Source organism: Novosphingobium sp. BL-52-GroH (assembly GCF_044813085.1).
Taxonomy (GTDB): Bacteria; Pseudomonadota; Alphaproteobacteria; order Sphingomonadales; family Sphingomonadaceae; genus Novosphingobium.
The window spans coordinates 3116296-3553749 of sequence record NZ_CP171152.1 but is presented as its reverse complement, the minus strand read 5'-3'; the positions used below and the strand labels follow the sequence as shown (position 1 = coordinate 3553749).

Genomic DNA, 437454 nt, shown 5'->3' with positions numbered 1-437454 from the left:
GTGCCCGGATTCGTCGCTCGGGCAGCATGGATTTTGCCTGCGCTAAAGGCATCCGGAGACAGGTCAACCATTTTAATCGCGCGGTTAAGGAAATTGGCAGAGGCAGGAAACGCGGGGTCCCTCGCTTTCGCCCCGGCCCGCTGCCGCCCCGCAAGACGACCGCTGGCCGGGACCACGGGCCTACTTGAGCAGCACCAGTTCCTCCGACATCGTCGGGTGGATGGCGACGGTGGCGTCGAAGTCCGCCTTGGTGAGGCCCGCCTTCACACAGACGGCGGCGGCCTGCATGATCTCGGGGGCGTCGGGGCCGATCATGTGGATGCCCAGGATGCGCTCGGTCTGCGCTTCGCACACCATCTTGTAGAGCGAGCGCTCGTTGCGGTGGGCGACGACGTTCTTCATCGGCCGGAAGTCGCTCGTGTAGACCTTGACGGTGCCGTACTGCCGCGTCGCTTCCGCCTCGGTGAGGCCGACCGCGGCGATCGGCGGGTGGCTGAACACGGCCGAGGGGACGCAGTTGTAGTCCACCGTCGTCGGCTTGCCGCCGAACACGCTGTCGGCGAAGGCCTGCCCCTCGCGGATGGCGACGGGCGTGAGCTGGACGCGGTCGGTCACGTCGCCCACGGCATAGATGCTCTCGATGTTGGTGCGCGAATGCTCGTCGACGGCGATACCGCCCCTCTCGTTGAGCGCGACCCCGACGTCCTCGAGCCCCAAGCCCTCGATGTTCGGCACGCGGCCGGTGGCGAACAGGACGCAGTCGACCTCGATCGGCTCGTGGTTGCTCATGTGGACGACGAGGGTGCCGTCGGGGTTCTTCTCGATCTTCTCGAAGGCGGCGTTGAAGCGGAAGTCGATGCCCTTGGTGAGCGAAATCTGCAGCAGGCGATCGCGCACGCTCTCGTCGTAGCCGCGCAGCAACTGGTCGGAGCGGTTCATCAGCGTGACCTTGGCGCCGAACTGGTGGAAGATGCCGGCGAACTCGTTGGCGATGTAGCCGGCGCCGGCGATCAGCACCCGCCGGGGGATCGCATCGAGGTGAAACGCCTCGTTCGAGGTGATGCCGTGCTCGTGCCCGGGGCAGGACGGAACGTGCGGGCGGGCGCCGGTGGCGATCAGGATGTGCCTGGCGGTCTTCTTCTCGCCCCCGGACAGGGTGATCTCGTTGGGGCCGGTGATCGTCGCGCGTTCGTGGAAGATCTCGACCTGGTTGTTCTCCAGGGTCTGGGTGTAGAGGCCGTTGAGGCGGTCGACGTCGCCCAGCACGTTGTCGCGCAGCTTGACCCAGTCGAACCTGGCCTCGCCCACATCCCAGCCGAAGTGCTTGGCGTCTTCCAGGTCCTCGGCGAAGTGGGCGCCGTAGACGAGCATCTTCTTGGGTACGCAGCCGCGGATCACGCAAGTCCCGCCGATCCGGAACTCCTCCGCCACCGCCACGCGCGCGCCGTGCGCGGCCGAGACCCGGCTGGCGCGCACGCCGCCCGATCCGGCGCCGATGGTGAAGAGATCGTAGTCGTATTCGGCCATGCGTGAGTGCTCCTTTGCCGGCGTTCCAGTCGGTCGCAGGCCATATGGGACATGGCCCGGCCGATTGCCAGCGACGACCTTGCGCCCATGCCGTCCCGTTGCAGACCCGGTGCCGTTTCGGCCCGACCCGAAGGAGGGTCGTTACGACGCGCGGGCATTGTCAATCATTTCAGTTGAGTTTATGAGGATGCCTTGGTTGCCCTCTCTCAGGGGCAGCGCACGACCACTGGGAGATCACCTTATGGCACGTTTGCATGACGTCGAGGCCGACCGGGGAACGAATACGCAGGAACCGCTGGTGTTGCTGGTTCCGGGCCTGGAAGGCAGCGGGCCGGGCCACTGGCAGCGCCGCTGGGCGGAAGAGATCGACAATTGCCAGATCGCCGACCTCGGGAGCTGGGACACGCCGCACCGCAATACCTGGATCAATCGGCTGAACCTGGCGGTTCACCGCGCCGGGCGCCCGGTAATCCTGGTCGCGCACAGCCTGGGGTGCATCCTGACCGCGTGGTGGTCGAAGTTCGAGCAGCCCGCGTGGTCGAACCCGGTCGCCGGCGCGCTGCTGGTGGCGCCGCCGGAAGTCGATTTCTTCCCCCGGGACGAACGCCTCACCGGCTTCGCGCCAACTCCGGCCGATGCCCTGCCCTTCCCCTCGATCCTGGTCGGCAGCCGCAACGATCCGTGGATCGGCTTCGAGACCGCCAAGGGCCTCGCCCGGCGGTGGGGCAGCGATTTCGTCGATGCCGGCGACGTCGGGCACATCAATGCCAACTCGGGCCTTGGTAGCTGGGACGAGGGCAAGCGCCTGCTCGCCCGCCTGCTTGACGGGCAGGTCCAGGTTCCGGGTGCCGTCCGCAGGCCGAACCACGCGGACTGGGCCGAAGGCCTCGAATTTCGCGCCTGAGCGGGCGCGTCGCAGGCCCCTTGCAGGGCGCCGGGGCGGTTTCATGCCCGTCCCGGCGTAGGCCTTCGATGCTGGCAGGCCGCACGGCTGAAGGGGTAGTTGCCCCCTCAACCACCACCCGGGCCTCGCCGGGGTGGAGATCCCCCCTCCCCGTCGACTGCGTCGACGGGGAGGATTCAACCTCAACCGATACCGGCCAGGGCCAGCAGCGCTTCGGTCGAGGGATCGAACGTCGTGCCGCCCTGCTCGATCTGCTTGGCGATCTCCTTGCCCAGTTCCACGCCGAACTGGTCGAAGGGGTTGATCCCCATGAGCACGGCATTCGCGAACGTGCGATGCTCGTGGAAGGCGACCAGCGCGCCGAACGTGGCGGGGGTGACTTCGTCGAGCAGGATCGTCGCCGAGGGACGGTCGCCCGGATAGGCGCGCGCCGGGTCCTCGCTCGCCTTGCCCGCCATCAGCGCCGCACCTTGCGCGAAGCAGTTGGACAACAGGATGCGATGATGCGCCAGCGCCAGGTCGTGGCCGGGCGCGATCGAGGCGATGAAGTCCACCGGGACCAGGTTGGTGCCCTGGTGCAGGAGCTGGAACACCGCGTGCTGCGCGTCGGTGCCCACGCCCCCCCAGGTGATCGGCGCGGTCGGACCGTCGACCGGCGAGCCGTCCACCTTCACGCTCTTGCCGTTCAATTCCATCTCGAGCTGCTGGAGGTAGTCCGGCAACAGCGCCAGCCGCTCGTCGTAGGCGAAGACGCCGCGCGTCTGGCAACCGCGCAAGCGGGTGTAGTACTGGTCGGCGAACGCGGCGCGCAGCGGCAGGTTGGCCATGCCCTCGGCGTCGCGGAAGTGCACGTCCATCGCCGCGGCACCGGCGAGGAACTCGGCGAAATCGGGCCAACCCAGCGCCATGGCGACCGGGAAGCCGATCGAGGACCACAGCGAGTAGCGTCCACCCACGCTTTCGGAGAACGGCAGGATGCGCGTCTCGTCGACACCCCACTCGATCGCCTTCTCCGGCGCCGCGGTGAGCGCGACGACGCGGCCGTAGGGATCTTCCACGCCATTGTCGCGCAGCCAGGCGATGGCGCTTTCGGCATTCACCATGGTCTCGATGGTGGTGAAGGTCTTGGAGGCGATCGCCAGCATCGTCGTGGCCGGATCGCAGCCCTCGAAGGCCTGCTCCATCGCGCAGCCGTCGATGTTGGAGACGACGTGGACGTCCACCAGCGCGCCGTCGCGCGCCAGCGCGTCGACCGCCAGCGCCGGGCCCAGGGCCGAGCCGCCGATGCCGATGTGGATGAGGTGCTTCACCTCGCCCATCGCGCCGCGGTGGATGGCCTCGACGATCGCCGCCATGCGGTGATGGTATTCGGCGGCGAGGCCGACGCTCTCCTCCTTGCCGACGCCGCGCTGGGCGGTGTGCTCGGCGGCGCGGCCCTCGGTCGGGTTGACGATCTCGCCGGCGAACAGCGCGGCGCGGCGCCCGGCGAAGTCCATCGCCTCTGCCAGTTCCTCGAACGCTGCGACGTGGGCGGCGTCGAGGTGGGTCTTCGACCAGTCGAACCGGATACCGGTGGAGATTTCCTCCTCGCCCAGTTCGAGGCGCGTGGCGAAGGTGTCGAGACGGCCGGGATCGGCATCGAAAAGCGCCTTGAGGGTCGGCTTTTCCAGTCCCTGCAGCTTCTTCCAGACCGCGTCGCTCATGCCATGGATCTCCTGTTGGCTTTCGGGAGCGCCTTATGCGTTCCGCAACTGCGAAATCCAAGCCCGAGTTGTGCAATTATCGGTCGCCATCCTACCTTCGTGGGGATCGCACTTGACGGGAGTGCGCCCGCGTGGGCAAGGGTTTGACCCATGAGCGACACCCAAATCGAAGCCGGCGAGGCCGCCTCGAAGACCCCCGCGGAAAAGCCCGCCGCCGCACCGACGACCCCGGCCAAGAAGGACGAGAGCTTCTTCTCGTTTCTGGCTTGGCTGGTGCTGGGCGTGGTGATCCTGCGCAGCTTCATCATCTCGCCCTTCAACATTCCCAGCGAATCCATGCTGCCCCGGCTGCTGACCGGCGACTACCTGTTCGCCACGAAGTGGTCCTACGGCTACTCCAAGTACTCGCTGCCCTTCAGCCTGCCGCTGATCCCGGGCCGCATCTTCGCGCACCAGCCCGAGCGCGGCGACGTCGCGATCTTCAAGGCGCCCCCCGGCAACGACGTCGACTACATCAAGCGCGTCATCGGCCTGCCCGGCGACGAGATCCAGATGAAGGGCGGCCAGGTCTGGCTCAACGGCAAGGCCATCCCCAAGGTCAAGGTCGCCGACTTCCTCGTGCCGATCAGCCCCAACACCGACTGCGGCCCGGGCTTCGACAGCACCGACGCCAAGGGCACCCCGGTCTGCCGCTATCCGCAGTTCCGCGAGACGCTGCCGAACGGCAAGAGCTACACCGTGCTCGACATGGGCCAGACCCCGCAGGACGACACCGGCGTCTTCATCGTCCCCGAAGACCACCTGTTCATGATGGGCGACAACCGCGACAACTCGATGGACAGCCGCTTCCCGGCGGTCGAGGGCGCGGGCATCGGCATCGTCCCGCAGGAGAACCTGGTCGGCAAGGCATCGGTGATGATGTTCTCCACCGACGGTTCGTCCGAGTGGATCAAGCCCTGGACCTGGTTCACCGCCGCGCGGTGGAGCCGCATCGGGAGCGTGATCTGAGTGCTTGACGCACAGACCCGTGCCTTCCTGACCCGACATGCCGGTTGCGAGCCCGTCGACGAGGCTCTCTGGCTCTCCGCGCTCACCCACGGCTCGACCGGCGAGAAGCGCAATTACGAAAGGCTGGAGTTCCTCGGCGACCGCGTCCTCGGACTGTCGGTGGCCGACTGGCTGTTCTCCAACAGCGACGAGGCCGAGGGCCGCCTCTCGCAGCGCCTCAACGCGCTCGTCAGCCGTGCGACCTGCGCGATCATCGCGCGCGAGATCGGCCTGGGACCGCACATGCGCCTCGGCAAGCAGGCGCGCGACGACGGCGGCGAGGATTCGGAGAACATCCTGGGCGACGTGATGGAGGCGATCATCGGCGCCTGCTTCACCGAGCGCGGCTTCGACACGGCGCGCGCCATGGTCCTGGGCCTGTGGAACGACGTGCTCCAGGGCAAGACCGGCAAGCGCAAGCACCCCAAGTCGGCCTTGCAGGAATGGACCGCCGGCAACCGCCGCCGCATGCCCGAATACAGGCTGGTCGACCGCTCCGGCCCCGACCACGCCGCGCGCTTCACGGTCGAAGTGTCGGTCCACAACGTCGGCGCGGCGCAGGCCACAGCCCACTCCAAGCAGGACGCCGAAACCCAGGCGGCCGAAGAATTCATGAGGAAGTTCGGATGACCCAGAATTGCGGTCTCGTCGCCGTCCTCGGCGCGCCCAATGCGGGCAAGTCGACGCTCGTCAACGCGCTGGTCGGCCAGAAGGTGGCGATCACCTCGGCCAAGGCGCAGACCACCCGCGCCCGCCTGCTCGGCATCGCGCTGGAGGGGGAAACCCAGATCATCCTGGCCGACACCCCCGGCATCTTCGAGCCGCGCCGCCGGCTCGACCGGGCGATGGTCGCCGCCGCCTGGGAAGGCGCGCAGGAGGCCGATGCGATCCTGCTGGTGGTCGATGCGGTCAAGCTGCGCCGCCACGAACTCGCGCCGTTGCTCGAAGCCCTGAAGGACCGCCCGGAGCGCAAGCTGCTGGTGCTCAACAAGGTCGATGCCAGCGCCAAGGAGAAGCTCCTCCAACTGGCGCAGGAATTCACCGGCGAAGTCGCCTTCGACGAAGTGTTCTTCATCTCCGCGCTGACCGGCGACGGCGTGCCCCAGCTCAAGTCGTGGCTGGCCAAGCTGATGCCGGAAAGCCCCTGGCACTATCCCGAGGACCAAGTTTCCGACGCCAGCGAACGCCTGCTCGCCTGCGAGATCACGCGCGAGCAGCTCTATCGCCAGCTCCATGAGGAACTTCCCTACGACGCTGCCGTGCGGCCCGAGAGCTACACCCCGCGCAAGGACGGCTCGGTCGAGATCCGCCAGCAGATCGTCGTCGCGCGCGAAAGCCAGAAGGCGATCGTGCTCGGCAAGCGCGGGGCCAAGATCAAGGCGATCGGCGAGGCCGCGCGTACCGAACTCGCCGCCGTCCTCGGCCATCAGGTCCACTTGTTCCTCCACGTCAAGGTCGAGGAAAACTGGGCCGATGCCGCTCGCGACATCTACGAGGAAATCCGGCTGGACTGGGTGAAATGATGACGCCGTCGTCGCGGACATCGGCTTTGCGGGCCATGGGTGGGGTCGTTGCGGGCGCCGTGCTGCTGGGCTGCGCGGCCGCCTCGATGCCGGCATTGGCCCAGCAGGCGACGACGCTGGACAAGGACAAGGCCAGGAAGGCCAAGGTCGAGAAGCCCAAAGTCGAAAAGCCGAAGGTCAAAAAGCCTGATGCCTCGGGCACCGGCGGAAAGAAGGGTGTGGCCGCCGCCGCGGAACAGCCAAAAGCGGTCGTCCCCGCCGAAGCGCCGCGGCCGGTGGTCGAGGAGTTCCTCGTCGGCAAGCGCTACGTCGCGATCGGCTCGTCGTTCGCCGCCGGGCCGCAGCTTCCGCCCGCGAAGCCGAGCTGGCCGCAGCGCTGCGGGCAGAGCTTCAACAACTACCCCACCCTGCTGGCCGAACGCTTCGGGCTCGAGCTGATCGACCGCAGTTGCTCGGGCGCGACGACGGAGCACGTCCTCGGCCCGTGGAGCGAGATTCCGCCCCAGATCGTCAGCGTCACGCCCGAAACCCGCGTGGTCACCGTGACCATCGGCGGCAACGACCTCTCGTACATCGGCAACTTGTTCTCCGCGACTTGCGCCTTCAACACCAGGATCGTCGCCGCTTCCGGCGCAAAGACCCGCGCCTGCGGCGCCGTGCGGATCCCGACCGAAGCCGACTACGTGCGCGACGAGGCCCAGCTCAACGAGATCGCCCGCCGCCTCAAGGCCGCCGCTCCGCAGGCGCGCATCGTCTTCGTCCAGTACCTGACGCCGCTGCCCCCGCCCGGCGGCCTGTGCGCCGCCACCCCGGTGAGCGAGACCGACGCGGCGATCGTGCGCGAGATCGGCCGCCGCCTCGCCGAGATCACCGGCCGCGTCGCCCAGGCGAACGGGGTCATGGTGGTGGAGATGAACCAGTCCTCGGCGACCCATACACCCTGCGACAAGGAGCCGTGGATGATCGGCTCGCCGCAGGGCTACGACGGCCGCCAGGGCCTCCAGTGGCACCTCAACAAGGCCGGCATGCAGGCCACGGCCGACGGCATCGCCAAGTGGCTGGTCAAGTCCGGCGTCAAGCCGGTAAAGCCCTTCGTCACGCCGGAACCCGGCCTCAACCCGCCCGGACAGGCCCCGACGATGACCGCTCCCGGCGCGCCCAAGCCAGCCGTGCCGGTCCCCGCGCCGACCATCCCCGCGCCTACGACCGGCACCAGGAAGTAGGGACGCGCCTCCGCTCCTCCCGGGGCCCCGTCGCAATTCTGCAAACTTGACGCCGTAACTGCCGCTTCGACGAGCGCCCTCCCTCGCGCCCGGTTCTGAAGAAGAGGTCGCAGATGGGTGCGCGCATCGCCATCGCCGCGCACCGGCGCGCGCCGCTACGTCTGCGGGTGCCGGCGCGCTCGCTGGCGCTGTACCTGCCCGTGGCCCTCGCGCTGCGCCTCGTTATGCTGGGCAAGCCCGCGTTCCAGTCGGACGAGCAGTTCTATCTCCTCGTCGGTCAGCGCATGGCCCTGGGCGCCCTGCCCTTCGTCGACATCTGGGATCGCAAGCCCTGGGGCCTCTTCGCAATCTTTCGCAGCGTCTACGCGCTGCCTTTCGATCCGGTGCTGTCGTATCAGGTGCTCGGCCTCGTCTGCTCGGTGCTGACGGCGCTGGCGATCGAGCGCATGGCAAGGTTCGTCGCCCCTCCCCGCGCCGGGCGGCTGGCCGGACTGGCCTACCTCGTCTGGCAGCCGGTGTTCAACGTCGCGCTCGGCCAGTCGCCGGTGTTCTACAACCTTCCGGTGGCGCTCGCCGCGCTGCTGGTGGTCGAGGCGCGGGCCAAAGCCCGGGACCCGATGCTCGCCCGGCGCGGGCTGGAGGCCATGGTGCTGCTGGGCCTCGCCATGCAGATCAAGTATTCGGTGGTGTTCGAAGGGCTTTGCTTCGGCCTGATGCTGCTTGGCCGGGGGCGGGCCGACGGATGGTCAACTGGCCGCCTTGCCGCCACCGGCCTCGCCTGGATCGGCGCCGCGCTCGCCCCGACGCTCGCCGTGCTGCTGGCCTATGCCGCGACCGGCCACGTCGCAGCGTTCGTGCAGGCCAACTTCCTGTCGATCCTGAGCCGCTCCACCGACCACGCCGACGCCTTCGGGCAGCTCGCCAAGGAAGCCGCGGCGATGATCCCGTTCGCCCTCGCCGTCCTCCTCGCCGCCCGCCGCCTGCCGCCGGTGCGGGGCGACCGGCCCGCCGTGCTGCCGGACCTGCGCCTCTGGGCACTGGCCAGCATCGCCGGCTTCCTGCTGTTCGGCACCTGGTACGACCATTACCTCGGCCCCGTCCTCGTGCCGCTGAGCGTGCTGGCCGCCCCTGCGCTTGGGCGCACGGCCAAAGGCGAGCGGTGGTACGGGCTGCTGCTTTTCGGCGCCGGGCTGGCGGGTGCCGTGGCGGTGCCGATGGCGCAAGTGGCCGAGCGCGGAACCGCCGCGCAGTTCGCCGCCGCGAGCGGTGCGGTGTCGCGTGAACTGCACGGCCGCTGCCTCTACGTCTACGAGGGCGACAGCGCGCTCTACCGCACCACCGACGCCTGCATCCCGACGCGTTTCGCCTATCCCAGCCACCTCAACGCGATGAACGAGGCGCAAGCGCTGGGCGTCTCGCCCGTGTCCGAAGTGCGGCGCATCCTGGCGAGCGCGCCGGGGGTGATCGTGGTCGCCGAGACGGCCCGCCCCAACCGCCCCAACCGCGAGACCCGCGCGCTGGTGAGAGCCGCGCTGGACCGGGACTACGAACGCTACGAAAGCGTGACCCTCGGCCAACGGCGCTTCGGCCTGTGGCGCCTCAGGCACGCCCGGTAGGGCCGGAGGAACGGCTAGCAAGTACCGGACGCAGCTCAGATCTTCCGGCAGTCGTCGGGCGCGGTCCCGCCGCTGAACCGCGCATCGATCCAGTCGAGTGTTTCGGGTGCGCTGTCGCGGGCGCTGGCGGCATGGTCGCCGCCGGGGATCGCGATGTAGCGCACCGCCCGGCCCTGGCGGCACAGGCGGCGCGCGAAGTCGCGGGTGGCGTCCGGGGAGACGAGCGGGTCGGCCACGCTCTGCGCGATCAGCACCGGACCCGGCACCCCGCGCGCCTCGACGCTGTTGGTCCGGGCGAGCCGGGCCCAGGGCTGGATCGTACCGAGGTCCTTGCCCTGCAGTCCGCCGCGCACGGAAAGGATGCCCAGGATCGTTCCCACTTTCGGCTTGCTGTCGAGCTGGACGCAGTTGTTCTGCGCCAGCCGGGTCACCACGCCCCGGTTGACCGGCCCGAATACGCTGGCCAGCGGCGCGCCGTAGCGACGGGACCAGGAATACGTCACGAAAGCGGTGAACATCGCCTTCACCGACGGGTCGCCCTTGTACGCCAGGTTGACCAGAAGGTCGGTCGGCGGCGCTGCCGCGGCGGTTCCGACGAGCGTGAGTTCGGGCGCATAGCGCCGCGCTTCGGCCGAGGTCCACAAGGTCGCATGGCCGCCCTGGGATTCGCCCCATAGCGCGATCCTCGTGCCTGCCGCGGTGCCGGGGATCGCCCGCGCCGCGCGCACCGCGTCGAGCACGGAATGGGCCGTCTCGCGCCCGGCGAGGAAACCGTGGATGCCTTCCGACCCCAGGCCCGGATAGTCCGCCGCCGCCACCACGTAGCCGCGCCGCACCATGTCGGCGAGCGCCGGGGTCGCGGCGAAGAACTTGCTGCTGAGCGAGGGCGCGCACTTGCTGGCGACGCCCCAGGCGCCGTGCTGCCAGGCGATGACCCGCCGCCCGCGCGGAGGCAAAGTCTCGCGCGGCGGCAAAGTCTCGCGGGGCGGCAGGGCCTCGCGCGGGGCGACCACCATGCCGGTGGCGCGCACGGGCGTGCCGGTATCGAGCGTGGTCCAGTAAGTGATCCGCCAGGCCTGCATTCCCGGCGGGGTCTCGGCCACCGGCTCGGCAGAGATCAGCGCACCCGGTCGCGACGCCTCGGGCTGGCTCGCCGCAGGCTGCGCCCAGGTCGACACCGGCAGATGGAGGCCGGCCATTCCGAGCAGCAGCGTGAGTGTGCGACGGTTCGTGCGCGCGATCATGCGGGGCCTCCTCTCCAGTTTGGCAGGAAGCTAACACGCACGGCCGCCACGCCAAACCGCTTAACGCGCCTTGGCGACGCCGATGTTGTGCTGCTTGGCCGCGTCCTTGGTCGATTCCTCGGTGCGGTTGAGGGCCTTGGCGATTTCCTTGAGGCCCTTGCCCTTGCCGGCGAGGATCTGCAGCTTCTGCAGTTCCTCGGGCTTCCAGGGCTGCTTGTGCTTGGCGGTCTTGTCGCTCATTCCGCTGCCTCCGCCTTGACGGCCTTCTTGGCCGGGGCCTTCTTCGCCGCTCCAGCCTTCGCAGGTGCCTTCTTGGCAGCCGGCTTCTTGGCGGCGGCTTTCTTCGCCGGCGCCTTCTTCTTGCCCTTGGCCGGGCCCTTCGCGGCCTTCTCGTCGATCAGGACGATCGCCTGTTCTGCGGTCAGGTCCTCGGGCTTGACGTCGCGCGGGAGCGTGGCGTTGGTGGTGCCGTCGGAGACGTAGGGGCCGTAGCGCCCCTCCATGACCTTGATCTCGCCGCCGGTGGTCGGGTGGGCGCCGAGCAGCTTGATCGGCTCCGCCTTGGTGCGCGAGGCGCCGCCGCGATTGGCGGCATCCGCCAGCATCGAGACCGCCGCGTTCATCCCGGTGTCGAAGACTTCGGCCGTGGAGCGCAGCTTGGCGTACTTGCCGTCATGGGCGAGGTATGGCCCGTAACGTCCTATGCTGGCAGTGATTTCCTTGCCGCTTTCCGGATGGGCACCGATGTTGCGCGGCAGGCTGAGCAGCTTGATCGCCCATTCGAGGTTCAGCTCGTCGATGTCCTTGGGGATCGACGAACGCTTCGCCTCCTTGCCCTCGCCGAGCTGGATGTAGGGACCGAAGCGGCCGGTGCGGCGCACGATCTCGAGGTCGGTCGCCGGGTCCTTGCCCAGGCTCTCGTCGTCACCGCCGCCGTCCGCCGCGCCGCCGGGCTGCGCGAACTTGCGGGTGAACTTGCACTCGGGATAGTTCGAGCAGGCGATGAAGGCGCCGTAGCGGCCACCGCGAAGCGACAGGCGACCCTGCTCGCACTTGGGGCAGAGGCGCGCGTCGGTGCCATCGGCCTTAGGCGGGAACAGGTAGTCGGACAGGAACTCGTCGAGCGCCTCGGTCACTTCCGAGGGCTTCTTCTCCATGACCTCGTCGGACTTGGGCTTGAAGTCGCGCCAGAAGTTCGCGAGCAGCACCTTCCACTCCTCGCGCCCGCCCGAGACGTTGTCGAGCTGGTCCTCCATCCCGGCAGTGAAGTCGTAGGCGACGTAGCGGTCGAAGAAGCGTTCGAGGAACGAGGTGAGAAGTCGGCCCGATTCCTCTGCGAAGAAACGGTTTTTCTCGGTCCGTACGTAGTTGCGGTCCTTGATGACCTGGATCGTCGAGGCATAAGTCGACGGACGGCCGATGCCCAGTTCCTCGAGCCGCTTGACGAGGCTGGCTTCCGAGAAGCGCGGCGGCGGCTGGGTGAAGTGCTGTTCGGCGGTGACGCCCTTCTTGGCAGGCATGTCGCCCGCCTTCATGAAGGGCAGCAGGCCCGCTTCCTCGTCGTCGTCGCCCTTGTTGTCGCGTCCTTCCTCGTAGACGGCCAGGAAGCCGGGGAACTTCACCACGGTGCCGCTGGCGCGCAACTCGTTGCGACCCGTACCATCGCGCAGGGTGATGGTGGTGCGCTCGAGCGCGGCCGATTCCATCTGGCTGGCCATCGCGCGCTTGAAGATCAGGTCGTAGAGGCGCGCCTCGTCGCCCGAGCCGTAGCGGTCCTTGGTGAAGTCGGTCGGCCGGATCGCCTCGTGGGCTTCCTGCGCATTCTTCGCCTTGGTCTCGTAGTGGCGAGGCTTTTCCGGGACGTAGTGGCCGGAGAAGCGCTCGGCGATGGCGGCGCGGGCGGCCGAGATCGCGCTCGGGTCCATCTGCACGCCGTCGGTACGCATGTAGGTGATCGCGCCCGCCTCGTAGAGCGTCTGCGCCACGCGCATCGCCTGGCTGGCCGAGAAGCCCAGCTTGCGCGCGGCTTCCTGCTGGAGCGTCGAGGTGGTGAACGGCGGCTGCGGGTTGCGCCGGTGCGGCTTGGTTTCGACACCCTCGACCTTGAAGGCGCCATTCTCGACGGCGGTCTTGGCGCGCAGCGCGGTGCCTTCGTCGCCCAGGCTCAGCCGGTCGAGCTTCTGGCCGTCGAACGTCACCAGCTTGGCGGTGAAGTCGGTGCCGTCGTGCGCCATCTGCGCAGCGACGGACCAGTATTCCTGCGCCTTGAAGGCCTCGATCTCGCGCTCGCGGTCGACGATCAGGCGCAGCGCCACCGACTGCACACGGCCCGCCGACTTGGCGCCGGGCAGCTTGCGCCAGAGCACCGGCGAGAGCGTGAAGCCGAACAGATAGTCCAGCGCGCGGCGGGCGAGGTACGCATCGATCAGGTCCTGGTCCAGCTCGCGCGGCTGGGTCATCGCCCTGGTGACGGTGTCCTTGGTGATGGCGTTGAAAGTGACGCGCTGGACGTCCTTGGGCAACGCCTTGCGCTTGGCCAGCAGCTCGCGCACGTGCCAGGAAATCGCCTCGCCCTCACGATCAGGGTCGGTCGCGAGGATGAGGCGGTCGGCCGTCTTGGCCGCGTCGGTGATCGCCTTCACCTGGCGCTGCTTGTCGCCGTAGAGCTCCCAGTCCATCGCGAACTCCTCGTCCGGGCGGACCGAGCCGTCCTTGGGCGGCAGGTCGCGGACGTGGCCGTAGCTGGCGAGGACCTTGTAGTCCTTGCCCAGGTACTTCTCGATGGTCTTGGCCTTTGCAGGCGATTCGACGATTACCAGCTGCATTCTTTTTTCTCGTTCTGCCCTTACGCGTGTGCGCACGCATACATACACGTACAAGGTGGGTCCCGGCCCGGCGGGGCGTCAACCCCTGATCGGTAGGAGCCTGATCGATCGGCCCCTTGGCGCATTCGGACGTCGCGATAAAGTCGCCGGACCGAATTGCCATGGTAAAATCGCATCGGCGCCGATCAGCCCAGGCTCACCCGTCCGGCCGCATGACGCACCAGTTGCCCGGAAAGTTCCAGTTCGAGCAATGCGCTGTGCACTGCCGACGCACTCGTGCCGGACTGCCGGATCAGTTCGTCGACCGCGATCGGCGCGGTCGTCAGCAGGGCCGCAAGATCGGCCGGAGCGGCAGGTTCGGCGGCGAGGTCCGCGTCCATCGGCCAGTGCCCGGCGGCCTCGCGCAAGGCCGAGCGCGGGCTGCCGGTGAAGCCGGACAGCAGTTCGATCACCTCCTGCGCGTCCTGCACCAGGATCGCGTGGTCGCGGATAAGCTGGTTGCACCCGCGCGAGCGCGGATCGAGCGGCGAGCCGGGGATCGCCATGACCTCGCGCCCCATCTCGCCGGCCAGGCGCGCGGTTATGAGCGAACCGGACCGGGGCGCCGCCTCGACCACCAGCGTACCGGCGCAAAGCCCCGCGATGATGCGGTTGCGCGCCGGGAAGTGGCGCGCCAGCGGTTCGGTGGCGGGGGGCTGTTCGGCCAGCAGCAGGCCATGCCTCGCCACTTGTTCCTGGAGGTCGGCATGCTCGGGCGGATAGGCGATGTCGATGCCGCTGGCGATCACGCCAACGGTCGCCCCCGCCGCCAGTGCGCCGCGATGCGCAGCACCGTCGATCCCGCGCGCCAGGCCGGAAACGACCGTCCAGCCCTCGCCCGCGAGGTCGTGGGCGATTTCGCGCGCCAGCCGGATCGCGGCGGCCGAGGCGTTGCGCGCGCCGACCATGGCGACGCAGGGGCGCAAGGCGATGGAGGCGTCGCCGCGACAGGTCAGGATCGGCGGCGCCCCCTCGGTTTCGGCGAGGAGCGGCGGATACTCGGGCGAATCGTGGAAGAGATAGCGCGCACCGGCCTTGCGCACGGCGGCGATCTCGTCGTGGACGCGGCGTTCCTGGGCAGGAACGTAAGGTCGGCCCGAACGCCCGGCGAGGTCCGGCAAGGCCGCGATCGCCGCCACCGCCGCACCGAAGCGGGCCAGCAGTTGCGCGTACGTGACCGGGCCGACGTTGGGCGAGCGCAGCAGGCGGATGCGGGCGAAGGCCTCTTCCTGCGAAAGCTGCGCCCCCGCCTGCCCGCCCGGCCCGCTCATCCCTTCTTGCCGCTCCCGATGCGCGGCTCGGTGCCGGCGCGCAGCCGGGCGATGTTCTCGCGGTGCTGGTAGAGCACGGACGCGGCGATCACCGCCAGGACCAGCGCCGCCTCGCGCTCGCCCAGCGCCAGCGCCACGATCGGCGCGACGACGGCGGCGGTCATGCCCGCGACGGAGGAGATCTTCACGCTCGCCAGCAGGCCGATCCAGGTCAGCGCATAGGCGAGGCCCACCGGCCAGGCGAGGGCGAAGGCGATGCCCGCCGTGGTCGCCACGCCTTTGCCGCCCTTGAAGCCCAGCCACACCGGGAAGCAGTGCCCGAGGAATGCCCCGAGCCCTGCCAGCGCCGCCCATTCCGGCCAGAACCGCGCGGCGATCAGCACCGCGGCGAGGCCCTTGGCGAGGTCGAGCAGAAGGGTCGCGGCCGCGAGGCCCTTGCGCCCCGTGCGCAGGACGTTGGTGGCGCCGATGTTGCCCGAGCCGATCGAGCGCAGGTCGCCTGCGCCGAACAGGCGGGTGAGGATGAGCCCGAACGGTACGGAACCGAGGGCATAACCGAGCGAAAGTGCCAGCAACGGGGCGAAAATCCATTCCATGACGCAGCGCCTTAGAGCGATTTGTAGTCAGATGAAATCATCTGATGACTCGGAAATCGCGGTAAGACAAAAGCCTAGAGCGGTTGATCCGATGCGGTCGGATCGCAGACCGATCTAGCGACCTATAGCGCCAAGCGGAAGACAAGGTGCAGCATTGGACGTTGCCCTGTCCACGCCCGCGCGGTTAACAGGTGGCAAGGTCCAGGGAAAAACGATGGCTTCCGATACGACGAGCGCGCCGCAGACGGCCAACCCGACGCCTTGCGCGCCGATCGATCCCGCGTCGCCGATCCTGGTGTTCGATTCGGGCGTGGGCGGCCTCACCGTGCTCGAGGAAGTGCGCAAGGCGCTTCCGGAGGCTCCGATCATCTACGCCGCCGATACCGCCGGCCTGCCCTACGGCTCCAAGACCGAGGCGCAAGTCGCCGCGCGGGTCGCCGGGCTGCTCGGCCGCATGACCGAGCGCTTCCGCCCGCGCCTGGTCTGCATCGCCTGCAACACCGCCTCGACGATCGCGCTGGGCATGGTGCGCGAGGTGCTCGAGGTGCCGATCGTCGGCACCGTGCCCGCGATCAAGCCCGCCGCCGCGATGACCCGCACCGGCGTCATCGGCCTGCTCGGCACCGAGGCGACCATCCGCCAGGCCTACGTCGACCGGCTGGAACAGGAATTCGCCGCCGGCAAGCGCCTGCTGCGCCATGGCGCCCCCGGCCTCGTCGAGGCGGCGGAGGCCAAGCTGCGCGGCGAGCGCGTCGATCCCGCTGCCATCGCCCACGCCGCCGACGCCCTGCGCAGCCAGCCCGGCGGCGACCGGATCGACACCGTGGTGCTCGCCTGCACCCACTTCCCGCTGGTCGAGGAGGAACTCGCGCAGGCGTTCGGGCCGGGCGTGCGCTTCGTCCACGGCGCCCAAGGCATCGCCCGCCAGATCGCGCGTCTCACGCAGGGACAGGAATACGCTCGCCAAGCCCCGGACAGGGCGCTATTCACCGGAGCGGGAGACGTACCCGATGCGTACCGCACGAAGCTGGCGCAGTACGGGTTGCTTGAGGTCGGAAAGTTTTGACGCGACGCCTGAATTCCTGGTTGTTGTCGGTACTGCTCATCATCGCCATTCCCTACTACTGGTATCTGGTCGATCCCGGTGCCGGTCCGGGAGCGGTCGAACCGAGGGCGAAGCCGGTCACGATGACGCAACTGCGCGCGCTTGCCGCCGCGCCCGAGGGCGCACGCCCGGTCGAGGTGCGGGTCGAGACGGTCGGCCTGCGCTTCAATTCGCGCAACATGCTGGCTGCCGGCACCGGCCTGCGCTCGATGCCCAATACAGTGCGGGCCTACGAACTGGTCGTGCCCGGCAGCGCCCCCGTCGTGATCGATGCCGGCATCTCGGAAAAGGCGGCGCTGGCCCATGATTTCGAGCGCTTCGACAAGGCGGCGCAGGCCCGGGTCGAACGCGCGCTCTCGCGTGCGGGCCACGCGGTCCTGCTCGCCGACAAGCCAACCCACAACGGTGGCCACGAAGACGGCGAGCGCCGCCCCGCGCGCGAACTGCCGCCGCCGGGCGGAGCGCCCTATGCGCTGGCGCCGGGCGTCGTGGTCATCCCCGCGGGCGGGCTACGGCCGGGCACCGCGATGGTCTACGCCTGGCTGGCGAACGGGCGCGAATACCTGTTCACCGGCGACGTCGCCCAGCTTGCCGCGAGCTGGGCCGAACTGCGCCCGCCGGCCCGCCTCGCCACCCGCGAGGAGCCGGACACCTATCGCAGCGAAAACCTCTCCTGGTTGATGACGATCAACGCGCTGCGCCGCGCCGCGCCGCAGATGATCCTCGTCGCCGGCCACGACCCTGCGAAAGTTCCGTTTTCCGTGGGCACGTTTTCGGATTAGACCAATGGTATAAGCGACTGGCAATGGACGACACGATAAGGTATTGGCGCCGGAAAAGCTATCCGGACCGCTGGCTGGACAGGCAACGCAGGACACAGTCTCAACCGTGAACTACGAACACATCTTCGACCAGGCGATCGAGCGGCTCCATTCGGAAGGCCGTTATCGCGTGTTCATCGACATCCTGCGCAACAAGGGTGCCTATCCGAACGCGCGCTGCTTCGCCGGGCACAACGGGCCAAAGCCGATCACGGTATGGTGCTCGAACGACTATCTTGCCATGGGCCAGCACCCCAAGGTGATCGAGGCCATGGAAGAGGCGCTGCACGACGTCGGCGCCGGCTCGGGCGGCACCCGCAACATCGGCGGCAACACCCACTACCACATCGAACTGGAGCACGAGCTGGCCGACCTGCACGGCAAGCAGGGTGCGCTGCTGTTCACCTCGGGCTACGTCTCGAACGACGCGACGCTCTCGACGCTGGCGAAGCTGCTGCCGGGATGCGTGATCTTCTCCGACGAGCTGAACCACGCCTCGATGATCGCCGGCATCCGCAACTCGGGCTGCGAAAAGAAGGTCTGGCGCCACAACGACCTCGAGCACCTCGAGGAGCTGCTGGCCGAGACCGACGAGAACCTGCCCAAGCTGATCGCCTTCGAATCGGTCTATTCGATGGACGGCGACGTCGCCCCGATCCACGCGATCTGCGACCTGGCGGACAAGTACAACGCCCTCACCTACATCGACGAGGTCCACGCCGTCGGCATGTACGGCCCGCGCGGCGGCGGCATCACCGACCGTGACGAGGCGGCGCACCGGATCGACATCATCGAGGGCACGCTGGGCAAGGCCTTCGGCGTGATGGGCGGCTACATCGCCACCAACACCAAGATCATCGACTGCATCCGTTCCTATGCGCCCGGGTTCATCTTCACGACTTCGCTGTCGCCGGTGCTGGTCGCGGGCGTGCTCGCCTCGGTCAAGCACCTGAAAAGCTCCAGCGCCGAGCGCGAGGGGCAGCAACGCTCCGCCGCGATGATGAAGCAGATGTTCCGCGATGCGGGCCTGCCGGTGATGGATTCGACCACGCACATCGTCCCGCTCATGGTCGGCGACCCGGTGCGCGCCAAGCAGATCAGCGACATCCTGCTCGCCGAATACGGCGCCTACGTGCAGCCGATCAACTTCCCCACCGTCCCGCGCGGCACCGAGCGCCTGCGCTTCACGCCGGGGCCAGCCCACACCGAAGAGATGATGCGCGACCTGACGCAGGCGCTCGCCGAGATCTGGGACCGGCTGGAAATGCGCCAGGCGGCCTGAGCCGGCGCCCAGCGCTTTCGCAGTTGCAAGATAATCTATCGAAATAGGCCTTCCGCCATGCGCGGGAGGCCTTTTCTCATGGCGCATGAGTCCCCAAGTGGTGCCGCGTTGCAGCGATCCCGCGATCGCTCCCCCCGCAACCTGCATTCCAGAAGGACCATCCATGGCCAAGCTCTTCGAGCCCGTCACCGTCGGCGACCTGACGCTTTCCAATCGCATCGTCATCGCGCCGATGTGCCAGTATTCCGCGCAGGACGGCCGGATGACCGACTGGCACGCGATCCACCTCGGCAACCTGGCCCAGTCCGGCGCGGCGCTGCTGACGATCGAGGCCAGCGCGGTGACGCCGGAAGGGCGCATCTCCTACGCCGACGTCGGCTTGTGGGACGATGAAACCGAAGCCGCGATGGGCAAGGTGCTCGAGACGGTCCGTCGCTGGTCGGACATGCCGATCGCGATCCAGCTCGCCCACGCCGGGCGCAAGGCCAGCACCGCCAAGCCCTGGGACGGCGGCGCCCAGATCGCCCCCGATGCCGAGAACGGCTGGCAGACGCTCTCCGCCTCCGACATTCCCTTCGAAGCGCACGAGAATCCCCCGGTCGCGCTCGACAAGGCCGGTCTCGCCCGCATCCGCGACGCCTTCGCCGAGGCGGCCACCCGCGCCGCGCGGCTGGGGATCGATGCGATCCAGATCCACGGCGCCCACGGCTACCTGCTCCACCAGTTCCTCTCGCCGCTCTCCAACCACCGCACCGACGAGTACGGTGGCAGCCTCGAGAACCGCCTGCGCTTCCCGCTGGAAGTCTTCGACGCCGTGCGCGCCGCCTTCCCGGCCGAAAAGCCGGTGACGGTGCGCGTCTCGGGCACCGACTGGGCGGAGGGCGGCTGGGACGTCGAAGGCACCGTGGCCTTCGCCAGGGCGCTCGAAGCGCGCGGCGCCGCGGCGATCCACGTCTCCTCGGGGGGCCTGGCGGTGCAGCAGAAGATCCCGGTCGGCCCCAACTACCAGGTGCCGCTGGCACGCCGCGTCAAGGAGGCGGTATCGATCCCGGTCGTCACGGTCGGCCTCATCACCGAGCCCGAGCAGGCCGAGGCGATCATCGCCACCGGTGAGGCGGACATCGTCGCTCTCGCCCGCACCGTGCTCTACGATCCGCGCTGGCCCTGGCACGCGGCGGCCGCACTGGGCGCGAAGATGCCGGTGGCGCCGCAGTACCTGCGCAGCCAGCCCCACCGCGTGAAGGACCTGTTCGTCAAGGCCTGAACTCCGATCCTCCCTGTCGCGCAGCGATGGGGAGGTGCCAGTCCGAAGGGCTGACGGAGGTGTCTCCCGCCCCTCCACCACCTCCCTCCCCATCGCCTTCGTCGACAGCGAGGACCAGGCAAGAAAAAGCCCCCGGAACCGCCGTTCCGAGGGCCTTTCCCTAATCAGATCGCAACCGGATCACCGCAGCGAGACGACGTTGTCCGAGACGCGCGGGTCCTTGCGGCCGGTGTAGAGGCTGGCCATCGGCTCGTCGTCGGCGACCACGACCTCGCCGCCGCCGAAGCCGTTGAAGGCCGTACGCATGGCGGCACCGTAAGCGCCCAGCATGCCGACTTCGATGAAGTCGCCCGCCTTGATATCAGCGGGGAGCATGAACGGGCCTTCCATGAAGTCCGCATCGTCGCAGGTCGGGCCGTAGAACGAGAACTCCTGCATGTCGCCGGAGCGCTCGCCATCCCGCGGGATCGCCTTGACGGGGAAGCGCCAGGCGACGTGCGCGGCATCGTAGAGGGCGCCGTAGGCACCGTCGTTGATGTACAGTTCGTCACCGCGGCGCTTCTCGACCTTGACGATCAGCGAGTTGTACTCGGCCGACAGCGCACGGCCGGGTTCGCACCACAGTTCGGCGTTGTAGGCGATCGGCAGGGCCTCGAAGTGGCGGTGGATGATCGCGAAGTAGTCCTCGAGCGGCGGCGGCTCCATGCCCGGGTAGCACGAGGGAAAGCCCCCGCCCACGTCGATCATGTCGATGACGACGCCCGCGTCCGCGATGGCGGCACGCGCGCGCTCCAGAGCCTGGACATAGGCGAAGGGCGTCATCGCCTGCGAGCCGACGTGGAAGCACACGCCCAGCCAGTCCGCCACCTGGCGAGTCGCCTGGAGCAGGTCGCCCGCATCGGCGAGGTCGATGCCGAACTTGGAGGCGAGGCTGAGTTCCGAGTACTCCGACGAGACGCGCAGACGCACGCACAGGCGCAAGTCCTTGGCCTCGTTGCCATCGGCGTCGGTGGTCGCGGCGACGATCTTCTCGACTTCCTCGAGGGTGTCGAGGCTGAAGGTGCGCACGCCGTGCTGGAAGTAGGCTTCGCGGATCGCGCTGGCGGTCTTGACCGGGTGCATGAAGCACAGGGTCGCGGCGGGGAGCGTCGCGCGCACCATGCGCACCTCGGTGATCGAGGCGACGTCGTAGTGCGAAATTCCGTTGTCCCACAGGATCTGGATGAGATCCGGCGAGGGGTTGGCCTTCACGGCATAGAGCGACTTGCCCGGAAACTTCGTGGCGAAGAAACGGGCAGCGCGCGCAGCGGCGTGCGGGCGGTTGATGATTACGGGTTCGTCCGGCGAAAGGGTGCCAGCTACAACCGATGCGTCAGGGAAAATGTGCAACTCAAGGGACCCCCAAACGGTGTGTTAACGACAAGGGCTGCCTTGCGGTTTGGAAGTCCCCATGGGGCAGCGAGGGGCCGGATATAGGGCTGCGTTCCTGAATCGCAAGTGAAAATAGACCCCCTTCACAAAAACGTCACAGAGGGAGTCCGGCGATCGGAAATCGACCCCTCGTCCGAATTTTTCTTATTGAATAACAGTATGTTGCATATAGCCTCTTCATGACATCCGGATGACCGGCGCAGTGCTGGTCCGCGCGCGGTTTCGGTGATGCAACGAGGGGCAAGGCAGGTCCGCTCCCGGCGATTCGCGATTTCCGGGACCGAGCGCGCCTGCAGCGCGCCGGACGGTGCCGTCGTCGTCCCGGACGGGAGGTGCCGTCGTCGTCCCGGACGGGACGGGGGCATACCCTTGCGGCGACAGCCCGCCGCGAGACCCTGCGGCGCGGGACGACGGCATCTTCAGCTCAGGCGATTGCGAAAGTCCTCGTAGTCGAACTTGCGGATGCATTCGAGGCCGTCGGTCTCGGAGTCCCACAGCCAGATCGAAGGCAGCGGCACGCCGTTGAAGGTCGTGGTCTTGACCATCGAATAGTGAGCCTGGTCGAGAAAGGCGAAGCGCTGGCCAGGCTCGACGGGAGCAGGGAAGCGGTAGTCGCCGATGACGTCGCCCGCGAGGCACGAAGGGCCGCCGAGGCGTACGGCGTCGCTCTCCTCCATCCCGTCGTCGTCGATCGGCAGTTCGCCCAGCATCGCCGGGCGATAGGGTGCCTCGATCACGTCGGGCATGTGGCAGGTGGCGGAAATGTCCACGATGGCGACGGGCATGCCGTTCCAGCCCACGTCGAGCACGCTGCCGACCAGGATGCCGGCGTCCAGCGCGACGGCCTCGCCCGGCTCGATGTAGATCTGCGCGCCGGTGTCCTCGGCCATGTCGGAGAGGAATTCGACCAGTTCGTCGCGCTGGTAATCGGCGCGAGTGATGTGGTGACCGCCGCCCAGGTTGATCCACTTGAGACTGTCGAAATAAGGTTCGAGATAGTCGAACAGCTTGTCCCAGGTGCGGTGCAGCGGCTCGAAGTCCTGCTCGCACAAGTTGTGGAAGTGGATGCCGTCGATCATGCCGACGTGGTCCTCGGTCAACTGGTCGATCGGGAAGCCGAGACGCGAGTGCGGGGCCGACGGGTCGTACTTGGGCACTTCGCCCTCGGGGTGCAGCGGGTTGATACGCAGGCCGACGTGGAAGATCTCGCCCCGCGCGCGCGCCAGTTCGATGTAGGGCCAGAAGCGCTCGATCTGCGCGGGGCTGTTGAAGATGACGTGGTCGGAGAGGCGCAGGATCTCGTCCATGTCCTCCTCCTTGTAGGCGGCGCAGTAGGTCGCGATCTCGCCGTCGTAGAATTCCGAGGCGAGGCGCGCTTCCCACAGGCCCGAGGTACACACGCCGTCGAGGTATTCGCCCACGATCGGCGCGGTGGACCACATCGAGAAGGCTTTCAGCGCCGAGAGCACCTTGGCGCCCGACCGCTCGCCGATGTCGGCCAGCACGCGCAGGTTTTCGCGCAGGCGCGCGGCATCGACCACGAAGGCCGGGCTGTCGACGCGCGAGAGGTCGAACTTGGCGAAGGCGCCCGGGTCGCCGGCTCTGGTTTCCATGTGCATCGTCCTAGAGATTTTTGAGCTAAGGTCCGTTCGTGTCGAGCGGAGGTGGGGATTGTATCGGGTTTATCCCAGCGGGCCCTTGAAGATGAACCACGCCCCTGCCCCGACGAGGCAGAAGCCGACGATCTCGTTCCACCCCGGCTTCTGTCCGAACAGCGCCCAGGCCACCACCACGAAGCCCAGCAGCGAGAACGCTTCCTGCATCACCTTGAGCTGGCCCAGCGAATAGACCTGCGCGCCGATCCGGTTGGCCGGCACTGCGAGACAATACTCGAAGAAGGCGATCCCCCAGCTCATCGCGATCGCGAGCCAGAGCGCCTTGCCCGGCACCTTGAGGTGGAGATACCAGGCAGTGTTCATGAACAGGTTCGAGCCCGCCAGCAAGGCGACCGGGGCGAGGAAAGACCAGTTCATGCGATGCCGATTCCCTCACTCGCCGCTTATCACCCGCCACGCCGAAAACACCCGTCGCCCTGAACCTGTTTCAGGGCCCGTTTCACCCCACGGCCCGTGCTTGGAACAGCAAGCCGACAGGCCGGCCGGTGACTGCCCGGTTCGGAAATGCGGCGCTATGGACCCTGAAACAGGTTCAGGGTGACGGTGAAAAACGGGGCGGTTGCGTCAACCGCCCCTTCGCATCAGAACGGCAGCGGCTCGGCCAGTTCCTCGACCGTCCAGGGCAACCCGTGCTTGTTGAGCATGTCCATGAACGGATCGGGATCGAACTGCTCGATGTTGAACACGCCCTCGCCCGCCCACGCTCCGGTCAGCACCATCGCCGCGCCGATCATCGCCGGCACGCCGGTGGTGTAGCTGACCGCCTGGTTGCCGGTTTCCTCGTAGGCGTCTTCGTGGTCGCAGATGTTCTTGATGTAGAACGTCTTCTCGCCCGAACCGTCGAGCGCTTCGCCGGTGGCGATGTCGCCGATGTTGGTCTTGCCCTTGGTCGTGGGGCCGAGCGAGGCGGGCTCGGGCAGCACGGCTTTGAGGAACTGCAGCGGCACGATCTCGACGCCGTTGTAGATGACCGGGTCGATGCGGGTCATGCCCACGTTCTGCAGCACGGTCAGGTGCTGGATATAGGCGTCGCCGAAGGTCATCCAGAAGCGCGCGCGCTCCATCTCGGGGACGAACTTCGCGAGGCTTTCCAGCTCCTCGTGGTACATCATGTACATGTTCTTGGGGCCGACGGCCTCGAAGTCGAACTCGACCTTCCTGGCCATCGCCGGGGTCTCCACGAACTGGCCGTTCTCCCAGTGGCGAGCGGGCGCGGTCACTTCGCGGATGTTGATTTCCGGGTTGAAGTTGGTCGCGAAGGCCTGGCCGTGGTCGCCGCCGTTGCAGTCGAGGATGTCGAGCGTGCGGATGGTCCTGAGCTTGTGCTTCTTGAGCCACATCGCGAACACGCTGGTGACGCCCGGATCGAAGCCCGAACCCAGCAGTGCCATGAGGCCCGCTTCCTTGAAGCGGTCCTGATAGGCCCACTGCCAGTGGTATTCGAACTTGGCGACGTCCTTGGGCTCGTAGTTCGCAGTGTCCATGTAGTGCGTGCCGGTGGCCAGGCACGCGTCCATGATCGCCAGGTCCTGGTACGGCAGCGCGAGGTTGACCACCAGCTTCGGGCCGATCTCGCGGATCAGCGCCGAGGTCGCCGCGACGTCGTCGGCGTCGATGGCATAGGTACCGATCGTGACGCCGGTGCGTGCCTTGACCGATTCGGCGATCGCCTCGCACTTGCTGACGGTGCGGCTGGCGAGATGGATGTCGCTGAAGATGTCGACGTTCATCGCCATCTTGTGGACCGCGACCGAGCCGACGCCGCCTGCGCCGATCACCAGAACCTTGCTCACCAACCTGTCTCCTTAGGGAGGAAAATCGAAAGAGCGCCATATAGGGCCGCTGTGTGACAACTCAACTGTTGTGCGCGGATACGACGTCCGAGCATCGCCGGGCGCGGTGCAAAAAATCATCGCCCCCCTTTGTCACAAACTGCCATCGCCGCGTCATCACCCGGTCACCGCACGGGGGCATTTGCGCCACAACTCCTACGAAGGAACCCGGCGCCATGACCTCATCCCGCTCCCGCCTGATCGAAGGCGCCGTCGTCCGCGAGGACACATCGCGCAAGAGCCGCCTGCTCGACAAGGCCTTCGCCATGGCCTTCAAGGGGCTCGTCTACGCGCAGATCTGGGAGGACCCGGTGGCCGACATGGAGGCCATGCGCATCCAGCCCGACAGCCGCATCATCACCATCGCCAGCGGCGGCTGCAACGCGCTGTCTTACCTCACCGCCAATCCTGCGCACATCACCGTGGTCGACCTCAACACCGCTCACATCGCGCTCAACGAACTCAAGCACGCCGCCGTGCGCCACCTCGACTACGCGGACCTGCGGCACTTCGTCGCCGAGGCGGATCGCCCGGAGAACCTCGCGCTCTATCGCGAGCGGCTGGCCCCGCACCTCAGCGACGCGACGCGCCGCTACTGGGAGGGCCGCGACCTCGTCGGGCGCCGCCGCATCGGCGCCTTCACGCGCGGGGTCTACCGCCACGGGTTGCTCGGCGGCTTCATCGGCGCGGCGCACCTGATCGCAAGACTGCACCGCATCGACCCGGCGGAAATCCTCGCCGCCGACACGCTGGAAGACCAGCGCCGCGTCTTCGACGAACGCTTCGCCCCGGTGTTCGAGCGCCCGCTGGTGCGCTGGCTGACCAGGCATCCCGCCTCGCTGTTCGGCCTCGGCATTCCCCCGGCGCAGTACGACGCGCTGGCGGGGGGACACTCGATGGCCGACGTGCTGCGCGGCCGGCTGGAAAAGCTGGCCTGCCACTTCCCGGTCAACGACAACTACTTCGCCTGGCAGGCCTTCTCGCGCGGCTACGGCAAGGGGGTGGAGGCCCCGCTCCCGCCCTACCTCCAGGAAGCCAATCTCCCGCAGGTGCGCGAACGGCTCGACCGGCTCGACTTGCGCCACGCCAACTTCACCCACGTCCTCGCCGCCGCGCCCGAGGCCAGCTACGACCGCTACGTCCTGCTCGACGCGCAGGACTGGATGACCGACGCCCAGCTCACCGAACTGTGGACCCAGATCACCCGCACCGCGAAACCCGGCGCCCGCGTGCTGTTCCGCACCGCCGCCGAACCTTCGCTGCTGCCCGGCCGGGTGCCGGACACCCTGCTCGATCGCTGGGACTACCGCGAGACCGAATCGCACGCGGCCAACCGCGCCGACCGCTCCTCGATCTACGGCGGCGTCCACCTCTACCTGTTCAAGGGCTGACCTCGCATGGCGACTGCCGCTTCCGACCACGCCGCGCTGATGGACCGCGTCTATCGCTGGCAGCGGCCGATCTACGACCTGACGCGCAAGTACTACCTGTTCGGCCGCGACCGCCTGATCCGCGAACTCGACGCCCGGCGCGGCATGGCCGTCCTCGAGATCGGCTGCGGCACCGGGCGCAACCTGGCGATGGTCGGCAAGGCCTGGCCCGGCGTGCGCCTCCACGGCCTCGACATCTCCGGCGAGATGCTGCGCGGTGCCCGCAAGCGGCTCGGCCATGCCGGCACGCTGGCGCTGGGCGACGCGACCGGGTTCGACGCCCGGGCACTGCTGGGCCGCGAGGGGTTCGAGCGGGTGATGCTCTCCTACGCGCTGTCGATGATCCCGGACTGGGAGGCCGCGCTCGCGCAGGCCGCCGCGACGCTGGCGCCCGGCGGATCCCTGCACGTCGTCGATTTCGGCGACTGCACGGGCCTGCCCCGCCCCTTGCGCGCGCTGCTGACAGGCTGGCTGGCCCGCTTCCACGTCACCCCCCGCCTCGACCTCGGCAACGTGGCGGCGCGGCTGGCCCTCGAACAGGGACTGAGGTTGGACCACCAGCGCGGCCCGCTGGGATATTACCAGACGGTGCGCCTCTCGCGCTGAGGCGCGTGGTCGATCCGGCGCAAGTGCCGGTGAAGGCTTCCCCCGTTCGTCCCGGACCTGATCCGGGACGACGTTGCCCCCTTGCCCGCTGCCCGGCGCTGCTCCTAGGACCCCGGCGTATGACGACAACCCGTGAACCGACCGCCGCCGGCGTCGCCCTCGCCGCCGCCAAGGTGGCGCAGATTCTCCCCGCCACGCCGCTGCTCCCGCTCGAAGTCGACGGCCGCACGATCTGGTGCAAGGCCGAAAGCCTCCAGCCCGTCGGCGCCTTCAAGATCCGCGGCGCCTGGCATCGCCTGACCGACCTTACCGAAACGGAGCGCGCCAAAGGCGTGGTCGGGGTATCGAGCGGCAACCATGCGCAAGGCGTCGCCTGGGCGGCGCGGCGGCTGGGGGTGACTGCCGCCATCGTCATGCCGGTCGACGCGCCGGCGGTGAAGCTGGCCAACACCCGCGCGCTGGGCGCCGAAGTCGTGCTCTACGACCGCCCCGGCGGCGAGGACCGCGACGAAGTGGCAGAGCGCCTGTGCCAAGAGCGCGGCGCCACGCTCGTCCATGCCTATGCCGATCCCTGGATCATCGAGGGCCAGGGCAGTACCGGCATCGAGATCGCCGCGCAGATGCAGGCGCTCGCCGGGGGCGGTCCCGACCTCGTCGTCGCGCCGTGCGGCGGCGGCGGGCTGACCGCCGGCCTCGCCCTCGCCTGCCCCGACGCGCGCATCGTCCCGGTGGAGCCCGAAGGCTGGGACGACGTGTGCCGCAGCCTCGTGGCGGGCCGCATCCTGCCGGTCGATCCCTTCGCCCCGCCGACGCCGTGCGACGCGCTGCAGACGCCCTCGACCCGCGCGGTCAACTTCGCCATCCTCCACGCCCGCTGCCCGTTCGGCCTCGTCGTGACCCCGGCCGAAGTGCGCGCCGCCCAGCGCTTCGCCTTCGCCAGGCTGCGCCTCGTCCTGGAACCCGGCGGCGCCGCGGCGCTGGCGGCGGTCCTGGCCGGCAAGGTCGAGCCGGGCGCGCGGACCGCCGTGGTGCTTTCGGGTGGCAATACCGATGCCGAAGCCTTCGCCCGTGTCCTGTCCGGGGACGACTGACGCGAAAACGTCATGCTGGAAACCGTTCGGGTTCCGAGATATATTCCACGGCAGAAAAAACGAGAATTGGGAGCAAGCCGTGGGCAAGGGTCATCCCGTCCACGCGGTGAAGCCGTTCAAGTTCGCCTTCATCGGTGTGGAACTGCTGTTCATCCTGGTCACGCTGGCGGCGCTGGCGGACGTCCTGCTGGCCGAGAACTGGGGCCTTGGCTGGACGACGTTCTTCGTCGGTTTCATCGCCAGCGCGTGGGGGGCAGCGGCCTACCCGGTATGCGGCGGCTGCTGCGGCTGGGATCGCGAGAGCGGCTGAAGCAGGTTGTGCTTCCGTCCGCATGGCGCAGGCCCTAATGCCCCCGGATGGATTTCGACGACCAGCTACGCCGCTACTTCGGCACCGACGATCTCGCGACGATCGCCCCCTCCACGCTCGAAACCGGGATCGACCGCATGAAGGTCGAATTCGGGATGGAGAAGGACAAGGGCCGCCGATTCGCGCTGTGGACGCTGATGTACATGTTCGGCGCCTCGCCCGACCTCGACGTCGCGTTCGACAACGAGGCGGATCGCAACACCGCGCGCGACTTCATGGACATGATGGACAAAGCCGCGGGAGCCTAGCCTACCCTCGTCCCGGATCAGGTCCGGGACGACGCAGACGTTCACCCCCGCACGAAGTAGCTCGCCAGCTCCACATGCGTCGACCAGCGGAACTGCCCCACCGGCCGCAGCTCGACCAGCCGGAACCCGGCCTCGACCAGCCGCGCCGCATCGCGCGACCAGCTCGACGGGTTGCAGCTTATGTAGACTACCCGATTTACGGTCGAGGTGGCTATGCACTCCACCTGCTCGCGCGCGCCGGCCCGCGGGGGATCGAGCACCACCGCGGCGAAGCGGTTCAGCTCGTCTGCCTGCAGCGGGTTGCGGAACAGGTCGCGATGCGCCGAGAAGATCGGCAACTGTGCCCGGTCGGCGCCGGCCTTGGCGGCCAGGTGCGTGTCGCGCGCGGCCTCGGCGGCGTAGACTTTCGTGTCCGGCCCGGCGAGCGCGAAGGCGAAGGTCCCGAGCCCCGAGAACAGGTCCGCCACCGTCGGCGCCCCGGCCAGCCACTCGCGCGTGGCGGCGACCAGCGTGTCCTCGCCATCCTTGGTGGCCTGGAGGAACGAAGCGGGCGGGAACGGCACTTTCACGCCGCCCAGCGTCACCGTCACCGGCACCGGCTCCCACACCGTCTCGAAGCCGTAGCCGCCGTCCATGGTCAGCCGCGCCAGCTTGTGCTCCTGCGCGAAGGCCAGCATCGCCTCGGTGGCCGCGAGACCCTCGGCGGTCAGCCCCTTGACGCCGAGGTCGACGCCCTGGTCCACCAGCGTCATCTCGATGTCGGCGGCCATGCGGGGCGTCGCGTGCTTGGACTTGCCCGGCTTGCCGCCCTTCCTGGCCGGCGCCGCCTTGCCCATGGTGATGAGCAGCTTGCGCAAGGGCCCCAGCAGCGCCACGAATTCGGGCGCGATGACGTGGCATTCCTCCAGCTCGACGATGCGGTGTGACTTCGCCTCGCGGTAGCCGATGACGATCCGTCCGCCGGAGCTTTCCGCCCGCAACGACGCGCGCCGGCGCGAGGATGGCGGCGAGAGATGCGGCGCGCCCAGCCGTTCCGCGCCAAGCTCCTGCGAGGCCGAGGCATTGGCCACGCGGCTCTCGACGAAGGCGGCCAGGCTCTCCTCGTCGAGCTGCTGGAGCTGGCAGCCGCCGCACTGGCCGAAGTGCTTGCACGGCGGCTCGACGTGGTGCGGCCCCCACTCGAGCGTGTCGTCGATGCGCAGGCGGTCGCCGGGCGCCGCGCCCCAGGCGAAGCGGCCGGACGCCGTGATGCCGTCGCCCTTTGAGGCGATGCGCAGGATTTCCTCGGATTCGGTCATGGCGCGCCCCTAGCAGGATAACGAGAATGCGCCAAACCCGCGTCATCCCGACCTGGTCCACGACCGTGGGCAAGGCCACGCCCAACTCGAGGCCGGGCGCAACGCGGGCCGTGGCCCATGGAAAGCTGTCGCCCGAAGCATACCCCCCGCTCCCGGGTCGAGCCCGGGATGACGTGGGGTTTCAGAGGCACCCCGCCAGCGCCGCCGGCACCCGCGCCGCCAGTTGCCCGGCGGTGAACGCGGGCGCGCAGAGCCGCGCCGCCTCACCGTGGAGCCATACGCCCTCGCAGGCCGCGTCGAACGCCGCGATCCCGGTCGCCAGCCGGCTGGCGATCACGCCTGCCAGCACGTCGCCGGTTCCCGCCGTCGACAGCCACGAGGACCCCCGCGCCGCGCAGGCGAGCTGCCCGTCCGGCGCCGCAACCAGCGTATCGGGGCCCTTGGCGACCACCACCATGCCGCTGGCCCGCGCCACGGCGAGCGCGCGTTCGGGTCGGGTGCCAGCGCCGTCGAGGCCGAAGGCGCGTTCCAGCGCGACGAGTTCGCCTTCGTGCGGCGTGGCGATGACCGGCGCGGCGCGCTCCGCCAGATGGCGCGGCGCCAGCAGCACCAGCGCGTCGGCATCGACCACGACCGGCACCGGATCGGCCAGGGCCACCGCCAGCCGCTCGCGCGCAGTGGCGTCGCGGCCGAGGCCCGGGCCGACGAGGATCGCGCTGTTGCGGTGGTCGGTCAGGACTTGCGCCAGTGCTCCGGTATCGACCACGAGGTCGGCCGGGGCGTGGCGCTTGGAATCGGCGAAAAGCTTGACGTAGCCTGCCCCCGCGCCCTGCGCGGCGATGGCGGCGAGGATCGCCGCGCCCGGCATCGCCCCGCCGACGACTGCCAGCAGCCCGCGCCGGTACTTGTGCGAATCCGGTGCCGGAGCCTTCGCTTGCGGCCGGCCGATCGCCCGCGCTGCCCCCTCGACGGCGGCGACGCCGATCGGCACCAGTCGCAGCGTGCCCATGCCCGCGCTGGCCGGCATCAGGAAATGCGCGAATTTCCAGGCACCCAGCGCGATCGTGAGGTCATGGCCGGGCAGGCCCCCGCCCAGCAGCATGCCCGAATCCGACTGGACCCCGCTCGGCACGTCGATGGCGACGCGGCGGGTATGCGACGCCCCCAGCCGGGCGAGCAGCGCCGCGTGCACGGGCATGAGCGGGCGCGTCAGGCCGCTGCCGAACAGGCAGTCGACCAGCACGTCGCCGTCCATCTGCGCATCGGCGCCCAGCACTTCGCCGCCGAACAGGGCGCGGGCGTTGCGGCAAGCGTCGGTGGCCGGCTCGCTCGCCGCCACGACCACGGCCTGCCCGCCCCGCTCGCGCAGCGCCTCGGCAATGACGTAGCCGTCGCCGCCGTTGTTGCCCGGGCCGCAGAGCACCGTCACCTTGTGCCGCCCGGCGAGGCGCCAGACCCATTCGGCCGCACCGCGCCCGGCGACCTGCATCAGCGCGTCGACGCTCGTTCCCGCCGCGACCAGCAGGGCTTCGGCGGCACGCATCTGGGCGACGGTGAGGATCTGGTCAGTGTGGGGCATCGGCCTGTTCCGGGACGGGGAAGCGGTAGCGGTCGGCGCCCAGGGTAACGACGAGCTTGCCGTCCGCAAGGCTCGTCGTCGCGGTTTCCGCGCCGTCGCTGGGCACCAGGCCCTCGCCGTCGTCGCTTACCTCGAAGCGGCGGAAGGCACCGTCGGGGTGGCGGACTATCATGGTCGTGCGGCCATCCGCCTCGATGCGCTCGAGCGAGCAGACGGGCTTGAAATCGCTGGTTCCGCCCACCGCGCAATCGACGTGCCCAGCGCCCTCGGCGACGGCGGGCGGCTCTCTGTCCGAGGAGCAGGCGGCGAGCAGCAACGCCAGCGTCGCGACCACGGCCTGCGGCAGGCCCGGGGCGAGCGGGTCGGGATGGCGATGGGCCGGCATGCCGGCTTGGTACAATCGAGGTGCCTTTCGCGAAAGCCCCTTGCGGAGCCGCCGCCCGCTCAGCCGGTCACTTGCGCCTGAGCTGCGACACGTCGCGCACCGCCCCGCGCGAGGCGCTGGTGGTCATCGCCGCATAGGCCTGCAACGCCGCAGAGACCTTGCGCGGACGCGGATGGACCGGCGACCAGGCGTCCTGCCCACGCGCTTCCTGCTGCGAGCGGCGATGCGCCAGGATCTCGTCCGAAACGGCGAGGTGGATGGTGCGGCCGGGGATATCGATCTCGATGGAGTCCCCGTTCTCGACCAGGCCGATCTCGCCTCCTTCCGCCGCCTCGGGCGAGGCGTGGCCGATGGAAAGGCCCGAAGTACCGCCCGAGAAGCGCCCGTCGGTCAGCAATGCGCAGGCCTTCCCCAAGCCCTTCGACTTGAGGTAGCTGGTGGGGTAGAGCATTTCCTGCATGCCCGGCCCGCCGCGCGGTCCTTCGTAGCGGATCACCACCACGTCGCCCGCGCCGACCTGGCCACCGAGGATGCCGGCCACTGCCGCGTCCTGACTTTCATAGACCCGCGCGGTGCCGTTGAACTTGAGGATGCTCTCGTCCACGCCCGCGGTCTTCACGATGCAGCCTTCGCGCGCGATGTTGCCGTAGAGCACGGCGATGCCGCCATCCTGGCTGAACGCGTGCTCCTTGCTCCGGATGACGCCGTTCTCGCGGTCGAGGTCGAGTTCCTCCCAGCGGGCCGACTGGCTGAACGCGGTCTGCGTCGGCACGCCGCCGGGCGCGGCCTTGTAGAAGTGCTGCACCGACGGTTCTGTGGTGCGGCTGATGTCCCAGCGCTCGATCGCCTCGCCAAGCGTCTTGGTATGGACGGTCGGCAGGTCGGTGTGCAGCAGCCCGGCGCGTTCGAGCTGGCCGAGGATCGCGTAGATGCCGCCGGCGCGGTGGACGTCCTCCATGTGGACGTCGGACTTGGCGGGCGCCACCTTGGAGAGGCACGGCACCTGGCGGCTGAGGCGGTCGATGTCGGCCATGGTGAAGTCCACGCCCGCTTCGGCGGCGGCGGCCAGCAGGTGGAGCACGGTGTTGGTCGACCCGCCCATGGCGATGTCGAGGCTCATCGCGTTCTCGAACGCCTTGAAGCTGGCGACGTTGCGCGGCAGCACGCTGTCATCCTCCTGCTCGTAGTAGCGGTGGCACATGTCCACCGCGACGCGGCCTGCTTCGAGGAACAGGCGCTCGCGGTCCGAATGCGTCGCCAGCGTCGAGCCGTTGCCCGGCAGCGACAGGCCCAGCGCTTCGGTCAGGCAGTTCATCGAGTTGGCGGTGAACATGCCCGAGCACGACCCGCAAGTGGGGCAGGCCGACCGCTCGATCGCGGCGACTTCCTCGTCGGTGTAGCTTTCATCGGCCGCGGCGACCATCGCATCGACGAGATCGAGCGCCTGGACCTTGCCCTTGAGGATCACCTTGCCGGCCTCCATCGGCCCGCCCGAGACGAACACGGCGGGGATGTTGAGGCGCATCGCGGCCATCAGCATGCCCGGCGTGATCTTGTCGCAGTTGGAGATGCACACCATCGCATCGGCGCAGTGCGCATTGACCATGTACTCCACGCTGTCGGCGATCAGGTCGCGGCTGGGCAGCGAATAGAGCATGCCGTCGTGGCCCATGGCGATACCGTCGTCGACCGCGATCGTGTTGAATTCCTTGGCGACGCCGCCCGCCGCCTCGATCTCGCGCGCGACGAGCTGGCCGAGGTCCTTGAGGTGGACATGGCCGGGCACGAACTGGGTGAACGAGTTCACCACCGCGATGATCGGCTTGCCGAAGTCGCCGTCCTTCATGCCCGTGGCGCGCCAGAGGCCGCGCGCGCCCGCCATGTTGCGGCCGTGGGTGGAAGTGCGCGAGCGATAGGCGGGCATTGTCAGGGACTCCGGGTCATGGGCGCGGATGGGCGCCTTGTTGTGGTCGCCCCTACACGTCGTTTGGTTTCAATTCAACGTCAGTTTTCGCAATTATATTTCGTGGCCGTTCGGCGGGGTCGGGTTTTGGGTTTTACGCGGAGGCGCGGAGCAGAACAGCAGAAAGATGGTCTCACGCACGGGCGCAAAGGGGTAGTGCTTGCTGCTAAGCCGCTTTCCGATTGGCCGTCGCGACCGTTGCGCCCCCGATCCGCAAGAATGCCTGGGGCGCTAACGACCTTGGGGGAGCCGCGCCACCACCTCGGCACACAAGCGCGTCATCACATCCGCCCACTCCGCCTGGCCGGAAGCATCGCCGATCAGGTCCTGCCGGATCTCTATGCTCAGGTACGCCAGCCCGTTCGGCTCGGCATGGCGGTTCATCGAGGCGTTGAGCAGCTTGCCCGAGTATGGCTCCTGGTCGCCGACGACGAAGCCCTGTGCCTCCAGCCAGGGAATGGCGATCCGCGCAGCCCGTTCGTCCTGGTTGTAGAGCACGCCGACCTGCCAGGGCCGGGGCTCGTCGCTCGTCGACAAGGCCGGCGTGAAACTGTGGAGCGAGAGGATCAACGCCGGCGGCGTCTCGTGCAGGAGCGCGGCGAGGCCTGCGTGGTAGGGATCGAAGAAGCGGGCCACGCGCGCCTGGCGCTGCTCGGGGGTGAGGACGTTGCCGGGAATGGCGTGTCCGTCGCTGATCTCGGGCATCATGCCCGGGACGTCGTGCTTGCGGTTGTAGTCGCACACCAGACGGCTGACGTTGCCGAGCCAGGCGGCGGTGCCCCCCAAAGCCCCGTCACCGACCATGCGCTCGGCGATGGCGGCGACGCCGATGTCGATGCCGATGTGCAGGTCGAGCAGCGCCGGGTCGATACCGAGGTCGATGTCGTCCGGCACGCGGTTGGAGGCATGGTCCGAGACGACCAGGACGCCGCCGGGCCGCGGAGTGCCGAGCAGACGGTGAAAATCGGATTCCAACCTTACCTCCGACAATTTGTCATCCGGCAGCTTAACGCAGTTTTCCCGTCATTTGCCACCATTGCCCATGCGTTTCGGCCAGCTTTTCCGCCGCCGCGTGCAATTGCGCTTCGGTATCGTAGAGCGCGAAGCACGTCGCGCCCGAGCCTGACATACGCGCGAGGAACGGATCGGTTGCGCGCAGGGCCGCCAGCACCTCCGCGATCACCGGGCAGATTTCGATCGCCGGCGCCTCGAGGTCGTTGCGTCCTGCCAGTGCGATCTGGCGCACCGAGCCGGTCGGCATCGCTCCCCGGTCGCGGCCGTCCCAGGCCTTGAACACCGGCCCGGTGGGCACGGCCGCACGCGGGTTGACCAGCAGCACCGCGGTGCCGGCGAGGTCGTTGGCGACGGGTGCAAGGTCGGTGCCGGTGCCGGTGCCGACGCATGTGGTCGAGAGCACGCAGGCAGGCACGTCGGCGCCCAGCTTCGCCGCCTTCTCGCGCCAGTTCGCGGGCAGGCCGTGGGCGCGCTCGACCATGCGGAACACAGCGCCCGCGTCCGCCGAACCGCCGCCGAGCCCAGCCGCGACGGGAAGGCGCTTTTCGAGTTCGACCGCCCATCCCTTCCCGTGCGGCAGCGTGTTGAGCGACCTGGCGACGATGTTGCCGAACGGATCGTCGAGGCTGCCGGCGAACTCGCCATGGGTGGCGAGGCTGTCGGTGCCGGAAGGAGAGGCCGACAGCCGGTCGCCGTCGTCGACGAAGGCGAACAGGGTTTCGAGTTCGTGATAGCCGTCCTCGCGTCGCCGCCGGACGTGGAGCGCGAGGTTGATCTTGGCGTAGGCGGTTTCGGTCAGCATCGGCGCACCCATGGAGCGAGCAGGCTGCCGAGGCAAGACGGACGGATCGTCGTCCCGGGCTCGACCCGGGACGACGCTGAGTTCACATGTTCGGGTAGTTCGGCCCGCCGCCGCCTTCCGGCGTCACCCATTCGATGTTCTGGGTCGGGTCCTTGATGTCGCAGGTCTTGCAGTGGACGCAGTTCTGCGCGTTGATCTGCAGCTTGGGCCCCTCGCCGGCGTCGAGGAATTCGTACACCCCCGCCGGGCAGTACCGCGCCTCGGGACCTGCATAGACCGGCAGGTTCACCTCGGTCGGGATCGCCGGATCCTTGAGCCTGAGGTGGACCGGCTGGTCCTCCTCGTGGTTGGTGAACGAGTACGATACGCTGGTCAGGCGGTCGAAGCTGATGACGCCGTCGGGCTTGGGATAGGCGATCGGCTTGTAGAGGTCCGCACGCTGGGTTTCGCTGGCGTCGGTGTGGTGCTTCATCGGCTTGGCGAGGCCGAAGCCGAACAGCGTGCGCAGCCACATGTCGGCGCCGGCGAAGACCGTGCCCAACTCGGTGCCCCACTTGGCGACCATCGGCTCGGCGTTCTGCACGAGCTTGAGTTCCTTGGCGATCCAGCTCGAGCGCACCGCGTCGTCGTACTCCTGCAGGGTGTCCTGCTCGCGGCCGGCCTTGATGGCGGCGGCGATGGATTCGGCGGCGAGCATGCCGCTCTTCATCGCAGTGTGGGTGCCCTTGATGCGCGGCACGTTGACGAAGCCGGCCGAGCAGCCCGCCAGAACGCCGCCGGGGAACGCCAGTTGCGGCACCGACTGCCAGCCGCCCTCGTTGATGACGCGCGCCCCGTAGGCCACGCGCTTGCCGCCTTCGAGGATCGCGCGGATTTCCGGGTGCTGCTTCCAGCGCTGGAATTCCTCGAACGGGTAGACGTAAGGGTTCTTGTAATCGAGCGCGGTGACGAAGCCGAGCGCCACCTGGTTGTTGGCCTGGTGGTAAAGGAAACCGCCGCCCCAGCTATCGCTCTCGCTCATCGGCCAGCCCTGGGTGTGGATCACCCGGCCGGGGACGTGCTTGTCGGCGGGAATGTCCCAGAGTTCCTTGATGCCAAGCCCATAGATCTGCGGCTGGCAATTGGCTTCGAGGTCGAACCTGGCCTTCAGGCGCTTGGTCAGGTGGCCGCGCGCGCCTTCGCAGAACACGGTGTACTTGCCGAGCAGGTTCATGCCCGGCTGGAAGTCGCCCTTCTCGTTGCCTTCGCGATCGACGCCCATGTCGCCGGTCTGCACGCCGAGCACCGCGCCGTTGTCGTCGTAGAGGATCTCGGCGGCGGGGAAGCCGGGGAAGATCTCGATCTCGAGCGCTTCGGCCTGCTCGGCCAGCCAGCGGCACAGGTTGCCCAGCGAGCCGGTGTAGTTGCCGTCGTTCGACATGAAGGGCGGCTGGATCAGATGCGGCAGGGCGAACTTGCCCTTCTTGGTCAGGTGCCAGTGCCAGTTGTCGGTGACGGGCGTTTCGGCCAGCGGGCAGCCGTCCTCGCGCCAGGTCGGCAGCAGCTCGTCGAGCGCCTTGGGATCGATGGTCGCGCCCGACAGGATGTGCGCGCCGATCTCGGAGCCCTTCTCCAGCACACAGACCTGCAGTTCGGGATCGACCTGCTTGAGCCGGATCGCCGTTGCCAGCCCGGCCGGTCCACCGCCGACGACCACCACGTCGTAAGGCATCTCTTCGCGTTCAATCATGGAAGCCCCGTCCAAGTTTCTTTTTTGCCCATAGCCTTTTCGGCTTAGCCGGGCGATTAAATCATCAAGTGCCTTGATTGCTCCCGCGCGGCAGGTCAAGACCCCCGCGATGGATCACCGGCCAAATCCTGCTTTTCTGGACGATATCACAGGCGCACTCGACTGGTGGCGCGACGCGGGCGTCGATCTCGACTTCCTCGACGAGCCCGTCTCGTGGCTCGCCGCGCCCGAAGTGGAAGGCGAGCGCCCCGCCGAGCGCCGCCCGCGCCCGCCCGTGGCCGAGGTCGACGCCCCGCCGCCGCCCGCGCGGCTCGATCCGGCCGGCCTGCCCGCCGACCTTGCCGCCTTCCGGGCCTGGTGGCTCGCCGAGCCGTTGCTGGGCACGGGCGACGTCGCCGGGCGCATCGCGCCGCAAGGCGCCGTCGGTGCCAAGCTCATGGTCCTCGTCGAGGAACCCGAGGCCGAGGATCGCGAATCCCTGTTGTCGGGCCCACAGGGCCGGTTGCTGGACGCCATCCTTGCCGCCTTCGGCACCCGGCGCGAGGACGTCTACCTCGCCAGTGCCCTGCCCCGCCATACACCGGGTCCGGACTGGGCCGCGATGAACGAGCGCGGGCTCGGCCAGGTCCTGGCCCATCATGTCGGGCTGGTGGGTCCGGAGCGGTTGATTGTCCTTGGTGGAAACGTCCTACCGCTAATCGGCCACGAATCGCCGCAAGGTCCTGCCGTTTTACGAAGTTTCAACCATGAAGGGAGATCGATACCCCTGCTTGCCTGCTGGGCCCTGCCTGCGCTGCTCGGTCAACCGCGCGCGAAGCCGGTGCTCTGGAAGGCCTGGCTGGAGTGGACCGCGGCATGACGTGCGCGGGTTTCCGCCGGCCGGGGGACGTATCGTACAGGATTGCGGGGAAATGATTTGAAACGAGTTGTCAGGGTCGGACTGTTGGCGGGGCTGAGCCTCGCCGCGAGCATTTCGGCCGCACCAGCTTTCGCCAACAGCGCAGCCGTGGACTATTTCCGCACGCGCGCCGACCGGACCGCGGTTCCCTCGCTGCTCAGCCAGGACGACCGGGCCTACTACAAGCAGGTCTTCGACGCGATCGACGCGAAGGACTGGTCGACCGTCAAGCTGCTGCTCTCGCAGCGCCCCGACGGCCCGCTGCACCAACAGGCCCGCGCCGAGTACTACCTCGCCTCGGGCTCGCCCAAGATCGAGCTTGCCGAACTCCAGTCCTGGCTCTCGCAGGGCGCCGAGCTTCCCGGTGCCGACCAGATCAGCCGCCTTGCGCTCAAGCGCGGGGCCGAGACCACCCCCTCCCTCCCCAGCGAACAGGCCTTCGCGCGCCTGCCTTCGATGTCGAAGCGGGTGCGGCCCGCCTCGATCGACGACGGGACGATGCCCGGAGCGATCTCCGCCGGCATCCTCGACCGCATCAAGAACGACGATCCGATGGGCGCGCGCGTGCTGCTCGACGGCATCGACGCCGGGCTCAGCTCCTCGACCCGGGCCGAATGGCGCCAGAAGGTGGCCTGGAGCTTCTACATCGAGAACCAGGACGCGCAGGCCTACCAGATGGCCCAGCTCGCCGCGCTCGGCACCGGGCCGTGGGTGGGCGAGGCCTGGTGGACCGCCGGGCTCGCGGCCTGGCGCCTGGGCGACTGCGACGGCGCCGCCGATGCCTTCGGCCGGACCGCGCAAACATCCGAGAACGCGGAGCTGTCCAGCGCCGCCCACTACTGGAAAAGCCGCGCCCTCGTGCGCTGCCGCAAGCCCGAGCAGGCCACCGCCGCGCTGCGCCTCGCCGCCGCGCGCGACGAGACGCTCTACGGCATGCTCGCCGCCGAACAGCTCGGCCTCAAGCTTCCCGAGCAGCACGCCGCCGCCGACTTCACCCAGGCCGACTGGCAGCAGTTGCGCGCCAATCCCAACGTGCGCGCCGCCGTCGAACTCGCCGAGATCGGCAAGGACGGCCTCGCCGACGAAGTGCTGCGCCACCAGGCGCGCATCGGCGACGCCTCGCAATACGCCCCGCTGACCCGCCTCGCCCGCGATCTCGGCCTGCCCGGCACCCAGTTGTGGATGGCCTACAACGCACCCTACGGCGGCAAGCCGGAACCGGCCACGCGCTTCCCCACGCCCAAGTGGACCCCGGTGGGCGGCTGGAAGGTCGACCCGGCCCTCGTCTACGCGCACGCCCTGCAGGAATCGGTGTTCCGCGCCGGCGTCGTCAGCCCGGCCGGCGCGCGCGGGCTGATGCAGATCATGCCCGCCGCCGCGCAGGATCACGCGGGCGCGCTCGGCGTCTCGGGCAATGCCAACGACCTCAACAAGCCCGAGGTCAACCTCGCCTTCGGCCAGCGCCACCTCCAGATGCTGCAGAGCAATCCGGCGACGCAAGGCCTGCTGCCCAAAGTCATGGCCGCCTACAACGCCGGCCTGCTGCCGGTCGGCCGCTGGAACACCGACGTGAACTGCCAGGGCGATCCGCTGCTGTGGATCGAATCGCTGCCCTACTGGGAGACCCGCGGCTACGTGAACATCGTCATGCGCAATTACTGGATGTACGAGCGCCAGGCCGGCGGCGCATCGGAAAGCCGCATGGAACTGGCGCAGGGCCAGTGGCCGACCTTCCCCGGCCTCGCCGGCTCGGAAGGCGTGCGCATGGCCGCGAACGGAGCGATCCTGCGTGGCCGTTGACCTTTCGCGTACCTTCAAGCCCATCAACATCGCCCTGCTGACCGTCTCGGACACCCGCACGGCCGAAAACGACACCTCCGGGGACATCCTCGCCCAGCGCATCGAGAACGCCGGCCATACCCTCGTGCACCGCACCATCGAGCGCGACGACGCAGATACGATCGCGGCCCTGTTCAACACCTGGATCGACGACCCCGCAGTGGACGCGGTGGTCTCCACCGGCGGCACCGGCCTCACCGGCCGCGACGTCACTCCCGAGGCCCTCGGCAAGCTCGGCGGCCGGGAAATCCCCGGGTTCGGCGAACTGTTCCGCTGGCTCTCCTACCAGACCATCGGCACCTCGACAGTGCAGAGCCGCGCCATGGCGGTCGTCGCGCGCGGGACCTACATCTTCGCGCTGCCCGGCTCGAACGGCGCCGTGAAGGACGGCTGGGACGGCATCCTGGCCGAACAGCTCGACAGCCGCAACCGCCCCTGCAACTTCGTCGAACTGATGCCCCGCCTGCTGGAAGTCTGATCTTCCCCCGCAAGGCAAGGACCGTTCAGCCGAACAGCGGCAGCCGCGCCGCGTCTTCGTCGCTCATCGCGATCCGGAAGACCTCGCGCAGCGTGCGCGCATAGTCCGCCGCGTCGGCGATCTCGCGCCGCCGGGGGCCGTCGACGCCGTGCTCGGTCAGGTCGCGATCCACCATCGAGGCGAAGCCCGCCACGAGCGGGATGCTCGCGACGTGCAGGGTGGTGAAGCGCGTGGCCGGCCGGGTCGAGGTCCAGTGGTTGGACAGTTCCAGGTCGTCGGGCGCGACTTCAGTAAGGTCGAAAGTGTACTGCGCCTGCCAGTCGCCATGGGCGGCGGCGCGGCCGTCGGTGGCGGAAGATGGCCCGGCGCGCTCCAGTAGCCATTCGCCCGCGAGACTGCCACGCTCGCCGTGGCGGCGCAGGCGGTGGCTGGCGCCGTCGGCAGTCTGCGCGAGGGCTCCGTCCTCCAGCGGCAACGGCGCGAGATTGCTGCCGCCGAAGCCGGCGTCGACCAGCCAGGCCCGCTCCGCGATCGTGGCGAGCAGGCAGACGTGGGTGCGCGGCGGCACGGCGTCTTCGGGCATGCCCAGTCGCACCCGGGCAAGCATGGGCCGGTTGGCCACGCCGAGCGCGGTCAGTACGTCCGAGAAGAGGCGGTTCTGTTCGAAGCAGTACCCTCCGCGCCCACGCACCACGAGCTTGTCGAACACGGACCCGGCATCGATGCGGATCGGACGGCCGAGTAGGACGTCGAGGTTCTCGAACCCGATCGCCAGCCGATGCGCGGACTGCAGCGCGGCGATGCCGTCCGCGTCGGCGGGGGGACGGCCCGGAAGGCCGATGCGGGCAAAGTAGCGGTCGATGTCCATGCCGCAGTCCCTAGGCGCAGATTCCGTTCGATTGAAACCCGAAGACAAAATCTCGGACGATCACACTCCAGGCCCGCCCCGCCCGGTGGGCAACCCTGTGGACAACGCGGGCAAACCCGGTGGACAGTCCGGTCCACCGTCCGGCGGCTTCGAAAGTTGCCGCGACGCAGCAAGGGCGTTAGCCTCCGCCCCAGCGCGGGGCAGCGTTTCACCCGGCCCGAGGAGCGACGCCACCCATGCAGCAGATGCACGCGCCCGAATCGCAGCCCCCCCGACCCCATGCCCCGCAACTGCACGAACTGGCCGAGGCGATCGGCCTCGTGCGGACTTGGTGGACGGCGGACGGCGTCGAACAGACGGTCGGCGACGCGTCGCTGGCGACGATCGCCACGGCGCTCGGCTATCCGGCGGGCAGCGCGGACGAGATCGCCGCCAGCCTCGAGCAGGTGCACGCCGAACGCGCCCGGCCGCCGGTGATGATCGTCGCCGACGCGGGTGCGCCGATACCGCTGCCCCCTGGCCTGGCCCATGCCGAACTCACCGCCCCCGACGGGACCTCGCACAGCCTCGACGTGTCCGGCTGGACGCTGCCGCCGCTGGACGAGCCCGGCTACCACCGGGTCACCGTCAACGGCCATGCCGTGACCATCGCCGTCGCGCCGCTGCGATGTCCCGCGGTGCCGCAGCCCGAAAACGGCCGCATCTGGGGCCCGGCGATCCAGATCCCGGCCTTGCGCGGCGGCGGCCGGGAACCGTTCGGGACCTTCGCGGAACTGGCCGAGGCGGTCGCGGCCTTCGCCGTGCGCGGGGCCGATGCCATCGCGATCAACCCGGTCCACGCCCTGTTCGCCGGGCATGGCCACGACTTCAGCCCCTATTCGCCGTCCAGCCGGCTTTACCTCGACGGCGCGATGGGCGACCCCGCCCTGCTCGGCCTACCTGACTTGCCCGGGGGAGATACTGCTTCGGCACCGGACCTCATCGACTGGGAAAGCGCCCTGCCCGAGCGGCTCGCCAGGCTGCGCACCCTGTTCGCGGGGCTGGACGCCGCCACGCGGGCGCGGGTCGAGCGCGACAATGCGCCGCACGGCGAGGGCCTCGTGCGCCAGGCCCTGTTCGACGCGCTCGACGTGCATTTCCGGGCGCGCGGTCTGCACGGCTGGCAGGCCTGGCCCGCCGCCTTCCACGATCCCGATGGCGAGGCCGTCGCCCGGTTTGCCCGCGAGCATGACGAGGAGGTGGCGTTCCACCTGTTCGTGCAGTGGCTGGCGCGCGAAAGCCTCGCGAAAGTGCAGGCCCTTGCCCGCGAGGCCGGCATGGCGGTGGGCCTGCTCGCGGACCTCGCGGTCGGCGTGCATACCGGCGGCGCCGACGCCTGGTCGATGGGCGATGCGCTGCTCCAGGGGCTGACCATCGGCGCCCCGCCCGACCCGCTCGGGCCGCTCGGTCAGAACTGGATGCTCACCGGATTTTCCCCGCGCGGTCTGGCGCGCAGCGGGTACGCGCCGTGGATCGCGACGATCCGCGCGGCGCTGGCGACATCCGGCGCCTTGCGCATCGACCATGCCTTCGGCCTCGCCCGGCTATGGATCGTGCCGGAAGGCCAACCCTCGAGCGCCGGCGCCTACTTGCGCTACCCTTTCGAGGACCTGCTCCGCCTCGTCGTGCTGGAGGCCCACCTGGCTGGCGCCTTCATCGTCGCCGAGGACCTGGGCACCATGCCGCAGGACTTCGGCCCGGCGATCACGCGGCGCGGGATGCTGGGCATGCGGGTGCTGTGGTTCGAGCGTGCCCGTGACGACGGCTTCATCGGCGCGGGCGACTACGACGCGCAGGCCGTCGCCATGACCGGCACCCACGACACCGCTACCGTCGCGGGCTGGTGGAGCGGGTGCGACCTCGACTGGGCCGCCCGGCTCGGCCGCTTGCCCGAAGGCATGACCCGCGAGCAGGCCGAGGAGCGGCGCGACTGGGACCGCGGGCTGCTGTGGGCGACGCTGACCCACAACGCCGCGCCGCGGCCGGCCCCGGACGATCCCGCGCCGGTGGTGGAGGCCGCGCTGCGCCACATCGGGCGCACCGCCTGCGGCCTCGCCATCGCACCGCTCGAGGACCTGCTGGCGGCGCGCGAACAGCCCAACCTCCCCGGCACGATCACCGAGCATCCCAACTGGCGGCGAAGGCTGGAGGCGCCGATCGCGGCGCTGCTCGACGAGGCTGGGACCGCAGCCCGGGTGCGGGCGCTGGACGAGGAGCGCAAGCGGGGCGGATGAATTCGTCGTCCCGGGTCAAGCCCGGGACGACGCAGGATGGTACGTTCCCGGTACGAGGTAGCTCCGGTCGAGCTGGTCCAGCCGCGAGACCCCGACCATCGCCATCGCGACGTCGATCTCGTTCGCCAGCAGGTCGATCGCATGGCGTGCGCCGGCCTGCCCGCCCGCCGCGCAGCCGTAGAGAGTGGCGCGGCCGATCAGCACGGCTTTCGCCCCGATCGCCAGCGCCTTGACCACGTCGGCGCCGCGCCGCACGCCGCTGTCGAACAGGACGGTGGTGCGGTCCCCCACCGCGTCGACGATGCCCGCCAGCACGTCGATCGCGGGCGGCGAGCTGTCGAAGTTGCGGCCGCCGTGATTGGACACCGCGATGCCGTCGACCCCGTGGTCGAGCGCGATCCGGGCATCCCGGGCGGACAGAACGCCCTTGATGACCAGCTTGCCCGGCCAGCGGCGGCGCAGTTCGTCGACGTCCGCCCAGTCCACCGAGGCGGAGTTGGCGACGCGGCCGACGGTGCCGGTCAGCTTGCCGCCGACCTCGGGCGGGTAGTTGGCGAACTGCGGCAACCCGCCTCCGAGATAGTACCGCGCGATCACCGAGGCGAACCACGCCGGCCGCTTGAGGAAGTCCGCAACCAGCGTCGCATTGGGCCGGATCGGATTGGCCATGCCCGCCCGCCGGTTGAACTCGCGCAGCGGCCACATCGGCGTGTCGACCGTCAGCACGATGACCTCGGCCCCGTTCTCGCGCGCCGCCTCGACGACCCGCCACGACAGGTCCCGCCGCTCCCACAGGTACATCTGCATCCAGTGGCCCGCGGTCGCGCACCGGGCGATGTCGGCGAAGCTGGTGGTGGAACTGGTGGTCTGGGTGAAGGGAATGCCCGCGGACGCCGCCGCGCCGGCGATGGCGCGCTCGCCGCGGTGCCACAGCAGGTCCGAGACGCCGGTAGGCGCGATCACCAGCGGCAGCGGCTGGCGGCGGCCGAACAGCTCGATCGCGGCCGAGCGCTGCGACACGTCGCGCAAGGTCCGCGGCAGCAGTTGCACCGCCTGCAGCGCGGTCACGTTGCGGCCCACCAGGAGGTCGTCCTCGGTGCCGCGCTCGATAAATTCCCAGATCGCCCGCGGCAGGCGGCGCTTCGCCAGCGCCCGCACTTGCGCGATGTTGTGCGCGGTCTTTGCGACGTCGGGCATCACGAGAGCCCCAGGTTCCCGCGCAGGGTCGTGGCCTCGTACTCGGTGCGATAGATCCCCTTGCGCTGCAGGATCGGCACCACCTGATCGACGAAATCGGTGACCGAGCTGGCCATGACCGTGGGCGTCACGTTGTAGCCGTGGCACCCGGTCTCGCGCCAGATGCGCTCCATTTCGGCGGCCACCTGCTCGGGCGTGCCGACGACCTGAGGCTTGCCGACCGCCAGGCCCCAGCGGATCGCCACTTCGCGCAAGGTCAGTGGCCTGTCGCCCTCGATGTTGGCGAAAGCCTTCATCAACCCCTGCGAGGCCTGCGTCTCGATCTCCGCCAGCGGCTGGTCGAGTTCCATGCCGGCGAAATCGACGCCCATGGTGCCCGACAACCGCGCGAGGCAGGCGTCGATCGGCAGCTTCTCGACGAGGTCGGCCAGCTTGCGCTTCGCTTCGTCCTCGGTGCCGCCGACGATCGGCTGGATGCCGAAGCTGACCCCCGGCACCGTCTTGCCCGCGGCCTGCGCGACCTGGGCCAGATTGGTCATGAAGCGCTTCATGCCGGGTACGTTGGGCTGGATCGAGAACACCACGTCGGCATGGCTCGCCGCGAACTGCTGCCCGCGCCCGGAACTGCCTGCCTGGAACAGCACCGGATGCCCCTGCGGCGAGGGCGGCACGGGGGAGACGGTCTGGCACGAGAAGAACTCGCCCTGGTGGTCGATGTACTCCACTTTCGCAGGATCGGCGTAGAGGCCCGTGGCGCGGTCGGCAAGGATGGCGCCCGGCTTCACCGAGTTCCACAGCTTGTAGCAGACCTCCATGTATTCGTCGGCGCGGTCGTAGCGGCGGTCGTGGTCGAGCTGGTCGAGACCCAGCGCGCGATGCTCGCCGCGCAAGTGGCCGGTGACGATGTTCCAGCCCACCCGCCCGCCCGAGAGGTAGTCGATCGTGCCGAGCTGGCGCACGATCGTCCAGGGCTGATAGGAACTGGTCGACATCGTCGCGGCGAGCCCCAGGTGCGTGGTCGCGGCGGCCAGCGCGGTCAGCAGCACGACGGGGTCGAGGCAGGGCCAGCACACGCCGTACTTCACCGCGTCCTCGTGGCTGTCGCGGTAGCGGTCGAAGACCCCCGGGGTGTCGGCGAAGAAGATGCCGTCGAAGCGGCCGCGCTCCAGCGTCCGGGCCAGGTCCTGCCAGGCCCCGAGGTCGTGCAAGGCGTCCAGCCGGTTGTCGCCCGGCTGCGACCAGCTGAGCACCGTGTGGTTGATCGGCGAATTGATCAGGAAGCTGACCAGGTGGATGTGCTTGCTCATAGGGCGTTCCTCTCTGGCCCGGGTGATGGAACGGGCGGGAGCGCGAGGCAAGAGGTGAGCGGAAGTCTATGTATACACTAGAAGGACGGACGTCAGGAAATACGTTGGTTTGCGGCGCTTACGACCGGACATCATATCCAATTCATCGCAGGAGCGTCCCTCGCCCGCCGTCGCCCCGCCGCATGCCGGGACCGGCGGCGATGCCACGCACCATGCGCCTACACGCAGCGTTGCACTGGCCCATCGCACGCTATCGCCTCGAGGGGCCCCGACGGTCCCGGATCGAGCCTGGGACCGTCGGGGGCGAAAGCATTTTCCTACATGACGGCCGCAGCCATAGGGTGCGGGCATGGTCACGCCGCGCCTCTCCTTCATCCCCGTGGACGCAAGGCGACAGAGCCGGCCCCGGGGGGACAGGTTTCCCCCTGGACCGTGTAAACCGTGTAAACCTGTCCCCCCTTGCGGCCGGAGCAGGCCCTCAGGTGATGACGTCGGGCGCGGTGCGGCCAGTGTGGGCGACGATTCCGGCGATCTCCTCCGCCGCCGCGATCTGCGGCTCCAGCATCGCACCGGTGTCGGCATCGAGATGGCCGAACTGCGGTTCGTAGCGCTCGAGGTAGACGCGCAAGGTGGCCCCTTGCGTGCCGGTCCCCGAAAGCCGGAAGACGATGCGGCTGCCGTCCTCGAACAGCACCCGGATGCCCTGGTTGGCGCTGACCGAACCGTCGACCGGGTCGGTGTAGGAGAAGCTGTCGGCATGGCTGACGACCTGCGGGCCGAAGCTGCGCCCGGGCAGCGTCGCGAGCTGCGCCTTGAGGCCATCCATCAGCGCATTGGCGCCTTCGGTGGCGATGCCTTCGTAATCGTGCCGGGCATAGTAGTTGCGCCCGTAGCGCGCCCAGTGCTCCTTCGCCAGCGCATCGACGCTGATGGCGCGCACGGCGAGGATGTTGAGCCACAGCAGCACCGCCCAGAGCCCATCCTTCTCGCGGACGTGGTCCGATCCGGTGCCGGCGCTTTCCTCGCCGCAGATGGTGACCTGGCCGGCGTCGAGCAGGTTGCCGAAGAACTTCCAGCCGGTCGGCGTCTCGAAGCAGGGAACGCCGAGTGCCTCGGCCACGCGGTCGGCAGCGGCGCTGGTGGGCATCGAGCGGGCGATGCCGGCAAGGCGGCCGCGATAGGCCGGGGCGATCTCGATGTTGGCCGCCAGGATCGCAAGCGAATCGGACGGGGTGACGAACCGCCCGCGCCCGATGATGAGGTTGCGGTCGCCGTCGCCGTCCGAGGCGGCGCCGATATCCGGCGCATCGGGCGACATCATGAGGTCGTAGAGATCCTTGGCGTGGATCAGGTTGGGGTCCGGGTGATGGCCGCCGAAGTCCTCCAGCGGCGTGCCGTTGACCACGGTGCCCGGCGCGAAGCCCAGCCGGCGCTCGAGGATCTCGGTGGCATAGGGCCCGGTCACCGCGCTCATGGCGTCGAAACGCATGGTGAAGCCCGAGGACACCGCCTTGCGGATCGCATAGAAGTCGAACAGTTCCTCCATCAGGTCGGCATAGTCGGCCACCGGGTCGAGCACCTGTACCGTCAGGGCGCCGACGGCAACTTCGCCCAGCGTGTCGAGGTCGACGTCGGGGGTATCGATCGTCAGCCAGCGGTCGATGGTCCTGGTCCGTGCGAGGACCGCGTCGGTGACGCTTTCGGGCGCCGGGCCGCCGTTGGCGATGTTGTACTTGATGCCGAAGTCCTCGTCCGGCCCGCCGGGGTTGTGGCTGGCGGAAAGGACGAGGCCGCCGCTAGCCGCGTACTTGCGGATGACGTGGCTCGCCGCGGGGGTCGAAAGGATGCCGCCCTGCCCCACCAGCACCCGGCCGTAGCCGTTGGCCGCCGCCATGCGGATCGCCTGCTGGATCACCGTGCGATTATGGAAGCGCCCGTCGCCCCCGATCACCAGCACCGCGCCGGGCTGCGGCTGGACCACGTCGAACACCGACTGGATGAAGTTCTCGGCATAGCCCGGCTGCTGGAAGACCTTCACTTTCTTGCGCAGGCCCGAGGTGCCGGGCGCCTGCCCGTCGAAGGGCGTGGTCGGGACGGTGACGATCTGGGTCAAGCAAGCATCTCCAATGAATTCCGGCCAGCGCCGGCATGTGCGCTCCATGCGACACTTTCGTGTCGATGGACGCCCATTGTCAAACGGTTGCTTGCGGCAATGCAGCAATGGCCATGAGGTTGCCGGACGTTCCGACTTCCTTAACCTGCTCCTATGTAATCGTGCGAGGATAGCAGCACCCTTACCCAGGCGCCGGCGATGCAGGCGCGCCGCATGAGTTCCTTGCCGATGTTCGCAGATGACGCACTGGCCGACGAACCCGCCCGCCTTGCCGCGCTCCAGCGCCTGGCGATCCTGGACACCGCTCCCGAGGAGCCTTTCGACAACGTCGTGAACCTCGTGCGCACCGTGCTCGGCGTGCCGATCTCGGCGGTCACGCTGGTCGACCGCGACCGGCAGTGGTTCAAGGCGATCAAGGGCCTCGAGGCCAGCGAGACGCCGCGCAGCGAATCGTTCTGCGCCTATGCCATCCGCCAGCGCGCGCCCCTGCTGATCCCCGACGCCCGGCTCGACCCGCGCGTGGCCGAATACCCCGCCGTCACCCAGGACCCGCATGTCCGCAGCTATGCGGGCGTCCCGCTGGTGACCTCGGACGGCTACAACGTCGGCGCCCTCTGCGCAGTCGACACCAAGACGCGCGAGTTCACCGAAGGCGAGCTGGACATCCTGCGCAACCTCGCGCGCATCGTCGTCAACGAGATGGAACTGCGCCAGATCGCCGAGCGCGACCAGCTCACCGGCGCGTTGACCCGGCGCGGGTTCATCGAGAAGGCGAACCAGGAGATCGCGCGCTGCCACCGCTACGGCCGCACCGCCTCGCTGGTGCTGATCGACGTCGATCACTTCAAGTCGGTCAACGACACGTGGGGCCATCCGGCCGGCGACAAGGTCCTGCGCGAACTGGCCGCGACGCTCGAAAGCGTAGGCCGCTCTGCCGACGTGCTGGGCCGGATCGGCGGCGAGGAGTTCGCCTTGCTGCTGCCCGAGACCGGCATCATCGACGCCCTGGCGGCGGCAGAGCGGCTCCGCGCCGCGGTCGAGATGCGGCCCATCGCGGTCGCCCCGGCCCGCACGATCGCGATCACCGCCAGCTTCGGGATCGCCACGCTCGATCCGGCGATCGCCACCGCCGAAGACTGGATCGCCCGCGCCGACGGCCCGCTCTACCAGGCCAAGCGCACCGGCCGCAATCGCTGCGCGGTGGGCTGATTACGAGGCCGCGTGGAGACATTCGGACAGGCTGGAAGCGCCCCGTTGCGGACATATCGCCTGACGCTACGATGGGCCATCGAGCTGTCTAGGAGGTCGCATGGCTGGGTTTCCTTACGATTTCCAATCTGCCCAACCCGCATGGTCTCGTTGGCTGTTTAGGATTGCTGGTATTCCAGCTTTTTTGACGTTCGGCGTTGCGATTGTAAGAAGCACTTCGGGCGGCCTCCCTTTGTGGGGGCTGTGCGCATTCGTTGTGTTTGTAGGCACAGCATTGACGCAGTGGTGGTGCTATCTTCAGCGGCGAAGCATCCGCTAACCACCGAGGCTGTGTGAAAACGCGGTGATCTGCTATGTTTTATGCCTGTTTGGGAAGGCGTGAGATGGGGCGTTTCATCGAGGGTTGTGATCGGCGGGAGGTTCAGCTTCTGCCGGACTGCATTGACGATTACGTTGCCGAGGACAGCCAGGTTCGGGTGATCGACGTGTTCGTCGACGAGCTGGACTTGTCAGCGCTAGGCTTTGGCGATGCGGCGGCGACAGGCCGTCCGGGGTACCATCCGGCAACGATGCTCAAGCTCTACCTCTATGGCTATCTCAACCAGGTGCAGTCGAGCCGCCGGCTTGAACGCGAGGCTGGACGCAATCTGGAGCTGATGTGGCTGACAGGCAAGCTGGCGCCCGACTTCAAGACAATCGCAGACTTCCGCCGCAACAGCGGCGAGGCGATCCGGGCGAGTTGCCACCGGTTCGTGGTGTTGTGCCGCGAGCTGGGGCTGATCGCTGGCGGCACCGTGGCGGTGGACGGCAGCCGGTTCAAGGCGGTGAACACGCGCGACAGGAACTTCACCCCTGGAGCAATCCGACGGCGGATGGAGCAGATCGAGGCGAGCATCGAGCGTTATCTCGGCCTGCTCGACACTGCTGACCGGCAGGAGGACGTGGTGGCGCAGGTCCGCACCAAGCGACTTGGCGAACGGCTCGAGGCGCTACGTCGCCAGATGCGCGAGCTTCAGGAGATGGAGCGTGTGGTGGCGGACGCACCTGACCGTCAGATCTCGCTGACCGACCCGGATGCACGGGCGATGGCAAGTGCCGGGAAGGGAACGGGGCTGGTCGGCTACAACCTCCAGGCGGCGGTCGATGCCGACAGTCACATGATCGTGGCGCATGAGGTGACAAATGTCGGTCATGACCGCTCGCAACTGGCGAACATGGGCCGCAAGGCACGCGCGGCGATCGGATCGAACGAACTGACCGTACTTGCCGACCGCGGCTACTTCTCAGGCGTCGAGGTGCTGGCCTGCGAGGAAGAAGGCATTACCGCGATCTGTCCCAGGCCGCTTACCTCCGGAGCCAAGGCTGACGGACGGTTCGGCAAGCAGGACTTCCGCTACGAGCAGGCCACAGACAGCTATCGCTGCCCTGCGGGAGAAACGCTCCCCCGCCGCTTTACCACAGTCGAACATGGCCTGCGGCTCCATGCCTACTGGTCCAGTCATTGCGGCGTTTGCACGATCAAGCCGCAATGCACGACCGGCAAGGAACGGCGGATCAAGCGGTGGGAGCACGAACACGTGATCGAGACGATGCAGGCAAGGCTCGAGCGCATGCCCGACGCCATGCGCGTCCGACGACGAACCGTCGAACACGTGTTCGGCACAATCAAGGACTGGATGGGAAGAAGCCACTTCAAGACCCGGACCCTGGAGAAGGTCGGAACTGAAATGAGCCTCCACGTCCTCGCCTATAACATGAAGCGCGCGATCAACATGCTCGGCGCCCCGAGGATGATCGCGGCGATGAAAGGCTGAGCCGAAGGAGCCACCACGCGCCTGCTACTTCAAAAACAGACAACGCGTTTTCACACAGCCTCCACCCTTTTCGGTCATCGGCGAACGTCGATTTTGTCCACGAGGACTGGAAGCATGCGTTTACGACCTAGACCTCGCAAGTCCGCCCCGGCCTGGCGTAGCGCTGGTCGGTGGTGACGGCGGTGTCCGTCAGCGCATTCAGGAAAGCCTCGATGTCCGCCGCCTCGCCCGGGGCCAGGACGAAGCCGTGGCGGGCGATCGCATCCGCCGTCGTCGCGGCGCTGCCGTCGTGCAGGTATGGCCCGGTCAGCGCGACGTTGCGCAGCGAGGGGGTGCGGAAACGGCCGCGATCCTCGGTCCGGCCGGTGTGGCGCGCGAGGCCGACGTCTCCGTTCGCCGGCACCTCCGGCTCGCCGGCGAGACGGTGGAAGCGAAGGTCGGTGAACTCGCGCCCCGAATGGCACGCGGCACACCCCGCCCCGCCCCGGCCTGCACCGCCTCGGAACGCAGCCTCCCCGCGCGCGGCGGCAGGCGACAGAGCGGCATGGTCCCAGGCGGTCTCGTGGCTGACGATGGTGCGCTGGAACGCGGCGAGCGCCGCGGCGACGGACACGAAGTCGACCCTGCCGCGTCCTGCGGGAAAGGCGGCCCTGAACAGCTTGCGATAGCAGGGATCGGCGCGCAGGCGCCGGGCGAGCTGTGCCTCGGCACCCTTCATCCCCATCTCCACCGGGTCCTCGCCTTCGATCGGAACCATCGCCTGTTGCTCGAGCGTCACCAGCGCGTCGTTCCCCCAGGTCAGCGGCGATAAGGCGCCGACGTTGACCAGCGAAGGGACGTTGCGCAGCCCCGGCTCGCCATGCGCGCCGGGATGGGCACGCGTCCCGTCGGCGAAGCCGTGGCGCGGATCGTGGCAGGTCGCGCAGGACAAGGTGCCGTTGATCGAGAGGTCGGCATCATGGAACAGCCGCCGCCCGAGCGCGACTTGCGCTGCATCGGCGCGTCCCTCGTCCCTCGCAAGGCGCGCCCCGGTCGCCAGGACCAGGGCGGAGAAGAGAATAGCCCAGCGCCCCGTGCAGCTCATCGTACCCGCGCGACCATCACCGTCAGCGCCCGCTCGCCGTTCGCCGCGATCTGGAGGAGGTGACGGCCGGCCGGCAGGTCGTACTCCACCATCTTGGCCACGCCCGAACATTCCGGCCCATGACCATGCGCGACCGAAGCCAACGCCTTGCCCCCGACGATCACGTCGACCCACGATCGGCCGTTCTGCGCGACACGGTAGCGGCCTGCTTCGGCGACGTCGAAGACGAACAGCCCCCCGTAGCTGACCGAGCCCCCGGGCTTGCCGGGCTCGATCGCGTAGCCGACCTCGGGCGTGGGTGCGAGCGTGGCGTCGAAGGCCACGCCTTGCACGAGCAGCGCCTTGCCCGCTGCGGCCGGCTTCACCGCTGCCTTGAGCGGGCGATGCGCCGCCCCCCAGCCTGCCAGATCGGCCGGAAGGACAGCCGGCGCGGTGCACGCGGCGTGGTCCTGTCCCCCGGCTTGGTTGGCCATGGCTTGCGCCGCCGAGGCCGTGCCGGCGGTCCACGCCATTGCCACGCCTGCGAGAAAAATCGCCACCGGAGTTCGTATCATGCTTGCAGCTCCATGTTTCATTTATATACGGCTGAATATAGATTCGCTCAAAGCGCGAATACTCTAACGGTTCAAGGGGGCTTTCATGAAATATCGGGTAACCGCGGCACTCGCCGCGTCGCTGGCCGCTGCCGCCGGCATGCCTGCCCTTGCCGCCGACGACGGCCAGACATTCGGCCTCGGCCAGATCGTCGTCACCGCGCCGCGCGACCAGGAGAGCGACATCTCGACCTCCTCGGTCAATGCCGAGGCGATCTACGATTTCTCGCGCGACACGCTCGACGAGGCGGTGAAGCTGATCCCCGGCGTCACGTCGGGCATCTCGGGCAATTCGCGCAACGAACGCCTGATCTACGTGCGCGGTTTCGACCGCTACCAGGTCCCGCTCTCGATCGACGGCATCCGCGTCTACCTGCCCGCCGACGGCCGGCTCGACTACGGCCGCTTCTTGACGCCCGACGTCGCGGAAATCCAGGTCGCCAAGGGCTACGTCTCGGTGCTCAATGGTCCGGGCGCGATGGGCGGCGCGGTGAACCTCGTCACCCGCAAGCCCGAAAAGGAACTGGACGCGGAAGCGCGCTTCAGCCTGAACCTCGACAACGACACGGATTACGCCGGCTACACCGGCTTCGCCTCGCTCGGCACGAAGCACGACAAGTGGTACGCGCAAGCCAGCTACGCGCGCAATTTCACCGACCACTGGGACCTGTCGAACGACTTCAAACCCACCCGCAACGAGGACGGCGGCCAACGCAACCTCTCGCGCACGCAGGACTGGCGGGTCAACGCCAAGATCGGCTTCACCCCCAACGCGACCGACGAATACGCCATCAGCTACACCCGCCAGGAGGGCGAGAAGCTGGCGCCCACCCACGTCTCCGACGCCACCGGCCTGCGCTACTGGACCTGGCCTTACTGGAACCTCGAGAACATCTACTTCCTATCGACCACGCAACTGGCCGAAATCGCGACGCTGCGCACCCGCGCCTACTACAACACTTTCGAGAACAGCCTCGACAGCTTCGACGACGCGACTCTGAGCACCCAGACGCGCGGCAGCTCGTTCAACAGCGCCTACTCCGACCGTGCATACGGCGGCTCGGCCCAGCTCGACCTGCGCCCCAGTGAAGCCGAGCGGCTGAGCGTCTCGTTCCACTACCGCAACGACCGCCACCGCGAGATCCAGCAGAGCTTCCCAAGCGGTGTCTACGAGCCCTGGCAGACCACGATCGAGGAAACCTACAGCGCCGCGATCGAGAACGGCTACAAGCTGACCCCGCAGCTCGAACTGGTGGTCGGCGCCAGCTACGACTGGCGCGACCTGCGCCGGGCCGAGGACTACGCCAGCGGCGCGTTCGTCTACTACGACTTGCGCAACGGTGATGCCTGGAACGCACAGGGCCAACTGCTCTGGACGCCGGACGCGCAGACCAACCTGCACTTCGGGGTCTCGTCGCGGGCCCGCTTCCCGACCATCTTCGAGCGCTTCAGCACCCGCTTTGGTGGCGCCACGTCGAACCCGGACCTCGAAGCCGAGCGCGCAACGCAAATCGAATTGGGCGGCGCTCGCCAGTTCGGTCCCGTGCGTATCGAAGCTTCTGGCTGGTACGCCAAGATCGACGATGCGATCGTCTCGTTCCCGATCATCGTCCAGGGCCAGGCCAGCGCGCAGAGCCGCAACGTAGGCTCGGGCGACTATTACGGGGCTGAAGTCTCGGCCACCGCGCAGATCGCCCAGGACCTGCGTGCAGGCGCCAACTACGGCTGGGTCCACCGCAAGCTCGACGGATCCTCGATCGACGGGTTCCATCCGACGGGGGTGCCGGAGCACTCCGGCTTCGTCTGGGCCGAATGGTCGCCGGTCGAGGCGCTGCACATCCTCCCCAGCCTCGACGTCGCCTCCAAGCGCTGGACCGTCAATACCGCGGGCACGCGCTACTACGAGGTCGGCAGCTATGCGCTGGCGAACTTGCGCGTCGATTTCGACGTTACTGACTGGGCTACGCTGGGCGTGGGCGGGCGCAACCTGTTCGACGAGAACTACACCACGGTGGACGGCTATCCCGAGGCGGGCCGCACCCTGTTCGTGAGCTTGCGCCTCAAGAACTGACCCCGGCAAGCGTTCCGGGACCAATAGAGCACAACCACTCAGATCAGACCCATCGCATGCATGCTGACGACGCAGTTCCCGGCGACGATGCAGTGGTCGTCGAGACGTATCTCCAACGCCTCGACGATCGCCCGCAGGCGGCCCGTCGCGGCGATGTCGGCGTCGCTGGGATGTGGTTTGCCGGAAGGATGGTTGTGCGCCACGACCAGACGCCGCGCATCGAGATCGAAGGCCCGGCGCACGGTGCGACGCAAGGGAATGCGAATGGCGGTGCGCTGCCCGCCGGCATAGAGGTCCTCGGCGATGTAGATGCCCTCGCCGGTGAAGAAGAGGACCATCACGCACTCCTCCCGACGGCTGCCGAGGCGGGTTACGAGATAGCGGCGGAAGGCGGGCGCGGACGTTTCTATCGCCACGCCCTCCAGCACCTCACGCGAGGCGGCTTCGGCGAGACGACGGGCGCCGACGATCGCCGCGGCTATCTCGGTGCGGCATTCGCCGGCTTCGGCCAGCGCTTCGGCCAAGGCGGCCTCGGAAGCCGAATAGATCGTGCGCAGCGAGCCGAAGCGGCGGATCAGCCGACGGGCGATGTCCCCGCCGCGTGGGCCTGCGTAAGGGACGAGGAGCGCCGCCAGGACGGATAGCTGCCCAGCCTCCTGCGCCGCGACATGTGAAATGCGATGCCCGCAATCATCGCCACGAGCTGGATGTACGACGGTGTCACCGCCATCGTATCGTAGGCATTCCGGTTGATCTCCTCCAGCCCCAGTCGATAGGCGTGGCCGAACACCGAGATGATCTGGGCGCCGGCTATCCATAGCGGATAGACCCGGTTGGCATGGAGCGCGACGACGAACGTACAGGCCATGACGACGGCATCGATCGCGACGTGTCCGAGGTCGGCATGGCGCCAGACGATCGATCCTCCCACCACGGCGTGATGGAGCCTGTCCACCGCCGGCATGGCGAGGAGCACTCCCGAAAGGATGCGCTCCGGCGCCGCGCCACGCGCGAGGCAAAGACAAAAAAGCAACGCATATGCAGCGAATTGCGCCTCACCCTTCCAGGACCAGAAAAAGGCCGACCAGAACGCCTCAGGCATGATGCTGCCTCTGCCGTCCCGGCCGGGTGACTACAAGGCTCAAGCGCTCCGGCGCAGCGGTTCCACCTCGGCCCTCACAGCACCGAGCATTGCGGTCTCGAGCATCGCCTTCCCGAGCATGCCCTTCTGGCGATCCGGGCACGTGCCATCCTCGTCGCTGATCGCCTTCACTTCGCGGCCGATGCCACGCAGTTCCTCGTGGACGCGCAACATGTCGTTCTGGCTTTCGATCAGCGTGCGCTGAGCCTTGGCGAGGCGCATCAGCGCGGTCTGGCCGGCATAGACCTGCACGCCGTCCGCCTGGCGGGCAAGCAACATGGATTCCATCAGTCGCGCCGAAGCCAGCAACGCCGAATCGAGCGAAAGCTCGGCTTCGGGCAGCTGGCGCGAGATACGGGCGGTGGCAGCGGCAATCGTCATCGACATACAAGTCCCCCTTATGCGCAACCGGCTCGTGCGGTGCGCCGTCAGCATCAGGTTCAGGAGGTCGGGACGAAGCCATGGCGAACCTGTCAGATCAGATCGCTCAGTGCGCGGACCACACCAAGACCGACCATCGCCACCAGGAGGATACCCCCGGCGATGGCGATCATGGCAGCGGTCCGGCTCAGCCCGGCATTCGCCCCATCGAGCACCTCCGGAACGATCTTCTCGAACGTTTCGCGCTGCCAGGGGGCCGTGACGGTATATGTCACGGCGTCTGCCAGGGCGAGCTGTTCGGCTCGTTCGTCCCGGCCTCTGACTGCCGTGTCGAGGTCCGATTCCGGAACCTGAGGAATCTTAGCTGGTACTGGATTACAGGCTGCTTCCAGGTCCTGCAGGTACTGCCGATAGGCCCGCGCCAGTTCCGCGCGCGGGGGCGAACCAGCGCGCGTGCGAACCCCTTCGATGCGCTGGTTGACTGCGCTTTCGGAGATGCCCAGCTCCCAGGCGATCTCCTTGCTCGTGCGGTTTTCCGCAACGAATCGAAGCACTTCATGCTGCTTGGGGGTGAGTTGCGGGAAGATGTGCAGGATCGTCGGGCCCTGCCCGCGAATCGCATCCTGCCTCTGCTGACTGTTCTCGGCCATATCCGTCAGAGACCCACCCCGCCTCTGCCTCACTTTTAGCCCCAGTTGCCCCGATCGCGCAACGATTAGGATTGTTAGCCAACAATTTACCGGCAGCTCGTTATGCGACCACAGATCCCTCGCGAGCCTTTAGTTCCCGAGAGGACGTCAGTTTCGACGATAGGCCCGCGATTCGTCAATCGCGGGTTGTGCCGCAGCGCAAAATGGTGGTCAGGCACCACCGATCCTACAATCGGGCGGCTGCCCTGGCCGGATATCCCGGCCCTATTCCTCGCCCATGCGCAGCGCGGCAATGAAGGCTTCCTGCGGAATCTGGACGTTGCCATATTCGCGCATGCGCTTCTTGCCTTCCTTCTGCTTGTCGAGAAGCTTCTTCTTGCGGCTGATGTCGCCGCCGTAGCACTTGGCCGTGACGTCCTTGCGCATCGCGCTGATCGTCTCGCGCGCGATCACCTTGGCGCCGATCGCAGCCTGGATCGGCACCTTGAACATGTGGCGCGGGATCAACTCCTTGAGCCGCTCCACCAGCGCACGCCCGCGCGGTTCGGCCTGGTTGCGGTGGACGATCATGGACAGCGCATCGACCGGCTCGTTGTTGACGAGGATGTTCATCATCACGAGGTCGCCCTCCTGAAGCCCGATCTGCTCGTAGTCGAAGCTGGCGTAGCCACGGCTGATCGACTTCAAACGATCGTAGAAGTCGAACACCACTTCGTTGAGCGGCAGTTCGTACGTCACCTGGGCGCGTCCGCCGACGTAAGTCAGGTCCTTCTGGATGCCGCGACGGTCCTGGCACAGCTTGAGGATCGAGCCGAGGTATTCGTCCGGCGTATAGATCACCGCCTTGATCCACGGCTCCTCCATGAAGTCGATCTTCACCGGATCGGGCATGTCGGCCGGGTTGTGCAGTTCCTTGACGGTGCCGTCGGTCATCGACAGGCGGTACACCACCGAAGGCGCAGTGGTGATGAGGTCGAGGTCGTACTCGCGGCTCAGGCGCTCCTGGATGATCTCCAGATGCAACAGGCCGAGGAACCCGCAGCGGAAGCCGAAGCCCAGCGCCGCACTCGATTCCATTTCGAAACTAAACGACGCGTCGTTGAGGCGCAGCTTGCCGATCGATTCGCGCAGCTTCTCGAAGTCGTTGGCATCGACCGGGAACAGGCCGCAGAACACCACCGGCTGGACCTCCTTGTAGCCGGGCAAGGCCTGCGTGGCGCCACCCTTCACGGTGGTGATGGTGTCGCCGACCTTGGCCTGCTCGACTTCCTTGATCTGCGCGGTGATGAAGCCGATCTCTCCCGGGCCCAGTTCGGGAAGGTCGATGCGCTTGGGCGTGAAGCAGCCGACGCGGTCGATCAGGTGCTCGGTGGCGCCCTGCATGAACTTGACGTTCACGCCCTTCTTGATGACCCCGTCGATCACGCGGACCAGAATGACGACGCCGAGGTAAGGATCGTACCACGAATCGACCAGCATCGCCTTCAGCGGCTTGTCGCGCTCGCCCTTGGGCGGCGGGATCTTGGTGACGATCGCCTCGAGCACTTCGGCGATGCCGATGCCCGACTTGGCGCTGGCGAGCACGGCGCCGCTGGCGTCGATGCCGATGACTTCCTCGATCTCGGCGCGGACCTTCTCGGGTTCTGCGGCGGGAAGGTCGATCTTGTTGATGACCGGCACGATTTCGTGGTCGTGCTCGATCGACTGGTAGACGTTGGCGAGCGTCTGCGCTTCCACGCCCTGCGCCGCGTCGACCACCAGCAGCGCGCCTTCGCAGGCTGCGAGGCTGCGGCTGACTTCATAGGCAAAGTCGACGTGCCCCGGCGTATCCATCAGGTTCAGCTCATAGGTGAGCCCGTCCTTGGCCGTGTAGCTCAGGCGCACGGTCTGCGCCTTGATGGTGATGCCGCGCTCCTTCTCGATGTCCATGTTGTCGAGGACCTGGGCGCTCATTTCGCGCTCGGACAGGCCCCCGGTCGTCTGGATCAGACGGTCGGCGAGCGTCGACTTGCCATGGTCGATGTGGGCGATGATGCTGAAATTACGGATCTGCGCGAGTTCGGTCATGAAAGCGCCGTTAGCAGTGCTTTGCGCCCCTGTCAGCCTGCCGTGTCGAAGTGCGTCGAGAACCTTGCCGCTTATGCCGGATCACACGCCCAGCAGCGGGCCGCGCCTACCCGACCCGGCGCAGTTCGGGCTGGTCGGCCCGGTCGCGCCGCTGCCGCGTCGGCGTGAACAGCACGGCTCCGGTCCCGTCGAGTTCCAGCGCCTGCGCGAATTCCACGCCCATGCGGTCCTCCTTGCTCCAGCGCGCGGTCGCCATCATCAGGTAGTCGTCGGCGAGATGGACGCCGAAGACGGTACCGGGCGGCACGTTCCACAATCCCTCGATCATCGCGCCGGACTGGGAAATGTTGCGGATCGTACCGTAATACACGTGCGATCCGTGCTCGAGCATGACCTTGCGCAGCATCGTCTGGCGCGGTGCACGGGCCGAGCGCGGCCCTTCCGCCACCGCCACCAGGCTTTCCGACAGCTTGGCCGTCGCCGCCTCGACCGTGATCGGGCGGGCGTAGATGTAGCCCTGCACATGGCTGCATCCCAGCATCCGAACAAGGTCCAGTTCGTCGAGCGTCTCGACCCCTTCCGCGGTGGTCTCCATGCCCAGCGCCTCGGCGAGGCTGACGATCGAGGAGATGATCGCCCCGTTGCGGCTGCCCGGCACGGTTGCACCCCGTACGAAGCTCTGGTCGATCTTGATCTTGTCGAACGGCGCCTTCTTCAGATAGCCGAGCGAGGAATAGCCCGTCCCGAAGTCGTCCAGCGCCAGCCGCACGCCGATGCCCTTGAGCGCGGCGAACATCGATTCGGTCGACTTGTCCTCGCCCAGGAACACGCTTTCGGTGATCTCCAGTTCGAGCCGCGAGGCACTGACCCCGGCTGTGGCGATGGCCTGGGTGACGATCGCGGGAAGTGCCGGATTGGCGAACTGCAGCGGCGAGACATTGACCGCCACGCGCACTTCCTCGGGCCAGCGGGCAAGGTCGCGGCAGGCAGTGCGCAGGGCCCACTCGCCGATCTGTGCGACAAGGCCGGTCTCCTCGGCCACCGGCACGAACTTGGCGGGCGAGAGATAGCCGTGGACCGGGTGTTTCCAGCGCAGCAGGGCCTCGAAGCCGGTGATCCGCTCGCTCGTGGTGCGCACTTGCGGCTGGTAGTGCAGTTCGAGCGAGCCGTTGGCGATCGCGTCGCGCAGGTCCTCTTCCAGTTGCTGGCGCTCGCGCGCGTCCGAATGGAGGTCCTCGTCGTAGAAGTGGTGTCGCCCGCGCCCGTTGCCCTTGGCGGCGTAGAGCGCCAGGTCGGCATTGCGGATCAGGGCTTCGGAGGTCGTGCCGTCGTCGGGGCACAGGGCGATGCCGACCGAGGCGCCGATCGTCACCCGGGCACCGTCGATCGAGTAGGGCTGCGACAGGTTCTCGATGATGCGGCGGGCGAGGTGCGCCAGGCCCTCGCGTTGCTGGGCGCCGTGCAGGATGACCTGGAACTCGTCGCCCCCGAGGCGTCCGACACGGCCGCGATCGCCCACGGTGCCGCCCAGGCGCTCAGCCACCTGCTTGAGCAGGGCGTCGCCGGCCGGATGGCCCATGGTGTCGTTGACCTGCTTGAAACGGTCGAGGTCGAGCAGGAACACCGCGCAGGCGCGCGTTTCCACGCGCGGGCTGGTGAGAATCTTCTCCAGCCACTCGGCCATCTGGAAGCGATTGGCGAGCTTGGTCAGCGAATCGAAGCGTGCCAGTTGGGTGACGTGCTGCTGCGATCGGCGCTTTTCCGTTAGGTCTGTGCCCGAGCCGCGGAAGCCCATGAAATTGTTGAACTGGTCGAGGACGGGGCGGCCCGAGATCGACCACCAGCGCTCGTCCTCGCCGTTGCCGGTGCCTGCCCGCACGTCGAGATCCTGGAACGAGGAGCGGGTGTTGAGGTGGAACACCAGCGTGCGCTCGCTCTGCTGGCCTTGCGCTTCGAGCATGAACAGGCTGGTGAACGGGCGTCCCTCCAACTCTCCCGTGCTCTTGCCAAGAAGCGCCGCGATCCGCTCGGAGACATAGGTGATCCGGCCCATGCGGTCGGTTTCCCAGAACCAGCCCTGCCCGGTCTGCTCGTATTCGTGGAGCAGTTGCTCGGCCCGGCGCTGCTCGCGCTCGCGTTCGGAGTGGGCCTGCGCCTGCGAAGCCGCGTTGCGCGCCTGGCTGATCGCCAGCAGCAGGCCGATCGCCCCGCCGAGCGCCAGCAAGGCGAAGGATGCCGCCGATCCGCCGACGATCGATCCGCCGCCCCACAGCCCGACCGTCGCCGCAATGATCGAGGTCAGCCGGCTCTCCAGCAGGGCCGTCGCCGTGAGCACGACGATGACGTAGACGTTGACCGTCACGTCCCAGTGGAGACCGGGCTGGAGGTTCGTCCAGCGCGCGGTGCCGAAGCCGAACAGGGCCATCGGCAGCAGCACCGCCACCGCCATCAGCGGATAGCGTTTCCAGCCGTCGTGGAGGATGCGCCGCTCCAGTTTGGCATGGAGCGGGGCCGGCAGGCACAGCGCCGCGGCGGCGACCATGCACAAGGCCGAGGCGATGTCGGGCACCGACCCGGAAATCCCGGCCATGACCAGCGCGCAGCCCAGCAGGGTCGGGGCCATCAGCAGCCAGCAGCGCGAGGTGAAGTAATGCAGCACGTCGTTCGCATCGGGCCGCGCCCGAAGCCGCGCGAACCCGCCGAACGCGGTCGACGCCGTGGAGGGCGCTCGTGATTCGGCGCTTGCCTCGGGCGTGGCCCTGCTATCGGCGCGCGCGGGCACCATCAGTCGTTTCGCGCGAAGTCCCTTTGTCGGCATCCGCGCACCATGCCCGCCGGCCCATTTCGAAACGGTTAAATGTACACGACCGGACCTCCCGTTCCTTCCGCTGGACGAGCGTAACCATTTCGCTTGCCCACGCGTTACTGCCATGCTTGCTTGACGCAAACGGCCGGCCCAAGCCGGCACCAACGGGAGAAAAGTCCGTGCGCCACATCGCCATCGTCGGATCGGGCCCAGCCGGATATTACACCGCCGAAGCGGCATTGAAGCAGTGGGGCGACAACGTGCGGGTCGACATATTCGACGCCCTGCCCGTCCCCTTCGGCCTGATCCGTTCCGGAGTCGCGCCCGACCACCAGTCGATCAAGGGCGTATCGCGCCGCTACGAGGCGACGGCGAAAAGCGGCAACGTGCGATTCGTCGGCAACGTCATGCTCGGCCGCGACCTTTCCGTGGCCGAAATGCAGGACCTCTACGATGCGGTGATCCTGGCCACCGGCGCCCCGCACGACCGCAAGCTGGGCCTGCCCGGCGAGGATCTCGCCAACGTCTTCGGCTCGGCCGCCTTCGTCGGCTGGTACAACGGCCACCCGCAGTTCGCCGACCTCGCCCCGGCACTCTCGCACGACACCGCCGTCGTCGTCGGCAACGGCAACGTCGCGCTCGACGTGGCGCGCATCCTCGCCAAGTCCGAGGAGGAGTTCGCCGCCTCGGACATCGTCGCCCACGCCCTCGCGGCGCTGCGCGGCTCCGCGGTGCGGCGGATCGTGATCCTGGGCCGGCGCGGGCCGCACCAGGTCGCCATGACCCCCAAGGAACTGGGCGAGCTGGCCAAGCTCTCGCGCGCCCATCCCGAAGTCGATCCCGTCGACCTGCCCGATCCGGCGCTGGATGCCCGTCTCGACACCGGCCTGCGCAAGTCCGTCGCCCTGCTGCGCACTTTCGCCAGCGGCCGCGCCGCGCCGGGCACCGACGCGATCACCGTGGAGTTCGACTTCTTCGCCGCGCCCCGCGCGATCCTGGGCGATTCGCGGGTCGAGGCCGTCGAGGTCGAGCGCACCCGGCTCCAGGACGGCAAGGCGGTCGGCACCGGCGAGACCTATCGCATCCCCGCCGGGCTGGTGATCGCCTGTATCGGCTACCAGACCTCGCCGATCCCCGACGTCCCGTTCGACGAGCAGGGCGGACGCTTCGCCAACGTCGAGGGCCGCATCGCGCCGGGCCTCTACTGCGTTGGCTGGGCCCGCCGCGGCCCCACCGGCACCATCGGCACCAACCGCCCCGACGGTTTCGCGATCATCGAGAAGATCGCCGCCGACCTCCCCGACGGCTCCGGCAAGCCCGGCCGCCCCGGCTTCGACGCCCTCGCCGAGCAGCGCGGCATCGAGGTGGTCCGCTTCACCGACTGGCAGAAGATCGACGAGGCCGAAGTGGCCGCCGCCCGCAGCGGCGCACCGCGCGAGAAATTCGTCGCGGTGGAGCAGATGATCGAAGCCTCGCACCGGGGGTGACCGGCAGCCATCCCGTCGCAAGGCGACAGGAGGTTTACACGGTTTACACTGTCCAGGGGCAAGGCATCACGGTGGCCGCCGGGCGTCACCTCGGGCCTTGTGTTGGGGAACGGGATCTGGGCGGGCCGGTGCATGCCCGCAACGTACCGAGCGGCGTCGATGTAGGAAAACCGATTGTCCCGGTCCTGCCTGTCGCGCAACGCGATCGGGAGAGGGACGGCATGCGGATGCCGGAGGGGTAAGAAGACCGCTCCATCGAGTGAGTCGCCACCACCCCGCGACGAAAAAGGCCGGAGCAATCGCCCCGGCCTTTTCCTTGAAACCAAACCTCGGAGTCGTCAGACCCGCATCGGCATCAGCACGTAGAGCGCGGGGCTCTTCTCGTCCTGGCGGATCAGCGTCGGCGCCGCGGCATCGGCAAGGTGGAGCTCCACCGTGTCGCCTTCGATCTGGCCCAGGATGTCCTTGAGATAATTGGCGTTGAAGCCGATCTCGAAGCCTTCCGAGTTGTAGTCCGCCGGAACTTCCTCGGCCGCGGTGCCGTTGTCCGGCGAGGTGACCGAGAGGGTCACGCGGTCTTGGTCGAGCGCCATCTTCACCGCGCGGGTCTTCTCGGTGGCGATGGTGGCCACGCGGTCGACGCCCTGGAAGAAGCTCTTGGGATCGACCTTGAGCAGCTTGTCGTTGCCGGTCGGGATGACGCGGGTATAGTCGGGGAACGTGCCGTCGATCAGCTTGCTGGTCAGCACCACGCCGTTCTCGCCGCCCAGCGTGAAGCGGATCTTGCTGGCGGAAAGATCGACCAGCACGTTGGTGTCGAGCGCTTCTTCCAGCAGCTTGCGCAGCTCGCCCACGCATTTGCGCGGCACGATCACGTCGGGCATCCCCTGCGCGCCGTCGGGACGGGCGATGGTGAAGCGCGCCAGGCGGTGGCCGTCGGTGGCGGCGGCCTTCAGTTCCTCGTCGGTGACGTGGAAGAAGATGCCGTTGAGGTAGTAGCGCGTTTCCTCGGTCGAAATCGCGAAGCGGGTGCGGTCGATCAACTGCGCCAGCGTTGCCGCCGGAATTTCGAAGCTGGTCGGCAGTTCGCCCTCGGCGATCATCGGGAAGTCGTCGCGCGGGAGCGTGGGCAACTGGAAGCGGCTGCGCCCGGCCTTGACGATCAGGCGGTTGTCGGCCGCATCCAGGCTCACCTGGCTGCCTTCGGGCAGCTTGCGCGCGATGTCGTACAACAGGTGCGCCGAAACCGTGATCGCGCCTGCCGCCTCGACCGTGACGGCGCCGAGCGACTCGACGACCTGCAAGTCCAGGTCCGTCGCCATGATCCGCAGAGAACCGCCGGCAGAAGCCTCGATCAGGACGTTGGAGAGAATCGGAATGGTATTGCGGCGCTCGACGATGGACTGCACATGCGACAGGCAGCGCAGGAGCGTGGAACGTTCGATGGTGGCCTTCATGACAGCCTCAGGTCCCCCTTGGTCGGGCTTGGGTTCGCAAGAACCCTAAAATCGGACGACTATCTCTAACGGCAGCCCGTCCGGCGGCAAGCAGGATATGCCCGGAAAACCGCGAATCTGGGGATAAATCGGGGGTTTGCGAGCATGGCCCGCGTCATCCCGGGTCGAGCCCGCGATGATGGCCCGCGTCATCCCGGGTCAAGCCCGCGATGACGCGCGGTTCAACCTTACACCATCACCATGCCGCCATTGACGTGGATCGTCTGGCCGGTGACGTAGCCGGCTTCCCTGCTGGCGAGGAACACGGCCGCCGACGCGATGTCCTCGCCCTCGCCCATGCGGCCCATCGGAATGCGGCCGTTCAGCGCCTCCTTCTGCGCATCGGGCAGCACTTCGGTCATCGCGGTGCGGATGAAGCCGGGCGCGATGCAGTTCACCGTGATGCCGCGGCTCGCCAGTTCCTGCGCGAGGCTTTTGGACATGGCGGTAATGCCGCCCTTGGCCGCGCAGTAGTTCATCTGGCCGGGGTTGCCTGTGGTGCCGACCACCGAGGTCACGTTGATGATGCGCCCGAAGCGCGCCTTCATCATCGGGCGCGTAACCGAGCGCATCAGGCGGAAGGTCGATTCGAGGTTCACGCGGATCACCGCGTCCCACTCCTCGTCCTTCATGCGCATCGCAAGGTTGTCGCGAGTGATGCCGGCGTTGTTGACGAGGATGTCGATCTTGCCCAGCGATTCGAGCGCGGCGGGAACCAGCTTCTCCACCTGCTCGGCGTCCGCAAGGTTGCAGGCGATGGCGACGTGGTCGACTTCCTGCAGGTGCTGCGGGCTGTGCTCGTCCAGTTCGTCGCGGAAGGCGCGCAGCTTGTCGGCGTTGGAGCCCGAGATCGCCAGGCGCGCACCCTGCGCGGCGAGCGCGCGGGCGACCGAAGAGCCGATCCCGCCGCTGGCACCGGTCACGAGGGCGGTCATTCCGTGAAGGTCGAACATGTGAAACTCCTCAATCGTCGTTCCGGCGCGGCCGGGGGACACTGGTCCGAAGCGCGGACCTAACTTCAAGCCGCCAAAGGTCCCGGGTCAAGCCCGGGACACGCCTGGTCACAGGCTCTTTGCGAGTTCCTCGATCTCCGCCATCGTCGAGGCCGCAGTCACGTCGACCTCGCCGGCCGAGCGCTTTATCATCGGGCCGACGACCTTGCCGCCCAGTTCGACGAAGCGCTCGACGCCGGCGGCGTGCATCGCGATCGCGCTCTCGCGCCAGCGGACGCGGCCGGTGACCTGCTCGACCAGCAGGCGCTGGACTTCGGCCGGGTCGCTGACGACAGCGGCGGTGACGTTGGCGAACAGGGCGACGCGCAAGCTGCCGGGGCGCGTCGCGTCGAGGGCTTGCGCCATGGCATCGGCGGCGGGCTGCATCAGCGGGCAGTGGAACGGCGCCGAGACGGGCAGCAGGATGCCGCGCTTGATGCCGTGGTCCTTGACGAGCGCGATGGCGCGCTCGATCGCCTCGCGGTGGCCCGAAAGGACGACCTGGCCGGGGTCATTGTCGTTGGCCACGGTGCAGACCTGGCCCTCGGCCGCCGCCTCGGCGAGCGCGGTGGCCTTCTCGATGTCGGCGCCGAGCAGCGCGGCCATGGCGCCGATGCCCACCGGCACCGCGGCCTGCATCGATTCGCCGCGCAGCTTGAGGAGGCGCGCGGTGTCGGCGAGGCTGAAGGCGCCCGCGGCGCACAGGGCGGTATATTCACCCAGCGAGTGGCCGGCGACGAAGTCGGCCTTGTCGGCGAGGCTGACGCCGCCTTCCTTCTCGAGCACGCGCAGGACCGCGATGGCATGGGCCATGATCGCCGGCTGGGCATTGGCGGTGAGGGTCAGCTCGTCCTCGGGACCCTGCGTCATGATCTTGAACAGGTGCTGGCCGAGCGCCTCGTCGACCTCCTGGAAGACCTCGCGCGCGACGGCGCTGGCCTCGGCGAGTTCGCCGCCCATGCCGACCTTCTGGCTGCCCTGTCCGGGGAATACGAATGCGCGCATCGTGCGACCGTCCTTGTTGCGCAGCGGGTGCCGCTTGCGAATCGAGTGTGGCGCGGCGGGTTATTGACCTTGGGCCCCAAGGGCAACCCCCCATGGCGCATCACCACGCCGCAAGAAGGCTCAGAAGGCGATGTCGATGGCGACCCCGCGCGCGAAGTCGCCGGCGCTCGCCCGCACCGTGTCATAGAACCCGGTGAGCGTCGCGGTGGGCTCGTACAGTTCGAGCATGTGGCCGTAAGTAGCCAGGGTATCGATGAAAACGTAGCGGAATCCATCGGTCATCGTGGCGTCCAGCGCCACCTGGTGGCCTTGCGCCGCGAAGGTCGCCACCGCCGCGTCGAGATCGTCCACGAACAATGCGACATGGTGCAGCCCCGCCCTCCCCGAACCTTCGGCATAGAGGTCGCGGAAGGCGGAAGGGCCCGCATTGTTCTGCTGGCAGAACTCGATCATCACCTCGCCCCACTGGCCGTAGGCACTGGAATGGTCGAGTTCGCGCTCGGTGCCGCGATGGAGCGCGCGCGTCAGCGGGATGTTGTCGGCGACGAAGTAGGGGCCCGAGCCGAAAGTGGCCGAATGAGCCCGGGCGGCGGCGCGCACGTCGGCCACGAAATAGGCGATCTGGCGGATCGGCAGCGGCGCCATGGCACTCTCCTGTCACGTCTTGGCCTGTTACGTCTTGGCCTGTTACGTCTTGGACGAGAGAGTGGCGCGGCATTCAGCCGAAGGGAACTATCCTATTGGCGGCATCGTGGCCGATGTCCGCTGCGCCGAGGAAGGCGATGGAGTGTCGCTCGCACCAGTGGCGGGCGATCTGCATGGCATCGGCGCCGAAGGGACGGTCGTTGTCCGGCACGTCGCTGACCCGGCCCAGGCGCAGGCCGGCGATGCCGCCCAGGTGCGCGGTGGCGTGGAAGAACAGGCGGTCGACGGCGTAGAGGTATTCCGACACTTCCTCGACCATCACCACATGCCCGGCCAGCCCCGGCATCAGCCGCGTGCCGCCCAGCATCGCGAGCGTCATGAGGTTGAAGGCCACGACCGGATGGCGCGTCCCCGCCAGCGAGGGTTCGAGGCCGTCCCGCGCACCCGTCAGGAATCCCAGCGCGCGGCGCACCGCGTCCTCGCCCCCGTCGCGGCGCACGTCGGCCAGCATCGGCCCGTGGACCGGCCTGCCGATCCGCGCCCGGTAGAGTCCGCCCAGCAGGTAGCCGCCGTCGGAATAGCCGAGGTAGGTCTTGTCCTGCGCCGCGTGGGTGAGGCCTGCCAGCACGTCTTCGGCGATCCGGCAGGCGCCGTAGCCGCCCCGCGCGAACCACACCGCGTCGATCGAGGGGTCGTTGGCGCATTCGAGGAAGGCCTGCCTGCGTGCCTCGTCCGAACCGGCGAAATGGCCCTCGACGGCGAAGCACTGCTCGTGGATCACCAGTTCGACGCCCGGGAACTCGACGGCGGCAAGCGTCGACACGCGGGCGGCATCCTCGCGGGTGATCGGAGTGGACGGGGCGCAGACGGCGATGCGGGTCATGGCGAAAGCCTTACCTTTCCCCGTCATCCCCGTGAAGTCGGGGATGACGGTTGTGTTTGCGCGCTGTGCGAAATATCCCCGGCGCATGACCGAAGCCGTGAAGCCAGAAGCCGCCCTCACCACCCATCCCTGGTTCTTCTGCGGCATCGGCGGCTCGGGCATGTTGCCGCTCGCGCTGATCCTCAAGGGCCACGGCGCCCGCATCGCAGGGTCCGACCGCAGCCGCGACCAGGGCCGAACGCCCGAGAAGTTCGCCTGGCTCGAAACGCTGGGCTTCGACCTTCACCCGCAGGATGGCAGCGGCATCACTTCGGCCGACCAGACCCTCGTCGCCTCGGCCGCGGTCGAGGATACCGTGCCCGAAGTCGTGCGCGCCGCGCAGTTGGGGTGCCCGCGCATGAGCCGGGCGGAACTGCTCGCCACGCTGTTCAACGCCGCACCTTTCGGCATCGCCATCGGCGGCACGTCGGGCAAGTCGACCGTCACCGGCATGACCGGGTGGATCATGACCCATGCAGGGCGCGATCCCACGATCATGAACGGCGCGGTGATGAAGAACTTCGCCGGACCCGACGCGCCGTTCGCCAGTGCCCGCGTCGGCCGAGGCGATGCGTTCGTCTCGGAAGTCGACGAAAGCGACGGCTCGATAGCGCTCTACCGGCCCAGCGTGGCCGTACTCGGCAACGTCAGCCTCGACCACAAGAGTCTCGAGGAACTGCGCGCCCTGTTCGGCGATTTCCTCGCCCGCGCCGACGTCGCCGCGATCAACCTCGACGATGCCGAGACCGCTGCGCTGGCCGCGCGCGCGCAGGCGCTGGTCACGTTCGGGATCACCGCGCCCGAAGCGCAGATCGGCGCCGCCGGTATCGTCGAGGGGCCGACCACGCTTTCCGCCACCGTGCTCGACCGGCGCGACGGCACCTCGCACGCGCTCGCGCTCAAGGTGCCGGGCCGGCACAACCTCTACAACGCGCTGGCCGCGATCGCCGCTGCCAATGCCGCCGGCGTGCCGATCGGCGAGGCCGTCGCCGCGCTCGCCTCGTTCGAGGGACTGGCCCGGCGGTTCGACATCGTCGGCACCTCGCCCGGCGGCGTGACGGTGATCGACGATTTCGGCCACAACCCGGACAAGGTCTCGGCGACGCTCGCCACGCTCAAGGCGCACCCCGGCCGCGTGATCGCGTTCTTCCAGCCGCACGGCTACGGCCCCTTGCGCCAGATGGGCGCGGAACTGGCCGAAGTCCTCGCCCGCAAGCTGGGGGCGGACGACGTGACCGTGCTGTGCGATCCGGTCTACTTCGGCGGCAGCGTCGACCGCAGCGAAGGCAGCGAACGCATCGTGCGCCTCATCGAAGCGCATGGCGGCCGGGCGCTGCACATTCCCTCGCGCGCGGATTGCGGGACCTGGATGGCTGAAAACGCCCGGGACGGCGACCGCATCGTGGTGATGGGCGCGCGCGACGATACGCTGACGGTGTTTGCGCGGGACCTGCTCGCCGCTTTGAATTGACCGCGATCCCGGACGTGCTCCCGGATCGCGGACGAGGCCACGCCCACCTCCAAGAGCCTGAGGGGCAATTCGCGGGAGAGGCGAATGTCAGGCCGGAAACGACAGTTTCCGACCGGACACCGGCGACCCCAAGCCTTCAGTGTCCCTTGCCGCGCGCCTTGCCGACCAGGTGGACCCCGACCGCAACCAAGGCGCCCAGCACCAGCCCGACGATCGCCGAGGCCACCGCATAGCCCAGCCAGCCCGCCACCGGACCGAGCGGCCCCGTCGCCTCGGCCAGCGCGTGCTCGATGCCGTGCGCCACGTGCGCAGGCTGCGGTACGCCCAGTTCCTCAAGCCCGTGCAGGATGATGCCGCCGCCCACCCACAGCATCGCCAGCGTGCCGACGCTGCCCAGCAGGGCCAGCACCACCGGCATCGCCTTGAGCAGGAACCGCCCGGTCGCCTGCGCGGCCGCGCTGGCCTTCTGGGCCAGATGCAGCCCGACGTCGTCCATCTTCACGATCAGCGCCACCGCGCCGTAGACCGCCACGGTGATCGCGATGCCCACCAGTGCCAGAGTGACCGCGCGGGCAAGCAGCGTCTCGTCTCCGACTTCGGCCAGGGCGATCGCCATGATCTCGGCCGAGAGGATCAGGTCGGTGCGCACCGCGCCCGAAACGCGGGTCTTCTCGAAGGCGACCGGGTCCTCGATCGGGTCCTCCAGCGTCTCGCCGTGCTTTTCGCCGCCCAGCTTCTCGATGACCTTTTCGGCGCCCTCGAAGGCGAGGTAGAGCCCCCCCAGCATCAGGATGGGCGTGATCGCCTGCGGCAGGAAGGCGCTGAGCAACAGCGCGATCGGCAGCAGGATCACCAGCTTGTTGAACAGCGAGCCCTTGGTGATCTTCCAGATCATCGGCAGTTCGCGATCCGGCGTGAAGCCGGTAACGTAGCCGGGCGTGACCGCCGCATCGTCGATCACCACGCCTGCGGCCTTGGTCCCGGCCTTGGCGACGCCCGCCCCGACGTCGTCGAGCGAGGCTGCGGCGGCGCGGGCGATGACCGATACGTCGTCGAGCAGGGCGACAAGGCCGGAGGGCATCTGGAATCCTTTTGTTTGCAGGTGCGAAGTAGACGCAGCCATGCGGGCGAATGGACCGACGATCAAGCGAAAGCATGGCCGGCTTAAATCATTCGCGCCCCCGCCGTTCTCTTTCCCATACGAAGAAGGCGCCAGCATCGGGGCCTTCATTGAGAAGGCTTTACCGGGGAAATATCATGTCAGTCATCAACACGAACATCAGCGCGATCCGCGCATCGAACGCATCGACGTCGGCGAACAAGATGCTGGGGACGGCGATGGAGCGCCTGTCGACCGGCAAGCGCATCAACTCGGCCAAGGACGACGCGGCGGGCCTGGCGATCTCGACCTCGATGACCTCGCAGATCAAGGGCATGAGCCAGGGCATCCGCAACGCCAACGACGGCATTTCGCTGGCGCAGACCGCGGAAGGCACGCTTTCGGAAGTGGGCAACATGCTGCAGCGGGTGCGCGAACTGGCGATCCAGTCGGCCTCGGGCACCTACCAGGCCTCGGACCGCGCCGCCATGCAGCAGGAAGTCTCGGCGCTGACCACGCAGATCGGCGACTCGTTCACCCAGGTCAAGTTCAACGGCAACACGCTGATCTCGACCACCTCGGGCACCGACCTGACCTTCGACATCCAGACCGGCTCGAACGCCGGCGAGAAGGTCACGCTGACCTCCAAGGCGATCGACGGCAGCAACCTGACCGCCTCCTCGCTCGACGTGACGACTTCGGCGCTGGCGACCACCACGCTCTCGAAGGTCGACGCCGCGCTCAAGGACGTCAACGCCACCCGCGCCTCGCTCGGCGCCGGCCAGAACCGCCTCGAATTGGCGATCAACAACCTGACCAACACCGTCACCAACCTGTCCGACGCCAAGAGCCGCATCGAGGACGCCGACTACTCCGCCGAGACCACCCAGATGGCCAAGGCCCAGATCCTCAGCCAGGCCTCCACCGCCATGCTGGCGCAGGCCAACCAGAGCCAGCAGAACGTCCTGTCGCTCCTGCGCTAAGCAATATCGATCAAGGCCTCCCGTCCCCCGGAGGGCCCCAGAGCGGGCGGCGCCCGGCGGTCAATCCCATGACCGCCGGGCGTTTCGATTCCCACCCGGCACGCGGCGGGGAACGACCCGCGGGGGTAGTGGAGTGGCCCCTCGTGATCGCGACACCTCGCGTCCTGCCGAGCGTGCCCCTCCCCCTGCCGGAAAGGAAGCCCTTGCCCTTTGGTGCGCAAGAACATAAATAGAACGAATGTCCCAACCCACCGTCATGGAACGGCTCGAGATTCTCGCCGATGCCGCCAAGTACGACGCGTCCTGCGCCTCGTCGGGTACAGCCAAGCGCGACAGTCGCGACGGCAAGGGGCTCGGCTCCACCGAAGGCATGGGCATCTGCCACGCCTATGCGCCCGACGGGCGGTGCATCTCGCTGCTCAAGCTGCTGCTGACCAACCACTGCATCTTCGACTGCCACTACTGCATCAACCGCAAGAGTTCGAACGTGCGGCGCGCACGCTTCACGCCGCAGGAGGTGGTGGACCTCACCCTGTCGTTCTACCGCCGCAACTACATCGAGGGGCTGTTCCTTTCCTCCGGCATCATCAAGTCGTCCAACCATACGATGGAACAGTTGATCGAAGTCGCCCGCATCCTGCGCGAGGAGCACCAGTTTCGCGGCTACATCCACCTCAAGACGATACCCGAGGCCGATCCCGAACTGCTCGCGCAGGCGGGGCTGTGGGCGGACCGCGTCTCGATCAATGTCGAACTGCCCACCGACGCCGGCCTTGCCCGCCTCGCGCCCGACAAGAACGGCGCGACCATCGAAGGGGCGATGGGCAACCTCTCCAGCGCGATCGACGAGGCCCGGGATTCGCGCAAGCGCTTCACCCGCGCCCCGCGCTTCGCGCCTGCCGGCCAGTCGACGCAGATGATCGTCGGGGCGGACGGCGCCAGCGACGCACAGATCGTCGGCAAGGCCAGCACGCTCTACGACCGATTCTCCCTGCGCCGGGTCTACTATTCCGCGTTCAGCCCGATTCCCGAGGCCAGCGCGGTGCTGCCCCTGAAGCGTCCGCCGCTGCTGCGCGAACACCGGCTCTACCAGTCCGACTGGCTGATGCGCTTCTACGGCTTCGCTCCGCACGAAGTGCAACAGGCGGCAGACGCGGACGGGATGCTGCCGCTCGACATCGATCCCAAACTGGCCTGGGCGCTCAAATTCCGCGAGGCTTTCCCGGTCGATCTCAACAAGGCCCCGCGCGAGGCGATGCTGCGGGTGCCGGGCCTGGGCACCAAGGCCATCGACGCCCTGATCGCAGCGCGCCGCTATCGCACGATCCGGCTGGAAGACGTGGCTCGCCTCACCACCTCGGTAAGGAAGCTGCGTCCGTTCGTCGTCACTGCCGACTGGCGCCCCACCCTGCTGACCGACCGCGCCGACTTGCGGGCCAGCCTCACGCCGCCGGCCCGGCAGATGGAACTGTTCGCATGATCGCGGTGGACTTGCACGAGCCCGACGATTTCGAGGCCTGGCGCAGCGAGGCGCGGCGGCTGATCGGCCTGGGCACCCCGCCCGATGCCGTCGCCTGGAGCGAGGCGGGCGGCACGAGCGACCTGTTCGCCGCGCCCTCCGCAGCGCCCGCTGGCCCGGCCCGCGAAGTGCGCGCCAGCCGCGCTTTCGTCGAACTGGCCCGAAGTGTCGTCCTGCACGCCGATCCGGCGCGGCTGGCGCTGCTCTACCGCGTGCTCTGGCGACTGCAGGACTGCCCCCGCCTGCTCGACGACGCTGCCGACCGCGACGTCGCCGCGCTGGAACGGCTGGCCCGGCAAGTGCGCCGCGACATCCACAAGATGCGCGCCTTCGTGCGCTTCCGCTCCGTCACCGACGACGACGGCGTCGAACGCTACATCGCCTGGTTCGAGCCCGAGCACCGGATCGAGCGCTACAACGCCGATTTCTTCGTCAACCGCTTCGCCAGCCAGCGCTGGTCGATCCTCACCCCGCGCCTGTCGCTGCACTGGGACGGCATGACCCTGCTCGAAGGCCTGCCCGCCTCGAAGGCCGATGCCCCCGACGAGGACGCCACCGAGGAACTCTGGCTCGGTTACTACCGTTCGATCTTCAACCCCGCGCGGCTCAAGGTGGGCATGATGCTCAAGGAAATGCCGCGCCGCTACTGGAAGAACCTGCCCGAAGCGCGCCAGATCCCCGATCTCATCGCCGGGGCCAGACAGCGGGAGACCGAGATGATCGCGATCGGCGCCAGCCTGTTCGAGGACGCAGCCCCCACCAGCCTGGAGGCCGTCGCCCAGGGCATCGCGCAATGCCGCCGCTGCGCCATCGGCTGCAACGGGACGCGCGCGGTCATGGGCGAAGGCCCCGCCCACGCCGCGCTGATGATCGTGGGCGAACAGCCCGGCGACACCGAGGAACGCGAGAACCGTCCGTTCGTCGGCCCCGCCGGCCAGTTGCTCGACCGCGCGCTGGGAGAGGCCGGCATCGATCGCCAGGCGGCCTACATCACCAATGCCGTCAAGCACTTCAAGTTCGCGCCGCGCGGCAAGCGCCGCCTGCATCAGACGCCGACGGCCGGCGAGATCGACATCTGCCGCTGGTGGCTCGACGGCGAGCGGGCGCTGGTCAAGCCCCGCGTGACCCTGGCACTGGGCGCCAGCAGCGCCCGCGGACTGCTCGGCCGCACTCCTTCGATCGGGCGCGAGCGCGGGCAGGCACTGGTCCAGCCGGACGGGACGACGGTATGGCTGACCGCCCACCCCAGCTATCTCCTGCGCCTCGATGGCGCCGCGCGCGAGCGCGAACATGCGCGGTTTGCCGAGGATCTTGCGGGTCTGTCGAAGCTATTGGCGAACGTCTGAGGTCGAACGGCTTACGGGAGCCACGGGGCGGGAACCACGGAGCGGGAACCACGGGACGCTTGCGCCGCTTCTTCGCACGAGAAGGAGACGTACCATGGCCGCGCGGGCGAAGAGCAAGGCTGCCGATTCAGGCAAGGTCGATCCCGGCGCGGACGTCCTGGCCGAATACAACCGCAAGCGCGACTTCGCCAGGACCGCCGAACCTTCGGGCAAGCGCGCCAGCAGCAAGGGGGGAAACAGCTTCGTCGTGCAGAAGCACGCGGCGCGGCGCCTGCACTGGGACTTCCGGCTGGAGGTCGACGGCGTGCTCAAGTCCTGGGCCGTCACCCGTGGCCCCAGCATCGATCCCGACGACAAGCGCCTCGCCGTGCGCACCGAAGACCATCCGCTCAGCTACGGCGGCTTCGAGGGCGGCATTCCCCAGGGGGAATACGGCGGCGGCACGGTGATGCTGTGGGATCGCGGGACCTGGGCGCCGATCGCGGGCAAGAGCGCGAAGGACATCGCCGACGGCCATCTTCACTTTACGCTCGAAGGCGAGCGGATGAAGGGCGAATGGCTCCTCGTGCGCATGAAGGGCCGCCCCGGCGAGAAGCGCGAAAACTGGCTGCTGCGCAAAGTGAACGACGCCCATGCCGGCAGCGGCGACACGCTGGTCGAACAAGCCCTCACCAGCGTCCTGACCGGCCGCACCATGGCCGAGATCGAGGCTGACAAGGCCGGCACCCATTCGCTCAAGGGCAAGAAGGGCGATGCCTTCACCCAAGTGATGCGACAGGCTTCCGCACGGAACGACAGGAAAGCCCGGCCGGTGCGCAAGACCGCCGGGCAGCCGCCGAAGTTCCGCGCGCCGCAACTGGCGACGCTGGTCGATACGGTCCCGACGGGCAACCTGTGGATGCACGAGATCAAGTTCGACGGCTACCGCGCACTCGTTGCCGCGGCGGGCGACAAGGTCCGGGTCTACACCCGCAGCGGCCTCGACTGGACCGACAAGTTCGCCCCCCTCGCCGCGCACGTCGCTGCGCTGGACTTGCCGCCTTCGCTCATCGACGGCGAGATCATCGTCCGCAATGCTGCCGGAAACCCCGACTTTTCCAGCCTCCAGTCGGTGCTCAAGCGCGGCCATGGCGCCCAGGGCAAGGACGACGCGCTCGAATTCCACGCCTTCGACCTGCTCCACATCGATGGCGAAGACCTGGCCGCCCTGCCCCAGGTCGAACGCAAGGAGCGGCTCGAGGCACTGCTGGTCGAGGCAAGGCCGCCCGTCTTCGTCGCCGACCACGTCATCGGCGCGGGCGAGAAACTCTACGCCGCGATGTGCGGGGCGGGGCAGGAAGGCATCATCGCCAAGCGCGTCGACGCACCCTACTCCGGACGCCGCAGCCGAAGCTGGGTCAAGGTGAAATGCACCCGGCGCCAGGAGTTCGTCATCGTCGGCTGGGCGAAGTCCAGCGCCAAGGGGCGGCCGTTCTCCTCGCTGCTGCTTGGGCAGTACGAAGGCGGGACGCTGGTCTATCGCGGCAAGGTGGGCACCGGGTTCGATGCCGACGGTCTTGCCGACATGGCGGCCCGGCTGGAGAAGCTGGCGCGCAAGACAGCGCCGCTGGAAGTCGACCGCATCGATGCGCGCGGGGCGAGCTGGGTCACGCCCAGGCTGGTCGCCGAGATCGCCTTTGCCGAACTGACCGCCGAGGGCCGCGTGCGCCACGGCAGCTTCCTCGGCCTGCGCGCGGACAAGGAGGCAAGCAGCGTGACTCCCGAAAAGGCGCAGGCCGCCCCGCAGGCACGGATCGACGTCAAGGTCTCCAACCGCGAGCGCGAGATTTTCGAAAGCGGCGAGACCAAGGGCGACCTTGCCGACTATTATGCCGCCGTCGCCCCGCTGATGCTGCCGGTCGCCGCCAACCGGCCGGTCAGCCTCGTGCGCTGCCCGCAGGGGCGCGCGAAGAAATGCTTCTTTCAGAAGCACGACAGCGGCTCGTTCGGGCCGCACGTCGGCCATGTGCCGATCCGCGAGAAGGACGGAGGCACGGAAGACTATCTGTACGTGACCGATGCCGAGGGGCTGGTCGCCTGCGTCCAGATGGGCACGATCGAGTTCCACGGCTGGGCCTCCAAAGCCGACGAGGTCGAGTTGCCGGACCGCATGATCTTCGACCTCGACCCCGACGAGGCGCTCGACTTCCAGGAATGCGTGCGCGCCGCCAAGGACATCCGCGCGCACTTGTCCGACATCGGCCTGGTCAGCTTCGCGATGCTTTCCGGCGGCAAGGGCGTGCACGTCGTGGTGCCGCTCAAGCGTGGTCACGACTGGGACACGCACAAGGACTTCGCCCGCCGCTTCGCCGAAGCGCTGAGCCTGGCCGAACCCGATCGCTACGTGGCGACGATGAGCAAGGCCAAGCGCAAGGGCCGCATCTTCATCGACTGGCTGCGCAACCAGCGCGGCGCCACCGCCGTCCTGCCTTATTCCGCCCGGGCCCGCGTCGGCGCGCCGGTCGCCGTGCCGATCGCCTGGGACGAACTCGATGCGATGACGGACGCGCACCCCTTCTCGATCGGCGATGCCGACGCGCTGGTCGAACGCGCACGGGACTTGCGCGGCTGGGGCTTTGCCGACCAGACGCTGCCGGAGTTCTGAGCTTCTGCTTCGAAAGCCGCCGAATGGCGACTTTCCGGCCCGGTTCCGACCCACACCCCGACCCCGCCTCCCATTCAGGATACACTGTCGTGAAAAGGTCGGGTGAGGGTGTGGTCCGGTTCGGGGCTTTCCGGCCGGCTTCACGCAGCTTGCGCGTTGGGCCCTTCCCCGCGCCGACGCGAACGTCTATCTGCGCGGGCGACTACAGCAATCCAAGTATCCAGTGACGACAGGACCCTCCAGCGCCGGACTTGAAGCGGCTTTTCTCGAGAACCGGGAGAAGCTGACGCGATTCCTGCGCGCGCGCGGCGCCGGCGATGCGGCGGAGGACCTCGTGCAGGACGTGTGGCTAAAGATCGCCGCGAGCCGCCCGGGCCCCGTCGCCTCGCCGCTTTCGTATCTTTTCCGCACCGCCGACCTGCTGATGATCGACCGCTTCCGCTCGCAACGACAGGCCGGTGCGCGCGACCGGGACTGGACCGAGATCAACGCCGGAGACCCGCCCGGAGTCTCTGCCGAACCCTCCGCCGAACGCCGCATCGCCGCCGCGCAGGAGGCGGCCGGCGTGCTGGCGGTGCTCGACGCGCTGGGCGATCGGGCCGCCACGATCTTTCGCCGCCACCGCATCGACGGCGTGGCCCAGAAGACCATCGCCGCCGACCTCGGCATCAGCCTGAGCACGGTCGAAAGCGACTTGCGCGTGGCCTATCGCGCGCTCGCCGAATGGAGGGACCGGGCGCGATGAGGCCGCTCATGACGCATGTGACGACTTTGGCGACCACTTTGGCGGCAAGGCTGGCGGCGATCGACTCCGTCCTTGCCGCAGAAGGAGCGCGTAATGGCGAGTGACGGCACGATCAGGGAACAGGCGCTCGACTGGGCGGTGCGCACGGGCGACCCCGCGTTCGCCGACTGGGATGCGTTCATGCTCTGGCTGGAGGCCGACCCGGCCCACGCCCGCGCCTACGACGACGTCACCGCCTCGGTGGCCGAGGCTTCCGAACTGGTCGCCCTGTCCGGCCCCGCCAACGACGACGTGGCCGAGCATCGCGCTCAACCTCGCGCCCGGTCGCGCCGTGGCTGGATGAGTAGTGCCATCGCCGCATCGCTGGCGCTGGTCGGCGCGTTCTGGCTGTTCCAGGGCGAGAGCCGCGATCTCTACACGGTACAGACCGCGCTGGGCGAAACCCGCGCGGTGACGCTCGACGCCGGGACCCGGATCGAGCTTGCCGGCGGCACTGCCGTGACGTTCGACCGCAAGGACCACCGCTTCGCCCGACTCGACTCCGGCCAGGCGTTGTTCACCGTGCGCCATGACGCCTCCGATCCCTTCGAGGTCACGGTCGGCGACCGGCGGCTGGTCGACATCGGCACCGTCTTCGACGTGCGCAGCGACGGCGAGGGCCTGAGCGTCGCGGTATCCGAAGGCGCGGTGCAGTATGATCCCGGCGGCGCCGACGTCCGCGTTTCGCCAGGCGAGATCCTGCGCCGCCGCGCCGGGGCTTCCGACTATACGCTGTCGAAGGTCGAACCCGCCCGGGTCGGCGAATGGCGCGAGGGGCGCCTGACTTTCGAGATCGCCTCGCTCGACGACGTCGCCGCACAGTTGCGCCGCGCGACCGGCATCGACTATGCCGCCGCGCCCGGTTCGGCCGGCACCGTCTCGGGCTCGATCCTGGTCGCGCCGCTGCGCAAGGACCCCGCCGCCATCGGGCCGCTGCTCGGGCTGTCGGTCCGTCCGCAGGGCAAACGCTGGGTGATCGGCTCGACCTGAGGCATGCGCCGCGTCCCCCTGATCGCGGCGGCCGTGCTGGCCATGCCCGGGATCGCCTTGGCGCAAGGCGTGGCGGTGTCCACGCGCGCCGGCACGACGGGCGACGTCGCGATCGAGCTGGCGCGCCAGACGGGCTCGAGCATCGTCGTCGCCGATCCCGCGGTGGCCCGCCGCACGGTGCCGTCCCTGCGCGGCAGGATGGACACCGCGCAGGCCGTGCGCCGTCTCGCCCGGGCCGCCGGAGCACGCGCCGTCGCGGTGGCGCCCGGGGCATGGCGCATCGAGGCCGCCCCCCCGCCTCGCCCCGCGCCGCAAACACCTTCACAGGCGCGCGGCCCGGTGCCCACCGACGCAGCGGCGGCAAGGCCCATCGTCGTGCTCGCCTCGAAGCGCGACCTCGCGATCGGGCAGGTCCCGGGACAAGTCTCGATCCTCGACGGCGCCTCGCTGGAGGCGGGCGGCATCGGCGGCACGGAGAAGATCACCCAGCGCCTCGCCACCGTCACGTCGACGCACCTGGGCAGCGGGCGCAACAAGCTGTTCATTCGCGGCATCGCCGACAGCAGCTTCACCGGGCCGACGCAGGCGACCGTGGGCCAGTACCTGGGCGACCTGCGCCTCACCTACAATGCTCCCGATCCCGACTTGCGGCTGTCCGACATGGCCCGCGTCGAAGTGCTGGAGGGCCCGCAAGGCACCCTCTACGGCGCCGGTTCGCTGGGCGGCATCATCCGCCTCGTGCCCAACCCGCCGGTCCTGGGCGAGGCGAGCGGGTCGATCGCGCTCGGCGGCTCGGTGACGCAGGACGGCTCGCCCGGCGGCGATGCGGCGGCCACCATCAACGTGCCGTTGAGCGAGGGCCTAGCCTTTCGCGCCAATGCCGATGCGGCGACGCTGGGCGGCTACATCGACAAGCCGCGCCTCGGCCGGGACGACGTCAACCGCACCCGCATCCTCGGCGGCCGGGCGGCCCTGCGGGCCGAGATCGCGCCGGGTTGGACGGTGGACCTGATCGGCCTCGGCCAGTCCACCCACGCCCGCGACAGCCAGTACGCCACGCGCGGCGCCGAGCCGCCGTTGAGCAGCGACGCCCCCGTACAGGAGGGCTCGGACGCCGACTATGCGATGGGGCAACTGGTGATCTCCGGCCGTATCGGCGACGTGCGGGTGCGTTCCACCACCGGCGCGGTCCGCCAGCATCTCGAGGAGCGCTACGACGCCAGCCTCTCGGAAGATGCGCCGCGCCTGTTCTACCAGGAGAACCGCACGCGCATGATCGCGCACGAGACGCGGGCGTGGCAGCCCGAGCGCGGCGGCTTCAGTTGGGTGCTGGGCGCCAGCTACACCCACAACCGCACCGTCCTGACGCGCGGCTTCGAGACCGAGGCGGCGACCATGGCCGCCACCGGCGTGCGCAACACCATCGACGAGGCGACGCTCTACGCCGAGGCCAGCCTGCGCATCCGGCCGGGGCTCACCGCCACGGCGGGCGGGCGCGTGACCCATTCGCGGCTCAGGGGCGCGGGCGAGGACGTGGGGGCAGCACCAACTGCCTCCATCGCCTTCGCGCGCGCGGCGGTGACCGCCGACCGCTCCTCCACCACCGTCCTGCCCTCCGTCGCCCTCAATGCCGAGCTGCTTGCCGATACCTCGCTCTACATGCGCTACCAGGAGGGCTTCCGCCCCGGCGGCTTCGCGATCGAGAGCGAGTTCGTGCGCCGCTTCAAGGGCGACCGCACCGGGACCTGGGAGTTCGGGGTGCGGCACGGCCGGCCGGGCGCCGGGGTGTTCGACGTCGCCGCCAGCGTTTCTTACACCCGCTGGCGCGACATCCAGGCGGACTTCATCGACAATTCCGGCCTGCCGAGCACCGCCAACATCGGCGACGGCCGGGTCTGGTCGGCAAGCGTCGCCGGAGGAGTGCAACTGGCCACCGGCCTGCGCGTCGAGGCCGGCGCGACGTGGAACCAGAGCAAGGTCGACACCCCGCCGACCGAACTCCTCGCCCTCGTCGCGCGCGCCGCGCCCACTGCCGACGTCGCCGGCTTCAGCCTCGTCGACGCGACGCTGGCGCGCTCGATGCAAGTGCCCAACATCGCGCAGTTCTCGGGTCGCGTGGGCGTAGGCTGGACCCACGAACTGAGCGACGACCTGCGGCTGAGCGCCAATGGCTGGGCCAGCTACGTCGGCAAGTCGCGGCTCGGCATCGGGCCGGAACTGGGCCGGCCGCAGGGCGACTATCTCGACAGCGGCGCGGACTTGCGCATCGGCACCGCGCACTACGGCGTGACGCTGGCGGTGAGCAACCTCACCAATTCGCGCGGCAACCGCTTCTCGCTCGGCACCCCGTTCGGGACCGGGCGCGACCAGGTGACGCCGCTGCGCCCGCGCACCTTGCGGCTGGGCCTCGACGCGCGGTTCTGAGCGCACGCAGCCGAAGTCGCCCCGAACTTTTTTCAAGGCTCCCCCCGAAGGTCTCCGTCTCAGGCTTCAATACCGACCTGAAGGGACGAAGATGCCTCGCTACCTGTCTGCCAAGACGCTGCCAAAGACTCTCCTCGCCACGACCGCCCTGCTGGCCATCGCCACGGCCGCCCATGCCGAGGACGTGAAGACCAAGGGGACCACCCCGCTCAAGACCTCGACCATCAAGGCCGGCGCCGCCGACGCCATCAACGTCACCAAGGACGGCGGCGTCACGCTGACCACCGGCACCGCGATCACCCAGGACAGCAACCATGCCGTCGCCAATGCCGGCACCCTGACAGTGACCAATGCCAACGGCGCCGTCGGCATCGACTCGCTGGCCGGCACCAGCGGCGACATCGTCAACACCGGCACGATCACCGTCGACGAGCCCTACACCCCCACCGACACCGACAAGGATGGCGACCTCGACGGTCCCTTCGCGCTCGGCTCCAACCGCACCGGCATCCGCACCCAGGGTGCGCATGCCGGCAAAATCACCCAGAGCGGCACGATCACCGTCAAGGGCAACGATTCGGCCGGCATCGCGCTCGGCGGCAAGCTGACCGGCGCCTTCACGCACGACGGCACCACCACTGTCCTGGGCGACCGCACCGTAGGCGTCTCGGCGCAGGGCATCGACGGCAACGTGCGCCTTGCCGGCTCGGTCTCGGCGCAGGGCAAGGACGCCATCGGCGCGCGCTTCGCCGGTGACGTGAACGGCGCAATGGTCGTCCAGGGGACGGTGGCCGCGACCGGCTACCGCTATACCACCGCCCCCTCCGACCCCTCCAAACTCGATGCCGACGACCTGCTCCAGGGCGGTTCGGCGCTGATCGTCGAGGGCAACGTGGCCGGCGGGATCGTGCTGGCCGTCGCGCCCAAGGCGGATGCCGCCAAGCCCGACTCGGACGCCGACGGCATCGAGGACGCCAAGGAAGGCAACGCCAAGGTCGTCTCCTACGGTTCGGCGGCCGCGATGCAGGTGGGCGCTGCCGACCATGCCGTCGCCATCGGCCCGGTTTCCGGCACCGCCAGCAAGTTCGGCCTCATCGTCGAGGGTTCGGTCGAGGGCCAGGGCCTCTATGCGGGCGTCAATGCCAACGGCCTGGCCATCGGCGGGCGCGGCGGCGCGGTTTCGATCGCCAACGGTATCGGCATCTCCGGCACCGTCGGCGCCGTTTCGAACAATGCCAACGCCATCGCCCTGCGCATCGGTGCGGGCGCGACGACGCCGCAGCTCCAGAACACCGGCAGCATCTCGGCAAGCACCGGCAATGCGGCGGGCGCGCTGGCCACGGCGGTGCGCATCGATGCGGGCGGCAACCTGCCGACGATCCGCAACAGCGGCACGATCAAGGCCGTCGCCGGCGAAAAGGGTTCGGCCACCGCCATCTCCGACGCCAGCGGCTCGCTGACCCTGATCGAGAACGCCGGGACCATCTCCGCCACCGGCGCCAAGGCAGGCGAAGGCCGCAACATCGCCATCGACCTCGCCGGTTCGACCGGCAACCTGACCGTCAGGCAAACGCAGGTCGCCTCGGGCGTGACCGCGCCCTCGATCGTCGGCGACGTGCGGCTGGGCTCGGGCAACGATCTGCTCGACGTCGCCGACGGCACGCTGGCCGGCGACGTGTCGTTCGGCGGCGGCAGCAACACGCTCAACCTGTCGGGCGACGCGGTGCAGACCGGCGCGGTGAGCTTCGGCGCGGGCAACGACACGATCGCGCTCGCCGGCACCGCCGCCTATTCCGGCGCGGTCGACTTCGGCGGCGGCGCGGATGCGCTCAACCTTTCGGGCAGTGCCTACTTCGGCGGCTCGATCGCCAATTCCGCCAATCTCGCGGTCAAGGTCGCGGGCGGCACGCTCGACATCCGCAAGCCCGCCTCGATCGCCTCGCTCGACGTCGGCGCGACGGGTGTGATCGTGGTGACGCTCGACAAGACCGCCGGCGCCGGCTCGTCCTACAACGTCGCCGGCAATGCCAGCTTCGCGGACGGCGCCAAGCTGTCGATCCGCCTGGCCGACGTGTCGACCGCCGAGGGCAGCTACCAGGTCCTCACGGCCGGCACTCTCACCGGCCGCGACAAGCTGGCCACCGTCACCGATCTCGTGCCCTTCATGTTCAAGGCCGAACTCGACAAGGACGCCGCCGCCAACACCATCGTCGTCGACGTCTCCAAGCGCACCGTCGCCGAACTGGGCCTCAACCGCTCGGGCGCGGCGGCCTACGACGCGGTGTTCGCGGTGCTGGGCAAGGACCAGAAGGTCGAGGACGTGTTCCTGGGCATCACCAGCGGCGATGCGTTCCGTGCCGCCGTCGGCCAGCTCCTGCCCGACCACGCGGGCGGGGCCTTCGAGGGCATCAGCCTGGGCACCCGCGCCCTCGCCCGCCAGATCCAGGACCCGCAGGGCCCCATCGTGCGCAGCGGCCGCTTCACCACCTCGCTCAACATGGCGGTCTGGGGCAGCGACCGGAAGACCGGCCAGAGCGCGGCCTACAAGCTGAGCGGCTATGCCTGGTCCGCGACCGGCGAATACGAGACCAAGTTCGGTCGCTTCGGCGGCACGTTCGCCTACCTGTGGAACAACCACAAGAACGGCGACGTGTCCGAAGTAGACTCGACCGCGATGGAACTGGCCGCGCACTGGCGGGCCAAGTTCGGCCCCGTCAGCGCCTTCGCGCGCGGCTCGGTGGGCAAGGCCGACTTCGACGGCGAGCGCAACTTCACCGGCGTGATCGGGCAGGAGACCGTGCGCCGCACGATGGACGCCAAGTGGGACGGCAAGTTCGTCACCGCGGCGGGCGGCGCCTCGTTCGAGGGCGGCTCGCAGTTCTTCTTCTTCCGGCCGGGCGTCACCGTAGACTACGTGCGCCTGAAGGAGGACGGCTACACCGAGACCGGCGGCGAGAAGCTGAACCTCACCGTCGCCTCGCGCACCAGCGACGAACTGGCGGTGAACCCGAGCATGACCGTGGGCGTCGATTTCCTGGGCATGCGCGCGCAGGACGAGAACTGGTTCCGCGTCGAGACCGAAGGCGGCTGGCGCGAGATCCTGAGCGGCGGCCTGGGCGCCACGACCGCGCACTTCGACGGCGGGCAGGACTTCACCGTCACCGGCGACGACGCGACGAGCGGCTGGTTCGCGCGCCTGCGGGCGATCGGCGGGTCCTCCGGCTTCACGATGGGCGGCGAAGTGTCCGCGGAAGACCGTCACGGCCGGGTGGACCTCGCCATGCGCGCCTCCGTCTCGATCGGCTGGTAAAGGGCGATGCGCGGGCTATTCCTCTCCGCCGTCGTTCTGGGCACCGGGCTGCTTATCTGCTGCACCCCCCGCGTGCAGTCCGGTGCCCTTCCCACCCCGGCCTCCGAGGAAATCCGCATATCGCGCGGGCCGTGCTTCGGCTTCTGCCCGGTCTATACCCTGGCGGTGACGCCGGCCGGGCGGGTCGACTTCAAGGGCGAGCGGCATACCGCCGTCCTCGGCCCCCGGTCGCACTCAGTCGGGCGCGCAGGCTACGAAGACGTACGCCGCGCGTTCGCGCCGGTGCGGCCGCCGACCGGCAGCGAGCAGGCGTTCTCCTGCACTTCGGAAGCGCCCACCGACATGTCGAGCCTGACGATCGAATGGATCGGCGCCACCGGCACCCGCACGACGCTCACCTATCGCATGGGCTGCCGCGACGAAGCCGGCACCCGGATCGAGCGCGCGGTGAATGACCAGTTGCGCCGCCTCGAAGCGGACGGCTGGGCCGCGCAGAAGACCTGGCCGGGCGACACGCGGGGGTAGCGTCGTCCCCGCCAGGGCGGGGACGACAGCCCGCTCACGCCAGGTCGAAGCGATCCGCGTTCATCACCCGGGTCCATGCCGATACGAAATCGGTCACGAACTTCGCCGCCCCGTCCGCCGAGGCATAGACTTCCGACAGGGCGCGCAACTGCGAGTTCGAGCCGAACACCAGGTCGGTGCGCGTCGCCGTCCACCTGACCTCGCCGCTCGCGCGGTCGGAGCCGGTGAACTTCTCGTCGCCGCTCTCGTCCACCACTTTCCACGCCGTGCGCATGTCGAGCAGGTTGACGAAGAAGTCGTTGGTGAGCTGCCCCGGACGGTCGGTCAGCACCCCATCGGCGCTGCCGCCGTGGTTGGCGCCGAGCACCCGCAGCCCGCCCACCAGCGCGGTCATCTCCGGCCCCGAGAGGCCGAGCAGTTGCGCCCGGTCGATCAGCAGTTCCTCGGTCGGAACGTTGAACGGCACCTGCAGGTAGTTGCGGAAACCGTCGGCCTTGGGTTCGAGGACGGCGAAACCTTCGACGTCGGTCTGTTCCTGCGCGGCGTCGGTGCGGCCGGGGACGAACGGCACGGCTACCGGATTGCCCGCGTCGGCCGCCGCCTTCTCCACGCCGACGACGCCGCCCAGCACGACGAGGTCGGCGATCGAGACCCGCTTGCCGCCATCGCCCTTGCCGTCGAAATCGGCCTTGATGCCTTCGTACACCCCGAGCACCCGCGCCAGCCGCGCCGGCTCGTTGACCTCCCAGTCCTTCTGCGGCGCCAGGCGGATGCGCGCGCCGTTGGCGCCGCCGCGATGGTCGGACCCGCGATACGTCGAGGCCGAGGCCCAGGCGGTCGCGACCAGTTCGGCCACCGTCAGGCCCGAGGACGCGATCGCCTGTTTCAGCGCCGCGACGTCGGCCGCATCGATCACCGGATGGTCGAGAACCGGGATCGGGTCCTGCCAGATCAGGTCCTCGGCCGGGACTTCGGGGCCGAGATAGCGCGCCTTGGGCCCCATGTCGCGGTGGCACAGCTTGAACCAGGCCCGCGCGAAGGCATCGGCGAAAGCGGCCGGATCGGCGCGGAAGCGCTGCGAGATCGCGAGGTAGGCCGGATCGACCTTCATCGCCATGTCGGCAGTGGTCATCATCGTCGGCAGGCGCTTGTCCGGGCTGTGCGCGCCGGGAGCCAGGTCCTCCGGCTTCTGGTCGATCGGCTGCCACTGCTTCGCGCCGGCGGGGCTGCGGACGAGTTCGTAGTCGTAGTCCAGCAGCATGTGGAAGTAGCCGCCGTCCCACCGCGTCGGGTTCGGGGTCCACGCTCCTTCCAGGCCCGAGGTGATCGTATGGTCGCCGATGCCGCTCTCGTGGCCGCTCTGCCAGCCCAGGCCCTGCATCGCGATGTCCGCGCCCTCGGGCTCGGCGCCCACCAGCGACGCGTCGCCGGCGCCGTGGCACTTGCCGAAGGTGTGGCCGCCGGCAGTGAGCGCCACGGTCTCCTCGTCGTTCATGCCCATGCGCTCGAAGGTCTCGCGGATGTCGCGTGCGGACTGGAGCGCGTCGGGATTGCCGCCGGGGCCTTCGGGATTGACGTAGATCAGCCCCATCTGGATCGCCGCGAGCGGGCTTTCGAGCACCATCTCGCGCTCGGGCTGGATGCGCGTCTCGTTGCCTTCCTGACCGACCCAGAACTCCTCGGTGCCCCAGTAGATGTCCTTCTCGGGCTCGAACACGTCGGCGCGGCCGCCGCCGAAGCCGAAGACCGGGCCGCCCATCGATTCGATGGCGACGTTGCCCGCCAGGATCATCAGGTCGGCCCACGACAGCGCCGCGCCGTACTTGCTCTTGACCGGCCAGAGCAGGCGGCGTGCCTTGTCGAGATTGGCGTTGTCCGGCCACGAATTGAGCGGGGCGAACCGCTGCGAGCCCGACGACGCGCCGCCGCGCCCGTCGCCGGTGCGGTAGGTGCCGGCGCTGTGCCAGGCCATGCGGATGAAGAACGGGCCGTAGTGCCCGTAGTCCGCCGGCCACCACGGCTGGCTGTCGGTCATCAGCGCGGTCAGGTCTGCCTTGACCGCCGCATAGTCGAGCGACCGGAAGGCCGCGGCATAGTCGAAGTCCGCACCCAGCGGGCTGGGCGAGACGCCGCCCTGGGTCAGGATATCGAGGGAAAGCTGGTTGGGCCACCAGTCGCGGTTCGACCGGCCGGTCAGCGTGCGCCTTGCCGCGGCGCCCTGGAACGGACAGCCGCCAAGCGGATCACTCGTCTTCGCGTCCATGGAATGTCTCCTCTCGTGAGTCGCGGGAAAGGCGGCGCACCGCGCCACGATGACCGGCTGCCCTTCGGGTTCAGCCGCCCTGCATCTCTCCACCGCGCGAACATGCCACGAATAGGCCGCGCCGCCAATCGTCGCCGCACGCGCTCGACCATTGCGCCGGGGTGGAAATACGTATCAAATCGTTGCTGGCAATGCCGCTGCGGTTGACGTCGCCGGGCCGGGGTGTGACCGGGGTTGGAAGACCGCGCCCGATCCGGAGAGTGTGGAGCAACGAGAGAGGATCAGAGTGGCCCGACCCTTCGCGCCGCGCTTCGCGGTCTACGTTGCGCTCGTATTCATGCTGCTGGGCGTGATGCAACTGGCCGCCAGTCTCGTTTTCTACCAGTCGATCGACCGGCAGACGCTGAGCGAGGACCATGCCCGCCGCGTCGCCGAACTGCTGGTGGTGAGCGACCGCATCCACGCGCTCGACCCGAGGCTGACCGCACCCACCATGAGCACCCGCCATCTGGCGGCCGCGGTGGCGGACGCGCCCAGCGTCGCCAGGCCCGACGCCGACGCGACGCTGGAGGAAATCGCCCGGCGCATCATCGAGTGGGAACCTTCGCTCGGCGGGCGCTCGCTGCGCCTCGCGGTGCGGCAGGTGCATCGCAACAAGCGCGACCTCGTCGGCTCGATACGGCTGGCGGACGGGCACTGGCTGAACTTCCGCTCGCGCGACATGAACGCGATGTGGCCGGTCGCGCTGCGTGCCACGGTGCTGACGCTGGCGACGACGCTGGCGTGCCTGGGCATCGGCCTGCTCGCCCTGCACGTCCTGACCCGCCCGCTGCGCCGCATGAGCGACGCGGCCGACGCGATCGGCCAGGGCCGGCAGGTCACCGTGCGCGAGACCGGCTCGCCCGACTTGCGCAAGCTGGCCCATTCGATGAACGTCATGCAGGAGCGCATCGCCCGCCTGCTGCAGGACCAGGCGCGATCGTTCGAGGCGATCAGCCACGACCTGCGGACGCCGCTCTCGCGCCAGAAAGTCGCCGCCGAACTGATCGACGATGCCGAATTGGGCGGCATCATCCTGTCCAGCGTGGACGAGATGGAAGCCCTGCTCGCCTCGCTCCAGCGCTTCCTGCGCGCCCAGCACCTGAGCGCCGAGCCCGAGCCGCTCGACCTTGGCCAGCTGGTGCGCGACGTGCTCTGGCGCTACGGCGACCTCGCCCGGGTGACGGTCGACGGTCCCGCCTTCGTGCGCACCTTCCGCGAGCCGCTGTCGCTCGCGCTGGAAGCGCTGGTCGAGAACGCGATCCAGTTCGGCACCGAGGCGCGCGTCACCGTCCGCCGCGAGCACGGGGGCGCCGGGAGCGAAGGCAGCCGGGGCCACTGGAGCATCGAGATCGCCGATTCCGGGCCGGGCATCCCTTCGTGCTACTTCGAGGCGATCCTCGACCCGTTCTTCCGCCTGGACGCGGCCCGCGCGCGCGACACCAAGGGGTTCGGCCTCGGCATCCCCACCGCGCACCGCCTGATGATGCGCTTCGACGGCAACTTGTCCTTCGCCTCCTCGCCCGAAGGCGGCCTGATCGCCCGGCTGCGGGTGCCCGAGCCGCCGGAGGGCCACGCCTGAAACGGCGGGCGGTGCGCTCCCGAGCGCGCGATCACCCGCATTCGTACACTCTTGGTTCCGATATGCCCTTGTCGATCCCATATTTTCCTCGTCATTCCCGCGCAGGCGGGGGATCACGAAAAGGGTTTCGACCAAACCCGGGCAAGCTATGGGATTACGGGGATCAACTGGCCCTCTCGCAGGTTGACCCCTTCCCGGCGCCGACGGGCGGCGGGATGACTTGAGGAGGATCGAAGTGCGGGCAAGCCCGTGGAAAACGGCGCTGCTTGGCGTTGGCGGCATGGCGGCGGCAGCACTCGCCCTGGGCGCGGCCAGCCGGTTGCCGCGCAGGAGGATGTCGCCCGCCCCACCGCAGCCGGCCGAGGGAGAGACCGTGCTCTCCCGCGCGGTCGCCCCGCAGGCGGCGCAGCATCCCGGCCTGTCGGGCGTCCACCTCCTCAGCGACGGCCTCGACGCCTTCGCGGCGCGGCTGCTGCTGGCCCGCACGGCGGGGCGCACGCTCGACCTGCAATACTACATCTGGCACGGCGATCGCACCGGCACCCTGCTGCTCGAAGCCGCGAACGCGGCGGCGGAACGCGGCGTGCGGGTGCGGCTGCTGCTCGACGACAACGGCATCACCGGACTCGACCACGTCCTCTCGGCGCTGAACGACCATCCGAACATCGAAGTGCGGGTGTTCAACCCCTTCCGCATCCGCTTCCCCAAGACCATCGGCTTCCTCACCGAATTCGGGCGCCTCAACCGGCGGATGCACAACAAGAGCTTCACCGTCGACGGCGCCGTGACGATCGTGGGCGGACGCAATGTCGGCGACGAGTATTTCGGCGCCGGCGACGGAGCCCTTTTCGCCGACCTCGACGTGCTGGCGATCGGCCCTGTCGTGCGCGACGTGGAGCGCGACTTCGAACGCTACTGGACGAGCGATTCGGCCTACCCCGCCGAGCAGATCCTGCCCCGCGTCGGCAGGCGCCAGCGCGTCCGGCTCGGCAAGCGGGCATCGGTGGTGGAGCGCGATGCCTCGGCGCGGCGCTACGTCGACCGTATCCGCAGCCTGCCGCTGCTCCGGGAAATTCTCCAGGGCACGCTCGAGTTCGAGTGGGCCAAAGTCGAGATGATAAGCGACGATCCCGCCAAGGCGCTGAGGGACTTGCGCCACGAGGACCTGCTCGCCGGCAAGCTGGACGGCTCGATCGGGGAGCCCACGCGCGAACTGGCGATCGTCTCGGGCTACTTCGTGCCCGGCCGGCAGGGCACCGACGAACTGTGCGCGCTGGCCCGCTCGGGGGTTGCGGTAACGGTGCTCACCAACGGCTATGCAGCCACCGACGTGGCGCTCGTCCACGCCGGCTACGCGCCCTGGCGCAAGCCGCTCATCGAGGCGGGCGTGCGCCTGTTCGAAACCTCGCTCCAGGTGCGCGACGGTCCCAGCAAGAAGGAGCGCCGCCAGGGCAACCGCCTCGGCGTCGGCAGCCGCTTGCGCGCCACCGGCAGTGGCTCGTTCGCAGCCCTGCGCTCGGGTGCCTCGACGATCCACGCCAAGACCATCACCGTCGACCGGGCGCGCCTGTTCGTCGGCTCCTTCAATTTCGACCCGCGATCGCTGCGGCTGAATACCGAACTGGGCTTCGTCATCCATAGCCCGCTGTTCGCCGCGCACGTCGCCGACGCTTTCGAGACGATCATCCCCGACGCGGCCCATGCGGTGACGCTGGGCCCGGACGGAACGCTGCGCTGGACCTGCGGCGACGGCGAGCCCGAAACCCGCGAGCCCGGCATGCGCCTGCTCGACCGCGCACTCGTCGCCGTGGCCTCGCGCCTGCCGATCGCGTGGCTGTTGTGAGTTGGCACCCAACGAAGCGTCATGGAGGATTACCCCTCCCGGTCCCGTCACCGAGAACGCGTTTGAGGGTTCGTCGGGCACCCCCGCCCCCCTCGCCATTCGTGTCGGGCGAATGCGGGACACACCCTGCACCATAGCCGCACCACGCCGGCATGGCTCGACTTCGCTCGACACGAACGGATAAGACGTGGTTGATTCGAAAGACGGCCCGGCGGCAGGTCGCGTCAGGAGAGCTTGCTTGAAACATATCCCGTGGATCGTCCTCGCGCTGGTCGGTGCCGCCTGTCTCGCGGTCCTTGCCGTGTCGCGCGGGGAGCCGGTCAATGCGCTGTGGATCGTCGTCGCGGCGGTCAGCACGTTCCTGGTGGCCTACCGTTACTACGCCCTGTTCATTGCCCGCCACGTCATGCGGCTGGACGGCAGCCGCGCCACCCCGGCGATCTACCGCGCCGACGGACTCGACTACGTCGCGACCGACCGCCGCGTCCTGTTCGGCCACCACTTCGCCGCGATCGCCGGTGCCGGGCCGCTGGTCGGCCCGGTGCTCGCGGCGCAGATGGGCTACCTGCCGGGGACGCTGTGGATCATCTTCGGCGTCGTGCTGGCAGGCGCGGTGCAGGACTTCATGGTCCTGTTCATCTCGATGCGCCGCGACGGCAAGTCGCTGGGTGAACTGATCCGCATGGAGATGGGCCCCGTCGCCGGCACCATCGCGCTGGCGGGCGCCTTCCTCATCATGGTCATCATCCTCGCCGTGCTCGCCCTGATCGTCGTGCGCGCCCTCGCCGAGAGCCCCTGGGGCACGTTCACCGTCGCCGCGACGATCCCGCTGGCCCTGCTGATGGGCATCTATACGCGCTGGATCAGGCCCGGGCGCGTCGGCGAAGTGTCGATCCTCGGCTTCGTCGGGCTGATCCTCGCGATCGTCTACGGACAGGCCATCGCCGCCTCGCCGGTATGGGGACCGATCTTCACTTTCACCCCCGAGCAGCTGTGCTGGATTCTCATCGGCTACGGCGCCCTCGCCTCGGTGCTGCCGGTGTGGCTGCTGCTGGCCCCGCGCGACTATCTGTCGACCTTCCTCAAGATCGGCGCGATCACCGCGCTGGCCATCGGCATCGTCGTCATGGCCCCGCCGCTGCGGATGCCCCCGCTCACCCAGTTCACCGGGGGCGGCGGGCCGGCGTGGTCGGGCGGCCTGTTCCCGTTCCTGTTCATCACCATCGCCTGCGGCGCGGTCTCGGGCTTCCACGCGCTGATCGCCAGCGGCACCACCCCCAAGCTGATCGGCACCGAGACCGACGCGCCGTTCATCGGCTACGGGGCGATGCTGATGGAGGCCTTCGTCGCGATCATGGCACTGGTGGGCGCCTCGATCCTCGATCCGGGCATCTACTTCGCGATGAACAGCCCCGCCGCCGTGCTCGGCACCGATCCCGCCAGCGCCGCCCATGCGGTGACCGCGATGGGCTTCCCGATCTCCGCCGACACCCTGGTCCAGACCGCGCGCGACGTGGGCGAGCACACCATCGTCTCGCGCACCGGTGGCGCTCCGACACTGGCCGTCGCCATGGCCGAGATCTTCAGCCACGTCGCCGGCGGGGCGGCGATGAAGGCGTTCTGGTATCACTTCGCGATCCTGTTCGAGGCGCTGTTCATCCTCACCGCCGTAGACGCCGGCACCCGCGCCGGGCGCTTCATGCTGCAGGACCTGATCGGGCTGGCGGTGCCCTCGTTCCGCGCCGGGAACTCGATCGTGCCCGGCCTCGTCGCGACGGCTCTTTGCGTGGCGAGCTGGGGCTTCTTCCTCTACCAGGGCGTCACCGATCCCTTGGGCGGGGTGAACACGCTATGGCCGGTGTTCGGTATCTCCAACCAGATGCTTGCCGCCGTGGCGCTGATGCTGTCCACCGTGGTGCTGTTCCGCATGAAGCAGCAGCGCTATGCCTGGGTGACGGTGGTGCCCACGCTCTGGCTGCTGGTCTGCACCTTGAGCGCCGGCGCCATGAAGCTGCTGTCGGGCGACCCGGCAGTCGGCTTCGTCGCCCACGCCCGCAAGTTCGCCGACGCCGCCGCGGCCGGCGAAGTGCTCGCACCCGCCAAGTCGATGGCGCAGATGCAGGCAATCGTGTTCAACGACCGCGTCGATGCGGGCCTGTGCGCGCTGTTCCTGTTCGTGGTGGTCTCGCTGCTGTTCTTCACAGTGCGCACCTGCCTCGCCGCCTTGCGCGAGGATCGGCCGACCGTGAACGAGAGCCGCGCGCAGATGGTCCCGGCGGAATGAAGCTGCTGCGCGACATCGCCCGGCTCATGGTCGGCCAGCCGCCTTACGAGGTCTACCTCGCGCACATGGCGCGCCATCACCCCGAGGCCGCGCCGATGACGCGCGTGGAGTTCTTCCGCAACCGCGAGGCCGCGCGCTTCAGCGGCGCGGGCGGGGGCAAGTGCTGCTGACCAGCCCCCTTTCGTCGTCCCGGCCCTGATCGGGGCCCGTGGGCAAGGGTCCGTGGGCAAGGGCGCGCGGGCTCAAGTACGAACGGGCCGCCGCAGTGATCCACGGCGAACCATCCCCTCGAGCATACAGTGCGGTCCCGGGTCGAGCCAGGAACCGCGATTCTGCTCACTTGCCCGTGAAGGCCGGCTTGCGCTTCTCGACGAAGGCGGCGACGCCTTCGAGGAAGTCGTCGGTGCGCCCGGCGTCGCGCTGGCCGCGTCGTTCGGCCAGAAGCGCGGTCTCGAGGCTCGAATCGAGGGCGTCCCAGGCCATGCGCTTGATGAGCCCCAGCGAACGCGGCCCGCTCGCGAGGTTCCTTGCCAGCTTCATCGCCTCGGCATCGAGATCGGGCTCGGGCACCACCCTGGTCGCCAGGCCCCAGTCGAGCGCGGTCTTCGCGTCGACCTTTTCGCCCAGCAGCATCATCTGCATCGCCCGCACGCGCCCGACCGCCTGCGCCAGCAGGTAGGTCGCGCCGCCATCGGGCACGAGGCCGACGTGGCAGAAGGCGCAGAAGAAGTAGGCCCCCTCCGCCATCAGCACCACGTCGCCCGCCGCCGCGAGCCCGGCGCCGTAGCCCGCCGCCGCGCCGCGGATCGCGGTGACGACCGGCTGCTCCATGGTCTTGATCGCCATAATGACGGGGTTGAACACCCGGTCGAGCTGCCCGCCGAAGTCGCGGTGCGGATCGTCGAGCAGGTCCTTCGCCGCGGCCAGGTTCGCGCCGGAGCAGAAGCCCCTGCCCTCGCCGGTGAGCAGCACCGCGCGCGATTCCCGCGCCGCGCGATCGAACGCGTCGACCATCTCCGCTCCCATCGCCTCGGTCACGCCGTTCATGGTCTTGGGATCGTTCAGCGAAATGCGCGCGACGCCATCTTCGAGGGTGTAGAGGATCTGCTCGTAACTCATGGAAACTCCTCGAAACTGGACATGCGGATCAGGCGAGCATCGTGCCGAGACGTCCCTTCACGATTGCCTCGGCCTCGCCAACGATCCTTTCGATCAGTTCCTTGCAACTGGGCACGTCGTGGATCAAGCCCTGGACCATGCCGGCCCAAAAGATACCTTTGTCGAGATCGCCGCTGGCCAGCAGTTCGCGCCCCACGGCACCGGCCACGAGGTGCCGGATGTCCTCAAACTGCGCATCCGGGCGCGCCGATATCTCGACCACCTCGTCCGAGACCGAGTTCTTCCCGACTCGCGCGGTGTTCTTGAACTTGCGGAAGATGAGGTTGGTGCCACGCTCGTCGTTCTCGACGTAGCGGGCCTTCACGTTGTCGTGGATCGGCGCTTCGCGGGTGGCGCAGAACCGCGTGCCCATGTTGATGCCTTCCGCTCCCAGCGCCAGTGCGGCGACGAGGCCGCGCCCGTCGCCGATGCCGCCCGAGGCCAGCATCGGGATCTTAACCTTGTCCGCCGCGGCGGGAATCAGGATAAGGCCCGGAATGTCGTCCTCGCCCGGATGGCCGGCGCATTCGAAGCCGTCGATCGAGATGATGTCGCAGCCCGCCCGCTCGGCGGAGAGGGCATGGCGCACGGCGGTGCACTTGTGCAGGATGGTGACGCCGTGAGGCTTCACCATCTCCCAGATCTCGCGGACCTGCTGGGTTCCGGCGGTCTCGATGATCCGCACCCCGCCGTCGATCGCCGCCTGGGCATAGCCCTTGTAGTCGGGCGGCAGGATGGTCGGAAACACGGTGATGTTCACCGCGAAAGGCTTGTCGGTCATCGACCGGCAGCGCTCGATCTCCTCGCGCAGCGCCTCGGGACTGGGCTGGGTGAGCGCGGTCAGGGTGCCGAGCCCCCCGGCGTTGGACACCGCGCTCGCCAGTTCGGCATAGCCGACGCCCTGCATACCGCCCTGGACGATCGGGTGCTCGATGCCGAGCATCTCGGTGACGCGGGTCTTGAATGCCATGTGTCTCGCAGCTCCCTCTCGGCGGGCCCTGCCGGCCCCCGTCCCGGGCTATGTCATGGCGCGCGGGCCTTCAAGCCGCCGAGGGCACGGGCGATGGAGCATCGCGGCGGCGAACGGGAACCAGGCGCGCTCCGTCGCCGTGATCGCGTCCCGGCCACCGGGTCCAGACTTCACGACGATCACGGCGAAAGGAGCGGAGCCGACGCCCTAGATCCGACCGTTCGCCTCGATCCCCTCGATCACGAAGGCGGCGATGGCCTCGCGTATCTCTTCCTCTCCCGCAAGGCCGGGCGGGAACAGCCAGTCGCGGAACATGAGGTTGGCCAGCACCGCCGCGAAGGACACCCGCACCATCAGTTCGGGCGACACGCGCGGCTGGCCGCCCACGCGGGCGGACATCATCGCCTTGCCCTTGTCGAAATAGGCCTTGAGCCCGTCGAGCGCGTCGATGCCCCCGGTGGCCTCGGGCGAATAGGCGTTCGCCACGACCAGCGACAGGAACATCCGCGAATGCCGCGCCATGAAGTCCTGCAATTCACCGATATAGGCCCGGGCAAGGTCCTTGCCGTCGCGCGCCGATGCCGGATCGAAGCCGGTGCGGGCCTGGAAATCGGCGAAATGGCGGTTGAGCGGGGTGAAGATGGCCGCCTGGAACAAGTCCTGCTTCGAGGCGTGGAAGCGGAAGATCTGGGCCTCGGTCACGTCCGCGCGCCGGGCGATGGCGGCCGTGGTGGCGCCGGAGTAGCCGGAAAGCTCGAATTCCTCGGCCGCCGCTTCGAGGATACGGTCGGCCACTTCCTCCGACGAGCGGCGGCGGCGCCGGGCTTTTGGTTCGATGCTCGCCAATCCGCTCCCTTTCCCGTTCGATGCGCAGGCATGGGCGCATGCCCCCAACCGTCTGCCGGGTCAGGCCCGGGACGACGGGGGCAATTTCAGGAGAGCGTCAGCCCAGCGCCGAGACGTTGAGGAATTCCGGTACCGGACCGTTCCAGCTACCATCCTCGCGGACGACGACCGGCGCGGCATCGCGGCGACGCGGCGCCCGCTCCTCGGCAGCACGCTCGCGGCGCGGTTCCTCGGCACGCGGTTCGCGGCGCGGTGCGCGTTCGGGACGCGGCTTGCGCTCGGGGCGCTCCTCGATCACTTCGGGGGCTGCGACCACTTCGGCAACAGGCTCGGCGGCCTTGCGCGGTTCGCGCTTGGCACGCGGCTCGCGCTTGGGCTTCTCTTCCCGCTTCGGCTTGTCGTCGCGGCGGGGACGCGCCTCGGCGGCTTCCACGACTTCACCGGAGCCCAGTTCGTAGATCGGGATCGGGCCGCCGGTCAGTTTCTCGACGTTGGCGATCGCCTCTGCGTCCTCGGGAGCGACGAACGTGAAGGCACGGCCGGTGGCGCCGCCGCGGCCGGTGCGGCCGATGCGGTGGACGTAGTCGTCCGGGTGCCAGGGCGTGTCGAAGTTGAAGACGTGGCTCACGCCCTTCACGTCGAGACCGCGCGCGGCGACGTCCGACGCGCACAGGATGCTGATGTCACCCGCCTTGAAGCGTTCCAGTTCCGCGTTGCGCGAGGCCTGGTCCATGTCGCCATGGATTTCGCCGGCCGAGAAACCGTAGCTCTTCAGGCTCTTGGCCAGTTCGCGCACGGTGGTCTTGCGGTTGGCGAAGACGATCGCGGTGGTGACATTGTCGGTCTTGAGGATCTGGCGCAGCGCCTCGCGCTTGCCGCGCGAGGACACCGCGACCTTGTGCTGGACGATGCTGGTGTTGTTCGAGGCCGGGCGCGCGACCTCGATGTACTTCGGGTTCGTCAGGAAGCGGTCGGCCAGCTTCTTGATGACCGGGGGCATCGTGGCGGAAAACAGCAGCGTCTGGCGGTTGGCCGGCAGCTTCGAGCAGATCGTCTCGATGTCGGGGATGAAGCCCATGTCGAGCATGCGGTCGGCCTCGTCGATGACGAGCAGTTCGCAGCCCGTGAGCATGATCTTGCCACGCTCGAACAGGTCCATCAGGCGGCCCGGGGTGGCGATCAGCACGTCGACGCCGGCCGACAGCGCCTTGAGCTGGTCGCCCATCTGCACGCCGCCGATCAGCAGCGCCATCTTCAGGTCGTGGTTCTTGCCGTACTTCTCGAAGTTCTCGGCCACCTGCGCCGCGAGTTCGCGAGTCGGCTCCAGGATCAGCGAGCGCGGCATCAGCGCGCGGCGGCGGCCGTGCCCGAGGATGTCGATCATCGGCAGGACGAAGGCGGCGGTCTTGCCGGTGCCGGTCTGGGCGATGCCGATGATGTCCTTCATCATCAGCACGGGCGGGATCGTCTGCGCCTGGATCGGAGTCGGCTCGGTATAACCGGCGGCCTCGACCGATTGGAGCAATTCGTCAGACAGGCCGAGATCGGCAAAGCTCATAGGCGTTTGGTTTTTCCGGAAAAAAGGATAACGGAGCGATCGGGATCGGGGCCGGGCGCAAGGCCCTGTCGCGAAGTCTTCCGCTCGACAGTGGGCCCTTTGCGGGAAATGCCCTCAAAGTCAAGGAATTCCGCGTCCGCCAGTTCGGCCCGGCGGTTCGGCCAACGCTTGCGCGGCCGGCTTCAGTGATCCTGTTCGATCAACTCGCGGATGCGGGTGAGCTTGCAGTTCATGCCGTTGCGCGAAAGCAGCGTGTCCCGGTCCACGCAAATGCGCCCGTCCTCGCTCGGCTCCAGCAGGAATCCCGAATAGAAGTCGCGGGCGCGGCACGAACGGTCCAGCTCGGCGCTGACGACGCGCCGGTCGCGCATGAACAGGAGCAGGCGGTTGGCGCGATCGGGCCGGACGCTGGCGATGCCCGCGATCGAGAGGCACTTGCCGATCTTGCGCTCGGTGAGCTGGGGGACGCCATCCCCGCCCGGCATGCCCACGAGCATGTCCGGCAACGGCATGGTGGCGCGCGGGGTGATGCGAATGGTCATGCGCTGCTCGATGCGGATCTGCCAGGCGTCCTGCGGCAGGGCATCGCGCAACAGGCGCGCCGCGATCGGCGAAGCGGTGGAATAGGCCGGAAGTTCGTAGCTCGGCCAGACGTAAGCGGCAGGCGGGATTTCGACGGGCTTGCGTTCGGCCCGCCCCTGCACACCATCCGAAACCGGGCCCGAACCCGGCCCCGCATCCCGGCCCGAAACCGCACCCTGCCCCGGCGCGACATCGGTCGCGCCGGCCGCCGGAAGCAGCAGCAGGACGGGATACAGGAGGGCCGTGGCCAAATTCATTCTCGATCGTGTTCCCGGACATCGGCACCGAAGCATTTCGGCATGCCGACATGTCCCCCATACGGCAAGAGCTTGAACCGGCGCTTAACTCTCCCAGCATCCATGCGACACCAAGCGATGCATTTATGCCACGCGGCAGATGAAACCGGGCGCGGCATGTGCCATATCGCCGGCATGACCGCACCGCTTCGCTTCCTCGACGCCGCCTCCGCGCTCCTCGGCCCACGCGGCCTGACCATCGACCCCGAACTGGTCGACCCCTGGCTCACCGACTGGCGCGGCCGCTTCACCGGGCGCGCCCGCGCCCTCGCCTCGCCCGCGAACGTCGCGGAACTGGCCGCGTTGGTTCGCCTTTGCGGCGAGCATGGCGTGCCGATCGTGCCCCAGGGTGGCAACTCGGGCATGTCCGGCGGGGCGACGCCCGACCAGAGCGGCGATGCACTGCTCCTGTCGCTGCGCCGGATGAACGCCATCCGCGCAATCGACACCGAGGCCCGCCGCGTCACGTGCGAGGCAGGCGTCGTGCTCCAGACGCTGCACGAGGCGGCCGAGGCGAGGGATATGCGCTTCCCCCTGACCCTGGGCGGCAAGGGCTCGGCGACGGTGGGGGGGCTCATCTCCACCAATGCCGGCGGCTCGCAGGTGCTGCGCCACGGATCGATGCGGGCACTCGTGCTGGGTCTGGAGGCGGTGCTCGCCGACGGGCAGGTGTTCTCGATGCTCACCCCGCTGAAGAAGGACAATCGCGGCTTCGACCTCAAGCAGTTGCTGATCGGATCGGAAGGCACGCTGGGCATCGTCACCGCCGCCACGCTCAAGCTGCTGCCCGCCGTCGCCGAGCGGGTGGTGATCTGGGCCGGCGTCTCCTCGCTGCCCGCCGCGCGCGCGCTGCTGCTCCACTGCGACGACAGCGCCGGCGAGGCGCTCGAGGGCTTCGAGGTCATGCCCCAGGCCAGCATCGATGCGGTGAAGGAGCATATGCCCCAGGCCCGCGCACCGCTGGAAGGCCGCCACGCCTGGCACGTCCTGATCGAGGTCGTCGCCGACCGCGCCGGGGCGGCCACCTTGCGCGACGCCTGCGAGGCGATGATGGCCGATGCCTTCGAGAAGGACCTGCTGGACGATGCCGCGATCTCCGCCAGCGAGGCACAGGCCGAGGCGTTCTGGCTGATCCGCGAGACCGTCCCCGCCGCCGAGCGCGCGCGCGGGCCGGCGGTACAGCACGACATCTCCGTCCCGGTCGAGGCGATGCCGGCTTTCGTCGAGGCCACCGCGCCGATGCTCGAGGCCGAATTTCCCGGCACCGAGGCGATCGCCTTCGGGCACCTGGGCGATGGCAACGTCCATTACCACGTCATCGCCCCCGACGTGACCGATGGCCACGCCTGGAACGCCAACGAAGGCAAGGCGATCAGCCGGCGCGTGCACGACCTCGTCACCGAATGGGGCGGCTCGATCTCGGCCGAGCACGGCATCGGCCAGCTCAAGCGCGACGAACTGGCGCGGCTGGGCGACCCTGTGGCCCTCTCGATGCTGCGCGCGGTGAAGCAGGCGCTGGACCCGCAAGGCCTGCTCAACCCCGGCAAGCTGGTGTAAGGGCCCGCTGCTCCCTGTCGGCGCGGCCAATGGGGATACGCAGAGGATCAAGCCCACCCGTCCCGCGAATCGCCCAGACCGCAGGGACCCGTGCTTGCGCCGTTGTGGCCTAATCACTAAAGCCGTCGCCTTCGATAGACTGCCACACCCTCGCGGAGAGTATTGCAATGGCCAGCGCGCCTCAGAATCCAGCCCTGCCCCTGTTCTACAAGGACCTCATCCCGCTCAATTCGCAGCAGCATGCGAGCTGGAAGACGCGCCCCACCGACAAGGCGACCTGGCTCGCCGGGATCAATTCGGTGCCCCTCACGGTCGAGGAGTTCCCGCAGGCCCAGCGCAACTTCCCGATCATCTTCACGGCCGGCGCGGACCCGATCCCGCTTGTACTGATGGGCATGAACGAAGGCGTGAACGTCTTCGTGGACGAGGACGGCGGCGTGAACACGCCGGTCTACATTCCCGCCTACGCGCGCCGTTATCCGTTCATGCTGGCCAAGCTGCGCCAGGATGCCGACGAGCTTTCGCTCTGCGTCGACCCGACCAGCGATCTGGTGGGCGACCTCGAGGAGGGCGAGGCCCTGTTCGACGGCACCGAGCCGAGCCAGGCCACCAAGAACATGCTCCAGTTCTGCGAGAACTTCGAGATCGCCGGCACCAAGACCGCCAACTTCATGGCCGAGCTGACCAAGCACAAGCTGCTGATGGATGGCGAGCTGAACATCGACCTCGGCAACGGCCAGCCGCCCTTCAACTACCGCGGCTTCCAGATGGTCGACGAGAACAAGCTGCGCGAGGTCCGTGGCGACGTCCTGCGTACCTGGAACCAGAACGGCATGCTCCCGCTGATCTACGCGCACCTGTTCTCGCTTGATCTGGTTCGGGACATCTTCGGCCGCCAGGCAGCCCAGGGCAAAGTGCCGAACCTGCCGGTAAACGCCTGATTCACCATGCAAAGGGCGGGGTTATGACACTTTTGTCACAGTTCCGCCCAATTTTACCCCAGCGCTAATACATATCTGGACATTTTTCATAAGCGCTGCATGACGAATCACTTGAACTTTGGATGCGGGGTGCGTAAGTAGGTCTTGCCCGGCCGGCGCTACCCTCATGGCCCGTTCGGGTTGGTGCACCTCGTGCACCTCCTCCCTGAACCTTGGCCACCTCGCGCATCGCGCGAGGTGGTTTTTTATTGGGCGCCACAAATTGGCTCAGACGCCGTCGCGGGCCCGGTCCGCCGACGGCACCGCGCCCCGGCCATCCCCTTCGCGCTACTCGGCGGCCAGCGGCCAGCCCGGTCCCCGGTCCAGCTCGGCGACCACCGACGCGAGTCGACTCACCAGGCCGGACAGGTCCTCTATCATCGACGCCATGCCCGCGCCGGGCTCGACCAGCGCCGCGTCGAGATAACGGGCACGGTCGATCTCGACCTGCAAGGCATGGATGCCGCCGCGCGGGTCGGCGTGGCGTTCGAGCACATAGCCGCCCGCGTAAGGCCGGTTGTGCGCCGCCTCGCGCCCGCACTGGGCGAAGTGCGCGAAAGCGGCGGCCACGACGCTGCCATGGCACGCCGCGCCGAATCGGTCGCCCAGCACGATCTGCGCGCTGGGTACCCCGGGCCGCGACGACAGCGGCGGCATGGAATGCAGGTCGATCAGCAAGGCGGTGCCCCAGCGCTCCCGCAGAGAGGCCAGCACGCGGGCCAGCGTGGCGTGATAGGGTTCGTGGATGGCGGCGATTCGCTCGGCCAGGTCGAGGGCGTCGTGGCGACGGCGCCACAGCTCGCCCGCGCCCGGCAGGCGGCGCGGGATGAGGCCCAGCCCGCTGCGCGCACGGCGGCTGACCACCGGCATCCCGCCCGCCGGCCGCGACTCGCGCGCGAACATCTCCCAGTCGATGTCGTCGGGCGCGCGGTTGAGATCGATCATCGCGCGCGGCGCATGGGCCACCAGCAGGCTCGCCCCGGTGGCTTCGGCCACGCCCTGCGCGATGAGGTCGACATAGCGATCCTCGAGCCGCAGGACGACGCCGGCGCCGTGGCGCAAGTCGCGCAGGATCGAGGGTGGATAGATCCGGCCGCCATGCGGCGCCGCGATCACGACGGGGATCGCAGAGGGCTTGCGGTCGACGAGGACGAAGGCCGCAGCCCCCGGAGAGCCGGGAATCCAACCGCCCCTTTCGTCTTGCGAATCGCTCTCATCCGTTGGATCCATCATGGAAGGACGCTGTGCGTTTCGCGCGATTTAGTCAAAGCGTCCCGTTCCCGGTCACCGGCAAATCTGGACAAGAATTTTAACCGATGTCGCGGTATGGGCAGTCCCATAAAGACACGACGCGTCGCACGCATAGATAGAACAATACGAGACTGGACTTATCGCGATGATCCGCATCCTCCTCGCCGAAGACGACGACGCCATGCGCACCTACCTTGCGCGGGCGCTTCAGAACGCGGGCTACAGCGTGGTCGCTGTCGACCGGGGCACAGCAGCCATTCCCCACCTCAGGAACGACGACTTCGACCTGCTGCTGTCGGACATCGTCATGCCCGAGATGGACGGCATCGAGCTTGCGCAGAAGTGCGCGGAGATCTCGCCCACGACCAAAGTGATGTTCATCACCGGATTCGCCGCCGTCACCTTGCGCGCCAGCCGCGAAGCGCCGCAGGCCAAGGTCCTTTCCAAGCCCTTCCACTTGCGCGACATCGTTCTGGAAGTGCAGCGCATTTTCGGCCTCAGCGAGCACGCCACGCTGTAATTCCGTCCGCTGCAGGGGGCATGGGCCGGTGCCGATCGGACAGCCCACCCGCCAATTTCAAAAATCTTCATCAAGCCCCTTGCCACGACAAAAAACCGCAGCTAGAGGGCCAGTCCTCCGACGGGGACACCCACTCGGAGCGCTCGAATGGAATGGGCGTATAGCTCAGTGGTAGAGCACTATGTTGACATCGTAGGGGTCGCAAGTTCAATCCTTGCTACGCCCACCATTCCAGAAAACCCCGCAAGCCCAATGGCTTGGCGGGGTTTTTCATTTCTGGTCCGATTGTCGACGGGATCGTCGCCCCGGACTTGATCGGGGACGGCGGCATTTTCTACAGGGCTTTCGCCGGCGCCTTCCACCGGACTGTCGACACGCTCCTCACCGCCCCTTCCACAGCGGCGCCCGCTTTTCCGCAAAGGCCATGGCACCCTCCCTGGCATCCTCCGAGGCGAAGACCGGCGCGACGTAGGCGTTCTGGTGTGCGTTTATCTCCTCGACCGGCCAGAGCCACGAATCGCGCACGATTCCTTTCGAGGCCGCGACCGCCAGCGGCCCGTTCGCCGCGATCGTCCGGGCAAGGTCGCGCGCCGCTTCGATCGCCGGGCCATCGGTGACGCGATTGATAAGCCCCAGTTCCAGCGCCCGGCGCGCATCGATGGAATCGCCGGTCAGCGCCAGTTCCATCGCCAGGGGACGCGGCAGCAGGCGCGGCAGGTGCACCACCCCGCCCCCTGCCGCCACGAGGCCGCGCTTGACCTCGGGAATGCCGAAACGTGCGCCTTCGCTGGCGACGATCAGGTCGCAGGCCAGCGCCAGCTCGAAGCCGCCCGCCAGCGCCGGACCGTCGACGGCGGCGATGACGGGCTTGTCCGGCGTCCAGGTGCAGATGCCGCCGAAACCGCCGCGTTCGTCCACCGGCAGTTCGCCGCGCAGGAAGCCCTTCAGGTCCATTCCGGCGCAGAATGCCCCGCCCGCCCCGGTCAGGATCGCGCAGCGCAAGTCGGCGCGCGAATCGAGCAGGTCCATCGCCGCCCCGATCGCCTGCGCCGCCGCCCGCGTCATCGCATTGCGCTGTGCCGGACGGTTGATCGTCACTTCCAGGACGCCGTCCCGCTCGGCAACGAGTACCTCTTGTTCCATCCGCCGCTCCTCTCCTGCGATAAGTGACAGGCTGGGGGCCCGAACCCGGCCTGTAAAGCCGATATCGGCCCAGCCATGGCCTTGCCATGCGCCGCAGTGCTGCCTAGAGACGCGAGCAATTCTCACCCCAGGGGAGTCTTTTTAGAATGGCAAAGATCAAGGTTGCGAATCCCGTCGTCGAAATGGACGGCGATGAAATGACCCGCATCATCTGGCAGTGGATCCGCGAGCGTCTGATCCTCCCCTACCTCGACATCGACCTCAAGTACTACGACCTCTCGGTCGAGAAGCGCGACGAGACCGGCGACCAGATCACCATCGACGCCGCCAACGCGACCAAGGAATTCGGCGTCGCCGTCAAGTGCGCGACGATCACTCCCGACGAAGCCCGCGTCGAGGAATTCAGCCTCAAGAAGATGTGGAAGTCGCCCAACGGCACGATTCGCAACATCCTCGGCGGCGTGGTCTTCCGCGAGCCCATCGTGATCTCGAACGTGCCCCGCCTGGTTCCGGGCTGGACCGACCCGATCGTCGTCGGCCGCCACGCTTTCGGCGACCAGTACAAGGCCACCGACACCCTGATCCCCGGCGCCGGCAAGCTGCGCCTCGTGTGGGACGGCGAGAACGGCGAGAAGATCGACCTCGACGTGTTCGACTTCCCGGCTCCGGGCGTCGCCATGGCGATGTACAACCTCGACGAATCGATCCGCGACTTTGCGCGCGCCTCGTTCAACTACGGCCTCAACCTGGGCTGGCCGGTGTACCTGTCGACCAAGAACACCATCCTCAAGGCCTATGACGGCCGCTTCAAGGACCTGTTCCAGGAAGTATTCGACACCGAAGGCTTCAAGGAGAAGTTCGCCGAAGCCAAGATCATCTACGAGCACCGCCTGATCGACGACATGGTCGCCTCGGCGCTCAAGTGGTCGGGCAAGTTCGTCTGGGCCTGCAAGAACTACGACGGCGACGTGCAGTCGGACACCGTGGCGCAGGGCTTCGGCTCGCTGGGCCTGATGACCTCGGTGCTGCTCTCGCCCGACGGCAAGACCGTCGAGGCCGAAGCGGCGCACGGCACCGTGACCCGTCACTACCGCCAGCACCAGCAGGGCAAGTCGACCTCGACCAACCCGATCGCCTCGATCTTCGCCTGGACCCGCGGCCTCGCCTATCGCGGCAAGTTCGACGGCACGCCGGACGTCGTGAAGTTCGCCGAGACGATCGAGCGGATCTGCATCGAGACCGTCGAGAGCGGCAAGATGACCAAGGACCTCGCGCTGCTGATCGGTCCGGACCAGTCCTGGATGACCACCGAGCAGTTCTTCGAAGCCATCGTCGAGAACCTCGAGACGGAAATGGCCGCCTGGGCCTGATCTCCCGGGACCGGCGGCGCGAGCCGCCGGTCGTGGTTACGAAAAAGCCCGCCGACTCGGATGAGTCGGCGGGCTTTTTCCATCTTCACTCCTCCCCATTCCTTCGGAACCGGGAGGATTTGGATCATTCCACCGCCCAGGCTTCCTCGCCCTCCAGCTTGGTGCGGTGCATCATGCGGCCACACGTCGGGTCGTAGGCCTCGGCGCGGTGCATGGTGCCGGTGTTGTCCCAGATCACCAGATCGCCCACCGACCATTCGTGGCTATAGGTGAACTCCTCGCCCGTCGCCCATTCGCGCAGGCCGTGGATGATCCGCGCGCTCTCGAGGTGGTCGACGTCGAGGACATGATGGCAAGTGCACCCCAGCACCAGCGACTTGCGGCCCGACGCGTGCTTCCACACCAGGGGCAACACCTTCTCGCCGATGCCCTGCATGATCGCGAGCTTGGCGAGGCTCGGCTCGGGCTCGTAGTAGAACAGCGAAGCCCAGGGTGCGTGGAGCACGCGCATGTCCTCGTACTTGGCCTTGTCCTCGTCCGACAGCGCCTCGTAGGCGGCGTAAGTGTTGGAGAAGCCGGTGTTGCCGGTGCCCTTGGGGCTGGGCACCTTGCATGAGAGCAACGAGGCAAGGATCGGCACTTCGTTGCGGGTGCCGTCGATGTGCCAGTAGAGCGAGCCCTTGAGGTACTCGGCCGCAGCGGGGTTTTCCTTCGCGTCGAGCGTGATCTTGCTGGGCCCGCCGTCCGGGCCTTCCGGCGCATATTCGCCGAGCGTCTTGGTGAAGGCGATCTGCTCGGCGTCGTCGAAGTGGATCTGCGGGAAGACCAGGATGCCGCGCGCCTCGAGTTCCTCGCGCAGCAGCGGCCCGAGTTCCCCGCACAGCAGTTCCTCCTTGGAATTGAGGATGCGGCTGCCGATCTTCGGCTTGACGTGTTCGACCTTGAGCTGGGTCTTGGTGGCGACCGACATTTTGGACTCTCCCATAGTTCGGGCAGGATGTGAGAACGTTGTTATCACATCTCCGTCAAACCTGCGGGAGGGTCAAGCAGGGTCGCCTGCGGGCGCCGGTCGCGGGGCAAGTCACCGCCGACGCGGTATGTCGCAGGCGGCGGCCCTACTCGTCGGGGAGCGGCGCCGTCCGCTTGTCGAGCCCGGCTTCGACGGGCGCGAGCTTGTCGAGCCACATCTCGACGATTCGCATCGCCTCCGCATGGCCGGTACTCACGCCCAGGCCCTGCTCCATCACGATGGCCCGGCCGATCCCGGCAAGGACGAGGCTGAGGCCCGCCGCATCGAAGCCTTCGAGGCGGTCGATCCGGTCGCCCAGGATGCGCTTGAGGATATCGACCTGGCGCGCGCGCATTTCCTCGCTGTGCTGCGCCATGTAGGCCCGCACGGCCGGGCGGTGGTTCGCCAGTGCCATGAATTCGAGCGCCATCGCCGTACGGCTGGTATCGACGAAGAATCCCCAGAGCGCGCGCAGCGGATCCTCGGAGCCCAGCGCCTCCTCGATCATCCGGTCGCTGTCGGCCGCTCCCTGCCGCGAGACTTCGACGAGCAGGTCGTCGGTGGTCGGGAAATAGTAGTGCACCAACGACGGCTTGAGCCCGGCCTGCGTCGCGACGCGTCGCGTGCTGACGGACGCATAGCCCTCGTCGCGGATCAACTGGTTGGTCGCCTCGACGATGAGCGCCCGCGTCGCGGACGTCTCGGCTCCGACCCTGCGCACTGCGCCTGCCATCGTGTTTCCCCTTCGCCACCGGCCTAGGGGCGCGGCTTCCCAAGATCAACCGGCGAGGGATGGATTGACATTTGTTCTCTTTTTGTTCATTCGATGGCGATGGACGCGATCAAGGGCAGAGGTGCAGTCAGCGGCGCGACGAGCGCCCGGTTCAACCTGCCCGGGCGCGAGGCGGACGGGGATTGGCTCGACGACGTCGAGACGGTCGACGGCCTGGCCCGCCACCCGTTGACCACCGTGACGGAGGAGCATCCGCGCTCGATCCTCTCGTTCAACAAGTCGCCCGACGTGCCGTTCGACCGCTCCGTAAACGCCTATCGCGGCTGCGAGCATGGCTGCATCTACTGCTTCGCCAGGCCCAGCCATGCCTACCACGATCTCTCGCCCGGCCTCGATTTCGAGACGAAGCTGTTCGCCAAGCCGGCGGCAGCCAGGCTCCTGCGCGAAACGCTGGCCAAGCGCGGCTACAAGCCGGCGCCGATCGCCATGGGCACCAACACCGATCCCTACCAGCCGATCGAGAACCGCTACCGCATCACCCGCGAAGTGCTCGAACTGTGCCTCGACGTGCGCCATCCGGTGACGATCACCACCAAGTCCGACCGCGTGCTGCGCGACCTCGACCTGTTGCAGGAACTGGCCCGCCGCAACCTCGTCCACGTCGGCATTTCCGTGACCAGCCTCGATGCGCAGCTTTCGCGCAAGCTGGAGCCCCGCGCAGCCTCGCCGGCGAAGCGGATGGCGGCGCTCGGGCGGCTGGCGCAGGCAGGGGTGCCGGCGCACGTCTCGGTGGCGCCGATCATCCCGGCGATCACCGACAGCTTCATCGAGGCGATCCTGGAGGAAGCGGCGGCGAACGGCATCCGCTCCGCGACGTGGCTCGTGGTCCGCCTGCCGCACGAAGTCGCGCCGCTTTTCCGCGAATGGCTGGACACCCACTTTCCGGACCGCGCGGCCAAGGTCATGGCGACGATCCGCTCGATCCGCGGCGGACGCGACAACGACCCCGATTTCTTCACCCGCATGAGGCCGGAGGGCGTCTGGGCCGACCTGCTGCGCCGCCGCTTCCGCGTCGCCGCCACGCGCCTGGGCATCACCGGGCCGCACGTCGCGCTCGATTGCACGCAGTTCCGCAAGCCGGCGCTGGATGGGCAACTCTCGCTGCTGTGACGCGGTGTCGAGGCCATGGCCTCGTTCCCGGAAACGCTGTTCGCCAGCCCGGCAAATATTGCTCGTCATCCCCGCGCAGGCGGGAGCCCAGCCGAGGATAGCACAACACGAAAACTTGCCAGGCGGGTTCCTGCCTGCGCGAGAGACGCCGATATGGCCGGAGATGGAACGGGGTGCCTCGCTCCGGGGTTCGCAACCGCAAGGCGGCACGCGCGTTCCCATGGCCAGAAGACAACGGACAGGAGCCGCACATGGCCGACGAAACGATCGTTACCCCGCCCCCCGCGGATGCCCCGGCGACGCATACCACGATCATCCACGAAGCCCCGCCCCGCAGCAGCGGCCTGGGCATCATCATGGCGCTGATCCTGCTCGTCGTGGTGGCGGGCGGGGTCTACCTCTTCAGCCAGAATTCGAGCGAGAGCGCGAAGGACAACGCCATCGCCGAAGCCGCCAACAACGTGGGCAATGCCGCGACCAAGGTAGGCGACGCCGCCGAGGACGCAGTCAACACCAACAAGTAGGCATGCGCCTCGTCCCGGCCGGGTCCGGGGCGAGGCAGTCCTCAGTCCGGCAGGCGATAGTCGCGGAACTGCGCGCGCAAGTCCTTCTTGCTGATCTTGCCGGTGCCGGTGTGGGGCAGTTCCGCAACGAACTCGATCGCATCGGGCAGCCACCATTTCGCGACGCGGCCGGCGAGGAACGCGCGCAGGGTCTCGGCGGACACCGAGGCGCCCGGCCGCCGCACGACGACGAGCACGGGTCGTTCGTCCCAGCGGGGATGGGCGATGCCGATGGCGGCGGCCTCCAGCACTTCGGGATGGCCGACCGCGGCATTCTCGAGTTCCACCGAACTGATCCACTCCCCGCCGGACTTGATGAGGTCCTTGGTGCGGTCGGTCAGCCGAACCTCGCCACTGGCGGAGATCGACGCGACGTCGCCGGTGTCGAACCAGTTGTCGGGACCGACCGCATCCTCCTCCGCCTCGAAGTAGCGCCTGATCGTCCAGGGGCCGCGCACCTGCAGCTTGCCCGACGTCGCCCCGTCGCGGTCCGCCGCCCCTTCCGCGCCGGACAGCCCGACGGTGCGCACCTCGCTGCCGTACACCGCCCTGCCCTGACGGCTCTTGCACGCGACCTGCTGCTCGAACGTCATCTCGTCCCAGCCGGGCGGCTCGTAAGTGATGGTGGCGATCGGCGAGGTCTCGGTCATTCCCCAGGCCTGGACCACGCGCACCCCGGCGCGCATCAGCCGCTCGACGACGGCAACCGGCACGGCCGAACCGCCCGAGAGCGCCAGCTTGAAGCCGGGCATGGCCGCCCCGGTGCGGTCGATATGCTCGAACATGGCGAACCACACGGTCGGCACGCCGCCGACGTGCGTGACGTTCTCGGCCTCCATCAGGTCGCACAGCACGACCGGCTCGTTGACCTGGCTATAGACCAGCTTCGCGCCCGTCGCCGCGCAGGCCCAGGGCAGGCCCCAGTTGTTGGCGTGGAACATCGGCACCACCGGCAGCACGCACGAGCGCGGCTCGATCGCCAGGCACGCCGGCTGGATCATCGCCAGAGTATGCAGCACGTTGGAGCGGTGCGAGTAGAGCACGCCCTTGGGATCGCCGGTGGTGCCACTGGTGTAGCACAGCATGCATGGCGCCCGCTCGTCGTTCATGTCCCACATCGCGTCTCCGTCCTCGACCGCGATCCAGTCCGCGAACGTCACCGCGTAGCGGCCGTCGTCGAAGCAGACGTAGTGCTCGATCGTCGGCCAGCGGCGGCGCATCCGCTCGACGATGGGGTGGAAGGCGACGTCGTAGATCAGCACGCGGTCGCGAGCATGGTTGACGATGTATTCGAGCTGGTCGTCGAACAGGCGCGGGTTGATCGTGTGCAGCACGCAGCCCGCCCCGGTGATGCCGAACCAGCTGGCGAGGTGGCGCGAATGGTTCATCGCCAGGGTGGCGACGCGATCCTCGGGATAGATGTCGAGGCGGCGCAGCGCCTGAACCACGCGCAGCGCGTCACGGCGCAAGTCGGCCCAGGTGGTCCGCGTGCGGGCGCCGTCGGCCCAGTGGGTGACGATCTCGCGCGCGGGATCGGAACGGGCCGCGTGGTCGAGCAGACCCGAGACGCGCAGTTCCCAATCCTGCATCCCCCCAAGCATCGTGCATCTCTCCCGTGCCGGCGTGGTGCGGGCACTTGTGCACCATTCCTGCGAAAGGAATTGTAAAATAAGGACAAGGAAAGTCGAGCGCGGTCATCGCGAGACGACATCGCGCCCGCGAAGCCGGTTGCGGGGCCTTGCCGAAAGTCCCGGACGACATCCGGGACGACAGGGCCTTCAGGCCGCCATGGGCACACGCTCGGGCCCGCGCCGGGCCGTCAGCGAGACGTTGCTGATGCCCGCAACGCCCTGCAGGTGCTCGGCGAATTCACCGTCGAGCGCGAAGTCGCGCCCGAGGCGCACTTTCTGCTCGCGCCCTTCGCCCAGGTGCAGCGTCGCGATCACCTCGCCGCTCCCCTTGGCGCCCGGGCGCATCAGCAGGGCGAGTTCCTGCACGGCGTCGATCCGGTCGATGTCGAGCTTCAGCACCATCCGGGCATCGGCCTTGACCTCGGCCAGCGGTCGCCCGCCGCGCACCGTCACGCGCGGCGGCTCGTCGACGCTGGGCGAATCGAGTTCGACGTTGAGCAGGATGCAGGTGCCCTCCTTCGACCAGCGCACGAAGTTCTCGACCAGGCTCTCCTCGAAGCACGAGGCGGAGAAGTTGCCCGATTGATCCGAGAAATCGGCCATGACGAAGTCCTTGCCCTTGCGCGTCTTGCGCTTCTGCACGCTCTCCACCATCGCCGCCATGACCGCGCCGGTACGCCCGCCCCCGCCCCCGCCCGCCATGAGGCTGCCGTACGTGCGCGCGCCGTTGGCCGAGGCGACCGCGCGGTACTGCTCGACCGGGTGCGCGGCGAAATAGAAGCCGAAGTTCTCGCGCTCCTTGGCCATCTGGTCGGCGCGGCTCCAGCGCTCGGCGTCGACGAGGCGCAGGCCCTGCTCCTCGTGATCGTCGCCGCCGAACAGGCCGTGCTGGCTCGAATTGCGCTCGCGAGAGGAGCGGTCGGCCTCGGCCAGCAGGATGTCGGCATTGGCGAGGACCTTGGCGCGGTTGGGTTCGAGCGAATCGAAACCGCCGGCCGCAGCCAGACTTTCGAGCTGGCGGCGGTTCATCGAACCTGCCGGGGCGCGGCGGAACACGTCGTCGAGGCTTTCGAACGGACCGTTCGCCACGCGCTCGGCGACGATCGCGTCCATGGCCTTCTCGCCGACGTTGCGGATGCCCGCCAGCGCGTAGCGCACGGCATGGCTTTCGGCCGTTTCCTCGACGATGAACTCGGCTTCCGACTTGTTGATGTCGGGCGCCGCCAGTTCGATGCCGTTGCGGCGCATGTCGTCGACGAAGATCGCCAGCTTTTCCGACTGGTGCATGTCGAAGCACATGGCGGCGGCGTAGAACTCGTGCGGATAGTGCGCCTTGAACCAGGCGGTGTGGTAGGCGAGCAGCGCGTAGGCGGCGGCGTGCGACTTGTTGAAGCCGTAGCCCGCGAACTTGTCGATCAAGTCGAACAGTTCGTTCGCCTTGGCCTTCTCGATGCCGGACACGGTCTTGCAGCCCTCGACGAAGCGCTGGCGCTGCGCGTCCATCTCGGCCTGCACCTTCTTGCCCATGGCACGGCGCAGAAGGTCGGCGTCACCCAGCGAATAGCCCGCCAGGATCTGCGCGGCCTGCATGACCTGCTCCTGGTAGACGAAGATGCCGTAAGTCTCTCCCAGGATCACCGAGAGCTTTTCGTGCGGGTATTCAATGGCTTCTAGGCCGTTCTTGCGACGGCCGAACAGCGGGATGTTGTCCATCGGGCCCGGCCGGTAGAGTGAGACGAGCGCGATGATGTCGCCGAAGTTGGTCGGCTTCACCGCTGCCAGGGTGCGGCGCATGCCTTCGGATTCGAGCTGGAACACGCCGACGGTGTCGCCGCGCTTGAGCAGTTCGTAGACCGCCGGATCGTCCCACGCGAGCGTCGACAGGTTGATCGTCACGCCGCGCCGTTCGAGCAGGTCGCAGGCCTTGCGCAACACTGAAAGCGTCTTGAGGCCGAGAAAGTCGAACTTCACGAGGCCCGTGTCCTCGACATATTTCATGTCGAACTGGGTCACCGGCATGTCCGAGCGCGGATCGCGATAGAGCGGCACCAGTTGCGCCAGCGGACGATCGCCGATCACGACGCCGGCCGCGTGGGTGGACGAGTTGCGCGGCAGGCCTTCCAACTGCACGGCAAGGTCGAGCAGCCGCCGGACTTCCGGGTCCATGTCGTATTCGCGGCGGAACTCGGCGACCGGCGGGTCCTTGGTGACGCCCTGGAACTTGCGGCCGTGGAGCGCCTCGGTCAGCGTCCAGGGGTCGGTCGGATGGTTGGGCACCATCTTGCACAAGCTGTCGACGCGGCCGTAGCTCATCTGCAGGATGCGCCCGCAGTCGCGCAGCACCGCGCGGGCCTTCATCTTGCCGAAGGTGATGATCTGGGCGACGTGATCGCTGCCATACTTGGCCTGGACGTAGCGGATCACCTCGCCGCGCCGGGTTTCGCAGAAGTCGATGTCGAAGTCGGGCATCGAGACGCGTTCCGGATTGAGGAAGCGTTCGAACAGCAGGCCCAGCTTGAGCGGGTCGAGCCCGGTGATCGTCAGCGCCCAGGCGACCAGCGAACCGGCGCCCGAACCACGGCCCGGGCCCACCGGGATGCCGTTGTCGCCCGCCCACTTGATGAAGTCGGCAACGATGAGGAAGTAGCCGGGGAAGCCCATGCCGACGATGATGTCGACTTCGAAATCGAGGCGGTCGGCATAGACGAGGAAGTCTTCGGTGACGCCCTTTTCGCGCAGGATTTCGTAGGCGGCGCGGCGCTCCTCGCCCTTGAAGGCCATTGCCTCGTCGAGTTCGGCCTCGGTGACTTCGGGCCAGTAGGGCGCCAGGCGCGCCGCGAGGCCGCGGCGCGAATCGTCGGCCAGCATGCGCGCCTCGCCCTCGCGGTCACCGGCGAGGCTGGGCAGCAGCGGCTTGCGCTTGGGCGGCGCATAGGCGCAGCGCTGGGCGACGACGAGCGTGTTGGCCAGCGCTTCGGGCAGGTCCGCGAACAGTTCCTGCATCACGGCGACCGGCTTGACCCAGCGCTCCGAGGAGGAGCGCGGACGGTCCGGCGCGTCGATATGGGTGGAATTGGCGATGCACAGCAAGGCATCGTGCGCGGCGTGGAACGTCTGCTCGGGGAACTGCGCCGGGTTGGAGGCCACCAGCGGGATGTCGCGCTGGTAGGCGAGCGCGATCAGCTCCTCCTCGCTCTCGTCCTCCTCGGGCTCGCCGGTGCGGGTGATCTCGATGTAGAGACGGTCGCCGAACAGCGACTGCAGGGTGTCGCAGTAGCTTTCCGCCGCGTCGTACTTGCCGGCAGCGAACAGCCGCGCGAGGGCGCCTTCGTTGCCGCCGGTCAGGCAGATCAGTCCATCGCTGTAACCGCGCAGCGATTCGAGCTGGACGTGCGGATCGAGTTCCAGCGGACGGTCGAGGTGCGCGCGGCTGACGTGATGGCACAAGTTGAGCCAGCCCGCCTCGTTCTGAGCGAACAGCGCCAGCCAGTCGATCGGCAGGTCCTGCCCCTGCGAAACGGCTCCCGGGCGGGCTATCGCGAGGAACGTGCCGATGACCGGCTGAACGCCCGCACCCTTTGCCGCGCCCGCGAAGATCGGGGCGCCGTAAAGGCCGTTGCGGTCGCAGATGCCGGCGGCGGGGAACTTGCGCTCCTTGGCCAGCTTGGCGATCGCCTTCGGATCGATCGCGCCATCCAGCATGGTGAAGCTGGAGAAGATGCGAAGCGGTACGAAGGGAGCATGGGCCATCGGCGGAATTTAGGGTCTCGACCGGGCGCGGATCAAGGGTCGCGGGGAAAAGATCGGGGATAGCGGCGGGGGGTGAGAAGATGGCTCTCCACCGGCCAGGCAGTGCCGTGGGGTTCCCCTATGCGGCGTGGCCTTGCCCACGGTCCCGGGGCGAGCCCGGGACGACGCTCAGCGCGCCGTCAGCGGGTCCCGGCCTACCCGCGCGTCACCATCGGCGGCGAAATCCAGGATCACGTCCTTCGCCGCATCGTAGCGCGGCCAGAGGGGCAACGTGCCGCCGTTGGGATCGCCGGTCTTCGCAAAGGCCACGAGCGCATCGCTGATCTGGTGGCCGACGTGGTTGTCGCGCGCGGTGGTGGCATTGCCGTACTTGATCGCCTGGGTATCGAAGAAGAACGGGATGTCGCTGGCATGGCCCGCCCCGGCATCCTTGAGCGACGAGGCCACGTAGGAGAAGCGGTAGGCATAGACCGGCACGCCCGCGGCCGAGAGGGTCGCGGCCACCGCGCGCGCGCCCTTGACCATGAACCCGTCCGGGCCGCCGATGTCGGCACTTGTCGCGCCGACCATCACCGGCACATGGGTGAACCTTCCCGCAGCATAGGCCGCGGCGATATCGACCACCACGCGTCCGTCCGGGAACGGCGAGGAGAACGGCGGTCGCGGGTCGCTGCCGAACATCGCCGAAAGGTTGAGCCCGTCGACGACCTGTTCCGCCGGCAGCGCGCGCAGCTTCGCCAGCGCCTGCGGATCGTCCGCGGCTATGCCCTTGGTCGCCGCGAAGGCCTGGCCGACCTTTTCGGCCTCGGCCATGCCGCCCGAGGCCAGCATCCCGCCGTCGCCGCCCGACATGATGACCGCGCGCTGGAACAGCCCCTGGCTCAGCGGCGAGGTCAGCAGCATGTGCACCGACATGCCGCCCGCGCTCTCGCCGATCAGCGTGACGTTGGCGGGATCGCCGCCGAAGGCCGCGATGTTCTCGTGCACCCATTTCAGCGCGGCGACCTGGTCGAGGATGCCGTAGTTGGCGAGCAGGCCGCCATCGGCGCCCTGCCCGGTCAGTTGTGGATGGGCGAAGGTCCCGAAGCGGGCGAGGCGATAGTTGAAACTCACCACCATCACGCCCTTGCGCGCCAGTGCGTCACCCGCATAAGTCGGGGGCGACGAGCCGCCGTTCACGAAGCCGCCGCCGTAGATCCACAGCACCACCGGCAGCTTGGCCCGTGCCGCCTCGGGCTTCCAGACGTTGAGGTAGAGGCAATCCTCGGCCGGCGGCGTGCCGAGCGGGGCGGCGTCGCTGGCGAACGGCTTCTGCATGCAGTCGTTGGCATAGGCCACGGCCTTGCGCACGCCCTGCCACGCCGGCACCGGCTGCGGGGCGCGCCAGCGCAAGTCGCCCACCGGCGGCGCGGCGAAGGGAATGCCCTTCCAGCTCACCACGCCATGATCGACGCTTCCGGCAACGTCGCCGCTGCCGGTCCGGGCGACCGGAGCATCGGCCAGTACCGGCGCACAGGCGGCCGATGCGAACGCGACGGCGCACAGGATGGAGCGAAAAGGCAGGCGCTGCATGAGTTGGAAGCCTCCGTTGATCGGGCGGTTATGTCGGCGGGCGGAGGCTTGGGCAAGCGCGCGCCCGTCTCGCGCGCCTTCCCTCGTCACCCTGAACTTGTTTCAGGGTCCATCGTGCCGCAGGTGCAGCGTCATGCGCAGCAAACCGCAGCGCGATGCTATGACCCGGACCGTCGGGCCCTGAGGAGGAATGGACCCTGAAACCAGTTCAGGGTGACGGTAGGAGGGAACCGCCCCGCCTCGTTCAGGCCGAAGCCGAAGCCGAAGCCGGAGCCGGTGCGCGCAGCAAAGCCTCGATATCCTCGGCCATCGCCTCGGGCTTGTCGGTGGGGGCGTAGCGGCGCACGACCTTGCCTTGGCGGTCGATCAGGAACTTGGTGAAGTTCCACTTGATCGACTTCGAACCGAGCAGCCCGGGCGCCTGCGCCTTCAGCCAGGCGTAGAGCGGGGTGGTGCCCGCCCCGTTGACCTCGACCTTGCCCATCAGCGGGAACGACAGGCCGAAGTTCACCTCGCAGAACGCGGCGATCTCGTCGGCCTCGCCGGGTTCCTGCTTGCCGAACTGGTTGCACGGGAAAGCGATCACCTCGAAGCCCTGCTCGCGGTAACGCTGCCAGAGATCCTCGAGGCCCTTGTACTGCGGCGTAAATCCGCACTTGCTGGCGGTGTTGACCACCAGCACCACCTTGCCCAGGCGATCGGCCAGGTCGGCCTTCTCGCCATTGGGCAGGGTCGCCGTGAAATCGGCGATGGTGCGCGGGTCTCGCGTCATATGGTCGGGAAATCCGCGCGGCGCGAGAGGGTGCGGATCTCGCCGATGCGCAAGGTGTGGTCGCCGTCCTTGTCGATGGCGTAGTCGTCCTGCTTGTCCTCGGGCAGGCCCATGACGAAGCGGATCAGTTCGGCCACGGTGCCGCGGCGGATGGTCTTGAAACTGTGGAACAGGCCGCCCCCGTCCTCGCACTTGTGAAGCTCGGCGGTGTCGTGCCAGCCGAAGCCCTTCGCCGGGGTGCCGGTGGTCTCGATGGTGGACGGAATCTCGCTCATTCGCGCTGTCCTTTCTGTTCAAACTCGCACGCTCGATGTGGGAACAGAAAACCGCGAGTTCAACGGCGGTTCCGTTGGAATGCGCACCATGGATTTCAGGTCAGCACCCCGTCGTGCAGCCGCACGACCCGGTCCATCGCCGCCGCCAGCCGCTCGTTGTGGGTGGCGACCAGCGCCGCGCTGCCTTCTCCCCGTACGAGCTGCAGGAACTGGCCGAAAACCTTGTCGGCGGTCGCCTCGTCGAGATTGCCGGTGGGCTCGTCGGCCAGCACCAGATGCGGGCGGTTGGCCAGGGCCCGCGCCACCGCGACGCGCTGCTGTTCGCCGCCCGAGAGCTTGCTGGGCCGATGCTCGAGCCGTTGCCCGAGGCCCAGCGCGGTGAGCAGTTCGCCCGCGCGCGCCTCGCAGTCCGCGCGGCCCTTGCCGGTGATGAGCTGGGGCAGCACCACGTTCTCCATCGCGTTGAAGTCGGGCAGCAAGTGGTGGAACTGGTAGACGAAGCCGATGTGGTCGCGCCGCACCGCCGCCCGCTGGTCCTTGCCCAGCTTGCTGGCGTCGATCCCGGCGATCTCGATCCGGCCGCCGAAACCGCCTTCGAGGAGACCGATCGCCTGCAGCATCGTCGACTTGCCCGATCCCGAAGGGCCCAGCAGGCCGACGATCTCGCCGGGGCGCACGGTCAGGTCGACGCCGCGCAGCACGTCGATGGTCACGCCGCCCTGCTCGAAGCTGCGGGTCACCTGCGTCAGCCGCACCACGGCGTCGGACACGGAAGCGGGGATGGTTTCACTCATAGCGCAGCACCTGCACGGGATCGGTGCTCGCCGCCCTGTAGGCCGGGTAGAGCGTGGCGAGGAAGCTGAACACCAGCGCCATGATGCAGATCGTGACGATCTCCACCGGGTCGGAGCGCGAGGGCAGTTCCGTCAGGAAGCGGATCGAGGGGTCCCACAGGTTCTGGCCCGTGACGATCTCGACGAGATGGACGATCGGCTGGCGGAAGAACAGGAACACGAAGCCGAGCATCAGGCCCACGAACGTTCCCATCGCCCCGATGCAGAAACCCGCCGTCACGAAGACCTTGAGCAGCGAACGGCGCGTCGCGCCCATGGTGCGCAGGATCGCGATGTCGCGCGTCTTGGCGCGCACCAGCATGATGAGCGAGGACAGGATGTTGAACACCGCCACCAGCACGATGATCGAGAGCACCACGAACATCGCCACCCGCTCCACCGCCAGCGCCTCGAACAGCGAGGCGTTGATGGTCTTCCAGCTGTTGACCACCGCGCGGCCTTCCAGCTTTCGGGTCAGCGGCGCGAGGATCGCGCCGACGTTGTCGGGATCGTTGGTCGTGACCTCGATCATGCCGATCGCATCGCCGGTCAGCAGCAGGGTCTGCGCATCCTGCATCGGCATCACCACGAAGGCGTTGTCGTAGTCGTAGACGCCGATCTCGAATATGGCCGAGACCGTATAGGCGATCTGGCGCGGCACCGTCCCGAACGGCGTCGAGCGCCCTTGCGGATTGATGATGGTGATGACGTCGCCGACCTGCGCGCCCAGGTTCTGCGCCAGTTGCTTGCCGATGGCGACGGTGTCGCCGCCGGGCCTGAGCGAGGCCAGCGAGCCGGACTTCACCTTGTCCTTGAGGCGGCCGATGTCCTCGGCCGTGTTGCCGCGCACCAGGATCGCCTCGACCCGGCCGTTGAAGCTGGCCAGCAGCGGCTGCTCGATCAGGGGCGAGGCGCGGGTGACGCCCGGCGTCGCGCGCACATCCTTGAGCACGCCCTGCCAGTCGTCGAGCCGGCCACCGTAGGCCTGGATGATGGCGTGGCCGTTGAGGTTGACGATCTTGTCGAACAGCTCCGCGCGGAAACCGTTCATGACGCTCATGACGATCACCAGCGCGGCGACGCCGAGGGCGACCGCGACGAGGCTGATGCCTGCGACCAGGGCAATGAAGCGCTCGCCCTTGCCGGGCAGCATGTAGCGCTTCGCGATGGTCCATTCGAAAGGGGATAGGATCAAGAGCGACGGGTCCGTCTGTGATCGGCGGGGGATGATCCCGGCATTAGGATGATGGCTGCGCGCTGGCAAGCGGTGCGCTGGCTGGTGCGGGGGCAAGCGATCGGGGCGCCGATGGTTCCCGCCCCCTGTCCTTATCGCGCCCGCTGGGGCAAGGACGGGCGCGTCTGGAGAAAACGATGAACGAATCCGCGAATCCCTGGGACGGGCAACTGGTGCGCACCTGGCTGGAGCGCCGCTGCGAGGCCGCCCGGCTCGACCAGGCCGCCGCCGACCGGCGCGGCTACGAAGCCCGCGACGACTACGACCTCGCCGCCGCCGAGGAATGGACCTGCCGCGCCCTGCGGTTCCCCGACCGCACCGCCGACCAGGCCACGTTCGCCCAGCGCATCAAGGACCTGATCGGCCAGGACGACTACCCCGTCACCGGCATCCACGACGACCGCCGCGTCCACCGCAACGTGCGCGCGCATTTGCGCAAGCTCGCGAAGATGACGAAGGCGAACGAGGGGTTCGGGAATACGCTGCGGTATCAGTGAGGTCCGGGCCGCGAAGGTCTGCTGCGGTTTTGCCCAGCTCCGCATCGCAAAAGTGGTCAGGAAGCAAGCGCTCCCTTGCGGACGTTGATCGTCGGGATAAGTCGGCAAAGAGCTTGATGGCGATCGCGGTGCAAGGCAAGGCCATCTCCCCCCAGATCGTTACGGAGAAGAAATGCAAAAATTCCTACGGGTCGTCATCGTAGTCTTTGTGGCTGCGTTGGTGATGTTTGGCGGCCGATGGTATATGTATGTGGCCCTAGGCAGCAGCCCATACGATGAGGTCGGCATCGCGCTAAATGGCTATGCGCCGACACCTCTGCGGAATTGGGGCTGCCACAAAATGCAATCTCGGTTTGCCGGCCAGTTGCCCCCCTACGGTTGTTCACTCGATGGCCGCAACTGGATCTAATCTACTGGACCTGCCGCCCGTGAAAGGGCGGCAGGCATTCGAATTTTGCATCGCAAAAGAAGCTGTTCCGGACCCCACCCGTTTCGGCACCTCAGGACGCCGAGCGCCGGGCTCTGTAGCGGCCCGTGCGGTGCTCGCCGCGCGTAAAGAAAACCGGCCTGACCGAATACGCCCCTTTGTGGACATTACGGTTAGACCGCTTGATGTCTGAAATTGGGGTGGGTGGCGGAGGTTCGGCTGTTCGTTCGCGGTGTAGCCACCAATCAAGAGCGTATTATTGTGCTTTTAAAGAAGCATTTCCGTTCCGCACCTTCGTCGAGAGGTCTGTCGATGACGGTACCCGTGAGGGTTTGAGCGGAAGGCGAAGTTCTGCGAGCACATAGCCGTTCGGCAGGTGCGATACCAAGCAATCTTGCTGTTTGCGGGACAACTCGCGGGCGAAGAGGCGGTCTGGCATCCACCCTAAAATATCGTTCGCATTCCTGATTGAATACGATTCGATGTGGCACTCGCCTGCTATCATGGAAAGCCTGTTTACTAGCTCTCCATCTACTCGCTCAAACAAATTCAGAAATCGGGGGTCGAGCGGTGAATGGAGGCCCGTACCTTTGAGCGGATCGGTGCGTAAAGAAGCCTCTAATTCCGGCATGTATGCGACCCAGCCTGCAGTCGAATCTTCGCGCCCATCGGGAGATAGGGTGCTCTCGACGGCTGCCTCGACTGAGAAACTGATATACGCAATGTATACTACGTCAAAAGAGCAAAGTATGACCAAAATGTCTAGGAGGATTTTCCTACGTTTCACGGATCAAGTCTCACCGGATCACTGATCTCAAGGACATAATTAATTTTGAGTTTTAAAGAGCAGGTTCACGACTGCAATAGGGTTTTAGCTGCCATCGCTGAGCAATGTTTGCAATGCCCGCTCCCCACCGAGGCTGTGTGAAAACGCGGTGATCTGCTATGTTTTATGCCTGTTTGGGAAGGCGTGAGATGGGGCGTTTCATCGAGGGTTGTGATCGGCGGGAGGTTCAGCTTCTGCCGGACTGCATTGACGATTACGTTGCCGAGGACAGCCAGGTTCGGGTGATCGACGTGTTCGTCGACGAGCTGGACTTGTCAGCGCTAGGCTTTGGCGATGCGGCGGCGACAGGCCGTCCGGGGTACCATCCGGCAACGATGCTCAAGCTCTACCTCTATGGCTATCTCAACCAGGTGCAGTCGAGCCGCCGGCTTGAACGCGAGGCTGGACGCAATCTGGAGCTGATGTGGCTGACAGGCAAGCTGGCGCCCGACTTCAAGACAATCGCAGACTTCCGCCGCAACAGCGGCGAGGCGATCCGGGCGAGTTGCCACCGGTTCGTGGTGTTGTGCCGCGAGCTGGGGCTGATCGCTGGCGGCACCGTGGCGGTGGACGGCAGCCGGTTCAAGGCGGTGAACACGCGCGACAGGAACTTCACCCCTGGTAAGCGGTAAAAATCCCCCACATTTTCAGATGCTCCGAGGTTGGTAGTTTCGCCGCAATAAATGGCGAGGTTACCAGTGAGTGATGAAACTGATTTCGAAACATGTTTCGAAACGAACGCCCCGGGTCAGGTGCAGCGGCTTGACGTGATCGAAAGCCCGCGGGGCAAGCGGCACTGGACGCCCGAGGCGCGGGCGCAGATCATCGCGGAAAGTCTGGAGCCGGGCGCCAATGTGTCAGCGGTGGCGCGCCGCCACGGGATGTTTCCGCAGCAGTTGTACACATGGCGACGCGGATTGCGGGAGCGCGCAGAGGCGATGACCTTTGTGCCTGCGATGGTCGAGCGCGGAAAGGTTGACGAGTTGTCCAGCGCGGCAGTGCCACCAGTGAGCGGCCAGATCATCGTCGAGGCAAGCGGGCTGTTGATCCGCATTCCGCCCGACGTGAGCGCGGATCACATCGAGCGGGTGTTGTTGGCCGCGCGGGTGAGCGCGTGATCATCCCGCCTGGCCCCCTGAAGGTGCTGGTCGCAACGCAGCCCGTGGACTTCAGGAAAGGGATGGTGGGCCTTGCCTCGCTGGTCGAGCGTGAGCTCAGACTCGATCCCTTCTCAGGCATGCTGTTTATCTTCCGGGCGCGCAGGGCGGACCGGATCAAACTTCTGGTTTGGGACGGCACCGGGCTGGTGCTGGTGACCAAACGCCTGCACGATGGGAAGTTCCGTTGGCCACGCCCGGGCGACGGGGTGATGAAGCTGTCGGCGGCGCAAGCCTCGGCGCTGATCGAGGGGTTGGACTGGTCGCGCGTGCACGTGCCGCGCGTGCCCAAACCGCTTCATGCGCAGTAGGCCGCAAGCCTGATTCTGCTTGGCGCAAGGCTGTTCCTCGCGAGGCAAAATCCGCTAGAATGCAGGCGTGGCGGCGCATCCAGAACTCACTGCAGCGACCGGGCCTGAAGCCGGATACGACGAGCTTCCCGACGACGTCGAGCAGCTCAAGGCGATGCTGCTGGCCGAGCGCGCCCGCGCAGCGCGGCTCGAGCATATCCTCAAGCTGATCAACCGCACGACCTTCGGCAAGCGTTCGGAGAAGCTTCCTGCCGATCAGCTCGCACTGGCGCTGGAAGACCAGGCCGTGGCCCTTGGCGAAGCCCAGGGCCTGCAGGCTAAGACAAACGAAGAAACCGAGCGTCATGGCCTCGTGCCTCGCAAACGCCGGCCCGCCGATACACAGCGCGCATCGCTGCCGGCGCATCTGCCGCGCTTCGAGGTGGTGATCGAACCCGACAGCCTGGAATGCGCCTGTGGCGGCGCGCTGCACAAGATCGGCGAGGACCGTGCGGAACGGCTCGACATCATCCCGGCGCAGCACCGCGTCATGGTCACGATCCGGCCGCGCTATGCATGCCGGTGCTGTACCGATGGCGTACACCAGGCCCCAGCACCGGCGCGCGTAGTGCCGGGCGGCTTGCCGACCGAAGCGCTGATCGCCGATGTTCTCATCAACAAATACTGCGACCACCTTCCACTTTACCGCCAGTCGAAGATCTTCGCGCGGCAAGGCATCGAGGTCAGCCGCGCCACGCTGGCCAACTGGGTTGGCCGGGGCATTGCGGCGCTGCTGCCGATCGTCGACCGGATGCGCGTGGATGCACTTGCACGATCACGGCTGTCCGTAGACGAAACCACCGTCAAGGTGCTCGCACCGGGGACCGGCAAGACCAAAACCGGCTACATGTGGGTCATCGTCTGTGACGACCGGCCCCATGGCGGTGCCGATCCGCCGCTGGCGCTCTACACCTATATGCCCGGCCGCGGGGCCATGTGGGCCAGACAGCTGTTGGGAGCCTACCAGGGCATCCTGCAGGTCGATGCCTGGCAAGCCTACGACCAGTTCGGCAAGGATGACCGCGCCAATGCTGGCGTCTGGAAATCCTACTGCTGGGCGCACCTGCGACGTAAGTTTGTCGACGCGGGCAGTGATGCTCCGATCGCGCAGGATGCGTTGCAGCGCATCGCCAGGATCTACGGCATCGAAAAGGACATCCGTGGTCGCCCGCCCGAGGAACGCCTCGCTGTACGGCAGGAACGGAGCCGTCCGCTGGTCGAGCAGCTCCACGCCTGGTTCACCGCCATCAGCCCCCGCGTCATGGCTGGCTCGGCGACAAGCGACGCGATGAAATATGCGCTGAAACGTTGGGCCGGCTTCAGTCGGTTCCTCGACGACGGGCGGATCGAGCTCGACAACAACTCCGCCGAACGTGCCATCAGGCCAGTGACTCTTCAGAGGAAAAATGCGCTCTTCGCTGGCCACCAGCTCGGAGCCGAAAACTGGGCTGCGATCGCCTCGTTGGTCGAAACCTGCAAGATGCTGGACCTCGAGCCCTACGCCTACCTCTCCGATGTGCTCGCCCGGATCATCAGCCGCTCCGACACCGATCCAATCGACGACCTGCTCCCATACAACTGGGTCAATACAAACGCCGGGCAAACCATGTTCGAAATGAGCAACATCGCCACCGCTGCTTGATCACCGAAATTACATCGCCAAACCTGCCGTGGCGGCTCCACCGCCACGTGGGGGATTTTTACCGCTTACCACCCCTGGAGCAATCCGACGGCGGATGGAGCAGATCGAGGCGAGCATCGAGCGTTATCTCGGCCTGCTCGACACTGCTGACCGGCAGGAGGACGTGGTGGCGCAGGTCCGCACCAAGCGACTTGGCGAACGGCTCGAGGCGCTACGTCGCCAGATGCGCGAGCTTCAGGAGATGGAGCGTGTGGTGGCGGACGCACCTGACCGTCAGATCTCGCTGACCGACCCGGATGCACGGGCGATGGCAAGTGCCGGGAAGGGAACGGGGCTGGTCGGCTACAACCTCCAGGCGGCGGTCGATGCCGACAGTCACATGATCGTGGCGCATGAGGTGACAAATGTCGGTCATGACCGCTCGCAACTGGCGAACATGGGCCGCAAGGCACGCGCGGCGATCGGATCGAACGAACTGACCGTACTTGCCGACCGCGGCTACTTCTCAGGCGTCGAGGTGCTGGCCTGCGAGGAAGAAGGCATTACCGCGATCTGTCCCAGGCCGCTTACCTCCGGAGCCAAGGCTGACGGACGGTTCGGCAAGCAGGACTTCCGCTACGAGCAGGCCACAGACAGCTATCGCTGCCCTGCGGGAGAAACGCTCCCCCGCCGCTTTACCACAGTCGAACATGGCCTGCGGCTCCATGCCTACTGGTCCAGTCATTGCGGCGTTTGCACGATCAAGCCGCAATGCACGACCGGCAAGGAACGGCGGATCAAGCGGTGGGAGCACGAACACGTGATCGAGACGATGCAGGCAAGGCTCGAGCGCATGCCCGACGCCATGCGCGTCCGACGACGAACCGTCGAACACGTGTTCGGCACAATCAAGGACTGGATGGGAAGAAGCCACTTCAAGACCCGGACCCTGGAGAAGGTCGGAACTGAAATGAGCCTCCACGTCCTCGCCTATAACATGAAGCGCGCGATCAACATGCTCGGCGCCCCGAGGATGATCGCGGCGATGAAAGGCTGAGCCGAAGGAGCCACCACGCGCCTGCTACTTCAAAAACAGACAACGCGTTTTCACACAGCCTCCACCCAAAGCGGCCGTTCCCAACTTCGATAACCGTGCCAGAATCCAGCCCTCGAGGGGTGCTGCAAGCCAACGCCGCCTCTCTCCTCTCGACGTGCGCGACCAGGTTGATCGCCGGGGCCGCCGACGACCCCATCTGGGTCGGCTGGCGAAGGCGGCCATCACCTCCTTCCCACCATCATCGAACCGTCATGGCGCCATCGTAAAATGGCCCACCGTCCCCGTCTCGCCGCAAGCCCTTCCCTTCCCCCTTGCTTTTCGCGCCAATCGCAGCCAAATGCGCGAGCGTTTTGACGCGCCAGCGGGCTGGACATAATCCATGAACTTTACTGACCCCTTTCGTGATGCCGACGGGGACAAACTGCGCGAAGAGTGCGGTGTTTTCGGCGTTATCGGTGCCAAGGAAGCCTCCGCGATCACTGCGGCCGGACTCCATTCCCTCCAGCATCGCGGCCAGGAGGCCGTGGGAATCACCAGCTTCTCGGGCAATGAATTCCATTCGCACCGCGGCATCGGCCACGTCGCGCAGGTGTTCAGCCAGAAGGAAGTGGACACCCTGCCCGGCAACATGGCCTCGGGCCATGTCCGCTATGCGACCACCGGCGGCTCGGGCCTGCGCAACGTGCAGCCGCTGTTCGCCGACCTTGCCGCGGGCGGCTTCTCGATCGCCCACAACGGCAACATCTCCAATGCGATGACGCTCAAGCACGACCTCGTCTCGAAGGGGTCGATCTTCCAGTCGACCTCCGACACCGAAGTCATCATCCACCTCGTCGCCACCAGCCGCTACCCCACGCTGCTCGACCGCTTCGTCGACGCGCTGCGCATGGTGGAAGGCGCCTACTCGCTGATCTGCATGACCGCCGAGGGCATGATTGCCTGCCGCGATCCTCTCGGCATCCGCCCGCTGGTGATGGGCCGCATCGGCGACGCCACCGTCTTCGCCTCGGAAACCGTCGCCTTCGACGTGATCGGCGCCGAGTTCGTCCGCTCGATCGAGCCGGGCGAACTGGTCCAGGTCGACCACAAGGGCACGATCTCCAGCCATCGCCCCTTCGGCGACCCGGCCCCGCGCCCCTGCATCTTCGAGCACGTCTACTTCTCGCGCCCCGATTCGATCATGGACGGCCGGTCGGTCTACTCCGTGCGCAAGCAGATCGGCGTGGAGCTGGCCAAGGAAGCCTTCGCCGATGCCGACGTGGTCATCCCGGTGCCCGACAGCGGCGTGCCGGCGGCGATCGGCTACGCGCAGGAATCGGGCATTCCGTTCGAGCTGGGCATCATCCGTTCGCACTACGTGGGGCGCACCTTCATCCAGCCGGGCGACGCCGCCCGCCATGCCGACGTGAAGCGCAAGCACAACGCCAACCGCCCCGTGGTGGAAGGCAAGCGCATCATCCTCATCGACGATTCGATCGTGCGCGGCACGACCTCGAAGAAGATCGTCGAGATGATGCGCGATGCGGGTGCCGCCGAAGTGCACATGCGCATCGCCAGCCCGCCGACCGAGCATTCGTGCTTCTACGGCGTCGACACGCCCGAGCGCTCCAAGCTGCTCGCGGCGACCATGGACACCGAAGCCATGGCCGACTTCATCAAGGCCGACAGCCTCGCCTTCGTCTCGATCGACGGCCTCTACCGCGCCGTCGGCGAGGAAAAGCGCGAGAAGAAGTGCCCGCAGTTCTGCGACGCCTGCTTCTCGGGCGAATACCCGACCAAGCTGACCGACTTCTCCGACCGCTTCCCGGTGGAACTCAACGCCGCATGAGCGGTCAATTCGAAGGACAAGTCGCGCTCGTCACCGGCTCCAGCCGAGGCATCGGCGCCGCCACCGCGATCGCGCTGGCGGCCCGGGGCGCACACGTCGTCATCACCGGGCGCGACACCAGGGCGCTGGAAGCGGTCGAGGACACGATCTTCCAGGCCGGCGGCTCGGCGACGATCGCGCCGGTCGACCTCGTCGAGCCCGACGGCATCGCCCGCCTCGCCACCGCGCTGTCGCAGCGCTGGGGCAAGCTCGACATCATGGTCGTCAACGCGGCGATCCTGCCCGAGCTGACCAGCGTCGCCGACATCGACCAGAAGGCCTTCAACAAGGCACTGACCACCAATGTCCTGGCCACCCAGGCGCTGATCGCGAACTTCGATCCGCTGCTGAAGAAAAGCGCGGACGCCCGGGTCATCGGCATGACCACCACGGTCGCCCAGGCCCCGCGTGCCTACTGGGGCGCCTACGGGGCGACCAAGGCCGCCTTCGAGGTGCTGCTGGACTGCTACGCCCAGGAAACCGCCAAGGTTTCGAAGATCCGCGTCGCCATCGTCAACCCCGGCGCCACGCGCACCGCCATGCGCGCGCGGGCCTATCCGGGCGAGGCGCCCGCCTCGGTGAAGCCGCCCGAAATCGTCGCCGAACGCCTCGTTTCCCTGCTGGCCGAGGGTTTTGCAAGCGGCCATCGCGAGACCGTTAACCAAACCGCGTAAGTCGACGGTAACCCCAAGCTGGGACACATTGCGACGAATCGGTGCATTTCAGCGCCGTAACAATGTGAGGTGGCAATGGTCCACACCCAGCAGGAACGATACGAAGCCGCCGCGCAGGAAGACCGCAGCGCCCCCCGCCTGCGGATCTCGATTCCCGCATCGTTGCGCCCGTCCGGCTCCAAGGGCTTCCAGACTGCCGTGCGCGACCTCTCGCTGTCCGGTTTCTCGGCCACCGCAATGACCCGCATCCCGCCACGCACTATGTGCTGGCTGACGCTGCCGGGCAAGGAAGCGGTCTCGGCCAAGGCGGTGTGGTGGGACAACGGCCTCGTCGGCTGCGCCTTCGACGACCTGCTCGATCCGATGGAACTGGAGACCATCCTCGCCCGCTGGAACGGCGAGGTCCGCTACGGCCGGGATTGACGCAGTCCCGGGTCGAACCCGGGGCGGCGCCCGAACCGCTTCTCCCCGTCACACAGCCCCCGCCTCCTTCGGCCTGCCGACCGATCCCCAGTCGACCGACCGCGTCGCGTACATCACTCCCGCCAGTGCCACGAACAGCAGCACCGAGCCGATCAGCAGCGACCATGCCTCCAGGTTCAGCAGCACGAAGAGCAGTGCGTAGAGGCCCACCAGCAGCGCACCGATGAACCGGGCCCGCTTCCAGCTTTTCAGCACCGCCGCACTGTAGGCCGTCAGCAGGCCGATCACCGCCGCGCTGGCCAGCAGGTAGGCCGCGGTGAAGCCGACCACTTCGGCGAAGGCCAGCAGCAGCGCGAAGAACAGCACGAGGCCAGCGCCCGTCAGCAGGTACTCCACCGGAGCCACCCGCGCACCGCCGACCACGTCGAACAGCAGGAAGGCGAGGAACGTGAACCCTATGAACAGGAAGCCGTACTTCACCGAGCGGTCGACCTTGGAATAGAGGTTCACCGGCTCGATCAGGTCGACGGTGACGGCATGGCCGGGTGCGCCGACCACTTCGTCGGCCCCGCCTGCTGCCGCATTGTCGGCGGAAGCCGCACGGATCGCAGGCTCGGTAAAGGTATACTTTACGCCTGGCGCGACGACAGGCAGGCCCACGTCTTCCATCGCGACCGGCGGCTGGCCCAGCGCCAGCTTGTCCACGGTGTAGCTCGCCGCGAAGCCGGCGTCGGAAACCTGCGGCTTGTCGGGCAGGAAAGAGCCTGAGAAACTGGGATTGGGCCATTTCGAGGTGACCTCCCAGCGCGTCTTACCGCCACGCGGCACGAGGCTGATGCCGCCGCTGCCACGCACGTCGAGCGCATAGTCGACCTGCAGCCGGCCCTGCCCGTCCCACGGCAGGAACGCGAAGAAGCCCTGCCCGCCCGAGGCCGCCGGCCCCTTGCCGGGCTGGACTTCGAGGGCGCGGCCATTGGCGCGGATGGCGCCGCCAGCGGTCAGCCCGCGCGCGTCCGAGGTGCCGACGCGCACTTCGGCGCGGTCCCACATCAACCGCTCGCGCGTGACGCCGAAGCGCTCGAGATCGGCCGGCAGCGCGAAGGCCGCCGCGCCCTTGACCTGGGCGGTGAACAGGACGGAACGATAGATCGACTTGCGCCGCTCCTGCGGGTCGATCCGGGTGGTGACGCGGTTCTCGACCGGGGAGATGTAGAACAGCTTCTCGACCTCGACCACGCGGCTGACCTGCTTGCCGTCGACCGTCTCGTTCTGCGTCTGGGTGGTGCGGAAAGGCACGACGACGACCGGGCCGGACAGTACCTGTGCTCCGCCCCAACCGGCATTGATCGCCGCCTGCGCGGTCTGCGACTGGTCCTGGCGGTCGTAGACGAGCGCATAGACCAGCATCAGCGGCACGATCAGCACGAGGGCCACAAGGCCGACGAACAGCAGCTTCATGCCCGGCGACCGCTCGCGGCGCGGCGTGTCCTGATCCATGCGCATCCTCCTCGTTGTCGCCGCACCATGCACGAGGCCTGGCCTATGCGCCACTCCCCCTCCTCGTCATTGCGAGGACAGCGGACGCGAGTGGATAAGCAAAATCACCGATGTGGCAGGCGCGCTCGTCAGCTCCCGCGCGCTTCCTTCTGCGCATCGGCCATCTCGCGGTCGAGATCGGCGAGGATCTCGGCCCGGACCCGGGCGTCGAGATCGCGGTTGGCAGCGACGGAGGCGCGGGCGGACCTGATGGCGTTCACCGCTGCCTGCCGGGCCGCCTTGGGCTCGCCGGTGCAGATGACCACGCTCGCGCGGGTTCCGTTCGCCTCGCTGCGCGCCTCGTGGCGCCGGCTGTCGGCCGGGCAGTCCTCGTCGAGGGTCATCTGCCGCTCGACCTTCCTGCTGCCGTCCTGGCGCACGATGCTGATGGTGCGACGCCTGCCGTCGGCCGAGACGGTTTCCTCCACCTTCGGGGCACGTGCGAGCGCTTCGTCGGCGCGCCGCTGGGCTTGGGCGGCCCGGCGCTCGCCATCGGCTGAACGACGCGCGGCGTCGGCTTCGAGGGCCACCGTCCGGTCGATCATGACCCGCGAGGGTGCGACGGGCGGGACCGGCGGCACCGGGGGGACTGGAGGCACGGCTCGTGCGGCCTGGCCCCACTCGGGCGCTGCGGGAGCCTCGGGCGCTTCCGGGGCTTCCGGCGGTTCGGGAAGGTCGGCGGCGGCGATCGGCTCGACCGTGGCCGATGCAGGCGCGGCCGGGACGGCCGGGGGCAATGCGGGCGGTGCCGGAGGCCGGGGCACGTCGGCCTCGTCCATGGCGGCATAGCTGACCGTGGCAGTGGCGGGCACGGCGACGATCGCAAGGGCGAACAGGCTGCGTGCGAGGACCCGGCGCGCCGGCGTCACGTCCTTGCGGGTGAGCGCCTTGAGCCGGTGGATGATCGGCTTCTCTCCCGACAGCGGCCCCGCCATGGGCGCCGCGAGGCCAAGGCGCGTACCGCCGGCCAGCGAGGCGATCAGGCGACCGTAGCTGGCCCGTTCGGCGCGGCTGCGGCCGGCCATGACGCGCGAATCGCAGGCCGCTTCCTGGTCCCCGCGCACGGCGCGCCAGGCGGCCCAGCCGATCGGGTTGAACCAGTGCAGCGCGAAAAGCGGCTGCATCGCGATCAGCGCCAGCAGGTCGCCACCGGCGTGGTGTTCCATCTCGTGCGCGATCGCGAAGTCGGAGGTTTCCGAATCGGCCTCCGCGAGAAAGCCCATCGGCAGCGCCACGACCTTGTCGGTCACGCCAAAGGCCAGCGGAGCGGTGATCGCCGGGGTCTCGACGATGCGCACGGCGCCGGACCGGGCGACGAGCCGTGCGCCTGCCAGCAGGTCGCGCCGCATCCAGCGATACGTGACGGTGCGCCAGGCGAGGAACAGCATCGCGCCGCCCAGCCACACGCACAGCGCCACCGTTCCCCAGGGAACTTGCGCCAGCAGGCCCGGTTCGACCGGCGCGACGGCCGCCAACTCAGCCACGGGCATCGCCGCGACCGGCGCCGTGGACGCCACGGCGTCGACGGGAAGCGCGCCTTGCGTACCGGCAGCCGCAGCAGTGACGTGCTCGACCCCGAACTCGAACCGCGGCAGCAGCCCGCGCGGCAGAGCCAGCGGGGGCAGGACGAGGCGGATCATCGGCAGGGCCCAGAGCGCGTAGGCGGCGCCCGGCCCGAACCAGCGCGCCACCGGCCGGCGCAGGACAAGCGCCAGCGCCATCAGCGCGCCGGTCGCCAGAAGCGTGTCGGTCAGCCATTCGATCATGACTTTAGCTCCCTCAGCAGGGCTTCGATCTCGACGATGTCGTCTTCGGTCAAGGCCTCGCTCTGCGCAAGATGCGCAAAGAGCGGCGCCGCGCGCCCGCCGAACAGGCGGTCGACCAGGCGGCGGCTTTCGGTGCCGACGTAGTCGGACCGTTCCATGCGGGGAGAATAGAGGAAGCGCTTGCCGTCCGGCTCGGTGTCGACCGCCTGCTTGACGACGAGGCGCGACAGCAGCGTCTTCACCGTGGCGAGGGTCCAGCCGCGCGGGCCGCAGACCTGCTCGCACACCTCCTGGGCAGTGAGCGGGCTGCGTTGCCACAGCGCTTCCATCACGGCATGCTCGGCCCCGGAGATTTCCGGCGCGATCCTCTCGGGCTGTTCGGCAGGTTCCGACACTCTTCCCTCCATCGTTTACATACGTAATCGACTACGTCTGTAAACATGAACGGTGGATGAATGTCGGACGTCTCAGGCCGGTTCGTCCTTCTTCAGCGCAAGGCCGAGCAGGATCAGGAACACGCCGCGCACGGTCAGGCTGACCGCGACGACCAGCGCCAGGAACGCAAGGCCCGCAACCGGCCCCGCGAACAGCAGGATCAGGCCGAGCACCACGTCGAGCACGCCCAGGAACAGGCGCCAGCCCTTGTCGTGGCGCGCCTTGAGCGCGAAGGCAATCTGGAAGCCGCCGGCGATCACCAGCCACACCCCGATCGCCCAGACCAGCGACAGCGCGCCCGCGACCGGATCGAGAATGGCGAAAATCCCCGCGAGAAGCGCGAGGACGCCAAGCAGGATTTCGGTCCAGCGCGCGCGAGTGGACAAGCTCGTCCAGCCGGCGGCAACGGCCGCGGCCCCGTAGACGACGAGTACCACGCCCAGGATCAGGCCGGTGGCGACGCCGGCGACGATCGGGTTCACCAGCACGATGAGCGCGACGACCAGCAGCAGTACCCCGTAGCCCAGCACCCACTTCCAGGGATTGCCGGGTGCACGGTTCATCGAGCGGACGAGCGGGTCGCTCTCGACATGGGGTTCGAGAAGGGGGTCGAGGCGGGTGGGCTCCATCGGCAAGGTCCTTGTGGCGATCTTGCCGACAGGAATGCACGGGATGGCGGCGGGTTGCGCCAAATCCTCCCTGCGGCGCTGCCATGGGGAGGTGGCGGGCGCGTAGCGGCTGGCAGAGAGTATTCTCCTGGCGCTGCCCACCCGTCCACCACCGACTGCGCCGGAAGTCTCCGGGCCAGAGCAACCGCCTCGGCCAAGCATGAAAAAAGGGCGGCGCACCCTTGCCGGTGCGCCGCCCTCCTCTCGTTTCCGGCTTCAGCCGAAGATCAGTACACGCGGGCCTTGGGCTTGATGTACGAAATGTCGTCGGTGAGCGTGAACTCGTGGACCGGGCGATAGTCGATGCGGACTTCGCCGCCCTTGCCGCCCCAGCCGTTGAACCAGGCCGCGGTGTGCTTCATCCAGTTCACGTCGTCGCGGTTCGGGAAGTCCTCGTGCGCGTGGGCGCCGCGGCTTTCCTTGCGGTTCTGCGCGCCGTGCAGCGTGACGGTCGCCTGCGAGATCAGGTTGTCCAGTTCCATCGTCTCGACGAGGTCGGAGTTCCAGATCAGCCCGCGGTCGGTGACGTTCACGTCCTGGAACTTCTCGTAAGTCGCGGCGAGCTTTTCCTTGCCCTCGACCATCAGTTCGTCGGTGCGGAACACCGCCGCGTGCAGCGACATGGTGCGCTGCATCTCGGTGCGGATCTCCGCCGTGGGCGTGCCGCCCTTGGCGTTGCGGAAATGGTCGAGGCGCGTGAGCGACAGGTCGGCCGAGTCCTTGGGCAGTTCCGCCTGGGCGGCGCCCGCCTTGACGATTTCCTTGAGGCGATGACCGGTGGCGCGGCCGAAGACCACGAGGTCGATCAGCGAGTTCGAACCGAGGCGGTTGGCGCCGTGGACCGAGACGCAAGCCGCCTCACCCACTGCGAACAGGCCGGGGACGACCGTTTCGGGGTTGCCGTCGGCGCCGATCGTCATGACCTCGCCGTGGTAGTTCGTGGGAATGCCGCCCATGTTGTAGTGGACGGTGGGAACCACGGGCAGCGGCTGGCGGGTCAGGTCGACGCCGGCGAAGATCTTGCCGCTTTCGGTGATGCCCGGAAGACGCTCGCCCAGCACCTTGGGATCGATGTGATCGAGGTGCAGGTAGATGTGGTCCTTGTGCGGGCCGACGCCGCGGCCTTCGCGGATTTCCAGTGCCATCGAGCGCGAGACGACGTCGCGGCTGGCAAGGTCCTTCGCGGAAGGCGCGTAACGCTCCATGAAGCGCTCGCCCTCGGAGTTGGTGAGGTAGCCGCCCTCGCCGCGCGCACCCTCGGTGATGAGGACGCCGGCGCCGTAGATGCCGGTCGGGTGGAACTGCACGAATTCCATGTCCTGCAGCGGCAGGCCCGCGCGCAGCACCATGCCGCCGCCGTCGCCGGTGCAGGTATGGGCCGAGGTCGCAGTGAAGTACGAGCGACCATAGCCGCCGGTCGCGAGCACGACGGCCTGCGAGCGGAAGCGATGGATCGTGCCGTCGTCCATGCACAGCGCGATGACGCCGCGGCAGACGCCGTTCTCCATGATGAGATCGATCGCGAAGTATTCGATGAAGAAGTCCGACTGGTACTTCAGCGACTGCTGGTACAGCGCGTGCAGCATGGCGTGGCCGGTACGGTCGGCCGCGGCGCAGGTGCGCTGGACCGGCGGGCCTTCACCCATGTTCTGCATGTGGCCGCCGAACGGGCGCTGGTAGATCGTGCCATCGGGGTTGCGGCTGAACGGCACGCCGGCGTGCTCCAGCTCGTAGACCGCCTGCGGGGCTTCGCGCACCATGTATTCGATGGCGTCCTGGTCACCCAGCCAGTCCGACCCCTTGACGGTGTCGAACATGTGCCAGGTCCAGTGGTCCGGCGAGTTGTTCTGCAGCGAGGCGGCGATGCCGCCCTGCGCCGCAACGGTGTGCGAACGGGTGGGGAAGACCTTGGTGATGCACGCGGTCTTGAGGCCGGCCTCGGCCGAACCCATCGTGGCGCGCAGGCCCGAGCCGCCGGCGCCGACGACGACGGTGTCGTAGAGGTGGTCGATGATCTTGTAGGCAGGGGCGGACATCAGGCGTGGGCTCCGAGCGCGAGGCGGACGACGCAGAAGACGCCGAAGGCGGCCCCCGCGAAAGCGACGAGGTTCAGCGCGGCGATGCAGGCGAACTTGTTGGCGTGCTCGTGGACGTAGTCCTCGACCAGAACCTGCAGGCCAAGACGCGCGTGCCAGAAGGTGGTGATCACCAGCAGGGCCATGATCGTCGCCGGCACCGGCCGCGAGATCCACTCGACCACGGTGGCGTAGTTGTAGTCCGGCAGCAGCACCAGCGAGACGACCAGGAACAGGACGGTCAGCAGGTTGCCTATGGCGGTGAAGCGCTGCAGCAGCCAGTGGTGGACGACGCCGCCCCTGGCAGCGCCGAGGCCGCGCACGCGGCCGATGGAAGTTCCGTTACCCATGTTTCCGTTCCCTCAGCGAAGCAGCAGGAGCGCCCAGAAGGCGGCGGTGAGCACGACGCCCAGGATCGGCGAGACGATCGACCAGAGGCGGTTGGCGTCCAGTTCGAACCCGGCGCCCACGTCGAGGACGAAGTGGCGCAGGCCGCTGCACATGTGGCTGAAGAAAGCCCAGGAAATGCCCACCAGCACGAGGTAGCCGATCGGCGTGGTCATCGCCCACTGGAAGGTCGCGTAGGACCCTGGTCCTCCAGCGAGTGCGCCGAGCCACCACAGCAGCACGCCGAGGCCGGCGAAGGCCATGCCGTCGCCGGTGACGCGGTGCAGGATCGACACGAACATGTGCGGGCCCCACTTCCAGATCTGGAGGTGCGGCGAAAGCGGACGGTTTTTGGTCCCGGCGTTTGCCATGGCTCTCACGAATCCCTTGCCTGCGGCAGCGCAACAACGCCGCCCTCGACCATGCCCCTTAGACAAAATGTGCCATGGTGCAAGTTCCGAGGGTGCATCGCGCGCACCGATACTGGTCTATCGCCTAGGTGGCGCCTAAAGCAGCGCGCATGAGTCGCATCATCAAGGCCATAGCGCCGGCCGCCGTACTGGCCCTCCTCCCCGTTTCGGCCCTCCCCGTTTCGGCGAGCGCCGCGCCGGCGAAAATGCAGGACACTCCCGCCCGGCTCGCCGCCGCCTGCGCCGGCAAGGATGGCTGGGCCGACCCGGCCCCGCCCGCGCGGATATTCGCGAATACCTGGTATGTCGGCACTTGCGGCATCTCGGCGATCCTCGTCACCGGGGACAAGGGCCACGTTCTGGTCGACGCCGGCGTCGCCAAGGCCGCTCCGCTGGTGCTGGCCAACATCCGTCGCGCCGGTTTCGACCCCCGCGACGTGCGCTGGATCGTCGCCAGCCACGAGCATTTCGACCATGTCGGTGCCCTTGCCGCATTGCAGCGGGCTACTGGCGCGAAAGTCGCGGCGTTGCCCGTCCAGAAAGCCGCCCTGGAAAGCGGAAAACCCTCGAGCGAGGACCCCCAGGCCGCGGGACTCGACCCGATCGCGCCGGTGAAGGTCGATCGCGTGCTCGCCGATGGCGACGACTTGGTGGTCGGCAAGCTCGTCGTCACCGCGCACGCGACGCCGGTGCACGCGCCCGGCTCGACCAGCTGGACCTGGCAATCGTGCACCGCCACCTTCACATGCCGGATGGTCGCCTATGCCGACAGCACCTCGACGATTTCGAGCGAGGGCTATCGCTTCACCGACCACCCGGACCGCATCGCGGCCGTGCGCGCCGCTCTGCCGCTGGTCGCCGCCCTGCCCTGCGACATCCTGCTCACCCCGCACCCCTCCCAGAGCGCGATGATGGAGCGGTTCGCCGACACCAAGCCGCTCGTCGATGCGGCGGCCTGCCGCGCCTATGTCGATGCCGCGCAGGCGCGCTTTGCCGATCGCCTCGCCAAGGAGGCCCGCAAGTGAGCTGGAAAGTCACCGCCTTCGCCCCGCGCCCCGTCATCGAAGGCGCTCTGGTCGCCCACGAGGACGCCTGGGACTGGGACCCGCAGATCGTCCTGTCCGGCCGCGAGGTCGCCGAGGACCAGCCCGAGGACTGGCAGCTCGAAGCCTGGCTCGACCACAAGCCCACCCGCGCCGACAAGGCAGCCATCGCCGCCCTGTTCGCGGATGGTGCCCCCGAACTGACCGTAGAGAAACTGCCCGACACCGACTGGCTGGTCGCCAGCCAGGATGGGCTCGAGCCGATCCGCGCCGGCCGCTTCCACGTCCACACCCCCGATCACCAGGCGATCGACGAGGCGGGCGTGTTCGACTTCGCGATCCCCGCCAGCCAGGCCTTCGGCACCGGCCAGCACGCGACGACCGCCGGATGCCTCGCCATGCTGACGCACATGAAGGCACAGGGGCTGGTGATCCGCAACTGCGCCGACATCGGCACCGGCACCGGCCTGCTCGCCTTCGCGGCGCTGAAGCTGTGGCCGCGCGCGCTGGCCACCGCGAGCGACATCGACGCGGTGTGCGTGGGGGTCGTCGACGACAACGCGCAGGCCAACGGCGTGGCGATGGGCGCGGGGCGCGGCCAGTTGGTCATGACCGTGGCCGACGGCATGGAACATCCGGTGCTGGAGGCGCGCGGCCCCTACGACCTCATCCTCGCCAACATCTTGGCCGGACCGCTGGTGTCGCTGGCGCCCGACTTCGGCAAGGCGCTCGTGCCCGGCGGCCACCTGCTGCTGGCGGGCCTGCTGGAAACCCAGGAAGCCGCGGTGCGCGCGGCCTGCCGCAAGGCGGGCCTGCGCCTCGCGGCACGCCTCGTCAACGGGGACTGGTCGATCCTGTGGTTGCGCAAGCGGCGAAAGTAGCCGCGACCGCGGCCGCGCCCGCCGTTCCTCCTCCCGCCGTTCCTCCTCAGGACAAGTACAAGTCCAGGCCCTGCACGACCCGGCAGCGCACCTGCATCGCCCGCTGCGCCTCGCGCGAGATCGGACCGTCGAAGGCAAAGCCGATGCGGTCGCTCACCACCCAGCGCACGGTCCCGCGAATCGGCGGGTGACCGTCGACGGCGAAGCTGAATCGCTGCCCTTCGGCAATGTCTTCCTGTTCGACGACGAACTGGCACCCCTCCGAGGAAATGTGCCGGGCCACCGCCGATGCATAGGCTGAATGCTTGCGCCGGATCGCCACTCCTACCTCATCCGATTGCGTTAATAGTTCCATTGCCCAGGATAATTAACGCAGGTGAAGCATGTGTAAACGCGGTGGCAACTTTTACGCAGAAATTTTGTGCAGTTTCTCCAACGCCTTAGATGTAAATACGTAAACGTCGGTTAACTATTTTCAGTGGTTTCAAATTAACGGTTTTAGCGAAGAATCCGAACTCAACAGGGGGTTGGCAGCCAGACATCCGAGAGGCCAACCATGATTGATACAGAATCCCGTCCCAAGGTCATCACCGGCCCGCTAGGCGAGCCGTTGAGCCGGGACACTTTGCCGCCGGCCAACACCTCTCGTTGGGTCGTGCGGCGCAAGGCGGAGGTGGTTGCAGCAGTCAACGGCGGACTGCTGACGATCGCCGAGGCCTGCGAGCGCTACGACCTCACGCTCGAGGAACTGGCGTCCTGGCAACGCTCGGTGGAGCGCGAAGGCATGGCAGGCCTGCGTGCGACCCGGGTGCAGCACTATCGCCAGGCCCACGAGCGCAAGGGCAAGTACAGCTGACGGAACACCGTCGCATCGCCAGCATAGCAAAGCAGCCCAGAGCCTCGCAAATAGCCCTGGGCTTGCTTCGCTGCGCTCGCAGGATCGAGGTCGCGCCGCGCGACCCGCGGTCCCGGATCGGGTCCGGGACGACGAAATGGCCTAGCCCGCGTCCTTGACGATCTGCGCCCACTGCGCCTCGTCGATCACCTCGATGCCGAGTTCGGCCGCCTTCTTCAGTTTCGAGCCGGCGCCCGGCCCCGCGACGATCAGGTCGGTCTTGGCCGAGACCGAGCCGGCCGCCTTCGCCCCCAGCCGTTCGGCCTGTGCCTTCGCCTCGTCGCGGCTCATCGTCTCCAGCTTGCCGGTGAACACCACGGTTTTGCCGGCCACGGCGCTGTCCCTGGTCTCCACGACGTAAGGCGGCGGCGAGACCTCGCTCAGGAGGTCGTCCCAGACCGCGCGGTTGTGGTCCTCGTGGAAAAAGTCTCCCAGCGCCTCGACCACCACCGGACCGACCCCGTCGATCGAGATCAGTTCGGAATAGGCCTCGCTCGCCGCGACCACCGCCTCCTCGCCCTGCTTGACCTGGGCCTGCTCGGCCAGCGCGCGCAACTCCGGCAAGGTGGCGAAGCGCTTGAGCAGGTCGCGCGCGGTCACGGCGCCGACGTGGCGGATGCCGAGCCCGAACAGCAGCCGCGCGGCATCGGGCCGGCGCTTGTTTTCCACCGCTGTCAACAGGTTGTCCACAGACTTCTCCTTCCACCCGTCGAGCGCGAGAATGTCCTCGCGGCGCTTGCGCAGGCGGAAGATGTCGGCCGGGCTTTCCAGCCAGCCCTTGGCGAAGAACTCGTCGATGGTCTTCTCGCCCAGCCCCTCGATATCGAGCGCCGCACGGCTCACGAAGTGCTTGAGCCGCTCGGTGCGCTGGGCCGGGCAGATCAGCCCGCCGGTGCAGCGCACGTCGACTTCGCCTTCGGCCGCGACGGCTTCGGACTGGCACTGCGGGCAGTGGTCGGGGAAGGCATAGGCGGGCCGTTCCTCCTCGCGGGTCAGGTTGTCGACCACCTGCGGGATCACGTCGCCCGCGCGCTGGAGCACCACCCGGTCGCCGGGCCGGACGCCCAGCCGCGCGATCTCGTCACGGTTGTGCAGCGTGACGTTGGTGACCGTGACGCCGCCCACCAGGACTGGCTTCAAGCGCCCCACCGGCGTCAGCTTGCCAGTGCGGCCGACCTGGATGTCGATCGATTCGAGCACGGTCTCGGCGCGCTCGGCAGGGAACTTGTGCGCCAGCCCCCAGCGCGGCGCCTTGGCGACGAAGCCGAGGCGCTGCTGCCAGTCGAGCCGGTCGACCTTGTAGACCACGCCGTCGATCTCGAACGGCAAGGCAGCGCGACCGTCGCGGATGGCGCGATAGGCCGAAAGCATCTCGTCGAGCGAATGGCACAGGCGGAACTGCGGAGAGACCGGCAGGCCCCACGCCTCGATGCGGCGGATGACCTCGTGCTGGCTGGCACCCGGAACGTGGCTCGCCGCGCCCCAGCCGTGGGCCCAGAACCGCAAGGGACGCTTCGCGGTGACCGAGGCGTCCTTCTGGCGCAGCGATCCGGCGGCCGCGTTGCGGGGGTTGGCGAACTGGCGGACCTTGGCCCCGGTCTCTGCGGCGTCGAACGCCTCGCCCTTCGCCTCGGCGGCGGCGCGCGCCTCGTCCATCAACTGCGCATTGAGCGCGAGGAAGGCGCCCTTCTCCATGTAGACCTCGCCGCGCACCTCGAACACGTCGGGGACGTCGTCGCCGCGGAGTTCCTGCACGATGTCCCCGATGTGCGCGACGTTGGCGGTGACGTCCTCGCCCACCTGCCCGTCCCCGCGCGTGGCTGCGCGCACCAGCTTGCCCTTCTCGTAGCGCAGCGAACAGGACAGGCCGTCGATCTTGTCCTCGGCCGTGAGCAGGACCGGCTCCTCCGCCGGGAGCGAGAGGAAGCGGCGGACCCGCGTGACGAACTCGGCCACTTCCTCGTCGGTGAAGGCGTTGTCGAGGCTCATCATGCGAACCTCGTGCGGCACTTTGCCCAGCGGCGAGGCGGCGACCTCGTGGCCGACCTTGTTGCTCGGGCTGTCGGGCCGCACCAGATGCGGGAACGCGCCTTCCAGCTCGGCATTGCGGCGCACGAGCGCATCGTACTCGGCGTCGGAAATGTCGGGCGCGTCCTCGGCGTGGTACTTGCGGTTGGCACGGTTGATCTGGCGCGCCAGGCGCATCAGCTCGTTGGCGGCTTCGGCTTCGTTGGGGGAATCGGCAGTCATGCTCGGAGCTATGCAACAACTGCGTGTGGCTCCACCACCCCCAACCCCTTCCCGCGAAGAGGAGAGGGCTTTTTGTCCGGCGCGGCGGATAGGCTCGTCTTCGGAGGAGCGGTCGGGCAGCAGTGCTTCCCGACCGCGCTCAAACCCGCACCAGCAGCCTGTCCGCCTGCGCCCGCGCCTCGTCCGTCACTTCCGCGCCGGAGAGCATGCGGGCGATCTCTTCCTTGCGCTCGGCGGCGCTGAGCGGGGTGACCGAGGTGCGCGTGACGGTGCCCTGGCTCGACTTGGCGATCATGTAGTGCCGGTCGCCCCGCGCCGCGACCTGGGGGGAGTGGGTGACGGCGAGCAGTTGCCCGTCCGACGCGAGCCGCGCGAGGCGTTCGCCGATCGCGTCGGCCACGGCGCCGCCGACGCCGCGGTCGATCTCGTCGAAGATCACCGTTGCCGCGCCGCCTTCCTCCGCCAGCGCGACTTTCAGGGCGAGGATGAAACGCGACAGTTCGCCGCCGCTGGCGATCTTGGCGAGCGGCGCGAAGTCGGCGCCGGGGTTGGTGCTGATGAGGAATTCCACCGCATCCATGCCATGCGCGCCCCAGCGCTCCTCGACCTGGCGTACCACCGAGGTCTGGAAGCGCGCCGCATCGAGCTTGAGCGGTGCCAGTTCGGCCGCCACCGCCACGTCGAGGCGCCGGGCAGCGGCACGGCGCAGGTCGTGCAGCGCGCCGGCCTTGTCGCGGTAGGCCAGCGCTGCCTTCTGCGCGGCCTGCTCCAGCGCGGCGATATGTTCGTTGCCCCCCTCGATCGCGTCGAGCGCGGCGCGCATCTCGGCCATTTTCGCAGGCAGGTCCTCGACCTGGCACGAATGCTTGCGGCCGGCGGCGCGCAGTTCGAACAGGCGCGTCTCGATGCGGTCCAGCTCCGCCGGATCGAAAGCGAGCGCGTCGGCGGCGCGGCCCAGCGCATCCTCGGCCTCGCTCGCCTCGATCACCGCGCGGTCGAGCGCAGCGGCAGCTTCGGCCAGGAGTTCGTGCTCGCCGGCGATGTGGTCGAGCCGGCGCGAGGCGCTGCGGAACCGGGCCAACGCCGAATCGGAGCCGGACCACAAGTGCTGCAGCGCCGAAAGGTCGTCGGCCAGCTTCTCGCCCTTCTGCATCTGGGCGCGGGCGGAAGCGAGTTCGTCCTCCTCGCCGGCCTCGGGCGCGAGCATCGTCAGTTCGGCGAGATGCGCGAGCAGCAGATCCTGATCCTCGGACGCACGCTCGACCTGCCGCCGCGCGAGGTCGAGCGCCTCCTGCGCCGTGCGCCAGGCCTTCCAGGCCGCTTCCACGCCCGCAACCTCGCCGCCGGCGAAGCGGTCGAGCAGGGCGCGGTGGCCGCGGGCGTTGACGAGGCCGCGATCGTCGTGCTGGCCATGGATCTCGACGAGCGCCGGCGCGATCTCGCGCAGCAGGGCGACACCCACCGGCTGGTCGTTGAGGAAGGCCTTGGAGCCGCCGTCGGCCTTGAGCTGGCGCTTGAGGATCAACGGCTCGCCCGGCTCCAGTTCGAGCCCCGCCTCGTCGATCACCGACAGCACTTGCGCCGGCAGCGCGGCGAAATCGAAGCTGGCGGTAACGCCCGCCCTCGCCTCGCCCGCGCGGACGAGGCCGCTGTCCGCGCGGTTGCCGAGCACGAGACCCAGCGCGTCGAGCAGGATCGACTTGCCCGCGCCCGTCTCGCCCGTCAGGACGCCCAGGCCGCGTGCGAAATCCAGATCGAGGGCCTCGATCAGGACGATGTTGCGAATGGAAAGCCGGCTCAGCATGTTCGCGAAGCGTTCTAGCGGATGGCGAACCGTCCGTCACCCCGCTTCGCGCGTCGGACGCCAGCCTTTACCTGCCGCCCTCTACCAGGACACGCCGCCTTGCGCGACATGCCGCACCAGCACCAGCCAGAGCGCCAGGAAGATGCCGCCGATGGCATAGGCCTCCGGCAGCCAGGCCCCGGTGGGTATGTGCTCGATCCGGAAATCGGGATCGGGTCGAAAATCGTGATTCATGTCCATAAGGAAAGCATCTCCACCCCCGGACGGAAGCGGCGGCCGGGCTGTTGGCCCGACCGCCGCTTCGACGATTCCCACCGTGTCCGTGCGAGGATGATTACCTCCGCATTAAGCCTAAGAGAAATTACTTAAGCTTCATACTGCAATCGATTTAATCGACTAGGCAGATCACACCGCAGCCAGCGATCAGAAGTTGGACTTGATGGTGAAGCCCCAGGTTCGCGGATCGCCGGGCAGGCCGGCGATCAGGCCGGTGTTGCCCGGACCGACGAAGAGCTGCTCGAAGTAGTTCTGGTTGAAGGCATTGCGCACCCATCCGTAGACGTCGAACCCGGCCTCGGTGCGGAAGCCGGCGCGGAAGTTGTGCAGATCGTATCCCTTCACCCAGGTATAGGCCGAGGGGCTGGGGTTGGACGAGAAGTTCGAGCGCACGCTGCCGTCGTAGCCGATGTAGGCCTCGCCTTCCTTGCCCAGCAGCGTGACCGGGGCATTGGCCTCGGCGCCGAACGAGAAGGAGAACTTCGAGACGCCGGGCAGGCGCTGGCCCGAGATGTCGCAGTTGGCCGGGCTCAGGCCGGGCGTCCCTGCGGCGGCCGGGGTCTGGCCGGCGGTGACGGTGGTGCCGCCCGAAAGCTCGGGCGGGCACGGCGCGTCGACGAACTTGCGATAAGTCGCATCGGTGTAGGCGCCGTTGACGTAGGCGTTGAAACGCTCGCTCGGGCGCACCGAGAAGTCGGCCTCGACGCCCTGCGAACGCACCGCCCCGGCATTGGCCAGATAGCCGCGCAGCACGCCGAACTGGCCGTTGTTGACGTTGGCCTGGTAGTTCTTGATGTCGGTGCGGAAGATCGAGAGGTTGAAGGTCGCGCGGCGGTCCCAGAACTGGGTCTTGATGCCCGCCTCGTAGTGGTTGACGCCTTCGGGCTTCACGGTCGCCGAGGCGAGGATCGGGTTGTTGCTGGCATCCACCGGCACGCCGTTCTGGTTGATGCCGCCCGACTTGAAGCTCTTGGCATAAGTCGCGTAGACCAGCACGTCCGTCGCGACCTTGTAGCTGGCCGTGAAGTCGTAGCTGAAGTTCCAGTCGCTGAACCTGGGGGAGATTTCCTGCGGCGTGAAGATCGCGAGCTGCGCGGTCTTGATCGGCGAACTCGGCCCGGTGACGAGGATCTCGTTACCGGCACCGTCGAAGACCCGGCGCTGGTAGAAACCGTCCTTCTTGTCGTAGTTCACGCGCACGCCCGGCTGCAGCGTCAGTTCCGGCGTGACGTGCCAGCTCAGCTGGCCGAACAGCGCGGCGCTGGTGTTCTTGAGATACTGCGTGTTGTAGGCGACCAGGCCGTCCAGTACCGAAGGCGTGCAGGCCAGCGAGGTGCTGGCGCAACCCGAGGAACCCGGCGGGACCTGGGCGTTGGTGCCGGGATTGATGTTCCAGCGGCTGGACGCGCTGCCGTGCTGCTCGGTGCCCTGCGTATCGATGCGCTGGTAGAAGCCGAAGGCGCCGACGACGAAGTCGATCTTGTCGCTGCTGTAGTTGTAGCGCAGTTCCTGGGTATACTGGTCCTGCTGCGACGGGTTCTGCGACTTGCTGACGATCGGCAGGCCGGTGAAGTCGCGGTCGTTCGACGGATCCCAGTCCCAGAAGCGCCAGGCGGTGATCGAGGTCAGCGTGCCCTCGCCCAGTTCCCACTTCACGCGCACCGAAGCGCCGCCGATCTTGTTCTTGGCCTTGAGCGGGGTGTCGAGGTCGGTCAGGCGATCGAAGGGGTTGCGGCTGGCCGGCTCGTAGCCCTGCGCAGCGGCGAGCGCTTCGAACTGGCGGTTGAGCGCGCGCTGGGTCGCGCCGGTGCGCACGTAGACCGAACCGCAGCAATTGGCGTCCTGCGCGCTGAAGTCGCCGGCGAGCGTGACGTCGATGGTGTCGGTCGGCTTCCACAGCAACTGGCCGCGAATGCCCAGGTTGTCCTGGCTCTGGATGTGCTGCTGGGTGACGACGTTGTAGATCGTGCCGCGGCGGCTGGTGGACGAGACCGCGATGCGTGCCGCCAGCGTTTCCGACAGCGGACCCGAGATCGCCGCCTTGGCCTGCTTGAAGTTGTAGTTGCCGATCGAGACCTCGGCCTTGCCCTCGAAGTCGAAGGTGGGCTGGTTGGTGGTGATGTTGATCGCCCCGGCGGTGGTGTTCTTGCCATAGAGCGTGCCCTGGGGGCCGCGCAGCACTTCGACTTGCGCCACGTCGAGGAAATCGAACGTCGCCGAGGCGACGCGCGAGTTGTAGACGTCGTCGACGTAGATGCCCACGCCCTGCTCGATGCCGTCATTGGTCAGGCCGAACGGAACGCCCAGGCCGCGGATGTTGACGGCGGTGTTGCGCGGATTCGACGAATAATACTGCAGCGTCGGCGTCAGCTGCTGCAGGCGGCCGACGTTGAAAGAACCGGTCGAGTCGATGTGGTCACCACCCACGACCGAGATCGCCAGCGGGACTTCCTGGCTCGATTCGTTGCGGCGGCGCGCGGTGACGAGAATGTCGTCGCCACGATCGCGTGCGCCGGTTCCGACCGAGGTCTTGCCCTGGTCCTCTTCTTCGGCGGCCACCGCCGGAACGTCACGGGCCGCGGCGTCCTCGGCATGAGCCGACGTAAGGCCCATCGCGGCGGACGCCAGCACGGTAGTGGCAAGAAGAGTGCTGCGGACGAACGATTGCATCAGTTTCAAATCCTTTGTCAGGGAATTGAACGCATCCGGGCTTGCCGGCATGCACCCGGGCGGCCTGCCCCCTCACAGGACCGTCAGGTATCACTCGAGGCGCGCGCCCACCGCTTCGTCGACGAAGGGAAAGGACGCGGGATCGGTTTCGGAAGGCGGGAAAAAACCGCAGCCGAACCGGCCGCGCATCCCCCAAATCAATTTCCTCCTGGCCGTTCAGCCTCTGTTGAGCATCTCTAATCTCAACTATTTTGGTGGACAATAGACTTTGGCTATCAGGCGCTAAAGGGAAACTCTACCGTGCGGGTTGGTGCCGTGGCCGAGGACGGGATCGCTTGCAGGCGACGCGAATGCAGACGTCGCGCCCGCGAAGGCGGGAATCCCGGTGTCTTGTGTAAGGCCGAAGGAAAAAGCAGGTTCCCCGCCTGCGCGGGGGTCACGGGTGCTGGTGGTCACCAACGGGCCGATGGCCATGCCCGATCCTCCCTGTCGCCGAGCGATGGGGAGGTTGCAGCGACGCAGTCGCCGACAGACGGGCCTTCTTCTCACCCCTCCGCCACCCGCAGCGCGGGCGGCCCTCTCCCCGTCGCTTGGCGACAGGGAGGATAAGCGATCTCAGGCCGCGACGTTTTCCGGCGCGTGCTTGTTCATCAGCTTGTAGGCGCGCTGATACCAGTCGCTGCCGGGATAGTTGCGCTCGAGCACCGCGGCGGCCTTCTGGGCCTCTTCCGGCACGCCCAGCGAAAGATAGCCCTCGACGAGGCGGAACAGCGCCTCTGGGGTGTGGCTGGTGGTCTGGAAGTTGTCGACCACGTTGCGGAAGCGCAGCGTCGCCGCCAGCCACTTGCCGCCGCGCTCGTAGGAGCGGCCGATGGTCATTTCCTTGCCGGCGAGGTGATCGTTCACGAGGTCGATCTTCAGCTTGGCATCCGAGGCATAGGACGTACCGGGATAGCGGCGCATCACGTCGGTCAGCGCCTGCTTGGCCTGCTCGGTGGTCTTCTGGTCGCGCGTCACGTCGCTGATCTGCTCGTAGTAGCAGATCGAGATCAGGTAGTACGCGTAAGGTGCGTCCTTGTTGCCCGGGTGGATGGACAGGAAGCGCTGCGCCGACTGGATCGCCTTGTTGTAGTCCCGCGCGGCGTAGTAGCTGAACGCGCTCATCAACTGGGCGCGGCGGGCCCAGGGCGAATAGGGGTGCTGGCGCTCGACCTCGTCGAACAGCGCCGCGGCCTGCTTGGTGCGGCCGGTCTCCAGGCGCTGCTGGGCGGCGGCATAGAGCGTGTCGACGTCGCGCGCGACGTAGGCGGTGTCACGGTTCTTGCCCCCGCGCCCTCCGCAGCCGGCGGTCAATACGATGGCGCCGGTGGCAGCGACAAGGAGGGCGGTCTTCAGGCGCGATCGTTCGAACATGGGTGGGTCTATAGCCAGCGCTTTGCTGAACGCCAAGTGAAGTTGCGTGGGTTGTGCCGGTGGATTTGTCGCAGTGTGCAACAAGCGCCCGCCGCCAATTTCTCGCGCAGTGGGACGACATGCCCGGTTCCCTCGTGCCGCCCCCTGCCCTACGCTGGCCCGCATGGCAGGCAGCAGCAGCGACCTTTACTCCCCGATGATGTCGGACGCCCTGGTGATCCTGGGCGCGGCAGGCATCGTCATCCCGGTGTTCAACCGCTACCGCATCACCCCCGTCATCGGCTTCATCCTGGTCGGCCTGCTGGTCGGCCCCTTTGGCCTCGGCAGGCATGTCTTCGACCTGCCCTGGCTGTCGTACCTGACGATCACCGACCCGGACGGGCTGGATATCTTCGCCGAGTTCGGGATCATCCTGCTGCTGTTCTCGATCGGGCTGGAGCTGTCTTTCGGCCGCCTGTGGGAGATGCGCCGCATGGTCTTCGGGCTGGGCTCGCTGGAACTGCTGGTGATCGGCGGCGCGCTGACCTTCATCCTCGCCGCCATCGGCCAGAGCTTTTCCGGCGCGCTGGCGCTGGGCCTGGCGCTGGCGCTGTCCTCGACCGCGCTGGTGCTCAAGATCACCGAGACCACCACGCCGGTGGGCCGCGCCGCGCTCGCCATGCTGCTGTTCGAGGACATCGCGCTCGTCCCGATCATCTTCCTGCTCGGCGCGCTGGCCCCCCATGCCGGCAGCGACGGCGTCGACGAACTGCTCCACACCCTGCTGTGGGGCACCGTCGTGATAGGCGGCCTGCTGATCTTCGGGCGCTACCTGCTGCCGCCGCTGTTCGCCCAGGCCGCGCGCACCAAGAGCCCCGAGCTGTTCCTCGCCGCCAGCCTGCTGGTGGTGATCCTGGCCTCGCTGGCGACGGCGGCGGCCGGCCTCTCGCCCATCGTCGGCGCTCTCGTCGCCGGCCTGCTGATCGCCGAGACCGAATACCACTCCGAGGTCGAGCAGATCACCGAGCCGTTCAAGGGCCTCGCGCTCGGCGTCTTCCTCATCACCATCGGCATGAGCATCGACCTGCTCGTCGTGTGGGAGAACCTCGGCTCGATCCTGATCGCCACGGTCGTGGTGGTGGTGCTCAAGGCGGTGGTGACCGGCCTCATGCTGCGCGTCATGGGTGCCCGTCGCGGCACCGCGACCGAGACCGGCATCCTCATGTCGAGCCCGTCCGAGACGACGCTGATCGTGCTGACCGCGGCCACTTCGGCGCAACTGATCCAGCCGGGCACCGCGCAGTTCTGGCAGATCGTCACGGCGCTCGGCCTGACCATCACCCCGCTCCTCGCGCTCGGCGGCAAGATCATGGGCAAGCGCGTCGATGGCGGCGACGCGCCGCACCAGGCGCTCGACGATGACGGCGCGAACGCAGGCCGCCCGCGCACCCTGATCGTCGGCTTCGGCCGCGTCGGCCACCTCGTCGCCGACATGCTCGCCTACCACGGCCGCCCCTACCTCGCGATCGACAGCAACACCGACCTCATCGTCGAGGGCCGCCGCCGCGGCTACTCGGTGGTCTTCGGCGACGCCGGGCGCGGCGACGCGCTGCTGCGCCTCGGCGCCGGGGAGGCCGCGGCGGTGATCCTCACCATGGACGAGCCGGTCACCGCCCAGCGCATCGTGCGCAAGCTGCGGCTGCAATTCCCCGACCTGCCGATCCTCGCCCGCGCCCGCGACGCGGACCACGCGGCCCAGCTCTACCGTGCCGGCGCCAGCTACGCGGTGCCCGAGACGCTGGAAAGCTCGCTCCAGTTGAGCGAGGCCGCACTGGTCGAGACGGGCGTGGCGATGGGCCCGGTGATCGCCTCGATCCACGAGAAGCGCGACGAATTCCGCGAGATGATTATGGAACGCGGCGGCCTCGCGGAGAAGCCGTCGCTCAAATCTGGCCAGTTGCGCGAGGGGTAGGGATACGCAGCCATTCGTCGTCCCGGGCCTGATCCAGGACCACGAGGTGGCCGGCAGACCATCTTGCCGACATCACCCCTCGCGGGGCTCGAACACCGACCACCCCGTGCGCTGAACCAGCCGCTCCAACGCCCGTTGCCCGAGGTGCGAATTGCCCGCCTCGTTGAGCCCCGGCGACCACACCGCGATGCTGGCGATGCCCGGCGCCACCGCCAGGATGCCGCCGCCCACGCCGGACTTGCCCGGCAGGCCGATGCGGAACGCGAAGTCGCCCGAATTGTCGTAATGCCCGCAGGACATCATCAGCGCCGCGATGCGCCGCGCGCGGCTCGCGGTGACGATGCGGTGCCCGTCCACCCGGCCGCCGTCCATCAGGTAGCGCCCCGCCATCGCCAGTTGCCGGCAACTCATCGCCAGCGCACAGAAGTGGAAGTAGGTCCCCAGCACCATGCGGACGTCGCCATGGATATTGCCGAAGGCGCGCATGTAGTTGGCCAGCGCGATGTTGCGAAAGCCGGTGTCCTGCTCGGCCCGCGCCACCGTCTCGTCGAGGCGGATGGCCTCGTCGTCGCCGGCGAGTTCGCGCACGAAGCGCAGCATCTGCCCGATCGCCTCGCGCGGCTGCAGGCGGCCGAGCAGCACGTCGCACACGACGATCGCCCCGGCATTGATGAAGGGATTGCGCGGAATGCCGTGCTCGGTCTCGAGCTGGACGATCGAGTTGAAGGCACTGCCCGAAGGCTCGCGCCCGACCCGGCTCCACAACTGGTCCCCCACCGCGCCCAGGGCCAGGGTCAGGGCGAAGACCTTGGAGATCGACTGGATCGAGAAGGCCTCGTCCGCGTCCCCCGCGACGTGGACCGCGCCATCCGCAAGCACGACGGCGATGCCGAACTTGTCGATCGGTACCGAGGCCAGCGGCGGAATGTAGCTCGCGACCGTGCCGCGATCCTCGGCATTGCGCATTTCCCCGGCGATTTCCGCGACAATGGCGGCGATGTCAGGCAAGCGGCGGCGCCCGCCCGGCCCGCCACGTCGCCACCATGCTGGCCGCGAACCACAGCGCGAACAGCGCCCAGAACAGCAGGAACGGCATGGTCACGGGATCGATCGAATAAAGCGCTGCCCGCCACACGGTCCACCCGGCACCGGCCAGGCTCAGGAGCGGAAAGGCGGGATGATAAGCTCCCGCGCCGGCCGCCGGTGCCAGCCGCCAGGCCTGCGCACGCTTGCCGGGCGGCGGCGCCCAGGCCGCGGACGCGAAGGCGGCGAACGGAAACAGCAGGAACAGCGCACCGACCGGGGCCATCAGTTCGAGGACGGGAATATAGTCGTGAAAGCAGGCATCGACCTGCCCGGGGAATTCCTCCCCGCGGCACAGCACGCGGTGCTTGGCCGCGCCTCCGAACATGGGCATGAGCGAGGACACCAGCCAGAAGCTGCACCCGACGAAGGCCAGAGCCTTGCGAACGCCCTCGCCCATCCCGGCTACCCCGCCAGCGCCGCCTTGACCGCCGCGATGGCGTCGGCCGCCTTCGCGCCGTCAGGTCCCCCGCCTTGCGCCATGTCGGCGCGGCCGCCACCGCCCTTGCCGCCGAGCGCCTCGACGCCCTTGCGCACAAGTTCGACGGCGCTGATCGTAGCGGTGAGGTCCTCGGTGACCGCGGCGGCGATGCTCGCCTTGCCCTCGTTCACCGCCACGATCGCGGCGACGCCCGAGCCCAGCCGCTGCTTGGCCTGATCGAGCAGCCCGCGCAGGTCCTTGGGATCGAGCCCTTCGAGCACCTGGCCCGAGAACTTGACGCCGCCCACTTCTTCGTCAGCCGACTCGGCCTTGGCCGAACCGCCGCCGAGGGCGCCCGAAAGCGCAAGCGCCTTCTTGGCCTCGGCCAGTTCGCGCTCCAGCTTGCGGCGCTCGTCGAGCAATGCAGCGACGCGCGCCTCGACGTCCTCGGGCGTCGTGCGCAGCAGGCTGGCGGCGTTCTTGAGCGAATCCTCGCGGCCGACCAACCACTGGCGCGCACCCTCGCCGGTCATCGCCTCGATGCGGCGCACGCCTGAGGAAACCGCGCTTTCGGACACGATGCGGAACACGCCGATATCGCCGGTGGCGCGCACGTGGGTGCCGCCGCAAAGTTCGACCGAATAAGTCCGCTCACCCGAGGAACGGCCCATCGAGAGGACGCGGACCTCGTCGCCGTACTTCTCGCCGAACAGCGCCATGGCCCCTGCGGCGACGGCATCTTCGGGGGCCATCAACCGGGTCAGCACCTGCTCGTTGGCACGGATCTCGGCGTTCACTTCGGCCTCGATCGCGGCGATATCCTCGTTGCTCAGCGCCTTGGGGTGCGAATAGTCGAAGCGCAGGCGATCCGCGGCGACCAGCGAGCCCTTCTGGGTCACGTGCTCGCCCAGGCGCCCGCGCAGGGCTGCGTGCAGGAGGTGCGTGGCCGAGTGGTTGGCGCGCACCGCATCGCGGCGCATCACATCGACGGTCAGGTTGACGGCATCGCCGACCTTGATCGTGCCGGCCTCGACCGTGCCGCTCATCGCGTGCAGGCGCCCGAGCGGCTTGGCGGTGTCGACAACGGCGATGCTGAGGCCACCGGAGCCGGTGATCGTGCCGCGATCGCCTTCCTGGCCGCCCGATTCGCCGTAGAACGGGGTCTGGTTGGTCAGCACGACGACCTGCTCCCCGGCCGTGGCCGAGGGCACTTCCTTGCCGTCCTTCACCAGCGCGACGACCTGGCCTTCGCCGGTGGTCGAGGTGTAGCCGGTGAACTCGCTGGCGCCTTCGCGCTCGGCGATGTCGAACCACACTTCGCTGTCGGCGGCCTGGCCCGATCCCTTCCATGCAGCGCGCGCTGCGGCTTTCTGCTGCGCCATGGCCGCATCGAAGCCGGCCTTGTCCACCGCGATGCCGCGCGAACGCAGCGCGTCCTCGGTCAGGTCATAAGGGAAACCGAAGGTGTCGTAGAGCTTGAACGCGGTCTCGCCGGGCAGTTCGCTGCCCTCGCCCAGGTCGACGGTCGCCTCGTCGAGCAGCTTGAGGCCGTTCGACAGGGTACGGCGGAACTGGATTTCCTCGCGCTCCAGCGTCTCCTCGATCAGCGGCTGCGCACGGCCGAGTTCCGGATAGGCCTGGCCCATCTCGGCGACGAGCGCAGGCACCAGGCGATGCATCAGCGGATCGCGCGCGCCCAAGAGGTGCGCGTGGCGCATCGCACGGCGCATGATGCGGCGCAGGACGTAGCCGCGGCCCTCGTTCGAAGGCAGCACGCCGTCGGCCAGCAGGAAGCTGGTCGAACGCAAGTGGTCGGCGATGACGCGATGGCTGGCGCGGCTGTCACCCTCGGCGGCAACGCCGGTGAGGCTTTCCGATGCGGCGATCAGTGCCTTGAAGGTGTCGATGTCGTAGTTGTCGTGCACCCCCTGCATGACCGCCGAGACGCGCTCGAGCCCCATGCCGGTGTCGATCGAGGGCTTGGGCAGGTTGCCGACGATCTCGCCGGCCGACTGCTCGAACTGCATGAAGACCAGGTTCCAGATCTCGATGAAGCGGTCGCCGTCTTCCTCGGGGCTTCCCGGAGGTCCGCCCCAGATGTGGTCGCCGTGGTCGTAGAAGATTTCCGAGCACGGGCCGCACGGGCCTTCGTCGCCCATCGCCCAGAAGTTGTCCTTGGTGGGGATGCGGATGATTTTGCTGTCGGGAAGCCCGGCGACCTTCTTCCACAAGTCGAAGGCCTCGTCGTCGGTGTGGTAGACGGTGACCAGCAGCTTTTCGACCGGGAGCGCCCATTCCTTCGTCAGGAGCGTCCAGGCGTGGGTGATCGCCTGCTCCTTGAAATAATCGCCGAAAGAAAAATTCCCCAGCATTTCGAAGAACGTATGGTGGCGCGCGGTGTAGCCCACGTTGTCGAGGTCGTTGTGCTTGCCGCCTGCGCGCACGCACTTCTGCGAGGAGGTGGCGCGCGGCGTCGCGCGGGTCTCGAGCCCGGTGAACACGTTCTTGAACGGCACCATGCCGGCATTGACGAACATCAGCGTCGGATCGTTGTAAGGAACGAGCGGCGCGGATTGGACGGCCTCGTGACCATTGCTGGCGAAATAGTCGAGGAAGGACCGGCGGATGTCGTTGGTCGTCTGCATAACCCGCGCCGATAAATCACGCGAGCAAGGTCGGCAAGCGGTTGTCTGCGGTCAGACTGTTCGGGAATTGCGATAAGCAGCGCCGTTGTGGCGGATTCGCCCCACGACGAACGATGCGGCCACGGGCGACGGCGGCCGGGAGCCTCTTGGTCACCGGTCCGTTTGCCCTCGTAATCCTCGATTTTTTCGAGCCGACGGGAGTTGCGGGCGATGGCCGGGTACGATCTATATTACTGGCCCGTGCCGTTTCGCGGGCAATTCATCCGTGCGATCCTGGCCTATGCCGGGAAGGACTGGGTCGAGCACGATTCCGATGCCATCGGTGCGCTGCTGCAGGCCGAGCCCCGGGACCAGCCCATACCGTTCATGGGGCCACCTTTGCTGGTCGACCGGGCGAGCGGGTTCACCTTGTCGCAGATGCCCGCCATCGCCCTGTACCTGGGCGAGACGCTCGGCCTCGTTCCCGACAGTGCCCAGGGACGGGCCATGACGGCCAAGATCGTGAACGACGCCAACGACGTGATCGACGAGATCACGCTGGACGGCGGGCGCGAGATGTGGACCCGGGACAAGTGGCGTGCCTTCATGCCCCGGCTCCAGCGCTGGATGTCGTTCTGGGAGGCAGCCGGCCGCGCGAACGGGCTTTCGGCCGATGCGGGATTCCTGCTCGGGACCGAAAATGCAGGCGTCGCCGACATCGTCACTGCAACGCTGTGGTCGACGATGGGTGACCGTTTCCCGCCGATCGCCGCCATGCTCGCCCAAGTGGCGCCTTTCACGGCAGCGCTGGTCCGGCGGATGCAGGAGGTTCCGGCACTGGCTGCGCTCGAGGTCCGGACTTTCGAGGGCTATGGCGATGCCTATTGCGGCGGGGAGATCGAAAAATCGCTGCGCGCGGTGCTTGAATAAGGCGGTCGCGACAAAAATGGCGGCGGCCAGGAACGGATTGGACGCTTCGATGTTATCGAGTGTGAAGGCCGGCGCGGCTCTTCCCCCCACCCCTCCCGATCTGCGCCGGCCGACTTTTTCCCGAAAATCCGATGACGCATACCAAGAGCCGGGACCCCGGCTTCCTCGGTACGGCAGGGCTTGCCAACCGCTCGTTGGCGCTTCGATCAGCCGAAGCACAATTTGGAAATGCGCGTCGCAAGACGGACGAACCTCCCCAACGAGAGGGTTGGGGGTTTTCAGGCCTATGGGCGGTGTTCGTCTGGAGCTTTCGCCTCGCGCGTCTTCCCCGGTTCGGCCGGGTGCGAAGGCAACGCAGCCCCGTCTCAGCGGCGCGGCGCGGTATTAAGACTAGCGGCGAAGCCGCGCCCGAAACGGGATGACTTTCGTCAAATCGTCGTTGCGGCCGAGCCGAAGCCCGAGGAATAGACCCAGGGCCGGCATAAACCGCTCTGGGTTGCGTCCTCCGGGCTTCCCCGGGGTGGCAACGACGAAAGGGAGGCAACTTCGCGCCATCTCTCTCCAAAGAAGGCCCGCAACCCCCGCTTTTGCAGGACCGACGCCCGGCCAGGCCCCCGATACAGAAAACCCCGGCACGAAGGCCGGGGTTCCTGTTTCATCGCTTCGGGAGCGCGACGGCTTATACGTCGTCTTCCTCGGACGGACCCGCCATCATTTCCTCGGCAAGACCTTCGGTCTTGGCGCGGATCGCCTTTTCGAGACGGTCGGCGACTTCGGGGTTCTGCTTCAGGTAGGTCTTGGAGTTCTCACGACCCTGGCCGATGCGGACCGAATCGTAGCTGAACCACGCGCCCGACTTCTCGACGACGCCGGCCTTGACGCCGAGGTCGAGGATTTCACCGATCTTGGAGACACCCTCGCCATACATGATGTCGAACTCGACCTGCTTGAACGGAGGGGCGACCTTGTTCTTCACCACCTTCACGCGGGTCGCGTTGCCGACGACTTCGTCGCGGTCCTTGATCGCGCCGGTGCGGCGGATGTCGAGGCGGACCGAGGCGTAGAACTTGAGCGCGTTGCCGCCGGTGGTCGTCTCGGGGTTGCCGTACATGACGCCGATCTTCATGCGCAGCTGGTTGATGAAGATCACCATGCAGCGCGAACGGCTGATCGAGCCGGTGAGCTTGCGCAGCGACTGGCTCATCAGGCGGGCCTGAAGACCGACGTGGCTGTCGCCCATCTCGCCTTCGATTTCGGCGCGGGGAACGAGCGCCGCGACCGAATCGACCACCAGCACGTCGATCGCGTTCGAACGGACCAGCGTGTCGACGATTTCCAGCGCCTGCTCACCCGTATCGGGCTGCGAGACGATCAGTTCGTCGATGTTGACGCCCAGCTTCTTGGCATAGACCGGATCGAGCGCGTGTTCTGCGTCGATGAAGGCGGCGGTGCCACCGGTCTTCTGCGCTTCGGCGATGACGTGGAGCGCGAGCGTGGTCTTGCCCGAGCTTTCCGGGCCGTAGATCTCGATCACGCGGCCGCGCGGCAGGCCACCCACGCCGAGCGCGATATCCAGGCCGAGCGAGCCGGTCGAGATCGCTTCGACCTGCATCGTCTCCTTCGAGCCCAGCTTCATCGCCGAGCCCTTGCCGAATGCCTTGTCGATCTGGGCCAGCGCTGCTTCGAGCGCCTTTTGACGGTCCATTGCGTCCTTTTCCTTGCCTTCCTGGATCAGCTTGAGCTGAGCAGCCATGTCTCTTCCCCTTTGCTACCGGGCTGACCGGAAAGGTCAACGTCACGAAGGGCTATGTATTCCCTTTGTTCCACTAGAACAAGAGGGGAACTTCGGCAGATTTCCGTTTTTTAACGGCCCGCCGCCGCCGAATCAGCGTTGCGCCATGCGCGCGAGAACTTCCCCGACTTTTTCTGACAGTTGCTGCACCGAGAACGGCTTGGGCATGAACCAGGCGTTGGTGATGCCGATCTGCTTGCGCAATTGCTCCTCGGCATAGCCCGACATGAACAGCACCGGCAGATCGGGGGCGAAGCGGCGAATCTCGCGGGCCATCGCCGGGCCGTCCATCGTCGGCATGACGACGTCGGAGACGACGATGTCGAACTTGAGGCCATCCTGCACCAGTTCGAGCCCCTCCTCGCCGTCGCGCGCGCAAGTGACCTTGTAGCCCTGGCGCGTGAGCGCGCGCTCGGCGACGATGCGGACCGGGTCCTCGTCCTCGACCAGCAGGATCGAACCGCCGCCCGCCCACTGGGTCGGCGGCGGCTCGGGCTTGGCCTGCACGATCTCGGGAGCGCTGCCGGGGGCGACATGGTGGACCGGCAGGTAGACGGTGAAGCGCGTGCCTTTTCCGGCCTCGCTCTCGGCGAAGATGAAGCCGCCCGACTGCTTGACGATGCCGTAGACGGTCGAGAGGCCCAGGCCCGTGCCCTTGCCCTGCTCCTTGGTGGTGAAGAACGGCTCGAAGATCTTGCCGAGGATTTCCGGAGGGATGCCCCCGCCGGTATCCTCGACGATGAGCGCGGTATATTCGCCCGCCGGGATGATCTCGCTGCGCATCGCGCGCACGTCGGTGGTGGTGACCTTGCGAGTGGCGAGGACGAGCCGTCCGGCACCGTCGCCGCGCGACTGCATGGCGTCGCGCGCGTTGACCGCGAGATTGACGATGACCTGTTCGAGCTGGGTCGGGTCGGCGCGCACCGGACCCAGATCGCGGTCGTGGGTGACGACGAGCTGGATCTTCTCGCCGATCAGGCGGCGCAGCATCTGCGAGATGTCGGCGACGATGTCGGGGAGCTGCAGCGTCTCGGGCCGTAGGGTCTGCTGGCGCGAGAAGGCGAGGAGCTGGCGGGTCAGCGAGGCGGCACGGTTCGAATTGGCCCGGATCTGCTGGATGTCGTCGTAGTCCGAGTCGCCCGGCGTGTGGCGCATCAGCATGAGGTCGCAAGTCCCCAGGATGGCGGTCAGCACGTTGTTGAAATCGTGCGCGACACCGCCTGCAAGCTGGCCGACCGCCTGCATCTTGGTGGCCTGCGCGACCTGGCGCTTGAGGCGGATTTCCTCCGACGTGTCGGTCAGGCCGAGCAGCACCGCCGCCTCGCCCAGACCGCGCACGCCAGCGAGGCTGAGCGAGACCGGGTCCTCGGGCTGGGCGACGAGGCGGACCGCGAGGTCGCCGGCAGCCGCCGGGCCTTGCGCGAAGCGGCGGATCGCCTCGGACAAGGCGCGCTTGTCGTCCTTGACGACGAGGTCGGTCGGATAGGTCGGCGGCTCCTGCTGCTCGTGACCGGCGGCGCGCATGAAGGCGGGGTTGGCGAAGAGCAGGCGCCCGTCGCGGTCGGCCATGGCAAGGCCCAGCGGAAGCTGGCTGAGCAGGGCTTCGAGGTGCGGCGCCGAGCCGGTACCGCCGGCGCTGGCGCCGATGCCCTGTCCGGCCTCGACCACCAGCATCAGCGAAGGCGTGGTGGCCGGGTCCGGGTCGGCCGGAAGGTCGGGATCGGCGACGGGCACGTGGTAGAGCACCAGCGCCCCGCCGCGACCGCCATCGCGCGCCCAGCCGATCCGTTCGCCCTCCTCCTGGCTGAGCAGGGCGACGAAGTCGGCGCCGGTCATGTCGGCCTTGGCATCGCCGAGGGCACGCTGGGCGAAGCCGGCGCTGGCGGCGCGGATCGAGCCGTCGGGATCGACCAGCGCGGCGGCGATGCCGGCCTTGGCGAGGCCGCGTCCGAGCTTGCCATCTAGCTGGGTGACGAGTTCGGCCACCGGGTCGGTGGCGCTGATCGAGGAGATTCGCCAGACGAGGAAATCGTCGCCGCGGCCGGCGCGGCGCACGTCGGCGCGCCAGTGGCCGCCTTCCTCGCTGGCGATCTCGGCCGTCCCGTGCCCGTCACGCCAGGCGCGGCGAGTGGCGTCGGCGAGGCGTTCGAGCGAGGCGTGGGCGACAGGCAGGCGCGGCGGTGCGCTGCCGGCACCGAACCAGGCCTCGAAGCAGGGATTGGCGCAAGTCAGGCGACCGGCGCGGTCGGTGATGGCGACGCCCATGTCGGGCCGCTCGATCGCGGCGACGGTGACCGACCAGTCGGGCTGGGCGAATTCGGCATCGACCACGGGCGCCCGCCGGTTCGAGGCCATCCAGCCGAGCGCGCCGAGCACGGCCATGGCGGCGACGAAGACCACCATCAGCAGGGCATCGCCCGAGACCAGCCAGACCAGGCCCGCGCTCACCAGCAGGGCGACGACGACGACCAGGACGTCGGGAAAGGACCCGGCTCTATCGGCACGCGCCGTCATGCAGGCGCGTCCGACTGGGTTTCCGGCACGACCTTGCGGATCGCCGGCCGCAGCCGGCGGGCGTGGTGCTTGCGTCCGATCCACCAGCGCCAGAACCACATCGACAGCACGTAGCTGACGACGGCGGCGATCACCGACTGGATGAACAGGCCGATGACCACCGAGGGCGCCGTGTCCGACAGCAACCAGTGCCACCACTGCTCCAGCCCCGCCCCTTCGCGGACCATGGCATTCACCGTCGCGATGTCGGCGTGATAGCCGAAGGTGTTGCCGATCGCGACCGCAAGCGGAAGGATGACCAGCAGCGTCGTGAACGGGTTGCTGATGAACGTGACGGCCGCGGCCAGCGGGATGTTTCCGCGGAACGGCACGCACAGCAGCGCCGCCCCGACGATCTGGACGCCCGGGATCAGCGCGAAGATGCCGATGAACATACCCACGGCCATTCCGCGCGGCACCGAGCGGCGGGTGAAGCGGAACAGTTCCTGCCGCTTGGCGAAAGGCCGCGTGAAGCGATTGCCTTCCAGCTGCGAATGCGTCGGCATCTGCCGGTGCAGCCAGACGGACATGCGGTGAAGCAGCGCGCTCATGCCGCGATCGCCCCCCTCACCCGTGGTCGCGCATGATGCGGGCCTGGTCGCGCTTCCATTCACGGTCCTTGATGGTGGTGCGCTTGTCCGCCGCGTTCTTGCCCTTGGCGAGCGCCAGTTCGACCTTGGCGCGGCCGCGGCTGTTGAAGTAGATCGAGAGCGGCACCAGGGTCATGCCCTTGCGTTCCACCGCGCCCTGGAGGCGGGAAATCTCGCGCTCGTGCAGCAGCAGCTTGCGCGGCCGCTTGGGGACGTGGTTGAAGCGGTTGCCGTGGCTGAACTCGGGCACGTTGGCATTGACCAGCCAGCATTCTCCTCCGCGGATCTCGGCGAAGGATTCGGCGATCGAGCCCTCGCCGAAACGGAGCGATTTCACTTCGGTGCCGGTCAGCGCGATGCCCGCCTCGAACTTGTCCTCGATGAAGTAATCGAAGCGAGCCTTGCGGTTTTCCGCGACGGTCTTGGCTTTGTCGAAAAGGGAGTTCTGGGGGCGTGCCATGATAGGGCGCATGTAGGGATGTGCGCGACAAAAGAAAACGCCCGTTTGCCCCATTTTGCGATGTGACGGCCCGGGCGGCGGCGGCGCCGATCGAGATGCGCGCCGGTGGAGGTCTGTGCGATGGTGCGGTGAACCGAAGTTAACCGTGCAAGTTTCGCCGCTTGCCTTGCCAAGTCCCTGCCGGATTGGGATATCCCGGGCGTAACAGGGGCCGATCACACGATGCATTCCATCCTACGGGCAGCGATTCCAGCCGCCTTCCTGAGTCTCCAATCCTCGTTCGCGGTGGCGGCCGAACAAACGCCGCCTGACAACGCCGCCGCCACTTTACCCGCGCCACCACCGCTGGACGCCTATGGCGAATTGCCGCGGATCGAGGACGCCGCGGTCTCGCCGGACGGCCATTCGATCGCGACCATCGTGCAGACCGGGGGCGAACGCCGGGTCGTCGTGACCAAGGACGGCAAGACCATCCTCAACGCCGCATCGGGCAAGAACAAGGTGCGCGGAATCGCATGGGCCGACGACGACACTGCCCTGCTGACCAACAGCGCCACGGTCGCGATGTTCGGCTTCGCCGCCGCCAAGTACGAGCTTAACGGCACGATCATCCTGTCGATGAACCCGGGCAATCAGTCCGGCATGGTCTTCGGCAGGGAGCAGGCCATCGCCGATACCACGCGCGGCAATTACGGAATCCGGATCATCGAGGGACGCACGGTCGGCTTCTTCGGTGGCCTCGCGCTCGACGTCGGGCGCGATGGAGTACAATTCCGCCATGGCCGCACCACACTCTATGCGGTGGACCTGGCGACCAACCGCGCCCGGCTCGCGGCGCCGGCCCCGGACGAGAACCACTACCGCGACTGGCTGGTCGACGCGGCCGGCAAGGTTTCCGTGGTGCTCGACATCGCCGAGACGACCGGGACCTGGAAGATCAACCTCGCCAAGGGCCAGGAACTCGTGCGCGGGGTCGATCCCACGGGCGACGTCAGCCTGCTTTCCTTCGGCAAGGACGGCTCCTCGGTGATCTACCAGGTCGAGGACGAGGACGGGAACGACCGCTGGTTCGAAGTGCCGCTGGCCGGCGGCACTCCCCAGGAAATCCTCAAGGACGTGAACGTCCAGCGCATCTTCGTCGACCGCAGGACCGGCAGCATGATCGGCTATCGCACCGGCGGCGACAAGAGCGAGACGATCATGAACGATCCCGTCCACCAGAGCGCACTGCGCCGCACCTTCAAGGCCTTCGCGGGGCGCGAGGTCCATCTGGTCGACTGGACGCCGGACTTTGCGAAAGTGCTCCTGCGCACCACCGGCAGCAACGACAGCGGCACCTACTACATCGTCGACGTGACGGCGCGGCGCGCCGACCCCTTCGCCGACGAGCGCCCGCGGATCGCGCCGGAACAGGTCGGCCCGATCTCGGTCGTCTCCTATACCGCCGGCGATGGCCTGGAGATGGACGGCGTGCTGACCCTGCCGCCCGGACGCAAGAGCGAACGCCTCCCGGTCGTCCTGCTGCCGCACGGCGGCCCGGCCGCGCACGATACGCCCGATTTCGACTGGTGGGCCCAGGCCTTCGCCTCGCGCGGATATGCGGTGTTCCAGCCCAATTTCCGCGGATCGACGGGGGGCAGCGACGCGTTCCGCCACGCCGGCGACGGCGAATGGGGGCGCAAGATGCAGACCGACATCTCCGACGGCCTCGCCGAACTGGCGAAGCGGGGCCTGGTCGATCCCGCCCGCGCCTGCATCGTCGGCGCCAGCTACGGCGGCTATGCGGCTCTGGCCGGCGTCACCCTGCAACAGGGGCTCTACCGCTGCGCCGTCTCGGTGGCGGGCGTCGCGGACCTCAAGCTGATGTATGCGACCGACGTGCGCGAGAGCGGCAATTCCAAGATGCTGGACAAGGCCCTGCGAGAACAGCTCGGCGATCCCAAGGGCTACGACCAGGTCTCTCCCCGCCGCTTTGCCGCCAAGGCCGATGCCCCCGTCCTGCTGATCCACGGCAAGGATGACACCGTGGTGCCCTACAAGCAGAGCCAGGTCATGGCCGACGCGCTCAAGGACGCCGGCAAGCCCTATGAACTGGTGACGCTGGAAGGCGAGGACCACTGGCTCTCGCGGGAGGAAACCCGCAAGCGCATGCTCAGCGAGACCATGCGCTTCGTGCAGAAGAACAACCCGGCGGAGTGAAGCGTCGTCCCGGACCTGGTCCGGGACCACGGGGTACTCCCAAGGCAATCTTCGCGATGGGCACTGCCGGCGCAGCGCCCTGGCGCGACTTCGGCGGGCCCTTGCCCACGGTCCCGGGCCGAGTCCGGGCCCCTGCCCACGGTCCCGGGCCGAGCCCGGGACGGCGGAGTTACAGCAGCCCGGCGTGGACCAGCGCTTCGTCGACGGCCGTGCGGGCCTTGTCGCCACAGGGGACCAGCGGCAGGCGCAGCTCGTTCTCGATCCAGTCGTGGACCTGCGCCAGCGCGTACTTGCAGGGGCCCGGGGAGCTGTCCTCGAACATGGCGTAGTGCAGCGGGTAGAGCAGGTCGTTGAGACGACGCGCCTCTTCCAGGTCGTTGGCGGCGCAGGCGGCCTGGAAATCGGCGCAGAGGCGCGGCGCCACGTTGGCGGTGACCGAGATGCAGCCGACGCCGCCGGCCGCGTTGAACGGCAGCGCCAGTTCGTCGTCGCCGCATAGCTGCACGAATTCCTTGCCGATGCCCATGCGGTGGTCGGTCACGCGGCTGAGGTCGCCGCTGGCGTCCTTGATGGCGATGAAGCGGCCCGGATGGCGACGCGCGAGTTCGCAGACCGTTTCGGGCAGCAGGTCGGTCACCGTGCGGCCGGGCACGTTGTAGAGCACGATCGGCAGGTCGCTGTGCTCGGCGAGGTAGCCGAAGTGGGCGAGCAGGCCTTCCTGGCTGGGGCGATTGTAGTAGGGCGCGACGAGAAGCGCGGCGGCGGCGCCGCACTTCTTCGAGAAGTTCATGTGCAAAAGCGCGTTCATCGTGTCGTTGCTGCCGCACCCGGCGATGATCGGCACGCGCCCAGCGGCCTGCTCGATGCAGACTTCGATGACGCGATGGTGTTCGGCGTTGGAAAGCGTCGAGTTTTCGCCGGTCGTGCCGCAGGGCACCAGAGCCGAGGAGCCCGACTCGATCTGCCAGTCGACGAGCCGGCGGAAAGCCTGTTCGTCGAACGCTCCGTCGCGAAACGGTGTGACAAGCGCGGGAATGGAGCCGGAGAACATGGACTTTACCTCTGGTGGTGTTCAATGATCGCCAGGTCGGGGAACCGCCCCCGCGCCCGAACGTCATGTTCAGCGCCTGATAAGGAGCCTCTTTCCAAAATGTCCAGCATGTTGCGCACCCCCCACCTGCTGCTGAGCATTTCTCTGGCCGCTTTCGCCACCCCCGCCGCCGTGCAGGCCCAGTCCTCGGACGGGCGCGAATGGGACGCGGCGCGGGCGCAGTCGATGCAGTCGCACGACATGGCGGTTCACCAGTCGATCGACCGCTGGAAATTGCTCTCCACCAACGATCGCATGGGCTTCGCGGCCTATACCAGCTTCCTGCTGGCCTATCCTGGCTACCCGCAGCAGGACAAGATCCGGGGCTTCGCGGAAAAGGCGCTGCTGACCGAATCGCCCGATACCGGCTCGGTCATCGCCTATTTCGACCGCTATGCGCCGATGACGAGCAAGGCAGCGGGCCGTTACGCCGTGGCGCTTTCGACGATGCGCCGCGCCGATGCGCCGGCCAACGCGGTCGCCGCCTGGCGCAAGGGGAGCCTCATCCCGGTCGACGAAAACGCGATCTTCTCCCTCTACCGCGACCGGCTGACCACCGCCGACCACGACGCCCGCATGGACGCGCTGCTGTGGCAAGGCGAGACCGCGCAGGCCGAGCGGCAGGTCTCGTTCGTTTCGGCCGCCCGGCGCGGCGTGTTCATGGAGCGGCTGTCGCTGCTGCAGGGCCAGGTGCCCGGGACCATGGGCGTGAGCCTGCCGGCCGACGTCTCCTCGGACCCCGGCTACATCTACAACCGCGCGGTGCAGGCGCGCCGCTCGGGCAACCTGCCCGGCGCCATCGCCCTGCTCGCCAACCGCCCGCCACTGGCGCGCCCGGTGCCGGAGCAGGAGCTGTGGGTTAAGGAACTGCTCACCGCCGCGCGCGGGGCAGACGCCAGCAGCGCGGTGCGCATCGCCGGCTCGATCGACGACGGCTTCGCGCCGGGCACCGACGTCAGCCGCCTCTCGTTCCGGGTGCGCGACGACTATACGACGCTGGTCTGGCTGGGCGGCACCAAGGCGCTGTGGTCGCTGGGCGATGCCCGACGCGCGGCCCCGCTGTTCTATCGCTACGGCGCCGCGGCGCAGACCCCGGGCACCCGCTCCAAGGGCTTCTACTGGGCCGGCCGCGCGCTGGCGATCGGCGGCGACATGGCCGGCGCCAACCGCTACTTCGAGATGGCCGCACAGTATCCGCAGTACTTCTACGGCCAGCTCTCGCTCGAGCGGCTGGGCCGCCCGATTCCCAATCTCGACACCCGGCCGACCGCCGTGCCCAGCCAGGCACAGCGCGTTTCCTTCGCCGGACTGCCGATCACCAGCGCGGTGCGCGACGTCGCCCGCGATGCCGACTGGCGCACCGGCGTTCAGTTCTACCGCGAGATTTCCGACCAGGCGCAGACCACCGAGGACTACGTGCTTGTCGCCGATCTCGCTCGCCAGATCGGCCGCCGCGACCTTGCCGTCATCATGGGCCAGAGCGCGCATGCCGGTGGCTTCGACCAGTTCGGCCAGATCTCGTTCCCGCTCGTCCCCACCCCGCCCGGCACCAACTGGACGATGGTCCACGCGCTCGCCCGGCAGGAGAGCCAGTTCGCCCAGAACGCGCTCAGCCACGCCGGCGCCAGCGGATTGATGCAGTTGATGCCCGGCACCGCGCGCGAGCAGGCGGGCAAGCTGGGTCTGCCCTACGACCAGTCCGCGCTGGTCTCCGACCCGACCTACAACATCCGCCTGGGCGACGGCTACTTCGGCCGGATGATGGACTATTACGGCGGCGCCACGCCGCTCGCCGTCGCGGCCTACAATGCAGGCCCCGGCAACGTGAACAAGTGGCTCAAGGCCAACGGCGACCCGCGCACCGGGGCGATCGACTGGATCGACTGGATGGAGCAGATCCCGATCTACGAGACCAAGAACTACGTCCAGCGCGTGCTCGAAAACGCCGTGGTCTACGAGACGATGTACCCGGGCAAGTCGGATTATACGGGCGCGAACAAGCTGTCGCGCCTGATGCCGGGCAAGCGGCAGCCCGGATGAGGGTCTAAAAGGGGAGCACGCCGAGGCCTCGTCTCGTCACGGTGCGTCTGACGCAGCGTCGAACGGCAAGCAGGCCTGCGGCACACCACGACATCTTCGCGTCTTCGCGTGCACCCCTCTTCCTTTTCCGCCCCCCCGCGCGCGCCACCTCTTTTCCGCTTGGCCCGCCCTCGCCCATCGCCCTAAGGACGACGCGATGAATCCCGTAGGCCCTCCCATCTCTCCCACCGGCATGGCGTCCCTGCGCGCCCGCTACGACCACCTGCTCGGCACCGAGCGCCCCGCCATCGTCGAGATCGTCTCGTGGGCGGCCGGCAACGGCGATCGGTCGGAAAACGGCGACTACCTCTACGGCCGCAAGCGAATGCGCGAGATCGACCGGGAGCTGTCCTACCTCGCCCGCCGCATGAAGGCGCTGCGCGTCGTCGACCCGGCGGCACAGGGCGAGCGCGGCAAGGTGTTCTTCGGCGCCACCGTGGAACTGGCAGACGACGAGGACGAGCGCCTGATCCTCACCATCGTCGGCGACGACGAGCAGGACGCCTCCGCCGGCCGCATCGGCTGGAGCGCCCCCATCGCCCGCGCCTTGCGCAGCGCCGCGGTGGGCGACTTGCGCACTGTCCGGCTGCCTTCGGGCGAGAAGGAGTGGGAGATCATCGCGATCACCTATCCCGAAAGACCGGACCCCAAAGCGCAGGCCTCCGAAACGCCGGAACGGTAGTCTTTGCTTTCGACGATGAACTCGGCTTAGCGCACCGGATGCACCTCACCGTCGAAGCCATCTCGTTCCTGATCTGCATCGCCTTCCTCGCCGGCGCCATCGACGCGCTGGCCGGTGGCGGCGGGTTGCTGACGATCCCGGCGCTGATGGCCGCCGGCATCCCGCCCGTCGCGGCGCTGGCGACCAACAAGCTGCAGAGCACCATCGGCACCGCGTCCGCCTTCCTCACCTTCCACCGCGCCGGCCACGTCGACCTCAAGGCCTTCGCGCTGCCGGCGCTGGGCGCGTTCCTGGGTTCGATGGCGGGGGGCACCGCCGTCCAGTTCGTCGACCCCCGATTCCTGGCCGCCTTCGTGCCGGTGCTGCTGATCGCAATGGGCCTGTACTTCCTGCTGGCCCCGCCGATGAGCGAGGTCGATCGCCATGCCCGCCTCGGCCGCTGGGGCCTGACCGCGATCACCACCGGCATCGGGTTCTACGACGGCTTCTTCGGGCCCGGCACCGGGTCGTTCCTGACCACCGCCCTGGTGGCCCTGGGTGGCCTCGGCCTCGTGCGGGCGATCGCCAACACCAAGTTCCTGAACCTCGCCACCAACCTCGCGGGGCTCATCGCTCTGATCGCGGGAGGCAAGGTGCTGTGGCTGCTGGGCGCGGGCATGGCCGCCGCGAACGTCGCCGGCAATCAGGTGGGCGCCCGGCTGGCGATCCGTTTCGGCGGGCGCGGGGTGCGGCCACTGCTGGTGGTCATGTCCTTCGCGCTGACGATCAAGCTGCTGTCCGACCCGGCCAACCCGCTGTGGAGTGTGTTTCGCTAACCCGTCATCCCGGCATGCGCCGGGATGACGAGGGCCTCCCTCTCACCGCGCCATGCGGTTCCACGCGTCCAGGGCGGCGATCTTGTAGGCTTCCGCCAGGGTCGGATAGTTGAACGTGTTCTCGATGAAGTAGTCGATCGTGCCCTTCAGGTTCAGCACGGCCTGGCCGATGTGGATCAGCTCGGTGGCGCCTTCGCCGATGATGTGGACACCCAGCAGTCGGCGGGTCTTGTTCGAGAAGATCATCTTCATCAGGCCCTGCTGCAGCCCCATGATGTGCCCGCGGCTGGTCTCGCGCAGACGGGCGATGCCGGTCTCGTAGTTGATTCCGCGCTTGCGCACTTCCTCTTCGGTCATGCCCACGGTCGAGATCTCGGGCACGGCGTAGATGCCATAGGGAAAGAACGCGGGGGCAGGCGGCAGCGGGAGGCCGAAGGCGTGGCAGGCAGCGATGCGGCCTTGTTCCATCGACGTGGAGGCGAGGCTGGGAAAGCCGATCACGTCGCCGGCGGCATAGATGTGCGGCACGCTGGTCTGGTACGTGTGCGGATCGACCGCGAGGCGCCCGCGCGAATCCGTCTCCAGCGCGCAGGCCTCCAGGCCCAGCCCCGAGGTCGCGCCCATCCGCCCGGCGCAGTAGAGCAGCATCTCGGAGCTGACCGTGCGCCCGTCGCCCAGCGTGGTCAGCACCCGCCCGTCCGCGCTCTTCTCCACTTTCGCGGCGGGCGAACCGAGGCGGAACGTCACGCCCCGGTCGCGCAGTTGGTGGACGAACTCCTCTACGATCTCGCGGTCGACGAAGTCGAGGAACGTCGCGCGCGGCTCGATCACGGTGACGGCCACGTCGAGGGCGGAGAAGATCGTCGCATATTCGATGCCGATCACCCCGGCGCCGACCACCGCGAGCGAGCGCGGCAGGCGCGGGATGTTCACCACTTCGTCGGAATCGAGGATGTCGGGGTCGGTGAAGTCCACCGCGTCGGGGTGATGCGGCACGGTGCCCACCGCGATCAGGAAGCGCTCGCCCTCGACGACCAGCTCGCTCGCATCGGGCGAGGTCACCACCAGCCGGTTCGGGCCGACGAACCGGGCGAACCCGGCCATCGTCGTCACGCCGTTGCGCAGGAACTGGTGCTCCAGCACGTCGACCTCGTGGTCGAGCGTCTTGCACAGCCGGATCGACAGGTCCTCGCTGACGATCTCCTTCTTCACGCGGTAGGAGCGGCCGTAGAAGCCACGCTCCCGCCAGCCCGAAAGATTGAGCGCGGTTTCGCGCAGGGTCTTGCTGGGGATCGTGCCGGTGTGCACCGATACGCCGCCGACGCGCTGGCGCCCCTCGATCACCAGGACCGACTTGCCCAGCTTGGCCGCCTGGATCGCCGCGCGTCGCCCCGAGGGCCCGCTGCCGATCACGATGAACTCGTAGACCCCCGCCATCCGCAACCCTCCGCAAAAAGCCATTGCGCGGCGCTTCCGGCCGCTCCGTCTCCTCCCCCGCAAAGCTGGCCGAGTGTGCGGTGCCGCGTGCTGCGACGCAACAGGCAATCTCCACCATTCACGACGATTGCGACCCGGCAGGCGCTTCCCAAGCGGCCCGCACAGTCCCTATAGCCGACGCGATGCTTCGATCCCTTGCGCGCCTGTCCGTCCTGCCCGTTCTCGTGGGGCTTCTCGCCGCACCCGCGCAGGCGCGCGAGAGCCTCGGGCTCTACGGCACCTGGGGCGCCTTTCGCGATCCGCTGATCCCGCGCTGCTATGCCATCGCCATGGCCGATCCCAGCCAGATGAAGCGCGACTACCAGCCTTATGCCGCGATCGGCACATGGCCGCGGCGCGGAGCCCGCAGCCAGGTCCACTTGCGCCTGTCGCGACAGCTCGCCGCCAATGCGCCGGTGACGCTGCGGATCGGCGGCCGGCGGATCGTCCTCACCGCCGGGGCGGGCGATGCCTGGCCGCGCGATGCTTCCGGCAATGCCGCGATCATCGCCGCCATGCGCTCGGCCCCGTCGATGACCGTGAATGCCCGGGACGCGCGGGGACGGCCCTTTTCCAACACCTGGTCGCTCGCCGGTGCGGCCTCGGCGATGGATGCCGCGCTGATCGGTTGCGCACGGCTGAGATAGGGCGCGTTTGCGATCCTCGCGCAAAACGAAAAGGGCGGAGCCTTTCGGCCCCGCCCTTCCCTCGCCATGAAGGCTGCGTGCGATCAGAAGCGGACGCCGACGCCGGCCATCACCTGGTGACGGTCGAGGTCGAGGTCGAAGCGCTGGCCGTCGGCGAAGTCGCCGGTGTAGTCCAGTTCGCCCTTCTCGTAGTTGGAGTAGCGGTATTCCAGCTTGGCGAAGACGTTGTTGGTCACCGCCTGCTCCACGCCGGCGCCGATGCGCCAGCCGTCCGCGTCGAGATCGCGGTTGGTGGTCACGGTGCCGCTGGCGTTACGCACGTCGAACTTGGCGTTGGTATAGCCGCCCTTGGCGTAGATCATCGTCTTGGGCGTCACCGCGTAGCCTAGGCGGGCACCGACGTAGAGGTCGCGGTTGGTCTTGACGTTGCCGATGCCAAAGCCCTCGAAATCGCCGTCGTCGAACTTGGTCTTGGCGGTGGACCAGGTCACTTCGGCTTCGGGGCCGACGACCACGTTGCCGAAGCGCAGGTCGTAACCCGCGCCAACGCCGTAGGCCAAGCCGTCGATCGACTGGTCGTTGTCTTCGTTGACGTCGTCGTCGGCGCTGCTGCCCGCCTTGGAGACGTCATAGCCCATCAGGGCCTCTACGTGGAAGCCCGAGAACGGGTCCACGGGGGCGACGTCCTGCGCCATGGCCGGTGCGGCAGATGCCATGGCGGTGCCGGCGGCGAGACAGACAAGGATCTTCTTCATAAAGGTACTCCGATCATTCCGAGCGGCGGTTCTTCCGCCCTTCCATCAGGCGGGTTTCATCCGCCTTGGACTGGTCAAATGCGTATCGAGGCTCCAGAGTTTCCTTAACCTAACACAACGAAATCGTTGATGTTTTTGAGCAACACTAAGGCGACGTACGGAGCCTTTGCCGCGACGGGCGGAAGGAACGCATCGAACCTTGGACGGTTCGCGCAGGCCCGGCGTGCCCGCGCGAGGGGGCACTGGCCTCCCGCATCTTTCGCTTTGCCCCCGAATGCACTATATGCCCGCCGATCATGCCAGAGACGAACGACATCCCATCCGGGGCCGGCGACGCCGCCGGCCTCATGCCGATCCCCGGCCACGTCGAGCCGATGCCGGTGCCGCGCCCCGGCCTTGTCGACGGCGTGACCCCGCGCGAGGACGGCCGCATCGACCTGCTCGGCCTGCCCAAGAAGCGCATCGCCGAACTGTTCGAAAGCGCCGGGCTCGATGCGAAGGCCGCCAAGCTGCGCGCCAAGCAGGTCTACCACTGGCTCTACCACCGCGGCGTCACCGAGTTCGAGGCGATGACCGACATCGCCAAGACCATGCGTCCCTGGCTGGCGGAACGCTTCATCGTCGGGCGTCCGGAAATCGTGGAGGCGCAGCATTCGAGCGACGGCACCCGCAAGTGGCTGCTGCGCACTGCCGACGCGCACGATTTCGAGATGGTCTTCATCCCCGACGCCGACCGGGGGACGCTATGCGTCTCCTCGCAGGTCGGCTGCACGCTCAACTGCCGCTTCTGCCACACCGGCACCATGCGCCTGGTGCGCAACCTGACGGTGGGCGAGATCGTCGGCCAGGTCATGCTGGCCCGCGACGCGCTGGGCGAATGGCCCAAGAGCGCCGAGGACAGCCGCCTGGCGACCATGGCCAATATTGGGGCCGACCTCGACGAGGAGGAGGACGAAGGCTCCTACACCTCGGACGGCCGCCTGCTCACCAACATCGTGATGATGGGCATGGGCGAGCCGCTCTACAATTTCGACAACGTGCGCGACGCGCTCAAGCTGGTGATGGATGGCGACGGCCTCGCCCTGTCGAAGCGCCGCATCACGCTTTCGACCTCGGGCGTGATCCCGCAGATGGAGCGCTGCGGCGAGGAGATCGGCGTCAACCTCGCGGTTTCGCTCCATGCGGTGACCAAGGAAGTGCGCGACGAGATCGTGCCGATCAACAAGAAGTACGGCATCGAGGACCTGCTGCAGGCCTGTGCCGACTATCCCCGCGCCTCGAACGCGCGGCGGATCACGTTCGAATACGTGATGCTCAAGGACAAGAACGATTCGGACGCCGATGCGCGCGAGCTGGTCCGCCTGCTCAAGAAGTACAACCTGCCCGCCAAGGTCAACCTGATCCCCTTCAATCCCTGGCCCGGCGCGCAATACGAATGCTCGACCCCGGAGCGGATCAGGACCTTCTCGGACATCGTCTTCCAGGGCGGCATCTCGGCCCCGGTCCGCACCCCGCGCGGCCGCGACATCGACGCCGCCTGCGGCCAGCTCAAGACCGCCGCCGAGAAGAAGAGCCGCGCGGAACTGGACCGCATCCATGCGGAGAAGGAAGCCGCGCTCGGCTGAGGCCGGGACGACAGGGCTTGTCTCCACCCTTGCCGGGTCCTCGCGGACGCGCGGACCCGGTGGCAGGCGCGCATTCGCCGGCGACCAGACCTAGCGCCAGCTCGGTAGCCACATCCAGAAGTTGTAGGCGCTCCGATAGGGCAGCGGCAGGCCCGAGATGATCGGGAAGAACACCGCGAAGATCACCAGCGAAAGGGTCATCACCCCGGTGCCCAGCCAGCGCCAGCGGTCCCGCCGCTCCCACAGCACGTCGAGCGCCAGCGCCAGCAGCCCCATCAGGAAGGCGCCCGAAAGCAGGTAGTGGTAGTAGAACTGCACCGGCTTGCCGTTGACGATCCACATTCCCAGGCACGCGGCATAGAGCACAAGGAAGGCCAGCGCGTCCCAGCGCCGCCGGAAGGCCGCCGCCCACAGGCTCCAGCCAAGGGCGAAGAGCCCGGCGATCATCGACAGCGGATTGCCGATCATGACGATGCCGCGCTGGGCGCCGTCGACGTTCTCGAACAGGTACCAGATGCCTCGCCAGTCGACGACCCACTGATACCAGAAGGTGCGGTAGGGATGCGGCTTCTTCACGCTGTCCTGCAGGCGGATCATCAGTTCGTGCTGCTCGATCACGCCAAGCGGCGCGAGCGCGTGGTGCGCGTAGAACATCGCCGGCAGGTAGGTCGCCCAGTAGACCGCGAAAGGAAACAGGCCCAGCCACAGCGCGGCTTCGGTCAGGGTGACGCCCTTGATCGGCCCGGCCCCGCGGCGGCCGACATGCAGGAGGCCGGTCTCGCGCAGGCGCAGGACCAGGAACGCGAGGCCTGGCATCATCAGCGCCGGCGCGCCGCTCCACTTGGCACCCAGCGACAGGCCGAGCGCCAGGCCGCTGGCGACCAGGTGCAGCCGTGCCGCTCCGGTCCGGCGCGCGCGCAAGGCGGCGGCGAACTGCCACAGGCCGACCATGCACAGGCTCGCCGAGATCATGTCGAGCATGGCGATGCGGCTCTGCACGAACCACATGAAGTTGGTGGCGAGCAGGGCCGTCGCCGCGATCGTCGCGCGGCGGCGCTGCGTCAGGTGCCAGGCCAGCCGACCGAAGGCGAACAGGCCCAGCCCCCCGAACAGCGCCGGGCCGAGCCGCCAGGCCAGCGGACGGTCGCCGAGCAGGTGGATGAACCCGGCGATCACTTCCTTGCCGAACAGCGGATGCTCGCGGTTGGCGGGGATCAGGTCCAGCAGCTTGAGCGCGGCGGGAACGTAGTGGATCTCGTCGAAATAGTAACGGGTCGGAATGCCGATGCGCCACAGCACCAGGGCCTGGAAGGCCGCCGTCAGGAGCAGGCACCAGCCCAGCGGGTCGCGATTGTGTCGGGAGGCGGGCGGCATCGGAGCGGCGGAATAAGGGGGATCGGCGGTTTGGGCAAGGGTGCGGCGCAGCTCGCCAACACTATGTTCCGTCCGCGCCGCGCCTAGGCGCGGACCGGCGGTCGGCGCGCGCCCGCTTGCACTCGCCGCTGCGCGCTCTTACAGGCATGACCCATGAAACGCACCACCGGACAGGACCGCACCCAGACCCGCAACTGGCGCCCCGCCACCCGCGCGATTCGCGGAGGCACCTGGCGCTCGGAAATGGGCGAGACGAGCGAGGCCCTCTTCCTCACCTCGGGCTATTCCTACGACGATGCCGCCACCGTCGCCGCGCGCTTCGCGGGCGAGCAGGACGGCATGACCTACTCGCGCCTGCAGAATCCGACCGTGGCGATGCTGGAAGAACGCATCGCCCTGCTCGAAGGCGCGGAAGCCTGCCGTACCCAGGCCTCGGGCATGGCGGCGATGACCGCGGCCCTGCTCTGCCAGTTGTCCGCCGGCGATCACATGGTGACCGCGCGCGCCGCCTTCGGTTCGTGTCGCTGGCTGGGCGACCACCTGCTGCCGCGCTTCGGCGTGGAGGTGACCGTCATCGACGCGGGTGACCTTGCGCAGTGGGAAGCGGCGATCCGCCCCAACACGAAGGTCTTCTTCTTCGAGACCCCCGCCAACCCGACGATGGACATCGCCGACCTTGCCGGCATCGCCGCGATCGCCAAGGCGCACGGGATCACCACCGTCGTCGACAACGCCTTCTGCTCGCCCGCCCTCCAGCGGCCGCTCGAGTTCGGCATCGACATCGTCGCCTATTCCGCGACCAAGCTGATGGACGGGCAAGGCCGTGTCCTCGCCGGCGCCGTCTGCGGCTCCGAAGCCTTCATCAACGACGTGCTGCTGCCGTTCCAGCGCAACACGGGACCCAACCTCTCGCCGTTCAACGCCTGGGTCGTGCTCAAGGGTCTCGAGACGCTCGACCTGCGCGCGAAGAAGCAGAGCGAGAACGCGCTTACGCTCGGGCAGTTCGTCGAGAAGCGGGTGCCCAAGATACTGCACCCCTGGCTCGACAGCCACCCCGGCCGGGCTCTCGCCCAGAAGCAGATGGACGCCTGCGGACCGATCTTCAGCTTCGTGCTGGATGGCGGGCGCGAGCAGGCGCACGGGTTGCTCGACGCGCTGCGGCTCATCGACATCTCGAACAACATCGGCGATTCGCGTTCGCTGATGTGCCACCCCGCCTCGTCCACGCACCACAACATGGGTACCGAAGCGCGCGAGCAGATGGGCATCGGCGAAGGCATGCTGCGCATCAACGTGGGCCTGGAAGACATCGACGACCTGATCGAGGACTTCGACCAGGCGCTCACCAAGGTGGGCCTCTGAGCCTTCCCGGATGGGGAGGCGCAGCAATTGCCTGCCCTCCCCGCCTTCTTCGTCACCCTGAAACAAGCTCAGGCTGACGGTTTTGCAAAGACGCATCCCACCTGCATGTGCGTTCCCCTTTCCCGGTGGGGGAGGATGGCTTGTCGCCTCGAGGATTCCTCGTTAGGCTGGCTCCCGTCATGAAGGAACTGTTCCAGCATACCGCCATCACCGATGGCCTTACGGTACGCGTCGCCGTCAATTTCCTGCCCGAGCAATCGCGCATCGAGGCGGGGAAGTGGTTCTGGGTGTACCACATCCGGATCGAGAACGAGACCGGCCAGACCCTCCAGCTGATGACCCGCCACTGGCGCATCACCGATGCCACCGGCAAGGTCGACGTGGTCGAGGGCGAAGGCGTCGTGGGAGAGCAGCCGGTGATCGCGCATGGCCGCAGCCACGACTACGTGTCGGGCTGTCCCCTGACCACCCCGCAAGGGTCGATGGAGGGGCACTACACCTTCGTGCGGGAGGACGGGCGCGAGTTCAATGCGCTCATTCCCTACTTCCCGCTCGCTGCGCCCGCGACGGCAGGCTAGCCATTGCCGGAAGGAGCGCCTGCGCATAGGGAGGCGCCATGAAGCGCACCCATCTGCCCCTCAACGCCCTGCGCGTCTTCGACGCGGCCGCCCGCCATCTCTCCTTCACCCGCGCGGCGGACGAACTGGCGGTTACGCCCGCCGCCGTCGGCCAGCAGATCCGCGCTCTGGAGGACCTGCTCGGCGTGGTGCTGTTTCGCCGCACCAGCAAGGGCCTGGAACTGACCGAGGAAGCCGGCGCCGGCCTAGCCGCGCTGCGCACCGGGTTCCTGCACTTCGAGGATGCGGTGCAGGCGATGCAGGCCGGGCAGTCGAGCCACGTCTACACGATCGCCGCCCCGCGCGATTTCTTCGCGGCCTGGCTCGCCCCGCGCCTTGCCGCCTTCCGCGCCGCCAACCCGCAAGTCCAGTACGTGCTCGTCGATGGCGAGATGACCGACTTCACCGAGGCCAACCTCGACCTCGCCGTGCGCTGGACGGACGGCCCGGGCGATCTCGAAGGCATCCCCCTGGGCACGGCCGAATGGGTCGAGGTCGGCAGGGGCGACTGGATCGGCTGGCCGGGCGATCCCACTCCGGACGGCGACGATGCCGAGGAGGCCAAGCCGCCGATCATGGTGGGCGACGCCGGCCAGGCCATCGCCGCCGCCCTTGCCAACGTCGGCCGGGCGCATGTTCCGGCGCTGCTGGCGGCCGGACTCGTCGACACCGGCCATCGCGCCCTGGTGGGCGAAGCGGTTGCCTGCCGCCGCGGTTACTGGCTCGTCGCACCGCTGCCGCAGTGGCGACAGAAGAAGGTCAAGGACCTCGTCGCCGCGCTTACCGCCGGGGCGTAGTGCCCGCCGATTGACGCTGGCTGGAGGCGCGATCACTCTACCTCCCGGATAGAGATGGGAGAGACGGGATGGCGGCACGGTTCCTCAAGGCGCTCGGGCTGGCGGCGGTCGCAGTGGCGGCCTTGCCCCTGGCCGCACGGGCGCCGGCGCGGGCGCAGGAAACGCGGACGGCCTCTCCGGTCGAGGGCTGGGACGCCTTCGTCGACTCGCTGCGCGACCTGCCCGAGCAGATGCTCGCCAGGCTGCCGGAGGCCATGCGGCAGGACCCGCAGATCCGCGCCGAGATCGGCCGCATTGCGCTGGAAGCGGTGGCGAGTTCCTCGATCGAGGCCCTTGGCTCCGATCCCGCGGCGCCGGTGTTCCTCCCCGCGATCGGGCAAGTGCTCAATGTCGGCCAGCCCAATGCCGATACGGTCTACAAGGTCGCCGCGATCGATCCGACCCAGAGCTATCGCATCTCCGGCCGCAAGGGATCGGTGACGCTGGCCGTGATCGCGCAAGTCCTGCGCGGGAGCAACTCGCGCCCGCACCTCGACATTTCGACGCTGACGACCGACGGACAGGGGCGCTATTCGGTGCTGGTCGGCGCGGTGCGTCCGGACGGATACGACGGCGATTTCTGGCAGCTCGAGCCGCAGACCCGTCGCCTGATGCTGCGCGTGGTCAGTTCCGACTGGAGCCGGGAAGAGCAGCCCACCGTCACCATCGAGCGGGTCGGCACACCGACGGGACGGCGGCGTCCTTCCGCCGCCGATCTCACCGCGCGGCTGAAGGGACTGCCCCAGGCCATCGGCACGATCGCGCCGATGTTCGTCGCCACGGTGCAGAAGCTGGCGGACGAAGGCTACGTCAACCGCTTCAAGGTGATGGTCCCGCCCGAAGGCGCGCTGGCCTCGCAGTTCTACTACGACGGGGTCTTCGACATCGCCGAGGACGAGGCGCTGATCGTGGAATCCGACGTGCCGGCGTCCTGCCGCTACCGCTCGCTGATCCTGACCAACGCGCTCTACGAGACGATCGACTGGACCAACAACCATTCGAGCCTGAACGCGGCGCAGGCGGCGCCCGACAGCGACGGAAAGCTGCGGATCGTGGTCGCCGGCAAGGACCCGGGCGTCCGCAACTGGCTCGACACCGCGGGCTATCCGCGCGGCATCATCCAGGGCCGGTGGACCGGATGCGACAGCCAGCCGATCCCCAAGCTGACGAAAGTGAAGTTCAGCGACCTCGCCCGGGCGCTGCCCAGGGACGTGGTGCGGGTCACTGCGCAGGAACGCGAGGCGATCGTGCGCGAACGCAACCGGGCCTACCAGGAGCGGGCGCTGTGGTGACGAGCGGGCGCGAAGCCACGCCCGTCGAACCCGCCACGCACAGGGTCACGCCGCCACGCGGTGCTTCTCGTCGCCCTGCCCGAGCATGCCCTGCCAGCCTTCGAGGCGCATCGTCTCGAGGTATTCGCGCTGCATCGCCGCGGTCATGACCTCGACCATGCGGTTGCCCTCGAGCCACAGCTCGATGACCCCGAAGGCACCGCCGCGCTTGCGGTACTTGGCCGGCCAGCCCTCGCGCATGGCGATCGCGAAGACCTCGGCCTGGGTGCGGCGCGTGGCCATGGCGAAGTGCGTGGCGCTCAGGCCGCCCTCGCCCGGCACCCCGAGCGCGTCGGCATCGCCCGGCGCCTCGATCAACTGGGTGCCGCGCGGATAGACTTCGACCATGGTGTTGCGCTCGTCGCCCGCATGGGCCAGCCAGCTTCCTTCCGCGACCGGCGGAAACGGCGTCGCCCGCCCGCCGAGCAGTTCGGCGAGGACATGGGCGACATGGCGCGGATCGCGCGCGTCGATGGAAACGTGAAAGATCATCCCGGTACTCCCGCAAATCGTGATCGCGGGCGAAAAGACGACGGGCGGGACCGTTACAAAGGAAAACCGACGAACGACTTGCGCATGTCGACAGATGACAGGATTTTTACTTGAATCGAACCCGCAGCCGCAGGAAAACGGCCGCGGCGACCGCGCCCAGCCCGGCCAGCGCCATGTCCTTCTGCGGGTCCCACGGGTCGCCCTGCTGGCCGTTGTAGGCCAGCGCGTCGGGTCCGGCCATGAAGACTGTCAGCAGCCATTCGAAGATCTCGTAGACCGCACTGCCGGCCAGCACGAACTCGACCGCGATGTAGGTCGCCAGCCTCGGCGACAGGCCCCGGTGCCGCGCCAGCCATGACGAGATCGGGTGCACCCAGCACAGTCCGAAGCTCAGGTGCACGAGCCGGTCCCACGAATTGCGCGCCAGCCCCAGGCTCGCCGCCGGGGACGGCAGGCCGAGCGCGCGGGCCCAGTCCTCGTACGGCACGAACGAATAGATGTAGCGCCCGCCCAGCGTGTGCAGCCACAGGAACAGGCAGGCGCAGGCGAGCGCACTCGTGGGCATCGGCCAGCGCCGCAGCGACAGCCAGAGCCCGCCGGCGATGGCGAGGGTCGGCAGGTTCTGCAGCGGCGCCAGGCGCGGGTACGGGGTATCGACCAGGCTCAGCAGCGCCGCTGCCGCCGTGAGCGCCAGCAGGACCGCCTGCGAACGCGGAACGCTCAGTACTTGCCCCAGACGAACTTGGACGACAGCGCGAAGTTCCACACCGAGGCGAGGACGATGCCGACGATCGCCGCCGGATACGGATGGAAGCCCACGCGCACGAGCGCCGTCGAGGCGCCGATGTTGGCCAGCATGCCGAAAGCGCAGGTCAGGGCGAACTGCGCCCAGCCCCGCGCCACCGGACCGAACCCGCGCAGGCGCTTGTCGGCGTAGGTCAGCTCGTTGTTGAGCGCGAAGTTGAACGTCATCGCGATGAGCGAGGCGATGGTCTGCCCGAAGATGAAGGCCGCTTCCTTGGGATAGTGGCTCAGGGCGAACTGCGCGCCGAACAAGTGCAGCACCAGCGCCAGCACCGTCATGTGCAGCACCGCGCCGAAGGCTCCCACCGTGCCGAACAGGGCAAAGCGGGTGGGGATGATGCGGCCGAGCCACTTGTCGTAAAGACCCACGAGGAATTCAAACACGACGGTCCGATCCAGTTTGCTCTCGCCTTCCGCGCGGGCGGCGAAGTTCAGGGGGAATTCCTTGACGCGCAGCGGGGCGTCGACCGTCGCCAGGATATCGAGCAGGATCTTGAAGCCCACGCCCGAGAGGCGATGCGCGTCGGCGCGCAAGGTCTGCGTGCGCAACAGGAAGAAGCCGCTCATCGGGTCGGTCAGGGCGACGCCGGTGACCTTGTTGGCGATGCGGTTCGCCAGGCCCGAGGCCTTGACGCGGTCGGGACGCCCCCATGCCTCGGTGCTGGCACCTTCGGCGAAGCGCGAGGCGTAGGAAATGTCGTACTCGCCCGAGGCGACCGCCTCCAGCATCCCCGGCAGCAGCGCCGGGTCGTGCTGGTGGTCGGCATCCATGACGGCGACGATCGGCGCGGACGTGGAGCACATGCCCTCGATCGCGGCGCTGGCAAGGCCGCGGCGGCCGATGCGCTGGATGCAGCGCACCCGCGGGTCGATCAGCGACAGCCGGCGCGCCTCGTCCGAGGTGCCGTCGGGGCTGTTGTCGTCGACGAAGATCACTTCCCAGGCGATGCCCGAAAGCGCCTTGTCCAGGCGCTCGATCATCGTCGCGACGTTCTTGCGTTCGTTGTAGGTGGGCAGGACGACCGCCAACTGCAGTGGCCTGGCGGCAACGGCATTCACGGCATCGGCTGCCTGCGCAAGTTCGGAACTGGTAATGTTCATGGGTCCGTGTTTAGGTGACAAGCTTCAAGAAACGATTATCGCCCTTAAAGCCGTGCGACGACCGCGTCACCGATTTCCTTCGTGCCGGCGCTGCCGCCAAGGTCGCCGCCCTTGACGCCGTCAGCCAGCGTGGCGGCAACCGCCGCCTCGATGCGCGCCGCCTGCTCTTCCAGGCCGAACGAGTGGCGCAGCAGCATCGCCGCCGACAGGATCGTCGCCATCGGATTGGCGAGGCCCTTGCCGGCGATGTCCGGCGCGGAGCCGTGGATCGGCTCGTAGAGTCCGAAAGTGCCCTCTGCCAGGCTGGCCGAGGCCAGCAGGCCGATCGAACCCACGCACATGCTCGCCTGGTCCGACAGGATGTCGCCGAACAGGTTGCCGGTGACGATGACGTCGAAGGCGCCGGGGTTCTTGACCAGTTGCATCGCCGCGTTGTCGACGTACATGTGGCTCAGTTCGACGTCGGGATATTCGGCCGAAACCTCGATCACCACGTCGCGCCAGAGCTGCGAGGTTTCGAGAACGTTCGCCTTGTCCACCGAGCACAGCTTGCCGGACCGGCCCCGTGCAGCCTTGAAGCCGGCGTGGGCGATGCGGCGCACTTCGTCCTCGGCGTAGGACATCATGTCCCAGCCTTCGCGGCGGCCGTCCTCGGTGGTGCGCATGCCCTTCTCGCCGAAATAGACGTCGCCGTTGAGTTCGCGCACGATCAGCAGGTCGATCTTGGCCGACACTTCGGGCCGCAGCGTGCTGAGATCCTCCAGGCCCTTGAACACTTGCGCGGGGCGCAGGTTCGCAAACAGGCCGAGTTCCTTGCGCAGGCCGAGCACCGCCTGCTCGGGGCGCAGCGCGCGCTCGAGATGGTCCAGCGTGAAGTCGCCCACGGCGCCGAACAGGATCGCGTCGGCGGAGCGCGCGATCTCCAGCGTCTCGGGCGGCAACGGATGGCCGTGCTTGCGATAGGCCGCGCCGCCGACGTCGCCCTCGACCAGTTCGAGGCCCGGAAGCTCGAGCTTCTCGAGCACGCGCACGGCCTGCTCGGTGACCTCGGGGCCGATTCCGTCTCCTGCAAAAACCGCGATGCGCATGCGTTTTCCCGCTCTATTCCTAGGTATCGATCCGGATCAGCCGCTCACGCAGCTGGGTGCGCGCCGCCATAACGTCTCTGCGGCGATCGGCAAGCGGGTAGCGGGCCAATTCGCGCCCGATGCGGTCGAATGTGTCGAGAATTGCTGCCCAGTCGTCGTCCGGGGGGCGGGAAACGGGCGTGCCGTAGCCCAGTTCGCGAAGCAGCAGGACCTCGTAGCGCACCAGCCCGAGCGCCCACCCCCGCGCGGACGGAGCGAAGCAGATCGCCTCCAGCACCCCCTCGAGTGCGCCGAACAGGACCGGGAACGGCTGCCGGTCGGGCAGCGCGGTGGCGGTGAGCGCCGTGACCCAGCCGATCGCGGCGGCGGGCAAGGGTTCGGCCAGCCACGGGGCGCGGCTCTGCACCAGCTCGATGCGGGCGAAGGGAAGCTGGCTTTCGGATTTCGACCGGACGTCGGCGTCCACCGTGTTGCCCGGAATCAGCGCAGGCCGCAGTTGCCGCCCCCTGCCCCCCGCGACGTAGGCGGCGGCAAGGCCGTGGTCGGCCGTCAGCAGGCGGGCGATAACCGCGGTCTCGCCATGCGGAAATGCGGCACAGACGATGGCGGGCGCGCGGAAATGCATGACGGCGGTGTGTGGCCGCTCACGCGCGGTTGGGCAAGTGCGGGCCGGGCGTCCGTGGTGAACGAGGGATGGGCGGAACGACCTGGCTTACGCACAGACCTCCTGCGCGGACTCCAGCCCCATCGTCCCGTTGCTGCCCAGCCGGACGGTCGGGTTGGGTGCGCACCGGATCTCGCCCGAGCAGTCGAGCGCAGTGACCCAGATGAGATTGTGTTCCTGGCCTTAGTCGATCACGCCGATGGCGTAACCGTCGCCCTTGCCGAGGACATGGAGAGGGATCGTCGGATTGAGCTGCCCTGTTCACACAATCGGCCGAACCAGGCGGCCGGACCAGGCGGCCGGATCAGGACCCGCCGAGCTTGGCCTCGATCGCATCGAGACGCGCCTTGAGGGTTTCCGCCTCGGCGCGCGCGGTGGCGGCGAGTTCCTTGACCGCGTCGAATTCCTCGCGGCTGACGAAGTCCATGTCGCCCATGAATTCCTTGAACCGTTCGCGCGCACCGTCGCGCGCCTCGCGGCCGACACCGGCCAGCGTGCCGGCGGCACTGTTCATCATCTTCACGAAATCGGCGACGAAGGGGTTTTCGCTTTGCATGAGCCTTAAATGGAACTCCAGCCCGCCGGACGCAAGAGGGTTCAGAGATCGTTCGAGAATGAGCCCGGTGCGGCCTTGAGGACGACGCTCTTTCGCGCCTTCTCATACCGGCGCTCAGATGTCGAAACGCTCCACCGCGCCCGAGCGCTGCACCCCGTCCAGCGCCGGATTGGCCTGGAGGAAGGCGAAGTTCAGATAGGTCGCAAAGACGATCCACAGCAGATAGGGCAGCAGCAGGGCGCCGGCGACCGGCCGCACCCGCCAGAACAGCACGGCGGTGACGATCGCCGCAATGTCGAGCAGGCCGATCACGCCCAGCGCCGCGCTCATCCGGTGGGCGCCGAAGAACACCGGCGACCACGCCAGGTTGAGCACGAACTGCGCCAGGAACACGATCACGGCCGCGCCGCGAAGGCGGGCGCCGCGCGCCGCCAGGACCATGGCGAGCGCCACCCCCAGCATGACGTAGAGCACCGTCCAGACGATCCCGAAGACCGCCGGCGGCGGATAGGCGGCGGGCTTGACGAGTTCGGCGAACCAGGGGTTTTCCGGACCGCTCTGCGACAGGGTGCCGGACAGGAAGCCCAGCAGCACCACGGTGGGGACGCATACGAGCAGCCAACGCATGAAACTGGCACGCAACTGCCCCGACGAGGCTAGCAGGTTCATGTGCGCGCAATTCTCCGAATCAGGATGGGTCCGTAAGTCTGCACGATTTGTGGAACGGCACGGGCGCGGGCGCAATCGTTAGCACGCGGTTAGCCTTCCCCCAATTGCTCCCGCTGTGCCGAAACGAGAAACTCGATGTTTCCCTCAGGGCCTTTGATCGGGCTCTCGACGATGCCCTGGATGGTCCAGCCCGCGCCTTCCAGCCAGTCACGCACTTCCCCGCAGACGCGCTCGTGCAGCACGGGATCGCGCACCACCCCGCCCTTGCCCACTTCGCCGCGGCCGACCTCGAACTGTGGCTTGATGAGCGCGACCAGCCGGCAGCGCGGCGCGGCCAGCCGCAGCGGTACGTCCAGGACCTTGGCCAGGCCGATGAAGCTGGCGTCGCACACCACCCAGTCGCACGGTGCGTCGATCTGGGCAGGTGTCAGGATGCGGGCGCTGGTCTGCTCCAGCACGGTGACGCGCGGGTCGTTGCGCAGTTTCCAGGCGAGCTGGTTGGTGCCCGAATCGACCGCGAAGACCCGCACCGCGCCATTCGTCAGCAGCACGTCGGTGAAGCCGCCGGTCGAACTGCCGATGTCCATCGCCACCGCGCCGGCGGGGTCGAGGCCGAAGTGCTCGATCGCATGGGCCAGCTTTATTCCCCCGCGCGAGACCCAGGGATGGTCGCGACCGCGCACGTCGAGCGGCGCGTCGCCCTTGAGGCTCTGGCCGGGCTTGGCGATCTTGGTCTCGCCCGAGAACACCAGGCCGGCGAGCACCAGCGCCTGGGCGCGGGTACGGCTTTCGGCGAGGCCCCGGTCGACCAGCAGCTGGTCCACCCTCGCCTTGGCGGGAGGACGGGACTTTTCGACGGGACGGGGCTCTGATGGGTCGGTCATGGGACAGTGCGCACTTGAGATGGGGCGCGCGTCATTCCATACCATGGCCATGAAGGCAAATCCGCGCAGCCGCGCCCCCGAGTTTCGCTTCCTCCCAATGGCGGCATTTTCGTCCTCGCTCCTGGCGGCGCTGCTGGCCGGCTGCGTGCCCCCGCCCGCCATGCCAACTCCGACGCCGACCGCTGCTCCGGCACCGCGACCGACCCAGCGTCCCGTCCCCGCCCCGCCCCTCCCCGCAGACTGGCGCGACGCGCCGATCACGCCGGGCGACTGGACCTATGCCGCCAATGCGGGCGGTTCGGTGGCGAGCTTCGGCGGCGGGCTCTTTGCCCTGCGCTGCGATCTGCAGGGACGCGGCGTCACTCTCACCCGCGCGGCGACTGCGGGCGCACGGCCGGGATCGCTGAACGTGACCACCTCCAACGCCAGCCGCGCGCTAAGCGCCCAAGGCACGTCCGCCGGGATCGAGGCGACTTTGCCGGCACGCGACCCGCTGCTCGATTCCATGGCGTTCAGCCGCGGCCGCTTCGTGGTGGCGGCGCCGGGCGAGCCGACGCTCTACGTCCCCAGTTGGACCGAAGTGACCCGCGTGATCGAGGACTGTCGCTGACACGTGATTCATCGGCGGCCCGGACACTGATTGGCCCCTGACCGGAAAGGGCCGACCGGATGATTTTTCCTGGTTCCTCGGGGTGATTGCGGCCGCATTCCAGAGCCCCCAGAAGCAGGCTCGAAAGCGGCTGCAAAGCTGGGGAAAACCGGCCGGAAGCGAAGATCATGACGCCAAAAAAAATCATTGCAAGTCTTGTTGTGCGATGCGGAATCGGCCACAAATTTCGCAGGACGACGGCACTCGGGAAACGCGCCCGGGGGGTTACCGAAGTCCTCGCCACACGGTCTGCGGACCGGGCGGCGAACTTGGCTCAACAGCGCGAAAGGAGGTGATCCGATGTCTCATGGTTCAGCAGAGAGGTCGGCAATTCCCGTCGCGGAGCATTATCGCTATTCCTGACTAGCGATAAAGGCTTCGCTGGCGGCACTTCCCGGCCGCTGACCATGCGAATGGCCGTACCGGACTTTCCGGTGCGGCCATTCTCATTTGCAGCCACCTTTCGCATGCCATCCTCGTCCGTGTGGAAAAGACGCCCGATCCCCGCAATTTGCCTCCTCCCGGCTTCGTGCTAAAACGAACAGCATGAGAATTAATGTTGCTCAAGGGTTGCTATCCGTGAAATTTTCGTTCAACGGCGCACCCTGAGTTCCAGCTAGAGGAAGTACGTTCGATGGCGACCGTCGCCGATACCGGCCTGTCTTTCACCACTCTTGCCCACCCCGCCCCTACCAGCGCCGAGACTCGCGCGGCGGTGCTGGCGAACCCGGGCTTCGGCACTCATTTCACCGACCACATGGTGACGGTAGAGTGGACCGAGGGCCAGGGCTGGCACGACGCGGTCATCGGCCCGCGCCAGCCGATCGCGCTCGATCCGGCGGCCGCCGTGCTGCACTACGCCCAGGAAATCTTCGAGGGCCTGAAAGCCTACAAGCAGGCCGACGGCGCGATCTCGCTGTTCCGTCCCGAGGCGAACGCCGCGCGCTTCAACCAGTCCGCCCGGCGCCTTGCCATGCCCGAACTGCCCGAGGCCCTGTTCGTCGAGGCGATCGAGAAGCTGGTCCAGCTCGACAGCGCCTGGATTCCCGAAGGCGAAGGCAGCTCGCTGTACCTGCGTCCGTTCATGATCGCGACCGAGGCCTTCCTCGGCGTGCGTCCGGCCAAGCAGTACAAGTTCATCGTCATCGCGAGCCCCGCCGGCAACTACTTCAAGTCGGGCGCGCCTGCCGTCTCGATCTGGGTCAGCGACTACACCCGCGCCGCCCCCGGCGGCACCGGGGCCGCCAAGTGCGGCGGCAATTACGCCGCCAGCCTCGTGCCCCAGGCCGAGGCGATCGCGCGCGGCCACGACCAGGTCGTCTTCCTCGATGCCGCCGAGCACAAGTGGATCGAGGAACTGGGCGGCATGAACCTCTACTTCGTGTTCGAGGACGGCACCCTGCTGACCCCGGCACTGACCGGGACCATCCTGCCCGGCATCACCCGCGACAGCCTGCTGACGCTGGCGCGCGAGGAAGGCCTGAACGTGCAGGAAGGCCGCTACAGCCTCGACCAGTGGCGCGCTGACGCGACCTCGGGGAAGCTGGTGGAAACCTTCGCCTGCGGCACCGCGGCCGTCGTCACCGCCGTCGGCAAGGTCTCGGGCCGCGATGGCGAGTTCACCGTCGGCACCGGCGGCCCCGGCCAGCTCACCGGCAAGCTCAAGAACCGCCTCGTCGCCATCCAGCGCGGCGAAGCGCCGGACACCCACGGCTGGATCCGCAAGATCGCCTGAAATCCCGACGTCGTCCCGGGCCTGGCGCGGGACGACGTTTTTCCACGGCTCCACCTGCGGACAAAACTGCAGGCCCTCCTCGCCTCCGGCCTTGTTCCGGCCCTTGGGCGAACCTACCTGTGCCCGGCAATTCCCCTACCGCAAGGAGCCTTCGCACATGGCCGATCCCACTTACACCCCGCCCAAGGTCTGGACCTGGGACAAGGCCAACGGCGGCCAGTTCGCCAACATCAATCGCCCGATTTCCGGCGCCACGCACGACAAGGACCTGCCGCGCGGCAAACATCCCTTCCAGCTCTATTCGATGGGCACGCCCAACGGCCAGAAGGTCACGATCCTGTTCGAGGAACTGCTGGCGGCCGGCCACGCCGACGCCGAGTACGATGCCTGGCTGGTCCCGATCGGCGAAGGCGACCAGTTCTCGTCCGGCTTCGTGGCGCTCAATCCCAACTCGAAGATCCCCGCCCTGCTCGACCTCTCCGGTCCCGAGCCGGTGCGCGTGTTCGAATCGGGCGCGATCCTGTTCCATCTCGCCGAGAAGTTCGGCGCCTTCCTGCCCGCCTCGGGCCCGGCGCGCACCGAATGCGTATCGTGGCTGATGTGGCAGATGTCGACGGCACCGCTGATCGGCGGCGGCTTCGGCCACTTCTACGCCTATGCCCCGGAAAAGTACGAGTACCCGATCAACCGCTACGCGATGGAGACCAAGCGCATCCTCGACGTCGCCGACCGGCGGCTGGGCGAAACGCGCTACCTCGCGGGGGACGAGTACACCATCGCCGACATCGCCGCCTACGGCTGGTTCGGCGGCTTCGTGCGCGGCGACGCCTACGGCGACGCGGCGACGTTCCTCGACGTGGCGAGCTACGACAACCTGATGCGCTGGGGCACGGAACTCGGCGCGCGCGAAGGCGTGCGCCGCGGCCGCATCGTCAACCGCAAGGGCGACGGCCTCGTCCCCGAGCGCCACAGCGCGGCTGACATCGACGTGGTGCTGGGCGCGCAGGCCTGAGAAACGGTCCGGCGCTGGAAAACTCGTTGCAAAGGGCCTTTTCAGCGCCGGTATAAGCCGCTAAGCGCGCCTCTCCCGAAAGGCCGCTTCCGTCGCGGCCGATCCGTTGGGGCGTCGCCAAGTGGTAAGGCACCGGTTTTTGGTACCGGCATTCGCAGGTTCGAATCCTGCCGCCCCAGCCAGGATATAGGTATCAGGTAGCAAACCTGCCTGTACCCGTCCCGGCGGTGGGCCTCGATGTCCCTGCCCGCACGATCCCTCTTCTTCATCCTCTCGTCAGGCCCCGGTGAAGTTCGGCTTGCGCCTTTCTGCAAAGGCGCGGCAGGCTTCCTTGAAGTCCTGCGTCCCCAGTGCCAGGCACTGGACGTGGTTCTCCAGTTCGATCGCCGCATCCAGGCTCGGCGCATCGATGTTGGTGCGCATGATCCGCTTGGTGTGGCGGATCGCGTAGGGGCTGTTCTCGGCGACCAGTGCCGCCACGGCAAGGGCGGCCTCGAGCAGGTCCCCCTCGTCCGCGAGCGTGGTCGCTAGACCGATCGCCCGGGCTTCGGCGGCATCGACGGGGCGGCCGGTCAGCATCAGTTCGTAGGCCCGGCCGCCACCGACCAGGCGCGGCAGGTGGTAGCTGATCCCGCACTCCCCGGCGCTCAAGGCGACCTTGACGGCGCCGACGAGGAATTTCGCCCCGGGCCCGGCGACGCGGATGTCGGCGGCCAGAGCCAGCCCCATGCCCGCGCCGACCGCGGCGCCGCCTATCGCGGCGACGACCGGGAAGCGGGCCGCCACGACGTCCCTCATCAGGCCGGCGAACCTTTCCTGCAAGTCCATGTTCTCGATCGGACCTTGCGGCGCGTCTTCGCCGAGCAGCACTTCCTTGAGATCGAGCCCGGCACAGAATGCCTTCCCCTGCGCCGCGAGCACGAGGACACTCACGTCCGGGTCGGCGTCGAGCCGGGCGATCGTCGCGCGAAGCTGCGCGACCATCGGCAGGGTCAGCGCGTTGGCCGCCTGGGGCCGGGCGAGCGTGAGGACGACGATCCCGCCGTCGCGCTTGTCGATCTCGATCATGCCGTCACTTCCAGGGCGCTCAGCCGGGTGCATGGGCCGGGCAGTCCCGGTATGGCGACGCGCATCCGCAGCACCGCCCCCGCATCGGACACCTCGGCATTGCCGCCGGTGGCGATGTAGAGTTCGCAGGGGTCCGTGGTCCCGAAGGCGAGGCTGACGACATGCGGGTAGCCGAACGACAGGTCCCGGAGGCAGGCTCCGTCGGCCGAGAACTGCTTGAGCAGGCCGCTGCTCCAGCACGCGACCCACAGGTTGCCCAGGCTGTCGAGAGCCAGCCCGTCGCTGTCCTCCAGCGCCACGAGAAGTTCGCCGCTTCCCGGAAGGCCGGCGCCGTCCAGCGGATAGCGCCAGACCCCTCGCGAGGTCTCGGAGTGGTAGAGCCATCGGCCGCAAGGGCTGGTGGCGATGCCGTTTGACGCGAACACGTCGCGCCGCAGCACGGTGACGTCGCCTGATGCCGACATGTGGAACAAGATCCCGGGCGAAGGGCCTTCGCCCCGCTCGAAGATCGCCGCGAAATCGATGGTGCCGGCGAAGAACCCGCCGTGCCCGTCCGCCTCCATGTCGTTGACGGCGACCACCGGCCGGCCTTCGATGTGGGACAGCAGGTCGCGCGTGGCGCCGGTCGCGGGGTCGAGCACGACGATGCCGTCGCGCCCTCCGCACAGCACCGCACCCGATTCGTCGAACACCAGCCCGCCGACCCATTCGCGGCCGGGCAGCATCGCCTCCACCCCCTGCCCGGGTCGCTTGCGGTAGACGCCCTTGCCGGTCAGGTCCGAGAACCACAAGTCGCCCTGCGGCGAGACGCGGGGTGCCTCGATGAACTGGTAGCCTTGCGCGACGACGTCGAAGTCACTTGCTGTCGTGGTCTGCATCTCGATCTCCCGGGAACGTTATCCAGGCCTTGTCGGGCCATTGCACTTCATCAATCTGTTAGGTCGGCCCGATCCTCGGGATGCGGCGCAATCCGCGAGCCGCCCGCACGACGGCTGGTCAAGGCGGCGCCTTGCCGCTAGACGCGGCCAGGTGACCTTGCACCGCGTTTCCGCCGCCTCTTTCGGTTCCATCGCCTTCGAGCAGGACCCGGTGCGCTGGATGGAACGGTGCGAGGCGTTCACCAGGCCCCAGCAGCAGCGCAGCCGCGACGGGCTCGGCCGCATCGTCACGTCCGCAGTGGCGCTGTTTTCCGAGAACGGCTTCGATGCCACGCGCGTCTCCGACATCGCGAGCAATGCGGCCGTACCCACCGGCAAGGTCTACCAGCACTTCGCCGACAAGGAGGCGCTGCTCGACGCGATCGTCGCCGGCTACCGGGATTGCCGGCTGCGCGAGATCGTCGCCCTGTGCACCTCGCCCGAGACGCTCGCCGCATCGCCCCGGGAACTGGTCCAGCTTCACCTCGATATCGTCTTCAGCGTGTTCAAGTCCGATGCCGGGCTGCTGCGCCTGATCGAGCGCCGGCGCCTCGAGGACCCCAGGGTCCACCGGGACCAGAGCAGCGCGAACGAGATCGTCGCGCGGCTGATCGCGGACCGCCTCGTCGAGAAGCTGCCCTCGCGCGACCCCGTCGAACTGCGCAAGCAGGTGTTCTATGCCCATTCGATCATCCGGGGCGCAGTGGTCTGGTCCGCGCTTCCGCAGGACGGCGAGTTCGGCGAAGGCCTGAAAGTCACCGACAGGGCGTTTGCGACCGAAGCGCTCAGGATGTCTCTCCGCTATCTGGAGATCGAGGAGTAGGCGCGTTCCCGGCGCCTCCCATCGACCTACTCTTTTGGCTTGTTGACGCACCGGGGGGCGATGCATCACCTTTCATAAACAGAACCTGAGTTCAGATTCAATCTGAAACTCGGCCGATGAGAGAGGACAGCACTGATGCACGATATCCAGCAGACCATGCGGAATCGCTATCCGGGAAACACCTGGGCCGACGTCGCCAGCCGCGACGGGGCCCTGCCCGAGGTACTGGCACGGCAATCCAACCCCGAGCAGGATCTCCGCGATATCGGCTTTGAACGCTACACCGATCCCGACTTCTTCGATCTCGAGGTCGAGCGGATGTGGAAACGGGTCTGGCAGTTCGCCTGCCGCGTCGAGCACGTCGCCGAAGTCGGGGACTTCTTCGTCTACGACATCGGCCGCATGTCCGTGCTCGTCGTGCGCAACGACACCGGGCTCAAGGCCTTCTACAACTCTTGCCTGCACCGCGGCACCAAGCTCAAGGCCTCGGGTACGTGCGGCTGGTCGGCCAACATCACCTGTCCGTTCCACAACTGGCAGTGGAACCTCGACGGATCGCTCAAGGGGATTCCCTGCGACTTCGAGTTCCCGCAGGTCGATCATGCCAGGGCGAACCTGGTCGAAGTGCAGGTCGATAGCTGGAACGGCATGGTCTTCGTCAACTTCGACCGCCAGGCCGCACCGCTGGTCGACTATCTCGAAGTCCTCCCCGAGCATTTCCAGAACTGGGACTTGTCCGGCTGGTACGTCGCGACCCATGTACGCAAGCATCTTCCGGGCAACTGGAAGCTGTCGATGGAGGCCTTCATGGAGGCCTATCACACGCCCTACGTGCACCCCGAGATGACCAACGTCGTGGGCGACCACAACATGCAGCACGATATCTTCTCGGACCATGTGAGCCGCGACTTGTGCGCGATGGGCTCGCCCAGCCCCACTTCCAGGGTGACGATGAGCGAGCAGGAGATGCTCGATTCGATGCTGGTCGGCGACGGCCGGATGGTCGGCGAACGCGCCCAGGTGCCCGAGGGACGCACTGCCCGCTGGGTCATGGCCGAGCAGTTGCGACAGCGGATGCACGAGGCTTACGGGCTGGACTACGCGCGCCATTCGGTGCCCGAGATGATCGACTCGCTGAAGTATCATCTCTTCCCGAACCTGCTGGTCTACCCCGCGCCCGGGCTCTGCCTGGTCCAGCAGTTCCGCCCGGACGGCCATGACCGCGACAAGGCGATCTTCGACCAGTACGTCCTCCACCCCATCCCGCGCGACGGCGATTTCGAGGTCGCCGAAGTGGAGATCATCCGCGAGGACGACAGCTTCTCGAGCATCGCGAGCATGGACCCGTTCCTGGCCAGCGTGCTCGACCAGGATACCGACATCATGCGCTGGCAACGCGAAGGCATGTACGCCAGCGGCAAGGGCGCGGAAACGCTGTCGATCTACCAGGAAGCCCGTATCCGCCACTTGCACGACACGCTCGACAAGTATCTCGAGGGTCGGAAATGAGGCGGCATCTCCAGGGCGTCCACCACTTTTCGCTGTCCGTTCCCGACATCGACCTCGCCCGCAGGTTCTACGTCGACCTGCTGGGCGCCGAGGAAATCACGGCCACGCAATGGGAACCGGGCAATGCCTGGATCGACGCCATCGTCGGCCTGGAAGGTTCGGCGGCGAAGTCCTTCATGGCGCGGCTGAAGAACGTGCAGGTCGAGGTCTTCGAATATACCTCGCCCCTGTCGCCGCCGGTCGATCCACACCGTCCGGTCAACGTGAACGGCTATACCCACGTCGGCTTTCAGGTCGACGATATACAGGCGGTCTACGAGGCGATGCTCGAAGCCGGGCTGACCTTCCATACCGCACCTGACCTTTCGACGATCCACGTCGACGAGGACGGCCGCAAGACCGGATTCGCGGCGACCTATGGTCGCGACTACTTCGGCAACGTCTTCGAGATCATGGAAATCCACCAGGACGACAACATCCGGCCGATCTGACCGGCACGGACCAACGCAATCGGGAGAGCAGCATGGACCTTGAACTCAAGGGGAAGAAAGTGGTCGTAAGCGCGGCCACGCGGGGGATCGGCCGCCGGATCGTCGAGCAGTTCCTCGACGAAGGAGCGATCGTCTCCTTCTGCGGCCGGCGGGCGCGATCGGAAGAATCCAATCCGAGCGACGAGAGCGTCTTTGCCAATCCCCTCCATGGCGACGGGGTCGAGGAAGCCCTCGCGGCCCTCTCCTCGCGCGGCGAAGTCTACGGTTCCGTCGTCGATTGCGGCTATTACGAACAGGTCACGGCCTGGGTCGAGAAGGCCGCGCGCGACATGGACGGTATCGACATCGTCGTCTCCAATGCCAGCGCACTCGGCGGCATTCCACGCAATCGGACCGGCTGGGACATCAACTACAACGTCGACCTGATGTCCTCGGTGGCGATGTTCGATACCGCGCTGCCGCACATGATGCATGCAGGCGGCGGCGCCTTCGTCCAGATGTCGACGATCACCGCGATCGAGAACCACGCCTTCGGTGCCTCGGGCCTCAGCTACGGGGCGATGAAGGCGGCGCTCATCAACTACACGCACCAGTTGGCGATCGACTACATGAAGGACGGAATCCGCTGCAACTGCGTGTGCCCCGGGCCCGTCTACATCCCCGACGGAAGCTGGGGCTACCTCGAAAAGGAACTGCCCGAATACTACGCGGCGAACCTCGAACGGCATCCCGGCGGGCGTTTCGGCCGACCCGACGAGATCGCCAACGCGGTGCTGTTCCTCGCTTCGGCGCGGGCATCGTGGATCACCGGCGTCAACCTGACGGTCGACGGCGGCTTCACGCGCAACGTGAAGTACTGAGGCAAGGAAAGGCAAGGCCATGATCCACGACAATGCCGAAGCCGTGCTGGGCGAAGATCGCAGCGAGGGGCTGAGCTGGGCCGATATCCTGGCCCTGGACTCGCGCACACCGCCCGCGATCCTCACCGAGGAAAGCTACACCTTCCGCGGCTCCGACCCGATCCCGGCGGAGCGCTACACCAGCGAGGCCTTCGCGCAATTGGAGCGCGAGCGGATGTGGCCCTACGTGTGGCAGTTCGTCGCCCGCGAGGAGGACCTTCCCGAAGCCGGCGACTTCATCGTCTACGAGAACGCCGGGCGTTCCTACCTCGTCAGTCGCCAGGACGACGGCTCGATCCGGGCGATGCACAACGTCTGCCTCCACCGCGGGCGCAAGCTGCGCACCGACGAGGGCACCGCCGACAAGTTCGTCTGTCCCTTCCACGGTTTCGCCTGGAAGAAGGACGGCAGCTTCGAATCGATGCCCTGCCAGTGGGACTTCCCGCACCTCGTCGAACAGAACCTCGATCTGCCGGCGGCCGAAGTGGGCCGCTGGGCGGGCTACGTGTTCCTGCGCGAGGAACCCGGCGGGCCGAGCCTCGAGGAGTTCCTCGCCCCGCTGCCCGAGCACTTCAAGCGCTGGCGGCACGAGGAATGCGCCAGCGTCATGCGCGTCGCCAAGGAAGTGCCGGCCAACTGGAAAGTCGTGATGGAGGCCTTCATGGAGGCCTGGCACACGATCGTCACCCATCCCCAGTTGCTGCCTTTCACCGGCGATTGCAACGCTGCCTACCGGACCTGGGGCGACAACGTGAACGCCAACTTCACGCCCTTCGGAGTGATGAGCCCGCATATCCGGGAAAGCCAGGGCGAGCAGTGGATCGTCGACGAGTTCGTCAAGTACAACGGCCGTTCGGGCGACAACTACGAAGGCGAGGCTTCGGCCAACCCCATGGCGATCACCGTGCCCGAGGGGATGACCGCCCGTGCCGCCCTCGGAGCCGCGATGCGCGAGGCCTATGCCGCCAGTTCCGGCTACGACCATTCGCACGCGACCGACGCCGAACTGCTCGACGGGCTGGTCTACAACGTGTTCCCGAACTTCGCGCCCTGGGGCGGCTACATGCCCAACATCGTCTACAACTGGTTGCCCGGAAAGACGCCCGACACCTGCATCATGGAAGTGCGCATCCTGGCGCGCATTCCCAAGGGCCAGCCGATCCCGCGCGGCGCCCCGCTGAAGTTCCTGACGCTCGACCAGAAGTGGACCGAGGCGCCCGAGCTGGGCATCCTGGCGGACGTGTTCGAGCAGGACATGGACAACCTTCCTTACGTCCAGCAGGGCCTCCATGCCTCCAAGAACGGCAAGGTGAACCTGGGCAACTACCAGGAAATCCGCATCCGCCAGTTCCAGGATACCATGATGAAATACATCGAGGGGCGGACTTTCCCATGAACTCTGAAACCTGCGGCCTTGCCCTGGCGCTCGGGACTCACGCGCCATGACGCTGACCACGCGCATCACCGATCTGCTCGGCATCCGCCATCCCGTCATCCAAGGCGGCATGATGTGGGTAGGCCGGGCCGAGTTGGCCTCTGCCGTGTCGAATGCCGGGGGCCTCGGTATCCTGACCGGCCTTACCCAACCCACCCCGGACGCCCTGCGGCGCGAGATCGATCGCTGCCGCTCGATGACAGACCAGCCGTTCGGCGTGAACCTGACGATCCTGCCTTCGGTCAACCCGCCGCCCTTCGCCGAATACCGCAAGGCGATCATCGCCAGCGGGGTCCGCATCGTCGAGACGGCGGGAATGAACCCGCGCGAACATGTGGAGGATTTCAAGAGCCATGGCATCACCGTGCTGCACAAGTGCACCGCCGTGCGCCATGCCGTGGCGGCGGAACGGATCGGGGTCGATGCGGTTTCGGTCGACGGCTTCGAATGCGCCGGCCATCCCGGCGAAGACGACATACCCGGCCTCGTCCTGATCCCTGCGGTGGCCGACAAGGTGCGCATCCCGCTGATCGCATCGGGCGGCTTCGGGGACGGTCGCGGCCTCGCCGCCGCCCTGGCGCTGGGGGCCGATGCCATCTGCATGGGAACCCGGTTCTGCGCGACGGTGGAAGCGCCGATCCACGACCGGGTCAAGCAACTCCTGGTCGCCAACGACGAGCGGGCGACCAACCTCATATTCCGCAACTTGCGCAATACCGCCAGGGTCGCGCGCAACAGCGTCTCGGACCGGGTCGCGCAAATCTGCGCGGAGCCCGGCAGCACTTTCGAACAGGTCCGGCCCTTCGTGTCGGGAGCCAAGGGGCGCCTGGCTCTCGAAACCGGCGACCTCGATGCCGGGCTGGTCTGGGCCGGCCTCGTCCAGGGGCTCATCGCGGACGTGCCGACCTGCCGCGATCTGGTGCAACGCATCGTCGCGGATGCCGCAGCCATCATCGGCACCCGGTTGAGGTCCATGGCGGCGGCGTGACGATTGGTCCGGCGCTCGCCCAGCCCGGCGTTGCCAGCGCTCCGGGAGCTTCCCGATATCCACAACTTGGCCACCAGGTGTCCACAGCCCATCCACAGGCTGCCCACAAGGCTGTCAGTCCGACTGGCTGCGCAAGTAGGCGATGAGATCGGCGCGGTCGAGCGGGTCGGGCACGCCGGGAAACTGCATCGTCGTGCCCGGTACGACCCGCGCGGGATCGGCCAGCCAGGCATCCAGCCGGCGGGCGTCCCAGCGGCCGCCGGCGCCGCGCAAGGCCGCGGTATAGCCGTAGCGGGCGCTGTTCTGGCCGGGCGGCCGCCCGAAGATGCCGTACAGGTTCGGCCCGCCCCTGTCCTGGTAGCCTTTGCCGATCGTATGGCAGGCCGCGCACGTGCGGAACTTGCGCGCGCCCGCATCGGCGTCCGCGACTTTCTGCAAGGCCTCGACGCTGGGATCGGGCCCGGCGGCACGCAGCCGCTCGTCATGGCGGTCGTCGCCGCAGCCGGTCAGGGTGATCGCGACCAGAAGCGATGCATGAAGCGAAATGCGCACGTTTGGCCTCCTCTTCCCGCGCCCGGATACGCCAGAGCGGCAAAAGTGCCCATCGGACGGTTTGTCCCATCCGGCCGGGCCCCCGCTTCGGGACCCCGGCCGGCCGTTACGTCAGAACAACACGATCAGTCCGCGCGCAGGATCGATGAGGCCCTCGTAGATCATCTTGCCCGCGACGTAGAGGATAACCAGCAGGCCCACGTAGGCCAGCCAGCGGTAGCGCTCGATCACGCGCGCCAGGACGTTGGCGGCCAGGCCCATCAGCGCGACCGACAGGATCAGGCCGATGGCGAGGATGCCGGGATGGTCGCGCGCGGCCCCGGCAACGGCCAGCACGTTGTCGAGGCTCATGCTGACGTCGGCGACGGCCACGGCCCAGGCGGCGGCGGCGAAGCTGCGCGGGGCGGATTTCGCGATGGTCGGGTCGACCTCCCCGTCGCCGCCGCCGTCGCGCAATTCGCGCCACATCTTCCAAGCCACCCAGACCAGCAGCAACCCGCCCGCGAAGACCAGGCCGACGATCTGCAGCAACTGGCTCACCACCAGCGCGAAGGCGACGCGCAGCACCAGCGCGGCGATGACGCCGATCAGGATGACCTTGCGGCGCATCGCCGGCGGCAGCCCCGCCGCGAGCGCACCCACGACGATGGCGTTGTCGGCCGCCAGCATCACGTCGATCAGCACGACCTGCCCGAAGGCGGCCAGGGCGGCGGGAGAGCCGATGTTGGAGAAGTCGGCAACGATGTGCTGCCACAAGTCGGTCATGCTGGGTGTTCCTTGTTGGTCCATGCCGCTCGCGCGGCCGCGACGAGCAGGTCGCAGTAGCGCCAGCCCGTCGCGGCGGCGGCAATGGTGGAGAGGCTGTCCTCGTCCTCGCGGCCCGGACGGCCGGCGCCGGTGAGGTTGGGCTTGGCGTTGACGTCGAACAGGAAGAAGCGGCCTTGCGCATCCGCGCGGCAGTCGATGCGCATGATGCTGCGGATCTCGAGCAGCGCGGCCGCCGCCTCGCAGGCGACGATGGCGGCATTGACCGCCGGCGTGGCGCGCTCCTCTGGTGAGAGGGCGACGCTGTTGCGGGCGACCGGAACCTCGCCGTTGTAGGGCGCGACGTCGGCCACCTGGTCGAAGCGGCGCACCGGGGCGAGCGCGAAGGGTGCGGTCTCGCCCGCACGCGCGGCGGCGGGCAGGACGGTGATGGTGATCTCTTCGCCCGGCAGGAAGGTCTCGAGCATGATCGCCGCGCCGAAACGGCGGCTGGCGGCGAGAGCGCCCACTTGCGCCACGAGCTGATCGCCGTCGCGCGCCACGCTCACGCCCTGGCTGCCGCGCCCGCGCAAGGGCTTGACCACCAGCGGCAGGCGGTCGCCGAACGGCGCGAGCACGGCGTCGAGGTGCGGTGCATCACCGTCGATCAGCCACGATGGCGCGACCGGCAAGCCGGCGGCGAGCAGGCGGGCATTGGTCGCCAGCTTGTCGTCGATGGCCTGCATCGCGCGCGGGTCGGGGCCGACGATCCAGGCACGGCGGCTGGCCGCCTCGATCGGGTGGCCTGCAAAGACCACGGTATTGGCCCAGAGCAACGTCGCGCCCGCCTCGAGCGCGGCGGCGATGCCTTCGGAGGTGTCGGGCCAGACCCAGTCGAACACCCGCGCCGGGTCGGGCTCGGCGACCGGGGCCACCAGCGTGCAGCCGGCCGCGAGCAGCGCCGCGCCGATGTCGGCGCCGCTGTCCGAATAGCCGCCGGGCTTGGCCTCCTTGCGCGCACCGTCGATCAACGGCGGTTCGAGCGCCTGGTAGAGGATGGCGATCTTGTGCCGTCGGGGATCGGGCGCGGTCATCGTGGGCTCCATGCTGGGAATGCCTGTGTCACCCGACGAAGGGGAAAGCCAGCACCAGCATGCCCACGACCGTCATCACCAGGCAGCACAGCGCCGCCGGGACCAGCGCGAAACGCTGGTGATCGGCAAGGTCGACGCCGGCGATGCTGACCAGCAGGTAGGTCGACGGCACCAAGGGGCTGAGCAGGTGAACCGGCTGGCCCATGAGCGAGGCGCGCGCGATCGCCATCGGCTCGACGCCGTAGTGCGCGCCCGCCTCGGCGAGGATGGGCAGCATCCCGAAGTAGAACGCATCGTTCGAGATGAAGAAAGTGAACGGCAGGCTCAGCAGCGCGGTGATCGGCGCCATGTAGGGGCCGAGGAACGGCGGGATGAAGCCGACCACTTCCTTGCTCATCGCCTCGACCATGCCGGTGCCCGAGAGGATGCCGGTGAAGATGCCCGCCGCGAAGATCAGGCCGACCACCGCCAGCACGTTGCCGGCATGGGCGGCGATGCGCTCCTTCTGCGTCCTGGTGTCGGGGTAGTTGGCGATCATGGCGATGGCGAAGGCCAGCATCATCAGGATAGGCAGCGGCAGCACGCCCCATACCAGCAGCACCAGCAGCGCGATCACCAGCGCGGCGTTGAACCAGATCAGCTTGGGCCGGCGCGCCTCGGGCCATTGCGAGACGGCGAGGTCGGCGATCTCGAGCGTGGCGGGCAGGTCGACCTTGCCGATGCGGCGGCGCTCGGTGCGGCCGAAGTAGATCGCCAGGCCGATCAGGAACGCGAGCCCCGCGATCATGCCCGGGATCAATGGCACGAACAGCGTGGCGGGGTCGAGCTTGAGCGCACTGGCGGCGCGCGCGGTCGGACCGCCCCAGGGGGTCAGGTTCATCACCCCGCTGGTCACCATCAGCAGGCAGACCAGGTGCAGGCGGTTCATGTCGAAGCGCTTGTAGAGCGGCAGCATCGCCGCCATCGTGATGATGTAGGTGGTCGAGCCGTCGCCATCGAGGCTGACCAGCGCGCACAGCACCACCGAGCCGACCAGGATGCGCATCGGGTCGCCGTGCACCAGCCGGATCAGCTTGCCGACCAGCGGGTCGAACAGGCCGGTGTCGGTCATGGTGCTGAAGAACAGGATCGCGAACAGCAGCATGACGCCGGTGGGCGCGAGGTTCTTGAGGCCGTCGATCATCATCTCGCCCAGCCCCGAATGGAACCCGGCGAGAAGCGCGAACAGCGTGGGGACGGTAATCAGCGCGACCAGCGGCGTCATCCGCTTGGTCATGATGAGCGTCATGAATGTGGCCACCATCAGGAAGCCGATCAGGGCAAGGTCCATGTCCGTCCTTCGGTATCTATCGGAGTGTCATCAGGCGGCGATCAGAACGTCACGCCGACGCGCGCGCTCAGCGTCTCGCCATCGTCCTTGCCGGTGTAGGCGCCGGCGGTGTTCTGCGTGTTCCAGTGGATCGCGTTGACCTGGAACCGGGTGAAGCTGTTGAGATACCAGTTCACCCCCAGCGTCGCCGCCCAGCCGTCGGCGGGCGTGACGATGTCGTCGAAGGCGAGATTCTCGTAGCGCGCCGTGATCTCGATGGCACCGGGGCCGCCTTCGAAGATCGGGCGCTTGACCTTGGGCTGGCCGAAGCTGCCGAGGCGCGGGTTGTAGGGCGGCAGGTCGCCGGTGACGAACCAGCCGCCACTCAGGCTCCAGGCCTTGGTCACGAAATCGGGCCGGCCGTTGTCGAGCCGCGCATGGCGCTGGCCGGCTTCGGCCATGACCCAGATCGGCCCCGCATAACCGCCCAGTTCCGCGCCGTAGCCGGTGGTGCCGGTGCCGCCGATCAGGGTGCCGGTAGACAGGCGCAGCGCACCGTTGAAGCGGCCGCCGATCACGGTGTTGCGGGTCAGCACGTTCTTGCCGGGCTGGAGGTGCTCGTCGAAGCCCCAAAGCCCCAGATGCAGCACGCCCCGGTCGGTCTTGATCGGGTTCCAGTGCGCGCGGCCCAGAACGGTGCGGTTGTCCGAGGTCGACTGGTCGCCGTCGATGCGGTCGCCGGTCAGCGTCAGCGAGGCGTGGCCGGTCTTCCAGAACAGGCGCGGCATGACGCCCAGGCCATAGAAGGCGCGCTGCGGGATTATCGCGGTGGCGACCACGGTGCGTTCGAGGAACGGCGTCGAATCCGAGCCGGTCGAGCCTTCGAACCCCCGGTCGTTGAACAAGTGGCCGACGCGCACGTCGTAGTCGAGCCCGGGCGAAATGCGGTTGCGCCAGCCCATGAAGGCGGTGACGACGTCGACCTCGTTCTCGGAGAAGTCGCTCTCGAACTGGTAGAAGAAGTGGGTGCCCACGGTGCCTTCGAGGCCCATGCGCAGCGCGCGCATGCCGGTGGTGGTCAGATTGCGCCCTTCGCTCTTGGAGCCCATCGAAGTGCTCACGTCGGTGATGATGCGCCCGCGCGGCTTGAAGCTGAACATGCCGTCGGCCGAGTGGAACACCGGCAGGCCCTGCCCCCATTCGGTGCTGCCGCCCGCCGCCGCGACCGCCGCGGCGCGGATGCGCTCGACGTCGCGCTCGGCGGGGCCGGGAGGCAGGAGCTGCGCGGCGTAGGGCTGCGTGGTGATCTCGACGGGCGGCGCGGCCTTCGCCGGCTCGGCGGCGGCGAGCACCGGCGCCGGCTGCTGCTGTTGCGGGGCGGCGGCGGATGCGGTGCGCTCGGCTTCCAGCCGGTCGACGCGCTGGCGCAGCGAGGCGATCTCGGCGGCCTGTGCGCGCACGAGGTCGGCAAGGTCGTCGCGGCTCGGCGCCTGCGCCAGCGCGGGGGTCGCCGCAACCAGCGCCAGCAGCGCCGCTCCGGTCGAAAACGTTCGTGTCATGGTCGTGGTTGTCCGTTGCCGAGGATCGCGTTCCAGTCGCGCAGGAAGCGCGCGCGGGTCAGGCGATCGAGGTTGACGAGAAGCTGCGGGCCGACGCGCACGACGCGCGCCTGGCCCGGGGGAAGTCGCCGCGAGGGCACGTCGGAGCGCACCGGCCAGAGGCTGTGGCGGGCGAGCTGGCCCTGCCCCTCGCGCGATAGCAGGAAATCGAGGAACAGCCGCGCCGCCGCCGGATGGCGCGCCTCGCGGGCGATGAAGGCGATGCGCGAGGTCACCAGCGTATAGTCGCGCGGGAACACCACGCCGAGGTCGGGGTGCCGCCGGGCCTGTTCCAGGGCGTAGGAGCCGATCACGTTGTAGGCGATCGCCAGTTTGCCCGAGGCGACGCCGGCCAGCATCGGCCCGGTGGTCGTCTCCAGCACCGGGCGGGTCCGGGCGATCGCTTCCATCAGGCTGCGCGTGTCGCGCGTGGTCTGGAAGTCCTGCGAGAGATAGAGATAGCCGGTGTTCGAGCGCGCCGGATCGAACGTCGCGACTTTTCCGGTGTACGCGGCGCGGCGGGTGCGCAGCAGGGTTTCGAGGTCCTGGTGGCTTTGCGGCACCTGGCCTGCGGGCACCAGCCTGCGGTTGTAGACGATGCCGATCGGCTCGGCGGTGACGCCAAAGCCCATGTTCTTCCACACCGCCGTTTCGGGCAGCGCGGGCTTTTCTGGGCTCGCGTACTGCTGCGCGTAGCCGTCGTTGATGAGCTTGACCTGCTGGTCCATCGCCGAGGACCAGACGATGTCCGCCGAATACTGCCGCGCGCGTGTCTCGCGCACGAAGCGGGCGTACATCTCGGTCGATCCGAGGTCGGCGTAGAACACCTGGATGCCGGGATAGCGGCGCTTGAACGCCTCGACCACCGGCACCAGTTCGGCGCGGTCGGCATTGGCGTAGATGCGCACGCGGCCTTCGGCGCGGGCATCGGCGATGGTCGCATCGTAGGAGCGCGGGTAGCCCGCGGGCCGCTGAGGCGCCGCGCCCTGCGGCTTCTGGGCAAGCGCCGGCGCCGCCAGGAGCACCGTGAGAGCCAGAAGGGAAGTGGGGATGCGCATTTCGGGTTCCTCTCGCTTTCCGGATCGAATGTCGGATAAGCAGTGCGCATGGCCTACGAGCGCAACCTGTCATTCACCTTTCACGGAAAAGCGGCGTGAGAATCCTGATCGTCGAGGATGACGCGGCCCTCGCGCGCGGGGTGATCGCCCTGCTGCGCACCGCCGGCCACGCGGTCGACCACGTCGGCTGCGGCGAGGAGGCGCTGTCGATCCTGGGGAGCGAGCCCTACTCGCTGGTGATCCTCGACGTCGGCCTGCCCGATATCGACGGCTTCGAGGTCCTCGCCCGCCTGCGTGCCCGCGGCGACCAGGCGCAAGTCCTCATGCTCACCGCCCGCGACGGCCTCGACGACCGCGTGCGCGGGCTGGACCTGGGCGCCGACGACTACTTGCGCAAGCCCTTCGAGGTCGAGGAACTGGAGGCCCGCGTACGCGCGCTCGGCCGCCGGCGCGGCGGCGATGCCGCGCCCGAAGTGCGCATCGGGGCGATGACCATCAACCGCTCGACCGGCCGCGTCGAGGTTTCCGGCCGCCCGGTCGAGCTGCGCCGCCGCGAATGGTCGGTGCTCGAGGCGCTTGCCGCGCGCGCCGGCCAGATCGTCGCGCGCGAGACGTTGCAGGCCGAAGTCTTCGGCTTCGACGACCCGGTCGGCTCCAACGCGCTGGAGGTCAACGTCACCCGCCTGCGCTCCAAGCTGGCGCCCGACGGCCCGGCGATCCGCACCGTGCGCGGGGTCGGATACATGCTCGACCGCCAGTGACGACGAACCCACCCGCGCCGAAAAGCGCCGTTTCGCTGCGCCAGCGGCTGCTCGCGGCGATGATGGGGCCATTGGTGATCCCCGCCCTCGCGCTCGGGCTGATCGGCTGGGTGCTGATCTCCGACGTCGTGCGCCGCACCAACGACCGCGTGCTTGGCGGCGCGCTGGGCGCCATCGCCGAGACCGTGCAGGTGGAGCGCGGCGAAGTCACGCTCGACCTGCCGCCCGCCGCCTTCGGCATGCTCGAGAACGCCGAGCGCGACAACGTCTACTACCGCATCGCCGTGGGCGACCAGTTGCTGACCGGCTATGCCGACCTGCCCGCGCCCGACGTGCGCGCGCTGTCGAGCGAACAGCCGCGCTTCCGCTTCGCCTCCTATCGCGGGCAACGCATCCGCATCGCCGAGATCCGCCGCGACCTGCCCCGGATAAGCGCCCCGGTCGTCGTGCAGGTCGCCGAAACGCTCGACAACCGCCGATCGCTCGAACGCGGGCTGATGACCGCGCTGCTCATCGGCGAATTCGTGCTGGTCGGCATCGTCCTGCTGCTGATCCGCCCGGCGCTGGGCTGGAGCCTGCGCCCGCTGGCCGAATTGCGCACCGTGATCGAGGCGCGCGACACCCGCGCGGCACCCGACCTTTCGCCGCTTCAGGCCGGCCCCCTGCCCGCCGAGCTGCAGCCGCTGGCACGCTCGTTCGACGCCCTGCTCGCCCGGCTCGACGATGCCACGAGCGGCATGCGTCGCTTCACCGCCGATGCCTCGCACCAGATGCGCACGCCGCTGTCGGTGCTCAAGGTACAGGTGGCGCTGGCCCGGCGCGGGTCGGACCCCGCGCTCCGCGCCGAAGCGCTGCACGAGATCGAGGAGGCGACCGACCGCCTCGAACGCCTGCTGACGCAGCTCCTCGCCCTCGCCCGCGCCGACGAGGCGGGCCAGCAGCCTCCCTTGGAGCGCATCGACTTGCGCGAAGTGAGCCGTGCGGTGATCTCGCGCCGTATCCGCCAGGCCATCGAGGCGGACGTCGAACTGCGCCTCGACTGCGAGGAGGACGGACCCGTATGCATCGACGGCCACCGCACGCTTTTGTTCGAGATGCTGTCGAACCTCGTCGACAACGCCATCCGCTACAACCGGCGCGGCGGCACGGCGACGATCACGCTCGAGGCCGGAGCGGATTTCGTGCGCCTGGGCGTCGGCGATACCGGGCCTGGCATCCCGGCGGCACTGCGCGACCATGCGCTGGAACGCTTCGCCCGGCTGCAGGGCGAACGGGGCCCTGTGGGCAGCGGCCTCGGCCTCGCGATCGTCAAGGCGGTCGCCGAGCGCCTCGGCGCACGGCTGGACCTGGAAGATGCGGCGCCGGGCCTGCGCGTGACCGTGACGTTCGCGGCGCCGCTGCAACTCCCCTGACCGCCGGGGACCGTCCCGCTTACTTCGGGGGCATCCGGATCGCGCCGTCGAGGCGGATGCACTGGCCGTTGAAGTATGTGTTGCGCACCAGTTCCAGCACGAACGAGCCGAACTCCTCCGGCTTGCCGAGGCGGCGGGGGAAGGGAACCGCCTTGCCGAGGTTCTCGTAGACTTCGGGCGCGTGCTCCTTGACGCGCAGCATCGGAGGAGTGGCGAAAGTGCCCGGCATGATCGCATTGACGCGGATGCCCAGGTCCATGAGGTCGCGCGCCATCGGCAGAACCATCGCGTTCACGGCGCCCTTGCCGCCGCCATAGGCGACCTGGCCGACCTGGCCGTCCTGCGCGGCGGCCGACGAGGTCAGGATGATCGTCCCGCGCTCACCGTCGTCACCCAGCGGATCGGCATTGGCCATGCCCAGAGCGGCAATCGACGCGACGCGGTAGGACGCGGTGAAGATGCCCTCGGCCGACTTGGCGATCTGCTCGGTGGCGGTGCGCTTGTAGGCGCCGGTCTTCTTGTCGAACGAGACGGTCTTGCCGCCGCCCGCGACGACGGCGCAATGGACGACGATGCGCTCCTGACCGTGCGCGGCGCGAGCCTTGGCGAAGCCGGCCTCGACGCTGTCCTCGTCGGTGATGTCCACCTTGCAGAACACGCCGCCGACTTCGGCCGCGAAAGCCTCGCCTGCTTCCTCGCTGATGTCGAAGATGGCGACCTTGACGCCCGCGTCGGCCAAAGCCTGGACACTGGCCCGCCCGAGGCCCGAAGCGCCCCCGGTGACCACGGCGGCAAGGGTGCTGTCGATCTTCATTGGCTGTCGTCTCCCCGAATCATGTCGGGGTCTGGCTAGCGCAGAGGCCGGAGGGATGTCGAAACGACGATGCTGACCTGCTGCAAGTATCGCTCCGGCGGACCGGCCGCGCCGGTCCTCGCGGCGATCGGAGGGGCCCGGCGATCCCGCCATCGAAGGAAACGAAAAAGGCGCGGGAAGCATGCCTCCCGCGCCCCTCGGACTTTCGAAATCCAGCGTTACGCCGCCTGCTTCTGCCGCTCGGTGGCTTCGAGATTGAGCAGGTCCGCCATCTCGAAGGCCAGCTCGATCGACTGCGCGCCGTTGAGGCGCGGGTCGCAGTGGGTGTGGTAGCGGTCCTTGAGCGCCTCGTCGGTGATGGCGATGGCGCCGCCGGTGCATTCGGTCACGTCCTGGCCGGTCATCTCGATGTGGATGCCGCCCGCATGCGTGCCTTCGGCGCGGTGGACCGCGAAGAAGCCGCGCACTTCGGACAGGATGCGCTCGAACGGACGGGTCTTGAAGCCGCTCTCCGCCTTGATGACGTTGCCGTGCATCGGATCGCACGACCACACCACCGGATGGCCCTCGCGCTTCACCGCGCGCACCAGCTTGGGCAGGCCGGCTTCGACCTTGTCGTGCCCGTAGCGGCTGATGAGCGTCATGCGGCCGGGCTCGCGGCCGGGGTTCAGCGTGTCGAGCATGCGCAGCAGCGCGTCCGGCTCCAGGCTGGGTCCGCACTTCATGCCGATCGGATTGCCGACGCCGCGCAGGAACTCGACGTGGGCCGAGCCCTCGAAGCGGGTGCGGTCGCCGATCCAAAGCATGTGGGCCGAGCAGTCGTACCAGTCGCCGGTCAGCGAATCGCGGCGCGTCAGGGCCTGTTCGTAAGGCAGCAGCAGCGCTTCGTGGCTGGTGTAGAAGTCGGTGCCCTGGAGCTGCGGCACGGTCGTCGGATCGACGCCGCAGGCGGCCATGAAATCGAGCGCCTCGCTGATGCGGTCGGCCATCTGGGCGAACTTCTCGCCCCAGGGGCTGCGGCCGATGTGCTCCATCGTCCACTGGTGCACCTGGCGCAGGTTCGCATAGCCGCCGTGCGCGAAAGCGCGCAGCAGGTTGAGCGTCGACGACGACTGGCCATAGGCGCGCAGCATCCGCTCCGGATCGTTGCGGCGCGCCTCGGCGGTGCCCTCGATGCCGTTGATGATGTCGCCGAAGTAGCTGGGCATCTCGACGCCGCCGACGGTCTCGGTGGGAGCCGAGCGCGGCTTGGCGAACTGGCCCGCCATGCGACCCAGCTTCACCACCGGCTGCTTGCTGGCGAAGGTCAGCACCACGGCCATCTGCAGGATGACGCGGAAGCTGTCGCGGATGTTGTCGGCGCTGAACTCGGCGAAGCTCTCGGCACAGTCGCCGCCCTGGAGCAGGAAGCCCCGGCCTGCGGCCACTTCGGCGAGGTCGGCCTTGAGGGCACGCGCTTCGCCGGCAAAGACCAGCGGCGGGTACTTCGCAAGCGTGGTCTCGACCTCGCCCAGCTTCGCCTCGTCGCCATAGACCGGCAGATGGCGCGCCTCGTGCGCTTTCCAGCTTTCCGGTGTCCAGTTGCTCGCCACTGTCTTCACTCCCGATGTCCGCGGCACCATGCCGGGACGCCGCCTTGCGCGGATAAGAGGCGGCCCATAGCGCCTGCGGGTAATTTTTGCAAAGCCGCTTTGGCCGATCAGAGTGATCGGTTGCGCCGGGGTTGAAAGAGGGCGGCGTCGTTCCCGGCGCATGCGGGCTTGGGTGCGGACGCCGGGTCGCAGCGGCTTGCGGGGCGCGATCGCCTTACGGTTCACCACGGTCCCGGCATGCGCCGGGACGACCAGATTTGCGCCCCGGCATGCGCCGGGACGACCGGGTTTGCGCCCCGGCATGCGCCGGGACGGCGGGATTTGCGCCCCCTCCTACTTTACCGCGACGGTCCTCGACCCCTTGCCCTCGGGCATCACTTCGAGCCGCCAGGAATGGTCCTTGCCCAGGTAGCGCGCCGCCAGGGCCTGCATCGCCTGGGGCGTGGTGACGGTATAGTCGCTGAGCACCGAGCGCACGGTGCCGATGCGCGAGGGATCGCTGGTGGCGCCTTCGAGCTGGCTCATGAAGAACGAGGTGCTCGAAGCGGCGCGCGTCACCTGCTGGCGCAGCGGTTCGACCACCAGCGCCAGTTCGTCGGCCGTGGGCGGGTTGTTGATGAGGTTCTGGGCGATCTCGTCCGCGGTCTGGAAGAAGATCGGCACCGACTTGGGATCGAGCTGGGCCATCGCCGTGATCGAGCCGCCCGCCGCCAGGTCCACCGGCCAGGTCGAGTAGACGTAAGGCGCATAGGACACGCCCAGCTTCTCGCGCACCGCGTCCATCAGGCGGTTGGTGAACAACTGCGTGAGGATTTCGAGCTGGCGAGATTCGCGGATGCCCATGACGCCGCCGCCGGTGGGCCACGAGATCACCGCCGCCGCCTGGTCCGGGTCGCCGTGGTGGGCGAGCGTGATCGGCTTGTCGGAGGCCTGCTGCACCGGGATCGTCGCTTCGGCGGCCGTGACCGGCAAAGGCTGGCGGGCCTTGAGCGCGCCGAAGGTCTTCTCCAGCGCGGCGATCGCGGCGGTCTTGTCGAAGTCGCCGAAGATTTGGACTTCGACCGGGCCTTCCTTGAGCGCCTTGCTCCACACCCGCTTGAAGCCGTCGGCCGTCGTCGCCTCGATCTCATCGGGGGTCGGCGTGGCGAAGCGGGCGTCCTCGCCGCGCTGGTAGAACTGCAGGTCGCGGTTGAGCACGCCTTGCGGCGAGGTCGAGAACGTCGCGTACTGGACCTTGGCGGCGGCCTTGGCGCGGGTGAACGGGTTCACGTCCCAGCGCGGCAGGTCGAGCTTGGCGGCGAAGAGGTAGAGCTGGTCGGCAAGGTCGGCCGGGCGGGTTTCAGCCGAAAGCTCGAACGCGGCATCCTGCACCTCGAAGTCGAAGCCCATCTTGCGGCCGGTGGAGATGCGGTCGAGATCGTCCTGGCCCAGCGTCGCCAGGCCCGAGCCGACCAGCGCGTAGTTGCCGAGCGTGATGTAGGCCGCGTCCTTCGGGTCGACCGAGCGATAGCCGCCACCGAAGCGGGTCTTGACCATCACCCGGCCCGGTTCCTCGGCCACCGGCCAGAGCAGCGCCTTGACGCCGTTGGCGAACGTGAGCTGCTCGATTTCCAGCAGGCCGGTAGGCGTGTCGGAAATCGGCTTCTGCGCCGCGCCGATGGCGGGCAGCTTCTCGAACGAGACCGGGGCGAGCGCGGTGCGCACGCTGGCGTCGGCCTTGACCGGCTCGGCCAGCGCGAGCTGGAGCTGGCGGTCGGTCGCCTTGCCGGCTTCCTGAACCGTGAACAGGCCGCGGGTGACGGTGCCGGTGAAGAGCTGGCGGGTGTGCTTGAGGACCGCGTCCGGCGTGAACAGCGGCCGCGATTCGCGGAAGATGCGCAGCACGTCGGCGGGTGCGGCGACGGTCTCGCGGATGTCGAGCGCGTTGACGAGGTCATCGGCCAGCTTCGATCCGGGCAGGATGCGCTGCTGTTCGACCGGCACCTGGAAGGCGACGTCGAGTTCGGCCGCCTCGCGGTCGATCTCGGCCTGCGTCGGCGCGCGGGTCAGTGCATCGGCGATAACCGCGCGCACGTCGCGCAGCGCGCCCTGCCAGTCGTCGCCCAGCGGCGTGACCGACACGAACGTCGCGTCGGCGGAACGCGAGACGTCGTCCTGGTTGACCGAGGCCGACAGGAACGAGCCGCCCGCGCGCGCTTTGGATTCGAGGCGGCGGTTGATGATCGCCTGGGCAATGGCGTCGGTCATCAGGCCCTGGTTGTAGACGATGTTGTCGGTCACCTGCCGCCAGGGGCGCAGCGTCGCGTACATCAGCGAGGGCGGCAGGTCGGGTTCGACCAGCACCCGGGTTTCGCCGACCGGGTTCTTGGGGTCCGCACCCTTGGGCGCCGCGGGATCGCCGAAGCTGGGCGCGGGCGTGCGCTTGCCCTTGACGGACCAGTCGGTGAACCACTTCCTGACGTAGGATTCGAGCATCGCCGGGTCGACGTCGCCGGCCACGATCACCGCGACGTTGTCGGGGCGATACCAGCGCGAATAGAAGCCGCGCACGCTTTCGGGCGTCGCCGAGGTCAGCGATTCCACCGTGCCGATCGGCTCGCGGTTGGCGAGAGGCTGGCCGGCGTAGAGCACCTTCTGCATCGCGTCCTGCACCCGCTTGGAGGCGCCGCCGCGCTCGCGCATCTCGGACAGCACGATCGGCAGGTCGGACTTGAGGTTCGATGCGGACAGCGTCGGCGCGGTGACCATGCCGCTCATCAGCTTGAACGTCTCGTCCAGCGAAGTGGGCGTGGCGTTGGGCAGGTCGAGCTTGAACACCGTCTGCGTGGTGGACGTCACCGCATTGGTATCGCTGCCGAAGGTGGCGCCCAGGCGCTGGAAGGCGGCGATCGCGGTGCCTTCGGGCAGGTACTTGGACTGACGGAACAGCATGTGTTCCAGCAGGTGCGCATAGCCGCGCTCGGCATCGGTCTCGTAAAGCGAACCGGCATCGACGCGGATGCGGATCGAGACCTGCCCGGGCGGCACCCCGTTCTTGCGCACCGCGTACTTGAGGCCGTTCGCCAGCTCGCCGAAGTGCCATTCGGGATCGTGCGGAATGTCGCTGCCACGATAGAGCCAGGGGTCGGACTGCCCCACCACCGGGGTCGCCAGCGGCGCAGTGGCCGGGGTCGCCGCCATGTCCTTTGCAAGCAATGGCGGGATCGGAGCCTGGAGGAGGAGCAGGCATGCGAGCGTGCGGGCGGCGCGCGGAGAAGTCGTCATCGCGAAAGGTATAGGGAGCCACTTGCTTAAGGGCCAGTGAATAGAGCGGTTAGTTTGGTGCAACGGATCGCTAGGCCGACCGGGACCCTGCCCGTCGCCACCGCGCCTCCGTGAACTTGTTCCAGGGTAACGGGTTTTGGGAAGCGCAATGTCGTGCGATGGCTCCGCCGCTTTCGCTGCACTCGCGATGACAAGGCCGGTGCAATGAATTTCACCAGCACAACTGGTCGCACTTGCACTTGACCCTTGGCCGACTTCACCTACATCGCAAGCACCATGTTCATCGAAACCGAAACCACGCCCAACCCCGCGACGATCAAGTTCCTGCCCGGCCGGCAGGTCATGACCGCGGGGACTCGCGAGTTCACCTCGCCCGAGGATGCAGTGGCATCGCCGCTGGCCGAAGCGCTGTTCGATCTCGGCGACGTGACCGGCGTGTTCTTCGGCGGCACCTTCGTGTCGGTGACCGCGGCGGAAGGCGTCGAGTGGGCCTCGCTGCGCCCGCAGGTCGTCTCGATCCTGCTCGACCACTTCGTTTCCGAAGCGCCGCTCTTCGCAGGCGGCGGGGCCGCCGGTTTCTCGGTCCCGGCAGAGGACGAGGATTTCGGCGACGATCCGGCCGATGCCGACATCGTGGAACAGATCAAGGACCTGATCGAGAGCCGCGTGCGCCCGGCCGTCGCCAACGACGGCGGCGACATCGTCTATCGCGGCTTCCGCGAGGGCGTGGTCTACCTGTCGATGCAGGGCGCCTGCTCGGGCTGCCCCTCGTCCAGCGCGACGCTCAAGCAGGGCATCGAGAGCCTGCTCAAGCACTACGTCCCCGAAGTCAGCGAAGTGCGCGCGGCCTGACCGGCCGTGGGCGTGGTGCGCGGGACCTGACGCGTGACCGCCGCTCCTGAGGATACCTCCCTGGTTTTCGAGACGACCCTGGTGATCGACAGCGCGACCGACGCCTGCTCGGTCGCGCTGTTCGCAGGCGACACGCTGGTGGCGGGCGACTATCGCGTGCTCGGGCGTGGCCATGCCGAAGCGCTGGTGCCGATGATCGCCGCCCTGCCCGGCAAGGGTCGCGCGGATCGCATTGCCGTCGCGCTCGGCCCGGGCAGCTTCACCGGCGTGCGCGTGGGCCTTGCCGCCGCCCGCGCGCTGGCGCTCGCCTGGGGGTCGAGCCTCGTCGGCTACCCGACGCTGGCGCTCGTCGCCGCGATGGCGCGCGAGGCCGAAGGCGACGTGCCGGTCGGCGTGGCGATGACCGGCGGCCACGGCGAATGGTTCGTCGAGACCTTCGCCGCCGACGGCACGAGCTGTCGTCCGCTCGCCTCGCTACGCCCGGCCGATGCCGCCGTGGACACCGTGGCGGACCTCGTCGCCGGCAACCAGGCGACCGCGCTGGTGACGGCGCGGGGCCATGGCCATGCCCTGCCGCTGTGGCCCGACGCCCGGTCCTTCGCCCTGCTGGCACCGGCGATCATCGTTAACGACCCCCATCCCCTCTACGGCCGCGCGCCCGACGCGAAACTCCCCGCGGGAGCCCCATGACCGACGACGTCGACAAGATCATGGCAGTCATGACCACCGCTTTCGACCCGGTCTACGGGGAAGCGTGGAACCGACGCCAAGTCGAAGATGCCCTCAAGCTGGGGAATTGCCACTATTCGCTGGTCGAGGCGCACGGCCACGAACCGGCCGAGGGCGAATCCGCGGCCGGGTTCTTCTTGTCGCGCACAGGCTACGAGGAAGAAGAACTTCTGCTCCTTGCGGTTGACCCGCAGTATCGGACGCAGGGACTTGGGCGATGCTTGCTGGAAAAGCTGCGAATCGGGGCCACCAGTCGCGGCGCACTGCGGCTGCTTCTCGAAATGAGAAGAGGCAATCCGGCTGAAACACTATACCGGAATTTCGGCTTCTACTCGATTGGCGAAAGACGCGAATACTATCGCACTGCAAACGGCGATCGTCTCGACGCGATTACCTTTGCCTGCGACATTCGCTAAGACCAGGCCCACAATACATTCCCAATTTGCTACAGTGAAACCCGCGATTTGTGTGCAACTTTGAAATCAACTTGCACTTCGGGTCGAAATCGTCCAATGGACCATCAGCAAGCCCCCAGGGGTTGGCTGCCCCCCAAACTAAAATGGTCGCACCAAAGGACAATAAGAATGGATAATATCCAGCCCGACATGAACGAGACGTTGATCACGCTCGCTTCGGACATCGTTGCCGCCCACGTCAGCAACAACAACGTCGCCGTCGAAGATCTTCCCACGCTGATCACCAACGTCTACGGCGCACTCGCCGGCCTCGGCGGCACCGCCCCGGTCATCGAGGAAAAGCCCGAGCCGGCGGTTTCGATCCGTGCTTCGGTGAAGCCCGACTACATCGTCTGCCTCGAGGACGGCAAGAAGCTCAAGATGCTCAAGCGCCACCTCATGACCCACTACAACATGACGCCGGAAGACTACCGCGCGCGCTGGGGCCTGCCCGCCGACTATCCGATGGTCGCTCCCAACTACGCCGAGAAGCGCCGCGAACTGGCCAAGAAGATCGGCCTGGGCCGCAAGCCCGACGTGCGTCGTGGCCGCAAGCCCAAGGCCGCCGTGGCCTGACCCGCACCGGCGCCCGGCATCGGCCCGGCCCCGAAGGCATCTGCATCCGCGTCCCGAAAGGCAATTTTCGGGGACAAAAGGTGCCGACGATCGCCATAGCCCGATGACAGGCCGCCCATTGCGGTTGTGATTGCAGGCGCACCGCCCTATCTAGGGAGGTGCGCCTCATTCATTTCTACAGGTCAATACGTGCACCAGCCCATCGACATCGAAGCCCTCTGCGCCGAACGCGGCCTGCGCATCACCGAACAGCGGCGGGTGATCGCCCGCGTCCTTTCGGAAAGCACCGACCACCCCGACGTCGAGAAGCTGCACGAGCGCGCCACCGACATCGATCCGGGCATCTCGATCGCCACGGTCTACCGCACCGTGCGCCTGTTCGAGGAAGCCGGCATCCTCGACCGTCACGACTTCGGCGACGGTCGCGCCCGCTACGAAGCCGCGCCCGAGGCGCACCACGATCACATGATCGACGTCGAATCGGGCCAGGTCATCGAATTCGTCGATCCCGAACTCGAAGCGCTGCAGCGCGTCATCGCCGAGCGCCTGGGCTTCCGCCTCGTCGACCACCGGATGGAACTGTTCGGCGTCCGTCTCGAGCGTCCGGAAGGCGAAGCCCCCTCCACCCGCAAGTGACGGCCGGCAGGACCGGCGCGTGACCGGGGCCCTGCCCCTCCCCCGCCACCGGATCGCGCCGTGGTCCTGGCCACTCGTCGGCATGCGTCTCCTGGCCATGCTGGCGGCACTGGTCGCCTGCCTGCCGCTGTATTACGTCGCGGCGCCCTTCGCCGCGCGCAATCCCGTGCCGCGCTGGTTCCTGCGCGCCATCGCGGCCATCGCCGGCGTCCGCCTGCGCCTGCGCGGCGCGCCGTCGGCCAAGCGTACCTTCTTCGTCGCCAACCACGTGAGCTGGATCGACATTCCCGCCATCGCCGGCACGACCGGGAGTGCCTTCGTCGCGCATGACGGCTTGGCGCAGATCGGCCCCCTACGCTGGCTCTGCGGCCTTGCCGACACCGTCTTCGTCGCTCGCCACGACCGCCGCAGCGTCGCCGGCCAAGTCGAGCAGGTCCGCGCCGCGCTGCGCGATACGGGGGCACTGACGATCTTCGCCGAAGGCACGACCTCGGACGGCAGCGCGACCCTGCCGTTCAAGTCCTCGCTGCTCTCCGCCCTCGAAAGCGATCCGGAAATTCCCGTACAGCCGGTCTGGCTCGATTACGGCGCCGAGACCCGCGCGATCGCCTGGGTCGGCGAGGAGCCGGGGCTGGACAATGCCCTGCGCATCCTGGCGCGGGTGCGGGCGGTGGAACTGACGATCCACTTCCTCCCGCCGCTGGGCCCGGACGATCGCGCGGATCGCAAGCGCATGGCCGCGGCGGCGCGAGCGGCGATCGAGGCGCAGAAAGCGGCGCGGCCGGCCTGACGCGAGCGCGGGGAATGGTCAGTGCAGCCCAGGCCTACCGCCCGTTCGCGCCGAACGAGGCGTGGAAAACACTTCGTTCGGCATCGGCGCTGACGGCAAGAAGTACGCCGCCCCTCACCGGAGCGGCCAGGGATCAACGCGTGGCGTTGTAGGCCAGTTGGCTCTCGTCGAGCTGGAAACCGACCAGCACTTCGAACGAGGAGCGCGCGACGGCGGCCTTCACCTGCGGATCGGACAGCGGATCGACGGCGGCGTCGTTGTCGCCGGCCTTGCGCTTGCGGGTGATGCGATCGCGGATGTCCTGCGGCAGCGTCGCGGCGGCGCGGTCGATGAAGGCGTTGACGTTGCCGCTCACCTGCCCGCGCTGCTCGCCGTCGGCGAAGCTCACGGTCACGCTGCCCACGCGCTTGCTGATGACGGCGGAACCACCCTGCAGCACGGTCACGAAGTAGGGCAGCGTCACCTGGCGGGCGCCGGCGGTGTCGTTGCGACGGGCCTGGACCTGGAACGAGACGCTCGCGGTGACCTTGTCGCCGGCCGTCTCGCTCTCGTTGCACTGGGTGCGCACGTCGGTCATCGCCGCGACGAGGTCGATGTTCGGGGCGGTACGGTCGTTCGGGGCGCGGAACAGGGTGACGTCGCCGGTGTACTCGGGAATGCCCACGGCCGGGCACTTGGAGCGGATCGAGGTAATTCCAACGCCCTGGTCGACCACGATCTCCCCCTTGGTCTTGCACCCGGCGAGCGCGGTCATCGCGGCTGCGGAGCACAGGACAGTGGCAGTCAGGCGGCGTGCATTCATCGTCACTTCCTCGAATGGCGTGCGCTTGCCCTAGCGATGCAAGCGGCAAAGCGCTAGAGGGCCCATCATGAACGCGCCCTTTCCGTCCCCGACGCCCGCAGCGGACCTTGAACCGCTGCGCCTCCTGATCGCCGCCCCGCGCGGCTTCTGCGCCGGGGTCGACCGCGCCATCGAGATCGTCGAACGGGCGATCGAGATCTACGGCGCCCCGGTCTACGTGCGCCACGAGATCGTGCACAACAAGTTCGTGGTCGACAGCCTCAAGGCCAAGGGCGCGATCTTCGTCGAGGAACTGGACGAAGTGCCCGATGGCGTGCCGGTGATCTTCAGCGCGCACGGCGTGCCCAAGTCGGTCCCGGCGGCGGCGACCGAGCGCGGCCTCGATTGGCTCGACGCGACCTGCCCGCTGGTGAGCAAGGTCCACCGCCAGGCAGAGCGCCAGATCGAGGCTGGCCGCCACATCCTGTTCATCGGCCATGCCGGCCATCCCGAAGTGATCGGCACTTTCGGCCAGGTCGCCGAGGGCAACATGACCCTCGTGGAAACCGTCGAGGACGTCGGCACGCTGGAGTTCCCGCCCGAAGCCGAACTCTCCTACCTGTCGCAGACCACGCTTTCGGTCGACGATACCGCCGCGATCATCGACGCGATCCGGGCGCGCTTCCCGCACGTCGTCGCGCCCAAGGCGGAAGACATCTGCTATGCCACCTCCAACCGGCAGGCCGCGGTCAAGCAGATCGCCCCGCAATGCCAGCTCGTGCTGGTGATCGGCGCTCCCAACAGCTCCAATTCGCTGCGCCTCGTCGAAGTGGCCGAGCGCGAGGGCTCCATCGGCCGGCTGATCCAGCGCGCCACCGAGATCGACCCCGCCTGGCTCGAGGGCGTCGACACCCTGGGCCTGACCGCAGGCGCCTCGGCTCCCGAGGAACTGGTCAACGAGGTGATCGCCCGCATCAAGGAGCTGCGCAACGTCGAGGCGGAGGAATTCGTGACCACGAAGGAACACATGACCTTCAAGCTTCCCCGCCAGTTGGTGCGCTGACCGCATGGCAGTCTACACCAGGCTCGGCGCCGAGGAGATGGCCGGGATCATCGCCGCCTTCGACGTCGGCACGCTGGTTTCGGCGAAAGGCATCGCGGAAGGCGTCTCCAACAGCAACTGGCTGATCGAAACGCAGGCGGATGGGACCAGCCGCCGCTTCATCCTGACGATGTACGAGAGCCGCACGGACATCGCGGACCTGCCGTTCTTCCTCGACCTGCTCGACCATCTCGCCGCCAAGGGCGCCCCGGTGCCGCGCACGATGCACGATGCGGACGGCGCCAGCCATCGCCTGCACCGCACGCCGGAGGGCACCAAGGCGCTCGCCCTGATCGAGTTTCTGCCCGGCGTCTCGGTCTCCGAGCCGACGCCCGCGCAGGCGCGCGCGGTGGGCGGGGCCCTGGCGCAGATCCATCTCGCGGCAGCGGACTTCCCGGCGTCGCGGCCCAACACGCTGGCGCTGGCCGACTGGCACAAGCTGCTGAGCGACTGCGGGCGCGAGGGGCTCGAATCGATCCATCCCGAACTGGGCGGCATCGTCGAGCGCGAACTGGCCCTGCTGGCGGCGCGCTGGCCCACCGACCTGCCCCGCGGCGTCATCCATGCCGACCTGTTCCCCGACAACGTCCTGATGCTGGGCGACGCTGTGACAGGACTCATCGATTTCTACTTCGCCTGCACCGACCTGTTCGCCTACGACGTTGCCGTGACACATTCGGCCTGGTGCTTCAGTCCTGACGGCACGCGCTTCCTGCCGGCGCTCTCCGACGCCCTGCTGGCGGGCTACACCGCCGTGCGCCCGCTCGGCGAGCGCGAGCGCGCGGCGCTTCCCGTGCTCGCGCGCGGGGCCGCGGTGCGCTTCCTCGCCACCCGCGCCTACGACTGGCTGAACACGCCCGCCGACGCGCTCGTCACGCCGAAGGACCCGATGGCCTTCGCGCGCCGCCTCGAATTCTACGCCGATCCGGCCAACCAGGAGATCTTCGGCTCATGAAGAAAGTCGACGTCTTCACCGACGGTGCCTGCAAGGGCAATCCCGGCCCCGGTGGCTGGGGCGTGCTGCTGCGCATGGGCGAGCACGAAAAGGAAATGTCCGGCGGAGAGCCCGACACCACCAACAATCGCATGGAGATGACCGCCGCGATCAAGGCGCTCAATGCGCTGATCGAGCCATGCGACGTGACCCTCCACACCGACAGCAAGTACGTGATCGACGGGATCACCAAGTGGGTCCACGGCTGGAAGAAGAAGGGCTGGATCAATTCCAGCAAGCAGCCGGTCCGCAATGCCGACTTGTGGCACGAACTGATCGAGGCCGCCGGCCGCCACAAGGTGCAGTGGGAATGGGTGCGCGGCCACAACGGCCACGTCGAGAACGAACGCGTCGACAAGCTCGCCAGCGACGCCGCGAAGGCGGCCGCCTGAGAAGTAGGCCATCGCCAGGCGTCGATGTCGTCTTTCCGTCAGGGTCTTCAAGCCTGCGCTGACCTGACCGACGAGGACGTTTGAAGGAGGAACGATTGTCGCTGCCGGCCTTCAGGGATACCGCACGCGCCGAAATCCGCGCGCTCGTGACCCCCGGCCCGCGCGTGGCGGACGAATGGGCCTGCGTCGCCTCGGTCATGCTGGCGATCGTCCTGGCCCACGCGATCGGCGCGACCATGGTTTCATGGGCGGCGTTCAGCGCCTTCGTGCTGCTCAAGAGCGACGTGTCCGAAACGATGGTCCGCGGGGTCATGCGCATCGTCGGCACGATCGCCGGGTCGGCGCTGGCGCTGGCGATCGTGCCTTATGCCGCGCCATCGGTGCCGATGGCGATGATCGTCGCCGCGCTGGTCGGCGCGGTCGGCCTCTACGGCATGCTGACGGCGCGGCGGGCCTACGCCTGGCTGCTGTTCGGCCTCACCTTCGAGATGATCCTGCTCGACAAGATCGAGCGTCCCGATCTCGACACCATCGGTTTCGCGCGGACACGGCTGCTGGAAGTCGTCGCCGGGACGGTCGCCTGCACCGTGGTCAGCCTCACCGCCGGGGCGCTCGCCGGCAAGCGCTGGTGGGCCGATCGCAAGGTCCCGCCGGACCGGATGCGCTGGCATCCTCACGCCGCGCGCCATGCCGCGCAGGCCGGCGTCGCCATCGCCACCCTGCCCCTGCTCCATGCCCTGTTCGGCCTGCCCGAACTGCCCCAGGCGGCGGTAACGATCATGGCGGTGATGATCGTGCCGGTGGCGGGCATCGGCGCCAGCGGCTTCGTGCCGGTCACCCGCAAGCTGCTCCACCGGGCGCTCGGCTGCATCGCCGGCGGCGCGCTCGCGCTGGCCGTGCTGCTGCTCGCGCAAGGCAGCGCGCCGGTGCTGATCGCGGGGACCTGCATCGGCATCGTCATCGGCCGCCACATCGAAAACGGCCTTCCGCGCGTGACCTACATCGGCCTGCAATTTACCCTGGCGGTGCTGGTCGTGCTGGTGCCCGACAGTTATGCCGACGCGCAGATCGGACCCGCCATCCAGCGCCTCGCCAGCCTGGTCGTGGGCATGATCGTGCTGGAACCCGTGCTGCTGGCCTGGCACCTCTTCGCACCCGGCCGCAACCAAAGCGCGAGCGTGCCCGATTCCGGCAGTTCGGAGTGAGGCTCAACCGCTGGTAGTGTCGACGATTTCGGCGGCCGGGCCGTTTTTCTTCAGCGATTCGATCGCGTTCTTCGCCCCCGCCTTGCTGGAGTAGCCCTCGGTCCAGAACATCGTTTCGGAGTTGTGGCAGAAATAGGCGACATATTCGCCGGCCTTGTTCTGCCGGATTTCGAAGCGGTGGGCCATCGCGACTCTCCCCAGGGGTGTTGCAGGCCGGAGATGAGCAAGCGGCGCGCCGCGATGCAAGCGTGCTGAACGCCGCTTAACGCTTTTTCGCGGCGAAGCGGCCCGGCGCATAAGGCGCGGGGTCGACCGCGCCGGGCCCCTCGCCCAGCAACAGGCGCGCGGCGAGGTCGGCGGCGGCGGGCGCGGTCTGGATGCCGAAGCCGCCCTGCCCGGCGAACCAGAAGAATCCCGGGTCCTGCGGGGCGAAGCCGTAGACCGGCAGCCGATCCGGCGCGAAGGAGCGCAGGCCCGCCCAGCGGTGCTCCACCCGCGAAACGGGCCAGTCGACCACATGCTCGAAACGGTCGATGGCAAGCGCCACGTCGATCTCCTCGGCCGCCGCATCGCACGCCGCACTGGGCGTCTCGTCATGCGGGCTGAGCCAGATCCGGCCGCTCTCGGGCTTGAAGTAGAACGTCTCGGCCACGTCGAGTACCAGCGGCACCGTATCGGGCACCGCCATGCCGATCCCGAGCTGCGCGACGGTGCGCCGGTAGGCCGCGATGCCAAGCGGCGCGATCCCCGCCAGCCGCGCGACCGGGTCGGCCCAGGCGCCTGCAGCATCGACGAGGACGTTCGCCGCGACTCGCCGTCCATCCGCCAGCGCCAGCGCCCATCCCCCGGCGTTGCGCGCGGCGGCGACCAGCCCGGCCCGGCACCACAACTGCACGCCCTGACGCTGCGCCTGTGCAAGGTAGTGCTGGTGCAGCGCGGCGACGTCGATGTCGCAAGTGCTCGGCTCCAGGGCGGCGCACGTCCAGCCGGGACGCAGGCCCGGCACGCGCGCCGCGATCGCATCGCGGTCCAGCAGCTCGACATCGACCCCGATCGCGGCGTAGCGCGCGACGAAGGCCTCAACCTCGCGCTCCTGCCCGGAGCGGCCCATGGTCAGTGCCCCGCGCGGAGTCAGCATGCCCAGGTCGCGCAGCAGCGGTCCCGAGGCGGCGGTCAGGGGCTGGACGCCCGGCCCGCCGTAGCTCTCGGTCCAGAATGCGGCAGAGCGCCCGGTCGCGTGGTAGCCGGGCCTGTCCTCGACCTCCAGCACCAGAACCGAGGCGCGCCCGCCGATGGCCGCGGCGAGCGATGCCCCGGCCATGCCGGCGCCGACGACGACGATATCGAACGCTGCATCCATCGCGGTCAGCCCCTAGCGGGGGCGGTGCGATCGAGGAAGTCCCTGATGGCGGCAAGCGCCCGGTCGCGCACCGGATCGACTTCACGCAGGATCTCGTGCCGGCATTCGCTGCCGAAGCCGGCGAGTTCGCCCCTGGGCAACCGGGCGGCGGCGCGGCGGATCGCCGGCCACGAGACCAGCCCGTCGATGCTGGTGCCCAGCAGCAGCGTGGGGACCTGGACGGCCTCCAGCACGCCGGGCCGCTCCAGCGTGCGGATCGAGGCCAGCGCCCGCTCGACCCAGCCCCAGCTTGCCGGGCCCATGGCGATGGCCGGCCGCGCCTGCCGCCACCAGTCCTCGTCGTCGTAGCGGCTGTCGTCGTGGGTCAGCAGCAGGCTGCGCCCCCGCGGCATGGCGCCGGGCTTCTCCCCGCCCTTCCAGGCCGGGCGGCGGGGATCGCCGAGCGCGACGATGGCGCGGGCGACGGGATGCAGCACGCGGGCGGGAACCCGCGCCGGGTGGATGCCCAGCATCGGCGCGGAGAGCACCAGCGCGTCGGGCCGCACGGCGCCTTCCGCCACGGCCCGCAGGACGATCTGCCCGCCCATCGAATGCGCGACAGCGACATGCGGTCCCGGCGTGCTGGCCTGCCAATCGGCGAAGAGCGCGGCGTAGTCCGCCACCCAGATCGCGAAATCGGCGACGTGGCCGGTCGTCGCGTCGCTGCCCAGCCGGCCCGAGCCGGCCTGCCCGCGCCAGTCGGCCGAAGTGACGCCCCAACCCTCGCCATGCCAGCCGTCGAGCGTTTCCAGCCATTTCTCGTAGGCATCGCCGCGCCCCGGCATGAACAGGATCGAGCCGCGCGCGCCGGCCGCGGGTGCCGGCCAGTCGATCCGGCGCAGCGCATGGCCGTCGGGCAGCGCCCAGCGCGATTCGATCGCGCCGTCCGGGATCGCGCGGCGCGCGGCGGACGGGGATGCGGGCTGGCGGAGGATCTCTGGAACGGGTGTCACGGGCGAGGCCGGGTGCCTTGGTTACTATTTGGTAGTGGTGCCGGGCGTAGATGCATCCCCATCGAGGGGACAAACCTATGTCGGGCGGTTATTTTTCCTATGCTCTGCTGGCCGCATTGGCAACGGCGCTGCTCACCGCGGCGCTGACGGACCTGCGCCGCCGCGAGATCAAGAACTGGCTCAATGCCGCGATCGCGCTCGCCGCCCCGCTGTGGTGGCTGGCGATGGGCTTCGGCCCGCTCGACGTCGCGTTCCAACTGGCGCTGGCGGCAGGCACGTTCGTGGTCGCCTGCCTGCTCTTCGCGACCGGCCAGATGGGCGGCGGCGACGTCAAGCTGCTGGGCGCTCTGGCGCTGTGGTTCACGCCCGCGAGCTTCATGGACCTGGTGGTGCTGATGGCGGTGGTCGGCGGCGGTGCGTCGATCGCGATGGCCGCGCTCAACATGCAGCGCGTCCCCGGCGAATCGGTGCGCGACGCGCTGGCCGGCCTGGTCGCGCTGGCCTGGGTCTGGTGCGCCTGCGCCGTCGTCTTCGCGTTGGCGACCAACCGCCCGGTGGTGAGCGGCGCGACCCTGGAGGCGCTGTTTGCCAGCCTGCCCGGTCTGTGGGCGCTGGGCCTCGCGGTGATCGTGGCCCTGGGGCTGCTGCTGTTCGGCCTGCGCCACATCATGAGCCACCAGAAGTCCCGGCTGGAGGTTCCCTACGGCATCGCCATCGCCGCCGCCGCGCTGTGGGTCATGGGCGCCGATACCCTCGTCGCGGCGCGTTTTGCCGCCTGAAACAAGCCGAAACGGGGTGAACCCGTTCTTAACCAATTTGCCCGATAAGGTTCGCCGAGATCGGGGTTTTTTCAAGGGGCTCATCCAGCCATGGACAGGAAGAAGGTGGTGCTGCTCGCAGTGGCGCTGCTCATCGCAGCATTCACCGCGTTTGCCGCAAGGTCGATGTTCGCAGGCGGCGCCACGCCGCAGGCCCAGGCCGTAGCCGCGCCGACGGGACCCAAGGTCCTCGTCGCCCAGCGCGCGCTGCCCGTGGGCACGATCATCACCGCCGATGCGGTGTCCTTCCAGGGATGGCCGGACGAGCTGGTGAAGGACGCCTACTACATCGAGGGCCAGGCCGACATGACCAAGCTGCTCGGCACCGTCGTGCGCTTTCCGGTCACCGCCGGACAGCCGCTGACCCAGGGCGCGCTCGTCGCTCCCGGTGACCGCGGCTTCCTGGCCGCCGCGCTCGGGCCGGGGATGCGCGCCATCACCATCCCCGTATCGGCCAAGACCGGCGTGGGCGGCTTCGTGTTCCCGGGCGACCGGGTCGACCTGATGCTCACCCAGGACGTCAAGAGCGAAGGCTCCAGCGATTCGCTGCGCACGGCCGAGACGATCCTGCGCAACTTGCGCGTCCTCGCCACCGACCAGGCCACCGACAGCGAAGTCGTCGACGGCAAGACCGTGGTCCACGCCTTCCGCACCGTCACGCTCGAAGTGACCCCGCGCATCGCCGAGAAGGTTGCCGTCGCCCAGGAGATCGGCGAGATCAGCCTGTCGCTGCGGGCGATCTCCGACAACCAGGACGAATTCGAGCGCATCCTGGCCAGCGGCGACGTCAAGGTGCCCGAGGGCGCCACCCGCGAGCAGGAAGAATCGCTGATGAAGCAGGCGATGGGCAAGCCGATCGAGGGCAACACGACGTACGTCACCGGCGGCGACGTCTCCCGCTTCCAGCGCTCCACCCGCCCGACCGCCTCCGCGCCCGTCGTGCCTGCCGCCGGCCCCGCCCCCCAGGTGGCCTCCGCAGCTCCCGTGCGCTCCGGCCCCGTGGTGCGCGTCACCCGCGGCAAGGACACCACCGAAGAGCCCGTGGGCAAGCAGTGATGACCAGTCTCGACACCGCGCGGCGCGCCGCCGTCCGTTTCACCGCCTTTGGGGGCACCACGATGAAGTCCAGTCTTTCCAGGACCACGCGCCTTCTCACGACCATGCTGACCGCCACTTGCGCGGCCGCGCCGCTGGCCGTCGCCGTCGCGGCTCCGGCCGGCGCCCAGCCGGGCATGTCCTCGGTCGTGCGACCGGCGCAGGACATCGACCTGTCGATCGGCAACGGCCAGCTCGTCAACGTGCCGGGCAACATGACCGACGTCTTCGTCGCCAACGATTCGATCGCGGACGTCCAGGTCAAGTCGGCGCGCCAGTTCTACGTCTTCGGCAAGGGCGGCGGCACCACCACGGTCTATGCCAGCAACGCTGCCGGCGCAGTGGTCTGGTCCGGGACGATCCGGGTCGGCTCCAACCTCGACAGCGTCGATTCGATGCTGCGCCTGGCGATGCCGGAGGCCCGGCTCGCGGTATCGACGATGGGCACCAGCACCTTCCTGCTGACCGGCACCGTCCGCTCGCCCGAAGATGCCGCCGAGGCCGAGCGCCTGGTGAAGGCCTATGCCGGCAAGGACGCCAACGTCATCAGCCGCCTGCGCACGGCAACGCCGCTGCAGGTCAACCTGCAGGTGCGCATCGCCGAGGTTAGCCGTTCGCTGGTCAAGTCGCTGAGCGTCAATCTGACCAGCTACGATGCGACCTCGGGCGCCAAGTTCATCATCGGCCAGGGCTCCGGCAAGTTTCCGCAGGTCACTGCCAACGCGCCCATCGGCATCGGCGATGAGGCCACCGACGGATTGACGAGCATCGCGCCCAACGCCACCGGAACGACGCTGGGCTTCGCCAAGAAGATCCTGGGCATGAACCTGCTCGGCGCGCTCGACGCGGGCGAGACGGTCGGCCTCGTCAGCACCCTTGCGCAGCCCAACCTGACCGCGCTTTCGGGCGAGACCGCCGACTTCCTCGCCGGTGGCGAATACCCGATCCCGATCAGCCAGGGCCTGGGCACGACCTCGGTGGAATACCGCAAGTACGGCATCAGCCTGAGCTACACCCCGACCGTGCTGGCAAGCGGCCGCATCTCGATGCGCGTGCGCCCGGAAGTCTCCGAGCTGTCGTCCGAGGGCGCCGTCTCGCTGAACGGCTACTCGATCCCGGCGCTCACCATCCGCCGCACCGAGACGACCATCGAACTGGGCTCGGGCCAGAGCTTCATGATCGCCGGACTGCTGAGCAACAACACCAAGAACTCGATCCAGAAGATGCCCGGCGCCGGCGACCTGCCGATCCTGGGCTCGCTGTTCCGCTCGACCAGCTACACGCGCGGCGAGACCGAACTGGTGATCGTGGTGACGCCCTACCTCGTCAACCCGGTCGACGGCTCGCAGATCGCCCTGCCCACCGACGGCTTCAACTCGCCCAACGAGTTGCAGCGCCTGCTCGGCAACATGGCCAGCGACGGCGTCAGCAACACCCGGCGCCCGGGACCGACGCAGGGCTCGTCCTCGTCTTCCGCCACCCCCGGCGTGAGCGCGGCCGAAGTCCCGGCGACCTCGGGCAAATCCGCCACCCGCACCGCGGCCGGCGACGCCGCCAAGCCCGGCTTCAGCCTGAAGTGAGAAAGGTGAACACCATGCGAACGTCCATCCTCGCCCCCGCGTGTCTCGCCCTCGGCCTCGCTCTGGCCGGCTGCGGCGGCGTGCCCAGCAACCGCTCGATGGAATCGGTCCACCAGCCGGTGGTCGACAAGGTCGACTACACGCTCGACCTGACCACCGGCGGCGCCGGCCTCGCCTATGGCGAACAGGGCCGCCTCGCCGGCTGGTTCGACGCCATGGGCCTCAAGTACGGCGACCGCATCTTCGTCGACGACCCGACCGCCAGCCCGGCGACCCGCAGCGCGGTGGAAGCCGTGGCCTCGCGCTACGGCGTCCTGCTCGGCGACCAGGCGCCGCGCACCGCCGGCTACGTGACCGCGGGAACCGCGCGCGTGATCCTCACCCGCTTCAAGGCCTCGGTGCCCGGCTGCCCCGACTGGTCCTCGAACAGCGACTTCAACCCGACCAACGGCCTGTCGACCAACTACGGCTGCTCGGTCAATTCCAACCTCGCGGCGATGGTCGCCAATCCCGAGGACCTGCTTCACGGCACGCCGTCCGACGGCGCGACGACCGTGATGACCTCGAACAAGGCGATCGAGGCGTACCGCGGCGCCACGCCGACCGGCAACGGCAACTCGGTGGGCAACACCGGCACCAAGGGGAACTGAGCCATGAACGCACCCTGGAAATCGGGCGGCCCGGGCGGGCGCGACCAGTTCGCGGCCTTCCTGTGCGACGAGGCCTCGCTCGACGTCGTGCGCTCGCTGGCGATCGACCTCGGCTGGCAGTCGGAGAAGTGCCACAAGGGTGGCCTGCGCAATGCCGTGCAGTCGCTCTCGATCACCGCGAGCCCCAACATCCTGCTCGTCGACCTGTCGGAAAGCGGCGATCCGCTGAGCGACATCAACGCCCTGGCCGAAGTGTGCGAACCCGGCACGATCGTCGTCGCGGTGGGCCAGGTCAACGACGTGCGGCTCTACCGCGACCTCATCGCCAGCGGCATCCACGACTACCTGCTCAAGCCCCTGTCCGGCGCCCAGGTCCGCGATTCGCTGGCGCAGGCGCAGGCGGTCTTCACGGCGCCCCGCGTCCATGACGCGGCGGCGGGCAAGCAGCACATCTCGACCGCGGTGATCGGCACGCGCGGCGGCGTGGGCGCGTCCACCCTGGCGACCTCGCTCGCCTGGCTATTCAGCGCCGACCACAAGCTGCCGACGGCGCTGCTGGACCTCGACATCCACTTCGGCACCGGCGCCCTGTGCCTCGACCTGGAACCGGGCCGCGGCCTGACCGACGCGATCGAGAACCCCAGCCGCATCGACGGGCTGTTCATCGAGCGCGCCATGATCCGCGCCAACGACAACCTCGCGATCCTCTCCGCCGAAGCGCCGATCAACACCCCGCTGATGACCGACGGCTCCGCCTTCGTGCAACTGGCGGAGGAGTTCCGCGCCGCGTTCGAGATGACCGTCGTCGACATGCCGCGCAACATGCTCATCAACTTCCCGCAACTGGTGACCGACGTGAACGTGGTCGTGCTGGTCACGGAGATGACGCTGGCCTCGGCGCGCGATTCGATCCGGATGCTGTCGTGGTTCAAGGCCAATGCGCCGCAGACCCGGCTCCTCATCGTCGCCAACAAGGTGCAGCCCGCGCTGGCGGAGATCAGCAAGGCCGACTTCGAGGCCTCGATCGAGACCAAGATCGACCTGCTGATCCCCTACGACCTCAAGGCCGCCTCGATGGCCGCGAAGCTGGGCCAGACGTTCGCCGATGCCAACCGCGCCACCAAGGCGGGTTCGGTGATGCGCGAACTTGCCCGCGAGATCGCCGACTCCGGCGAGGCGCAAGTGGTTTCGGGACCGAAGGCATCGCTGCTCGGCAAGATCGACTTCAAGGCGATGATCCCCAAGCCGAAGAAGAAGAAGGCGCAGGCCACGGCGCAGTGATGCACCGCAGGACGCACACGTAAAGGCACCGCAGGGCGATGAACTTTCTCCAGCTTATCATGGTGGCGGCGGGCCTTTCGGGAACGCTGCTGCTGATATGGGCGGCCTTCTCGGGCCCTTCGCCGAGCAAGGAATCCACGCGCCGCCTCAAGACGGTGCGCTTCCGCCACTCGTCGAGCAGCAGCGACCGGCTCGAGGCGCAGATGCGCAGGGCCGTCGCCGCGCGCAAGCCCAGGATGCACCACGTCGCCGGCTCCGGCTCGCGCGCGGAAGCGCTGGCGCTGCGCCTGAACCGCTCGGGCAAGTCCTGGACCATCCCGCAGTACATCTACGGCTCGCTCGGGCTGGCGGCGGTGTTCACGCTGCTGGTCTTCATGAAGACCGGCGCGCTGTTCCTGGGCCTAGCCTTCGGCGCCTTCGTCGGCGCCGGCCTGCCGCACATGGCCCTGAACTTCTTCATCAAGAAGCGCACCAACGCCTTCACCATCAAGTTCGCCGACGCCATCGACCTGCTCGTGCGCGGCCTCCGTTCGGGCCTGCCGGTGTCCGAGACGCTGACCATCGTCTCGCAGGAGATCCCCGGCCCCGTCGGCGAGGAGTTCAAGCTCGTCACGGACCGCATGAAGGTGGGCAAGACCATGGAGGATGCCCTCCAGGAGACCGCAGACCGCCTCGGCATCTCGGAGTTCAACTTCTTCTGCATCACCCTGGCGATCCAGCGCGAGACCGGCGGCAACCTGGCGGAGACGCTGGCGAACCTGTCGGACGTGCTGCGCAAGCGGGCGCAGATGAAGCTCAAGATCCGGGCGATGAGTTCGGAATCCAAGGCCTCCGCCTATATCGTCGGCTCGCTGCCGTTCATCGTCACGATCATGATCTACTGGGTCAACCCGAAGTACATCGGCGAATTCCTCGTCGACGAGCGGCTGATGGTCGCCGGCATCGGCGGCGCGATCTGGATGGGCATCGGTGCCTTCATCATGGCCAAGATGGTCAGCTTCGAAATCTGATCGGGACGCAGGAAAGATCATGCTCGACCAACCCGCCGGCCCTACGATCCTCGGCTTCGACGTCACCCTTGTCGGCACCCTGCTGTCGATCGTGGCCACTGCCGCGGTGATCCTCGCGATCTACTCCGCGATCACCATCCGCGATCCGATGACCAAGCGCGTCAAGGCGCTCAACCAGCGTCGCGAAGCGCTCAAGTCCGGGCTCGTCACCACCGCGCGCAAGCGCCAGAGCCTGATCCGCCGCAACGACACCACCGACCGCATGGGCGCGTTCCTCGGCGGCGCCCGGATGCTCCAGGACAGCCAGATCAAGGAGATCCAGCAGAAGCTGGCCCAGGCCGGCATCCGCAACAAGGAATGGGCGGTCGCGGTCGTCTTCGCGCGCCTCGTCGCGCCGATCGTGCTGGGCGGACTGGCCGCCCTGGTGATCTACGGCATCGACTACTTCCCCGACTGGAGCACGTTCAAGAAGTTCGTGGCCTTCGCCTTCATGGTGCTGGCCGGCTACAAGGGGCCGGACCTGTTCATCCAGAACCTGGTCACCAAGCGCACCCACGCGATCCGCAAGGGCCTTCCCGACGCGCTCGACCTGCTGGTCATCTGCGCCGAGGCGGGCCTCACCGTCGACGCCGCCTTCGAGCGCGTCTCGCGCGAACTGGGTCGCGCCTATCCGGAACTGGGCGACGAGTTCTCGATGACCTCGATCGAGCTGTCGTTCCTCCACGAGCGCCGGCAGGCCTTCGAGAACCTGGCCTATCGCGTCAATCTCGACGCGGTGAAGGGCGTGGTCACCACCATGATCCAGACCGAACGCTACGGCACCCCGCTCGCATCGGCGCTGCGCGTACTTTCCGCCGAATTCCGCAACGAGCGCATGATGCGCGCCGAGGAAAAGGCCGCGCGCCTGCCCGCGATCATGACGGTGCCGCTGATCCTGTTCATCCTGCCCACCCTCTTCGTGGTCATCCTGGGCCCGGCCGCCTGCTCGATCGCCGATGCCTTCTCCGGCGGTGATCCCCACCCGGCCAAGCCGGGCTGACGGGACGGACGGACGCGGCAAGGAACATCCCGCCGCCCCGATCATTTCCCTTTGGCAACAATGGAGAAACAAACATGGGCAAGGGGATTCTACTTTGGCTGATCGGCGTGCCGATCCCCGTCATCCTCATTCTTTGGCTGCTGTTCCGCTGAACCGCGAGGCCTGCACGATAGGCGCGGCATGATCCGTCGACCGTGCAGGCCAGCTGCCTGAAACCGCCGGCATCGAATGCTGGTTCGCCCTCGCACAAGCGGGGACCGCGCTACTCCCGCATCGCCGCACGACAATCGTCAGGGCGGCAACCTCCCCCCGCTCTCACAGGGCGGGGAGGCACACGCGCGCTTCGTCCTTGATCGTGGCGCTGTCCTTGTATTCGGCCGTGAACGCCGCGTAGCCGGCATCGCGCTCCGGCGCAGCGCCCGCATATTTCGTGATCGTCATCGCGCTCATGGTCGACAGCCCCGGCTTGCCTCCCTTGATCTCCACCACGCGGACGATCCGGGTGACGGTCCTGCTGCCCTTGGCCGCGTACCAGGCGGTATGATCGGCGACGGCCTTCTCGAACTGCGCCCACTTGCCGGCCTTGACCAGGCTGTGCCGGATCGTCGCATAGGACGTCCCCCGGGGGCAGGCGACGCCGGCCGATGCCCGCGGCACCGGCGCCTGCTGGGCATGGGCCGCAACGCCGGCGAGAAGAGCGGCAACGGCAGGAAAATACCTCAACATACCCCGAACGTCCCCCTCGAAAGCCGGCGGACCGAACCGCCGGAAGCATCTGCGGGGAGACCTACCGCGTCGCGGCAGGCCGGGGCAGTGAAAATTCAGACAGCGGTCTCGACCAGTTCGGCGATCTCGAACACGAAACCCTTCCAGCCGCGCATCCGCGCCGCATCGTCCAGTGCGGCGCGCTTCCTGCGGGCTTCGGCCAGCGAGCGCGAATGGCCCCAGAACACCTCGGTCCGACCGTTTTCCAGCTCTGCGACCACGCGCCAGTAATGCGTGAAGGGGTCGGCGGTGGGGCCGATCGTCTTGACGTAGCCGTCGGGCATCGTCGCGGTGAGGTAGCGCTTGCGGCGGGCCACCTCAGCCCCGCGTCCCGAGCAGCCGTCCCGCCACCGCATCCAGCCGGGCCATCAGCGCCGGGTCGCGTTGGGCGGGGGCGGTGATGAAGGCGTGATCGAGCGCGCAGTCGATGGCGACAGGCGCGCGCTCGCGCGGGAGGCTCGCGGCCAGTTCCTGCAGGGTGGCACGCGCGATCCTCGCATTGGCGTGCATCACCTCGAGCACGTGGCTGACCTCGACCCCCGCCTCGTCCTCGCGCCAGCAGTCGTAGTCGGTCACCATGCCGAGCAGCGCATAGGGCAGTTCCGCCTCGCGCGCGAGGCGCGCCTCGGGCATCGCCGTCATGCCGATCACGTCGGCACCCCAGGCGCGGTACATGCGGCTTTCCGCGCGCGTCGAGAACTGCGGGCCTTCCATGGCGAGGTAGCAGCCCGAGCGATGCACCACCCCGCCCGCCGCCTGCGCCGCCTCGCGGACATGCCCGGAAAGCCGCGCGCAGACCGGGTCTGCCAGGCTGACGTGGGCGACCAGGCCCTCGCCGAAGAAGCTGCCCGCGCGCCCCGTGGTGCGATCGATGAACTGGTCGACGGTCACGAACTGGCCCGGTGCCAGGTCCTCGCGCAGCGACCCCACCGCCGAGAGCGCCAGCAGGTCGGTGACGCCGCAGCGCTTGAGCACGTCGACGTTGGCGCGGTAGTTGATGCCGTGCGGCGGCAGGCGGTGCCCTGCCCCGTGCCGCGCGAGGAACGTGAAGCGCGCCGCGCCGATGCGCCCCGTCGTCACCGCCCCCGACGGCTCCCCGAAAGGACTGGAGACGGCGATCTCCTGCGCGTCCTCCAGCTCGATGCCCGTGGCCAGGCCCGAGCCGCCGATCACTCCGATATGCCAGTTCCGGCTTGTCTCAGCGCGCAAGGATTCCCGCCATGATGATGTCGATGGTGTGCTCGCGGTAGCGGTCGCGCAGCTCCTCCGTCAACGAATCCTGGTCGAAACAGTGCTTGAGCACGAGCCGTGCCGAGAAGAAGCGATCGACCGCCCCGGTCACCGTGAAATAGAAAAGCTGGGGATCGATCTCGCGGAAGACGCCGGCCCGCACCCCGTTGCCGATCAGCAGTTCGTAGGCCCGGTAGATCGGCGAGAGATAGCAGTTGGCGATGCGGCGCGCCTCGGCATCGTCGCTCTCGCGGACCATGCGCATCGTCAGGCGGTTGAGGTAGGGCACTTCGTAGAAGGTATCGACGACTTTCCACAAGTGCCGCCGCAGCTTCGCCTCGGGCTCCCATCCGTCCTTGGCGACCAGCGCGTCGACGCTGCTGACGATCGCCTGCCAGTCGCGGTCGAGCAGGGCCTTGAGCAGGCCCGCCTTGTTGCCGAAGTAGTACTTCACCAGCGCCGAGTTGAGGCCGGAGCGCAGCGACAGCTCGGACAGCGAGATGTCGACCACGTCACCGTCGCGCATGATCGCGCTGGCGGTGTCGAGCAGGAGCGCCCGCGCACCCGGCGGCGCGGCGACGCTCCCCGAAGACGTGGCCGAAGACGTGGCCGAAGATGGGGCCGAAGACGGGGTTTGCGGCAAAGCGGGGGGCCCCTTCATCGTGGCCCTACTTCGGGCCCATGCGGATGGCCCCGTCGAGCCGGACGGACTCCCCGTTCATGTAGTCGTGCCCGATCAGGAACAGCGCCAGCTCGGCATATTCCTCCGCCTTGCCGAGGCGCTTGGGGAACGGCACCATCGCCGCCAGCGCATCCTGCACGCCCTGCGGCATGCCTGCCATCATCGGCGTCTCGAAGATGCCGGGCAGGATGGTGTTGACGCGGATGCCCTCGCTCATGAGATCGCGTGCGACGGGCAGCGTCATCGCCAGGACGCCGCCCTTGGACGCGGCATAGGCGGCCTGGCCGATCTGCCCGTCCTGCGCGGCGACGCTGGCGGTGTTGACGATCGCCCCGCGCGAACCGGCCGCGTCGAGCGGCTCCAGCGCCGACATCCCCGCGGCGGACTTGCTGATGCAGCGGAACGTGCCGACCAGGTTGATGGCGATGGCCTTCTCGAACAGCGCCATGTCGTGGGAGCGCGGCTCGCCGGTCTCGCGGTTCTTGCCGACGGTCTTGGCGGCCGGCGCGATGCCGGCGCAATTGACCAGCACGCGCTCCTGCCCGTGCGCGGCGCGAGCCCTGGCGAAGCCGGCGACGACGCTGTCCTCGTCGGTGACGTCGACCGCGCAGAACACGCCGCCGATCTCGGCGGCCAGCGCCTCGCCGGCCTCGGCATTGAGATCGAAGATCGCGACCTTGACGCCGTGCGCCGCCAGCGCCCGCGCGGTCGCCGCGCCGAGCCCGGAGGCGGCGCCGGTCACCACGGCGGCAGTGTTGCTATCGAGCTTCATTTCCGAGTTCCTTTCGGAGAGCGCCCTATGCCTTGCCCGGGTGCCGGGACAAGCTTTTCCAGCGCATCGTTTAATCATCCGGTTAAATGGGTGGAAGGCCCCGGTCAATCCGCTTGGCATGCCCTCGCCGCGACCGCGCAACAGGATTTCACCGGGGCGATGCCCGGCGCAAGAAACCATGTGGACAATACCAAGATGCAACAGGTCTATTGTTCCGCGTAAGGCCCGAAAATCCTTGCACCCCGGGCCCTCCGCCACGGCTCGTCGCACGGGGCTGTTGCGGGATTGCAACAAGGCCGGACGCAATTTGCGCGACGCGGCAAATTCAATTGAAAGCGCGTTCTCGTGGCGCGACAACTCTGTCCCATGGCATCGAGAGGCAAATGCACTCGAACGCTGGCAACGGGTCACATCCTGGGTCTGGTCACGCTCCCCGGCATGTGCACGAAGCAACAAGGGACACAAAAGTGAAAACAACGATCCAGAAGGCCGCCCTCCGGGGCGCGACTAGCCTTACGGCTTTCGCATTGCTCTGCGGCACTGCCTATGCGCAGGAAACTACCCCCGCCGATTCCGACGCCGGCGAGACCATCATCGTCACCGGCAGCCGCATCGCCCGTCCCGAACTCGAAGGCTCGGTGCCCGTCGCCGTCGTCTCGCAGGAGCGCATCCAGGCAACCGGCGCCTCCAACATCCAGGACGTCCTCGCGGACCTGCCCTCGGTCGGCCAGAACGTGAGCCGTACCTCGAGCAACTTCTCGACCACGGGTAACGGCGTCGCCACGGTCAACTTGCGCAACCTCGGCTCGGTCCGCACCCTTGTGCTGGTCAACGGCCGCCGCTTCGCGCCCGGCATTCCCGGCACCTCGACCGTCGACCTGAACACCATCCCGACCGACCTCATCAAGCAGGTCGACGTGGTGACCGGCGGCGCTTCGGCCGTCTACGGTTCGGAAGCCATCGCCGGCGTCGTCAACTTCGTCCTCGACGACAAGTTCGAAGGCCTGCGCGCCCACGCCCAGGGCAACATCTCGGACGAGGGCGACGCCCCGCGCCAGATGATCTCGCTGACCGCCGGCAAGGCCTTCGCCGACGATCGCGGCCACATCGTCGTCAACGGCCAGTACGATCGCGATGCCGGCCTGCGCTCGCGCAACCGCTCGTTCTCGGCGGTCGACAACCCCAACCGCTCCTCGTTCGCTTCGCAGGGCCTGTTCAGCATCGACGGCTCCTTCGCCCCGGGTGCGAATACCTACACGTTCGACGCCAACAACAACCTCAAGCAGTATCAGTCGGCCAACATCGACGGCTACAACCGCAACGCCGACCGCTATCTCGGCCTGCCGGTCGAGCGTTACCTCGGCACCGCGCTGGGCAGCTTCGAGTTCTCCGACGCCCTGAACCTCTTCGGCGAATTCACCTACGTGAAGTCGAAGTCGCGCAGCAGCCTGGAGCCCCAGGCCGTCGCGGATACCGACCTCGCCTATGCCGACGGGTCGCCTTATGCCGGCATCCCGATCACCAACCCGTACATCCCCACCGCGATTCGCGACGCGATGATCGCCGCCGGCACCGACACCCTGTCGTTCCGCCGCCGTTCGAACGACATCTTCGATCGCAGCAACCGCAACGACCGCGACATGTGGCGCGGCGTGATCGGCGCAAAGGGCACGTTCGCCGACAAGTTCAACTATGAAGTCTACTACGCCCACAGCGACATGAAGGATCGCACGTCGTCGGGCACGATCTACGGTCCGAACTACGCGAACGCGCTGAACGCCGTCGCCGGCCCGAACGGCCCGGTCTGCTCGATCAACGTCGATGCCGATCTGACCAACAACGACGCCGCTTGCGTTCCGATCAACATCTTCGGCTTCAACACCGTGTCGCCGGAAGCTGCCGCCTACGTCACCAACAATGGCCAGCAGTCGACCTACCTCGCGCGCATGAAGCAGGACATCGTCTCCGCCAACATCAGCGGTGAACTGTTCAGCATCGGCAGCGCCAGCCCGATCGCCTTCGCGTTCGGTGGTGAATACCGCCGTGAAAAGAGCTCGGAAGACTTCGACGAAGCCACCAACCTGGGCCTGACCCTCGGCAACATGCTGAGCGACACGCGCGGCAAGTACAACGTCAAGGAAGTCTACGGCGAAGTCTCGGTGCCGATCCTCGAGGACCGTCCGTTCTTCCACTACCTCGGCCTCGAAGGCGCGGCGCGTTATGCCGACTATTCGACCGTCGGCGGCGTGTGGAGCTGGAAGGCCGGCGCCGAGTGGGCCCCCGTCCGCGACATCCGCTTCCGCGGTGTCTACGCCGAGGCCACCCGCGCTCCGAACATCAGCGAGCTGTTCTCCGCACAGAGCGAGACGTTCCCGGCCGTGATCGATCCCTGCGATCAGGGCGCCGGTGACGGCGACTCCAGCGGCGCTCCGATCCCCTCGGGCTCGCTGCCTGCGGCATGCCTTGCCAACCCGGCGATCGCGGCTGCAGCGGCTGGTGGCAATTTCGTCTACTCGACGGCGCAGATCCAGAACATCAATGGCTTCGTTGGCGGCAACCCCAACCTGCGCGAGGAAACGGCCAAGACACTGACGCTCGGCGCCGTGTTCACCCCCACCTTCGCACCCGGCTTCAGCCTTTCGGTCGACTACTACCGGATCAAGGTGAAGAACGCGATCGGCATCATCGGCCAGCAGACCTCGCTGGACGAGTGCGTCACCGGTTCGGGCGCCGCCCTGTTCTGCGACAACATCACGCGTGACTCGCGTGGCTACGTCACGCAGATCGACGCGATCAACCTCAACACCGGTTCGTTCGAAGTCGAAGGCCTGGACATCCAGGGCCGTTACCGCGCCGAAGTGGCGCAGGACACGGTCATCGACCTCTCGGTGTTCTGGAACCACCTGCTCACGCAGCAGCAGACCTCGTTCCCCGGCGGTCCGACCCAGAAGGAACTCGGCCAGCTCGACTGCTACTCGTGCGGTCGCCTCGGTTCGGGCTTCCGCGACAAGGTCAACGCCTCGGCGACGATCGACTGGCGGAACTTCAAGCTCAACTGGCGCGTGAACTACCTCAGCTCGGTGGTCGACGACCTCACCAAGGCGGAGCCGATCAAGACCGGTTCGTTCTGGTATCACGACGCCCAGATCCGCCTCGGCATCGACGAGGACAAGAAGTTCGAGCTGTACTTCGGCATGGACAACATCTTCGACAAGAAGCCGCCGGTGTTCAACGACACGAACGTCGTGACCTTCCCCGGCACGCAGACTTCGGCGAACACCTACGACCTCTACGGTCGCATGCTGTACGCAGGCGTCGACGTCCGCTTCTAAGACTGTCCTTTCCGCAAGGAAAAACGAAGGGGCCCCGGCAACGGGGCCCCTTTTTTCGTGGTGTGGCGGCGGCTGATGTCAGGCCGGCTTTCTATCGTCATTGCGACCCCCGGGGCCGGCCGGGGTCGCAACGACGCGAGGTGATGCGTAAACTACCCCAGGACGTCGGTAAGCACCCGGCGCCAGTTGCCACCCATGATCCGCTCCCTGTCGCGCGCGCGGAACCCGGCGCGGTCCAGCGCGGCGTCGATCGTCGCCAGCCGGTCGATGTTGTTGAGCTGCGGGATGACGACGTGCTGCGGCAACTGTTCGAAGCCGGGAATGCCTTCGCGGTTCATCGCCTTCCACCAGTCGAGATATTCCTCGACGCCGCGCGCGTTGTCGTTGCCGAGCTTGACGAGGTTGGCCTGCCCCGAGACCGGGAAGTCGTTGGCGATACCCACCGCCTCGATGCCGCCGACCTTGATGACGTGGCGCAGCTGGGCGATCAGGTGATCGACCGTGGGCACCGGATCGCGCGTCAGCCAGAAGCTCATCATGAAGATGCCCATCATCCCGCCGCGATCGGCGATGGCGCGGATCGCCTCGTCGGACGCGCAGCGCGGATGGTTCACGATCGCCTTGCAGGCCCCGTGCGACAACACTATGGGCGTGCGGCTCAGCCTCGCCGCCTCGAGCATCGTCGCTTCCGAACCGTGCGACACGTCCGGCAGGATGCGCAGCCGGTTCATCTCGCCGAGCCCCTCGCGGCCGAGGTCGGTCAGGCCGCTCTGCACGCGCTGGAGCGCCCCGCCCGCAAAGAGAGTGTCGTTGTGGTGGGTGAACTGCAGGACGCGCAGGCCCTTTTCGTGGAAGGTGGCGAGACGCGAAAGGTCGGTGCCGACCGGCTCGCAGGACTGGAACTGCAGGAACGCCGCGCAACCCGGACGCGATCCGATGTCGGCGCCGCGCCTCGCGACGAAGCCGTAAGGCGTATCGGCCAGACGCGCCACCGCCGCATCCAGTGCCTTCGCATTGGTCTCGAAATCGCGCAGGTAGCGCGGCGTTCCGTTCGCGTCGCGGACCTCGGTGATTTCGGACACGTCGCAGATCATGGCCGCCATGCGGGCCCGCGAGAGATCCTTGAGGTCTTCCGGGAGGAAACTGAGGCCGTCGATGAAGGCGGCCGGCGAGCGGGCGGCGCGGGCGAACGTCGCCGGCGCCAGCGCCAGGACGGCACTCCCCAGCAACGCCCCGCGGCGAGTAATATGGATGGTCATGCCAGCACGCTACAACAGTTTGGCCGCCATTCCAGCCCCGTGTCGGCGACGGACGAATTGCGCAGCGCCCTGCCCTCCCGATCAGGGCGACACACTTCCCGGACGACCCCGAACCACGCGCTCGTCCGCATGGAAAGCTGGGAAAAGTTAGCAGATTTCGACTAATTTTTCCTGTCTTGTTGCAATGTTACAACTCTGTGGCCGGAAAATATCGTCGTTGTTGCAGATGGCTGTTGCAGTTGCGAACAGCTTGGGCAGGATAAGATCGCCGGACCCCCGGCAATGCGCGGGACTGGCGGACCTTCTCAAGGTCGATCCGAATACACAGGGGACGCCACATGAATTTCAGAAGAAGCCTGCTGCTCGGCGCGGCGTTCATTCCCGCGATGACCATGCTGGCCGCTTCGCCCGTGGAGGCGCAGCAAGCACAGGACGCTACGGACGCAAGCACGGACGAAGGCGACCAGATCATCGTGACTGGCACCCGAATCGCCACCCCCTTGGGGTTCGACAATCCGAATCCGGTGGTATCCATCACGGCCGCCACGATCGAACAGTCGGGCCGTACCAATATCACGGACTTCCTCGTCACCAGCCCTGCCCTTCTGGGTTCGCGCCGCAATATCGATTCCGCGGGATCGAACCTGCCAAACGGGCAACTCGTCGGCGTGAACCTGCTCAACTTGCGCAATCTTGGCACCGCACGCACGCTGGTACTGGTCGACGGCCGCCGCCACGTGGCGGGCTATCCCGGCACCGCCTCGGTCGACACCAATACCATCCCGACCGACCTGATCGAGCGCGCCGACGTGCTGACCGGCGGCGTCTCGGCGATCTACGGTGCCGACGGCGTTTCGGGCGTGGTCAACTTCATCATGAAGAAGGACTTCGAGGGACTGCGCCTGCGCGCCCAGAACAGCATCTCGCAGCGCGGCGATGCCGGCGAGCACTTCATCGCCGCGACGGCAGGCAAGAACTTCGCGGACGGACGCGGCAACATCACTTTCGCCTACGAATTCAACCAGACCGACCGCTTCCAGCAGACCAAGCGCCTCAACTACGGCCGCACCGGCCCGAGCTGGAGCTTCGTGCGCAACCCCAACGACGGTTCCCCGGGCTCCGACGCAGACGATCCCAACGTCCCGGACCGCATCCTGCTGAACAACCTGCGCTGGGCTGACAGTTCAATGGGCGGGGCGGTCGACGTCGACTTCGACGGCGTTCCGGACTTCGCCGGTGAAGGCAACCCCTACGACCTGGGCAGCTACGTTCCGGGCACCGCCTTCACCATCGGCGGCGACAGCACTCCGCGCGATTCCTATTATGGTGACTACACGCCATTCACGCGCAAGCACATGTTCAATGCGATGGCGCATTTCGAAGTCAGCCCGGCGCTGAACATCTACGCCGAAGCCAAGTACGTAAAATCCAAGGCCTACACGTACTCTCAGCCGAGCTATGATTTCTACACGGAATTGTTTGCAGACAACTACTACCTGAACCAGCAGTTCGGCGCGACCGCGCCCGACGGCGCCCTCGTCAGTCGCGATAACTTCGATTTCGGCGTCCGTCGCGCCGAACTGGATCGTGAACTGTGGCGCACCGTCATCGGTGCCAACGGTGATCTGTCCGACCACCTGAAATACGATGCCTCGTTCGTCTTCGGGCAGTCGAGCCAGAACGCGACCAATTCCAACGACCGTATCGCCGACCGCTACTGGGCCGCACTTGATGCGGTGGCCGACGGCAACGGCGGTGTCACCTGCCGCATCAACCTGCCCGGGCAAACCACGATCAACGCCAACAGCTACGGGACGTCCTTCTATTCCGGCGCGCCGCAGACTTTCCGTCCCGGCGAGTGCGTTCCGCTCAACATCCTGGGCAACGGTTCTCCTTCGAAGGAAGCGCTGGACTGGGTCCTGGCATCGCACACCGAATATGCACGTCTGCGCCAGTACGTCGCCTCGGCATCGATCTCGGGCGATACCGGCGCGTTCTTCGAGCTTCCGGGCGGCCCGATCGGCTTTGCCATCGGTGCCGAATATCGCAAGGAAACCAGCCGGCAGGTCCCCTCGTACTACTCGCAGAACGGCTACCTGCAGGACAGTGGCCTGCAGACGATCGACTCCGGGTCCTTCGACGTGAAGGAGGCCTATGCCGAAGTCCGCCTGCCGCTCCTTCTCGACAAGCCGTTCGCACAGGAACTGAGTCTGGGCGCCGCGCTGCGTCTGTCGGATTACTCGACGGTGGGTTCGACCACCGCCTGGAACGTCAACGGCACGTATGCGCCTATCAAGGACATCTCCTTCCGCGGCACCTACTCCGTCTCGGTACGCGCACCGAACATCAGCGAACTTTTCGCCGGGAGCAGCACGGTCTTCGACTTCATCGTCGATCCCTGCGGCCCTGAACGCATCGCAGAAGGTACTTCGAGCCGCGCAGCCAACTGCACCGCTGCCCTCACCGCCGCTGGCCTCACCGCAGAACAGCAGGCCGATTTCGACCCGGCCAACGACGCAACCTCGCCGCAGAACAGCAGCATTCCCGGGACGCAGGGCGGCAATGCCAGCCTCAGCGAAGAAAAGGCCAAGACGTGGACCGCCGGCATCGTCCTGCGTCCGGAGTTCGTGCCCGGCCTGATGCTCAGCGCCGACTGGTACAACATCCGGATTACCAAGGCGATCAACTACTCCACCGTGCAGGACATCGCCGACCTGTGCTACGATCAGCCCACGCTGGACAACCAGTATTGCTCGTTGATTACCCGCAGCTCCACCAACGGCTACATCAACACGTTCAACGTCATCCCGCAGAACGTCGCATCCTACGAGACCGCAGGCCTCGACCTCAGCGTAAACTACCGCTTCGAACCGTCTCCGGCCATCGGCGCGTTCACTCTCCAGCTGGTGGGCAACTACCTCAACAAGCTGGAATTCGTGCCTTCTCCGGGTGCTGAACTGGAAAACGAACGTGACAATTATCTCTACCCTGCGCCGAAGTTCAGCGCGACCTTCGACCTAACGTGGACCAAGGGTCCGTTCTCGGTCAATTACGGTATCAACTGGTGGGACAAGACCCGCAGGGTCACCCGCGAGCAGGAAGCCGCAAACCCCGACTACGTCGATAGCAAGTACATCTGGTTCAAGGAGAAGTGGGAGCACGAGCTCTACATTTCAGCCAACGTCGACGATCGCTTCACCGTCTATGGCGGCGTCAACAACCTGTTCGACACCAAGCCGGACATCGGCGCCGTCGCCTATCCCGTCAGCGCAGTCGGGCGCTCGTTCTACCTGGGCGTGAAGGCCAACGTCTTCTGATCGAACACCATTCATCGACCCCATGATGAATTCGGGCCGGGAAGCAAAGCTTCCCGGCCCGTTTCGCTTGCGGCTCAGTTCACGCTGATCGCCAGCGCCCCGTCGCCGTCCTCGATGAGGACGTGCGAGCCGTCGGGCACTTCGCCTGCCAGCAGCTTCTCGGCCAGCGGGTCCTGCAGATACCTCTGCACCGCGCGCTTGAGCGGGCGGGCGCCGTAGACCGGATCGTAGCCCACCCGGCCGAGCCAGCGCTTGGCGGCGTCGGTCAGGTCGAGGACGATCTTGCGGTCCTTCAGCAGCTTCTGCACCCGTGCCACCTGGATATCGACGATAGGCGCCATGTGCTCCTGGCCGAGGCGGTGGAACAGCACGATCTCGTCGAGACGGTTGAGGAACTCGGGCCGGAAATGCCCCCGCACCACTTCCATCACCTGCGGCTCGACCACGTCGACGTCCTGGCCTTCGTCCAACTGGGTCAGGTACTGGCTGCCCAGGTTCGAAGTCAGGATGATGAGCGTATTGGTGAAGTCCACCAGCCGCCCCTGCCCGTCGGTCAGCCGCCCGTCGTCGAGCACCTGGAGGAGCACGTTGAAGACGTCGGGATGCGCCTTCTCGACTTCGTCGAACAGCACGACCTGGTAGGGCCGGCGCCGCACCGCCTCGGTCAGCACGCCGCCCTCGTCGTAGCCCACGTAGCCCGGAGGCGCGCCGATCAGGCGCGAGACCGCGTGCTTCTCCATGAACTCGGACATGTCGATGCGCACCATCGCGGTGTCGTCGTCGAACAGGAAGCCGGCGAGCGCCTTGGTCAGTTCGGTCTTGCCGACGCCCGTGGGGCCCAGGAACAGGAACGAGCCGAGCGGCCGGTTCGGGTCCTGGAGGCCCGCGCGCGCGCGGCGCACCGCCTTGGACACGGCACTGACCGCATCCTTCTGGCCGATGACGCGCGCGCCGATCGCCTCCTCCATCCGGAGCAGCTTCTCGCGCTCGCCCTGCAGCATGCGGTCGACCGGCACCCCGGTCCAGCGGCTGACGACGCCGGCGATGTCGTCCTCGGTCACTTCCTCGCGCAGCAAGGCGTTGCCGGCGGAGGCCTGCGCCTCGACCAGCTGCTTCTCCAGCGCCGGGATCGTGCCGTAGGACAGCTCGCCCGCCCGCGCGAGGTCACCCGCGCGCTGCGCCTGCTCCAGCTCGATGCGCGCGGCGTCGAGCTGTTCCTTGAGCTTGCCCTCGGCGGCGATCTTGTCGCGCTCGTTCTGCCAGCGCGTGGTCAGCTCGCTGGACTGCTGTTCGAGGTTGCCCAGTTCTCCGCGCAACGTCGCGAGGCGATCGCGCGAGGCCTCGTCGGTCTCCTTGCCGAGCGCCATCTCCTCGATCTTGAGCTGGATGATGCGGCGATCCAGCTTCTCGATCTCCTCGGGCTTGGACTCCACTTCCATGCGGATGCGGCTGGCGGCCTCGTCCATGAGGTCGATCGCCTTGTCGGGCAGGAAGCGGTTGGTGATGTAGCGGTTGGACAGCGTCGCCGCCGCCACGATCGCGGCATCGGTGATCCGCACGCCGTGGTGCAGCTCGTACTTCTCCTTGAGCCCGCGCAGGATCGAGATGGTGTCCTCGACCGTCGGCTCGCCCACGAAGACGGGCTGGAAGCGGCGCTGCAAGGCGGCGTCCTTCTCGACGTACTTCTGGTATTCATCCAGCGTGGTCGCGCCGATGCAGTGCAGTTCGCCGCGCGCGAGGGCGGGCTTGAGCAGGTTGCCGGCATCCATCGAGCCTTCCGACGCGCCCGCGCCGATCAGCGTGTGCATCTCGTCGATGAACAGGATGATCTGGCCGTCCGCGCCCTTCACCTCGTCGAGCACGGCCTTCAGCCGCTCCTCGAACTCGCCGCGATACTTGGCGCCCGCGATCAGCGCGCCCATGTCGAGCGACATCAGGCTGCGGTCCTTGAGACTGTCGGGCACGTCGCCATTGGCGATGCGTAGCGCGAGGCCTTCCGCGATCGCGGTCTTGCCGACGCCGGGATCGCCGATCAGCACCGGATTGTTCTTGGTGCGCCGGGCGAGGATCTGGATGGTGCGGCGGATTTCCTCGTCGCGGCCGATGACCGGATCGAGCTTGCCCTCGCGCGCCACTTCGGTGAGGTCGCGGGCGTACTTCTTCATCGCGTCGTAGGCGTTTTCCGCGCCCGCGCTGTCGGCGGTGCGGCCGCCGCGCAGTTCGGTGATGGCAGCCTCCAGCGACGGCGCCGTGACGTTGGCGGCCTTGAGCGCCTGGCCCGCCGGAGTCGTCGTGGCGAGCGCGAGGCCCAGCAGCAGCCGCTCGACGGTGACGAAGCTGTCGCCCGACTTGGTCGCCGCCTGCTCCGCCGCGTCGAGCACGCGCACGGCATCGTTGTCGAGCCCCGGTGCCCCTGCGGCGCCGCTGCCCGAGACGACCGGCACGCGGGCCAGCGCCTTGTCGAGTTCCTGCGTCGCGAAGACCGGATTGCCGCCGGCACGCTTGATGAGCCCGGCGGCCATGCCTTCGGGATCGTCGAGCAGGGCCTTGAGCACATGCTCCGGGCTGATGCGCTGGTGGTTCATGCGGATCGCGACGGTCTGCGCGGCCTGCAGGAATCCCTTCGCGCGGTCTGTGAACTTTTCGAGATTCATGGGTACTGTTGCCTCCTGACCCCGTCGATATGGTGTTGCAGATGTGCAACACAAGAGCCTTGCTGCTCGATATTTTTCATGGCACGCACAGCGCCCGAGCGCCTTGATCCACCTCAACCAACGGCCCCGGTGCGAACCATCGCAAAAGATGGGTGCACGGCGGCGAATTGCCAGAGGCTTCGTCGGGGCGGTAATGGACGCGCCCGTCGATCAAGCCTTGGCGCCCGCGCGATCCCTGGCCTAGCCTGCCGTCCAGAACCAACGGGAAGAGGCATAGATCGTGGCGAAATTCACTCCCCAGCAGGCGGCGGACGTCCTTGCGATCAAGCAGGTCGTCTACGAGTGGGGCGACGAGCTGGACATCCACAACGGCCTGTCGATGCGCGCGGCGGACTGCCTGGCCCGCGACGTACGCTACAACGTCGGCGGCCAGTGGCGCGAAGGGCTGGAGGCGGTCGAGGCGTTCTACCGGGGCCGCGCCGAGACGATGCGCGCGGGCGCGGGCCTCATGACCATGCGCCACATCATCACTTCGCTGCGCGTGGCCTTCGACGACCACGACCACGCCAGGGTCGGCTACCTGCTGGTGTTCTTCGCAGCGCTCGGCGACGGGCCTTTCGACACCTACTGCGATCCGCTCGCGGTGGCCGACGTGAAGATGGAATGCCGGCGCGATGCGGATGGCGAATGGCGGATCACGCTGTTCGATTCGGGGCAGATCTTCAAGCGCGGGTAGAGCCCCCTTCGCGCGACACCAACGGGACACTGCGAATATCCTCCACCGCATGCACGGGCAGGCTGGCTCCCGGCGAACAAGCTGCTAACCTCCGCCCATGCGACCCACCCCCCTGTCGAGCCTGACCGCTCTCGCCGCCGCCCTTGCCCTCTCCGCCTGCGCGACGACCACCGCGCCTTCGAGCGCCCCGGTCGCCGAGGCCGGGCCCATGCCCTCCTCGGCGCCCGCCGCCGCTCCGCCCGCCGCTTCCCCGCAGGACCTGATCGCGCGCGTCGACATCCCGTTCGACAAGTTCGAGCTGCCCAACGGCCTGACCACGATCGTCCACACCGACCGCAAGGCACCGATCGTGGCGGTCACGCTCTACTACAAGGTCGGCTCCAAGAACGAGCCGCGCGGACGCACCGGCTTCGCGCACTTGTACGAGCACCTGTTCTTCGGCGGCTCGTCCAACGTGCCCAACTTCGACATCCCGCTCGAAGGCGCCGGCTCCACGCCCACCAACGGGTCGACCTGGTACGACCGCACCAACTACGTCGAGACGGTGCCAACCGGCGCGCTCGACCTCGCGCTGTTCATGGAGAGCGACCGCATGGGCGCGCTGCTGCCCGCAGTCACCCAGGACAAGCTCGACAAGCAGCGGGGCGTCGTCCAGAACGAAAAGCGCCAGGGCGACAACCAGCCTTACGGCCTTGCCGAATACGCGGTCGCCGAAGGGCTGTTCCCGGTCGGCCATCCTTACCGCCACTCCACCATCGGCTCGATGGGCGATCTCGACGCCGCCAGCCTGGGCGACGTACGCAAGTGGTTCGCCGACCACTACGGTCCCAACAACGTGGTGCTGGTCCTGTCCGGTGACATCGACGCGGCGACCGCGCGCCCGAAAGTCGAGAAGTGGTTCGGCGCCATCCCCAAGGGGCCCGCGGTGGCCCCCGTCGCGGCGGGCCCCGTCACCCTGCCCGCCCCCGTCTCGCGCGACATGACCGACCAGGTGCCGGTGCTGCGCCTCTCCCGCGAATGGAGCGGGCCCGGCCTCAACGACGCCGACGCGCCGGCGTTGCGCATCGGCATGCACATCCTGGGCGGCCTCTCCAGCTCGCGGCTCGACAATGCGCTGGTGCGCGGATCGCAGCAGGCCGTCTCGGCCAGCGCCTCGGCGCAGGCTTACGAGCAGGTCAGCGTGCTGGAAGCGCAGATGGACGTGAAGCCCGGTGTCGAGCGCGCCGCCGCCGAAGCCGCGTTCGACAAGGTGATCGCCGATTTCGTCGCGAAGGGCCCCAGCGAGGACGAACTGCGCCGTGCCGTCGTCAGCACCCTGTCCGGCGAGATCGGCGGCCTCGAGGAAGTGGGCGGCTTCTCCGGCAAGGGCGCGACCCTGGCCGAGGGGCAGGTCTATTCGGGCGATCCGGCCAAGTACAAGGCCGACCTGCGGGCGATCGCCGCGCTGACTCCCGACGCGGTGCGCACCGCCATGCAGAAGTGGCTCGGCCGCCCGGTCTACAAGCTGGCGATCGTCCCGGGTACCCGCACCGACAACGGCAATGCCATGGGCGGCTGGGGTGACGAGAAGAGCGAGCCGCCGGTCTCGGCCGACGCCCGCGCCAAGGCGGCAAAGCTCGCCCCGGCGCCCAAACGCACCGCGCCGCCGGTCGCTCCGGTGGGCGAACTGGCGTTCCCGAAGATCGAGCGCACTACCCTGTCGAACGGCATCCCGGTGGCACTCGCGCGCCGCACCGCCGTGCCCAAGCTGGTCCTCTCGATCGACTTCGACGCAGGCTACGCCGCCGATGCGCTCGATACGCCCGGCACGCAGGGGCTCATGCTCGGCATGCTGGAGGAAGGCACCAGGACCCGCAACGCCACGCAGATCGCGGAGGAGCAGGAACGGCTGGGCGCCTCGATCGGCACCGGCGCCACGCTCGACACCAGCAGCATCACGCTGAGCGCGCTGAGCGCCAACCTCGCGCCCTCGCTGGCGCTCACCGCAGACCTGCTGCTGCACCCCGCCTTCGCGCAAGCCGACTTCGAGCGCGCCCGCGGACAGGCGCTGGCGGAACTCTCGCAAGTCGAATCGACGCCCGGCGCGCTCGCCGCCCGCACCCTGAGCGGGGAACTCTTCGGCAGCCATCCTTATGCGCAAGCCAGCGACGGCCTCGGAACCAAGCTGTCGCTCGAGGCCCTCACCCCGGCGGCGCTGAGCGCGGCCCATGCCAAGTGGCTGCGTCCGGATCTGGCGCGCATCACCGTCGTCGGCGACGTGACGATGGCCGAACTCAAGCCGATGCTGGAAAAGGCGTTCGGCGGCTGGAAAGTGCCTGCCGCCCCCCGACCGACCAAGACGCTCGAGACCCGGACGCCCGCGCCGGCCTCGCGCATCGTCCTGATCGACCGGCCCAATTCGCCGCAGTCGGTGATCCTCGCCGGGCGCGTGCTGCCGCTGACGGGGCGCACGCAGGGCGAGGAAGCGCTGACGCTGGCCAACGACGTCGTCGGCAACGGCTTCCTTTCGCGCCTCAACGCCGACATCCGCGAGGACAAGGGCTGGAGCTACGGCGTCTATACGGGCATAACCCAGTCGGTCGGCCCGCGCGCCCTGCAGGTCATGGCGCCGGTCCAGGCCGATCGCACCGGCGATTCGATTCGCGCCGTCATCAAGGACATGGCCGCGTTCCCGGCCCGGCAGCCGGTCTCTTCGGTGGAATACCAGCGCGTGACCGAAGGCGCGATCCGCGGGTTGCCCAACCAGTTCGAGACCAACGGCGACGTGCTGGCCGCGATCGCCAAGAACGATCGCCTGGGTCGGCCCGAGGACTATTACGTACGCCTCGCCGCCACCTACCGCGCGATCGATGCCCGGCGCATCGGCGCCGCCGCCGGGCAGTATCTGCAGCCGACCGACCTGACGTGGGTTATCGTGGGAGACCGCAAGGTCGTGGAACCGCAGCTCCAGGGCCTGGGCCTGCCGGTCGAGGTGCGCGCGGCGCCCGCCGGGGACGAGAGCGAGGGACAAGGAGAATAGGCATGTCGATTGCAGGCACTTACGACTGCGTGACCAATACCCCGCTCGGCAGGCAGAAGGGCGTGCTCACGATCGTCCCCGACGGGGGAACCGGCTTCACCGGGCACATCTCCGGCGACCTCGGCAGCATGGACATCACCGACGGCCGCATCAGCGGGCAGACGCTGGCCTGGTCGATGAAGATGACCGTGCCGATGCCGATGGACCTCGACTGCACCGCCACCGTCGAAGGCGATGCGATCACGGGGCAGGTCAAGGCGGGGATGTTCGGTTCGATGGAACTGACCGGGACGCGGCGGGCGTAAGAGCCTGGTTCGAGATTAGCCGGATACCACTTTCAGTCCTGCACCCGGCCCCCTGCCCCACCCGCGTGGGCCGGTGCAGCACGACCAGAAACGACAGGTCCCGACCGGACACCAAGTCTCCCGCGGTTCGCACCTGCACGCGCGCTGACTGTCCGTTGAATCGCAAGCGACGACACGCGCCCGGCCAACGCCGACGCGCTCCGATCGGATGATGCCCCAAGCGAGGATGCCCTAAGCGAGGATGCCCCAAGCGAGGATGCCGAACGGGTTCCGGATTCCGGCAGCCCGCGTCGATAAGCAGGCGTCGCCAACGAAGGTGCTTTCCAACGTTTGCGGCGAAAGCCCGGCACCGCGCGCTCCAGTGGGGCGCAGTGCCGGACCCCCTCACCCCCCCAGGTGAGCCCGCACGGCAAAGCCGGGCATGTTGCCCCGGCTCGCGAAATTGTAGGAAAGACCCCCCCGGCCCTCACGCGCCATCGATAACATCGACTTCGCCGAAGACAAGCAGATTGTTGCGGGAGCGCCGAATTGGGCCACCGATAATCGTTAACGCGCGGCTTGTGTTACGCAGGTGCAACAAGGCGCGGCGCCATATGCTGCGCGGGCATCCCCAGCCTGCATAACCTCGCCTCAGGGCCTGCGAAGCTGGCGAGACGGCGTCGTTCCGGCCGGCGGCAGGCGATGCTTCTCGCCGGGGCATCCTTGCGAGCGCGGCGAAGCAACCCGGGGGCGGACACGCTGCCCCGGGTTGCTTCGCCCGGCTCGCGAAGACGAACGTGCGTCGACGTAAAGCCCTCGCCTTGCGGTCGAGGCTTTACGCGAAGTGGCTCAGCCCAGCTTGGCCTTCAGGATTTCATTGACCACGCCGGGGTTGGCCTTGCCCTGCATCGCCTTCATCGTCTGGCCGACGAAGAAGCCGAACAGGGCGACCTTGCCGTCGCGATACTGGGCCACCTTGTCGCCGTTGGCGGCGAGAATCTCGTCCACCTTGGCCTCGATGGCGCCGGTGTCGCTTTCCTGCTTGAGGCCTTCGCGCTCGACGATGGCGGTGGCGCCGTCGCCGGTCTCCAGCATGATCTCCAGGACCTGCTTGGCGATCGAGCCCGAGATCGTGCCCTTGCCGACCAGACCCAGCAGTTCCGCCGCCTGCTCGTGACTGACAGGCGACTGGTCGAGCGACTTGCCCAGCTTGTTGAGCGCCCCGAACAGCTCGGAGATCAGCCAGTTGGCCGCCTGCTTGGCGACTTCGGCGGGCTGCTTGCCCTGTGCCAGCGCGGTTTCGGCCAGCAGCGCCTCGAACCACCGGAACGTGTCGACGTCGGCGGTCAGCACCGCGGCGTTGTAGGGCGACAGGCCCAGTTCGCCTTCGTAGCGCGCGCGCTTGGCGTCGGGCAGTTCGGGCAGCGAGGCGCGGCAATCGGCGAGGAAAGCATCCTCCAGCACCAGCGGCAGCAGGTCCGGGTCGGGGAAGTAGCGATAATCGTGCGCGTCTTCCTTCGAGCGCATCGAGCGCGTCGAGCCGGTGTTCGGATCGAACAGGCGGGTTTCCTGGACGATCTTGCCGCCGCCCTCGATCACGTCGACCTGGCGGTTCGCCTCGTGCTCGATCGCCTGCATGACGAAGCGCACGGAGTTGACGTTCTTGGTCTCGGTACGGGTGCCGAGTTCCTCACCGGGGCGGCGCACCGAGACGTTGACGTCGGCGCGCATCGAGCCCTGGTCCATGTTGCCGTCGCACGAGCCGACGTAGCGCAGGATCGTGCGCAGCTTCGACAGGTAGGCGCCGGCCTCGGCCGGGCTGTTCATGTCGGGACGGCTGACGATCTCCATCAGCGCCACGCCCGAGCGGTTGAGATCGACGTAGGACATCGTCGGATGCTGGTCGTGCATCAGCTTGCCCGCGTCCTGCTCGACGTGGATGCGTTCGACACCGATGACCTTGGCCGCGGGAATACCGGCCTTCTCGTCCGCCTCGATCGTCAGCGACCCCTCGCCCACCAGCGGGTGGTAGAGCTGGCTGATCTGGTAGCCCTGGGGCAGATCGGCGTAGAAGTAGTTCTTGCGATCGAAGCGCGACCAGGTGTTGATCTGCGCGTCGATCGCCATGCCGGTGCGCACCGCCTGGCGGATGCACTCGCCGTTGAGCACGGGCAGCATCCCCGGCATCGCCGCGTCGATCAGCGACACCTGGCTGTTCGGCTCCGCCCCGAAGGCCGTGGCCGAGCCGGAGAACAGCTTGGAATTGGAGGTGACCTGCGCGTGGACCTCGAGGCCGATCACGACCTCCCAGTCTCCGGTGGCGCCCTGGATGCGATAGGTGGATTCAGTCATCGGTCTGTTCCGGCAGAATGAGGTCTAGTTCGGGAAAATAGGTACGAAATCGGCGCGGGTCACGGGTGAGAATGCGAGCATTTTCGACCACCGCATGCGCACCGATCAGAAGATCTGGAAGCAGCGAGCCGCGCCGCCCGCCATTGCGAAGCCACTCAAGGTGGGCACGACCGGCGCGCCATGAAACTTCCAGCGTCAGGTCCTTGATCGGTAACGCCAGGGCTTCGAGCACCGCCGCAAGATCGGCGAAAGCGGAAAAGCGCGGGCTGATTTCGCCGACCACGATCGGGTCGATGAAAGCGCCTTCGCCGATAGCCCGGCCCAACTGTTCGTGCGACCAGTCGTGGTACGCGGCACCCGGCTCGATCGCGTCGATCAGAATGTTGCTGTCGACGAGGATCACGTCTTCGCAATAACCTCGAACGGTTGCAGCGGTTCACGGATCATGTCCATGTAATCGTCGGTCGTGACGCCGGGCATCGTGTCGCTCGCCCTGAAGATGGCCTGAGCCTTCTTCATGCGCGCTTGGAAATCGGCTTTGCGACGTTCCACCTCGGCGGCATCGTCAGCCTTGAAAATGCGCGCGTTGCCGTCCGCATCGATCTCGAAACGCACCGGGCGGCCGGGCAGCAACCCAAGGGCATCGCGGATGTCCTTGGGCACCGTGACCTGACCCTTGCTGGTGAGATTGTTCTCGTGCTTCATGTCAAAAGTATTACCTGACGCGGGTAATACCGTCAATCACCACCACTTCCCCGGCCGCGCCGTGAAGGCGGCGCGCGCCTCGATCGCGAGCCCCGCGTCGAGCACGCCCTGCTCGTCGAGCGGGCGGCCGATGATCTGGAGGCCCAGCGGAAGTCCTTGCGCGTCGAGCCCGGCCGGCACCGACATGGCGGGCAGGCCGGCCAGCGAGGCGGGCACGGTGAACACGTCGTTGAGGTACATCGCCAGCGGATCGTCCACGTTCTCGCCCAGCGCGAAGGCGGCGCTCGGCGCAGTGGGGGTCAGCAGGACGTCGACCTGCTCGAAGGCCTTGGCAAAGTCCTGCGCGATCAGGGTGCGGACCTTCTGGGCCTGGGTGTAGTAGGCGTCGTAGAAGCCGGCCGAGAGCACGTACGTACCGATCAGGATGCGGCGCTTGACCTCGTCGCCGAAACCGGCGGCGCGGGTGGCGGCGTACATGTCCTGAAGGCCCGCGCCATCGGGAAGGTCGCGCAGGCCGTAGCGCACGCCGTCGTAGCGCGCGAGGTTCGAGGACGCCTCGGCCGGGGCGATGATGTAGTAGGTCGGCAGCGCGTACTTGGTATGCGGCAGCGAGACTTCCACCACTTCGGCGCCGGCGTCCTTGAGCCAGGCGATGCCCTGCTCCCAGATCGCGTCGATCTCGGCGGGCATGCCGTCGACGCGGTATTCGCGCGGGATGCCGACCTTCTTGCCCTTGAGGTCGCCCGAAAGGCTGGCGGCCCAGGCCGGAACGGCGAGGTCGAGGCTGGTCGAATCCTTGGGATCGAAGCCGGCCATGGCTTCGAGCAGGATCGCGCTGTCGGTCACGTCGCGCGCCATCGCCCCGGCCTGGTCGAGCGAACTGGCATAGGCCACCACGCCCCAGCGCGAGCAGCGCCCGTACGTCGGCTTGATACCCACGGTGCCGGTGTAGGCGGCGGGCTGGCGGATCGAGCCGCCGGTGTCGGTGCCGGTCGCAGCGGGCGCGAGACGCGCCGCGATCGCCGCCGAGGAACCGCCCGAGGAACCGCCGGGGGTGAGCCGCGCGTTGCTGCCGGGGCGCTGCCACGGCGAGACCACGTTGCCGAAATAGCTGCTCTCGTTCGAGGAACCCATCGCGAACTGGTCGAGGTTGAGCTTGCCGAGCATGCCCGCGCCCGCTTCCCACAGCTTGCGCGACACGGTCGATTCGTACTGCGGCACGAAGCCTTCGAGGATGTGGCTGGCCGCCGTCGTCTGCACGCCCTGCGTGGCGAACAGGTCCTTCATGCCGATCGGCACGCCGGCCAGCGGCCCGAGCGCTTCGCCGGCGGCGCGCGCGGCGTCGACGGCCTTCGCGGCGTCGACCGCCTTTTCGGGAGTGGCGACGATGAAGGCGTTCAGCGCGTCCTGCGCGGCGGCGACGTTGGCGTTGAACGCCTCGGCCACTTCGACGGCGGAGAAGGTGCCGGCGGCGACGCCGTCGCGGATGGCGGCGACGCCAAGATCGGTGATGTCAGTCATTGTTTTCACCCGTTGCCCCGGTGCGGGCGAGATTTTCGCCGGTCGCCTCGGAGCAGGAAGGAAGCGGGGTCCCCGCCTTTGCGGAGACGACGGAATACAGGTTCGCGAAGAGGCCCAAGGGCCTCACTCGATGACCTTGGGCACGCCGAAGAAGCCGTGTTCGGCGGCCGGCGCATTGGCCAGCACCGCGTCGCGCCGGTTGCCGCCGGTCAGCGGGTCGGCATCGATCACGTCGTCGCGCAGGCGCAGGCTGTTGGGGATGACGGCGGTCATCGGCTCGACGCCGGTGACGTCGACTTCGCCGAGTTGCTCCACCCAGGCGAGAATGCCGTTCAGCTCGGGCACCATCGCCTCGAGTTCCTGCTCGCTCACCTTGATGCGCGCGAGGCTGGCGATCTTCGCCACGGTTGCGGTATCGACCGACATGGCTTTCCTTCACGGTTTGGGCCCGCAAAGCGGGCTACAATCGAAGCGCGGCAGCTAGCATCGGGGCCGCCCGGCTTCAAGCGCGGGTGCGCCCGAAAAATTCCTCGCCCCGGGCTCGACCCGGGACCTTGGGCCGAGGCGCGCCCATGGCGAGCAGTCGCCGCGAGAGTACCCCACGGTCCCGGGCCAGGCCCGGGACGGCGGGATCACTGTGCCGGTTGGGCTGCGCCTTGCGCCTGCATCTGCGCCGTCATCGCCGCGATCTCCTCGGCGGTCTTGAAATCGAGCAGGTCGATCTCGAAGACCAGCGTGGAATTCGCCGGGATCGGCCCGGAGGCCTGCGCGCCATAGCCCAGTTCCGGCGGGATGGTCAGCTTGTAGCGACCGCCGCGCTGCATCTGGACGAGGCCTTGCGCGAAGCCCGGCACGACCTCGTCGAGCGGCATCGGCATCTGCTGGGCCTGATCGAAGACGGTGCCGTCCTGGAGCATGCCCTTGTAGTTGATGAGCACGTAGGAATGCGCCGGCGGCTTGTCCCCGGTGCCCGCCTTCAGCGCCTCGACGCGGACTTGCGGGGCTGCGGGAGCGGCCGCCGGTGCCTGCGCGAACGCGGCGCCGGGCGACATCGTTGCCGCAAGACCCGCGGCGGCCAGCGAAGCGACCGCGGACCGGCCGGCACGACGAAGCGTCATCGCAGCGATCAGGGCTGGACCGGAGCCGGTGCGGCGCCGGGAGCGCCGGGGACTGCGCCGGGCGCGCCCTGCTGCTGCATCTGCTGGAGCTGCTGCATGATGCGCTGCTGCTGCTGGATCTCGGCAAGGCTCTTGTAGTCGAGCAGTTCGACCTCGAACTTGAGGTCGGCATTGGCGGGGATCGGCGAGCCCGGAGGCGGCGTGGCGCCGTAGGCGAGCTGTGCCGGGATCTCGACTTCGTACTTGCCGCCGCGCTGCATCTTGAGCAGCGCCTTGGTGAAGCCGGGCACGAAATCGGTGACGCGGTTCGGGAAGCTCTTGTTCTCGTCGAAGACGGTGCCGTTGGCGAGCATGCCCTTGTAGCTGATGAGCACCACGTCTTCCAGCGTCGGCGAATCGCCCGAGCCCGCGGTCAGGGTCTTGACCGTCGGCGTCGGCGGCAGCGCGGCATAGGCGACGCCGCCCGCGGCCAGAGCGATGGCGGCGACGCCGAGCCAGATCTTGGTGACGGCGCCCTTGGCGATCGGCTGCAGGGCAACGCGGGTGATCTCTGTCATCGTCTATGGCCTCGTATTCGACAAAGTGGATTCGTGCCCGAAAGGCGCATGCACAAAGGGCGCGGAAAGGAAATTCCGCGCCCTCATGGCTCAACCCGGCGCGGCGTTCAAGCCGCCATCAAGTATTTAACTTGGCCGTGATTTCGAGGTGCCCTGCGCCAGGGCGCAGGAAAGCACGCTTACTTGGCGCCGTCGCGCTCCATGCGCTTGCGCTCCAGCTTGCGGGCGCGGCGCACGGCGGCGGCCTTTTCACGGGCGCGCTTCTCGGACGGCTTCTCGAAGTGACGGCGCAGCTTCATCTCGCGGTACACGCCTTCACGCTGCAGCTTCTTCTTGAGTGCACGAAGAGCCTGATCGACGTTGTTGTCGCGAACGAGAATTTGCATAAACCGACACACCTCACAAAATAAGAACGAGGCCCGCCCCAGCGCCATATGGCGAGGCAGGCCGCGAATCCACTAGAGCCAAAACAAGGCCGCTTCCGGCACGAAAGCAGCTCGAATGGCGGGCCCGTTACCAAAGTGACGCCTTGAAGACAAGGGCAAACGCCCGATTGTTCTCCGGCAGGCGCGGAAAAGCCGATCCACCGCAGCCGGGCCATAGCACGCATATGGCCGCCGTGCAGGAAACTTCGCGTGCTTCGAGTATCGGCTGGCCACTCCGTTTGGAAATTCGCCGATTCGCGTCTAAGGCGAGCGCCATGCCTCAACCTTCCTTTCTTGCCGCCTCGTTCTACGTGGCGGGCGGCGGCGCCTTTGGCTCCTGGCTGCGATTCCTCGTCGGACGCGGCTGGGCCGCCGCGCTCGGCCCGGTGCGCGCCGGCGCCTTTCCCTACGGGACGCTGACCGTCAACGTCCTCGGCAGCCTGATGATGGGCGTGCTTGTCGGCTGGCTCGCCCGCTTCGGCAGCCAGTCGGAGGCCGCCCGCCTTCTCCTGGCCGTCGGCGTGCTCGGCGGCTTCACCACTTTCTCCTCGTTCAGCCTCGACGTGGTCACCCTCGTCGAGCGCGGCGCGATCGGTACGGCGGCCTTCTATACGGGCCTGTCGCTGGTCGCAGGGTTTGCCAGCCTGTTCCTTGGCCTCATCATGATGCGGAGCGTGGCATGACCACCTATGATCCCACCGGCGACAAGCCCGGACGGGCCGACAATTCGGATTCGGTACGCCAGTTCACCGTGGGCCGCGACGACGAGGGCGTGCGCCTCGACCGCTGGTTCAAGCGCCACCTGCCCAACGTCGGCTTCGCGATGGTGTCGCGCTGGGCGCGCACCGGGCAGCTTCGCGTCGACGGCAAGCGCGCCGACGTCGACACTCGCCTCGCCGCGGGCCAGGTCCTGCGCGTGCCGCCGGGCGGCGAGGCCAAGCCGGGCCTGGGCGGCGACCAGCCACGCCGCGAGCTGACCGAGGCCGAGATCGAACTCGCCGATTCGATGGTGCTGACGCAGGACCGCGCCGCGATCGTGCTCAACAAGCCGCCGGGCCTCGCCACGCAAGGCGGCTCGGGCATGAAGGAGCACGTCGACGGGCTGCTCGACGCCTATGTCGAGAAGGGCCCGCGCCCGCGCCTCGTCCACCGGCTCGACAAAGACACGAGCGGCGTCCTGCTCATCGCCCGCACTCCGGGCAGCGCGGCGTTCTTCTCCAAGCGGTTCTCGGGCCGCACCGCGAAGAAGATCTACTGGGCGCTGGTGGTCGGCGTGCCCGACATCCACGAGGGCCTGATCGAGCTGCCGCTCGCCAAGCAGCCGGGCACCGGCGGCGAGAAGATGCACGTCGACGAGAAGGAAGGCCAGACCGCGCGCACCCGCTACCGGGTGATCGACCGTGCCGGCAACCGCGCCGCCTGGGTCGAGCTGCACCCGCTGACCGGCCGCACCCACCAGTTGCGCGTCCACATGGCGGCGATCGGCCACCCGATCGTCGGCGACGGCAAGTACGGCGGCCAGGAAGCCTTCCTCACCGGCTCGATCAGCCGCAAGATGCACCTGCACGCGCGCCGTCTCATCATCGAGCACCCGGACGGCGTCCCGCTCGACGTGACCGCCCCCCTGCCCGAACACTTCGCCAACTCGCTCGACCAGCTCGGTTTCGTCGAGTCCGAAGGCGAGATGATCGACGACACCCCGGTCGATTTCTCCAAGGAGGAACGCAAGAAGGCCGCCAAGCAGCACGCCAAGGAATACCGCAAGGAACGCCGCGGCGAGCGCCGCAAGCGCACCGACAGCCCCACGGGACAAGTGCGCTCGGGCAAGCCGACGGCCAAGGCGGGCAGCAAGGCGACCGGCAAGCTCGGCGGCAAGCCCCTAAGCAAATCGGCTGGCAAATCGGCTGGCAAATCGGTTGGCAAGGCGCCCGGCAAGCCGGGCAGCAAGCCTGCGGGCAAGTCGTTCGGCAAACCGGCCGGAAAGCCGGCGCGCGCCGGTGCCTCCCCGGCCCGCAAACCGGCCGGAGCACCGCGAGGAGCGCCGCGAGGAGCGCCGCGAGGCCGAAGCTGATGAAGCTCGCCGTCTTCGACTGCGACGGCACTCTGGTCGACGGCCAGGCGCCGATCTGCGAGGCGATGGAGGCGGCCTTCGCGGCCTTCTCGCTGCCCGCACCCTCGCGCGGCGCGATCCGCCGCGCGGTGGGGCTGTCGCTGCCCCAGGCGATCCGCCAGTTGCTCCCCGAATCCGACGCCGCGCGGCAGGATGCCATGGCCGAGGCCTACAAGCTCTCGTTCCGCACCGCGCGCGAACAGGGCCGCGTCGCCCAGCCGCTGTTCCCCGGCATCGCCGACACCTTGCGCGCATTGCACGGCGCCGGCTGGACGCTGGGCGTCGCCACCGGCATGTCCGACCGGGGTCTGGCCTTCTGCCTGGACGCCAACGGCATCGCCGGCTTGTTCGTCACGCTCCAGACCGCCGACCGCCATCCGTCCAAGCCGCATCCCGCCATGCTCGAGCAGGCGCTGGCCGAAGCCGGCGCGCTGCCGTCCGAGGCGGTGATGATCGGCGATACCGCCTACGACATCCAGATGGCCACCACCGCGCACGTCCGCGCCATCGGCGTCGACTGGGGCTACCACCACCCGCGCGAACTCCTCGCCGCCGGCGCCGAAGCGGTGGTCGAAAGCCCGGCGCAACTGGCGGAGCATCTCCTGCGATGACCGATCCGGCTCCCGATCCCGCTGCCGTGCGGTTCGCCGCCATCAACATCACCCGGATCGCCGGCGTCGCCTTCGTGCTGGTCGGCATGCTGATGGCTTCGGACCGCATCTTCGCAGGCGCGCCGAAGTGGATCGGCTACCTGCTCATCGCCAACGGCCTGGTCGACGCGTTCGTCGTCCCGGTGATCCTCGCCCGCAAGTGGCGCACTCCGAAATAGAGCGACCTCGATGAAGCGATTCTACAAGCAAGCCGGCGTCGAGCAGGTCGAGGACGGCTGGCGCGCGGTGCTGGACGGGCGCGGCATCCGCACCGCCGGCGCACGCGCGCAAGTGGTGCCGACCAGGGCACTGGCCGAAGCGCTGGCGGCGGAATGGGCCGGCCAGGGCGAGACGATCGAGCCGGCCACCTTCCACTTGCGCGACCTCGCCGACTTCGCGATCGACGCCGTGGCCCCTGCCCGCGACACCGTCGTCGCCGAACTCCTGGCTTACGCCGAGACCGACACGCTGTGCTACCGCGCCGATCCCGACGAGGCCCTGTACAAGCGCCAGGCCCATGTCTGGGAGCCCCTGCTCGCCGCCTTCGAGGCGCGGCTTGGCGTGCGCTTCGTGCGCATATCGGGCATCATGCACAAGCCGCAGCCCGAAGCGACGCTGGCGCGGCTGCACGCGGAACTGGTGGCCTGCAGCGACTACGCCCTCGCCGCGCTCAAGATGCTCGCCAGCCTGTCGTCCTCGCTGGTGATCGCGCTGGAGGCGATCCGGCCCGGCGCCGATGCGGAAAGCCTCTGGCAGGCCTCCGAGCTGGAAGCCGACTGGCAGGTCGAGCTGTGGGGCGAGGACTGGGAAGCCAGCGAACGCCGCGCCACGCGCTTCGAGGCGTTCAGGCTGGCGATGAGGCTGGTCGAACTGTCGCGCTGAAGGCGACGCGGCTTCCTTCCCTTCGCCGCGACCAAAACGGAAAAGCCCGCCCCGGACGAATCCGGGACGGGCTTTCCGGTCGAAGCGGGCGCATGCGACGCCCGCTCCTCCTTCTTGAGATCAGAACTTGGCGCCGACCGCGATCACGCCGTTGTGGCGGCTGACGTCGGCTTCGTAGTTCGAGTAGCGGTACTCGGCCTTGACGAAGAACTTCTCGTTGATGTCGTACTGGTAGCCTGCACCGACGCGGAAGCCGTCGAGATCGGTGTGCGCGGTGACGTTCGAGTAGGTCAGTTCCGCGCGGGCGTTGGCGTAGCCGCCGAAGAGGTAGAGCTTGCCCTGCTCGCCCATCTGGGTGCCGAGGCGCGCCAGCGCGGCGACGTCGCGGCCGGCTTCGAGGCACACCTTGTCACCTTCGCTGCTCTCGCAACGCTTGGTCTCGCTGTCCGAATAGGTCGCCTGGACGCCGACGAACAGGCCACCCGACAGCGGCATGTCGTAACCGACCGAGCCGCCATAGCCGATGTTCGCCTTGGATTCGCCTTCGGCCGACACGACGTCGATGCCGGTCTCGGCCTGCACGAAAGCCTGGGCATTGGCGGCGGCCGGAATGGCGAACAGCGCGGCGGCGGCGACGCCGGCGAGGACGAACTTCTTCATGGTATGCTCCTGCAAATTCTTATCGTCCGCGCCGTGGACGGCAGCGGGAGGCGCCCTTTAGCGGGCAAGAATTTACCGTCAAACCAGAGAGTTGGAATCAGGGTGTCATAGAAGTGTCATTGTTGCTTTCACGCCACATGCCGAAACGGGAAAGAACGTCGTTTCCCGGCTGTTTGTCGGGTATTCATTCGTTTGCGACGTTTTTCGGCCGGCGCGGGTGAAAAACTTTTTTGCAGGCGGACCTTTATTATCGGCTCCGCGATTCCTAGCGCGGCATGTCTGCGAACAGGCGGGAAGGCGGCCTTACATCCACCCCTCCCCGCAGGACCGCCCCGCAGGACCGCCCCGGTCGGCGCGATCGGGGCCGGTCAGCCCTTCACCCAGTCGGCGACCTGCCGCGCGACGTCGTTCGCCGCCTGGTTCAGCGCGGCGCCGACCGGCTTGGCCTTGGCCTCGACGCCCGGCACCACCGCCTCGAACCGCCGCGACTGGATCGGGGTGCCGCCGCGGTCGGTGCGGATGGCATCGAAGCGCACGACGACCGCGCCCTTCTGCGAATCGTAGCCCATCTGGATCAGCCGTCCGCCGATCAGGGTGCGGCCGGTAACCTCGAAGTCGCCGCCCTCGACCACCAGCTTGCCGGTGCGCGAGCGCAGCGTCTCGGCCAGCAGCGAGCGGAACTGGCGGGTCGGCTTCTCGATCCACAGCGCGTCCTTGAGGTAGGCGACGCTCGACGCGTCGACCGTCACCGGCACCCGCAGGACGTCGAGCCCGCGATCGGCTTCGGGATCGAGAACGACGATCGCCTCGCTCAGTTGCCCGCTGGCGGTGGTTCCCGCAGGTGCGGTCTCCGACGGGGTCAGGCGCAGCAGTTCGTCCGGTGGCTTGGTGCCCAGGCTGACGCAACCCGACAGCGTGAGCGCGGCGGCTGCGGCCATGAAGCCGGTCCTGCCGAGGCAGGCCTTGCGCAGGCGAGTCATCGCGGTTTCCATCATGATCCCCATCAAGGCTTGTAGTCGGGCAGCTTCTGCCCCTTGAGCAGCGCGCCGGCGCCCTGCTCGTCGATCTTCTCGGTCACGTTGCGCAGCGCCTTGCTGGTCGCCCGCAGGTCGCGGATCGCGGCCTCGGCGGCGGGCAGCGTCTGCTGCGAAACCTGGTCGAGCGCGGGCTGGGCATGCTGCATCGTACGGTCGAGCTGGTCCATCGACTTCTGCGCCGAGGCCAGCGTCTTGCGCAACTGGTCTGCCAGCGACGTGCCCTCGTCGCCCAGCAGGTCGTTGGCCTTGCCGGCGACGCCCTCGAAGGCGGTGAGCGTGCGGGTCGCCTGCTGCAGCGTTGCCTGCAGGTCGGTCATCGTCGCGCGAAGCTGCGGCGTCGCCTGCGACAGGTCCTTGGTCATCTTGTCGGTATTGGCCAGGATGCCGGTGATCGACTTGCGGTTCTCCGCGCTCATCAACTGGTTGAGGTTCTCGGTCAGCGTGGCGAGGCGTTCCATCAGCAACGGCGCGTTGGTCAGCAGTTCGCCGAAGCCCCCGCGCTTGGTCGGGATCACGGGCACGCCTTCGGGGCCCGGGTCGGTCAGCAACGGCGCGCCCTTGACGGCACCTTCGAGCTGGATGTCGGAAACCCCGGTGAAGCTGCCCTGGATCGTCGCGGTGGTGCCCACGGTGATCGGCACCTTCTCGTCGACCTTGATGCGCACCCGCACGAAGCTGGGGTCCTGCGGCCACAGCTCGATCTTGGTCACCTGACCCGACGGCACGCCGGCATAGGCGACTTCCGAACCCTTCGCGAGGCCGTCGACCGACTGCTTGAAGAAGATGTCGTATTCGTTCTGGGTGCCTTCGTTGAGGCGCGCGATCCAGATGACGAACGCGGCCAGCGCCGCCAGCAGCACCAGCGTGACGGCTCCGACCCAGACGTGATTGGCCCGTGTTTCCATCGCTGTGCCCTATGTCCCGCTTTTTCCGCTGTCCATCGCGGACGCCGGTTCCTCGTGAGAGGCGGTAGAAGTTTCAACGGCCGGTGCCGCATCGTGTTCCGGCGTCACCGCCGGGTCGTCCTTGGCGGCAAGCGCCGCACGGCCGCGCGGGCCGTTGAAGTATTCCTGAATCCACGGATGGTCGAGCGCCAGCAGTTCCGGGATCGTGCCCACCGCGATCACCTGCTTGTCGGCCAGCACCGCCACCCGGTCGCAGATGGCGTAGAGCGTGTCGAGGTCGTGGGTGATGAGGAACACGGTGAGGCCCAGCGTCTCCTTCAGCTCGCGCGTCAGGCTGTCGAACGCGGCGGCACCGATCGGGTCGAGGCCGGCGGTCGGCTCGTCGAGGAACAGCAGTTCGGGATCGAGCGCCAGGGCCCGGGCGAGCCCGGCGCGCTTGCGCATGCCGCCGGACAGCTCGTTCGGGTACTTGAACGCGGCTTCCTCGGCGAGCCCGGAGAGGCGCACCTTGAAGCGGGCGATCTCGCCGCGCAGGTCGTCGGTGATCTCGGGGAAGAACTGCTTGAGCGGCACTTCCACGTTCTCGCCCACCGTCAGCGTGGAGAACAGCGCGCCGCCCTGGAACAGCACGCCCCAGCGCGAGCGCAAGTCGACCGAGTCCTCCTCGGTCGAATTGCCCATCTTGTGGCCGAGCACGGTGATCTCGCCGGCGGCCGGCTGCTGCAGCCCGATGATCGAGCGCATCAGCACCGACTTGCCGGTGCCCGAGCCGCCGACGACGCCCAGGATCTCGCCGCGACGGACCTTGAGGTCGAGGTCGTCGTGGATGACGTGGTCGCCGAACGTGTTGCGCAGGCCCTGGACCACGATCGGGAAATCGTCGTCGGTGGCGGGGGAAAGGTCGGTCATTTCCAGCCGATCTTGGTGAAGAAGATCGCGAAGAAGGCGTCGAGCACGATCACCGTGAAGATCGCGGTGACCACCGCCTGGGTGGTGCGCGCGCCCACTTCCTCGGCGTTCGAGGTGACCTGCATGCCGTGGTAGCACCCCGCCAGCGCGACGATCAGGGCGAAGACCGGGGCCTTGATGATGCCGATCCACACGTCGGTGATCGGCACCACTTCCTGGATGCGCTGGAGGAAGGTCCAGAACGGGATGTCGAGCGCGAAGTTGGCGATGAAGGCGCCGCCGATGATCGCCAGCACCGCCGAATAGAAGCCCAGGAGCGGCATCATCAGCATCGAGGCCAGCACGCGCGGCACCACCAGCGCTTCCATCGGCGAGACGCCGATCGTGCGCATGGCGTCCACTTCCTCGGTCAGCTTCATGGTGCCGATCTGCGCCGCGAAGGCCGAGCCCGAGCGGCCCGCGACCATGATCGAGGTCATCAGGATGCCCAGCTCGCGCATCGACAGGCGGCCGGTGAGGTTGATGGTGTAGATCTCGGCCCCGAACTGCGCGAGCTGCACCGCGCCCTGCTGGGCGATGACGATGCCGATGAGGAAGCTCATCAGCCCGACGATCCACAGCGAGTTGATCCCCACGTACTGCATGTGGAAGATCAGCGCCGTACCGCGCAGGCGCGAGGGATGCCGGATGACGTGGCCGAAGGCGACGATGAGTTCGCCCAGGAAGCCGATGATCTTGAGGATGCCCTGCCCCCACGCGGCGACGAGGTCGCCCAGTTCGGCAAGGGTGCGGGTGGCGAAGGGAAGCTGCGGTTCCAGCTCCGGCTCGCGGTCTTCGATGTTGCCGATGGCGGCGAAGAGGCGGCGCGCCTGCTCGCTCTCGCCGGTGATCTCGAGGTTGCGCTCGCCCGCATAGTGGGTGACCAGCCAGGCGCCGGTGGTGTCGATGTCGGTGACGCCGGACATGTCGAGCCGGGTGAACTTGCCCGTCAGCCCGTTCAGCTTGGCGTCGAGATTGCCCAGCGAATGAACGCGCAACGGCCCCTTCAGCGCAAGGACATGCTCGCCGCCTTCGTCGCTTTCCGACAGGGTGAATTCAGCCCATTCCCGCATGTTCGCTCGTATCGTGGAAAAAGCGTGGACCGGCAAGAGGTTCCACGGGCGCGACGAATTGTGACTTTCGTGTCTGGTGCCATGCTGCCACCCGCTTGCGGCAAAACCGTGGCAATCGTTCGCAACTTGCGTTCTTGCGCCAAAACTCGCGCACTGGCAAAGCGCCGCGCCATGACCGAACAGACTGCAGACACCGCGCCCGAAGCCGGACTCGACAAGACTTTCGACCCCGCCCGGATCGAGGCGAAGTGGTACGCCCATTGGGAAGAGGGCGGCCTGTTCCGTCCCGAGCGCCCCGACGCGGCGCCTTTCACCATCGTCAACCCGCCGCCGAACGTGACCGGCTCGCTCCACATCGGCCACGCGCTCGACAACACGCTGCAGGACGTGGTGATCCGCTACGAGCGCCTGCGCGGCAAGGACGCGCTGTGGGTGGTGGGCACCGACCACGCCGGCATCGCCACGCAGATGGTGGTCGAGCGCCAGCTCGAAGCCAGCCAGGACAAGCGCACCAACTACTCGCGCGAGGCGTTCATCGAGAAGGTCTGGGACTGGAAGGCCGAGAGCGGCGGCACCATCACCGGCCAGTTGCGGCGCCTCGGCTGCTCGATGGACTGGAGCCGCGAGCAGTTCACCATGGACCCGCACTTCACCCGCGCGGTCGTCAAGGTCTTCGTCGACCTGCACAGGCAGGGCCTCATCTACCGCGACAAGCGGCTGGTGAACTGGGACCCCAAGCTCAAGACCGCGATCAGCGACCTCGAGGTGGAAACGCGCGAGACCAATGGCAGCTTCTGGCACTTCAAGTACCCGCTGTCCGACGGCTCGGGCCACATCATGGTCGCCACCACCCGCCCCGAGACGATGCTGGCCGACATGGCCGTCGCGGTGAACCCGGCCGACGAGCGCTACAAGCCGCTGCTCGAGCGCGGCGCCACCGTGACGCTGCCGATCACCGGGCGCGAGATCCCCATCGTCGCCGACGAGCACGCCGACCCGGAACTGGGCTCGGGCGCGGTGAAGATCACCCCGGGGCACGACTTCAACGACTTCGAGGTCGGCAAGCGCGCCGGCTTCAAGGCCGCCGACATGCTCAACATGCTCGATGCCGAAGCCAAGGTGCAGCAGACCGCCGACGGCCTGATCCCGCACGAGTTCATCGGCATGGACCGCTTCGATGCACGCAAGCGCGTGGTCGAGATCCTCGACGAGGACGGCTTGCTCGACAAGGTCGAGGACCGCGTGATCGCGACGCCCTACGGCGACCGTGGCGGCGTGGTGATCGAGCCCTGGCTGACCGACCAGTGGTACGTCGATGCCGCCACCCTCGCCAAGCCGGCGATCGAGGCGGTGCGCACCGGCCAGATCGAGATCGTGCCCAAGACCTGGGAGAAGACCTACTTCAACTGGATGGAGAACATCCAGCCCTGGTGCGTCAGCCGCCAGCTCTGGTGGGGCCACCGGATTCCGGCCTGGTTCTCCGAAGACGGCGAGATCTTCGTCGCTGAAACCGAGGAAGAAGCACAGGCGCAGGCGGGCAACAAGAAACTGGCCCGCGACGAGGACGTCCTCGACACCTGGTTCTCCAGCGCCCTGTGGCCTTTCGCCACCCTCGGCTGGCCGGACGCGGACGCGCCGCTCGTCGCCAAGCACTACCCCAACGACCTGCTCGTCTCGGGCTTCGACATCCTGTTCTTCTGGGATGCGCGCATGGCGATGCAGGGCATTCATTTCATGAAGGAAGTGCCGTGGAAGCGGCTCTACCTGCACGGGCTGGTGCGCGCGGCGGACGGGCAGAAGATGTCCAAGTCCAAGGGCAACGTGGTCGACCCGCTCGGCCTCATCGACCAGTACGGCGCCGACGCGCTGCGCTTCTTCATGACCGCCATGGAGAGCCAGGGCCGCGACGTGAAGATGGATGAGAAGCGCGTCGAGGGCTATCGCAACTTCGCCACCAAGCTGTGGAACGCCGCGCGCTTCTGCCAGTCGAACGGCATCGGCGCGAGCACCTCGCTGGCGGCCCCTGTGGCGACGTCTGCGGTCAACCGCTGGATCATCGGCGAAGTGGTCGAAACCGTCGCCGCGCTCGACAAGGCGATGGCCGACTTGCGCTTCGACGCCGCCGCCAACGCGATCTACCACTTCGTCTGGAACCAGTTCTGCGACTGGTACATCGAACTCATCAAGGGTCAGTTCGACGAGGAGACCAAGGCCGTCGCCGGCTGGGTGCTCGACCAGATCCTCGTCATGCTCCACCCCTTCATGCCCTTCGTCACCGAGGAGCTGTGGAGCAAGATGGGCACCCGCGAGAACGAGCTGATCGTCGCCCGCTGGCCCGAGCCGGGCGCGAAGGTCGATCCTGCCGCCAAGCTGGAAGTCGAGTGGCTGATCGCGCTGGTCGGCAACTTGCGCGGCGCCAAGTCGGAACTGGGCATTTCGCCCGGCGCGCGCCTGACCGCCTACCTTCCCGAGCCTTCCGAGGCCACCCGCGCGATCATCGGGCGCAACGCAACCGCCGTGGACCGCCTCGCCCGCCTCGATGCGATCCGCTTCGAGCCCGCTCCCGAGGGTGCGGCCATGCAGGTGGGCGCGGGCGACGCGATGCTGGCGATCCCGCTCGGCGGCGTCATCGACATCGCCGCCGAGAAGGCCCGCCTCGAAAAGGCGCGGGGCGCGTCGATCAAGGAACGCGATTCGCTCGCCAAGCGGCTGGACAACCCGGCCTTCGTCGAGAAGGCCAAGCCCGAGGCGATCGAGAAGGCCCGCGCCGACCACGCCGCCCATGCGGCCGAGGCCGAACGCCTCGGCGCGGCGCTGGCGCGGCTGGGGTAATTCCTTCCCCTGGGGAGAAGGGGACCATGCGAAACAGGGAGGAGGGGCACCCCCGCCGCGCGGCGGTCCCCCTCCCCGTGCCGGGGGAGGATCGGGTTTCCTACCGGCGCGGGTTCTGACACAGTCCCGGCATGAACTCCGCCCCCCACCTACGGCCCAAGGCAGCAGTTGCGTCCGACGCAATCAAAAACCCTCGAAACCCCGATCGAACTGTGCTCCCTGGACTGTGTAAACCGTGTAAACTTGCATATCTCGCAATCATGACATGACCATCATCCTCGCCACCACGACGCCGGGCAAACCGGAAATCTTCGCCTCGCTGCAGGGCGAAGGGCCATCGCTGGGCCGGCCGAGCACGTTCGTGCGCCTGTCGCGCTGCAACCTGGCATGCGCGTGGTGCGACACCGCCTACACCTGGCGATTCACCGGCGACAACCGCTTCCACCGCGACGACCTCGCCTTCGAGCGCCGCGAGAACCAGGTGACGATGGACGAGGCGGACCTCGCCGCGACGGTCGCCGCGTTCGTCCCCGACCGCCTCGTCATCACCGGCGGCGAGCCGCTGCTGCAGGGCGCCGCGCTCGCCCGCATGGTCGCCGCGCTGAACGCGGTGCGCCCCGGCATGCACATCGAGATCGAGACCAATTCCACGGTCGCGCCCCACCCCGCGCTCGACGCTCTCGTCCACCAGTACAACGTCAGCCCCAAGCTGGCCCACAGCGGCAACCCGGCCGCGCTTGCCCTGCTGCCCGATCGCCTCGCCGCCTGGGCCGCGGAGCCCCGCGCCTTCTTCAAGTTCGTAGTGGCCGAGCCGGCCGATCTCGACGAGGTCATGGCGCTGCAACAGACTTACGCCATTCCCGGCGAGCGGCTGTTCCTGATGCCCGAGGGCCGCTCCAGCGATGTCGTCCGGCGGCGCTCGGAATGGCTGGCGCAATTCTGCGCGGCCGAGGGACTGCGCTTCACCGATCGCTTGCACATTCATCTCTGGGGCGACACGAGAGGCACATGAACGAAGCGTCCCCGATCCCCACCGGCGAGGAAACCGCTGCCGCCCACATGCCGCAGGAAGAAGCCGCGGCCCGGCCCGCGATGCGCGGCGACCTCACCAAGGGACCGATCCTCAAGACGCTGCTGATGTTCTCGATCCCGATGCTGCTGGGTAACGTGCTGCAGACGCTGAACGGATCGGTCAACGCGATCTGGGTCGGCCGGCTGCTGGGCGAAAGCGCGCTGGCCGCCACCGCGAACGCCAACATCGTCATGTTCCTGGTCTTCGCCGCGGTATTCGGATTCGGCATGGCGACGACGGTGCGGGTGGGCCAGCACTTCGGCGCGCGCGACCTCGATGCGGCGCGCCGCACCTTCGGCACCGGCATCGGCTTCTGCCTGGGCATCTCGATCGCCACCGGCGTGATCGGCTGGTTCGGCGCCGCGCCCCTGCTCGACCTGCTAGGCACCCCCGCGGCCAGCCGTACCGACGCGCTCGAATACCTGCGGGTGATCTTCGTGACGATGCCGCTGGCGACCGTCAACATGATGATGGCGATGGGCCTTCGCGGCGCCGGCGATTCCAAGACGCCGCTCTATGCGATGATCCTGGCGGTGGTGCTCGACATCGCCTTCAACCCGCTGCTCATCATCGGTGTCGGTCCGCTGCCGACGCTGGGCGTCGCCGGCTCCGCGATCGCCACGGCCTGCGCCAATACCGCCGGCATGCTGCTGCAACTCTGGTTCATCTACCGCAAGGACCTCGCCCTGCGCCTGCGCGGCGCGGAACTGGGCTACCTGCGGCCGCGCGGGGCGGACTTGCGCTACGTCCTGAGCAAGGGCCTGCCGATGGGCGCGCAGATGCTGCTGGTCTCCTCGGCCGGGCTCATCATGATCGGCCTCGTCAACCGCGAAGGCCTGAACGCCGCCGCTGCCTACGGCGCCTCGCTGCAATTGTGGAACTACCTGCAGATGCCGGCCTTCGCGATCGGCTCGGCGGTGAGCGCCATGGTCGCGCAATCGCTCGGCGCGGGCGACCACTCCCGCGTCGACAAGGTGACGATGACCGGGCTCGGCGCCAACCTCGTGATGTCGACCGTGCTGGCGGCGCTGATCGTCGGCTTCGACCATCCACTGCTGGCCCTGTTCCTCGGCGGCAACAGCCCGGCCATGCCGATCGCCGAGCATATCCAGCTTATCTGCACCGCGTCTTTCGTGATCGTCTCGATCACCATGATCATGACCGGCACGATGCGCGCCTACGGCTCTGTCGTGGCGCCGCTGGTGATCCTGTTCATCGGCCTCTATCCTGGCCGCCTGGGCTTCTACGCGCTGGCGGTGCCGTGGCTGGGAAGCGATGCGGTGTGGTGGGCCTATCCGGTGGGCTCGGTTCTTACGGTGCTGCTGACGATCGCCTACTACCGCATGGCCAACTGGCGCGCCGCGTTCAAGGGCTGACCTCAGCGCCCCTGCGCGCGCCAGCGCTGGATGGTGCGCGCGACCATCTCCTCCTCGCCGCCGGTTGCGTTCCACAGTTGCGTGAACGAGGGGTCGGCCGAGGCCGGGCGCTTGTGCTCCTCGAGGTCGTCGAACGAGACCCGCATGGGGATCGCGACGCCCTCGCCGCAGATGATGCATTCGCGGTTGCGCAGGGCCGGGATCGAATCGAGGAACCCGCGCGCACCTTCCGGCATGGCGGCACGCACGAAGGCCTGGTCGCGGTCGTTGTTGAGGCGCATCGCGATGATCGTGCCGCATTGCGAAAGCACACCCTCGGCCAGATCCGAGGGACGCTGCGTGATGAGGCCCAGCGAGATGCCGTACTTGCGGCCCTCCTTGGCGATGCGCGAAAGGATGCGCCCGACCGAGGAGCCGTCGGCGTTGCGCTCGTTGGGGACGTAGCGGTGGGCTTCCTCGCAGACCAGGAGTATCGGCCGGGTCTGCTCCTCGCGCGCCCATACCGCGAAGTCGAAGACCAGCCGGCTGAGTACGGCGACGACGGTGGAGGTGATCTCGGTCGGCACGCCCGAGACGTCGATGATCGAGATCGGCCGCCCGCGCGACGGCAGGCGGAACAGGCGCGAGATGAACTCGGCCATGACGTCGCCCACCAGCATGCCGGAGAACATGAACTGGTAGCGCGGGTCGGTCTTGAGTTCCTCCAGCTTGCCCTTGATGCGCAAGTAGGGCGCGCTGGTATGGCCCTTGTCGAGCTTGCCCATCGCGTTGTTGAGGATCATCCCGAGGTCGGAGAGCAAGTACGGGATCGGCGAGTCGACCGTGATCTTGCCCATCTGCTCGGCCAGTCGGTTCTTCGAGCGCGCCTCCAGCAGGGCCCGCCCGAGGATCTCGGCATCGAGCTGCCGCTCGTCCCCGCGCGACGTGAGCAGGACCTCGCAATGCTCCTCGAAGTTCATCAGCCAGTAGGGCATCTGCAGGTTGGTGACGTCGAGGATCACGCCGGTCTGGCGGAACGCCGCCGCATATTCGCCGTGAGGGTCGACCATGATGACATGGCCTTCGGGCGCATGGTCGCAAATGCGGTGGAGGATCAGCGCGGCGCTGGTCGACTTGCCGGTGCCGGTCGAGCCGAGCAGCGCGAAATGCTTGCCCAGCAGCGCGTCGACGTAGAGCCCCGCGCGGATGTCCCTGGTCGGGTAGACGTTGCCCACCTGGATCGCGGAGCGCCCGTCGCTGGCATAGATCTGCCGCAGGTCGTCACTGGTCGCGGGATAGACCAGCGCGCCGGGAATGGGATAATACGTGACGCCGCGCCGGAATCCGTGGAGGCGGCCGGTCAGGCGCTCCACCTGGCCCTCGCCCAGAAAGTCGACGTCGGACAGGACGCCGCCGGTCATCTTGCCGTCCTGCTTCTGGTTGCGCACGCTCGCCAGCAGCCAGCCCCCGCCTCCGTCCTTGCCGACGCGGATCTTGATCTGGCTGCTCACCTGCCCCGACAGGGCGACCGACGGGTCGGCATCGGCGGCGATCTCGTGGAGGCGCTCGAGGTCGAAGGCGACGCGGCTGCCGGCGCCGCTGATCTCCAGCACCACACCGATCGGTTCATGGCCATACCCGTCCGCAACCGTCACCGGGGCGGTGCCTTCCCGGGACATGTGAACCTGATCGAGACCGTCGGCATGCATTCGTTTGTTCAACCACCGGACTATTGGCAACCGATTGCATGGCTAACATCGCCTAGGTTAATTTCCGGCTAAGAGCGTTACCCGAGCACGGACCAGGCACACTGCCTTCAGATGAGCGCGAACAGACGCCCGGCCAGCCAGCCCATTGCCACCGAGACGAATACCGCGAGCAGGCCATAGGCGAAGCCAAAGTTCTCGCTGAAGTTGGCGATGGCCCGCTCCGCTCCTTGCTTGCGGACTTCGACCTGGCTGCTGGCCGAGGCGACCACCCGGCCTTTCGAGACAGCGTAAGTCTCGGCTGTATAGACGCCGGTCGGCACGCGTGACGGCAGGCCGATCCGCGCCTGATAGAGCACCTGCTCGCTGACCTTCACGCCGCCTTCCTCCTCGCGGTAGAGGCCGTTACGGCGGTTGAGATCGACCAGCCCGGCGGAAAAACGCGCCTGCTCCTCGGGATCGATCGCGCCGATCGGGGAGAGTTGCAGCCACTTCAGGCCCAGTTCGTAGATCGCCGCGGTCTTGTCGTCGACGATCTGGGCGATCGGTTTGGTGGAGGCGATCGCGTAGTAACTGGGCGCGCTGCGCAGTTCCGTGCTGGCGACGTTGATCCAGATCCCCGCGACCTTCTGCTTCTCGCGCAGAACGATCGACTGGGTCGGCCCCTTGAGCACGACGACGATGTCGTAGTCCTGCGCCGCGCGCGACCCCTCGGGCGTGAGGATCGCACCGAAGAGCAGCAGCTCGGTGCCGGTGAAGCCTTGTTGCAGGTCTACTTCGTGCTGCGAGACCTCGGGCACCAGGATCGGATCGCGCGCACCGCCGAGCATCACGAAGGCCAGCACCGCAAGCAGCGAGCATGCCGCTTTCCGGAAGGCGGTCGCCTTCACAACGGCGCCACCGTGTATATCTCGTCGGGCCGGTAGCCGAGCCCGAGCGCCATGCGCCCCGCCACCAGCAGGACGATGATGGCCAGGATCAGACGCAGCTTCACCGGGCTCGCCTTCTGGGCGAACTGTGCGCCGAATTGCGCGCCCGTCACCGAGCCGACCAGCAGCAGCGCCGCCAGCACGATGTCCACCGCATGGGTGGTGAGCGCGTGCATCATCGTCGTCGCCATGGTGACGAAGAGTATCTGGTAGAGCGAAGTGCCGACCACGACATTGGCGCTCATGCCCAGGATGTAGAGCATCGCCGGCACCAGGATGAAGCCGCCGCCTACGCCCATCAGCATCGTCAGGATGCCGGTGCCGATCCCCAGCAAAAGCGGCGCGAGCGGGGAGATGTAGAGGCCCGAGCGATAGAAGCGCCAGCGCATAGGCAGGCTCGCCACCATCGGGTGGTGCCGCCGCTTGCGGGCCGGGAGCGGGATACCGGTCCGCTCGGCGCGGATCGACAGGATGCTTTCCTTGGCCATGAGTCCGCCGATCGAGCCGAGCATCAAGACGTAGAGGATGTTGATGACCGTATCGATCTGGCCGAGCTTCTGCAGCAGGTTGAACAGCAGCGCGCCAAGCCCCGTGCCGATGATGCCCCCGGCCACCATGACCGAGCCCATCTGGTAGTCCACGCCCCCGCGCCGGGTGTGCGCGAAGACGCCCGATACGCTGGCGCCGGTCACCTGGCTGGCGGCCGAGGCCGCGGCGACAGTGGGGGGGATGCCGTAGAAGATCATCAGCGGTGTCGTCAGGAAGCCGCCGCCCACGCCGAACATGCCCGAAAGCAGGCCGGTCAGCGCCCCCAGGCCGACGATGATAAGACCGTTGACCGAAAGGTTCGCGATGGGAAGGTAGACGTCCATTGCTGCGTTCTCGCTACCGCAGCATCACCCCGGAGAAAAGCGGCGAATCAGAAACCTGCGGATAGCGTGACGGCGGGACCCGAATCCGGCACCGCATCCCCGGCGATGCGAAAGCGCCAGTCCAGCGCGACCCGGCCGTTGGTGCCTTTTCCCAGCGGCATGGCGATGGAAGCGGAAGGCCCTGCATCCAGCCTCGCGGCCCCTTTCTGCGCGCCGCCCCAGACGCCTGCCCCGATGCGCGTCGCCACCTTGCCGATTCGCACCAGCGGCCGGTCCGCGCGAAACTGCCCGTCGGCGAAGGGCGTTGCGAAGCGGCCCGCCACGTAGCCGCCCTGGGCATAGGCTTCGCCCCTGAACCCCATCGGCAGTGTGAACGCGGGCAGTTCGGTCACCGCCATGGCCGCGGCCTGCACCCTGCGCTGGCCGCTCTGGTCTGTCAGGCGGCCTTCGAGGGCGGCGATGACCGGGAACGAGGGAAACGGCCGCGCCGACAGGCCGAGGGCGGCGGAAGTCTCGCGCAGCTGGCCCATGGTCGAGGTCGTGCGCAAGTAGGCGGTCGGGCGATAGGGACTGGCGAGCGCCAGCCGGTAGCGCAGCACCCCGCCTGCCTGGCTTGCACCATAGGTCGCCGGCATGACCCCCGGCGAGACGAGGGTCCCGCTCTCGTCCCGACGCAGCAGCGCCCATGTATCGGCCGACCAGCGCCTTGCCCGCGGCAGGCCCGAATCGCCAGGGGGCGTGGCTCGGACCATCCCGGCGGGTTCCGGCGCGTAGAAACGCGGAAGCGATTCGGAGAGGGCGAACTCGTCGCGCAAGTGCCTCGGCGTCAGGGCCGAAAAAGGCTGGAGAGGTGCCCCGGCCGTCCATGCCGGCTGGCCATGGCCCGATCCCGCCACCGATTGCAGCATCGGGATAGCATAACGCCAATACGGCGCACCAACGGGCCCTACAAAGTCAGCACGGGCCGGTTCCCCGCCACCGCCGGGCAGCGACAGCGGCCCACCGCGCGAATCGGTGACGAAGCCGGCTTGCCCGGGATAGGCCTCGCTGCCACCCGCCACCGACCCGGGGGGCTGCAGTGCCGCTGCTATCGGGGGCTCCCATGTCGCCGCCCTCCCGCCGACCCAGCCACCCAGCACTGCCAGCAGCGCGACCAGCGGATGCCCGCGTGAAATGGAGCCGGTCGCGCTCATCGCGCCAAGGCTCCCATCGGCTCGCCAAGGGCCGGATGGCCAGCATGCTCGGTCTTCTCCCAGCGCACCGCCAGGCCGCGCAGTGACAGGACGTAGCTTGCGAGCGCCCGCCGCCCGGCAAAGATGGCGATGAAATTGGCGACGGGAATGCGCATCACCGCGCCCAGCCCTTCGACGATCCCGTATTCCCGCGTGGTGAACAGGACGCGGAACGCCGCGCGCCACAGGAACCCGGCAAGACAGAGCTGGATCATCGTATGCAGGAGCGGCGACATCGCCACGCTCGCCGACGCTCCTCCCAATGACGCCAGGGCCAGCAGCCCCTCGATCACGAACAGGCAATAGCCGCAGGCGAGGACGATGGCGGTCAACGGGCCGCGCCGGTCGCGCAGGGCCATCCACAGTTCGGCCGCGCCGCTGCTCCAGCCCAGGCGGTCCCAGCCCTGGAAGGCGATCCCGTGTATCCAGCGCGACTTCTGCCGCACCGAATCCTCCAGTCGCGCGGGGAAAAAGGACCGTGTCGCCACCAGATCGCCGCGCTCATCGCGCAGACGCAGGAAGCGCGAACGGCCGCCCTCGCGCCGGACCAGCAGGCCCAGCTCGTAGTCCTCCGTCAGGCATTCCGCGGCGAAGGGCCGGCCTTCGCCGCCGCGTCTGCGGGCGATGCGGGCGATCATCTCGCGGGAGAAGCCGCAGCCTACGCCGGCCGCGGGGATCGAGGCTCCCAGCGCATCGCGCACGACCATCGCCTTGGCATGCGCTTCGGCGAATTCGTCGGCATAGTGGCCGGCCACCCATGGCGAATCCGGTTGCGGCTCGGGGCAGACCGGCAATTGCACGAAGTCCGCTTCTTCCAGTGCCATGTCGATCACCGCGAGTTCGGCCGGATGGACCATGTCTTCCGAATCGTGGATCACGACGGAACCGTAGCGCCGACCGTAGCGCTCCTCATCCTGGCAAAGCGCCGCGTAGACGCGGTTGAGGCAATCGGCCTTGGTGGTCGGCCCCGGACTTTCGCTGATGACCACCCTGACGCGCGGATCGGCGCCTGCGGCGGCCATGGCCGCGGCGATGGTCTCGGGATCGTTGCAGTAGCACCCGAGGTAAAGCGTGAAGCCCTCCTGCCGCCAGGCCGACAGCGCATGGCCGATGGTATGGCCGATGACCGCCCCCTCCCGCCACGCGGCGATGAGCACCGCCGTCCGTCCGGCCAGCGGCCTCGCCGCCAGGCCCGGCGCGAGGCGGCCGTCACCGCCGCGCCCGGTCAGCCTCAGCCAGATCCAGCACAAGTCGACCCCGAAATCGTCGAGGGCACCAAGGATGAACCAGAAGGCTGCGAAAAGCAGCAATTCGTGCTCCATCGCCCGCAAGCAGGCGACGGCGTACTCCAATGCAAGCGTTCCCAGCACCTTGTCCCCCTTGGTCGCGGCGCGTCACGAGTGATTGCAAGCCCCTGCAATCCGTCGCAAAAGAGATTATGAGCACCCACAAGCATTTCGCCAGTCGCATTGCGCGCCGTTTCACAAAGTTAATGGGCGGGGAAGCAGGAGCAGGCGTGCTGCTCATCGCGGTTGCAGTCGGCGCGATGGCTATCGCAAACTCGCCATGGCAGCACGAATACCATGCTATATTCCACCACCGGCTCGCCTGGTCGCCGATAGGACGGCTGGATACACTGCATGCGTGTATCAACGACGGATTGATGGCGATCTTCTTCTTCGTCGTCGGCCTCGAGATCAAACGCGAAGTCCTCGATGGCGAGCTTTCAAGCGCGGCGCGCCGCAGGCTGCCGGTCGTGGCGGCGGCGGCGGGGATGGCGGTTCCGGCGCTGATCTACCTCCTTGCGGCCGGCGACGCGCAGCCGATGCAGCGAGGCTGGGCAATTCCTGCAGCGACCGACATCGCCTTCGCCGTGGGCACCCTCGCCCTGCTCGGCAAGCGGGTGCCTCCCGCGCTGCGACTGTTCCTGCTGACCGTGGCGATCGTCGACGACCTCGGAGCGGTGGCGATCATCGCGCTGTTCTATACCAGCGGCATCGACCTCGCCTGGGCGTTGGGCGCGATGGCGGTGCTGGCATTGCTGGTGGCCGCCAATCGCGGCGGCGTCGATCGGGCCTGGGTGTTCGTGCTGCTCGGCGTCGCCTTGTGGTACTGCGTGCTCCATTCCGGCATCCACGCGACGATCGCCGGGGTGCTGCTGGCCTTCACGATCCCGCTGCGGCTGGCCCGCGGCGATTCGATGCTGCTGCGGCTCGAACACGCCCTGGTGCCCTGGAACAGCTACCTGATCGTGCCGCTGTTCGGCTTCGCCAACGCAGGCGTCGCGCTGGCCGGGATCGGGCCCGGCGCCCTCTTCTCGCCGGTTCCGCTGGGCGTGGCGCTCGGTCTCTTCGTGGGCAAGCAGGCCGGCATCTTCGGCGCGATCGTCATGGCAGACCGCAGCGGCTTCGCATCCCGGCCCGCCGGGGCGAGCTGGCCCCAGCTCTGGGGCATGTCGACGTTGTGCGGGATCGGCTTCACCATGAGCCTGTTCATCGGCGCCCTCGCCTTCCCGCAATCGCCGCTTCTGGTGGAGGAAGCCAAGTTGGGGGTGCTGCTCGGCTCGCTGTTCTCGGCGCTGCTGGGCTATGCGATCCTGCGCCTTGCGAAAGCTCCGCCGGCGCAGGAATCGCCACGGTAGTTACCAGCTACCGACGTTGGGCATGCTGGCCCAGGGCTCGGCCGGTTCGAGGCGGCCGTCCTGCAGCAGTTCGATCGAGATCCCGTCGGGCGTGCGCACGAAGGCCATGTGCCCGTCGCGCGGGGGCCGGTTGATCGTCACGCCGCCGTCCTGCAGCCGCTGGCAGGTCTCGTAGATGTCGGCGACCTGGAAGGCGAGGTGGCCGAAATTGCGACCGCCGGTGTAGTCCTCCGCCGACCCGTCCTCGCCCGGCCAGTTGTAGGTCAGCTCTACCTCCGTCTCCTCCTGCCCCGGAGGTGCGAGGTAGATCAGCGTGAAACGTCCCTGGTCGCTCGAAAAGCGGCGGGTCTCCTTGAGACCGACCAGTTCGAAGAAGCGGATCGTCTCGTCCGGATCGGTGACGCGGATCATCGTGTGGAGGTAGCGTGTCATGGGATCTTTCTCGGTTGGTCGATAAATTAGAACGGTTCATCGCGCATACAGTCGTCGCCCGGCATGGCTCGGCAACCATCAGGGAGAGATGCGATGAGCGAAGATAGTTCCGCCCAGAGTGCAGGCAAGGCCCCCGTCCGGTTGAATGCGACGACGGTGCGCTGGCTGGCCAGCGCGACGATCCTTGCCGTCGGCCTAGTCATCGCCGGTTTCGCGCTGGGGGACGGCATAAAGCGCGCTCAGCGTGCCGACCGCGCCGTGACCGTGAAGGGACTCGCCGAGCGCGAAGTCACCGCCGACCTCGCCACCTGGACGATCAGCTATTCCGCCACCGCCCCCGACCTCGCCACCGCACAGTCCGGCGTCGATCGCGACACCGCGCAGATCCGCGCCTTCTTCGGCGAACTGGGCTTTCCCGCCGACGCGCTCCAGCCCACCGGCGTCAACGTCAACCAGGCCAAGGACAACAACGGCGTCGTCAGCTTCACGGTGCGCCAACGGGTGACGCTGCGGACCAACGACATAAAGCGCGCCGAGAACGCGGTGCGCCGGCAGTTCGACCTCGTGCGGCGCGGGGTGATCCTCGAGGAAGGCTCGGGCATGGCCTATGCCTTCACCCGGCTCAACGACATCAAGCCGCAGATGGTGGCGGCGGCGACCAACGATGCGCGCGCCGCCGCCGAGCAGTTCGCCAAGGACAGCGGTTCCGAAGTGGGCGCGATCAAGAACGCGGCGCAGGGCTACTTCTCGGTCGAGGCCCGCGACGGCGATTCCGGTGGTGGCTGGGGACAGTCGGACACGCCGTACAAGAAGGTCCGGGTGGTCACAACGATCGACTTCTACCTGAAATAGGGCTCACCCGGGCGAGCCGCCGGCGCATGAAGAAAACCCGCCCGGATAGTTTCCGGACGGGTCCTCCCCTCCTGCAAAAGGTATTCGCCTGCCGTTACGGCCAGGCCGCCGTCGTCAGAACGAGGCGGTCAGGGTCGCGACGACGGTATCGTCGGTGTAGCTGTCGACGCTGGGGCCGGTCACGCCGATGTAGGAGACGCTCAGCGAGAGCGGGCCGTAGATCGTGCCCGAAGCGCCGATCGACCAGTCCACCCCGGTCTTGTCGGCGTTGCAGTAGTAGCAGGGCGCCAGCACGCCGTCGGTGTAGCCGACGTGGCCCGAGACGGTGAGCGGGGTGTTCGGGATCGCAACGTCGACGTTGCTGTAGATGTAGAGATTGTCGTCCTTGCCGCCGTCGTAGAAGTTCGGCAGCGCGCTCTGCTTCCAGGCGTACGTCGCGCCAACCTTGATCTTGGCAGGGCCGGCCTGGCCGCTCACCGAGGCGTAGGGCTCGAAGAATTCGGAATCGCCGCCGCTACCGTTCGGATAGGCATAGTACAGCAGGCCGACGTCGGCAGTCAGGCCCGAAGACACTTCGCCGGTCCAGCCGCCGAACAGGTCGAGTTCGGTGCTGCCGTAGAGCGAGCCCAGGTCGATCGAGGAGCCCCAGGTGCCGACGTAGAAGCCGCTGGCGTGCGAAACGGTGATGCCGCCCTGGATCGCGATGTCACCGCCGGACTGCGAAACGCCGCGGAAGCGGTAGTCGGAAGTGACGGCGGCACTGCCGGTCACGGTGATTTCGGCGGGAGCCTCGGCGTCCTGCGCAAAAGCCGGAGCGGCGGAAAGCGCGGTTCCCGCAAGGAGAGTGGCGGCAATGGCGCCGCGGACGGACAAAAGCATGATCGTTCCCTCACAATTTATGTCTTTGATGCCTCGTCCCACCTGCATCCGCCGCACCTGGCCTCGTTTCGGACCTAGATTGCGGCGACCCAATATTGCTGCACCGCACCCAGAAGACGCACAAGAAAAATTTCAATTCAGCAACATTCAAGACATGAAGTGTGGATTTTATGCCACTTTGGTTCGAGGCTTGGGCAACGGCTTGTGCAACCTCGCGCCGCCGCCTATACTGCGACGCAACAAATGCTTTCAAAGATCCGCACTCTTCTGGGCCGCCGCGACAACAGGCAGGCGCCTTCCATCCCTTCAGGCGAACGCGTCTATGCGGTGGGCGACATCCATGGCCGGGCGGACTTGTTCGAGGACCTGATCCACGCCATCGAGCAGGACGATGCCTCGCGTGGCCATGCCCACACCACGGTCGTGCTGCTGGGCGACCTGATCGACCGTGGCAATCAAAGCGCCCGGGTGGTGGGCCAGGCCCGGCACTGGGGCAGCCAGCGCAGGATCGAATTCATTCAGGGCAACCACGAGGAAATGCTGCTGGTCAGCCGCGAGGACACCGACGCGCTGCGCAGTTTCCTCAAGTTCGGCGGGCTGGAGACGATCCTGTCCTATGGCGTCGATCCGGAAGCGGCGGTCTCGGCCGATCTCCAGGACCTGCAGCGCCTGATGAACGAGGCGATCCCACAGGACGACGTCGACTTCCTCGAAAGCTTCAAGAAGATGGTGCGCATCGGAGACTACGTCTTCGTCCATGCCGGCGTCAGGCCCGAAACACCGCTCGAACATCAGTCGGGGCGCGACTGTCGCTGGATTCGCGAGCCGTTCCTCAGCCATCGCGGCGATTTCGGCGCCTTCGTGGTCCACGGCCATACGATCACGCCCGAGCCGGAGGTTTGCGCCAACCGCATCGGCATCGACACCGGTGCGTTCCTCCACGGCACTCTCACCGCGATCGGACTCCAGGGCGAGGACCGCTGGTTCATCCAGGCCAGCGATTCGGCGAGCCGCAGCGAAGCGGCGTGATCCCGTCATCCCGGACTCGATCCGGGAAGACGCACTGAGCGCCTTGCTCCTGGGTGCGCCGGGGAGCCTGTAAGCCGGGTTCTGTACCTAGCGTGGTCTCCCAAGCGAGGGACCTTACGCCGCGGCGGCAGCCATTCCTCTAGGCGACGTATCGCTACGCCGCTCAAGCGACCAACCCGGGCTGCCTGGGTTCGAAACGAACCCGCCGATCCCCTGCTTTCGCAGCGCCGGCGCGCAGCCCCTATTCGGTCTTGCTCCGGGTGGGGTTTGCCTTGCCGCTTGCCGTTGCCGGTAGCGCGGTGCGCTCTTACCGCACCCTTTCACCCTTACCTGTTTCCCGAAGGAAACGCGGCGGTCTGCTCTCTGTGGCACTTTCCCTAAGCTTCGGGAGGCCTGGAAGCCCCCCTCGCCCGGCGGACGTTATCCGCCACCCTTGTTTCGTGGAGCCCGGACTTTCCTCGCGGTCCCTGAAGACCCCGCGGCTGCCCGGCTCCCCGGCGCGCGGGTCACCTAGCACGGCCGATGTCGCGCTCCAACAGCAGTTCGAACAGGATTCCGCCGATCTCCCCATCGATCTCGCCATCGATGATCTCGGGGCGCCAGCGTCGCTGAAAGGCGCGCACCGCCGCGCGGCCGTCGGTGATGTCGTACCCGAAGCGCTCCATCGCCAGATAGAAGGCACCGGGGTTGTCGTAGAACAGGTTCATCTTCGCGCGCGGAATCTCCAGCGCGAGGCCCAACTGGCCCAGACGCGACCAGTCGAAGTATTCTCCAGGATCGTCCTTGCGCGCCGGCGCGATGTCCGAGTGGCCGACGACGTTGGCGCGTGGAATGTCGTGACGATCGAGGATGTCGGCAAGCAGCGGCGTCAGCGCGTCCATCTGCGGCTCGGGGAACGGACGGTAGCCATTCTCATGGCCCGGGTTGACCAGCTCGATGCCGATGCTCGCCGAATTCACATCGGTGATGCCGCGCCAGTAGGAGCGCCCGGCGTGCCAGGCTCGCTTCTCCTCGGGCACCAGCGAGGTAACGGTGCCGTCCTCGTCGATCATGTAGTGGGCCGAGACTTCCGCCTCGGGATCACACATGCGCGCCAGCGCCTCGTCGGCGGACTTCATGCCGGTGTAGTGCAGCACGCACATCGTCACCGGCAGCTTGCGATGATTGCAGTTGGGGGAGGAAACCCTGCGGTTGACGAGCCAACGGTTCATCGTGCCTCCCCTCGTTCCTCAGGCCCCGGGCAGGACCGCGCCGAGGACGAGCGCATCGTCCGCCAGGACATATTGCAGTTGCCCGCCGATCGCCTTGGCCAACTGGTCGAGCATCGCTGCCGGCGCCGTCCGGCTGGACAGGTCGCCCTCGGGCAGCGTCCCTTCGAGAGCGCTGCCCACCGAGCGGTCGAAAGCGATCCGGGGTCCCGCCGCCCGCACGACGATCTCGCTGTGCGCATCGCGGTATTCGGCCGCGATATCCAGCGTACCGCCGCGCGGCAGGGCTTCCAGGCCGATCAGCGCGAAGTTCAGCAGGGTCTTGATCGCGGACTTGGGCATCGCCTCGCTCGGCAGTGCCCAGTTGAGCGTGATCCGCGCGTTGTTGGCCACCAGCGCGTCGACCAGGGCCTTGGCCTCGCTGATCGGCACCATCTCGCCGAAACCGCCGGCAGCACCGAAGGCGAGGCGGAAGAACTTCAGCTTGTCGGCGGAGATTCGCGCGCTCTGCTCCAGCAGCTCGAAGCAGCGCGCCCGCATGTCCGGGTCCTTCTCGTCGGCCAGCAGCTCGAGGCCGTTGGACAGCGCACCCACAGGGCTCAGCATGTCGTGGCACAGGCGCGAACACAGGAGGCTGGCAAGTTCGAGCGAACTCGTGGTGGTCATGGAGCTAGGTACTTTCCGTCTTCTTCGCACTCGGCCCGCCGGCGTCAAGCGACGACGCGGTGGGCCAATGGCGCGAATCCATTCCCGCTATCGCGCCAGAATGCAACCTCGCCGTCGGCGATGATCGCCCAGATGCGCGAATCCCCGGTGGAATGTTCGCAATCCGTCGCCGAGGGCACGGGATGGCCCTTAGGATGCGAGTGGTAATACCCCAGCACCCGCGGCCCTCCGGCCCGCGCCGCCTTGTGCGCGGCGAGCAGCGCGAGCGGGTCGATTTCGAACCGCACCTGCCTGTCGTCGGCGAGGTTGGCGGCGGGACGCACCACGTCGATCCGTTCGCCGTGGCCCAGGAGCAGCCCGCAGCATTCTTCCGGGGCCGCTTTTCCCGCCTCTTCGTGCAGTGTGGTCAAAACGCCACTTGTCACCTCGACATCCATCCCCAAATCGTATCCGCAATGGGGGCAAACGCAAATATCATCGAAGGCCGTGTCGGCGAGACCGGCGGTCGCCTCGACAAGGCCCTGGCGGAAGCCAGCGGACTGTCCCGCGAGCGGGTCAAGGCGCTCATGGGCGAAGGGCGCGTGCGCCTGGCCGGCAAGCCGACCGCGCAAGCCTCGCTCAAGGTCGAGCCGGGCACGCCCTTCGTCATCGAAGTGCCCCAAGCCGTTCCCGCCGAGGCGGTGGCGCAGGACATCCCGCTCAGCGTCGTGTTCGAGGACGAGCACCTCATCATCGTCGACAAGCCTGCCGGCCTCGTCGTCCACCCCGCCGCCGGCAATCTCGACGGCACGCTGGTCAACGCCCTGCTCCATCATTGCCGGGGTCAGTTGTCCGGCATCGGCGGTGTCGCGCGACCGGGCATCGTCCACCGCATCGACAAGGACACATCCGGCCTCCTGGTGGTCGCCAAGTCCGACCGTGCCCACGAAGGACTGGCCGTACAGTTCGCGGACCACTCGATCGAGCGCGCCTACCTCGCCGTGGTCGGCGGCCGCCCGATTCCCGTCGCCGGCACCGTGACCGGCGCGATCGCCCGATCCCCGCACGACCGCAAGAAGATGGCCCTTGTCGAAGACGGGCGCGGCAAGCACGCGGTCACGCATTTCCGCACGATCGAGCCGCTCAAGGGCGCCACTCTGGTCGAATGCCGGCTGGAGACCGGGCGCACCCATCAGGTTCGCGTTCACATGGCGTCAATCGGTCATGCGCTATTGGGAGACCCTGTCTATGGGCGAACACCTTCCTCCCTTCGCGCGACTCTGGTCAGGCTCGATTTCTCGCGCCAGGCGCTCCACGCTGCGGAACTCGGCTTCGTCCACCCCGTTACAGAGGAAAGGGTCCATTTCGCCAGCACGCTGCCCGACGACATGCGGACATTGATCGACGAACTGCGACACTGAAATCGCTTTTATGTGCTACCATCATAAGGTGGCCACAAGCTAAGACGCCTTCAAGGGTCTTTGACCGTGTGCCGACCTAGAAAGGACGGAATACCGTGAGCAACAATCGAAACCTGCCGAGTGTGCCGGCTTTGGGCGGTGAGCAGAGCCTCAACCGCTACCTTTCGGAGATTCGCAAGTTCCCCGTGCTGGCTCCCGAGCAGGAATACATGCTCGCCAAGCGCTATTCGGAACATGAGGACCCCGCCGCCGCCGCGCAACTCGTGACCAGCCACCTGCGTCTCGTCGCCAAGATCGCCATGGGGTATCGCGGCTACGGCCTGCCGGTGTCCGAGCTGATCTCCGAGGGCAACATCGGCCTGATGCAGGGCGTCAAGAAGTTCGAGCCCGAGCGTGGCTTCCGCCTGGCGACTTACGCCATGTGGTGGATCAAGGCCTCGATCCAGGAATACATCCTGCGGTCGTGGTCGCTCGTGAAGATGGGCACCACTGCGGCGCAGAAGAAGCTGTTCTTCAACCTGCGGCGCATGAAGAAGAACCTCGACGCCTACGAGGACACCGACCTGCACCCCGACGACGTCGCCACCATCGCGACCAAGCTGGGCGTCTCGCAGCAGGAAGTGGTCAACATGAACCGGCGCATGATGATGGGCGGCGATGCTTCGCTGAACGTCTCCCTGCGTGAAGAGGGCGAAGGACAGTGGCAAGACATCCTCCAGGATGACCGACCGCTGCAGGACGAAACCGTTGCCGACGCGGAGGAGGCCACGGTCCGTCACGACATGCTGATCGAGGCGATGGGATCGCTCAACGAGCGCGAGCGCGACATCCTGATGGAACGCCGCCTGACCGAGGACCCCAAGACCCTCGAGGAACTGAGCCAGGTCTACTCGGTCAGCCGCGAACGCGTGCGCCAGATCGAGGTGCGCGCCTTCGAGAAGCTGCAGAAGGCGATGAACCGCATCGCCACCGACAAGCGCCTCCTGCCCGCCGGCTGATCCCCCCGGGCACCCGACAAAAAGGGCCGGGTCATCCGCAAGGGTGGCCCGGCCTTTTTCGTAGGCCCCGTGATCCCGGATCAGATCCGGGACGACGTCTCGCACACCACACTGGCGCGGATCGGCGTTCTTCGCCTAAAGAGGGCCATCACCAACCCAGCAAGGCCCACTCCCGCATGCGTCTCATCGCCAAGCTCATCCTCTGGTTCGTGGCGATCAGCGTGGGGCTGGTCGTGCTCTACCGTTTCGTCCCGCCGCCGGTGACGGTGACGATGCTGGTCGATGGCAACGGCATCACCAAGGACTGGGAGCCGCTGAGCAACATCGACCGCAACATGGTCGCGGGCGTCATCGCGGCCGAGGACGGCAAGTTCTGCTCCCACAACGGCTTCGACACCGACGCGATCGAAAAGGCGATGGAGCGCAACGCGAAGGGCGGCCGCATACGCGGCGGCTCGACGATCAGCCAACAGACGGCCAAGAACGTGTTCCTTTGGCAGGGCGACGGCTGGACCCGCTACGCGCGCAAGGGGCTGGAAGTCTGGTTCACGTTCCTGATCGAGAACCTGTGGGACAAGCGCCGGATCATGGAAATCTACCTCAACGTCGCCGAGACCGGCATCGGCACCTACGGCGTCGAGGCCGGGGCCCAGCGCTACTGGGGCAAGTCCGCCGCCAGCCTGACGCCCGCCGAGGCCGGCCGCATGGCCGCCGCCCTGCCCAGCCCCAAGAAGCGAAGCGTCAAGAACCCGGCCGGCTTTACCCGTCGCTACGGCAACACCATCGCCGCGCGCATCGGCACCGTGAAGCGCGAGGGCTACGACGCCTGCGTCTACGAATAGGCCGCGGTCGCTTCCTGCCGCAGGCTCATTCCATCGTTCGACGATGTGTCGTCCGCAGCGTCAAATGATGTAAAGCGGCCTTGCCGCAAGCACGATACCCTGCCGCCTCCGCGTCAACGCTCCTTCCCTCGAGCCGCACGCACCGCCCAAAGAAAAGGGGAAGGACCTCGCGGCCCCTCCCCTCTCCTGTAACACAGGACTGATCGCGAGCGATCAGAAGCCCATGATGAACGTGGCGCTGACCGCGCGCGGCGAACCGAAGTTCACGAACGCGGAGCTGGAGCTGGGCGAAAGGTCGAAGCCACCCGAGAACGAGCCGACGTAGAACTTGTCGAACAGGTTGGTCACGTTGAACTGGATCTGGCTCTTGTCGAGGCCGAGGCCTTCGAGCGAGTAGCGCAGGTCGAGATCGACGATGGTGTAGCTCTTGAACTTGGCACCGTAGACAAGGTCGGTGAAGTTCAGGTCGTTGAGGAAGCGCGAGCCGGTGTACTTGGCCTGCGCACCGAAGCTCACGTCGCCCACGTCGAGCTGGGCGCGACCGCCGACCAGCCACTTCGCGGCGCCGCGCTCGCGGTTGCCCTTGGTGTTGAAGTAGTAGGTCGCCGAAGTGCCGGTGCCCTCGGCGTAGCAGACGCCTGCCGTGCGCTTGGCCGCGGTGCAGACCAACGCCGTGGTCGCGACGTCGTCCTGGATCTCCGAATTGATGTACGACGCGAAGGCGTAGAGCGACAGCGGCTGGACCGGGCGGACCGAGACGCTGGCATCGACGCCATACTTCTTGACCTTGCCAAGGTTGGTGTCGGTGGCGTTGCCGTCGGGGTCATATGCGGTGACCAAACGGTTGTTGTACATCGAGTACCAGCCGGTGAGCGACGCCTGGACGACCGGCGACGAGTAGCGCAGGCTCAGGTCGAAGCTGTCCGAGGTTTCCGGGCTGCGGTACGACGAGGCATCGTCGGCCGGGAAGAAGAACGAGTTGTACAGCGTATCGGTGCTCGGAACCGAAAGGTTCTTCGAGTAGCTGGCGGCAAGGCTCACCTCCGGAGTGATCTTGAACACCGCACCGACGTTCGGCAGGATCTTGTCGTACTTCAGCTTGCGCGACTGCGGACCGGCGGCACCCGAGGGGACGCCCGTGGTGGCGTTGAACGAGTAGGGGTTGGCAGCCGCATAGGCAGCGGCCTGGTCTGCCGGGACGCAGTTGACGAAGGCGCCCGAGGTGCCGCCGGTGCTGGTCGTGAAGCAGTTCTGCGTCAGGTCGCGGGTGAAGAACGGCGCGCGCACGCCGAGCAGTACGGTCAGCTTGTCGTCGAGGAAGTCGCCGCGATATTCGCCGGCGATCTGGTGCAGCGTGGCGTAGGAATCGCGGTCACGCTTTTGCAGGACGTTGCCGGCGGCATCGGTCAGCGGATCGTTGACCGGGAACACGTCGAAAGGCTCGCCGTTCGCCTTCAGCAGACCGGCGGCGCCGGTCTGGCGGTGATGCGCGCGGTCGAACGAGTACGACAGTCGGATGCGGTTGGTGTCGTTGATCTCGTAGGAGAGGTTGGCGATCGCGACGTAGCGGTTGGTCTTGGTCTGGCTGGGCTGAAGCAGAGTAACGCGGTCAAGCGTGTCGCCGTCGCCGTTGAGATCGCGACCGAAGTAGTACTGGCCGCCGTAGTTGCCAGTGCCGGTGAAGCTGCCGACCGTGTAGAAGCTTTCGAACGCACCGGTGGTGGCACCACCGCCCGGGTTGGTGGTGGTGGTGGTGCCGCCGCCGTTGGCCTTGGTGTACTGGTAGGCAGCGTCGATCGACAGCGTCAGCTTGTCGGTCAGCGTGAAGCGCGAAGCGAGGCGCACGTTGCCGGTGTTCGAGGGGTTGTAGCGACGCTCGAAGTCGGCACCACAGCCGTTGGGCCTGTCCGCCTCGTCCGGGCGGGCAGCGGCGATCGGGCACGGTGCGCCGCCGGCGATCTCGTAGAAGCGGCCGTCCTTGTCACCGGTGAAGGCGTTGGCGCGCAGCGGCGAGCCGCCGAAGTTGTTGCGGTTCTCGTTGTAGTGGGCGGCCAGCGCGACGAAGTCGCCGTTGTCGCCAAGCGGCTGGTAGATCTTGGCGTTGACCTGCTTCTTCTGGACCTTGCCGTAGTTCGCGAAGGTGGCGCCGTTGCGGGCGAACGAGCCGGACAGGAACGCCTTGGTGCCGATCGAGGTGAACTCGCCAGTCTCGACCTTGGCGAAGTAGCGCTGGAACGAGCGGTCTTCACCGCCCGAACCCTTGGCCGCGATGTCGCCGTAGGACATGCTGGTCATGACGCCGAACTTGTCGTCGGGAACCTTGGTGTTGATGTTGACGGTGCCGCCGACCGCTGCGGCGGTCGGGCTGTCGACGTCGGTCGAACCCAGGTTGACGTTGACGGTCTCGATGATTTCGGCATCGACCTGCTGGTTGGTGTAGACGGCGTAGTTGCCGCTGTCGTTCAGCGGAATACCGTCGAAGGTCTGCGAGATGCGGGTGGAATCGAAGCCGCGGATGGTGAACGAACCGCCGCTCGAACCCCAGGGATCGTTGTTGGTGAAGCTGACGCCCGGGACCAGGTTGATGATCTCGTTGATCGACTGGCCGGCGCGCTGGGCACCGATGACTTCCTGGCCGATCTCGACCTTGGCCTTGGGCGAATTGGGGGTGCGGATGCCGGCGATGGAGCCGGTGCGGGTGCCGGTAACGATGATGGCGTCACCGTCGAAGTCGGCCGAACCGGTCGACTGCGCGAAAGCCGGAAGCGCGATGGCGGCGGTGCCGACGGCCAGCGTGCTGGTCGCGATCTTGAGGAGGGTGGAGGATTTCATTTCATGCCCCTGAGCTTGTCAGACTGGAGTGGTCACAACGTTGCGACGAACTGCTGGCGTCGCACGATTGCTGCGACTGCTAAGACCAGTGGCATATGACAACTTTCTGACATTTGGGAATCATTTGGCTACATTGAGGCGAAATTTTGTGACACTATGGTCACATGGGGGATTTTTATCATTAATTTTGCATATATTTCATAATCTTAAACGGATCGTCGCAAATGGCCATGCGGCATAAATGTCACGTCCAACCGAAACCGATTGCTGCAGCCGCGACACGCATTCGCGGCATTGCCTAGGCGAAAGTCGACCCGATCGGGCCGTGTGATGTTACGTCATAGCTTGATGGCCCGCCGCGAGACGTGCCACTGCCCTTCCATGGGCGCTGGACATCACCATAACGGACATCATCACTCGCACGGCCATGGCCACGCGCATGGCCACGGCCATGCACATCATGCGCCGCCCCCGCCGGGGAGCGTGGGCAAGGCCTTCGCCATCGCGGTCTCGCTCAACCTCGTGTTCGTCGTGGCGGAGATTGCGGCGGGGCTGCTCAGCGGGTCGATGGCGCTGCTTGCGGATGCCGGGCACAACTTGTCCGACGTGCTCTCGCTGGTGCTCGCCTGGGTGGCGAGCGTGCTGGCGGCGCGTCCCCCCTCGGAACGCTTCACTTACGGGCTCAAGAGTTCCTCGATCCTCGCCGCAATCGCCAACGCCGCGCTGCTGTGGGTGGCAATCGGCGCGATTCTGGTCGAGACGATACGCCGCATCGCCGATCCCGCGCCGGTCGCCGGAACGACCATGATGGTCGTCGCGGGTCTCGGCATCGCGGTCAACGCGCTGTCGGCACTGCTCTTCGCCAAGGGCGCCAAGTCGGACCTCAACTTGCGCGCCGCCTTCGTGCATCTCATGGCCGACGCGCTGGTCTCGGTGGGCGTGGTCATCGCCGGGCTGGTGATCGCCTGGACAGGCTGGGCCCTGGTCGACCCGATCGCCTCGCTGGTCATAACCGCGGTGATAGGCTGGTCGAGCTGGGGCCTGCTGCGCGATTCGCTGCACATGGGCATGCTCGGCGTCCCCGAGGGGATCGACGGCGCGAAAGTACGCGCTTTCCTGGAGGGCCGGCCGGGCGTGGCGCAAGTGCACGACCTCCACATCTGGCCGATGAGCACCACCGAAACGGCGCTCACCGCGCACCTGCTGATGCCGGGCGGCCAGCCGGGCGACGCGTTCCTGCGCACCCTCGCCCACGACCTCGCGCACGAGTTCGGCATAGGCCACCCGACTTTCCAGGTGGAAACCGACGAGCACACCCCCTGCGCACTGGAAAGCGAAGCGGTGGTCTAGCGCGGCAATACCTGACGTTGACGCACGTTCGCAATATCGATCCAACGTAAAGGCATCTGCCTTGGCAACCGCTCGATGTCTTATCGGGCACGAACTCTGCCGAGGAAGTCTTCCGGCGATATCGGTGCGCCGCCGAGGCGCGATACCGCCTGCCTGAACCGGATGCGCCCGCAGAGACGCGTGCGGATCACGTCCAACCCGGCCTCGGCGTCGGCGTCCAGGCCGCAGACGAACAGGTCGACCGCGGCGATGCCGTGCTCGGGCCAGGTGTGGATCGAGATGTGCGATTCCGCCAGCAGCGCCACTCCGGTCACGCCCATGCCGGGACCGAAGTGGTGGAGGTGGACGCCAAGGACGTTGGCACGCGCGGCAGTGGCGGCATCGCGCAAGGCCTGCTCGACCAGCGCAAGATCGCCTAGCCCCGAACAGCCTTCGATATCGGCGATCAGGTGCAGGCTGGTGTCGGGTTGGTGGGCCATCACCAGGCAAGGCTCTCGTAGCGGCGACCCAGGTGCTCGAGTGCCTGCTCCGCGGCCGTGACGCCGCGATAGTGGGCTTCCTCGAAAAGCGACAGGCCGCTGAGGTCGGAATGGGCGAACAGCACCGGCGGCCGCGCCGCGCGGGCCCGCTGCCGGTCCGGATCGGTCAGGAAACCGGGCGTCGGGCGGATCATCGCATGGCCCCAGCGCCACACGTCGATCCGCTCGATGGCGCCTTCGAGGTCCGGGTTCATCGCCATGAGGTCTTCTCGGACCAGCGCCTGCCACTGCTCCAGCGAGCGCGTCTGCATGATCTTGCGCGCGGTCTGCGGGGTCTCCCGCGACAGCGGGGAGTACCATGTCAGCACCGTGGGCCCGGTGGCGTCGCTGCCGCTCTGGTGGGTGGCGACGACGTAGCCGAGCGCATCGCTGGCGGTGGAGACGTTGTCCCAGGCGAGCGACACCCCCTTGCCCTCCGGGTGGCGACTGGTGGTGACATTGGCGACAACCCAGGGCGCGTAACTGAACGCCCCGGCCTCGCACAGCCCTGGGGCGACGCGGGCGGCGACGAAATGCGGCATGGCCATGACCGCGACTTTCGCGCGCAGCCGGCGGCTGCAGCGGGTCGCATGATCATGCACGTCGACCTCTGCACTGCTCCCGTCGGCGGATCGGGCGACGCGGAAGACGCTGTGGCCGGGCCTGACCTGCGCACGGATGCGGCCGGCCATCAGCGTAGCGAGGCGGTCGTTGCCCTCGGGCCAGGTCAGTTCGCGATCGCCGTCGCCGTTGGCGGCCCAGCCCCGTCGGGCGGCAAAGTAGTGGATCCCCGCCCAGGCCGAGACATGCTCGGGCTCGGCGCCGTAGTCGTCGCGGCAGCAGTAGCGCAAATAGGCGCGCAAGGCGGGCGCGGTGAACCCTTCCGCATCGAGCCAGGCGGCGAAAGTGAGGCGGTCGAGCGCGGTGAACCGCGGGTCGGCGCTCGAGAGCGCCATGGGGATGGCGAAGGCGGGGCGACCGTCGCTGCCGGTGGCCGCCCGCAAGCGCGCCACGGCGCGGTCGAAGGCCTCGTGCTGGGCGCGTTCGGCGGGGGCAAGGCCGGTCTGCGGGAACAGGCCCTCCTGCCATTGTCCGCGCCAGAGCAGACGTTCCTCGAGGTCGGCGCAGAGCTGGTATGGATCGTAGACCGGAGCCCCGTCCGCTCCGTCCCCCGTGATTATCCCGAAGCCGCGCAGCATGTGGCGCAAGGCCCTCGCCTCGCGGTTGGGGACCGGGAGATAATGCGCGCCGAGCGGATAGGCGCTCACTGCATTGCGGCCCGAACGGGCATTGCCACCGGTACGGTCCTCCAGCTCGAACAGGGTGAAATCGGAGAAGCCCGCCTCGGCCAAGCGCCAGCCGGTCGCAAGGCCGGCGACGCCGCCGCCGGCGATCACGACGTCCACGTCCTCGACCGGGCCTTGCGGCGCGGGGAAGCCGCCGTCACGCAGGAGGTGACCGCGCCGCCAGTCGGCGCCGTCGAGCGTCCCCGCCATGGAGACCTGCGCACAGCCGCCCACCAGCGCCGCGCCGAGCGCCGCGGAGCCGCCCGCCAGCACTTCGCGGCGCCTCACCTCAGCCTTCATACTGGCCCCACTCGTGCGCGAAGCTGCGGACCAGAGCCTGGTTGTCGAGGCGGTTCACCGGGGTCGGCCGGCGCGCCATGTCGGGCGGGAAGTCGAACATTGCCCGCTCGCTGGCAGGCGTCAGGAAGCGCAGGCCACGAGGGACGTGCACCGCGTCCGCGATCGGGCGATGCGCGGCCAGGGTGAAGCCCCATTCGCCGAAGCTGGGCACATAGGCGTGGTAGCCGCGCGCCTCGAACCCTGCCGATTCGAGCGTGGTGGCGACGGTCCAGTACGATGCGGGCGCGACGAGCGGCGACGTGCTCTGAACCGTCATCACCCCGTCGGGGGCGAGCAGTCGGGCGACTTCGCGGTAGAAGGTCTCGGTATAGAGCTTGCCCAGCGAGAACTCGGTGGGATCGGGAAAGTCTACGATCACCGCGTCGTAGCGCCCTTGCGCGGCGCGTACCCAGCGAAAGGCGTCAGCGTTGTGGACGGTCATCCGTGGCGAGGAGAGCGAACCTGCATTGAGCCGCGCCAGTTGCGGAGTGTCGCGGAACAGGCGCGTCATCTCGGGATCGAGATCGACCAGCGTGACGTGGCCGACGCGCGGGTCCTTGAGCACCTCGCGCGCGGCAAGGCCGTCGCCGCCGCCCAGGATCAGGACGGCGTCCGGGCGGGCGACACGGCCGAGGACCGGCCAGACCAGCGCCTCGTGGTAGCGGTATTCATCGCGGGTGGAGAACTGCAGGTTGCCGTTGAGATAAAGCCGCAGATCGTTGCCGCGCCGGGTCAGGACGATGCGCTGGTAGGGCGTGGAGCGCGCGTATATCACCGGCTCGGCATAGAAGGCGACTTCCGACCAGCGTTGCAGGCGGTCGGCGAAGACCAGCCCGGCGACGAGGCTCGCCGTCACCACCACCGCGGCGGCGACGTCGCCGGCAATGCGCCGCTGACGGCGCAACGCCACCAGCAGCGCGAGCGCCACCGCCACGTTGGCGAGGCCGAACACGAAGCCGGTGCGGATCATACCCAGCCACGGCACCAGCACCAGCGGGAACAGCAGCGAGGCGATCAGCGCGCCGACGTAATCGTAAGTCAGGACGTTGGAGACCAGTTCGCGGAAAGCGAAGCGGTGGCGCAGGATGCGGATCAGCAACGGGATCTCCAGCCCCACCAGCACGCCGATCGCCAGCACTAGCGCGTAAAGCACGATGCGGAAGTCGCCGACCAGCGGGAACAGCAGGAACAGCCCCGCCGCCGACCAGCCGCCCAGCATGGCGATGAGGATCTCCACCCGCACGAAGACGCCCATCTCGTCGCGCCGGACGTGGCGCGAAAGCCAGCTGCCCACGCCCATCGCGAACAGGTACGTGCCGATCACGGTCGAGAACTGGGTGACGCTGTCGCCCAGCAGGTAGCTCGCCAGCGTTCCCGCCAGCAGCTCGTAGATGAGGCCGCAGGTCGCCACGACCAGGACCGAAACCAGCAGGATCACTGCGAGCGAGCCGGGCGCGCGGCCGTCCGTTTCGTTTCCCGGCCCCGCCGAACCTGCGATTTCAGCCATGCACGGCGGCGGAAATGATATTGGATATGCCGATCGCGACGGAGCCGGCCAGGACCGCCACCGCCAGGTTCTTGCGCTCGATGATCTCGCGCCATAGCTCCCCAGGGGTCAGCTTGTCGACCAGCACGAAGCTGACCACGAAGATCACGATACCCATCCCCGCATAGAGCAGGGTGGCAAGGAAGATCGGGAGAGTGAGCATGGGCAGGCTCCTTGGTGAGAGACGGATTTACTTGTGCGTCGGGCCGTAGAACCCGGCGCGCGCGGGCCGCTGCTCGTCCGAATAGGGCGACCAGGCATGATACGAGGCATAAGAGGCGCCGCCCAGGACCAGCAGGCACCAGACGGCGAACACGACCAGGCGCGGAGTCATGGCATCATCTCGCGAAAGCGTCGCCAGGTGACGATGCAGGGAAACAGCAGCAGGAGCAGCGAGGCCGTCCACCAGTTGCCCCACGGCAGGGCGCCGGTCTCGGCTTCGATCGAGACGGTGATGGTTTCCGGGATCGACCAGCTTCCCGCGACGGTCGGCGGATCGGCGGGCCAGCCGTGGGCGGCGGCGTCGACGTAGACGTCGTACGTGCCGCGTGCGACCCGGCCGAGCTTGGTGCGGGAAGTGCGACGCCCTTCGCTCCAGCGGCCATCGCTGTCGGTGCCGGAATAGTGCTCGACGATACCGTAGCCGTCGATCGACTGGCCGGTGGCGCGATCGACGAGGCTGTAGTCGAGATCGACCCAGCGGTTGTCGAAGTCCTTCGCGCGGGCGATGACGCTGACGAACTGCCAGGGGCGCTTCACGGCGATCGTGCCGATCTTCACGCCCTCGCGCGTGCTGCCGAACGGCGCGTCGATGGTGCCGGCGGCGCGGTCGACAGGGCCCGAGATCAGCACCATCGCCAGCAGCAGCGCGACCATCGCCGCGAAGGCAAGGCCGAACATCGCCGGCAGATCGTCGACCTCGCGCCGGGGCAGCGGGTCGGCGCGCGGCGCCGCACGGCGGCGGGGCTTGGCCTGCGGCTGGGGCTTGGCGGCATCTTTCAAGGCGAAGGCCGCCTCGACGGTCGCGGTATCGATCGGCACCAGCAGGGTCCAGTTGGCCTCGCCGGCGCCCTCCTCGCGCGACAGGGCCTGTTCGCCGCGCTCGAACATCAGGGCGAACACCTCGTCCCCCTGCCGCACGCGCCAGTAGAATTCGCCGAGGACTTCGTCGGTCACCGTCCGTTCGGGTTCGGGATCGCCCTCGCCGTCCCAGGTGAAGGACAGCCCGCCACGGGTGACGGTGCGGCCGTAGCCGTCGCCCTCTGGCCGGTCGAGCAGCATCGTGCCGAACTGCCACTCGCCTTCGCTGAGCACCAGCCAGCGATAGCCGGCATAGGGGTTGAACAGCAGGTGCTCTTCCCAGGCATAGCTGGCGTCGCTGCGCCGCAGGGCCCCCACCGTCTCCCATTCGGTCCCCATCAGCGTGCCGCGCCGGCCGAGAGGAAGCTTGAAACCGGCGGCGGCGCGGGCATGCGCCTCGATCAGGCCGACTTCGGGCCGCGAGACGTCGAGCAGCGAGCCGCAGTAGCGACAGGCCAGATTCACAGAAAAGCCCGCCGCGCGCACCTCCAGCGAGCCGCCGCAACTAGGGCAGGCGATCATGCGCACCGCGGTCATCGCAGGGCTTCCGGAAGGGTCCAGCCGTCGATCGCGCGCAAATTGGCCGGAGCGAGACCTGCAAGCTCGCTGTAATAGCCCAGCCACGCGCTCGTCCCGCGTTCGTCACGCTGGAGGCTCAGGGCTTCGGCGTGGGGACCGCGAAAGTCGATGCTGGTCATCGTGCGGCCCGGGAGAGTGGCGAACGGCAGGTCGCCCTCGCTCCCCAGGCACTGCGCCTCCTTGCAGTCGATCGCGCGGAGGGTGACGTCCTCCACCACGATCTCGTCGCCGACGACGATCTCCCCACCAACCGCGAAGCGGCGGGCAAGCGGCAGGTCGAGCAGGTCAGCACGCTCGGCCGTCAGCATGAAGGCGCCCACGGCCTCGCCCAGCCAGCGGTGCTCGCCATCGTTGCCGTGAAGCAGCCACTCGTTCCACGATCCGTCGCCCCAGCCCCAGCGCACGCGGCCTGCCACGGTCAGGTGCAGTCCCTCGACCCGCAAGGTCGTTCCGAGCTGGATCGGCGAGACGTCGAACGGCAGGACCGCGACCTTGCCCACCTCCGCCACCGCCAGACCGTCGCGCAGCAGCAGCGACTGGCACTGCGCACAAGTCGTATACGGCAGCGCCGCGCTGCGCACGGGCAGGCCGGCGCCGCACGAAGGACAGTTGGTCACGCCGGCTTCCCCCCGGATGCCGCGTTTCAGCGAATGCGCGAGAGGAGTTCGGCCTTCTTCGCGTCGAACTCCTCCTGACTGAGCGCGCCGAGCGTCACCAGCTTGTGCAGCTTCTCTATCATCGCCACCGGGTCCTCCACCGGGACCGGAGCCGCGGCCGCAACCGGAGCGCCCTGGCCCAGCCCTTGCGCCATCGCCCCGCCGAGCGCCGTCGCGGCCGCCACGCCCGCACCGATGCCGGCGATCGACCCGCCGTCCTGGCCGGCTGCCGCCTCGATCGCCTCCGCCGCCTGGAAGCGGGTGTAGTTGCCCAGGTCGCCCAGCACGCGCATCGAGGAACCCTTGTCGAGATGCGCCTGGACGTCCTCGGGCAGCGAGATGCTCTCGACGTAGAAGCTCAGGCACGCCAGGCCCCACTGCGCGAAGGCCTTGTCGACCTCCACGCGGATGCGGTCGGACAGCGCCTGCTGGTTCGCCGCGAGGTCGAGGAAGGCGACACCGCTCCCGCCGAGCGCGGTCGCGATCGCAGCCTGGATCGCCGCGCGCAACTGCGGTTCCAGCGAGGCCACGCTCACTTCGCCCAGCGTGCCGACGACACGCGCGACGAAGCCCTCGACGTCGCTCACCCGGAACGAATAGGACCCGAACGCCCGCAGCCGCAGGGCCCCGAACTCCGCATCGCGCACCGTGATCGGCTGCGCGGTGCCCCACTTGAGGCCATGCTGCTCCTTGCGCGAAAGGAACACGACGTCCGACTTGAACGGCGAGCGGAAGGCCTTGTCCCAGTTCATCAGGTTGGACAGGATCGGCAGGTTGGCGGTGTCCAGCCGGTGCAGGCCGGGTTCAAAGACGTCGGCGATCCAGCCCTCGTTGACGAAGATCGCGGCCTGCCCCTCGCGCACCGTCAACTGCGCGCCGTTCTGGATTTCGCGGTCCTCGAACGGCACCCGCCAGGCGAGCTCCCCCGGCTCCTCGAGCCAGTCGATGACGTCGACGAACTGCTTTTTCAGAAAATCGAACATGGCGCGCCCACAATTACTTCCGCGCATCAGCCTAGTGTCTTCACGACGACGTGGAAAGAGCCGCAAACCATTCGCCCGCGCCTCTCCACGGTTGCGCCGTTTGCGGTGCGCTGCCATAGGCTCCGGCCGCTTGCGCTCAGTAAGGAACTTGCAGCCATGTCCGCCGTGCAGGCCATCGGTATCGACTTCGGCACCACCAATTCGGTCGTCGCGCTGGCGACGGCGCAGGGCGAGGCTGACCTCGTCGACTTCCGCGCGCCGGGCGGCACCGCTTCGGTATTCCGCACCGCGCTCTGCTTCTGGCAGGACCCCGACGTGCGCAGCGGCCCGATCATGGGCGTCGCCCACGAAGCCGGCCCCTGGGCCATCGCCGAGTTCCTCGACTTTCCGCAAGGCAGCCGGTTCCTGCAGTCGTTCAAGTCGGTCGCCGCCAACCCCGCCTTCGAGCAGGCGACGATCTTCGAAAAGCGGCTGCGGTTCGAGGACCTCGGCCAGATCTTCCTCAAGCACCTGCTGGCGCACGGCGGGCCGGACTTGAGCAACCTGCCCGAGCGCGTCGTGATCGGCCGTCCCGTCCGCTACGTGGGATCGCGCCCCGACGCGGCGCTGGCGCGCACTCGTTACGATGCGATGTTCGCGATGCTCGGGCGTGAGGTCCACTACGTCTACGAACCGCTGGGCGCGGCTTATGGACATGCCTCGAAGCTGGACGAGGCCGCCACGCTGCTGGTCGCCGACTTCGGCGGCGGCACCAGCGACTTCTCTATCGTGCGCGTCGATCCCGGCGCGGCACGACGCTGCGTGCCGCTGGGCTCGGCCGGCATCGGCATCGCCGGCGATCGGTTCGACTTCCGCATCATGGACCGGCTCGTGCTGCCGATGCTCGGCAAGGGCAGCACCTACCGCTCGTTCGACAAGGTACTGGAGATCCCCGACGGCCATTTCACCGACTTCGGCGACTGGTCGCGCCTGGCGCTGATGCGCAACCGCCGCACGCTCGCCGAACTCGCCCGCCTGCAGCACGGCGCCACCGACCAGGCCGCGATCGGCCGCATGATCGCGGTGGTCGAGAACGAGCTGGGCTATCCGCTCTACGAGGCGGTCGGCCGGCTGAAGCGCAGCCTATCGAGCGAGGACAGCGCGAGTTTCCGGTTCGAGAGCCCCGACCTGTCGATCGCGGCCGACGTCAGCCGCGCCGACTTCGAAAGCTGGATCGCGCCCGACCTCGAACAGATCGCCGCAACGCTCGACACCGCGCTGGCGGGCGCGGGTCTGCGCGCCGACGAGATCGACCGGGTGTTCCTGACCGGCGGCTCCTCGCTCATCCCCGCCGTGCGCGCGCTGTTCGAAGCGCGGTTCGGGGCGGAACGCATCGACAGCGGCAACGAACTGACCTCGATCGCCCACGGCCTCGCGCTGATCGGGCAGGCCGACGAACTGGCGGAATGGACCGTGGCGGCAGAGTGAAGCGACGACCCCCCGTGCAAAACGGCCCGCCGCGCAAGCGGAGATGACGAGGTTGGCGAACGGTTACGTCCCGCGCAAAGCCCCATTTGCTTCCCGCTTGTGTCTGCCGGGCGATTTTGCGCCCTCCCGGCTCGACAACGGCGGCGTAACCGTGTTTGGGAGCACGGCGCCCGCCCATCGCTAAGGCGATGCGCGCCCCGGACTAGGACAGGACTGGACAATGGACGAGAACCTTCGCCGCGCGGCACTTGATTATCACCTCTACCCGCGCCCGGGTAAGCTCGCCATCGAGCCGACCAAGCGGATGGTCAACCAGCGCGACCTCGCGCTCGCCTATTCGCCCGGCGTCGCCGCGCCCTGCATGGAGATCGCCGCCGACCCGTCCAAGGCGCTCGACTATACGGCCCGCGGCAACCTCGTCGCCGTCATCACCAACGGCACCGCCGTGCTGGGCCTCGGCGCGATCGGTGCGCTGGCATCCAAGCCGGTGATGGAAGGCAAGGCCGTCCTGTTCAAGAAGTTCGCCGACATCGACGTCTTCGACATCGAGGTGGACACCACCGACCCCGAGAAGTTCATCGACGCGGTGGCCCTGCTCGAGCCCACCTTCGGCGGCATCAACCTCGAGGACATCAAGGCCCCGGAATGCTTCGCCATCGAGGCGGCGCTGAAAGAGCGCATGAACATCCCGGTGTTCCACGACGACCAGCATGGCACCGCGATCACCGTGGCCGCCGCCGTGCGCAATGCGCTGGTGCTGCAGGGCAAGACGCTGGCCGACGCGCGCCTCGTCACTTCAGGTGCCGGTGCGGCGGCGCTGGCCTGCGTCGACCTGCTGGTGACGATGGGCCTGCCGATCGAAAACGTCACGATGACCGACAAGGACGGCGTGATCCATTCCGGCCGCGAGGGCATGCTGCCCAACATGGCCCGCTACGCCCGCCAGACCGACGCGCGCTCGCTGCCCGAAGTGTTGCCCGGCGCCAGCGTATTCCTCGGCCTGTCCGCCCCCGGCGTGCTCAAGCCCGAGTGGCTGCCGCTGCTGGCTCCCAATCCGCTGATCTTCGCGCTCGCCAACCCCGAGCCGGAAATCCGTCCCGAGATCGCTCGCGAGATCCGTCCCGACGCGATCGTCGCCACCGGCCGTTCTGACTATCCGAACCAGGTCAACAACGTCCTGTGCTTCCCCTACATCTTCCGCGGCGCGCTGGACGTGGGCGCGACGCAGATCAACGAGGCGATGAAGGCCGCCGCCGCCGAGGCCATCGCCGCCCTCGCCCGCGTCCCCGCCGACGACAGCGTCGCCCAGGCCTATGGCGGGCGCCGCCTGGTGTTCGGCCCCGAATACATCATCCCCACCCCGTTCGACCCGCGCCTGATCGCCGAGATCGCCCCCGCCGTCGCCAAGGCGGCGATGGACAGCGGCGTCGCCACGCGCACGATCGACCTCGACGAATACCGCCGCTCACTGGCCGCGCTCAACACGCGCTCGGCGCAAGTCATGCTGCCGGTGTTCCAGGCAGCGCGCGGTGCCCACAAGCGCGTCGCCTACGGCGAAGGCGAGGACGACCGCGTGCTGCGCGCGGTGCAGGATGCCCTGCACGAAGGCATGGTCCGCCCGACCCTGGTGGCGCGCCGTCGCATCCTCGAACAGAAGCTGCCCGAGCTTGGCCTCCAGTTCAAACTCGACGAGGACGTCGACGTCGTCGACCCCGAGACCGACCACGACCTGATGGGCGAGTTGGTAGAGGCCTACCGGGCCGTCGCCGCGCGCAAGGGCGTACCCGCGGCCGAAGTGCTGCGCCACGCCTATCGCCGCCCCACCGTGACCGCCGCGATGCTGCTGCGTACCGGCCACGTCGACGCGGCGCTGGTCGGCGGCAACTCGGAATACTGGGGCCAGGTCGAGCACGTCCTGCGCATCGTCGACCGCACCGTGCCGCACGGCCGGGTCTATGCGCTTTCCGGCCTGATCCTCGATGCCGGCGCGCTGTTCATCACCGACACCCACATGGTCCCCGATCCCACCGCCGAGCAGGTGGCCGAGATGACCGTGCTGGCCGCCGCCGCCGTGCGCCGCTTCGGGCTGGAGCCGCGCGTGGCGCTGCTCTCGCATTCGAACTTCGGGTCCTCGCACAGCCCCAGCGCGCGCAAGATGCGCGGCGCCGCCAAGATGGTCCACGCCATCGCGCCCGACCTGCTGGTGGACGGCGAAATGCACGCAGATGCCGCGCTCAGCCAGGCCCTGCGCGACAAGCTGGTGCCCGACAGCTGCTTCGAGGGCGCCGCGAACCTCCTGGTCATGCCCAACCTGGATGCAGCCAACATAACCCTGACGGCACTGTCGGCCTCATCAAGTTCGCCCACCATCGGGCCGATGCTGCTCGGCCTGTCGCAGCCGATCCACGTCCTGACGCCGGGCGTCACCGCGCGCGGCATCCTCAACCTGACGAGCATCGCGGTCAGCGGCGTGGAAGAACACGCGTCGCGATAGAATGCGAAAGCGGCGGGCCGGAGCCACCCCCTGCCCGCCGCGCCGCGATCGAAGGGAGGGCAAGGCGCGCGGCTTCAAGTTCGTCGGTCCGACGATCTGCTACGCCTGGATGCAGGCCGTCGGCATCACGAACGAGCACGCACCTGACTGCTTCCGCAAGGCCCAGGTCGAGCGCGCCTGATCCTGCTTGACGGCGTCGCCAGGCAGGCGACGCCGATAGCTTGCGATACTCAGTCAGTCCCGGGGCAGCGCCGCAGCCAGTTCGCCGGCCGTTACGAAACGGGTGCCGGTTTGCGTACCGAGCCACTCGAGCAGGCCTTCGAAGGCGCCCATGCGAAACGGCAGCCCCATCACGTAAGGCGTCAGGTGCAACGGCAGGACGCGCGGTGCGCCTTCCGCGGCGAGCCAGGTGAAGGCGTCCTTCATCTGCTCGACGTAGCTTTCGGCGGAGTGCTGCTGGACGACGATGACCTGGCGGTCCGACAGCTCATGGTTGTACGGCACCGCGACCAGCGGCCCGGCCTTGGTCGTCTGGACGTAGGGCAGGTCGTCGTTCACCCAGTCGAGGCAGTAGGCGAACCCTTCCTCGACCAGCAGGCGCGGGGTGTTCCAGCTCTGCTGGCGGGCGAGCGACATCCAGCCCCTGGGCGCCGCGCCCATGGCTGCGGCGAGCGTATCGCGCGCGGCGACGATCAGCGCGCGCTCCTTGTCCTCGGACACCGTGCTGTCGATGGTCGAATCCATGTCGATGCCGTGGGCGACGATCTCGTGGCCAGCGCCCAGGACGTCTACGACGATCGAGGGATAGCGCTCCGCGATCGCAGCGTTCACCGCGAAAGTCGCCTTGACGCCGGCCTTGGCGAAAGCGTCGAGCAAGCGGTAGACGCCCACTCGCGTTCCGTATTCCCGCGCGGTGTAGTGACGGAAGTCGGGATATGCGGTCTGCATGTGGCCCGGCGCGCGGAACGGCGCTTCACCCGGCACGATGGGGAACCATTCGAGGCTCACCAGCGGCGCGACCGCCATCTTCGCGCCATCGGGCAGTGCCAGCGGCGAGCGTTCGGCTATGTTCGACCAAGGGTAAAGATCATGATCCATCCCCTTGCGACGCATAGGATATTCGAGATAGCTAGGATCGAGGCTCATGCCTTTTCCTCCTTCGCATAACGTGCACTGTCGGCTTGCGCGGCATCGTAGGCGCCGCTCGCCAGGAAATGGTCGGCGATGTCGCCGCTGCGGGTGATCCAGGCGCGGCCGTCGGCGGCGATGTGGCGCAGCACTTCCTCGAAGGGGCCGATGCGGTGCGGCTGGCCGATCAGGTAGGCGTGCAGGGGGATGCACATCACGGTGCCGCCCTCCTCGGCCAGCCTGTCGTACTGGCGGATCAGCGTGTCGGCATATTCGCGCGGGCTCATGTTGTAGACGAAGAAGCCGTAGTGGTCGTTGACTTCGAGGCTGTAGGGCATCGAGACTAGCCGGCCGTCCTTGACGTGCACCGGGTTCGGCCGGTCGTCATGGTAGAGGTCGCAGGTATAGGTCAGGCCGTATTCGGCGATCAGGTCGAGCGTGCGCGGGGTGTGCGTCAGTGCAGGCGCGAGCCAGCCCTTGATCGTCTGCCCGGTTGCCTCGCGCACGGTGCGGATCGAATCCTCGATGATCGCGCGCTCCTGCGCCTCGTCCATGCCGTAGGAATAGCGGGTGTTGTAGATGCCGTGGCTGAAGAACTCCCAGCCTCGCGCCTCGGCGTCGGCGACGATCTCGGGCATGTGCTGGCACATCGCCACCGACAGGCTGACCGAGCCGGGGAAGCCGTGCTTGCTCATCACGTCGGCCATGCGCCAGTGCGCCACGCGGTTGCCGTAGTCGCGGTGGCCGTAGCCGACGACGTCGGGATGGACCTGCGGCCAGGACTTGCGGTGCGGATTGCGCGGCGGGTCGATCTCGTAATATTCGATGTTGGGCGAAACCCACACCGCGACCTTCTTGTCGCCGGGCCAGGACAACTGCGGCCGGTCGCGCCAGGGGCGGAAGTCGTAGAGGCCGGGATCGCGGGCGCCTTCGATCATGCGCGCTCTCCGAACCAGTCCACGACCTCCTGAACCGGCACGACGTCGGCATACTTGAGCTGGAGGTCGGTGAGGTTGGCAAAGTGGTAGCTCTCGTGCTTGTCGGCACAGGTCTCGATCGGCACGATCGTGCGGTAACCGCGGCTCAGGCTTTCCACGGCGGTGGCGCGGATGCAGCCCGAAGTGGAGCCGCCGGTCAGGACCACGGTATCGACCTTGTGCCACACCAGCAGGCTTTGCAGCGGCGTCTCGAAGAAGGCCGAGGGCATGCGCTTGGTGTAGATCGCATCGACCGAGGCGTCGATTTCGCAGCGCTCGTCGAAGGCGTGGCGATCGCTGTCGACCTTGATGTTCTGGAGCGAATCCGGGGTGTCGGTGCGGGTGCCCCACACGCCGGCGTCGGCGGCGCTGTCCATGTAGGCCACATGCGTCCAGATCACCGGCATGCCCGCCGCGCGCGCGAGGGCGGAGATCGTGTTGGTATGCTCGATCTGGCGCGGGTCGGTCTCGTAGGCGGTCTTGTAACGGTCGATCCGCGTATAGGCGTTCTGGAAGTCGATGTTCACGATCGCCACCTTCTCGCCGAAGCCGAACCGCGACCGCGCGGGGTTGGCCATGACGTCCTCGAAAATCTGGCGGGCAGTGCGGTCGTCGCGCACCATGCGGGTGCCCATCAGGGTTTCGGCAATGCTCATGCGAAAGTCCTCGTTCCTTGGGGGGAGTGTGCAGCAGGCGCCCAGCCCTTGGGCAGGCCGGCATCGGCGATGAATCCGTAGATCGGCTCGCCCGGCAGCGCAGCGGCGATGATGCGGCGTGATTCCTCGAGGCGGGCGATGTCGATGCCGGTGCGCAGGCCCATCGCCTCGAGCATGAACACTAGGTCCTCGGTGACGATGTTGCCGCTCGCGCCCGGCGCGAAGGGGCAACCGCCAAGGCCGCCGATCGAGGCGTCGAAGGTGGTGATCCCGGCTTCGAGGCCCGCCAGCACGTTGGCAAGACCAAGCCCGCGCGTGTTGTGCAAGTGCAGGCCGGTGACGGCATGCTCGCCCACTTCGCTGCGCACCATCCTGACGAGGCGCTTGACCTCGCCCGGCGTCGCGTAGCCGGTGGTGTCCGACAGGCCTACCTCGTCGCAGCCCGCCGCCATCAGTTCGGAAGCGCAGCGCAGGATCGTCGCGTCGGGGATCGCGCCTTCGAGGGTGCAGCCGAACACGGTCGAGAGGCTGCCCTCGAAGTGCGGGCGGCGCTCTTCGGGAATCTGCGCCAGCATCGCCGTGATCGCGCGCACTTCCTCCAGCACTTGCGCGTGGGTCTTGCGCAAGTTGGCGAGGCTGTGGGTTTCCGAAACCGAGAGCGGCAGTGTCAGCTTGTGGGCACCCGCAGCGATCGCATCGGCCGCACCGCGCCGGTTGGGCACCAGCACCGCGACCGTCAGCCCCTCGTGCCGGCGCGCGTGCTCGACGATTTCGGCAGTGTCGGCCAGTTGGGGCAGCAGCTTGGCGGGCACGAAGCTGCCGACCTCGATCTCCCTGACCCCGGCGGCGACGAGTTCGTCGATCCAGACCTTCTTGGCCTCGGTAGGCATGACCCGCTTGACGTTCTGGAGCCCGTCGCGCGGTCCCACTTCGCTGACCAGAATGTCCATGGAGTCGTAGCCCTCGATCGAATGCGTGAAGATATTTGTCCTATACCTATGCCAATTGGATCGCGATGCAAGAGCCTCGGGGTGACGCGGTGTTCGCCTGGTGGTCAAACGTGCAAAGCGCTGACGATCGCCCTTTGTCCCGCAGTTGAGCGGTGACAATGTCCAGCCTTAGCCATAGGTTGGCGAAATCTGGCCCTGCTCGTGCATGTCCAGCGTAATGCGGTAGCGATCCGCCCGGTAGTACGCATTCGTCACGAGCACCGTAACCCCGCTGGAATTCTCCACCAGCCGCTCGACATGCAGGACCGCCGCGCGGGATTCGCATTGTAGCTGCCCGGCCATCTCTGGGTCGGCGACCATCGCCTCGATCGTCTGCACGGCGCCGCCGATCTTCACCCCCGCGTCGCGCAGCAGCGAGAGGATGGGCTGTTCGGTCAGGCGCTGTGGGGTCACCGAGACGCCCAGCCCGGCGCGCATATGGCTGACGATGAGACCCAGCGGCCCGTTGCGGTTCGAACGCAGCCGCACCGCGCGGATGGCCGGTTCGCCGTCGACCAGGCCGAGCTTCTCGGCAATTGCGCCGACCGCGGGCTCGGTGGTCACTTCGAGGACCTTGACCGCAGTGTTCTGCCCGAAGGCGATCAGCGATTCGACGGCCTGGTCGATGTTCGCCTCGATCGGCTTGGTGCCTGCGCGGAAGATGACGCGCGTACCCAGGCGACGACGGCGCTCTACGAAGCCCCCGGTCGCCAGTTCGTCCAGCGCACGGCGCGCGGTGATGCGCGAGACGCGGTAATCGTCGGCCAGTTCCATCTCGGTCGGCACCGCGGTTCCGAACGGACGGTCGCCGCGGGTGATCTCGTCGCGCAGGGTCAGGTAGATCTGGTGGTAGAGGGGAATCGCGGCACCACGAGCGAGTTGCCCCGGGGCGCCCCGCCGCGCGGTGGAGGCCACCGATTTCACTGCTGTCATCCTGCATTCCCCATGTTCGCGCCCAATCTAGCCCGGTCCGTACGGCTTGGCCAATAGCCCCGGCCGGCGAACCTCCCCGACTATTCACCACGCGATAAGTCCCGCGATGGCCGCGAGGCCGGCCTTGCGAGAGCGGGAATATTTGTATTACTCTTATAGCAATTAGCAACGCCGCCTGGAAGTGCGGCGGCGCAGTGATTGAGGGACAAGGCTTTGACTGAGACGCAGGACGCACACACCCAGGGCCCGGCCCCGCTGGCGGGACTGACCGTCGTCGAGTTCACCCACATGGTCATGGGCCCCTCGGTTGGCGTGATCCTGGCGGACCTGGGCGCCGACGTCATCAAGGTGGAGCCGCCCGAGGGCGACCGCACCCGCACGCTGCTCGGCTCTGGCTCGGGCTACTTCCCGATGTTCAACCGCAACAAGCGCAGCATCTGCCTCGACCTCAAGAACCCCGAGGACCTTGCCCACGCCGAGGGCCTGTGCGCCGACGCGGACATCGTGATCGAGAACTTCCGCCCCGGCACCCTCGCCCGCCTCGGCCTCGGCTACGACAAGCTGTCGGACACCAACCCCGGCCTCATCTACTGCTCGGCCAAGGGCTTCCTCAAGGGGCCTTACGAGGATCGCACCGCACTCGACGAAGTGACGCAGATGATGGGCGGCCTGGCGTACATGACCGGCCCTCCGGGGCGCCCCTTGCGCGCAGGCTCCTCGGTGATCGACATCACCGGGGGCATGTTCGGCGTGATCGGCATTCTCGCCGCCCTCGAACAGCGCCACCGCACCGGGCGCGGTGCCGAGATCAAGTGCAGCCTCTACGAGACCACCGCCTTCCTGGTCGGCCAGCACATCGCCCAGAAGGCGGTCACCGGGGCCGCCGCGCAGCCGATGCCGGTGCGCATCTCGGCCTGGGCGATCTACGACGTGTTCGAGACCGCGCGCGAGGGCGAGCAGCTTTTCGTAGGCGTCGTCAGCGACGGCCAGTGGAAAACCTTCTGCGCCGACTTCGCGATGGACGATCTTTCGGCCCGCACCGAATGGCAGACCAACAACGAGCGCGTGAAGGCGCGCGACCAGATCATCCCGATCGTCTCGGCGCTGTTCCGCTCGATGCCGCGCGAGGACCTCGTCGCCAAGCTCGAAAAGAGCGGGCTGCCCTTCGCACCGATCGTGCGCCCCGACGAGCTGGTGGACGATGCGCACCTCAACGCGAGCGGCGGCCTGCTCGACGTGACGCTGTCCGACGGCACCGTGGCGCGCCTGCCCGCGCTGCCGCTCGAGTTCGACGGCCAGCGCCCGGGCCTGTTCCGCGACCTGCCCACGCCCGACCAGCACGGCGACGAACTGCGCGGCCGCCTTTCGGCCACTGCCGAGGGCTGACCCGGTGGCGCGCACTCTTTTCGACAAGCTGTGGAACGCGCATCTGGTGCGCGATATCGGGGGCGGAACCGGCCTCGTCGCGATCGACCGCATCCTGCTCCACGAGCGCACCGGCGGCATCGCGCTCAAGGCGCTGGAGGAAAGCGGCCGCAAGGTGCGTGATCCCGCGCGCGTCTTCGTGACCATGGACCACGTCGTCGACACCCTGCCCGGGCGCGGCGACCGCACGATCATGCCCACCGGCACAGACTTCATCCTCGCCACGCGCGAAGCCGCCAAGGCCGCAGGCGCGACGCTGTTCGACATCGGCGACGCGCGCCAGGGCATCGTCCACGTCATCTCCCCCGAGAACGCGATCGTCCTGCCGGGCCTCACCCTGGTCTGCCCCGACAGCCACACCTGCACGCAAGGCGCGCTGGGCGCACTGGCCTGGGGCATCGGATCGAGCGAGGCCGAACACGCGCTCGCCACCGGCACGCTGCGCGTCAAGCGCCCGGCGCAGATGCGCGTGACGATCGAGGGCGATCTCGGCCCCGGCGTCACTGCCAAGGACCTCGCGCTGCACGTCGTCGCCCGGCTCGGCTCGGGCGGCGGGCGGGCGCACGTGATCGAATACGCGGGCCCCACGATCGAGGCGCTGCCGGTCGAGGCGCGCATGACCTTGTGCAACATGGCGACCGAACTCGCCGCCTTCACCGCCGTCATCGCGCCCGACGACAAGACCGTCGCCTGGCTGAAGGGGCGCACTTACGCCCCGCAAGGCGCCGACTGGGACGCCGCCGTCACCGCATGGGCCGATCTGCGCAGCGACGCCGATGCCCGCTTCGACAGCGAAGTGACGATCGACGCCGCCGAAGTCACCCCGATGGTGAGCTGGGGTACCAGTCCGCAGCAGTCCGCCCGGATCGACGGCCGCGTGCCGCAGCTCGCCGCCCCGATCCCCGGCACCGCGCCCACCACGCCCGAGGCCCACGCCCGCGCGCTCGCCTATATGGACCTTGTCGAAGACGGCCCGCTCGCCGGCCTGCCGATCGACGCTGCCTTCATCGGCTCGTGCACCAACGCCCGCCTGCCCGACCTGCGCATCGCCGCCGGCATCCTCGCCGGGCGCAAGGTCGCGCCGGGCGTGCGCGCGATCTGCGTGCCCGGATCGACCCGCGTGAAGGCCGAGGCCGAGGCCGAAGGGCTCGACCAGGTGTTCCTCGCCGCCGGGTTCGAGTGGCGCGAGGCGGGCTGCTCGATGTGCTTCTTCTCAGGCGGCGAGAGTTTCGGCGCGCAGGAGCGCGTTATCAGCACCACCAACCGCAACTTCGAAAGCCGCCAGGGCCCCGGCACGCGCACGCACATCGCCTCGCCCGCGACGGTCGCCGCCTCGGCCATCGCCGGGGTCATCACCGATCCGCGCGACCTGAGCCTGGAGGCCTGCTGATGGAACCGTTCCAGACCCTGCGCTCGCTCGCCGCGCCGCTGATCCGCGACAACGTCGACACCGACGCAATCATCCCCTCGCGCGAGATGAAGTCGGTGTCGAAGACCGGACTTTCCGCCGGGCTATTTGCCGGCTGGCGCTATACCGACGTCGACGCGCGTGTGCCCGATCCCGATTTCGTGCTAAACCAGCCCGCCTACCACGACGCGCGCATCCTGCTGGGCGGCGGCAACTTCGGCAGCGGATCGAGCCGCGAGCACGCCGTCTGGGCGCTCGCCGAATATGGCTTCCGCGCCGTGATCGCGACCGGGTTCAGCCCGATCTTCCGCGGCAACTGCGTGCGCAACGGCGTGCTGCCGATCGTGCTCGACCCCCGGCCCTTCGACGTGCCCGGGCTCCTGCTCGAGATCGACCTGCCGGCCCAGGAAATCCGGGCCGGGGGCGAGACGTGGCATTTCGAAATCGACGCCGAAGCCAAGCTGATGCTCACCGAAGGGCTCGACCCGATCGCCCTGACCCTGCTTGATGCGCCGCTGATCGACGCACATGAAAGCGCCGACCGCGCGGCTCGTGCCTGGGCCTGGTCGGTGCTGCCCGCCCCCCTCAATTCGAACCTGGAAGAACCCGCATGAGCGATACGATGCATGTCCCCGTCGTGGTGATCGGCGCCGGCGCGACCGGCCTGTGCGCGGCGCTCGCCGTGGCCGACGCCGGCGTCGAGGTGCTGGTGATCGAACGCGACGACACGCCGCTTGGCTCGACCGCGATGTCTACCGGCCTGATCCCCGCCGCCGGCACGCCCGAGCAGGCGGCCCAGGGCGTGGTCGATTCGCCCGAGATCTTCGCGCAGGACATCGCCTACAAGACCAAGGGCGTCGCCGACCCGGCGATGGCGCTGAACCTCGCGCGCGAATCCGCCGAGACCGTCGCCTGGATGCGCGAGAAGCACGCCATCCCGCTCGATCTGCTCGACGGCTTCGTCTACCCGGGCCACAGCGCACGGCGCATGTACGGCACCCCCAAGCGATCGGGCGGCGAACTGATGGGCTGCCTGCAGAGCGCGGCCGAAGAGGCCGGCGTGATGCTGCTGACCAGCGCCACCGTCACCGAACTCGTCGCCGACGATGCCGGCAAGGTCACGCTGGTCCGCTTCGCACGCCCTGACGGCAGCGTCGAGGAGGTATCGTGCGACGCCCTGATCCTCGCCTGCTCGGGCTTTGCGGGGAATGCCGAACTGGTCGCCCGCCACATCCCGGACATGGCCGAGGCGACGTTCCACGGCCATCCCGGCAACAAGGGCGACGCGCTGCGCTGGGGCGAGCAGCTGGGCGCGGCGATGGCCGATCTCACCGGCTACCAGGGCCACGGCGGCCTCGCCGCCGGGCACGGCATCCCGATCCTGTGGCCGCTCATCATGGAGGGCGGGTTCCAGGTGAACACGCTGGGCCAGCGCTTCAGCAACGAGGCGGCGGGCTATTCCGAACAGGCCGCCAAGGTCAACGCCCAGCCCGGCCACGTCGCCTGGTCGATCTTCGACGCACGGCTGCACACTCTCATGTGCGATTTCGAGGACTACCGCGACGCGATCTCGGCACAGGCGGTGATCCAGGCCGACGACCTCGAAACCCTTGCCTCGGCCACCCGGCTTCCCGCGGACGTACTGGCGCGGACCATCGCCGAGGTGGCCGCCTGCACGCGCGGCGAGACGTCCGACCCGTTCGGCCGCGACTTCACCGGGAAGCCCGAACTCGCCGGACCGTGGTACGCGGCAAAGGTGACCGGCGCCCTGTTCCACACGCAGGGCGGCCTCGTGGTCGACGACGATGCGCGCGTGCTGCGTGCCGACGGCAAGGGCCTGCCCAACCTGTTCGCCGGCGGCGGCGCGGCGCGGGGCGTGTCGGGGGACGGGTCCTACGGCTACCTCGCCGGAAACGGACTGCTGACCGCGACCACCCTGGGCAAGATCGCCGGCCGCAGCGCCGCGGCACAGGTCGTCCCGGAATGAAATAGTCGACCTGCGATCATTCGCTTGCCCCCCGGATCGCCCATATGTATTATGTATGGGACAAATGGTTCCGCCTGGATCTTCCATCCGGAATGCAAGCTAGGGATATGCAGGTCATGGCTTCACGCGCCGTCATTCCGCTCGACGCCAAGGGCGACACCATCGCGATCTTCGCCAACGATGTCGACGAGGAAAGTTCGGGAGGCCGTGGCATCCCGATCCGGGCGATCAGCCGCGCAATCAGTGTCCTCCAGGCGATCAACCAGACGGGCTCGCTGAACCTGATGGAAATCGCGACGGCGTCGCAGGTGCCTTATCCCACCGCCTGCCGGATCGTGCAGACGCTGCTCCACGAAGGCCTGATCGAGCGGGAGGAGAGCCGCAAGTACTATCGTCCGACGGCGCTGGTGCAGACCCTGTCCCAAGGTTTCCAGGGCCACGGCGAACTCGTGCAGTTGTCGCGCCCGCACATCGCCGCGCTGACCCGCGAGATCGGGTGGCCGATCTCGCTGTCGACCCACGTCGGCAGTTCGATGGTCCTGCGCGATTCCACCCATTCGCTGACATCGCTGTGCTTCAACGAATATCACCCCGGTTACGCGATGCCGATCCTTGAGTGTGCCGCCGGCCTCGTCCATCTCGCCTTCATCCCGGACGACGAGCGCGACACCATCCTGCGCAATCTTGCGCGCCTCGGCGACGACGAGACCCAGCGCATGCTCGAGATCATGCGCCAGGGCGCCCTGATCGACGGCGTCCGGAGCAGCGGATATGCGGCGCGAAGCTACAACCGCTTCACGCTCAATCCCGGAAAGACCTCGTCGATCGCCGTGCCGATCGTCGACCGCGGCGTGGTGCTCGGATGCCTGACCGTCGCATTCTTCGCGACGGCCCTGGAAATCCGGGAAGGCGTGCGCGAACTGCTCCCCCGTCTCAAGGACTGCGCGCGCAAGATTGCCCTCCAGATGGGTGGCTAGCCGTCAGTTCCCGATCCCGACCATGAGATCGATCGCTTCGGCCTCGCCGACGACTTCGGCCATCTTGGCGCCCATGTCGAAAAGGTTCTGTTCTTGCGGCCGCACGTCGCGGTCACCGCAGGCTTCGCGTACCACGAACGGCGCAAAGCCGTGGCACAGCGCATCGAGCGCGGTGGCGCGCACGCAACCCGAAGTGGAGAAGCCGGTAATCAGCAGCGTGTCGAAGCCGGCCGCATGGAGCGTCGAGGCCAGCGAAGTCCCGAAGAAAGCGGAGGGATACTGCTTGGTCAGCACCATCTCGCCGGGCAGCGGCTGGAGCGAGGGCGCGAAAGCCCCCTGCGGCGAGCCGCGCTCGAACGCCCTGAGCGCGGGAACCTTGCGGAAGAACATGCCTCCGTCGATCCCGCCCGGCTCGTAGACGACATTGGTGAAGATCACCGGCACGCCCGCTTCGCGCGCGGCGGCGGCAAGGCGCACGTTCGAGGCGAGCGCATCCTCTACCCCCGCGTAGAGCGGCGAGGCGGGGTCGAGATAGGCCATGACCACGTCGACGATCAGCAATGCGGCCCGCTTGCCGAACGCCAGCTTGCCGCCGAAGCCGGCAGCGGAATAGTCGGCGTCGAGGTCGGGCTTGTCAGGCGTCATAGCGTTTCCCCAGGGAAATGAGTTCGGATGCACCCAGCAGGGCGTTCATGTCGGAGAGCGCGACGATCTCGCTGGCGAGGCCCGCGGTGGAACGGTCGCGCGACAGGGTGCCGAGCCAGTCCGGTGCCCGTGCGACCAGTCCGTGCATGAGGAGCAGCGGATGCAGCGCCAGCGCGAAGCCGAGCGCTTCGAGGACGGCGCCGTCGTCGGTCGGGGTGACCCCGCCCTCGACGAGATTGTGGACCAGCGGCACGCGCCCGGCGAAGCGCGTCGCCACCGCCTCGAGTTCTGCCATGGTGCGCGGGCCTTCGACGAACAGCACGTCCGCGCCGGCCTCCAGGTAGGCTTCGGCACGGTCCATCGCCGCCTCGAAGCCCTCCACGGCCAGCGCGTCGGTGCGGGCGATGACCAGCATGTCCTCGCGCACGTCGAGCGCCGCGCTGATCCGGCCCACGGCTTCGGCCAGCGGCACGACGGTCTTGCCCGCCATATGGCCGCAGCGCTTGGGGAAGCCCTGGTCCTCGATCTGCACGGCGCTGGCCCCTGCCCGCTCGAACGCGCGCAGCGAGCGTTGGAGGGTAAGGGCGTTGCCGAAGCCGGTATCACCGTCGACGATGAGGGGAATGGCGATGCGATCGCGGATCACCGCGACCGCGTCGGCCACCTCGCTGGCCGTGACCAGGCCCATGTCGGGCCGACCGTAGCGGCCCATCGACAGCGCCCCGCCGGACAGGAAGGCGATGGGGAAGCCCGCGCGTTCGACGAGAAGCGCGGTGAGCCCGTCCCAGCAGCCCGGGACCGAATGCAGGCGCCGCCCATCGGGACCTGCGGCGAGCAGGTCCTTCAGGACAGCGACGTGCGCCGCGCCGCTCATCCCTGGTGGCCGGCCAACTGGCCCGGAATGTGGCTTTCGTGGTTTTGGAGATACCACTCGGCGATCTCCTCGCGGGTCGCCCACCACACGCCCGGGAGCGACTTGGCATGCTCGATGAACTCGCGCAGGGCACGGATGCGATGGGCGCGGCCCGAGACGTGCGGGTGCAGGCCCAGGTTCATGATCCGCCCCGTCGTCGCGCCTTCCGCATGGAGTACGTCCAACTCCTCGATCAGCACGTCGCGATATTCGTCGGTCGTGTAGTTCTTGCGGGTGATGAAAGTGAAGTCGTTGATCTCGTTGGAATAGGGCACCGAGACGATCGGCCCGTTCGGCGTCCGCAGCAGGTAGGGCTGGTCGTCGTTCATGATGTCGCAGTAGAACGTGCAGCCGTATTCGGCGAGGATGTCGGCGGTCTGCAGCGTGCCCCGCAGCGACGAGGACAGCCAGCCCTTCGACTTGCGCCCGGTGAATGTCTCGAACTGGTCGAGCGTACGCAGCACGATCTCGCGTTCCTTCGCCGGGTCCTGCGCGAAGTCGCTGAGCAGTTCGCCCTGTTCCCAGTTGTGGGTGAGCAGTTCCCAGCCGCGCTCCAGCACCGCGTCGGTCATCGCCCTGCGGCGCTCGAAGGTGACTGCGTTGGTGGTGCAGCTTGCCTTGACACCCAGTTCGTCGAACAGGTCGATCAGCCGCCACAGCCCCACCCGCTGCCCGTATTCGCGCCAGGAGAAGTTCGGGAAGTCGGGCGTGTTGCCCGGCAGGATGTCGGGCAGGATCGACGGGCCGCCGGCGTAATAGGGCTTGGTCGTGTCCTTCGTCAGGTCCCAGGTCTCCAGGTTGAACGTCAGGATCAGCGCAACCCGCGCTCCGTTCGGCCACACCAGCGGCCGGCGATGGGGAAGCGGGACATAATCGTATTCCATCGTGCGACTCCGGAAACTGGGGGGCAAGCTGTCGACCGTGCAGACGCATGCAAGATCATGCCGGCCGCCCTAGGTCCGCGCACCGCGGTCGGCCTAGGCGCCTGGCCCCAAGTTCTCGCCTGTCGACCATGGCGCTTGGCGGTGCGTCCTTACACCAACAGCGCGCTATGAACACTCCGGGCGACAGGCGAACCGCGGATAGCACACGCAACCCACTGATCGAGTGGCTTGCGCTCGAGGCGGTCGGCGGGGGTAGGCATTGGACTTGGATGGCAACCGGATCGGACGATCACTTAGAGGCTGTTTGAAAATGCGCGGGAGCGCGCATTTTTGAGGCTGCACCGGCCCGCTCCCGCAGAATGGGCAGCGCCCATTTTCAAACGATTACTTAGCTCTTTGAAAGGGGAGGCTTATTAAAGGATACCTATTCCTCCTCGCCTATTGTTGCGCGGACGTGGCAGCAGGACCCAAATCATGGACTCTGCGGCGAGGCGCTTGTTAGGGCGCTTTTTCCATATGCCGCTAAAGAATTTTCTTTTTCGCAGTCCGGATTTGGCTTATTCCCGCCATAACAGTGGGAGGCGCAGCTTCGTGCTACATTCCAGGATCATCGGCGCGATCATCGCCGCCGCTCTTCTTATTCCTGCGCCGGCTTATGCCAGGCGACATGATGACTGGCATCACGATCATCATCACCATGACCGCGATCATGATGGGAATGCTGTAGCGGGCGCCGCCCTTGCCATCGGACTGATTGGCATCGCTGCTGCCGTTTCCGCCAAGAAAAAGCGAGAGGTAGACGAGCGGCGCGACACCTATCGATATGGCTATGGCGATAGCTACGGAAGAGATGCGTTCTCTCCGGCACGAGACGTCAATTGTTACCGCAGCGAGCGCCGCTGTTTCGTCCGCGGTCAGTTTTCCTACGAATGGACCGATAGCCAGTTCGGCTACGATCCTCATCGCAGGGGGTATTGATCATGGTCATTCGTTATCTCTGCATCATCGCCGCGCTCGCTGCCGCACCTTCCGTTTCGGCCCAAACAAAAGCATCGGCTGTGGTACCCGACGCGATCAAGATGGACCTGGCTGCGACCGACGCGATCCGGTCGGTGCTCGACGACACTTTCGATGAAGGCCACATCGCTATGCTGCAGGCGCTTGGCCACCAGCAGGCAGTCGCATCCACCTGCTCCGGCTTCGAGATCGACCCCAAGGCGTTCTCGACGGAGTTCGACCTCATCTATGATGATTCGAGCGGGAAGCCACGCAATCTGGATGCCAGCCAGCGCGCCGAGATCGAACGCAAGGCGACGCTGGCCATGGGCATGGCCCTTGGCGCCCAGATCGCCATTTCCGCGAACGATCATCAGGCCTTCTGCCAGGCTGCAACTCAGGAACGCTCCAATGGCAAAGCGACGCACCTGATCTGGACGAAATAGCACGTGCGCGTGCAGCCGAACTGGCGGCCCGCCGCTTGCGTTTACCCGGTTTACAATGCCATCATCTTCGCGACTTGGGGGACGGTCGGCGCTCGATATGCGGACGGCGGCGCCTGCAGACATCGCGCGTATGGCCGATCACTTAGAGCCGGGACTATGGGTCTGGTCGCCGGCAATTTCACCGTCGCGACCATTGTTGGTCATGTCGACCTCTCCCGCCAGATCGCGACCGTCGACCGAAACGGCGTGAGGATTGCGGTTTCGACGATGACCTCGGGGAAGCCCGGGCATGCCCCCCCTCACCGGCGTCTTCACGATCCCTCAGAAGGATGCCAATCACCGCTCTAGCGAGCCCATTCCGCTAGCCGGTCCGCGCCCAAGTGAGGCCGGGCGCTACTATCTCATCACCCAGTCGAGCGCCGGCGATGATGGCCAACGTGGACGGCTGACGATCATGGATGCAGTCATACCGCCGCCATGAAATGGAGCGTTTAATCGGCACGTGCGTTGATCGGACATAAAACAGTGGGAAGGCGACACAACATGAGAAGGGCAATCATTTCGGCTTCGGTATTTGCGCTGGCCACCGTGATAGGGTCGGCGCAGGCCCAGACGCCTTCGGCACTGAACGATCTGGTAGGCGCAAGAGCGGCAGGCGCCGAAACCCAGATCAGGGCTCGCGGCTATACTTTCGTAAAAACCCAGAAAGGCGACGATCGCAGCTACAGCTATTGGTGGAATTCCTCGAGCCGGCAGTGCGTCACCGTCGCGACGATGGACGGGCGTTACGACTCGATCACATCCTCGCCCGCCCCGGACTGCGGCCAGCGCGAAGAACGCCGCGGATCGAGCGAAAGCGGAAGCTACCGACCGACCCAGAGCTACGGCTACGGCAGTTCGTCCTCCAATCAGCGCCAATCTCCCAGCTACGTGGAAGACCGCGACCGCGGGCAGGATCGCTATCAGGTGGATGGCCAGAATGTCGATCTGGGACTCGTGTGTTTTGGCGACGGGCAGCGGCCGGGCTTTGCCACGACCTACGGATATTCGTGGAACGGCCGTACCAAGCGCTATGATTACGGTAACCGTACGGAGATGACCGGACAACAGTTCGACGCCTCGGTTTCGCTGCAGTTCTGGCCCGGCGGCGGCCATATCCGCCTTCCCAAGAAGCTTGTCCCGCCGATCAACAGCCGGGGTAACGATGGTTGGTGGGACCTGTACGACGTCGAGATGGGCCCCGATGTCATCAGGGCGAAGTATCGACTCAACGGCATGAACAAGCCCACCGTCACGATCAATCGCAGGAGTGGCCAGATCAGCATCCGCGGGCTCGATCCTTACGCATTCAGTGGAACCTGCGACCTCATCGACGGCGACGATCACCGCCGCTTCTGATACGCGGCCCGGGCCGGTACGCCCGGTCCGACTGGCTTTGGGAGAATGCTCATGAATTGGAAGCATGGAGCCATCGTTGCCCTCGCGGTCGTGACCGCAGCTATGCCGGCAACGGCGCAATCGCCAATCAGGACCGAACGCGTCCAGTTTGCCAGAGGTGCCACCTCGTCGACCATTCGCGGTTCCATCCGAGGCTACGACACCGTGGATTACATCGTCGGCGCCCGTGCCGGCCAATCCATGTCCGTGTCCCTGCAATCGAGCAATAAGTCGGCCTACTTCAATGTCTTGCCGCCGCGCTCCGAGGAAGCGGTCTTTAACGGCTCTATCACAGGCAGCCGGTTCGATGGTCGGCTCAAGGACACCGGCGACTACCGCGTCAGGGTATATCTGATGCGCAGCGCCGCCAGACGAGGTGAGCGAGCGACATTCAGCCTGACCGTTGGCGTCGACACCCGGCCCGGCAACGTCGGAGCCGCACCCGGGCCGGTCGGCTCCGGAGCGCCCATATCGGCCGGCAACAGGCCGGCCTATTGTCGAGGCGAGGCCTCGCAGCAGTACGGCGTGCGGCCCAATTACATTCGGACCAGCCCCGCCATAGCGAACGCCAGCGGTATCATGATCGACGGGACGGCCGACCAGGGGCGTGACGGGATCAAGCGCTTCCGTTGCAGGTTCGATGCGCGGGGACGTTTCATCGACGTCATGGCTATGACCCGCGACGGCTTCTGATCTCTAGCCTGATAATCGACACGTCAGGGCGGCGTTGTCCCCCTGACGTGTCAGGCGCCCCTTGTCGTCACTCGGTGCTGCCCGAACGTCACTGGCGCAAGGGTGTCCATGTAACCTCCCTCCCCCGAGCCATGCCAGCGATCCAGCCGCGACTGACGGGATAAAGGCCAACATCGTACGGTTTGCCTGACCATCTCTGGCAAGGGATGCCGACTACAATACGTGGCGTTTCCCTGGACAAGCAGCTCTTCTTGGAAGCCTATGCCGGAGCCAGCATCCAAAATAGCCGACAGATCGCGACGTGCCTCAAGGAGTTCATGGCGTCCGTGCCGCTCCCTCGCTCTGCGGTTTCCGGCGCGTATCGACGTCATCTGTGTGCAGCCAGATGTCACGCTGGGGGAAGGGAATGCCGATACCGGCCTTTTCCAATGCGTTCAGGATCGCAAAGTAGAGGTCTGATCGTACCGCCTGACGTTGGTTCACATTGCCCACGAAGCAGAGGGCCTTGAGGTTGATCGCGCTGTCGCCAAGGCTATCCAGGACGACCGCGGGTGCCGGGTCGTCGAGGACACGAGAGTTGCCGGTGAGCACGTCCAGAAGGACTTTGCGCGCCGTTTCGACGTCGCAGCCATAAGCGATCCCGACCGGCAAGGTGATGCGGCCCAGGCTTCCGCCATAGGTCAGGTTGGTCACGCTGCCGGAAATCAGCTCGGTATTGGGGATGATGACTTCGTGCCGGTCGAACGTCTCGATGTGCGTGGAACGAAACGCGATCTTGCGGACGTGGCCGGAATAGGTGCCGACCTCGATCCAGTCGCCCACCTTGATCGGGCGTTCGATCAGCAGGATGATGCCGCTGACGAAGTTGGCGACGACCGACTGCAACCCGAAGCCGACACCGACCGAGAGCGCGCCGGCAATGAAGGCAAGGCTCGAAAGATCGAGGCCGGCCGCAGTTATGGCGACCAGCGCCGACAGCGTGAGCCCGACGTACCCGAACCCGGTGAGCACCGCGGCCCGGGCCCCGGCTTCCATGCGCAATCGGTCCAGTACGGCGTAGTGAAGTACTCTTTGCAGCCAGCGCGTCAGCGCGTAGCCGAGCAGGAATACCAGGGCGAACGTCATCACGCTGCCGAACGACACGCGAATCTGGCCGACCTCCACGCCGTTCTTCAGCGCCAGGATCCAGTCGATGACTTTTTCGACACTGAAGCCCCACGTCACTGCGACGATCGGTAGGGTGAGGACGAACAGGGCAAAGCCGAAAGCCAGCGGCAGTAGCTGGAGATATCGGGACCCGGTGCTTTCGCGCCTGTGGAACAGAAGTTCGCTTGCCTCTGTCAGGGAGCGGTAGAGAAACAGTGCGGTGCATACGACCGCGAACGACATCAGCGTGGATGTCAGCAAATAGCGCGCCAACGCGATGTAGCCGGCCAGTGCGGCCAACACCCCCAAACCGGCGGCAAAGGTCATGACCCGGGCGGCGGGCCGCACCATGTCTGTCGCGCGACCTGCCTTGGGATCATGTGCGGCGGCTTCGTCGGCTGCGGCTCTGGCCCCAGTCGCCCCCTTGAGAATGCGAGCAAGCCGCCACGTCAGGAAGCCGGCAGCCACGACGATAAGGAATGACGCAATAGCGCCGGTGGCAGCGGAGTTGCCCGGCTGCTGATCGGCATAATCGGCAAGCCCATCGGCTGCCAGGGCCACGCCCAGCATGGTCATGATACGGATGGCGGCTTCACTTGCGCCATCGGGGATCTGCACTAACTGCGCTGGCGGGAACGCAGGACTGAAAATGCTTTGGCCCAGCCACCGCGCGAAGATGACGGTCATGCCGGCGGATATGATCTCCCAACTGAAGGAAGCCATCAACGGCAGGTCCGCCGTAAACAGGGTCACGCTGGCGAGAACGATGAGCAGCACAATAGCAGGGATCGCAATGTCCAGCAGGTCACGCGCGAACGCCAGTCCCAGGCGGCTACGCGGCGTACCCATAGACGTGTTGCGCCGATCGATGGCCGCGCGCAGCGAGCGGCGGCATCGTGCGGCAATCCAGGCTGCGGCGATTGTGATCGCGGCGACTATGGCGAGCCGTACCGGTAACGGCACCCCCACAAGATCGGGATGCGGCTGACGGATAGTCGTCTGCGGGACAACGTTGATCCGTCCGGAGCGCATGTCTCGGATCGCCATGGCCCAAGTGTGCGCACTGAGGAAAGGATGGCTGTGCGAGAACAGCTTTTGACGCCGCTTCTGGCGCAGGATCTGGTCGATTTCTTTGATAAGTACGCCATTGCGCGCTTCGATGTCGCGGGCGGCGATAGCCGGCCCTTCTTCAAACGAGACCTTGTCGTTCAGTTCCACGCGTTTCTTCTTGACCCATGCAAGTTCGCTCTGGCCCTTGGGCGTGGCCGTGCCGAGTTCGGCCAGTTGCGCTTCGGCGATCCGGCCCTTGAGCGTGCCTTGATCGCTCAGGATCAAAGCCTCTTCGCGCTGCACCGTCAGGTCCAGGCGAAGGTCCTCCCATTGGTCGATCGTGACGTGATTGCGCCGGGCCACCGGAAAATCGAGAAGTGCCTCGGCCCTTCCTGCCGTCTTTCGCCATTCCGCGACTGACCGCCAATCGTCGGGCATGGTCTGGGCTGCAACGGGCAGGCAACCGGCCGCCATGGCAAGTAGCATGCTCAGGCAATAGAGAACGATGCGAGCGATGGCTGCTAACTCCGGGCCGTTTCTGCACACAGGCGTAGCGAAAAACCCGAAACTTCAGAAGCCCCCGACAGCCTCGTTTTCTCCGCCTTCAGCACAATCACCGAGCAGCCCCTGGATTTCTGGACGCCTTGACAAGGGGGTGTCCCGCAGCCGGCCGTTGTAAGTTCTTTTCCCCGAGGAATTCCCGGCACTTCCCTCCTCTACAGAGAGAGCATAAGCTCAAAAGATAGAGAGGGCCGCTACGCCGGCTGCCAAGCTCAACGCGGATGACCACAACGACAGCGATGCCCTCCATCCCTGATTTCGACCTGCGATCACGACCGTCATCATTGCCTTCATGATGGTATTGGCAGCAACCGGCGCGACCAACATCAGGCCGACTGCTGGATCCGACAACACCGGCGCGGGTAGTGATCCCATGGTGATGACGGCTGCATCGACGTCGACGAGGCCGGTCAAGGCAAGCACAACGGCGATGCCCGACCTGCCGAAAAGCTCAAGCGCCCAGTGCGATGCCACAGCCAGGACGGCAATCCATGCGGCCAGTATGAATGCGGTCAACAGGGAAAGTGGGTTCGCAAGCGCAGGCGAGTGGGCCTGCCGGCCACTTTCCTGCCACGCGGCAAAGGCAAAAGCAGCTGACGTCAATGCGGCCGGCGCCAGGATGAAGGCCATCGACGGAGCCGCGCCCGGCGCGAGTATCATAACCAGTATCTCCACACGGACGAACATCACGACAGAGGCGACGGCTATGCCTGCCCTGGGCGAGGCCCCGCCCTCCTGATCGGTCCTCAGGTGCCTGGCACAGTCCGCAGTGACGGCGGTCGACGACACCATCGATCCCAGGAAAGCCACTATCATGGTCCCCTTTTGCCCCCCAAGGCGGCGGGCCGCGGCATAGCCAAGAAATGACATGCCAGTGACGACGACCACCATCATCCAGACATTGCGCGGGTTCCAAGCGTCGTACGGGCCGATGTTGGTATCGGGCAGCAAGGGCAATATGATGAGCGCTACGATCGCGAACCGCGCGCCGGCGTCGATTTCGGCCTCATCCATGCCCCTGAGCAGCGCATGCATCGACTGGCGCGCACTCAAGATGGCGAACGTCGCCGCGCCGGCCGCCAGACCGACCTGGACGGAGATGGCGACTGCCGCGAACCCGGCGGCGAAAGTCACGATCGAGGCGACGGCACTCGTAGCCGAGAGGTCCTTTCGACCGGCCTCCTTGGCATAGCCGATGGCGATCACCGCGCAGGCTGCGAACGCCACCGCAGCGCCTACCACAGCGGGAAGAAGGCTCGCCAGCCCTCCGCAAAAGCCAAGAAGCCCGAACGTCCTGAAACCCGCGACGCGCAACCCGGCCCTGCGGTCGCGCAGTGCCCATCCTCTCTGCATGCCCACAAGCAGACCCGTGGCAAGCGCCGCCGCCAATCTGACCAGCAGATGCGTTTCATCCACTTTGCTTCAACCTAGCAATGCAGCAAGACTCAGCGCACCGGGCCCCGGCAAGTCCTGGTCCATGGCGTGACCATCTGGCCTGCCATACGCCGCTATGCGTGCCATTACCGAGCAAATGGAAGACTGCCCGCACGACTGCTGACAGGCGCGCCCAGATAAATCGGATCGGATGTGACGCTCGATTGTAGACAGGTCCGTCGCCGAAACCACCTCGCCCGAGGCGATCGCGTTAATGAGCTCTGGCGGATAAAGTCGTCTCGATGCCTGCATGATCGGCCTCACCGTCATTACGAACTCCTCGATAGGCGTTTCCCGGGAGCGAACGACATCCGTATTAGTCCGAATGCGACAGACGGACCGGTCGATCGTCTTGGACCGATGCACGATTGTTGCCCGGATTTTCCGACCGTGCAGGCCGAACACGCCTACTCGGCAGGTCGGGTGGCGGAGTGGGCCGGTACAGGACCGAAATTCGCCTCTCCGGCGACGAATGCCGCATCAGGCTCTATATGACGTCCCAGGCCGTGAAACCGAGGAAGATAATAGACCCGGCAAGCATGACCGCCGTCGCGCACCATCCTACGGCCGCCTGGCCACGAGATACGGTCAACCGTCCCATAGCGCGCGGATTACGGACGATCAGCATCATCATGACCATCAGCGGTCCCGCCAGTACGCCATTGACCACTGCGGCCCAGTAAAGCGCTCGCGCGGGGTCGAGGCCTATGGTGTTCAGGGAGGCGCCCCCCAAGGTCGTCACAGCGATGGTCCCGTAGAACAGCTTCGCCGAGAGTGGTTTGGCATCCAGGCTCCCTGCCCTTCCCGTCATTTCGGTGACTGCATATGCCGCTGACCCGGCCAGCACGGGGACCGCAAGAAGGCCGGTTCCGATGATGCCCAGTGCAAACATCGCGAACGCGAACTGCCCTGCTATCGGACGAAGCGCTTCTGCAGCCTGCGAAGACGTCGTGATATCCCGGACGCCGCTGGCGTGAAGCGTCGCTGCGGTCGCAAACACGATCGCCAACGATATGATGGTGCTGACGGCCATCCCGGTGAGCGTGTCCAGGCGAATACGCCTCAATTCCGGCCCTGCGGTGCTGGCGGTAAGGCAGAGCGGCTTAACGTGGTGCCGGTGCTGCTCCTCGATCTCCTGGCCAGCTTGCCAGAAAAACAGATAGGGGCTGATCGTCGTCCCCAGGATCGCGACGAATGCGGTCGCGTAAGCCACGTTGAATTGCAGTTCCGGCACGACCAGTGAGCGCAAGGCATGTCCCCAGGGCACGTGCGCTACCGCGACGACGGCGACATAGGTGAAAAGCGACAATGTGGTCCACTTGAGGATTGCAGCGTAGCGCGGATAGCTCAAGCCAACTTCGAGGATCACGCAGACGATGCCGAACAGCAACGTATACAAGGCACTGTCCCCGTGCGTGAGAAGTGCCAATGCGGCCCCCATGGCGCTCAAGTCCGCGCCCAGGTTGATGACATTGGCGATAAGCAGGAGTGAAACCATGATCCATAGGACCACGCGTGGATAATGGCGCCTCAGGTTGCGTGCGATCCCCGCACCCGTCACGCAGCCGATTTCGGCCGCGATCTCCTGAATGGCGACCATCAGCGGAAAACTAAGGACGAAGGTCCAGGACAGGCCATAGCCGAACTCGGCGCCGATCTGGCTGTGCGTCCCAATCCCGCTGGGATCGTCATCCGCAGCGCCGGTTATCAAACCGGGACCCAGCGATTTCAGGAATGAGTGCGGCCTCGAAGAAACGGAATCCGCAGGCGCGCCAAGTCGATTCATTTTTGTGGTCGCCTCATGCCCGGATGCGCGCGTTTCAAGCGGAACACGTTCGCCGCGTCGTCGGATATTCGGCGTTCAAGTCAACGCCTCACATTCAATTCTACGGGCGTGCAGATGCCAGGGGGAGATGCGCTCCAGTCGCTCGAACTCGGCAATTGCACATTCGATCGCCTGTTCTTCGTTCGTCACGTGAAGGACCTCCACCGTCCTTTGGCAGACGCGGTGATCATGACCTGTAGGATCAGGCAGATCGTTGAGAAAGCAAACCTTGTAACTGGGCACGTTGCTGCTCCCTGATGTCAATGGCCGAACAATATCGGCACAGCTGCCGCTCGAAGGAGGTGAGACGCCGGCGGATCGGCGCCGCCCAAGAGATCATGAGTGACTCCGCCCAAGAGCATTTCGCGGACGCGCGAATGCGCCGCCGCGCCGATAGCCAGCATGTCGGCGCGATGATTGCCGGCAAAATCCACCAGCGCGGCCGAAACGTGAAGCCCATTCGATTTCACATGATGGATGCTGGCATCAAAACCGTGCCGGGACAGGTGGCGGGCAATCAATTCGCCCGGCGGATAGCCGTTTTCCTTGAGCTGGGGCGTTGCATCGACAACAACGACGTCGACCGACGCACCTGGCCGCGCGAAGGCAAGGCTTTCACACAGCGCCCGGGTCGCTTCACGGGTGCCGTTCCATCCTAGGGCCAGTCGGCGTACGGGGTCGGGCTCGCGGCCATCGGGCCAGATCAGGACCGGCCTTCCCGATGACAGGACGACCTGCGTGAGAACGCGATGACGCAGCGCTGGATCGCCGTAAGCCGCTGTCGGACCAAATAGCACAAGATCGGCATAGCGGGCCAGGATTGGTGCCTGATCCGCCAAACAGCCGGTCGAATCTCGCAGCAAGGATATCTCGAGGTCATCTTGTTCGCCCCAGCGCGCCAGTCTCTGTCGTTTGCGTTCGCCCGCCTCATGGACGTCGATCATGGGCATGTAAGGCGGAGCGACCGTGAAGAAATGGTCTATCTGCTTGACGGCCCAAAGGACTGCAACGCTAAGGTATGCGCCGTGAAACCGGGCAAAATCGCGCGCATGCTTGAGAAACCTGCCATCCTCATCATCGACGTCGACGATTGCGAGAATATCCGTCAGCATCTTCGTCCCTCCATGCAGCGGAACTCTCGCCGGTAACGAGGCTGGGCGCATTGCGGATATGTACGTAGGACTCGATTCCCGGGCGCGGACAAAGACAGGTTTGCGCACACGTCCTCAAGATCGAAGCGCGAAAAGGCGCTGCCGCTCCGGTAATTTGCGTAATGCTACAAACGAGCGGGTATGGAAAACAATGAGGTTCAAGGTTTTCGAGTTCCGGATGTTTTTCAATTCCCCTCTCAAGGTCCGATTTATGAGGAATGGCGATGGCAATGACGGCCTGGCTCTATGCGAGCAGAAGCCGGCTCCTACCCGAGACCGCAGGAGCCGAGATCGAACACCTCGTGGCGATGGCGCACGAACGCAACGCTCGGCTCGATGTCACCGGGGCGCTGCTCTACACCGGAAACCGCTTTGCCCAGTACATCGAAGGGCCCACGGCATCAGTCGATGCATTGCGCGCTAGCATACACCGCGATCCACGACATGACGATATAACCACTATAGAAATGGGCATCCCTCAGAGCCGGCTCTTTGGTTCCTGGTCGCTGGCGTTCGGCCGCCGGTCGCAATATTTCGAAGGGCTGATCGAAAAGGCATTGCAGGATTTCCTGAGCGGGTCCCCTGATGGACACCGTCCGCTCATGCGGCTGCTGAAGGAATGCGCCTCGTAAAGCGCGCGCGCCGACCTGGGGGGCGGCCGCCTATGCCCGAGAGACTGTTTCCCGAATCGTGGCCGCCAATGATGCGATGTCGGTTCCTGCGGGCAAAACGGACCAACCATTCGGCCCGAGCCTCAAATCAGCCGACTGTCGCTGCGCAACTGCCACGGTAGCATCGGAAGCATCCGGACCGCGGTCTCTGATGCGAGCCAGGCGGGCTTCCTCCGCGAGGTCGAGCCAGAAGCCGTGAAACGGCACCTGTTGCTGTTGCGCGACCAGCTCGATCGCTCGCTTTTCGGCCGCTTGTCCGAAAACGGCGTCAGCCACCACCCCCGAACCGGCGCCTACCCAGTGCCCCGTCAGTCGCGTCAGTTCGGCATAGACCCGGCCAGTCTCCCTTTGGTTGTAGCACGAGGGTGGCAGTGAGGTTTCGGGCGCGAGCCCGGCCAGTCGCTTGCGCAATACGTCGCTGCGCAAGATGCGCGCGCCGGGCGCGCCGCCGACATCCGCTCCGATTTCCCGTGCGAGCGTTGTCTTGCCCGTCCCGGACAGACCGGCGATGGCAACGACCACAGGCGTTGCGCCACCGAGCAACGCTTGCGCCAGGATCAGGAAATCCCTTGCTGCGCTTGCCGCTTTGGTGCTGCCTGATCTTTGGAAGGTCGCCGCCATGACATGCGCGCGCACGGTCGCGCGAACGCTCATGAACAAAGGGAGCAACCCTGCCCCGCCTTCGTCCGCCGACACGTCGAGGTATCGGTTGAAAAGCATGTTCGCGGCACGCCGGGCTCCGCGATGCCAGAGGTCCATGAGTAGGAATGCCAGGTCGTAAAGCACATCGGCCGTGGCCAGTTCCTCATCAAACTCGAGGCAATCGAACGGCGTCGCGCTGCCGTCTATCATTGCGATATTGCCAAGGTGAAGATCGCCATGGCCGCGTCGGACGCGGCCCGACAGCGACCGAAGATCAAGAAGCGCGGCGTTTCGTTCTATCATCGCGGCAATCTCGGTCGTCAAGGCGCCGACCTGGCGACTATCGAACAGTTCGGGATAGGCCGCCAGGCGTGCCGCATTGCCCTTCGCGACCTTTCTCAGCCGCGCCGCGCCTCCTGAGTTTCTGGAGGACTCAGCCTCTTCATGGAAATGTGCCAGATGGTCGGCCAACTGCATCACAGCGGCATCCGCGAGGGTGCCATGTTCAACCTGATCCGCGAGAAGCGCTCCTTCCGGGAATCTCTGCATTTCGAGCAGCCAGTCCACGGCATCACCGTCGCCATCGAGCCTAAGTGCCCCGGACGGAGACAGTGTGACTTTGTGCAGGGCGAGATAGAGCTTCGGCGCTGTCCGGCGGTTGAGGCGCAGTTCCGCTTCGAGGGCGCCGTGCCGAAGGTCGACCGAAGAAAAATCGAGGTATGGAAGTTTGACTGGCCGCTTCAGTTTCCAGGCGCGATCGCCGGCCAGAAAGACGCTGGCCGCGTGCGTATCGATCCTTTCAGGGACGAGAGTTCCGCCCCACGGCCCGCCACGCCCAATCCACGACGCGACATCGCCCCCGACAGTGTGCTCTGTCGAGGGCGACGCGCTTCCCAAGGCTTAGTTGCCAATCTCGATCTTGCGCACGGATTGCGACGCTTTGGGATCCTTGTCGATGGTGATGCTCAGCACGCCGTGCTTTACCTTCGCTTCGATGCTTTCGGGATCGGCATCGGCCGGAAGCGTCAGTTGACGCCTGAAGCGTCCGTATCGGCGCTCGGTCATCAGGCAGCCGCAGTCCTTGGTTTCGGATGTCTCGGACTTTTCGCCGGCGATCGTGAGTACCCCGTCGGAAAGCTCGATATCGATGTCCTTCTCCGTGAGCCCTGGAAGTTCTGCCGTCAGGCAGTACTCCTTGCCCTTGTCGACGAGGTCCATCGCGGGGACCGGTCCCATTCCGGGCGAAGCGGAACTGAAGATGCTGCGGCCCGTCTGGGTGAAATCATCGAACAGGCGATCGATTTCGCCACGGATCCAGTTCATCGGACCTGCGCCAAGCGGAAGAGGCGCGCCGCCAGCAGGTTTGATCATTTCGTTCATCGCATGTCTCCGTAGTTGCCGTTGCAGGGGATTGGCGCCGTAAATCAGGCAAAGAGAGCGGGATGGTTGTCGCCGGCGAATGCCTCGGGCACCGCAAACCAACGTTGCCGGAGCCCGGAATACGGCGACGGTAGCCACAACGCCGAGCAGTCCCACAATTGCATCGCTTGGACGGCCAGCAGCGCAGAAATTTCCCAGAACGCGAACAGCGCATCCACCCCCTGTTTCGCCGCCTTGTCCGAGCGATGAACCGTGCCGACCATGGTCTGCCTCCTATCCTCGTCGAGCGTGACGCTATGCGGGCTGCGCTGGCCCGATAATCAGGAAAGATACGTAGGGGGCGGCGACGTAGCCATGTCGCGGAGTAAAGAGCAGATCACGGTACCAGAACCGCAGCCCCCTGGAGCCTTCCGTCACGGAGCGCCTTAAGCGCCTCGCCCGCATCGCCAAGAGCGAACCGTGACACGTGCGTATGGACCGGAACCTGCGGTGCCAGAGCCAGGAATTCGCGGCCATCGGACCGCGTCAAGTTCGCGACGGATACGATCGAGCGCTCTTCCCACAGATCGGCATAAGGAAACGCGGGAATATCGGTCATGTGGATGCCGGCGCAAACCACGCGCCCCCCTTTTCGCACCGCCTTGAGCGCCAACGGCACAAGTGCCCCGGCAGGCGCAAATATGATGGCCGCGTCGAGAAGAACGGCGGGAGGCAGATCGGAATCGACCGCCTCGACGCAGCCTAGCGACCGGGCGAATGCCTGGGCCGCAACGTCCCCTGGCCGGGTGAAGGCGTGAACCGAACGCCCTTGCCAGATCGCGACCTGTGCAACGGTGTGAGCAGCAGCCCCGAAGCCGTAGAGACCCAGAACCTGGGCCTCTCCCGCGGTGACCAGTGCGCGGTAGCCGATCAGGCCGGCGCATAGCAGAGGGGCGGCTTCGGCATCGCCGTAGACGTCGGGAATGCCGAGGCAGAAGCGGGAATCCGCGATGACGTGCGAGGCGTAACCCCCATCGCGGGTCGCGCCGGTGTAGACCGGGTCGTCACACAGGTTCTCCCGCCCGGAGCAGCAATAGCGGCAAATCCCGCAGCTGCGCCCGAGCCACGCGACGCCGACACGATCCCCCACTGCAAAGCCAGTAGCCTGTGCGCCCATAGCGATGACCCTGCCGACGATCTCGTGCCCGGGAATGATCGGGTAACGCGCGCCAATCTCGCCGTCCGCGACGTGAAGGTCGGTACGACAAACGCCGCAAGCGGAAACCTCGAGCAGCAGATCGGGCCCCTCGGGCTCCGGCATCGGCCGTTCACACGCTCGAAGCGGTTGCCCCGGCGCATCGAAAACCATGGCTTTCATCATTGCGGTTGTCATCGACCGGGTTCCGTGAATTTGGCGCATGACGCCGTGAGGCCTTCCGGTTGGGCAGCTATCGTACATAGATCGTGAATGCTGCCTTCAGGGCAGGATAACCAAGCCTTTCGGCCGGTTCTTTGCGTAGTTATCCTTATAGCCGCCATCTCGCGGCACTGCGATCACGGGCGCAACTGACGCGCGAAGGAGATAGCCCCGTGAAAGCATTGGTTTATCATGGACCAGGGCTCAAGAGCCTCGACGATCATCCCGATCCCAGGATCGAGGCACCAGGCGATGCCGTTGTCAGGGTTACCTGCACCACGATATGCGGGACCGACCTGCATATCCTGAAAGGCGATGTAGCCACCTGCTCTCCTGGCCGGGTTCTTGGCCATGAAGGAGTCGGGATTGTCGAACGGGTTGGCGCAGCCGTCACGTCCTTCCGGCCCGGCGATCATGTCCTCGTGTCGTGCATCACCTCGTGCGGGATTTGCCATTATTGCCGCCAGGGAATGTTTTCGCACTGCGACACCGGCGGATGGCTATTGGGTAATACGATCGACGGGACGCAGGCTGAAATCGTTCGCATCCCCCATGCCGACACCAGCCTCCACCACATACCGCCCGGAGCCGAAGAAGAGGCTCTCGTGATGCTGAGCGATATCCTGCCCACGGGTTACGAATGCGGGGTGTTGAACGGCCGGATTGCGCCTGGCAGCACCGTGGCGATCGTCGGCGCCGGGCCGATCGGCCTCGCGGCGCTTCTGACAGCCCAGTTCCATTCTCCCGCCGAACTGATCGTGATTGACCCCGATCCACACCGCCTCGACATTGCGATGCGCTTCGGAGCGACCCACATCATCAACCCTGGTGCCAGCGATGTCGTCGGTACCGTCAATAGCCTGACCGGCGGGCGCGGTGCTGACGCGGTAATAGAAGCCGTCGGCATCCCGGCGAGCTTCGAGCTGTGCCAGCAGCTCGTCGCACCGGGAGGTGTGATCGCCAATGTCGGCGTCCATGGGGTCAAGGTCGACCTTCATCTCGAGACGCTGTGGTCTCGCAACGTGTCGATCACGACGCGATTGGTCGATACCGTGACCACCCCGCTCCTGCTCAAAATGGTGACCGCCAAGAAGCTTGGGGCGGAACGGTTCATCACCCATCGCTTCGACCTCGGCGATATCGAGGCAGCGTATGACACTTTCGGAAACGCGGCGCGAACGCACGCGCTCAAGGTCCTCATCCGGCCATGACCGGGCGGATGGAGGAGCTGGCCGGGGAGATAGTACGCCTGCAAGGCGAACTCGATCGAGAAATCGAGCGGCGGCGCAAGGAATTGGGCTGGTCGCTAAAGGAGGGGCTGGTCCGCTTCGAGCAAGGTCTCGTAACCGAGCACCGCAAGCTGCGCCGCGGAGTTGCCGGGTTTATCGCGCGCTCTTCAATCGGCACAATCTCCGTGGCCCCGGTTATCTATTCGTTGATAGTGCCACTGGTTGCGCTGGATTTGTGGGCGAGCCTTTATCAGGCAGTCTGTTTCCGCGCCTATCGCATCCCTCGAGTGCCGCGCGAAGCCTATATCAGCATCGATCGCGGTCACCTGGCCTATCTCAACTGGATCGAAGCACTCAACTGCATGTACTGTGGCTATGCCAACGGCGTGATCGCCTATGTCCGCGAGATCGGCAGCCGGACCGAAGCCTATTGGTGTCCGATCAAGCACGCAGTCCGCATCAGTCAGCCTCATCAACGATATCACACGTTCCTCGAATACGGCGATGCGGAAGGATATCGCGAGCGCCTGGCTCAATTCCGCACCGAATTGCGCAAACAGGACAGTGAAGCATCGATTGGTGGACCAAACCAACCTCCCGGCGAAGCGATACCTCGAACCGCGCGAACCCCTACGCAGGATTGCGAATAGAGCCGTCGGACACCGAGCGCCACAAAGACCCCGAACCAGCAACGGGAGCGCAGAGTGGCAAGTCTTTCAGTTCGAAATGGCAATGCGCACGATATCGAATCGTGGCGCCGCATGGCATGCCATCGAGGCAACGCGATTGCGATCTCGCATGAACCAACGGCCGAACCGCCAAACGGTGGAGCTGACCGTTCGCGTCCTCCAGCAGGAGCGGGCTCGACAGGCCGGCCAATCGATGTCGGCGAACGGCTCGGGGATCTGGCCGCTACGATGTGCTGCATCGCCGGGGCGGCGATCTCGTTCGATCTCGAAATCGGCCTGCCGCGGTCTCGTGTCCGTCTCGACCCCTACGACTTCGACGGCGCGATGCTTGCCTTGGTCGCGGAGGCTGCCGCAAGCGGCGCGCGTGACATCGTGGTGCGCATGCACAAGGTCGGCGCGCGCATCTGGATCTTTGCGCATGACGATGGCCGAAGGGCCCGCCCGCCGGCGCTGGTAGTGGTCCGACACTTGGCAAGGCGCGCACACGGGCAAGTGCTCGTCCGCAGCAGTTCTTCGACCGGAACCTCGGTCGCTCTCATCCTGCCGGCAGTCCTTTCGGTCTGCGCCGGGGATACCCCCGCTCCCTCGTGGAGCATCATGCCCAAGCCCAAGGAGAAGTCCCATGAAGAAGACCGACAGCCAGTTGCAGCGTGACGTGATGGACGAACTCGAGTGGGAGCCCAGTGTCGATCATGCCGACATCGGCGTTGCCGTCAATGACGGCGTGGTCACTCTTTCCGGCTACGTGAAGAGTTACCCGCAGAAGGTCGCAGCCGAGAAGGCCACGCGCCGCGTCGAGGGCGTCAAGGCGATCGCCGAGGAGATCAAGGTGCGCTTTGCCTCGCAGCCCAAGACCGCCGATCACGAGATCGCCAAGCGGATCATCGACATGTTTTCGTGGAGCTCGTCGATCCCCGAGGACACGATCAACGTGAAGGTGGAGCATGGCTGGGTAACGCTGACCGGTTCGGTAGACTGGAACTACCAGAGCACCGAGGCCCGCAACGTCGCCGGCCGGGTGACCGGCGTTACCGGTGTCAGCAACCTCGTCGAGGTCAAGAAGCTGCCGCTCGCGTCCGACATCAAGACCCGGATCGTGTCCGCCTTCGAGCGGCAGGCCGATCTGGACGCCAAGAACGTTACCGTGTTCACATCCGGCAACACCGTGACGCTGGGCGGCAAGGTCAAAGCTTGGAACGAGCGCGGCATCGCCGAGCGCGCGGCCTGGGCGGCGCCGGGGGTCAACAGGGTCGAGGACAACATCGTCGTCGCTTTCTGAAGGCACGCCGGGCTTGCGAAAACGGCCGTCCCGATGAGGGGGCGGCCGTTTTCGTATCCGTATCATCCCTCATATCGATGATCCAAACCCATCCATATCCTTGCTGGAAACGATGGAGACCACGATGAAAAATGTACTTGTGCTCGTACACGACGACGACGGTCAGGAAGCTCGGCTGCAGGCCGCACTCGACCTCACCCGGGCCCTGGACGGTCATCTTAGCTGCGTGGACGTGTCGCTCTACCCGGCCTTTGCCGGCGACTACTACTACGGCGGCGGGGGGGCCGCAGGTATGCTTCTGGCCGACGAACGGCAGCGGGAAAGCAAGAACAAGGCGAAGCTTTCGGCCCGTCTGGTCACCGAAGGGGTTTCATGGGACTGGACCGATGTTACGGGCAATTTCTTCGAGGCCATAGTCGATGCCGCACGGTTGGCGGACGTCGTCGTCGTCAACCGCGAACTCGAGCGGTATCCCTACCCCGACATGCATGGCGTCGCGAGCCGTATCCTGACGCACGTGCGCGTTCCCGTACTCGCTGTGTCGGCCGAGCAGAGGGGGTTGAAGATCGGGCGTGCGCTGGTGGCCTTCGACGGCCAAGCGTCGAGTGCGGCAACGATGCGCGCTTGCGTTCCGATCCTGCGTCTGGCCGAAGCCGTCGAGATTCTCATGGTGCGTGACGGCGCCGAGCAAGTCGAACCGTCTGAAGCCGCAGCCTACCTTTCCCGGCATGGCATCCATGCGGAGGTCAAGATCGTGGACGACGGTCTGCAGCCCGCCGATCGCTACATCAAGGAAGAAAGTGACAACTTCCGGGCCGACTATGTGGTGATGGGCGCCTACAGCCACGGCCGGCTCATGGAGACCTTCGGCGGGGTCACCAAACGGATGCTCCGTAATTCCCACGTCCCGCTTCTGCTGGGTCACTGAAAGGCAATCGAGTGGAAACGTCGGTCCTGGAAATAGGGCTACATGGGAGGGGAAATGCAATGACGGGTTTCGATGAACGCGAACGGGCCATCGAGGCACAATTCGAACACGAGCAAGCTCTGGATTTCTTCGTCGCGGCGAGAGCCAATCGCCTCCTTGCCCGTTGGGCGTCCAGACAATTGCGCCTGCCTACGCAAGACGCGGCGGACTACGAGACTTCAGTAGTCCGCACCGCGCTCGAGAACGGTGGAGAACAAGCGGTCATCGATCGGTTGACAAAGGACCTCGATGCCGCTGGCCTTATGTTTGCGAAGGCCCAACTCCGCCGCATGAGGGCCCAAACGATGGCGGATGCACGGGCCCAGATTCTGGCCGAGGGACTGCCGCCCGGCGAGGGTTCGCCATCGCATTGAGCCGCCGATCCAGATCGCGAGGACACAACGATGAGCCCGATACGCGACAATCCGATCGGAACCAGGGTCCTGGTGTTCATCACGCTGGTGACGGCGGGGCTTATCGCCTTCATTCCGCTCGCGATTTTCCTCAAGCTCAATCGCTGACGGCGCACCAGGCCGAAGCGCATGAAGCATGAAGGACCCAGCACTCCGTGCGCTTCGTGCCAGCCCGTGGGCCAGCCCGGATAGCCTTCGCCGTTGTTCAGGGTGCGGGCCGACGGCGTTGGGGCATCGCCACCCGTTTCAGAGCCTCGGATGCCGTCAGGCAGGCCGGAACCCTATCCTATGCAGCGATCCCATGTTCGCGCGATGACCGGAGCAGCTACGCTTTCGGCGAACCGGCAGTGGGGACGGGAATGGCGTTCCTTGGCTTCGTACCGATCGCGGCATTGGTCGGAGCGGTCGCCCACTGGGGCGAGGTGAAGGATTTTTCGTAGTTGCTGTGCCGGGTCCGGCCGGGATGGCCGAGCCCGCCCGGACCAGCCATTAGTAGATTCCCTTATGCCACCGCTTCATCGTGCACGGTAACGCACGCGCAAAGCCTTCTACTTTGCTGGCCTAACTCGATTTTTGAGGTGGTTTCTGTTTCAGACAAAAAGCGGCTATGTGATGCGAACAGTCACCCACCGCTATGACATCTCGTCCTGTGCGGCCCGAGTGGTTGAAGGGATGGAGGCCGTGCTTGCGATGCCGGCTTGGGAGCGATCACCTGTCGGGCGTTACGGTCTGGCTGTGGGCAGCCTGATGCTCACGGCGGCAGGACGCTGGGCCCTTCACCCCTGGCTTGGCGAGCGAGCTGCCTACCTTCCTTTCGCGTTGGTGGTCCTCGTCGCGATCGTGCTATGCGGCCCAGGTCCCGCCATTCTGGCAAGTCTGGGCGCATTGGCATTTGGATTCTACTTTTCGGGTCCCGCCGACTTCAGTGCCGGCGACCAGCTGGAAGCTGCGACGTTCGCGATCACGTCACTCGGCATTATTCTCCTTGCGGGGAATATCAGCCGCCTCCGGCACCAAGCAATCGACAGCGAGCGCAAATCGCTAGCCCGCACCCAGGACGCCCTCGACGTCGCGGAAGAACTCAACCTATTGATCGACGGCGCGACCCGCCAAGCGATCTACATGCTCGATCCACGCGGCTTCGTTACCATCTGGAACCAGGGAGCCGAGCGCCTGAAGGGCTGGAGCGAAGCCGAGGCGCTGGGACAGCACACTTCTGTCTTCTATCCTGCTGATGCGCGAATAGCCGGCAAACCGGAGGCGGATCTCGACCGAGCGCGGAACGAGGGGCGCTTCGAGGAAGAGTGCTGGCGCCTTCGGAAAGACGGAAGCGAGTTTCTCGCATCCCTTTCACTCACCGCCCTGAAAGACGAACAGGGACATTTGCGGGGTTTCGCGAAGATCGTTTCGGACATCACCGACAGTCGCGCTGCGGAAGACACCATCCGTGCTCGTGAAGAACATCTGGCGTCGATCCTCTCGACGGTCCCGGACGCCATGGTGGTGATCGATCATAAAGGCGTCATCCTCTCCTTCAGTTCCGCCGCACAGGCACTGTTCGGCTACACGGAGGACGAGATCGTCGGCTGCAATGTCAGCACGCTCATGCCGTCACCGGATCGTGAGCACCATGACGGCTACATCCGGCGATATCTCGAAACCGGTGAGAAGCGGATCATCGGGATCGGCCGGATCGTGTTCGCCCAGCGCAAAGACGGCTCGACTTTCCCCATGGAGCTTTCGATCGGCGAAGCGAAGAGCAGGTCGCAACGCATTTTCACGGGCTTCATTCGCGATCTTACGGACCGGCGGCGTACTGAAGAGCGACTGCAATCCTTGCAGTCCGAGCTTATCCACGTGTCACGGGTGAGCGCGATGGGTACCATGGCCTCGACCCTCGCCCACGAACTCAATCAGCCGATTGCAGCCATTGCCAATTACGTGGAGGCGGTCCGCGATCAGCTGCTCGATCCTCGGGACGAGGATCTGCCCATGATGCGTGAAGCTCTTGACGATGCAGCCAAGGACGCCCTGCGTGCTGGCCAGATCGTTCGTCGCTTGCGCGATTTCGTGGCGCGGGGGGAAGTGGAACGGTCGGTAGAAGAATTGCCAGCCCTGATTAAAGATGCTTCGGTTCTGGGCCTGATGGGCGCGCGTGAGCATGGCATCGAGGCCACCTTCGAGCTGGATCCATCCGCTTCGCCAGTCCTGGTCGATAGAGTGCAAATCCAGCAGGTGCTTATCAATCTCCTACGCAATGCCGGCGAAGCGATGAGTGACTCCCCAGAGCGCCGGGTACACGTAACAAGCAGTCCTGATAGAGGGGGGCTGGTGCGCGTCAGCGTGGCCGACACCGGACCTGGCGTTGCCAAGGAGATCGCGGAGCAACTCTTTAGCGCTTTCACCAGCAGCAAGCCGCAGGGCATGGGCCTGGGCCTTTCGATCTGCCGCACGATCATCGAGGCAAATGGCGGACGCATCTGGATGGAACCTCGGCCAGAAGGCGGCACGATCTTCCATTTCACCTTGCAGCGCGCGCAGACGGGGAACGAGCATGAGCAGCAGTAAATTGGTGCACATCGTCGATGACGAGGAATCGATGCGACGCTCCACCGGATATGCTTTGAAAACCACTGGTTACGCCGTCGCTACCTGGGCCTCTGGCGCCGAATTTCTCAAAAAGGTTCGACACGCCGAGCAGGGTTGCATCCTACTTGATGTGCGCATGCCCGACATCGACGGCCTGGAAGTCCAGCAGGTTCTCGCCGCGCGAGGCGTAACCATGCCGGTTGTTATCATGACCGGTCACGGCGACATAAGCATCGCGGTCCAGGCGATGAAAGCGGGCGCGGTGGACTTTCTTGAAAAGCCATTTGAAAAATCAGCGCTCCTCAATGCCGTCGAAGCTGCATTCGAGCGTATCGCCAAGGCGGACAACGCAGCCACGAAAGCCCAGGATGCCGCTACGTTGCTCGCAGCGCTGACCCCCCGAGAGCGCGATGTCCTGGAAGGCTTGGCGCAGGGGCTCCCCAACAAGACGATCGCCTACGACCTGGGTATCTCGCCCCGCACGGTCGAGGTCCACCGCGCGAACGTGATGGCCAAGCTCGACGTACGGAGCTTGTCCGATGCCCTGCGCATCGCCTTTGCAGCAGGGCTGGGACTGTGACCCCTAGGACCACTACGTAAAGACCTGCAGGAGCGGGTTTGCCATTCCCATGGTCTAAGTTGGGAACGGTGAAGTGAATAGTATTCCGAGACAATCTGAACGGCGCAGACCACGCATCCTCCTCGTCGAGGACGACGCAAGCGTCAGGCGTTCGACGCAGCTATTGCTTCAGGGCAAGGGCTTCGATGTTCGTGCCCATGCGGCGGCCGACCCAATCCTGCTGACGGGAAATTTCGGCGAGGTCGCTTGCCTGGTCGTGGACTACTCCCTGGGCGACCAAGACGGCTTCGCTGTTCTGGCGGCCATGCGCGAGCATGGCTGGCAAGGACCGGCCATCCTGATGACTGCCTTTTCGACGGTTGAATTAAAGCGCTGCGCGCGGTTGGCCGGCTTCAGCGAATTTCTCGAGAAGCCGATGGAAGAACGGACGCTCGTCACTGCCGTTGCGCGGCTGACCGGACACGATACGGGGCAGACCGGATGACAGCGAAAGATATGGTCCACCATCGAGGCCGGTATCCCGAGGAGATGTCTGCATTCGAACGCCTGTCCCCGAGAGAGCGCGAAGTCCTCGACGGGGTGGTGCGCGGTCTTACCAATAAGGCCATCGCTCGCGAGCTTGGCATCAGTTTCCGGACGGTGGAAATTCACCGGGCCAGAATGATGCGCAAGCTCAATGCACATACCATCGCAGGCCTCGTCGAAATAGCCTTGAGCCGCTGAGAGCCCGTTTGAGAATGGAATTCACATTTCCGGTCGCTCAGGACTTGCCCACAAAAATCAGGCGGCGCGGTCCGAGGCGGCGAAGGACGGTGGCGATGTCGCCCCCGGCCACCGCCAGGCATCCTTCGCTGCGACCTATTTTGCCTGCGGTGCGCGCCAGGCCATACGAGACATAGTCTGCAGCATGGATGACCAGGCCACGTTGAGCAGCGTTGCTATTGCTGGGCTCAAGCCCGCGAAGTTGGCGGGAAGAGCCATGCCGTCCTTGGTAAATGCCTTCAGTGAGATAGGCCCCTGCGGAAGACGCGTTGGATCCAGGGCTATTCGAGAAGCGTTGCACCCACCCGCTGTGCTCGGGATCGGACCCCCGTCCATGCGCTACCAGGATGGACCTGCTCGTACCAGCCAGCAGATCAACGACGTGGAAGCGCGCCGCCGCCGACGGCGCACTGAAATCGACCACGCCCACGACATCGCGTTCGGTGCCAAACTGGGAATAGCGTTCGAGCGCGCCCAGAGCCTGCTCCAAGAGCGACATGGGAGGCGATCCCGGCGACGCTAGAGCGGCGTGACCGGGCCGCACCAATGCAATCGAACCAAGCGCGGCAAGGAAATGACGACGCGAAATCACGTGGAAGGGGCTCCGGTTCCGTTTGGGGAACAATAGGGGGCATCCGGTCCACAAGGGAGATAAGTACAAACCCTTATAGGCCTGCCACATCGACACCCGGCAAACCCGGCCTATGAAAATATGGTCCCTGCCCTTGTTCGCAGTGCTTCTGTCGGCCGCGTCGCCGCCGCCACATTGGTCCAATATGCAAGTGAGCCGCCTTCTCACGCTCATGGAACGCTCCTCGGATGAGGGGCTCGCCGAAGCAACGGAAGACGTGCCCCGCCTGAAACAGGCCTTGGCGCTCGGCGACGCGGACACGACGGACGCGCTCGCCACCCGAATGGCCGAGGACCTCCTTGGCGACTACATCGGCGGCTGTTGCAACGCGGCGCTCCGGTCCAACTGGCATATTGCCAACGGATACGAGAAGTTCGACCAGCGGGGCGCCATAGCCAGCGCGGTGCGCGACGATGGCCTGGACGCCCTCTTTGCCCGTGCGCGTCCGTCGCATCCCTTTTATTCCGCGCTGCGCGCGGCGTACCGCGGTGAAACTGATCCAGTTCGCCGAAACACGCTCGCCGCCAATCTCGACCGATGGAGATGGATGCCTCGCGACCCGGGCGCGCGCTACCTCCTGGTGAATGCAGCGGCCTTCGAGGCGACGCTATGGCAGGGCGGAGCCATGATTGGCCGCTGGGCCGTAGTCGTGGGAAAGACCAGATCGCCAACTCCGGTCTTTTCGGCGCGAGTAACCGGCGTTGTCCTCAATCCCTGGTGGGAGATTCCTCCAGCCATCGCTCGGGAGAGCATCGCTGGCCTTCTCTCCCGTGATCCGGCGGAAGCCGCGCGCCGAGGTTATGTCCGCGCCGGGCAGCGCTACCGTCAGCGCCCCGGGGCGAACAACGCGTTGGGCCGCATGAAACTCGTCATGCCCAACCCCTACAACGTCTATCTCCATGACACGCCCGCCCAAAGCCTGTTCGAGCAGGACGTCCGCGCCTTCAGCCATGGCTGCGTTCGCGTGGGCGACGCCTTGGGTTTGGCAGCAACCCTCCTGGGCAAGCCCCATTCTCGTTCGAGGCTGGGCACGCTGGTTGCGCAAGGTCAGACACAGACGCTCAGTCTGCCGGCACCGATCCCTGTGTACGTAACCTACTTTACGGCCGAACCAGACGGTGCTGGAGGCGTGCGGTATTTCCCCGACGTCTATCGTCGCGACGTGAAGGCCCAGGCGCCAAGCCCAGAAGGAACTTGCCCGCGATAGATGCGGGGACGGCTTTGATACCCATCGAGCGGACGAAAACTGTCTTTCCGGTTTTCGGAACGCATGTAGCGGTTCGCGCGATCGACCTTCCGCCGGTGCATTATCCCGACACGGCGGTGTCAGGAAGCACATGGGAGAATTGCGTATAGGCAATCCGAACTGGCCGGTCGAAGACCGCGACAGACCCGATCGAAAGAGGGCTTCAGTCGTTCCTGCGAAAACGTTTGCGGAGCGCGATGCGCCCTCCAGATATCTGACCGGCACCCGTACAGGAGACGGTAGCATGACACTGACCTCGGTGAAGCAGCGGATCGTGCTGTGTCATCCCGACGCCGAAAGTCTCTGTTCGAGCATTGCGAAACGCTGGTTGGCCCGGGCGCGGGGGCATCACCAGGAATGCGAAATCCGGGACCTCTACGCGGACCGATTTGACCCTGTGCTCAAATCGAACGAGCAGCCCGGCAAGCCGGGGTACACGCCACTGGAGGCGAACCTCGCCGAGTTGGACGTCCTGAAGGCGCTTGATGTTTTGGTGTTCGTCTACCCAATCTGGTTCGGGAGCCCGCCCGCTATGCTGAAAGGGTATTTCGAGCGTGTGGTGGGCTGCGGAAATGTCGTGAATACCCAGGGCCATGCAAAACCGTTGGCCGGCGTTCGTCTGGTCAGTATCTGCACGTCCGGCGCAAGAGGTGTCTGGCTGGCGGAAAAAGGCGTCACGGGGGCCCTGCACACCATATTCGATCAATATGTTTCCGAAGCATTCGGGAGCAAGAAAACGTATCGACTACATCTGGATTCCATAGACGCTCGAACGGATGATTTCTTCATCCGCACCCGCCTCGCCGATGTCGACCAGTTTGCGGACCAGGTCTGCGCGGATGCATATGGAGATGTCCGAGGCTTATCTCCCTCGTGAGCTTCGCTCTGTTCGGAGGACGTCGAGCACTTCGGTCTGTTGCACGATGTACGGGATTTGCGTGACGCAGTGTGCAAGCAGTCATCGTACCAACGGCGGTTCGAACCTTGAAAGGATGATGCATGACCCTGCAAAATCGATGCAGTTCGAATGGGTCCCGATCCAGGATGCACGCCATCTTCGGACAGTGCCGGACTGTCTCTCGTTCTCCCGTTCACGCGGCATGGCCGGGTAGCGCCGGCAAGGAAGTAAACACGGCCATCAAATCGGAACGCGCGCAAGGGCGTCATTCCACGCGATCCCGCGCGCCGGACGAGACATGACGGCGGTGAGCGCGCGTCAGCCCACAGGGCTGACGAACCTCGCGGCGCAGGCGCGGTTAGCGCAAGACGGTGCCAACGAGATCCCGCGGGCCGGGAAGACATCGCTACTGGGCATCGTCACGAATGTCTTGCGCGAGCCGATGCTCGCCCTCCTCCTGGTCGGCGGCATTGCATACCTTTTGCTGGGAGACCTCACTGAGGCCCTCATCCTGCTGGCATTTGCGACCTTTTCCGTTGTCGTCACGGTCATACAGCAGACACGCACCGAACATGTCCTTGAGGCTCTGCGCGATCTTTCGGCACCTCGCGCGCTTGTCATCAGGGAGGGCGTCCACCTTCGGATCGCCGGACGCGACGTCGTGCGCGATGACCTGATCGTTCTTGGTCAAGGCGATCGTGTCGCCGCCGATGCCGTGCTTATCGACGCGATCGACCTGCAGGCAGACGAGTCGCTTCTGACCGGCGAGTCCATGCCGGTCGACAAATCCAGCGAAACGGACGTCCCCGTCGAGCAGCGACTGCAGCCTGGTGGTCATGGCCGATCTTGCCTCTATTCAGGATCGCTCATCGTTCGCGGCAGCGGGACGGCGCGGGTCGTGGCGACCGGGCCCCGCACCGAGATGGGCAAGATCGGTCAGAGCCTTGCCTCGCTGGAGAGCGAAGTACCTCGCCTCCAACGAGACACCGCTCGCATCGTCGCGTGGTGCGCAGGCGGAGGGGCCGCCGTCGCGCTGGTCGTCGTTCTTTTGTTCCGGTTGCTGCGCGGAGGGTGGATCGAGGCCCTGCTGGCGGGGATTGCGATCGGCATGGCAATGCTGCCCGAGGAATTCCCCGTCGTGCTGACGGTATTTCTGGCTATGGGCGCTTGGCGCATCGGCAAGGTCGGGGTGCTTACAAGGCGCGCATCGGCCATCGAAACTCTGGGCTCCGCCACCGTTCTGTGCACTGACAAGACCGGCACCTTGACGGAAAACAGGATGTCGGTGACCTGGCTGTGGTTGCCATCGGGTGAGATAACGGCTCTGGCCAGCGACGGGCCTATTCCTGAAGGCTTCCGACACCTGCTTGAAAACGCGGCATTGGCCAGCGCTGTCGAACCTGACGATCCGATGGAACTGGCGCTGCACAAGGCGGCCAATGCGGGCATGGACGCGAATCGACCGAGCGAACTTTTGCACACCTGGCCCTTGAGGCCCGGACTTCTGGCAATGTCGAATGCCTGGCGCTGGGGCAACGTCCTGAAGATCTCGGCCAAAGGAGCGCCCGAGGCGATCGCCACTCTCTGCCATCTCTCCGCAGACATGCAGTCAGCTCTGACGGACGCCGTCGAGGCCATGGCGATCCGCGGCATTCGCGTGCTGGCAGTGGCAAGCGCGACCGCGCCCGATCCCGATTGGGCGGAGGCCCAATACGCCTACCAATATGAGCTGGCGGGGCTGGTCGGCCTCGCTGACCCCATCCGCGCGAGCGTGCCCGATGCGGTGGCGCAATGCCGTAGCGCCGGCATCCGCGTCGTGATGATTACCGGAGACCACGCCGCCACTGCGCTCGCGATAGCCCATCAGGCAGGGATCGCCAGCGACCAGGTGTTCTCCGGCGCCGAGATTGCGGACCTCGATGCTGATCGGCTGAGCGAACGACTGAAGACGGTCAATGTCTTTGCACGGATTATGCCCGAGCAGAAGTTACGGATCGTCCAGGCCTTGAAGGCTAGCGGCGAAATCGTGGCGATGACGGGCGACGGGGTGAACGATGCCCCGTCGCTCAAAGCTGCGCACATCGGTATTGCCATGGGAAAACGTGGTACCGATGTCGCCCGCGAAGCTTCGGCCATCGTCCTGCTTGATGACGATTTCGAATCGATCGTGCAGTCCGTTCGCCTGGGGCGGCGAATCTACGACAATATTCGCAAGGCCATGGCGTTCATCTTTGCCGTCCACGTTCCGATCGCCGGACTTGCCCTTCTGCCACTTGTCTCCGGCCTCCCCGTGCTGTTTGGTCCGATCCACATCGCCCTTCTCGAGATGGTGATCGACCCGGTCTGCGCCCTGGTTTTCGAGGCCGAACACGCAGAGGACGACATCATGCGTCGCCCGCCACGTGACCCCGCAGAACGACTATTTTCGCTTCCGATGATCGTGTGGAGCATTTTCCAGGGCATGGTCGCCTTTGTGATCCTGGGTGGGGTGTTTATCATCACCGGACATTCGGCGATGCCCGAGGCCGAAATGCGCGCGCTCACGTTCTTTGCCCTGATCGCTACGATTGTCGCCTTGATCCTCGTCAACCAGTCTTACCGCGCGACGATCCGCGGCCTCATCGCCCGCCCGAACAAAGCGATGCTCTACGTCACCGCGATCATCGCAACGGTGTCCGTTCTGATCCTGTCGATACCGCCAGCGCAATCCTTGCTGAAGTTCGGCTCCGTCGCCTGGAGCGACATAGTGCTGGCGCTGGGTCTTGGCGCCGGCGTTCTGGTTTTTCTTGAAGGGTGCAAGGCGCTGATAGGGCTGAACATCGGGAAACAGCGCAAGACAATCTCATGGATACCACGGTGAGGCTGCCACCACGTACATATCCGCAAATGCTGCACGGTCCCTTACGTCGTGCGTGATCCGGCGATCCGCCGGGCTCCCATCATGGGTCAGCATGCCGACCTATGATCCGGCATCAGGGCGGACGGCACTGGACGCGATCAATCCGGTCATCTTTCCCGGCGCCGGCTTCTCGAACTGCCGCCCAAGACGCGCCTGTTCATGCACACCACGGGATCGACGAGGATGCCTTCGTCGCCATGCGATAGGCCCGGGAACACGCGCTGCCTATGCTGCGTCTGACCCTCCCCTCGGTGCAGTTGGACATGCGCGCGGGACCTTGTGACCCGAGCACCGGTCCAGAACTCGCATCGTGTCCCTTGGCATGGCCACCCCGCACCCTTGTGCGGCCGCGGTCCGGCGGGTGGGAAACATCGAATCTCCCTCCCTCCAGCGATTTAACCTCCGAAACTGTAACGCAGCGTGGCACCGAAGTTGCGACCGTTCACGAAGTGCTGCCGCTCGATCCCTGTCGCCAGACCAGGTTCACCCACGAAGCGATCGGCTGCCTGATTGAGGATGTTCGACGCGGTGAGAGAAAGCGAGAAGTCGTGTGGCAACTTGAAGTTGAGCGACGCGTCGAGCAAACCGAATGAGCGGATATAGCGTCCATCGATCGGGTTTGCGGCTACGCCGAACAATACTGCCTTGGAACGCCACGTGTAGACGACACGCGCGGAGACAATGTCGTCCTCGTACATTCCCGTCAGCGAATACGAGACCTTGGAAGTCAGCGGTTGCATCGTATTGACGCGTTGCCCGTTCAGCGTCAGCGGGTTCTTAGTTTCCACGTACGTGAACGACCCGATGAAGCCGACATGCTTGAACAAATCAGGCATGAAGTCGTAATCAAGGAACGTCTGTGCTGCGAGCTCGATACCCTTTGCGGTTCCCTTCTCTGCATTGATGGTCTGCGTCAGGAAATACTGGTTACCCGAGCAATTTAGATTCGAGATCGGAGTCGGAGCACCGGCGACGGTCTGGCACGACGACACGCCGCTGAAGAAGCCGTCGATCTTCTTGTAGAACAGCCCTGCCGAGACATAGTTTACAGGCGTGAAGTAATGCTCGATCGACAGATCGAAACTGTCAGCTTTCTGCGGCTTCAGGTCCGGATTGCCGACCGATCCATTGCCCGAGATGACGTCCACCACCAGCGTCGGGTTCAGCGAGGCCAGTTCCGGACGCGTAATACCCTTCGCGTAGCCAAAGCGCACCAGCGTGTCAGCCGTCAGGTACCCGGTCAAGTTGAAGCTGGGCAGTACGTCAGTGTAGGAGGATGAGCTGCCGGTGGGGACGATGTTGTTGGTACCAGGGACCCTGTTCATAGCACGTACAAAGGTATCGGTCTTGACAACGCGAACGCCTGCGTTGCCCTTGATCCTGTCATCGAGGAATCCGAAGTCCGCCACCGCATAGCCCGCGTAAGTCTTCTCACTGAAGTAGCGACGGTTCAGAATGTTTTCGGTGAGTGCGTCTTCCGGCTGGATGCCCGCGAGTGGGAAACGGCCCTTGACGTTGTCGCCCAGCAAAGCATCGGGCGAAAACACCAGGTAGCCCCCGCTATAACCCGCCTTGCCGTCGAGGAAGTTGGTAGGCGATGCCTCTACCAGATCAGTCATGGATGCGACCGAGATGGCATTGGACCGATCTGGGGCGAGCAGCAGACCATCGGTAGTCAGGTTTTTACCAGAAAAACTATAGTTGTTGTAGCGATCCTTCTGCGTCGCGTAACGTGCGCCGACCTTGATATCCTTCAGGAATGAATCGTCGATCGTATACTTGAGGTCGAGCGTGGCGGCGATGCCGTCGTCCTCCCACACCTGATTCGTTCCGTTGGCGTAGCTGTTGAAAACCCAAGTCCCCGGCGACGCCAGGTCCGGGCCGGAGATCGCTACCTTCTGAGGCGTTCCCAAGGCGCGCGTTATGTCCCAAGTGAGGCCTGCTGCCGACGAGAGCGTGACTGAGCGGTTGTCCTGATACTGATCGGCCTTGACGTACGAGAAGTCAAAGTTGGCGTCGAGATGATCGCTCGCCTGCCACTTCACCCCGCCGGCCAGCATCAATGTCTTGTATTCTCGGTGCTCGTCGCCGCCAGTAGTCGTGAACGTCGAGTTCAGGAACGTACCGCCTGTGATCCGCTTCCCGGAAAGGAGTTCGTCGGCGCCGCCGTTTGAATTGCGGTTCGCCAGCATTTCGTCGAGCGCAAATGCCGTCGTATCCAACCCTTGCGCATAGCGGCCGTCGGTTGCGTTCAGGAAGCGATATTGCTGGTTGTAAAGGTAGTAGTTGTAAGTGCCCTCGACGTAAAATTCGAGCACGGGCGAAGGCTTCCACTGGACCGAAGCTGACAATCCCTTACGCGTACGCCGATAGTCTTCCTGTGCGATGTTGTTCTGGACTCCCACCGCGGAAAGCAAGTTCTGACGGGCGGACTCTGGCAGGGTCGTGGGGTTAACGTCTGCGAGATACGTGACATCCGACCGGCCGACGTAGGCAGGGTTCAAGTTGAGTCCAGAGCCGACGTTGGCAGCATATTCGGCGCTGTCGCCCGTGATGGCTCGGCGAAACTGGGTGCCCCCGACAGAGGGAGTGTTGTCGCCGCGATTGAAGCTTTGCGAATAGCTACCAGCGACGAGCACGCCCAATTCGCCGCCGTCACCGACGTCCCAGCGCTTTGACAGCAAGCCGAAGTATTCGGGCGTCAGCTTTTTGCCAAGATCATTGTATCGACCGCCAATGGCAGCCGAAGCAGAGAAATCCTTAAAGTCGAGCGGCTTGCGTGTGCGGATATTGACTAGACCGCCAATTGCGCCCTCGATATGCTCGGCCGTAGGGTTCTTATAGACGTCGAGCCCTGCCACCATCGCCGGGCTGGCTCCCTCTACGTTGAATTCGCGGCTGCCGGCCGTAAAGTAGGCGCGACCGTCGACGCGCGAACCGGTCTGTCCGGTCAACCCGCGGATCGTCAGACCGGAACCTGTACCCACCGGCGAAGCAGCTTCGCCGCCAAACCGATAGGCCTGGACGCCAGGCACACGGGTCAGAGTTTCCGCGACATTGGGATCAGGCAACTTGCCAATGTCATCGGCAGTAATTGAGTCCACGATTTCCATCGTGTTCTTCTTGATCTGCGCGCTGTTCTGAAGACTTGCACGCAATCCGGTGACGACGATCTCTTCGACCGTCGCCACGCCGTCGCTGCTCGCCGGTGGAGCAGGTTCGCTCACCGCCGTCTGAGCCGCAACCGGCATCGCCGACGTGGTCGCCATCAAAATGGCGGTAAATTTGACGAGTTTCTTCATAAGCCCCTCCGCATCCGCTTGCAGCGCCGCCGCGATCGCTACGCGTACGCGCCTCCCAAAAACTCGATACTCTGTGTTATCGATAGCACTCAGATATCGATACCACGCCACGTCCGCAACTGATTTTTGTTATGCCGTTGCCTTGTCGCATGAATCTGATATCGATATCACAAGCGATCGAGAAGCAGAACGGTCTGTCTGATGGGAGTGGATCACGTGAAGTCAATCCGTTTGCGAAATCGATCCTGCGCGGTTCATGCTTCACGGATCTCGGTTATCCTTGCTGCGTCCTTATGGGCCAATGGCGCATTGCCGCAGGTGGCGATGCCAATACAGCCCCAGGTCAGTCCCGAACGCCCAGATTGGGAAAATCCAGGGGTTAACGCCGCTGGCAAGCTGCCCGCACGCAGTTCCGGCTTTCCTTTCGAAAACCGCGCCTTGGCGTTGGACGGCGATCCGAAGAAGTCCGCACGGTATCTAGATCTGGACGGCGATTGGCGATTTGCGTTCGTTGAAAACGCGGACCTACGACCGCTCGATTTCTGGCACGACAAATTCGACGTTTCCGCATGGAAAACGATCCCTGTGCCCTCTGACTGGCAGGCACATGGGTATGGACAAGCGAAATATAACAACATTACCTACCCCTTCCCCGCAAATCGCCCGCTGATTCAACACGACATCAACGCCGTCGGGTCGTATCGCCGTGACTTTGTGCTGCCGTCAAACTGGACGAAAAACAGCACTATAGTTCTCCACGTCGGCGCAGCGGGCTCAGCCTATTATATCTGGGTCAATGGCCGGAAAGTTGGTTACTCTGAAGATTCCAAGCTGCCATCGGAATTCGACGTCACTCCATTCGTACGCGTCGGCAAGAACAATGTATCCATCCAAGTCTTTCGATGGTCTGATGGCAGTTACCTGGAAGATCAGGATTTTTGGCGCGTCAGTGGCATCGAGCGAAGCGTCTATCTCGTAGCCGAACCACAGCTTCGGCTGCTCGACACGTCGGTGCGCGCCGGGCTCGAGCGCAGATATGTGGATGGCCAGCTAACCGTCGACTTCCGCGTTGCTTCGGGTCGCCCCGCGACAGTTCGGGTCGTATTGCTGGATGGGCAGCAAGTCGTCTGGTCCAGAAGTCAGCGTCTGGGGGCTAAGATGGCCGCTCGCAAGGCGACGATAGCGGCGACTATTCCTCAAGTCAGGCGATGGACGGCGGAAACGCCGAATCTATATACGCTGGTTACCGAACTGCTCGATGAAAATGATAATCCCCTCCAGTCGACCGCGCGCCGGATCGGCTTCAGGACGGTCGAGATCAAAGACGGGCAAGTCATGGTCAACGGGCAGCCGATCACGATCCGCGGTGTCAACCGGCACGAACACGACCCGGCGACATTCCATGTCATATCGGAGGCGAGCATGCGGCGCGACATCGAGATGATGAAGCGCAACAACGTTAACGCCGTGCGCACGTCGCATTACCCGAACGCCGAGTTGTGGTACGATCTTGCCGACGAATATGGGCTGTACGTGATGGACGAAGCCAACGTCGAGAGTCATGCCTATATGGAAGCGGGGGACAAGGCACCCGGCAATACTCAAGCCGCGCGCGAACTCTACCAGATTGGCTATGACCCAGCCTGGGAGCAGGCCCATGTTGATCGGGCGGTGAATATGGTCCTGCGCGACCGCAATCACCCTTCGGTGCTGTTCTGGTCGCTGGGCAACGAAGCGGGAACAGGGCCGAATTTCGAAAAAGCCGCGGCAACTGTACGCAAAGCTGACCCGACGCGGCTGGTAAGCTATCTTGGCCACGGCATGCTGGGCCTTGAACACAAGGTCAACGATTACGTCGACATCTACGCCCCGATGTATGACACGCTTTGGAAGATGCAAGCGTACGCCACGGATCCGACCCATAAGCAACCAATGATCCAGTCCGAGTACGCCCATATGCAAGGAAACAGCGGCGGCGACCTGCAGGACTATTGGGACGTGATCTACAAACATCCCAAGCTGCAGGGCGGGTTCATCTGGGACTGGGTCGACCAGGGAATGAATGGGGTGGACAAGAACGGCCGTTTCTTCTGGAAGATGGGTGGGGATTATGGGCCAAACCCTGGTGGTGACATCGAATTTGGCGATGGCCTTATTCACGCTGATCGCCGTCCAAACCCGCACTTCTTCGAGATGCGTAAGGTTTATCAGCCGATCTCGTTTCGCTCGGACAATCCGGGAAGCGGCATCGTTACTCTCATCAACCGCCACGATTTCCAGGACCTGAGCGGCTATGAGCTGTCCTGGCAGCTGCTCGAGGACGGCCGTTCCCTTGCGCAAGGTGCAATCGCCAACCCGGGAATTGCGGCTCGAGCTTCGGGGCAGATCGCGATCCCGCTGCCATCTAGGGACGTCGGCAACGACAAGGAACGCTCTCTCATCATCATTGCCCGCGCTAAGCTTGGGGCCATCCCCCTGGTCAGTGAGGGAACTGTGATGGCGTGGGAGCAGTTCGCACTGGACAGCCCAAGCCCAGCCACCACGAGTCCCGCCGTCCCTTCGACCTCAACAGTCTCGGTATCGCGTGATGCGCAACGCTACATTTTAACGGCGGCCGGGACGGAACTTGCGGTAAACTCCGGGTCGGGGCTTCTTGACGGGCTCTCGTTTAACGGCCGGCAAGTTCTGCGCGGAGGCATGCCTAATTTCTATCGCCCTGTCACCGACAACGATATCGGGGCACAGGTCCCGGTAACACATGTCGTCTGGGCTATGATGAGCAAAAGCCGCATGGTGAAGACCGTAGCAGTACAGAAGTCCGAAGACGGCAGCGCGACTATTAGCATTAGCTATGATCTGGGCGCGGGAGCGGTCGACTTCGCCACGCGATACCGAATGGATGGCGCAGGGCACGTGACGGTGACGGTCACTTTCATGCCACTACGTGACACACTTCCGGACCCGTTACGCGTGGGCCTGTATTTTTCAGCCCCATCAGATTTTCACCGGCTGCTGTGGTTCGGCCGGGGCCCCCAGGAGAGCTACGCAGATCGAAAAACAGGCGCTCCGGAGGCGCGCTGGTCTGGGCTAATTGCCGAGCAGAATCACGACTATATGCGACCGATGGAAACGGGAAACAAAAGCAACGTCAGGTGGATCGAAATCGCAGACGACCTGGGACGAGGATTTCGCATTGCCGGTACAACGCCACTTTCCACCAATGTCCTTGCCTTTCCCTACGAAGATTTGGATCGCAGAGATCCGGGGACTTGGCGCAGTTCAGACATACACCCTCGCGAACATGTTTCCGTGTTGGTCGATGCAGCCCAGGTCGGCGTCGGAGGAGACACAGCCTGGAGCGAGGAAGCACGGGCTCACGGCAAGTATCGTATACCTGTTGCTCCGCTGAATTACAGCTTCACGATCGCGCCCTCGCAGCTGCAAACTGGAAGCGGAGCCAATACCCTATTGGAATTATTGGGGCCGGAAATCCCCAGCCCTGCCGGCGACCCGTCTTTCCCCCGATAATTGAATTGATTGACGCAACTGATATCGATATCAAGGTGAGTGTTGATACACCTGTCGCGGCGTTGCGCAACCTCCTTGCAGGCTCGACATCACGCGTCGCCGAAAGTCTGCCGACTTTCGGATCGGGAAGAGTCCTCCTCCAAATACTCCGCCCGACGTGCTGAGCGAATCGGGACACCGCTCCCAACTGGTGTCCCGGTCCGTCTGATAGAAGGCGATTTGTACGAATACAGACCTGCAAGTGACCTATTCGCTGGCAGCGCAACCCATTCATTCATGATTGTCGAGAAGGCGGCACGGAAGCCATGGGGCACATGATGGCCGTGATAGCCTGCCCGGTTGAGCAGATAACCGATGGCGTTGGCGCTCATCGTTCGGTGCCCATGGCGATTGCTTGGGAACACCAATGCACTGCGCCCGGTGAGAGGCCACAACACCCTCAACACATCGACGCTCTGCCTAGCCAGGGGGACGAGATGATCACCGCCGACCTCTTCCTTGCGATCACGGTCACCCTTCATGCGCGATGCCGGAATGCGCCAAAGGGGCTCGGTGCCATCGAGATCCTCGAACTCTTCCCATTGCGCGCCCCTGATCTCGTTGGGACGCACCGCCGTCAACGCCAAAAGGCGCAACGCGAGCCGGGTGATCGGGCGCGCCTGATCCTCTTCGGCATCATTGATCATTTTTCTTAGCCGGCCAAGATCGGTGATAGCTGGCTGGCGCCCTTTGCGCAGTGGCTTCAGGACCGCTCCGAGCTTCTCGGCGGGATCCTTTTCGGCGATGCCCTTGGCGATGGCATGGACAAAGACCGCCGAGATGCGTTGCCGGACACGCCTGGCAGTCTCCACTGCACCGCGCTCCTCGATGAGCCTCAGGATTTCGAGGACCTTAGGAGGGGTCATTTGCGAGATGGGAAGTTCGCCGATCGTCGGAAAGACATCCCGCTCGAGGCTGCGGATGACGTCATCGGCATGGACCCTGGCCCATTGCGTCCTGGCATTCTCGAACCAGTCCCGTGCCACCCGCTCGAACGTGTTGCGCGAGGCTTCCTGGTTGGCCTCGATGCGCAGCTTCTTGACGATCGACGGATCCTGGCCGTCCTCCAACTGGGACCGCGCTGCGTCGCGCTTCGCCCTCGCCTCGACCAGGCTGACCATCGGGTAAATGCCGAAAGCCATGGTCTTCTGCTTTTCGCCGTAGGCGTAGTTCCACTTCCATAGCTTCGATCCGTTCGGCTTCACCATAAGGTAAAGCCGATGGCTGTCGGTCAGCTTGTAGGCTTTGTCCCGCGGCTTGGCCGCGCGGACTTTTGCGTCGCTCAACATCGTCATCTCCGAGACCACGTTTTTCCAGAGCCGAGACCACGAATCGAGCCCACGCCATGCTGGGAAGCATGTGGAGGCGTGTGAACGACTGCGGTCGCCTGAGCCTGCTAAGCGTCAGTTTTCAGAGGAGAAACGTCAATCCGGGTGGACGTTTGTGGAACCCTGTGGAGGGGCTCTTGGCGGAGAGGGTGGGATTCGAACCCACGGTACGGTTTCCCGTACACTGCATTTCGAGTGCAGCGCATTCGACCACTCTGCCACCTCTCCGCAAGAGATCGTGCTACAGTGGGGAAGCCCCCACCGGGTCAAGCGAAGTGCGCCGCTAGCCGACTTGATCGAGCTTGCCAAGCCCCGTTTTCACTTTTTCGGGGAAGGGCCCGCAGGTTCGCTTGTTTGCCTCCCGCACAAAACCTATATCTGACCATATGAACAGAGCGTCCTTCTTCTCTCCTCAGGCCGGACGCGTCATCGATGCCCCCCGGCAAATGCGGGCGCGATTCGCGATCGGCGACGTGGTGCGCCACAGGCTGCACGACTTCCGCGGGGTGGTGTTCGACATCGATCCGGTCTTCGCCAACAGCGAGGAATGGTATCAGTCGATCCCCGCCGACGTGCGCCCGATGCGCGACCAGCCCTATTACCACCTCCTCGCCGAGAACGAGGAATCGAGCTACGTCGCCTACGTCAGCCAGCAGAACCTGATGGAAGACGCCGAAGGCGGCCCCGTGGACCACCCCTCGCTCTCGCAGATGTTCGAGGACTATGTCGAAGGGCACTACCAGTTGCGCCGCGGCCTCGCACACTGACGGCTGGGCTTCACCGCTATTGCGGGACGCGCCACGCAGCCTGAAGCGTCAAGCCGCCGGAGATTGATCCCGCGTCAGAGCGGTGCCGCCGGATGGACCGCCGCGCCCGTGCCGCCGGGCTTGGCCACCCGCAGCAGGGCGGAGACCTGGCCGGCGGGCACCGGGCGCGACAGCAGGTAGCCCTGCACTTCGTGGCACCCTACCCTTTTGAGGAACGCGTACTGCTCCTCCGCCTCGACGCCCTCGGCCGTCAGGCGCAGGCCGTTGGCGCGTGCCAGGCTGACGATCGCCTCGACCAGGGCCGCACCGGGCACGGTGCTCACGGCGTTGACGAACGAACGGTCGATTTTGATCCGGTCCACCGCGAAGTCGCGGATGTGGCTCAGCGAGGAGTAGCCGGTCCCGAAATCGTCGAGCGCGCAGGCGACGCCCAGGCGGCGCAGCTCGGACAGGGAGCGGGCAACGTCGCCCGAGGCCGCCATCAATGCGGTTTCGGTAAGCTCCAGCTCGAGTCGCTCGGGAGCGACGCCGCCTTCCAGCAGGACCTGCCGCACGGTCTCCACGAACTTGCGGCTGCGCAGCTGGATCGGCGACACGTTGACCGCGATGCGCACGCCGGGCCATGCCCGCGCATCCCGGATCGCGCGACGCAGGACCCAGTCGCCCACCACCTCGATGAGCCCCGATTCCTCGGCCGAGCGAATGAAGTCCGCAGGCCCGACCAGGCCCTGTTCGGGGTGCTGCCAGCGCAGCAGCGCCTCCACCCCGACCATGCGCCCGTCCTCGACCGCGTAGATCGGCTGGTAGTGTACCTGGAGATGCCGGTCGCAGTCGGCCAGGGCCACGCGCAAGTCGCGATAGCTTTCCTCGCGCGAGCGCACGTCGACGTCCATGTCCGGCGTGAAGAAGCAGAAGCGGCTGCGCCCTTCGTTCTTCGCCTTGTAGAGTGCGATGTCGGCCTTGCGGGTCAACTCGGTGCGGTCGACCCCGTGCGCGGGGGCGATGGCGACGCCGATGCTGGCGCCGATGAAGGCCTGCGAGCCCGACAGGTCGAAGGGGCGCTCCAGTTCGGCGACGATGCGCGCGCAGATCCGCTCGACGGCGACGCGGTCCTCGGGCTCGCCGATGAGAATCGCGAACTCGTCCCCCCCCAGCCGCGCCACGAGGTCGTAGCCCCGCACTTCCGCGAAGAGACGGCGCGCGACCTGCCGGATCAGGGCGTCCCCGGCGGGATGGCCGAGCGTGTCGTTGACCTGCTTGAAGCGATCCAGATCGATGTAGAGCAGCGCCAGCAGCGACTTGTGCCGCCGCGAGCGGGACAGGGCCTCGTCGAGCCTCGCCTCGAACATGGCGCGGTTGCCCAGGCCCGTGAGTTCGTCGTGCATGGCGCGGTGCTGGGCGTGGAGGCGGCTTTCCTCCAGGTCGTGCGTGCGCCGGGCGAGGCGGCTGGCGAGCAGGTAGATGACGCCGGTTGACAGCAGCAGCACGATCAGCAGCACCGGGCCGAGCGCGGCCGTGACCTGGCTCCCGGGCGCGAAGGGCCGCCATACCAGGTAGCCGATGATGCCGCCCGAGCGATCGTGGAGGGCCGCCGAACGCGCGCTCCCGCCACTGTCCGGCGCAATCGCATAATGCGCGTCGGTCAGGCCGTACTGCCGCCCGACGCGGGTGAAGACGTCGTCGTCGAGATACATGACCGCGACGTGCAGCACCTCGGTTCCCGGCACCTGCCGCAAGGTTCCGCTGTCCGTCACGATCGGCTTGAGACTGACGATGGCGGGGCGGCCGCGGATCACCGCAAGGTCGCCCTGCCCCGGCGACAGCATGGCAGGGCTGGCATTGGTGCGCTTCTGGATGGTGCGCGTCACCCGCAGGCGCCGCGCGAGCGGGCCCGCCACATCCTCCACGGCGATGTAGCTTTCCGGCCGCGTCCGCTTGCCTTCGCGCATGGCGTAGATCGGGTTGTTGCGGGCATCGAGGATGTAGACCTCGTTGATCCCGGCATAGTCCTCGAACCAGATGCCCAGGTTGAGGTCCAGCCAGCGCGGGTCGAGCGGCACCTTGTGCACCTGGCGGACGGCCTCGTCCCATACGGTCGAGGATTCCTGCGCATGCGCGACGCGCTCGACGCTCTGGGCGAGGACCAGCGAGACGATGGCGCGGTCCCGCTCCCGGGCGATCCGATCGACCTCGCGGCCGGACCAGTGCAGCATTCCGAGGATCAGGACGAGGATGCACAGTGCCGCCACGACGATCGGCGCGGTAAAGCGCACGACAGTCTTTCTGCGGTTGTCGCCAGAGGCTTTACCTAACGCCACATGGCCCTGCTTGCACCGGAGCAGATAAATTTCCGTTAATGAAGAGTGTATGTCTTCATTTTTTTGCGAAGTTTCAGGGCTTCGCGGGCCGTTCGGAAAATTTCGTCGCCGCCATTCCGGCGCGAACGCTCAGCCCTTCAGCTTCCAGCCCGAGCGCAGCACCAGGAACACCACTCCGGCGAGCAGCGCGTCGAGCAGTCCGAGGCCGAGCGCACTGTGCAACACCGCCATGTTGGTGTCGCCGATGTCGCTGGCGCCCAGGAACCCGAAGCGGAAGCCCGAGATCACGTAGAAGAACGGATTGAGGCGGCTGATCGCCTGGAACGCCGGGGCCAGGTTGTCGATCACGTAGAACGTGCCCGACAGCAGCGAGAGCGGGGCGATCACGAAGTTCGTGACTGCCGCGTTGTGATCGAACTTCTCGGCCCAGATCGACGACAGGAACCCCAGCAGCGCCAGGAACGTGGAGCCGGCGAGGCCGAACCACACCACCGCCCAGGGGTGCGCGACCGACATGTCGATCCCCGGCCACAGCAGCATCGCCGCCGCGAGGGCCAGGCCCACCAGCACGGCGCGGGTGACCGCCGCGCCGACGATCGCCAGCATCAGTTCGGCCTCGGTCAGCGGGGGCATGAGGAAGTCGATGATCGTGCCCTGGATCTTGCCGGCCAGGAACGAGAAGCTGGAATTGGCAAAAGCGTTCTGCATCATCCCCATGACGATCAGCCCCGGTGCCACGAACGTGGCGAAGTTGACGCCGAGCACTTCACGCCCGCCGCGTCCCAGCGCCACGGTGAAGATCACCAGGAACAGCAGAGTCGTGATCGCCGGCGCCCAGATCGTCTGGGTCTGGACCTTGAAGAAACGCCTGACCTCCTTCATATAAAGGGTCTTGAGCCCCACCCAGTTGACCTGGTGGATCACGGGCTCGCCCTTCGCCGGAAATCTGGCCAGAACGGAAGGAGTCGGATTGTCGCGGGGTTCGAGAATCCCGGGGGTATCCGGCAGCGCAGTGGAATGGGGTTGATCGGCCATGGACCGGCGACTATCGGCTGTAGCCTTCCGAGGCAAGCGGCGCCTGGATATCCGGGGCGATTCTGGGGCGATACCCCGGGGGCGCCCTGCCTTAGTATGATGGAACTGGAATGAGCTGGACGGACGAGCGGATCGAGAAGCTGACCAAGATGTGGGAAGGCGGTGCCACTGCCAGCCAGATCGCGGACGAACTCGGCGGCGTCAGCCGCAATGCGGTGATCGGCAAGGCCCACCGCCTCGGCCTCAAGGCGCGCCCTTCCCCGGTGAAGGCGAACGAGAAGCCGGTACGCCCCGCCGTGCCCAAGAAGGTCAAGCCGCTCGAGGCCGCGCCGCCCCCGGCACCCCGTGCGCCCGAACCGCAGGTTCAGGCACCCGTCGTCCGCGCGGCACCGCCCGCTCCCGAAGCGCCCGCGCCGCGCAGCCCCGAGCCGGCGCACACGCCCGCTGCGGCCGACGCACCCGCGCCGACCCCGGCCTCGGATCGTCCGCGCGTCGTCTCGGTCGGCCCCGGCGGCTTCCTGCGCCAGGGTCCCGGCGACCAGCAGCAGCCGATCCCGCCGGCCCCGCCGCGCCGCCTGGTTCCCGCCAAGCCCAGCGCCGAGATCGCCGGCAAGACCAGCCTGCTCGACCTCAACGACCGCGTCTGCCGCTGGCCGATGGGCCACCCCGGCGAGCCGGACTTCCACTTCTGCGGCGACAAGGTGAACCCGGGCTTCCCTTACTGCGTCGAACACTGCGGACGCGCCTACCAGGCGCAGTTGCCGCGCGGCGCCCGCCGTGCGCCTCCGCCGCTGCCCTTCGGCGGCCCGCGGGTCCGCTGAGCCGATGCGCGGGCGAAAGTCGATGCTCGCGGTGCTGCTGGCGCCGCTCGTGTTTTCGCTTTCGCCTGCCACGGCGCAGGAGGCTCCGGTGGCGCCCGCCGCCGCCGCCGAGGCACAGCCGGCTCCGGTTCCGGCTCCGGTCCCGGTCGAATATGTCTATGTCGCGCTGACCATGCCTCAAGGCGTCGTCACGCTCGCCCTTGACAGGACCCATGCCCCGCTGACCACGGCCAACTTCCTGAAATACGTCGATTCCAGGAAGATGGACGGCGCCGTCTTCTACCGCGCCATGCATCTCGACCATGACCCGGCCCAGGGCCTGCTGCAGGGCGGAGTGCGCAACGGCGCCAACCTGCTTCCCCCCGTCGCCCACGAACCGACCAGCAAGACCGGCATCACCCACGTTGCCGGCACGGTTTCGATGGCCCGCTTCGCGCCCGGCACCGCGACCGCCGACTTCCTGATCCTGGTGTCCGACATGCACGCCCTCGACGCCGACGAAGGCAACGACGGCAAGGACCCCGGCGCCGGCTTCGCCGCCTTCGGCCACGTCGTCTCGGGGATGGACGTGGTGAAGGCGATCTGGAACCTGCCGCGCTCGGCCACCAAGGGCGAGGGCGTTATGCGCGGCCAGATCCTCGAGGCGGACGTGAAGATCCTCAGCGCAAGGCGCACCAAAGCGCCCTGACTCAGGCCAGCAGGAACACCACGTGCCCCCGGAACATGGGGTCGCCGGAAAGCCCCGCCGGCTCCCGCCATTCCCCGCCTTCGACGAGCCCGATGCGATAGGGCATGCCCAGCTTGCGCAAACCGGCGAGGTAGGCCGCATAACCGGGGATGGTGCGCCGGCCCTGGTAGGTCTGCACGACGACCTCGTCGACGCATCCCGCCAGCCGCCGCAGCGCCGCCGGATCGCCCCCCGCGCTCCAGTCCATCAGGCCGGTGATGGAAAGCTTCCAGCGGCGCGGCAGCCGGCCGCGCAAGTCGGCGAGGAACGCGGCATAGCGATCGAGCCCCCGCGTCGCCGCGTCGAAATCGACCTGGAGCCCGGCCACGCGATTGCCCGCAGCCTCCCACAAGGCGAGCAGGCGCAGCACCTCGCGATGGATCGCTTCCTCCCAGTCGAGCCGTTCCACCCTTGCCACCAGCCAAAGCGTCGGCCCCGGAACCCGGGGTGTCGTCCGCAGGGGCTCGAAGCGACTGCCGGGATCATGGCGCACTTCGCCCGCCAGCACGTAGACCTCGCCGGCCTGCCCCAGCCAGCCGGGCGCGGTGACGCCGGGCCAGAGGAAGAACGCCTCGTAGCGGCGCGGATCGACGATGCCGCCGCCCGCGTCGCAGGCCGCAAGCGCCACGCTCGACAGCGCCCCGCCCAGCATCGCACGCCGGTTCACCAGTAGTACTTGAGGTCGATCGCCCATTTGCTCTTCGGATAGTCGCGCTTGAGACGCTGGAACCAGGCGCGGCGCTGCGCCTCGCTGGCATCCGCGCCGCCGCAGGAATTGTTGCGGCTGGGAGCATAGCACATCACCGAACGGTAGAGCGCATAGGCGGTGTCCTCGGGGGTGGCGGAGCGGTCCGCCAGCACGGCGGCGTAAAGCCCGGCACGCGGCGTCACCTTGCCGGGGAAGAGACCGGCCGTTCCGCCCAGCTGGTTGCCCGGCGGGTGGTCCCTGTCGGCGAGATAATCGTCGAAGCCGTTGAGACGGTAGAACTCGGCCAGGCACAGCCGGGCCTTCACATCGCCGGGCCGCGCCGCCAGCGCCGCGACGGTCCGGGCCAGCGCCGGGCAGACGTAGTCCTCCTGAAATTTCCCCCGGAGGAAAAGGCCCACCGGCGGGCGCGATTCGGGGTCGGCGCTCATCCACCCGCCCGTCCAGCCGGTGCCGACCCACCCGGTGGTGGAGGCGTTCGCCGGGACCAGCGCGAGATCGGCGACGCCGTCCGCATAGCGACCCCGGCCAAGGTCCTTGGCGATCAGCGTGAACAGCGCGACGTCCCGCTCGACCTGCCCCGCCTCCCGCGCCCCCGCCTGACGGCGCAGCAGGTCCGGACCCGCGACGTGGGCGAGCAGGAGCGTTCGGATCTCCGGCTCGGTGATGGGGCTCGAGGGCGCGAAGACTTTCGTCAGTTCGCCGCTGCGCTCCCAGTGCATCGCCAGCGCCAGCTCCACCGCCGGGCGCTGGTAGAGGTCGCGCGCGCCGCCGGTCATTTGCTGGAAGAAGCCCGCCGCATTGCGATCGCCCAGCTTCTCCAGCGCCAGCCCGCGCAGCATCTGGCGGCTGAAGGCCAGCGGGGTGAAGCTCTTCGCGCGGGCATCGTCGGGCACCAGCGCCAGGACGCGGCGATAGTCCCGGGCGACATGGTAGGCGAAGCTCGCCTGCAGGTAGGCATAGAGATCGGGCGCGCCTGCGAAGGCGGGCTGCTGCGCGGCTAGCTGCGCGGAGGTCAGCGGTTCGGGAACCTCGGACACCAGCAGGGGGCGATCGTCCTGCGCGTAACGACGCATGCGCAGCAAGTCCCAGGTCGCCAGGAGCACAGGCGCGTCGGCATCGGCACCCAGACCGGTACCGAACAGCACCTTGCTCTCGACTTCCTCGATCAGCGCCGGGGATTGCGGGGCGAGCGGCGATTGGGTCGCCAGCAGCGCCGCGTAGCTGCGCGCCAGTACCGGCCCCTCGCCCAGCAGCCAGGCGACGCGGCGCGTCAAGCCCGCGGCGGAGGCGGCATAGAGACCCTTGGGATAGGCGGAAAGGTAGTCCTGCAACGCCCTCCCCGCCCGTTCGGCGGAAGCCCGGTCGACCTTGTCGCCACCGGCATAGCCGCCCCACTCGTCGAACGCCCCGGCTTGCGCGGCGGCCAGTTCGGTACGCGCTGCCATGTAGCGAGCGGTCTGCGCGAGCCATGGCTCCCTCGACCGTGCGAGGTCGGCGAAACGCGCCCTAGCGACGGCGAAATCATCGGCATAGAAGGCCCGGGCGCCTTGCAGGTAGGCGAGATAGCCCTGCCCCGCCGCGCTCGACAAGGCCGGCCACGATGCCTGGCCCTTGTCGCCGTCGCAGGCCGGCTTGACCAGGTCGCGCGCCGCGGCCAGCGTCTCGCGCTCGCCGGGCTTGAGCGCCTTGCTCGCCGACAGCGCGGCGCGAAAGGCCTCGCCGCCGCTGCCCAGCGTCTGGCAGCGCGAACCGGCATAGTCCTGCCCGGTGCCCTCGCCGGTTGTCTGCGGGCGCGGCCAGAAAGCCGCCTGCAGTTCGTCCCAGCCGAGGAAGACATGCCCGAAGTCCGCGTTCTCCCATCCCCGCGCCGGGTAGGCCAGCTTGCCCGGCGCGGCGATCCCGGCCCGGTCGCGCAGCAGGAAGGCAAGGTTGACGCGCGTGTCGTTGCGCGGGCCGATCACCGCACTGCCCGCGCATTCGAACGAGGACGTCGCCAGCGTCCAGCCGGGCGAGCAGCCGTAGTCCCCGCTCGCGCCCGCCGCCTGCGGCCATGCCGCCAGCGCCGCGAGCGCCGTTCCCGCCAGTGCCACTCGCTTCATCGCATCCCTCCGATCCACGCCCTCGGTGCTTCGACGTAGCAGCAGGCCGGATCGGCCGCGCGCGCATGCGCGATCGCGGCATCGGGCAAGGCCGCCTTCCGGTCGGACATGGCCTCGACGACCGCCTGCTTCCTGCCGAACAGTTTTCCGAACATCGCCCCCCCTTGCCCTGCCCAACTGCGGCCTGGCTGGCCGAAGCACGACATCAACGAAAAGAGCCGCTCACCTTGCGGTGAGCGGCCCTCGAATTTCAGCCCGAAACGGCAACCCTCAGGCGGCTTGTTCGGCCCTGCTGGTCACGCAGCTTCCTCGGCCTTGTCGCCCTTGAGCACGCGGATCGGTTCCTTGCGGCCCTCGACCACGTCCTTGTCGACCACGACTTCGGCGATGTCGCGCTCGGTCGGCAGGTCGAACATGGTATCGAGCAGCAGCCCTTCCACGATCGAACGCAGGCCACGAGCGCCGGTCTTGCGCTCGATCGCCTTCTGCGCGATCGCCTCGAGCGCGTCGTCGGTGAAGGTCAGTTCCACGTCTTCCAGCTCGAACAGGCGCGCGTACTGCTTGATAAGCGCGTTCTTCGGCTCCTTGAGGATCTTGACCAGCGCCCCGATGTCGAGGTCGTTGAGAGTCGCGATCACCGGCAGGCGGCCGACGAACTCGGGGATCAGGCCGAACTTGAGCAGATCCTCGGGCTCGGCCTTCTGGAGCAGTTCGCCCACGCGGCGCTTGTCCGGATCGGCGACGTGCGCGCCGAAACCGATCGAGCGCTTCTGCAGGCGGTCGGCGATGATCTTGTCGAGACCGGCAAAGGCGCCGCCGCAGATGAACAGGATGTTGGTCGTGTCCACCTGCAGGAATTCCTGCTGCGGATGCTTGCGGCCGCCCTGCGGAGGAACCGATGCGGTGGTCCCTTCCATCAGCTTGAGCAGCGCCTGCTGCACGCCTTCGCCCGACACGTCGCGCGTGATCGACGGGTTCTCGGCCTTGCGGCTGATCTTGTCGATCTCGTCGATGTAGACGATGCCCTGCTGCGCCTTCTCGACGTTGTAGTCGGACGACTGGAGCAGCTTGAGGATGATGTTCTCGACATCCTCGCCCACGTAACCGGCTTCGGTCAGCGTGGTCGCATCGGCCATGGTGAAGGGCACGTCGAACGTCTTGGCCAGCGTCTGCGCGAGCAGCGTCTTGCCCGAGCCGGTCGGCCCGACCAGCAGGATGTTCGACTTCGAAAGCTCGACGTCGCCCTGCTTGCCGCTGTGCTTGAGGCGCTTGTAGTGGTTGTGGACAGCCACCGACAGGACGCGCTTGGCGCGTTCCTGGCCGATCACGTAGTCGTTCAGCGTCTCGCAGATTTCACGGGGGGAGACGACTTCGCCGTCCTTGCGCCCCGCGATGCCGGCCTTCGTCTCCTCGCGAATGATGTCGTTGCAAAGCTCGACGCATTCGTCGCAGATGAAGACCGTCGGTCCCGCGATCAGCTTGCGCACTTCGTGCTGCGACTTACCGCAGAAGCTGCAGTAGAGGGTGCTTTTCGCGTCAGATCCGCTCAATTTCGTCATTATCCGTCTTTGGCCTCCAAATCGAGGCGACTCGGCCACTCTACCCCGTGGGGGACCGGTTTTGCAATCCTACCGCCAAATCCTTGCGATAGCCTGAAAGGTCCGGTCCCGCTGCGGGACGTCAAGCTGCCGGCTTGTCGCCTTCGGGGCGGGTCTCGAAGACCTTGTCGACGAGGCCGAAGGCCAGCGCTTCATCGGCTTCGAGGAACGTATCGCGGTCCATCGCCTTCTCGATCTCGTCGAGGGTCTTGCCCGTGTACTTGACGTAGAGATCGTTCAGGCGGCGGCGCATGCGCAGGATCTCGCGCGCCTGGATCTCGATGTCGGAGGCCATGCCCTGGGCGCCGCCCGAGGGCTGGTGCACCATGATCCGCGCATTCGGAAGCGCGATGCGCATGCCCGGCTCGCCGGCGGCGAGCAGGAAGCTGCCCATCGAGGCGGCCTGCCCGATGCACACGGTCGACACGCGCGGCTTGATGTACTGCATGGTGTCGTGGATCGCCATGCCGGCGGTCACCACGCCACCGGGCGAGTTGATGTACATCGAGATGTCCTTCGAGGGATTTTCCGACTCGAGGAACAGAAGCTGCGCGACGATCAGCGAAGCCATGTGGTCTTCGACCTGGCCGGTGATGAACACGATGCGTTCGCGCAGGAGGCGCGAATAGATGTCGAAGGAGCGCTCGCCGCGGCTGGTCTGCTCGACGACCATCGGCACGAGCGCGCCGGTCACGGGATCGGTGTGGAACTTTCCTTGGGCGTTCGAAGCGCCGAACAGGTCGAGCATGGGAGTCCTCATCTGGGTTTGGACCGCCTATGTCGCGTGGCTGGCTCCGACATTCAAGGGGATTAACCGATCAATCGGTGACGCGCGGGTGACAACGCCGTCGCGCACCTTGGGGATTTCCCGAAGAACAGGCCCCGATCCGGCTGCATCCGCCGTTGCCCGCCGCCGCTACGGCCCCGGGCCACGGCAAGTTCCGCTCAGCCGCGGCGGCGCAGCCTGGGTACTAACATCCCCGTAGTTTCCCGATAGCTCACGTAATCCTGGCCGAATACGCCCACCAGATCCCGCTCCTCGAACCGGATCGCGACGATCATGAAGACCGACATGGCAATGGCCAGCAGCAGGTGACCGGCCGTCATCAGCGGGGTCGCCCAGAACGCCAGGAAGAAGCCGGAGTAGAGCGGATGGCGCACCAGTTTGTAGAAGAAAGGCTGGCGAAACACCGCCGAGGCGACCGCCCTGCCGCGCAGGTTGTTCCACACTTGCGCGAGCCCGAAGAGTTCGAAGTGGCTGATGAGGAACGTGCTGACCAGTACGATGAGCCATCCGCACGCGAACAGCGCCCACAGGATTCCGGCGCCCAACGGGTTGCCGACGGACCAGACCACGGCCGGGATCGGCCGCCACAATACCATCAGCACGATGAGGGCCAGGCTGGCGGCCAGCACGTAGACGCTGCGCTCGATCGGCTGGGGCACGATCCGGGTCCACGCCGCCTTGAACTTGGGCCGCGCCATCACGCTGTGCTGGACCGCGAAGAGGAGGACGAGAGCGAGGTCGACGACCACCGCGACCACGGGCGGCACGACGGCTCCTCCCGCATCCACGGTCCGCGACAGGAACGGCAGTCCGCCAACGAAGGCGATCAGGGCCAGGAACGTCGCAAAGAATATCGCGTAAGACAAGCCGCCGAACAGCAGGAAGACAATCCGCACTTCGGCCTCCCATGATTATTTCATGGCTCGAGAGTATCACGCCCCAGGTTCATCGACAATTTATAGGTGTTTTTACCAATACGCCGAGCCCGAGACGGCGAACCTCCCGACAAGATTGAACCTGGTCACGAACAACGATCGCCGTACCGCGTCGAGGCGATACGGCCGGGCTTCTCCTGCGGCCGACGATTCGCCGCCCAACATGAAAACGGCCCGGTGCATCGCTGCACCGGGCCGTTTTCTCGACGGTCGGACCGAAGGGAGGGATCAGTCCTCCTTTTCGGCGGCCTTCTTCTTGGCCGGAGCCTTCTTGGCGGGCTTCGCCTCGGCTTCGACGTCGCCTTCGGCGGCATCGTCGGCCTTCTTGGCGGCGGCCTTCTTGGCGGGAGCCTTCTTCGGCTTCTCCTCGGCGACGGCATCGGCGGCCGCTTCGGCAGCGGGCGCCTCTTCCGCAGCGTCGTCGGCCTTCTTGGCGGTCTTCTTGGCCGCAGCCTTCTTCGCCGGCTTCTTCTCTTCGGTCGCGCCCGGGCCGTCGGTGTCGGCCTCGATCGCGGCCTGCAGCTCCTCGCGGGTCACTTCGCGCTCGGTCACTTCGGCCTTCTCGATGAGGAAGTCGACGACCTTGTCCTCATAGAGCGGGGCGCGAAGCTGGGCCGCCATCATCGGGTCCTGCTGGACGTACTCGAAGAAGCGCTGGCGGTCTTCCGGACGGTACTGCTGGGCAGCCTGGCCGACCAGCATCTGCATTTCCTGCGCGGTCACTTCGACGCCGTTGGCCTGGCCGATTTCCGACAGGAGCAGGCCCAGGCGCACGCGGCGCTCGGCGATCTTGCGGTAGTCGTCCTTCTCGGCCTCGATCTCTTCCAGGGCAGCGGCGGGATCTTCCTCGCTCTGCGCTTCCTGGATGAGCTGCTGCCAGATCTGCGAGAACTCGGCCTCGACCATCGTCGGCGGCACTTCGAAGTCGTGGCCGGCGGCAAGCTGGTCGAGCAGCGAGCGCTTCATGGCGGTGCGGGTCAGGCCGGCAGTTTCCTGCTCGAGCTGGCCGCGCAGCAGGCCGGTGAGCTGCTCGAAGCTCTCGAGGCCCAGTTCCTTGGCGAAATCGTCGTCGAGCTTCGATTCAGCAGGAGCCTTCACTTCGTGCGCGACGATGTCGAAGGTGGTTTCCTTGCCGGCGAGGTTCTCGGCCGGGTAGTCTTCGGGGAAAGTCACGGTGATGACGCGCTCGTCACCGGCCTTGATGCCCTTGAGCTGTTCCTCGAAGCCGGGGATGAAGCGGTCGGCGCCGATGACCAGCGGGGCCTTCTCGGCCTTGCCGCCGTCGAACTCGACGCCGTCGAGCTTGCCGTTGAAGTCGATGATGACCTGGTCGCCCTCGACGGCCTCGCCGTCCTTGGTCTCGAAGCGCTGCTGCTGGGTGGCGATCCGCTCGACCGCTTCTGTGACGGCTTCGTCGGACACGGGAACGGTCAGCTTGTCGAGCTTGAGCCCTTCGAGCGAAGGCGATTCGATCTTGGGCAGGATTTCCAGGCTGACGGTCAGCTCGGCGTCCTTGCCTTCCTCGTAGCCCTCGGTCAGCTGGACGTCGGGGTTCATCGCCGGGCGCAGGGCGTTGTCGGCGACGAGCTTGTCCATCGCCTCGCGGATCGAGGTGTTCAGCGCTTCCTGGTGGATCGCAGGGCCGTGCAGCTTCTTGACGAGGTTCACGGGAACCTTGCCGGCGCGGAAGCCGGGCATCTTCACCTGCGGGGCGATCTTCTTGACCTCGCCCTCGATCTTCGAGGTGATGGCCGACGCGGGGATGGTGACCGTGTAGGCGCGCTTCAGGCCTTCGTTGGTCGTTTCGACGATCTGCATTTCGATGCCTTCCTGTGCAATCCAAGAGGCCTTGCGGCCCGTATTACGCGGCTCACTCTCCCATGGGCGACGGATTGGTGCGGGCGAAGGGACTCGAACCCCCACATCTTTCGATACTGGTACCTAAAACCAGCGCGTCTACCAATTCCGCCACGCCCGCATGAGAGAAGCCTGAAACTCAAGGGACGGGCCCTTAAAGCCACACGCGATAAAGGGCAAGACCGCTGATTCGCGGCCCTTGCGAAGTGTCCGGCCGGTGCCCACGTCCTGAGGCGGAGATGGGGTAACCTCGAGGAGCAAGACGACATGGCCACCCAGCCCGCCGACAATCCGGGAGACACCCCGCCAGAGTTCCCGGTGCCCGACGAACCCGGCTTCCCCGGCGGCCCGGACGAAGCCCCGCCCGAAGGCCCGGACTTCGACCAGCCGGACAGCACCCCGGTGGAAATGCCGCCGCCCGATTGATGGCGAGGGGTGCCCACGGTCCCGGACTTGCTCGGGGACCGTGGGCAAGGCCGTGCCGCGCGCAAGGCGAGGCGCTACGCTGCGGTGGCCCGGCGCGAGCTATCGCCACGAAAGTACCCACGGTCCGGGATCGGGTCGGGGACGGCTGGTGGGCTACTTCCAGCCCAGCAGCCGTGCCAGCATGGCCAGCGTCGAGCCCTCGCCCGGCGCCTTGCCAGCCGTGCGGTAGTCGGGTTCCATCGCGCATTCGAGGCAATAGGCCTGCACGCCCCTGGCACCCAGCAGCGCCTCGATGCGGGCCACCGCCTGGCCCGCCTGCAGCCGCTGGCGCGTCGCCACGAGGCCGGCGAAGTCGAACGACGCGGCCTCGTCCTGCGATCCGGAGCCCAAGCCTTCCAGCAGGGCGCTGAACGAATCCGGCGCGTCTTCCAGATATTCGGCGTGCCACTTGCCGTTGCCGACGCCGCCCAGCTTGGCCGCATAGGCCAGCGCGTCGTCGAGGTCGCCCATCTGGTCGACCAGGCCGATGCGCTGCGCCTCGCCGCCCGGCCAGACGCGACCCTGCGCGATCGCATCGACCTGCTGCGGCGTCTTGCCCCGCGCCTTGGCGACCACGCCCAGGAACTTGCCGTAAGTGCTCTCGACCGAGCTTTGCAGCATGCCGTCGACTTCCGGCGTGAAACCGCCGAACAGGTCGGGCTGGCCGGACAGCCCGGTGGTCCGCACGCCGTCGCTGGTCACGCCGAAGTCGGCAAGGGTCTTCTCGAAGCTGGTGATGACCGCGAAGACGCCGATCGAGCCGGTGATCGTGCCGGGTTCGGCGAAGACCCGCTGGCCCGGCGTCGACACCCAGTAGCCCCCGCTCGCGGCCATGTTGCCCATCGAGACGACGATCGGGATCTTCGCCTCGCGCCAGCGCGCCAGCGCGCGGCGGATGCGCTCCGAGGCCATGACCGAGCCGCCCGGCGAATCGATGCGCACGACCAGCGCCTTGAATTTCTCGTCGCGCGCCTCGTCGAGCAGCCGGGCGATGCGATCGCCGCCGGCGGTGCCGGGCCCCGCGTCCCCGTCGACGATCTCGCCGGCGATGGTGACGACGCCGATCTTGGCGCCTTCGCTCTTCACCGGATTGGCGGCGAGCCAGGTGGCAAGGCCGGTATGGGCATAGCCGGGCGCATCGTCCTTGCCGGGACGCGCCTGCGCGGTTTCTCCGGCGATCTCCTGCACCCGCTTGTCGAAATCGGTCTGGTCGCCGATGCGGTCGACGAGGCCGGCGGCCTTGGACGCCTGCGCCATGTCGCCGCCCGATGCCTTGACCCAGGCGACGGGGTCGGCGGTCATGCGGTCGATCTGCGCCCTGGGCCGCGCCTTGGCGATCTCGGCGCGATAGGCGGTCCACAAGGCGCCGTAGACGCCCTGGAGGTCCTCGCGCGCCTCAGGCGACAGGTCGGAGCGCAAGTAGGGCTCCACCGCGCTCTTGTAGGTGCCGACGCGGTAGACGTGGGCCTGGACCTTGAACTTGTCGAACAGGCCCTTGTAGAACTGCAGGTTGCCGCCCGGCCCGGTGACGAAGGCGCCGCCCATGGGGTCGACCCAGGCCTCGCTGGCGTGGGCGGCAAGCTGGACGCCGTCGTCGGCATAGGCATTGGCGAAAGTCAGCACCGGCTTGCCGGCCTTGCGCACTTCGTCGATCGCCGCGCCGATGTCGTGGAGGTGCACGAAGCGACCGCCCAGGAACCGCGAGAGGTCGAGCACGACGACCTTGATCCGCTTGTCCCCGGCCGCGAGGCGCAAGGCCCGCTCGATGTCGCGGGCCTGGAATTCGTGCGACGAGGCGCCTTGCGCCATCAGCAGCGCCAGCGGATCGGCCTGGCTCTTTTCCTCGACAATGGTGCCGTCGAGCGAGAGCAGCAGCGCGCCGTCCTCCACCCTGCCCGGCGCCGGCCGCGCGGCGAGCGCGGCATAGACCAGGCCGAAGAACAGCAGCAGGAACAGCAGCGCCAGAGCGTCCTTCACCGCGACGAGCAGTTTCCAGACCTTGCGAGCGAATCTCATGAATTGACCTGCCTTTCGCGCCTTGCATACCCACATGGCAAGCGGATGGGAAAGAGCGCCGCGACGAAGTCGGTTCCGCAAGGTGGGGCAGACCCGGAGTGCACCGCGCTCACCTCGGCTTGCCGGCGCCCGCTTGTCGCCCCGCCGAAAAGGCGCATGACCCAAAAGTCGCGGTACAACTTGGCCGGTCGGGTCGCTAAGCACTTGAGCCCCGGCCCCACCCGCCCTAAGGCGTGGTCTTTAATGACATCACCAGAATACACTTATCCGGAAGGTGCCCTCGCCTTCCCGCATCGCGGCCTCGTGGGCATCGCGGGGCTGGCCCCGCACGAGATCTGGTTCCTGCTCGACGAGGCGGAACAGTGGGTCGAGATGAACCGGGGGGCGCAGAAGCGGCGCGAGCTGCTTTCCGGCCTCACCATCATCAACGCCTTCTTCGAGAACTCCACCCGCACGCTTCTCAGCTTCGAGATCGCCGGCAAGCGCCTGGGCGCCGACGTGGTCAACATGGCGGTCGCGAACTCGAGCGTGAAGAAGGGCGAGACGCTGATCGACACGGCGATGACGCTCAACGCCATGCGCGCCGACGCGATCGTCATCCGCCATGCCTCCTCGGGCGCGGTGCAGCTCATCGCCGGCAAGGTCGACTGCCCGGTGCTCAACGCCGGCGACGGTCAGCACGAGCACCCGACCCAGGCCCTGCTCGACGCCCTGACCATCCGCCAGGCCAAGCGCGCCTTCAACGGCCTGCGCGTGACGATCTGCGGCGACATCCTGCACAGCCGCGTCGCCCGCTCCAACATCCTGTGCCTCGCCTCGCTGGGCGCCGACGTGCGCGTCTGCGCACCGCCGGCACTGATGCCCGCCGACATCGAGCAGATGGGGGTCACGGTCTTCCACGATTTCGACGCCGCGCTCAAAGGCGCCGACGTGGTGATGATGCTGCGCCTCCAGCTCGAACGCATGGAAGGCCAGTTCATCCCTTCCCCGCGCGAATACCGGCACCTCTACGGCCTGACGCTCGACCGGCTCGAACTGGCCGAGCCCGATGCCCTGGTCATGCACCCGGGGCCGATGAACCGGGGGATCGAGATCGACAGCAACGTTGCCGACCATGTGGAACGATCGATGATAACCACGCAAGTCGAGATGGGGGTCGCCATCCGGATGGCCTGCCTCGACGTGCTGACCCGCAAGGGCCGCAAGCTGGAGGGCTGGGCATGAGCCTTCACGCACCGCTCACCATCACCGGCGGCAGGCTGCTGCTTCCCGACGGCACCATCACGCCCGGGGCGATCCGCTGCGAGGGCGGCTTCATCACCACGCTCGGTGCCGACGTGGCCGCGCGGGACGGCGACACCGTCCACGATGCGCGCGGGGCCCTGGTGGCGCCGGGGCTCGTCGACATCGGCGTCTTCGCGATCGACAAGCCGGCCTTCCACTTCGGCGGCGTCACCCGCGCCGCGCTGATGCCGGACCAGAGCCCGCCGCTCGACGTCTCGGCGCGGGTGCGCTTCGCGGCGCAGTCGGGCAAGCCGGACTTCTGGGTCCACCCCCTCGCCGCCGCGACGCAAGGGCTCGGCGGCACCTCGCTCGCCGAGATCGCGTTGATGCGCGACGCCGGTGCCCGTGCGGTCTGCACCGGGCGCCGCTGGATCGGCGATTCGGGCACGATGCTGCGGCTGCTGCAATATACCGGGATGCTCGGCATGGTGCTCATCGCCCATGCCGAGGACGCCGGAATCGTCGGCAACGCGGTCGCGACCGCCGGCGAGATGGCGACGCGCCTGGGCCTGCCCAGTGCGCCCGCACAGGCCGAGGCGATCGCCATCGCCCGCGACATCGCCCTGGCCGAGATGGCAAATGCCGCGATCCACTTCCGCAACGTGACCACCGCCGCCGGGCTCGACCTCGTGCGCGCGGCCAAGGCCCGCGGGCTCCAGGTGACGGCAGGCGTGAGCCCGGCCTACTTCATGCTCTCGGACCTCGCGATCGGCTCTTTCCGCACTTTCACCCATCTATCGCCGGCGCTGCGCTGCGAGGCGGACCGGCAGGCGGTGATCGCGGCGGTGGCCGACGGCACCATCGACATCGTCGCCTCGGGCCACGACCCGCGCGGTCCCGAAGACAAGCGCCTGCCCTTCGCCGATTCGGCCCCCGGCATGGCGGGCGCGGAAACGCTGCTGCCGCTAACCCTCAGCCTCGTGCGGGACGGCGTGATCGACATGGGCCGCGCCTTCGACCTGCTGGCCGGGGCGCCCGCCCGCCTGCTCGGGGTCGACGCCGGACGGCTGGCCCAGGGCGCCGAAGCCGACATCGCGGTGATCGACCCGGAACGCCCGTGGATCGTCAATTCCGACAAGATGGCGGCCAGCGCCGGCAACACCCCGTTCGATCGCCAGCCGGTCCAGGGCCGCGTCCTCGCGCTGTTCAAGGGCGGCGTCGCGGTGCGGACGAAGAAGACCGGCTGAGGCGGATGTCGTCGTCCCGGACTTGATCCGGGATCGTGCGCAAGGGCCGGGCCTCGCGCAAGGATGGGCGCAACCCTGGGGTGGCCCGACGCGGACTACATCAGCGCCGCGCCTTCAGCGGGCCGCTGCCCAGCGGGAGCACGCCCGGCATCCGCTGTCCTTCGGCATAGGCGAGGCACCCGCCGCCGCGCTGCTTGACCGTCGAGCACATCGTCTGCGCCGCGTTGCGGTCGAAGCCGACGGCGGCGACGCGGAAGTAACGGCGGCCGTTCACTTCGGCCTCGGTGATCCGCAAGGTGTGGTCGCGCAGCCTGGCGTCGCGCTTCTGGAATATGCCCCAGGCGCGCTGAGCGCCTTCCCGGGTGCTGAACGAGCCGAGCTGGACGATGTGGCTGGCGACCCTGGGCCGCGCGTGCTCGGCGATGGCCGGCCTTTCGAACGCCCGCTCGATGGTGGAGGCGCGTCGGATCGGCGCCGCGTGGGCGACGGGCGTGACCGCCGGCGCCGGGGCCTGCGCGACCTGATAGTCCTCGGCCGGTTCGATGGCGGGAAGCTCGGCGGCGGGAAGCTCCGAGGCGGCAAGCTCTGAACCAGCAAACTCTGAACCAGCAAACTCTGGGGCTGGTGCGCCGGGAACCTCGGCCACCGCCATGCGCGCGGCGTGCTCCACGCCGTTGAGCGCCAGCGCGACAGGCTGGCCGGGGTCGGCCCGCATCGGCGTTCCCAGCAGGCCCGCCACGCGCACCTGCGACTGTTCCGGGCGCGCCCGGCTGGCCCATTCGGTCATCCGCTGCTCGAGCTGGTCGGGGGGCACGTCCTGCCCGGCGATCACTCGCGATTCGGCCCAGCGCCCGTCGAGCGCGTAGGCATAGGCGAGATTCTGGCGCACCTTGGCGTTGTTCTCGCCGCCGCGCAGCGTGTCGGTGAGGACGGCCACGCCCTGTGCGGGCTGGCCGGCGAGCGCGATGGCGAGACCGAAGTCGCCTGCCGGGATCTGGTCGCGCCACTGCGACAGCACGCCGAGCGCCTGCGCGTTGCGGCCCGAGCCGATGTAGGCAAGGGCCAGGCTCAGGCCATTGCGCGGGCTCTTGTCGCCCAGCGCGATGGCGTCCTCGAACGTCGTCGCGGCCGAATCGAAGCGGCCCGCAGCAAGGTAGACCTGCGCGAGGTCGGAGCGGGCCGACGCATTGGCGGGCGACTTGGCGACGCGGGCCTCGGCCTTGGCCAGGGCCTTGTCGGCGATGTCGCCCTGCCCGCCGATCGATGCGTCGGCGACCTGGGCTCCGGTCGCGCTGGCGACCGAAGTCTGCCCTGCGCAACCGGCGAGAAGCGCGGCGACCATCGCCGAGCACAACGTGAAGCCTGCGGTCCTGGCGCTGCTGCTGCTGATGCGTTCCATCGGACTGTTTTCCTCAGATCAGGATACGGTGACGCGGCGACCGAAGCCACCCACGGGCCGCAGGGCACCCTGCAGCATCGGCTGTCCGGGTGCCGGTGCGGCGAAGACGGTGCGCCGGAAGTTCTTTTCCAGGCGATCGGCGATGTAGTTCCACAAGGCCGCGACCTCCTGCGAGGAGCGACCGTTTGGATCGACTTCCATCACCGTGCGGCCATCGATCATCGAGGCCGCGAAATCGGTGCGCTGGTGCAGCGTGACGGGAGCGACGGTGCCGTGCTGCGAGAGCGCCACGGCGGCCTCGGCGGTGATCCGCGCCTTGGGCGTGGCGGCGTTGACGACGAACAGCAGCGGCTTGCCCGAGCGCTCGCACAAGTCGACGGTGGCGCCCACCGCACGCAAGTCGTGCGGGCTGGGACGGGTCGGCACGACGATCAATTCGGCCACCGAGATCACCGTCTGGATCGCCAGGGTGATCGCCGGCGGCGTGTCGATGACGGCCAGCTTGAAGCCCTGCTGGCGCAGCACCTGCAGGTCGCTCGCCAGCCGGGCCACGGTGGTCTGCGCAAAGGCGGGCATTTCCGCCTCGCGCTCGTTCCACCAGTCGGCGAGCGAGCCCTGCGGGTCGACGTCGATCAGGACCACCGGTCCTGCACCCACCCGCTGCGCCTGCACGGCGAGATGGCCGGAGAGGGTCGTCTTCCCCGAGCCGCCCTTCTGCGATGCCAAAGCAAGTACGCGCAAAACCAATTCCCCCGAAGCCCCTGCGGATGGGCAAGACCTGCCCAGGCCCAGAAAACTGGCAGATCGTTCCTAATTTACGGTTAATCGCGTAAGCCTTTGCGCCGTCCCGCACTCGATCCGGACGCGTGGGCGCTCGCCCGGCACGGGCTCGTTGCGAAGCTGTCGCCCCGCGAAACGCGAGAAATCCACGGCGCCGCCCGCGCCCCCGCCCGATCGTCCACTGCGCGTTAACTCTTCTCGGTTACGTAGATTTCCGCGTGAATATGTAACCTTGGCGCGCTTCCTGCTGGCAAGATGCGCATCAACGCGACTACATGGTAAACACAGACGGGGCTGGACCGGGCGATAGCGACTTGAACACGATTGTACCTCTCCTGCGGTCGGGCATGCTCGCCCTTGCCATCTCGACGCTGGCGACGGTCGCCCATGCCGACGTGAAGTCCGGCGTCGATGCCTGGTCGGCGGGCGACTACGACGGTGCCATCCGCCAGTGGCAGCCACTCGCCGATCGCGGCGACGCCGATGCGCAGTTCAATCTCGCGCAGGCCTACAAGCTGGGCCGCGGCGTGCCGATGGACCTTGGCAAGGCCGAGGACCTCTATGGCAAGGCCGCCGCCAAGGGCCACGTCCAGGCCGCCGATTCCTACGGACTGATGCTGTTCCAGCGCGGCGAGCGCACGCGCGCCCTGCCCTACCTCGAAGCTTCGGCGGCGCGCGGCGACGCTCGGGCGCAATACATCCTGGGGGTCGCGCACTTCAACGGCGACATCGTCAAGAAGGACTGGGTGCGCGCCTACGCCCTCGTCAGCCTCGCACAGCAGGACGGCCTGGCGCAGGCCACCGGCGCCAAGGCGCAGATGGACCAGCATATCCCCCTGGCCGATCGCCAGAAGAGCGTGGTGCTGGCCCAGCAGCTCGCGACTCAGGCGCAGGCCAACCGCGCCCGCCTCAACACTTCTGCCGAACTGGGCACCCGCCTCGCCGCCAACGACCCGGCGCTCGGGATCGTCGAGGCCCGGGAAGCGGTCGCGCAGGCCGCCGGGGCCGACTATACGCGTCCCGCGCCGGCGCCCGCCCCTGTCCGCGCCCAACAGAAACCCCCTGCGCCCAAGCCCAGCGCGCCCAAGCCCGCTCCCGCATCCACGCCCTCTCCTCCCGCTCCGGCCCGCACCGCCGCTGCAAGGCCCGATGCCAGGCCCCCGGCTCCGAAACCCGCGCCTGCCGCTTCGGGGCCCTGGCGCGTCCAGCTCGGTGCCTTCGGTGTCGCCGGCAATGCCGAGGCCCTCTGGGCGAAAGTCAAAGGCCGTCCCGAGCTTGCGGGGCACGCCAAGGCCCTCGCTCCCGCCGGCAAGCTGACCAAGCTCCAGGCGACCGGCTTCGGCTCCAAGGCGGAGGCCGACGCGGCCTGCGCGCGCCTCATCGGCGGTGGCTTCGGGTGCCTGTCGGTCCGGGACTGACCCGCGACCCCGCGGTCGCGCCGGACGCCGTGGAGGCGCCTGCAGCCGCAGCGCCGCGCCTTGCCACGCTCGACCTGATCCGCGGCGTCGCCGTACTCGGCATCCTGGCGATCAACATCGCCGGCTTTGCCGGGCCGATGATCTCCTCCACGTCCCCCAACCTGCCGCGCCCGGTCGGCCCGCTCGACGAAGCGGCCTACGCGTTCAACTTCCTGTTCTTCGAAGGCAAGATGCGGACGCTGTTCTCGCTGCTGTTCGGGGCCGGGCTGGTGCTGTTCTGGGAGCGAACCGAGGCGGCGGGGCGCGACGGCGACCTCCAGCAACTGCGCCGCCTCGGCTGGCTGCTGCTGCTGGGAATGCTGCACTACCTGCTGTTGTGGTGGGGCGACATCCTGTTCGTCTACGCCGCGTGCGGGATCGCCGCGCTGCTGCTGCGCCCGCTGAACAATGCCGCGCTGCTGGGCATGGCGCTGGTGCTCTACTACGGCTGGCACGTGTGGGGCATGCTCGACGCGGCCGCCGCGATCACCGCCGAGACCGCCGCGCGCGACCACCTCGCCAGCGCCGCGCAACTCCGGCTCCTGGCCGAACGCATCGAACCCATGCAGGCCTGGGCGGCGCAGGAACTGCGCGAGGCCCACATGGGCTATCTCGACCTGCTGCGCATAAAGCTGCTGGAACGGCCGTTCTGGCAGATCCAGATGGTTTCGGGCGTGTTCTCCGAGACTCTGCCGCTGATGCTCATCGGCATGGTCATCTATCGCCGCGGCCTGTTCGACGGCCGGCTGCCACGGCGCCGCCTGGTCGAGCTTTCGATCACCTGCACCCTTGCCGGGTTCGCGCTGACCGCGCTGTTCCTCGGCTGGGCATGGCCGCGTCACTTCCCTCCCGTGGCGATGAACGCGGCGCTCGTCTGGGGGCTGGCCATGCCTCACCTGCTGGGCGGGTTCGGGTACGCCGGCCTGCTCGTGCTGGCCGCGCCGCGGCTTTCGTCCACCCGGATCGGATCGAGCCTGGTTGCGGCCGGACGCATGGCCTTCAGCAACTACGTGCTCACCAGCCTGGTCATGACTTTCGTGTTCTACGGCTGGGGCCTGGGGCTCTTCGCGCAGTTCGGCCCGCTGGCGCAATGGCTCTTCGTGATCGGCGGATGGGCGCTGATGCTGGCCTGGAGCCTCGCGTGGCTGCGCCATTTCCGGCGCGGTCCGCTGGAATGGCTGTGGCGCTCGCTCGTCGAGCACCGGGTCCTTGCGAACCGCCGCTGAATTTCCAAAAATATGCTATTGCGATCCATTCGCACTCGCATATATTGGCAGGGGACTAGAGGATTCGCTCATGTACGTGTGCATCTGCAATGCCATCCGGGAAACCGAACTTCGCTGCGCCGCTCGCCGCTGTCGCGGCAGCGTGGAAGCGATCTACGGTTCGCTCGGCCGGACGCCGCAGTGCCGCCAGTGCCTGGACGACGCCGAAGACATCATTGCCGACGAACATTCGTCGGCCGGAATGGGAATCGCTGCAGCCGCCTGACATGACCTGACTTGCCCTGCCCTTGCTGTTTCGCCTATATCCCGCGGCTCACATAGAGGAGTTTCCGCGCGATGAATGGCGACCAGAAGGTCATCGAGTTTCTCAACAAGGCCCTGTTCAACGAACTGACCGCGATCAACCAGTACTGGCTGCATTACCGCATGCTCGACAACTGGGGCATCAAGAAGCTCGCCGAGTACGAACGGCACGAATCGATCGACGAGATGAAGCATGCGGACGTCCTTGCGGATCGCATCCTATTCCTCGGCGGCCTCCCCAACTTCCAGTCGCTCGGCAAGCTGCGCGTCGGCGAGACGGTCGAGGAAATCCTCAAGGCCGACCTCGCGCTCGAATACGACGCCCTGCCCATGCTCAAGGAAGCCATCGCCCATGCCGAGACGGTGCGCGACTTCGTGAGCCGCGAAATCTTCGCCCGCATCCTCGAGAGCGAAGAGGAACATGTCGATTTCCTCGAAAAGCAGTTCGACATGATCGAGCGCATGGGTATTCAGAACTACTGCCAGCTGCAGAGCAAGCCCGCCGAGGACTGAACCCCGGCTGTGGCGGGCGCCCTCTGCCCGCCGCGCAGGGAACCGGCGCTCCTCCCGGCACTTGTGCATGGAGGAGCGGCCCGGTGGCTGCTTCTGCGATTCCAGGGGGAACCAATGCCATCACCGCGCCAGGACGTACCGGGCACGCCACAACAGGCCGGGCGCGGCCTCCAGATCGAGGACATCGGCTTCGCCGTCCTCGTCGTCGTCATAACCCTCGCCTTTGGCTACCTGCTTGCCCCCTATTTCGGGGCGGTGCTGTGGGGCGTGGTCGCCGCGATCATGTTCCAGCCGCTGACCGCCAAGCTGACCAGGCGGCTGGACGGGCGCAAGAACCTCGCCACCTCGATCGTCCTGATCGGCCTGATCGCGTTGTTCGTCATCCCGACGATCCTCCTGGGCATCAGCATCGTCAACGAGGCGACCACCCTATACGGCAAGATCTCCAGCGGGCAGATCGACTTCGGCCGCATCTTCCAGCAGATCCTCAATGCCCTGCCCGATCGCATCCGCAGCCTGGTCGACGAATACGGGCTGACCGATTTCGATACCGTGCGCCGACAGTTCGGCTCCAGCATCACCAGCGGGCTGCAGACCGTCGCCGGCCGCGCCCTGACCGTCGGCCAGGGAGCGCTCAGCTTCGTCGCCGCGCTGGGCGTGATGCTCTACCTCAGCTACTTCCTGCTGCGCGACGGCGAGCGCTACGGCGACATGGTGCGCACCAGCCTCCCGCTCCATGCGGACACGCGCGATTCGCTGATCGAGAACTTCCTGCTGGTCGTCCGCGCGACGATGCGCGGCACGGTCGTCGTCGCCGTCGTCCAGGGGCTGCTGGGCGGCATCCTGTTCTCGGTGCTCGGGATCGAGGGCGCGCTGATCTGGGGCGTGATGATGGGCTTCTTCTCGCTGCTGCCCGCCGTCGGCACCGGGATCATCTGGGTGCCCGTCGCGATCTACCTCTTAGCCACCGGCGATACCGGCAAGGCGGCGATCGTGGTGTTCTGCGGCGTGTTCATCATCGGCATGGTCGACAACGTGCTGCGTCCTATCCTCGTGGGCCGCGACACGCGCCTGCCGGACTTCGTGGTGCTGATCGCGACGCTGGCCGGGCTGGAGTTGTTCGGCCTCAACGGCTTCATCATCGGCCCGGTCATCGCCGCGCTGTTCATCGCGGTGTGGAACCAGCACCGCGACCGCCGCGAGGCGAAAGCGGAGGCGGATCGATCCGGCCTGCCGGTGCAGACGCAGGCCGCAGCCGCCAAGGCCGACGAAGAAGCTGTGGCGCACCCGTCCTGAGAGAGGGTGAAGAGTTTCACGCAGGGACGCAGAGCAATCGCCCTGCGCCGCCGGCTGTCTGTCGCATGACGCGCAGTCCTATACGCACCGCCGAAGGAACGAGGCGGCTGCGCCCCCGGCGCGCGCCCTCTGCGTTCCTGCGCGGCTCAGCGTGCCGATGCCCTTGAACCTTCTCCGCCGGCCTCACCGACGCGAAACGGAGGTCAGTCCTTGGCGAACGGGTTCTTGGCGCTGCGCAAGTTGAGGCGGATCGGCACCGATTCGAAGCCCAGGTTCTTGCGCATCCCGTTGATGAGATACCGCTTGTAGCTCTCGGGCAGCAGGTCGAGGCGGGTGCCGAACACCACGAAGCCCGGCGGGCGGGTCTTGGCCTGGGTGATGTAGCGCAGCTTGATGCGCTTGCCGCCCGGCGCCGGCGGCGGGTTGGCCGAAAGCGCATCGTCGAACCAGCGATTGAGCGCGGCGGTGGGAACGCGCTTGCTCCAGGCCTCGCGAATCGAGAAGCCGGCGGCGATCAGTTCGTCCAGTCCCTTGCCGGTCCGCGCCGACACCGCCAGCAGCGGCACGCCGCGAACCTGGGCGAGCCCTTCGTCGAGCGCGGCGCGGATGCCGTTGAACAGGCCCGAGGCGCCTTCGGCCACGTCCCACTTGTTGATCGCGATGATGAGCGCACGGCCTTCCTCGAGCACTTTCGAGGCGATCGTGAGGTCCTGGTGCTCGAGCCCGCGAGTCGCATCGAGCAGCAGCACGACCACTTCGGCGAAGTCGATCGCCAGGCGCGCGTCGGCGACGGCCATGCGCTCCAGCTTCTCGACCACGTTGGCGCGCTTGCGCATCCCGGCGGTGTCGATCAGGCGGACCTGGCGGACGTTCTGCGTCTTGGGGTCGGTCCATTCCCACTCGACCGTGATCGAATCGCGGGTGATACCCGCTTCCGGCCCGGTGAGCAGGCGGTCTTCGCCCAGGATGCGATTGATGAGGGTCGACTTGCCGGCGTTGGGACGACCGACGATCGCCAGCTTGAGCGGGGCGAGCAGCCGCGATTCGTCGTCCATCTCCTCCTCGAACTCCGGCTCGATCGGCTGGAGGGGGTCGAGATGGGGCAGCAGGGCCTCGAACAGGTCGGACACGCCGATGCCGTGCTCGGCGGAAAAGGGAATCGGATCGCCCAGGCCCAGCGAATAGGCTTCCAGCACGCCGCCCTCGCCCGCGCGGCCTTCGGCCTTGTTGGCGAGCAGGATCACCGGCACCGGCGAGGACCGCAGCCACTGGCCGATCTCCTCGTCGAGCGGGGTGAGGCCGGCGCGGGCGTCGACCACGAACAGCGCGACGTCCGCCGTTTCCAGCGAGGCCTCGGTCTGCTTGCGCATCCGGCCCGGCAGGGTTTCGGCCTCGTCGTCCTCCCAGCCGGCAGTGTCGACGATCTGGAACTTGAGGCCGAGCAGCTCGGCGTCGCCGAAGCGCCGGTCGCGGGTGACGCCGGGCTGGTCGTCGACCAGCGCGAGCTTCTTGCCGACCAGGCGATTGAACATGGTGGATTTGCCGACGTTGGGTCGACCGATGATGATGACTTGGGGAAGCATGATTCCCAGCGCATGGGGATTTCTGCCGGTTTTGGCAAGCGTTGCAGTCGATTCGCCGCTCGGCCCCCGCCTAGGACACGGGGCTGCACTTGCCTGCGGCGATGGCGAGGCAAACCATTGCCGGTCGTTTTCGAGCAATTTCAACGTCGATGCCGGAACAAAACCTTGCCTCGCGATTAACCAACCTCGGCAGACAGCCGATAACCTTCCCAAGGCACAAGGGCAGGCATGAGGGTTTACCGCAAAGTAATCATTCTGGGTCTCGCCGCCGCGTCGATGACGCCGGCACAGGCCCGCACCGCCATCGATTCCACCCTGGCCGACGCCGGGGGTGGCGATGCCAACGCCGGATCGGCGCTGGCGATCCCCAAGGGGCCCGGCTACCTCGAATGCGTCCCTTACGCGCGCACCACCTCGGGCATCCAGATCTACGGCGACGCGCATACCTGGTGGGGCCAGGCCAGGGACCGCTACGCGACCGGCCACGCACCCCGCATCGGCGCGGTGATGGCGGTGCGTCCGTTCAACAATTCGCGCCTCGGCCACGTCGCGACGGTGAGCCGCATCGTCGATTCGCGCACGATCCTGCTCAGCCACGCCAACTGGTCGGTGCCGGGCAAGATCGAGCGCAACGTCACCGCGCTCGACGTCTCGCCGGACAACGACTGGAGCCAGGTGCGCATCTGGTATGCGCCCTCGCGCGGCCTGGGCACCACGCACTGGCCGGTCTCGGGCTTCATATACAATGCGAAGCCCGGCACCCTGCGCGATCCGGGCACGACACGCCTCGCCTCGGCGGCGGGCGAAAAGCCGGCAAGAAACGCCGCGGGCCGGCATCGCGACCCGATCGGCGCGATCATCGCCGGCCGCTATTGAAACACCGTCCCCGTCTTCGCGGGGACGATAGGCCGTTCAGTCCTTCTTGGCGACGGGGGCGTCTTCGCCGAGGTCCTCGTACCAGGCCTCCACCGGGCCCGAGAGCTTGATCGTCAGCGCGTTGCCGTGGCGGTCCATCGACTTGCCGGCCTGGACGCGAATCCAGCCCTCGGAAATCGAGTATTCCTCGACGTTGGTGCGAACGGTGCCCTTGAAGCGGATGCCGATGCCGCGCTGCAGCTTCTCCTGGTCGAAGAACGGGCTGCGCGGATTGATTGCGAGATGGTCCGGCGGCACGTCGGGGCCAGTGCTCGCGGGCGCGGTTGCGGGGGTCGTCTCGGGGGTGCTGGTGTCTTCGGTCATGCCATGGGCGTTTAGATGCAGATCGGCGCTTGTCAATTCGATCCGAGTTGTCTAGGGGGCCGCTTCCGCACTGATGCGGGCGCGTAGCTCAGTGGTAGAGCACACCCTTCACACGGGTGGGGTCGCAGGTTCAATCCCTGCCGCGCCCACCATCCCTTCCAAGGGATGGTCCCGAGGCTTCGGCGGATTACCTCGACATCGGCGGCATAATCCTCGCAGCGTCTTGCGGGCCTCGCGCCGGTTCGGCATAGCGCGCGCCATGCACGACATCCGCCAGATCCGCGAAAACCCCGAAGCCTTCGACGCCGGCCTCGCCCGCCGGGGCGTTGCCCCCGTCGCGGCGCAACTCGTCGCCCTCGACGAACAGCGCCGCGCGCTCGCCACCCGGGCGCAGGAAGGCCAGAACCGCCGCAACGAGGCGTCCAAGGCCATCGGCAAGGCGATGGGACAGGGCGACACCGCCACGGCCGAAGCGCTCAAGGCCGAAGTCGCCGGGCTCAAGGACAGCCTCCCCGCGCTCGAAGCCGAGGAAAAGGAGGTCGCCGCCGCGCTCAACGACCTGCTCGCCGGCCTGCCCAACATCCCCGTCGCCGACGTGCCGGAAGGCGAGGACGAGAGCCAGAACGTCGAGGTCGCCCGCTGGGGCACCCCGCGCACTTTCCCCTTCACGCCGAGGGAACATGCCGACATCGGCCCCGCGCTCGGCCTCGATTTCGAAACCGGCGCCAAGCTTTCGGGCGCGCGCTTCACGTTCCTCAAGGGGCCGATGGCGCGCCTCCACCGTGCCCTCGCTCAGTTCATGCTCGACACGCAGACGGCGACCCACGGCTTCCTCGAATGCAACGTGCCGTTGATGGTCAAGGACGATGCGGTCTACGGCACCGGACAACTGCCCAAGTTCTCCGAGGACCTGTTCCGCACTACTGACGGGCGCTGGCTGATCCCCACCGCCGAAGTCTCGCTGACCAACGCGGTCGCGGGCGAGATCGTCGACGTCGCCGCCCTGCCCTTGCGCATGACCGCGCTCACTCCCTGCTTCCGCTCGGAAGCGGGCGCGGCGGGGCGCGACACGCGCGGGTTCATCCGCCAGCACCAGTTCGAGAAAGTCGAACTCGTCACCGTCTGCCGCCCCGAGGACAGCGAGGGCGAGCACGAGAAGATGGTCGCTGCCGCCGAATCGATCCTGCAGGCGCTGGAACTGCCCTACCGCAAGGTCCTGCTCTGCGCCGGCGACATGGGCGCGACCGCGCGAAAGACGTTCGACCTCGAAGTCTGGCTGCCCGGCCAGCAAGCCTACCGCGAGATCAGCTCGATCTCCAACTGCGGCGACTACCAGGCCCGCCGCATGAACGCCCGCTTCAAGCCGGAAGGCGCGAAGAAGACCGAGTTCGTGCACACGCTGAACGGCTCGGGCCTCGCAGTCGGGCGCACGCTGGTGGCGGTGCTGGAGAACTACCAGCAGGAAGACGGCTCGGTGCTGGTGCCCGAAGTGCTCAAGCCATGGATGGGCGGGATCGAAAAGCTGGAGGCGCCGGCCTGAGCCCGGCAGCCGCGCCGTTCGTCATTGCGCCCCCCGGCGAACGCCGGGGGAGCGACCCGCGCGGCATGGAGTCGCCCGGGGGTCCCCGCAGACCTTCGCTTCTCGCGATGACGAGACTTTGCGTGTGATACCCATCGGCGACAGCGATTTTAACGGGCTTTCCCATAGCCCCGCCCCGAAGCTTATGGTTAAAGGCAGATCATGCGCATCCTCCTCACCAACGACGACGGCATCAACGCTCCCGGCCTCTACGTGCTGGAGAAGATCGCCGCCCAGCTTTCCGACGACATCTGGATCTGCGCGCCGAGCGAGGAACAGTCGGGCGCGGGGCACTCGCTCACGCTGACCCGCCCGGTGCGCCTGCGCCAGCACGCCGAGCGCCGCTTCTCGGTGACGGGCACGCCGACCAATTCGGTGACGATGGGCCTCAGGAAAGTCCTGCCCGGCCCGCCCGACCTGATCCTCTCGGGCGTCAACCGCGGCGCCAACATGGGCGACGACGTGACCTATTCGGGCACCGTCTCGGCCGCCTTCGAAGGCGCGCTGGCGGGCATCCGCTCGATCGCCCTGAGCCAGGTCTATGCGAAGGAAGGCCTGGGCGACGCCGTGAACTTCTCGGCCGCCGAGGAATGGGGCGCCCGGGTCCTGCGCCCACTGCTCGACCAGCCGTTCGCGCCGCGCACGCTGGTCAACGTCAACTTCCCGGCCATCGCCGCCGACGCGGTCAAGGGCATCCGCGTGGTGCGCCAGGGCTTCCACGACTATGCGCGCGGCTCGGTCGTGGAAGGAATGGACCCTCGCGGTTTTCCTTATTTCTGGTTCGGGCTACATGGAATCGAGCACACGGCCGGTCACGCAACGGACCTCGAGGCCATCGCGGAAGGGTATGTTTCGGTGACGCCGCTGCAGCTCGATCTCACCCACGAAGCCTCGCTGCAGGCGATTGCCGGGCGTTACGGCCAGTGAGCGGGGGACGAGCGAGCCGGGGGCCCGTGATGCGCAACGGCCTCATCGCCGGCGTCCTCCTGATGAGCGCGCCGGCCTACGCCGCGGCGCCGGAAGACGAGAAAGTCCACGTCGTCGCCGCGGGCGAGACGCTAGGCGGGATCGCCAACCGCGCGAAAGTGTCGGCCGGCGCCATCGCCCGGGCCAACAAGCTGAAGGAGCCCTACGTCGTAAGGCTCGGCCAGAAGCTGACCATCCCGCGCGAGGCAAAGCCTGCGGCGAAACCCGCCGCCCTCGCCGTCTCGGCCGATACGTCCGCCAAGAAAGCCGCCAGGACCGCATCGCGGGTGATCGAGGCCCGCACCCCGCCGGCCGGCGCGTCGAGCCCGGAGACCGAGACCTCGCACAAGGTCCTCGAAGGCGAGACGCTGGGCGGCATCGCCGCGCGCGCCAAAGTGCCCCGCGTCCTGATCGCCGAGGCCAACGGGTTGCAGCCGCCGTTCGACGTCCGCGTCGGGCAGGTCCTGCGCCTGCCCCGCACCCGCCACCACGAAGTGAAGAGCGGGGAAACCGGCTTCTCGATCTCGCTGGACTATGCGGTGGCGTGGGAACAGATCGCGCTCGCCAACAATCTCGATCCCCATGCCCCGGTCAAGGTCGGCCAGGACCTGCTGATCCCGACCCTGCTCGACCCGCCGACCGTCGGGGCCAGGACGCTGACCCCGCCGCCCCGGCCGGTCGCCGCCGCGACGCCCAAGGCCCCGCGCTTCGCCTGGCCGCTTTCGGGCCCCGTCCGGCGCGGCTACGACGGCGCCGGCAGCGACTATCACGACGGCGTCGACATCACTGCGCCCAAGGGCACGACCGTCCGCGCCGCCGCGCCCGGCACCGTCACCTTCGCCGGCAGGGAAAAGGACCAGTTCGGCAACCTCGTCGTGCTCGACCACGGCGACGGCTGGTTCACCGCCTACGGCTTCCTCAGCCGGGTGACGGTCAAGGAAGGCGCGAAAGTCGCCGCCGGCGAGCGCGTCGGCCTGGTTGGCGACACCGGCCTCGCCAAGGGCAGCGAGCTGCACTTCGAGGTCCGCCAGGGCGGCAAGCCGGTCGACCCGCTGGGCGAACTGCCCAAGGCGCCGTGACGAAACGGCGTTCGCCCCCGGCGCTGATGAAGCCGCTGAAGCGGGCAGTGGACCTGCCCGTCTGGGCGGACCTGGCACTGCGGCTCGGCGGCGCCTTCGCCCTCGTGTTCCTCGTCGTGCTGATCCACTGGATCGACCGCGAGGGCCTCAAGGACACCCACGACGGGACCGTCAGCTTCCTCGACGTGTTCTATTTCACGATGATCTCGATCACCACCACCGGCTTCGGCGACATCGCCCCGGTGAGCGACAAGTCGCGGCTGATCGAGGCGGTGATCGTCACGCCGATCCGCTTCGCGGTGATCTTCATCTTCGTGGGCACCGCCTACAACTTCATCATCAAGCGCAGCTGGGAGACATGGCGCATGAAGCGCATCCAGGAACGCCTCGAGGACCACATCGTCGTGCTCGGCTACGGCGTCAGCGGGTCCGAGGCCGTGCAGGAACTGATCGCGCGCGGCACCGAGGCTTCGTGCATCGTCGTCGTCGACCCCTCTCCCGCGCGGCTCAATCTGGCCGAACAGGTCGGCTGCAACGTGCTGGAAGGCGATGCCACCCGCGACGAGACGCAAGCCGCGGTGCGCGTGGGCCTCGCCCGCTCGATCCTGATCTCGGCCGGGCGCGACGATACCACGATCCTGATCGTGCTGACCGCGCGTCACCTGGCGCCGGGTGTCCCGATCACCGCCGTCGTGCGCGCCGACGACAACGAACTGCTGGCGCGGCAGGCCGGCGCCGACAACGTCATCAACCCGGTGCGTTTCACCGGCCTGCTGCTGGCGGGCTCGGCGGAAGGCCGGCACATCGCCGACTACATGTCCGACCTCGCCTCGGTAGGTGGTCGGGTACAACTGGTCGAACGTCCGGTGGCGGCGGAGGAAGTGGGCAGGCCGCTCGATTCGATCCGCACCGGACGCGGCCTGCGAATCTACCGCGGCGGCCGCGCGATCGGCTTCTGCGATGCCGAAGCGAAAGTGCTGGAAGCCGGCGACGTCATCGTCGAGATCGCGGATACGCCCTGCGCGGTGTAAAATCCTCCCTGTCGCGAAGCGGTCGGGAGGAGCGGCGGCACCGTCAGCCGAGCACCCAGAACACCAGGCCCATGGCGAGGTAGGCGATCAGCCAGAATCCGCAATCGATGACCCGGCGCATCGGCTCGGTGCGATTGCGCAAGTGCGTGAGCCACACCGAGGGGATGACGAAGGCGATGGCGATGCCGCCGGTCTGCATGAAGTAGAGCCAGGGCTTCGCCGCCAGCGTCTCCGCGCCGATCCGCGCGAAACTGTGGCCGAGCATCGCCGCGCTGACGAGGAACACGATGCCGACGACGGCGTAGTTGCCCGCCCGCTCCGAACCGCCGGGCAGCAACTGGCGCCCGGTCCGGAACAGCGGCCCGTTCCAGACGATCCCGATCGCCAGCGCGAGTGCGGCGGCAAACACCACCGCCAGCCAGTTCACAGGACCCATCGCCACTTCCTCTTTTGTTCACTAGTCACCTGTCTCGCAGGCCGGGATGGGTTAGGCAAGCATCACCGGCAGATGGTGCGGAACGCGGGTCGATTCGTTTTTCGTGACTCTCGGGCGTAATCAGCGTATCGGCCGCGCCAATCCCATGGCTATAGAAATCCCCACTCCGCCCAAGGTCGGCATGGTCAGCCTCGGCTGCCCCAAGGCGCTCGTCGATTCCGAGCGTATCCTCACGCGCCTGCGTGCCGACGGCTACACCATGAGCGCCGACTATTCCGGCGCCGACGTGGTCCTCGTCAACACTTGCGGTTTCCTCGATTCCGCCAAGGAGGAGAGTCTTGCCGCCATCGGCGAGGCGATCGCCGAGAACGGGCGCGTCATCGTCACCGGCTGCATGGGCAACGAGGCGGATGTGATCCGCGCCCGTTTCCCGCAGGTCCTCGCCGTCACCGGCGCGCACCAGTACGAGGCGGTCGTCGAGGCGGTGCACGAAGCCGCCCCGCCCGAGCTTTCGCCCTACATCGACCTGATCCCCCAGGCCTACGATGAAGCGGGCGTCAAGCTGACCCCGCGTCACTACAGCTACCTCAAGATTTCCGAGGGCTGCAACCACGCCTGCTCGTTCTGCATCATCCCCAGCTTGCGCGGAAAGCTGGCGAGCCGGCGCATCGACGCGGTGCTGCGCGAAGCGGAGAAGCTGGTCCAGGCCGGCACGCGCGAACTGCTGGTCATCAGCCAGGACACTTCGGCCTATGGCGTCGACGTGCGCCACGAGGAGCGCATGTGGAAGGACCACGCGATCCGCACCCACATGACCGACCTCGCCCGCGAACTCGGACAGCTCGCCGATTCGCAAGGCCGCCGCCCCTGGGTGCGCATGCACTACGTCTACCCCTACCCGCACGTCGACCAGGTCATCCCGCTGATGGCCGAGGGGCTGTTGACGCCCTACCTCGACATTCCGTTCCAGCATGCCGCCCCGTCGGTGCTCAAGGCGATGAAGCGCCCGGCCAACGAGGCCAAGGTGCTCGAGCGCCTGCGCAAGTGGCGCGAGATCTGCCCGGACATCGCCATCCGCTCCAGCTTCGTCGTCGGCTTCCCCGGCGAGACCGAGGCCGACTTCGAATATTTGCTCGACTGGCTGGACGAAGCGCAGCTCGACCGGGTCGGCGCATTCCGTTTCGAGCAAGTCGAAGGCGCCGCCGCCAACGCCCTGCCCGGCCAGGTGCCCGAGGAGATCAAGGAAGAGCGCTACGCCCGGATCATGGAGAAGACCGCCGCGATCAGCGCCGCCAAGCTCCAGGCCAAGGTTGGCCGCACCCTCCAGGTCATCATCGACGAAGTGGGCGAAGCCGACGAGGATGGCGACATCGGCGCAACCGGCCGCTCGCAGGCCGATGCACCGGAGATCGACGGCAACGTCTTCCTCCGCGACGTCGGGACTTCCCTGCAAGTCGGTGATATCGTTGATGTTCTTGTCGAAGATGCGGACGAGCACGATCTTTACGGGGCACTTACGCTGGGCTGAAACCGCACCTCGATTGCAAGCCATGCAACTGGTGTAAAGGTTTTCACATTTGCGGGAATCACCCGATCAAAGCATACGGATGAGGCCTTTCAGGCATCCTCTCCCAAAACTTCCATAGGGCTGGTCTTCGGACCGGCCCTTTCTTTTTTGCACCCGCGAAGTCGCCAGACCGGCCGCGCGAGGCCTTGCCGTGCGCGTCGCAGGTGCGATGTTACAGTTGCATTACACGCAATGTTGCTAGATTTTTTCGCATTTGCAGCATAGTCCGCTCTCGGACATAAGGATCGGGCCTTTCAGGCATCCTCTCCCAAAACTTCTACAGGGCTGATCCTCGGATCGGCCCTTTCTTTTTGGAACAATCGGGCTTTTTGGAACAATCGGGCTTTTTGGGGAACTCGAGGGCCCGGCGCTCCCACTTCCCTCCTGGTCGCAGCGGCATGGTCGACCCAAGCGTACGATTGGACCGATCGCCACCTAGCCCTCGCGGCACAATTGTCCTAGCGATGGCCGCATGGCCTCACCGCAGCGAATCTTCACCGCCGCCCTCGTCGTCATCGGCGACGAGATCCTGTCGGGACGCACCCACGACAAGAACATCGCCCAGATCGCCACCTGGCTGCAGATCCAGAGCATACGTCTCAAGGAAGTGCGCGTGGTGGCGGACGACACCGACGCGATCGTCGAGGCGGTCAACACCCTGCGCGCGCGCAACGACTACCTGTTCACCACCGGCGGCATCGGCCCGACCCATGACGACATCACCGTCGACGCGATCTCGCAGGCGCTCGGTGTCCCCGCGATCGTCCATCCCGAGGCCCGCGCGATCCTGGAAGGCTACTACGAGACGCGCGGCGGCCTCACCGAGGCGCGGCTGCGCATGGCCCGCACGCCCGAAGGCGCCAGCCTGATCCCCAACCGCTACACCGGCGCGCCGGGCATCCGTTGCGAGAACGTGTTCATCATGGCCGGCGTGCCCAGCATCACCGCAGGCATGCTCGACGCGCTGTCGGGCCAGTTGGAAGGCGGGGCCCCGCTGCTGTCGGAAACCGTCGGCTGCTGGGTGGGCGAGAGCGAGGTCGCCGATCTCCTGCGCGAGACGGAGAAGGCCTTCGCAAGCTGCCAGATCGGCTCCTATCCGTTCTGGGCCGAGGGGCGCACCGGCGCGAACTTCGTGATTCGCTCGGTCAGTGCCGAGGACCTCGCCGCCTGCACCCGCGCGCTGGGCGAAGGGCTGGCCGCGATGGGCAAGCCCGCGGTGCCGGGTGGCATCTGAACTGCTCGTCGCCCTCGCACTGATGGCCGCTCCCGTGCCTCCCGCGCCGATCGCCGCCCCGACCCTGCAGGATTTCGAAGCGGTGCTCGGCCGCCACGACAGCGCCACGCTGGCGCTGGAGGAGTGGTGCGGGTTGCGCGGCATGGCGGAGCCCGCGCGCATCCGGGCGCAGGTGCTGAACACGACCAGCCCCGATCCCGCCGCCGGCGTGCGCGACCGGCTCGCGCTCGGTCACGACGAGACCTTCGTGATGCGCCACGTCCGGTTGAGCTGCGGCCCGGCCGTGCTGTCGGTGGCGTGGAACTGGTACGTCCCCTCGCGCCTCACGCCGCAGATGAGCGAGGCGCTGATGCGCAGCGACGCGCCGTTCGGCAAGGTCGTCGCACCGCTGGGGTTCCACCGCAAGGCGCTCTCGACCACGGCCGGACCGGCGGAGAACTGCCCGGCGGACACGATCTCCACGCACCGGGCGATGCTGGTGCTGCCCGACGGCCGGCCGCTGGCCTATCTCGTCGAGTGCTACACCGCGGCGAACCTGGCGCCGGTCACGCGGTAGCGGGAGACCGCGGCGGTCGGCCCACCCGATTCTCGACGTCGCCGCGAAGGCGGGGTCCCGCCTCCCCGGGGACGCCGGAATCGTGGCTGAGGCGCGGGCCGCAGCCCTTCGTCAGGCGGCGACCGCTTCCGTTCCCGCGATCGAGGTGCGGTGCATCATACGGCCGGTCGACTTGTCGTAGGGGATCGCGCGGTGCATCGCGCCGGTGTTGTCCCAGATCACGAAGTCGCCCTGCGTCCACTTGTGCCGCAGCGAGAACGCGGGCTGCGCGGCCCATTCCTGCAGCCGGATCAGCATGGCGCGCCCGGCCGGGACTTCCAGGCCGACGATGTGGTCGGCGGTCGTGCCGATGACCATCGACTTGCGGCCCGATTCGTGGGTCCACACCAGCGGGTGCTCCTTGACGAGGCCGATGCCCAGCACCTTCTCGCGGTGCTTCTCGGGAATGGCGTCGGCGATCGGCGAGAGGCTGGCCCGCACCGAGTGCACGGCCTTCAGGCCCTCGAGCGCCTGCTTCTCCTCCTCGGGCAGGCCTTCGTAGGCGGCATAAGTGCTGGCGAACTCGGTCTCGCCGCCCACGGCCGGCGCGATGCGGCAGGACAGCAGGGTGGCGAACGGCGGCGGCATGTCCACGGTGATGCCGTCCATGTGCCAGAAGAACGTCCCCAGCACGTATTCGGGCTGCGGGTTGATCTTCTCGTCCAGCGTGACCTGGTAGACGTCGCCGTCGTTGTCCTGGACGTTGTTGCGCGCGGTCAGCCGCACTTTCTCGCCCATCGCGTTGGTGATGGCGAGCTGCTCGGCATCGGTGAGGTTCGCCTCCGGAAAGACGAGCACGGTGCGCTCCTCCACCTTGGCGCGAATCGCCTTCGCCGCCTCGGGCGTGAACAAGTCGGCACGGTCGTCCCACACGACGCGCGAACCGATGAATTCCTTGATGTCTTCGAAACGGATAGCCATCTGGCCGCCTCTCCCACGAGGTGTTGCTGAACATATGTACAGCGCACTGATACACCGGAATTTCGCGGGCGTAAACGGGGGGCAGTTCCCATGGAAAAAGGGCCGGAAGATCGCTCTTCCGGCCCCTCTATCGGTGTTCAGCGGTCCTGAAGGTTCAGGCGCCGGTGACTTCCGTCGTGTCGATCTTCAGGCCCGGGCCCATCGACGAGGACAGCGACACCTTGCGGACGTACTTGCCCTTGGCGCCGGCCGGCTTCGCCTTGACGATCGCGTCGACGAAGGCCGAGAAGTTCGACTTCAGGTCCTCGTCCGAGAACGACATCTTGCCGATGCCGGCGTGGATGATGCCCTGCTTCTCGACGCGGAACTCGATCTGGCCGCTCTTGGCGTCCTTCACGGCCTGCGTCACGTTGGGGGTGACGGTGCCCAGCTTCGGGTTCGGCATCAGGCCCTTGGGACCCAGCAGCTTGCCGAGACGGCCCACGACGCCCATCATGTCCGGGGTGGCGATGACGCGGTCGTAGTTGAGGTTGCCGGCCTGCATGTCTTCCATGAGGTCTTCGGCGCCGACCTTGTCGGCACCGGCGGCGAGAGCCTCGGCGGCCTTATCACCCTTGGCGAACACGGCGACGCGAACGTCCTTGCCGGTGCCGGCGGGCAGCGAGACCATGCCGCGGACCATCTGGTCGGCGTGACGGGGATCGACGCCCAGGTTCAGCGCGACCTCGATGGTCTCGTCGAACTTGGTGGTCTTGAGATCACGCAGGGCCTGGAGCGCTTCGCCGACGGCGTAGAGCTTCGTGTTGTCGCCCAGCTTCTCGGACAGCGACTTCTGCTTCTTGGTGGTCTTCATGGATTAGCCCTCCACAACCTGGAGGCCCATCGCGCGAGCGGAGCCTGCAATGATCTTCGTTGCCGCATCAATGTCGTTGGCATTGAGGTCGGCCATCTTGACCTGGGCGATCTCGGCCAGCTGCGACATCTTGATCGTTCCGGCAGACACCTTGCCCGGCTCCTTCGAACCCGACTTCAGACCGGCAGCCTTCTTGATGAGGAAGGTGGCGGGCGGCGTCTTCGTGATGAAGGTGAAGCTGCGATCCGCGTAGACGGTGATGATGGTCGGGATCGGCATGCCGTTCTCGAGTTCCTGCGTGGCGGCGTTGAACGCCTTGCAGAATTCCATGATGTTCACGCCGCGCTGACCCAGCGCCGGACCGATCGGCGGCGACGGGTTGGCCTTGCCGGCCGGAACCTGCAGCTTGATGTAACCTGTAATCTTCTTGGCCATGTGGCCGCTCCTTTTTTCACACTGTCGCGCGCCCGAAACCCGGGAACGCTCATGCCTAGCGGTTATGACGGGCGTACGAGCCGCCCTCCCGCGAGGGAATCGTCCGGCACGAGGCCGGTCCGAAGGGGGCGCCCATAAACGAAAGGCGCACAAAAGCAAAGGGTGTTCAGGCGGGGCTGGTGCCGGGCTCCGGGTCCGCCCTGGACCGCCGCTCCCATCCCGCCCGGATCGCCCGGCGTGCTGGCACTTCGAAGCGACGGTAGGCCAGGTCGCTCAGGACCAGCACCACTGCCGAATAGGCCAGCGTGATCGCCGATGCCTGCCATCCCGAGCCTTGCGCTTCGAGACGCGAGATGAACACGGTCAGGATGGGGTAGTGGATCAGGTAGACCGCATAGCTGCGATCGCCGAGCCAGGCGAGGACCCCGCGCCCCATGGCTGGAATGCGCAGCGCGAGAAGCAGCGCGGCAGGCCAGGCCAGCAGGCAGATCGCGAGCAGCGGCCCGACGCCGCCCGGACGGATGCCCAGCCCCACCGTCAGTATTGCGACCAGCAGTACCGCCGGAACCCGGCCAAGGAACGCGCGGTGACGCCACAGCACCTGGCCCAGGAAGAAGCCGAGTAACCCGCGCGGGACGCTGTCGCCCACCCAGGGACCTCCCGGGCGGCCCTGCACAGCGAAGTGCAGCAGCGCCACGCCGATCGCAGCGGCCGTCACCCAGCGTAGCGTCCGGTCTCCGCGCACGGCGCCCAGCACGAAGACGGCGTAGCACACGACCTCGACCGTGATCGACCAGCTCGGACCGTTGTACGTGTGTGTCACCGAGCCAACGAAGGCCTGCATCATCACGAGGTGCGCGAGGAAAGCCGGCACGGTGTTCTCGGCGAGGCCCGAGAACATCGCGGCGCTGACCAGCAGCGTCAGCAGGTGGAGCGGATAGAGCCTGGCGATCCGCGCCACCGCGAAGTCGCCGATCCGCGCTGGGTCGAGGCGCTCGCTGCCGAGGTAAACGTGCGCGAAGATGTAGCCGGAGATCAGGAAGAACAGGTCGACGAAGGTCCAGCCCCAGTCGCGCAGCCACACGAACGCGACCACACCGGCGGCGATGCCGCGCAACCCGTCCAGCGCCGCGAGGCGGCTGGCCGGACCTGCCGCCGCGGCAGTCTGCTTGCCCATATCCGCCATCGATTGCCCCCAGCTTGATCCCGATGAGGCTATGGCAGATCGGTGGTTAATACGTCGTTGAGGCTTGTAGGAGCAGGCGTTCGTCCCGATCGCCGGCGCATCCACGCCCCACACCGCCCTTTCCGCAGACGCGAACCGCCCCGCAGCACCGGATGGCGCGCGGGGCGGGTCAGGCAACGAGGACCCGGGCGCGAACGCCCGGCCCGGATTACTTGGTGAGTTCGACGTGCTCGAAGTCCAGCTCGACCGGGGTGGCGCGGCCGAAGATCGAGACCGCGACCTTGACGCGGTTCTTGTCGAAGTCGAGTTCTTCCACGATGCCGTTGAAGCTGGCGAACGGGCCGTCGAGGACCTTCACCGAATCGCCGATCTCGTAGTCGATGCTGATCGTCTTCTTCGGGGCGGCGGCGGCCAGTTCGGCGGCACCGAAGTAGCGCTTGGCCTCGCTCTCGCTGATCGCCTGCGGCTTGCCGCTGGACCCCAGGAAGCCGGTGACCTTCGGGGTGTTCTTGACGAGGTGGTAGACGTCGTCGTTGAGGTGCAGCTTGGCGAGCACGTAACCGGGCATGGTCTTGCGCTCGACCTGGACCTTCTTGCCGCGCTTGACCTCGGTGATGGTTTCGGCGGGAACCTGCACGTCCTCGACGAGCTGCGAAAGACCCATCCGCTCGGCTTCCGAGAGAATGGATTCCTTCACCTTGTTCTCGAAACCGGAGTAGGCGTGGATGATGTACCAGCGGGCCATGGTTGTCTCTTCGTATCCTAAATGCGTGCGATCAGAGCAGCGACAGCAGCGAGGTGACGACCCAGCCGAACAGCGCGTCGATGCCCAGGAAGAACGTGGCGAGAAGCACGGTCATGATGCCGACGAAGATCGCCGTCGTCACCGTTTCCTGGCGCGAGGGCCAGTGGATCTTGCGCGCTTCCGCCTGGACCTGGCGCATGAATTCGCCGGGAGTGGTTTTAGCCATCTTACGTCGCTCTCTCGTTCTCGCGTCAATGCCCCAACCTGCGGCCCGGGCGCGGAAAAATGTCGTGTCTTCCGGCTAGGGGCCATCGCCGCCCCGGCCGGGGCCGGGAGGGGCAAGTGATGTCCGCTTGTCGGAAGGAAACCGCGACTTAGCTTCCGTCCGCCGGATTTGCAAGGTCCACCGCGTTGGGAAGGCGCGCGAGGAACGAGTTGGGCGTCGCATAGACGATCCAGGCCCCGTCCGGCACCGCCACCGGCTTCTTGTCGCCGATGTACCACAAGTAGTCCGCATGGCGCGCGGGCTTGAATTTCCGCAGGTCGATCCGCTGGCTGGGCGAATAGAGGATGCGCTGGGTCGGATCGTTGAAGCGATAGCGCGTCTCGCGCATCGACAGCATGTGGACGTCGGGCAGCGCGAAGTTGGAATTCTCCATCGAACTGCGCCGCACCACGGCCATCGAGCCGAAGTGCTCGAACGGTCCGAACAGCCACTGGGTGCGCGGAATCGCCACGGCCGTCGCCACCCGCGCGCCCTCGGGCACGTGGTCGAGCGCGACGATCATCTGGCGCGCGGTCTGCGCATCCTGATACCACACCACGCTCGTCACCGCGATGCGCACGCTGAACAGCAGGCCGGCCAGGGCGAGGCCCCAACGCGGCACCGGCCAGTCGATGGCGAGGCACGCGACCAGCAGCGCCGCAGTGCTCAGGCGATAGTCGGCATAGTCCCCGCCGAAGATCTGGCGCGGCACGATCAGCGTGAGGATCAGCAGGATCAGCGCCGCCCAGCCGACGCGGCCGTCGAAGCGGCGGATCGCCAGCGCGGTCGCCACCACGGCCAGCACGAGGCACAGGCTGGTGATGTCGAGCACGGGATCGTAGCTGCGCATCGCCTTGTAGAGGATGCCCCACTTGTACTCGAGCACGCCCCAGCGGCCGTAGGAAACCTTGCCGTTGGCGCCCATTCCCAGCAGCATCGGCAGCAGCGGGAAGATCAGCGGCCACGGCTTGAGGAACGGCCGCCAGTCGCGCCAGCCGGCCCGGCGCGACCATTCGTAGCCGAACACCAGCACGCCCATCACGCCCCAGCCCGAGACGTGGCAGATCCACACCACGAAGCCGGCCGGGACCATCACCGCCCAGCGCCAGCGCCATCCCTCGAGCCGCACCCAGGCCGCGAAGGCAAGGAGGGCGAAGGCGATCGCCAGCGAATAGTTGAGAAAACCCATGAGCAGCGACGGCGACCAGATCATCGCGAACGCGAGGATCGCGCCCACGCCGATGCGCTTCCTCAGGCTCCATTCGACCGCCATGATCGCGACGCCGGTAAGGAACGGGATCGAGGCGACGATGAAGCGACCGGCCTCTTCCAGCCCCAGCAGCGGGGTGAGCGGCACCATCAGCAGTTCGGCGCCGAGATTGCCGGTCCACTCCCACTTGAACAGGAAATACCGCGTCAGGAACGGGTCGTGGCCATGGTCGAGCATGACCTTGTAGCCCGCCAGGTGCGAGGGATAGTCGGTCATCTGCGGCGTCCAGGCCAGCAGCACCGGCAGCATCGCCAGGCACGACAGGACGAAGCCCAGCCATGCGGCCTCGTGGCGGGTGCGGCGGTAGCTTTCGCTGACGGGGGCCGCTTGGGGTTCAGGATGCGCGCTGGCGTGCATGTGCGACTGGATCTTTCCCCGCTGTGCCTGACTTGGCCTGTGCCCGATACGGCAGCCGCGACACCAGGGCATGGGCCACGTCCGAATCGGCGGACGGGTTCTCCTAGTCGTCGCAGTGCAATTGGCAAGGCGCGCGACGCTAGCGGCGACGGCGCCCCGTCGCAACCGGGCACGGCGAAGCGCCCTGCTGCACGCCTCGCGCGCGGCACGTCCGGCGGTGCCCCGAAGGGCCGGTTATCACGATGTTCGGGAAATGCTGGCAGGAGTGGAGGGACTCGAACCCACGGCCCTCGGTTTTGGAGACCGATGCTCTACCAACTGAGCTACACTCCTGCGGGCGGAGGTGCCTCTAGGCGGAGACGGCGGGCATTACAAGCGGCGATTGCACTCGATCTTGTCATTCCCCCCGCCCCCCGCATTCTGCTAGGACCATGATCGTGCACGCGCCCCGTTCCACACCGATCATCGAGCCCGAACTGCTCATGCTGGCCTACCGCAGCGGGATATTCCCGATGGCGGACAGCCGCGACGACCCGGAGATCTTCTGGATCGAGCCGCGGCTGCGCGCGATCCTGCCGCTCGACGGCCTGCGCGTTTCGCATTCGCTGGCGCGCAGCTTGCGGCGCGGGCGCTTCACGGTGACCTGCAACGAGGCCTTCTCGGCGGTCATGGAGGCCTGCGCCGCGCCGCGCCGGGTGCGGCCCGAGGAAGACGACGAGGGCGGCAGCTGGATCAGCCATCGCATCCAGGCAAGCTATGAGAACCTGCACTTCCTGGGCCATGCGCATTCGATCGAGGTCTGGCAGCAAGAACGCTCGGGCGGCCCGCGTGAACTGGTCGGCGGGCTCTACGGCGTCGGGTTCGACCGGGTGTTCTGCGGCGAATCGATGTTCTCGCGGGTGAGCGATTCGTCGAAGGTGGCGCTCGCCTGGCTGGTCGCGGCGTTGCGGCACGGCGGCGCCAGCCTGCTCGACTGCCAGTTCATGACCCCGCACCTCGCTTCGCTGGGCGCGGTGGAGATGCCCCAGAAGCGCTATCTCGCGCTGCTGCAGCAGGCCCAGTCGGAGCCGGCGTCGGAAACGACGTCAGCCCCGGCGGATCACTGCGTGACGGGTTCTTCGACCGGCTCGGGCGTGGCAGGGGCCGGCGTCGCGGTGGACGATGCGGTGGGCGATGCGCTGGGTGCGGGCGCCGGCGTGCTCGCGCTGCCCGAGGCCTTCGCCGCGCTGCTGGGCGATGCTGCGTCCTGCGGGCTCGCCTCCTCGCCCGGGAAGCTCATCGCGCAGGCCTTGACCCAGACGTCGTAGACCGGGTGCTCGACCACGTTGACGGCCGGGTTGTTCTTGAACAGCCAGCCCGAGAAGACCTTGCGCCAGGCCAGCTTCTCGGCGGTCGTGCGCCGTTCCTCGACGAAGACCTGGACGAAGGCGCCCTCGTCCTGCGGACGCTCCCAGGGAAGCGACTTCTCGCACGTCGCGACCTTGACCACGAGATTGCCGAGCCGGCGCGATTCGCCCGGCTTCATCACCACGTCCTGGGTCAGGTTGTTGCGCTTGTTGAGGACGCCCAGCGTGACCACGCGATCCTTGTTGGGCGTGCCGATCTGCTGGCCGCGCGCGGCCTGGGCAGGGCCCGCCTGCATCCCGGCGATCGCGTCGGGAACGCCGGTGTCCTGCACTTCGGGTTCAGGCTCGCCGCGCCCGCAGGCCGCGAGCATCGCCAGGAGCGACAGCGCGGCGACAGCCCTTGCGCGAATCACCGGGTCGGCCCTCAGGCGTCCGGGGACCAGGCTTCGTAGTCGCCCGTCGCGGCGGCACGCACGCCGCCCCGTTCCAGCGCGCCCTGCGGACGATAGGCCGAGACGGTGCCGGTGGCGTTGGGGGTATAGTCCACTTCCCAGATGCGCGGCGCCGGCAGATGGCTTTCGGGCACGCCGTCATAGGAGTGGTGCAGCCAGCCGTGCCATTCGGCCGGCACCTTGCTGGCGTCGTTGGCCCCGGCGTACATCACCCAGCGGCGCTCGTAGCCCTCGATCGTCCGGACCTTGGCGCCCGTCGAGCGGTAGTACTTGTTGCCTTGCACGTCGGTGCCGACATGCTCGCCGTTACGCGCGCTCCAGAGCGAGGTGCCGATGGTGGCGCCGTCCCACCAGGTGAAGATCTTGGACAGGATTCCCATGAGCCGCGCGTTAGCCTCCAAATGCCCTCGAAGGCAAGGGCATTGAGGCCGTCCGGGGCGCTCGGGAGCGGGCAAGATGCAGAATGATCCGAAATAGCGCCACGGGCCGCCATCTCCGGCCGTTACGGAGGGTACGCGGGTAGACTCAAGGGCGCGGTTGAGTCACTTTCCTTCGGGGAGAGGGCCTGGCCGGCGCCACGCGGCAGTCGATTGCGGCCGCGCAGAGGGGGAGTATTTCGCATGCGCCGTCTGATCGCCGCCGTCCTGCTGCTGTTCGCCTGCCTGGGCGCCCCACGGATCGCGGCTCCGCCCGTCCTGGCTCAACCGGCTGCCCCGGCGCAACCTGCCGCTGCGGCCCGACCGGTCGCGCTGCCGCACTTCGGCGCCGATGCGGATGGGATTTCCGTCTCGGGACTGTCCTCGGGCGGGTTCATGGCCATGCAATATGCCGTCGCCTTCTCGAAAAGCACCATCGGCGCCGGGATCGTCGCGGGCGGGCCCTATGGCTGCGCGGCGTTCGGCGCGCCCCTTGCCGGGGGACCGCGTGCGGTCGTCCGCGCCGGCGAATGCATGCGCGGCCAGAACGTCGAGGCGCAGCACTTCCTCGACCTCGTGAAACAGTACCGCAAGCTGGGGCTCATCGATTCGCCGGCGAACGTCGCGCGCCAGCGCATCTACCTGTTCCACGGCGGGGCGGACGCGGTCGTCTCGTCCGCGACCATGGAGGCGACGCGGGCGCTCTACCGGCTGCTGCGCGTCCCCGCCTCCCGGCTGGCCTACGTCGGCGACATCAAGGCCGGCCATGCCTTCCTCTCGGACGACCTGGGCGACGACTGCGCTGCCCAGCCGGCCGTTCCCTTCATCAGCCGGTGCCCGGTGGCGGGCGTGCCGTACGACCAGCCGCGCGCCATCCTCGAGCATGTCCTGGGTCGCCGCCTGAACGCCCGCGCGACGTCCCTTTCGAGCAGCCCCCTCCCCTTCGACCAGCGCGCCTTCGCCCCCGACGGTTCCGGTTTCAGCGATACCGGCTACCTCTTCGTGCCTGCGGACTGTCGGGCGGCCCGGGCGCGGTGCGCCGTCCACGTCGTGTTCCACGGCTGCCTGCAGGGCGCCGCCAATCCCGCCGTCGGCAACCGGGTCTACGACCGGCTCGGCTTCAACGAATGGGCCGATACCAACCGCCTCATCGTGCTCTACCCGCAAGTGACCGTCAGTCGCGGGAATCCCATGGGCTGCTGGGACTGGTGGGGCTACGATGGCAAGATGCAGGGCCTGCGCCAGACGTTCCCGACACGGATCGGCACGCAGATCGCCGCGGTACACGCGATGGTCGCCGAATTGGCCAAGCCGGCCAACTGAAAGCGACGCCTGGAGCCGGGATTTCGTGATCTGTCGCCTCGCCCTACCCAAGCGAGTCGCCACCTTTGCGAGGACGACGGTGTCGGGGGATGGCAGCCGGCACCCCAACCCGGTCCCTGCGAAGGCGGGAACCCGCTCCCCCGGCGAAGGCCGGCGCTGGACGCCCTCCCGGTATGGCGGGACGCCTTCGCCCAGCCTCGGCGCATTTCGACGTTCGCTTCCTTGCAAGGCGCGGGCGGCCCAGAAGCCAAACGTCATCCCTGCCGCCCCCGCAAATCGGGCGGCAACGCCGGTCCGGGCTGCTTACCAGGAGACCTTGTCGCCGGCCTTGATGCCCAGTTGAGCCGCGCGGCCGCCATTGAGTTCGAGCACGCCCGCGGTCACGCCGTCCGACGGCAGCGGGGTCTCGTCATAGGGCACGGCATTGGCGGCGATGTTGAGCACGCGGTGGTCGGTGCCGATGAACAGGATGTCCAGCGGGATCACCGTGTTGCGCATCCAGAAGGCGGCCCGGCGCGGCGGGTTGTTGACGAAGATCATCCCCTCGTCCGCCCCCATCTGGGTGCGGAACATCAGGCCCTTGGCCTGCTCCTGCGCGCTCGTGGCGACTTCCACCCGGAAGGCGTGGGCGCCGTTGGCCGACTTCACCTTGAGCGGGATCACCCGCAGCCCCGATTCGGGATGGACCGCAGCCTGGCTCGCCGAGGGCTTGGCCGTGGCGTCCGGACCGCCTTGCGAACAGGCGGCGAAGGCCAGCACGAGGGCTGCGGCAAGGCTGCTGCGGGTCAGGCGCATTCAATCGTCTCCAAATCCAGATTCGGCCCACTCCTCGAGCGCGCCGGCATCGTCGCTCTCGACGATCCTGCGGGCGATGTCGAGCGGGTGCCCGGCCCGCAGCATCGCCGACAGCTGCCTGTCGCGCACTTTGGAATCGTCCCGGCCCCCGGGATCGTCGCGCCGCTGTGGATCGTCGTGGCTTTCGGGCGCATGAACCGAAAACGGTCCGAAGCGGCGCCGGCGCGCGAGCACCAGCGCGGCCTGCCGCTGCTCGCCCCGGTCGGGTCGGGTCTCGCGGCACACGTCCTCGTCGACGCCCGCCTGGCCCAGCGCCTCGCCCACGCGGCGCGCGCCGTAGCCGCGCCGCAGCAGGCTGCCCGCCTTCATCCTGGCCCAGGCGGCATCGTCGACGTATCCCAGTTCGGCATAGCGCCCGACCAGTTCCTCCACCGCCGGAACGCCCCCCTCGTCCCATCCCCGCTCGCGCAGCTTGCGCTGGAGATAAAGCCGCAACTTGCCTTGCGTCGTCGCGAATCGCGCGACATAGGCCAGCGCCAGTTCCTCCAGGCGAGCCGGGTTCAGGGGTTGTGGATTACGACGCTTGTCCGACATGTTGCCCTATTCGTGCCACACTCAGGCAGGATTGGGGAGAGTGCGCGGGACCGTAAGGGACGCGGACGCAGCTAACTCCGGTTCAGGATGGGCCGGCTAGAAGCGCCGGTCTTGTGCAGTTAACGGTATAACAACAACGGGTTAGAAAACATGGCCGACACCATCAGCATGGTGCCGAATACGGGTCAGGCACTTATACCGACCCCCAACGAGGACACGCACGAGCGCATCCTCGCCGATTTCGCCACCTTCGGCGACGCCCTGGACTATGCCGCAAAGGGCCGGCGCGGTTTCAATTTCCACGACCCGCGCGGCACGCTCACGCGGGTCTATCCGTTCAGCGAACTGCGGGCCGACGCCATCGCGGTCGCCCACGCGCTGATCGCGCGCGGGGTGAAGAAGGACGATCGCGTCGCCCTCATCGCCGAGACCGGGCCCGATTTCGCGGCGCTGTTCTGCGGCGCGGTCTACGCCGGCGCCTGGCCGGTGCCGCTGCCCCTGCCCACCAGCTTCGGCGGCAAGGACAACTACATCGACCAGCTCGGCGTACAGCTCGCCAGCTCGGACCCGGTCCTGCTGATCGGCCCGGACGAGATCGCCGCGATGACCGCCGCGGCCGCCGGACGCCAGGGCTGCGATCACGCGACCTGGGCCGATTTCGCGGCCAAGGACGCCCCCGTGGTCGACCTGCCCAGGGCCGATCCCGAAGACATCTGCTACCTGCAGTACTCCTCGGGCTCGACGCGCTTCCCGCACGGGGTCGCGGTCACCCACCGTTCGCTGCTCTCGAACCTGGCCAGCCACAGCCACGGCATGGAGCTGGCGCCGGCCGACCGCTGCATCTCGTGGCTGCCGTGGTACCACGACATGGGCCTGGTCGGCTGCTTCCTGTCGCTGATCGCCAACCAGGTCTCGGCCGACTACCTCAAGACCGAGGATTTCGCGCGCCGGCCGCTGGCCTGGCTCGACATGATTACCCGCAACCAGGGCACCTCGGTGTCCTATTCGCCGACCTTCGGCTACGACATCTGCGCACGCCGCATATCCAGCCAGAGCCCGGTGTCGGACCGCTTCGACCTGTCGCGCTGGCGGCTGGCCGGCAACGGCGCCGACATGATCCGCCCCGACGTCATGCAGAACTTCGTCAACGCCTTCGCCGACGCCGGCTTCAAGGCCAGCGCGTTCCTGCCAAGCTACGGCCTGGCCGAAGCGACGCTGGCAGTCACCATCATGCCGCCGGGCGAAGGCATCCGCGTCGAGCTGGTCGAGGAAGAGCGCCTGTCGGGAGCCCCGCGCGACCTCAGCCGCCCGGCCCGCTATCGCGCCATCGTCAACTGCGGCAAGCCCGTGCGCGACATGGAAGTGGTGATCCGGGGCGAGAACGGCGCGTCGCTCGCCGATCACAAGATCGGCAAGGTCTGGTGCCGCGGCGTCTCGGTCATGCATTCGTACTTCCGCGATCCCGAGGCGACGGCCGAGTGCCTGATCGACGGCTGGCTGGACACCGGCGACATGGGCTACATGGCCGCCGGCTACCTGTTCATCGTCGGCCGCGCCAAGGACATGATCATCATCAACGGCAAGAACCACTGGCCCCAGGACATCGAATGGGCCGTGGAACAGCTACCGGGCTTCAACCATGGCGACATCGCCGCCTTCTCGGTAGAGATGGACAATGGCGAGGAAACCCCCGCCGTGCTCGTCCACTGCCGCGTCTCGGACCCGGTCAAGCGCCTGGAACTGCGCGAGATGATCCGCGACAAGGTGCGCTCGATCACCGGCATGAACTGCGTGGTCGAACTGGTTCCGCCCAAGAGCCTGCCGCGCACCAGCTCGGGCAAGCTCAGCCGCGCCAAGGCCAAGAAGCTCTACCTTTCGGGCGAGATCGAGCCGTTCAAGCTGGCCGCCTGATCCGGCACTGACACAAGGGCGAAGGCAGGGGACCCCGGCGGGTTTCCTGCCTTTTTCCGTGCCTTTCTTCGCCTCCCGGCACTGCCTGCACGAACGGGAGTGGGCGGTAGAGCCAATCAAAGCGTCGAAATCCCCGTCGTCCCCGCGCAGCCCGCCGTTCCGCTTTCACCCGCAAGGTCGAGGTCCCGCCTGCGCCGAACGACGAGCGTTTCGGCACTATATGGGTTGGGCGAATCTAAACCTGATTGGGAGGCCGCCATTGCGAGAAACCTTTCATTGAACGGCCGGATTGGGTGGAGGCTGTGTGAAAACGCGTTGTCTGTTTTTGAAGTAGCAGGCGCGTGGTGGCTCCTTCGGCTCAGCCTTTCATCGCCGCGATCATCCTCGGGGCGCCGAGCATGTTGATCGCGCGCTTCATGTTATAGGCGAGGACGTGGAGGCTCATTTCAGTTCCGACCTTCTCCAGGGTCCGGGTCTTGAAGTGGCTTCTTCCCATCCAGTCCTTGATTGTGCCGAACACGTGTTCGACGGTTCGTCGTCGGACGCGCATGGCGTCGGGCATGCGCTCGAGCCTTGCCTGCATCGTCTCGATCACGTGTTCGTGCTCCCACCGCTTGATCCGCCGTTCCTTGCCGGTCGTGCATTGCGGCTTGATCGTGCAAACGCCGCAATGACTGGACCAGTAGGCATGGAGCCGCAGGCCATGTTCGACTGTGGTAAAGCGGCGGGGGAGCGTTTCTCCCGCAGGGCAGCGATAGCTGTCTGTGGCCTGCTCGTAGCGGAAGTCCTGCTTGCCGAACCGTCCGTCAGCCTTGGCTCCGGAGGTAAGCGGCCTGGGACAGATCGCGGTAATGCCTTCTTCCTCGCAGGCCAGCACCTCGACGCCTGAGAAGTAGCCGCGGTCGGCAAGTACGGTCAGTTCGTTCGATCCGATCGCCGCGCGTGCCTTGCGGCCCATGTTCGCCAGTTGCGAGCGGTCATGACCGACATTTGTCACCTCATGCGCCACGATCATGTGACTGTCGGCATCGACCGCCGCCTGGAGGTTGTAGCCGACCAGCCCCGTTCCCTTCCCGGCACTTGCCATCGCCCGTGCATCCGGGTCGGTCAGCGAGATCTGACGGTCAGGTGCGTCCGCCACCACACGCTCCATCTCCTGAAGCTCGCGCATCTGGCGACGTAGCGCCTCGAGCCGTTCGCCAAGTCGCTTGGTGCGGACCTGCGCCACCACGTCCTCCTGCCGGTCAGCAGTGTCGAGCAGGCCGAGATAACGCTCGATGCTCGCCTCGATCTGCTCCATCCGCCGTCGGATTGCTCCAGGGGTGAAGTTCCTGTCGCGCGTGTTCACCGCCTTGAACCGGCTGCCGTCCACCGCCACGGTGCCGCCAGCGATCAGCCCCAGCTCGCGGCACAACACCACGAACCGGTGGCAACTCGCCCGGATCGCCTCGCCGCTGTTGCGGCGGAAGTCTGCGATTGTCTTGAAGTCGGGCGCCAGCTTGCCTGTCAGCCACATCAGCTCCAGATTGCGTCCAGCCTCGCGTTCAAGCCGGCGGCTCGACTGCACCTGGTTGAGATAGCCATAGAGGTAGAGCTTGAGCATCGTTGCCGGATGGTACCCCGGACGGCCTGTCGCCGCCGCATCGCCAAAGCCTAGCGCTGACAAGTCCAGCTCGTCGACGAACACGTCGATCACCCGAACCTGGCTGTCCTCGGCAACGTAATCGTCAATGCAGTCCGGCAGAAGCTGAACCTCCCGCCGATCACAACCCTCGATGAAACGCCCCATCTCACGCCTTCCCAAACAGGCATAAAACATAGCAGATCACCGCGTTTTCACACAGCCTCGGTGGTAAGCGGTCATTTCCTCCGACCAAGGATATCGCTATTTCAGGCCGACAGATACTTGCCCTCACGTAACCACAGCAGTGAGGCTTTTGCCTCCGTGTCGGCCTCCTCTAGGCTTGCGTGCAGTCCAGAAGAGTGCGTGCAGTCCAGAAGAGTGCGTGCAGTCCCAATAGGTCGTACCCTCTTCGAAATACTCAGCATCGGGTTCCACTATCAGTTCGACGACGGACTCTTCGAATTGAAACAGACCGCTGGATTTTTTAAAGATATCCAGCTTTCTGAGGCCGTCTGGGCTGACGTAACCTTTTACCCGCTCCATTAAACTGCTCCGCACACTGCCTTGAGCATCCGCTTGAACGCTGGCTTACGGCTCATGTCAATGAGGCCGGCAATGACCGCAAATGGGCGCGAGCCGCCAGACCGCTTTTCTTGCCGCGCCGGGCTAAACTGCCGTTCCGCTGATAGACGGCCAAGGCAGCGGCGGGAGAGGCTGGAAGGGGTGGATTGCTGCCATAAGTTTTAGAACAGCTCCTCCATCCGTTCACGGTCATGGTCGAGAAGCCAATCGGCGAAATCGGTGTGAATTCCATAAAGCTTGGCTGGCTCAAATGCGAGCACGTCCATTCCTCGGTCATCGTAGACATGCAACATCACTGATTCAAAAGGATTAAGTAGGAAAGTTACGACCGGAGCGCTCGGATAGATGGCCATCTCGCAGGCAACGGCGTGCCAAAGAATAGTGTCTCGAGCTAGCTTGTCTTGTCCCAGATTATAGCTGCGCAATGTCCATACATACGCCTCATCATCTGGGTCAGGATAAAGCGTTGCCTGCCATTCGCTTATTGGCGGCCTGTCAAATCCCGTAGATTGCAAGGCAGAAAATCCGTCCGTCACTTCGTCATGGAGTCCCGCTGGAGATGGCGCTTGTCCATTCCAAGCAACCACTGCCACGCAGCTTTCGGTGAACAGCGCGTCAGCCATGGCAGATGCTCGACGATGGGCTTGAAGAAAGCGAGGAACTTGCTGGACGGTATTATCGAACTCTTCGCCGCCCAACTCGAACCGCATCCGAGCCTTCCCGGCGACGAAGCGCGTCTCCCACAGGCTAGACCACAGATGATCAATTGAGGCGATATTCATAGATTTAAGTAGGCAGATGGAACGGCAGATTGCAACGTCCGCAATGGGGCGTTCGCGGTCGGGCTGCAATTCTTCCTGACCGGCGGGCACCGTACAGGCCGCTGTCGAGCCCAGCCCGCTGCCTCCTAATTGGCCCAAAGGGGTGGCTAGCTGCAGTTCTCGGTCAATAGTTTTTGTATAGCAAAGGCAGCACCATCCATATCGCCTGGCGACATGCTGATTGCCGCGTCTGCCATTTCCTCGAAGCCGCCGCGAGCGCCAAGATTTCGAAGCGGTGTAAGACGAATATGATCGTCAGCCGCATCAATATAGATGCATCTAGCATTCTTCATGAATGCCTTGAAACTTCTGACGCCTGCCGCGTCATGAAACGGCTTAAAGAATCCCGTCCACTGATCTTGTGAGGGATGAGGCACGATCCGCTGAGAACCCTCAAGAGCTTTGATCAGGCCATTTCGAATGGCCACGTTGTCAGTTGGCTCATTTACTCGGATAGGATCGACTTCCAAGCCAACCCCGTTCGAGGTTCGAATAACAGGGGCTACGATGAGTTTCTCGTTACTCAGATATACCACTGCTGTCCGTTTCATGCCTGCAGCATAACGCGATGATCTATGTCCACAACGGGGCGCTCGCAGCCTGTCCGGAATTTCGCGTTGGTGGTGGTGGGCGACCTGCTCCGATCCTCCCTGTCGCGAACGGCTGCTGTGGGCCGGAACCGGAAAGGCGCCATGGAATGTCCGCGCGTGCCTAAGCTCGCTCCGCCTCCCGATCCGGCATCGGCGGCAGGGCCAGCAGCAGGGCTCCGCCCAGCGCGCAAGCGATCGCGCCCGCCCACAGGAACGGCTCGTAGTTGCCCGCGACGTCGTAGACCTTGCCCGCGATCCATGGCCCCAGCCCCGAGGCCAGCGCCACCAGCGCCGACATCGCGCCGTAGATCATGCCGAAATTGCGCATGCCTGCGTAGCCGGCAGTGAGGAACGCGGTGATCTGCGTCTTGGAGCCCGCCGCATAGCCGTTGACCACCAGGGCGAAGGCCAGCGCGGGTATCGAATCGAGCCACCAGATCAGCACCGCGAACGTCACCGCGGTCACGCCCATGGTCAGGCTGCCGGTCCAGTTGGGCGCGAAGCGGTCGAGCAGCGCGCCCGTCACCAGCTTGCCGACGATCCCCGCGATGCCGCCGAGCGAAAGCAGCCATGCCGCCTGCCCGCGCGGCACGCCGGCTTCGGTGAGGATCGGAAAAAGGTGCATGGCCAGCCCGATCGTCATCATCATCACGATGAACGAGGACACCGCCACCTGCCACAGCGCCACGCTGCGCAGTGCCTCGTGGCGCGTGAGGCCCGGCAGGATCACGACCGGATGCGCGGGCGCGCGGGCACCTTCCCGCCCGGCCTTCGCCGCCTTGGCCTTGCGGTCGTGCGCGTCGGTCAGGAACAGCCAGCACAGCACCAGCGTCACCCCGCCCCAGCCGAGGCCGAACCATACGTAGGCCGCCCGCCAGCCGAAGCTCTCGATCAGGAAATTGCCGAGTGGCGGCACCAGCGTCTGGGCGATGGCCGGGCCGGTCACCGCAAGGCCCAGGGCCAGGCCGCGCCCCTTGCTGAACGCGCCGGCGACGGCAGTGGTCCAGATCGTCGACTTGATGCCGGTGAGGATCAGGCCGAAGACCAGCCACATCGCCACCCACTGCGCCTTCGAGCCGCTGGCGAAGGCGAACATGCAGGTCGCCCCCATCGTCAGCGCCACCCCCGGCAGCCCCAGCCGCCGCGAGCCGAAACGATCGATCAGCGCGCCGTAGAACGGGGAGAGCAGCGCGGTGACGGCCGTCGCGATCGCCGGGCCCATCGAGAGCGTGGCGCGGTCCCACCCGAATTCGCGCTCCAGCGGCGCGATGAACAGCCCGGTCGCCGACAGCAGCACGGAAAAGAACGAGAAGCCCGCCATCGCCGCGACGACGATCGGCCAGCCGCGCTTCCACTCCTCCAGCGTATCCGCGGTCCGTGCCCCCATGTGCCTCTCCTCTTGTGCGGCGACACTAGGGCAATCGGCGCAATCTCCAACCGCCGCGGCGATGACGGCAGTCGCCCGGGGGCAAGCCCTCGGCGATGGCGGCAGTCGCCCAGGGGCAAGCCCTCGGCGATGGCGGCCTTCAGATCTCGCGGTGCAGTTCGAGGTAGTCGCTTGGGATCTCCAGTGCCTTGGCTGCCACTTGCGTCTCGCGCAGGAACAGCACGAGCGCGACCAGCAGCAGGACGATCGAGGCGAGGAAGGTCATCGCCGCCGCGGTGTGCCAGTCGAACCCGCTCAGGCCCGAAAGGAACAGCACCGCCACCGTGACGCCGATCGCCAGCGCGGAGAGCACCATGAACCGCACCGCCAGGGTGATGAGGGTCATGCGCTGGTGGACCAGGCGCAACTCGCTGACCACCATGTCGTGCTGCGTGCCCTGGGTCGAGCCGTGCCGCTCCTGCAGGATGCGCGCGCGGTCGACCACGCGGCCCAGCCGCGTCGAGAGAATGTTGAGGATGTTGCCGATGGCGACCAGCACGAAAACCGGCGTCAGGGCAAGCTGGATGGTCTGGACGATCATGGCGTCCCTCATGCAATATTACGCGCCTTCGTCACAGGCCCTTTGCGACGGGTCCGGGGCCGTTATCCGCAGATCGCGCAGGATCGCGCTCAATAGAACCAGCGCTGCCGCCAGCGATAGACCGCCGTGACCGGCGTGCCCGAGGGGTCGAGCGCGGGGCGGAAACGGAAGCGCCTGGTCGCCAGGTCGCAGGTGATCCGGTCGGCCTTCGGATCGGGGCTCGGCTGGACGATCCGGCAGCCCTCGACCCGGCCCTCGGTGCCCACCGTGATATCGATCATCACCGAGGCACCGATGCGCAAGTCGCGGCTGGCGCGCGGATAGTCTTTCGCCGAATTGATCTCGCCCGCGATCTTGACCGTCGGCGAGCCCGACCCGGCGCCGCCAGCCCCGCTGCCGCGCGCGCCGGCGCCGATCCCGCTCCCCTCGCCTGCAGCGCCGGTGCCGTCGCCCTGCTCGCGCGCGCCGGACGCATTCGCCGCGCCCTTGCCCGCGACCGGCGGGGCCTGCACCGGGGTGACGACGAGGGGCGCTTTCGGCGCAGCGACCTCGCGCGGGTCGGCCTGGCGCCCGGGCGCACCGGCGGCCCCTTCCGCGCGGGGCGCCGCAGGGCGCGGCGCGGGGGCGGGCGAAGGCACGGGGGGCGGCTCGGGTCGGGGTGGCGGCTCGACGGTAACGGTGAAGGCCTGCGTCACCGCGCGCACCGCCTGCGCCGCGATGTCCGGGGTGAAGGCGCGGACCAGCCCCGCGACGAGCACGACGTGGATGAGCAGCACCACGCCCGCCACGCTCCAGCGCGGCCGGCGATCGGCACGGGATGGGAACCGCGTCATCGCCTGCAGATCGCACGAGCGGGCAAGTGGGCGCAACCTTTGACAAGGCGGGCCGGTCCGATCATTCCCTATTCCGTCGATTCATTCCCATATGCGACGATCGAGCGCCCAGGAGAGCAGCGATGACCGACCCGTTCGAACCCCTCCCCTGCCTCCACGATGGCGTCGCCCTCGAAGGCTACCTGGCGCGTCCGCGCGGTCCCGGCGCCTGGCCGGGCGTGCTCGTGTTCCCCGGCGCGACCGGGCCGGGCCCCAGCTTCGACGCGGCGCTGCGCGAACTTGCGGATGCAGGCTACCTCGCCGTCGCCGCCGACATGTACGGGCGCGGCGCAGACCTCTCGACGCCGCAGGCCGCCGGAGTCCATTTCGCCGAGATCCTGGCCCGCCCCGAAGCCTTGCGCGCGCGGGTCGTCGCGTGGTTCGAGGCGATCCGCGCCTTGCCCGGGGTCGATCCCGGGCGCATCGCCGCGATCGGGTACTGCTTCGGCGGCAAGTGCGTGCTCGAACTCGCACGCAGCGGGGCGGGGGTGGCCTGCGTATCGAGCTTCCACGGCCTGCTCGACACCCATGCCCCGGCGCGGCGCGGGGAGGTGACGGCGCGGGTCGCGGTGTGGTCCGGCGGGCGCGACCCCTACGCGCCGGTCGCCGCGTTCGACACCCTGCGCGCCGAGTTCGACGCGGCCGGCGTGGACTACCAGGCGACCCTCTTCGCCCGGGCCCGCCACGCCTTCACCGACCCCGACCATGACGGTATCGCCGAGGGGATCGCCTATGACCTGACGGCACACCGAATTGCCTGGAGCGGCACTCTCGCCCTCCTGGAGGCCAGCCTGGCGCAATGAAGTGCTGAACAAGTGTTACAATTGCGCAACAGCGACAAAAATATTCACTTTCACGATCTATATTTCACCATTGTGAACTAAAGCGCGCCTGGTTATTCTTGCAAACGGATCGGGGAATCGTACTCTTTCCCCAGCCCAATAATGGATGCCGGGCATTCGGCACGAGGGAGAGAGGACAGACGCGGGGGGCGTCGCATGCGGGTTCGTCCACGCATAGAACCGTCGTGCCCCTGCACCAAACTCCACCGACGAACGCACACGGACCGGCAAAGCCGGCCGCTCCCGCGCACCCCCGGCCGATAACGAGAACAACGTTTCCGGAGGAGAGGAAAGACATGATTGCACGCAACTCCAGGCATGGAAATCTCAGGATCGCGCTGATGCTGGGCGTGGCCTGCGCAGGAACCTCGATGGCGACGCCGGCGCTGGCGCAAAGTTCGGAGGCGATCAATCCGGGCGACATCATCGTCACCGCCCGCCGCACCGAGGAACGCCTGCAGGACGTTCCGATCTCGATGACCGTCTACAGCGGCGACCAGATCCAGAAGCGCAACATCGCGGTCGCTTCCGACCTTGCCGCCTTCACGCCCTCGCTCTCGGTCAACACCCGCTACGGTCCCGAGAAGTCGACCTACTCGATCCGCGGCTTCAACCAGGACGCGGCCACCGCGCCGACCGTGGGCGTCTACTTCGCCGACGTCGTGGGCGTGCGCGCGCAGGGCGGCACCGCGGGCGGCAACACCGTGGGCGCCGGAGCCTTCACCGACCTCCAGAACGTCCAGGTCCTCAAGGGCCCGCAAGGCACCCTGCAGGGCCGCAACACCACCGGCGGCGCGGTGATGCTGGTGCCCAGCAAGCCGACCGACCTGCTCGAGGCCTCGCTCGAAGGCACTTACGGCAACTACGACCAGCGCCGCATCCAGGCGATGTTCAACGCCCCGCTCGCCGATACCTTCAGGGTCCGCGTCGCCATCGACCGCAACGAGCGCGACGGCTACATGAAGAACCAGTCCGGCATCGGTCCCAGGGACTTCAACGACGTCAATTACTTCTACGGCCGCCTCAGCGTGGTCGCGGACCTGACGCCGGAACTCGAGAACTACACGATCGTCCACTACAGCCGCTCGGACACCAACGGCTACGCCTCGCACTACGAGTTCTGCGACCGCAATCCCGCCTCGCCGCTCGCCGGCGGCAGCCTCACCCGCTACTACACCTCGCTGGCCGCCTGCGACCAGATCGACCGCCAGGCCGCACGCGGCGACGGTCCGCTCGACGTCGACGTCGCCAACCCCAACCCGCGCATGTTCCTGCGCCAGTGGCAGGTCATCAACACCACCACCTGGCAGGCCAGCGACGCGATCACGGTGAAGAACATCGCCAGCTACGGCGAGTATCGCGAGCAGAGCCAGTTCCAGCTCTACAGCGACAACTTCCTCGTGCCCGACACCGCCGTCACCCGCTTCTTCGCCGGGCGTGGCGGTCCGCAGCCGGGCTCGCCCTTCGACTACGTCCAGTTGGGCACCCAGCCTGGCTACGACGCCGCGGCGGAATCGACGACCACCGAGGAACTGCAGGTCCAGGGCCGCTCCGCCGACGGCAAGTTCAACTTCGTGGTCGGCGGCTACCTCGAATTCAGCCGCCCGATCGGCTGGAACCAGCAGCGCACCGGCATCTACGGCAACTGCGCCGAGCCGGGCACGCTCGACTGCGCCGGCGGCCTCCCGCTGGTGCCGATCGCGCCCGGTGTGACGGTTCCGGGCGCGATCATTTCCGAATCGCGCACCCGGCTGGCCTTCGACAACCACGGCGTCTTCGCGCAGGGCACCTACAACTTCACCGACCAACTGGCCCTGACGCTGGGCGGGCGCTGGACCTTCGACAAGATCGACGGCTATTCGGAAAGCAACCGCTTCGTCCTCGCCACGATCCCGGGCCTGGGCACCCTGCCCGTCAGCCGCGTCTGCAACGACGTCCTCAACCACCCGACGGTGGACCTGCTGGCCAACGGCGGCGACACGTCGGCCTGCGGCACCCGCATCGTCAACAAGTCGAACAAGCCGACCTGGCTGATCGACGTCGACTTCAAGCCGACGCCCGATACCCTGCTCTACGCCAAGTACGCGCGCGGCTATCGCCAGGGCACCGTCAACTTCACCAATCCCGGCCTCGAAACCGCCCTGCCGGAGAAGGTCGAGGCCTACGAAGTCGGCGCCAAGCTGACCTTCCGCGGCGCGGTGCCGGGCTACTTCAACGTCGCCGGCTTCTGGAACGACTTCTCCAACCAGCAGGTCTTCGGCGCCCTGATCGCCAAGGAAGGCAGCGGGCTCGTCGGCGGCGCGGCGATCATCAACGCGGGCAAGTCGGTGATCCGCGGCATCGAGGTGGATACCGGCATCACCCCGTTCCGGGGCCTGCGGCTCTCGGCGGGATATACCTACCTCGACACCAAGCTGAAGGACCTGGTGGCGCCCACCCTGTCTGCCGACAGCCCGTTCGAGCAGATCATCCCGCGCGGCGTGATCGGCGGCCCGCTGACGTATTCGCCCAAGCACAAGCTGGCGCTCGCGGGCGACTATTCGGTCTCGCTGGGCGAGAACGTGGGCGAACTGACCTTCGGGGCGATCTTCACCTACACCGCCAAGCAGATGGTCGACGGCAACAACCAGATCCCCGGCTACGGCCTGCTCAACCTCAACGCCGGCATCAGCGACGTCGGCGGCACCGGCTTCGACGTGGTCGCCTTTGCCCAGAACGTGACCAACAAGCACTATCGCACCACGTCGGGCGGCGGCTTCGAATCCTCGGGCGTCGGCGACTTCATGTACGGCCCGCCGCGCATGTACGGCGTGCGCCTGAAATACGCCTTCGGCCAGTAGACCCCGACAAGGACCTGCGCCCGCCGCCGGCGCGCGCGCAGGTCCCCGGCCCCGCGAGGGCCCAACTCGAGCCACGCCCTCCACCCGGGCGTGGCTTCTTCGTGGAAGCGGCGCCCTACCCGGCCCCGAGCAGCCCGAAGCTGTCGTGCCGCATGACCGCCTTGCCCAGCCGGTCGACGAACTGGACGATCACCGGCGGATCGACGCGCCGGGTGATCGACCACAAGTAGTAGCCATAAGTCACGCCCTCGCGGTACTGGGCCCAGGCGGCCTCCGCGTCCGGCATCGCCGGGCCGTGCGCGCGCATCATCGCCAGGTACTCGCCGAGCAGGCGCCGTTCCTCGGCTTCGGCCACTGCGGTCGGCAGCACCGCGTTCAGGTGATAGGCGACGTCGAGCGCCCAGCCGCCGCGCTGGAGGAGCTGCCAGTCGATCACGCCCGGGCCTGCCGGGGTGCGAAAGACGTTGCCGGCATGCGCGTCGCCATGGACCAGGAACTGCGGCCGCGCGCCGTCGCGCCGCGCCAGTTCCCCGATCGCCACCGCGAGATTGGCCGCGCTGCGCACCCGGGGGGCAAGGCCGTCGCCGCGCGGACCGTCGAGCAGGTCCTGCAGTGCCTCGGCAGTGACGTAGCGCATCTGCGCCAGTTCCGCCGCCCGCGGGCGAATCCAGCCGGCGGCGCCAAGCAGGTCGCTGCGGGCATGGAGGAGCGACAATTGCTCCAGGCTGAGCACCGCATCGTCGGCGGTGAAGGGATCGAGCGCGGAGCAGAACCGCGCGCCATCCACGATCAGATCGCGCATGATCGTCACCGCCCGCTGCGCGTCCCGGTCGATCACCGTCGCCACGCACTCGGGCACCCGAACGGCGACGGCCGGCGCGACCTTGTTGTAGAACTCCGCCTCGAGCACGCAAGTCGGCCCGCCGCGCGCGGTCGCCGCGTCGACGTCCAGCAGGCCCTTGAGACACAGGCCGAGCCTCTCGCCGTCGTCGAACGTCACCGCGAAGCGCACTTTGGTGGCGACGGTGCGAATCACCTCGACCTGCTCGACCGCCGCGATCGCCCGCCCTTTCGCGATGTCGGCCAGCGCGCCGGCCAGCCACTGCGGCGCCAGCGCCTCGGCGAGCGTGGCCGGAACCGCGACCTGCGGCCGCGATGGCAACCGCTTTTCCAGACCCTGGGGCATGCCTTCTTCCTTTCCCGCCATTTCTCCGCATGGCTTGACCTAATTCGCTATTTCGGTCCATCCTTCACAATAGAGAATTTCAACGGCCACGCGATCATCGCTTCAAGGCCGGACTCGGGAGAGCGAGAGGCCCATGGGCAAGCCGCTGGATGGTATCAAAGTCGTCGAAGTCGCGATGTGGGCGTTCGTGCCGGCCTGCGGAGGCATGCTCGCGGACCTGGGGGCCGACGTCGTCAAGATCGAGCCGCCGAGCGGCGATCCCCTGCGGGGCCTCCAGATCGGCGGCCTGGGCGGAGGCGCGAGCGGTGAGCGGATCGACTTCTCCTGGGAAAGCTACAACCGCGGCAAGCGCTCGGTCACGCTCGACCTCAAGCAGGAAGCGGGACGCGCAGTGCTCTACCGGCTGCTGGAGGATGCGGACGTCTTCCTCACCAACCTGCTGCCGCCGGCGCGCCGGGCGATGCGGATCGACGAGGGGAGCATCCGCGCGGCCTTCCCCCGGCTCATCTACGCGAGCGGCAGCGCGCTGGGGCCCAACGGTCCGGACCGCGAGAAAGGCGGCTACGACGCGATCACCTTCTGGGCGCGCGGCGGCATCTCGTCGGCGCTGACCGACGTCGATGCGGCGCATCCGGTGGGGCCGCCGGGGCCCGCGTTCGGCGATACGCTCTCGGGCGCGATGCTGTCGGGCGCGATCTGCGCGGCGATCGCCCGGCGCGCGCTGGCGGGCGAGGTCTCGAGCGTCGACGTATCGCTGCTGGGCACCGCGCTGTGGTCGATGCAGCGCTACGTCTGCCAGGCGACGGCGGACGGCGTGCAGAAGTTCGCCAAGCCCGACGCCGACCGGCCCAACAACGTGCTGGTCGGCACTTACCGCACCTCGGACGGCCGCTTCGTGGCCTTGTGCATGCTGCAGGCGGACAAGTACTGGGCACCGTTCTGCGAGGCGGCGGGCCGCCCGGACCTCGCCGCCGACCCGCGCTTCGCCGATGCCGCCGCCCGGCGCGGCAACATCCGGGCCTGCCATGCCGCGGTGACCGCGCTCTTCGCCAGCAAGCCGCTGCCTGAATGGAGGCAGATCCTCTCGCGCCAGCAGGGCCAGTGGGACGTCGTGCAGGACGTGGGCGAGATGAAGGACGATGCCCAGGCGCAGGCCAACGGCTACCTCAAGCGCATCGATTGCGGCGACGGCACGCAGATCCCGATGGTCGGCCTGCCGATGCTGTTCGACGGCGCGCCGCTGCCCTCCACCCGCTCGCCCGACCTCGGGGCGCACAGCGACGCGGTGCTCGCCGGGCTGGGCTACTCGGAGGACGAGATCATCGACCTCAAGGTGCAGGGCGTGGTGTTCTGATGCCCGCGCGCAAGCTTCCGAGGCTGGAGCCGGAAACCGCGTTCTTCTGGACTTCGGGCGCGGACGGGGCCTTGCGCATCCAGCGCTGCGCCGACTGCGGCACCTACCAGCATCCGCCGTTCCCCCGCTGCGCCAGGTGCCACGGCGCGGCCCTCTCGCCCGAGGTCGTATCGGGCAAGGGCCGCCTCGCCAGCTACACCGTCAACCACGAGCCATGGCTGCCGGGCCTGCCCGTCCCGTTCGTGTTCGGCGTCGTCGAACTGGCCGAGCAGCCGCAGCTCTACGTCTTCACCAACGTCCTTGCCCCGATCGAGGCGGTGCGCGTGGGAATGCCGCTGGCGGTCGGGTTCGAGCGGCACGACGACGTCTGGCTGCCGATGTTCCGGGAAGACCCGGCATGACCCTGTTGCCCGAAAAGCTGGTGTGCATCACCGGGGCGGCGCAGTCGGAGGTCGGGCGCCCCTCGCCCCGCACCGCCCTGCAACTCACCGCCGACGCCTGCCTCGCCGCCATCGCCGATGCCGGACTCTCCCCCCGCGACATCGACGGCATCGCCACGTATCCGGGCAAGAGCGGCGAAGGCGGCGGCATCGCCCCGGTAAGCCCGTCCGAGGCCGCCGCGGTGCTGGGCATCGAGCCGCGCTGGATGCTCGCCTCGGCCGAAGGGTTCAGCCACATGGCGCCGATCTTCAACGCGGTGACCGCCATCGCCTGCGGCCTCGCGCGCCATGTCGTGGTGTTCCGCAGCGTCGCGCAGGCGCAGGCGCGGGCCGTGTCGCGCGCGTCCACGCTCATGGCCGGCGGCCGGGAACGGGTGGAGGGGAACAACGCCTGGACCGTGCCCTACAATGCGCTCTCGCCGGTCAATACCTTCGCCCTCTACGCGCAGGCCTACTTCGCCAGGTACGGCGCCACCGAGGCGCAACTGGGCGCCATCGCCGTCAACAGCCGCGCCAATGCCGCGCACAATCCCAACGCGATCTACCGCCAGCCGCTCGGCCTCGACGACTATCTCGCCAGCCGGGTGATCTCCTCGCCGCTGCGGCTGCTCGACTGCGATTCACACATCGACGGCTCGACCGCCATCGTCCTGTCGCACCGGCACGCCGGGCAGGACTTGCGCAATCCGCCGCTCCATATCGAGGCGATGGGCATGGCCGTGGGCGGCCTGTGGGTCGGCCGCCACGAGGGCGACTTCACCGCCATGCCCGCCGCCCGCCGCGCCGGCCGCATGCTGTGGGAGCGCACCGACCTGACGCCCGCCGCGATGGACTGCGCGCAGATCTACGACGGCTTCTCGATCCACGTCTGGATGTGGCTGGAGGCGCTCGGCCTCGTGCCGCCGGGCGAGGCCTGCCGCTTCGTCGAGGGCGGCGCGCGGATCGCGCTGGACGGCGAACTCCCGCTCAACACCGGCGGCGGCCAGCTCTCCGCCGGGCGCTTCCACGGCTACGGCCACATCCACGAGGCGACCGTGCAACTGTGGGGACGCGGCGGCGGGCGGCAGGTCCGGGACGCGAGGACCTGCGTGATCTCGAACGGCGGTTACGGCTACGGCGCCATGGTCCTGCGCCGCGATTAGCCTCTCGGCCGACGGCGAAGCGTTTGCACGGTCGAGCCGCAATCCGTCTCCGCGACCTCAACGCAACGCACGGCCGAGCGACCTCCATCTTGACTGAATCATTCGGAACTGCGATCATACGTTCACGATTTAGAATTTATAAGCCGCGAAGACGGCGCGAGAGGAGCCAGACGATGAGCGAAGCAGATCCGGCCATCAGCGACGGCAAGGCCACGCCATGGCCCTACGGCCCGATCTTCGACGCCGACGCCCACATCGATCCGCCCCACGACATGTGGAAGACCTACCTCCCCGCCCATCTGCGGGACCGCGCGCCTTTCATCGAGCACGCCGAGGACGGCGACTACATCTGCTTCGAGGGCAATCGCCGCCCGTTCCTGATGATAAACAACCAGGCCGGGCGCGAAGGGCGCAACTTCAAGATGAAGGGCCGCCTCGCCGACCAGCGCACCGTATGGGAGCCCGCCACCCGCCTCGCCGACATGGACGCGGATGGAATGGACGCCGCGCTGCTGTTCGGCGGCGGCCCGCTCGGCTCGTTCGACAACGAACTCTACCTCGCCAGCTACGTCGCCTACCAGGACTGGGTGACGGACTTCGCGTCCGCCGCCCCGGACCGGCTGTTCCCCGTCGGCTACGTGCCGATGCGCGACGTCGAGGAGACCTGCAGGCATGTGACACGCCTGGCCAGGAAGGGCTTCCGCGCCATCAACCTGCCCGCCTTCCCGCAGAACCCGGATGCGTGGAAGACTTCCTCGGGCATCGCCAACATGAAGGACGGCCAGGTCTCCGCGCTCACCGGCGACAGCAAGGGCGCGCTGCAATATTCCGACCCGGCGTTCGACCGGCTGTGGAAGACGGTCTGCGACCACGGCCTGGTCATCACCTTCCATCTCGGCGCCCGCGTGCCGCGCTTCGGGCAGAAGGCGTTCTTCCTCCCCGACATGCCGATGAGCAAGATGGCGATGGCCGAACCGATCGGCATCTTCATCTTCAACTGCATCTTCGATCGCTTCCCCGAGCTTCGCATCGGCAGCATGGAAAGCGGCGTCGGCTGGTTCGCCTGGTATACCGAATACATCACCCGCACCTGGGAACGGCAGCGCTTCTGGACCGAAAGCCAGCTCAAGCACCCGCCCAGCTACTACATGGACAGGAACGTCTACGGCTCGTTCATCCAGGACCGCACCGGCATCCTCAATCGCGACCTGCCGGGCGGCGGCAACATCATGTGGTCGTCGGACTACCCGCACTCGGAAACCACCTTCCCGACATCGCGCGAGGTGATCCTGCGCGATTTCGCCGGCGTGCCCGAAGCCGACGTGCGCGCCATCATCCACGACAACGCGCGCAAGCTGCTGGGGCTCGACTGACATGCTGGACGTCCTCACCGCCGACGACCCGCTCTACGAGGAACTCTACGACGTGCGCCGCGAGGCGGAGTCGGTGGGCAACTGGGTCGACGTCGCCGCGATCATGCCGGCAGTCCATGCCCTGCGCGCGCGCGGCCCGGTCCTCGCCGGACGGCTGCGCGAACTGCTGGGCCTGCCGCCGCACGAGCGCCACGCCCGCGCGGCCGGGCGGCCGCACTGGACGGTGCTGTCCTACGAGGCCTGCGAGGCGGCCCTGCGCGACACCGCGACCTTCTCCAATTCGGTGCAGGGCCACGACAACCCGGCGGGCGAGAAGTCCATGGGCATCCTCGAGATGGACCCGCCGGTCCATCGCGCCTACCGCCGCACCATCCAGCCCAGGTTCAACATGCCCGAGGCGATGGGCTGGTGGCGCGAGCACACCATCGACACGATCATCGAGCGCCTGATCGCACGCATGGCGACGGGGACCCGCGCCGACCTCAACCTCGACTACTGCGCGCGCATCCCGGTCTACACGATCACCACCGCGATCGGCCTCGACGGCGACGAAGCGCTGCGCTTCCGCCATGCCTATCTCAACTCCACCAGTGCCAGCCGCACGGTGACCATGGAGCAGCGCATCGCCAATGCCCGGATCGTCGAGAGCACTGTGCTCGGCCTCGTCGAGCGCCGCCGCGCCGAGCCGCGGGACGATCTCGTCAGCTTCCTGCTGGGCATGACGCTGCAGATCCCCGGCGATGCGCCGCGCCCCCTGACCGACCGCGAGATCCTCGCCCACGTCAAGCTGGTGATGGTGGCCGGCGGCGGCACGTCGTGGCGACAGATGGGCATCGCCCTGTTCGCCCTGCTGACGCACCCGGAGCAACTCGCAGCCGTCCGCGCCGACCGCGCGCTGGTCGACGATGCCATCGAGGAAAGCCTGCGCTGGAATCCCACCGCGCCGTACTTCTACCGCATGGTGACGAAGGACGTGGAGCTGTTCGGCCAGCACATCCCCGCAGGCGCGGTGCTGGAACTCGGCCTCGGCCCCGCCAACCGCGATCCGGCGCGCTGGGAACGGCCCGACGAATACGACCTGTTCCGCCCCAGAAAGAGCAACATGGCCTTCGGCCTCGGCACCCACCGCTGCCTGGGCATGAACGTCGCCCGGGTCGAGATCAACCGCGGCATCAACGCCCTGCTCGACCACTTCCCGCACTTGCGCCTCGACCCGGATGCACCGGCGCCCTTCATGACCGGCGGGCTGGAGCAGCAGGGGGTCTCGGGGCTGCCCGTGCTGCTGCGGTAAGCGCGGGGTTCCGCAACAAGGAACGCTGCGCGAAAGCGCCGGCACCGATCTTCCGCGGCGCTGTGCGACGGGGAGGATCGGTCCGCTTTCCTACACTTGCGCGATCGGGTTATCGTTCCGCGATGGCCCCCTCGTCGAACCCGACAACCGGAACGCACCCCCCGTCGGCGCGCCCGCCCACGCCCGGGGGACACCTTCCCCCTGGACCGTGTAAACCGTGTAAACCTGCCCTCACCGTCCAGCGCCGCTCACGCCACTTTCAGCCGTCGCCGCATCGCCGCCTCGTCCATCGTCGGGGTGCCGCGCAAGTGGCCGAGGCGCACGCCAGTGCAGGTCATCTTGAAGTGGGTGAAGTCCTCGTACCACTCCAGCCCCGCCGCGGACTTGCCGCCGATCTCCTCCCACAACGCCACCGTCTCGTCGCGGGTGCCCATGCCTTCGAGATACGCGCCGTGGGTCGAACTCCTGCCGTGCATGGTTTCGCCCAGGGTGCAGAACCAGGCGAGGTCGTGCAGCGCGCCGCCGAGCGAGGGCTGCTCCCAGTCCATCACCGCGACGACCCGGAAATCGTCGTCGAACATCATGTTGCCGATCCGCGCGTCGCCCCAGACGAGGCCTTCGGGATCGTGCGCCGGCCACGCGGCCTCGAGCCGGACGAGGGCATCGCGCAGGACCGGCTGGGGAGCGGTCTCCTCGAGCCAGGCGGTGAAGCGGCGGTACTTGTCCCACTCCTGCGCCAGCCCGGTCCCCGCCGCGCCCGCGAGGAAGCCGAGCCGGGAGACGGGCACCCGCTGGATCAGCGCGAGCTGCGCGACGGCATTGCGCCACAGCGTCCGGCGCTGGTCGGGAGAGGCGTCGTGCAGCCAGCCCTCGCGCGCATAGGCCGGGATCGAGACGGGCACGCGGCCCCGCTTCCTCTCCATCACGAAGAAGGCGTTGCCGAGCACCGCGGGGTCCTCCTCGAACCACAGCGGGCGCGCGACGCGGACATCGCTTTCCTGCGCCAGCAGCTTCATCACCCGGTACTGCTCGTCGAACAGGTCGTCGGGAAAGACAGTGAAGGCCCCGGGCTTGATCCGCACGACGCAGCCCTGGGAATGGTCACGACCGCCCTGGCTCCAGTGCGCATCGAACAGCACCGTCTCGTGGCTCTGCCCGGCGCCGCGCGGATAGGCGAGGTCGGTGACGGCGATCCCGGTGGCGCCCGCCAAGCGGCCCGAGAGCCAGTGCACGAGCCGGGCCGCCAGTTCCTCCAGGTCCCGCGTCTCAGGGGCGACGATCACGTCCGACAAGGCCTCTCTCCCATTGCTATTTTTCTATATTGCGAATTTATTTTCCCCTATTTGTAAAACGACAGCGACGTCCGGTCAAGCGAGGCGCCCCTCGCCGGGGCAGGATTTCAGCGGGAAGGTAGAACGCAGTCCGCGGCGCTACGCGGACTGCCTGACCTCGTCAGCCGGCGTCGCCGCGACCGGAGATGAAGCTGGAGATGCGCTCGCAGGTCTGGGCGAGGCGGTGGCCTGCCGCGCTGAGGGCACTGCCGTCCATGGCGCCGTGGAAACCCGCCATGACCAGCGCCATCATCACGCGATTGCGGCTGTCGTAGATGGGCGCCATCAGCGCCATCAGCGGGTAGCTGCGTTCCGGCTCGATCGTCACCTGGGGCACCACCGGCGGGTCCTCGGTCCCGGAGCGCATGCCGACGCCTTCCTCCACGCCCGGCCTGCGGACCAGGGCGACGAAGCCCTCGTCGCGCACGAACTCGAGCGCGGCGCGAAACTGGGTCAACTGGTCGTCACCGAGCGGCGGGTCGATGCGAGCCGCCCAGGCTTCGGCGTCGCGAGGGGCGCGGGCGTAGTAGACGGTGGCCTGTATCCAGCGCAGCGGCATGCGCGTGCCCAACGGCACCGGGTAGCCGATGTGGCTGAGAGAGGCCGCCCGCTCGCGCAAGTGGATGACGTCGCCTTCGAGGAAATAGGCGCCGCAGACCACGTCGAACTCGTCGGCCAGACTGCGCATTTCGGGCTGGGCGACCTGCAGTGGCGAGAAATGGTCCGCCGCCGTGCGCCCGATCGCCGCAAGCGCGGGGCCGAGCACGTACGTCTTGTCGGTGGTGCGGTAGAGATAGCCCACGTCGACCAGCCCGGTCAGCAGCGCGTGGCAGGTCGCCCGGCTCAGCTTCAGGGCGCGCACGAGGTCGGTCAGCGCGAAGGCCTGCCCCGGATGGTCGGCGATGAAGTTGAGGATGGCGGCCACGCGGGCCACGCCTGGGGAGGAACGCGACATGGGTTCTTTCGCTATTTCGAATGCCCGGCCTATCGGCAAGTCTCCGGGTTCGTCAATAGCCGCGCCTGTTCGTCATCGTGACGACGGCGGCGCCTCCCCCGCCAGCTTCTCCTCGACCAGCCTCTCCTCGACCAGCCTGGCCACGTCGCGCCGGGCGACCTTGTTGGAATGGAGCAGCGGCACTTCCTCGCGCGCCAGCCGGACGTAGGCGCGCGGCACCTTGTAGCTCGACAGCCGGCGCCGAAGCTCCGCCTCGATGGCGGCGAAGTCGAGGTCCGCCCCTTGGCGCGGGACCACGGCGGCGACCAGCAGCGACCCGCGCTCCTTGTCCGGAATGCCCACGACATAGGCGCTGTGGACCCCGGTGAGCGCCTGCAGTTCCATCTCCACCTCGGCGGGCGAGACGTTCGAGCTGGCCACCTTTATCATGTCGCCCCCGCGCCCGACGAAATGGACGCGGCGGCCTTCGGCCCGCTCCTCGATCGTGCACAGGTCGCCGGTGCGGTAGTATCCGTCGGGCGTGTAGTGCTCGGCCCTCTCGATCTTGTGCAGGCCGTCGGCAACGGGATAGCCGCGCACCTGCATCTCGCCGACTTCGCCCGCGGCGACCGGGTGGTTGGCGGCATCGGCGATGCGGATCTCGTAGCCGGGGGCGAAGTGGTCCATCGGCGCGCAGACGGGATGCCCCGGCGCGCGGAAGTCGTCGCCCCACGAATAGGGCCCCAGCGTCTCGCTCATGCCCAGGCCCCACCAGGGGCGGGGGCCCCGGATCAGCGCGAGGTCCTCCTCGGCCAGGACGCTGCCCATGGCGAAGCGGCTGTTCGACAAGGTCCGCTCGGTGCACACGACCACGGCGCCCGCCTCGAGGCCGGGGACGAGGTACATCATCAGCCCGCCCACCCAGAACATCGGCAGCACGCAGGGCACGCGCTTGCCGGGAACGTGGTTCATCATCGCGCGCATGGTGCGGCTGCGGAAGCAGACCGGGCCATGGCCATGGCGCACCCCTTTGGGCAGTGCCATCGAACCGGAGGTGTAGATTTCCACCATCTGGTCGGTGGGATGCACTTCGTTCTCGATCGCGCGCAGCAGTTCGTCGGACACGCTGGCAGCGGCCTCGGTCAGGAAGGCGAGCGGGACGATGCAGGGCGGCAGGTCCTCGCCCTCCGAGACGATCCAGCGCAAGTAGGGCGCCTGGGTGGTCCGCAGCGCGCCGCCGCCCTGCCCTGCAAGCTCGGGCAGCGCGTCGAGGATGCGCCGGGCATAGTCCTTGCCCAGCAGCGTGCGCTGGACGACGAGGCCCTGCACGTCGCTCTGGCGCAGCACCCGCACCAGTTCGCCGGCGCGGATCATCGTGCTGATCGGCACCGCCACCGCGCCGATCCGGCTGATCGCTGCGAGCAGGACCGCGAAGTCCGGCCCGTTGCCCTGGATGAACCCCACTCGCGCGCCCTTGCCGATCCCGCGCGCGACGAGCCCCCGCGCCAGCAGGGCGGAGCGTTCGTCGAGCGCGCGATAGGTGATCGTGGCGACGACCTCGTCGCCATCTTCCAGCACGACGGCCGGAGCGTCGCCGTAGGCGGCCGCGGCAGTGCGGACAAGGCGGGCGAACGTACCTGCTTCGGCGGAGTCCGAAAAAGTCGGTGGCGATGCGTCGCTGCTCACTTTTTCCCGTTCCCTCCCACGCTCGCCCGATGCAGGATCACGCCAGGCTGGGACCTGCACGGCAGGCGTTTTCCCCGGGCATCAATTCGCCATTGGAAATAAGTCGTCGATATTGAGGATAATCGCCGGTGCCGCAATCGGGCTGCGGATCGCCCCTGCGAATACCGCCCCGGCGGCGTCGCCTGCCGACTGCCTTGCCATTGCCGACGACGCACCGGCACCGTGAACCGGGCGGGCCCTAGCTTTCCGCGAAGGTGTACGGCTGCGCTGCCCTGCGGTAGTCGTCGGCCAGCACGTCGCGCCCGATCGGCGGGACCGACCGGGCAGTGCATTCGGCGCGCTGGCACAGGCGGCAGGTCACGCCGATGGGGGTGGTCGGCGCGGTCGCGGGGTCGGCCTTCCCGGCATAGACCAGCCGCCCCGCCTGCTCGGCCGCGCAGGCCAGCGCCACGGCGCGCAGCACGCGCGGCGCCCCGTAGCCGGTCGCCCCGCCGGTGACGGTACGCGCGATCGAGAAGAAGCGCTCTCCGCCAGGCAGTTCGAGCCATTGCGTCGCGATCTCGCCGGGCCGGCGGAAAACCTGGTGGACACTCCACAGGGGGCACCCGCCGCCGTGCGCGGCGAAGGGGAAGCCGGCACCGTCGAGCCGCTTGGAGATGTTGCCCGCCTCGTCCACGCGGATGAAGAAGAAGCCGACGCGCTCCTCGCCGGGACGTTGCAGCGTGGTGAGGCGATGGGCCACCTGCTCGAAGCTGGCGCCGAACAGCGCGCACAGCGCATCGATGTCGTAGCCGCGCTGCTCCACCGCGCGGGCGAAGCGACCATAGGGCATGACGATCGCCGCCGCCGCGTAGCCGGCCAGCGCGCGCAGCAGCAGGGTCGCGGTGGTTCGGCTGGAGAAGCTCTCGGCGCGGATCGCCTGCTTGATCTCGCTGCGCAGCGCGGTGTGGGCAATGTGCGTGGCGATCTGGAACGTGCGGCTGGCGGCATCGAGCGTGTCGGCGATCAGGAGTTGCTGGTTGTGCCGGTCGAAACGGCGCAGCGATTCCATCAGCACGTCGGGCGGCAGGAAGCGCACGCGCACGCCCTTGTCGGCCAGCCAGGCGGTGGCGCCGCCCGCCTTGTCGATCTCGGCCGCGAGATCCTCGGCGCGGGTGTCGAGGGCGTGGAAATAGTTGCGTGACTGCGCAAGGAAGCGTTGGGCCTCGCGCACCGGCTCGTTCTCGTCCGCGCCGGGCCCGGCGGCGCGCTGCTCGGCCAGGGCCTGCGCCTCGCGCGTGTAGGCCTGGTGCAGGCGCAGCAGCGCTTCGGAGACGCCGGGGAAGCTGGTGGCAAGGTCCGCCACTTCGAGCGCGGGCAAGTCGATGTCGGCGAAGATCGGGTCGCGCAGCACGTCGCCCAGGCGGCGCGCGTAGTCGGAGCCGTCGTCGCCGGCGATCTCGGCGATGTCGAGCCGATAGGTGCGCGCCAGTCGCAGCAGCATGTCCGCCGTGACCGGCCGCTGGTTGCGCTCGATCAGCGCGACGTAGCTGGGCGATATCTCGAGGTCGTCGGCCATCGCCTGCTGGGTGAGGCCCAGCTCACGACGCAGACGGCGCAGGCGCGGGCCGAGGTACAAGGGACGATTTTCAGCCATTTTCACTCCGTCGCCCAGGGCCCGATCCGGAACCGTAGGGTACTTTCGAGGCGATAGCTCGCCATGGGCCACCGCTCCGTCGGGCCCTAAACCAAGCATGCGTGGCCTTGCCCAAGTTCCCGGATCAAGTCCGCGATGACGACCCCTAAAACCGCTTTGTCATTACCACACAACTTTACAAAGAACATCTGTAAAGTTTGACAACAGCACCACACGGCGCATTCCAGCGCGAAAAGATCCCGCCTACCTGCAGATCATCGAACGCAGACATTCCGCCAAGAGGAACCCGAATCGTGACCTACCAGAGCAAGATCATCGAAGCCGGCAAGGCCATCGGCGCAGAAGCCCACTGGAACGGGATCGAACCGGAATCGGTCGCCCGCATGCGTTTGCAGAACCGCTTCCAGACCGGCCTCGACATCGCCCGCTACACCGCGCGCATCATGCGCCAGGACATGGCGGCCTATGACCAGGACCCCGCCAACTACACCCAGTCGCTGGGCTGCTGGCACGGGTTCATCGGCCAGCAGAAGATGATCTCCATCAAGAAGCACTTCGGCACCACCAAGGGGCGCTACCTGTACCTCTCGGGCTGGATGGTCGCGGCGCTGCGCAGCGAGTTCGGGCCCCTGCCCGACCAGTCGATGCACGAGAAGACCTCCGTCCCCGCGCTGATCGAGGAACTGTACACCTTCCTGCGCCAGGCCGACGCGCGCGAACTGGGCGGCCTGTTCCGCGATCTCGACAAGGCCCGCGAGGGTGGCGACGAGATGGAAGCCAAGCGCCTCGAACACGCGATCGACACCTATGAGACGCACGTCGTCCCCATCGTCGCGGACATCGACGCCGGCTTCGGCAACGCGGAAGCGACGTACCTGCTCGCCAAGAAGTTCATCGAGGCCGGCGCGTGCTGCATCCAGATCGAGAACCAGGTCTCGGACGAGAAGCAGTGCGGCCACCAGGACGGCAAGGTCACGGTCCCGCACGAGGACTTCATCGCGAAGATCCGCGCGGTCCGCTACGCCTTCATGGAACTGGGCGTCGACGAGGGCCTGATCGTTGCCCGCACCGACTCGCTGGGCGCCGGCCTGACCAAGCAGATCGCCTTCACCCGCGAGGCCGGCGACATCGGCGACCAGTACAACTCGTATCTCGACTGCGAGGAAGTCGAGACCGTGGGCCACGGCGACGTCCTCATCAGCCGCGACGGCAAGCTGCTCAAGCCCAAGCGCCTGCCCAGCAACCTCTACCAGTTCCGCGCCGGAACCGGCGAGGACCGCTGCGTGCTCGATAGCATCCACGCCTTGCAGAACGGCGCGGACCTGCTGTGGATCGAGACCGAAAAGCCGCACATCGGCCAGATCGGCGGCATGGTCAGCCGCATCCGCGAGGTGATCCCCAATGCCAAGCTGGTCTACAACAACTCGCCCAGCTTCAACTGGACGCTCAACTTCCGCCAGCAGGTCTACGATGCCTGGGAAGCGGCGGGCAAGGACGTCTCGGCCTTCGACCGGTCGCGCCTGATGAGCATCGACTACGACGGCACCGAGCTGGCCGACGAGGCAGACGAGCGCATCCGGACCTTCCAGAGGGACTCGGCGCGCGAGGCAGGCATCTTCCACCACCTCATAACCCTGCCGACCTACCACACCGCGGCGCTGTCGACCGACAACCTCGCCAAGGAGTACTTCGGGGACGCCGGCATGCTCGGCTACGTCAAGGGCGTGCAGCGCCAGGAGATCCGCCAGGGCATCGCCTGCGTCAAGCACCAGAACATGGCCGGCTCGGACCTGGGCGACGACCACAAGGAATACTTCGCCGGCGAAGCCGCGCTCAAGGCCGGCGGCGCGCACAACACGATGAACCAGTTCGCCGCCTGAAGCGGCTGGGGGGAACCAGTTCACCGCCTAAATCCTCCCCCTCGGGGGAGGAACAGTTCTCACGACCCGCAGCAAGGAAAGGATACCAGCATGACGACCACGACAGCAGAACCGGCCCGCGCCCGCGCGGTGCTCTCGAACCAGGACTTCAAGCTCCTCCAGGAAGCCGTCCTGTTCTATCTCAAGGCGCACGAGGACGATCCGATCTCGTCGCAGTATTCCAACCTCTATCACCGTCTCGGCAGCGCGGTTCGCCGCTGAGGCAAGAGTTTTCCTGGGGAGGAAAGCTTGGCCCGTCGTACCATCCGGTGCGGCGGGCCATTTGCGTGGGCGCCCTCCGAGCGGCGGACCCGGCCTTGGCCCGGCCTCCACGATCGCACGGCAGCGCCCAGCCGATACCGTGCCCGGATCGTGATGGACGGAAAATTAACCCCTCTGCCATAGCCTGCCCGAAACCAGGTGGGAAACGGCGTGTATTTGGGGCTCAATCACGAACAATCCGGCGCCTCGACGGGTGACGCGGTCATGCCCTCGCTCGACACGGCGTTGCAGGCCGCCTCGCTGGCCGAGAAACGGCTGCGCGAGGCGATCGAGGCCATGCCCCAGGGCATCGTCTTCCTCGACGAGGAAGACCGCTATATCCTGTGGAACGAGAAGTACGCCCAGATCTACGAGAAGTCGGCCGATCTGCTGAAGCCCGGCGTCAAGCTGGCCGACGCGCTGCGCGTCGGCATAGAGCGCGGCGACTATCCCGAAAGCACCGGGCGCGAGGAGGAATGGCTCGCCGAACGCATCGCCCAGTTGCACCAGCCCGGCCAGCGCCACGAGCAGCGCCTGGCCGACGGCCGCTGCATCCTGATCGAGGAACGCCGCATCGAGGGCGGCGGCACCATCGGCATCCGCGTCGACATCACCGACCTGAAGCAGAAGGAGGAGACCTTCCGCCTGCTGTTCGAGCGCAACCCCCTGTCGATGCTGGTCTACGACCTCGAAACCGGGCGCATCCGCGCCGCCAACGAAGCCGCCTGCGCCCTGCTGGGCTATGCGCCGGGGGAGATGGAGGGCCTGCCCGCCCACGTCCTGTTTCCGCAGACCCTTTGGCCCAGCGCGGCCGAACTGCTGGCCGCCGACCATTCCGACACCCGCGACTGCTGGCAGATGCTGCGCCGCGACGGGGCCTGCGTCGACGCGGTGATCTCCACCCGCCTCTCGGAGCTGGAGGACTACGCCGGCACCATCGTCGCGATCTTCGACGTCACCGAGCGCCGCCGGATCGAGCAGCGCATGGCGCACATGGCCCGTCACGACGAACTGACCGGCCTCGCCAACCGCGCCCATTGTCGCGCCTACCTGCGCGAGATCCTCGACCGCTCCGCCAATGGATCGGGCCCCGGCGAGACCGTCACGCTCGCCCTCGTCGACCTCGACCACTTCAAGCCGGTCAACGACACCTACGGTCATCACTTCGGCGACGTCGTACTGACCGAGGCGGCGGCGCGCATGCGCGAGCTGATCCCGCCCGAAGCCCTGCTGTGCCGCATCGGCGGCGACGAATTCGCCGTGATCTTCCGCCGCTCCAGCCTCACCCAGGCCGAGCTGGTCTCCAAGTCGATCATCACCACCCTGTCCGAGCCGTTCTTCGTGCAGGGGCACATGATCCACATCGGCGCCACCATCGGCTTCGCCTCGTCCCCCTACGACAGCCGCGATGCCGAAACGCTGATGCGCTACGCCGACCTCGCGCTCTATGCCGCCAAGGGTGAGCGTCGCGGCACCTGCCGGGGCTTCGAGGCCGGCATGGACGCCGCCGCGCAGGAAAAGAATCGCCTCGAGAAGGACCTGCGCGCCGCGGTCCGCGACGGCATCCTGGAAGTGCACTACCAGCCGATCGTCGACCTGCAGAGCGGCGCGGTAGAGTGCTACGAGGCCCTGCTGCGCTGGAACCATCCAGAGCGCGGCGCGGTGCCGCCCGACGTGTTCGTGCCGCTGGCCGAGGAAATGGGCCTGATCGACCAGATCGGCCGCTTCGTCCTCAACTGCGCCTGCTCCGAGGCGATGCGCTGGCCAGAGAGCGTTCGCGTCTCGGTCAACGTCTCGCCGCTGCAGTTCCGCAACGGCAACCTGCTGAGCACGGTCATCAATGCCCTCTCCACCTCGGGCCTGCCCGCCGAGCGGCTGGAACTGGAAATCACCGAGGCGGTGCTGATGGAGAAGGGCCCGCGCCCCGCCGCGATCATCCGCAACTTGCGCGCCTTCGGCATCGGCATCTCGCTCGACGATTTCGGCACCGGCTATTCCTCGCTGAGCTACCTGCTCAACTACCCCTTCACCAAGATCAAGATCGACAAGTCGTTCATCCTCAACCTGCACGAGGAAGCGAGTTCGCGGGCGGTCATCCGCGCCGTCATCGGCCTCGGCCGGAGCCTGGGCCTCACCGTCGCCGCAGAAGGCATCGAGCGCGACATCGAGCGCGACTACTTGCGCGACGAAGGGTGCACGCAAGGGCAAGGCTACCTTTTCGGCAAGGCCCAGCCGCCCCTCGAGATCGAGACCACCGCGACGTCCCGCGCGGCGTGAGTTCCAATCCCCGCCGCACCCTACCGCCGTCCCCCGGCGACCCGCCCCCTCAGGCGACGATGGCGCGGCGGCAGAATTCCCACAGGTCCTCGGCCAGCCCCTCACGCTCGGCAGGGTCGGCCGCGCCGCCCTCTTCGGCGAGCAGCACGGTATGCACCGTGGTCGAGACGAGGTTGTAGATCAGCCGCGCCTGGAGCTGCGGGTCGGCGGCGCGGAACACGCCTTTGCCGACGCCTTCGGCGACATGCCCGGCGATCAGGTCGAGCAGCGGCTCGAGCGCCGAGTTCAGCTCCGAGGGGCGCGTCTGCGCGAGGCGAAGGTGCTCGCGGCTGAGCGCGGCGCCGCGGCGGTTCGCGCCCATGCGGTCCTGCCCCAGTTGCCCGACGACGATGCCCGTGACGACCGCCCGCAGCGCCTCGACCGGCCCGGCGCAACGCGCGGTGATCTCGCGGAACTGCAGCGCCGCCGTGCGCAGCGAGCTGTCGAACACCGCCAGCACGAGATCGTCCTTGCCCTGGAAGCGCTCGTAGAACGCCCGGCGCGCAAGGCCGGCACGCGCCAGCACCGCACGGATCGTCAACCCCTCCAGGCCCGCCTCGTCGAGCAGGTCGTAGGCGGCCCGGATCAGCAGAAGCGTGCGGTCGCCATCGCCGTCGGGCGCGGAGGGGAGCGAGAAAAGCGCGGGATATGTGGTTGCCATCCCTGCCAGCTAAGCCCGGAAGCCGCGCGGGTCCAGCCTGCGGTCCTGCAAAATCGGACATCCGCCGCCCGCTCGCGACAAGTGCGGTCGAGACTGTCCGCACTGCGATTGACTCCGCACCGTCCCTCGGAGTACAAATCCGAGAACGCTGTTCTCAAAGACAGGAAGAGAGAGGGTCCATGGCCAAGGTCACATACGTCGATCACACCGGCGCCGCACGGGAGGTAGACGTCGCCGTCGGCGAAAACGTCATGCGCGGTGCGCTCTACAACGGCATCGAGGGCATTACCGGAGAGTGCGGCGGCGGGCTCTCGTGCGCCACCTGCCACTGCTACGTCGACGAGGCCTGGATGGAGGCTGCCGGAGGCCCCTCGTCCGAGGCCGAGGCCGAACTGCTCGAATCCGCGGCGGCCGAAGTGAAGCCCGCCAGCCGGCTGTCGTGCCAGCTCGTCGTCACCGAGGCGCTCGACGGGCTCGTCGTCCACATGCCCGAGCACCAGTTCTGAACGCGCCGGAAAGCGAGACAAGACCATGCCCATCGACGCCGCCAACCCCGTCCCGCCCGTATTCCCGCGCCATGTCGGCATGGACCAGGTGCCTGCCCACGTACCGCCCGAACTGATCCGCCAGTCGGGCCTGACCGTGGGGCCCGACTTCCTCGCCGGCCCGCACGACTTCATGGCGGCGATGCACGAGAAGCAGCCGCCGATCTATTACGACGTCAGCCCGATGGGCAACATGTGGCACCTCATCAAGCACGAGGACGCGCTGTTCGGCCTGCGCCATCCCGAAGTCTTCTCGAACGAGGGCGCCACCCCCTTCCCGCGCGATCCGGACGACTACTTCTACTTCATCCCGATCGAGATCGACCCGCCCCACCACCGCAAGTACCGCAACATCGTCGACCCGGTGTTCAGCCCCCAGGGCGTGCTCAAGCTGGAAGGCCAGATCCGCCAGCGCGCGAACGACCTCATCGACACGATCGAGGCCAAGGTCGCGGCCGGTGGGACTTGCGAATATACCGAGGACTACGGCCGCCCGCTGCCGGTGTCGGTGTTCCTTGACATCATGGGCCTGCCCCAGTCGATGCGCGACGAGTTCGTCGAATGGGCGGTGCAACTGCTCCATTCGAACAGCCGCGAAAGCATGGGCGAGGCGATGCGCAAGATCACCGTCTACCTCAAGAGCGCGATCGCGGAAAAGAAGGCGAACCCCGACGACGGGGTCATCAGCCGCATCGCCCACGCCGCGCCCGACGGGGTGCCGCTTTCGGACAAGGAGATCTTCGGCTTCGTCTGCTTCCTGTTCATCGGCGGGCTGGACACGGTGTTCGCGACGATGAACAACATCTGGCTCTACCTCGCGCAGAACCCGGACAAGCTGGAGGAGATCCACGCCCGCCCCGACGACATCGACAAGATCGTCGAGGAGCTGCTGCGCCGCTGGTCGGTGACGTTCTCAGGCCGCGTGCTGGAGAAGGACTACGAGATGCGCGGCGTGCAGATGAAGAAGGGCGACCGCGTGACGTTCGTGCTGCCCGCCTGCAACTTCGATCCCGACGTCTTCCCCAATCCCAAGGAGGTCGACTTCGACCGTCCGCGCAAGACGATCCTGGCCTTCACGGTCGGGGTGCATAGCTGCATGGGCGCGCATCTTGCCCGGCTCGAGGTGAAGATCGGGCTGCAGGAATGGCTCAAGCGCATCCCGAAGTTCGCGGTCAAGCCGGGAACCCAGATCGAGTACCGCCCCGGCGGCGTGATCGGACCGGAGCACCTGCCGCTGGTGTGGTGAGAGCGCCCGGCGAAACCTGGCGACCGTAAGCCCGGGCGGCGACGGGGTCAGGGCCGTTCAAGACGTGCGGAGCGGCGCCTCCAGAATCTCCAGCAGCGCCGCCTCGAACGCCTCGGGGCGCTCGTACATCGCCCAGTGCCCGGCGTCCGCGACGACACGGAACAGTGCTTCGGGCTGGACCGAGCGCAGCGCCGCCTCCTGCACCGCCGGGTCGGGATGCGGCAGGTCGCACTCCCCCCAGATCGCGTCGACCGGCACGGCTACCGCGGGCAGGATGCGCGCCAGCCGGTCGGGCACCACCAGCGGCGGTACGTGGAGCCGGGCGGCCTTGGCATTGGGCAGGAGCATGTGGATGGCGAGGTCGTCGGCACTGTCCGGGTCATGGAGCATCAGGCCCAGCAGGTTGGCCTTGAGAGCCGCGCGCCGCTCCTCGCCGACGAGGCCGCCGACCCGGCCGAGGCGCGGATGCCCCATCGGCGTACCCAGCCCGCCGCAGCCCACGATCACCAGCCTTCGCGCGACATGCGGGTGCAGCGCCGCGAGATGCGCCAGGGCCACCCCGCCGAAGGAGAAGCCGCACAAGTCCACCGGCAGCCCGACCGGCCCGAGAACCGTCGCCAGCCCTGCGGCCAGCGCGGCCGCGATGCCTTCGTGGTCGGACGTTTGCGGCATCGCCGAACCGCCATGCCCCGGCAGGTCCGGGACGATCAGCCTGCGATGGCGGGACAAGCGCTCGATATTGCGGACCCAGTGCGTCCACGAACCCTGCCCGCCATGGGCCAGCACCAGCGGTTCATCGCCGCCCTCGCCCCAGACCCGCCAGACCATCGTGCCATCGCCGCAGGGTGTCTCGACGCGCCTCGCGCGCGCCTCGATCGCGGCGAGATACCCTGCCGGATCGCACTCGCGATCGCTCGATCCGTCATCCATCGCTCTCTCCTTCGCGGAGCCATGGGACCATTGCCCATCGCGGCAGGCAACCACGCGCTTAGAACTGATCGCCCGGGTGAAGCGAATCAGTCATATGGTCAGATTTACCCAGGGGAAATTTTTCGCATGCTGCGCAACAAGAATTGCAATTCTTGCTTGGCCAAGGCGATTTTCTGATGCAAAGTAATCCGCGAAAGGTCCTTACGACCTTACCGGAGTTGGGAGAGAGCGCGCCGGGGATGATCTAATCACTCCGGCGCGCCGATTTCTCGCTAACGCAGCATAACTTGAGACTGCGTTCAATAACCAGCAACCTCCCCTAAATCTGTGCCGCGCGCAAGGCCTGTTTGGTCCGTCAGCAAACTTTTGCGTCAGCCTTTTTCGCAACGCAGCAAATTTCCCAGATTTCTTCCGCAGTTGCGAGGTCGAAAACCGATTCGCGCGTCGCATGATGAACCGCGCCGGAATGGCCTGCCGCGACGATTGCGATCGGCCAGCCCGTCCGGTAGAGCGTCCCTCCCACCCCGCTCGACATTTGGACGGCCAGTGCCCAGCCGCGAAACCGCCCGCCAGCTCTGGTCGATCGCCCTCCCCGCGATGCTCACCAACGTCGCCACGGCGCTGTTCGGGATTGCCGACATGTGGGCGATCGGACGGCTCGGCGATGCCCCGGCCCAGGGCGCGGTGGAATTGGGCGCCAAGTTCATGCTCGGCCTGCTCAACGTCTTCAACTTCCTGCGCACCAGCACGGTCGCCCTCACCGCGCAAGGCAGCGGCCGCGGCGCCCCCGATGCGCAAGGCGCCACGCTCGCGCGGGCGATGGCGGTGGCCATGGGGATCGGCGCGCTGCTGCTGATGGCGATGCCCTGGACGATCCCCGGCGGTCTCGACCTGCTCGAAGCGCGCGGGCCGCTGCGCGGTGACGCCGCCAGTTATGTCGCGATCCGCTATTGGGCGGGCCCGGTCTGGCTGGCCAACTGCGTGCTGGTGGGCTGGCTGATCGGCCGGCGCCGGGTCCGCTACGTGCTCGCCGTCGAGATCGCCGCGAACGTCGTGCACGTCGCGCTCGACCTGCTCCTGGTGCTGGTCGTGCGCTGGGGTGTCGCCGGGGTGGCGACGGCGACAGTCAGTTCCGAAGTCCTCAAGTTCGCCCTGCTCGCCGCCGTCGTCGTGCGCGAGGGGGCAGCGCGCGAGGCCCTGGCCGCGCTGGGCCACCGGGCTACGTGGACCCGCGCCGAGCTGATGCGGCTGTTCGCGCTCAACCGCGACCTCTTCGCCCGCACCCTGCTGCTGACCGCGGCGCTGCTGATCTTCGCGCGCGCGGGAGCCCAGGCCGGGCCGGTGACGCTGGCCGCGAACGGCATCCTGTTCCAGTTGTTCATGCTGGCCACCCTGCTGCTCGACGGCTTCGAGAGCGCTGCGCAGGTGCTTTGCGGCGAGGCTCTCGGGTCAGGCTCGCGCCGGCGTTTCACCGCGGCGACGCGCGCGGCGCTGGTGTGGGGCGGCGTGACCGGGCTGGCGCTATCGGGCCTCTACGCGCTGGCGGGGGCCAGGCTCGCGGGCGCCTTCAGCACCGGTCCGCAGGTGATCGCGGCGAGCGCGGCCTATGCCCCGTGGCTCGCGCTTCTGCCGGTGCTGGGGGCCGCCTCGTTCGTGCTCGACGGGGTCTTCGTGGGCGCCGGGTGGACGCGCGCGATGCTGGGCACGATGGCGGTGGCCATGGCCTTGTACCTGGCCCTGCTCGCCGCGCTCGCCCCGCTGGGCAACGACGGCCTGTGGATCGCCTTCGCGGCATTGCTGGCCGCGCGTGCGGCGGGGCAGGCGCTGGTGCTGCCGCGCCTCGTCCGCCGCAGCTTCAGCGCTTCCTGAAGACCAGCATCAGGTTGTTGGCCGGCATCTCGACCAACTGGTCGAAGGCGAGGCCGTAGTCCAGCGCGCAGGCCCGCACGCTTTCGACACTGCGCAGGCCCCACTCCGGATTGCGGTGCCGGAGGTCCTCGTCGAATGCCGCGTTGCTCGGCTCCAGCGGGCGGTCGTGGCGGCGGTAGGGACCGTAGAGCACCAGCGGCCGCCCCGAATCGAGGACGTTCGCGGCCCCCGCCATCAGCCCCTCGGTCGCGCTCCAGGCGCTGATGTGGATCATGTTGATGCACAGCACCGCCTCGACCCGCATCGCCGGCCAGTCCGGCGCGGCGGCGTCCAGCGCGATCGGCTCGAGCAGGTTGGAAAGGCCGGCGCCGGCGCGCCAGGCGGCGATCGAGGACCGCGCGTCGGGGTCCGGGTCGCTGGGTTGCCAGACGAGGTCGCGCAGGGCGGCAGCGAAGTGGGCGGCGTGCTCGCCGGTGCCGCTGGCGATCTCGAGGACGCGCCCCGAGAGCGGCAGGACCTCGCGCAGGACCGTAAGGATGGGGTCGCGATTGCGCGCCACGGCGGGAGCCTGGCGCCGGTCGTCGAAGGGGCCGTCGAGAGGAGCGTCGTTTGTCATCCCGCCAGCATGGGAGCGGCCGTCCGCCGGTGCAAGGGCCTCGCGCGCCCGGCCGGTGCGCCGGCCGGACGGAAGGGCGAGAGGGGGCTCGCAAGGCTTGGGGGGCTGCCTTGTCCTTCCGTCCGGCCGGGACGCTTCGTTGCCTTCGATGCGACCCGAAGGGCTTTGTGTTCCCGCCCGCATGTCGCGGCGCAGGATGGGGTACTCAGTGCCCGGCGACGGGCTTGGCATTCCTGGGCGGGCGCGGGGCCAGCCAGATCGTGCAGGCGGCGATGAACAGCGCCACGGCGGAAATCTGGAAGATGTGGATCGTCCCAAGCGCGAGGCCCTGCTGCGCGACGAGCTGCTCGATCATCCCGCTCGCCTGCGATGCCGACAGCCCGCTGTTCTGCAGCGCCGTCGAGACGCCGTGCTCGCCGTTCAGCGTGCCGACCATCTCGGCCCGGTCGGCCGTGGACAGGTCGGTCCAGAGGGTGGTGACGAGCGCCGTCGCGATCGCCGTCGCGAGCGTGCGCCCGAAGTTGGCGATGCCCGCCGCGGAGGCGGTTTCCTCGGGCCGGACCGCGCTCAGGCTGATGGTGGTCAGCGGCACCATGAACAGCGACACGCCGGCGCCCTGGATGAGCTGCGGGAACGCGATCGTCCAGAACGTCGCCTCGGTGGACCAGCCGGTGCGCACCCAGGCGCAGAACGCCAGCCACGAGATGCCGGTGAACACCAGCAGCCGTGGATCGAAGCGCTGCATCAGTTTGGGCACGAACGGCGATGCGAGCACTGCCAGCACCCCCGCGAAGGCCATCGCGTAGCCCGCCTGGGTGGCGGTGTAGCTCATCGAGGTCTGCAGCCACTGCGGGATGATGACCACCGCCGAGAAATAGGTCCCGAAGGCGATCATCAGCGAGAACGTCGAGGCGGAGAACCCTCGATGCCGGAATACCTTGAGGTCGACGATCGGATGGTCGTCGGTCAGTTCCCAGATCACGAAGGCGCAGAAGAAGATCGCGGCGACGCAGGCCAGGGTGACGATCTCGTTCGAGGAGAACCAGTCCTCCTCGCGCCCGAGGTCGAGCATCATCTGGAAGGCCCCGACCCACACCACCAGCAGCACCAGGCCGACGATATCGATGGGCAGCTTCTGCAGCGGCGTGTGGATGCCCTTGAGCAGGCCCAGCAGCGCGAAGAAGATGATCGCCACGATCGGCACGTTGATGAAGAAGATCCATTCCCACGACCAGTTGTCGGAGATGGAGCCGCCCAGGATGGGGCCGATGATCGGCGCGGTGACGACGGTCATCGCCCACATCGCCATGGCCTTGGGATGCATGTGCTTGGGGAATATGCGCAGCATGAGCGTCTGCGTGAGCGGCATCAGCGGGCCGCCGCACAGGCCCTGGCCCAGGCGGAACGCGACCAGCATCCCCAACGTCCCCGAGAAGCCGCAAAGCGCGGAGAACAGGCCGAAGCCCGCCAGCGAGACCATGAAGGTCCGCACCGCGCCGAAGCGGCCGGTGAGCCAGCCCGTGAGCGGCACGCAGATCGCCTCGGCCACCGCGTAGGAGGTGATGACCCAGGTGCCGCTCTGGTTCGACACCGCGAGCCCGCCCGCGATATGCGGCACCGAGACGTTGGCGATCGTCATGTCGAGCACGACGATGAAGTTCGCCATGGCCAGCACGAAGCCCGCCAGGAGCAGCCGCGCGCCGGTGAACTGGGGTTCGGCCGACGGGGGGTGCTGTGCCGTGCTGGCCATCAGTCCTTGCTCGTCAGGTCGATCTTGGCTTCCATCGACAGGCCGATCCGCAGCGGATGCTCCTTCAGCTCCTTCGGGTCCAGCTCGATGCGCACCGGCAGGCGCTGGACAACCTTGATCCAGTTGCCGGTCGCGTTCTGGGCCGGGATCAGCGAGAACGCCGCGCCGGTGCCGCCCGCGAAGCCGACGACCTTGCCGTGGAACTCCACGTCGTCGCCGTAGAAGTCCGACGTGAGGATCGCGACCTGGCCCGAACGGACCTTGCCGAGCTGGTCTTCCTTGAAGTTCGCGTCGACGTAGAGCGCGCCGACCGGGACGATCTGCATGGCGACGGTGCCCGTCTCGATGCGCTGGCCGACCTGGATGGTGCGGCGCGCGATGACGCCGTCGATCGGCGCGCGGATCACGGTCCGCTCCATCGCCAGCCTGGCGGTGGCGAGCTGTGACTTGGCCAGCAGCACTTCAGGGGCAGTGCCGCTGTCGGTGCCCTTGGTGAGGGCCCGGGCCGCCTCTTCCTGGCGGCGGGCGCTGTTGGCGCTGGCGCGGGCCTGGGCCACGGCGGCGCCGGCTTCCTGGGCGGCGGCCTGCGCGGACGCGAGCGCCTGCCGGGCGGAGGTCAGTTCCTCGCCCGAGACGGCACCGCCACCTGCCAGCGCGTTGCGGCGGCGGAAGTCCTCCTGCGCCTTGTCGAGCGAAGCGCGCGCGGAAGCTTGCCGGGCGATCGCGGAGGCGATCTGCGTGGCGCTGGCATCGGCGGCCGCGCCCAGCGCGTTCTCGTTCGCCAGCGACTGGCCATAGCGGCGGGTCGCATATTCGAGCCCGGCCTCGGCCTGGGCCAGCGAGATGCGCTGGTCCTTGTCGTCGAGGCGGAACAGGATCTGCCCCTTGCGCACCGGCTGGGTGTCGGTGACCAGCACTTCGGCGATCTGGCCCGAGGTGAGCGGTGTCACTTCGGCGCTCTCGCCGCCGACGTAGGCGTTGTCGGTCGAGACCGAGCGGCTGCCGATGAACACGTCGTAGAGGAAATAGAGCGCGGCGATCGCCACCACCGCAACCGCCAGCCCGATCAGCAGGGGCTTGCGGTTCTTCTTTTCGATCACGCTCCCGGAACCTTCCGGCGCCGATGCGCCCTCGGGGCTCGCAGGCCGATCCTGCACGTCATCACTCATTGGTCGGGAGCCTTCTCACTGGAATTGTCTGCGAACCCGCCACCGAGCGCGCGCTGCAGCGCGACTTCCAGGGCCAGGGTGCGGAAATGGGCATCGATCGCCGCCTCGCGCGCCTGCAGCGCGTCGGTCTGGGCGGTCAGGGCGTCGAGGTAGCTGGACAGGCCGCCGCGGAAGCGCTGCATCGACAGGTCGTAGCCGATCTGCGCGGTGCGCGCCGCCTCGGCCGCGTCGACTTCCTGGCCGGCGGCGGCATCGCGACTGGCGAGCCCGTCGGCGACTTCCTGAAGGGCGCCGACCACGGTTTCGTTGTAGCTGGCGACCGCGGCGTCATAGCCGCCGCGCGCCTGCGTGAACTGGCCCTTGAGGCGCCCGCCCTGGAAGATCGGCAGACTGAGCGCGCCGGTGCCGTTGCCGTACGTCGAGCCGCTGTCGATCAGGTTGGACAGCCCGAGCGAGGTCAGCCCGAACAGGCCGCGCAAGCTGATGTTGGGCATGTAGGCGGCTTTGGCCTGGTCGATCCGGGCCCCGGCAGCTTCGGCGCGCAGCCGCGCCGCGACGATGTCCGGACGGCGGCCGGCCAGCGCGATGCCGGCATCCGCGGGAATGCCCGACACGGGGACCGTGGCGATTGCCGGGGGGGTGATGGACAGTCCCCGGTCGGGCCCCTTGCCGAGCAGCGCTGCAAGCGCATGCCGGCGCAGGAGGGTCTGCTCCTCGTTGGCCGAGAACGCGGCGCGTGCGGCGGCGGCGGCGGATTCGGCCCGGCGCAGCGGCGCCTGGTTGTCCATCCCTTCGCGCGCGCGCTGGCCCGTGAGGTCGACGAACGAGGCGCGGGCCTTGGTCGCGTCGGCCAGTGCCTTGCCGCGTTCGACCAGGCGGGCGAGGTCGAAGTAGGAGGAGACGACGTTGCTGGCGATCATCAGCTCGGCCTGGCGCGCGTCGGCCTCGGCCGCCTCGGCCTCGGACGTCGCGGCGGCCAGCGCCTTGCGGTTGGCCCCCCACAAGTCGAGGTCGAAATCGCCCGAGAGCGCCAGGGTGCCCGTGCTGTTCCATCCGTGGGGAACGAAGGAGGCCGGGATGCCGTTGTTGTAGCTCTGCTTGGTCAGGCCTGCCGAGCCCTGCCCGCCAAGCGTCGGCAGCAGCGCCGCACCGGCGACGCCGGCCGCTCCGCGCGCCTGGCGGATACGGGCCTGTGCCGCCGCGACGCTGGGCGATCCGGCGAGCGCTTCGTCCACCAGGGCATCGAGCTGGGGATCGCCGTAGACCGTCCACCAGCGCTCGCGCGGCCAGTCGCGCGACGCCGCGGTGGTTGCCAGCGAGCGGGCCGATTCCAGCCCTTCGGGCGTCGTCAGTTGCGGACGCGGGCCCAGGTCGGGCGCCGTGCAGGCGCCGAGGGACAGGGTCACCGCGAGCAGGGATGCTGCGGCGAATCGCGGATTGATATACGTACTCATCAGTACACTTTTATCGAGATGCGGGTTGAATCTGTCAAACAAAAAGTGTACTGCATGGTACGCCTATGACGGAATTGATCGGAAAACGAGAGCTCAACAAGGCACGCAAGCGCGCGGAGATCGTGCGCGTGGCCACGCACTTGTTCCTCGCCCAGGGATATGCGGCCACAAGCATGTCCGCAATCGCCGACAAGCTCGGCGGCTCCAAGGCGACCCTGTGGGCGCACTTTTCCTCGAAGGAAGACCTGTTCTCGGCAGTCATCGACCTTCAGGTCGGGGCGTTTTCGCGCGACGTCGACGAAGTCCTGACCATGCAGACTTTTTCCCTGCCTGCGCTGCGCCGCGCGTCCCTGCGCTTCATCGACTGCCTGCTGCGCGAGAATTCGGTGCGGCTTTACCGGCTCATCATGAGCGAGGGCGAACGATTTCCGGAGATCAAGGAGATGTTCTACGCCCGCGGGCCCGTCAAGCTGCGCTGCCGCATCGCCGATTTCTTCGCGACCCGCTTCGACGAGGGGCATACCCGGCGCCTCACCCAGATCACGATGTCCGCCGTGACCGGATACCGCTCCGACGTGCTACTTCGCCCGAGCAAGGCCACGAATGCCGAGCACGAGGCCTTCGTCGACGACATGCTCGCCTCCATCGCCTGGCCCGCGATGAAGGACGAAGTGCCCACGCCCTGACAGCTTGCGCGAGCGGCCCGGCCGCCACCGCCCGAGCGATCACTGCCCGGTGTTCCCATTCGGGATTGGACGTCCGCAAGCTCCATCGGCCATCCTCGTTCCGCTTCGGCAGGAGAGGAAACGCAAGCCAATGAGCGACGAATCGTCCGCCACGATCCGCGACGCCCGCAAGGACTGGATCGGCGAGCATCGCGACATGTACCTGCAATCGGGTGGGGCGCGCGGGCACATCATGGACGTGACGCCGGTCGGCGGCCGCGCCTTCGCGACGCACTGCCTGGTCAAGTACACCGGCCGCAAGAGCGGCAAGATCTTCATCACCCCGCTCTGCTACGCCGATATCGGCGGCGAGGTGGTGATCTGCGCCTCCAAGGGCGGCGCCGACCATCACCCCGCCTGGTATCTCAACTTGCGCGAGCAGGAGACCGTCGAGTTCCAGGTCGCCACGCAAGCCTTCCGCGCCACCTGGCGCGAGCCCGAGGGCGAGGAGCGCGACAAGGTCTGGGCCTTCGTGGTCGACTGCCACCCCTTCTACGGCGCCTACCAGAAGGCCACCGAGCGGGTGATCCCGCTGGTCATGCTGAAGGCCTTCGAGCCCATCCCGGTGTTCAGGGCGAGCGATGCCACCGGCGAACGCCAGTACTGAAAGAGACAACCCGAAATGAGCGACGCCGACTTCGATCCCTCCGACATCGACCAGTACCTGGGCAAGCCCCTCGATTTCTCTCCTCTGCGCGAGGCGATCGCGCCCAACGACATCCGCCGCTGGGTCCATGCGATGCATTACCCCAACCTCGTGCACTTCGACCCCGCCACCGCCGCGGCGAGCCGCTGGGGCACCCTGGTGGCGCCGCAGAGCTTCGCCATCGCCACCGACGACGGCCACGGCGCCGCCCCTGCCTGCGTGGGCCGGCTCGCCAATTCGCACCTGCTGTTCGGCGGCGACGAGTGGTGGTTCCACGGCCCCCGCATCAAGCCGGGCGACGTGATCGCCAACACCCGCATTCCCTTCGACTACACCGTCAAGCAGACCGGCTTCGGCCCGACCGTGTTCCAGCGCGGCGACAACAACTATGCCAACCAGGACGGCGAACCCATCGCCCGCCAGCGCTCCACCTCGATCCGCTACCGCGCCTCGGCCGGAGGCGACAGCGTCAAGCGGGACGACTTCGAGGAGCCCGAATGGACGGAAGCCGCGATCGAGGACGTCGAGGCGCGGCGTTTCGCCTGGGTGCAGGTGCTCCACGACCTCGGCCACAAGGAGCGCTGGTGGGACGACGTCCAGGTGGGGGATGCCCTTCCCGAACGCGTCTTCGGCCCGCACTCGCTGGCCAGCTTCGCCACCGAATGGCGCGCCTACATCGTCAACACCTGGGGCACGATGGACTTGCGCATCCAGGACCTCGAGGCGATGGGCTTCACCAAGGAGATGGCCGGCTACGAGAACGATCCGGTGATGCAGAAGGTCAACCCCTTCCTCACCGACGGCGCCTACTACGGCCCCTCGCGCGGGCACCTGTTCCCGAGGTTCGCGCGCAAGATCGGCATGCCGCGCGGCTATGGCTACGGCGCCTCGATGGGCTCCTGGGTGACGGACTACCTTTCCGGGTGGGCGGGCGAGCACGGCATGGTCGTGCACTCGATCGCCAACTACCGCGGCCCCGCGCTGACCGGGGACGTGACGATCCAGAGCGCGGAAGTGATCGACAAGTCGGTGGACACCGAAGGCCGCCACCTCGTCCACGTCAGGCACCTGATGAAGAACCAGAAAGACACGACGATGTGCACCGGCACGGCGGAGATCGCGTTGCCGAAGAAGCCGGGCTGATCCGCCGCAGCCGTCCCGGGCCCGACCCGGGACGGCGCTATCGCGGAAACAGCGTCCCGCCGCGCGAGACCGTTTCCACCCGGCCGCCGATCCAGACCGCGCCCTCGACGTCGAGCGCGCAGTGGACCAGCCCGTCCGCGCCCACCTTGCGGCCCTGCGCGGCGCGGTAGCTGCCCTGCGCCAGCCCGGCGGCGAACAGGTACTGCGCCGCCGCGGCGTTGAGGCTGCCGGTGACCGGGTCCTCGACCAGCCTGCCGGCGGGATCGGCGAAGAAGGCGCGCAATTCGAACTGAGCCGCCTCGCCCGGCGCGCACGGTCCCAGCAGCGCGACATCGGTGCCCAGCGGCGCCCGCGCGACCGGATCGGCGGCGAGCACCGCTTCGGCCGAGGCGAGGTGCAGCAGCTTCCAGCCAGGCCCGTTGCTCGCATGGACGGCGGCGATCACTTGCGCCTCGTCCGCCCCGGTCAGGCGAACGGTCTCGACCCGGTCCTGCGCGTCGAGCGGCCCGGAACGGATCAGCGGCGGGGCGCGGAACGCCAGCCGTTCGCCGTCCTCGCGCACGTCGACGAGGCCGATGCCGCACTCCTGCACCACCCGTCCCGCCACGCGCGGCACGCCGCCGGCCGCGAGCCAGGCATGCGCGGTGCCGAGCGTCGGGTGCCCGGCGAACGGCAGCTCGCCCGCCGGGTAGAAGATGCGCACGCGGTAGTCAGCACCGGGGTCGGTCGGCGGCAGCAGGAAGGTCGTCTCCGAGAAGCCCAGCCACCGGGTCAGGCGCAACATCGCGGCATCGTCCAGCGCTTCGCCGCCGCGCACCACCGCCAGGGGATTGCCGCCAAGCGGGCCCAAACCGAAGACGTCCACCAAATCCAGCACCATTACGTACCTCCCGCATCAAATTGCCACGCCGCGCGTTTCATCGCAGCCAGAACCCGGCCTGTCCTGTCCCGTGTGCATTCGTGCCCACAGTTCATCACCGGTTCGGCTGCGCCGGTCGATCGACGGCGCCGGGTTTCGAATACAAGTCATCGCAGGAGAATGGAAAAATGAGGAAAACCCTGCTGGCGCTGGCCGCCTTCGCCGCCACCGCCACTGCGTTTCCGGTCGCCCCTGTCTTCGCCGATCCCCCGCCGTGGGCCGGCCGCGATCGCGACGACCGCCGGGGAGATCGCCACGACAACCGCCGCGACCGACGCGACGATCGCCGCTGGGACCGCCATGACGACCGGCGCGACCGCATCTACGATTCGCGCGGCCGCTACGCACAGCCCCGCCGCATCGATCGCAATTCACGCATCTGGCGCGGCAACGACGGGCGCTACTACTGCAAGCGCGACAACGGCACGACCGGCCTCATCATCGGTGCCGGCGTGGGCGCGCTGGCCGGCCACCAGATCGCCGGCAACGGCGACCGCACCCTGGGCGCGATCCTTGGCGGCGTGCTGGGCGGTGCCCTGGGTCGCGAGATCGACAAGGGCGACATCCAGTGCCGGTAAGCTGAACGAGGAGCGTCGTCCCGGCCGGTCCGGGACGACGGTCATTTCCCGAGCAGGTCGACGAACATCCCTTCCACCCGCGCCTTGTCGACACGGAAGACGACCTCGACGTCCTGCTCGCCCATCCCCGGCCCCTTGCCCGCCGGCCAGCTCAGCAGCGCGCCGTAGTTCGCGCCGGGCATCAGGTCGACGTCCATCGCCATGCGGCCCTTGCGAGTCACGATCGCGGGATCGATCCAGGCCGCCGCCTGCACTTCGTCCCATAGCGGAAAGCCCGCCTGTGCCGTCTGCCGCAAGTAGCGCGCAACCGGGCGGCCGCTCGCCGCCGCCTTGTCGATCAGCGCCTGCGTCCCGAAGATCCCGGCGTTGGCGTCGCCGGTGACCAGCACCAGCCGCCGCCACTTCGTCGTGAAGACCACATGCGCGGCCTCGGGATCGAAGAAGTGGTTGAACGACATGCGCGGGGCATAGGCGGTCTGCATGTCGAACTCGTCGTGCTCGCCATCGACGTCTCCGGCGACGAAGTTGCCGCCTTCCGTCACCACTTCCTTCACCCGCCCGGCA

At 67.3% G+C, this 437454-nt stretch carries 381 protein-coding genes, 6 tRNA genes, 1 other RNA gene and 6 pseudogenes (1 of these 394 only partly in view); 185 read left to right on the top strand and 209 right to left on the bottom strand.

The annotated features are described in order from the left end of the window. Nucleotides 1-180: 180 nt before the first annotated feature. Nucleotides 181-1527: a glutathione-disulfide reductase gene (gene gor, locus ACFFDA_RS29610; protein ID WP_404480813.1), complete on the bottom strand. Its 1347-nt coding sequence runs from the start codon at nucleotides 1525-1527 to the stop codon at nucleotides 181-183. 241 nt (nucleotides 1528-1768) lie between these two features. Between gor and ACFFDA_RS29605 the strand changes: the two genes are divergently transcribed. Beyond that, the gene (locus ACFFDA_RS29605; protein ID WP_404480812.1) at nucleotides 1769-2431 is read left to right on the top strand and encodes an RBBP9/YdeN family alpha/beta hydrolase; all 663 of its coding nucleotides are present in this window, start codon (nucleotides 1769-1771) and stop codon (nucleotides 2429-2431) included. 182 nt (nucleotides 2432-2613) lie between these two features. On the opposite strand, the gene pgi is transcribed toward ACFFDA_RS29605, so the two are convergent. Continuing rightward, nucleotides 2614-4134, bottom strand: coding sequence for a glucose-6-phosphate isomerase (gene pgi, locus ACFFDA_RS29600; protein WP_404480811.1), 1521 nt, complete (start codon nucleotides 4132-4134; stop codon nucleotides 2614-2616). A 150-nt stretch (nucleotides 4135-4284) separates the two neighbouring features. On the opposite strand from pgi, the gene lepB reads away from it, so the two are divergent. From lepB to ACFFDA_RS29575, 5 genes are all read left to right on the top strand, one after another. Further along, complete coding sequence (lepB, locus tag ACFFDA_RS29595) at nucleotides 4285-5142, top strand: signal peptidase I (protein WP_404480810.1); 858 nt, start codon at nucleotides 4285-4287, stop codon at nucleotides 5140-5142. Continuing rightward, nucleotides 5143-5811 (top strand): ribonuclease III, encoded by a 669-nt coding sequence (rnc, locus tag ACFFDA_RS29590; protein WP_404480809.1) that lies wholly within the window; start codon nucleotides 5143-5145, stop codon nucleotides 5809-5811. It abuts the gene before it with no gap. Beyond that, complete coding sequence (gene era / locus ACFFDA_RS29585) at nucleotides 5808-6704, top strand: GTPase Era (RefSeq protein ID WP_404480808.1); 897 nt, start codon at nucleotides 5808-5810, stop codon at nucleotides 6702-6704. The genes rnc and era overlap by 4 nt, the downstream gene beginning before the upstream one ends. A gap of 35 nt (nucleotides 6705-6739) precedes the next feature. Then, complete coding sequence (locus tag ACFFDA_RS29580; protein WP_404480807.1) at nucleotides 6740-7927, top strand: SGNH/GDSL hydrolase family protein; 1188 nt, start codon at nucleotides 6740-6742, stop codon at nucleotides 7925-7927. Nucleotides 7928-8040: 113 nt separating this feature from the next. Next, nucleotides 8041-9543 carry a hypothetical protein gene (locus ACFFDA_RS29575; RefSeq protein WP_404480806.1) on the top strand — a complete coding sequence of 501 codons (1503 nt, stop codon included), beginning with the start codon at nucleotides 8041-8043 and terminating at the stop codon, nucleotides 9541-9543. 35 nt (nucleotides 9544-9578) lie between these two features. Here ACFFDA_RS29575 and ACFFDA_RS29570 read toward each other — a convergent pair whose 3' ends face one another. From ACFFDA_RS29570 to plsY, 5 genes are all read right to left on the bottom strand, one after another. Then, a complete protein-coding gene (locus tag ACFFDA_RS29570; RefSeq protein ID WP_404480805.1) occupies nucleotides 9579-10787 on the bottom strand; it encodes a lipase family protein in 1209 nt (402 codons plus the stop codon). 60 nt (nucleotides 10788-10847) lie between these two features. Continuing rightward, nucleotides 10848-11027, bottom strand: coding sequence for a hypothetical protein (locus ACFFDA_RS29565; RefSeq protein WP_007680958.1), 180 nt, complete (start codon nucleotides 11025-11027; stop codon nucleotides 10848-10850). Continuing rightward, nucleotides 11024-13612 (bottom strand): type I DNA topoisomerase, encoded by a 2589-nt coding sequence (gene topA / locus ACFFDA_RS29560; protein WP_404480804.1) that lies wholly within the window; start codon nucleotides 13610-13612, stop codon nucleotides 11024-11026. Before topA ends, ACFFDA_RS29565 begins: the two co-directional genes overlap by 4 nt. 185 nt (nucleotides 13613-13797) lie before the next feature. Further along, on the bottom strand, nucleotides 13798-14922 hold the full coding sequence (gene dprA, locus ACFFDA_RS29555; RefSeq protein WP_404480803.1) for a DNA-processing protein DprA: 1125 nt from the start codon (nucleotides 14920-14922) through the stop codon (nucleotides 13798-13800). Then, entirely contained in the window at nucleotides 14919-15518 is a 600-nt protein-coding gene (gene plsY / locus ACFFDA_RS29550; RefSeq protein WP_404480802.1) for a glycerol-3-phosphate 1-O-acyltransferase PlsY, read from the bottom strand. The genes dprA and plsY overlap by 4 nt, the downstream gene beginning before the upstream one ends. Nucleotides 15519-15732: 214 nt before the next feature. Between plsY and murI the strand changes: the two genes are divergently transcribed. From murI to ACFFDA_RS29530, 4 genes are all read left to right on the top strand, one after another. After that, complete coding sequence (murI, locus tag ACFFDA_RS29545) at nucleotides 15733-16584, top strand: glutamate racemase (protein ID WP_404480801.1); 852 nt, start codon at nucleotides 15733-15735, stop codon at nucleotides 16582-16584. A 23-nt stretch (nucleotides 16585-16607) separates the two neighbouring features. Continuing rightward, nucleotides 16608-17405, top strand: a complete 798-nt coding sequence (locus ACFFDA_RS29540; protein WP_404480800.1) for a hypothetical protein — start codon at nucleotides 16608-16610, stop codon at nucleotides 17403-17405. A 106-nt stretch (nucleotides 17406-17511) separates the two neighbouring features. Beyond that, on the top strand, nucleotides 17512-18726 hold the full coding sequence (gene hemA, locus ACFFDA_RS29535; protein ID WP_404480799.1) for a 5-aminolevulinate synthase: 1215 nt from the start codon (nucleotides 17512-17514) through the stop codon (nucleotides 18724-18726). A gap of 163 nt (nucleotides 18727-18889) precedes the next feature. Next, entirely contained in the window at nucleotides 18890-19990 is a 1101-nt protein-coding gene (locus tag ACFFDA_RS29530) for an NADH:flavin oxidoreductase/NADH oxidase (protein ID WP_404480798.1), read from the top strand. A 180-nt stretch (nucleotides 19991-20170) separates the two neighbouring features. Here ACFFDA_RS29530 and ACFFDA_RS29525 read toward each other — a convergent pair whose 3' ends face one another. From ACFFDA_RS29525 to ACFFDA_RS29510, 4 genes are all read right to left on the bottom strand, one after another. Next, the gene (locus ACFFDA_RS29525) at nucleotides 20171-21379 is read right to left on the bottom strand and encodes a type III PLP-dependent enzyme (protein WP_404480797.1); all 1209 of its coding nucleotides are present in this window, start codon (nucleotides 21377-21379) and stop codon (nucleotides 20171-20173) included. 461 nt (nucleotides 21380-21840) lie between these two features. Beyond that, nucleotides 21841-23034: a carboxynorspermidine decarboxylase gene (locus ACFFDA_RS29520; RefSeq protein ID WP_404480796.1), complete on the bottom strand. Its 1194-nt coding sequence runs from the start codon at nucleotides 23032-23034 to the stop codon at nucleotides 21841-21843. Nucleotides 23035-23103: 69 nt separating this feature from the next. Continuing rightward, nucleotides 23104-23454 (bottom strand): DMT family protein, encoded by a 351-nt coding sequence (locus tag ACFFDA_RS29515; protein WP_404480795.1) that lies wholly within the window; start codon nucleotides 23452-23454, stop codon nucleotides 23104-23106. A gap of 224 nt (nucleotides 23455-23678) precedes the next feature. Next, nucleotides 23679-24890, bottom strand: coding sequence for a saccharopine dehydrogenase family protein (locus tag ACFFDA_RS29510; RefSeq protein ID WP_404480794.1), 1212 nt, complete (start codon nucleotides 24888-24890; stop codon nucleotides 23679-23681). 215 nt (nucleotides 24891-25105) lie between these two features. Here ACFFDA_RS29510 and ACFFDA_RS29505 point away from each other — a divergent pair, with 215 nt between their 5' ends. The 5 genes from ACFFDA_RS29505 to ACFFDA_RS29485 all read left to right on the top strand — a co-directional run bounded on the left by ACFFDA_RS29505 (nucleotide 25106) and on the right by ACFFDA_RS29485 (nucleotide 28674). Then, a complete protein-coding gene (locus ACFFDA_RS29505) occupies nucleotides 25106-26320 on the top strand; it encodes a DUF3419 family protein (RefSeq protein WP_404480793.1) in 1215 nt (404 codons plus the stop codon). Nucleotides 26321-26326: 6 nt separating this feature from the next. Then, the gene (locus tag ACFFDA_RS29500; protein WP_404480792.1) at nucleotides 26327-26965 is read left to right on the top strand and encodes a class I SAM-dependent methyltransferase; all 639 of its coding nucleotides are present in this window, start codon (nucleotides 26327-26329) and stop codon (nucleotides 26963-26965) included. Between the two features lie 119 nt (nucleotides 26966-27084). Next, complete coding sequence (locus ACFFDA_RS29495) at nucleotides 27085-28056, top strand: threonine/serine dehydratase (protein ID WP_404480791.1); 972 nt, start codon at nucleotides 27085-27087, stop codon at nucleotides 28054-28056. A 79-nt stretch (nucleotides 28057-28135) separates the two neighbouring features. Beyond that, the gene (locus ACFFDA_RS29490) at nucleotides 28136-28366 is read left to right on the top strand and encodes a hypothetical protein (protein ID WP_404480790.1); all 231 of its coding nucleotides are present in this window, start codon (nucleotides 28136-28138) and stop codon (nucleotides 28364-28366) included. 47 nt (nucleotides 28367-28413) lie between these two features. Beyond that, a complete protein-coding gene (locus ACFFDA_RS29485; protein ID WP_404480789.1) occupies nucleotides 28414-28674 on the top strand; it encodes a hypothetical protein in 261 nt (86 codons plus the stop codon). 41 nt (nucleotides 28675-28715) lie between these two features. Here ACFFDA_RS29485 and ACFFDA_RS29480 read toward each other — a convergent pair whose 3' ends face one another. The 7 genes from ACFFDA_RS29480 to ACFFDA_RS29450 all read right to left on the bottom strand — a co-directional run bounded on the left by ACFFDA_RS29480 (nucleotide 28716) and on the right by ACFFDA_RS29450 (nucleotide 37444). Continuing rightward, nucleotides 28716-29972, bottom strand: coding sequence for a class I SAM-dependent RNA methyltransferase (locus ACFFDA_RS29480; protein ID WP_404480788.1), 1257 nt, complete (start codon nucleotides 29970-29972; stop codon nucleotides 28716-28718). Nucleotides 29973-30153: 181 nt separating this feature from the next. After that, entirely contained in the window at nucleotides 30154-31551 is a 1398-nt protein-coding gene (locus ACFFDA_RS29475) for an NAD(P)H-hydrate dehydratase (protein ID WP_404480787.1), read from the bottom strand. After that, nucleotides 31538-31936: a hypothetical protein gene (locus ACFFDA_RS29470; RefSeq protein ID WP_404480786.1), complete on the bottom strand. Its 399-nt coding sequence runs from the start codon at nucleotides 31934-31936 to the stop codon at nucleotides 31538-31540. Before ACFFDA_RS29470 ends, ACFFDA_RS29475 begins: the two co-directional genes overlap by 14 nt. A 67-nt stretch (nucleotides 31937-32003) precedes the next feature. After that, entirely contained in the window at nucleotides 32004-33860 is a 1857-nt protein-coding gene (gene ilvD, locus ACFFDA_RS29465; protein WP_404480785.1) for a dihydroxy-acid dehydratase, read from the bottom strand. Nucleotides 33861-34130: 270 nt separating this feature from the next. After that, on the bottom strand, nucleotides 34131-34874 hold the full coding sequence (locus tag ACFFDA_RS29460; protein WP_404480784.1) for an N-formylglutamate amidohydrolase: 744 nt from the start codon (nucleotides 34872-34874) through the stop codon (nucleotides 34131-34133). A 31-nt stretch (nucleotides 34875-34905) separates the two neighbouring features. Further along, on the bottom strand, nucleotides 34906-35715 hold the full coding sequence (locus tag ACFFDA_RS29455) for a 4-(cytidine 5'-diphospho)-2-C-methyl-D-erythritol kinase (RefSeq protein ID WP_404480783.1): 810 nt from the start codon (nucleotides 35713-35715) through the stop codon (nucleotides 34906-34908). 82 nt (nucleotides 35716-35797) lie between these two features. Continuing rightward, nucleotides 35798-37444, bottom strand: coding sequence for an electron transfer flavoprotein-ubiquinone oxidoreductase (locus tag ACFFDA_RS29450; RefSeq protein ID WP_404480782.1), 1647 nt, complete (start codon nucleotides 37442-37444; stop codon nucleotides 35798-35800). 109 nt (nucleotides 37445-37553) lie between these two features. Here ACFFDA_RS29450 and ACFFDA_RS29445 point away from each other — a divergent pair, with 109 nt between their 5' ends. From ACFFDA_RS29445 to moaB, 3 genes are all read left to right on the top strand, one after another. After that, the gene (locus ACFFDA_RS29445; RefSeq protein WP_404480781.1) at nucleotides 37554-38303 is read left to right on the top strand and encodes a hypothetical protein; all 750 of its coding nucleotides are present in this window, start codon (nucleotides 37554-37556) and stop codon (nucleotides 38301-38303) included. A gap of 93 nt (nucleotides 38304-38396) precedes the next feature. Next, nucleotides 38397-40142, top strand: a complete 1746-nt coding sequence (locus tag ACFFDA_RS29440; RefSeq protein WP_404482906.1) for a lytic transglycosylase domain-containing protein — start codon at nucleotides 38397-38399, stop codon at nucleotides 40140-40142. Then, the gene (gene moaB / locus ACFFDA_RS29435) at nucleotides 40132-40659 is read left to right on the top strand and encodes a molybdenum cofactor biosynthesis protein B (protein ID WP_404480780.1); all 528 of its coding nucleotides are present in this window, start codon (nucleotides 40132-40134) and stop codon (nucleotides 40657-40659) included. The genes ACFFDA_RS29440 and moaB overlap by 11 nt, the downstream gene beginning before the upstream one ends. 25 nt (nucleotides 40660-40684) lie before the next feature. Here moaB and ACFFDA_RS29430 read toward each other — a convergent pair whose 3' ends face one another. Continuing rightward, nucleotides 40685-41527, bottom strand: a complete 843-nt coding sequence (locus ACFFDA_RS29430; protein WP_404480779.1) for an arylamine N-acetyltransferase — start codon at nucleotides 41525-41527, stop codon at nucleotides 40685-40687. 236 nt (nucleotides 41528-41763) lie between these two features. Here ACFFDA_RS29430 and malQ point away from each other — a divergent pair, with 236 nt between their 5' ends. Further along, nucleotides 41764-43800 (top strand): 4-alpha-glucanotransferase, encoded by a 2037-nt coding sequence (malQ, locus tag ACFFDA_RS29425; RefSeq protein WP_404480778.1) that lies wholly within the window; start codon nucleotides 41764-41766, stop codon nucleotides 43798-43800. Between the two features lie 15 nt (nucleotides 43801-43815). Here the strand turns inward: malQ and ACFFDA_RS29420 are convergent, their stop codons facing one another. The 3 genes from ACFFDA_RS29420 to ACFFDA_RS29410 form a co-directional block, all read right to left on the bottom strand. Beyond that, nucleotides 43816-44997 (bottom strand): alpha-hydroxy acid oxidase, encoded by a 1182-nt coding sequence (locus ACFFDA_RS29420; protein WP_404480777.1) that lies wholly within the window; start codon nucleotides 44995-44997, stop codon nucleotides 43816-43818. Continuing rightward, on the bottom strand, nucleotides 44997-46304 hold the full coding sequence (locus ACFFDA_RS29415) for an NtaA/DmoA family FMN-dependent monooxygenase (RefSeq protein WP_404480776.1): 1308 nt from the start codon (nucleotides 46302-46304) through the stop codon (nucleotides 44997-44999). The genes ACFFDA_RS29420 and ACFFDA_RS29415 overlap by 1 nt, the downstream gene beginning before the upstream one ends. 478 nt (nucleotides 46305-46782) lie before the next feature. Beyond that, a complete protein-coding gene (locus ACFFDA_RS29410) occupies nucleotides 46783-48417 on the bottom strand; it encodes an alpha-D-glucose phosphate-specific phosphoglucomutase (RefSeq protein WP_404480775.1) in 1635 nt (544 codons plus the stop codon). Between the two features lie 228 nt (nucleotides 48418-48645). On the opposite strand from ACFFDA_RS29410, the gene ACFFDA_RS29405 reads away from it, so the two are divergent. Further along, the gene (locus tag ACFFDA_RS29405) at nucleotides 48646-49626 is read left to right on the top strand and encodes a diguanylate cyclase (protein WP_404480774.1); all 981 of its coding nucleotides are present in this window, start codon (nucleotides 48646-48648) and stop codon (nucleotides 49624-49626) included. Nucleotides 49627-50009: 383 nt separating this feature from the next. Then, the gene (locus ACFFDA_RS29400) at nucleotides 50010-51440 is read left to right on the top strand and encodes an IS1182 family transposase (RefSeq protein ID WP_404477461.1); all 1431 of its coding nucleotides are present in this window, start codon (nucleotides 50010-50012) and stop codon (nucleotides 51438-51440) included. Nucleotides 51441-51567: 127 nt separating this feature from the next. Here ACFFDA_RS29400 and ACFFDA_RS29395 read toward each other — a convergent pair whose 3' ends face one another. Beyond that, complete coding sequence (locus ACFFDA_RS29395; protein WP_404480773.1) at nucleotides 51568-52524, bottom strand: cytochrome-c peroxidase; 957 nt, start codon at nucleotides 52522-52524, stop codon at nucleotides 51568-51570. Further along, entirely contained in the window at nucleotides 52521-53078 is a 558-nt protein-coding gene (locus ACFFDA_RS29390) for a hypothetical protein (protein ID WP_404480772.1), read from the bottom strand. Before ACFFDA_RS29390 ends, ACFFDA_RS29395 begins: the two co-directional genes overlap by 4 nt. An 85-nt stretch (nucleotides 53079-53163) precedes the next feature. Here ACFFDA_RS29390 and ACFFDA_RS29385 point away from each other — a divergent pair, with 85 nt between their 5' ends. Continuing rightward, the gene (locus ACFFDA_RS29385; RefSeq protein WP_404480771.1) at nucleotides 53164-55188 is read left to right on the top strand and encodes a TonB-dependent receptor plug domain-containing protein; all 2025 of its coding nucleotides are present in this window, start codon (nucleotides 53164-53166) and stop codon (nucleotides 55186-55188) included. 38 nt (nucleotides 55189-55226) lie between these two features. Here the strand turns inward: ACFFDA_RS29385 and ACFFDA_RS29380 are convergent, their stop codons facing one another. The 6 genes from ACFFDA_RS29380 to ACFFDA_RS29355 form a co-directional block, all read right to left on the bottom strand. After that, on the bottom strand, nucleotides 55227-55712 hold the full coding sequence (locus ACFFDA_RS29380; RefSeq protein ID WP_404480770.1) for a JAB domain-containing protein: 486 nt from the start codon (nucleotides 55710-55712) through the stop codon (nucleotides 55227-55229). Nucleotides 55713-55762: 50 nt separating this feature from the next. After that, entirely contained in the window at nucleotides 55763-56290 is a 528-nt protein-coding gene (locus ACFFDA_RS29375) for a hypothetical protein (RefSeq protein WP_404480769.1), read from the bottom strand. 39 nt (nucleotides 56291-56329) lie between these two features. Beyond that, nucleotides 56330-56716: a hypothetical protein gene (locus tag ACFFDA_RS29370; RefSeq protein ID WP_404480768.1), complete on the bottom strand. Its 387-nt coding sequence runs from the start codon at nucleotides 56714-56716 to the stop codon at nucleotides 56330-56332. Nucleotides 56717-56802: 86 nt separating this feature from the next. Continuing rightward, nucleotides 56803-57360, bottom strand: a complete 558-nt coding sequence (locus ACFFDA_RS29365) for a helix-turn-helix transcriptional regulator (RefSeq protein ID WP_404480767.1) — start codon at nucleotides 57358-57360, stop codon at nucleotides 56803-56805. 264 nt (nucleotides 57361-57624) lie between these two features. Beyond that, nucleotides 57625-59427: a translation elongation factor 4 gene (gene lepA, locus ACFFDA_RS29360; RefSeq protein ID WP_404480766.1), complete on the bottom strand. Its 1803-nt coding sequence runs from the start codon at nucleotides 59425-59427 to the stop codon at nucleotides 57625-57627. A gap of 106 nt (nucleotides 59428-59533) precedes the next feature. Then, on the bottom strand, nucleotides 59534-62212 hold the full coding sequence (locus ACFFDA_RS29355; protein ID WP_404480765.1) for an EAL domain-containing protein: 2679 nt from the start codon (nucleotides 62210-62212) through the stop codon (nucleotides 59534-59536). A gap of 200 nt (nucleotides 62213-62412) precedes the next feature. Here ACFFDA_RS29355 and ACFFDA_RS29350 point away from each other — a divergent pair, with 200 nt between their 5' ends. Further along, the gene (locus ACFFDA_RS29350) at nucleotides 62413-63720 is read left to right on the top strand and encodes an FAD-dependent oxidoreductase (RefSeq protein WP_404480764.1); all 1308 of its coding nucleotides are present in this window, start codon (nucleotides 62413-62415) and stop codon (nucleotides 63718-63720) included. 338 nt (nucleotides 63721-64058) lie between these two features. On the opposite strand, the gene dnaN is transcribed toward ACFFDA_RS29350, so the two are convergent. From dnaN to ACFFDA_RS29325, 5 genes are all read right to left on the bottom strand, one after another. After that, on the bottom strand, nucleotides 64059-65177 hold the full coding sequence (gene dnaN, locus ACFFDA_RS29345) for a DNA polymerase III subunit beta (RefSeq protein WP_404480763.1): 1119 nt from the start codon (nucleotides 65175-65177) through the stop codon (nucleotides 64059-64061). Between the two features lie 227 nt (nucleotides 65178-65404). Beyond that, nucleotides 65405-66169 carry a 3-oxoacyl-ACP reductase FabG gene (gene fabG, locus ACFFDA_RS29340; protein ID WP_404480762.1) on the bottom strand — a complete coding sequence of 255 codons (765 nt, stop codon included), beginning with the start codon at nucleotides 66167-66169 and terminating at the stop codon, nucleotides 65405-65407. A 108-nt stretch (nucleotides 66170-66277) separates the two neighbouring features. After that, the gene (gene fabD / locus ACFFDA_RS29335; protein ID WP_404480761.1) at nucleotides 66278-67213 is read right to left on the bottom strand and encodes an ACP S-malonyltransferase; all 936 of its coding nucleotides are present in this window, start codon (nucleotides 67211-67213) and stop codon (nucleotides 66278-66280) included. A gap of 120 nt (nucleotides 67214-67333) precedes the next feature. Beyond that, nucleotides 67334-67858: a VOC family protein gene (locus ACFFDA_RS29330; RefSeq protein WP_404480760.1), complete on the bottom strand. Its 525-nt coding sequence runs from the start codon at nucleotides 67856-67858 to the stop codon at nucleotides 67334-67336. A 73-nt stretch (nucleotides 67859-67931) separates the two neighbouring features. Next, nucleotides 67932-68741 (bottom strand): LD-carboxypeptidase, encoded by an 810-nt coding sequence (locus ACFFDA_RS29325; protein ID WP_404480759.1) that lies wholly within the window; start codon nucleotides 68739-68741, stop codon nucleotides 67932-67934. Nucleotides 68742-68826: 85 nt separating this feature from the next. On the opposite strand from ACFFDA_RS29325, the gene ACFFDA_RS29320 reads away from it, so the two are divergent. Further along, on the top strand, nucleotides 68827-70251 hold the full coding sequence (locus ACFFDA_RS29320) for a glutamate ligase domain-containing protein (protein ID WP_404480758.1): 1425 nt from the start codon (nucleotides 68827-68829) through the stop codon (nucleotides 70249-70251). Between the two features lie 136 nt (nucleotides 70252-70387). Here ACFFDA_RS29320 and ACFFDA_RS29315 read toward each other — a convergent pair whose 3' ends face one another. Then, the gene (locus tag ACFFDA_RS29315; RefSeq protein ID WP_404480757.1) at nucleotides 70388-71332 is read right to left on the bottom strand and encodes a DUF808 domain-containing protein; all 945 of its coding nucleotides are present in this window, start codon (nucleotides 71330-71332) and stop codon (nucleotides 70388-70390) included. A gap of 176 nt (nucleotides 71333-71508) precedes the next feature. Between ACFFDA_RS29315 and ACFFDA_RS29310 the strand changes: the two genes are divergently transcribed. The 9 genes from ACFFDA_RS29310 (at nucleotide 71509) to ACFFDA_RS29270 (ending at nucleotide 85875) form a co-directional block, all read left to right on the top strand. After that, nucleotides 71509-72333 carry a flagellin gene (locus tag ACFFDA_RS29310; protein ID WP_404480756.1) on the top strand — a complete coding sequence of 275 codons (825 nt, stop codon included), beginning with the start codon at nucleotides 71509-71511 and terminating at the stop codon, nucleotides 72331-72333. Between the two features lie 238 nt (nucleotides 72334-72571). After that, nucleotides 72572-73813, top strand: a complete 1242-nt coding sequence (locus tag ACFFDA_RS29305) for a putative DNA modification/repair radical SAM protein (protein ID WP_404480755.1) — start codon at nucleotides 72572-72574, stop codon at nucleotides 73811-73813. Then, nucleotides 73810-75198, top strand: coding sequence for a UdgX family uracil-DNA binding protein (locus ACFFDA_RS29300; RefSeq protein WP_404480753.1), 1389 nt, complete (start codon nucleotides 73810-73812; stop codon nucleotides 75196-75198). Before ACFFDA_RS29305 ends, ACFFDA_RS29300 begins: the two co-directional genes overlap by 4 nt. A gap of 94 nt (nucleotides 75199-75292) precedes the next feature. Then, nucleotides 75293-77842 carry a DNA ligase D gene (gene ligD / locus ACFFDA_RS29295; RefSeq protein WP_404480752.1) on the top strand — a complete coding sequence of 850 codons (2550 nt, stop codon included), beginning with the start codon at nucleotides 75293-75295 and terminating at the stop codon, nucleotides 77840-77842. Between the two features lie 223 nt (nucleotides 77843-78065). Then, entirely contained in the window at nucleotides 78066-78587 is a 522-nt protein-coding gene (locus ACFFDA_RS29290; RefSeq protein ID WP_404480751.1) for an RNA polymerase sigma factor, read from the top strand. A gap of 93 nt (nucleotides 78588-78680) precedes the next feature. Beyond that, nucleotides 78681-79616 carry a FecR family protein gene (locus ACFFDA_RS29285; protein ID WP_404480750.1) on the top strand — a complete coding sequence of 312 codons (936 nt, stop codon included), beginning with the start codon at nucleotides 78681-78683 and terminating at the stop codon, nucleotides 79614-79616. A gap of 3 nt (nucleotides 79617-79619) precedes the next feature. Beyond that, nucleotides 79620-82040, top strand: coding sequence for a TonB-dependent receptor (locus tag ACFFDA_RS29280; protein ID WP_404480749.1), 2421 nt, complete (start codon nucleotides 79620-79622; stop codon nucleotides 82038-82040). Between the two features lie 91 nt (nucleotides 82041-82131). Next, the gene (locus tag ACFFDA_RS29275; RefSeq protein WP_404480748.1) at nucleotides 82132-85350 is read left to right on the top strand and encodes an autotransporter domain-containing protein; all 3219 of its coding nucleotides are present in this window, start codon (nucleotides 82132-82134) and stop codon (nucleotides 85348-85350) included. Nucleotides 85351-85356: 6 nt separating this feature from the next. Further along, complete coding sequence (locus ACFFDA_RS29270) at nucleotides 85357-85875, top strand: DUF6438 domain-containing protein (RefSeq protein WP_404480747.1); 519 nt, start codon at nucleotides 85357-85359, stop codon at nucleotides 85873-85875. 34 nt (nucleotides 85876-85909) lie between these two features. On the opposite strand, the gene katG is transcribed toward ACFFDA_RS29270, so the two are convergent. Next, nucleotides 85910-88138: a catalase/peroxidase HPI gene (katG, locus tag ACFFDA_RS29265; RefSeq protein ID WP_404480746.1), complete on the bottom strand. Its 2229-nt coding sequence runs from the start codon at nucleotides 88136-88138 to the stop codon at nucleotides 85910-85912. A 286-nt stretch (nucleotides 88139-88424) separates the two neighbouring features. On the opposite strand from katG, the gene ACFFDA_RS29260 reads away from it, so the two are divergent. From ACFFDA_RS29260 to ACFFDA_RS29245, 4 genes are all read left to right on the top strand, one after another. After that, nucleotides 88425-89759: an ATP-binding protein gene (locus ACFFDA_RS29260; protein ID WP_404480745.1), complete on the top strand. Its 1335-nt coding sequence runs from the start codon at nucleotides 88425-88427 to the stop codon at nucleotides 89757-89759. Between the two features lie 235 nt (nucleotides 89760-89994). Beyond that, entirely contained in the window at nucleotides 89995-91602 is a 1608-nt protein-coding gene (locus ACFFDA_RS29255) for a phospholipase D family protein (protein ID WP_404480744.1), read from the top strand. Between the two features lie 238 nt (nucleotides 91603-91840). Further along, nucleotides 91841-93886, top strand: coding sequence for a carbon starvation CstA family protein (locus ACFFDA_RS29250; protein WP_404480743.1), 2046 nt, complete (start codon nucleotides 91841-91843; stop codon nucleotides 93884-93886). After that, complete coding sequence (locus ACFFDA_RS29245; RefSeq protein WP_404480742.1) at nucleotides 93883-94056, top strand: YbdD/YjiX family protein; 174 nt, start codon at nucleotides 93883-93885, stop codon at nucleotides 94054-94056. Before ACFFDA_RS29250 ends, ACFFDA_RS29245 begins: the two co-directional genes overlap by 4 nt. 166 nt (nucleotides 94057-94222) lie before the next feature. Here ACFFDA_RS29245 and ACFFDA_RS29240 read toward each other — a convergent pair whose 3' ends face one another. The 5 genes from ACFFDA_RS29240 to ACFFDA_RS29220 form a co-directional block, all read right to left on the bottom strand. Then, nucleotides 94223-95005: an enoyl-CoA hydratase-related protein gene (locus tag ACFFDA_RS29240; RefSeq protein ID WP_404480741.1), complete on the bottom strand. Its 783-nt coding sequence runs from the start codon at nucleotides 95003-95005 to the stop codon at nucleotides 94223-94225. Nucleotides 95006-95033: 28 nt separating this feature from the next. Beyond that, on the bottom strand, nucleotides 95034-96014 hold the full coding sequence (locus tag ACFFDA_RS29235) for an NAD(P)H-dependent flavin oxidoreductase (protein WP_404480740.1): 981 nt from the start codon (nucleotides 96012-96014) through the stop codon (nucleotides 95034-95036). A gap of 207 nt (nucleotides 96015-96221) precedes the next feature. Further along, complete coding sequence (locus ACFFDA_RS29230; RefSeq protein WP_404480739.1) at nucleotides 96222-96860, bottom strand: TetR/AcrR family transcriptional regulator; 639 nt, start codon at nucleotides 96858-96860, stop codon at nucleotides 96222-96224. A 97-nt stretch (nucleotides 96861-96957) separates the two neighbouring features. After that, the gene (locus ACFFDA_RS29225; protein WP_404480738.1) at nucleotides 96958-98418 is read right to left on the bottom strand and encodes a DEAD/DEAH box helicase; all 1461 of its coding nucleotides are present in this window, start codon (nucleotides 98416-98418) and stop codon (nucleotides 96958-96960) included. Between the two features lie 182 nt (nucleotides 98419-98600). Further along, on the bottom strand, nucleotides 98601-99257 hold the full coding sequence (locus ACFFDA_RS29220) for a hypothetical protein (protein ID WP_404480737.1): 657 nt from the start codon (nucleotides 99255-99257) through the stop codon (nucleotides 98601-98603). 156 nt (nucleotides 99258-99413) lie between these two features. On the opposite strand from ACFFDA_RS29220, the gene ACFFDA_RS29215 reads away from it, so the two are divergent. Together ACFFDA_RS29215 and ACFFDA_RS29210 are read left to right on the top strand one after the other, a co-directional pair. Then, complete coding sequence (locus ACFFDA_RS29215) at nucleotides 99414-100853, top strand: FAD-binding oxidoreductase (protein ID WP_404480736.1); 1440 nt, start codon at nucleotides 99414-99416, stop codon at nucleotides 100851-100853. Between the two features lie 167 nt (nucleotides 100854-101020). Continuing rightward, nucleotides 101021-101794 (top strand): SapC family protein, encoded by a 774-nt coding sequence (locus ACFFDA_RS29210; RefSeq protein ID WP_404480735.1) that lies wholly within the window; start codon nucleotides 101021-101023, stop codon nucleotides 101792-101794. 327 nt (nucleotides 101795-102121) lie between these two features. Here the strand turns inward: ACFFDA_RS29210 and ACFFDA_RS29205 are convergent, their stop codons facing one another. Further along, a complete protein-coding gene (locus tag ACFFDA_RS29205; RefSeq protein ID WP_404480734.1) occupies nucleotides 102122-103066 on the bottom strand; it encodes an N-formylglutamate amidohydrolase in 945 nt (314 codons plus the stop codon). A gap of 163 nt (nucleotides 103067-103229) precedes the next feature. On the opposite strand from ACFFDA_RS29205, the gene cpdR reads away from it, so the two are divergent. Then, complete coding sequence (gene cpdR, locus ACFFDA_RS29200; protein ID WP_404480733.1) at nucleotides 103230-103604, top strand: cell cycle two-component system response regulator CpdR; 375 nt, start codon at nucleotides 103230-103232, stop codon at nucleotides 103602-103604. Nucleotides 103605-103758: 154 nt separating this feature from the next. Continuing rightward, nucleotides 103759-103833: transfer RNA gene (locus tag ACFFDA_RS29195), tRNA-Val, on the top strand. A gap of 152 nt (nucleotides 103834-103985) precedes the next feature. Here the strand turns inward: ACFFDA_RS29195 and ACFFDA_RS29190 are convergent. Continuing rightward, a complete protein-coding gene (locus ACFFDA_RS29190) occupies nucleotides 103986-104747 on the bottom strand; it encodes a crotonase/enoyl-CoA hydratase family protein (protein ID WP_404480732.1) in 762 nt (253 codons plus the stop codon). A gap of 146 nt (nucleotides 104748-104893) precedes the next feature. Here ACFFDA_RS29190 and ACFFDA_RS29185 point away from each other — a divergent pair, with 146 nt between their 5' ends. Then, entirely contained in the window at nucleotides 104894-106117 is a 1224-nt protein-coding gene (locus ACFFDA_RS29185; RefSeq protein ID WP_404480731.1) for an NADP-dependent isocitrate dehydrogenase, read from the top strand. 124 nt (nucleotides 106118-106241) lie between these two features. On the opposite strand, the gene ACFFDA_RS29180 is transcribed toward ACFFDA_RS29185, so the two are convergent. Both ACFFDA_RS29180 and ACFFDA_RS29175 read right to left on the bottom strand, forming a co-directional pair. Continuing rightward, nucleotides 106242-107087: a TauD/TfdA dioxygenase family protein gene (locus ACFFDA_RS29180; RefSeq protein WP_404480730.1), complete on the bottom strand. Its 846-nt coding sequence runs from the start codon at nucleotides 107085-107087 to the stop codon at nucleotides 106242-106244. 145 nt (nucleotides 107088-107232) lie between these two features. Further along, complete coding sequence (locus ACFFDA_RS29175; protein WP_404480729.1) at nucleotides 107233-107859, bottom strand: TetR/AcrR family transcriptional regulator; 627 nt, start codon at nucleotides 107857-107859, stop codon at nucleotides 107233-107235. A 99-nt stretch (nucleotides 107860-107958) separates the two neighbouring features. Between ACFFDA_RS29175 and ACFFDA_RS29170 the strand changes: the two genes are divergently transcribed. Together ACFFDA_RS29170 and ACFFDA_RS29165 are read left to right on the top strand one after the other, a co-directional pair. Further along, nucleotides 107959-109029: a PA0069 family radical SAM protein gene (locus tag ACFFDA_RS29170; RefSeq protein WP_404480728.1), complete on the top strand. Its 1071-nt coding sequence runs from the start codon at nucleotides 107959-107961 to the stop codon at nucleotides 109027-109029. Between the two features lie 251 nt (nucleotides 109030-109280). Then, complete coding sequence (locus tag ACFFDA_RS29165) at nucleotides 109281-109553, top strand: hypothetical protein (RefSeq protein ID WP_404480727.1); 273 nt, start codon at nucleotides 109281-109283, stop codon at nucleotides 109551-109553. A gap of 41 nt (nucleotides 109554-109594) precedes the next feature. On the opposite strand, the gene ACFFDA_RS29160 is transcribed toward ACFFDA_RS29165, so the two are convergent. From ACFFDA_RS29160 to ACFFDA_RS29130, 7 genes are all read right to left on the bottom strand, one after another. After that, the gene (locus ACFFDA_RS29160) at nucleotides 109595-111193 is read right to left on the bottom strand and encodes a long-chain fatty acid--CoA ligase (protein WP_404480726.1); all 1599 of its coding nucleotides are present in this window, start codon (nucleotides 111191-111193) and stop codon (nucleotides 109595-109597) included. Between the two features lie 177 nt (nucleotides 111194-111370). Beyond that, entirely contained in the window at nucleotides 111371-114973 is a 3603-nt protein-coding gene (dnaE, locus tag ACFFDA_RS29155; RefSeq protein WP_404480725.1) for a DNA polymerase III subunit alpha, read from the bottom strand. Between the two features lie 168 nt (nucleotides 114974-115141). Then, complete coding sequence (locus ACFFDA_RS29150; protein WP_404480724.1) at nucleotides 115142-116545, bottom strand: carboxylesterase/lipase family protein; 1404 nt, start codon at nucleotides 116543-116545, stop codon at nucleotides 115142-115144. A 244-nt stretch (nucleotides 116546-116789) separates the two neighbouring features. Further along, nucleotides 116790-117317 (bottom strand): glutathione peroxidase, encoded by a 528-nt coding sequence (locus ACFFDA_RS29145; protein WP_404480723.1) that lies wholly within the window; start codon nucleotides 117315-117317, stop codon nucleotides 116790-116792. Next, nucleotides 117314-117592, bottom strand: coding sequence for a hypothetical protein (locus ACFFDA_RS29140; protein ID WP_404480722.1), 279 nt, complete (start codon nucleotides 117590-117592; stop codon nucleotides 117314-117316). The genes ACFFDA_RS29145 and ACFFDA_RS29140 overlap by 4 nt, the downstream gene beginning before the upstream one ends. Nucleotides 117593-117687: 95 nt before the next feature. After that, nucleotides 117688-118386, bottom strand: coding sequence for an ABC transporter ATP-binding protein (locus ACFFDA_RS29135; RefSeq protein ID WP_404480721.1), 699 nt, complete (start codon nucleotides 118384-118386; stop codon nucleotides 117688-117690). Next, nucleotides 118379-119620: a lipoprotein-releasing ABC transporter permease subunit gene (locus tag ACFFDA_RS29130; protein WP_404480720.1), complete on the bottom strand. Its 1242-nt coding sequence runs from the start codon at nucleotides 119618-119620 to the stop codon at nucleotides 118379-118381. The genes ACFFDA_RS29135 and ACFFDA_RS29130 overlap by 8 nt, the downstream gene beginning before the upstream one ends. Nucleotides 119621-119796: 176 nt before the next feature. Between ACFFDA_RS29130 and ACFFDA_RS29125 the strand changes: the two genes are divergently transcribed. From ACFFDA_RS29125 to ACFFDA_RS29085, 9 genes and pseudogenes are all read left to right on the top strand, one after another. Beyond that, nucleotides 119797-120156 (top strand): hypothetical protein, encoded by a 360-nt coding sequence (locus ACFFDA_RS29125; RefSeq protein ID WP_404480719.1) that lies wholly within the window; start codon nucleotides 119797-119799, stop codon nucleotides 120154-120156. A 1402-nt stretch (nucleotides 120157-121558) separates the two neighbouring features. Continuing rightward, nucleotides 121559-122035, top strand: a pseudogene (locus ACFFDA_RS29120) (transposase); the annotation flags it as partial. A gap of 141 nt (nucleotides 122036-122176) precedes the next feature. Then, nucleotides 122177-122527, top strand: a complete 351-nt coding sequence (gene tnpA, locus ACFFDA_RS29115) for an IS66-like element accessory protein TnpA (RefSeq protein ID WP_404477676.1) — start codon at nucleotides 122177-122179, stop codon at nucleotides 122525-122527. Then, a complete protein-coding gene (gene tnpB, locus ACFFDA_RS29110; RefSeq protein ID WP_011608149.1) occupies nucleotides 122524-122877 on the top strand; it encodes an IS66 family insertion sequence element accessory protein TnpB in 354 nt (117 codons plus the stop codon). The genes tnpA and tnpB overlap by 4 nt, the downstream gene beginning before the upstream one ends. Nucleotides 122878-123031: 154 nt before the next feature. Further along, nucleotides 123032-124558 (top strand): IS66 family transposase, encoded by a 1527-nt coding sequence (gene tnpC, locus ACFFDA_RS29105; protein ID WP_404478319.1) that lies wholly within the window; start codon nucleotides 123032-123034, stop codon nucleotides 124556-124558. A gap of 70 nt (nucleotides 124559-124628) precedes the next feature. Then, a pseudogene (locus ACFFDA_RS29100) lies at nucleotides 124629-125594 on the top strand (transposase); the annotation flags it as partial. Nucleotides 125595-125973: 379 nt separating this feature from the next. Continuing rightward, complete coding sequence (gene purF / locus ACFFDA_RS29095) at nucleotides 125974-127422, top strand: amidophosphoribosyltransferase (protein ID WP_404480718.1); 1449 nt, start codon at nucleotides 125974-125976, stop codon at nucleotides 127420-127422. After that, complete coding sequence (locus ACFFDA_RS29090) at nucleotides 127419-128135, top strand: SDR family NAD(P)-dependent oxidoreductase (protein ID WP_404480717.1); 717 nt, start codon at nucleotides 127419-127421, stop codon at nucleotides 128133-128135. The genes purF and ACFFDA_RS29090 overlap by 4 nt, the downstream gene beginning before the upstream one ends. A gap of 75 nt (nucleotides 128136-128210) precedes the next feature. Continuing rightward, complete coding sequence (locus ACFFDA_RS29085; protein WP_404480716.1) at nucleotides 128211-128558, top strand: PilZ domain-containing protein; 348 nt, start codon at nucleotides 128211-128213, stop codon at nucleotides 128556-128558. Between the two features lie 48 nt (nucleotides 128559-128606). On the opposite strand, the gene creD is transcribed toward ACFFDA_RS29085, so the two are convergent. The 7 genes from creD to sdhC form a co-directional block, all read right to left on the bottom strand. Continuing rightward, entirely contained in the window at nucleotides 128607-130055 is a 1449-nt protein-coding gene (creD, locus tag ACFFDA_RS29080; protein WP_404480715.1) for a cell envelope integrity protein CreD, read from the bottom strand. Nucleotides 130056-130183: 128 nt separating this feature from the next. Further along, on the bottom strand, nucleotides 130184-131860 hold the full coding sequence (locus ACFFDA_RS29075; protein ID WP_404480714.1) for a M56 family metallopeptidase: 1677 nt from the start codon (nucleotides 131858-131860) through the stop codon (nucleotides 130184-130186). Continuing rightward, nucleotides 131857-132267: a BlaI/MecI/CopY family transcriptional regulator gene (locus ACFFDA_RS29070; protein WP_404480713.1), complete on the bottom strand. Its 411-nt coding sequence runs from the start codon at nucleotides 132265-132267 to the stop codon at nucleotides 131857-131859. Before ACFFDA_RS29070 ends, ACFFDA_RS29075 begins: the two co-directional genes overlap by 4 nt. 60 nt (nucleotides 132268-132327) lie before the next feature. Beyond that, a complete protein-coding gene (locus ACFFDA_RS29065; protein WP_404480712.1) occupies nucleotides 132328-132924 on the bottom strand; it encodes an HdeD family acid-resistance protein in 597 nt (198 codons plus the stop codon). 266 nt (nucleotides 132925-133190) lie between these two features. Continuing rightward, a complete protein-coding gene (sdhA, locus tag ACFFDA_RS29060; protein ID WP_404480711.1) occupies nucleotides 133191-134999 on the bottom strand; it encodes a succinate dehydrogenase flavoprotein subunit in 1809 nt (602 codons plus the stop codon). Continuing rightward, nucleotides 134999-135388 (bottom strand): succinate dehydrogenase, hydrophobic membrane anchor protein, encoded by a 390-nt coding sequence (gene sdhD, locus ACFFDA_RS29055; RefSeq protein WP_404480710.1) that lies wholly within the window; start codon nucleotides 135386-135388, stop codon nucleotides 134999-135001. The genes sdhA and sdhD overlap by 1 nt, the downstream gene beginning before the upstream one ends. Before the next feature lie 12 nt (nucleotides 135389-135400). Next, nucleotides 135401-135796, bottom strand: a complete 396-nt coding sequence (gene sdhC, locus ACFFDA_RS29050; RefSeq protein WP_404480709.1) for a succinate dehydrogenase, cytochrome b556 subunit — start codon at nucleotides 135794-135796, stop codon at nucleotides 135401-135403. Between the two features lie 149 nt (nucleotides 135797-135945). Between sdhC and bla the strand changes: the two genes are divergently transcribed. Continuing rightward, nucleotides 135946-136860 (top strand): subclass B3 metallo-beta-lactamase, encoded by a 915-nt coding sequence (gene bla / locus ACFFDA_RS29045; protein ID WP_404480708.1) that lies wholly within the window; start codon nucleotides 135946-135948, stop codon nucleotides 136858-136860. Next, nucleotides 136857-137759 carry a 50S ribosomal protein L11 methyltransferase gene (locus ACFFDA_RS29040; protein WP_404480707.1) on the top strand — a complete coding sequence of 301 codons (903 nt, stop codon included), beginning with the start codon at nucleotides 136857-136859 and terminating at the stop codon, nucleotides 137757-137759. The genes bla and ACFFDA_RS29040 overlap by 4 nt, the downstream gene beginning before the upstream one ends. Nucleotides 137760-137805: 46 nt before the next feature. Here ACFFDA_RS29040 and ACFFDA_RS29035 read toward each other — a convergent pair whose 3' ends face one another. Beyond that, on the bottom strand, nucleotides 137806-138081 hold the full coding sequence (locus tag ACFFDA_RS29035; protein WP_404480706.1) for a PilZ domain-containing protein: 276 nt from the start codon (nucleotides 138079-138081) through the stop codon (nucleotides 137806-137808). 234 nt (nucleotides 138082-138315) lie between these two features. Between ACFFDA_RS29035 and ACFFDA_RS29030 the strand changes: the two genes are divergently transcribed. Beyond that, nucleotides 138316-138615, top strand: a complete 300-nt coding sequence (locus ACFFDA_RS29030; protein ID WP_404480704.1) for a DUF1153 domain-containing protein — start codon at nucleotides 138316-138318, stop codon at nucleotides 138613-138615. A 141-nt stretch (nucleotides 138616-138756) separates the two neighbouring features. On the opposite strand, the gene ligA is transcribed toward ACFFDA_RS29030, so the two are convergent. The 5 genes from ligA to ACFFDA_RS29005 all read right to left on the bottom strand — a co-directional run bounded on the left by ligA (nucleotide 138757) and on the right by ACFFDA_RS29005 (nucleotide 147067). Next, entirely contained in the window at nucleotides 138757-140904 is a 2148-nt protein-coding gene (gene ligA, locus ACFFDA_RS29025) for an NAD-dependent DNA ligase LigA (protein WP_404480703.1), read from the bottom strand. Nucleotides 140905-141043: 139 nt separating this feature from the next. After that, complete coding sequence (recN, locus tag ACFFDA_RS29020; protein ID WP_404480702.1) at nucleotides 141044-142708, bottom strand: DNA repair protein RecN; 1665 nt, start codon at nucleotides 142706-142708, stop codon at nucleotides 141044-141046. Between the two features lie 81 nt (nucleotides 142709-142789). Beyond that, complete coding sequence (locus ACFFDA_RS29015; protein ID WP_404480701.1) at nucleotides 142790-142948, bottom strand: hypothetical protein; 159 nt, start codon at nucleotides 142946-142948, stop codon at nucleotides 142790-142792. Between the two features lie 183 nt (nucleotides 142949-143131). Then, on the bottom strand, nucleotides 143132-145654 hold the full coding sequence (locus tag ACFFDA_RS29010; RefSeq protein ID WP_404480700.1) for a TonB-dependent receptor: 2523 nt from the start codon (nucleotides 145652-145654) through the stop codon (nucleotides 143132-143134). A 615-nt stretch (nucleotides 145655-146269) separates the two neighbouring features. Then, nucleotides 146270-147067, bottom strand: coding sequence for an outer membrane protein assembly factor BamD (locus ACFFDA_RS29005; RefSeq protein ID WP_404480699.1), 798 nt, complete (start codon nucleotides 147065-147067; stop codon nucleotides 146270-146272). Nucleotides 147068-147230: 163 nt separating this feature from the next. On the opposite strand from ACFFDA_RS29005, the gene ACFFDA_RS29000 reads away from it, so the two are divergent. Next, nucleotides 147231-149018, top strand: a complete 1788-nt coding sequence (locus ACFFDA_RS29000; RefSeq protein WP_404480698.1) for a cation:proton antiporter — start codon at nucleotides 147231-147233, stop codon at nucleotides 149016-149018. 72 nt (nucleotides 149019-149090) lie between these two features. Here the strand turns inward: ACFFDA_RS29000 and ACFFDA_RS28995 are convergent, their stop codons facing one another. From ACFFDA_RS28995 to alaS, 3 genes are read right to left on the bottom strand one after another with little or no spacing between them, the layout of a single operon-like run. After that, entirely contained in the window at nucleotides 149091-150026 is a 936-nt protein-coding gene (locus ACFFDA_RS28995) for a glutaminase (protein ID WP_404480697.1), read from the bottom strand. Beyond that, entirely contained in the window at nucleotides 150019-150501 is a 483-nt protein-coding gene (locus ACFFDA_RS28990; RefSeq protein ID WP_404480696.1) for a hypothetical protein, read from the bottom strand. Before ACFFDA_RS28990 ends, ACFFDA_RS28995 begins: the two co-directional genes overlap by 8 nt. Before the next feature lie 5 nt (nucleotides 150502-150506). After that, nucleotides 150507-153167: an alanine--tRNA ligase gene (gene alaS / locus ACFFDA_RS28985; RefSeq protein WP_404480695.1), complete on the bottom strand. Its 2661-nt coding sequence runs from the start codon at nucleotides 153165-153167 to the stop codon at nucleotides 150507-150509. A 210-nt stretch (nucleotides 153168-153377) separates the two neighbouring features. On the opposite strand from alaS, the gene ACFFDA_RS28980 reads away from it, so the two are divergent. Further along, nucleotides 153378-154076 carry a glutathione S-transferase gene (locus tag ACFFDA_RS28980; RefSeq protein WP_404480694.1) on the top strand — a complete coding sequence of 233 codons (699 nt, stop codon included), beginning with the start codon at nucleotides 153378-153380 and terminating at the stop codon, nucleotides 154074-154076. A 679-nt stretch (nucleotides 154077-154755) separates the two neighbouring features. Here ACFFDA_RS28980 and recA read toward each other — a convergent pair. From recA to smpB, 4 genes are all read right to left on the bottom strand, one after another. Further along, nucleotides 154756-155829 (bottom strand): recombinase RecA, encoded by a 1074-nt coding sequence (gene recA / locus ACFFDA_RS28975; protein ID WP_404480693.1) that lies wholly within the window; start codon nucleotides 155827-155829, stop codon nucleotides 154756-154758. Between the two features lie 132 nt (nucleotides 155830-155961). Continuing rightward, nucleotides 155962-158382, bottom strand: a complete 2421-nt coding sequence (locus ACFFDA_RS28970; protein ID WP_404480692.1) for an ATP-binding protein — start codon at nucleotides 158380-158382, stop codon at nucleotides 155962-155964. Further along, on the bottom strand, nucleotides 158379-158972 hold the full coding sequence (locus tag ACFFDA_RS28965; RefSeq protein ID WP_404480691.1) for a DUF2062 domain-containing protein: 594 nt from the start codon (nucleotides 158970-158972) through the stop codon (nucleotides 158379-158381). Before ACFFDA_RS28965 ends, ACFFDA_RS28970 begins: the two co-directional genes overlap by 4 nt. Before the next feature lie 16 nt (nucleotides 158973-158988). After that, nucleotides 158989-159471, bottom strand: coding sequence for an SsrA-binding protein SmpB (gene smpB / locus ACFFDA_RS28960; protein WP_404480690.1), 483 nt, complete (start codon nucleotides 159469-159471; stop codon nucleotides 158989-158991). 222 nt (nucleotides 159472-159693) lie between these two features. Here smpB and ACFFDA_RS28955 point away from each other — a divergent pair, with 222 nt between their 5' ends. Beyond that, on the top strand, nucleotides 159694-161670 hold the full coding sequence (locus tag ACFFDA_RS28955) for an alpha/beta hydrolase family protein (protein ID WP_404480689.1): 1977 nt from the start codon (nucleotides 159694-159696) through the stop codon (nucleotides 161668-161670). 169 nt (nucleotides 161671-161839) lie between these two features. On the opposite strand, the gene dapA is transcribed toward ACFFDA_RS28955, so the two are convergent. Continuing rightward, the gene (gene dapA / locus ACFFDA_RS28950) at nucleotides 161840-162721 is read right to left on the bottom strand and encodes a 4-hydroxy-tetrahydrodipicolinate synthase (protein ID WP_404480688.1); all 882 of its coding nucleotides are present in this window, start codon (nucleotides 162719-162721) and stop codon (nucleotides 161840-161842) included. A gap of 99 nt (nucleotides 162722-162820) precedes the next feature. Between dapA and ACFFDA_RS28945 the strand changes: the two genes are divergently transcribed. The 3 genes from ACFFDA_RS28945 to ACFFDA_RS28935 all read left to right on the top strand — a co-directional run bounded on the left by ACFFDA_RS28945 (nucleotide 162821) and on the right by ACFFDA_RS28935 (nucleotide 166336). Next, the gene (locus ACFFDA_RS28945) at nucleotides 162821-164800 is read left to right on the top strand and encodes a lytic transglycosylase domain-containing protein (RefSeq protein ID WP_404480687.1); all 1980 of its coding nucleotides are present in this window, start codon (nucleotides 162821-162823) and stop codon (nucleotides 164798-164800) included. Between the two features lie 196 nt (nucleotides 164801-164996). Continuing rightward, nucleotides 164997-165521 (top strand): GreA/GreB family elongation factor, encoded by a 525-nt coding sequence (locus ACFFDA_RS28940; protein ID WP_404480686.1) that lies wholly within the window; start codon nucleotides 164997-164999, stop codon nucleotides 165519-165521. 38 nt (nucleotides 165522-165559) lie between these two features. Then, entirely contained in the window at nucleotides 165560-166336 is a 777-nt protein-coding gene (locus tag ACFFDA_RS28935; RefSeq protein ID WP_404480685.1) for a TSUP family transporter, read from the top strand. Nucleotides 166337-166378: 42 nt separating this feature from the next. Here ACFFDA_RS28935 and sthA read toward each other — a convergent pair whose 3' ends face one another. Beyond that, nucleotides 166379-167773, bottom strand: coding sequence for a Si-specific NAD(P)(+) transhydrogenase (sthA, locus tag ACFFDA_RS28930; protein ID WP_404480684.1), 1395 nt, complete (start codon nucleotides 167771-167773; stop codon nucleotides 166379-166381). A gap of 182 nt (nucleotides 167774-167955) precedes the next feature. On the opposite strand from sthA, the gene ACFFDA_RS28925 reads away from it, so the two are divergent. Beyond that, complete coding sequence (locus ACFFDA_RS28925; protein WP_404480683.1) at nucleotides 167956-168459, top strand: hypothetical protein; 504 nt, start codon at nucleotides 167956-167958, stop codon at nucleotides 168457-168459. A gap of 83 nt (nucleotides 168460-168542) precedes the next feature. Here ACFFDA_RS28925 and ACFFDA_RS28920 read toward each other — a convergent pair whose 3' ends face one another. Beyond that, entirely contained in the window at nucleotides 168543-169214 is a 672-nt protein-coding gene (locus tag ACFFDA_RS28920) for an outer membrane protein (RefSeq protein WP_404480682.1), read from the bottom strand. 296 nt (nucleotides 169215-169510) lie between these two features. On the opposite strand from ACFFDA_RS28920, the gene rlmN reads away from it, so the two are divergent. Next, the gene (rlmN, locus tag ACFFDA_RS28915) at nucleotides 169511-170839 is read left to right on the top strand and encodes a 23S rRNA (adenine(2503)-C(2))-methyltransferase RlmN (RefSeq protein ID WP_404480681.1); all 1329 of its coding nucleotides are present in this window, start codon (nucleotides 169511-169513) and stop codon (nucleotides 170837-170839) included. Between the two features lie 90 nt (nucleotides 170840-170929). On the opposite strand, the gene ACFFDA_RS28910 is transcribed toward rlmN, so the two are convergent. Next, nucleotides 170930-172213, bottom strand: coding sequence for a phospholipid carrier-dependent glycosyltransferase (locus ACFFDA_RS28910; RefSeq protein ID WP_404480680.1), 1284 nt, complete (start codon nucleotides 172211-172213; stop codon nucleotides 170930-170932). A 153-nt stretch (nucleotides 172214-172366) separates the two neighbouring features. Between ACFFDA_RS28910 and ACFFDA_RS28905 the strand changes: the two genes are divergently transcribed. The 4 genes from ACFFDA_RS28905 to ACFFDA_RS28890 all read left to right on the top strand — a co-directional run bounded on the left by ACFFDA_RS28905 (nucleotide 172367) and on the right by ACFFDA_RS28890 (nucleotide 176320). After that, nucleotides 172367-173575, top strand: a complete 1209-nt coding sequence (locus tag ACFFDA_RS28905; protein WP_404480679.1) for a trans-sulfuration enzyme family protein — start codon at nucleotides 172367-172369, stop codon at nucleotides 173573-173575. A gap of 179 nt (nucleotides 173576-173754) precedes the next feature. Further along, nucleotides 173755-174153, top strand: a complete 399-nt coding sequence (gene apaG / locus ACFFDA_RS28900; protein ID WP_404480678.1) for a Co2+/Mg2+ efflux protein ApaG — start codon at nucleotides 173755-173757, stop codon at nucleotides 174151-174153. 38 nt (nucleotides 174154-174191) lie between these two features. Beyond that, on the top strand, nucleotides 174192-174989 hold the full coding sequence (locus tag ACFFDA_RS28895) for a LysR family transcriptional regulator (protein ID WP_404480677.1): 798 nt from the start codon (nucleotides 174192-174194) through the stop codon (nucleotides 174987-174989). A 68-nt stretch (nucleotides 174990-175057) separates the two neighbouring features. Next, complete coding sequence (locus ACFFDA_RS28890; protein WP_404480676.1) at nucleotides 175058-176320, top strand: hypothetical protein; 1263 nt, start codon at nucleotides 175058-175060, stop codon at nucleotides 176318-176320. Between the two features lie 45 nt (nucleotides 176321-176365). Here ACFFDA_RS28890 and ACFFDA_RS28885 read toward each other — a convergent pair whose 3' ends face one another. The 9 genes and pseudogenes from ACFFDA_RS28885 to ACFFDA_RS28845 form a co-directional block, all read right to left on the bottom strand. After that, nucleotides 176366-176851: a hypothetical protein gene (locus ACFFDA_RS28885; protein WP_404480675.1), complete on the bottom strand. Its 486-nt coding sequence runs from the start codon at nucleotides 176849-176851 to the stop codon at nucleotides 176366-176368. 106 nt (nucleotides 176852-176957) lie between these two features. Further along, complete coding sequence (locus tag ACFFDA_RS28880) at nucleotides 176958-177617, bottom strand: DUF2238 domain-containing protein (protein ID WP_404480674.1); 660 nt, start codon at nucleotides 177615-177617, stop codon at nucleotides 176958-176960. Further along, complete coding sequence (locus ACFFDA_RS28875) at nucleotides 177572-178756, bottom strand: glycosyltransferase (protein ID WP_404480673.1); 1185 nt, start codon at nucleotides 178754-178756, stop codon at nucleotides 177572-177574. The genes ACFFDA_RS28880 and ACFFDA_RS28875 overlap by 46 nt, the downstream gene beginning before the upstream one ends. A 44-nt stretch (nucleotides 178757-178800) precedes the next feature. Next, nucleotides 178801-179844: a 3-isopropylmalate dehydrogenase gene (leuB, locus tag ACFFDA_RS28870; protein ID WP_404480672.1), complete on the bottom strand. Its 1044-nt coding sequence runs from the start codon at nucleotides 179842-179844 to the stop codon at nucleotides 178801-178803. Nucleotides 179845-179863: 19 nt separating this feature from the next. Next, nucleotides 179864-180469, bottom strand: coding sequence for a DNA repair protein RecO (locus ACFFDA_RS28865; protein WP_404480671.1), 606 nt, complete (start codon nucleotides 180467-180469; stop codon nucleotides 179864-179866). Between the two features lie 87 nt (nucleotides 180470-180556). Further along, nucleotides 180557-180748, bottom strand: a pseudogene (locus tag ACFFDA_RS28860) (hypothetical protein). Between the two features lie 64 nt (nucleotides 180749-180812). Continuing rightward, entirely contained in the window at nucleotides 180813-181064 is a 252-nt protein-coding gene (locus tag ACFFDA_RS28855; protein WP_404480670.1) for an accessory factor UbiK family protein, read from the bottom strand. 114 nt (nucleotides 181065-181178) lie between these two features. Continuing rightward, a complete protein-coding gene (locus tag ACFFDA_RS28850) occupies nucleotides 181179-181733 on the bottom strand; it encodes a TspO/MBR family protein (RefSeq protein ID WP_404480669.1) in 555 nt (184 codons plus the stop codon). A gap of 89 nt (nucleotides 181734-181822) precedes the next feature. Next, on the bottom strand, nucleotides 181823-182617 hold the full coding sequence (locus ACFFDA_RS28845; protein ID WP_404480668.1) for a TlyA family RNA methyltransferase: 795 nt from the start codon (nucleotides 182615-182617) through the stop codon (nucleotides 181823-181825). Nucleotides 182618-182666: 49 nt separating this feature from the next. Here ACFFDA_RS28845 and ACFFDA_RS28840 point away from each other — a divergent pair, with 49 nt between their 5' ends. The 4 genes from ACFFDA_RS28840 to ACFFDA_RS28825 all read left to right on the top strand — a co-directional run bounded on the left by ACFFDA_RS28840 (nucleotide 182667) and on the right by ACFFDA_RS28825 (nucleotide 186195). Next, on the top strand, nucleotides 182667-183227 hold the full coding sequence (locus ACFFDA_RS28840; protein ID WP_404480667.1) for a hypothetical protein: 561 nt from the start codon (nucleotides 182667-182669) through the stop codon (nucleotides 183225-183227). 673 nt (nucleotides 183228-183900) lie between these two features. After that, complete coding sequence (locus ACFFDA_RS28835; protein WP_404480666.1) at nucleotides 183901-185001, top strand: branched-chain amino acid aminotransferase; 1101 nt, start codon at nucleotides 183901-183903, stop codon at nucleotides 184999-185001. Nucleotides 185002-185158: 157 nt separating this feature from the next. Continuing rightward, nucleotides 185159-186013, top strand: a complete 855-nt coding sequence (gene yghU, locus ACFFDA_RS28830) for a glutathione-dependent disulfide-bond oxidoreductase (protein ID WP_404480665.1) — start codon at nucleotides 185159-185161, stop codon at nucleotides 186011-186013. A gap of 107 nt (nucleotides 186014-186120) precedes the next feature. Further along, nucleotides 186121-186195 (top strand) — tRNA-Gln (locus tag ACFFDA_RS28825). Between the two features lie 94 nt (nucleotides 186196-186289). Here the strand turns inward: ACFFDA_RS28825 and ACFFDA_RS28820 are convergent. Both ACFFDA_RS28820 and ACFFDA_RS28815 read right to left on the bottom strand, forming a co-directional pair. After that, complete coding sequence (locus ACFFDA_RS28820; protein ID WP_404480664.1) at nucleotides 186290-187081, bottom strand: enoyl-CoA hydratase/isomerase family protein; 792 nt, start codon at nucleotides 187079-187081, stop codon at nucleotides 186290-186292. Beyond that, complete coding sequence (locus ACFFDA_RS28815) at nucleotides 187078-187959, bottom strand: SMP-30/gluconolactonase/LRE family protein (protein ID WP_404480663.1); 882 nt, start codon at nucleotides 187957-187959, stop codon at nucleotides 187078-187080. The genes ACFFDA_RS28820 and ACFFDA_RS28815 overlap by 4 nt, the downstream gene beginning before the upstream one ends. A 151-nt stretch (nucleotides 187960-188110) precedes the next feature. Here ACFFDA_RS28815 and ACFFDA_RS28810 point away from each other — a divergent pair, with 151 nt between their 5' ends. The 6 genes from ACFFDA_RS28810 (at nucleotide 188111) to ACFFDA_RS28785 (ending at nucleotide 194143) form a co-directional block, all read left to right on the top strand. Further along, nucleotides 188111-188821, top strand: a complete 711-nt coding sequence (locus tag ACFFDA_RS28810; RefSeq protein WP_404480662.1) for a TetR/AcrR family transcriptional regulator — start codon at nucleotides 188111-188113, stop codon at nucleotides 188819-188821. 135 nt (nucleotides 188822-188956) lie between these two features. Continuing rightward, nucleotides 188957-190330: an aromatic ring-hydroxylating dioxygenase subunit alpha gene (locus ACFFDA_RS28805; protein ID WP_404480661.1), complete on the top strand. Its 1374-nt coding sequence runs from the start codon at nucleotides 188957-188959 to the stop codon at nucleotides 190328-190330. Next, the gene (locus ACFFDA_RS28800; protein ID WP_404480660.1) at nucleotides 190327-190821 is read left to right on the top strand and encodes a VOC family protein; all 495 of its coding nucleotides are present in this window, start codon (nucleotides 190327-190329) and stop codon (nucleotides 190819-190821) included. The genes ACFFDA_RS28805 and ACFFDA_RS28800 overlap by 4 nt, the downstream gene beginning before the upstream one ends. A gap of 32 nt (nucleotides 190822-190853) precedes the next feature. Then, nucleotides 190854-191681 carry an SDR family NAD(P)-dependent oxidoreductase gene (locus ACFFDA_RS28795; RefSeq protein ID WP_404480659.1) on the top strand — a complete coding sequence of 276 codons (828 nt, stop codon included), beginning with the start codon at nucleotides 190854-190856 and terminating at the stop codon, nucleotides 191679-191681. Between the two features lie 19 nt (nucleotides 191682-191700). Continuing rightward, nucleotides 191701-193116 (top strand): SRPBCC family protein, encoded by a 1416-nt coding sequence (locus ACFFDA_RS28790; protein WP_404480658.1) that lies wholly within the window; start codon nucleotides 191701-191703, stop codon nucleotides 193114-193116. A gap of 46 nt (nucleotides 193117-193162) precedes the next feature. Then, nucleotides 193163-194143 carry an NAD(P)H-dependent flavin oxidoreductase gene (locus ACFFDA_RS28785; RefSeq protein ID WP_404480657.1) on the top strand — a complete coding sequence of 327 codons (981 nt, stop codon included), beginning with the start codon at nucleotides 193163-193165 and terminating at the stop codon, nucleotides 194141-194143. Nucleotides 194144-194257: 114 nt separating this feature from the next. On the opposite strand, the gene ACFFDA_RS28780 is transcribed toward ACFFDA_RS28785, so the two are convergent. The 6 genes from ACFFDA_RS28780 to ACFFDA_RS28755 form a co-directional block, all read right to left on the bottom strand. Beyond that, the gene (locus ACFFDA_RS28780; protein ID WP_404480656.1) at nucleotides 194258-194695 is read right to left on the bottom strand and encodes a c-type cytochrome; all 438 of its coding nucleotides are present in this window, start codon (nucleotides 194693-194695) and stop codon (nucleotides 194258-194260) included. Between the two features lie 111 nt (nucleotides 194696-194806). Beyond that, nucleotides 194807-195460, bottom strand: coding sequence for a YjbE family putative metal transport protein (locus tag ACFFDA_RS28775; RefSeq protein WP_404480655.1), 654 nt, complete (start codon nucleotides 195458-195460; stop codon nucleotides 194807-194809). Continuing rightward, the gene (locus tag ACFFDA_RS28770) at nucleotides 195457-196533 is read right to left on the bottom strand and encodes a biotin carboxylase (protein ID WP_404480654.1); all 1077 of its coding nucleotides are present in this window, start codon (nucleotides 196531-196533) and stop codon (nucleotides 195457-195459) included. Before ACFFDA_RS28770 ends, ACFFDA_RS28775 begins: the two co-directional genes overlap by 4 nt. A gap of 28 nt (nucleotides 196534-196561) precedes the next feature. Next, nucleotides 196562-197863: a CitMHS family transporter gene (locus ACFFDA_RS28765; RefSeq protein ID WP_404480653.1), complete on the bottom strand. Its 1302-nt coding sequence runs from the start codon at nucleotides 197861-197863 to the stop codon at nucleotides 196562-196564. A gap of 41 nt (nucleotides 197864-197904) precedes the next feature. Further along, nucleotides 197905-199401, bottom strand: a complete 1497-nt coding sequence (locus ACFFDA_RS28760) for an OprO/OprP family phosphate-selective porin (protein ID WP_404480652.1) — start codon at nucleotides 199399-199401, stop codon at nucleotides 197905-197907. Further along, nucleotides 199398-200498 carry an ABC transporter substrate-binding protein gene (locus ACFFDA_RS28755; protein ID WP_404480651.1) on the bottom strand — a complete coding sequence of 367 codons (1101 nt, stop codon included), beginning with the start codon at nucleotides 200496-200498 and terminating at the stop codon, nucleotides 199398-199400. Before ACFFDA_RS28755 ends, ACFFDA_RS28760 begins: the two co-directional genes overlap by 4 nt. Nucleotides 200499-200593: 95 nt before the next feature. On the opposite strand from ACFFDA_RS28755, the gene ACFFDA_RS28750 reads away from it, so the two are divergent. Together ACFFDA_RS28750 and ACFFDA_RS28745 are read left to right on the top strand one after the other, a co-directional pair. Next, on the top strand, nucleotides 200594-201259 hold the full coding sequence (locus ACFFDA_RS28750; protein ID WP_404480650.1) for a response regulator: 666 nt from the start codon (nucleotides 200594-200596) through the stop codon (nucleotides 201257-201259). Between the two features lie 59 nt (nucleotides 201260-201318). After that, the gene (locus ACFFDA_RS28745) at nucleotides 201319-202671 is read left to right on the top strand and encodes a sensor histidine kinase (protein ID WP_404482905.1); all 1353 of its coding nucleotides are present in this window, start codon (nucleotides 201319-201321) and stop codon (nucleotides 202669-202671) included. A 19-nt stretch (nucleotides 202672-202690) separates the two neighbouring features. Here ACFFDA_RS28745 and ACFFDA_RS28740 read toward each other — a convergent pair whose 3' ends face one another. From ACFFDA_RS28740 to ACFFDA_RS28730, 3 genes are all read right to left on the bottom strand, one after another. After that, entirely contained in the window at nucleotides 202691-203485 is a 795-nt protein-coding gene (locus ACFFDA_RS28740) for an SDR family oxidoreductase (RefSeq protein WP_404480649.1), read from the bottom strand. Nucleotides 203486-203703: 218 nt separating this feature from the next. Beyond that, nucleotides 203704-205077 (bottom strand): class II 3-deoxy-7-phosphoheptulonate synthase, encoded by a 1374-nt coding sequence (locus tag ACFFDA_RS28735; protein WP_404482904.1) that lies wholly within the window; start codon nucleotides 205075-205077, stop codon nucleotides 203704-203706. Between the two features lie 333 nt (nucleotides 205078-205410). After that, complete coding sequence (locus tag ACFFDA_RS28730) at nucleotides 205411-208341, bottom strand: M16 family metallopeptidase (protein WP_404480648.1); 2931 nt, start codon at nucleotides 208339-208341, stop codon at nucleotides 205411-205413. Between the two features lie 276 nt (nucleotides 208342-208617). On the opposite strand from ACFFDA_RS28730, the gene ACFFDA_RS28725 reads away from it, so the two are divergent. From ACFFDA_RS28725 to ACFFDA_RS28700, 6 genes are all read left to right on the top strand, one after another. Continuing rightward, complete coding sequence (locus tag ACFFDA_RS28725) at nucleotides 208618-209193, top strand: NifU family protein (protein ID WP_404482903.1); 576 nt, start codon at nucleotides 208618-208620, stop codon at nucleotides 209191-209193. 33 nt (nucleotides 209194-209226) lie between these two features. Further along, on the top strand, nucleotides 209227-209883 hold the full coding sequence (gene tsaB, locus ACFFDA_RS28720) for a tRNA (adenosine(37)-N6)-threonylcarbamoyltransferase complex dimerization subunit type 1 TsaB (RefSeq protein WP_404480647.1): 657 nt from the start codon (nucleotides 209227-209229) through the stop codon (nucleotides 209881-209883). Continuing rightward, nucleotides 209880-210338 carry a GNAT family N-acetyltransferase gene (locus ACFFDA_RS28715; RefSeq protein WP_404480646.1) on the top strand — a complete coding sequence of 153 codons (459 nt, stop codon included), beginning with the start codon at nucleotides 209880-209882 and terminating at the stop codon, nucleotides 210336-210338. Before tsaB ends, ACFFDA_RS28715 begins: the two co-directional genes overlap by 4 nt. A 168-nt stretch (nucleotides 210339-210506) precedes the next feature. Then, nucleotides 210507-210953 (top strand): MucR family transcriptional regulator, encoded by a 447-nt coding sequence (locus tag ACFFDA_RS28710; RefSeq protein WP_404480645.1) that lies wholly within the window; start codon nucleotides 210507-210509, stop codon nucleotides 210951-210953. A gap of 189 nt (nucleotides 210954-211142) precedes the next feature. Then, nucleotides 211143-211589, top strand: a complete 447-nt coding sequence (locus ACFFDA_RS28705) for a Fur family transcriptional regulator (RefSeq protein WP_404480644.1) — start codon at nucleotides 211143-211145, stop codon at nucleotides 211587-211589. A gap of 19 nt (nucleotides 211590-211608) precedes the next feature. Beyond that, entirely contained in the window at nucleotides 211609-212379 is a 771-nt protein-coding gene (locus ACFFDA_RS28700; RefSeq protein ID WP_404480643.1) for a lysophospholipid acyltransferase family protein, read from the top strand. 133 nt (nucleotides 212380-212512) lie between these two features. Here ACFFDA_RS28700 and ACFFDA_RS28695 read toward each other — a convergent pair whose 3' ends face one another. Then, nucleotides 212513-213181, bottom strand: coding sequence for a hypothetical protein (locus ACFFDA_RS28695; RefSeq protein WP_404480642.1), 669 nt, complete (start codon nucleotides 213179-213181; stop codon nucleotides 212513-212515). 67 nt (nucleotides 213182-213248) lie between these two features. On the opposite strand from ACFFDA_RS28695, the gene ispH reads away from it, so the two are divergent. The 4 genes from ispH (at nucleotide 213249) to ACFFDA_RS28675 (ending at nucleotide 216853) form a co-directional block, all read left to right on the top strand. Beyond that, on the top strand, nucleotides 213249-214223 hold the full coding sequence (gene ispH, locus ACFFDA_RS28690) for a 4-hydroxy-3-methylbut-2-enyl diphosphate reductase (RefSeq protein ID WP_404480641.1): 975 nt from the start codon (nucleotides 213249-213251) through the stop codon (nucleotides 214221-214223). Between the two features lie 4 nt (nucleotides 214224-214227). After that, nucleotides 214228-215217, top strand: a complete 990-nt coding sequence (gene thrB / locus ACFFDA_RS28685) for a homoserine kinase (protein WP_404480640.1) — start codon at nucleotides 214228-214230, stop codon at nucleotides 215215-215217. Beyond that, nucleotides 215214-215648 (top strand): ribonuclease HI, encoded by a 435-nt coding sequence (gene rnhA, locus ACFFDA_RS28680; RefSeq protein WP_404480639.1) that lies wholly within the window; start codon nucleotides 215214-215216, stop codon nucleotides 215646-215648. Before thrB ends, rnhA begins: the two co-directional genes overlap by 4 nt. Before the next feature lie 95 nt (nucleotides 215649-215743). Continuing rightward, nucleotides 215744-216853: an FUSC family protein gene (locus tag ACFFDA_RS28675; protein WP_404480638.1), complete on the top strand. Its 1110-nt coding sequence runs from the start codon at nucleotides 215744-215746 to the stop codon at nucleotides 216851-216853. Between the two features lie 3 nt (nucleotides 216854-216856). Here the strand turns inward: ACFFDA_RS28675 and ACFFDA_RS28670 are convergent, their stop codons facing one another. The 3 genes from ACFFDA_RS28670 to ACFFDA_RS28660 form a co-directional block, all read right to left on the bottom strand. Beyond that, complete coding sequence (locus ACFFDA_RS28670) at nucleotides 216857-217039, bottom strand: YegP family protein (protein WP_404480637.1); 183 nt, start codon at nucleotides 217037-217039, stop codon at nucleotides 216857-216859. Nucleotides 217040-217115: 76 nt separating this feature from the next. Further along, on the bottom strand, nucleotides 217116-218213 hold the full coding sequence (locus ACFFDA_RS28665) for an NAD(P)/FAD-dependent oxidoreductase (RefSeq protein ID WP_404480636.1): 1098 nt from the start codon (nucleotides 218211-218213) through the stop codon (nucleotides 217116-217118). Nucleotides 218214-218218: 5 nt separating this feature from the next. Beyond that, nucleotides 218219-219205: an alpha/beta hydrolase gene (locus ACFFDA_RS28660; RefSeq protein ID WP_404480635.1), complete on the bottom strand. Its 987-nt coding sequence runs from the start codon at nucleotides 219203-219205 to the stop codon at nucleotides 218219-218221. Nucleotides 219206-219282: 77 nt separating this feature from the next. Between ACFFDA_RS28660 and ACFFDA_RS28655 the strand changes: the two genes are divergently transcribed. From ACFFDA_RS28655 to ACFFDA_RS28625, 7 genes are all read left to right on the top strand, one after another. Then, nucleotides 219283-219984, top strand: coding sequence for a prepilin peptidase (locus ACFFDA_RS28655; RefSeq protein ID WP_404480634.1), 702 nt, complete (start codon nucleotides 219283-219285; stop codon nucleotides 219982-219984). A 90-nt stretch (nucleotides 219985-220074) separates the two neighbouring features. After that, a complete protein-coding gene (gene cpaB, locus ACFFDA_RS28650) occupies nucleotides 220075-221079 on the top strand; it encodes a Flp pilus assembly protein CpaB (protein ID WP_404480633.1) in 1005 nt (334 codons plus the stop codon). Beyond that, a complete protein-coding gene (locus tag ACFFDA_RS28645; RefSeq protein WP_404480632.1) occupies nucleotides 221079-222698 on the top strand; it encodes a type II and III secretion system protein family protein in 1620 nt (539 codons plus the stop codon). Before cpaB ends, ACFFDA_RS28645 begins: the two co-directional genes overlap by 1 nt. A gap of 14 nt (nucleotides 222699-222712) precedes the next feature. Beyond that, nucleotides 222713-223348, top strand: coding sequence for a CpaD family pilus assembly protein (locus ACFFDA_RS28640; protein WP_404480631.1), 636 nt, complete (start codon nucleotides 222713-222715; stop codon nucleotides 223346-223348). Nucleotides 223349-223351: 3 nt separating this feature from the next. After that, nucleotides 223352-224629, top strand: coding sequence for a pilus assembly protein CpaE (locus tag ACFFDA_RS28635; protein WP_404480630.1), 1278 nt, complete (start codon nucleotides 223352-223354; stop codon nucleotides 224627-224629). A 38-nt stretch (nucleotides 224630-224667) separates the two neighbouring features. Continuing rightward, entirely contained in the window at nucleotides 224668-225639 is a 972-nt protein-coding gene (locus ACFFDA_RS28630; RefSeq protein WP_404480629.1) for a type II secretion system F family protein, read from the top strand. A gap of 19 nt (nucleotides 225640-225658) precedes the next feature. Continuing rightward, on the top strand, nucleotides 225659-226678 hold the full coding sequence (locus ACFFDA_RS28625) for a type II secretion system F family protein (RefSeq protein WP_404480628.1): 1020 nt from the start codon (nucleotides 225659-225661) through the stop codon (nucleotides 226676-226678). Nucleotides 226679-226993: 315 nt separating this feature from the next. Here ACFFDA_RS28625 and ACFFDA_RS28620 read toward each other — a convergent pair whose 3' ends face one another. The 5 genes from ACFFDA_RS28620 to ACFFDA_RS28600 form a co-directional block, all read right to left on the bottom strand. Next, nucleotides 226994-227404, bottom strand: coding sequence for a hypothetical protein (locus tag ACFFDA_RS28620; protein ID WP_404480627.1), 411 nt, complete (start codon nucleotides 227402-227404; stop codon nucleotides 226994-226996). A 95-nt stretch (nucleotides 227405-227499) separates the two neighbouring features. Then, on the bottom strand, nucleotides 227500-227760 hold the full coding sequence (locus ACFFDA_RS28615) for a hypothetical protein (protein ID WP_404480626.1): 261 nt from the start codon (nucleotides 227758-227760) through the stop codon (nucleotides 227500-227502). 1 nt (nucleotide 227761) lies between these two features. Then, nucleotides 227762-228652, bottom strand: coding sequence for an S-methyl-5'-thioadenosine phosphorylase (gene mtnP / locus ACFFDA_RS28610; RefSeq protein WP_404480625.1), 891 nt, complete (start codon nucleotides 228650-228652; stop codon nucleotides 227762-227764). Further along, a complete protein-coding gene (locus tag ACFFDA_RS28605) occupies nucleotides 228642-229334 on the bottom strand; it encodes a TetR family transcriptional regulator (protein ID WP_404480624.1) in 693 nt (230 codons plus the stop codon). The genes mtnP and ACFFDA_RS28605 overlap by 11 nt, the downstream gene beginning before the upstream one ends. Nucleotides 229335-229341: 7 nt before the next feature. Continuing rightward, nucleotides 229342-230127 carry an SDR family oxidoreductase gene (locus tag ACFFDA_RS28600; RefSeq protein WP_404480623.1) on the bottom strand — a complete coding sequence of 262 codons (786 nt, stop codon included), beginning with the start codon at nucleotides 230125-230127 and terminating at the stop codon, nucleotides 229342-229344. A gap of 467 nt (nucleotides 230128-230594) precedes the next feature. Here ACFFDA_RS28600 and ACFFDA_RS28595 point away from each other — a divergent pair, with 467 nt between their 5' ends. Further along, on the top strand, nucleotides 230595-233459 hold the full coding sequence (locus tag ACFFDA_RS28595; protein ID WP_404480622.1) for a TonB-dependent receptor plug domain-containing protein: 2865 nt from the start codon (nucleotides 230595-230597) through the stop codon (nucleotides 233457-233459). 152 nt (nucleotides 233460-233611) lie between these two features. On the opposite strand, the gene ACFFDA_RS28590 is transcribed toward ACFFDA_RS28595, so the two are convergent. Beyond that, the gene (locus ACFFDA_RS28590; RefSeq protein WP_404480621.1) at nucleotides 233612-234718 is read right to left on the bottom strand and encodes a membrane dipeptidase; all 1107 of its coding nucleotides are present in this window, start codon (nucleotides 234716-234718) and stop codon (nucleotides 233612-233614) included. 338 nt (nucleotides 234719-235056) lie between these two features. Between ACFFDA_RS28590 and ACFFDA_RS28585 the strand changes: the two genes are divergently transcribed. Next, nucleotides 235057-238035 carry a TonB-dependent receptor domain-containing protein gene (locus ACFFDA_RS28585; protein WP_404480620.1) on the top strand — a complete coding sequence of 993 codons (2979 nt, stop codon included), beginning with the start codon at nucleotides 235057-235059 and terminating at the stop codon, nucleotides 238033-238035. A gap of 74 nt (nucleotides 238036-238109) precedes the next feature. On the opposite strand, the gene clpB is transcribed toward ACFFDA_RS28585, so the two are convergent. Further along, nucleotides 238110-240689 carry an ATP-dependent chaperone ClpB gene (gene clpB / locus ACFFDA_RS28580; protein ID WP_404480619.1) on the bottom strand — a complete coding sequence of 860 codons (2580 nt, stop codon included), beginning with the start codon at nucleotides 240687-240689 and terminating at the stop codon, nucleotides 238110-238112. A 280-nt stretch (nucleotides 240690-240969) separates the two neighbouring features. Between clpB and ACFFDA_RS28575 the strand changes: the two genes are divergently transcribed. The 3 genes from ACFFDA_RS28575 to ACFFDA_RS28565 all read left to right on the top strand — a co-directional run bounded on the left by ACFFDA_RS28575 (nucleotide 240970) and on the right by ACFFDA_RS28565 (nucleotide 244749). After that, on the top strand, nucleotides 240970-241425 hold the full coding sequence (locus tag ACFFDA_RS28575; RefSeq protein WP_404480618.1) for a nuclear transport factor 2 family protein: 456 nt from the start codon (nucleotides 240970-240972) through the stop codon (nucleotides 241423-241425). Nucleotides 241426-241522: 97 nt separating this feature from the next. Continuing rightward, entirely contained in the window at nucleotides 241523-244444 is a 2922-nt protein-coding gene (locus tag ACFFDA_RS28570; protein WP_404480617.1) for a M16 family metallopeptidase, read from the top strand. A 2-nt stretch (nucleotides 244445-244446) separates the two neighbouring features. Beyond that, the gene (locus tag ACFFDA_RS28565; RefSeq protein ID WP_404480616.1) at nucleotides 244447-244749 is read left to right on the top strand and encodes a hypothetical protein; all 303 of its coding nucleotides are present in this window, start codon (nucleotides 244447-244449) and stop codon (nucleotides 244747-244749) included. 828 nt (nucleotides 244750-245577) lie between these two features. Here the strand turns inward: ACFFDA_RS28565 and gatB are convergent. The 8 genes from gatB to rpsU form a co-directional block, all read right to left on the bottom strand. Continuing rightward, nucleotides 245578-247080, bottom strand: coding sequence for an Asp-tRNA(Asn)/Glu-tRNA(Gln) amidotransferase subunit GatB (gene gatB, locus ACFFDA_RS28560; protein ID WP_404480615.1), 1503 nt, complete (start codon nucleotides 247078-247080; stop codon nucleotides 245578-245580). Further along, nucleotides 247073-247483 carry a type II toxin-antitoxin system VapC family toxin gene (locus tag ACFFDA_RS28555; protein ID WP_404480614.1) on the bottom strand — a complete coding sequence of 137 codons (411 nt, stop codon included), beginning with the start codon at nucleotides 247481-247483 and terminating at the stop codon, nucleotides 247073-247075. Before ACFFDA_RS28555 ends, gatB begins: the two co-directional genes overlap by 8 nt. Next, a complete protein-coding gene (locus ACFFDA_RS28550; protein WP_404480613.1) occupies nucleotides 247480-247785 on the bottom strand; it encodes an AbrB/MazE/SpoVT family DNA-binding domain-containing protein in 306 nt (101 codons plus the stop codon). The genes ACFFDA_RS28555 and ACFFDA_RS28550 overlap by 4 nt, the downstream gene beginning before the upstream one ends. A 36-nt stretch (nucleotides 247786-247821) precedes the next feature. Continuing rightward, a complete protein-coding gene (gene gatA / locus ACFFDA_RS28545; protein ID WP_404480612.1) occupies nucleotides 247822-249306 on the bottom strand; it encodes an Asp-tRNA(Asn)/Glu-tRNA(Gln) amidotransferase subunit GatA in 1485 nt (494 codons plus the stop codon). Nucleotides 249307-249429: 123 nt separating this feature from the next. After that, on the bottom strand, nucleotides 249430-249732 hold the full coding sequence (gene gatC / locus ACFFDA_RS28540; protein ID WP_404480611.1) for an Asp-tRNA(Asn)/Glu-tRNA(Gln) amidotransferase subunit GatC: 303 nt from the start codon (nucleotides 249730-249732) through the stop codon (nucleotides 249430-249432). Nucleotides 249733-249938: 206 nt separating this feature from the next. Continuing rightward, nucleotides 249939-250424 carry an FKBP-type peptidyl-prolyl cis-trans isomerase gene (locus ACFFDA_RS28535; protein WP_404480610.1) on the bottom strand — a complete coding sequence of 162 codons (486 nt, stop codon included), beginning with the start codon at nucleotides 250422-250424 and terminating at the stop codon, nucleotides 249939-249941. Between the two features lie 8 nt (nucleotides 250425-250432). After that, on the bottom strand, nucleotides 250433-250981 hold the full coding sequence (locus ACFFDA_RS28530; RefSeq protein ID WP_404480609.1) for an FKBP-type peptidyl-prolyl cis-trans isomerase: 549 nt from the start codon (nucleotides 250979-250981) through the stop codon (nucleotides 250433-250435). A gap of 179 nt (nucleotides 250982-251160) precedes the next feature. Then, nucleotides 251161-251367, bottom strand: coding sequence for a 30S ribosomal protein S21 (gene rpsU, locus ACFFDA_RS28525; RefSeq protein ID WP_043976268.1), 207 nt, complete (start codon nucleotides 251365-251367; stop codon nucleotides 251161-251163). 314 nt (nucleotides 251368-251681) lie between these two features. On the opposite strand from rpsU, the gene crcB reads away from it, so the two are divergent. Genes crcB through ACFFDA_RS28500 form a run of 5 tightly spaced genes read left to right on the top strand, consistent with a single transcriptional unit; the run spans nucleotide 251682 to nucleotide 255048 of the window. Then, entirely contained in the window at nucleotides 251682-252089 is a 408-nt protein-coding gene (gene crcB / locus ACFFDA_RS28520; protein ID WP_404480608.1) for a fluoride efflux transporter CrcB, read from the top strand. Then, nucleotides 252086-253477, top strand: a complete 1392-nt coding sequence (locus tag ACFFDA_RS28515; protein ID WP_404480607.1) for an RluA family pseudouridine synthase — start codon at nucleotides 252086-252088, stop codon at nucleotides 253475-253477. The genes crcB and ACFFDA_RS28515 overlap by 4 nt, the downstream gene beginning before the upstream one ends. After that, entirely contained in the window at nucleotides 253477-254127 is a 651-nt protein-coding gene (locus ACFFDA_RS28510) for an HAD-IA family hydrolase (RefSeq protein WP_404480606.1), read from the top strand. The genes ACFFDA_RS28515 and ACFFDA_RS28510 overlap by 1 nt, the downstream gene beginning before the upstream one ends. Continuing rightward, nucleotides 254124-254345 (top strand): hypothetical protein, encoded by a 222-nt coding sequence (locus ACFFDA_RS28505; RefSeq protein WP_404480605.1) that lies wholly within the window; start codon nucleotides 254124-254126, stop codon nucleotides 254343-254345. Before ACFFDA_RS28510 ends, ACFFDA_RS28505 begins: the two co-directional genes overlap by 4 nt. Nucleotides 254346-254355: 10 nt before the next feature. Continuing rightward, nucleotides 254356-255048: an ATP12 family chaperone protein gene (locus ACFFDA_RS28500; RefSeq protein WP_404480604.1), complete on the top strand. Its 693-nt coding sequence runs from the start codon at nucleotides 254356-254358 to the stop codon at nucleotides 255046-255048. Nucleotides 255049-255168: 120 nt separating this feature from the next. On the opposite strand, the gene ACFFDA_RS28495 is transcribed toward ACFFDA_RS28500, so the two are convergent. From ACFFDA_RS28495 to ACFFDA_RS28475, 5 genes are all read right to left on the bottom strand, one after another. Next, nucleotides 255169-255708 (bottom strand): outer membrane protein, encoded by a 540-nt coding sequence (locus tag ACFFDA_RS28495; RefSeq protein WP_404480603.1) that lies wholly within the window; start codon nucleotides 255706-255708, stop codon nucleotides 255169-255171. A gap of 368 nt (nucleotides 255709-256076) precedes the next feature. Next, nucleotides 256077-256688, bottom strand: coding sequence for an ABC-type transport auxiliary lipoprotein family protein (locus tag ACFFDA_RS28490; protein WP_404480602.1), 612 nt, complete (start codon nucleotides 256686-256688; stop codon nucleotides 256077-256079). Between the two features lie 23 nt (nucleotides 256689-256711). After that, nucleotides 256712-257650 (bottom strand): MlaD family protein, encoded by a 939-nt coding sequence (locus ACFFDA_RS28485; RefSeq protein ID WP_404480601.1) that lies wholly within the window; start codon nucleotides 257648-257650, stop codon nucleotides 256712-256714. Between the two features lie 9 nt (nucleotides 257651-257659). After that, nucleotides 257660-258559, bottom strand: a complete 900-nt coding sequence (locus ACFFDA_RS28480) for an ABC transporter ATP-binding protein (protein WP_404480600.1) — start codon at nucleotides 258557-258559, stop codon at nucleotides 257660-257662. Next, complete coding sequence (locus tag ACFFDA_RS28475; RefSeq protein ID WP_404480599.1) at nucleotides 258556-259671, bottom strand: ABC transporter permease; 1116 nt, start codon at nucleotides 259669-259671, stop codon at nucleotides 258556-258558. The genes ACFFDA_RS28480 and ACFFDA_RS28475 overlap by 4 nt, the downstream gene beginning before the upstream one ends. A 171-nt stretch (nucleotides 259672-259842) precedes the next feature. Here ACFFDA_RS28475 and ACFFDA_RS28470 point away from each other — a divergent pair, with 171 nt between their 5' ends. The 3 genes from ACFFDA_RS28470 to ACFFDA_RS28460 all read left to right on the top strand — a co-directional run bounded on the left by ACFFDA_RS28470 (nucleotide 259843) and on the right by ACFFDA_RS28460 (nucleotide 264951). Continuing rightward, nucleotides 259843-262503 carry a valine--tRNA ligase gene (locus ACFFDA_RS28470; RefSeq protein ID WP_404480598.1) on the top strand — a complete coding sequence of 887 codons (2661 nt, stop codon included), beginning with the start codon at nucleotides 259843-259845 and terminating at the stop codon, nucleotides 262501-262503. A gap of 265 nt (nucleotides 262504-262768) precedes the next feature. Continuing rightward, the gene (locus ACFFDA_RS28465; protein WP_404480597.1) at nucleotides 262769-263515 is read left to right on the top strand and encodes a 7-carboxy-7-deazaguanine synthase QueE; all 747 of its coding nucleotides are present in this window, start codon (nucleotides 262769-262771) and stop codon (nucleotides 263513-263515) included. Next, on the top strand, nucleotides 263512-264951 hold the full coding sequence (locus ACFFDA_RS28460; protein ID WP_404480596.1) for an MATE family efflux transporter: 1440 nt from the start codon (nucleotides 263512-263514) through the stop codon (nucleotides 264949-264951). The genes ACFFDA_RS28465 and ACFFDA_RS28460 overlap by 4 nt, the downstream gene beginning before the upstream one ends. Nucleotides 264952-264953: 2 nt before the next feature. Here ACFFDA_RS28460 and ACFFDA_RS28455 read toward each other — a convergent pair whose 3' ends face one another. The 5 genes from ACFFDA_RS28455 to ACFFDA_RS28435 form a co-directional block, all read right to left on the bottom strand. Further along, the gene (locus ACFFDA_RS28455; protein ID WP_404480595.1) at nucleotides 264954-266609 is read right to left on the bottom strand and encodes an ATP-binding protein; all 1656 of its coding nucleotides are present in this window, start codon (nucleotides 266607-266609) and stop codon (nucleotides 264954-264956) included. A 137-nt stretch (nucleotides 266610-266746) separates the two neighbouring features. Then, a complete protein-coding gene (locus ACFFDA_RS28450; protein ID WP_404482902.1) occupies nucleotides 266747-267466 on the bottom strand; it encodes a TIGR02186 family protein in 720 nt (239 codons plus the stop codon). Between the two features lie 56 nt (nucleotides 267467-267522). Next, on the bottom strand, nucleotides 267523-268437 hold the full coding sequence (locus tag ACFFDA_RS28445) for a sulfite exporter TauE/SafE family protein (protein ID WP_404480594.1): 915 nt from the start codon (nucleotides 268435-268437) through the stop codon (nucleotides 267523-267525). 47 nt (nucleotides 268438-268484) lie between these two features. Continuing rightward, on the bottom strand, nucleotides 268485-269630 hold the full coding sequence (locus tag ACFFDA_RS28440) for a hypothetical protein (protein ID WP_404480593.1): 1146 nt from the start codon (nucleotides 269628-269630) through the stop codon (nucleotides 268485-268487). Then, nucleotides 269627-271039 carry a glycosyl transferase family protein gene (locus tag ACFFDA_RS28435; RefSeq protein ID WP_404480592.1) on the bottom strand — a complete coding sequence of 471 codons (1413 nt, stop codon included), beginning with the start codon at nucleotides 271037-271039 and terminating at the stop codon, nucleotides 269627-269629. The genes ACFFDA_RS28440 and ACFFDA_RS28435 overlap by 4 nt, the downstream gene beginning before the upstream one ends. A gap of 68 nt (nucleotides 271040-271107) precedes the next feature. Here ACFFDA_RS28435 and nhaA point away from each other — a divergent pair, with 68 nt between their 5' ends. Then, nucleotides 271108-272310 carry a Na+/H+ antiporter NhaA gene (gene nhaA, locus ACFFDA_RS28430; RefSeq protein WP_404480591.1) on the top strand — a complete coding sequence of 401 codons (1203 nt, stop codon included), beginning with the start codon at nucleotides 271108-271110 and terminating at the stop codon, nucleotides 272308-272310. On the opposite strand, the gene ACFFDA_RS28425 is transcribed toward nhaA, so the two are convergent. After that, a complete protein-coding gene (locus tag ACFFDA_RS28425) occupies nucleotides 272311-272742 on the bottom strand; it encodes a VOC family protein (protein ID WP_404480590.1) in 432 nt (143 codons plus the stop codon). 93 nt (nucleotides 272743-272835) lie between these two features. Between ACFFDA_RS28425 and ACFFDA_RS28420 the strand changes: the two genes are divergently transcribed. Beyond that, complete coding sequence (locus ACFFDA_RS28420) at nucleotides 272836-273594, top strand: SIMPL domain-containing protein (protein ID WP_404480589.1); 759 nt, start codon at nucleotides 272836-272838, stop codon at nucleotides 273592-273594. Nucleotides 273595-273708: 114 nt separating this feature from the next. Here the strand turns inward: ACFFDA_RS28420 and ACFFDA_RS28415 are convergent, their stop codons facing one another. After that, the gene (locus ACFFDA_RS28415; RefSeq protein ID WP_404480588.1) at nucleotides 273709-274473 is read right to left on the bottom strand and encodes a TorF family putative porin; all 765 of its coding nucleotides are present in this window, start codon (nucleotides 274471-274473) and stop codon (nucleotides 273709-273711) included. A gap of 243 nt (nucleotides 274474-274716) precedes the next feature. Here ACFFDA_RS28415 and ACFFDA_RS28410 point away from each other — a divergent pair, with 243 nt between their 5' ends. Next, nucleotides 274717-275502 carry a metallophosphoesterase gene (locus tag ACFFDA_RS28410; RefSeq protein WP_404480587.1) on the top strand — a complete coding sequence of 262 codons (786 nt, stop codon included), beginning with the start codon at nucleotides 274717-274719 and terminating at the stop codon, nucleotides 275500-275502. Between the two features lie 54 nt (nucleotides 275503-275556). Here ACFFDA_RS28410 and rnpB read toward each other — a convergent pair. The 4 genes from rnpB to ACFFDA_RS28390 all read right to left on the bottom strand — a co-directional run bounded on the left by rnpB (nucleotide 275557) and on the right by ACFFDA_RS28390 (nucleotide 277786). Then, nucleotides 275557-276000: RNase P RNA component class A (gene rnpB / locus ACFFDA_RS28405), an RNA gene on the bottom strand. Nucleotides 276001-276008: 8 nt separating this feature from the next. Further along, nucleotides 276009-276713 (bottom strand): N-acetylmuramoyl-L-alanine amidase, encoded by a 705-nt coding sequence (locus tag ACFFDA_RS28400; RefSeq protein WP_404480586.1) that lies wholly within the window; start codon nucleotides 276711-276713, stop codon nucleotides 276009-276011. 18 nt (nucleotides 276714-276731) lie between these two features. Next, a complete protein-coding gene (locus ACFFDA_RS28395) occupies nucleotides 276732-277376 on the bottom strand; it encodes a histidine phosphotransferase family protein (protein ID WP_404480585.1) in 645 nt (214 codons plus the stop codon). A gap of 44 nt (nucleotides 277377-277420) precedes the next feature. After that, nucleotides 277421-277786: a M67 family metallopeptidase gene (locus ACFFDA_RS28390; protein WP_404480584.1), complete on the bottom strand. Its 366-nt coding sequence runs from the start codon at nucleotides 277784-277786 to the stop codon at nucleotides 277421-277423. Nucleotides 277787-277831: 45 nt separating this feature from the next. Here ACFFDA_RS28390 and ACFFDA_RS28385 point away from each other — a divergent pair, with 45 nt between their 5' ends. From ACFFDA_RS28385 to mtgA, 3 genes are all read left to right on the top strand, one after another. After that, complete coding sequence (locus ACFFDA_RS28385; protein WP_404480583.1) at nucleotides 277832-278776, top strand: RluA family pseudouridine synthase; 945 nt, start codon at nucleotides 277832-277834, stop codon at nucleotides 278774-278776. A 95-nt stretch (nucleotides 278777-278871) separates the two neighbouring features. Next, entirely contained in the window at nucleotides 278872-279774 is a 903-nt protein-coding gene (gene rpoH, locus ACFFDA_RS28380; RefSeq protein ID WP_404480582.1) for an RNA polymerase sigma factor RpoH, read from the top strand. A gap of 176 nt (nucleotides 279775-279950) precedes the next feature. Next, entirely contained in the window at nucleotides 279951-280616 is a 666-nt protein-coding gene (gene mtgA / locus ACFFDA_RS28375) for a monofunctional biosynthetic peptidoglycan transglycosylase (protein ID WP_404480581.1), read from the top strand. Between the two features lie 213 nt (nucleotides 280617-280829). Here the strand turns inward: mtgA and ACFFDA_RS28370 are convergent, their stop codons facing one another. Further along, nucleotides 280830-283448, bottom strand: coding sequence for a TonB-dependent receptor (locus tag ACFFDA_RS28370; RefSeq protein ID WP_404480580.1), 2619 nt, complete (start codon nucleotides 283446-283448; stop codon nucleotides 280830-280832). Nucleotides 283449-283829: 381 nt separating this feature from the next. Between ACFFDA_RS28370 and ACFFDA_RS28365 the strand changes: the two genes are divergently transcribed. Further along, a complete protein-coding gene (locus ACFFDA_RS28365; RefSeq protein ID WP_404480579.1) occupies nucleotides 283830-284798 on the top strand; it encodes a cation diffusion facilitator family transporter in 969 nt (322 codons plus the stop codon). A gap of 80 nt (nucleotides 284799-284878) precedes the next feature. Here ACFFDA_RS28365 and speD read toward each other — a convergent pair whose 3' ends face one another. Genes speD through ACFFDA_RS28325 form a run of 8 tightly spaced genes read right to left on the bottom strand, consistent with a single transcriptional unit; the run spans nucleotide 284879 to nucleotide 291785 of the window. Then, the gene (gene speD / locus ACFFDA_RS28360; protein ID WP_404482901.1) at nucleotides 284879-285277 is read right to left on the bottom strand and encodes an adenosylmethionine decarboxylase; all 399 of its coding nucleotides are present in this window, start codon (nucleotides 285275-285277) and stop codon (nucleotides 284879-284881) included. After that, a complete protein-coding gene (locus ACFFDA_RS28355) occupies nucleotides 285277-286902 on the bottom strand; it encodes a flavin monoamine oxidase family protein (RefSeq protein WP_404480578.1) in 1626 nt (541 codons plus the stop codon). Before ACFFDA_RS28355 ends, speD begins: the two co-directional genes overlap by 1 nt. Further along, entirely contained in the window at nucleotides 286892-288448 is a 1557-nt protein-coding gene (locus tag ACFFDA_RS28350; RefSeq protein ID WP_404480577.1) for a polyamine aminopropyltransferase, read from the bottom strand. The genes ACFFDA_RS28355 and ACFFDA_RS28350 overlap by 11 nt, the downstream gene beginning before the upstream one ends. Next, the gene (locus tag ACFFDA_RS28345) at nucleotides 288441-288650 is read right to left on the bottom strand and encodes a DUF350 domain-containing protein (RefSeq protein ID WP_404480576.1); all 210 of its coding nucleotides are present in this window, start codon (nucleotides 288648-288650) and stop codon (nucleotides 288441-288443) included. The genes ACFFDA_RS28350 and ACFFDA_RS28345 overlap by 8 nt, the downstream gene beginning before the upstream one ends. Nucleotides 288651-288677: 27 nt before the next feature. Further along, complete coding sequence (locus ACFFDA_RS28340; RefSeq protein WP_404480575.1) at nucleotides 288678-288821, bottom strand: hypothetical protein; 144 nt, start codon at nucleotides 288819-288821, stop codon at nucleotides 288678-288680. Next, the gene (locus tag ACFFDA_RS28335; protein ID WP_404480574.1) at nucleotides 288818-290104 is read right to left on the bottom strand and encodes a DUF4178 domain-containing protein; all 1287 of its coding nucleotides are present in this window, start codon (nucleotides 290102-290104) and stop codon (nucleotides 288818-288820) included. The genes ACFFDA_RS28340 and ACFFDA_RS28335 overlap by 4 nt, the downstream gene beginning before the upstream one ends. Further along, nucleotides 290101-290763 (bottom strand): DUF4178 domain-containing protein, encoded by a 663-nt coding sequence (locus tag ACFFDA_RS28330; RefSeq protein ID WP_404480573.1) that lies wholly within the window; start codon nucleotides 290761-290763, stop codon nucleotides 290101-290103. Before ACFFDA_RS28330 ends, ACFFDA_RS28335 begins: the two co-directional genes overlap by 4 nt. A 26-nt stretch (nucleotides 290764-290789) precedes the next feature. Beyond that, nucleotides 290790-291785 (bottom strand): SPFH domain-containing protein, encoded by a 996-nt coding sequence (locus ACFFDA_RS28325; RefSeq protein WP_404480572.1) that lies wholly within the window; start codon nucleotides 291783-291785, stop codon nucleotides 290790-290792. Nucleotides 291786-291941: 156 nt separating this feature from the next. On the opposite strand from ACFFDA_RS28325, the gene ACFFDA_RS28320 reads away from it, so the two are divergent. The 3 genes and pseudogenes from ACFFDA_RS28320 to ACFFDA_RS28310 form a co-directional block, all read left to right on the top strand. Then, nucleotides 291942-293252: an Hsp70 family protein gene (locus ACFFDA_RS28320; protein WP_404480571.1), complete on the top strand. Its 1311-nt coding sequence runs from the start codon at nucleotides 291942-291944 to the stop codon at nucleotides 293250-293252. 220 nt (nucleotides 293253-293472) lie between these two features. Beyond that, nucleotides 293473-295746: an NADP-dependent malic enzyme gene (locus tag ACFFDA_RS28315; protein WP_404480570.1), complete on the top strand. Its 2274-nt coding sequence runs from the start codon at nucleotides 293473-293475 to the stop codon at nucleotides 295744-295746. Nucleotides 295747-295807: 61 nt separating this feature from the next. Further along, nucleotides 295808-295927 (top strand): annotated as a pseudogene (locus ACFFDA_RS28310) (DNA-3-methyladenine glycosylase I); the annotation flags it as partial. A gap of 53 nt (nucleotides 295928-295980) precedes the next feature. On the opposite strand, the gene ACFFDA_RS28305 reads toward ACFFDA_RS28310, so the two are convergent. From ACFFDA_RS28305 to ACFFDA_RS28285, 5 genes are all read right to left on the bottom strand, one after another. Next, nucleotides 295981-296892, bottom strand: coding sequence for a polysaccharide deacetylase family protein (locus ACFFDA_RS28305; protein WP_404480569.1), 912 nt, complete (start codon nucleotides 296890-296892; stop codon nucleotides 295981-295983). Continuing rightward, nucleotides 296889-297812 carry a polysaccharide deacetylase family protein gene (locus ACFFDA_RS28300; protein ID WP_404480568.1) on the bottom strand — a complete coding sequence of 308 codons (924 nt, stop codon included), beginning with the start codon at nucleotides 297810-297812 and terminating at the stop codon, nucleotides 296889-296891. The genes ACFFDA_RS28305 and ACFFDA_RS28300 overlap by 4 nt, the downstream gene beginning before the upstream one ends. Beyond that, nucleotides 297809-298507, bottom strand: coding sequence for an isochorismatase family protein (locus tag ACFFDA_RS28295; protein WP_404480567.1), 699 nt, complete (start codon nucleotides 298505-298507; stop codon nucleotides 297809-297811). The genes ACFFDA_RS28300 and ACFFDA_RS28295 overlap by 4 nt, the downstream gene beginning before the upstream one ends. Then, on the bottom strand, nucleotides 298504-299457 hold the full coding sequence (locus ACFFDA_RS28290) for a hydroxymethylglutaryl-CoA lyase (protein WP_404480566.1): 954 nt from the start codon (nucleotides 299455-299457) through the stop codon (nucleotides 298504-298506). Before ACFFDA_RS28290 ends, ACFFDA_RS28295 begins: the two co-directional genes overlap by 4 nt. Nucleotides 299458-299625: 168 nt before the next feature. Next, a complete protein-coding gene (locus ACFFDA_RS28285; RefSeq protein WP_404480565.1) occupies nucleotides 299626-300429 on the bottom strand; it encodes a GntR family transcriptional regulator in 804 nt (267 codons plus the stop codon). A 213-nt stretch (nucleotides 300430-300642) separates the two neighbouring features. Between ACFFDA_RS28285 and ACFFDA_RS28280 the strand changes: the two genes are divergently transcribed. The 5 genes from ACFFDA_RS28280 to ACFFDA_RS28260 all read left to right on the top strand — a co-directional run bounded on the left by ACFFDA_RS28280 (nucleotide 300643) and on the right by ACFFDA_RS28260 (nucleotide 306226). Continuing rightward, a complete protein-coding gene (locus tag ACFFDA_RS28280; RefSeq protein WP_404480564.1) occupies nucleotides 300643-301815 on the top strand; it encodes a CaiB/BaiF CoA transferase family protein in 1173 nt (390 codons plus the stop codon). Nucleotides 301816-301819: 4 nt separating this feature from the next. After that, on the top strand, nucleotides 301820-303244 hold the full coding sequence (locus ACFFDA_RS28275) for a 3-isopropylmalate dehydratase large subunit (protein WP_404480563.1): 1425 nt from the start codon (nucleotides 301820-301822) through the stop codon (nucleotides 303242-303244). Continuing rightward, nucleotides 303244-303876, top strand: coding sequence for a 3-isopropylmalate dehydratase small subunit (leuD, locus tag ACFFDA_RS28270; RefSeq protein WP_404480562.1), 633 nt, complete (start codon nucleotides 303244-303246; stop codon nucleotides 303874-303876). Before ACFFDA_RS28275 ends, leuD begins: the two co-directional genes overlap by 1 nt. Next, on the top strand, nucleotides 303873-305249 hold the full coding sequence (locus ACFFDA_RS28265; protein WP_404480561.1) for an FAD-dependent oxidoreductase: 1377 nt from the start codon (nucleotides 303873-303875) through the stop codon (nucleotides 305247-305249). Before leuD ends, ACFFDA_RS28265 begins: the two co-directional genes overlap by 4 nt. A 116-nt stretch (nucleotides 305250-305365) precedes the next feature. Further along, complete coding sequence (locus ACFFDA_RS28260) at nucleotides 305366-306226, top strand: helix-turn-helix domain-containing protein (RefSeq protein WP_404480560.1); 861 nt, start codon at nucleotides 305366-305368, stop codon at nucleotides 306224-306226. A gap of 3 nt (nucleotides 306227-306229) precedes the next feature. Here ACFFDA_RS28260 and ACFFDA_RS28255 read toward each other — a convergent pair whose 3' ends face one another. From ACFFDA_RS28255 to ACFFDA_RS28245, 3 genes are read right to left on the bottom strand one after another with little or no spacing between them, the layout of a single operon-like run. After that, on the bottom strand, nucleotides 306230-306871 hold the full coding sequence (locus ACFFDA_RS28255; protein ID WP_404480559.1) for an isochorismatase family protein: 642 nt from the start codon (nucleotides 306869-306871) through the stop codon (nucleotides 306230-306232). Continuing rightward, nucleotides 306861-307745 carry an oxaloacetate decarboxylase gene (locus ACFFDA_RS28250; RefSeq protein ID WP_404480558.1) on the bottom strand — a complete coding sequence of 295 codons (885 nt, stop codon included), beginning with the start codon at nucleotides 307743-307745 and terminating at the stop codon, nucleotides 306861-306863. The genes ACFFDA_RS28255 and ACFFDA_RS28250 overlap by 11 nt, the downstream gene beginning before the upstream one ends. After that, nucleotides 307742-308668, bottom strand: coding sequence for a polysaccharide deacetylase (locus ACFFDA_RS28245; protein WP_404477717.1), 927 nt, complete (start codon nucleotides 308666-308668; stop codon nucleotides 307742-307744). The genes ACFFDA_RS28250 and ACFFDA_RS28245 overlap by 4 nt, the downstream gene beginning before the upstream one ends. Nucleotides 308669-309142: 474 nt before the next feature. On the opposite strand from ACFFDA_RS28245, the gene ACFFDA_RS28240 reads away from it, so the two are divergent. The 5 genes and pseudogenes from ACFFDA_RS28240 to ACFFDA_RS28220 all read left to right on the top strand — a co-directional run bounded on the left by ACFFDA_RS28240 (nucleotide 309143) and on the right by ACFFDA_RS28220 (nucleotide 312240). Beyond that, nucleotides 309143-309646 carry a hypothetical protein gene (locus ACFFDA_RS28240; RefSeq protein WP_404480557.1) on the top strand — a complete coding sequence of 168 codons (504 nt, stop codon included), beginning with the start codon at nucleotides 309143-309145 and terminating at the stop codon, nucleotides 309644-309646. 2 nt (nucleotides 309647-309648) lie between these two features. Continuing rightward, nucleotides 309649-310110, top strand: a complete 462-nt coding sequence (locus tag ACFFDA_RS28235) for a hypothetical protein (RefSeq protein ID WP_404480556.1) — start codon at nucleotides 309649-309651, stop codon at nucleotides 310108-310110. A 97-nt stretch (nucleotides 310111-310207) separates the two neighbouring features. Then, nucleotides 310208-310459: pseudogene (locus ACFFDA_RS28230) on the top strand (L,D-transpeptidase); the annotation flags it as partial. 194 nt (nucleotides 310460-310653) lie between these two features. Further along, entirely contained in the window at nucleotides 310654-311508 is an 855-nt protein-coding gene (locus ACFFDA_RS28225; protein ID WP_404480555.1) for a hypothetical protein, read from the top strand. 51 nt (nucleotides 311509-311559) lie between these two features. Further along, nucleotides 311560-312240 (top strand): hypothetical protein, encoded by a 681-nt coding sequence (locus ACFFDA_RS28220; protein WP_404480554.1) that lies wholly within the window; start codon nucleotides 311560-311562, stop codon nucleotides 312238-312240. Between the two features lie 315 nt (nucleotides 312241-312555). On the opposite strand, the gene ACFFDA_RS28215 is transcribed toward ACFFDA_RS28220, so the two are convergent. The 5 genes from ACFFDA_RS28215 to ACFFDA_RS28195 all read right to left on the bottom strand — a co-directional run bounded on the left by ACFFDA_RS28215 (nucleotide 312556) and on the right by ACFFDA_RS28195 (nucleotide 319368). After that, nucleotides 312556-314910, bottom strand: a complete 2355-nt coding sequence (locus ACFFDA_RS28215; RefSeq protein ID WP_404480553.1) for a mechanosensitive ion channel family protein — start codon at nucleotides 314908-314910, stop codon at nucleotides 312556-312558. A gap of 261 nt (nucleotides 314911-315171) precedes the next feature. Then, entirely contained in the window at nucleotides 315172-316413 is a 1242-nt protein-coding gene (locus ACFFDA_RS28210) for an MgtC/SapB family protein (protein WP_404480552.1), read from the bottom strand. 505 nt (nucleotides 316414-316918) lie between these two features. Continuing rightward, nucleotides 316919-318217 (bottom strand): NRAMP family divalent metal transporter, encoded by a 1299-nt coding sequence (locus ACFFDA_RS28205; RefSeq protein ID WP_404480551.1) that lies wholly within the window; start codon nucleotides 318215-318217, stop codon nucleotides 316919-316921. 75 nt (nucleotides 318218-318292) lie between these two features. Beyond that, the gene (locus tag ACFFDA_RS28200; protein WP_404480550.1) at nucleotides 318293-318499 is read right to left on the bottom strand and encodes a hypothetical protein; all 207 of its coding nucleotides are present in this window, start codon (nucleotides 318497-318499) and stop codon (nucleotides 318293-318295) included. Between the two features lie 17 nt (nucleotides 318500-318516). Continuing rightward, nucleotides 318517-319368, bottom strand: coding sequence for a universal stress protein (locus tag ACFFDA_RS28195; protein ID WP_404480549.1), 852 nt, complete (start codon nucleotides 319366-319368; stop codon nucleotides 318517-318519). A 263-nt stretch (nucleotides 319369-319631) separates the two neighbouring features. Between ACFFDA_RS28195 and ACFFDA_RS28190 the strand changes: the two genes are divergently transcribed. After that, complete coding sequence (locus ACFFDA_RS28190; protein WP_404480548.1) at nucleotides 319632-320039, top strand: BLUF domain-containing protein; 408 nt, start codon at nucleotides 319632-319634, stop codon at nucleotides 320037-320039. A gap of 30 nt (nucleotides 320040-320069) precedes the next feature. Here ACFFDA_RS28190 and ACFFDA_RS28185 read toward each other — a convergent pair whose 3' ends face one another. From ACFFDA_RS28185 to ACFFDA_RS28170, 4 genes are all read right to left on the bottom strand, one after another. After that, complete coding sequence (locus ACFFDA_RS28185) at nucleotides 320070-321617, bottom strand: AAA family ATPase (RefSeq protein ID WP_404480547.1); 1548 nt, start codon at nucleotides 321615-321617, stop codon at nucleotides 320070-320072. 3 nt (nucleotides 321618-321620) lie between these two features. Next, a complete protein-coding gene (locus ACFFDA_RS28180) occupies nucleotides 321621-322100 on the bottom strand; it encodes an Hsp20/alpha crystallin family protein (protein WP_404480546.1) in 480 nt (159 codons plus the stop codon). Between the two features lie 44 nt (nucleotides 322101-322144). Continuing rightward, nucleotides 322145-322363: a hypothetical protein gene (locus ACFFDA_RS28175; RefSeq protein WP_404480545.1), complete on the bottom strand. Its 219-nt coding sequence runs from the start codon at nucleotides 322361-322363 to the stop codon at nucleotides 322145-322147. A 113-nt stretch (nucleotides 322364-322476) separates the two neighbouring features. After that, a complete protein-coding gene (locus ACFFDA_RS28170; protein ID WP_404482900.1) occupies nucleotides 322477-323448 on the bottom strand; it encodes a zinc-dependent alcohol dehydrogenase family protein in 972 nt (323 codons plus the stop codon). 221 nt (nucleotides 323449-323669) lie between these two features. On the opposite strand from ACFFDA_RS28170, the gene ACFFDA_RS28165 reads away from it, so the two are divergent. The 10 genes from ACFFDA_RS28165 (at nucleotide 323670) to ACFFDA_RS28120 (ending at nucleotide 331965) form a co-directional block, all read left to right on the top strand. Continuing rightward, nucleotides 323670-324707, top strand: coding sequence for a zinc-dependent alcohol dehydrogenase family protein (locus ACFFDA_RS28165; RefSeq protein ID WP_404480544.1), 1038 nt, complete (start codon nucleotides 323670-323672; stop codon nucleotides 324705-324707). Continuing rightward, nucleotides 324704-325375, top strand: a complete 672-nt coding sequence (locus tag ACFFDA_RS28160; RefSeq protein ID WP_404480543.1) for a hypothetical protein — start codon at nucleotides 324704-324706, stop codon at nucleotides 325373-325375. The genes ACFFDA_RS28165 and ACFFDA_RS28160 overlap by 4 nt, the downstream gene beginning before the upstream one ends. Before the next feature lie 267 nt (nucleotides 325376-325642). Beyond that, the gene (locus tag ACFFDA_RS28155; RefSeq protein WP_404480542.1) at nucleotides 325643-326068 is read left to right on the top strand and encodes a hypothetical protein; all 426 of its coding nucleotides are present in this window, start codon (nucleotides 325643-325645) and stop codon (nucleotides 326066-326068) included. Further along, nucleotides 326037-326693: a BON domain-containing protein gene (locus ACFFDA_RS28150; protein ID WP_404480541.1), complete on the top strand. Its 657-nt coding sequence runs from the start codon at nucleotides 326037-326039 to the stop codon at nucleotides 326691-326693. The genes ACFFDA_RS28155 and ACFFDA_RS28150 overlap by 32 nt, the downstream gene beginning before the upstream one ends. Before the next feature lie 112 nt (nucleotides 326694-326805). Further along, nucleotides 326806-327621, top strand: coding sequence for a universal stress protein (locus ACFFDA_RS28145; RefSeq protein ID WP_404480540.1), 816 nt, complete (start codon nucleotides 326806-326808; stop codon nucleotides 327619-327621). A gap of 59 nt (nucleotides 327622-327680) precedes the next feature. Continuing rightward, complete coding sequence (locus tag ACFFDA_RS28140; RefSeq protein WP_404480539.1) at nucleotides 327681-328034, top strand: DUF1476 domain-containing protein; 354 nt, start codon at nucleotides 327681-327683, stop codon at nucleotides 328032-328034. A gap of 651 nt (nucleotides 328035-328685) precedes the next feature. Then, on the top strand, nucleotides 328686-330641 hold the full coding sequence (locus ACFFDA_RS28135; protein WP_404480538.1) for a PAS domain S-box protein: 1956 nt from the start codon (nucleotides 328686-328688) through the stop codon (nucleotides 330639-330641). Further along, nucleotides 330628-331242: a response regulator transcription factor gene (locus ACFFDA_RS28130; RefSeq protein WP_404480537.1), complete on the top strand. Its 615-nt coding sequence runs from the start codon at nucleotides 330628-330630 to the stop codon at nucleotides 331240-331242. The genes ACFFDA_RS28135 and ACFFDA_RS28130 overlap by 14 nt, the downstream gene beginning before the upstream one ends. A 73-nt stretch (nucleotides 331243-331315) precedes the next feature. Then, nucleotides 331316-331726 (top strand): response regulator, encoded by a 411-nt coding sequence (locus ACFFDA_RS28125; protein WP_404480536.1) that lies wholly within the window; start codon nucleotides 331316-331318, stop codon nucleotides 331724-331726. After that, a complete protein-coding gene (locus ACFFDA_RS28120; protein WP_404480535.1) occupies nucleotides 331723-331965 on the top strand; it encodes a response regulator transcription factor in 243 nt (80 codons plus the stop codon). Before ACFFDA_RS28125 ends, ACFFDA_RS28120 begins: the two co-directional genes overlap by 4 nt. Before the next feature lie 37 nt (nucleotides 331966-332002). Here ACFFDA_RS28120 and ACFFDA_RS28115 read toward each other — a convergent pair whose 3' ends face one another. Beyond that, nucleotides 332003-332503, bottom strand: a complete 501-nt coding sequence (locus ACFFDA_RS28115) for a murein L,D-transpeptidase catalytic domain-containing protein (RefSeq protein ID WP_404480534.1) — start codon at nucleotides 332501-332503, stop codon at nucleotides 332003-332005. Nucleotides 332504-332708: 205 nt separating this feature from the next. On the opposite strand from ACFFDA_RS28115, the gene ACFFDA_RS28110 reads away from it, so the two are divergent. From ACFFDA_RS28110 to ACFFDA_RS28100, 3 genes are all read left to right on the top strand, one after another. Beyond that, nucleotides 332709-333842 (top strand): L,D-transpeptidase family protein, encoded by a 1134-nt coding sequence (locus ACFFDA_RS28110; RefSeq protein WP_404480533.1) that lies wholly within the window; start codon nucleotides 332709-332711, stop codon nucleotides 333840-333842. 283 nt (nucleotides 333843-334125) lie between these two features. Then, on the top strand, nucleotides 334126-334758 hold the full coding sequence (locus tag ACFFDA_RS28105) for an NAD(P)H-dependent oxidoreductase (protein ID WP_404480532.1): 633 nt from the start codon (nucleotides 334126-334128) through the stop codon (nucleotides 334756-334758). 319 nt (nucleotides 334759-335077) lie between these two features. Then, a complete protein-coding gene (locus tag ACFFDA_RS28100) occupies nucleotides 335078-337639 on the top strand; it encodes a cation-translocating P-type ATPase (protein ID WP_404480531.1) in 2562 nt (853 codons plus the stop codon). A gap of 434 nt (nucleotides 337640-338073) precedes the next feature. Here the strand turns inward: ACFFDA_RS28100 and ACFFDA_RS28095 are convergent, their stop codons facing one another. Then, nucleotides 338074-340980: a TonB-dependent receptor gene (locus ACFFDA_RS28095; RefSeq protein WP_404480530.1), complete on the bottom strand. Its 2907-nt coding sequence runs from the start codon at nucleotides 340978-340980 to the stop codon at nucleotides 338074-338076. Nucleotides 340981-341196: 216 nt separating this feature from the next. Between ACFFDA_RS28095 and ACFFDA_RS28090 the strand changes: the two genes are divergently transcribed. Beyond that, a complete protein-coding gene (locus tag ACFFDA_RS28090; RefSeq protein ID WP_404480529.1) occupies nucleotides 341197-344508 on the top strand; it encodes a glycoside hydrolase family 2 TIM barrel-domain containing protein in 3312 nt (1103 codons plus the stop codon). Nucleotides 344509-344597: 89 nt separating this feature from the next. On the opposite strand, the gene ACFFDA_RS28085 is transcribed toward ACFFDA_RS28090, so the two are convergent. Beyond that, nucleotides 344598-345836 carry a tyrosine-type recombinase/integrase gene (locus ACFFDA_RS28085; RefSeq protein WP_404480528.1) on the bottom strand — a complete coding sequence of 413 codons (1239 nt, stop codon included), beginning with the start codon at nucleotides 345834-345836 and terminating at the stop codon, nucleotides 344598-344600. Between the two features lie 177 nt (nucleotides 345837-346013). Next, nucleotides 346014-346103: transfer RNA gene (locus ACFFDA_RS28080), tRNA-Ser, on the bottom strand. A gap of 158 nt (nucleotides 346104-346261) precedes the next feature. Between ACFFDA_RS28080 and hspQ the strand changes: the two genes are divergently transcribed. Beyond that, nucleotides 346262-346642, top strand: coding sequence for a heat shock protein HspQ (hspQ, locus tag ACFFDA_RS28075; RefSeq protein ID WP_404480527.1), 381 nt, complete (start codon nucleotides 346262-346264; stop codon nucleotides 346640-346642). 74 nt (nucleotides 346643-346716) lie between these two features. Here the strand turns inward: hspQ and ACFFDA_RS28070 are convergent, their stop codons facing one another. Continuing rightward, the gene (locus tag ACFFDA_RS28070) at nucleotides 346717-348915 is read right to left on the bottom strand and encodes a putative bifunctional diguanylate cyclase/phosphodiesterase (protein WP_404480526.1); all 2199 of its coding nucleotides are present in this window, start codon (nucleotides 348913-348915) and stop codon (nucleotides 346717-346719) included. A 174-nt stretch (nucleotides 348916-349089) separates the two neighbouring features. After that, on the bottom strand, nucleotides 349090-349995 hold the full coding sequence (locus ACFFDA_RS28065) for an ABC transporter permease (protein ID WP_404480525.1): 906 nt from the start codon (nucleotides 349993-349995) through the stop codon (nucleotides 349090-349092). A gap of 110 nt (nucleotides 349996-350105) precedes the next feature. Here ACFFDA_RS28065 and ACFFDA_RS28060 point away from each other — a divergent pair, with 110 nt between their 5' ends. Beyond that, nucleotides 350106-350816, top strand: a complete 711-nt coding sequence (locus ACFFDA_RS28060; protein WP_404480524.1) for a GcrA family cell cycle regulator — start codon at nucleotides 350106-350108, stop codon at nucleotides 350814-350816. A gap of 22 nt (nucleotides 350817-350838) precedes the next feature. Continuing rightward, complete coding sequence (locus tag ACFFDA_RS28055) at nucleotides 350839-351504, top strand: peptidylprolyl isomerase (RefSeq protein ID WP_404480523.1); 666 nt, start codon at nucleotides 350839-350841, stop codon at nucleotides 351502-351504. 1 nt (nucleotide 351505) lies between these two features. Here the strand turns inward: ACFFDA_RS28055 and ACFFDA_RS28050 are convergent, their stop codons facing one another. The 8 genes from ACFFDA_RS28050 to ACFFDA_RS28015 form a co-directional block, all read right to left on the bottom strand. After that, the gene (locus tag ACFFDA_RS28050; RefSeq protein WP_404480522.1) at nucleotides 351506-352210 is read right to left on the bottom strand and encodes a DUF3142 domain-containing protein; all 705 of its coding nucleotides are present in this window, start codon (nucleotides 352208-352210) and stop codon (nucleotides 351506-351508) included. Then, nucleotides 352207-354351, bottom strand: a complete 2145-nt coding sequence (locus ACFFDA_RS28045) for a hypothetical protein (protein ID WP_404480521.1) — start codon at nucleotides 354349-354351, stop codon at nucleotides 352207-352209. Before ACFFDA_RS28045 ends, ACFFDA_RS28050 begins: the two co-directional genes overlap by 4 nt. Then, nucleotides 354348-354506 carry a hypothetical protein gene (locus tag ACFFDA_RS28040; protein ID WP_404480520.1) on the bottom strand — a complete coding sequence of 53 codons (159 nt, stop codon included), beginning with the start codon at nucleotides 354504-354506 and terminating at the stop codon, nucleotides 354348-354350. The genes ACFFDA_RS28045 and ACFFDA_RS28040 overlap by 4 nt, the downstream gene beginning before the upstream one ends. Nucleotides 354507-354647: 141 nt before the next feature. Beyond that, on the bottom strand, nucleotides 354648-355910 hold the full coding sequence (clpX, locus tag ACFFDA_RS28035) for an ATP-dependent Clp protease ATP-binding subunit ClpX (protein ID WP_404480519.1): 1263 nt from the start codon (nucleotides 355908-355910) through the stop codon (nucleotides 354648-354650). Between the two features lie 121 nt (nucleotides 355911-356031). After that, nucleotides 356032-356697: an ATP-dependent Clp endopeptidase proteolytic subunit ClpP gene (gene clpP / locus ACFFDA_RS28030; RefSeq protein ID WP_404480518.1), complete on the bottom strand. Its 666-nt coding sequence runs from the start codon at nucleotides 356695-356697 to the stop codon at nucleotides 356032-356034. 197 nt (nucleotides 356698-356894) lie between these two features. Next, nucleotides 356895-357632, bottom strand: coding sequence for a methanethiol S-methyltransferase (mddA, locus tag ACFFDA_RS28025; RefSeq protein WP_404480517.1), 738 nt, complete (start codon nucleotides 357630-357632; stop codon nucleotides 356895-356897). Between the two features lie 267 nt (nucleotides 357633-357899). Then, on the bottom strand, nucleotides 357900-359489 hold the full coding sequence (gene tig, locus ACFFDA_RS28020; protein WP_404480516.1) for a trigger factor: 1590 nt from the start codon (nucleotides 359487-359489) through the stop codon (nucleotides 357900-357902). 75 nt (nucleotides 359490-359564) lie between these two features. Then, nucleotides 359565-359649, bottom strand: a tRNA-Leu gene (locus ACFFDA_RS28015). A gap of 146 nt (nucleotides 359650-359795) precedes the next feature. On the opposite strand from ACFFDA_RS28015, the gene ACFFDA_RS28010 reads away from it, so the two are divergent. Next, nucleotides 359796-359954, top strand: coding sequence for a hypothetical protein (locus ACFFDA_RS28010; RefSeq protein WP_404480515.1), 159 nt, complete (start codon nucleotides 359796-359798; stop codon nucleotides 359952-359954). Between the two features lie 153 nt (nucleotides 359955-360107). On the opposite strand, the gene sppA is transcribed toward ACFFDA_RS28010, so the two are convergent. Further along, a complete protein-coding gene (sppA, locus tag ACFFDA_RS28005; protein ID WP_404480514.1) occupies nucleotides 360108-362009 on the bottom strand; it encodes a signal peptide peptidase SppA in 1902 nt (633 codons plus the stop codon). Between the two features lie 243 nt (nucleotides 362010-362252). On the opposite strand from sppA, the gene ACFFDA_RS28000 reads away from it, so the two are divergent. After that, the gene (locus ACFFDA_RS28000; RefSeq protein WP_404480513.1) at nucleotides 362253-363233 is read left to right on the top strand and encodes an aspartate carbamoyltransferase catalytic subunit; all 981 of its coding nucleotides are present in this window, start codon (nucleotides 362253-362255) and stop codon (nucleotides 363231-363233) included. Then, nucleotides 363230-364480 (top strand): dihydroorotase family protein, encoded by a 1251-nt coding sequence (locus tag ACFFDA_RS27995; RefSeq protein ID WP_404480512.1) that lies wholly within the window; start codon nucleotides 363230-363232, stop codon nucleotides 364478-364480. The genes ACFFDA_RS28000 and ACFFDA_RS27995 overlap by 4 nt, the downstream gene beginning before the upstream one ends. A gap of 100 nt (nucleotides 364481-364580) precedes the next feature. On the opposite strand, the gene ACFFDA_RS27990 is transcribed toward ACFFDA_RS27995, so the two are convergent. Both ACFFDA_RS27990 and ACFFDA_RS27985 read right to left on the bottom strand, forming a co-directional pair. Continuing rightward, nucleotides 364581-365879 (bottom strand): tetratricopeptide repeat protein, encoded by a 1299-nt coding sequence (locus ACFFDA_RS27990; protein WP_404480511.1) that lies wholly within the window; start codon nucleotides 365877-365879, stop codon nucleotides 364581-364583. An 18-nt stretch (nucleotides 365880-365897) separates the two neighbouring features. After that, complete coding sequence (locus ACFFDA_RS27985; protein WP_404480510.1) at nucleotides 365898-366620, bottom strand: AAA family ATPase; 723 nt, start codon at nucleotides 366618-366620, stop codon at nucleotides 365898-365900. Nucleotides 366621-366973: 353 nt separating this feature from the next. Between ACFFDA_RS27985 and ACFFDA_RS27980 the strand changes: the two genes are divergently transcribed. The 5 genes from ACFFDA_RS27980 (at nucleotide 366974) to ACFFDA_RS27960 (ending at nucleotide 371454) form a co-directional block, all read left to right on the top strand. Continuing rightward, nucleotides 366974-368077, top strand: coding sequence for an SPOR domain-containing protein (locus tag ACFFDA_RS27980; protein WP_404480509.1), 1104 nt, complete (start codon nucleotides 366974-366976; stop codon nucleotides 368075-368077). Next, complete coding sequence (locus ACFFDA_RS27975; protein WP_404480508.1) at nucleotides 368056-369342, top strand: DUF418 domain-containing protein; 1287 nt, start codon at nucleotides 368056-368058, stop codon at nucleotides 369340-369342. Before ACFFDA_RS27980 ends, ACFFDA_RS27975 begins: the two co-directional genes overlap by 22 nt. Before the next feature lie 70 nt (nucleotides 369343-369412). Then, the gene (locus ACFFDA_RS27970; RefSeq protein WP_404480507.1) at nucleotides 369413-369607 is read left to right on the top strand and encodes a bacterioferritin-associated ferredoxin; all 195 of its coding nucleotides are present in this window, start codon (nucleotides 369413-369415) and stop codon (nucleotides 369605-369607) included. 71 nt (nucleotides 369608-369678) lie between these two features. After that, nucleotides 369679-370158: a bacterioferritin gene (gene bfr / locus ACFFDA_RS27965; protein WP_404480506.1), complete on the top strand. Its 480-nt coding sequence runs from the start codon at nucleotides 369679-369681 to the stop codon at nucleotides 370156-370158. 114 nt (nucleotides 370159-370272) lie between these two features. Continuing rightward, nucleotides 370273-371454, top strand: a complete 1182-nt coding sequence (locus ACFFDA_RS27960) for an AI-2E family transporter (RefSeq protein ID WP_404480505.1) — start codon at nucleotides 370273-370275, stop codon at nucleotides 371452-371454. Between the two features lie 203 nt (nucleotides 371455-371657). Here the strand turns inward: ACFFDA_RS27960 and der are convergent, their stop codons facing one another. Then, nucleotides 371658-373037 (bottom strand): ribosome biogenesis GTPase Der, encoded by a 1380-nt coding sequence (gene der, locus ACFFDA_RS27955; protein WP_404480504.1) that lies wholly within the window; start codon nucleotides 373035-373037, stop codon nucleotides 371658-371660. Nucleotides 373038-373265: 228 nt separating this feature from the next. Between der and ACFFDA_RS27950 the strand changes: the two genes are divergently transcribed. Further along, nucleotides 373266-373913: a CHAP domain-containing protein gene (locus ACFFDA_RS27950; RefSeq protein ID WP_404480503.1), complete on the top strand. Its 648-nt coding sequence runs from the start codon at nucleotides 373266-373268 to the stop codon at nucleotides 373911-373913. A gap of 36 nt (nucleotides 373914-373949) precedes the next feature. Here ACFFDA_RS27950 and ACFFDA_RS27945 read toward each other — a convergent pair whose 3' ends face one another. Then, entirely contained in the window at nucleotides 373950-374276 is a 327-nt protein-coding gene (locus ACFFDA_RS27945) for a DUF3297 family protein (RefSeq protein ID WP_404480502.1), read from the bottom strand. A 77-nt stretch (nucleotides 374277-374353) separates the two neighbouring features. Here ACFFDA_RS27945 and ACFFDA_RS27940 point away from each other — a divergent pair. The 5 genes from ACFFDA_RS27940 to ACFFDA_RS27920 all read left to right on the top strand — a co-directional run bounded on the left by ACFFDA_RS27940 (nucleotide 374354) and on the right by ACFFDA_RS27920 (nucleotide 378931). Further along, nucleotides 374354-374428: transfer RNA gene (locus ACFFDA_RS27940), tRNA-Val, on the top strand. Between the two features lie 107 nt (nucleotides 374429-374535). After that, complete coding sequence (gene serS / locus ACFFDA_RS27935; RefSeq protein ID WP_404480501.1) at nucleotides 374536-375816, top strand: serine--tRNA ligase; 1281 nt, start codon at nucleotides 374536-374538, stop codon at nucleotides 375814-375816. 201 nt (nucleotides 375817-376017) lie between these two features. Beyond that, nucleotides 376018-376782, top strand: a complete 765-nt coding sequence (gene surE, locus ACFFDA_RS27930; RefSeq protein WP_404480500.1) for a 5'/3'-nucleotidase SurE — start codon at nucleotides 376018-376020, stop codon at nucleotides 376780-376782. 29 nt (nucleotides 376783-376811) lie between these two features. Beyond that, nucleotides 376812-377900: a LysM peptidoglycan-binding domain-containing protein gene (locus ACFFDA_RS27925; protein WP_404480499.1), complete on the top strand. Its 1089-nt coding sequence runs from the start codon at nucleotides 376812-376814 to the stop codon at nucleotides 377898-377900. A 26-nt stretch (nucleotides 377901-377926) separates the two neighbouring features. Then, on the top strand, nucleotides 377927-378931 hold the full coding sequence (locus ACFFDA_RS27920) for a potassium channel family protein (RefSeq protein WP_404480498.1): 1005 nt from the start codon (nucleotides 377927-377929) through the stop codon (nucleotides 378929-378931). Nucleotides 378932-378974: 43 nt separating this feature from the next. Here ACFFDA_RS27920 and ACFFDA_RS27915 read toward each other — a convergent pair whose 3' ends face one another. Next, nucleotides 378975-379367: a DUF1761 domain-containing protein gene (locus tag ACFFDA_RS27915; RefSeq protein WP_404480497.1), complete on the bottom strand. Its 393-nt coding sequence runs from the start codon at nucleotides 379365-379367 to the stop codon at nucleotides 378975-378977. A 145-nt stretch (nucleotides 379368-379512) separates the two neighbouring features. Between ACFFDA_RS27915 and rimO the strand changes: the two genes are divergently transcribed. The 3 genes from rimO (at nucleotide 379513) to ACFFDA_RS27900 (ending at nucleotide 382724) form a co-directional block, all read left to right on the top strand. Further along, nucleotides 379513-380895 carry a 30S ribosomal protein S12 methylthiotransferase RimO gene (gene rimO, locus ACFFDA_RS27910; RefSeq protein WP_404480496.1) on the top strand — a complete coding sequence of 461 codons (1383 nt, stop codon included), beginning with the start codon at nucleotides 379513-379515 and terminating at the stop codon, nucleotides 380893-380895. 511 nt (nucleotides 380896-381406) lie between these two features. Continuing rightward, nucleotides 381407-382168 carry a competence/damage-inducible protein A gene (locus ACFFDA_RS27905; RefSeq protein WP_404480495.1) on the top strand — a complete coding sequence of 254 codons (762 nt, stop codon included), beginning with the start codon at nucleotides 381407-381409 and terminating at the stop codon, nucleotides 382166-382168. Beyond that, nucleotides 382158-382724 (top strand): hypothetical protein, encoded by a 567-nt coding sequence (locus ACFFDA_RS27900; protein WP_404480494.1) that lies wholly within the window; start codon nucleotides 382158-382160, stop codon nucleotides 382722-382724. The genes ACFFDA_RS27905 and ACFFDA_RS27900 overlap by 11 nt, the downstream gene beginning before the upstream one ends. 111 nt (nucleotides 382725-382835) lie before the next feature. Here the strand turns inward: ACFFDA_RS27900 and ACFFDA_RS27895 are convergent, their stop codons facing one another. From ACFFDA_RS27895 to ACFFDA_RS27860, 8 genes are all read right to left on the bottom strand, one after another. Next, nucleotides 382836-383684: a TauD/TfdA dioxygenase family protein gene (locus ACFFDA_RS27895; protein ID WP_404480493.1), complete on the bottom strand. Its 849-nt coding sequence runs from the start codon at nucleotides 383682-383684 to the stop codon at nucleotides 382836-382838. 154 nt (nucleotides 383685-383838) lie between these two features. Then, on the bottom strand, nucleotides 383839-384537 hold the full coding sequence (gene rplA / locus ACFFDA_RS27890) for a 50S ribosomal protein L1 (RefSeq protein WP_404480492.1): 699 nt from the start codon (nucleotides 384535-384537) through the stop codon (nucleotides 383839-383841). Nucleotides 384538-384540: 3 nt separating this feature from the next. Then, nucleotides 384541-384972 (bottom strand): 50S ribosomal protein L11, encoded by a 432-nt coding sequence (gene rplK / locus ACFFDA_RS27885; RefSeq protein ID WP_159978635.1) that lies wholly within the window; start codon nucleotides 384970-384972, stop codon nucleotides 384541-384543. Nucleotides 384973-385138: 166 nt separating this feature from the next. Then, nucleotides 385139-386158, bottom strand: a complete 1020-nt coding sequence (locus ACFFDA_RS27880; protein ID WP_404480491.1) for an acyltransferase family protein — start codon at nucleotides 386156-386158, stop codon at nucleotides 385139-385141. Nucleotides 386159-386366: 208 nt separating this feature from the next. Further along, complete coding sequence (nusG, locus tag ACFFDA_RS27875; RefSeq protein WP_404480490.1) at nucleotides 386367-386903, bottom strand: transcription termination/antitermination protein NusG; 537 nt, start codon at nucleotides 386901-386903, stop codon at nucleotides 386367-386369. A 31-nt stretch (nucleotides 386904-386934) separates the two neighbouring features. Further along, on the bottom strand, nucleotides 386935-387129 hold the full coding sequence (gene secE, locus ACFFDA_RS27870) for a preprotein translocase subunit SecE (RefSeq protein ID WP_404480489.1): 195 nt from the start codon (nucleotides 387127-387129) through the stop codon (nucleotides 386935-386937). A 148-nt stretch (nucleotides 387130-387277) separates the two neighbouring features. Further along, nucleotides 387278-388795 carry a hypothetical protein gene (locus tag ACFFDA_RS27865; protein WP_404480488.1) on the bottom strand — a complete coding sequence of 506 codons (1518 nt, stop codon included), beginning with the start codon at nucleotides 388793-388795 and terminating at the stop codon, nucleotides 387278-387280. A gap of 257 nt (nucleotides 388796-389052) precedes the next feature. After that, nucleotides 389053-389128: transfer RNA gene (locus ACFFDA_RS27860), tRNA-Trp, on the bottom strand. A gap of 104 nt (nucleotides 389129-389232) precedes the next feature. Here ACFFDA_RS27860 and aat point away from each other — a divergent pair. Next, complete coding sequence (aat, locus tag ACFFDA_RS27855; protein ID WP_404480487.1) at nucleotides 389233-390102, top strand: leucyl/phenylalanyl-tRNA--protein transferase; 870 nt, start codon at nucleotides 389233-389235, stop codon at nucleotides 390100-390102. A 35-nt stretch (nucleotides 390103-390137) separates the two neighbouring features. Here aat and ACFFDA_RS27850 read toward each other — a convergent pair. After that, nucleotides 390138-390320: pseudogene (locus tag ACFFDA_RS27850) on the bottom strand (DUF2155 domain-containing protein); the annotation flags it as partial. 245 nt (nucleotides 390321-390565) lie between these two features. Continuing rightward, nucleotides 390566-390973, bottom strand: a complete 408-nt coding sequence (locus tag ACFFDA_RS27845) for an NADH:ubiquinone oxidoreductase subunit NDUFA12 (RefSeq protein ID WP_404480486.1) — start codon at nucleotides 390971-390973, stop codon at nucleotides 390566-390568. 240 nt (nucleotides 390974-391213) lie between these two features. Between ACFFDA_RS27845 and ACFFDA_RS27840 the strand changes: the two genes are divergently transcribed. Beyond that, entirely contained in the window at nucleotides 391214-392332 is a 1119-nt protein-coding gene (locus ACFFDA_RS27840) for a hypothetical protein (protein ID WP_404480485.1), read from the top strand. A 303-nt stretch (nucleotides 392333-392635) separates the two neighbouring features. On the opposite strand, the gene ACFFDA_RS27835 is transcribed toward ACFFDA_RS27840, so the two are convergent. Further along, complete coding sequence (locus ACFFDA_RS27835; RefSeq protein ID WP_404480484.1) at nucleotides 392636-393127, bottom strand: DUF192 domain-containing protein; 492 nt, start codon at nucleotides 393125-393127, stop codon at nucleotides 392636-392638. Next, complete coding sequence (locus tag ACFFDA_RS27830) at nucleotides 393128-393721, bottom strand: regulatory protein RecX (protein ID WP_404480483.1); 594 nt, start codon at nucleotides 393719-393721, stop codon at nucleotides 393128-393130. It abuts the gene before it with no gap. Between the two features lie 150 nt (nucleotides 393722-393871). Between ACFFDA_RS27830 and ACFFDA_RS27825 the strand changes: the two genes are divergently transcribed. Continuing rightward, nucleotides 393872-395632, top strand: a complete 1761-nt coding sequence (locus ACFFDA_RS27825; RefSeq protein WP_404480482.1) for a fatty acyl-AMP ligase — start codon at nucleotides 393872-393874, stop codon at nucleotides 395630-395632. 358 nt (nucleotides 395633-395990) lie between these two features. On the opposite strand, the gene ACFFDA_RS27820 is transcribed toward ACFFDA_RS27825, so the two are convergent. From ACFFDA_RS27820 to ACFFDA_RS27795, 6 genes are all read right to left on the bottom strand, one after another. Beyond that, nucleotides 395991-397421, bottom strand: a complete 1431-nt coding sequence (locus ACFFDA_RS27820) for an IS1182 family transposase (RefSeq protein WP_404477461.1) — start codon at nucleotides 397419-397421, stop codon at nucleotides 395991-395993. Between the two features lie 578 nt (nucleotides 397422-397999). Next, nucleotides 398000-398710: a DUF3885 domain-containing protein gene (locus ACFFDA_RS27815; RefSeq protein ID WP_404480481.1), complete on the bottom strand. Its 711-nt coding sequence runs from the start codon at nucleotides 398708-398710 to the stop codon at nucleotides 398000-398002. Nucleotides 398711-398766: 56 nt separating this feature from the next. After that, on the bottom strand, nucleotides 398767-399129 hold the full coding sequence (locus ACFFDA_RS27810) for a hypothetical protein (protein ID WP_404480480.1): 363 nt from the start codon (nucleotides 399127-399129) through the stop codon (nucleotides 398767-398769). Between the two features lie 241 nt (nucleotides 399130-399370). Continuing rightward, complete coding sequence (locus tag ACFFDA_RS27805) at nucleotides 399371-400636, bottom strand: MFS transporter (protein ID WP_404480479.1); 1266 nt, start codon at nucleotides 400634-400636, stop codon at nucleotides 399371-399373. Between the two features lie 139 nt (nucleotides 400637-400775). Then, complete coding sequence (locus ACFFDA_RS27800; protein ID WP_404480478.1) at nucleotides 400776-401216, bottom strand: DUF2721 domain-containing protein; 441 nt, start codon at nucleotides 401214-401216, stop codon at nucleotides 400776-400778. An 89-nt stretch (nucleotides 401217-401305) separates the two neighbouring features. After that, nucleotides 401306-402049, bottom strand: coding sequence for a TonB family protein (locus tag ACFFDA_RS27795; RefSeq protein WP_404480477.1), 744 nt, complete (start codon nucleotides 402047-402049; stop codon nucleotides 401306-401308). A 122-nt stretch (nucleotides 402050-402171) separates the two neighbouring features. Between ACFFDA_RS27795 and ACFFDA_RS27790 the strand changes: the two genes are divergently transcribed. After that, nucleotides 402172-402891, top strand: a complete 720-nt coding sequence (locus tag ACFFDA_RS27790) for a dienelactone hydrolase family protein (RefSeq protein ID WP_404480476.1) — start codon at nucleotides 402172-402174, stop codon at nucleotides 402889-402891. Between the two features lie 335 nt (nucleotides 402892-403226). Next, nucleotides 403227-405770 (top strand): TonB-dependent receptor, encoded by a 2544-nt coding sequence (locus tag ACFFDA_RS27785; protein ID WP_404480475.1) that lies wholly within the window; start codon nucleotides 403227-403229, stop codon nucleotides 405768-405770. 115 nt (nucleotides 405771-405885) lie between these two features. Here the strand turns inward: ACFFDA_RS27785 and ACFFDA_RS27780 are convergent, their stop codons facing one another. After that, entirely contained in the window at nucleotides 405886-406956 is a 1071-nt protein-coding gene (locus ACFFDA_RS27780; RefSeq protein WP_404480474.1) for an aminoglycoside phosphotransferase family protein, read from the bottom strand. A gap of 133 nt (nucleotides 406957-407089) precedes the next feature. Between ACFFDA_RS27780 and ACFFDA_RS27775 the strand changes: the two genes are divergently transcribed. From ACFFDA_RS27775 to ACFFDA_RS27755, 5 genes are all read left to right on the top strand, one after another. Beyond that, nucleotides 407090-408310 carry a CaiB/BaiF CoA transferase family protein gene (locus tag ACFFDA_RS27775; protein ID WP_404480473.1) on the top strand — a complete coding sequence of 407 codons (1221 nt, stop codon included), beginning with the start codon at nucleotides 407090-407092 and terminating at the stop codon, nucleotides 408308-408310. Continuing rightward, nucleotides 408310-408711, top strand: a complete 402-nt coding sequence (locus ACFFDA_RS27770) for a Zn-ribbon domain-containing OB-fold protein (protein ID WP_404480472.1) — start codon at nucleotides 408310-408312, stop codon at nucleotides 408709-408711. The genes ACFFDA_RS27775 and ACFFDA_RS27770 overlap by 1 nt, the downstream gene beginning before the upstream one ends. Further along, nucleotides 408708-409892 (top strand): thiolase family protein, encoded by a 1185-nt coding sequence (locus ACFFDA_RS27765; protein ID WP_404480471.1) that lies wholly within the window; start codon nucleotides 408708-408710, stop codon nucleotides 409890-409892. Before ACFFDA_RS27770 ends, ACFFDA_RS27765 begins: the two co-directional genes overlap by 4 nt. A 173-nt stretch (nucleotides 409893-410065) precedes the next feature. Beyond that, complete coding sequence (locus ACFFDA_RS27760; RefSeq protein WP_404480470.1) at nucleotides 410066-411265, top strand: amidohydrolase family protein; 1200 nt, start codon at nucleotides 410066-410068, stop codon at nucleotides 411263-411265. 1 nt (nucleotide 411266) lies between these two features. Beyond that, nucleotides 411267-412556: a cytochrome P450 gene (locus tag ACFFDA_RS27755; protein ID WP_404480469.1), complete on the top strand. Its 1290-nt coding sequence runs from the start codon at nucleotides 411267-411269 to the stop codon at nucleotides 412554-412556. 248 nt (nucleotides 412557-412804) lie between these two features. Here the strand turns inward: ACFFDA_RS27755 and ACFFDA_RS27750 are convergent, their stop codons facing one another. From ACFFDA_RS27750 to ACFFDA_RS27735, 4 genes are all read right to left on the bottom strand, one after another. Next, entirely contained in the window at nucleotides 412805-413839 is a 1035-nt protein-coding gene (locus ACFFDA_RS27750) for a phosphotransferase family protein (protein ID WP_404482899.1), read from the bottom strand. A gap of 169 nt (nucleotides 413840-414008) precedes the next feature. Further along, on the bottom strand, nucleotides 414009-414842 hold the full coding sequence (locus ACFFDA_RS27745; protein WP_404480468.1) for an IclR family transcriptional regulator: 834 nt from the start codon (nucleotides 414840-414842) through the stop codon (nucleotides 414009-414011). A 72-nt stretch (nucleotides 414843-414914) separates the two neighbouring features. Continuing rightward, the gene (locus ACFFDA_RS27740) at nucleotides 414915-416507 is read right to left on the bottom strand and encodes a class I adenylate-forming enzyme family protein (RefSeq protein WP_404480467.1); all 1593 of its coding nucleotides are present in this window, start codon (nucleotides 416505-416507) and stop codon (nucleotides 414915-414917) included. 238 nt (nucleotides 416508-416745) lie between these two features. Beyond that, nucleotides 416746-418143 (bottom strand): short-chain fatty acyl-CoA regulator family protein, encoded by a 1398-nt coding sequence (locus ACFFDA_RS27735; protein ID WP_404480466.1) that lies wholly within the window; start codon nucleotides 418141-418143, stop codon nucleotides 416746-416748. A 293-nt stretch (nucleotides 418144-418436) separates the two neighbouring features. Between ACFFDA_RS27735 and ACFFDA_RS27730 the strand changes: the two genes are divergently transcribed. The 3 genes from ACFFDA_RS27730 to ACFFDA_RS27720 all read left to right on the top strand — a co-directional run bounded on the left by ACFFDA_RS27730 (nucleotide 418437) and on the right by ACFFDA_RS27720 (nucleotide 422600). After that, nucleotides 418437-420023, top strand: a complete 1587-nt coding sequence (locus ACFFDA_RS27730; RefSeq protein ID WP_404480465.1) for an isocitrate lyase — start codon at nucleotides 418437-418439, stop codon at nucleotides 420021-420023. A 90-nt stretch (nucleotides 420024-420113) separates the two neighbouring features. Further along, complete coding sequence (locus ACFFDA_RS27725; protein ID WP_404480464.1) at nucleotides 420114-420284, top strand: hypothetical protein; 171 nt, start codon at nucleotides 420114-420116, stop codon at nucleotides 420282-420284. Between the two features lie 210 nt (nucleotides 420285-420494). Beyond that, nucleotides 420495-422600: a putative bifunctional diguanylate cyclase/phosphodiesterase gene (locus tag ACFFDA_RS27720; protein WP_404480463.1), complete on the top strand. Its 2106-nt coding sequence runs from the start codon at nucleotides 420495-420497 to the stop codon at nucleotides 422598-422600. Between the two features lie 49 nt (nucleotides 422601-422649). Here the strand turns inward: ACFFDA_RS27720 and ACFFDA_RS27715 are convergent, their stop codons facing one another. After that, nucleotides 422650-423300, bottom strand: coding sequence for a TetR/AcrR family transcriptional regulator (locus tag ACFFDA_RS27715; protein WP_404480462.1), 651 nt, complete (start codon nucleotides 423298-423300; stop codon nucleotides 422650-422652). A gap of 179 nt (nucleotides 423301-423479) precedes the next feature. Here ACFFDA_RS27715 and ACFFDA_RS27710 point away from each other — a divergent pair, with 179 nt between their 5' ends. Then, complete coding sequence (locus tag ACFFDA_RS27710) at nucleotides 423480-423806, top strand: 2Fe-2S iron-sulfur cluster-binding protein (protein ID WP_404480461.1); 327 nt, start codon at nucleotides 423480-423482, stop codon at nucleotides 423804-423806. 25 nt (nucleotides 423807-423831) lie between these two features. Next, nucleotides 423832-425091: a cytochrome P450 gene (locus ACFFDA_RS27705; protein WP_404480460.1), complete on the top strand. Its 1260-nt coding sequence runs from the start codon at nucleotides 423832-423834 to the stop codon at nucleotides 425089-425091. A 57-nt stretch (nucleotides 425092-425148) separates the two neighbouring features. Here ACFFDA_RS27705 and ACFFDA_RS27700 read toward each other — a convergent pair whose 3' ends face one another. Then, nucleotides 425149-426021, bottom strand: coding sequence for an alpha/beta fold hydrolase (locus ACFFDA_RS27700; protein ID WP_404480459.1), 873 nt, complete (start codon nucleotides 426019-426021; stop codon nucleotides 425149-425151). A gap of 546 nt (nucleotides 426022-426567) precedes the next feature. Between ACFFDA_RS27700 and ACFFDA_RS27695 the strand changes: the two genes are divergently transcribed. Beyond that, a complete protein-coding gene (locus tag ACFFDA_RS27695) occupies nucleotides 426568-427890 on the top strand; it encodes an MATE family efflux transporter (protein ID WP_404480458.1) in 1323 nt (440 codons plus the stop codon). On the opposite strand, the gene ACFFDA_RS27690 is transcribed toward ACFFDA_RS27695, so the two are convergent. From ACFFDA_RS27690 to ACFFDA_RS27675, 4 genes are all read right to left on the bottom strand, one after another. Further along, the gene (locus ACFFDA_RS27690; RefSeq protein ID WP_404480457.1) at nucleotides 427877-428506 is read right to left on the bottom strand and encodes a DUF938 domain-containing protein; all 630 of its coding nucleotides are present in this window, start codon (nucleotides 428504-428506) and stop codon (nucleotides 427877-427879) included. The genes ACFFDA_RS27695 and ACFFDA_RS27690 overlap by 14 nt on opposite strands. Nucleotides 428507-428711: 205 nt before the next feature. Then, nucleotides 428712-430256 (bottom strand): DHA2 family efflux MFS transporter permease subunit, encoded by a 1545-nt coding sequence (locus ACFFDA_RS27685; RefSeq protein WP_404480456.1) that lies wholly within the window; start codon nucleotides 430254-430256, stop codon nucleotides 428712-428714. Beyond that, nucleotides 430256-431425, bottom strand: a complete 1170-nt coding sequence (locus tag ACFFDA_RS27680) for an HlyD family efflux transporter periplasmic adaptor subunit (protein ID WP_404480455.1) — start codon at nucleotides 431423-431425, stop codon at nucleotides 430256-430258. Before ACFFDA_RS27680 ends, ACFFDA_RS27685 begins: the two co-directional genes overlap by 1 nt. Beyond that, nucleotides 431422-432879 carry an efflux transporter outer membrane subunit gene (locus ACFFDA_RS27675; protein ID WP_404480454.1) on the bottom strand — a complete coding sequence of 486 codons (1458 nt, stop codon included), beginning with the start codon at nucleotides 432877-432879 and terminating at the stop codon, nucleotides 431422-431424. The genes ACFFDA_RS27680 and ACFFDA_RS27675 overlap by 4 nt, the downstream gene beginning before the upstream one ends. Nucleotides 432880-432944: 65 nt before the next feature. Here ACFFDA_RS27675 and ACFFDA_RS27670 point away from each other — a divergent pair, with 65 nt between their 5' ends. From ACFFDA_RS27670 to ACFFDA_RS27660, 3 genes are all read left to right on the top strand, one after another. Beyond that, nucleotides 432945-433565, top strand: coding sequence for a TetR/AcrR family transcriptional regulator (locus tag ACFFDA_RS27670; RefSeq protein ID WP_404480453.1), 621 nt, complete (start codon nucleotides 432945-432947; stop codon nucleotides 433563-433565). A gap of 130 nt (nucleotides 433566-433695) precedes the next feature. Then, nucleotides 433696-434211 (top strand): nitroreductase/quinone reductase family protein, encoded by a 516-nt coding sequence (locus ACFFDA_RS27665; protein WP_404480452.1) that lies wholly within the window; start codon nucleotides 433696-433698, stop codon nucleotides 434209-434211. A gap of 15 nt (nucleotides 434212-434226) precedes the next feature. Further along, nucleotides 434227-435393 carry a MaoC family dehydratase N-terminal domain-containing protein gene (locus tag ACFFDA_RS27660; RefSeq protein WP_404480451.1) on the top strand — a complete coding sequence of 389 codons (1167 nt, stop codon included), beginning with the start codon at nucleotides 434227-434229 and terminating at the stop codon, nucleotides 435391-435393. A gap of 37 nt (nucleotides 435394-435430) precedes the next feature. On the opposite strand, the gene ACFFDA_RS27655 is transcribed toward ACFFDA_RS27660, so the two are convergent. Continuing rightward, nucleotides 435431-436273 (bottom strand): PhzF family phenazine biosynthesis protein, encoded by an 843-nt coding sequence (locus ACFFDA_RS27655; protein WP_404480450.1) that lies wholly within the window; start codon nucleotides 436271-436273, stop codon nucleotides 435431-435433. A gap of 167 nt (nucleotides 436274-436440) precedes the next feature. Here ACFFDA_RS27655 and ACFFDA_RS27650 point away from each other — a divergent pair, with 167 nt between their 5' ends. Continuing rightward, complete coding sequence (locus ACFFDA_RS27650) at nucleotides 436441-436890, top strand: glycine zipper 2TM domain-containing protein (RefSeq protein ID WP_404480449.1); 450 nt, start codon at nucleotides 436441-436443, stop codon at nucleotides 436888-436890. A gap of 41 nt (nucleotides 436891-436931) precedes the next feature. On the opposite strand, the gene ACFFDA_RS27645 is transcribed toward ACFFDA_RS27650, so the two are convergent. Then, on the bottom strand, nucleotides 436932-437454 hold the 3' portion of the coding sequence (locus tag ACFFDA_RS27645) for a nucleoside hydrolase (protein WP_404480448.1). It continues 602 nt past the right edge of the window; only the last 523 of its 1125 coding nucleotides appear in the window; its start codon lies off the right edge, out of view; it ends in the stop codon at nucleotides 436932-436934.

Bases quoted from the DNA above. Each gene is read 5' to 3' on its own strand.
- gatB (WP_404480615.1), bottom strand. From the start codon at position 247,080: ATGACTGAATCCACCTATCGCATCCAGGGCGCCACCGGAGACTGGGAG.
- ACFFDA_RS28795 (WP_404480659.1), top strand. From the start codon at position 190,854: ATGGACCTTGAACTCAAGGGGAAGAAAGTGGTCGTAAGCGCGGCCACG.
- fabD (WP_404480761.1), bottom strand. From the start codon at position 67,213: ATGCGCGCATTCGTATTCCCCGGACAGGGCAGCCAGAAGGTCGGCATG.
- secE (WP_404480489.1), bottom strand. From the start codon at position 387,129: ATGGCTAAAACCACTCCCGGCGAATTCATGCGCCAGGTCCAGGCGGAA.
- ACFFDA_RS29145 (WP_404480723.1), bottom strand. From the start codon at position 117,317: ATGACGCGAGACCCGCGCACCATCGCCGATTTCACGGCGACCCTGCCC.
- ligD (WP_404480752.1), top strand. From the start codon at position 75,293: ATGGCCGCGCGGGCGAAGAGCAAGGCTGCCGATTCAGGCAAGGTCGAT.
- ACFFDA_RS27970 (WP_404480507.1), top strand. From the start codon at position 369,413: ATGTACGTGTGCATCTGCAATGCCATCCGGGAAACCGAACTTCGCTGC.
- ACFFDA_RS28420 (WP_404480589.1), top strand. From the start codon at position 272,836: ATGAGCGAAGATAGTTCCGCCCAGAGTGCAGGCAAGGCCCCCGTCCGG.
- ACFFDA_RS29430 (WP_404480779.1), bottom strand. From the start codon at position 41,527: ATGGACATCGACCGCTACTTTGCCCGCATCGGCCTTCCGGGCCGTCCC.
- ACFFDA_RS27770 (WP_404480472.1), top strand. From the start codon at position 408,310: ATGCCCGCGCGCAAGCTTCCGAGGCTGGAGCCGGAAACCGCGTTCTTC.
- dprA (WP_404480803.1), bottom strand. From the start codon at position 14,922: ATGAGCGGGCCGGGCGGGCAGGCGGGGGCGCAGCTTTCGCAGGAAGAG.
- ACFFDA_RS29165 (WP_404480727.1), top strand. From the start codon at position 109,281: ATGGCCGACGAAACGATCGTTACCCCGCCCCCCGCGGATGCCCCGGCG.
- sdhC (WP_404480709.1), bottom strand. From the start codon at position 135,796: ATGGCAAACGCCGGGACCAAAAACCGTCCGCTTTCGCCGCACCTCCAG.
- ACFFDA_RS27915 (WP_404480497.1), bottom strand. From the start codon at position 379,367: ATGGGTCCTGTGAACTGGCTGGCGGTGGTGTTTGCCGCCGCACTCGCG.
- ACFFDA_RS28785 (WP_404480657.1), top strand. From the start codon at position 193,163: ATGACGCTGACCACGCGCATCACCGATCTGCTCGGCATCCGCCATCCC.
- ACFFDA_RS28890 (WP_404480676.1), top strand. From the start codon at position 175,058: ATGGCGGCACGGTTCCTCAAGGCGCTCGGGCTGGCGGCGGTCGCAGTG.
- ACFFDA_RS28990 (WP_404480696.1), bottom strand. From the start codon at position 150,501: ATGGGCGAGGGCGTTCGCAAGGCTCTGGCCTTCGTCGGGTGCAGCTTC.
- ACFFDA_RS27825 (WP_404480482.1), top strand. From the start codon at position 393,872: ATGGCCGACACCATCAGCATGGTGCCGAATACGGGTCAGGCACTTATA.
- ACFFDA_RS28350 (WP_404480577.1), bottom strand. From the start codon at position 288,448: ATGGCTGAAATCGCAGGTTCGGCGGGGCCGGGAAACGAAACGGACGGC.
- ACFFDA_RS27895 (WP_404480493.1), bottom strand. From the start codon at position 383,684: ATGGCTATCCGTTTCGAAGACATCAAGGAATTCATCGGTTCGCGCGTC.
- speD (WP_404482901.1), bottom strand. From the start codon at position 285,277: ATGGCCCACCAACCCGACACCAGCCTGCACCTGATCGCCGATATCGAA.
- ilvD (WP_404480785.1), bottom strand. From the start codon at position 33,860: ATGCCCGCCTATCGCTCGCGCACTTCCACCCACGGCCGCAACATGGCG.
- ACFFDA_RS27905 (WP_404480495.1), top strand. From the start codon at position 381,407: ATGGCCTCACCGCAGCGAATCTTCACCGCCGCCCTCGTCGTCATCGGC.
- ACFFDA_RS28040 (WP_404480520.1), bottom strand. From the start codon at position 354,506: ATGTTCGGAAAACTGTTCGGCAGGAAGCAGGCGGTCGTCGAGGCCATG.
- ACFFDA_RS29385 (WP_404480771.1), top strand. From the start codon at position 53,164: ATGAAATATCGGGTAACCGCGGCACTCGCCGCGTCGCTGGCCGCTGCC.
- gor (WP_404480813.1), bottom strand. From the start codon at position 1,527: ATGGCCGAATACGACTACGATCTCTTCACCATCGGCGCCGGATCGGGC.
- alaS (WP_404480695.1), bottom strand. From the start codon at position 153,167: ATGCAGACGACCAACGACATCCGCCGGTCCTTCCTCGACTATTTCGCC.
- leuB (WP_404480672.1), bottom strand. From the start codon at position 179,844: ATGCGCATCGCGGTTTTTGCAGGAGACGGAATCGGCCCCGAGGTCACC.
- ACFFDA_RS28410 (WP_404480587.1), top strand. From the start codon at position 274,717: ATGCTTTCAAAGATCCGCACTCTTCTGGGCCGCCGCGACAACAGGCAG.
- ACFFDA_RS29320 (WP_404480758.1), top strand. From the start codon at position 68,827: ATGACCGAAGCCGTGAAGCCAGAAGCCGCCCTCACCACCCATCCCTGG.
- ACFFDA_RS28600 (WP_404480623.1), bottom strand. From the start codon at position 230,127: ATGAAGCTCGATAGCAACACTGCCGCCGTGGTGACCGGCGCCGCCTCC.
- ACFFDA_RS28115 (WP_404480534.1), bottom strand. From the start codon at position 332,503: ATGTCGCTCTTGGAGCAGGCTCTGGGCGCGCTCGAACGCTATTCCCAG.
- ACFFDA_RS28465 (WP_404480597.1), top strand. From the start codon at position 262,769: ATGACCATCATCCTCGCCACCACGACGCCGGGCAAACCGGAAATCTTC.
- ACFFDA_RS28145 (WP_404480540.1), top strand. From the start codon at position 326,806: ATGGAGACCACGATGAAAAATGTACTTGTGCTCGTACACGACGACGAC.
- ACFFDA_RS27790 (WP_404480476.1), top strand. From the start codon at position 402,172: ATGACCGACCCGTTCGAACCCCTCCCCTGCCTCCACGATGGCGTCGCC.
- ACFFDA_RS28160 (WP_404480543.1), top strand. From the start codon at position 324,704: ATGACCGGGCGGATGGAGGAGCTGGCCGGGGAGATAGTACGCCTGCAA.
- ACFFDA_RS28815 (WP_404480663.1), bottom strand. From the start codon at position 187,959: ATGCAGACCACGACAGCAAGTGACTTCGACGTCGTCGCGCAAGGCTAC.
- ACFFDA_RS28290 (WP_404480566.1), bottom strand. From the start codon at position 299,457: ATGGACATTCTGGTCAGCGAAGTGGGACCGCGCGACGGGCTCCAGAAC.
- ACFFDA_RS28820 (WP_404480664.1), bottom strand. From the start codon at position 187,081: ATGATCGAGATCGACAAGCGCGACGGCGGGATCGTCGTCCTCACGCTC.
- ACFFDA_RS28215 (WP_404480553.1), bottom strand. From the start codon at position 314,910: ATGGCGGCCGGTTGCCTGCCCGTTGCAGCCCAGACCATGCCCGACGAT.
- rlmN (WP_404480681.1), top strand. From the start codon at position 169,511: ATGCCAGAGACGAACGACATCCCATCCGGGGCCGGCGACGCCGCCGGC.
- ACFFDA_RS28240 (WP_404480557.1), top strand. From the start codon at position 309,143: ATGGACTCTGCGGCGAGGCGCTTGTTAGGGCGCTTTTTCCATATGCCG.
- ACFFDA_RS29565 (WP_007680958.1), bottom strand. From the start codon at position 11,027: ATGAGCGACAAGACCGCCAAGCACAAGCAGCCCTGGAAGCCCGAGGAA.
- fabG (WP_404480762.1), bottom strand. From the start codon at position 66,169: ATGTTCGACCTTCACGGAATGACCGCCCTCGTGACCGGTGCCAGCGGC.
- ACFFDA_RS29570 (WP_404480805.1), bottom strand. From the start codon at position 10,787: ATGATCGCGCGCACGAACCGTCGCACACTCACGCTGCTGCTCGGAATG.
- ACFFDA_RS29355 (WP_404480765.1), bottom strand. From the start codon at position 62,212: ATGGTGCCCGCGCGCGCCGATAGCAGGGCCACGCCCGAGGCAAGCGCC.
- ACFFDA_RS28140 (WP_404480539.1), top strand. From the start codon at position 327,681: ATGACGGGTTTCGATGAACGCGAACGGGCCATCGAGGCACAATTCGAA.
- ACFFDA_RS28505 (WP_404480605.1), top strand. From the start codon at position 254,124: ATGACCGATCCGGCTCCCGATCCCGCTGCCGTGCGGTTCGCCGCCATC.
- ACFFDA_RS27715 (WP_404480462.1), bottom strand. From the start codon at position 423,300: ATGGCAACCACATATCCCGCGCTTTTCTCGCTCCCCTCCGCGCCCGAC.
- creD (WP_404480715.1), bottom strand. From the start codon at position 130,055: ATGGATCAGGACACGCCGCGCCGCGAGCGGTCGCCGGGCATGAAGCTG.
- ACFFDA_RS28475 (WP_404480599.1), bottom strand. From the start codon at position 259,671: ATGCGGGAATGGGCTGAATTCACCCTGTCGGAAAGCGACGAAGGCGGC.
- ACFFDA_RS29375 (WP_404480769.1), bottom strand. From the start codon at position 56,290: ATGCCTGAGGCGTTCTGGTCGGCCTTTTTCTGGTCCTGGAAGGGTGAG.
- dnaE (WP_404480725.1), bottom strand. From the start codon at position 114,973: ATGGCCCATGCTCCCTTCGTACCGCTTCGCATCTTCTCCAGCTTCACC.
- ACFFDA_RS29030 (WP_404480704.1), top strand. From the start codon at position 138,316: ATGATTGATACAGAATCCCGTCCCAAGGTCATCACCGGCCCGCTAGGC.
- ACFFDA_RS28920 (WP_404480682.1), bottom strand. From the start codon at position 169,214: ATGAAGAAGATCCTTGTCTGTCTCGCCGCCGGCACCGCCATGGCATCT.
- ACFFDA_RS27830 (WP_404480483.1), bottom strand. From the start codon at position 393,721: ATGTCGGACAAGCGTCGTAATCCACAACCCCTGAACCCGGCTCGCCTG.
- ACFFDA_RS29330 (WP_404480760.1), bottom strand. From the start codon at position 67,858: ATGGCGCCGCTGCCGATCCGCCAGATCGCCTATTTCGTGGCCGACGTG.
- ACFFDA_RS28340 (WP_404480575.1), bottom strand. From the start codon at position 288,821: ATGACTCCGCGCCTGGTCGTGTTCGCCGTCTGGTGCCTGCTGGTCCTG.
- ACFFDA_RS29150 (WP_404480724.1), bottom strand. From the start codon at position 116,545: ATGCAGCGCCTGCCTTTTCGCTCCATCCTGTGCGCCGTCGCGTTCGCA.
- ACFFDA_RS28530 (WP_404480609.1), bottom strand. From the start codon at position 250,981: ATGACAGAGATCACCCGCGTTGCCCTGCAGCCGATCGCCAAGGGCGCC.
- ACFFDA_RS29470 (WP_404480786.1), bottom strand. From the start codon at position 31,936: ATGCCGGCCCATCGCCATCCCGACCCGCTCGCCCCGGGCCTGCCGCAG.
- purF (WP_404480718.1), top strand. From the start codon at position 125,974: ATGAACTTTACTGACCCCTTTCGTGATGCCGACGGGGACAAACTGCGC.
- ACFFDA_RS28715 (WP_404480646.1), top strand. From the start codon at position 209,880: ATGACCGACGACGTCGACAAGATCATGGCAGTCATGACCACCGCTTTC.
- ACFFDA_RS29495 (WP_404480791.1), top strand. From the start codon at position 27,085: ATGACGACAACCCGTGAACCGACCGCCGCCGGCGTCGCCCTCGCCGCC.
- ACFFDA_RS28320 (WP_404480571.1), top strand. From the start codon at position 291,942: ATGTCCGCCGTGCAGGCCATCGGTATCGACTTCGGCACCACCAATTCG.
- ACFFDA_RS28135 (WP_404480538.1), top strand. From the start codon at position 328,686: ATGCGAACAGTCACCCACCGCTATGACATCTCGTCCTGTGCGGCCCGA.
- ACFFDA_RS28155 (WP_404480542.1), top strand. From the start codon at position 325,643: ATGTGCTGCATCGCCGGGGCGGCGATCTCGTTCGATCTCGAAATCGGC.
- era (WP_404480808.1), top strand. From the start codon at position 5,808: ATGACCCAGAATTGCGGTCTCGTCGCCGTCCTCGGCGCGCCCAATGCG.
- ACFFDA_RS28925 (WP_404480683.1), top strand. From the start codon at position 167,956: ATGCTTCGATCCCTTGCGCGCCTGTCCGTCCTGCCCGTTCTCGTGGGG.
- ACFFDA_RS28730 (WP_404480648.1), bottom strand. From the start codon at position 208,341: ATGACGACTTCTCCGCGCGCCGCCCGCACGCTCGCATGCCTGCTCCTC.
- ACFFDA_RS28450 (WP_404482902.1), bottom strand. From the start codon at position 267,466: ATGCTCGGCGGTGCGCGCGATCCGATCCTGGTGCCCGAGGTCTCGCAG.
- ACFFDA_RS28845 (WP_404480668.1), bottom strand. From the start codon at position 182,617: ATGACCGACCCATCAGAGCCCCGTCCCGTCGAAAAGTCCCGTCCTCCC.
- ACFFDA_RS28645 (WP_404480632.1), top strand. From the start codon at position 221,079: ATGACCAGTCTCGACACCGCGCGGCGCGCCGCCGTCCGTTTCACCGCC.
- ACFFDA_RS28105 (WP_404480532.1), top strand. From the start codon at position 334,126: ATGACACTGACCTCGGTGAAGCAGCGGATCGTGCTGTGTCATCCCGAC.
- ACFFDA_RS28260 (WP_404480560.1), top strand. From the start codon at position 305,366: ATGGCTTCACGCGCCGTCATTCCGCTCGACGCCAAGGGCGACACCATC.
- ACFFDA_RS28515 (WP_404480607.1), top strand. From the start codon at position 252,086: ATGACCACCTATGATCCCACCGGCGACAAGCCCGGACGGGCCGACAAT.
- ACFFDA_RS27655 (WP_404480450.1), bottom strand. From the start codon at position 436,273: ATGGTGCTGGATTTGGTGGACGTCTTCGGTTTGGGCCCGCTTGGCGGC.
- bfr (WP_404480506.1), top strand. From the start codon at position 369,679: ATGAATGGCGACCAGAAGGTCATCGAGTTTCTCAACAAGGCCCTGTTC.
- ACFFDA_RS29175 (WP_404480729.1), bottom strand. From the start codon at position 107,859: ATGGCAGGCGCAGTGCGCAGGGTCGGAGCCGAGACGTCCGCGACGCGG.
- ACFFDA_RS29420 (WP_404480777.1), bottom strand. From the start codon at position 44,997: ATGCCCGACGTCGCAAAGACCGCGCACAACATCGCGCAAGTGCGGGCG.
- ACFFDA_RS28490 (WP_404480602.1), bottom strand. From the start codon at position 256,688: ATGACTCGCCTGCGCAAGGCCTGCCTCGGCAGGACCGGCTTCATGGCC.
- ACFFDA_RS28180 (WP_404480546.1), bottom strand. From the start codon at position 322,100: ATGAACGAAATGATCAAACCTGCTGGCGGCGCGCCTCTTCCGCTTGGC.
- ACFFDA_RS29575 (WP_404480806.1), top strand. From the start codon at position 8,041: ATGGGTGCGCGCATCGCCATCGCCGCGCACCGGCGCGCGCCGCTACGT.
- ACFFDA_RS28875 (WP_404480673.1), bottom strand. From the start codon at position 178,756: ATGAACATTACCAGTTCCGAACTTGCGCAGGCAGCCGATGCCGTGAAT.
- bla (WP_404480708.1), top strand. From the start codon at position 135,946: ATGAGTCGCATCATCAAGGCCATAGCGCCGGCCGCCGTACTGGCCCTC.
- ACFFDA_RS29505 (WP_404480793.1), top strand. From the start codon at position 25,106: ATGACCTCATCCCGCTCCCGCCTGATCGAAGGCGCCGTCGTCCGCGAG.
- ACFFDA_RS28770 (WP_404480654.1), bottom strand. From the start codon at position 196,533: ATGACCGCGCCCGATCCCCGACGGCACAAGATCGCCATCCTCTACCAG.
- ACFFDA_RS29125 (WP_404480719.1), top strand. From the start codon at position 119,797: ATGAACGAATCCGCGAATCCCTGGGACGGGCAACTGGTGCGCACCTGG.
- rplK (WP_159978635.1), bottom strand. From the start codon at position 384,972: ATGGCCAAGAAGATTACAGGTTACATCAAGCTGCAGGTTCCGGCCGGC.
- ACFFDA_RS27660 (WP_404480451.1), top strand. From the start codon at position 434,227: ATGAGCGACGCCGACTTCGATCCCTCCGACATCGACCAGTACCTGGGC.
- ACFFDA_RS29170 (WP_404480728.1), top strand. From the start codon at position 107,959: ATGGACGCGATCAAGGGCAGAGGTGCAGTCAGCGGCGCGACGAGCGCC.
- ACFFDA_RS28585 (WP_404480620.1), top strand. From the start codon at position 235,057: ATGAATTTCAGAAGAAGCCTGCTGCTCGGCGCGGCGTTCATTCCCGCG.
- ACFFDA_RS28605 (WP_404480624.1), bottom strand. From the start codon at position 229,334: ATGAAGGGGCCCCCCGCTTTGCCGCAAACCCCGTCTTCGGCCCCATCT.
- ACFFDA_RS28295 (WP_404480567.1), bottom strand. From the start codon at position 298,507: ATGAGCATTGCCGAAACCCTGATGGGCACCCGCATGGTGCGCGACGAC.
- sdhA (WP_404480711.1), bottom strand. From the start codon at position 134,999: ATGTCCGCCCCTGCCTACAAGATCATCGACCACCTCTACGACACCGTC.
- ACFFDA_RS29235 (WP_404480740.1), bottom strand. From the start codon at position 96,014: ATGGCATTCAAGACCCGCGTCACCGAGATGCTCGGCATCGAGCACCCG.
- tig (WP_404480516.1), bottom strand. From the start codon at position 359,489: ATGCAGATCGTCGAAACGACCAACGAAGGCCTGAAGCGCGCCTACACG.
- ACFFDA_RS27990 (WP_404480511.1), bottom strand. From the start codon at position 365,879: ATGGAACGCATCAGCAGCAGCAGCGCCAGGACCGCAGGCTTCACGTTG.
- ACFFDA_RS28850 (WP_404480669.1), bottom strand. From the start codon at position 181,733: ATGAACCTGCTAGCCTCGTCGGGGCAGTTGCGTGCCAGTTTCATGCGT.
- ACFFDA_RS27745 (WP_404480468.1), bottom strand. From the start codon at position 414,842: ATGTCGCGTTCCTCCCCAGGCGTGGCCCGCGTGGCCGCCATCCTCAAC.
- ACFFDA_RS29365 (WP_404480767.1), bottom strand. From the start codon at position 57,360: ATGGCCGAGAACAGTCAGCAGAGGCAGGATGCGATTCGCGGGCAGGGC.
- ACFFDA_RS27800 (WP_404480478.1), bottom strand. From the start codon at position 401,216: ATGATCGTCCAGACCATCCAGCTTGCCCTGACGCCGGTTTTCGTGCTG.
- ACFFDA_RS29160 (WP_404480726.1), bottom strand. From the start codon at position 111,193: ATGCTTGGGGGGATGCAGGATTGGGAACTGCGCGTCTCGGGTCTGCTC.
- ACFFDA_RS28855 (WP_404480670.1), bottom strand. From the start codon at position 181,064: ATGCAAAGCGAAAACCCCTTCGTCGCCGATTTCGTGAAGATGATGAAC.
- ACFFDA_RS28790 (WP_404480658.1), top strand. From the start codon at position 191,701: ATGATCCACGACAATGCCGAAGCCGTGCTGGGCGAAGATCGCAGCGAG.
- ACFFDA_RS28885 (WP_404480675.1), bottom strand. From the start codon at position 176,851: ATGATCTTTCACGTTTCCATCGACGCGCGCGATCCGCGCCATGTCGCC.
- ACFFDA_RS28765 (WP_404480653.1), bottom strand. From the start codon at position 197,863: ATGGACCTTGCCCTGATCGGCTTCCTGATGGTGGCCACATTCATGACG.
- plsY (WP_404480802.1), bottom strand. From the start codon at position 15,518: ATGGAATGGATTTTCGCCCCGTTGCTGGCACTTTCGCTCGGTTATGCC.
- nhaA (WP_404480591.1), top strand. From the start codon at position 271,108: ATGAGCACCCACAAGCATTTCGCCAGTCGCATTGCGCGCCGTTTCACA.
- ACFFDA_RS29285 (WP_404480750.1), top strand. From the start codon at position 78,681: ATGGCGAGTGACGGCACGATCAGGGAACAGGCGCTCGACTGGGCGGTG.
- ACFFDA_RS28095 (WP_404480530.1), bottom strand. From the start codon at position 340,980: ATGAAGAAACTCGTCAAATTTACCGCCATTTTGATGGCGACCACGTCG.
- ACFFDA_RS27775 (WP_404480473.1), top strand. From the start codon at position 407,090: ATGGGCAAGCCGCTGGATGGTATCAAAGTCGTCGAAGTCGCGATGTGG.
- smpB (WP_404480690.1), bottom strand. From the start codon at position 159,471: ATGGCACGCCCCCAGAACTCCCTTTTCGACAAAGCCAAGACCGTCGCG.
- ACFFDA_RS28205 (WP_404480551.1), bottom strand. From the start codon at position 318,217: ATGAATCGACTTGGCGCGCCTGCGGATTCCGTTTCTTCGAGGCCGCAC.
- ACFFDA_RS28745 (WP_404482905.1), top strand. From the start codon at position 201,319: ATGATGGGGCCATTGGTGATCCCCGCCCTCGCGCTCGGGCTGATCGGC.
- ACFFDA_RS28535 (WP_404480610.1), bottom strand. From the start codon at position 250,424: ATGACGCTTCGTCGTGCCGGCCGGTCCGCGGTCGCTTCGCTGGCCGCC.
- ACFFDA_RS27760 (WP_404480470.1), top strand. From the start codon at position 410,066: ATGAGCGAAGCAGATCCGGCCATCAGCGACGGCAAGGCCACGCCATGG.
- sthA (WP_404480684.1), bottom strand. From the start codon at position 167,773: ATGGCGGGGGTCTACGAGTTCATCGTGATCGGCAGCGGGCCCTCGGGG.
- ACFFDA_RS28255 (WP_404480559.1), bottom strand. From the start codon at position 306,871: ATGACGCCTGACAAGCCCGACCTCGACGCCGACTATTCCGCTGCCGGC.
- ACFFDA_RS28480 (WP_404480600.1), bottom strand. From the start codon at position 258,559: ATGACCGACCTTTCCCCCGCCACCGACGACGATTTCCCGATCGTGGTC.
- ACFFDA_RS27690 (WP_404480457.1), bottom strand. From the start codon at position 428,506: ATGACAAACGACGCTCCTCTCGACGGCCCCTTCGACGACCGGCGCCAG.
- ACFFDA_RS28265 (WP_404480561.1), top strand. From the start codon at position 303,873: ATGAGCGATACGATGCATGTCCCCGTCGTGGTGATCGGCGCCGGCGCG.
- ACFFDA_RS28225 (WP_404480555.1), top strand. From the start codon at position 310,654: ATGAGAAGGGCAATCATTTCGGCTTCGGTATTTGCGCTGGCCACCGTG.
- thrB (WP_404480640.1), top strand. From the start codon at position 214,228: ATGGCAGTCTACACCAGGCTCGGCGCCGAGGAGATGGCCGGGATCATC.
- ACFFDA_RS28245 (WP_404477717.1), bottom strand. From the start codon at position 308,668: ATGGAATACGATTATGTCCCGCTTCCCCATCGCCGGCCGCTGGTGTGG.
- ACFFDA_RS29580 (WP_404480807.1), top strand. From the start codon at position 6,740: ATGGGTGGGGTCGTTGCGGGCGCCGTGCTGCTGGGCTGCGCGGCCGCC.
- ACFFDA_RS28395 (WP_404480585.1), bottom strand. From the start codon at position 277,376: ATGACCACCACGAGTTCGCTCGAACTTGCCAGCCTCCTGTGTTCGCGC.
- ACFFDA_RS28175 (WP_404480545.1), bottom strand. From the start codon at position 322,363: ATGGTCGGCACGGTTCATCGCTCGGACAAGGCGGCGAAACAGGGGGTG.
- ACFFDA_RS27705 (WP_404480460.1), top strand. From the start codon at position 423,832: ATGCCCATCGACGCCGCCAACCCCGTCCCGCCCGTATTCCCGCGCCAT.
- ACFFDA_RS29315 (WP_404480757.1), bottom strand. From the start codon at position 71,332: ATGCCCTCCGGCCTTGTCGCCCTGCTCGACGACGTATCGGTCATCGCC.
- ACFFDA_RS28415 (WP_404480588.1), bottom strand. From the start codon at position 274,473: ATGCTTTTGTCCGTCCGCGGCGCCATTGCCGCCACTCTCCTTGCGGGA.
- ACFFDA_RS29085 (WP_404480716.1), top strand. From the start codon at position 128,211: ATGGTCCACACCCAGCAGGAACGATACGAAGCCGCCGCGCAGGAAGAC.
- katG (WP_404480746.1), bottom strand. From the start codon at position 88,138: ATGGACGCGAAGACGAGTGATCCGCTTGGCGGCTGTCCGTTCCAGGGC.
- ACFFDA_RS28980 (WP_404480694.1), top strand. From the start codon at position 153,378: ATGGCCGGGTACGATCTATATTACTGGCCCGTGCCGTTTCGCGGGCAA.
- ACFFDA_RS29520 (WP_404480796.1), bottom strand. From the start codon at position 23,034: ATGGAAACCAGAGCCGGCGACCCGGGCGCCTTCGCCAAGTTCGACCTC.
- ACFFDA_RS28640 (WP_404480631.1), top strand. From the start codon at position 222,713: ATGCGAACGTCCATCCTCGCCCCCGCGTGTCTCGCCCTCGGCCTCGCT.
- ACFFDA_RS29240 (WP_404480741.1), bottom strand. From the start codon at position 95,005: ATGAGTTACGAGCAGATCCTCTACACCCTCGAAGATGGCGTCGCGCGC.
- ACFFDA_RS28935 (WP_404480685.1), top strand. From the start codon at position 165,560: ATGCACCTCACCGTCGAAGCCATCTCGTTCCTGATCTGCATCGCCTTC.
- ACFFDA_RS29225 (WP_404480738.1), bottom strand. From the start codon at position 98,418: ATGAGCTTTGCCGATCTCGGCCTGTCTGACGAATTGCTCCAATCGGTC.
- ACFFDA_RS28620 (WP_404480627.1), bottom strand. From the start codon at position 227,404: ATGTTGAGGTATTTTCCTGCCGTTGCCGCTCTTCTCGCCGGCGTTGCG.
- ACFFDA_RS27795 (WP_404480477.1), bottom strand. From the start codon at position 402,049: ATGACGCGGTTCCCATCCCGTGCCGATCGCCGGCCGCGCTGGAGCGTG.
- ACFFDA_RS27670 (WP_404480453.1), top strand. From the start codon at position 432,945: ATGACGGAATTGATCGGAAAACGAGAGCTCAACAAGGCACGCAAGCGC.
- ACFFDA_RS28805 (WP_404480661.1), top strand. From the start codon at position 188,957: ATGCACGATATCCAGCAGACCATGCGGAATCGCTATCCGGGAAACACC.
- ACFFDA_RS28550 (WP_404480613.1), bottom strand. From the start codon at position 247,785: ATGAAGCACGAGAACAATCTCACCAGCAAGGGTCAGGTCACGGTGCCC.
- ACFFDA_RS29450 (WP_404480782.1), bottom strand. From the start codon at position 37,444: ATGATTGAACGCGAAGAGATGCCTTACGACGTGGTGGTCGTCGGCGGT.
- ACFFDA_RS29400 (WP_404477461.1), top strand. From the start codon at position 50,010: ATGGGGCGTTTCATCGAGGGTTGTGATCGGCGGGAGGTTCAGCTTCTG.
- ACFFDA_RS28190 (WP_404480548.1), top strand. From the start codon at position 319,632: ATGGCAATGACGGCCTGGCTCTATGCGAGCAGAAGCCGGCTCCTACCC.
- gatA (WP_404480612.1), bottom strand. From the start codon at position 249,306: ATGACTGACATCACCGATCTTGGCGTCGCCGCCATCCGCGACGGCGTC.
- yghU (WP_404480665.1), top strand. From the start codon at position 185,159: ATGGCCGATCCCACTTACACCCCGCCCAAGGTCTGGACCTGGGACAAG.
- ACFFDA_RS28970 (WP_404480692.1), bottom strand. From the start codon at position 158,382: ATGACGGCGCGTGCCGATAGAGCCGGGTCCTTTCCCGACGTCCTGGTC.
- ACFFDA_RS28495 (WP_404480603.1), bottom strand. From the start codon at position 255,708: ATGAAGAAGTTCGTCCTCGCCGGCGTCGCCGCCGCCGCGCTGTTCGCC.
- ACFFDA_RS28305 (WP_404480569.1), bottom strand. From the start codon at position 296,892: ATGAGCCTCGATCCTAGCTATCTCGAATATCCTATGCGTCGCAAGGGG.
- ACFFDA_RS28710 (WP_404480645.1), top strand. From the start codon at position 210,507: ATGGATAATATCCAGCCCGACATGAACGAGACGTTGATCACGCTCGCT.
- ACFFDA_RS28130 (WP_404480537.1), top strand. From the start codon at position 330,628: ATGAGCAGCAGTAAATTGGTGCACATCGTCGATGACGAGGAATCGATG.
- ACFFDA_RS28440 (WP_404480593.1), bottom strand. From the start codon at position 269,630: ATGAGCGCGACCGGCTCCATTTCACGCGGGCATCCGCTGGTCGCGCTG.
- ACFFDA_RS29395 (WP_404480773.1), bottom strand. From the start codon at position 52,524: ATGAGCTGCACGGGGCGCTGGGCTATTCTCTTCTCCGCCCTGGTCCTG.
- ACFFDA_RS27835 (WP_404480484.1), bottom strand. From the start codon at position 393,127: ATGCGCCTGACCCGCAGCAGCCTTGCCGCAGCCCTCGTGCTGGCCTTC.
- ACFFDA_RS28300 (WP_404480568.1), bottom strand. From the start codon at position 297,812: ATGATCGAAGGCGCCCGCGATCCCGGCCTCTACGACTTCCGCCCCTGG.
- ACFFDA_RS27765 (WP_404480471.1), top strand. From the start codon at position 408,708: ATGACCCTGTTGCCCGAAAAGCTGGTGTGCATCACCGGGGCGGCGCAG.
- ACFFDA_RS28170 (WP_404482900.1), bottom strand. From the start codon at position 323,448: ATGGTTTTCGATGCGCCGGGGCAACCGCTTCGAGCGTGTGAACGGCCG.
- ACFFDA_RS29455 (WP_404480783.1), bottom strand. From the start codon at position 35,715: ATGCTGACCGAAACCGCCTACGCCAAGATCAACCTCGCGCTCCACGTC.
- ACFFDA_RS29300 (WP_404480753.1), top strand. From the start codon at position 73,810: ATGATCGCGGTGGACTTGCACGAGCCCGACGATTTCGAGGCCTGGCGC.
- der (WP_404480504.1), bottom strand. From the start codon at position 373,037: ATGCTTCCCCAAGTCATCATCATCGGTCGACCCAACGTCGGCAAATCC.
- ACFFDA_RS27845 (WP_404480486.1), bottom strand. From the start codon at position 390,973: ATGGGAATCCTGTCCAAGATCTTCACCTGGTGGGACGGCGCCACCATC.
- ACFFDA_RS28905 (WP_404480679.1), top strand. From the start codon at position 172,367: ATGAAACGCACCACCGGACAGGACCGCACCCAGACCCGCAACTGGCGC.
- ACFFDA_RS28470 (WP_404480598.1), top strand. From the start codon at position 259,843: ATGACCGAACAGACTGCAGACACCGCGCCCGAAGCCGGACTCGACAAG.
- clpB (WP_404480619.1), bottom strand. From the start codon at position 240,689: ATGAATCTCGAAAAGTTCACAGACCGCGCGAAGGGATTCCTGCAGGCC.
- ACFFDA_RS27950 (WP_404480503.1), top strand. From the start codon at position 373,266: ATGAGGGTTTACCGCAAAGTAATCATTCTGGGTCTCGCCGCCGCGTCG.
- ACFFDA_RS28100 (WP_404480531.1), top strand. From the start codon at position 335,078: ATGACGGCGGTGAGCGCGCGTCAGCCCACAGGGCTGACGAACCTCGCG.
- ACFFDA_RS29480 (WP_404480788.1), bottom strand. From the start codon at position 29,972: ATGACCGAATCCGAGGAAATCCTGCGCATCGCCTCAAAGGGCGACGGC.
- ACFFDA_RS29000 (WP_404480698.1), top strand. From the start codon at position 147,231: ATGGCAGGCAGCAGCAGCGACCTTTACTCCCCGATGATGTCGGACGCC.
- ACFFDA_RS28760 (WP_404480652.1), bottom strand. From the start codon at position 199,401: ATGACACGAACGTTTTCGACCGGAGCGGCGCTGCTGGCGCTGGTTGCG.
- ACFFDA_RS29190 (WP_404480732.1), bottom strand. From the start codon at position 104,747: ATGGAACAAGAGGTACTCGTTGCCGAGCGGGACGGCGTCCTGGAAGTG.
- ACFFDA_RS29010 (WP_404480700.1), bottom strand. From the start codon at position 145,654: ATGCAATCGTTCGTCCGCAGCACTCTTCTTGCCACTACCGTGCTGGCG.
- ACFFDA_RS28940 (WP_404480686.1), top strand. From the start codon at position 164,997: ATGAATCCCGTAGGCCCTCCCATCTCTCCCACCGGCATGGCGTCCCTG.
- ACFFDA_RS28590 (WP_404480621.1), bottom strand. From the start codon at position 234,718: ATGACCATCCATATTACTCGCCGCGGGGCGTTGCTGGGGAGTGCCGTC.
- ACFFDA_RS28460 (WP_404480596.1), top strand. From the start codon at position 263,512: ATGAACGAAGCGTCCCCGATCCCCACCGGCGAGGAAACCGCTGCCGCC.
- ACFFDA_RS27675 (WP_404480454.1), bottom strand. From the start codon at position 432,879: ATGAGTACGTATATCAATCCGCGATTCGCCGCAGCATCCCTGCTCGCG.
- ACFFDA_RS28695 (WP_404480642.1), bottom strand. From the start codon at position 213,181: ATGAATGCACGCCGCCTGACTGCCACTGTCCTGTGCTCCGCAGCCGCG.
- ACFFDA_RS27920 (WP_404480498.1), top strand. From the start codon at position 377,927: ATGAAGCCGCTGAAGCGGGCAGTGGACCTGCCCGTCTGGGCGGACCTG.
- ACFFDA_RS29185 (WP_404480731.1), top strand. From the start codon at position 104,894: ATGGCAAAGATCAAGGTTGCGAATCCCGTCGTCGAAATGGACGGCGAT.
- ACFFDA_RS28285 (WP_404480565.1), bottom strand. From the start codon at position 300,429: ATGACAGCAGTGAAATCGGTGGCCTCCACCGCGCGGCGGGGCGCCCCG.
- ACFFDA_RS28355 (WP_404480578.1), bottom strand. From the start codon at position 286,902: ATGAAGGCTGAGGTGAGGCGCCGCGAAGTGCTGGCGGGCGGCTCCGCG.
- ACFFDA_RS28635 (WP_404480630.1), top strand. From the start codon at position 223,352: ATGAACGCACCCTGGAAATCGGGCGGCCCGGGCGGGCGCGACCAGTTC.
- ACFFDA_RS28670 (WP_404480637.1), bottom strand. From the start codon at position 217,039: ATGGCCCACCGCTTCGAAATCCGGCAGAACAAGGCCGGCGAATATGTC.
- ACFFDA_RS29500 (WP_404480792.1), top strand. From the start codon at position 26,327: ATGGCGACTGCCGCTTCCGACCACGCCGCGCTGATGGACCGCGTCTAT.
- ACFFDA_RS28955 (WP_404480689.1), top strand. From the start codon at position 159,694: ATGCATTCCATCCTACGGGCAGCGATTCCAGCCGCCTTCCTGAGTCTC.
- serS (WP_404480501.1), top strand. From the start codon at position 374,536: ATGCACGACATCCGCCAGATCCGCGAAAACCCCGAAGCCTTCGACGCC.
- ACFFDA_RS28655 (WP_404480634.1), top strand. From the start codon at position 219,283: ATGTCGGGCGGTTATTTTTCCTATGCTCTGCTGGCCGCATTGGCAACG.
- ACFFDA_RS28150 (WP_404480541.1), top strand. From the start codon at position 326,037: ATGAAGAAGACCGACAGCCAGTTGCAGCGTGACGTGATGGACGAACTC.
- ACFFDA_RS27650 (WP_404480449.1), top strand. From the start codon at position 436,441: ATGAGGAAAACCCTGCTGGCGCTGGCCGCCTTCGCCGCCACCGCCACT.
- ligA (WP_404480703.1), bottom strand. From the start codon at position 140,904: ATGACTGCCGATTCCCCCAACGAAGCCGAAGCCGCCAACGAGCTGATG.
- ACFFDA_RS29140 (WP_404480722.1), bottom strand. From the start codon at position 117,592: ATGAGCGAGATTCCGTCCACCATCGAGACCACCGGCACCCCGGCGAAG.
- ACFFDA_RS27945 (WP_404480502.1), bottom strand. From the start codon at position 374,276: ATGACCGAAGACACCAGCACCCCCGAGACGACCCCCGCAACCGCGCCC.
- ACFFDA_RS28800 (WP_404480660.1), top strand. From the start codon at position 190,327: ATGAGGCGGCATCTCCAGGGCGTCCACCACTTTTCGCTGTCCGTTCCC.
- ACFFDA_RS29090 (WP_404480717.1), top strand. From the start codon at position 127,419: ATGAGCGGTCAATTCGAAGGACAAGTCGCGCTCGTCACCGGCTCCAGC.
- ACFFDA_RS28370 (WP_404480580.1), bottom strand. From the start codon at position 283,448: ATGAAATCCTCCACCCTCCTCAAGATCGCGACCAGCACGCTGGCCGTC.
- recN (WP_404480702.1), bottom strand. From the start codon at position 142,708: ATGCTGAGCCGGCTTTCCATTCGCAACATCGTCCTGATCGAGGCCCTC.
- ACFFDA_RS29405 (WP_404480774.1), top strand. From the start codon at position 48,646: ATGTTCGCAGATGACGCACTGGCCGACGAACCCGCCCGCCTTGCCGCG.
- ACFFDA_RS29065 (WP_404480712.1), bottom strand. From the start codon at position 132,924: ATGGAGCCCACCCGCCTCGACCCCCTTCTCGAACCCCATGTCGAGAGC.
- ACFFDA_RS27710 (WP_404480461.1), top strand. From the start codon at position 423,480: ATGGCCAAGGTCACATACGTCGATCACACCGGCGCCGCACGGGAGGTA.
- clpX (WP_404480519.1), bottom strand. From the start codon at position 355,910: ATGACGAAATTGAGCGGATCTGACGCGAAAAGCACCCTCTACTGCAGC.
- ACFFDA_RS29180 (WP_404480730.1), bottom strand. From the start codon at position 107,087: ATGTCGGTCGCCACCAAGACCCAGCTCAAGGTCGAACACGTCAAGCCG.
- ACFFDA_RS28630 (WP_404480629.1), top strand. From the start codon at position 224,668: ATGAACTTTCTCCAGCTTATCATGGTGGCGGCGGGCCTTTCGGGAACG.
- ACFFDA_RS28510 (WP_404480606.1), top strand. From the start codon at position 253,477: ATGAAGCTCGCCGTCTTCGACTGCGACGGCACTCTGGTCGACGGCCAG.
- murI (WP_404480801.1), top strand. From the start codon at position 15,733: ATGGCTTCCGATACGACGAGCGCGCCGCAGACGGCCAACCCGACGCCT.
- ACFFDA_RS28045 (WP_404480521.1), bottom strand. From the start codon at position 354,351: ATGAAGCGAGTGGCACTGGCGGGAACGGCGCTCGCGGCGCTGGCGGCA.
- ACFFDA_RS27865 (WP_404480488.1), bottom strand. From the start codon at position 388,795: ATGCACGCCAGCGCGCATCCTGAACCCCAAGCGGCCCCCGTCAGCGAA.
- ACFFDA_RS28000 (WP_404480513.1), top strand. From the start codon at position 362,253: ATGACATCACCAGAATACACTTATCCGGAAGGTGCCCTCGCCTTCCCG.
- ACFFDA_RS28775 (WP_404480655.1), bottom strand. From the start codon at position 195,460: ATGACCGACTTGTGGCAGCACATCGTTGCCGACTTCTCCAACATCGGC.
- ACFFDA_RS29245 (WP_404480742.1), top strand. From the start codon at position 93,883: ATGAAGCTGCTGCGCGACATCGCCCGGCTCATGGTCGGCCAGCCGCCT.
- ACFFDA_RS28500 (WP_404480604.1), top strand. From the start codon at position 254,356: ATGAAGCGATTCTACAAGCAAGCCGGCGTCGAGCAGGTCGAGGACGGC.
- ACFFDA_RS28345 (WP_404480576.1), bottom strand. From the start codon at position 288,650: ATGCTCACTCTCCCGATCTTCCTTGCCACCCTGCTCTATGCGGGGATG.
- ACFFDA_RS28840 (WP_404480667.1), top strand. From the start codon at position 182,667: ATGAAGGCAAATCCGCGCAGCCGCGCCCCCGAGTTTCGCTTCCTCCCA.
- leuD (WP_404480562.1), top strand. From the start codon at position 303,244: ATGGAACCGTTCCAGACCCTGCGCTCGCTCGCCGCGCCGCTGATCCGC.
- rplA (WP_404480492.1), bottom strand. From the start codon at position 384,537: ATGAAGACCACCAAGAAGCAGAAGTCGCTGTCCGAGAAGCTGGGCGAC.
- ACFFDA_RS28665 (WP_404480636.1), bottom strand. From the start codon at position 218,213: ATGGATGCAGCGTTCGATATCGTCGTCGTCGGCGCCGGCATGGCCGGG.
- lepA (WP_404480766.1), bottom strand. From the start codon at position 59,427: ATGACCGAACTCGCGCAGATCCGTAATTTCAGCATCATCGCCCACATC.
- ACFFDA_RS28060 (WP_404480524.1), top strand. From the start codon at position 350,106: ATGAGCTGGACGGACGAGCGGATCGAGAAGCTGACCAAGATGTGGGAA.
- ACFFDA_RS28565 (WP_404480616.1), top strand. From the start codon at position 244,447: ATGTCGATTGCAGGCACTTACGACTGCGTGACCAATACCCCGCTCGGC.
- ACFFDA_RS29325 (WP_404480759.1), bottom strand. From the start codon at position 68,741: ATGACCCGCATCGCCGTCTGCGCCCCGTCCACTCCGATCACCCGCGAG.
- ACFFDA_RS28365 (WP_404480579.1), top strand. From the start codon at position 283,830: ATGGGCGCTGGACATCACCATAACGGACATCATCACTCGCACGGCCAT.
- ACFFDA_RS28625 (WP_404480628.1), top strand. From the start codon at position 225,659: ATGCTCGACCAACCCGCCGGCCCTACGATCCTCGGCTTCGACGTCACC.
- ACFFDA_RS29605 (WP_404480812.1), top strand. From the start codon at position 1,769: ATGGCACGTTTGCATGACGTCGAGGCCGACCGGGGAACGAATACGCAG.
- ACFFDA_RS29005 (WP_404480699.1), bottom strand. From the start codon at position 147,067: ATGTTCGAACGATCGCGCCTGAAGACCGCCCTCCTTGTCGCTGCCACC.
- ACFFDA_RS29485 (WP_404480789.1), top strand. From the start codon at position 28,414: ATGGATTTCGACGACCAGCTACGCCGCTACTTCGGCACCGACGATCTC.
- rnhA (WP_404480639.1), top strand. From the start codon at position 215,214: ATGAAGAAAGTCGACGTCTTCACCGACGGTGCCTGCAAGGGCAATCCC.
- ACFFDA_RS27820 (WP_404477461.1), bottom strand. From the start codon at position 397,421: ATGGGGCGTTTCATCGAGGGTTGTGATCGGCGGGAGGTTCAGCTTCTG.
- ACFFDA_RS28010 (WP_404480515.1), top strand. From the start codon at position 359,796: ATGGCCACCCAGCCCGCCGACAATCCGGGAGACACCCCGCCAGAGTTC.
- ACFFDA_RS29275 (WP_404480748.1), top strand. From the start codon at position 82,132: ATGCCTCGCTACCTGTCTGCCAAGACGCTGCCAAAGACTCTCCTCGCC.
- ACFFDA_RS27805 (WP_404480479.1), bottom strand. From the start codon at position 400,636: ATGGGGGCACGGACCGCGGATACGCTGGAGGAGTGGAAGCGCGGCTGG.
- rimO (WP_404480496.1), top strand. From the start codon at position 379,513: ATGGCTATAGAAATCCCCACTCCGCCCAAGGTCGGCATGGTCAGCCTC.
- ACFFDA_RS29205 (WP_404480734.1), bottom strand. From the start codon at position 103,066: ATGATGGATCCAACGGATGAGAGCGATTCGCAAGACGAAAGGGGCGGT.
- ACFFDA_RS28085 (WP_404480528.1), bottom strand. From the start codon at position 345,836: ATGTTGAGCGACGCAAAAGTCCGCGCGGCCAAGCCGCGGGACAAAGCC.
- ACFFDA_RS28325 (WP_404480572.1), bottom strand. From the start codon at position 291,785: ATGTTCGATTTTCTGAAAAAGCAGTTCGTCGACGTCATCGACTGGCTC.
- ACFFDA_RS27755 (WP_404480469.1), top strand. From the start codon at position 411,267: ATGCTGGACGTCCTCACCGCCGACGACCCGCTCTACGAGGAACTCTAC.
- ACFFDA_RS29215 (WP_404480736.1), top strand. From the start codon at position 99,414: ATGTGCCATATCGCCGGCATGACCGCACCGCTTCGCTTCCTCGACGCC.
- recA (WP_404480693.1), bottom strand. From the start codon at position 155,829: ATGGCTGCTCAGCTCAAGCTGATCCAGGAAGGCAAGGAAAAGGACGCA.
- ACFFDA_RS27735 (WP_404480466.1), bottom strand. From the start codon at position 418,143: ATGGCTGAAAATCGTCCCTTGTACCTCGGCCCGCGCCTGCGCCGTCTG.
- cpdR (WP_404480733.1), top strand. From the start codon at position 103,230: ATGATCCGCATCCTCCTCGCCGAAGACGACGACGCCATGCGCACCTAC.
- ACFFDA_RS27785 (WP_404480475.1), top strand. From the start codon at position 403,227: ATGATTGCACGCAACTCCAGGCATGGAAATCTCAGGATCGCGCTGATG.
- ACFFDA_RS28965 (WP_404480691.1), bottom strand. From the start codon at position 158,972: ATGAGCGCGCTGCTTCACCGCATGTCCGTCTGGCTGCACCGGCAGATG.
- ACFFDA_RS28315 (WP_404480570.1), top strand. From the start codon at position 293,473: ATGGACGAGAACCTTCGCCGCGCGGCACTTGATTATCACCTCTACCCG.
- mtgA (WP_404480581.1), top strand. From the start codon at position 279,951: ATGCGTCTCATCGCCAAGCTCATCCTCTGGTTCGTGGCGATCAGCGTG.
- ACFFDA_RS29135 (WP_404480721.1), bottom strand. From the start codon at position 118,386: ATGAGTGAAACCATCCCCGCTTCCGTGTCCGACGCCGTGGTGCGGCTG.
- ACFFDA_RS29075 (WP_404480714.1), bottom strand. From the start codon at position 131,860: ATGATCGAATGGCTGACCGACACGCTTCTGGCGACCGGCGCGCTGATG.
- apaG (WP_404480678.1), top strand. From the start codon at position 173,755: ATGAAGGAACTGTTCCAGCATACCGCCATCACCGATGGCCTTACGGTA.
- ACFFDA_RS29530 (WP_404480798.1), top strand. From the start codon at position 18,890: ATGGCCAAGCTCTTCGAGCCCGTCACCGTCGGCGACCTGACGCTTTCC.
- ACFFDA_RS28120 (WP_404480535.1), top strand. From the start codon at position 331,723: ATGACAGCGAAAGATATGGTCCACCATCGAGGCCGGTATCCCGAGGAG.
- pgi (WP_404480811.1), bottom strand. From the start codon at position 4,134: ATGAGCGACGCGGTCTGGAAGAAGCTGCAGGGACTGGAAAAGCCGACC.
- clpP (WP_404480518.1), bottom strand. From the start codon at position 356,697: ATGCTCGACCTGTTCGGCGCTTCGAACGCCCAAGGAAAGTTCCACACC.
- ACFFDA_RS27880 (WP_404480491.1), bottom strand. From the start codon at position 386,158: ATGGCGGATATGGGCAAGCAGACTGCCGCGGCGGCAGGTCCGGCCAGC.
- ACFFDA_RS28110 (WP_404480533.1), top strand. From the start codon at position 332,709: ATGAAAATATGGTCCCTGCCCTTGTTCGCAGTGCTTCTGTCGGCCGCG.
- gatC (WP_404480611.1), bottom strand. From the start codon at position 249,732: ATGTCGGTCGATACCGCAACCGTGGCGAAGATCGCCAGCCTCGCGCGC.
- ACFFDA_RS28425 (WP_404480590.1), bottom strand. From the start codon at position 272,742: ATGACACGCTACCTCCACACGATGATCCGCGTCACCGATCCGGACGAG.
- ACFFDA_RS27665 (WP_404480452.1), top strand. From the start codon at position 433,696: ATGAGCGACGAATCGTCCGCCACGATCCGCGACGCCCGCAAGGACTGG.
- rpsU (WP_043976268.1), bottom strand. From the start codon at position 251,367: ATGCAAATTCTCGTTCGCGACAACAACGTCGATCAGGCTCTTCGTGCA.
- ACFFDA_RS28570 (WP_404480617.1), top strand. From the start codon at position 241,523: ATGCGACCCACCCCCCTGTCGAGCCTGACCGCTCTCGCCGCCGCCCTT.
- ACFFDA_RS29070 (WP_404480713.1), bottom strand. From the start codon at position 132,267: ATGGAGGGAAGAGTGTCGGAACCTGCCGAACAGCCCGAGAGGATCGCG.
- ACFFDA_RS27780 (WP_404480474.1), bottom strand. From the start codon at position 406,956: ATGCCCCAGGGTCTGGAAAAGCGGTTGCCATCGCGGCCGCAGGTCGCG.
- ACFFDA_RS27995 (WP_404480512.1), top strand. From the start codon at position 363,230: ATGAGCCTTCACGCACCGCTCACCATCACCGGCGGCAGGCTGCTGCTT.
- ACFFDA_RS28755 (WP_404480651.1), bottom strand. From the start codon at position 200,498: ATGCGCATCCCCACTTCCCTTCTGGCTCTCACGGTGCTCCTGGCGGCG.
- ACFFDA_RS28455 (WP_404480595.1), bottom strand. From the start codon at position 266,609: ATGTCCCGGGAAGGCACCGCCCCGGTGACGGTTGCGGACGGGTATGGC.
- ACFFDA_RS28335 (WP_404480574.1), bottom strand. From the start codon at position 290,104: ATGACCGCGGTGCGCATGATCGCCTGCCCTAGTTGCGGCGGCTCGCTG.
- ACFFDA_RS27700 (WP_404480459.1), bottom strand. From the start codon at position 426,021: ATGGATGACGGATCGAGCGATCGCGAGTGCGATCCGGCAGGGTATCTC.
- dnaN (WP_404480763.1), bottom strand. From the start codon at position 65,177: ATGAAGGCCACCATCGAACGTTCCACGCTCCTGCGCTGCCTGTCGCAT.
- ACFFDA_RS29220 (WP_404480737.1), bottom strand. From the start codon at position 99,257: ATGAATTTGGCCACGGCCCTCCTGTATCCCGTCCTGCTGCTGCTTCCG.
- ACFFDA_RS27840 (WP_404480485.1), top strand. From the start codon at position 391,214: ATGCGCCGTCTGATCGCCGCCGTCCTGCTGCTGTTCGCCTGCCTGGGC.
- ACFFDA_RS29515 (WP_404480795.1), bottom strand. From the start codon at position 23,454: ATGAACTGGTCTTTCCTCGCCCCGGTCGCCTTGCTGGCGGGCTCGAAC.
- lepB (WP_404480810.1), top strand. From the start codon at position 4,285: ATGAGCGACACCCAAATCGAAGCCGGCGAGGCCGCCTCGAAGACCCCC.
- ACFFDA_RS28220 (WP_404480554.1), top strand. From the start codon at position 311,560: ATGAATTGGAAGCATGGAGCCATCGTTGCCCTCGCGGTCGTGACCGCA.
- malQ (WP_404480778.1), top strand. From the start codon at position 41,764: ATGCAGCAGATGCACGCGCCCGAATCGCAGCCCCCCCGACCCCATGCC.
- ACFFDA_RS28055 (WP_404480523.1), top strand. From the start codon at position 350,839: ATGCTCGCGGTGCTGCTGGCGCCGCTCGTGTTTTCGCTTTCGCCTGCC.
- ACFFDA_RS28195 (WP_404480549.1), bottom strand. From the start codon at position 319,368: ATGCTGACGGATATTCTCGCAATCGTCGACGTCGATGATGAGGATGGC.
- ACFFDA_RS29415 (WP_404480776.1), bottom strand. From the start codon at position 46,304: ATGAGCAAGCACATCCACCTGGTCAGCTTCCTGATCAATTCGCCGATC.
- ACFFDA_RS28250 (WP_404480558.1), bottom strand. From the start codon at position 307,745: ATGAGCGGCGCGGCGCACGTCGCTGTCCTGAAGGACCTGCTCGCCGCA.
- ACFFDA_RS28865 (WP_404480671.1), bottom strand. From the start codon at position 180,469: ATGCATTTCCGCGCGCCCGCCATCGTCTGTGCCGCATTTCCGCATGGC.
- ACFFDA_RS27725 (WP_404480464.1), top strand. From the start codon at position 420,114: ATGACGACCACGACAGCAGAACCGGCCCGCGCCCGCGCGGTGCTCTCG.
- ACFFDA_RS29210 (WP_404480735.1), top strand. From the start codon at position 101,021: ATGGCCAGCGCGCCTCAGAATCCAGCCCTGCCCCTGTTCTACAAGGAC.
- ACFFDA_RS29280 (WP_404480749.1), top strand. From the start codon at position 79,620: ATGCGCCGCGTCCCCCTGATCGCGGCGGCCGTGCTGGCCATGCCCGGG.
- sdhD (WP_404480710.1), bottom strand. From the start codon at position 135,388: ATGGGTAACGGAACTTCCATCGGCCGCGTGCGCGGCCTCGGCGCTGCC.
- dapA (WP_404480688.1), bottom strand. From the start codon at position 162,721: ATGTTCTCCGGCTCCATTCCCGCGCTTGTCACACCGTTTCGCGACGGA.
- tnpC (WP_404478319.1), top strand. From the start codon at position 123,032: ATGCTGCTGGCCGAGCGCGCCCGCGCAGCGCGGCTCGAGCATATCCTC.
- nusG (WP_404480490.1), bottom strand. From the start codon at position 386,903: ATGGCCCGCTGGTACATCATCCACGCCTACTCCGGTTTCGAGAACAAG.
- ACFFDA_RS27960 (WP_404480505.1), top strand. From the start codon at position 370,273: ATGCCATCACCGCGCCAGGACGTACCGGGCACGCCACAACAGGCCGGG.
- cpaB (WP_404480633.1), top strand. From the start codon at position 220,075: ATGGACAGGAAGAAGGTGGTGCTGCTCGCAGTGGCGCTGCTCATCGCA.
- sppA (WP_404480514.1), bottom strand. From the start codon at position 362,009: ATGAGATTCGCTCGCAAGGTCTGGAAACTGCTCGTCGCGGTGAAGGAC.
- ACFFDA_RS29475 (WP_404480787.1), bottom strand. From the start codon at position 31,551: ATGCCCCACACTGACCAGATCCTCACCGTCGCCCAGATGCGTGCCGCC.
- ACFFDA_RS28400 (WP_404480586.1), bottom strand. From the start codon at position 276,713: ATGAACCGTTGGCTCGTCAACCGCAGGGTTTCCTCCCCCAACTGCAAT.
- ACFFDA_RS27685 (WP_404480456.1), bottom strand. From the start codon at position 430,256: ATGGCCAGCACGGCACAGCACCCCCCGTCGGCCGAACCCCAGTTCACC.
- ACFFDA_RS29390 (WP_404480772.1), bottom strand. From the start codon at position 53,078: ATGATACGAACTCCGGTGGCGATTTTTCTCGCAGGCGTGGCAATGGCG.
- ACFFDA_RS29310 (WP_404480756.1), top strand. From the start codon at position 71,509: ATGTCAGTCATCAACACGAACATCAGCGCGATCCGCGCATCGAACGCA.
- ACFFDA_RS28895 (WP_404480677.1), top strand. From the start codon at position 174,192: ATGAAGCGCACCCATCTGCCCCTCAACGCCCTGCGCGTCTTCGACGCG.
- ACFFDA_RS28385 (WP_404480583.1), top strand. From the start codon at position 277,832: ATGGGGGCAAACGCAAATATCATCGAAGGCCGTGTCGGCGAGACCGGC.
- crcB (WP_404480608.1), top strand. From the start codon at position 251,682: ATGCCTCAACCTTCCTTTCTTGCCGCCTCGTTCTACGTGGCGGGCGGC.
- ACFFDA_RS28835 (WP_404480666.1), top strand. From the start codon at position 183,901: ATGGCGACCGTCGCCGATACCGGCCTGTCTTTCACCACTCTTGCCCAC.
- ispH (WP_404480641.1), top strand. From the start codon at position 213,249: ATGAACGCGCCCTTTCCGTCCCCGACGCCCGCAGCGGACCTTGAACCG.
- ACFFDA_RS29305 (WP_404480755.1), top strand. From the start codon at position 72,572: ATGTCCCAACCCACCGTCATGGAACGGCTCGAGATTCTCGCCGATGCC.
- ACFFDA_RS29015 (WP_404480701.1), bottom strand. From the start codon at position 142,948: ATGGACATGAATCACGATTTTCGACCCGATCCCGATTTCCGGATCGAG.
- ACFFDA_RS29370 (WP_404480768.1), bottom strand. From the start codon at position 56,716: ATGTCGATGACGATTGCCGCTGCCACCGCCCGTATCTCGCGCCAGCTG.
- ACFFDA_RS29270 (WP_404480747.1), top strand. From the start codon at position 85,357: ATGCGCGGGCTATTCCTCTCCGCCGTCGTTCTGGGCACCGGGCTGCTT.
- surE (WP_404480500.1), top strand. From the start codon at position 376,018: ATGCGCATCCTCCTCACCAACGACGACGGCATCAACGCTCCCGGCCTC.
- ACFFDA_RS28235 (WP_404480556.1), top strand. From the start codon at position 309,649: ATGGTCATTCGTTATCTCTGCATCATCGCCGCGCTCGCTGCCGCACCT.
- hspQ (WP_404480527.1), top strand. From the start codon at position 346,262: ATGAACAGAGCGTCCTTCTTCTCTCCTCAGGCCGGACGCGTCATCGAT.
- ACFFDA_RS28445 (WP_404480594.1), bottom strand. From the start codon at position 268,437: ATGGACGTCTACCTTCCCATCGCGAACCTTTCGGTCAACGGTCTTATC.
- ACFFDA_RS29445 (WP_404480781.1), top strand. From the start codon at position 37,554: ATGGATCACCGGCCAAATCCTGCTTTTCTGGACGATATCACAGGCGCA.
- ACFFDA_RS28740 (WP_404480649.1), bottom strand. From the start codon at position 203,485: ATGAAGATCGACAGCACCCTTGCCGCCGTGGTCACCGGGGGCGCTTCG.
- ACFFDA_RS28945 (WP_404480687.1), top strand. From the start codon at position 162,821: ATGTCCAGCATGTTGCGCACCCCCCACCTGCTGCTGAGCATTTCTCTG.
- ACFFDA_RS28065 (WP_404480525.1), bottom strand. From the start codon at position 349,995: ATGGCCGATCAACCCCATTCCACTGCGCTGCCGGATACCCCCGGGATT.
- ACFFDA_RS28725 (WP_404482903.1), top strand. From the start codon at position 208,618: ATGTTCATCGAAACCGAAACCACGCCCAACCCCGCGACGATCAAGTTC.
- ACFFDA_RS27680 (WP_404480455.1), bottom strand. From the start codon at position 431,425: ATGAGTGATGACGTGCAGGATCGGCCTGCGAGCCCCGAGGGCGCATCG.
- ACFFDA_RS28485 (WP_404480601.1), bottom strand. From the start codon at position 257,650: ATGGAAACACGGGCCAATCACGTCTGGGTCGGAGCCGTCACGCTGGTG.
- topA (WP_404480804.1), bottom strand. From the start codon at position 13,612: ATGCAGCTGGTAATCGTCGAATCGCCTGCAAAGGCCAAGACCATCGAG.
- ACFFDA_RS27925 (WP_404480499.1), top strand. From the start codon at position 376,812: ATGCGCAACGGCCTCATCGCCGGCGTCCTCCTGATGAGCGCGCCGGCC.
- ACFFDA_RS28910 (WP_404480680.1), bottom strand. From the start codon at position 172,213: ATGCCGCCCGCCTCCCGACACAATCGCGACCCGCTGGGCTGGTGCCTG.